The organism is Caballeronia sp. SL2Y3 (assembly GCF_022879575.1).
Lineage (GTDB): Bacteria > Pseudomonadota > Gammaproteobacteria > Burkholderiales > Burkholderiaceae > Caballeronia.
The window spans coordinates 2,508,085-2,839,232 of record NZ_CP084260.1 but is presented as its reverse complement, the minus strand read 5'-3'; the positions used below and the strand labels follow the sequence as shown (position 1 = coordinate 2,839,232).

The 331,148-nt window shown below is 63.5% G+C and carries 314 protein-coding genes, 8 tRNA genes, 3 rRNA genes, 4 pseudogenes and 3 riboswitches (1 of these 332 running past the window's edge); of the genes and pseudogenes, 211 read left to right on the top strand and 118 right to left on the bottom strand.

Annotation, left to right across the window (positions count from 1 at the left end):
• The first annotated feature begins 425 nt into the window (after positions 1–425).
• The 4 genes from rpmH (at position 426) to yidC (ending at position 3,189) form a co-directional block, all read left to right on the top strand.
• Complete coding sequence (gene rpmH, locus LDZ26_RS13460; RefSeq protein ID WP_004198824.1) at positions 426–560, top strand: 50S ribosomal protein L34; 135 nt, start codon at positions 426–428, stop codon at positions 558–560.
• Between the two features lie 90 nt (positions 561–650).
• On the top strand, positions 651–1,127 hold the full coding sequence (gene rnpA / locus LDZ26_RS13455; protein ID WP_244847614.1) for a ribonuclease P protein component: 477 nt from the start codon (positions 651–653) through the stop codon (positions 1,125–1,127).
• Positions 1,128–1,183: 56 nt separating this feature from the next.
• The gene (yidD, locus tag LDZ26_RS13450; protein WP_175938864.1) at positions 1,184–1,513 is read left to right on the top strand and encodes a membrane protein insertion efficiency factor YidD; all 330 of its coding nucleotides are present in this window, start codon (positions 1,184–1,186) and stop codon (positions 1,511–1,513) included.
• An 8-nt stretch (positions 1,514–1,521) separates the two neighbouring features.
• A complete protein-coding gene (gene yidC / locus LDZ26_RS13445; protein ID WP_244847613.1) occupies positions 1,522–3,189 on the top strand; it encodes a membrane protein insertase YidC in 1,668 nt (555 codons plus the stop codon).
• A gap of 93 nt (positions 3,190–3,282) precedes the next feature.
• Here yidC and LDZ26_RS13440 read toward each other — a convergent pair whose 3' ends face one another.
• Positions 3,283–3,783 (bottom strand): hypothetical protein, encoded by a 501-nt coding sequence (locus tag LDZ26_RS13440; protein ID WP_244847612.1) that lies wholly within the window; start codon positions 3,781–3,783, stop codon positions 3,283–3,285.
• Positions 3,784–3,965: 182 nt separating this feature from the next.
• On the bottom strand, positions 3,966–4,382 hold the full coding sequence (locus LDZ26_RS13435) for a transcriptional regulator (RefSeq protein ID WP_244847611.1): 417 nt from the start codon (positions 4,380–4,382) through the stop codon (positions 3,966–3,968).
• 300 nt (positions 4,383–4,682) lie between these two features.
• On the opposite strand from LDZ26_RS13435, the gene mnmE reads away from it, so the two are divergent.
• Entirely contained in the window at positions 4,683–6,071 is a 1,389-nt protein-coding gene (gene mnmE, locus LDZ26_RS13430; RefSeq protein WP_244847610.1) for a tRNA uridine-5-carboxymethylaminomethyl(34) synthesis GTPase MnmE, read from the top strand.
• A 4-nt stretch (positions 6,072–6,075) separates the two neighbouring features.
• On the opposite strand, the gene LDZ26_RS13425 is transcribed toward mnmE, so the two are convergent.
• Both LDZ26_RS13425 and LDZ26_RS13420 read right to left on the bottom strand, forming a co-directional pair.
• Positions 6,076–6,546, bottom strand: a complete 471-nt coding sequence (locus tag LDZ26_RS13425; protein ID WP_244847609.1) for an SgcJ/EcaC family oxidoreductase — start codon at positions 6,544–6,546, stop codon at positions 6,076–6,078.
• On the bottom strand, positions 6,543–7,169 hold the full coding sequence (locus LDZ26_RS13420; RefSeq protein ID WP_244847608.1) for a LysE family translocator: 627 nt from the start codon (positions 7,167–7,169) through the stop codon (positions 6,543–6,545). The genes LDZ26_RS13425 and LDZ26_RS13420 overlap by 4 nt, the downstream gene beginning before the upstream one ends.
• A gap of 396 nt (positions 7,170–7,565) precedes the next feature.
• Here LDZ26_RS13420 and sap1 point away from each other — a divergent pair, with 396 nt between their 5' ends.
• Both sap1 and LDZ26_RS13410 read left to right on the top strand, forming a co-directional pair.
• On the top strand, positions 7,566–7,910 hold the full coding sequence (gene sap1 / locus LDZ26_RS13415; RefSeq protein WP_244847607.1) for a surface attachment protein Sap1: 345 nt from the start codon (positions 7,566–7,568) through the stop codon (positions 7,908–7,910).
• 196 nt (positions 7,911–8,106) lie between these two features.
• The gene (locus LDZ26_RS13410) at positions 8,107–8,658 is read left to right on the top strand and encodes a YaeQ family protein (protein WP_244847606.1); all 552 of its coding nucleotides are present in this window, start codon (positions 8,107–8,109) and stop codon (positions 8,656–8,658) included.
• A 3-nt stretch (positions 8,659–8,661) separates the two neighbouring features.
• On the opposite strand, the gene LDZ26_RS13405 is transcribed toward LDZ26_RS13410, so the two are convergent.
• From LDZ26_RS13405 to LDZ26_RS13380, 6 genes are all read right to left on the bottom strand, one after another.
• On the bottom strand, positions 8,662–9,069 hold the full coding sequence (locus LDZ26_RS13405) for a VOC family protein (protein ID WP_244847605.1): 408 nt from the start codon (positions 9,067–9,069) through the stop codon (positions 8,662–8,664).
• 112 nt (positions 9,070–9,181) lie between these two features.
• Positions 9,182–9,257 (bottom strand) — tRNA-Ala (locus LDZ26_RS13400).
• Between the two features lie 66 nt (positions 9,258–9,323).
• A complete protein-coding gene (locus LDZ26_RS13395; RefSeq protein ID WP_244847604.1) occupies positions 9,324–9,674 on the bottom strand; it encodes a c-type cytochrome in 351 nt (116 codons plus the stop codon).
• 12 nt (positions 9,675–9,686) lie between these two features.
• Positions 9,687–10,481, bottom strand: coding sequence for a BON domain-containing protein (locus tag LDZ26_RS13390; protein WP_244847603.1), 795 nt, complete (start codon positions 10,479–10,481; stop codon positions 9,687–9,689).
• 23 nt (positions 10,482–10,504) lie between these two features.
• Positions 10,505–11,092 (bottom strand): phosphoheptose isomerase, encoded by a 588-nt coding sequence (locus tag LDZ26_RS13385; protein WP_244847602.1) that lies wholly within the window; start codon positions 11,090–11,092, stop codon positions 10,505–10,507.
• Positions 11,093–11,224: 132 nt separating this feature from the next.
• Positions 11,225–11,578: a YraN family protein gene (locus tag LDZ26_RS13380; protein WP_244847601.1), complete on the bottom strand. Its 354-nt coding sequence runs from the start codon at positions 11,576–11,578 to the stop codon at positions 11,225–11,227.
• 90 nt (positions 11,579–11,668) lie between these two features.
• Here LDZ26_RS13380 and rsmI point away from each other — a divergent pair, with 90 nt between their 5' ends.
• Positions 11,669–12,550: a 16S rRNA (cytidine(1402)-2'-O)-methyltransferase gene (gene rsmI, locus LDZ26_RS13375; protein ID WP_244847600.1), complete on the top strand. Its 882-nt coding sequence runs from the start codon at positions 11,669–11,671 to the stop codon at positions 12,548–12,550.
• 51 nt (positions 12,551–12,601) lie between these two features.
• Here the strand turns inward: rsmI and LDZ26_RS13370 are convergent, their stop codons facing one another.
• Positions 12,602–13,204 (bottom strand): septal ring lytic transglycosylase RlpA family protein, encoded by a 603-nt coding sequence (locus tag LDZ26_RS13370; RefSeq protein WP_244847599.1) that lies wholly within the window; start codon positions 13,202–13,204, stop codon positions 12,602–12,604.
• Positions 13,205–13,860: 656 nt separating this feature from the next.
• Here LDZ26_RS13370 and LDZ26_RS13365 point away from each other — a divergent pair.
• The 3 genes from LDZ26_RS13365 (at position 13,861) to LDZ26_RS13355 (ending at position 15,710) form a co-directional block, all read left to right on the top strand.
• Positions 13,861–14,505: an MBL fold metallo-hydrolase gene (locus tag LDZ26_RS13365; RefSeq protein WP_244847598.1), complete on the top strand. Its 645-nt coding sequence runs from the start codon at positions 13,861–13,863 to the stop codon at positions 14,503–14,505.
• Positions 14,502–15,161 (top strand): exonuclease, encoded by a 660-nt coding sequence (locus LDZ26_RS13360; RefSeq protein ID WP_244847597.1) that lies wholly within the window; start codon positions 14,502–14,504, stop codon positions 15,159–15,161. The genes LDZ26_RS13365 and LDZ26_RS13360 overlap by 4 nt, the downstream gene beginning before the upstream one ends.
• 90 nt (positions 15,162–15,251) lie before the next feature.
• The gene (locus LDZ26_RS13355) at positions 15,252–15,710 is read left to right on the top strand and encodes an Lrp/AsnC family transcriptional regulator (RefSeq protein WP_008352298.1); all 459 of its coding nucleotides are present in this window, start codon (positions 15,252–15,254) and stop codon (positions 15,708–15,710) included.
• Here the strand turns inward: LDZ26_RS13355 and LDZ26_RS13350 are convergent.
• The 3 genes from LDZ26_RS13350 to LDZ26_RS13340 form a co-directional block, all read right to left on the bottom strand.
• On the bottom strand, positions 15,707–16,900 hold the full coding sequence (locus LDZ26_RS13350) for a cation diffusion facilitator family transporter (RefSeq protein ID WP_244847596.1): 1,194 nt from the start codon (positions 16,898–16,900) through the stop codon (positions 15,707–15,709). The two genes, LDZ26_RS13355 and LDZ26_RS13350, sit on opposite strands and share 4 nt — an antisense overlap.
• A 187-nt stretch (positions 16,901–17,087) precedes the next feature.
• Entirely contained in the window at positions 17,088–17,390 is a 303-nt protein-coding gene (locus tag LDZ26_RS13345) for an H-NS family nucleoid-associated regulatory protein (protein WP_159837423.1), read from the bottom strand.
• Between the two features lie 367 nt (positions 17,391–17,757).
• Positions 17,758–18,423 (bottom strand): HugZ family protein, encoded by a 666-nt coding sequence (locus LDZ26_RS13340; RefSeq protein ID WP_244847595.1) that lies wholly within the window; start codon positions 18,421–18,423, stop codon positions 17,758–17,760.
• A 157-nt stretch (positions 18,424–18,580) separates the two neighbouring features.
• On the opposite strand from LDZ26_RS13340, the gene LDZ26_RS13335 reads away from it, so the two are divergent.
• Entirely contained in the window at positions 18,581–19,804 is a 1,224-nt protein-coding gene (locus LDZ26_RS13335; RefSeq protein ID WP_244847594.1) for an MFS transporter, read from the top strand.
• Between the two features lie 57 nt (positions 19,805–19,861).
• Here LDZ26_RS13335 and LDZ26_RS13330 read toward each other — a convergent pair whose 3' ends face one another.
• The gene (locus LDZ26_RS13330) at positions 19,862–21,007 is read right to left on the bottom strand and encodes a branched-chain amino acid ABC transporter substrate-binding protein (protein WP_244847593.1); all 1,146 of its coding nucleotides are present in this window, start codon (positions 21,005–21,007) and stop codon (positions 19,862–19,864) included.
• 533 nt (positions 21,008–21,540) lie between these two features.
• On the opposite strand from LDZ26_RS13330, the gene LDZ26_RS13325 reads away from it, so the two are divergent.
• Entirely contained in the window at positions 21,541–22,245 is a 705-nt protein-coding gene (locus tag LDZ26_RS13325) for a dienelactone hydrolase family protein (protein ID WP_244847592.1), read from the top strand.
• A 34-nt stretch (positions 22,246–22,279) separates the two neighbouring features.
• Here the strand turns inward: LDZ26_RS13325 and LDZ26_RS13320 are convergent, their stop codons facing one another.
• Positions 22,280–22,462: a hypothetical protein gene (locus LDZ26_RS13320; RefSeq protein ID WP_175938812.1), complete on the bottom strand. Its 183-nt coding sequence runs from the start codon at positions 22,460–22,462 to the stop codon at positions 22,280–22,282.
• Between the two features lie 208 nt (positions 22,463–22,670).
• Entirely contained in the window at positions 22,671–23,936 is a 1,266-nt protein-coding gene (locus tag LDZ26_RS13315) for an MFS transporter (protein WP_244847591.1), read from the bottom strand.
• A gap of 324 nt (positions 23,937–24,260) precedes the next feature.
• Between LDZ26_RS13315 and LDZ26_RS13310 the strand changes: the two genes are divergently transcribed.
• The 3 genes from LDZ26_RS13310 (at position 24,261) to LDZ26_RS13300 (ending at position 26,464) form a co-directional block, all read left to right on the top strand.
• A complete protein-coding gene (locus LDZ26_RS13310; protein WP_244847590.1) occupies positions 24,261–24,473 on the top strand; it encodes a hypothetical protein in 213 nt (70 codons plus the stop codon).
• A 77-nt stretch (positions 24,474–24,550) separates the two neighbouring features.
• Entirely contained in the window at positions 24,551–25,585 is a 1,035-nt protein-coding gene (locus tag LDZ26_RS13305) for a serine/threonine protein kinase (protein WP_244847589.1), read from the top strand.
• 156 nt (positions 25,586–25,741) lie between these two features.
• Positions 25,742–26,464, top strand: a complete 723-nt coding sequence (locus tag LDZ26_RS13300; protein WP_370650619.1) for a PepSY-associated TM helix domain-containing protein — start codon at positions 25,742–25,744, stop codon at positions 26,462–26,464.
• Positions 26,465–26,495: 31 nt separating this feature from the next.
• On the opposite strand, the gene LDZ26_RS13295 is transcribed toward LDZ26_RS13300, so the two are convergent.
• The 12 genes from LDZ26_RS13295 to mgrA all read right to left on the bottom strand — a co-directional run bounded on the left by LDZ26_RS13295 (position 26,496) and on the right by mgrA (position 39,774).
• The gene (locus LDZ26_RS13295; RefSeq protein WP_206467296.1) at positions 26,496–27,515 is read right to left on the bottom strand and encodes an XdhC family protein; all 1,020 of its coding nucleotides are present in this window, start codon (positions 27,513–27,515) and stop codon (positions 26,496–26,498) included.
• Positions 27,488–28,033 (bottom strand): CoxG family protein, encoded by a 546-nt coding sequence (locus LDZ26_RS13290; protein WP_244847587.1) that lies wholly within the window; start codon positions 28,031–28,033, stop codon positions 27,488–27,490. The genes LDZ26_RS13295 and LDZ26_RS13290 overlap by 28 nt, the downstream gene beginning before the upstream one ends.
• Positions 28,024–29,256, bottom strand: coding sequence for a VWA domain-containing protein (locus tag LDZ26_RS13285; protein WP_244847586.1), 1,233 nt, complete (start codon positions 29,254–29,256; stop codon positions 28,024–28,026). Before LDZ26_RS13285 ends, LDZ26_RS13290 begins: the two co-directional genes overlap by 10 nt.
• Positions 29,232–30,128 (bottom strand): MoxR family ATPase, encoded by an 897-nt coding sequence (locus LDZ26_RS13280; protein ID WP_244847585.1) that lies wholly within the window; start codon positions 30,126–30,128, stop codon positions 29,232–29,234. The genes LDZ26_RS13285 and LDZ26_RS13280 overlap by 25 nt, the downstream gene beginning before the upstream one ends.
• Positions 30,128–30,934 (bottom strand): xanthine dehydrogenase family protein subunit M, encoded by an 807-nt coding sequence (locus LDZ26_RS13275; protein WP_244847584.1) that lies wholly within the window; start codon positions 30,932–30,934, stop codon positions 30,128–30,130. The genes LDZ26_RS13280 and LDZ26_RS13275 overlap by 1 nt, the downstream gene beginning before the upstream one ends.
• Positions 30,935–30,945: 11 nt before the next feature.
• The gene (locus LDZ26_RS13270; RefSeq protein ID WP_244847583.1) at positions 30,946–33,354 is read right to left on the bottom strand and encodes a xanthine dehydrogenase family protein molybdopterin-binding subunit; all 2,409 of its coding nucleotides are present in this window, start codon (positions 33,352–33,354) and stop codon (positions 30,946–30,948) included.
• Positions 33,355–33,406: 52 nt separating this feature from the next.
• The gene (locus LDZ26_RS13265; protein ID WP_244847582.1) at positions 33,407–33,883 is read right to left on the bottom strand and encodes a (2Fe-2S)-binding protein; all 477 of its coding nucleotides are present in this window, start codon (positions 33,881–33,883) and stop codon (positions 33,407–33,409) included.
• Positions 33,884–34,169: 286 nt separating this feature from the next.
• The gene (locus LDZ26_RS13260) at positions 34,170–35,612 is read right to left on the bottom strand and encodes an amino acid permease (protein ID WP_244847581.1); all 1,443 of its coding nucleotides are present in this window, start codon (positions 35,610–35,612) and stop codon (positions 34,170–34,172) included.
• 139 nt (positions 35,613–35,751) lie between these two features.
• Positions 35,752–36,408, bottom strand: coding sequence for a response regulator transcription factor RqpR (gene rqpR / locus LDZ26_RS13255; protein WP_244847580.1), 657 nt, complete (start codon positions 36,406–36,408; stop codon positions 35,752–35,754).
• An 8-nt stretch (positions 36,409–36,416) separates the two neighbouring features.
• Entirely contained in the window at positions 36,417–37,262 is an 846-nt protein-coding gene (locus LDZ26_RS13250; RefSeq protein WP_244847579.1) for a sensor histidine kinase, read from the bottom strand.
• 314 nt (positions 37,263–37,576) lie between these two features.
• Positions 37,577–38,347, bottom strand: coding sequence for a ferredoxin--NADP reductase (locus LDZ26_RS13245; protein WP_175938781.1), 771 nt, complete (start codon positions 38,345–38,347; stop codon positions 37,577–37,579).
• Between the two features lie 380 nt (positions 38,348–38,727).
• Positions 38,728–39,774, bottom strand: a complete 1,047-nt coding sequence (gene mgrA / locus LDZ26_RS13240) for an L-glyceraldehyde 3-phosphate reductase (RefSeq protein WP_244847578.1) — start codon at positions 39,772–39,774, stop codon at positions 38,728–38,730.
• A gap of 213 nt (positions 39,775–39,987) precedes the next feature.
• Here mgrA and LDZ26_RS13235 point away from each other — a divergent pair, with 213 nt between their 5' ends.
• Positions 39,988–40,782, top strand: a complete 795-nt coding sequence (locus LDZ26_RS13235) for a mechanosensitive ion channel family protein (protein WP_244847577.1) — start codon at positions 39,988–39,990, stop codon at positions 40,780–40,782.
• 76 nt (positions 40,783–40,858) lie between these two features.
• Positions 40,859–41,062: a DUF3185 family protein gene (locus LDZ26_RS13230; protein WP_175938776.1), complete on the top strand. Its 204-nt coding sequence runs from the start codon at positions 40,859–40,861 to the stop codon at positions 41,060–41,062.
• Positions 41,063–41,066: 4 nt separating this feature from the next.
• Here the strand turns inward: LDZ26_RS13230 and LDZ26_RS13225 are convergent, their stop codons facing one another.
• A complete protein-coding gene (locus LDZ26_RS13225; RefSeq protein ID WP_244847576.1) occupies positions 41,067–41,843 on the bottom strand; it encodes a phytanoyl-CoA dioxygenase family protein in 777 nt (258 codons plus the stop codon).
• A gap of 384 nt (positions 41,844–42,227) precedes the next feature.
• Between LDZ26_RS13225 and LDZ26_RS13220 the strand changes: the two genes are divergently transcribed.
• Positions 42,228–42,509, top strand: coding sequence for a hypothetical protein (locus LDZ26_RS13220; RefSeq protein WP_244847575.1), 282 nt, complete (start codon positions 42,228–42,230; stop codon positions 42,507–42,509).
• Between the two features lie 75 nt (positions 42,510–42,584).
• On the opposite strand, the gene metK is transcribed toward LDZ26_RS13220, so the two are convergent.
• Positions 42,585–43,772 (bottom strand): methionine adenosyltransferase, encoded by a 1,188-nt coding sequence (gene metK / locus LDZ26_RS13215; protein WP_244847574.1) that lies wholly within the window; start codon positions 43,770–43,772, stop codon positions 42,585–42,587.
• A 284-nt stretch (positions 43,773–44,056) separates the two neighbouring features.
• On the opposite strand from metK, the gene LDZ26_RS13210 reads away from it, so the two are divergent.
• From LDZ26_RS13210 to LDZ26_RS13155, 12 genes are all read left to right on the top strand, one after another.
• The gene (locus LDZ26_RS13210; RefSeq protein ID WP_244847573.1) at positions 44,057–44,941 is read left to right on the top strand and encodes a lipid A biosynthesis lauroyl acyltransferase; all 885 of its coding nucleotides are present in this window, start codon (positions 44,057–44,059) and stop codon (positions 44,939–44,941) included.
• Between the two features lie 58 nt (positions 44,942–44,999).
• Positions 45,000–45,872: a diaminopimelate epimerase gene (dapF, locus tag LDZ26_RS13205; RefSeq protein ID WP_244847572.1), complete on the top strand. Its 873-nt coding sequence runs from the start codon at positions 45,000–45,002 to the stop codon at positions 45,870–45,872.
• A 34-nt stretch (positions 45,873–45,906) separates the two neighbouring features.
• Positions 45,907–46,626: a DUF484 family protein gene (locus tag LDZ26_RS13200; RefSeq protein ID WP_175938763.1), complete on the top strand. Its 720-nt coding sequence runs from the start codon at positions 45,907–45,909 to the stop codon at positions 46,624–46,626.
• Between the two features lie 10 nt (positions 46,627–46,636).
• The gene (xerC, locus tag LDZ26_RS13195; RefSeq protein WP_244847571.1) at positions 46,637–47,560 is read left to right on the top strand and encodes a tyrosine recombinase XerC; all 924 of its coding nucleotides are present in this window, start codon (positions 46,637–46,639) and stop codon (positions 47,558–47,560) included.
• 36 nt (positions 47,561–47,596) lie between these two features.
• On the top strand, positions 47,597–48,796 hold the full coding sequence (locus tag LDZ26_RS13190; RefSeq protein ID WP_244847570.1) for a class I SAM-dependent rRNA methyltransferase: 1,200 nt from the start codon (positions 47,597–47,599) through the stop codon (positions 48,794–48,796).
• 132 nt (positions 48,797–48,928) lie between these two features.
• On the top strand, positions 48,929–50,011 hold the full coding sequence (locus LDZ26_RS13185) for a GTP-binding protein (protein ID WP_244847569.1): 1,083 nt from the start codon (positions 48,929–48,931) through the stop codon (positions 50,009–50,011).
• Positions 50,012–50,541: 530 nt separating this feature from the next.
• Entirely contained in the window at positions 50,542–50,958 is a 417-nt protein-coding gene (gene dksA / locus LDZ26_RS13180) for an RNA polymerase-binding protein DksA (RefSeq protein ID WP_061122132.1), read from the top strand.
• 346 nt (positions 50,959–51,304) lie between these two features.
• A complete protein-coding gene (hslV, locus tag LDZ26_RS13175; protein WP_159837392.1) occupies positions 51,305–51,841 on the top strand; it encodes an ATP-dependent protease subunit HslV in 537 nt (178 codons plus the stop codon).
• A 12-nt stretch (positions 51,842–51,853) separates the two neighbouring features.
• Entirely contained in the window at positions 51,854–53,191 is a 1,338-nt protein-coding gene (gene hslU, locus LDZ26_RS13170) for an ATP-dependent protease ATPase subunit HslU (RefSeq protein ID WP_175938753.1), read from the top strand.
• Positions 53,192–53,517: 326 nt separating this feature from the next.
• Positions 53,518–54,600 (top strand): bifunctional DNA-binding transcriptional regulator/O6-methylguanine-DNA methyltransferase Ada, encoded by a 1,083-nt coding sequence (gene ada, locus LDZ26_RS13165; protein ID WP_244847568.1) that lies wholly within the window; start codon positions 53,518–53,520, stop codon positions 54,598–54,600.
• Positions 54,601–54,796: 196 nt separating this feature from the next.
• A complete protein-coding gene (gene gshA, locus LDZ26_RS13160) occupies positions 54,797–56,416 on the top strand; it encodes a glutamate--cysteine ligase (protein WP_244847567.1) in 1,620 nt (539 codons plus the stop codon).
• 141 nt (positions 56,417–56,557) lie between these two features.
• Positions 56,558–57,067 carry a hypothetical protein gene (locus LDZ26_RS13155; protein ID WP_244847566.1) on the top strand — a complete coding sequence of 170 codons (510 nt, stop codon included), beginning with the start codon at positions 56,558–56,560 and terminating at the stop codon, positions 57,065–57,067.
• 10 nt (positions 57,068–57,077) lie between these two features.
• On the opposite strand, the gene LDZ26_RS13150 is transcribed toward LDZ26_RS13155, so the two are convergent.
• Positions 57,078–58,637 carry a DHA2 family efflux MFS transporter permease subunit gene (locus LDZ26_RS13150; RefSeq protein WP_244847565.1) on the bottom strand — a complete coding sequence of 520 codons (1,560 nt, stop codon included), beginning with the start codon at positions 58,635–58,637 and terminating at the stop codon, positions 57,078–57,080.
• Positions 58,638–58,736: 99 nt separating this feature from the next.
• Positions 58,737–59,234: a MarR family winged helix-turn-helix transcriptional regulator gene (locus LDZ26_RS13145; protein WP_244847564.1), complete on the bottom strand. Its 498-nt coding sequence runs from the start codon at positions 59,232–59,234 to the stop codon at positions 58,737–58,739.
• 183 nt (positions 59,235–59,417) lie between these two features.
• Between LDZ26_RS13145 and LDZ26_RS13140 the strand changes: the two genes are divergently transcribed.
• Together LDZ26_RS13140 and LDZ26_RS13135 are read left to right on the top strand one after the other, a co-directional pair.
• Positions 59,418–59,705: a hypothetical protein gene (locus tag LDZ26_RS13140; RefSeq protein WP_244847563.1), complete on the top strand. Its 288-nt coding sequence runs from the start codon at positions 59,418–59,420 to the stop codon at positions 59,703–59,705.
• Between the two features lie 197 nt (positions 59,706–59,902).
• Positions 59,903–61,465: an efflux transporter outer membrane subunit gene (locus tag LDZ26_RS13135; protein ID WP_244847562.1), complete on the top strand. Its 1,563-nt coding sequence runs from the start codon at positions 59,903–59,905 to the stop codon at positions 61,463–61,465.
• A gap of 9 nt (positions 61,466–61,474) precedes the next feature.
• Here LDZ26_RS13135 and LDZ26_RS13130 read toward each other — a convergent pair whose 3' ends face one another.
• The 12 genes from LDZ26_RS13130 to gspD all read right to left on the bottom strand — a co-directional run bounded on the left by LDZ26_RS13130 (position 61,475) and on the right by gspD (position 72,976).
• The gene (locus LDZ26_RS13130; RefSeq protein ID WP_244847561.1) at positions 61,475–62,257 is read right to left on the bottom strand and encodes a type II secretion system protein N; all 783 of its coding nucleotides are present in this window, start codon (positions 62,255–62,257) and stop codon (positions 61,475–61,477) included.
• Positions 62,254–62,757, bottom strand: a complete 504-nt coding sequence (gene gspM / locus LDZ26_RS13125; RefSeq protein ID WP_175938736.1) for a type II secretion system protein GspM — start codon at positions 62,755–62,757, stop codon at positions 62,254–62,256. Before gspM ends, LDZ26_RS13130 begins: the two co-directional genes overlap by 4 nt.
• The gene (gspL, locus tag LDZ26_RS13120) at positions 62,754–64,109 is read right to left on the bottom strand and encodes a type II secretion system protein GspL (RefSeq protein WP_244847560.1); all 1,356 of its coding nucleotides are present in this window, start codon (positions 64,107–64,109) and stop codon (positions 62,754–62,756) included. The genes gspM and gspL overlap by 4 nt, the downstream gene beginning before the upstream one ends.
• 31 nt (positions 64,110–64,140) lie before the next feature.
• The gene (gene gspK / locus LDZ26_RS13115) at positions 64,141–65,253 is read right to left on the bottom strand and encodes a type II secretion system minor pseudopilin GspK (RefSeq protein WP_244847559.1); all 1,113 of its coding nucleotides are present in this window, start codon (positions 65,251–65,253) and stop codon (positions 64,141–64,143) included.
• Positions 65,250–65,933 carry a type II secretion system protein J gene (locus LDZ26_RS13110; protein ID WP_244847558.1) on the bottom strand — a complete coding sequence of 228 codons (684 nt, stop codon included), beginning with the start codon at positions 65,931–65,933 and terminating at the stop codon, positions 65,250–65,252. The genes gspK and LDZ26_RS13110 overlap by 4 nt, the downstream gene beginning before the upstream one ends.
• Positions 65,911–66,309: a type II secretion system minor pseudopilin GspI gene (gene gspI, locus LDZ26_RS13105; protein WP_244847557.1), complete on the bottom strand. Its 399-nt coding sequence runs from the start codon at positions 66,307–66,309 to the stop codon at positions 65,911–65,913. The genes LDZ26_RS13110 and gspI overlap by 23 nt, the downstream gene beginning before the upstream one ends.
• Entirely contained in the window at positions 66,309–66,791 is a 483-nt protein-coding gene (locus LDZ26_RS13100) for a GspH/FimT family pseudopilin (RefSeq protein WP_255774822.1), read from the bottom strand. Before LDZ26_RS13100 ends, gspI begins: the two co-directional genes overlap by 1 nt.
• A gap of 12 nt (positions 66,792–66,803) precedes the next feature.
• On the bottom strand, positions 66,804–67,268 hold the full coding sequence (gspG, locus tag LDZ26_RS13095; RefSeq protein ID WP_244139978.1) for a type II secretion system major pseudopilin GspG: 465 nt from the start codon (positions 67,266–67,268) through the stop codon (positions 66,804–66,806).
• A gap of 141 nt (positions 67,269–67,409) precedes the next feature.
• Positions 67,410–67,823, bottom strand: a complete 414-nt coding sequence (locus LDZ26_RS13090) for a general secretion pathway protein GspC (RefSeq protein ID WP_206467272.1) — start codon at positions 67,821–67,823, stop codon at positions 67,410–67,412.
• A complete protein-coding gene (gspF, locus tag LDZ26_RS13085; protein ID WP_175938722.1) occupies positions 67,823–69,040 on the bottom strand; it encodes a type II secretion system inner membrane protein GspF in 1,218 nt (405 codons plus the stop codon). The genes LDZ26_RS13090 and gspF overlap by 1 nt, the downstream gene beginning before the upstream one ends.
• Before the next feature lie 4 nt (positions 69,041–69,044).
• Positions 69,045–70,544, bottom strand: coding sequence for a type II secretion system ATPase GspE (gene gspE, locus LDZ26_RS13080; RefSeq protein ID WP_370650618.1), 1,500 nt, complete (start codon positions 70,542–70,544; stop codon positions 69,045–69,047).
• Entirely contained in the window at positions 70,541–72,976 is a 2,436-nt protein-coding gene (gspD, locus tag LDZ26_RS13075; protein ID WP_244847556.1) for a type II secretion system secretin GspD, read from the bottom strand. Before gspD ends, gspE begins: the two co-directional genes overlap by 4 nt.
• Positions 72,977–73,572: 596 nt before the next feature.
• On the opposite strand from gspD, the gene LDZ26_RS13070 reads away from it, so the two are divergent.
• Positions 73,573–74,019 carry a lytic transglycosylase domain-containing protein gene (locus LDZ26_RS13070; RefSeq protein WP_244847555.1) on the top strand — a complete coding sequence of 149 codons (447 nt, stop codon included), beginning with the start codon at positions 73,573–73,575 and terminating at the stop codon, positions 74,017–74,019.
• A 107-nt stretch (positions 74,020–74,126) separates the two neighbouring features.
• Positions 74,127–75,344 (top strand): GTP-binding protein, encoded by a 1,218-nt coding sequence (locus LDZ26_RS13065; protein WP_244847554.1) that lies wholly within the window; start codon positions 74,127–74,129, stop codon positions 75,342–75,344.
• 211 nt (positions 75,345–75,555) lie between these two features.
• Here LDZ26_RS13065 and LDZ26_RS13060 read toward each other — a convergent pair whose 3' ends face one another.
• Positions 75,556–75,834, bottom strand: coding sequence for an HU family DNA-binding protein (locus tag LDZ26_RS13060; RefSeq protein WP_008352404.1), 279 nt, complete (start codon positions 75,832–75,834; stop codon positions 75,556–75,558).
• Positions 75,835–76,338: 504 nt separating this feature from the next.
• On the opposite strand from LDZ26_RS13060, the gene mnmC reads away from it, so the two are divergent.
• The 7 genes from mnmC to LDZ26_RS13025 all read left to right on the top strand — a co-directional run bounded on the left by mnmC (position 76,339) and on the right by LDZ26_RS13025 (position 85,384).
• Positions 76,339–78,150, top strand: a complete 1,812-nt coding sequence (gene mnmC / locus LDZ26_RS13055) for a bifunctional tRNA (5-methylaminomethyl-2-thiouridine)(34)-methyltransferase MnmD/FAD-dependent 5-carboxymethylaminomethyl-2-thiouridine(34) oxidoreductase MnmC (RefSeq protein ID WP_244847553.1) — start codon at positions 76,339–76,341, stop codon at positions 78,148–78,150.
• 731 nt (positions 78,151–78,881) lie between these two features.
• Positions 78,882–80,084, top strand: a complete 1,203-nt coding sequence (locus tag LDZ26_RS13050; protein WP_244847552.1) for a cation:proton antiporter — start codon at positions 78,882–78,884, stop codon at positions 80,082–80,084.
• A 52-nt stretch (positions 80,085–80,136) separates the two neighbouring features.
• The gene (locus tag LDZ26_RS13045) at positions 80,137–81,252 is read left to right on the top strand and encodes a YbdK family carboxylate-amine ligase (RefSeq protein ID WP_244847551.1); all 1,116 of its coding nucleotides are present in this window, start codon (positions 80,137–80,139) and stop codon (positions 81,250–81,252) included.
• A gap of 810 nt (positions 81,253–82,062) precedes the next feature.
• Complete coding sequence (locus LDZ26_RS13040) at positions 82,063–82,707, top strand: MarR family winged helix-turn-helix transcriptional regulator (RefSeq protein WP_175938710.1); 645 nt, start codon at positions 82,063–82,065, stop codon at positions 82,705–82,707.
• A gap of 146 nt (positions 82,708–82,853) precedes the next feature.
• Positions 82,854–83,582 (top strand): glutamine amidotransferase, encoded by a 729-nt coding sequence (locus tag LDZ26_RS13035; protein ID WP_244847550.1) that lies wholly within the window; start codon positions 82,854–82,856, stop codon positions 83,580–83,582.
• 70 nt (positions 83,583–83,652) lie between these two features.
• Entirely contained in the window at positions 83,653–84,765 is a 1,113-nt protein-coding gene (locus LDZ26_RS13030) for an NADH:flavin oxidoreductase/NADH oxidase (protein ID WP_244847549.1), read from the top strand.
• Positions 84,766–84,907: 142 nt separating this feature from the next.
• Positions 84,908–85,384: an SET domain-containing protein gene (locus tag LDZ26_RS13025; RefSeq protein WP_244847548.1), complete on the top strand. Its 477-nt coding sequence runs from the start codon at positions 84,908–84,910 to the stop codon at positions 85,382–85,384.
• Between the two features lie 14 nt (positions 85,385–85,398).
• Here LDZ26_RS13025 and LDZ26_RS13020 read toward each other — a convergent pair whose 3' ends face one another.
• Together LDZ26_RS13020 and LDZ26_RS13015 are read right to left on the bottom strand one after the other, a co-directional pair.
• Positions 85,399–86,925, bottom strand: a complete 1,527-nt coding sequence (locus tag LDZ26_RS13020; protein ID WP_244847547.1) for a sensor histidine kinase — start codon at positions 86,923–86,925, stop codon at positions 85,399–85,401.
• A gap of 28 nt (positions 86,926–86,953) precedes the next feature.
• A complete protein-coding gene (locus tag LDZ26_RS13015; protein ID WP_035962098.1) occupies positions 86,954–87,640 on the bottom strand; it encodes a response regulator transcription factor in 687 nt (228 codons plus the stop codon).
• 610 nt (positions 87,641–88,250) lie between these two features.
• On the opposite strand from LDZ26_RS13015, the gene LDZ26_RS13010 reads away from it, so the two are divergent.
• Positions 88,251–88,736 (top strand): Lrp/AsnC family transcriptional regulator, encoded by a 486-nt coding sequence (locus LDZ26_RS13010; RefSeq protein WP_175938702.1) that lies wholly within the window; start codon positions 88,251–88,253, stop codon positions 88,734–88,736.
• Here LDZ26_RS13010 and LDZ26_RS13005 read toward each other — a convergent pair.
• Complete coding sequence (locus LDZ26_RS13005; protein ID WP_244847546.1) at positions 88,712–89,248, bottom strand: class IV adenylate cyclase; 537 nt, start codon at positions 89,246–89,248, stop codon at positions 88,712–88,714. The two genes, LDZ26_RS13010 and LDZ26_RS13005, sit on opposite strands and share 25 nt — an antisense overlap.
• 72 nt (positions 89,249–89,320) lie before the next feature.
• Positions 89,321–90,223, bottom strand: coding sequence for a LysR family transcriptional regulator (locus tag LDZ26_RS13000; RefSeq protein WP_244847545.1), 903 nt, complete (start codon positions 90,221–90,223; stop codon positions 89,321–89,323).
• Between the two features lie 133 nt (positions 90,224–90,356).
• On the opposite strand from LDZ26_RS13000, the gene LDZ26_RS12995 reads away from it, so the two are divergent.
• From LDZ26_RS12995 to LDZ26_RS12865, 27 genes are all read left to right on the top strand, one after another.
• On the top strand, positions 90,357–92,033 hold the full coding sequence (locus tag LDZ26_RS12995; RefSeq protein WP_244847544.1) for a GMC family oxidoreductase: 1,677 nt from the start codon (positions 90,357–90,359) through the stop codon (positions 92,031–92,033).
• A gap of 300 nt (positions 92,034–92,333) precedes the next feature.
• Positions 92,334–93,113, top strand: coding sequence for an ABC transporter ATP-binding protein (locus LDZ26_RS12990; protein WP_175938694.1), 780 nt, complete (start codon positions 92,334–92,336; stop codon positions 93,111–93,113).
• Positions 93,110–93,871 (top strand): ABC transporter ATP-binding protein, encoded by a 762-nt coding sequence (locus tag LDZ26_RS12985; RefSeq protein WP_244847543.1) that lies wholly within the window; start codon positions 93,110–93,112, stop codon positions 93,869–93,871. Before LDZ26_RS12990 ends, LDZ26_RS12985 begins: the two co-directional genes overlap by 4 nt.
• A 78-nt stretch (positions 93,872–93,949) precedes the next feature.
• Positions 93,950–95,170, top strand: coding sequence for an ABC transporter substrate-binding protein (locus LDZ26_RS12980; protein ID WP_244847542.1), 1,221 nt, complete (start codon positions 93,950–93,952; stop codon positions 95,168–95,170).
• A gap of 79 nt (positions 95,171–95,249) precedes the next feature.
• Entirely contained in the window at positions 95,250–96,134 is an 885-nt protein-coding gene (locus LDZ26_RS12975; RefSeq protein WP_244847541.1) for a branched-chain amino acid ABC transporter permease, read from the top strand.
• On the top strand, positions 96,134–97,105 hold the full coding sequence (locus tag LDZ26_RS12970; RefSeq protein WP_244849175.1) for a branched-chain amino acid ABC transporter permease: 972 nt from the start codon (positions 96,134–96,136) through the stop codon (positions 97,103–97,105). The genes LDZ26_RS12975 and LDZ26_RS12970 overlap by 1 nt, the downstream gene beginning before the upstream one ends.
• Before the next feature lie 491 nt (positions 97,106–97,596).
• Entirely contained in the window at positions 97,597–98,763 is a 1,167-nt protein-coding gene (locus tag LDZ26_RS12965) for an ABC transporter substrate-binding protein (protein ID WP_244847540.1), read from the top strand.
• Positions 98,764–99,004: 241 nt separating this feature from the next.
• The gene (locus LDZ26_RS12960; RefSeq protein WP_244847539.1) at positions 99,005–100,177 is read left to right on the top strand and encodes an ABC transporter substrate-binding protein; all 1,173 of its coding nucleotides are present in this window, start codon (positions 99,005–99,007) and stop codon (positions 100,175–100,177) included.
• A 113-nt stretch (positions 100,178–100,290) separates the two neighbouring features.
• Positions 100,291–101,346 carry a branched-chain amino acid ABC transporter permease gene (locus LDZ26_RS12955; protein WP_244847538.1) on the top strand — a complete coding sequence of 352 codons (1,056 nt, stop codon included), beginning with the start codon at positions 100,291–100,293 and terminating at the stop codon, positions 101,344–101,346.
• A 3-nt stretch (positions 101,347–101,349) separates the two neighbouring features.
• Entirely contained in the window at positions 101,350–103,134 is a 1,785-nt protein-coding gene (locus tag LDZ26_RS12950; RefSeq protein WP_244847537.1) for an ATP-binding cassette domain-containing protein, read from the top strand.
• Positions 103,134–103,880 (top strand): ABC transporter ATP-binding protein, encoded by a 747-nt coding sequence (locus LDZ26_RS12945; protein ID WP_244847536.1) that lies wholly within the window; start codon positions 103,134–103,136, stop codon positions 103,878–103,880. The genes LDZ26_RS12950 and LDZ26_RS12945 overlap by 1 nt, the downstream gene beginning before the upstream one ends.
• Positions 103,881–104,033: 153 nt before the next feature.
• A complete protein-coding gene (gene mnmG, locus LDZ26_RS12940) occupies positions 104,034–105,995 on the top strand; it encodes a tRNA uridine-5-carboxymethylaminomethyl(34) synthesis enzyme MnmG (RefSeq protein WP_244847535.1) in 1,962 nt (653 codons plus the stop codon).
• A complete protein-coding gene (gene rsmG, locus LDZ26_RS12935) occupies positions 105,992–106,642 on the top strand; it encodes a 16S rRNA (guanine(527)-N(7))-methyltransferase RsmG (protein ID WP_244847534.1) in 651 nt (216 codons plus the stop codon). The genes mnmG and rsmG overlap by 4 nt, the downstream gene beginning before the upstream one ends.
• A gap of 61 nt (positions 106,643–106,703) precedes the next feature.
• Positions 106,704–107,519: a ParA family protein gene (locus LDZ26_RS12930; protein WP_244847533.1), complete on the top strand. Its 816-nt coding sequence runs from the start codon at positions 106,704–106,706 to the stop codon at positions 107,517–107,519.
• On the top strand, positions 107,516–108,415 hold the full coding sequence (locus LDZ26_RS12925) for a ParB/RepB/Spo0J family partition protein (protein WP_244847532.1): 900 nt from the start codon (positions 107,516–107,518) through the stop codon (positions 108,413–108,415). Before LDZ26_RS12930 ends, LDZ26_RS12925 begins: the two co-directional genes overlap by 4 nt.
• Before the next feature lie 15 nt (positions 108,416–108,430).
• A complete protein-coding gene (locus LDZ26_RS12920; protein ID WP_370650617.1) occupies positions 108,431–109,567 on the top strand; it encodes an SLC13 family permease in 1,137 nt (378 codons plus the stop codon).
• Positions 109,568–109,842: 275 nt separating this feature from the next.
• Positions 109,843–110,367 carry an ATP synthase subunit I gene (locus LDZ26_RS12915; protein ID WP_244847531.1) on the top strand — a complete coding sequence of 175 codons (525 nt, stop codon included), beginning with the start codon at positions 109,843–109,845 and terminating at the stop codon, positions 110,365–110,367.
• A 185-nt stretch (positions 110,368–110,552) separates the two neighbouring features.
• On the top strand, positions 110,553–111,404 hold the full coding sequence (gene atpB, locus LDZ26_RS12910; protein WP_244847530.1) for a F0F1 ATP synthase subunit A: 852 nt from the start codon (positions 110,553–110,555) through the stop codon (positions 111,402–111,404).
• 90 nt (positions 111,405–111,494) lie between these two features.
• Positions 111,495–111,764 (top strand): F0F1 ATP synthase subunit C, encoded by a 270-nt coding sequence (gene atpE, locus LDZ26_RS12905; RefSeq protein WP_175938665.1) that lies wholly within the window; start codon positions 111,495–111,497, stop codon positions 111,762–111,764.
• 135 nt (positions 111,765–111,899) lie between these two features.
• Positions 111,900–112,370: a F0F1 ATP synthase subunit B gene (locus tag LDZ26_RS12900; RefSeq protein WP_244847529.1), complete on the top strand. Its 471-nt coding sequence runs from the start codon at positions 111,900–111,902 to the stop codon at positions 112,368–112,370.
• 2 nt (positions 112,371–112,372) lie between these two features.
• Positions 112,373–112,915 carry a F0F1 ATP synthase subunit delta gene (locus LDZ26_RS12895; RefSeq protein WP_244847528.1) on the top strand — a complete coding sequence of 181 codons (543 nt, stop codon included), beginning with the start codon at positions 112,373–112,375 and terminating at the stop codon, positions 112,913–112,915.
• Between the two features lie 57 nt (positions 112,916–112,972).
• The gene (gene atpA, locus LDZ26_RS12890) at positions 112,973–114,514 is read left to right on the top strand and encodes a F0F1 ATP synthase subunit alpha (RefSeq protein WP_159837343.1); all 1,542 of its coding nucleotides are present in this window, start codon (positions 112,973–112,975) and stop codon (positions 114,512–114,514) included.
• A 69-nt stretch (positions 114,515–114,583) separates the two neighbouring features.
• Positions 114,584–115,468 (top strand): F0F1 ATP synthase subunit gamma, encoded by an 885-nt coding sequence (gene atpG, locus LDZ26_RS12885; protein ID WP_244847527.1) that lies wholly within the window; start codon positions 114,584–114,586, stop codon positions 115,466–115,468.
• A gap of 44 nt (positions 115,469–115,512) precedes the next feature.
• Positions 115,513–116,907, top strand: coding sequence for a F0F1 ATP synthase subunit beta (gene atpD, locus LDZ26_RS12880; protein ID WP_244847526.1), 1,395 nt, complete (start codon positions 115,513–115,515; stop codon positions 116,905–116,907).
• Between the two features lie 75 nt (positions 116,908–116,982).
• A complete protein-coding gene (locus LDZ26_RS12875; RefSeq protein ID WP_175938650.1) occupies positions 116,983–117,408 on the top strand; it encodes a F0F1 ATP synthase subunit epsilon in 426 nt (141 codons plus the stop codon).
• A gap of 240 nt (positions 117,409–117,648) precedes the next feature.
• The gene (locus tag LDZ26_RS12870) at positions 117,649–119,379 is read left to right on the top strand and encodes an AMP-binding protein (protein ID WP_244847525.1); all 1,731 of its coding nucleotides are present in this window, start codon (positions 117,649–117,651) and stop codon (positions 119,377–119,379) included.
• 621 nt (positions 119,380–120,000) lie between these two features.
• A complete protein-coding gene (locus LDZ26_RS12865; protein ID WP_244847524.1) occupies positions 120,001–120,948 on the top strand; it encodes an alpha/beta hydrolase in 948 nt (315 codons plus the stop codon).
• Between the two features lie 4 nt (positions 120,949–120,952).
• On the opposite strand, the gene LDZ26_RS12860 is transcribed toward LDZ26_RS12865, so the two are convergent.
• Positions 120,953–121,774, bottom strand: coding sequence for a transporter substrate-binding domain-containing protein (locus tag LDZ26_RS12860; RefSeq protein ID WP_244847523.1), 822 nt, complete (start codon positions 121,772–121,774; stop codon positions 120,953–120,955).
• 189 nt (positions 121,775–121,963) lie between these two features.
• On the opposite strand from LDZ26_RS12860, the gene hemE reads away from it, so the two are divergent.
• Entirely contained in the window at positions 121,964–123,061 is a 1,098-nt protein-coding gene (gene hemE, locus LDZ26_RS12855; RefSeq protein ID WP_244847522.1) for a uroporphyrinogen decarboxylase, read from the top strand.
• A gap of 446 nt (positions 123,062–123,507) precedes the next feature.
• Positions 123,508–125,751 carry a primosomal protein N' gene (locus tag LDZ26_RS12850; RefSeq protein ID WP_244847521.1) on the top strand — a complete coding sequence of 748 codons (2,244 nt, stop codon included), beginning with the start codon at positions 123,508–123,510 and terminating at the stop codon, positions 125,749–125,751.
• Between the two features lie 24 nt (positions 125,752–125,775).
• Here LDZ26_RS12850 and LDZ26_RS12845 read toward each other — a convergent pair whose 3' ends face one another.
• Positions 125,776–125,937 (bottom strand): hypothetical protein, encoded by a 162-nt coding sequence (locus LDZ26_RS12845; protein ID WP_175938639.1) that lies wholly within the window; start codon positions 125,935–125,937, stop codon positions 125,776–125,778.
• Positions 125,938–126,233: 296 nt separating this feature from the next.
• Here LDZ26_RS12845 and putA point away from each other — a divergent pair, with 296 nt between their 5' ends.
• Both putA and LDZ26_RS12835 read left to right on the top strand, forming a co-directional pair.
• Positions 126,234–130,163, top strand: a complete 3,930-nt coding sequence (gene putA, locus LDZ26_RS12840) for a trifunctional transcriptional regulator/proline dehydrogenase/L-glutamate gamma-semialdehyde dehydrogenase (protein WP_244847520.1) — start codon at positions 126,234–126,236, stop codon at positions 130,161–130,163.
• A 98-nt stretch (positions 130,164–130,261) separates the two neighbouring features.
• Positions 130,262–131,410, top strand: coding sequence for a branched-chain amino acid ABC transporter substrate-binding protein (locus LDZ26_RS12835; protein ID WP_244847519.1), 1,149 nt, complete (start codon positions 130,262–130,264; stop codon positions 131,408–131,410).
• 62 nt (positions 131,411–131,472) lie between these two features.
• Here the strand turns inward: LDZ26_RS12835 and LDZ26_RS12830 are convergent, their stop codons facing one another.
• The gene (locus LDZ26_RS12830; protein WP_244847518.1) at positions 131,473–132,360 is read right to left on the bottom strand and encodes an NYN domain-containing protein; all 888 of its coding nucleotides are present in this window, start codon (positions 132,358–132,360) and stop codon (positions 131,473–131,475) included.
• Between the two features lie 261 nt (positions 132,361–132,621).
• A complete protein-coding gene (locus LDZ26_RS12825) occupies positions 132,622–134,316 on the bottom strand; it encodes a thiamine pyrophosphate-binding protein (RefSeq protein ID WP_244847517.1) in 1,695 nt (564 codons plus the stop codon).
• Between the two features lie 297 nt (positions 134,317–134,613).
• Between LDZ26_RS12825 and flhF the strand changes: the two genes are divergently transcribed.
• From flhF to LDZ26_RS12810, 3 genes are read left to right on the top strand one after another with little or no spacing between them, the layout of a single operon-like run.
• Positions 134,614–136,407 (top strand): flagellar biosynthesis protein FlhF, encoded by a 1,794-nt coding sequence (flhF, locus tag LDZ26_RS12820; protein WP_244847516.1) that lies wholly within the window; start codon positions 134,614–134,616, stop codon positions 136,405–136,407.
• Positions 136,400–137,317: a MinD/ParA family protein gene (locus LDZ26_RS12815; RefSeq protein WP_244849173.1), complete on the top strand. Its 918-nt coding sequence runs from the start codon at positions 136,400–136,402 to the stop codon at positions 137,315–137,317. The genes flhF and LDZ26_RS12815 overlap by 8 nt, the downstream gene beginning before the upstream one ends.
• A 20-nt stretch (positions 137,318–137,337) precedes the next feature.
• Positions 137,338–138,069 (top strand): RNA polymerase sigma factor FliA, encoded by a 732-nt coding sequence (locus LDZ26_RS12810; RefSeq protein WP_175938629.1) that lies wholly within the window; start codon positions 137,338–137,340, stop codon positions 138,067–138,069.
• Positions 138,070–138,073: 4 nt separating this feature from the next.
• Here LDZ26_RS12810 and LDZ26_RS12805 read toward each other — a convergent pair whose 3' ends face one another.
• The gene (locus LDZ26_RS12805; protein WP_244847515.1) at positions 138,074–139,156 is read right to left on the bottom strand and encodes a diguanylate cyclase; all 1,083 of its coding nucleotides are present in this window, start codon (positions 139,154–139,156) and stop codon (positions 138,074–138,076) included.
• 374 nt (positions 139,157–139,530) lie between these two features.
• Here LDZ26_RS12805 and LDZ26_RS12800 point away from each other — a divergent pair.
• Positions 139,531–140,215 (top strand): annotated as a pseudogene (locus tag LDZ26_RS12800) (transposase); the annotation flags it as partial.
• 56 nt (positions 140,216–140,271) lie between these two features.
• Here the strand turns inward: LDZ26_RS12800 and LDZ26_RS12795 are convergent.
• Positions 140,272–142,125, bottom strand: a complete 1,854-nt coding sequence (locus tag LDZ26_RS12795; protein ID WP_370650678.1) for a tetratricopeptide repeat protein — start codon at positions 142,123–142,125, stop codon at positions 140,272–140,274.
• Between the two features lie 543 nt (positions 142,126–142,668).
• Positions 142,669–143,052, bottom strand: a pseudogene (locus LDZ26_RS12790) (glycosyltransferase family 2 protein); the annotation flags it as partial.
• 345 nt (positions 143,053–143,397) lie between these two features.
• On the opposite strand from LDZ26_RS12790, the gene LDZ26_RS12785 reads away from it, so the two are divergent.
• Both LDZ26_RS12785 and LDZ26_RS12780 read left to right on the top strand, forming a co-directional pair.
• Complete coding sequence (locus tag LDZ26_RS12785; protein WP_244847514.1) at positions 143,398–144,543, top strand: DegT/DnrJ/EryC1/StrS aminotransferase family protein; 1,146 nt, start codon at positions 143,398–143,400, stop codon at positions 144,541–144,543.
• 65 nt (positions 144,544–144,608) lie between these two features.
• Entirely contained in the window at positions 144,609–145,601 is a 993-nt protein-coding gene (locus LDZ26_RS12780) for a 3-oxoacyl-ACP synthase III family protein (protein WP_244847513.1), read from the top strand.
• A 110-nt stretch (positions 145,602–145,711) separates the two neighbouring features.
• Here the strand turns inward: LDZ26_RS12780 and LDZ26_RS12775 are convergent, their stop codons facing one another.
• From LDZ26_RS12775 to LDZ26_RS12745, 7 genes are all read right to left on the bottom strand, one after another.
• The gene (locus LDZ26_RS12775; RefSeq protein ID WP_244847512.1) at positions 145,712–146,341 is read right to left on the bottom strand and encodes a hypothetical protein; all 630 of its coding nucleotides are present in this window, start codon (positions 146,339–146,341) and stop codon (positions 145,712–145,714) included.
• Positions 146,338–147,510: a Rieske 2Fe-2S domain-containing protein gene (locus LDZ26_RS12770; protein WP_244847511.1), complete on the bottom strand. Its 1,173-nt coding sequence runs from the start codon at positions 147,508–147,510 to the stop codon at positions 146,338–146,340. The genes LDZ26_RS12775 and LDZ26_RS12770 overlap by 4 nt, the downstream gene beginning before the upstream one ends.
• 133 nt (positions 147,511–147,643) lie before the next feature.
• Positions 147,644–148,273 (bottom strand): acetyltransferase, encoded by a 630-nt coding sequence (locus LDZ26_RS12765; RefSeq protein WP_244847510.1) that lies wholly within the window; start codon positions 148,271–148,273, stop codon positions 147,644–147,646.
• 7 nt (positions 148,274–148,280) lie between these two features.
• On the bottom strand, positions 148,281–149,027 hold the full coding sequence (locus tag LDZ26_RS12760) for an SDR family NAD(P)-dependent oxidoreductase (protein ID WP_244847509.1): 747 nt from the start codon (positions 149,025–149,027) through the stop codon (positions 148,281–148,283).
• On the bottom strand, positions 149,024–150,061 hold the full coding sequence (locus tag LDZ26_RS12755) for a ketoacyl-ACP synthase III (RefSeq protein WP_244847508.1): 1,038 nt from the start codon (positions 150,059–150,061) through the stop codon (positions 149,024–149,026). The genes LDZ26_RS12760 and LDZ26_RS12755 overlap by 4 nt, the downstream gene beginning before the upstream one ends.
• 8 nt (positions 150,062–150,069) lie before the next feature.
• Positions 150,070–150,312, bottom strand: a complete 243-nt coding sequence (locus LDZ26_RS12750; protein ID WP_244847507.1) for an acyl carrier protein — start codon at positions 150,310–150,312, stop codon at positions 150,070–150,072.
• Between the two features lie 429 nt (positions 150,313–150,741).
• Positions 150,742–150,817 (bottom strand) — tRNA-Arg (locus LDZ26_RS12745).
• A 291-nt stretch (positions 150,818–151,108) separates the two neighbouring features.
• On the opposite strand from LDZ26_RS12745, the gene LDZ26_RS12740 reads away from it, so the two are divergent.
• Positions 151,109–152,017, top strand: coding sequence for a cytochrome c5 family protein (locus tag LDZ26_RS12740; RefSeq protein ID WP_244847506.1), 909 nt, complete (start codon positions 151,109–151,111; stop codon positions 152,015–152,017).
• An 18-nt stretch (positions 152,018–152,035) separates the two neighbouring features.
• Here LDZ26_RS12740 and LDZ26_RS12735 read toward each other — a convergent pair whose 3' ends face one another.
• Entirely contained in the window at positions 152,036–154,123 is a 2,088-nt protein-coding gene (locus LDZ26_RS12735; RefSeq protein WP_206467235.1) for a UvrD-helicase domain-containing protein, read from the bottom strand.
• 230 nt (positions 154,124–154,353) lie between these two features.
• Between LDZ26_RS12735 and LDZ26_RS12730 the strand changes: the two genes are divergently transcribed.
• The 8 genes from LDZ26_RS12730 to LDZ26_RS12695 all read left to right on the top strand — a co-directional run bounded on the left by LDZ26_RS12730 (position 154,354) and on the right by LDZ26_RS12695 (position 164,499).
• On the top strand, positions 154,354–155,397 hold the full coding sequence (locus tag LDZ26_RS12730) for an oxidoreductase (protein ID WP_244847505.1): 1,044 nt from the start codon (positions 154,354–154,356) through the stop codon (positions 155,395–155,397).
• Positions 155,398–155,514: 117 nt separating this feature from the next.
• Positions 155,515–155,618: riboswitch (glycine riboswitch) on the top strand.
• A 7-nt stretch (positions 155,619–155,625) separates the two neighbouring features.
• Positions 155,626–155,755, top strand: a riboswitch (glycine riboswitch).
• Positions 155,756–155,872: 117 nt separating this feature from the next.
• Entirely contained in the window at positions 155,873–156,997 is a 1,125-nt protein-coding gene (gcvT, locus tag LDZ26_RS12725) for a glycine cleavage system aminomethyltransferase GcvT (protein ID WP_244847504.1), read from the top strand.
• Positions 156,998–157,069: 72 nt separating this feature from the next.
• On the top strand, positions 157,070–157,450 hold the full coding sequence (gcvH, locus tag LDZ26_RS12720) for a glycine cleavage system protein GcvH (protein WP_244847503.1): 381 nt from the start codon (positions 157,070–157,072) through the stop codon (positions 157,448–157,450).
• Between the two features lie 53 nt (positions 157,451–157,503).
• The gene (gcvP, locus tag LDZ26_RS12715) at positions 157,504–160,434 is read left to right on the top strand and encodes an aminomethyl-transferring glycine dehydrogenase (protein WP_244847502.1); all 2,931 of its coding nucleotides are present in this window, start codon (positions 157,504–157,506) and stop codon (positions 160,432–160,434) included.
• Positions 160,435–160,627: 193 nt separating this feature from the next.
• Positions 160,628–161,656 carry an alginate lyase family protein gene (locus LDZ26_RS12710; protein WP_244847501.1) on the top strand — a complete coding sequence of 343 codons (1,029 nt, stop codon included), beginning with the start codon at positions 160,628–160,630 and terminating at the stop codon, positions 161,654–161,656.
• Positions 161,657–161,677: 21 nt separating this feature from the next.
• A complete protein-coding gene (locus LDZ26_RS12705; protein WP_244847500.1) occupies positions 161,678–163,066 on the top strand; it encodes an L-serine ammonia-lyase in 1,389 nt (462 codons plus the stop codon).
• 129 nt (positions 163,067–163,195) lie between these two features.
• The gene (locus tag LDZ26_RS12700) at positions 163,196–163,753 is read left to right on the top strand and encodes a hypothetical protein (RefSeq protein ID WP_244847499.1); all 558 of its coding nucleotides are present in this window, start codon (positions 163,196–163,198) and stop codon (positions 163,751–163,753) included.
• A complete protein-coding gene (locus tag LDZ26_RS12695) occupies positions 163,690–164,499 on the top strand; it encodes a hypothetical protein (RefSeq protein WP_244847498.1) in 810 nt (269 codons plus the stop codon). The genes LDZ26_RS12700 and LDZ26_RS12695 overlap by 64 nt, the downstream gene beginning before the upstream one ends.
• Before the next feature lie 9 nt (positions 164,500–164,508).
• Here LDZ26_RS12695 and flhA read toward each other — a convergent pair whose 3' ends face one another.
• The 5 genes from flhA to flgA form a co-directional block, all read right to left on the bottom strand.
• Positions 164,509–166,611, bottom strand: a complete 2,103-nt coding sequence (gene flhA / locus LDZ26_RS12690; RefSeq protein WP_244847497.1) for a flagellar biosynthesis protein FlhA — start codon at positions 166,609–166,611, stop codon at positions 164,509–164,511.
• Positions 166,608–167,816 (bottom strand): flagellar biosynthesis protein FlhB, encoded by a 1,209-nt coding sequence (gene flhB / locus LDZ26_RS12685; protein ID WP_244847496.1) that lies wholly within the window; start codon positions 167,814–167,816, stop codon positions 166,608–166,610. Before flhB ends, flhA begins: the two co-directional genes overlap by 4 nt.
• 191 nt (positions 167,817–168,007) lie before the next feature.
• Positions 168,008–168,442: a flagella synthesis protein FlgN gene (locus LDZ26_RS12680; protein WP_244847495.1), complete on the bottom strand. Its 435-nt coding sequence runs from the start codon at positions 168,440–168,442 to the stop codon at positions 168,008–168,010.
• An 83-nt stretch (positions 168,443–168,525) separates the two neighbouring features.
• The gene (flgM, locus tag LDZ26_RS12675) at positions 168,526–168,849 is read right to left on the bottom strand and encodes a flagellar biosynthesis anti-sigma factor FlgM (RefSeq protein WP_244849171.1); all 324 of its coding nucleotides are present in this window, start codon (positions 168,847–168,849) and stop codon (positions 168,526–168,528) included.
• A gap of 180 nt (positions 168,850–169,029) precedes the next feature.
• A complete protein-coding gene (flgA, locus tag LDZ26_RS12670) occupies positions 169,030–170,370 on the bottom strand; it encodes a flagellar basal body P-ring formation chaperone FlgA (protein WP_244847494.1) in 1,341 nt (446 codons plus the stop codon).
• A gap of 290 nt (positions 170,371–170,660) precedes the next feature.
• Here flgA and flgB point away from each other — a divergent pair, with 290 nt between their 5' ends.
• The 11 genes and pseudogenes from flgB to LDZ26_RS12615 all read left to right on the top strand — a co-directional run.
• Complete coding sequence (gene flgB / locus LDZ26_RS12665) at positions 170,661–171,149, top strand: flagellar basal body rod protein FlgB (RefSeq protein ID WP_244847493.1); 489 nt, start codon at positions 170,661–170,663, stop codon at positions 171,147–171,149.
• 7 nt (positions 171,150–171,156) lie between these two features.
• A complete protein-coding gene (gene flgC, locus LDZ26_RS12660) occupies positions 171,157–171,582 on the top strand; it encodes a flagellar basal body rod protein FlgC (protein WP_035962196.1) in 426 nt (141 codons plus the stop codon).
• A gap of 11 nt (positions 171,583–171,593) precedes the next feature.
• A complete protein-coding gene (locus LDZ26_RS12655) occupies positions 171,594–172,328 on the top strand; it encodes a flagellar hook assembly protein FlgD (protein WP_244847492.1) in 735 nt (244 codons plus the stop codon).
• A gap of 47 nt (positions 172,329–172,375) precedes the next feature.
• Entirely contained in the window at positions 172,376–173,593 is a 1,218-nt protein-coding gene (gene flgE / locus LDZ26_RS12650; protein ID WP_244847491.1) for a flagellar hook protein FlgE, read from the top strand.
• Between the two features lie 47 nt (positions 173,594–173,640).
• On the top strand, positions 173,641–174,393 hold the full coding sequence (gene flgF / locus LDZ26_RS12645) for a flagellar basal-body rod protein FlgF (RefSeq protein WP_244847490.1): 753 nt from the start codon (positions 173,641–173,643) through the stop codon (positions 174,391–174,393).
• Between the two features lie 32 nt (positions 174,394–174,425).
• Positions 174,426–175,214 (top strand): flagellar basal-body rod protein FlgG, encoded by a 789-nt coding sequence (gene flgG, locus LDZ26_RS12640; RefSeq protein WP_244847489.1) that lies wholly within the window; start codon positions 174,426–174,428, stop codon positions 175,212–175,214.
• A gap of 76 nt (positions 175,215–175,290) precedes the next feature.
• Positions 175,291–175,974 (top strand): flagellar basal body L-ring protein FlgH, encoded by a 684-nt coding sequence (locus LDZ26_RS12635; RefSeq protein WP_244847488.1) that lies wholly within the window; start codon positions 175,291–175,293, stop codon positions 175,972–175,974.
• A gap of 2 nt (positions 175,975–175,976) precedes the next feature.
• Complete coding sequence (locus LDZ26_RS12630; protein ID WP_244847487.1) at positions 175,977–177,104, top strand: flagellar basal body P-ring protein FlgI; 1,128 nt, start codon at positions 175,977–175,979, stop codon at positions 177,102–177,104.
• A gap of 12 nt (positions 177,105–177,116) precedes the next feature.
• A complete protein-coding gene (flgJ, locus tag LDZ26_RS12625; protein ID WP_244847486.1) occupies positions 177,117–178,175 on the top strand; it encodes a flagellar assembly peptidoglycan hydrolase FlgJ in 1,059 nt (352 codons plus the stop codon).
• Between the two features lie 229 nt (positions 178,176–178,404).
• Positions 178,405–179,157, top strand: a complete 753-nt coding sequence (locus LDZ26_RS12620; RefSeq protein WP_244847485.1) for a flagellar brake protein — start codon at positions 178,405–178,407, stop codon at positions 179,155–179,157.
• 795 nt (positions 179,158–179,952) lie between these two features.
• Positions 179,953–180,294: pseudogene (locus LDZ26_RS12615) on the top strand (IS481 family transposase); the annotation flags it as partial.
• A gap of 14 nt (positions 180,295–180,308) precedes the next feature.
• Here the strand turns inward: LDZ26_RS12615 and LDZ26_RS12610 are convergent.
• The gene (locus LDZ26_RS12610; RefSeq protein WP_244847445.1) at positions 180,309–181,559 is read right to left on the bottom strand and encodes an IS256 family transposase; all 1,251 of its coding nucleotides are present in this window, start codon (positions 181,557–181,559) and stop codon (positions 180,309–180,311) included.
• A 445-nt stretch (positions 181,560–182,004) separates the two neighbouring features.
• Between LDZ26_RS12610 and flgK the strand changes: the two genes are divergently transcribed.
• Both flgK and flgL read left to right on the top strand, forming a co-directional pair.
• Entirely contained in the window at positions 182,005–183,942 is a 1,938-nt protein-coding gene (gene flgK / locus LDZ26_RS12605) for a flagellar hook-associated protein FlgK (protein ID WP_244847484.1), read from the top strand.
• 11 nt (positions 183,943–183,953) lie between these two features.
• Complete coding sequence (gene flgL / locus LDZ26_RS12600) at positions 183,954–185,192, top strand: flagellar hook-associated protein FlgL (RefSeq protein WP_244847483.1); 1,239 nt, start codon at positions 183,954–183,956, stop codon at positions 185,190–185,192.
• Positions 185,193–185,743: 551 nt separating this feature from the next.
• Here flgL and fliR read toward each other — a convergent pair.
• The 7 genes from fliR to fliL form a co-directional block, all read right to left on the bottom strand.
• Positions 185,744–186,538 (bottom strand): flagellar biosynthetic protein FliR, encoded by a 795-nt coding sequence (gene fliR / locus LDZ26_RS12595; RefSeq protein ID WP_244847482.1) that lies wholly within the window; start codon positions 186,536–186,538, stop codon positions 185,744–185,746.
• An 8-nt stretch (positions 186,539–186,546) separates the two neighbouring features.
• Positions 186,547–186,816, bottom strand: a complete 270-nt coding sequence (fliQ, locus tag LDZ26_RS12590; protein ID WP_175938546.1) for a flagellar biosynthesis protein FliQ — start codon at positions 186,814–186,816, stop codon at positions 186,547–186,549.
• Between the two features lie 10 nt (positions 186,817–186,826).
• The gene (gene fliP / locus LDZ26_RS12585; RefSeq protein ID WP_244847481.1) at positions 186,827–187,597 is read right to left on the bottom strand and encodes a flagellar type III secretion system pore protein FliP; all 771 of its coding nucleotides are present in this window, start codon (positions 187,595–187,597) and stop codon (positions 186,827–186,829) included.
• 260 nt (positions 187,598–187,857) lie between these two features.
• Positions 187,858–188,373 (bottom strand): flagellar biosynthetic protein FliO, encoded by a 516-nt coding sequence (gene fliO, locus LDZ26_RS12580; RefSeq protein WP_244847480.1) that lies wholly within the window; start codon positions 188,371–188,373, stop codon positions 187,858–187,860.
• A complete protein-coding gene (gene fliN, locus LDZ26_RS12575; RefSeq protein WP_175938540.1) occupies positions 188,370–188,804 on the bottom strand; it encodes a flagellar motor switch protein FliN in 435 nt (144 codons plus the stop codon). Before fliN ends, fliO begins: the two co-directional genes overlap by 4 nt.
• Positions 188,797–189,798, bottom strand: a complete 1,002-nt coding sequence (fliM, locus tag LDZ26_RS12570) for a flagellar motor switch protein FliM (protein ID WP_244847479.1) — start codon at positions 189,796–189,798, stop codon at positions 188,797–188,799. The genes fliN and fliM overlap by 8 nt, the downstream gene beginning before the upstream one ends.
• Positions 189,799–189,831: 33 nt before the next feature.
• The gene (gene fliL, locus LDZ26_RS12565) at positions 189,832–190,323 is read right to left on the bottom strand and encodes a flagellar basal body-associated protein FliL (protein WP_244847478.1); all 492 of its coding nucleotides are present in this window, start codon (positions 190,321–190,323) and stop codon (positions 189,832–189,834) included.
• A 347-nt stretch (positions 190,324–190,670) separates the two neighbouring features.
• Between fliL and LDZ26_RS12560 the strand changes: the two genes are divergently transcribed.
• The 4 genes from LDZ26_RS12560 (at position 190,671) to LDZ26_RS12545 (ending at position 196,122) form a co-directional block, all read left to right on the top strand.
• Complete coding sequence (locus LDZ26_RS12560) at positions 190,671–193,121, top strand: type VI secretion system Vgr family protein (protein WP_244847477.1); 2,451 nt, start codon at positions 190,671–190,673, stop codon at positions 193,119–193,121.
• Positions 193,122–193,203: 82 nt separating this feature from the next.
• On the top strand, positions 193,204–194,469 hold the full coding sequence (locus LDZ26_RS12555; RefSeq protein WP_244847476.1) for a hypothetical protein: 1,266 nt from the start codon (positions 193,204–193,206) through the stop codon (positions 194,467–194,469).
• 32 nt (positions 194,470–194,501) lie between these two features.
• A complete protein-coding gene (locus LDZ26_RS12550; protein ID WP_244847475.1) occupies positions 194,502–194,810 on the top strand; it encodes a hypothetical protein in 309 nt (102 codons plus the stop codon).
• 7 nt (positions 194,811–194,817) lie between these two features.
• Complete coding sequence (locus tag LDZ26_RS12545; RefSeq protein WP_244847474.1) at positions 194,818–196,122, top strand: PoNe immunity protein domain-containing protein; 1,305 nt, start codon at positions 194,818–194,820, stop codon at positions 196,120–196,122.
• A 480-nt stretch (positions 196,123–196,602) separates the two neighbouring features.
• Here the strand turns inward: LDZ26_RS12545 and LDZ26_RS12540 are convergent, their stop codons facing one another.
• The 6 genes from LDZ26_RS12540 to fliF all read right to left on the bottom strand — a co-directional run bounded on the left by LDZ26_RS12540 (position 196,603) and on the right by fliF (position 203,572).
• Positions 196,603–198,045: a flagellar hook-length control protein FliK gene (locus LDZ26_RS12540; protein WP_244847473.1), complete on the bottom strand. Its 1,443-nt coding sequence runs from the start codon at positions 198,043–198,045 to the stop codon at positions 196,603–196,605.
• Between the two features lie 74 nt (positions 198,046–198,119).
• Complete coding sequence (gene fliJ, locus LDZ26_RS12535) at positions 198,120–198,569, bottom strand: flagellar export protein FliJ (protein ID WP_175938533.1); 450 nt, start codon at positions 198,567–198,569, stop codon at positions 198,120–198,122.
• A 61-nt stretch (positions 198,570–198,630) separates the two neighbouring features.
• Complete coding sequence (gene fliI, locus LDZ26_RS12530; RefSeq protein ID WP_244847472.1) at positions 198,631–200,157, bottom strand: flagellar protein export ATPase FliI; 1,527 nt, start codon at positions 200,155–200,157, stop codon at positions 198,631–198,633.
• Complete coding sequence (gene fliH, locus LDZ26_RS12525; protein ID WP_244847471.1) at positions 200,151–200,831, bottom strand: flagellar assembly protein FliH; 681 nt, start codon at positions 200,829–200,831, stop codon at positions 200,151–200,153. The genes fliI and fliH overlap by 7 nt, the downstream gene beginning before the upstream one ends.
• Positions 200,824–201,819 (bottom strand): flagellar motor switch protein FliG, encoded by a 996-nt coding sequence (gene fliG / locus LDZ26_RS12520; RefSeq protein WP_175938527.1) that lies wholly within the window; start codon positions 201,817–201,819, stop codon positions 200,824–200,826. Before fliG ends, fliH begins: the two co-directional genes overlap by 8 nt.
• On the bottom strand, positions 201,809–203,572 hold the full coding sequence (gene fliF / locus LDZ26_RS12515) for a flagellar basal-body MS-ring/collar protein FliF (RefSeq protein ID WP_244847470.1): 1,764 nt from the start codon (positions 203,570–203,572) through the stop codon (positions 201,809–201,811). The genes fliG and fliF overlap by 11 nt, the downstream gene beginning before the upstream one ends.
• Before the next feature lie 271 nt (positions 203,573–203,843).
• Here fliF and fliE point away from each other — a divergent pair, with 271 nt between their 5' ends.
• The 5 genes from fliE to LDZ26_RS12490 all read left to right on the top strand — a co-directional run bounded on the left by fliE (position 203,844) and on the right by LDZ26_RS12490 (position 207,096).
• Entirely contained in the window at positions 203,844–204,212 is a 369-nt protein-coding gene (gene fliE, locus LDZ26_RS12510) for a flagellar hook-basal body complex protein FliE (RefSeq protein ID WP_175938523.1), read from the top strand.
• Between the two features lie 402 nt (positions 204,213–204,614).
• Positions 204,615–205,034 carry a flagellar export chaperone FliS gene (gene fliS, locus LDZ26_RS12505; protein ID WP_244847469.1) on the top strand — a complete coding sequence of 140 codons (420 nt, stop codon included), beginning with the start codon at positions 204,615–204,617 and terminating at the stop codon, positions 205,032–205,034.
• Between the two features lie 31 nt (positions 205,035–205,065).
• Positions 205,066–205,395, top strand: a complete 330-nt coding sequence (locus LDZ26_RS12500; RefSeq protein WP_244847468.1) for a flagellar protein FliT — start codon at positions 205,066–205,068, stop codon at positions 205,393–205,395.
• 46 nt (positions 205,396–205,441) lie between these two features.
• The gene (locus tag LDZ26_RS12495) at positions 205,442–206,797 is read left to right on the top strand and encodes a flagellar hook-length control protein FliK (RefSeq protein ID WP_244847467.1); all 1,356 of its coding nucleotides are present in this window, start codon (positions 205,442–205,444) and stop codon (positions 206,795–206,797) included.
• Positions 206,794–207,096: an EscU/YscU/HrcU family type III secretion system export apparatus switch protein gene (locus tag LDZ26_RS12490; protein ID WP_206467213.1), complete on the top strand. Its 303-nt coding sequence runs from the start codon at positions 206,794–206,796 to the stop codon at positions 207,094–207,096. Before LDZ26_RS12495 ends, LDZ26_RS12490 begins: the two co-directional genes overlap by 4 nt.
• Before the next feature lie 113 nt (positions 207,097–207,209).
• Here the strand turns inward: LDZ26_RS12490 and LDZ26_RS12485 are convergent, their stop codons facing one another.
• Entirely contained in the window at positions 207,210–208,919 is a 1,710-nt protein-coding gene (locus tag LDZ26_RS12485; protein WP_244847466.1) for an isovaleryl-CoA dehydrogenase, read from the bottom strand.
• Positions 208,920–209,212: 293 nt separating this feature from the next.
• On the opposite strand from LDZ26_RS12485, the gene LDZ26_RS12480 reads away from it, so the two are divergent.
• Positions 209,213–210,967: an OmpA family protein gene (locus LDZ26_RS12480; RefSeq protein ID WP_244847465.1), complete on the top strand. Its 1,755-nt coding sequence runs from the start codon at positions 209,213–209,215 to the stop codon at positions 210,965–210,967.
• Positions 210,968–211,006: 39 nt separating this feature from the next.
• Here LDZ26_RS12480 and LDZ26_RS12475 read toward each other — a convergent pair whose 3' ends face one another.
• Positions 211,007–211,957 (bottom strand): LysR family transcriptional regulator, encoded by a 951-nt coding sequence (locus LDZ26_RS12475; protein ID WP_244847464.1) that lies wholly within the window; start codon positions 211,955–211,957, stop codon positions 211,007–211,009.
• 163 nt (positions 211,958–212,120) lie between these two features.
• Here LDZ26_RS12475 and LDZ26_RS12470 point away from each other — a divergent pair, with 163 nt between their 5' ends.
• The 12 genes from LDZ26_RS12470 (at position 212,121) to LDZ26_RS12415 (ending at position 224,498) form a co-directional block, all read left to right on the top strand.
• Complete coding sequence (locus LDZ26_RS12470) at positions 212,121–212,528, top strand: CidA/LrgA family protein (protein WP_370650616.1); 408 nt, start codon at positions 212,121–212,123, stop codon at positions 212,526–212,528.
• A 16-nt stretch (positions 212,529–212,544) separates the two neighbouring features.
• Positions 212,545–213,267, top strand: a complete 723-nt coding sequence (locus LDZ26_RS12465) for an LrgB family protein (protein WP_244847462.1) — start codon at positions 212,545–212,547, stop codon at positions 213,265–213,267.
• A 102-nt stretch (positions 213,268–213,369) separates the two neighbouring features.
• Positions 213,370–213,508: riboswitch (S-adenosyl-L-homocysteine riboswitch) on the top strand.
• Between the two features lie 32 nt (positions 213,509–213,540).
• On the top strand, positions 213,541–214,962 hold the full coding sequence (gene ahcY, locus LDZ26_RS12460) for an adenosylhomocysteinase (RefSeq protein WP_244847461.1): 1,422 nt from the start codon (positions 213,541–213,543) through the stop codon (positions 214,960–214,962).
• Positions 214,963–215,046: 84 nt separating this feature from the next.
• Complete coding sequence (locus LDZ26_RS12455) at positions 215,047–215,400, top strand: phage holin family protein (protein WP_175938503.1); 354 nt, start codon at positions 215,047–215,049, stop codon at positions 215,398–215,400.
• Between the two features lie 28 nt (positions 215,401–215,428).
• Positions 215,429–216,268 (top strand): methylenetetrahydrofolate reductase [NAD(P)H], encoded by an 840-nt coding sequence (gene metF / locus LDZ26_RS12450; RefSeq protein WP_244847460.1) that lies wholly within the window; start codon positions 215,429–215,431, stop codon positions 216,266–216,268.
• A gap of 202 nt (positions 216,269–216,470) precedes the next feature.
• Positions 216,471–217,283 (top strand): glycosyltransferase family 2 protein, encoded by an 813-nt coding sequence (locus LDZ26_RS12445; protein WP_244847459.1) that lies wholly within the window; start codon positions 216,471–216,473, stop codon positions 217,281–217,283.
• 249 nt (positions 217,284–217,532) lie between these two features.
• Positions 217,533–219,164 (top strand): ABC transporter substrate-binding protein, encoded by a 1,632-nt coding sequence (locus tag LDZ26_RS12440; RefSeq protein ID WP_244847458.1) that lies wholly within the window; start codon positions 217,533–217,535, stop codon positions 219,162–219,164.
• Positions 219,165–219,288: 124 nt separating this feature from the next.
• Positions 219,289–220,299 carry an ABC transporter permease subunit gene (locus tag LDZ26_RS12435; protein WP_175938496.1) on the top strand — a complete coding sequence of 337 codons (1,011 nt, stop codon included), beginning with the start codon at positions 219,289–219,291 and terminating at the stop codon, positions 220,297–220,299.
• Positions 220,300–220,390: 91 nt separating this feature from the next.
• Positions 220,391–221,308: an ABC transporter permease subunit gene (locus tag LDZ26_RS12430; RefSeq protein WP_244847457.1), complete on the top strand. Its 918-nt coding sequence runs from the start codon at positions 220,391–220,393 to the stop codon at positions 221,306–221,308.
• 1 nt (position 221,309) lies between these two features.
• Entirely contained in the window at positions 221,310–222,341 is a 1,032-nt protein-coding gene (locus LDZ26_RS12425; protein WP_206467201.1) for an ABC transporter ATP-binding protein, read from the top strand.
• A complete protein-coding gene (locus LDZ26_RS12420) occupies positions 222,338–223,342 on the top strand; it encodes a peptide ABC transporter ATP-binding protein (RefSeq protein WP_244847456.1) in 1,005 nt (334 codons plus the stop codon). The genes LDZ26_RS12425 and LDZ26_RS12420 overlap by 4 nt, the downstream gene beginning before the upstream one ends.
• Positions 223,287–224,498, top strand: a complete 1,212-nt coding sequence (locus LDZ26_RS12415; protein ID WP_244847455.1) for a TraB/GumN family protein — start codon at positions 223,287–223,289, stop codon at positions 224,496–224,498. The genes LDZ26_RS12420 and LDZ26_RS12415 overlap by 56 nt, the downstream gene beginning before the upstream one ends.
• 21 nt (positions 224,499–224,519) lie before the next feature.
• On the opposite strand, the gene LDZ26_RS12410 is transcribed toward LDZ26_RS12415, so the two are convergent.
• The 5 genes from LDZ26_RS12410 to pxpB all read right to left on the bottom strand — a co-directional run bounded on the left by LDZ26_RS12410 (position 224,520) and on the right by pxpB (position 228,798).
• Positions 224,520–225,476, bottom strand: coding sequence for a DUF979 domain-containing protein (locus tag LDZ26_RS12410; protein WP_244847454.1), 957 nt, complete (start codon positions 225,474–225,476; stop codon positions 224,520–224,522).
• Positions 225,473–226,192 (bottom strand): DUF969 domain-containing protein, encoded by a 720-nt coding sequence (locus LDZ26_RS12405; RefSeq protein ID WP_175938485.1) that lies wholly within the window; start codon positions 226,190–226,192, stop codon positions 225,473–225,475. Before LDZ26_RS12405 ends, LDZ26_RS12410 begins: the two co-directional genes overlap by 4 nt.
• Before the next feature lie 137 nt (positions 226,193–226,329).
• Positions 226,330–227,076, bottom strand: coding sequence for a 5-oxoprolinase subunit PxpA (gene pxpA / locus LDZ26_RS12400; RefSeq protein ID WP_244847453.1), 747 nt, complete (start codon positions 227,074–227,076; stop codon positions 226,330–226,332).
• Between the two features lie 40 nt (positions 227,077–227,116).
• Positions 227,117–228,148: a biotin-dependent carboxyltransferase family protein gene (locus LDZ26_RS12395; RefSeq protein ID WP_244847452.1), complete on the bottom strand. Its 1,032-nt coding sequence runs from the start codon at positions 228,146–228,148 to the stop codon at positions 227,117–227,119.
• Complete coding sequence (gene pxpB / locus LDZ26_RS12390) at positions 228,145–228,798, bottom strand: 5-oxoprolinase subunit PxpB (RefSeq protein ID WP_244847451.1); 654 nt, start codon at positions 228,796–228,798, stop codon at positions 228,145–228,147. The genes LDZ26_RS12395 and pxpB overlap by 4 nt, the downstream gene beginning before the upstream one ends.
• A gap of 178 nt (positions 228,799–228,976) precedes the next feature.
• On the opposite strand from pxpB, the gene LDZ26_RS12385 reads away from it, so the two are divergent.
• Positions 228,977–229,489, top strand: a complete 513-nt coding sequence (locus LDZ26_RS12385; protein ID WP_175938477.1) for a winged helix DNA-binding protein — start codon at positions 228,977–228,979, stop codon at positions 229,487–229,489.
• A gap of 7 nt (positions 229,490–229,496) precedes the next feature.
• Here LDZ26_RS12385 and LDZ26_RS12380 read toward each other — a convergent pair whose 3' ends face one another.
• Positions 229,497–230,129, bottom strand: coding sequence for a 5-formyltetrahydrofolate cyclo-ligase (locus LDZ26_RS12380; RefSeq protein WP_370650677.1), 633 nt, complete (start codon positions 230,127–230,129; stop codon positions 229,497–229,499).
• A gap of 8 nt (positions 230,130–230,137) precedes the next feature.
• Between LDZ26_RS12380 and LDZ26_RS12375 the strand changes: the two genes are divergently transcribed.
• From LDZ26_RS12375 to LDZ26_RS12355, 5 genes are all read left to right on the top strand, one after another.
• Positions 230,138–232,105 carry a lytic transglycosylase domain-containing protein gene (locus LDZ26_RS12375; RefSeq protein WP_244847449.1) on the top strand — a complete coding sequence of 656 codons (1,968 nt, stop codon included), beginning with the start codon at positions 230,138–230,140 and terminating at the stop codon, positions 232,103–232,105.
• Positions 232,106–232,228: 123 nt separating this feature from the next.
• The gene (locus LDZ26_RS12370; protein WP_244847448.1) at positions 232,229–233,185 is read left to right on the top strand and encodes a complex I NDUFA9 subunit family protein; all 957 of its coding nucleotides are present in this window, start codon (positions 232,229–232,231) and stop codon (positions 233,183–233,185) included.
• Between the two features lie 11 nt (positions 233,186–233,196).
• Complete coding sequence (locus tag LDZ26_RS12365; RefSeq protein WP_244847447.1) at positions 233,197–233,820, top strand: glutathione S-transferase family protein; 624 nt, start codon at positions 233,197–233,199, stop codon at positions 233,818–233,820.
• Positions 233,817–235,082, top strand: coding sequence for a multifunctional CCA addition/repair protein (locus tag LDZ26_RS12360; protein ID WP_244847446.1), 1,266 nt, complete (start codon positions 233,817–233,819; stop codon positions 235,080–235,082). Before LDZ26_RS12365 ends, LDZ26_RS12360 begins: the two co-directional genes overlap by 4 nt.
• A 1,006-nt stretch (positions 235,083–236,088) precedes the next feature.
• A complete protein-coding gene (locus tag LDZ26_RS12355; RefSeq protein WP_244847445.1) occupies positions 236,089–237,339 on the top strand; it encodes an IS256 family transposase in 1,251 nt (416 codons plus the stop codon).
• 195 nt (positions 237,340–237,534) lie between these two features.
• On the opposite strand, the gene LDZ26_RS12350 is transcribed toward LDZ26_RS12355, so the two are convergent.
• Together LDZ26_RS12350 and LDZ26_RS12345 are read right to left on the bottom strand one after the other, a co-directional pair.
• The gene (locus tag LDZ26_RS12350; protein ID WP_175940549.1) at positions 237,535–237,729 is read right to left on the bottom strand and encodes a DUF2905 domain-containing protein; all 195 of its coding nucleotides are present in this window, start codon (positions 237,727–237,729) and stop codon (positions 237,535–237,537) included.
• A 10-nt stretch (positions 237,730–237,739) separates the two neighbouring features.
• Complete coding sequence (locus tag LDZ26_RS12345; protein ID WP_244847444.1) at positions 237,740–238,945, bottom strand: class I SAM-dependent methyltransferase; 1,206 nt, start codon at positions 238,943–238,945, stop codon at positions 237,740–237,742.
• A 13-nt stretch (positions 238,946–238,958) separates the two neighbouring features.
• Between LDZ26_RS12345 and LDZ26_RS12340 the strand changes: the two genes are divergently transcribed.
• From LDZ26_RS12340 to LDZ26_RS12310, 7 genes and pseudogenes are all read left to right on the top strand, one after another.
• Positions 238,959–239,828 carry an SDR family oxidoreductase gene (locus LDZ26_RS12340; protein ID WP_244847443.1) on the top strand — a complete coding sequence of 290 codons (870 nt, stop codon included), beginning with the start codon at positions 238,959–238,961 and terminating at the stop codon, positions 239,826–239,828.
• A 30-nt stretch (positions 239,829–239,858) separates the two neighbouring features.
• Positions 239,859–240,260, top strand: coding sequence for a dihydroneopterin aldolase (locus LDZ26_RS12335; protein WP_244847442.1), 402 nt, complete (start codon positions 239,859–239,861; stop codon positions 240,258–240,260).
• Positions 240,257–241,216: a tRNA 2-thiocytidine(32) synthetase TtcA gene (gene ttcA / locus LDZ26_RS12330; RefSeq protein WP_244847441.1), complete on the top strand. Its 960-nt coding sequence runs from the start codon at positions 240,257–240,259 to the stop codon at positions 241,214–241,216. Before LDZ26_RS12335 ends, ttcA begins: the two co-directional genes overlap by 4 nt.
• 97 nt (positions 241,217–241,313) lie before the next feature.
• Positions 241,314–242,675, top strand: coding sequence for a bifunctional UDP-N-acetylglucosamine diphosphorylase/glucosamine-1-phosphate N-acetyltransferase GlmU (glmU, locus tag LDZ26_RS12325; RefSeq protein ID WP_244847440.1), 1,362 nt, complete (start codon positions 241,314–241,316; stop codon positions 242,673–242,675).
• A gap of 75 nt (positions 242,676–242,750) precedes the next feature.
• Positions 242,751–244,568 (top strand): glutamine--fructose-6-phosphate transaminase (isomerizing), encoded by a 1,818-nt coding sequence (glmS, locus tag LDZ26_RS12320; RefSeq protein WP_244847439.1) that lies wholly within the window; start codon positions 242,751–242,753, stop codon positions 244,566–244,568.
• 515 nt (positions 244,569–245,083) lie between these two features.
• Positions 245,084–245,869 carry a 2-dehydro-3-deoxyglucarate aldolase gene (garL, locus tag LDZ26_RS12315; RefSeq protein WP_244847438.1) on the top strand — a complete coding sequence of 262 codons (786 nt, stop codon included), beginning with the start codon at positions 245,084–245,086 and terminating at the stop codon, positions 245,867–245,869.
• A 49-nt stretch (positions 245,870–245,918) separates the two neighbouring features.
• Positions 245,919–246,818 (top strand): annotated as a pseudogene (locus tag LDZ26_RS12310) (2-hydroxy-3-oxopropionate reductase); the annotation flags it as partial.
• Between the two features lie 195 nt (positions 246,819–247,013).
• Here the strand turns inward: LDZ26_RS12310 and LDZ26_RS12305 are convergent.
• The 3 genes from LDZ26_RS12305 to LDZ26_RS12295 all read right to left on the bottom strand — a co-directional run bounded on the left by LDZ26_RS12305 (position 247,014) and on the right by LDZ26_RS12295 (position 248,575).
• A complete protein-coding gene (locus tag LDZ26_RS12305; RefSeq protein WP_244847436.1) occupies positions 247,014–247,841 on the bottom strand; it encodes a DUF72 domain-containing protein in 828 nt (275 codons plus the stop codon).
• Positions 247,842–247,934: 93 nt separating this feature from the next.
• Complete coding sequence (locus LDZ26_RS12300) at positions 247,935–248,201, bottom strand: cupin domain-containing protein (protein ID WP_244847435.1); 267 nt, start codon at positions 248,199–248,201, stop codon at positions 247,935–247,937.
• A 92-nt stretch (positions 248,202–248,293) separates the two neighbouring features.
• The gene (locus LDZ26_RS12295; protein WP_244847434.1) at positions 248,294–248,575 is read right to left on the bottom strand and encodes a hypothetical protein; all 282 of its coding nucleotides are present in this window, start codon (positions 248,573–248,575) and stop codon (positions 248,294–248,296) included.
• 269 nt (positions 248,576–248,844) lie between these two features.
• Between LDZ26_RS12295 and arsC the strand changes: the two genes are divergently transcribed.
• The 3 genes from arsC to LDZ26_RS12280 all read left to right on the top strand — a co-directional run bounded on the left by arsC (position 248,845) and on the right by LDZ26_RS12280 (position 250,223).
• The gene (gene arsC, locus LDZ26_RS12290; RefSeq protein WP_244847433.1) at positions 248,845–249,267 is read left to right on the top strand and encodes an arsenate reductase (glutaredoxin); all 423 of its coding nucleotides are present in this window, start codon (positions 248,845–248,847) and stop codon (positions 249,265–249,267) included.
• Between the two features lie 116 nt (positions 249,268–249,383).
• Complete coding sequence (locus tag LDZ26_RS12285; protein WP_244847432.1) at positions 249,384–249,698, top strand: hypothetical protein; 315 nt, start codon at positions 249,384–249,386, stop codon at positions 249,696–249,698.
• Positions 249,699–249,824: 126 nt separating this feature from the next.
• Positions 249,825–250,223, top strand: a complete 399-nt coding sequence (locus LDZ26_RS12280; protein ID WP_244847431.1) for a RidA family protein — start codon at positions 249,825–249,827, stop codon at positions 250,221–250,223.
• A 9-nt stretch (positions 250,224–250,232) separates the two neighbouring features.
• On the opposite strand, the gene LDZ26_RS12275 is transcribed toward LDZ26_RS12280, so the two are convergent.
• On the bottom strand, positions 250,233–250,832 hold the full coding sequence (locus tag LDZ26_RS12275) for an alpha-ketoglutarate-dependent dioxygenase AlkB (protein WP_175938331.1): 600 nt from the start codon (positions 250,830–250,832) through the stop codon (positions 250,233–250,235).
• Positions 250,833–250,964: 132 nt separating this feature from the next.
• Between LDZ26_RS12275 and LDZ26_RS12270 the strand changes: the two genes are divergently transcribed.
• Positions 250,965–251,357, top strand: coding sequence for a response regulator (locus tag LDZ26_RS12270; protein ID WP_244847430.1), 393 nt, complete (start codon positions 250,965–250,967; stop codon positions 251,355–251,357).
• Between the two features lie 9 nt (positions 251,358–251,366).
• On the opposite strand, the gene LDZ26_RS12265 is transcribed toward LDZ26_RS12270, so the two are convergent.
• Both LDZ26_RS12265 and LDZ26_RS12260 read right to left on the bottom strand, forming a co-directional pair.
• On the bottom strand, positions 251,367–252,176 hold the full coding sequence (locus tag LDZ26_RS12265; RefSeq protein ID WP_244847429.1) for an endonuclease/exonuclease/phosphatase family protein: 810 nt from the start codon (positions 252,174–252,176) through the stop codon (positions 251,367–251,369).
• 31 nt (positions 252,177–252,207) lie between these two features.
• Positions 252,208–252,738 (bottom strand): hypothetical protein, encoded by a 531-nt coding sequence (locus LDZ26_RS12260; RefSeq protein ID WP_244847428.1) that lies wholly within the window; start codon positions 252,736–252,738, stop codon positions 252,208–252,210.
• A 350-nt stretch (positions 252,739–253,088) separates the two neighbouring features.
• Here LDZ26_RS12260 and LDZ26_RS12255 point away from each other — a divergent pair, with 350 nt between their 5' ends.
• From LDZ26_RS12255 to LDZ26_RS12235, 5 genes are all read left to right on the top strand, one after another.
• Complete coding sequence (locus LDZ26_RS12255) at positions 253,089–254,066, top strand: AAA family ATPase (protein WP_244847427.1); 978 nt, start codon at positions 253,089–253,091, stop codon at positions 254,064–254,066.
• Positions 254,067–254,230: 164 nt separating this feature from the next.
• Positions 254,231–255,331 (top strand): NAD(P)/FAD-dependent oxidoreductase, encoded by a 1,101-nt coding sequence (locus tag LDZ26_RS12250; RefSeq protein ID WP_244847426.1) that lies wholly within the window; start codon positions 254,231–254,233, stop codon positions 255,329–255,331.
• Between the two features lie 120 nt (positions 255,332–255,451).
• Complete coding sequence (locus tag LDZ26_RS12245; RefSeq protein ID WP_175938319.1) at positions 255,452–255,766, top strand: high-potential iron-sulfur protein; 315 nt, start codon at positions 255,452–255,454, stop codon at positions 255,764–255,766.
• 166 nt (positions 255,767–255,932) lie between these two features.
• Positions 255,933–257,222 (top strand): MFS transporter, encoded by a 1,290-nt coding sequence (locus LDZ26_RS12240; RefSeq protein WP_244847425.1) that lies wholly within the window; start codon positions 255,933–255,935, stop codon positions 257,220–257,222.
• A gap of 10 nt (positions 257,223–257,232) precedes the next feature.
• Positions 257,233–257,544, top strand: a complete 312-nt coding sequence (locus tag LDZ26_RS12235; protein ID WP_206467172.1) for a cupin domain-containing protein — start codon at positions 257,233–257,235, stop codon at positions 257,542–257,544.
• Positions 257,545–257,551: 7 nt separating this feature from the next.
• Here LDZ26_RS12235 and LDZ26_RS12230 read toward each other — a convergent pair whose 3' ends face one another.
• Positions 257,552–257,821 (bottom strand): hypothetical protein, encoded by a 270-nt coding sequence (locus LDZ26_RS12230; RefSeq protein ID WP_244847424.1) that lies wholly within the window; start codon positions 257,819–257,821, stop codon positions 257,552–257,554.
• Between the two features lie 74 nt (positions 257,822–257,895).
• Entirely contained in the window at positions 257,896–258,654 is a 759-nt protein-coding gene (locus LDZ26_RS12225) for a Mut7-C ubiquitin/RNAse domain-containing protein (protein WP_244847423.1), read from the bottom strand.
• A 111-nt stretch (positions 258,655–258,765) separates the two neighbouring features.
• Here LDZ26_RS12225 and LDZ26_RS12220 point away from each other — a divergent pair, with 111 nt between their 5' ends.
• The 4 genes from LDZ26_RS12220 to LDZ26_RS12205 all read left to right on the top strand — a co-directional run bounded on the left by LDZ26_RS12220 (position 258,766) and on the right by LDZ26_RS12205 (position 261,884).
• Entirely contained in the window at positions 258,766–259,650 is an 885-nt protein-coding gene (locus LDZ26_RS12220; RefSeq protein WP_244847422.1) for an NAD(P)-dependent oxidoreductase, read from the top strand.
• Positions 259,651–259,709: 59 nt separating this feature from the next.
• Complete coding sequence (locus LDZ26_RS12215) at positions 259,710–260,345, top strand: LysE family translocator (RefSeq protein WP_244847421.1); 636 nt, start codon at positions 259,710–259,712, stop codon at positions 260,343–260,345.
• A 731-nt stretch (positions 260,346–261,076) separates the two neighbouring features.
• Positions 261,077–261,511 (top strand): hypothetical protein, encoded by a 435-nt coding sequence (locus LDZ26_RS12210; RefSeq protein ID WP_244847420.1) that lies wholly within the window; start codon positions 261,077–261,079, stop codon positions 261,509–261,511.
• A gap of 7 nt (positions 261,512–261,518) precedes the next feature.
• Positions 261,519–261,884: a response regulator gene (locus LDZ26_RS12205; protein ID WP_244847419.1), complete on the top strand. Its 366-nt coding sequence runs from the start codon at positions 261,519–261,521 to the stop codon at positions 261,882–261,884.
• Between the two features lie 187 nt (positions 261,885–262,071).
• Here the strand turns inward: LDZ26_RS12205 and argC are convergent, their stop codons facing one another.
• From argC to LDZ26_RS12190, 3 genes are all read right to left on the bottom strand, one after another.
• Positions 262,072–263,025, bottom strand: coding sequence for an N-acetyl-gamma-glutamyl-phosphate reductase (gene argC, locus LDZ26_RS12200; RefSeq protein WP_244847418.1), 954 nt, complete (start codon positions 263,023–263,025; stop codon positions 262,072–262,074).
• 311 nt (positions 263,026–263,336) lie between these two features.
• The gene (locus LDZ26_RS12195) at positions 263,337–263,936 is read right to left on the bottom strand and encodes a flavodoxin family protein (RefSeq protein ID WP_244847417.1); all 600 of its coding nucleotides are present in this window, start codon (positions 263,934–263,936) and stop codon (positions 263,337–263,339) included.
• Positions 263,937–264,151: 215 nt separating this feature from the next.
• Positions 264,152–264,745, bottom strand: coding sequence for a YbhB/YbcL family Raf kinase inhibitor-like protein (locus LDZ26_RS12190; protein ID WP_244847416.1), 594 nt, complete (start codon positions 264,743–264,745; stop codon positions 264,152–264,154).
• 276 nt (positions 264,746–265,021) lie between these two features.
• Between LDZ26_RS12190 and LDZ26_RS12185 the strand changes: the two genes are divergently transcribed.
• Positions 265,022–265,735: a response regulator gene (locus tag LDZ26_RS12185; protein ID WP_244847415.1), complete on the top strand. Its 714-nt coding sequence runs from the start codon at positions 265,022–265,024 to the stop codon at positions 265,733–265,735.
• Between the two features lie 79 nt (positions 265,736–265,814).
• On the opposite strand, the gene LDZ26_RS12180 is transcribed toward LDZ26_RS12185, so the two are convergent.
• Positions 265,815–266,501, bottom strand: coding sequence for an orotate phosphoribosyltransferase (locus tag LDZ26_RS12180; RefSeq protein WP_175938293.1), 687 nt, complete (start codon positions 266,499–266,501; stop codon positions 265,815–265,817).
• 311 nt (positions 266,502–266,812) lie between these two features.
• On the opposite strand from LDZ26_RS12180, the gene LDZ26_RS12175 reads away from it, so the two are divergent.
• The 3 genes from LDZ26_RS12175 (at position 266,813) to LDZ26_RS12165 (ending at position 271,039) form a co-directional block, all read left to right on the top strand.
• Positions 266,813–268,045 carry an MFS transporter gene (locus tag LDZ26_RS12175; protein WP_244847414.1) on the top strand — a complete coding sequence of 411 codons (1,233 nt, stop codon included), beginning with the start codon at positions 266,813–266,815 and terminating at the stop codon, positions 268,043–268,045.
• Between the two features lie 275 nt (positions 268,046–268,320).
• Positions 268,321–270,600 (top strand): NADP-dependent malic enzyme, encoded by a 2,280-nt coding sequence (locus tag LDZ26_RS12170; RefSeq protein WP_244847413.1) that lies wholly within the window; start codon positions 268,321–268,323, stop codon positions 270,598–270,600.
• Between the two features lie 133 nt (positions 270,601–270,733).
• Complete coding sequence (locus tag LDZ26_RS12165) at positions 270,734–271,039, top strand: hypothetical protein (protein WP_244847412.1); 306 nt, start codon at positions 270,734–270,736, stop codon at positions 271,037–271,039.
• Between the two features lie 50 nt (positions 271,040–271,089).
• Here the strand turns inward: LDZ26_RS12165 and LDZ26_RS12160 are convergent, their stop codons facing one another.
• A complete protein-coding gene (locus LDZ26_RS12160; RefSeq protein WP_244847411.1) occupies positions 271,090–274,659 on the bottom strand; it encodes an indolepyruvate ferredoxin oxidoreductase family protein in 3,570 nt (1,189 codons plus the stop codon).
• Positions 274,660–275,000: 341 nt separating this feature from the next.
• Here LDZ26_RS12160 and LDZ26_RS12155 point away from each other — a divergent pair, with 341 nt between their 5' ends.
• A complete protein-coding gene (locus tag LDZ26_RS12155; protein WP_244847410.1) occupies positions 275,001–275,207 on the top strand; it encodes a hypothetical protein in 207 nt (68 codons plus the stop codon).
• A 69-nt stretch (positions 275,208–275,276) separates the two neighbouring features.
• Here LDZ26_RS12155 and hppD read toward each other — a convergent pair whose 3' ends face one another.
• Positions 275,277–276,377, bottom strand: coding sequence for a 4-hydroxyphenylpyruvate dioxygenase (gene hppD / locus LDZ26_RS12150; RefSeq protein ID WP_244847409.1), 1,101 nt, complete (start codon positions 276,375–276,377; stop codon positions 275,277–275,279).
• A 145-nt stretch (positions 276,378–276,522) separates the two neighbouring features.
• Between hppD and LDZ26_RS12145 the strand changes: the two genes are divergently transcribed.
• A complete protein-coding gene (locus LDZ26_RS12145; RefSeq protein WP_244847408.1) occupies positions 276,523–277,026 on the top strand; it encodes an Lrp/AsnC family transcriptional regulator in 504 nt (167 codons plus the stop codon).
• An 82-nt stretch (positions 277,027–277,108) separates the two neighbouring features.
• On the opposite strand, the gene LDZ26_RS12140 is transcribed toward LDZ26_RS12145, so the two are convergent.
• The 9 genes from LDZ26_RS12140 to LDZ26_RS12100 all read right to left on the bottom strand — a co-directional run bounded on the left by LDZ26_RS12140 (position 277,109) and on the right by LDZ26_RS12100 (position 285,097).
• Positions 277,109–277,774, bottom strand: a complete 666-nt coding sequence (locus tag LDZ26_RS12140) for a GNAT family N-acetyltransferase (RefSeq protein ID WP_370650676.1) — start codon at positions 277,772–277,774, stop codon at positions 277,109–277,111.
• A gap of 178 nt (positions 277,775–277,952) precedes the next feature.
• Positions 277,953–278,555, bottom strand: coding sequence for a TetR/AcrR family transcriptional regulator (locus LDZ26_RS12135; RefSeq protein WP_244847407.1), 603 nt, complete (start codon positions 278,553–278,555; stop codon positions 277,953–277,955).
• A gap of 21 nt (positions 278,556–278,576) precedes the next feature.
• The gene (locus tag LDZ26_RS12130; RefSeq protein WP_244847406.1) at positions 278,577–279,395 is read right to left on the bottom strand and encodes a DUF1835 domain-containing protein; all 819 of its coding nucleotides are present in this window, start codon (positions 279,393–279,395) and stop codon (positions 278,577–278,579) included.
• A 95-nt stretch (positions 279,396–279,490) separates the two neighbouring features.
• A complete protein-coding gene (paaE, locus tag LDZ26_RS12125; RefSeq protein WP_244847405.1) occupies positions 279,491–280,579 on the bottom strand; it encodes a 1,2-phenylacetyl-CoA epoxidase subunit PaaE in 1,089 nt (362 codons plus the stop codon).
• Positions 280,580–280,600: 21 nt separating this feature from the next.
• Positions 280,601–281,104: a 1,2-phenylacetyl-CoA epoxidase subunit PaaD gene (gene paaD / locus LDZ26_RS12120; RefSeq protein ID WP_244847404.1), complete on the bottom strand. Its 504-nt coding sequence runs from the start codon at positions 281,102–281,104 to the stop codon at positions 280,601–280,603.
• A 2-nt stretch (positions 281,105–281,106) separates the two neighbouring features.
• Positions 281,107–281,904 (bottom strand): 1,2-phenylacetyl-CoA epoxidase subunit PaaC, encoded by a 798-nt coding sequence (paaC, locus tag LDZ26_RS12115; RefSeq protein ID WP_244847403.1) that lies wholly within the window; start codon positions 281,902–281,904, stop codon positions 281,107–281,109.
• A gap of 9 nt (positions 281,905–281,913) precedes the next feature.
• Positions 281,914–282,198 (bottom strand): 1,2-phenylacetyl-CoA epoxidase subunit PaaB, encoded by a 285-nt coding sequence (gene paaB, locus LDZ26_RS12110; protein WP_244847402.1) that lies wholly within the window; start codon positions 282,196–282,198, stop codon positions 281,914–281,916.
• Between the two features lie 15 nt (positions 282,199–282,213).
• Positions 282,214–283,215, bottom strand: coding sequence for a 1,2-phenylacetyl-CoA epoxidase subunit PaaA (paaA, locus tag LDZ26_RS12105; protein WP_244847401.1), 1,002 nt, complete (start codon positions 283,213–283,215; stop codon positions 282,214–282,216).
• A 400-nt stretch (positions 283,216–283,615) separates the two neighbouring features.
• Entirely contained in the window at positions 283,616–285,097 is a 1,482-nt protein-coding gene (locus LDZ26_RS12100) for an MFS transporter (protein WP_244849169.1), read from the bottom strand.
• A gap of 174 nt (positions 285,098–285,271) precedes the next feature.
• Between LDZ26_RS12100 and LDZ26_RS12095 the strand changes: the two genes are divergently transcribed.
• On the top strand, positions 285,272–286,534 hold the full coding sequence (locus LDZ26_RS12095; protein ID WP_244847400.1) for a TIGR03862 family flavoprotein: 1,263 nt from the start codon (positions 285,272–285,274) through the stop codon (positions 286,532–286,534).
• A 229-nt stretch (positions 286,535–286,763) separates the two neighbouring features.
• On the opposite strand, the gene LDZ26_RS12090 is transcribed toward LDZ26_RS12095, so the two are convergent.
• Positions 286,764–287,921 (bottom strand): class I SAM-dependent methyltransferase, encoded by a 1,158-nt coding sequence (locus LDZ26_RS12090; protein WP_244847399.1) that lies wholly within the window; start codon positions 287,919–287,921, stop codon positions 286,764–286,766.
• A 144-nt stretch (positions 287,922–288,065) separates the two neighbouring features.
• Here LDZ26_RS12090 and LDZ26_RS12085 point away from each other — a divergent pair, with 144 nt between their 5' ends.
• From LDZ26_RS12085 to cutA, 54 genes are all read left to right on the top strand, one after another.
• The gene (locus LDZ26_RS12085) at positions 288,066–289,352 is read left to right on the top strand and encodes an SGNH/GDSL hydrolase family protein (RefSeq protein ID WP_244847398.1); all 1,287 of its coding nucleotides are present in this window, start codon (positions 288,066–288,068) and stop codon (positions 289,350–289,352) included.
• 479 nt (positions 289,353–289,831) lie between these two features.
• A 16S ribosomal RNA gene (locus tag LDZ26_RS12080) occupies positions 289,832–291,363 on the top strand.
• Positions 291,364–291,427: 64 nt separating this feature from the next.
• Positions 291,428–291,504, top strand: a tRNA-Ile gene (locus LDZ26_RS12075).
• Between the two features lie 4 nt (positions 291,505–291,508).
• Positions 291,509–291,584: transfer RNA gene (locus tag LDZ26_RS12070), tRNA-Ala, on the top strand.
• Between the two features lie 291 nt (positions 291,585–291,875).
• A 23S ribosomal RNA gene (locus LDZ26_RS12065) occupies positions 291,876–294,758 on the top strand.
• Positions 294,759–294,936: 178 nt separating this feature from the next.
• Positions 294,937–295,050: ribosomal RNA gene (gene rrf / locus LDZ26_RS12060) — 5S ribosomal RNA — on the top strand.
• The 16S, 23S and 5S rRNA genes sit together here with 5 tRNA genes alongside, the layout of an rRNA operon.
• Positions 295,051–295,197: 147 nt before the next feature.
• Positions 295,198–295,283 (top strand) — tRNA-Tyr (locus tag LDZ26_RS12055).
• 30 nt (positions 295,284–295,313) lie between these two features.
• Positions 295,314–295,387: transfer RNA gene (locus LDZ26_RS12050), tRNA-Gly, on the top strand.
• Between the two features lie 16 nt (positions 295,388–295,403).
• A tRNA-Thr gene (locus LDZ26_RS12045) sits at positions 295,404–295,478 on the top strand.
• Positions 295,479–295,540: 62 nt separating this feature from the next.
• A complete protein-coding gene (gene tuf, locus LDZ26_RS12040) occupies positions 295,541–296,731 on the top strand; it encodes an elongation factor Tu (RefSeq protein WP_012402197.1) in 1,191 nt (396 codons plus the stop codon).
• A 66-nt stretch (positions 296,732–296,797) separates the two neighbouring features.
• Positions 296,798–296,873, top strand: a tRNA-Trp gene (locus LDZ26_RS12035).
• Positions 296,874–296,907: 34 nt separating this feature from the next.
• Positions 296,908–297,288 (top strand): preprotein translocase subunit SecE, encoded by a 381-nt coding sequence (secE, locus tag LDZ26_RS12030; protein WP_244847397.1) that lies wholly within the window; start codon positions 296,908–296,910, stop codon positions 297,286–297,288.
• 1 nt (position 297,289) lies between these two features.
• A complete protein-coding gene (gene nusG, locus LDZ26_RS12025; protein ID WP_159837189.1) occupies positions 297,290–297,847 on the top strand; it encodes a transcription termination/antitermination protein NusG in 558 nt (185 codons plus the stop codon).
• A gap of 141 nt (positions 297,848–297,988) precedes the next feature.
• Positions 297,989–298,420 carry a 50S ribosomal protein L11 gene (gene rplK / locus LDZ26_RS12020; protein WP_008343796.1) on the top strand — a complete coding sequence of 144 codons (432 nt, stop codon included), beginning with the start codon at positions 297,989–297,991 and terminating at the stop codon, positions 298,418–298,420.
• Positions 298,421–299,119: a 50S ribosomal protein L1 gene (rplA, locus tag LDZ26_RS12015; RefSeq protein ID WP_244847396.1), complete on the top strand. Its 699-nt coding sequence runs from the start codon at positions 298,421–298,423 to the stop codon at positions 299,117–299,119.
• 299 nt (positions 299,120–299,418) lie between these two features.
• A complete protein-coding gene (gene rplJ / locus LDZ26_RS12010; RefSeq protein WP_159837187.1) occupies positions 299,419–299,913 on the top strand; it encodes a 50S ribosomal protein L10 in 495 nt (164 codons plus the stop codon).
• A 77-nt stretch (positions 299,914–299,990) separates the two neighbouring features.
• Positions 299,991–300,365 carry a 50S ribosomal protein L7/L12 gene (gene rplL, locus LDZ26_RS12005; protein WP_175946426.1) on the top strand — a complete coding sequence of 125 codons (375 nt, stop codon included), beginning with the start codon at positions 299,991–299,993 and terminating at the stop codon, positions 300,363–300,365.
• A gap of 368 nt (positions 300,366–300,733) precedes the next feature.
• The gene (gene rpoB / locus LDZ26_RS12000; protein WP_244847395.1) at positions 300,734–304,840 is read left to right on the top strand and encodes a DNA-directed RNA polymerase subunit beta; all 4,107 of its coding nucleotides are present in this window, start codon (positions 300,734–300,736) and stop codon (positions 304,838–304,840) included.
• Between the two features lie 21 nt (positions 304,841–304,861).
• Positions 304,862–309,103: a DNA-directed RNA polymerase subunit beta' gene (gene rpoC / locus LDZ26_RS11995; RefSeq protein WP_244847394.1), complete on the top strand. Its 4,242-nt coding sequence runs from the start codon at positions 304,862–304,864 to the stop codon at positions 309,101–309,103.
• A gap of 178 nt (positions 309,104–309,281) precedes the next feature.
• Positions 309,282–311,129, top strand: coding sequence for a DNA helicase RecQ (recQ, locus tag LDZ26_RS11990; protein WP_244847393.1), 1,848 nt, complete (start codon positions 309,282–309,284; stop codon positions 311,127–311,129).
• A 218-nt stretch (positions 311,130–311,347) separates the two neighbouring features.
• Entirely contained in the window at positions 311,348–311,728 is a 381-nt protein-coding gene (gene rpsL / locus LDZ26_RS11985) for a 30S ribosomal protein S12 (protein WP_006998493.1), read from the top strand.
• Positions 311,729–311,915: 187 nt separating this feature from the next.
• On the top strand, positions 311,916–312,386 hold the full coding sequence (gene rpsG / locus LDZ26_RS11980) for a 30S ribosomal protein S7 (protein WP_006053291.1): 471 nt from the start codon (positions 311,916–311,918) through the stop codon (positions 312,384–312,386).
• Between the two features lie 125 nt (positions 312,387–312,511).
• Positions 312,512–314,614 carry an elongation factor G gene (gene fusA / locus LDZ26_RS11975; RefSeq protein ID WP_206467146.1) on the top strand — a complete coding sequence of 701 codons (2,103 nt, stop codon included), beginning with the start codon at positions 312,512–312,514 and terminating at the stop codon, positions 314,612–314,614.
• Positions 314,615–314,681: 67 nt separating this feature from the next.
• The gene (gene tuf, locus LDZ26_RS11970; protein WP_012402197.1) at positions 314,682–315,872 is read left to right on the top strand and encodes an elongation factor Tu; all 1,191 of its coding nucleotides are present in this window, start codon (positions 314,682–314,684) and stop codon (positions 315,870–315,872) included.
• A gap of 138 nt (positions 315,873–316,010) precedes the next feature.
• Entirely contained in the window at positions 316,011–316,322 is a 312-nt protein-coding gene (gene rpsJ / locus LDZ26_RS11965; RefSeq protein ID WP_244847392.1) for a 30S ribosomal protein S10, read from the top strand.
• Between the two features lie 185 nt (positions 316,323–316,507).
• Entirely contained in the window at positions 316,508–317,167 is a 660-nt protein-coding gene (gene rplC / locus LDZ26_RS11960) for a 50S ribosomal protein L3 (protein ID WP_244847391.1), read from the top strand.
• The gene (gene rplD / locus LDZ26_RS11955) at positions 317,167–317,787 is read left to right on the top strand and encodes a 50S ribosomal protein L4 (RefSeq protein ID WP_175946439.1); all 621 of its coding nucleotides are present in this window, start codon (positions 317,167–317,169) and stop codon (positions 317,785–317,787) included. The genes rplC and rplD overlap by 1 nt, the downstream gene beginning before the upstream one ends.
• Positions 317,784–318,098, top strand: a complete 315-nt coding sequence (rplW, locus tag LDZ26_RS11950) for a 50S ribosomal protein L23 (RefSeq protein ID WP_035967599.1) — start codon at positions 317,784–317,786, stop codon at positions 318,096–318,098. The genes rplD and rplW overlap by 4 nt, the downstream gene beginning before the upstream one ends.
• 2 nt (positions 318,099–318,100) lie before the next feature.
• Positions 318,101–318,928, top strand: coding sequence for a 50S ribosomal protein L2 (rplB, locus tag LDZ26_RS11945; protein WP_175946441.1), 828 nt, complete (start codon positions 318,101–318,103; stop codon positions 318,926–318,928).
• Positions 318,929–318,938: 10 nt separating this feature from the next.
• On the top strand, positions 318,939–319,214 hold the full coding sequence (rpsS, locus tag LDZ26_RS11940; protein WP_008343850.1) for a 30S ribosomal protein S19: 276 nt from the start codon (positions 318,939–318,941) through the stop codon (positions 319,212–319,214).
• Between the two features lie 12 nt (positions 319,215–319,226).
• On the top strand, positions 319,227–319,556 hold the full coding sequence (gene rplV, locus LDZ26_RS11935) for a 50S ribosomal protein L22 (protein ID WP_007730533.1): 330 nt from the start codon (positions 319,227–319,229) through the stop codon (positions 319,554–319,556).
• Between the two features lie 11 nt (positions 319,557–319,567).
• A complete protein-coding gene (gene rpsC, locus LDZ26_RS11930; RefSeq protein WP_244847390.1) occupies positions 319,568–320,368 on the top strand; it encodes a 30S ribosomal protein S3 in 801 nt (266 codons plus the stop codon).
• Between the two features lie 2 nt (positions 320,369–320,370).
• On the top strand, positions 320,371–320,787 hold the full coding sequence (gene rplP / locus LDZ26_RS11925) for a 50S ribosomal protein L16 (protein ID WP_035967605.1): 417 nt from the start codon (positions 320,371–320,373) through the stop codon (positions 320,785–320,787).
• A 10-nt stretch (positions 320,788–320,797) separates the two neighbouring features.
• Complete coding sequence (rpmC, locus tag LDZ26_RS11920) at positions 320,798–320,992, top strand: 50S ribosomal protein L29 (protein WP_007180130.1); 195 nt, start codon at positions 320,798–320,800, stop codon at positions 320,990–320,992.
• Complete coding sequence (gene rpsQ / locus LDZ26_RS11915; protein WP_035933074.1) at positions 320,989–321,261, top strand: 30S ribosomal protein S17; 273 nt, start codon at positions 320,989–320,991, stop codon at positions 321,259–321,261. Before rpmC ends, rpsQ begins: the two co-directional genes overlap by 4 nt.
• A 293-nt stretch (positions 321,262–321,554) precedes the next feature.
• Positions 321,555–321,923, top strand: coding sequence for a 50S ribosomal protein L14 (gene rplN / locus LDZ26_RS11910; RefSeq protein WP_006998478.1), 369 nt, complete (start codon positions 321,555–321,557; stop codon positions 321,921–321,923).
• A gap of 9 nt (positions 321,924–321,932) precedes the next feature.
• Entirely contained in the window at positions 321,933–322,241 is a 309-nt protein-coding gene (rplX, locus tag LDZ26_RS11905) for a 50S ribosomal protein L24 (protein WP_175946446.1), read from the top strand.
• A gap of 14 nt (positions 322,242–322,255) precedes the next feature.
• A complete protein-coding gene (gene rplE / locus LDZ26_RS11900; RefSeq protein ID WP_159837176.1) occupies positions 322,256–322,795 on the top strand; it encodes a 50S ribosomal protein L5 in 540 nt (179 codons plus the stop codon).
• 7 nt (positions 322,796–322,802) lie between these two features.
• On the top strand, positions 322,803–323,108 hold the full coding sequence (gene rpsN, locus LDZ26_RS11895) for a 30S ribosomal protein S14 (protein WP_175946448.1): 306 nt from the start codon (positions 322,803–322,805) through the stop codon (positions 323,106–323,108).
• Between the two features lie 14 nt (positions 323,109–323,122).
• On the top strand, positions 323,123–323,518 hold the full coding sequence (gene rpsH, locus LDZ26_RS11890; RefSeq protein ID WP_035967610.1) for a 30S ribosomal protein S8: 396 nt from the start codon (positions 323,123–323,125) through the stop codon (positions 323,516–323,518).
• 19 nt (positions 323,519–323,537) lie between these two features.
• The gene (gene rplF / locus LDZ26_RS11885) at positions 323,538–324,071 is read left to right on the top strand and encodes a 50S ribosomal protein L6 (protein ID WP_175946450.1); all 534 of its coding nucleotides are present in this window, start codon (positions 323,538–323,540) and stop codon (positions 324,069–324,071) included.
• Positions 324,072–324,083: 12 nt separating this feature from the next.
• Positions 324,084–324,449, top strand: coding sequence for a 50S ribosomal protein L18 (rplR, locus tag LDZ26_RS11880; RefSeq protein WP_035967614.1), 366 nt, complete (start codon positions 324,084–324,086; stop codon positions 324,447–324,449).
• Positions 324,450–324,463: 14 nt separating this feature from the next.
• A complete protein-coding gene (gene rpsE / locus LDZ26_RS11875; RefSeq protein ID WP_061170928.1) occupies positions 324,464–324,982 on the top strand; it encodes a 30S ribosomal protein S5 in 519 nt (172 codons plus the stop codon).
• A 10-nt stretch (positions 324,983–324,992) separates the two neighbouring features.
• The gene (rpmD, locus tag LDZ26_RS11870) at positions 324,993–325,175 is read left to right on the top strand and encodes a 50S ribosomal protein L30 (RefSeq protein ID WP_006400644.1); all 183 of its coding nucleotides are present in this window, start codon (positions 324,993–324,995) and stop codon (positions 325,173–325,175) included.
• 30 nt (positions 325,176–325,205) lie between these two features.
• Positions 325,206–325,640 (top strand): 50S ribosomal protein L15, encoded by a 435-nt coding sequence (rplO, locus tag LDZ26_RS11865; protein ID WP_175946452.1) that lies wholly within the window; start codon positions 325,206–325,208, stop codon positions 325,638–325,640.
• 41 nt (positions 325,641–325,681) lie between these two features.
• Positions 325,682–327,028 carry a preprotein translocase subunit SecY gene (secY, locus tag LDZ26_RS11860; RefSeq protein ID WP_175946454.1) on the top strand — a complete coding sequence of 449 codons (1,347 nt, stop codon included), beginning with the start codon at positions 325,682–325,684 and terminating at the stop codon, positions 327,026–327,028.
• 9 nt (positions 327,029–327,037) lie between these two features.
• On the top strand, positions 327,038–327,256 hold the full coding sequence (gene infA / locus LDZ26_RS11855) for a translation initiation factor IF-1 (protein WP_004521905.1): 219 nt from the start codon (positions 327,038–327,040) through the stop codon (positions 327,254–327,256).
• Between the two features lie 20 nt (positions 327,257–327,276).
• Positions 327,277–327,393 (top strand): 50S ribosomal protein L36, encoded by a 117-nt coding sequence (rpmJ, locus tag LDZ26_RS11850; protein ID WP_004199844.1) that lies wholly within the window; start codon positions 327,277–327,279, stop codon positions 327,391–327,393.
• 41 nt (positions 327,394–327,434) lie between these two features.
• Positions 327,435–327,800, top strand: a complete 366-nt coding sequence (rpsM, locus tag LDZ26_RS11845; RefSeq protein WP_175946456.1) for a 30S ribosomal protein S13 — start codon at positions 327,435–327,437, stop codon at positions 327,798–327,800.
• Between the two features lie 28 nt (positions 327,801–327,828).
• Complete coding sequence (gene rpsK, locus LDZ26_RS11840; RefSeq protein WP_006052224.1) at positions 327,829–328,233, top strand: 30S ribosomal protein S11; 405 nt, start codon at positions 327,829–327,831, stop codon at positions 328,231–328,233.
• 145 nt (positions 328,234–328,378) lie between these two features.
• On the top strand, positions 328,379–329,002 hold the full coding sequence (rpsD, locus tag LDZ26_RS11835) for a 30S ribosomal protein S4 (RefSeq protein ID WP_159837171.1): 624 nt from the start codon (positions 328,379–328,381) through the stop codon (positions 329,000–329,002).
• 146 nt (positions 329,003–329,148) lie between these two features.
• Positions 329,149–330,126: a DNA-directed RNA polymerase subunit alpha gene (rpoA, locus tag LDZ26_RS11830; protein WP_159837170.1), complete on the top strand. Its 978-nt coding sequence runs from the start codon at positions 329,149–329,151 to the stop codon at positions 330,124–330,126.
• A gap of 160 nt (positions 330,127–330,286) precedes the next feature.
• Entirely contained in the window at positions 330,287–330,682 is a 396-nt protein-coding gene (gene rplQ, locus LDZ26_RS11825; protein WP_008344047.1) for a 50S ribosomal protein L17, read from the top strand.
• A gap of 168 nt (positions 330,683–330,850) precedes the next feature.
• Positions 330,851–331,148: the 5' portion of a divalent-cation tolerance protein CutA gene (gene cutA / locus LDZ26_RS11820; protein WP_244849168.1), read on the top strand. It continues 14 nt past the right edge of the window; the window shows 298 of its 312 coding nt (coding positions 1–298); the start codon lies at positions 330,851–330,853; its stop codon lies beyond the right edge, outside the window.

The window sequence follows — 331,148 nt, the reverse complement described above, 5'->3', positions numbered from 1 at the left end:
CGAGTGCGGTCGTTATGGTTGCTGCGCGCCACCTGCGGCCATGCTTGCCGAACGCGTCCGATGACATACGATCGGTCGGCAAGTCCCGGCACGGCCAAGCAGGCATGCTCCGGAGGCTTACGCCGCAAGGGTTTGCGGGCGAACGGCGGGCCGAAGCAGCGGGCGGATATTTGGGAGTAAGGCGAGATTCTAACGCCAAACCCTCGCGGCGCGCGAGTTATCCACAGGGTCAAATCACCGCGCCGAAACAGGGCGAAAGAGCCGCGCTGCACCGGCGATGGGCGCTAAACTATTGACGGTCAATAGGAAAACGGTTTAAATAGCGGGTTCCGCGAAAACAGAATTCCTGAACCTCCGGCCATCGTGCTTGCAGTGACCACACTGGAGCCAAGCCCGCGCGGTCAATCAACTCAAGTGAGAGCACCATGAAACGTACTTACCAACCTTCCGTGACGCGCCGCAAGCGCACCCATGGCTTCCGCGTTCGCATGAAGACCGCCGGCGGCCGCAAGGTCATCAACGCTCGCCGCGCGAAGGGCCGCAAGCGCCTGGCCATCTAATACAGATCGGTGCTGCTCGCAGCCGCGTCGCGTTCGGAGACGGACGCATCGGAAGGTGGCGAGCCGCTTGCCGAGCGCCGCACAGAAGTCTTGAAACAGGACATCGTCGAGTTGCCGGCGTCGGCCGCGTTCCCCAAGGCCGCAAGGCTGCTGAAAACGGATGAGTTCTCATCCGTTTTTCGTTTGCGCCCCTGGCGGCGTTCGCCGCACTTCGTGCTGTACGGCAAGCCCACGGGCAACGAAGCGCGGCTCGGGCTCGTCATCGGCAAGAAGCAGGCGCCGCGCGCCGTCACGCGCAATCTGATCAAGCGGCTTGCGCGCGAGGCGTTCCGGCTGCGTCGCGAAGAGCTGCGCGGATTCGACATCCTCGTGCGGCTGCACGCGAAAATCGACCGCAAGGCGATGCCGAGCGCCAGTTCGCCGCCGCTCGGCGCGCTGTGCCGCGGCGAACTGGAAGTACTTTTCGACCGTGCCGTGCGCGAAGCAGCGCGCCGCGTGGCCGAAACCGTGGCGGCGCCGCCTTCGGCGCCCGCCGTCGACGATTCATCCGGCCCTTCTGGGTCATGAAGCGCGGCAGCGACGGTTTGTCTTCCACGGCAGACCGAACGCGCAGCGCGAAGCTTATGCAAACGGCACTCATCGCGTTGTTGCGCTTCTACAAGGTTGCGATCAGCCCCCTGCTCGGCAACCGGTGCCGCTTTTACCCTTCCTGTTCCGACTACGCGCGCGAGGCAATCCAGTATCATGGCGCCGCGCATGGCACGTATCTCGCCGCAAAACGGCTCTGCCGCTGCCATCCCTTTTCGGCGGGCGGCGTCGATCTCGTGCCGACACCGTCCCGTGGCTCCGGTTCTCCATCCGCTTCCAATCAGGCGGATAGCCCGGCTGCAGGTTCCGCCCAAGAAAAGCATTCACCACTAAACGGCGCAAAAGCGCTTACCGATCGACACTGAGACAACGCATGGATATCAAACGCACCGTCCTATGGGTCATCTTCTTCGTGTCAGTTGTCATGCTGTTCGACAACTGGCAGCGCGACCATGGGCGCCCGTCGATGTTCTTCCCGAGCGCGACGCAGCCGGCCAAGACCGCCAGCAATCCGGCACCGGGCTCGGCTACGCCGGGCGCGCAGCCGTCCGAACTGACGAACGCGCCGGCAGGCGCTGCGCCGGGCACGTCGACGCCGCCGGCCACCGCCGCATCGCAACTCGTCAAGTTCACGACGGACGTGTATTCCGGTGAGATCGACACGCGCGGCGGCACGCTCTCGAAGCTCTCGCTGCTGAAAGAAGGCGACGGCAAGCAGCCCGACCTCTACATCACGCTCTTCGATCACACCGCGAACCACACGTACCTCGCGCGCACGGGCCTGCTCGGCGGCGACTTCCCGAATCACAACGACGTGTTCACGGCGGTTCCGGGCCAGACGTCGCTGTCGGGGGACGCGAAGACGCTGACGCTCGCGTTCGAATCACCGGTGAAGGGCGGCGTGAAGGTCGTGAAGACCTACACGTTCACGCGCGGCAGCTACGTGATCAACGTGGATACGAAGATCGAGAACGTCGGCAATGCGCCGGTCACGCCGAAGCTCTACATGGAACTCGTGCGCGACAACACGCCGGTCGAGACGCCGCGCTTCTCGCACACGTTCATCGGGCCGGCTGTCTATACCGATCAGAAGCACTTCCAGAAGATCGATTTCAGCGACATCGACAAGAACAAGGCCGCGTTCGAGCCGTCCGCGAACAACGGCTGGATCGCGATGGTGCAGCACTACTTTGCGTCGGCGTGGATTCCGAAGGAAGGCGCGCAGCGCGATATATACGTCCAGAAGATCGACCCGAGCCTGTACCGCGTGGGCGTGCAGCAGCCGGTGCAGACCATCGCGCCGGGACAGAGCGTGACGGTCGATGCGCGTCTTTTCGCCGGTCCCGAAGAAGAGCGCATGCTGGAAGGCATCGCGCCGGGTCTGGAGCTGGTGAAGGACTACGGCATGGTGACGATCATCGCCAAGCCGCTTTTCTGGCTGCTCGAAAAGATTCACGGATTCGTCGGCAACTGGGGCTGGGCGATCGTGCTCTTGACGCTGCTGATCAAGGCGGTGTTTTTCCCGCTGTCGGCGGCGAGCTACAAGTCGATGGCGCGCATGAAGGAAATCACGCCGCGCATGCAGCAGATTCGCGAACGCTTCAAGAGCGATCCGCAGAAGATGAACGCGCAGTTGATGGAGTTGTACAAGACCGAGAAGGTGAATCCGTTCGGCGGCTGTCTGCCGGTGGTAATTCAGATTCCGGTGTTCATCTCGCTGTACTGGGTGCTGCTGTCGTCGGTGGAAATGCGCGGCGCGCCGTGGATCGGCTGGATTCACGATCTGTCGCAGCAAGACCCGTATTTCATCCTGCCGGTGCTGATGGCCGTGTCGATGTTCCTTCAAACGAAGCTGAACCCGACGCCGCCCGACCCCGTGCAAGCCAAGATGATGATGTTCATGCCGATCGCGTTCTCGGTCATGTTCTTCTTCTTTCCGGCGGGTCTCGTGCTGTATTACGTGGTGAACAACGTGCTGTCGATCGCGCAGCAGTACTACATCACGCGGATGATGGGACAGCGTAAGAAGAAGGTGGCTTGAGGTTTTTGGCTGCTGGTTTTGAATGGGGAGACGCCCGGCTTGCCGGGCGTTTTTGTTTTCGCGCTGCTTTGACCGCTTACCGCACCGCTTTTTTTACCCCTCGTTGTTTTGTCGGGTTGCGGCGGAAGAAGCGCGGTTGCTTAGTCTTTCGTCTAACCGGCTCAATTTGGCCAGAAAAAGTCTCGCCGCGGCCGTTGCCTCACGGACATCGCGACGAAAGGCGTCCTTCTCCTCGTGACTCCGGAACGCCGGTAGGGTTTCCGCCGCCTCCGCCCGAGAAGAGATATACGGTGTGATGTCCTCGCCGTCTAGCAGCAATGTCGCCCGCCGGCCGAGAAGCATCGTCAATGACCTGCGATTCCTCCTTCTCGGCATTGCATTTCCATCGAACCAGTTCTTTACAGTCGTAGAGGTGACATTCGCGTCCGGGTCCGCATGCTCGAGCGCGCGGACGAGGTCGCCCGCATGTCCGACGCGGAAGGTCTTTTTGTTTTGCTTGAAATAGGGAACGTCACGCTGGATGGTGTCGGCCGCATCTTCGACCAGCAGCCTTAATCCATCCGCGAAAGCCCTTTTTGTACGATTCGTCGCCATGCAGATAGTGTCGTAGACATTCCAATCGGCGTCGCCGAGTTCGAATTTGAGTTTTTCGGTTCGAACTTGGATTAGCAGCCGGACCCGCCAGAAGTCCCTTACCGCGCAGGCTTTCCGCTTTTCAACGGCACAAGATACTTCCCGCCGATCGATATGAAAAATTTGGTCGCAGCCAGCGCGCCCTACCGCTTCATCGCCCCATAGAACTGGTCGATAAGCTCCTCCAGCAGGTACCGGTGATGCGGCGACAGCGCCTCGATCTTCGACGCAAGCTCCAGCGTGTCCTCGGACGCGGGGTATCTCTCGTCGCGCGCGAGCGGTTTGGGCGCGGTCTGCGCGCCGCCGCTCGGCGGCGGACCGTAATGCAGCCAGTGAAGATCCACCTTCAGCCATTCAGCGAGCGTCTGGAGTTTGTCGCTCGTGGGAATGGAGCGCCCGGTCAGCCACTTGTGCGCGGTTTGCGGGGACACCGGCTCGCCCTGGTACCGCAAGTTGAATTTGTTCGCGAGATCGGTCGCGCCCCGCATCTTCTCGGGCGAGCGGGCCATGGAAAATTTGAGCCGTTCTGAGAAATCGGCCTTCTCTTGCTGTGTTGGCATGCGTTCAATTGTGCAAGGCAACCGCTGCCTATACGTCAACCAACCGCGCTAGATGTGGCGCGCATTGGACGTCGTTTATCCTGTCCGAGCAATTGATTTCTTGCCTGATGTCAGCTATGTAGGCGCCGCCCGACGAGTTCCGACAAGCGCGGGCCGATTCTCCATCCACAACGGTACTGCACAGAGCGATTCGAAATTGTATCTTGTTTAAGATAATGCAAGAATTATCCTAGCGAATCGGATCAAGAAGCGCGCGATACAATGCCGGCTCCTTCCGACGCCTCCGCTCCGACCGCCGCCATGTTGACCAACGACACCGATCCCATCGTCGCTATCGCCACCGCGCCGGGGCGCGGCGGAATCGGCGTCGTGCGGCTCTCGTTCGGTCGGGCGGGCCAGGCGGCCGCGCAGCGGTCGATGCATGCGCTATGCGGCCAGCCGCTCACGCCGCGCCACGCGAGCTACGTCCCGTTCATCGACGGCGAGGGGGAAGCACTCGACCGCGGCATCGCGCTGTACTTTCCTGCGCCGCATTCGTACACGGGCGAGCACGTTCTGGAATTGCAGGGCCACGGCGGGCCGATCGTGCTGCAGCTCTTGCTGCAACGGGCGATCGAGGCGGGACGCGACTTCGGCCTGCGGCTCGCGGAGCCCGGCGAGTTCACGCGCCGCGCGTTTCTGAACGACAAGCTCGATCTCGCGCAGGCCGAAGCCGTCGCCGACCTCATCGAAGCGAGCACGGAAGCCGCCGCGCGTTCGGCCGGCCGCTCCTTGGAAGGCGCGTTCTCGCGCGAAATTCACGCGCTCGTGGAGGACGTCATCACGCTGCGAATGCTGGTCGAGGCGACGCTCGATTTTCCGGAAGAAGAGATCGACTTTCTCGAAGCCGCCGACGCGCGCGGCAAGCTCACCCGCATCCGCGAACGGCTGGATCGCGTGCTCGCGGATGCCCGGCAAGGCGCGCTCCTGCGCGAAGGCATGTCGGTCGTGCTGGCGGGGCAGCCGAACGTCGGGAAATCGTCGCTATTGAATGCGCTCGCCGGTGCAGAACTGGCGATCGTCACGCCGATTGCGGGCACCACGCGCGACAAGGTTGCGCAGACGATTCAGATCGAGGGCATCCCGCTGCATATCATCGACACCGCCGGCTTGCGCGAGACCGAAGACGAAGTGGAGCGCATCGGCATCGAGCGCACGTGGGGCGAGATCGAGCGCGCGGACGTCGTGCTCCATTTGCTCGACGCTCGCACGGGCATGACGGCCGACGACGAATCCATTGCTGCCCGCTTTCCGCAGGGCGTGCCGGTCGTCCGCGTGCTGAACAAGACTGATCTCGCGGGCGCGCCGGCCGCCGTGCGCGAACGCGACGACCGAGCGCGCGAAGTGAACCTGTCCGCCAAGACGGGCGACGGCATCGCGCTGTTGCGCGAGCAGTTGTTGAAAATCGCCGGCTGGCAGGCGGGCGCCGAAAGCGTCTACCTCGCGCGGGAACGGCACCTCACCGCGCTGCGCGAAGCGCGCGAGCATCTTGCGCTCGCCGCGGATCACGCGAGCCAGCAATCGCAGGTGCTCGACCTGTTCGCCGAAGAGTTGCGGCTCGCGCAGGACAGCCTGAACGCGATCACCGGCGAATTCACTTCCGACGATCTGCTCGGCGTCATCTTCAGCCGCTTCTGCATCGGGAAATAGCGCATCAGGCGACACGCGGAGGCCCCAACTCCCGCAATTCGGCCGTGAGCTTTTCGGCTTCCTCGGGCCGTCCGTGAAATGCCGCCGGCGTGTTCTGAAACATCTCGATCGCGTACGCTCCGTCGCAAAGGGAAAGCACGAGCGTCTGCACGGCATTGAAGCGCGGATCGAGCGCGTCTTGTCCCCGCGGCCACATGCCGGCCACCGCGCGCAGCAACAGCGTCTGCCCGGCCGCCATGCGCCTGACTTCGCGCACCTTCGCGACAAAAAGTGGCGTGGGATGCGCCGCGAAGATCGGCTTCAAGTGCGCCTCTATGCAGGCCCGGCCGTCGATGGCGCTGCCGTCGAAGCCGACGAGGCTGCCTCGCTCCGCAAAGCGCCCGGCCATAGCGGCGGCGTCCCGACGATTCCAGTCGTCGAGCAGTGCGAAGTACACGCGCCGCGCGCTGGCTGTCCAGTCGTCGATGCTGTTCATGCTGCCCTCTTCCAGGCCGCAGCGAAGACGCCCGCGCCCATCAGCAACGCGCCGCCGGTGCGGTTCACGGCGCGCTGCACCGAAGTCTTGCGGATCGCGCGGCGCGCTCCCGATGCGAGCAGCGCATAGGCGAACGCGTTCGCCGCCGCAATGCCGACGAACGTAGCTTCCAGAATGGCGATCTGCGAGACGGACGCCGCGTGCGGATCCACGAACTGCGGCACGAAGGCGACGAAGAAGATGATGCTTTTGGGGATGAGCGTGGTGACCGCATAGGCGTGCGCGAAGATGCGGCTCGTGCGCAGTTCGCCGACCGGCTTGACGGCATCCGTATCGACGACCGGCGCGCGCCACAGCTTCACGCCGAGATAGAACAAATAAGCCGCGCCGATCCACTTCACAGCCATGAAAAGCTCCGCCGATGCCGCGAGCACCACGCCGAGACCGAGCATCGAAGCAGTCATGGCCGTGAGGTCGCCGAGCGCGACGCCAATTGTCGTCGCAAGAGCGTATCTGCGGCCGTGGCCGAGCGCGTACGAGACGACGAGCAGCACTGTCGGCCCGGGAATCGCCACGAGAATCGCCGAAGCGATTGCAAACGGCAGCCATTGAGCGAGCGTCATTCCGGATTCTCCTTGAGTAATGCCGTCGATTTATCCACGAACCGGCGTGCGTGACAATAGGCCGTTCGGCTAGCTTCCGCTACTGGACATCGACTGCTAGGCGCGTGTCGCGGCGCGACAGGAATCGCTTCTGCGACGCACCAAAAGCGCAACGAGACAAATCGTCGCACCGGCCCTCTCCTTTCGAAAGATTTATTTTCGCTTTCGCGAGTTAATCGGCCGTTCGTCGTAAAAGGGAGCGCAGGTAATCTCCGGGATAAAAACTGCGACATTGCGTCTTGTTGCGATCGCACACAACATATGCTTGCAACGCGACACCGCTCATTTAGCATGAGTTCACGGAACGGGTTTTATATACGTTGCTAATGTCGCGGCTTGAGTCCGGAGGCTCTATTCATGAAGAAACGCGCCAGTGCTGTCTTCGCCGTGGTGAGCTTGGTTGTCGCGGTTTCCGCGGCATACGCGCAGGACAACGCGATCCAGCCACAGCAGACGTTCAAATTCAGGCCGAACTCGTACGGCTGCTTGTCGAAAGATAAATTCGATTCAGCAGATCAGCACGCGAAAGCCGGCGAACATCAGCAAATGCAGCAGTTCTTCGAAGGCTACGAGTGCATATCGACGCCGGTGAATTCGCATTTTCGCGTGCTGCGGGTGGTCGGCCACGACATTGAATTCGTGAATGCCGCCAATAGCGACACGCAAGGCATGTGGACCGCCGATCGCTTTATCGACCAATAAGCGGTCGTACCTAGCGCGCCATGAATACGGCGCGGTCGCCTGCTTGGGTGACCGCGCGATCCGCACTTCCAATTCCACATCGATTCGCCGCACAATGTCGGGCTCATCGCGCCCGATGTGCGGCTTTTGCCGTTGCGCCGTGCCGCTTTCCAACTTCTTATGAATCGCCGGCCGCGAGCGCCGGCGTCATCGCTGCATGGCTCTGAAATCCACCATCTACAAGGCCGATCTCCAGATCGCCGACATGGACCGTCATTACTATGGCGACCACTCCTTGACCATCGCGCGGCATCCGTCCGAGACGGACGAACGCATGATGATTCGCGTCGCGGCGTTCGGTCTGTTCGCCGACGAGCGACTCGAATTCTGCAAGGGCCTCTCGGATACCGACGAACCGGATCTCTGGCAAAAGGACCTCACCGGACAGATCGAGCTTTGGATCGAGGCCGGTCAGCCGGACGAACGGCGCATTGCGAAGGCGAGCGGTCGCGCGGATCGGGTGGTCGTGATCGCGTATGCGGGAAAGACGGCGGACATCTGGTGGCAGGGCGTGCGCGCGAAGGTCGAGCGCCTGCAGAACGTGACGGTGTGGTCGCTCGCGGACGGCGTGGCGGAAGCGCTCGGCAAGCTGGCCGAACGGACAATGCGCCTGCAACTGACCGTGCAGGATGGCGAGGCGTCGCTCGGCAGCGCGACGGTCGATCCGGTGGCGATTCGCTGGAACGTGCTGAAGGCGCCGGGCGCGTGAGCGTCAGGCTTCCGGCGGCCCTTTGAGCTCGATCATGTTGCCTTCGGGATCGAACAGATAGAGCGACGGGCCGAAGCCCTCGGCGCCGTAACGCCGTGCCTCTTCGCCGATGCGCGCGCCGTGCGTCTCTAGATGAGCGCGCAGCGCGGCGGCATCGAAGGGTTCGACGCGCAGGCACAAGTGATCGATGTTGCGGCCCGCGCCGGGCTGACCGCTTTCCGGTCGGTCGATGGATGCGCCGACGGCAAGCAGATCGATCAGCGAGCGGCCGGCGCGCATCTGCACGAGACGGATATCGCGCTGCTCTTTCTCGACCGCGCAGCCGAGCGCGGTGCGGTAGAAGTGGATCATCGCGTCGAGGTCGATGCAGCGAATCACGACGTGATCGATTTCGTGGATGTGGATGGGCATGGTGCGCTGCTCGCTCGCGGGGTGCTTGAGGGGCAGTGTACGCGGGATGTGGTTTGCGGGAGACGCGGAAAAGACAAAGGGCTCGGTGTGATACCGAGCCCTTTGGAATTCGTGGTGGAGAGGAGGAGGATCGAACTCCCGACCTTCGCATTGCGAACGCGACGCTCTCCCAGCTGAGCTACCCCCCCGACGAAGTGCGATTCTACCACAGCGAAGCGCCCTGCAAGCAAGCCCCTCCGCTGCGCCACAACACGTTACTTCTGCGGCGCCCCCGCGAGCACCCACGCGACGACGGTCTTGATATCGCCATCGTTCATCGCGGGGTGGGAGGGCATCGGGATCGAGCCCCAGACGCCGGCGCCGCCGTCCTTCACTTTCTTGGCGAGCTTCGCACTCGCCTGAGCATCGCCCTTGTACTTCTGCGCGACCTGCTGGAACGACGGACCCACGAGCTTGCGATCCACCGCATGACAGCCCATGCACGCATTGCTGCGCGCAATCGCCATCGCGTTCGCAGAGGAAACCGACGCAACCGGCTGTTCAGCCGCCACCGCATAGCCCGATGCCGCCAACAACGCAGCCACGACAAACCTTGCTTCAACCATCTTCACGCACCATTACTTCGCTGAACTGGAACTGCCCGGACGCACATCAGAATTCTTCACGGGCGCCGGGGTCTGCTGATCGAGCGGTCGCGAGCTCACCGACGAATCCGGCACCGTGCCGACCGTCGCTTCCGCGGGCGCAGGCGTCGCCGTCGTCGATGCACTCGCGCCCGACGCCGCCGCCGCTGCCAGCGCCTTCGCCTCCTCCGGCTTGATGTACTGATACACCTTCACGACCTGCTCCACGCCCGACACGCGCGCCGCGACATCCGCACCGTGCGCGCCTTCATCCTGCGTGACGAGGCCCATCAGATAAATGATGCTTCGCTCGCACACCACCTTGTAGTAGTTGGCCGACAGATCCTTCTCGCCGACCATCGCGGTCTTCACGCGGCCTTCGAGGTACGAATCGTTGGCGCGCGACGATATCGAACTCGCCGGCTGCACCGACAGTTCGTTCACGATGCCGCCCACGTTGTTGATATCGCGCACGACAGCTTCGGCCTTTTGCTTGGACGCGTCGTCGGGTACTTCGCCCGTCAGCAGCACGCGCCGGTTGAACACCGTCACGTTGATGTGCGCCTGATCGGACACGTTCTCCTTGATCCGCGAAAGCGCCTTGACCTGGATCTCGCGGTCTTCCGTTTGCGCGCCGAGCGTGCGGCGATCCGTGGCGATCAGCGTGCCGCCCGCCGCCGCGCCCACCACCGCGAGCGCGCAGCCCTGCAGCGTCAGCGCGACGCCGGACAACAGGCTGACCGTCAGCGTGGCTTGAGTCAGCGCCGCCTTGACGCGTGTCTTCTTCATCAACTCCGTTCCCCCTTTTGGATTCAGTCTTCGCCCAGCAGCATCGCGTCGATGCCGTCGCACAGGCAATGAATGGTCAACAGATGAATTTCGTGGATGCGCGCGGTCCGTTCGGACGGCACGCAGATGTGGATGTCGGTATCGGCGAGCACGTCGGTCATCGCGCCGCCGCCGTCGCCGGTCAGCGCAATCGCGACCATCTCGCGTTCGTGCGCTTCCTGCACGGCGGCAAGCACGTTCACGCAGTTGCCGGATGCACTGATCGCCAGCAAGACGTCGCCCGCTTGTCCGAGCGCGCGGACCTGATTCGAGAAGATCTGCTCGAACGCGAAGTCGTTGCCGATGGCCGTGAGAATCGAGGAATCCGTGGTCAGCGCGATAGCCGGCAAGCCGGGGCGCTCGCGTTCGAAGCGGCCAATGAGCGCGGCTGCGAAACGTTGCGCGTCCGCTGCCGAGGCGCCGTTGCCGCACACGAGAATCTTCGAGCCGTTGGCGAGCGCGCTGAACAGCGTATCGACGGCGGCCGCGATGGGCACCGCGAGCGTATCGAGTGCTTCGAGCTTGAGCGCGGCGCTGTCGCGGAATTGCTGTTGAATGCGTTCGACTGACATCGACTCTCGGTGTTCGGCCGCGATGCGGCGTTCGTTGCGTGTGGCGTTGGAGCGAGGCGCGCGCAAATCGCGGCGAGCGTCCGGCGTTGAGTCTGCGCAGTTTACCGCATGCACCCTGCGCCGAACCGCGCGCTACGACTCGTCCGCGCGAAACGCATCCGGCAGCCAGCGAATCTCGCCCGCGTCGAACGCGATCACGTCGAAGCGGCATGCCGGAAGCGCGCCGCGCCACGTCGTCAAATAGTGCTGCGCGGCGCGCACGAGACGCGCGCGCTTCGTCGCGCCGATGCTCGTCGCTGCATCCGCGAACCGGCGGCTCTTGCGCGCCCGCACTTCGACGAACACCAGCGCGCCGCCTTCATCGACCATCACGAGATCGATCTCGCCGCCGCGACAGCGCACGTTTCGCGCGACAAGGCGCATGCGCTGCCGCTCGAGATAGTGGAGCGCGCGTGCCTCGAAAGCATCGCCGAGCGTTTTGGACATTCGTGCCTCGTGAAAGTTGTCGGCGGGCAGGCCGAAGCGCGCGTGGCAAAATGACGTCCTCTCCTCTTCGCTCTACGCCCGCCCGCGCACATGTTGCACATCACTGAACTGGCCGCCGGGCAGCAGTATCCGGCGGGCGCGCTGTACGTCGTCGCCACGCCCATCGGCAATGCCGCGGATATCACCGTGCGCGCGCTGCATGTGCTTTCGCTCGTCGATCGCATCGCCGCCGAGGACACGCGCAACACTGCGCAACTGCTCGCGCGTTACGGCATCTCGAAGCCGTCCATCGCCGTTCACGAACACAACGAGCGCAGCGCGGCCGAGCGCGTGATCGAGCATCTGCGTAGCGGCGAGCGCATCGCGTGTGTATCGGATGCAGGCACGCCCGGCATTTCGGACCCCGGCGCGCGTCTCGTCGATGCCGTGCGCGAGGCCGGCCTGCCCGTGGTTCCGCTTCCGGGGCCGAGCGCGGTCGTCACCGCATTGAGCGCGGCGGGCGCATGGGTCAACGGCTTCACGTTCGTCGGCTTCCTGCCGGCGAAGGCGAAGCAGCGCGCCTCGCAATTGCGCACGCTCGCGCAGCATCCGACGGCGCTCGTCTTCTACGAAGCGCCGCATCGCATTGTCGAAACGACGCGTGCGCTCGCCGATGCGTTGGGTGGCGAGCGGCAGCTTCTGATCGCACGCGAGTTGACGAAGTTACACGAGAGCCTGCATCGCTGCACCCTGGCCGAAGGGCCAACGTGGCTCGAAGGCGATGCCAATCGTCAGCGCGGCGAGTTCGTGCTCGTTGTGGAAGGCGCGCCCGAAGCGGAGGATGCCGAGGACGCGCACGATGCGCTGCTTCTGACGCTGCTGGAGGAGTTGTCGGTGAAAAGCGCGGCGCGAATCGCGGCGACGCTGACGGGCGCGCCGCGCAACGCGCTGTACGAGCGCGCGCTGCGGCTCAACAAGCCGGCGCAGGAATGAAAACGGGCCGTCGAAAGACGGCCCGTCCGTTGTCGGAGCAGCGCGAAAAGCTCAGTTCACGCTGTCGTCCGCGAGCGACTGCGACTGTTCGCGCGCCGCTCGAACCTCTTGCTGCGTGAGGCCTTCGATCTTCACTTTCTGCGTCCCCGCGCCGCGCATGCCGAGCGCGGCGGCGGCGGCATACGACAGGTCGATCACCCGGCCACGCACGTAAGGACCGCGATCGTTGATCTTCACCACGACGGTCTTGTGATTCGACTCGTTCGTCACGCGCACCCATGACGCGAGCGGCAGCGTGCGGTGGGCGGCGGTCATGGCGTTCATGTCGAACTTCTCGCCGCTTGCCGTCTTGCGGCCATGAAACCAGCGGCCGTACCACGAAGCCTTGCCCTGCTGTTCGAACGTGCCGACGTCCGGACCGTCGGTGATCGGCTGTGCGTCGGAGAGCGACTGGCTCTTGTTCGCGGTGTCGGCGGGAACCGTGCTCAGGTTCGTGTCGAATGCGAGCGGCGCATTCGAGCGGGCACTTGCCATGCTGATAGTAGGCGTGGTCTGATGATATGACGCGACGTCGCCCGAACCGGGCGCGGCGCAACCTGCCAGGACGCCGACAGCGAACAGGCTTGCGATATGTCGAATGAATCGAGCATTCATAGGCGGTTACCAACGGTAAAAGGGCCGCCGCGCCGCGCTGGTGAGCGCGCGTCAGGCAGCCAAAGGCTTCTCCGCGCAAAGCAGCGCGCCGCTCGCGTAGGCGAACGGCAGACTGATGCTCGGATGCGGCGTACTCGTGCCGCAAACGCCCGGTTATCGTTCACGTCTGGCGCAACCTGTCCCCGGCAGCCTGACCAGACCCCACATGCCGCCATCGAACGTGGCATCACGCTCGTGCCCGCCTCGACCACGAGACGGCGCAGGAACGGCGGCGTAGGCCCCATCCAGCGTGACAGCGGCAAAGGCCGTCGGACGGACGCGCAGCGCCCGGCTGGACAAGACGTGTGCACCTACAAGAAGGTGCGTTGAGTTGCAGTTGCGAGGCTTTTGGCCCCTAACAGCTTACTGATGGCGATTGTAAAAACGCACAGGCGTTTCGGCAGTCGCCCATTGACGGCATGGCCGAAGCCATGCACTAGTGAGCCCATTATACAAAAAAAGCGGGGTTTGGCTTCGCCGACTGTGGAAATCGTCATTGATTCTGCCTATGAGCGCAAGAATTTCCGATTGCGACAGCCCTGTTCGCGCGACCGTCGCGGCTTCCGAGCCGCCGGTACAATGAACGTTTTTACAGGCGCCGTCCCCCGGACAGACCGATGAAAGTCACTCTCGTTCCCGTTACGCCGTTCCAGCAGAACTGCTCTATCGTCGTCTGCGAGGCGACGCGCCGCGCGGCCGTCGTCGATCCGGGCGGCGACATCGAGCGGATTATCGCGGAGGTGGATCGGCAAGGCGTGACGGTCGAGAAGGTTCTGCTCACGCACGGTCATCTGGATCACTGCGGCGGCGCGAAGGCGCTCGCGGATCATTACGGCGTGCAGATCGAAGGGCCGCAGAAGGAAGACGCGTTCTGGATCGACCAGTTGCCGGCGCAGTCACAGCGGTTCGGCTTCGCGAACGCGCAAGCTTTCACGCCCGACCGATGGCTGGAAGACGGCGAGACCGTTCAATTCGGCAACGAGACGATGGAAGTCTTCTTCTGTCCCGGCCACACGCCGGGGCATGTCGTGTTCTTCAGCCGCGAGCATCGGCTTGCGTTCGTCGGGGACGTGCTGTTCGCCGGCTCCATCGGCCGAACGGACTTTCCGCGCGGCAATCACGCCGAGCTCATCCGCTCGATCCGCGAGAAGCTCTGGCCGCTCGGCGACGACGTCACGTTCGTTCCGGGTCACGGCCCGGCATCGACTTTCGGCGAAGAACGCCGCACGAATCCGTTCGTGCGCGATGGAGTCGCCGCATGAACGCAATCCCCGAAATCTACGTCAGCACGGACGTCGAAGCAGACGGCCCGATTCCCGGTCCGCACTCGATGCTGAGTTTCGCGTCGGCGGCGTACACGGCCGACAAGCAACTCATCGCCACCTTCTCCGCGAATCTCGAAACGCTGGAAGGCGCGGCCCCGCATCCGGTGCAGGCCGCGTGGTGGAAAACGCAGCCCGAAGCGTGGGCCGCATGCCGGACGGATCTGCAAAAGCCGGAAGTGGCGCTCGTGAACTACGTCGAATGGGTCGAAGCGCTGCCGGGCAAGCCCGTGTTCGTCGCGTATCCGGCGGGCTTCGACTTCACGCACATGTTCTGGTACATGATGCGCTTCGCTCAACGCTGCCCGTTTTCGTGGTCGGCGCTGGACATGAAGACGCTCGCTTTCGCCATCACCGGCCTGCCGTATCGGAAGGCGATCAAGCCGCGCTTGCCAAAGCACTGGTTCGACGACTTGCCGCACACGCATGTGGCGCTCGACGACGCCATCGAGCAAGGCGCGCTCTTCTGCAACATGCTCGCCGATCTGCGCGCCGCACAGGCGGCTTTGGCGTCATCGCAAGCGGCAGCGAGCGCTGACGAACCGACGGAAAGTGATCCGGAAGGTAAAACACCGCCCGCAGAGCCAGTGAGTTAGGGAATCTCCCTCGCTGCGCCCACGTTGCATTGCGCTTCTTTTCTGGGGCCTCTACCATTGGAGTCAGATCGCGACCGAACGGAGGCGCAGTTGACTCTCGATACATTTTCACAAAAGATCCTGCGTCTCCTGCAACTGGACGCTCGCCGCTCCGTTCAGGAAATCTCCGATCAGGTCGGGCTGTCGAGTACGCCGTGCTGGCGCCGTATCAAGGACATGGAGCAGTCCGGCGTCATTCAGCGTTATACGGCGCTGCTCGACCGCGAAAAGCTCGGGCTGCACGTCTGCGCGCTCGCGCATATTCATTTGACGCGCCATACGGAAGGCGGCGTCGAGCAATTCGAGCGCGAAATCGCGACGTGTCCCGAAGTGACCGAGTGCTATAGCACGACGGGAGAATCCGATTACATCCTGAAGATCGTCGCGCCCGATATCAAGGCGTACGACGCGTTTCTTCACGACCGCATCTTCAAGATTCCGGCCGTCGCGCAAGTGCGCACGAGCGTCGTGCTGCGGGAAATCAAGTTCGATACGCAATTGCCGCTTTAGAAGCGCGCGCCTGACTCCGATGCGTTTTGTGCCGGTTGAGTCGCGGCCACTTTGACAGCCTGCGTCACGCGAATCTGACGCGCGCCGAGTCGTTGCCTGAGCGCGTCCAGATTCACATTCGCGAGTCGGGGCCCCGTCTCGCTTTGTTCCGCGTACGGCAGAACAATTTCCACGTCGAAGCCGCGCTTCAGATAGTGCAGGTTCAGTGTATCGACGGTTAACCCCTGTTCCGAAAACGCAGCGGTAACCGCCTTCGTCACCGTGGAACGCAGCGGAAAATTGCCGGGCAGCGGATTCACCGCATCGCTTTCCGGATCGACGTGGATGAGCGCGTCGATTACCCGGGAATCGGCCAGGATATGCGCCCGCGCGGACTCGGCGATGTAATGACCCTCCGAAACGGAAATCAGCGGGTCCACGAGAATGTGCGCATCGACAATGGCGAGATCGCCCATTTTGCGGGTACGCAAATCGTGCACATCGCGTACGCCGGGTGTGCCGAGCAAAATGCCGCGAAAATCGGTCGTGGTGGATTCATCCAGCGCGCGGTCCGAAAGGTCTTGCAGCGCATCCCACGCGAACGTCCATCCCATTCGGCCTACCAGAAAACCCACGAGCGCCGCCGCAATGGGATCGAGAATACGGAACCCTGCGATACTGCCGACGATGCCGAGCGCGACGACAAGCGAAGAAGCCGCATCCGATCGCGCATGCCACGCATTCGCGACGAGCATTGCTGACCGCACGCGTTCGGCCGCGCGCAGCATATAGCGAAACAGCGCCTCTTTGGACACGAGAACGATTATGGCAACAACCAATGCGCTCGCATGAACCGGCGGAATTGCACCAAGATTCATGATGCGCACGCCCGCGCGCCACAACATGCCGATACCGACGGCAATCAGCAATCCGCCGAGGAATAGCGAAGCTACCGTTTCGTAACGGCTGTGACCATAGTTGTGATCCACATCCGGTACCGCCGCCGCCTTTCTGTTCGCAATCAGAACCACGAGATCCGAAACGATATCGGCGAGTGAATGAACGCCGTCGGCAATCAGTGCCTGCGAATGCGCGATCAGACCGACCGCGAGTTGTGCGGTAGTGAGTCCGCTGTTGAGCGCGATACTTGTCCAGGTTGTTCGAACTGCGACATCGTGCTTTTCCGTTGCGTGCGCCGTCGAAAGTGTCATGTAAAGTGCTCGGGGTGACCATTGACTGCATTTTATCAGGCACGCACCGCTTCCGCTTTTAAATCAACAACTTAATAACGCGACGCATTCTCGCCAAACGATTAACTGAACGCAGTGCGCGAATAGCCGGCGCCAACAAAAAGGCCGCGCCATCGGGCGCGGCCTTTTATGGTCCGACTGAAGCGGCTTATTTTCCGATCAGGAAACTATCGCGGTCCTGACCCGCAATCCACTTTGGCGGCTTGCCACGGCCGGACCACGTGCTGCCGCTCTCGGGATCACGGTATTTCGGCGCGACACCGGTGCGGCTGCGCGATGCCTTAGCGGCTTTCGCGCCCCGGCCGCCGGCCAGTTCCTGAAGCGTGATGCCGTAATCGGCCATTTTCTGCTTGATCTCATTAAGTACTTCGGCGTATTCGCGCGACTTCGCTTCTTCGATCTGACGCTCGAGAGACTCGCGCTGTGCGAGCAGTTCCTTGTATGAAGGCATGGCAAATCCCTAGTAGTGTATTGGCTTGCGAGTCGAGTGCTCGCTCTTCGGTTATCAGTATAGCCTCGGACTGAATCGCAGATTAACACATTTCAGCTAAATCGCGGCATAGAAGGATTGCGATTAAGTGTATTGGCTAATTACTCGTAACATTTGCCGACTCGTTCGCCGTTTCGAACACTGGCGCTCTGGCGTAAATCTCCGATTCAGTGTCCGATGAACGTGAGAATCGCATGAGACGAAAAGAACGAGTTCCACTCGGCAAACAAATTCTCATCGGATGGCAGCTTCTGGTGCAGTTTGTTGCCTAAAGAACAGTCGGGAACAGTGGCGGCGCTGTAAAGCGCATGCAAGTTACCGATGCGTCCTACGCATGTCGTTCGAAACAGTCGATGAGCGCGGCTTTCAATTCTTTTGCGTCGAGCTTGGGTTTATCGAATGTGAAACGATTGCGCGCGCCCGAATCAAGCAAATCGCAGCCATACCGGTCTATCCCCAATAATCGGATGTCGGCTGGCCGGCTTGGATGTGTCTCGGACAATGCGCAAAGCGCGGCTTCTTCGTCGTCGCTCAACGGTTCCAGCGGATCAATGTCATTTCCGTCGAGCCAGCCCATTGCGCCAAAGCCGCCGATAAAGCGCATGCGCGCTGTCGACAGTACCCAGAAAGCGAAATCGCCTAATGCGAGATAACGCGCCGCATCCGGGTGATAGCGCAGATATCGCCGCGCGAGTTGTTCGTGATCCGATTTCGCCGCAGGTTCGAATGTGCCCAGCAGAGTCAGACGCTGGCCTTCCAGGACGCTTCCGCTACTGGCATGCGCGACGAGAAAGCCGGCGCGCGGGTCGGCTTGAAGATTACGCGTGTGTTCAGCGAGGTGACTGATGAGCAGCATCGGCGCGTGCCGCGCGGTCAGCGCGAACGGCAACGCAGTCGGATAAGGAAAGCCCGCCGGATCGCGCGAATGAGTCGCGAGCGTTCCTTCGGAAACACGATGCAGCAAATGAAGCGGCGCTTGCGGCGGAATATTCATGAAGAGGTCGGCAGATGAATTGCCGAAGATGGTAATTCAGCGCGGTCAGCGTGTCTCCTGGCCGTTCGATAGAATCGTAAGCTCTCGCGAAAGGCGGCATGATCGGCGGTTGTCCCGCGTCATTGCCGCCACGCGCCACTTTTCCAACGGCTCAACCGTGTCCGACTCGACTTCCGCTTCTTCCGCCCGCGAGTCCAATCCATCGCTCGCGGTGCATCGCAGTCTCCCTCAAGCCACACGCCAGCGCGCACGCTACGCCACGATGGCCGTCTTCTTCATCGCGGGCATGATGTACGCGTCGTGGGGCGTCCACGTTCCGACCGTGCGCGACAAGTTCGCGCTCAGTCCCGGCATGCTATCGCTCGCATTGTTCGCGGTCGCTGGCGGCTCCATCTTCACGATGATCACCACCGGATCGTGGATCGCACGAGCCGGCACGCGCGCGGCCTGCATGGCGGGCGGCATCGCGATGACGGTATGCGGCGCGCTCATCCTCGTCGTGCCGTCTTTCTGGCTGCTGCTGATCGTGCTCGCGCTGTTCGGCGCGGGCATGGCCACCCTCGATGTCGCGATGAACGCCGAAGCGAGCGCCGTCGAAGAGGCGCTCGGGCGGCCGATCATGTCGTCGCTGCACGGCATGTTCAGCATCGGCGGGATGGCGGGCGCGGCAATCGGCGGCACGCTCCTCGCGCACGGGCTCGCGCCGGCGGCGCACCTGGCGCTCGCGGCGGGCGCGAGTCTTATTGTGCTGCTGGCTTCGATGCCGTCGGTTCTGCCGCACGTGCCGCATCACGAGGCGCACGCGAAGGCGTCGTCCTCGAATCGCTGGCGCTCGGGGGCGCTGTGGGCGTTGGGCGGCCTCGCGCTCGTCGCGCTGATCGCGGAAGGCGCCATGTACGACTGGGCCACCGTCTATATGCGCGATGTCGTCGAGGCGTCGCCGTCGTTATCGAGCGCCGCGTACGCCGCATTCTCCGGCGGCATGGCGGCCGGGCGTTTCGGCGGCGATGCGGTGCGCGCGCGCTTCGGCGCGCCGCAGCTCGTGTTCGGCAGCGCGGGCCTCGCGTTCGTCGGCATGGTGATGGCGCTCGTCGTGCCGCACGCGTTGGTCACGATGACGGGCTTCACGCTGATGGGCCTCGGGCTCGCGAACATGATGCCGGTGCTCTTCGCGGCGGCGGCGCGCGTCGAAGGCGTCACGGCGGCCGAAGGGCTCGCGCAGGTCGCCGGGCTCGCGTACTTCGGTCTGCTGCTCGGGCCGGTGCTGATCGGCGGCGTCGCGCAGGTGAGCACGCTGCCCATCGGCTTGTGCGTCGTCGCGGCGTGCTGCGCGGCGATCGCGCTGATCGGTCCGCGCATCCTCAGACGCCTGAAGATATAAAAAAACGCGCGGACCTTCGAAGTCCGCGCGTTGTTCCGAGCTTACGCCCGACTGCGATTACATCTTGACGACGTCGAGCAGCGTCTTCTTGCCTGCCTTGTAGTCGTACAGCGAGATCACGCCGTGCTTGAGGTCGCCCTTCGAATCGAAGCTCGTCTGGCCGATCACGCCCTTGTAGTCCGTGTTCGGCATCGCGGCGAGGATCTTGGCCGGATCGGCCGAGTTCGCGCGCTTCATCGCGTCGACGATGATGTACACGGCGTCATACGTGAACGGCGCGTAGATCTGGATCGGCTGGCCGAAACGCTTCTGATACTTCGCAGCGAACGCCTGACCGCCTTCCATCTTTTCCAGCGCCATGCCTGCTTCCGAGCACACGACGTTGTCGGTCGCGTCGCCGGCCAGGTCAGCCAGCTTTTCCGTGCAGACGCCGTCGCCCGCGAGCACCTTCGCGCGCAGGCCGAGCTGCTTCGCCTGCTTGGCGAACGGGCCGCCGGTCGCGTCCATACCGCCGTACATCACGGCGTCGGGGTTCTCGCCCTTGATCTTCGTCAGAATCGCGCGGAAGTCCACGGCCTTGTCGTTGGTCGCGTCGTGCGAGACGACCTTCAGGCCCAGCGACTTCGCGGTCTTCTCGAACTCGTTCGCGAGACCCTGACCGTAGGCGGTCGAATCGTCGACCACGGCGACGCTCTTCACCTTCAGGTTCTTCGCCGCGTAATTCGCGAGCGCCGGGCCTTGCTGCGCATCGGTCGCGACGACGCGGTACGTCGTCTTGAAGCCTTGCTGCGTGTAGGTCGGGTTCGTTGCGGACGGCGAGATCTGGACGATGCCCGCGTCGCTATAAATCTTCGATGCCGGGATGGACGTACCGGAGTTCAGGTGGCCGACCACTGCGACGACCTTGTCGTCGACGAGCTTCTGCGCGACTTGCGTAGCGGTCCGCGGGTCGGCTGCGTCGTCTTGCGGGTCCAGTTGCAGGGTGATCTTCTGGCCGCCGATGGTGAGACCCTTCGCGTTGATCTCTTCGACTGCGAGCCGCGCGCCGTTTTCGTTGTCCTTGCCCAGGTGAGCGATACCGCCGGTCAGCGGAGCGACGTGACCGATCTTGACGACCTGGTCGGCTGCTGCGGACGTTGCCAACGTAGCGAACAGCACGGCTGCGGCGCTGATCGGCAACACTTTGTGAAGCTTGGTGTTCATGTAAGTCTCCAGTTTCGGTCCCAAAAACAACGTAATCGCCCTGTGCCCCGTCTTTCATCACGATCGCTCAGTCCCGTGGACGACCACGCCGGATGCATCGTATTGCACTTGGCAAGTCCTTCCGGCCGGCTGTTTGTGGCAGCCGCCATCCGCACCGCGCGAGAAGTGTAGGGTTGTCAAATTAATTTAGGGAAGTTTTTTAAGATACTGGTGTGACTACCGATTAACGGCCAGTTGAGAACGCTGCCCGTTTGTGGTGGCGATTGCGCCGCGAGGCCCAACCGATGCGGGTTTCCGACCGGCCTTTACGCCCTCTGCCAGTCTGCCGATAATCGCGCGGCGCTGGTCGCCATTAGCCGGTTTCAAAAGCCGTTTAACGCTTGGCTTTAGGCATGCGCCTCTAAAAATCGCCTGCCCGGTCAATCCGCGTGCCTGCTTCTCGCCAACAGCTGACCGCGCTCAGGCGGCTGAAAGGGAAAGCTGGCAAACTCACTCGCCTGTTCTTATCAGTCAACCGAGCAAGGAGCATCGACGTGACCGTAACCGTGACTTCCCGATGGATCGACATTCCCGCCGACGGCGGCAGCTTCCAGGGCTACCTCGCGCTGCCCAAGACGGGGACGGGGCCCGCCGTGATCATCCTGCAGGAGATCTTCGGCGTGAACGCGCATATCCGCAGCGTCGCCGACCAATACGCCGCCGATGGCTATGTCGCGCTCGCGCCCGACGTTTTCTGGCGCACGCAGCCGCGCGTCGAACTGGGCTACGAAGGCGCGGATCGCGAAAAGGCAATGGAACTGCTGCAAAAGACCGACCTGGATTCGGCCGTCGCCGATGTCGGCGCGGCTGCCAAGGCGCTGCGCGCGCTGCCGGAAGTGAGCGGCAAGGTCGCCGCCATCGGCTATTGCTTCGGCGGCCGGCTCGCGTATCTCGCGGCGGCGCAAGGCTCGGTGGATGCGGCCGTGGCCTACTATGGCGGCGGCATCCAGAATCAATTGGATAAGGCCGATCAGGTGAAGACGCCGATTCAGTTCCACTACGGCGAACTCGACGCGCACATTCCCGCCGATGCCGTCGATGCGGTGCGCCAGCGTTTCGCCGGCCGCGCGGATTCGGAACTGTACGTCTACCCGGCCGCCGATCACGGCTTCAACTGCGGCGATCGCGCGTCGTACAACGCGAAGGCGTCGGCGCTCGCGCACGGCCGCACGCTGACGTTCCTCGGCCAGCACCTGTAAGCAGCGAAGCGCGCGCGGCGAACGCCGCGCGCCGTCATATCAGCGCGGGCAAGCCCTCGACCAGCAGGAACGCGACGAGCACGCCCACCAGCGCGCCGCACGCTCGAAGCACGTTGTTCTTGAAGTGCGATGCGCACGGAATGGCGCCGAGGAACAGCGCGCCGGCAAGCGCCATCGGGATGACCAGAATGAAATCGCCGATCGTGAAATACGTCATGGTGCGTCTCCCATCGTCCTGCTTTTCTTGCTCGAATCGTGCCGGCGCAAATGTGCGCATCGACGATTCGAGTATAGGCGGCGGGAGAAAGCGCGTTGCGCTGTCGTCGCGAAACAGGGCTCGCTGAAAGCGCCGAAGCCTTGCGACAGAAGGCTCCGCAGCCCGCGTTATTAAGCGAACGCGGTAAAACCCTTAGTTTCGTCCGATTTCATTCGGCTTTCGACGGCGCGCGAGTCAGCGCCCGTTCGCGGCGGTTCAGATAAGCGGCAGCCGCGACGCCGAGCACGAGCAATCCGGCGATCAACCCGGCCACGCCCGGCCAGCCGAAGCCGGTCCAGAAGTGCCCGCCATACGATCCGATCAGGCTCGATCCCAGGTAATACGCCAGCAGATACAGCGCGGCGGCCTGCCCTTTCGCCTGTGTCGCGAGCCGGCCGACCCAGCCGCTCGCCACCGAATGGCCCGCGAAGAAGCCGAACGTGAGGCAAGCGATTCCGCCGATGATCACCGGCAGCGACATCGAAAGCGTCAGCGCGATGCCGGTCATCATCAGCACGATCGCGGCAATCAGCACGCGGCCACGGCCGAAGGCATCGGCCATCTTGCCCGACCACGGCGACGCGACCACGCCCGTGAGATACACGGTGAAAATGGCGCCGATCTGCGTTTGATTGAGCCCGAACGGCGCGCCCAGCAGCCGATAACCGACGTAGTTGTACACCGTGACGAAGCTGCCCATCAGCACGAAGCCGATCAGAAAGAGAAACGGCAGGCCGCCATGCCGCAGATGCCCGACCAGCGAACTCCGGTGATGCGAGAACCCGACGCCGCGCCGCGGCTTGAAGCGTCGCGACGGCGGCAGCAGCGACCGGAACGCGAGCGTCGCGAGCAGTCCGAGCACGCCGATGCCGCCGATCGCGACGCGCCAGCCGAAGAAGTCCGCGAGCACGCCGCTGATCACGCGCCCGGCCATGCCGCCGATCGCCGTGCCGCCGACATAGAGGCCCATCGCGAGGCCGAGTCCTTCGGGATGCACTTCTTCCGCGAGATACGCCATCGCGACGGCCGGCACGCCGCCGAGCGCGAAGCCTTCGAGCGCGCGCACCACGAGCAGCGCGTGCCAGTTCGGCAGCAATGCCGCAATGACCGTCAGGACTGACGACGCGAGCAGCGACAGCGTCATCAAGCGGTGGCGGCTCCAGCTTTCCGAGACGAATCCCGCGATGAAAATGGCCACCGCCAACGCCGCCGTGCTCACCGACACCGCGAGCGCGCTGACCGCCGGGCTGACGCCGAAGTCCTTCGTGAATTCAGGAAGCAGCGGCTGCACGCAATACAGCAGCGAAAACGTCGCGTAGCCCGCGAAGAGCAGCGCGAGCGCAGCGCGCCAGTAGGCTCGCGAGCCGCGCTCGAGATAGAGTTCCGCAGACGCGGGCGGCACATCTTTGCGCTGCGGCGCGGGTGATGCGTTCACGAATGAAGTCTCCGCTTAAAACTGAATGCCTCAACGATACGCCGTCCCTCAGGGTTTTGCCGGATGCAGCGGCGCATTCCATGTGCCGCAGAGAGCAAACATGCGTCGAACGTCTGCGCTGGGCAACAAATCGCGGCATTGGGCATCGCGTTTGCGCGTTGCCATAGGCTAAAGTAAGCGCACAATCGTTCATGAAAGCCGCGCAGGTCGCGCTTCCCGCAACAAAGACGCGGCGATTGTCTGGTGCACGCGCCGTCACAAGCCCGTGCTGTTGGAACATATGACCGGCGTCTCATTGAGCCGGCATGGAAACGGGGTTTCATCATGCAAATCGGTTCGATTGTCCGCTCCGTGCATATTGCCGTGCCTCACGGCGCGCGCGGCATCGTCATGCGCATTCTCGGCGACATGGCCATGGTCGCGTGGTACGCGGGCGAGCCCGGCGTCACGAAGCTCTTGAACACGGAGCCGTTCTTTCTCGAAGACCTGATCGATACGGGCGATATGGTGCGCCCGTCGAACTCGGTCGTTCATTGAGCGGCGTTGTGTCGGCGACCTGTGCGCCGAGTTGAAGCGACACTGATGCCCGCCGCCGGAAGGCGCACAATGCCGGAATGAACTCAAATCATTCCGACTCCGCCGGCGTCCCCGCTTCCGACGCCGCGCCGCCCTTCGCCGGCCTCACGCCCGAGCGAGTGCTCGACGCCGTCGACAGCGTGCTCCTGACCGCCGACGCGCGCACCGACGGCCGGCTGCTCGCGCTCAACAGCTACGAAAACCGCGTCTATCAGGTGGGCGTCGAAGACGGGCCGCCTGTCATCGCGAAGTTTTATCGGCCGGGGCGCTGGTCGAATGAAGCGATTCTCGAAGAACACGCGTTCGTCGCGAGCCTCGCCGCGCGCGAGATTCCGGCGGTTCCGGCACGCGTTCTCGAAGGCGCGACGCTCAACGAGTTCGAAGGCTTTCGCTTCGCCGTCTTCGATCGACGCGGCGGCCGCGCGCCCGACCTCGACAACCGCGAAACGCTCGAATGGCTCGGTCGCTTCATCGGGCGCATTCACGCCGTCGGCGGCATCGAGCCGTATCGCGAGCGGCCGACGCTCGACATCCAAACCTTCGGCTACGAACCGCGCGAGTTTGTGCTGACGCACGGCTTCGTGCCCGACGACGTACGCGAAGCCTACGAGCGCGCCGTGTCGATGGCGCTGGACGGCGTCGCGCAATGCTTCGAGCGCGCCGGCGACGTGCGGCATCTGCGCATGCACGGCGACTGCCACCCGAGCAACGTGTTGTGGACGGACGCGGGCCCGCATTTCGTCGATTTCGACGACAGCCGCATGGGCCCGGCGATCCAAGATTTGTGGCTGTTGCTGCCGGCCGGCCGCGCGGAAGCGTCGCGTGCGCTCTCCGATCTGCTCGCAGGCTATGAAGATTTCTGCGACTTCGACGAGCGCGAGCTGCATCTGATCGAGGCGCTTCGCACATTGCGGCTGATCCACTACGCCGCGTGGCTCGCCCGCCGCTGGGACGATCCTGCGTTCCCCGCCGCGTTCCCCTGGTTCAACACGCAGCGTTACTGGGAAGACCGCATCCTCGAACTGCGGGAGCAAATCGGCGCGATGCAGGAAGGGCCGCTCTGGCCCGTCTGAAATTTTTGGTGACGAAGCGGCGTCTTTGCGACGCCAGAAAGCATTGTGTCAGGCGTTTCGACGTGCAATGATAACGATTCTCATTTGCCCGCCCTGAACGACTGCGTCGGTCAGGGCGTGGCGTTGCCGACGAACCCGCCGACCCCGGAGAGACGCTTGAACGCGCCTGACACTTTCACCCCGCCGCCGACGCGCGACAACGCTCGTTACCGTCCGCAAGGACGCCCGATGGACCACGCCGACGAAGCCGCGCGCAAGAACCGCTCGCGCCGCTCGACGTTTCTCAAGTGGCTGCGCAAGGTTCACGGCTGGGTCGGCTTGTGGGGCGCGCTGCTTGGGCTGTTGTTCGGCGTGACCGGTTTTCTGCTGAACCACCGCGCGCCGCCGCTGCGCGTCTCGACCGGCGAGCCGCAAGTTTCGCAGATGCAGCTTCCGCTACCCGCGGGCGGTTTCAAGTCGCCGCGCGACATGGGCATGTGGCTCAAGAAGGAACTCCAACTCGATGGCAACCTCGGCCGCACGCGGCGCGAGCCGGCGCATCCTGTCGGCTGGGGCGACAAGAGCACGATGCAGCCCGAGCAGTGGTCGACGATGATCGCGTCGCCGGGCAGCAGCGTCATGGCGGAGTACTGGGTCGGCAACAACTTCGTCTCGGTGAAGCGCACCGAAAACACCTTCCTCGCGATGCTGACGAACCTTCACAAGGGCGTTGGCCTGAGCGTCGGCTGGGTGCTGCTGATCGACACGCTCGCCGGCAGTCTGATTCTTCTGTCGCTCACCGGCGTGCTGCTGTGGACCGAGCTCAACAAGCGGCGCACGGCGGGCGCGGCGATCGTGACGGTGTCGCTCGTCGCGATGATCGTGTGCGGGCTGATGTAAGCGGCAACGGCGGCGCTTTATTGTGCGGCCGTCACACGCCGCACACTTCGCCTTTTCCGGCGACTTCGCGTGCCGCCTTCGCGCCTTCCACTTGCAGCAGTTCCGGCAGCGACACGCCGTTCTTGGCCGCCGTCACTTCCGCGAGAATCGAAACGGCGATCTCCGGCGGCGTCCGGCTGCCGATATAGATGCCGACCGGCCCGTGCAGCCGCGCGAGCTCGGCGTCGCTGAGATCGAACTCTTTTAGCCGCTCGCGCCGCGCCGCGTTATTGCGCCGCGAACCGAGCGCGCCGACATAGAACGCCGGCGTCTTTAACGCTTCCATGAGCGCGAGATCGTCGAGCTTCGGATCGTGCGTGAGCGCGATCACCGCGCAACGCTCGTCGAGCTTCATGTCCATCACGGTGTCGTCGGGCATGGTGCGCACGATGGTCGTGCCCGGCACGTCCCACTCGTCGGTGTACTCCTCGCGCGGATCGCACACGGTCACCTGATAATCGAGCCCGACCGCGATGCTGCACAGATAGCGCGACAACTGCCCCGCGCCGATCACGAGCATCCGGTAGCGCGGACCGTGAATGGTGAGGAGCTTCGCGCCGTCGAAGAGCACGCCGTCCGTGGCCTGCGCGGGTTCGAGGCGCGCGGCGCCCGTCGCCATGTCGAGCGTGCGCGCGACGAGCCGCCCGCTTTCCACCGCCGCGCACAGTTCCGCGATGCCGCTTTCGCGCGTGAGCGGCTCCAGCACGAGCTGAATGGTGCCGCCGCACGGCAAGCCGAAGCGGTGCGCTTCTTCCGCGCTGATGCCGTATTTCACGGCTTCCGGCTTCGACTGCTCGATGCCCCGCTGCCGCACGCGGTCGATCAGATCGTCCTCGATGCACCCACCCGACACCGAGCCGACCACATGGCCGTCGTCGCGCACCGCGAGCATCGCGCCTTCCGGCCGGGGCGACGAGCCCCATGTCTTCACGACCGTGACCAGCAGCGCGCGATGCCCTTCCTCGAGCCATCGCGCGCTGTTCTTCAGGACTTCGAGATCCACGCTGTCCATGATTTCTTTCCTTTCTCTTCCTTGTCGGCGTCAGCCGGTTCGTCCGCGACGCCATCCGACTGGGTTTCCCCTGCGCCCTGCAACTTCGCGCCGAATCGCTTGAAGAACTCACCCGCGATCTTACGCGCTGCGCCGTCCACGAGCCGCGAGCCGATCTGCGCGAGCTTGCCACCGACCTGCGCGTGCGCGCTGTAGGTGAGCTTGGTCGTGTCCGCGTCCTCGCCGGGTTCGAGGTTCACCTTGGCCGTGCCTTTGCTGAAGCCCGCCGCGCCGCCCTGCCCTTCGAAGACGATCGTATAGGTGTGCGGCGCGTCGATATCCGTCAGTTCCATGCGTCCCTTGAAGCGTGCCTTCACCGGACCGACGGCGGCAGTCATCCCGACGGCATAGGCATTTTCGCCGTCCGCTTCGATGCTGTCGCAGCCCGGGATGCAGGCTTTGAGCATGGCCGTGTCGTTGAGCGCCTCCCACGCGCGATCCTGCGGCACCGGCAAGGTATGCGTTTCGGTCAGTTCCATTGCGTGTGTCCTCCTGGCATTCGGGGCGCGCCGCGCGCGGAAAGCGCCGCCATTTCCCGCCCGACAGCGGCCAGGCTGTCGAGGTTGTGAGCCGCGAGCATCGCATCGACGTGCGGCAGGATCGCGCGCACGCCTCGCGCGCGCGGCGTGAAGCCGGCAAATCGCAACAGCGGATTGAGCCACACGAGCCGATGCGCGAAGCGCCTGAGCCGCGCCATTTCCGCATCGAGCACGTCGATGGCCTCGTGGTCCAGCCCGTCGGTCACGAGCAGCACGGTCGCGCGGCCCGACAGCACGCGACGCGCCCAGCGACGATTGAATTCCGCGAGCGCCGCGCCGATGCGCGTGCCGCCCGACCAGTCGGCCACTTGTTCGCCGAGCGCGGTCACCGCGACATCGGGATCGCGCTCGCGCAAGGCGCGCGTCGCGTTCGTGAGCCGCGTGCCGAACAGGAACACCTGCAAGCGTTCGCGCGATTGCAAAAGCGCGTGACAGTAGTACAGCACGGCGCGGGAATACGCGCTCATCGAACCGGAAATGTCGAGCAGCAGAACCAGCGGCGGCCTGCGCTCCACCGCCGCGCGATACTTCCACACGGTCCAGTCGCCGCCCGCGCGGACGGCTTGCCGCGCGCTCGCGCGCAAGTCTGCGTGCATGCCGCGCGACGCCGCCTTCAGCCTGCGCGTCGGCTCGGTCGCGAGCGGCAGCCGGTGCGCGCGAATCTGATGCCGCAGCGCGCGCCACTCGTCGGCGCTGAGGGTGTCGAAATCGCGATGACTCAGCCGCTCTTGCGCGCTGAACGACAGTCGCGCGTGCGTCTCTTCGGCGGGCGATTCGGGCTGCGGCTTCTCGCGCGTTTCGCGCGCGTCGGTGCGCGTGGCGAGGGCGTCGGCGAGACGGTTGTTGCGCTTCGGCGGCGGCGCGGCGCTTTGAATCTTCGGCAGCAAGAGCGCGCGCAGCTTGCTTTCCCAATCGGGATCGCGCCAGAACAGATCGAACGCGGAATCGAAGATCTCGCGCTCGTCGCTCGCATGAACCAGCAGGCACGCGAGCGCCGCGCGCACGTCATCGCGCCGGCCCAGGTCGATGAAGCGCAGCGCGTCGAGCGCATCGACCGCCTGCGACGGCGACATGCCGAGCCCCGCGCCGCGCAGCAAGCGCACGAAATGGACGACGTTGCGCGCGAACGGTTCCACGGTCACGCCCGCGCCGTCGAAAGACATTGCGCGAGCGTCGCGGCGTCCATGCGCGCGAGATCGTCCTGATACTTCAGCAGCACGCCGAGCGTGTCCTGCACCGATTGCGGGTCGAGTTCCGAGACCGACAACGCCGCAAGCGCGCGGCACCAGTCGATCGTCTCTGCGACGCCCGGCGCCTTGAACAAGTCCATCGTGCGCAACTGATGGACGAACGCGACGGCCCGCGCCTGCAACGCCGCGCCCGCCTCCGGCGCACGCGCCGCGACGATATCGAGTTCGACGTCGCGCGCCGGATAGCCGATCCACTGATACAGACAGCGGCGCTTCAACGCATCGTGGACTTCGCGCGTGCGGTTGGACGTCATGATCACGAGCGGCGGCCGCGCCGCGCGCACGGTGCCGTACTCGGGAATCGACACCTGAAAGTCCGACAGCAGTTCCAGCAGAAACGCTTCGAACGGCTCGTCCGCGCGGTCGATTTCGTCGATCAGCAACACGCGCCGCGCGTCCGCGTTCGCGGAATCGGGCAAGAGCGCCTGCAACAGCGGCCGCTTCAGCAGAAACTCGCCGCGATACAGCGAATCGTTCGACGGCGTTTCGCCCGCGGCTTCCGCGAGGCGCAGCGCCATGATCTGACGCGGATAGTCCCATTCGTACAGCGCGCTCGCCGTGTCGAGCCCCTCGTAGCATTGGAGACGCAAAAGCGTCGTGCCGCACAAGCCCGCCGCCGCCTTCGCCAGTTCGGTTTTGCCGACGCCCGGCTCGCCTTCGAGAAAGAGCGGGCGCTGCATCTTCAGCGCGAGAAAGAGCGCCGTCGCCAGCTCGCGGCTTGCGAAGTACTGCTGCTCGCGCAGGCGCGCGAGCGTGTCGTCGATGGAAGCCGGTTCGTCGATCATCACGCCGAGAACGACAGCGCGCGTTCGATGGCGCGGCCCGCCAGCACCGGAATCAGATGCGCGCGGTAGGCTGCGCTCGCGTGCATGTCGTCGTTGAGGCCGTCGGCGGGAATCGTCACGCTGCGCGCGGACGCCACCGAGAAGTCCTTCGACAACGCCGCTTCCAGTTCCCTGGCCCGGAACGCGGAAGGCGCCGCGCCGGTCACGCCGACGCGCACGCCGTCCGCATGCTTCGCGACGAACACGCCGACGAGCGCGAAGTGCGACGCCGGGTTGCGAAACTTCTCGTAAGCCGCGCGCTCGGCGAGCGGAAACTCGACGGCGGTGATCAGTTCGTCCGGTTCGAGCGCGGTCTCGTACATGCCGAGGAAGAAGTCGTCGGCGGCGATGCGGCGGCGGTCCGTCACGATGGTCGCGTTGAGCGCGAGCACGGCGGACGGATAGCACGCGGCGGGGTCGTCGTTGGCGAGCGAGCCGCCGATGGTCCCGCGCTCGCGCACCTGTCGGTCGCCGATGCGGCTCGCCAAGTCGGCCAAGCCCGGCAGCGTGCGTTTGACGTCCGCGTTCGCGCCGACCTGCGCATGGCACATCGCGCCGCCGATGGTCAGCTTGTCGGCATCCAGCGTGACGGTTTTCATCGACGCGATGCGCGTCACATCCACGAGCGCCGACGGCTGCGCAAGCCGCAAGCGCATGGTCGGCAGCAAGCTCTGGCCGCCCGCGAGGTATTTGGCGTCGCCGTTCGCCGCGAGCGCGGCCACCGCCGCTTGCGCCTCGTCCGGCCGTTGATAGTCGAATGCGTACATATCGGTCTCCGTCAGGCGGTTTCGGCGGTTTGGGCGGATTGTGCCGTTTGGGCCGCGTGCATCGCAGTCCAGACGCGGTGCGGCGTCGCGGGCATCTGCAAGTCTTTGACGCCGAGCGGCGCGAGCGCATCGAGAATCGCGTTGATGACGGCGGGCGGCGAGCCGATCGCGCCCGCTTCGCCGCAGCCCTTCACGCCGAGCGGATTGTGCGTGCACGGCGTGCCTTTCGCGGTCTCGACGGTGAAGTTCGGCAAGTCGATGGCGTGCGGCATCGCGTAATCCATGAACGAGCCGGAAAGCAGCTGGCCGCTCTCCTTGTCGTACACGCAGCGCTCCAGCATGGCCTGGCCGATGCCCTGGCCCAAGCCGCCGTGCACCTGGCCCTCCACGATCATCGGGTTGATCACGTTGCCGAAGTCGTCCACCGCAGTGAACTTCTGGATGCGCGTTTCGCCGGTGTCGCGATCCACTTCGACTTCGCAGACATACGCGCCCGACGGATACGTGAAGTTCGTCGGATCGTAGAACGCGTTTTCGTTGAGACCCGGCTCCATGGTTTCGAGCGGGAAGTTGTGCGGCACGTAGGCGGCGAGCGAGACTTCCGCGAAGCTCTTGGTTCGGTCCGTGCCCGCGACGCGGAACACGCCGTTCGAAAACTCGATGTCTTCCGCCGACGCTTCCAGCAAATGCGCGGCGATCTTCTTCGCCTTCGCTTCCACCTTGTCGAGCGCTTTCATGATCGCCGAGCCGCCGACCGAAATCGACCGCGATCCATACGTGCCCATGCCGAACGGAATGCGCCCGGTGTCGCCGTGAATGACCTCGACGTTTTCCAGCGCCACGCCCAGCCGGTCCGCCACCACTTGCGCGAACGTCGTCTCGTGGCCCTGACCGTGGCTGTGCGAGCCGGTGAACACGGTGACGGAGCCGGTCGGATGCACGCGCACTTCGCCCGCTTCGAAGAGGCCCGCCCGCGCGCCGAGCGCGCCCGCCACGTTCGACGGCGCGAGCCCGCACGCCTCGATGTAGCACGAATAACCGATGCCGCGCAGCTTGCCTTCTTTCTCCGACTGCGCGCGCCGCTCGGCGAAACCCGCGACGTCCGCGAGTTCCAGCGCGCGGTTCAGGCACGCGTCGTAGTCGCCGGTGTCGTAGGTGAGGCCGACCGGCGTCGCGTACGGAAACTCGCGGATGAAGTTGCGGCGGCGCAATTCGACGGGATCGATATTCAGTTCGCGCGCCGCCGTCTCGACGAGCCGTTCGACCACATACGTCGCTTCCGGACGGCCCGCGCCGCGGTAGGCATCGACCGGAACAGTGTTCGTGAACACGGCCTTCACTTCGGCGTAGATGGCGGGCGTGGCGTACTGACCGGCGAGCAGCGTCGCGTACAGCACGGTCGGCACCGACGACGCGAAGGTCGACAAATACGCGCCCATGTTCGCCGTCGTGTGGACACGCATCGCGAGGAACTTGCCGTCGTTGTCGAGCGCGAGTTCCGCTTTGGTGACGTGGTCGCGGCCGTGCGCGTCGGAGACGAAGGCTTCTGAACGCTCGGCGGTCCATTTGATCGGACGCCCGACTTTCTTCGATGCCCACGTCAGCGCCACGTCTTCCGGATACAGGAAGATCTTCGAGCCGAAGCCGCCGCCCACGTCCGGCGCAATCACCCGCAGCTTGGATTCCGGCAGCGACAGCACGAACGCCGCCATCAACAAACGCTCGACGTGCGGATTCTGATTCGCGACGTAGACCGTGTAGCTGTCGTCGTGCTTCGAATAGCTCGCGTTGACGGCGCGCGGCTCGATGGCGTTCGGCACGAGCCGCTGATTCACGATATCGAGTGTGGTGACATGCGCGGCCTGCGCGAACGCGGCGTCGGTGCGCGCCTTGTCGCCGTGGCCCCAGTTGTAGCAGACGTTGTTCGGCACGCTGTCGTGCACGAGCGGCTGGCCTGCGTCGGCGGCGCTGCCCGTATCGACGATAGCGGGCAGTTCTTCGTAATCGACCTCGATCAGTTCGAGCGCATCTTTCGCTTCCTTCACCGATTCCGCGACGACGAGCGCCACCTGATCGCCCACGTGCAGCACCTTGTCATGCGCGATGACGGGATGCGGCGGCTCGTGCATCGGCGAGCCGTCCGTGCTGTGGATCAGCCATCCGCACGGCAAGCCGCCGACGTTTTCGCCCGCGAGATCCTTGCCGGTGAACACGCCGATCACGCCCGGCGATGCGAGCGCCTGCGCGATGTCGATGCCGCGAATGCGCGCGTGCGCGTGCGGCGAGCGCAGGAACACGCCATAGCTTTGGCGCGGCAGCACGACGTCGTCGGTGTACTGGCCCGCGCCGGTCAGGAAGCGATAGTCTTCTTTGCGCTTGACGCCAGCGCCGATCAGTTTCTGTTGCTCAGGGGCATTCATCGCGGTCTCCGTGATAGGCGCGATTCGTGGTGTCGAAAAGAGAACGAGGGAGTCAGGCGCCCGCTTTCATGTTCTGCGCGCCTTCGAGAACGGCTTTCACGATGTTGTGATAGCCCGTGCAGCGGCACAGATTGCCGTCGAGCTGATCGCGGACTTCTTCTTCCGTAAGATCGGGCGATTCGGCTGCGAGCGCGCTCGCGCTCATCACCATGCCCGGCGTGCAGAAGCCGCATTGCAGGCCGTGGCATTCCCTGAACGCCGCCTGCATCGGATGAAGCCGGCCGTCTTTCGACATGCCCTCGATGGTCGTCACGCTCATGCCGTCGGCCTGCGCGGCGAGGATGTTGCACGATTTGATTGCGCGGCCATCGAGATGAACGGTGCACGCGCCGCACTGCGCGGTATCGCAGCCGACGTGCGTGCCGGTCAGCCCGAGGTTTTCGCGGAGAAACTGAACGAGCAGGACATGCGGTTCCACCTTCGCGGTCACGGGTTTGCCGTTGACCGTCAGGCTGATGCTGAGCGTCATTACTGTCTCCTTGTCGACCGCGGCGGGCTTTTCGCCTCGCTACGGTCCTTGCATGATTGCAAGGGGATGGACCAGCCTTAACGTCACTCGGGTCACGCACGTCGCCACGTCTCTACCTGCCCGCGCGTCGCGTCCGGCTGGAATTTCGTGTTATGTGTACGGCGAGTAAAGCACAAATCAGCGGGCGTCGCTATTAGGCGCACGCCCGTGCCGCCCTTGCCGACGGGCGAAAAAAAACGCCGCCCGAAAGGGAGCGGCGTTCTGCGCTGATCCATCAGACAAGCGGTTAATGCGTCACGGTTTCCCGCTTCGCGGCCTTCGCGTTCGTCGGCTGCGCCTGAACGCGGCCCAGCGCGGAATGACGGCGCGAATACGCGAAGTAAATCACGAGCCCGATCACGAGCCAGACGACGAACGCAATCCACGTCGTCGCCGTCAGGTTGAGCATCAGGAATAAACACGACGCCACCGCGAGAATCGGCACGACCGGCACGCCCGGGCAGCGGAATGCGCGCGGCAGGTCCGGATGCGTGCGGCGCAGGATCAGCACGGCGATGGACACCATTGAGAACGCGGCGAGCGTGCCGATGTTGATCAGCTCGGCGAGCACGTTAAGCGGCACGAGCGCGCCGATCAGGCCGAAGAAAATGCCGACGAGCCACGTCGTGAAGAACGGCGTCGCAAAGCGCGGATGCACGCTCGAGAGTTTGGCGGGGAGCAGTCCGTCACGCGACATCGCGTAGATGATGCGCGTCTGGCCGTAGCTCATCACGAGAATTACGGTGAGCATGCCGAGCACCGCGCCCAGGTCGATGAAACCGGCCACCCAGTTCTGCCCCGCCACTTGCAGCGCGTACGACACCGGATGCGAAATATGCGCGAACTGCGCTGCCGGCACGATGCCCGTCACGACCGCCGCCACCGCCACGTACAGCACCGCGCACACCGCGAGCGACGAAATGATGCCGATGGGCAAATCGCGCTTCGGGTTCTTCACTTCTTCGGCTGCGGACGACACCGAATCGAAGCCGATGAACGCGAAGAACATGACCGCCGCCGCGCCGAACACGCCCGACCAGCCGTGCGGCATGAACGGATGCCAGTTCGCCGGCGTGACGTGAAACACGCCGACCGCAATCACCAGCAACACGACCGTGACCTTGATCGCGACCATGACGTTATTGATGCGCGTGGATTCCTTCACGCCGATCGACAGCAGCCACGTAATGACCATCATCACGAGGAACGCGGGCAGGTTGAAGTACGTGACGTGGTCCGGCAGCGCGCCGGGCGCGGCGGTGAGCGCGGTCGGCAGGCTGATGCCGAAGCCCGACAGCAGCGATTGCAGGTAGCCCGACCATCCGACCGAAACGGCGGACGTCGCGAGCCCGTATTCGAGCATCAGGTCCCAGCCGATGATCCACGCGGCCAGTTCGCCGAGCGTCGCGTACGAATACGTGTAGATGGAACCGGCGACCGGAATGGTCGACGAAAACTCCGCGTAGGCGAGCGCGGCGAAACAGCACGCAATCGCGGCGACGATGAACGACACCATCAGCGCGGGCCCGGCCTGCACCGCGCCGGTGCCGGTCAGCACGAAGATGCCGGTGCCGATGATCGCGCCGATGCCGAGAAACGTGAGGTCCAGCGCGCCGAGCGTTTTCTTGAGTGACGTGCTGTGCGCGCCGGCCAGCATGTGCTCGATGTTTTTCTTGCGGAACAACGACATTGCGGTAAGTCTCCATGCGGCGCTCGCGCGCCCTGCTGCGGGAAAACCCGACATTCTATCGGAGACTTCGAGAATGCCCAGAAATTGGGCAGCATGCGCCCGCGCGGTGCGTTTTATCTTGTTTGCGATAAACCGCCGCTCAGCCTGCGATCGCGGGGTTCATATCGACGAGGCGGTTCGAGAGGACATAGAACGTCAGTTCGGCGTTGTTGGCGAGCTTCATTTTGTCCAGCAACCGCGTGCGGTAGACGCTCACTGTTTTGACCGACAACGACAGCGCGTTTGCGATGTCAGTCAGCCGCTTGCCCGACGCCAGCATGCACAGCGTCTGGAACTCGCGGTCCGACAAGTTCTCGTGCGGCATCCGCTCGCTATCCAGCGAGACGTAGGTGGCGAGCGCCTCCGCCATTTCCGGGCTGACGTACTTGCGGCCGGCGGCGACCTGTTGAACGGCGCGGATCATCAGCGCGGGGTCCGCCGTCTTCGAGAGATAACCTGCCGCTCCTGCCTTCAACGCGCGCACCGCATACTGGTCTTCGCGATACATCGAAAACATCAGCACCGGAAGACGCGGCGTGTCGCGCTTGAGGCGCTTCAGCACGTCGAGGCCGGAGGTATCGGGAAGCGAAATATCGAGGAGCGCGACGTCGAACGAGGCGCGCGCCGCCAGCGCGAGTGCCTGCGCGCCCGATGCCGCTTCGCTGACCTCCGACGCGACGCCGCGCTCCAGCAGCAACTGCGCGACGCCACGGCGCACGATGGCGTGATCGTCGGCGAGAAGAATCCTGAGCGCCATGCGCGCGCTCAGTCGTTGACCGCGCGCAGCGCGGCGCGCGGTGCGGCTGTCCACGGCAGGCGGGCGCGCACGCAGGTCCCGCCCGTTTTCGATGCGCTCACGCGCAGCGTGCCGCCGAACGCCTCGCAACGAGCGCGCATGCTCTCGAACCCGAGCCGCCCGGCTTTGCGCCGCGCAGCGGGCGTGATGCCGATGCCGTCGTCGTCCACCACCAGCGTGAGCGCGTCGTCGTCGGCTGTGAGCGTCACGTTCGCGCGCGTCGCATGCGCGTGCCGCGCGACGTTGTTCAGCGCTTCCTGCGTGATGCGAAAGAACGCATGCGACAGACCTTGCGGCAGGCGCTTCGCGTAAATTTCAACTGAACAAGATAAATTGACGGAGAGACCGGCGCGCGCGCCAAAGGTTGCGAGCCATTCGGCGAGCGCGGCGGGAAGTCCGTCGTCGAGCGCCGGCGCGTGCAGGCCCTCCACGATCCGGTGGTTCGATGCAGCGACTTCGGCGAGACATTCGCGCGCCTGGCGCAGTGCTTCCGAACAGGCAGCGGGCGCATCGGCGGGCAGCAGATATTCGGCGCGCGCGACTGCGAGGTTCGCGGCGGTGAGAATCGCGCCTGCTTCGTCGTGCAGATCGGCGGCGATGCTGCGGCGAACGCGCTCATCGGCCGCGCAGACTTGCGAAGCGAGGTCCCGTACGCGGGCGCGAAGGCGTTCGACCTCGCGGTCGCTTTCCCGCTTGGCGTCGAAGAGAACGGAAAACGGTAAGCCGGATGCCTCCGGCGTCGCTGACGACACGCCGCGCACGGTCGCGCTGGACGTTGCACGCTGATCCAGTCCGATCAGGGCCGACGGGTTCATTTTTCCTCGCTTTGAGCGCAACTTGAGCTACGTCCTCGCACCGCGAGTCGGCGTAACTAAATTTACACTCTGTAACATGGAAATCGGACGATGCACGATTTGCGCATCGCTTCGACGTGATCGCATCATATCTCAAAAATATGATTGATCCATGTCCGACAAGGCCGCGGCGGCAGAACTTCATGTCGATTGATAACAGCAGCGCAGCTGAAGCGCGGCAAAGGCTGTCCGCAGTTGTAACAAGCAGCCCGCAAGCAGGCGAAAAAAAACCGGAGCGATCTGCCCCGGCTTCTTCGCGAACACGCCAACCAGAATCAGCCGACGAACGCCTTTTCGACGACGTAATGCCCCGGATGGTTGTTGCTGCCTTCCTGGAAGCCCAGCGAGTCCAGCAACTGACGGGTGTCGCGCAGCATGTGCGGGCTGCCGCAGAGCATCACTCGGTCGTTTTCGATCGAGAACGGCTCCACGGACAGATCCGAGAACAGCTTCTTCGTCTCGATCAGGTCCGTGATGCGGCCGCGGTTCGCGAATTCTTCGCGCGTCACGGTCGGGTAATAGACGAGCTTCTCCGAGACGATCTCGCCGATGTGCTCGTGCGCCGGCAGGTGCTCGGTGATGAAGTCCTTGTACGCGAGTTCATCGACGAAGCGGCACGTATGCGTCAGCACGATCTTCTCGTAGCGGTCGTAGACGTCGGGGTCCTTGATGATCGACATGAACGGCGCGAGGCCCGTGCCAGTGGAAAGCAGCCACAGCGTCTTGCCCGGCAACAGGTTGTCCGCGACGAGCGTGCCCGTCGGCTTCTTGCCGATCAGCACGGAATCGCCGACCTTCAGGTGCTGCAAGCGCGAAGTCAGCGGGCCGTCCGGCACCTTGATGCTCAGGAATTCGAGATGCTCTTCGTAGTTCGCGCTCGCGAGACTGTAGGCGCGCAGAAGCGGCTTGCCGTCGACTTCGAGGCCCACCATCGTGAACTGGCCGTTCTCAAAGCGGAACGAGGCGTCGCGAGTGCAGGTGAAACTGAAAAGCGTGTCGGTCCAGTGGTGGACGCTCAGAACGGTTTGAGAGTTGAGGTTGCTCATGGCTTCTTGGACTATGCGAAAACGGTGACGCTCACGGCCGGAGCGCCGGAACGCGGGTCGCTCGACGCCGCGCGAAGGACGAGCGGCTTGCGCTTTCGTCCGAACTTTCGGCTCTGTGCGGCGTGTTTGCGGCAGGCCCGCGTCGGCAGTCGTGCGGCCGGGCATTGCATGGGTGCAATCGGCTATTCTAACCCGATAGCCGCCGGGCGTCCTCGGGCCGGATCGCCAGCAGCGCGTGACGATCCGCCACGCGCCGCCGCCGCTGCCGCCGATTCTGCTCGCTGCCGGTCAGCAGCGAATGAACCGCGAGCCCGCATGATAGCAACCGTAGCGGAGCCGCTTCCGAATCACCCTTCTGGCGGAATGCGGCCCTAAGACGCTCAGATACGCTGATCCGTCGACGGCTTTTCCCACAGATTGATGCCGCCTTCCTGCGCGTACTTGTCGATCTCCGCGAGTTCTTCCTGGCTGAACTCCAGATTCTTCAACGCGCCGACGTTTTCGGTGACTTGTTCCGCGCGGCTCGCGCCGATCAGCACAGAGGTCACGCGCCCGCCGCGCAGCGCCCACGCGAGCGCCATCTGCGCCAGGCTTTGGCCGCGCCGCTGCGCCAGTTCATTGAGCTTGCGCACATGCTCCAGATTTTCTTGGCTCAGGTGTTCCTGCTTGAGCGATCCGCCGCCCGGCTTGTTGACGCGCGCATCCTGCGGCACGCCGTTCAGATACTTGCTCGTGAGCAGCCCTTGCGCGAGCGGCGTGAACGCGATGCTGCCCGCGCCGATCTCGTCGAGCGTATCGAGCAGTTCTTCTTCGATCCAGCGGTTCAGCATGTTGTACGACGGCTGATGGATCAGCAGCGGCACCTTGTGTTCGGCGAGCAGCCTGGCCATTTCGCGCGTCTTCGCGGCCGAATACGACGAGATGCCGACATACAGCGCCTTGCCCGAATGCACGGCGGTCGCGAGCGCGCCGGCGGTCTCTTCGAGCGGCGTATCGGCGTCGAAGCGATGCGAGTAGAAGATATCGACGTAATCCAGCCCCATGCGCTTCAGGCTTTGATCCAGACTCGCGAGTACGTACTTGCGCGAGCCGCCGCCCTGCCCGTACGGACCGGGCCACATGTCCCAGCCGGCTTTCGTCGAAATCAGCAGTTCGTCGCGATACGGCTTGAAGTCGTCCTTGAAGATACGCCCGAAGTTGGTTTCCGCGCTGCCGAACGGCGGCCCGTAGTTGTTCGCGAGGTCGAAATGAGTGACGCCGAGATCGAATGCGGTGCGCAGGATGTCGCGTTGCGTCGAAATGGGCGTGGTGTCGCCGAAGTTATGCCAGAGACCGAGCGACAGCGCCGGCAGCTTGAGCCCGGATTTGCCGCACGTGCGGTACTGCATCTGCGAGGAGTAACGCTCGGATGCTGCTTCGTAAGCCATGACAGATTTCCTTTGCGAGTGGCGGTTTTGGACTAACTTTGACAATCGTGAAGCCGGTGGATGCGCGCCGCTGCTCTATGCTCGCGAATCGACCAAAGCCGTCAATGTTAAGCCAATCGGCGACGGCGCGAGCGGGGGGCATTCGCCTCCCGATATGCGGGAGCACACGGCGCGCCGCCTGGTCAACGCATTCATCGCACAAGGAGCCTTTTTATGGATTCAATCGACAAACTGCGCCCGGCCTACGACTTCATGCTCACGCTCGGGCTGACGTACGGCGTCAACCTTCTGATGGCGATTCTGATCGTCGCCGTCGGCTGGTGGATTTCGAACATCGTCGCGAACGCGCTGCGGCGCACGCTCAACCGCACGAACGTCGATGCCACGCTGACGCCGGTGCTCGCCAGTCTCGTGATGTGGGCGATACGCGTGGTCGCCATCGTCGCGGCGCTCGGCAAGTTCGGCATCGCGGCGGCGAGCATCCTGACCGTGCTCGGCGCGGCGGGGCTTGCCATCGGACTGGCGCTGCAGGGCACGCTGCAAAACATCGCAGCCGGCTTGATGTTGCTGCTGTTGCGGCCGTTTCGCGTCGGCGACTATATCGAGGGAATCGGCGTGACGGCGGGCACGGTCAACGAGATCGGCCTTTTCACCACGCGGCTCACGAAGGCGGACGGCGTCGTCATGTACGTGCCGAACAGCATCATCTGGGCGAATCCGGTGACGAATTACAGCGCGAACGAGCAGCGGCGCGTCGTGCTCAACTTTCTGGTGCAGCACGGTCAGGACGTCGAGCGCGTGCTCGGCGAGCTGCGCAGGCTCGTGACGGGCGATGCGCGCATCGTGCAGGACGGCGCGTCGGCGCCGTGGATCGCCGTCACCGATTACACCGATACCGGCGTGAAGTTCAACGTGGGCGTGTGGACGCGCGCAAGCGACCATCCGGCCGTGCAGGCCGACTTGCTGCGCCAGATTCAGCCGCTCACGCGCGTGCCGGTCGCGGCGTGACCGTGGCCTGACTGGACGCTCTGCGGCGCGCCTTGTAAGCTGGCGCGCCCTATCCCGAAACTAACGAGGACCCTTGATGACCCGAGCGATTTCCCTTGCGTTGCTCGTCGGCGGCATCGTGCTCTTGTACTTCGGCGGACAGTCGTTTCACTCGTTGAGCAACGACGTCTCGCGCTTCTTCACGGGCTCGCCGACCAACAAGACGATCTGGCTGATCGCGGGCGGCATTGTCGCGTCGCTCGCGGGGCTGATCGGACTCGCGCTGCCCTCGAAACGCTGAACCATCAGACGAGCGCGACTTCCGGCTTCGACGCGGATCGCGTGCCCGGCAACGCCGCGTTGCTCGCGCCGCGATACGTGTAGACGAGCGAAAACTTCACCTGATCGGTGAGATTCTTGCCTGCGGAATGCAGCGTGTTGCAGTGAAAGAACACGACGTCGCCCTTGGCGAGCTTGGGCGAGACCGCCGTGTGGATCAGCGGCGTGTTCTCCGGCAAATCGGCGCGGAAGAATTTCGCGTCGTCGAACCGGTCCGACGTGAACGCGAGCTTGTGCGATCGCGGCACGAACCACAGCGCGCCGTTTTCGACGGTTTCATCGCCGAGCGCGACCCACGCGGAAACCAGATCGTCCCGCTCGAACGCCCAGTAACGCACATCGCGATGCCAGCCCGTCAGGCTGCCGTACGCCGGGTGCTTCGTCATCACGCAGTTGTGATGCGCACGCGATAGATACGGCGTTTCGCCGAAGTACAACTCCATCCAGCCGCGCACTTCCGGCGATGTCGCGAATTCCGCGAATAGCGGATGGCGCCCGTGCGCATCCAGAAGCCGCCGCACGGTATGTCCGCCCGGCGCGTGCTTCGATTCCGGCGCGCCCGGATACTTCAGGTCGGCTTCGTATTCGACCGGCGCGACGGCTTCGGCCAATTGACGCTGCGCGACCTCGCGCAGCGCGTCGCAGCGCGCCTCGGACACGAGCCCCTTCACGATGACGAAGCCCATTTGGCGCAGCTCGTGCACCTGATCACTCTTCGATTTCAGCGACGTTTGTTCAGACATGTTGGTCGGCCTCGGCGCGGCTTCGATATCGCCTCATGCAGCCAGCGCAATACCCGAAAATTGGGGCGAATACGGGCATTGTAAGTCGCGCGGGCCGCAAAGGCGCTCGCAGCATGGCTCGCGCGCCGCGCCGTGAAGGGACTGCTTCAGTAGCCGGCAGGGAAAACGCGGACTTACGACAGTCACGCACGTCCGGTACATTGGCCGCATCGTTTCGGTGCAACTTCGCTGCCGGGGTTGAATCGAAGCCTTGAACGCTATTTTTGAGACGACTACTGTCGAGTTTGCCACCACGCAGACGAACCTATCGCCGACATGAACCACCGAATCGCTAAGGGCCTTCGACGCGCCGCATCCCGTGCCGCTCGGCCCGCCCGGCGCGGCATGATCCGCGCGTTGCGGCATCATTCCGCCCGCACGCAGGCGCTCGCGCCGCAACCGACGAACACGCATCCGGTCGATGGCATCCGCTCCTGGTTTCGCGGATTCTTTCTGAATCTGCGCGCACGCGCCGCCTCGCGCGACGTGTCGCTGCGCACGCTGCTGCGCCGCCCGATGCAACTGCGCGCGCCATCGCCGAAGCCGCGAGCCGCCGCGCTGACGAGCCGCCGGCCGCGTCGCACGTCGGCGACCAGCCCCGGCTGGTATGCGTTCGCGGTGCGCTGAAGAACGACGCGCATCGCCCCAAAAAAAACCGGCAGGCGCGATGCCTGCCGGTTTTTTATTTATCGCGCCTGAGGCTTACGCCACGCGCACCACCGGTTCGGTGCCGGCGGCTTCGGCCAGCAACAGCGCCTTGTCCGCGGCTTCCCACGAGAATTCCGGCTCTTCGCGGCCGAAGTGACCATACGCCGCCGACTTTTCGTAGATCGGGCGCAGCAGGTCGAGCATCTGGATGATGCCCTTCGGACGCAGATCGAAATGTTCGAGCACGAGCTTCGTGATCTCGGCATCCGACACGCGGCCGGTGCCGAACGTGTTCACCATCACCGAAGTCGGACGCGCAACGCCGATGGCGTACGACACCTGAATCAGGCAGCGCGACGCCAGACCGGCCGCGACCACGTTCTTCGCGACGTAACGGCCCGCGTAAGCGGCCGAGCGGTCCACCTTGGACGGATCCTTGCCCGAGAATGCGCCGCCGCCGTGCGGAGCCGCGCCGCCGTACGTATCGACGATGATCTTGCGGCCCGTCAGACCGCAGTCGCCTTGCGGACCGCCGATCACGAACCGGCCCGTCGGGTTCACCAGGAACTTGATGTCGCCCTTGATGAGTTCCTTCGGCAGCGTCGGCTTGATGACTTCTTCGATGACGGCTTCGCGCAGTTGCGGCAGCTCGATGTCCGGCGCGTGCTGCGTGGAGAGCACGACGGTGTCGATGGAGTGCGGCTTGCCGTCCACGTAGCGCACGGTGACTTGCGACTTCGCGTCCGGACGCAGCCAGGGCAGACGGCCGTCGCGGCGCAGGTTCGCCTGACGCTCGACGAGACGGTGCGACAGGTGAATCGGCAGCGGCATGAGTTCGGGCGTTTCGTCGCACGCGTAACCGAACATGAGACCCTGGTCGCCCGCGCCTTGGTCCAGATTGTCGTCGTGCGCCTTGTTCACGCCTTGCGCGATATCCGGCGATTGCTTGTCATACGCGACGAGCACCGCGCAGCCGCGATAGTCGATGCCGTAGTCCGTGTTGTCGTAACCGATGCGCTTGATGGTGTCCCGCGCGATCTGGATGTAATCGACGTTCGCGGTGGTCGTGATTTCGCCCGCGAGGACGACGAGACCGGTATTGCAGAGGGTTTCCGCCGCGACGCGCGAGTATTTGTCCTGAGTCAGGATGGCGTCGAGAATAGCGTCGGAGATTTGGTCGGCGACCTTGTCCGGGTGGCCTTCGGAAACGGATTCGGAGGTAAACAGGTAGTCGTTCGACACGCTTCAGACTCCAATTGAGTACGGTTGAGATTCACGTAGCCGACTTCGTTTGGAGTCTGAAGCGGCGACGCTTTAGCGGATGTCCTTTCTCCGTCCTGAACCTCGATGCACGCGATGCATGCATTCGGCTCAGGCCGGCTTCGCCCCGCAAGTTGTCCATTAACTCGGCGAAGCCCGTATTATACCGGTTTCCCGTGTTTTTACAGAGTCGAACGCTTGTCGTCATTCGTCCCGCGCTTATCCTCCGCCGGCAGCCGCCGCCCGTATGTTCGCGGGAGCACGTCATGTTAGGGCGCATCGGCGTGTCGCTCGCCATCGGCTTTCTGAAGTTTCTCGCGATCATTCCTTACGGCATTACCGCGCGTTTCGGCGATGCCCTCGGCTGGCTGCTTTATCAGATTCCGAGCCGGCGCAAGCGCATCGTGCATACGAACCTCAAGCTCTGCTTTCCCGAATGGTCGCCCGAGCGCCGCGAGGAAGTCGCGCAGATGCACTTCCGCCACGCCATTCGCAGCTATGTCGAGCGCAGCGTGCAGTGGTTCGGATCGGCGAAGAAGCTGGAAAAGCTGATCGAAGTGGACAGCGCCGTCGATCTCACCGATCCGGATCTGCCGCCCACGCTCTTTCTCGGGCTGCACTTCGTCGGCATCGAGGCGGGGTCGATCTTTCTGAACTACTCGCTGCACCGGCAATGCGGATCGCTATATCAGCCGTTCTCGAATCCGCAGGTCGAAGAGATCGCCAAGCGGCAGCGCGCCCGCTTCGGCGCGGACATGGCGAGCCGCGCGGACAGCGCGCGCATCGTGCTGCGCTGGCTGCGCGACCGCAAGCCCGTGATGCTCGGCGCGGACATGGATTACGGCATGCGCAATTCCACCTTCGTGCCGTTCTTCGGCATTCCGACGTGCACGCTGACTGCCGTCGGCCGGCTGGCGAAGACGGGCAAGGCGCAAGTGGTGCCGTTCATCGGCGAAGTGCTGCCGAACTACAAGGGTTATCGGCTGAAAATCTTCGAGCCGTGGGAGAACTACCCGACTGGCGACGACGATGCCGACGCCCGCCGCATGAACGCGTTTCTCGAAGAGCAGATTCCGCGCATTCCCGAGCAGTATTACTGGGTTCACAAGCGCTTCAAGACGCGGCCGCCGGGCGAGGCGAGTTTTTATTGAGCCGCGCGGCGCCAAGCGGCAGGAAACGCCGCACCGAGGCTCACATACAATAGCGGCCATGAAACTCAAGTTCACCAAGATGCAGGGCGCGGGCAACGACTTCGTCGTGCTCGACGGCTACTCGCAGGCGCTCGATCTGAGCGCCGCGCAGGTTCGCGCGCTCGCCGACCGTCATTTCGGCGTCGGCGCGGATCAGCTGCTGCTGGTCGAAAAGCCGACCGTCGATGGCGTCGACTTCAAGTACCGCATCTTCAATTGCGATGGCGGCGAAGTCGAGCATTGCGGCAATGGCGCGCGCTGCTTCGTGAAGTTCGTGCGCGATCGCGGGCTGACGGCTGCTTCGACGGTGCGCGTGCAGGTGCAGAAGGGCGTCATCACGCTGACGATGCAGGACAACGGCGAAGTGACCGTCGACATGGGCGCGCCGGTGTTCGATCCGCCGCGCGTGCCGTTCGACGCGAGCGGGCTCGAAGGCCGCAGCGAAGGCAACGATACGCTTTGGCCGCTCGATATCGGCGGAAAGACGTGCTGGGTGTCCGTCGTGTCGATGGGCAACCCGCACGCGGTGCAGATCGTGGACGACGTCGAAGCGTATCCCGTGCTCGCCGAAGGGCCGCAGATCGAGCGCCACGCGCGCTTTCCGGAGCGCGTCAACGCGGGCTTCGTGCAGATCGTGGATCGTCATTCGGTGAAGCTGCGCGTCTTCGAGCGCGGCGCGGGCGAAACGCTCGCCTGCGGCACGGGCGCATGCGCCGCGGTGGCTGCGGGCATCCGGCGCGGCGTGCTCGAATCGCCGGTGCGCGTCGAGACGCACGGCGGCACGCTCACGATCAGCTGGGACGGCGCACGCGACGAATCCGCCGCGCTTTTCATGGCCGGACCCGCCGCGACGGTCTTCGAAGGCGACATCGAGCTTTCGGACATCGGCTGACTTGAGCCCACGCATTCAAACGTATCAGGCAAACATGAATCCACGCGAAGTCGCCGACTATCTGCTCGACAACCCCGACTTTTTCGTCGAGCACGCCGAACTGCTCGGCACCATCCGGCTTTCCAATCCGCACGGCAAGTCGGCTGTGTCGTTGCAGGAACGCCAGATGGAAATGCTGCGCGACAAGAACAAGCAGCTCGAACGGCGGCTCGCCGAACTGCTGCGCTACGGCCACGAAAACGACAGCATCGCCACGAAGTTCAACCGTTGGACCGTGCGCGTGACCGGCCAGCGCGATCCGTACGCGCTGCCGTCCACCATCAGCAAAGGACTGTGCGAAGTGTTCGACGTGCCGCATGCCGCGCTGCGCATGTGGGATGTCGATGAAGCGTACCGGCAGGCGGATTTCGCGCGCCATGTCGGCGAGGAAGTGCGCATTTTCGCGGGCAGCCTCGACGCGCCGTATTGCGGCGCGAACAGCGGCTTCGCGGCGGCGCAGTGGCTCGGCGTGGCGAACTCGGCTTCGGCGTCCAGCGGCGGCTCGCTCGAAGACGCGTCCGCCGAACGCGGCATTCAGTCGATTGCGCTCGTCGCGCTGCGCGATCCGCAAGCCGGCCCGGATGCGCCCGCGTTCGGCCTGCTCGTGATGGGATCGCCCGACGCGCGACGCTTCCACGACGGCATGGCGACGGATTTCCTCGCGCAGATCGGCGTGCTGGCGAGCGCGGCGCTCTCCCGCCTGCTGCCGAACTGAACGACGCAACATGCAGCCCGCCGACCACATCGCCGCTTATCTCGCGATGCTCGAACACGAGCGGCGTCTGTCGGAGCACACGCTGCGCGGCTATACGTACGAACTCGGCGAACTGCGCGCGCTCGCCAAGGGCCGCGCGCTCGAAACGCTCACGGCCGCCGACATGCGCGGCGCGGTCGTGCGCGCGCATGCGGCGGGCCTGTCGCCGCGCTCCATCGCGCATCGGCTCTCGGCGTGGCGCGCGTTCTACCGCTGGCTCGCCGAACGCGTCGAGATGTCCGCGAATCCCGTCGCGACGGTGCGCGCGCCGAAGCGCGAAAAGACGCTTCCGAAGGCGCTTTCCGTCGACGACGCGATGGCCCTGATGGACGCGCCGCGCGCCGACAGCACCGAAGCGCTGCGCGATCACGCCATGCTCGAACTGTTCTATTCGTCGGGGCTGCGGCTTTCGGAACTGGTCGGGCTCGATGTCCGCCACGTCGATACGAAGGAACATCAGTCCGCCGGCTGGCTCGATCTGGCCGCCGCCGAAGTCACCGTGCTCGGCAAGGGCAAGCGCATGCGCAAGGTGCCGGTCGGCCGCAAGGCGATCGATGCGCTGCGCGCGTGGATCGACGTACGCGGCGAATTCGTCAAGCTCGATCCTCACGCGCTTTTTCTTTCCGTGCGCGGGAATCGCATGTCGCCTGGCGTGGTGCGCGAGCGCGTCAAGCGCATGGCGCTTCTGGCGGGCATTCCGGCGAATGTGCATCCGCACGTGCTGCGGCATTCGTTCGCCACGCACGTTTTGCAGTCGAGCGGCGACCTGCGCGCGGTGCAGGAACTGCTCGGCCATGCGAGCATTACCGCGACGCAGATCTATACATCGCTGGATTTTCAGCACCTTGCTCGCGTCTACGACTCGGCGCATCCGCGCGCGAAGAAGCGCGACTAACACCGCGGCGCAACGCGCGCTGCTCTCATCATCGCAATGAACACCATCACGCTCAAACCGGCGAAAGACAAGTCGCTCGTTCGCCGCCATCCGTGGATTTACGCGAACGCCATCGCGCGCATCGACGGCAATCCCGCGCCCGGCGCGACTGTCACCGTGCGCGCCGCCGATGGCCGCTTTCTCGCGCGCGCGTCGTACAGCCCGCATTCGCAGATTCGCGCGCGCGTCTGGACGTTCGACGAAGCCGAGCCCGTCGATCACGCGTTCTTCAAGCGCCGCGTGCAGCGCGCAGTCGCGCATCGGCAGACGATGGTTCGCGATACCGGCGCGACGCGCCTCGTCTTCGGCGAAGCGGACGGCTTGCCCGGCCTCATCGTCGATTACTACGTCGCCGATCAAGGCTCGCATGCGCAGCTCGTCTGTCAGTTCATGGCGACGGGCGTCGAGGCGTGGAAGCCGGCGATCGTCGATGCGCTGATCGCCGCGACCGGCTGCCCGAACGTCTACGAACGCTCCGATGTGTCAATTCGCCAGAAGGAAGGGCTGGAGCAGACGACCGGCGTGCTCGCCGGCGATCCGCCGCCGGACACGCTCATCACGAACGAATGCGGCGTGCGTTATCACGTCGACGTGAAGCACGGCCACAAGACCGGCTTCTACGTCGACCAGCGCGACAACCGCGTGCTCGTGCAACAGAACGCGCAAGGCCGCGACGTGCTCAACTGCTTCTGCTATACGGGCGGCTTTTCGCTCGCGGCGTTGAAGGGCGGCGCTGCGCGCGTGGTGTCGGTGGATTCGTCCGGCGAGGCGCTCGCGCTCGCGCGTGAGAACGTCAAGGCCAACGGCTTCGACGCCGAGAAGGCCGAATGGCTCGACGCCGACGCCTTCAAAACGCTGCGCCGTCTGTACGACGAAGGCCAGCGCTTCGACCTGATCGTGCTCGATCCGCCGAAGTTCGCGCCGTCGCGCGAAACCGTGGACCGCGCCGCGCGTGCGTACAAGGACATCAATCTGAGCGGCTTCAAGCTGCTGCGTCCGGGCGGGCTGCTGTTCACGTATTCGTGCTCGGGCGCGATCGATGCGGATCTGTTCCAGAAGATCGTCGCGGGGGCGGCGGCCGATGCCCGCGTCGATGCGCGCATCCTGAAGCGCCTCTCTGCGGGCGTCGATCACCCGCTGCTCACGGCGTTTCCGGAAGGCGAGTACCTCAAGGGCCTGCTGTTGCAAATCGCGTAAGCGGCCTTATCTGGCTGCGGCAAGGTCACGCGGCGCAAAGCGTCCGCTTAGCGAATATGTTCCAATAACCGATTCAGTGCGCCACCGACCGGCCGCGCGACTCCGAACACTGACAAGGAAACAGGCGACACCATGATTCCCGTAACCATCCTGACCGGCTTTCTGGGCAGCGGCAAAACCACGCTGCTCAAGCGCATCCTGAACGAGAAGCACGGCATGAAGATCGCCGTGATCGAGAACGAGTTCGGCGAAGAGAACATCGACAACGAAATTCTCGTGCAGGAAACGAACGAGCAGATCATCCAGATGAGCAACGGCTGCATCTGCTGCACGATTCGCGGCGATCTGGCGCGCGCGCTCGAAGACCTCGCGAACCGTAAGAAAGCGGGCACGCTCGACTTCGACCGCGTGGTGATCGAAACCACGGGTCTCGCGAATCCGGGCCCGGTCGCGCAGACGTTCTTCATGGATAACACCGTCGCCGACGAATTCCTGCTCGACGCGATCATCACGCTCGTCGATGCGAAGCACGCGAATGCGCAGCTCGACCAGCACGAAGTGGTGCAGCGGCAAGTCGGTTTTGCGGATCGGCTGTTCGTCACCAAGTCCGATCTCGTGGATGCAGACGCGCTCGAAGCGCTGAAGCGTCGGCTGCTGCACATGAACCCGCGCGCGGCGATCAAGGTCGTCAATTTCGGCGATGCCGACATCAAGGAAATCTTCGATCTGCGCGGCTTCAACCTGAATTCGAAGCTGGAAATCGACCCGGACTTCCTCGCGGAAGACGAGCACGATCATGACCACGATCACGCGCATGATCACGCGCACGACGACGATCACGACCACGCCACCTGCGGTCACGACCACAGCCACGATCACGAGCATCATCATCACCACCATCACGCGCACCACGACGACAAGATCAAGTCGTTCGTGTATCGCAGCGACAAGCCGTTCGATCCCAACCGCCTGGAAGACTTCCTCGGCGGCATTTTGCAGATCTATGGCGAGCGGCTGCTGCGCTACAAGGGCGTGCTCTATATGAAGGGCGTCGATCGCAAGGTCGTCTTTCAGGGCGTGCATCAGATGATGGGCAGCGACCTCGCCGCCAAGTGGATGCCGATCGAGAAGAAGAACAGCAAGATGGTGTTCATCGGTATCGAGCTGCCGAAGGATCTGATCACCGACGGCCTCGACGCCTGCCTGGTGAAGTAGTCGCGGACGTAACCGCGGCACGTATTTCGCTAATCTTCGCCAAGCGCGCGAAAAGGCGGGACGCAACGTCGATTCGAAGTTAAACGCCGCCCGCGAGCCTCGCCGGCGGCGTTTTTCGTGGGCGTTTATTGTCGCGGTTATGTAGTCGCGCCCACCAAACGACATCGCTTTTTGCGGGTTCAGGCGTTATATTTTTGAAATTCCGGCGGCTTTCGACAGGGTTTTCCTCGGTTATCGTCGGAAATTGCGGTTCAGTTACAATACAGCCCCACTGGAGAAGGGCGAATCCGTTCGGCGCATACGAATACGGGCGTTGGCCGTCGGATGTCAGAAAAGGATGCCCCGGCGGACGATCTGCTGACAGGCCGGGAGGGCCACAAGGCGAGCGTTGAAACGGAGCAGCCAATATCGGTTTCCAGAGGAGTTCGGCCCCGCATCGAGTGTCGCGTGACGCCAAAACGCTGCATGCATGCGGGCAACGCAAGTGCGGGCGTTGCGAAGACATCGCCTTACATTGAAGAAGCAAGCAGATGACAACGAAACTCTTGACCGAAGCCGAAATCCTGAAGATGAGCGAGAAGGACTACATGAACGAGGAACAACTCGCCTTCTTCAAGAACCGGCTCGAGCAGTTGCAAGCGGACATTCTCAAGAATGCCGGCCAGACGACGGAAAACCTGCGGGAAACGGTGATCGTGCCGGACCCGGCGGACCGCGCGACCATCGAGGAAGAGCATGCACTGGAACTGCGCACGCGCGACCGCGAACGCAAGCTCCTGAAGAAGGTGCAGCAATCTCTCGCGCGTATCGAATCCGGCGACTACGGCTGGTGCGAAGAAACCGGCGAGCCGATCGGCATTCCGCGTCTGCTCGCGCGCCCCACGGCCACGCTCTCGCTCGAAGCGCAAGAGCGCCGCGAACTGCGCCAGAAACTCTTCGGCGACTGAAGCGGCAACCGCGCGGCGAACGGTGCGGGCCCGCCCGCAACGGGGAACGCGCCGCCGCGAAAAACCGCGAAGTCGGGCGTTAGCACGAACAAAAGGCACACGTGAATCGTGTGCCTTTTTGCTTTTCGCGCGTCCGACAAACCCGCACCTTGATAAACGCCGCCGCGCCCTAAACTGAACTCGACGCGCCCGCTCATCGCGAAGGCGCGCGCGCGGCGCCGTACGCTTCGAGCCTTCCGGCCAGGCGGAACCCCGCGCCGTGCACTCCATCGAATTCTCGACTGCGTGGCGGCTCGTCACTGATCGCAAGCCGCCCGCGTTCTTCTGGTTTTCTTAAGGAACGCACATGGAACAATTTCACGGCACGACCATCGTCTCCGTGCGACGCGGCGGCAAAGTCGCGTTGGGCGGCGATGGTCAGGTGACGCTCGGCAACATCGTCATGAAGGGCGGCGCCAAGAAAGTGCGCCGCATCTATGGCGGCAAGGTGCTGGTCGGCTTCGCCGGCGGCACGGCCGACGCGTTCTCGCTCTTGGATCGCTTCGAAGCGAAGCTGGAGAAGCATCAGGGCAACCTGACGCGCGCCGCCGTCGAACTGGCGAAAGACTGGCGCACGGACCGCATGCTGCGCCGTCTCGAAGCCATGCTGATCGCTGCCGACGCGCAGGCCACGCTCGTCATCACCGGCAACGGCGACGTGCTCGATCCCGAAAACGGCATCTGCGCGATCGGCTCGGGTGGCGCGTATGCGCAAGCCGCCGCGCAGGCGCTCGCGGAGAACACCGAGCTTTCGCCGCGCGAGATCGTCGAAAAGGCGCTGACCATCGCCGGCGACATGTGCATCTACACCAATCACAATCGCGTCATCGAGACGATCGAATAAAGGAACCTAGCGATGACCACCATGACTCCCTCCGAAATCGTCTCCGAACTCGACAAACACATCATCGGTCAGGGGCGCGCCAAGAAGGCGGTTGCCGTCGCGCTGCGCAACCGCTGGCGTCGCCAGCAGGTCGCCGAGCCGCTGCGCCAGGAGATCACGCCGAAGAACATTCTGATGATCGGGCCGACGGGCGTCGGCAAAACCGAAATCGCGCGGCGTCTCGCGAAGCTCGCGGACGCGCCGTTCATCAAGATCGAAGCGACGAAGTTCACCGAAGTCGGCTACGTGGGCCGCGATGTCGACAGCATCGTGCGCGATCTGATCGAAATTTCCGTCAAGCAGACGCGCGAGGCGGAAATGAAGAAGGTGCGCACCAAGGCGGAAGATCGCGCGGAAGATCGCATTCTGGATATCCTGCTGCCGAGCGCGCGCCCGGTGGGTTTCGGCGCGGCGGAAGCGACCAGCGAAGGCGATAACACCACGCGTCAGACGTTCAGGAAGCGCCTGCGCGAAGGCGCGCTCGACGACAAGGAAATCGAACTGGACGTCGAGTTGCCGCAAGTCGGCATGGACATCATGGGGCCGCCGGGCATGGAAGACATGACCGAGCAGATCCGCTCGATGTTCGCCAATATCGGCGGCGGCAAGAAGACGCGCCGCAAGGTTAAGGTGAAGGAGGCGCTGAAGCTCCTGACCGACGAGGAAGCCGGCAAGCTGCTCAACGACGAAGAGGTCAAGACGAAGGCGGTGCAGAACGTCGAGCAGAACGGCATCGTGTTTCTGGACGAGATCGACAAGATCGCGTCGCGCAGCGAAGTCGGCGGGGCGGAAGTCTCGCGGGCGGGCGTGCAGCGCGACCTGCTGCCGCTCGTGGAAGGCACGACCATCAACACGAAGTACGGGATGATCAAGACGGATCACATCCTGTTCATCGCGAGCGGCGCGTTTCATCTCGCCAAGCCGAGCGATCTCATTCCCGAACTGCAGGGGCGTTTCCCGATTCGCGTCGAGCTGGATTCGCTGTCCGTAGGCGATTTCGAGTCGATCCTGAATTCGACTGATGCGAGCCTCGTCAAGCAGTACAAGGCGCTGCTCGCCACCGAAGACGTGGAACTCGACTTCGCCGACGACGGCATCCGGCGTTTGGCGGAAATTGCGTTCTCGGTGAACGAGAAGACCGAGAACATCGGCGCGCGGCGGCTTTATACGGTGATCGAAAAGCTGCTGGAGGAAGTGTCGTTCGCGGCGGGCAACCACGCGGGCCAGCCGGTGAAGATCGACGCGGCGTACGTGGATCGCGCATTGGGCGATGTCGCGGAAGACGAGGATTTGTCGCGCTACGTGCTGTAAGTCGCGCCGACATACAGAGAACCGGGCCTTCGCGCCCGGTTTTTCTTCGCCTTCTGCGCGAGAAGGCAAAAAAAAGCCCGCCTAGTCGGCGGGCTGAATCCATATCAGGAGGAGACATGGAGGAGACAGTTCCAATCATACACAGCGAGTTGATGCGACGCAATAGAAATTTTAGTAAAAACCCCTATGGCGTCGAAGTGTGGTATCTGCGCGTCACTTTTTATTGCGGCGCTGGACGAGCCGCAAATGACAGAGCAAGGAACGGCGCGTAACCTCACCGGCACGGCTTTACATTGGACGCGTACCCTGAAGCCGCCGAGGTCATCATGAACGCTGCCGAATTCCCCCGCTATCAAACCGACGAAAGCCGCTGGCAAGCCGTCGCCGAGCGCGACGCCCAAGCCGACGGCGCATTCTTCTTCGCGGTGCGCACGACCGGCGTGTTCTGCCGGCCGTCGTGCGCGTCGCGGGCGCCGCGTCGCGAGAACGTCTCGTTCTTCACGACGACCGACGAAGCGCAAGCCGCCGGCTATCGCCCATGCAAGCGTTGCCAGCCGACGAGCCTGCCGCGCGAACTCGCCATCGTCGAGCGCGCGTGCAAGGTGCTCGACGCCGATCCGCAGCAGCGCATGACGCTCGCGCACTTAAGCGACGCCGTGCATGTCAGTCCGTTCCATCTGCAAAGGCTGTTCTCGCGGATCGTCGGCATTTCGCCGCGGCAGTATCAGGCCGCGCGACGCGCAGGCGCGCTGCGCGACGCGTTGCAGCGCGGCCGCGACGTTACGCGCGCGGCGCAGGACGCGGGCTTCGGTTCGCCGTCGCGCATGTACGAGGCCGCGCCCGCCGAACTCGGCATGACGCCTTCCGCGTACCGGCGCAAGGGCGCGGGGCTGACCGTGCGTTATGCCACCGCCGCCACGCCGCTCGGGGCCGTGCTCGTCGCCGCGACGGACAAGGGCGTCTGCAAGATCGCATTCGGCGATGATCCCGCTACGCTCGTCGACCAACTCGCGGTCGACTTCGCGCTCGCGGAGCGCACGCAGGACGACGCGCGCATGGAGCCGTTCATCGCGCAGATTCGCGCGTATCTGCACGGCACGCGCGAGCGTTTCGACCTGCCGCTCGACATCGGCGCGACCGCGTTTCAACAGCGCGTGTGGGACGCGCTCTGCCGCATTCCGTACGGCGAGACGCGCAGCTACACGGACATCGCCGCGTCGGTCGGTTCGCCGGGCGCGGTGCGGGCCGTCGCGAGCGCGTGCGCGTCGAATCCGGTGGCGCTCGCGATTCCGTGTCATCGCGTGATCGGCAAGGACGGCGCGATCGCGGGCTATCGCTGGGGGCTGTCGCGCAAGGAAGCGTTGCTGGACACGGAACGCGCGCATAGCGAAGCAGGAAAGGTCGCCTGAGCGCCGGATTTCGGCCGATGCGCCCGGCGTCGAACGACGCGCGGGCGCTTTTTCATTGCATCGGCGTTTCGCGTCGATCGCGCTGCGAACCGCGCCAATCGGCGCCCCAAGCACGGGCAACACCGAGATGTTAAAGTGCCCGCTACCCGAAAATTTGACCGAGCGCGTTCCCATGCGCTCTTCGCAGAACGCTTCAATGGCAAACACGAATTCCGCTCACTCCGCAGCCGGCGCGTATCGGCGCAGGCTCGCCGCGCTCGCGTCGGGCTCGCATGCCGACGCCCTGCGCCAGGGCTTGCGCGGCATCGAAAAAGAAAGCCTGCGCGTGACGCCCGAAGGCAAGCTCGCGATGACGCCGCATCCCCGGTCGTTCGGCTCGGCGCTTACGCATCCGTTGATCACGACGGACTACTCCGAAGCGCTCGTCGAACTCATCACGCCCGCCGAGCCGGACGCCGCGCGCGCGCTTGAGCGCCTCGACGCGATCCATCGCTTCGCGTACGCGCATCTCGGCGACGAGCTGCTGTGGAACCACTCGATGCCCAACGCGTTGCCGCCCGAGAATGAGATTCCGCTCGGCTATTACGGCACGTCGAACATCGGCAAGCTGAAGCACGTGTATCGCCGCGGACTCGCGCTGCGTTACAGCCGCACGATGCAATGCATCGCCGGCATTCACTACAACTATTCGCTCGACGAGAATGTGTGGCGCGCGTGGCAGGCGCTCGATCCGGCGAGCACGCTGTCGTTGCAGGACTTCCGCTCGGAGCGCTATTTCGCGCTGATCCGCAATTTCCGCCGCACGAGCTGGCTATTGATGTATCTGTTCGGCGCGTCGCCTGCGCTGAACAAGCGCTTCGTCGAAGGCAAGCCGCATCAGCTCGAAGCCTTCGACAGCGACACGTTCTACCTGCCGCATGCGACGAGCCTGCGGATGAGCGATCTCGGCTACACGAACAATCCGGCGCAGGCCGATCTGCTGCCGAGCTACGATCGTCTGGACGCTTACCTCGACGTGCTCGCGAAAGCCGTGAGCCAGCCGTACGCGCCGTACGAAGCCATCGGCACGCAGCGCAACGGCGAGTGGGTGCAGATCAACACGAACGTGCTGCAGATCGAGAACGAGTTCTACTCGACCATTCGCCCGAAGCGCGTCACGCGCTCCGGCGAGCGTCCGCTGCACGCGCTGGCCGAGCGCGGCGTGCAGTACATCGAAGTGCGCTGTCTGGATATCGATCCTTTCGCGCCGGCTGGCATTGCACTGGAGACCGCGCGCTTTCTGGATGCGTATCTTCTTTACTGCGCGCTCGAAGACAGCCCGCTGTTGCCGCGCGAGGCGAGCATCGAGGCAAACGACAACTTCAGCGCCATCACGAAGGAAGGACGCAAGCCGGGCCTCACGCTGCGTCGCGAGGGCGCTCAAGTGTCCATGCAGCAATGGGCGAACGAATTGTTCGATGCGATCGAGCCGGTGGCGAGTACGCTCGACGCGCTTTCCGGCAGCGACGACCACATGCGCGCGCTCACGGCGCTGCGCCCGCGCATCGCGGATGCTTCGCTGACGCCGTCGGCGCGCGTGCTTCAGACGATGCGCGACAGAAAGCAGTCCTTCGAAGAATTCGCGCTCGAAATCAGCCGCGAGCACGCGGAATACTTTCGCCGTCGCCCGCTGCCGCCTGACGAAGAGCGCAAGATGGAAGCGCTCGCGGCGCAGTCGCTGGCCGAACAAGCCGCCATCGAACGCGAGCAGACCGAGCCGTTCGACGCGTTCATCGCCGCGTACGGGAATTACAAGCCCGACAGCGTCGGTGTCTGAGCGCACATAACCAGCACTTTTTTCTTGCTGCGCCGTGGCGCGTGCGGCAAAAACGACGCGTTTTGCAACAGACGGAAACGCGCCGAACACCGCACGCGCGTGCGGGCCAAAATCGGCTTTTTATCGACTATCGGGAATGCGATGAACTACCGACTCATCAGCGCAGCCGCGTCGCTGGCCTTGATGGCCGGATGCGCGGCCGAAACGCAGGTCAGCAGCCAGACGATCGAGCAGGCCACCGCGCCGCTCACCTGCATGAGCAAGCTCGAATGCGACGCCTGGTGGGCGCGCGCTCAGGTCTGGGTAACGAATCATTCGGAGTACAAGTTGCAGGCCATCACCGATTCGGTGATTCAGACGGCCGGTCCGTCGAGCGGCAAGCGCGCGCTTGCCTATCAGGTCACGAAGACGCCGAGCAACGAAGGCACCGCGACCATCGGCTTCGCGGCGCACTGCGACAGCCCACTGGGATGCGATCCGAATCCTTGGCAGGCGGGCGCTGACTTCAAGCAGTTCGTGCGCAACGGCACGTCGCGGCCCGTGAACGCGACGCCGCAAGCCGTGCAGCAGCCGCAGCAGCCGCAGCAGATGCAGTCGGTGCCGCTGAATCTGGACAGCCAGCCGGCGCAATCCGTCACGCCGATTCAGTGACGCCCGCGCGTCAATGCCCCATCGACGCCGACGCGCCCTTGCGCGGACGCGTCAGCCAGACCATCGCGGCGAGCACCAGAAACGCATAGAACGAGATGCGGAAGAAGTCGTTGGTCGACATCATGTACGCCTGCGCGGCCACGACGCGATCCAGTTGCGCGGCGAGCGCTTGCCCCGACAAGCCGACGCCCGCGAGCAAATCCGAATAGGCGGTGGTCGTCTGCGCGTACGGCGTGACCGATTCGGTCAGCACGGCGTGATGCCGGATCATGTCGTTTTCCCAGAACGTGGTGCTCACCGCCGTGCCGATCGCGCCCGACAGCGTGCGCAGGAAATTCGATAGCCCCGCCGCGCCCGCGAGCCTTTCGTCGGAAACGCTGGAGAGCGTGATCGTCGTCATCGGCACGAAGAAGCACGCCACGCCGATGCCCTGAACCAGACGCGGATACACGATGTCGTGAAACGGCGTGTCGAGTGTGAACGTCGAGTTCCAGTACGACACGAACGCGAACACGATAAACGCGAAGCTCGCCACGACGCGCAGGTTCATGCGATGCATGTTCTGGCCGATCATCGGCGAAAGCACGAGCGCGAGAATGCCGACCGGCGCGGTCGCGAGTCCCGCGAGCCACGGCGTGTAGCCGAGCACGGTTTGCAGCCATAGCGGCAGCACGACGACCGATCCGAAGAACGCGAGAAAGCCGAGCGACGTGATGAGCACGCCCATTGCGAAATTGCGGTCGCGAAAGAGCGACAAGTCGATGACCGGCTCTTTCTCCGTGATCTCCCAGACGAACATGAACGCCAGCGAGATGGCCGCGATGATCGCCAGCGCCACGATGAAGTTCGAATTGAACCAGTCGCGGTCCTTGCCGAGGTCGAGCATCATTTGCAGACTCGCGACGCCGATGACGAGCAGCGCGAGCCCGACGCCGTCGATGCGCTGATTCGTCGTCTTCGTCTCATGGCCGCGCAGGAGGAAGTACGCGATAGCCGCGGAGAACACGCCGATCGGCACGTTGATATAGAAAATCCACGGCCACGTGTAGTTGTCCGTGATGTAGCCGCCCATCACCGGGCCGAAAATCGGCGCGACGATCACGGTCATCGCCCAGAGGCCGAGCGCGAGCCCGCGCTTTTCCGGCGGATAACTGCGCATGAGGATGGTTTGCGAGAGCGGGACCATCGGGCCGGAGACGAGACCTTGCAGCAGCCGGAATGCGATCAGCGACTCGAAGTTCTGCGCGAACCCGCACAGCGCCGAAGCGATCGAGAACAGCAGCACGGAAATGGTGAAGAGCTTGACCTCGCCGACGCGCCGCGCGAGCCATCCGGTCAGCGGCACCGCGATCGCGGACGCCACCGAATACGACGAGATGACCCACGTTCCTTCGCTCGTCGCGACGCCGAGGCTGCCGGAGATGGTCGGCACCGCGACGTTGGCGATGGACGTGTCGAGCACTTCCATGAACGTGCCGAGCGCGAGGCCCATCGTCAGCAAGGCGAGGATGCCGCCGGTCAATGGAGCCGGGGCGGCGGGATCGGGCGCGGTCGTGGCGGTCGTCGACATCGTTGTTGTGCTCCAGCGCGTGAATTATGTGTGTCGCGGCATTCTCTGCCCAGACAGTGAATAGGGCAACTCGTGCCCGCCCGAACTCGATGGATTGCTCTAGTCGGCGTCGGACTCGTCGAGCCCGCAGCCGGCGCTCGCGTCCGTTGGCGAATTGCCGATGATGCGCGCCAGCATCGCGATCAGCAGATCCAGTTCGGACCGGCTGAAACCGTGCAGCTGCTCGTTGAGCACCGCCGCGCCGATGGCCGGCAGTTGAGCGGCGGCGTCTAGCCCGCGCTCCGTCAACGAGAGTTCGACAATGCGCCGGTCCGCGTCGCTGCGCGTGCGGCTGACGAAGCCCTTCTTCTCCAACCTGTCGAGCATCCGCGTCATCGAGCCGCTGTCGTACGACATCTCGCGCGACAGTTCGAGCGGCGTGCGCGCCCGCCCCGACGCCAGCGAAAGGATGACGCCGATCTGCTGCGACGTGAGATCGAGCGGCTTCAGCGCCTCGTCCGTGCGCGCGATCAACACATTGCGCGCCTTCGCGAGGTGATACCCCAGGCTCGTTTCGAGGCGGATCGTGGCGGGATCGTAGAGCGGTTCGCTATCCATGCGGTTTGACGTCGGCGCGGCGTGCCGCGAAACAACAGTGCGAGAAAAAGCAATCGCCAGTATCTTGAAAACTACTTGCATAGTCAATATTATTCTATGCAACGAGTTACGCGCTTAATGCGCCGCCCGAGACCATGTTTTGATCCAGCCGCGTCGTTCCATCGACGCCTGAAGAGACCGTAAATGAGCCGCTTCGCAGAGACCGCCCGCACCGCCCGCCGACGCATCGGCCAAGTCAGCAGCACGATCGCCAGTGCTTCCCGTCACTTCGTCCCGCCGAAGCTGAGTTCGTGGAAGCTCGCGCTTTATCTGATCGTGTTCCTGCTGCCGGGCGGCTCGCTGGCGGTGCTCGGAATGGGCTGGTTCGAAAATCGGCATCGGCGCAAGGGCGCGGTAGCGGAGAAAACGGGCGGTGCGTCGCCCCGCGCGCTGATCGGCGGGCCGTGCACGGGCGGCTCGACCGGCCGTTAAGTCGCGTTCATCGTCACGAGTAACGCGCCGTAACCTATATCTTCCCGCACGTAACACCAGCCTTACGGCGAAGCCGTTACCCTAACGTCTGCCCGACGCCCGCTGCGGAACCGCGCAGCGGGCGTTCCGTTACCATCTCGGCTGACCGCGTTCGCCGCATCGGACGAACCGCCGCCAACCGAATTCTCGACAAGCAGATGCCGTATCGCCCCGCCGTTTCCGCTTCCATCACGTCGCGCCATCCCGCCGCTCGCAATTTGATCACCATTGCGATTGCCGCCGCCTGCGCGGCCTTTATCGCGGGTTGCGCCGTCGGCCCGGATTATCAGCGTCCCGCCACGCCGATGCCCGCCGCTTTCAAGGAAGCGCCCGAAGGCTGGAAAGTCGCCGAGCCCGCCGACCGCACGGACCGCGGCGACTGGTGGACCGTCTACGCCGACGCGCAACTGAACGAGCTCGAAACGCGTCTGAACCACTCGAACCAGACCATCGCGCAGTACGCTGCCGCATATCGCCAGGCGCGCGCGCTCGTCGGCGAGGCGCGGGCGGCGTATTTCCCGACTATCGGGGCGTCCGCGTCGGCGTCGCGTTCGGGCAGCCGCCTGACGACCGGCACAGCCACGAGCCGCAGCACGGTCGGCAACGACTACAGTCTCGCGCTCGATGCATCGTGGGAGCCGGACTTGTGGGGCAGCATCGGCCGGACGGTGACGGCGCAGAAGGCGGGGCAGCAGGGCGCCGCAGCAGACCTCGCCAACGCGCGTCTGTCCGCTCAGGCGACGCTCGCGCAGACCTACTTCCAGTTGCGCGCACTCGACGCGCAGCAAAAGCTGCTCGACGAGACCGTTGCCGCGTATCAGCAGTCGCTCAGGCTCACGCAGAATCAGTACGCGCAAGGCATCGTCGCGCGCTCGGATGTGATTCAGGCGCAGACGCAGTTGCAGTCGGCGCAGGCCGCAGCCATCGACAACGGCGTCGCACGCGCGCAATACGAGCATGCCATCGCGGTGCTCGTCGGCGAGCCGGCGTCGACGTTCTCGCTCCCCGCGATGCCGCTCGACGCCACCCCGCCGACCATTCCCACGGCGATGCCGTCCGCGCTGCTGGAGCGGCGTCCCGATATCGCGTCGGCCGAGCGCAAGGCGGCGGCGGCGAACGAGCAGATCGGCATCGAGATGGCGGCGTATTTCCCGACGCTCACGCTGTCGGCGCAGGGAGGCTTCGAAAGCTCCGTGCTGTCGCAATTGCTGCGCGCGCCGTCGCGTTTCTGGACGCTCGGGCCGGATATCGCCGCGACGATTTTCGACGGCGGCTTGCGCGCGGCGCGTACCGAAGCGGCCCGCGCCGCCTACGATCAGAACGTCGCGACGTATCGCCAAACGGTGCTGACCGCGTTTCAGGACGTCGAGGACAATCTCGCGTCCCTGCGCATTCTGGAGAAAGAAATCGTCGTGCAGCAGCAGGCGGTTCAGTCCGCGCAGCAGGCGCTCGCCATCATTAATAATCAGTACAAGGCGGGAACGGTCGCGTTCATCAGCGTGCTGACCGCGCAGACCACGGCGTTCACGGCGGAACAGAAGCTCGCGAGCATCGCGGGCCAGCGCATGGTGGCGTCGGTCGGGCTGGTGAAGGCGCTGGGCGGCGGCTGGGACGTCGCGCAGATGAACCGCGAGACGGGCGGCGCAAAGGCGCCGGCGCCGGCGCCGGCTTCCGCGCCCGAGGCGATCTCCGCGACGCAAAAGGACTCAGCCGGCGGCTGATTTCGCGCTCTAATAATGGTTGAACGTCAGCGCGACGGTGTCCGGATCGGTGTGTCGGCCGAGCAGATTCAAGAGTCCCGCGAGATTTTCGCGCTGCGCCGGTTCGGCCTTTGCGGCGCCTTCAAAGGTCGTCGCGTCTTGCGAGACCACGCCGCTGCCGGTCAACAGCAAAGGGCCCCGGGTTGTCGAGAGATCGATGCTGGCCGTCGCCCCTTGCGCCTGCAACGCGACGCGGTACGACCCGAGCGGCTTGACCCGCGACACGCGCGAAGCCATGTCGTCGAGCGTCACCACGAACTGTCCGTAAGCATTCCTGCCGAGCAAGCGGAACTCGGTCCACGAAAGTCGCACCGTCCCCTCGAAATTCAGCGTGTTGAACGGCGCGCCCAGACCGGCGAGCAGCGTTGCCGGAACCGCGATTCCGCCCGCCGATAGCGTCGCGCCGCGCGTCGTGGCATCGACGATCACGGGGTCCGGCATCGCCTCCGTCTGCCGCATGGTCATGTGCACGCGGCCGGTGAAAAGCGGCCAGAACGCCGTCGTCCATTCGATGCGCCCCGGCAGCAGTGTCGCGCCGGAGCCGTCGCTGCTCGCCGCGAGCATCAGCGTTGCGGAGCCGCGCCAGAGCGACCCCGAAGGATCGGCAAGATTCACGTGGCCGCCCGTAGCCTTCGCGAACTGCGGCGTGATCCACGCGGCGGGCATCATCACGAGCAGCGTTCCCGCCACCGACAGCACCATCACGATAAGTCCCGGCAGCGCGAGCCTGAGTCGGCGAGTCCAGTAGCTCATTTGACGCTGGCCGGTTGCAGCGATGCCGTCAGGTCCACCTGACCGTCCGGCTTCAGCGCCTGAATGTGCGCTTCCGACACCTGCACCTTGAACTGCTTGCGCGCGTCGTCGAGCCACATCGTCCAGTTCGGGAACGACGCGTTCTTCAACTGAATCTGCACCGCCGCGCCGATGACCTGCACCTGCGTCGGCTGCATGTTGTTGTCCGCGAGCGACTTCGCGAGCGCATCGCGCAGCGCGCCGCCCGTCGGCGTCACGCCCTCGGCGCTGCCCGCGAGCGAGCGTGCTTCGTTCGCCTGCGCGGTCATCGTGGCGAGCTGGCGCTGCATCGTCGGCAAGGTGTCGCGCAGGCGGGCGCGGCCTTCGTACGCGGGTGCCCACAGCACGAGATAAACCAGCGCGATGCCGAGCAGCAGGCCGCCCCACATCAACAGCGTTTTTTCGCGCGGCGTGCGCGCCTCCCAGAACTCAGAGAGCGTTCGTCCGATCTCCGCTTTCATTGGCCGCTCCTGATGGTCCATTTGCCGGTGTTCGTGTCGATGGCGCCGTTCAGCCCATTGGCCGCGAGGCGCTTGCCGAGGTCAGGATCGACCTTGGTGTCCGGCTTGAAGGTCACTTCCAGATGACGGTCGCGATAATCCAGCCCGGCGATGCCGTTCACCGGCACGGGACCGAGCGAGCGCGCGAGGCCGTCGGCGAGCGACAGAAAATCCGACGGCGACAGCTCGCCCGACGCCACGCGCAGCCGGTCGAGATTGCGCGACATCTGATCCGGCGCGTCGAGCACGGTCGTGGTCTTGGGGAACGCGTTGAGCAGCAGTTCGGTCATCTGCGCGTTGATGGCGTCGCGCTGGCGCGAAAGCTGAATCCACTGCACGTTGATGCCGACAATCGACACGATGACCGACGCCGCCACGAGCGCGATCGGCACGCGCAGGCGGCGCATGGTCGCGCGGTCGAGCCGCCACGGCTGCGCCGCGAATTCGAACTGGCACAAGTCGAAACGGCTCGCGAGCGCATTGCGGGCGAGCGCCTCGAACGCGAGCGGCTGCGCGCCCGCGATGGCCGCATGTCTGCCCGACGCCGCGAGGCGCGGCTCGTCGCCGGGAATATCGGCGAGCGAATACAGCGTGAGTGGATGCTCGCCCGCGAGTGCGTCGAGCGTGGGCGCAATCGAATCGACGGGCAGCGCGAGGCCTTCGCCGAGCGCCGCGCGTTCGCCGCGCGCGATGGCGATCTCGACGCGCGGCGCGCCGCCGGTCGCGGGCGCCGCCGCCTGCACGTCGCCGATCAGCGCAGGCGCGGTCGAGATCACGTTGCCGAGCAATCCCGCGATGAAGGGCGTCGGCGGCGCGTCGGCTTCGGCGGCTTGCTCTTCGCCTTCCGGCGTCGCGATGACAGGCGCGGCGGCCGGAACGGGCAGGCAGCGCATGGCCGGAACCGCCTTCAGATTGCGATGCCCGGTGCTCATGAACGCATCGCACACAAAGCGGAACCAGCCGCGATCGATCACTGCGACCACGCGCCGTCCGTCGGCGAGCGCGACCGGATCGACGGCGATGTGGCACGTCTGCGGGTCCTGAATCAACTGGTCTTCGACCACGTTCGGCAGCGCCTGACGCAGCCTCGGACCTTTGAGCGGCGGAACGGTAGCGGCGAGCAGCAGCGTGTCGCGCGCCGCGACGATCAGCACGGTCGCGTTGGCGCGCGGCAGAACGCCGACAGCGGCGCGGCCCGCGCGTTGCGTTTCGCCGCGCTTGTCCAGCAGCAGAAACGGCAGGTCGGGCAGTTGCCACTCCTGCGAGCGCACGGCGGGATCGCGCGGCGGTAATAGAACGATCAGTGTGCTCAAAGACCACTTCCTCTTGTCAGTAACAGCGTCATCAGAGCGCGTCGCGCGTAAAGACGATGCGCGTGGTGTGCGTCGTCGGATCGCGGTACACGAGCGTCGTGCGCTCCAGTTGCGCGCGCTCATGTTCGACGCGGCCGTGAATCACAAAATAGCGCGTGGTCACGTCGAGCTGGTTCGGATCGATCGACGTGGAACGGACGCCCGCGCCGGTCAACGCGAGCTGCACGTTGCCGATATCGTGGAAAAACACCGTCTCCCGCCGGGCGACGAACGCCTGCGCCTGCGAGAGGCTCATGCCCGGCACCACGGCCGCGACCACCGTGGCGGGCGCGGTGTTCATGTTCACCGAGGTCGTCGTCGGCAGCACGGTCACGAACGCCCGCAGCTTCGCGACCGCTTCGGCCGAAAAGCCCGGCACGTCGAGCAGCGAATCCACGCTGATCATTTGCAGCGGCGCGACCGGCGCGTCGCTATCGGCGTCCTTGAGGCCGGGATCGTCGGTAAAATTGCCGCCGCCCGTGCCGCCGCCTTGCGCAATCGCCGCCATGGCCTCCGCCGGCGAGCTCGCCGCAGTCGCGCCGTTGCCGGTCTGCGTCTGGAAGCGCGTGGCGGAGCGCGAGAGTCCCGCGCGCATCTGCAAGGCGACCGTCTTCGCGAGCGATCCGTTGATGCCGAGCATCGTCAGAAGGCGCTGAAACGCCTGAATCTGCTCGACGTTGATGGTCAGCACGCCGGGCGTCGGCGTCGCGACGAGGTTGCGCAAGTTGAACTTCGCCTGCGCGTCCTCGATGGAGCCGGACAGAAACGTCTGCGCGCCTTCCTGCGAGCGCACTTCGCCGATCTGCCCGAGGAAGTCGGAGAGCTTCGTCTTCGCGATCGGCACGCCCCACACGCCGCCGAGATACGTGACGGTCGGCGAAGTATCGGCTTCGGAACGCAAAATGAGGCGCGTCCAGTCGAGCGCGCTGCGCGAAATCCACTGCGCCTGCGCAAGCAGCCGCTGATTTTCGATGCGCCGCACTTGCACCTGCTGCCGCCACAACATGCCCGAGACGAGAATCGACGAGAGCGCGACCACCAGCAACGCGCTGATGATCGCGACGCCGCGCTGTCTTTTGCTCAGGCCCGATGCACGCATCCTCATTCTCCGACCAGAAACACGCGCGTGATCGGCACGCGCAGATTCGGCGCGCCGACCGCCACCTGAATGCCCGACACGGCACGCGCAAGCGGCGCGTTCCCGAGTTGCGGCACCTTCAGATTGTTGTCGTTCTCGTTGATCTGCGAAAGCACGTCGGCCATGCGCGTCGTCCAGCCCTTCTGCGGAATGTAGACGCGCGTCGCGAGCGACCGGACGCCGCCCAGCAGCGGAACCGCGCTCCAGCCATCAGCGGTATCGCTCGATGAAAGCGCGCGCCGCACTTCGCCGACGTTTTCGAGCGGCGGCGACGCGAATCGCACGATGCGCCCGTCCGTCAGCCGGTAGCGCACGACCTGCAGGCGCGGCGCGGTGGCGGGCGCAAACACGCCGCGCACGATCTGCAGCGACCCGTTGCCGAGCGACACAGCGGGCTGGCCGGCTTCGTCGTCGGTCGCGGCCTGACGCGCGTCGATGCGCATCTGATCGAACAACTGCGCGACCACGCGTTCGTCTTCCATCGCGTTCGTGATGGTCGCGCGGCCGCGAATGATCTGGTCCAGCCCGCGCCACGACAACACGGCAATCACCGCGAGAATGGCGATGGCGATAAGCATTTCGAGCAGCGTGAAACCGCGCTGCCGCCGCGTCGCGCGGCGCGGCTCAGAGCGAACGATTCGTTTCATTCGCCACCACCGTGACCATCTGCGCGAGATAACCGGCGCGCCCGGGCGTCGCGACGAACATTTCGACGCGACGGAAAATAGGATTCGGCGTGGCCGAGACGCGCTGCGTGCAGACGAGCTTCAGGTTGCCCTGCGAGCAGTCGAAGGTGCGCGAGCCGATGTCCGGAAACACATGCGCGAGCCGCAGTTGCGCGAGTTCGTTGTCCGCGCTCCATCCCGCGAGCAGACGCCGATGCAGGTCCGCTTCGCTCGTCGCCATGGACCCGACCGCGCGCAGCGACGCCGCGAGCGCCACCGCGAGGATCGCCAGCGCGACGAGCACTTCGATCATCGTGAAGCCGCGTTCTGCGCCGCGTTGTGTGGATCGCGCGCGCATCACCGCACCTGAAAGCGGCCGTTGCCGCTGCCGATGATCGTCGCGCGCCCCACCGCCGAGACGAGCGTGATTTCCATGGGCGTGTCGATGGCTTCGGTGCCGAAGACGAGCCGGCTCACGGTCTTGTCGGAATCGAGAAACTGGATGCTCACGCTCGTCACGCCGCCTTCCCAGCGGCGCGCGCGCAAAAGGTCGTCGCGCAGCGGGCGCCAGCCGTCTTCGGTGCGGATGTCGAAGCGGAACCCGCCTTCCACCGGTTGGAACGCGATCGGCCGGGCGCGCACTTGCGCTTCGTCGCCCGCCGATTCGAACAGCAGCGCGAGCCGTTGCGCTTCTTCGTTCAGATCCGTGCGCGGATTGCGCGTGAGCTGCAGCGACGCGAGCGACACGAGCAAGCCCGCGATGACCAGCACGACGAGCATTTCCAGCAGCGTGAAACCCGCATTGCGACGCGCCGCCCTGTGCCTGCCGTGCCTGTTCACTTCACGTTCCTTTTACTGCCACGAGCCGACGTCGGCATCGTTGCCCTCGCCGCCCGCCTTGTTGTCCGCGCCGTAGCTGAACACGTCGATTTCTCCGTGCACGCCCGGATTCAGATATTGATACTGGCCGCCCCACGGATCGGCCGGCAGGCGTTCAAGATAGCCGCCGTCCTTCCAGTTGTTCGGCACGGGTTCCGTCGTCGGCTTTTCGACGAGCGCGCGCAGACCCTGCTCCTGCGTCGGATAACGGCCGTTGTCCAGCCGGTACAGCTTCATGGCCTGCATGATGGTGCCGATGTCCTGCTTCGCGGCCACGCGGCGCGCTTCGTCGGGGCGGCTCATGATCTTCGGCACGATCAGCGCGGCGAGAATGCCGAGAATCGCGATCACGACCATGATCTCGATGAGCGTAAAACCCCGTTGACGGCGCGCCTTGGCCTTGGTGATTTCCATGCGGCGTTGCGTCCACATTTGCATGACTGCTACCTCGTGTTGATTCAGGGCTTGCGCCCGCTTGATTTAAGAAACATGCGGCTTCGTTTGACCGAAGCCGCCGGAGCATTCTATCGACCGGCTCTCATCGCGCCGTGACCGCTGTCAACGCGCGGCCTGGCGTGCTCAACGGACGTAGATCGTCGGTCCGGGCGGCACCGGCGGCAGGAAGATTTCCGACTTCACGCCGTTGCGCTCGACGATGATCGAACGCGCTTTCACCTGCGAGAGCTTCACGCCCTGCGCGAGCGGCCCGCCGAGCGACACCGCGCGCGGCGGCTCGCCACCGTAGCTGACGATGGCCGCCGCGCCGCCTTGCAGCGCGAGAATGCCGAACAGATGCACGTCCGAATTCGCTTGCCGCTCCAGTTGCCCGCCGAAAATCGTCGCGGCCTGTTCGACCGACGGCGTGCGCGTCGCGGCGGCGGCGGGCAGCGGCGCGGTCTGGCGAGAAGTCAGCGTAACGACCCAATAAGTCACCGTCACGCAAAAGAGCGCGAGAGCGGCGAGCGTGAGCAGGCGGGTTTGCAGGGCGTTCATTACTGCACCAGATTATTCAGTTCGATGATCGGCAGCATCACCGCGAGCACGATCACCAGCACGACGCCGCCCATCGCGAGGATCAGCAGCGGTTCCAGCAGGCTCGTGAGGAACATCGTGCGGCGTTCGAGTTCGCGCGCTTCGCCTTCGGACGCGCGGTCGAGCATCGTGGTGACGTCGCCGGTGGCTTCGCCCGAGCGGATCAAATGCACCAGCACGGGTGGGAACGTCTTGGTATTGGCGAGCGCGCGAGAGAGCGCCGAGCCTTCGCGCACGCGCACGATCGCGTCGTCGACGTTCTGGCGCATCGCGGTATTGCTCAACGTTTCGCCCGCCGCTTGCAGCGCGCGCAGGATCGGCACGCCGGCGGCCGTGAGAATCGCGAGCGTGCTGGCAAAGCGCACCGTGTTATAGCCGCGCACCAGCTTGCCGACGAGCGGCGCCGTCAAGAGCCAGCGGTCGAACGCCAGGCGCGGCCCGGGCCGCGACAGAATGCGCCGCACGAGCCATGCAACCAGCACCACGCCGATCAGCACCGCCCACCAGTAACTGCGCACGAAGGCGGACAGCGCCATCATCATCACGGTGAGGAACGGCAGCGCCTGCTTCGTACTGGCAAACACGTTCACGACCTGCGGCACCACGTAACTCAACAGAAACGTGACGATGCCGAACGCGATAATCGTCACGATGCCCGGATACGTGAACGCGAGAACGATCTTCTGCTTCAACGCGTTGCGCTGCTCGATGTAGTCGGCGAGACGCGAGAGCACGAGCCCGAGCTTGCCGGTATGCTCGCCCGCCGCGACGAGCGCGCGATAAATTTCCGGGAAGTCCTTCGGATGCTGCGCGAGCGCGTTCGCAAACGAATGGCCGCCGAGCACTTCGGCGCGGATCGCGGCCATCAGTTCGCGGATGTAATCGCGCTCGGATTGCTCGGTGAGCACGGACAACGTCTCGCCAAGCGGCAGGCCGGCGATCAAGAGACTCGCGAGCTGGCGCGTGAGAATGGCCTGCTCACGCTGCGAGAGCCGTCGCCCGAGCGAGAGCCGCTGCTGCCGTTCGCCGCGCGTGCGCGTGCCCGCCGCCTCGACGACGAGCGGCGTCAGTCCTTGCGTGCGCAGATGGCTGCGCGCGGCGCGGGCGCTGTCGGCGTCGAGCACGCCGGTCTGCGTCTTGCCCGCCTGGTCGATGGCTTCGAAACGGAACGCCGGCATACGCTTATTCTCCGCCTGTCACGCGCAGCACTTCTTCGAGCGATGTCACGCCCGCGTTCAGCCAGCGGTTCGCGTCCTCGCGCAGCGTGCGCATGCCGTGCGCGCGGCCCGCCGCGAGAATCTCGGCGTCGGCGGCGTTGCGATGGATCAGCGGGCGAATGGCGTCGTCGATCAGCAGCAGTTCGTACACGCCGCGCCGGCCCACGTAGCCCGACTGGCCGCATCGGTCGCAGCCGACAGGATGCCAGTGCTTCACGCCGTCTTCTTCCTCGCGCTCTTCCTTGCACACCGGGCACAACTGGCGCACGAGACGCTGCGCGAGCACGCCGAGCAGCGACGACGCGAGCAGATACGGCTCCACGCCCATGTCCGTGAGACGCGTGACGGCGGAGGCGGCGTCGTTCGTGTGCAGCGTCGCGAGCACGAGGTGGCCGGTCAGCGAAGCCTGCACCGCGATCTGCGCGGTTTCGAGGTCGCGGATTTCACCGATCATGATGATGTCCGGGTCCTGACGCAGAATGGAGCGCAGCGCCCGCGCGAACGTCATGCCGATGCGCTCGTTGACCTGCGTCTGGCCGATGCCCGACAGATCGTATTCGATCGGGTCTTCCACGGTCATGATGTTGGTGGTCGTGGTTTCGAGCCGCGACATCGACGCATAGAGCGTGGTCGTCTTGCCGGAGCCGGTCGGCCCGGTCACGAGCACGATGCCGTGCGGCCGGCCGATCAGCTTGTCGAACTGGACGAGCGTGTCGCGCGCCATGCCAAGCGTTTCGAGATTCAGCCGCTGCGCGTCCTTTTCGAGCAGACGCAGCACGGCGCGCTCGCCGTGGCCGGTCGGCAGCGTGGACACGCGCACGTCGACCGGACGGCCGCCGACGCGCAGCGTGATGCGGCCGTCCTGCGGCAAACGTTTCTCGGCGATATCGAGCTGCGCCATGATCTTGATGCGCGAAATCAGCGCGCCGTGCAGCGCCTTCTTCGGACGCACGACGTCGCGCAAGGTGCCGTCGACGCGAAAGCGCACGACCGACGCGTTCTCGAACGGCTCGATGTGAATATCCGACGCCTGTTCGCGCGCCGCCTGCGTCAGCAGCGCGTTGATCATGCGGATGATCGGCGCGTCGTCTTCGGATTCCAGCAGGTCTTCCACTTCGGGAATGTCCTGCATCAGGCGCGACAGATCGACTTCGCCTTCCACTTCGCCGACCACCTGGGCCGCGCTGCCGTCGTTACGGGCGTACGCCGAGTTGATCGCGGCGGCGAGTTCGTCGCCGGACTTGCGGACAATCGTGAGCGCGCCGAAATTGCGCGCGACTTCCGCGAGCGCCGCGTCGTTCGTGCGCTCGCTGATCCACACTTCGATGCCGTCGGCATGCTGCTGGGCGACCAGAATCTGGCCGGTACGCGCGAAGCCGTAGGGCACGAGCCGCGCTGCGAGCGGCGACGCGGCCGTTGCTTCCGTGGCGGTCGTGGTTTCGGCTTCGGCGTTCAGCGTGTTCACGGCTGTCCTCCCGTCTGATTGCCGCCGAGCGGCGCGGCGCTCGGCGCGTTGTTCGGCACCGCATAGCCCGTCGCCGCGTTGCCAGGCATGGCGTTCGTCGCCGCGTTGCCGGGCATCGCGTTGGTCGCGCCGTTCGCGGGCGCCGGGTAACTATTCTGCGGCGCACTCTGATACGGCTGCGGCGCGGGTCCCGCGTTCGGGTCCTGCGGCAGCGTCGAGCTGGGCACGCCGCGCGTCAGGTTGTTCCAGTCGAGCAGATTCTGGGCCGGGGCGCCACCGCCTTCGCTCGGACCGAGCGGCTTCGGCGGCATCATCGGCACGTTCTGATCCTTGACGATGCGGTTGTCCGTCGTCGAACCGTACTGCTGATTGCGCAGATACTCATAGCGCGTATTGGCGATCTGCGAAGCCGTCGCCTGATCGCGAACGATCACCGGGCGCAGGAACACCATGAGGTTCGTCTTCGTGCGCGTCTTGCTTTCGCTGCGGAACAGGCTGCCGATGAACGGAATGTCGCCCAGCAGCGGAATCTTGCTGTTGTTGTTGTTGTACTGATCCTGCATCAGCCCGCCCAGCACGACGATCTCGCCGTCGTCGGCCAGAATGGTCGACTGCACCGAGCGCGTGTTGATGGTCACGCCGCCCGGATCGGTCTTCGTCGTCGCGTCGACGCTCGAATCTTCCTGATAGATCTGGAGCTTGAGCACGCCGCCGTCGGTGATCTGCGGCTTCACGTGCAACGTCACGCCCACGTCGCGCCGGTCGAACGTGTTGAACGCGGTCACGGACGTGGCGGCGTTCGCGGTCGGCGTGGCGTACGAGCCGGTCACCACCGGCACGTTCTGGCCGACGACGATCTTCGCTTCCTCGTTGTCGAGCGTGATCAGGTTCGGCGTGGACAGGATGTTGGCATCCGCCGAGGTGGAGAGCGCCTGAAGCAGGCCGCCGAGCCCGAACAGATTGCCGAAGCGGTGCAGCAGACCGATGTTCAGGCCATTGGCGAGCAGGCCCGTGGTCGAGGTGACCGCCGACGGATTCTGCGCGATCGCATTGCCCTGAAGGGTCAGGTCGAAGATGTTCGTGTTGCCCGAGCCGAAACTCGAACTGCCGTAGAGCGCGTTGTTGCCGCCATTCGAGAGCAGCAGGCCCTGCCATTGGATGCCGAGATTCGCGCCGCTCGTGGCCGAGAGTTCGACGATCAGCGCTTCGATATAGACCTGAGCACGGCGCGCGTCGAGCTGGTCGATCACCGTGCGCAGATTGCGGTAGACCGGATCGGCTGCCGTGATGATGAGCGAATTCGTCGCGGAATCCGCCTGGATCATGCCGCCGCCGCTCGTGTCGTTGCCGGTGTCGTTGTCCTTGTTCGAGGAAAAGCCCGCGTCGCGCGTGCCGCCGGTGCCGGACATCGGGTTATTGCCCGTGCCCGAACCGCTGCTGCCGAGGCCGCCGGGCAACGGCGGAACGCCCGAGGTGCCCGTGGAAGTCGACGAGTTGCCGAGCCCGCTCTGCCCGAAGGAATTCGACGAGTTGGAGCCGGAGCTGCTCGACGAGTTGTCCGAGTTGCCGCCGCCCTTGCCCAGCATGGCGCGCAGCGTCTTGGCAAGCCGCGTCGCGTCGGCGTTGCGCAGCGGCACGACGTGCATGTTGCCGGGTTGGGACGTCGGCGCGTCGAGCTTTTTCGCCAGCGCCTTCGCGGCCGCGAGCCGCGCGCTGCTGGAGGCGCGGAACATCAGCGAATTCGTGCGCGCATCGGGCGTGACGGTGACTTTCAGCGTCGCGTCCGTGCTGCCGATGGTGCCGGGATCGAGCAGCTTGTTCATCTGATCCGCGACATCGATTGCGTTCGCGTTCTTCAGCTGCACGATGTCGACTTCACGGCCCGCCGCCGTGTCGATGCCCGCGATGATGCCCGCGATGCGCCGTACGTTGTCCGCGTAGTCCGTGACGACGAGCGTGTTGTTCGCGGGGTACGCCGCGATGGTGTTGTTCGGCGAAATGAGCGGCCGCAGCACCGGCAGAATGTTGTTCGCCGACTCGTTGTGCAGCACGAACACCTGCGTGACGACCTGATCGCCGCGCGCCGGCGGCGCATTGCCGACGTAGGTCGGCACGCCTTGCAGCTTGGCGTCGGCTTCGGGCACGACTTTCAGGACGCCGTGATCCTGCACGAGCGAGAAGCCCTGCATGCGCAGCGACGCCTGCAGCGTCTTGAGCGCCTGCTCCTCCGGCACCGGATTTTCGGAGACGAGGTTGAGCTGTCCCTTGACGCGGGGATCGACGATGATGGTTTTGCCGGTGGCCGCGCCGATCGCCTTCGCGACCTGGTCGATATCGGCATTGACGAAATTCAACGTCACTTGCGCGTGCGCGGCTTGCGCGACGATAAGTCCCGCCGCCAGCAGTGCCGTCGCGATGCGACGCAGTGCCATAGGTTGTCTTCTCATGGATGTGATGTCTGAGCCGGGGTACAAAGAACCGGCTAAGGCAGCACCGTTCGTCTATCCGAGGGCGCTGCCAACCGTGGTGCGAACGTGTCCGCCCGACCACGATTATTTATAAAAATATGACGATAGCAGCTTTGTGTAACGAAATAGTGCAACTTCGTTCGCCGCCGCTTGCGCCCGGCGGCTGCATGCCAAGGGTTCCAGTGCGCTCAAGCTTTCCAACGGCCTGCCGATAACCCATCGGAAGACTTTTGTCAGACAAGCGATGCACACGGGACCCGAATTGTAACCCGATTAGATTACTTTATTATTCATACGTTTAAGAAAGCGCCGATAGTCAGCAGAGGATTCCCGTTGGTTCAATCCGCGGTCCGTTAGACCTATGTCGGCTAGCCAACTTATGGTCGAAGACGTCAGCCGGTATCATACGGGCGGTTCCGTTCCCCCGGCGTCGGCGTAAAGCTCGGGTTTTCCCGATGCCGCCAGCGGCAGCAGCGAGCGGACAACGAATCTTGGCGTACGCGCGAGGCGCGGCGCCGGCAGCATGACGGTTCCGCACGGGCGGATGGAGTAGAACGAAGATGAAGCGATTCCTGCGAATACTTGCGATGGGTTGCGGCGCCATGCTGGCGGCCGCCTCCGCTCACGCCGACTGTTTCGACGAAGCAGCGAAGTATCAGAAGGTCAATCCGCTCATTCTGCGCGCCATCGCCTGGCAGGAATCCCACAACAAGCCCGACGCCATCAACAGGAACGCCAATGGCTCGACCGACTACGGGCTCATGCAGATCAACTCCATCCACCTCAACACGCTGTCTCAATACGGCATTTCCAGCGGCACGCTGATGGAGCCGTGCAAGAGCGTCTACGTCGCCGCGTGGCATTTGCGCCAGAAGATGAACAAGTACGGCAATTCGTGGCAGGCCGTCGGTGCTTACCATTCCGAAACGCCTGCGCTGCGCGACAAGTACTCGGCGCAGATCATCGAGATTCTGCGGCGCTGGAAGCTGCTGCAGGCGTCGAAGTAATTCCCGGTTCTTCCGCGCGCGAGCCGCCGCGCCGCTCGGCGCCTTGCCTCCGCTCACCCCGCGTTTGATGCAGAATCGTGACTTCGATTCTCGTCCACACGCCCGCAATGAACCAAACGCCACTGCCAGTCACCGTGCTCTCGGGTTTCGTCGGCGCGGGCAAATCCACGCTTCTCGACGCATTGCGCGACAACAGCGAAGGCGTGCGCCTCGGGTCCTTTGCTTGCCGCGCGGGCGAGGATGCGATGCACGCAATGCACGCCATCGCCGATGCCATCACGCGACTCGCCGAGCAGCAGCCGCGTTTCGATGCGATCGTGATCGAAGCGCCGCCCGGCGTGAATCCGATGGATATCGCCGAACACTTCGCTTTCGGCGACGACGAAGACGCGCCTTTCGCTGGCCGCGCGCATCTCGATACGTTCGTGACCGTCGTCGATGCATCGACTTTCATGCGCGATTACGCGTCGGCAGAGTCGCTCGCCGAACGCGGCGTCGTGCTGAACGGCGAAGCGTCCGACGAAGACAAAACCGTGGTCGAAGCGCTCGTCGAGCAGATCGAATTCTGCGACGTGATCGTGATGAGCAAGACGGACCTCGTCGGCCAGGACGAACTGGACCGGCTGGCGCAGATCTTCCGCGCGTTGAATCCGCGCGCCGTTCTGCTGCGCGCGGAACACGGCAAAGCGCCGCTCGGCGAACTGGTGAACACGGGCCGTTTCGATCTGGACGCCACCGGCAGCGCCGCAGGCTGGCTCGCGATTCTTAACGATGAACGCGAAGACGCTAGCGACGCCGATGCGTCGGGCGTCCGGCATTTCGTTTATCGGGCGCGCAGGCCCTTTCATCCGCAACGGCTCTGGAATCTGCTGCATGAGGAATGGCGCGACGTGCTGCGCGCGAAGGGCTTCTTCTGGCTCGCGACGCGCAGTGTCGTCGGCGGGTCGCTGTCGCAGGCGGGCGGCACGTTGCGGCACGGCCCGGCTGGCGTATGGTGGGCCGCGCAGGACAGAAGCGAATGGCCAACGGATGATCCCGAGCTCGAAGCCGAGATCGTCGCGGAATGGTTCGGCGATCCGGACGACAACAGCATCGGCGATCGACGGCAGGAACTGGTGCTGATGGGCGTCGATCTCGACATCGACGCATGGCAGCGAAAGTTCGACGCGTGCCTGTTGACCGACGACGAATGGACGCTCGGCAGCGATGCGTGGCAGCAGTTCGACGACCCGTTTCCCGCGTGGGATGTCGAGGATCACGATCATGAGCATGAGCACGACCACGGCCACGGCCCCGACTGCGATTGCGAAGACCATCGGCATTAGAGATGAAAAAAAACCCGCCGATGGCGGGTTTCATGGTCCTCTTGGTCTCCGGCTTTTTTCCGCTCATGCGGACGAACCTGAGTAGCTTGCGCAAGACGGGCGCTATCAAGATACGAACACGGAACAACTAAACACGAGCGATGGCGCTGATGAGCGCTGAAAAGTGCTGCCAGGCGCTGCGCAGCGAGGCGGGCCGCGACGGGCCAGGCGCTCAGCGCTTGTTGACTGCGTCCTTGAATGCCTTGCCAGCCGTGAACTTGACGGTCTTGGCGGCCGGAATCTTGATGGATTCGCCGGTCTTCGGATTACGGCCCGTGCGCGCTGCGCGCTTTCCCGAACCGAAGCTGCCGAAACCGATCAACTGAACTGCGTCACCTTTCGAGACAGCCTTCTTGATGACTTCGAGCAACGTGTCCAGCGTTTCGCCGGTTTGAGCTTTGCTGGCGCCGGTCTGAGCGGCTACGGCGTCGATCAATTCCTGTTTGTTCATTAAGGTTCCTTTATCAGTTTAGGTTGACACGAACAGCGCGAACGCGCCGATTATACGTGCGCAAGCCGTGCAGTCGAGTAGGGGCGGGCCTCTGGCGCGCCCGTCCGACAATCAGGCGCAGTTTCGCGCCATGTCACCGGCGTTGCTTCCCATCAAATCCCTCGCGCCGCCTTCGAACGAGGCGCTTGGTATGATAGCGCAGCGCAAACCCAATCTGGACAAGGGTTTCAAAGATTTACCCTTATGTAACGGGGTGTTCCTGGCGGCCTTCGCGGGTCGATCACGCGCGACTCGCTTTCGCCCGCCGAAGCCGCCCTGATCGGACAGCGCGCCGTTGGTTTTTGCCAACGTTTCATCGCCAATTCTCTGGCCGTTTCGCGCTGAAAGCCTTGCCGGTACTGGCTTTCGCGGATGCAACCGGTCGTGCTTCCGTGCGGCGCGTGGCGGCGTTCGCCGACTATCCGACGCCCCTCAGACGCCCGCTTTTCCTCCCAGGCTTGATGCATGACCGATACATCGCCCGTTAGCGAGCCGCTTCTCGCGCTGCACGATCTTCCGGCGCGCTGGAAGACGAAGCGCGTGTTCACCTTTGTCGATGCCGCCGCGCGCTTCGACACTCACAGTCTCTTTCTGGCGTTATGGCGTCTTTGGCGCGACGACGCCGCGCGCTCTGAGCGTCTGTATGTGGTCGCAGTGGCGCCGCTGCGTGCGCTCGATACGCCGCCGCCCGCTCGCAGCGATCCACTATTAGCCGAACTTGCCCGCGTCTGGCCGATGCGCGTGCCCGGCGTGCATCGGCTCGAATTCGAAGCGGGGCGCGTCGTGCTCACGCTTGCCGTCGGCGACGACATGCTGCCGAAGCTCTGGCTGCGCGCAGACGCGTTTCATGTCGATGCGACGGCAGACGACGATCCGCGCAAGTGGGGCAAGACGCTCGCGCGCTTCGCCGGCGACGGCGCGACGCTCTGCGTCGACGTCGCCGAGCCGGGCCGCGACTCGTGGACGCGCGCGCTCGCTGCCTCAGGATTCGAGTGCGGCCAAAGCGACGGTCGAATCGCTGGGCGCTTCGCGCCGCGCTGGCGCGTGCGCCGTCACGAGCCGCCGCTGGCCTTGGAAGTAACAGCGCGCGAGGCCATCGTCATCGGCGCGGGACTGGCTGGATGCGCGGTGACGTCGTCCTTCGCGTCGCGCGGCTGGCGCGTGACGCTGATCGACCGGCACGCGTCGCCCGCGCGGGACGCGTCGGGTAATCCTGCCGGCGTCTTTCACCCGATCGTGTGGCGCGACGACAGCATCGCCGCGCGCCTCACGCGGGCGGGCTTTCTGTGCGCGCTGCAACGATGGCAGACGCTCGAAGCCGCCGGCCACGACTTGCGGCGCAGCGCCGGTCTGCTGCAAATTGCCGATTCGGAAGAAGACGCGAATGCGCTCGCCGACGCCATCGCGCGATTCGGCTATCCGCGCGACTACGTGACGCCGATAGCGCGCGACGACGCTTCGCGCGTGGCAGGCGTAGAAGTGGCGCGCGGCGGCTGGCTCTTTCCGCGCGGCGGCGCCATTTCGCCGGCCGCGGTCTGCGCGGCGCAAGTCGCCGCTTCCGGCGACGCGCTCACCATGCGCATGAATACGGCCGTCACGCAGATTGCATTCGACGGCCGCGACTGGCGTGCCTTCGACGCCCAAGGCGAACTGATCGCGAAAGCGCCGGTTCTGGTGCTCGCCAATGCGCACGATGCGGCGCACCTCGCCGGTCTTTACGGAGATCCGACGCGCGGCGTGCGCGGTCAGCTTTCGATTGTCGAGAAGAGCCCGCTCGATGCGCTGACGCTGCCCGTGGTCGGCGACGGCTATGCGGTGCCGCTCGGCGCGCGGCGCACGCTGATCGGCGCCACCTACGACATCGACGAGACCGATCCGCACATCCGCGAAGCCGGGCACGCGGAGAACGTCGAGCGCGTCGGACGCATGCTCGCCGGCTTGCAGGACGTACGGGTCGCGCATGGCCGCGTGGCGTTTCGCTGCGTGACGAGCGATCGCATGCCGATGATCGGCTCGCTCGCCGACGAAACCGCCGCCCGCCGCGATGCCCGGCGTCTTTCCGGCGCATGGCCGCTCGACCTGCCGCGCATGCCGGGCTTATACGGCGCGTTCGCCTTCGGTTCGCGCGGGCTCGTCTGGGCGACGCTCGCGGCGGAACTGATCGCATCACAGGTAGAGGGCGAGCCGTGGCCGATCGAACGCGAACTGGCCGAAGCCGTCGATCCCGCGCGATTCTTCTTACGAGCGTTACGTCACGGAGATATCGGCCCGGCCTAGTTATCCTCGGATATCTGTGGATAACCCGGCGAGATCCGCAAGAAAGAGCTGTGTACGCGTTGTGCACGTAAACGGGACAAGCCGGAGACCGCCCGTTAACCGCCGAAAGTTATTCCGAGTTAACGGCGCGAGACGCTCGGGTTTACCGCGCGCTTTTTCGGTTTACATCTGCTTGATGGAAAAGCGGAAAAGCCAGTTGTCCACAGCGGACGCGGCGCCTTGTTAACTACTACTACGTTTATATACAGTAAACCTGTAAACACCTGAAGACGACGTCACCGGAACCGCAAGAAGCGCGCGGACCGCCGGTCAGGTTTTCCGAACCGGAACGTCTACGGTTGGACTTACCTCATAAGAATCATAAACTTGGAGTTTCAGCCGGGGACATGACTGTGTGGCACAATCGCGCTTCTTCCTGCGTCGCGCCGTCCAGACGGCGAGCGCCTCAATGGAACGACGCTTGCAACGCGAAACTCCGATCATCGCGCTGCAACGCCGTTCGCTGCGTCCGGCCAGTCTCGCTTTAAGCGTCGCATTGGACCGGGACGCATCGTCTAATCCGTGCACGGCCGTTCCGTGACGCCGTGTTCGTTCGTATTCGTTTCGCCTGAATGAACTACGCCCGTGGCGGGAGCGGGTCGTGAGCATGCGTGCCGTCCGCTGACGTTTTTCGCCCACCACGCGGCCGGACGTGCCCCTCTGCCTGAAGCAACGAAGGAGAAGCCCACACGATGAATTCGGCATTTTCATTTCTGCCCGCCTGGCCGCTCGAACCCGACGCCATTCTCTGGGCCGGTCTCGCGCTCGTCACGGCGGGGCTCGCCGGAGAACTGCTATGGCGCGCGTGGCGTCTGCCGCGCATCACCGGCTATGCGGTGATCGGGCTGATCGCGGGTAACGCAGGGCTCGGCGTGATCGACGCGAGCGCGGGCGGTCTGTCGCGACCGCTCCTCGACGTCGCGCTCGGGCTGCTGCTTTTCGAACTGGGCGGCCGGCTCGACCTGCGCTGGATCCGTCGCAATCCGTATTTGATCTTGTCGAGCATCGCGGAATCGACGCTCACGTTCGGCCTCGTGCTGATCGCGCTGATCCTGTTCCATGTGCCGACCATGCCGTCGGTGGTGATCGCCGCCATCGCGATGTCCACGTCGCCCGCCATGGTGATTCAGCTAAAGACCGAATTGCGCGCGGAAGGTCAGGTGACGCAGCGCCTGATGACGCTGACCGCGTTGAACAGCATGTACGCGGTGATCGTCGAAAAACTGGCGGCGGGCGTGCTGCATCAGGAGATCTACGGCAACGCATTCGCGACGATCCTCCAGCCGCTTTATCTGCTGATCGGGTCGCTGGTGTTGGCGTTTCTGCTGGCGCGTGCCTGCAATCTGCTTTATCGACGCCTGAACGCCAACGATGAGCATTCTTTCGTGGCGCTCTTCGGACTCGTGCTGCTCGCCATCGCCATCGCTCACCTCTTCAAGCTCTCGACGATCTTCGCGTTGCTCGCGGCCGGCATCATCGTGAAGAACGCGGACGAGCGGCCGCAGTTGTGGCCGTCGCACTTCGGGTCGGCGGGATGGCTGCTCACCGTCATTCTGTTTGCGCTCACGCTGACATCGTTTGCGTGGCGAGATATCGCGCTCGGCGGCGTCGCGGCGCTGGGCCTCGTGCTCGCGCGCTTCATCGGCAAGCTGATCGGCGTGCTGATCTTCGCGAAGCCGAGCGGGCTGGAATGGAAGCAGGGCGTGGCGCTCGGCGTGGCGTTGACGCCGATGTCGGCGCTCGCGTATCTGCTCGTCGACGATATGTATGTGCTGTATCCCGACTACGATCCGACGCTGCGCGCCATCGTGATGTGCTCGATCGTGCTGCTGCAGATCGCGACGCCGTTCGTGGTGTACCGTAGTTTGTCGGCGGTGGGCGAGCGGCGCGAGTAAGCGCATTCAAGCATCGCCCGGCCGGCAAAGCATTGATTCAACAAGAGGCGTCATGGCACTAGAACCCTTCATCAACTCGGAACCGTTCACGTTCGGCGTCGAGCTGGAAATCCAGGTCGTGAATACACACGACTACGACCTGACCAAGGCCGCGTCCGACCTCATGCGTCTTATCAAGGACGAGAAGATTCCGGGCAACATCACGCCCGAGATCACCGAAAGCATGATCGAGCTCTCGACGGGCATCTGCACGACGCACGAACAAGCCTTGACGGACTTGCGCAAGATTCGCGATACGCTCGTGGCGGCGGCGGACCAGCTGAATGTCGGGCTGGCCGGCGGCGGCACGCATGCGTTCCAGCAATGGAGCGACCGCCAGATCTACGACGCACCGCGCTTTCAGTACATCTCTGAGCTATACGGCTATCTCGCCAAGCAGTTCACGGTGTTCGGTCAGCACGTGCATATTGGCTGCCCCGATCCGAACAGCGCGCTTTTCCTGCTGCATTCGATGTCGCGCTACATTCCGCACTTCATCGCGCTCTCGGCTTCGTCGCCGTATATTCAGGGCGTCGATACGGGCTTTCACTCGGCGCGGCTCAATTCGGTGTTCGCGTTTCCGCTGTCCGGCCGCGCGCCGTTCGTGCTCACGTGGGACAGCTTCGAGGAATACTTCTCGAAGATGGTCCACACGGGCGTCGTGAACAGCATGAAAGACTTCTACTGGGACATTCGCCCGAAGCCCGGCTTCGGCACCATCGAAGTCCGCGTGATGGATACGCCGCTTTCGGTCGATCGGGCGGCGGCCATCGCGTGCTATATCCAGACGCTTTCGCGCTATCTGCTGCTCGACAAGCCGCTCATGCCGCAGGAAGACGACTACCTCGTCTATACGTTCAACCGCTTCGAGGCATGCCGCTTCGGGATGGAAGGCACGTGCGTCCATCCGCAGACGGGCGAGCGGCGCACGGTTGCCGAAGACATTCTGGCGACGCTCGATGTTCTCGCGCCGCATGCCGAAGCGCTCGGATCGCAGGCGGCGCTCGCGCAGATCGCCGACATCGCGCGCGGCGGCGTCAACGATGCGACGTGGCTGCGTGGCGTGTTCGACAAGGAGAAGTCGCTGCACGAAGCCGTGAGACAGCAATGTCTGCAATGGCGTGCGTAAGCGAAGCGCGTGAATGGCGCGAATGGCGCAAAGCAAAACCTTAAGGCACGCTTAAGACTTTTCGAGCATCGTGATGTTTTGACGGTTCTCGCACATAGGCCGCTTGGAACAACTTCTAAGCGGCTTTATTGTTTTTCGTGTTTATGGAATGCGTGCATGCGGCGGTGAGAATAGAATGCGCGCGCTAACGTTTGAGCAGAACCCGAAGCACTTTCCTCAAGGTTTCCGTGAAGCGTCCGTATACATCGGGAAGGCTGTCGGTGAACGCGGAGTTATTGCGGACAACGCAGGATTCCCCGGAGCGGTAAGAATCGTTACCGGGCGTTACGGGGCATATAGCCGTTGGCAAAAAAGCAGGCACCATGACGGTATTGGCAATGAACGGCAGTCCTTTCGGCTCGGGCGGCAGTCTGTTCAGTTCGGGCGGCAGTCGGTTGGTGGTCCAGAGCGCAGTCTCAACGAAATACCGCGCTTTTCCACGGGTTATCCACAGTTTTGCGTGGATAATTAAGGTGTACGTTTGGTCTCAGTCGCTTAGAATGGCGACTTCGCCGATGGCGGGGTATAGTCGGCGAAAAAGCAGCGCCACGGCACGACACAACAAGGCGCAAAACGAAGAGGGTGCAATGTCCCCATTCAGGCAAACCGAATTGGCTTGGTACGCCTGAATTTTGAGACGGCGGGGACCACAAACCGGGAGTTATGCCGAAGAACGGGGCAACGTGAATCGGGGCGGCTTTCGGGGAGAGGTGTTCGCTTATCGGCGAACGGGCTGTCGAAACCCATAAAGCGGAAAACAAGCGAAACATTATGAGTGAAGGCGTTTACGGAGAGCAGGCGACGGGGCGGGTGACCCACGGCCTGCTGCGGCTGAGCACGGCGATGCGCAGCCAGGCATGGGAATGGGCGGAAGGTGCGGGGCTGACGCCTACCCAGGGTGAAATTCTCGTGTTGCTGATGCAGCGCAAGGGGCCCATGCGCCTCGGCGAGATCGCGCGCGAGACGGCGCTGACGGCCGCGACCACGAGCGATGCCGTGAGCACGCTCGAAGGCAAGGGGCTCGTCGAAAAGCGCCGCGCGCTGGACGACGGCCGCGCGCTGGCCGTGCGCCTGACGTCGCGCGGACGCACGGCGGCGAAGAAGGCGCTGCAATGGCCGGACTTCTTGTCGAAGGCCGTCGGCACGCTGCGCGAAGACGAGCAGGCGACGTTCTATCGCACGCTGCTCAAGACCATCCGCCAACTGGAAGCCCAGCAGCACATTCCGGCGCATCGCATGTGTCTCTCGTGCACGCACTTCGAGGTCAGCAAGAACCCGAAGAAGGTCCCGCACCATTGCGCGCTCCTGCAGATCGACATGGCGGATACCGATCTTCGTCTCGACTGTTCGGTATACGAAGAAGGCGATCTCAACACGCAGAAGAAGAGCTGGAAGGTCTTCGCGCAGATCGCCTGAGTTCGGACGCGGCGGCATTTGCGGCATTCCACGCTGTGAGGCGGCGGCCAGTCGGTTAGACTGTGCCCGTCGCGCCTCGCCGCGAGGCGCGGCTCGTCATGTAGAGACGTTCCGAGCCACGCACGCCGATCCACGGAAAGCCGCCGATGAAACCTGAAGTCCTGGCCATTCGCCACGTTCATTTCGAAGACCTCGGCAGTCTCGAACTCGTCGTCGGCGACCGCGGCCATCTCGTGCGCTATCTCGATGTCGGGCGCGGGCGCATCGGCGCGCCCAATCCGCTCGATCCGTCGCTGCTCGTCGTGCTCGGCGGGCCCATCGGCGCGTACGAAGACGCGCAGTATCCGCATCTCGCTCCGCTTCTCTCGATGCTGGAAAAACGCATCGCCGCGGGGCTTCCCACCATCGGCATCTGCCTCGGCTCGCAACTCATCGCGCGGGCGCTCGGGGCGCGCGTCTATTCATCCAAAGATCTGGAACTCGGCTGGTCGCCGCTCACGCTGACCGAAGCGGGGCGCGCGTCGCCGTTGCGTCATCTCGAAGCGGACGGTCGCGCGGTGCCCGTTTTCCACTGGCACGGCGATACGTTCGATCTTCCCGACGGCGCGACGCTGCTCGCGTCCACCGAGCGATGCGCGCATCAGGCGTTCTCCTGGGGCGACCATGTGCTCGCGCTCCAATGCCACGCCGAAGTGCTTGCGGACCGCTTCGAGAACTGGCTCGTCACCTATCCGGGCGATCTCGCGCGCAGCGGCACGACCGCCGCCGCGTTGCGTGAAGCGACCGCGCAGCACGGTCCCGCACTGGAACGCGCCGCCCGCGCGATGTTCGGCGAATGGCTGGACCGCTTTCCCGTCGACGTGCATCGACACTGAGCGCGGCGCTGCACGAACAAAACGCAGGTGCTATTCTCGTTCGCTTCTTTCTTCGCGACGGGCTTCACACATGAGCGCGCTGTTCACTCCGGCCACGCTGCGCAGTCTGCAGTTGCCGAATCGCATTGTGATTTCGCCGATGTGCCAGTACTCCGCCGAGCGCGGCGAAGCCACCGCGTGGCACATGATCCACCTCGGCCATCTCGCACTGTCCGGGGCGGGCATGCTGTGCATCGAGGCGACGGCCGTGGAGCCGGACGGACGCATCACGCCGGGCGATCTCGGCCTCTGGGACGATGTGACGGAAGCGGCCTTGCGTCCCGTGCTCGCCGCCATTCGCCAGCATTCGAACATCGCGGTGACGATGCAGCTTGCGCACGCGGGCCGCAAGGCATCGAGCCAGAAGCCGTGGGAAGGCGGCCAGCTCATCTCGGTCGCGGAGGGCGGCTGGATGACGCATGCGCCGTCTGCCATTGCTCACAAACCGGACGAAACACCGCCGCTCGCGCTGGATACCGCCGGCCTCATGCGCGTGAAGGAAGCGTTTGCCGCGTCGGCGCGGCGTGCGGCGCGGCTCGGCATCGACGCGCTCGAAGTGCACGCGGCGCACGGTTATCTGCTGCATCAGTTTCTGTCGCCGCTCTCCAATCAGCGCACGGACGAGTACGGCGGCTCGCGCGAGAACCGCATGAGCTATCCGCTCGAAATCTTCGATGCGGTGCGCGCCGCGTTTCCCGCCGACAAGCCGGTCGGCGTACGCGTCTCGGCGACGGATTGGGTCGAAGGCGGATGGGATATCGAAGACACCATCGCGTTTGCCGCGCAATTGAAGGAGCGCGGCGTCGACTGGATCGACGTTTCCTCGGGCGGCGTATCGCCGCAGCAGAAGATTCCTCTGGAGCCCGGCTATCAGGTGCCGTTCGCCAAGGCCGTGAAGGAAGCGACCGGCGTGAACACCATCGCAGTCGGTCTCATCACGGATGCGAAGCACGCGGAAGAGATCGTCGCGAGCGGGCAGGCCGATTTCGTCGCGATGGCGCGCGCCATGCTCTACGATCCGCGCTGGCCGTGGCACGCGGCGGCCGAACTCGGCGCGACCGTCAGCGCGCCGCCGCAATATTGGCGCTCGCAGCCGCGCGAGCAGAAGCATCTGTTCGGCGACATCTCGTTCGGACAGCGTTGATGTCAAGCGGTTGAGACTGAAGCGCGCGGGAGTGTACGATACCGTGCTGACGGTCGAACGCGGCGCCTTCGAGGCCACCGCGTTTTTTTATTGCCGCGGGCCAAAGCGTCCCACATAGATTCGTTATTGAAGGATTCGTTCGATGAGTTCACGGAGGATCACCGTTCGCCGCTCGGGCGTGCATGGCAAGGGCGTGTTCGCCGCGAAGCCCATTGCGGCCGGCGAAGAGGTGATGGAGTACAAGGGCGAGCGCATCTCGTGGAAAGAGGCGCTGCGCCGGCATCCGCATAACCCGGACGAGCCGAACCACACGTTCTACTTCGCGCTGGAAGACGGGCGCGTGATCGACGGCAAGATCGACGGCAACAGCGCCAAGTACATCAACCATTCCTGCGCGCCGAATTGCGAGGCCGAGGAGATCGAAGGCCGCGTGTTCATTCGCGCGCTGCGCGACATCGAGCCGGATGAAGAGCTCAACTACGACTACGGCCTCGTGATCGAAGGGCGCATCACCAAGAAGCTCAAGAAGGAATACGAGTGCCGCTGCGGCGCGAAGAAGTGTCGAGGAACGATGCTCGCGCTGAAGCCGGAAAAGAAGGCCAAGAAAGAGAAGAAGTAAGCGAACCGCGCCGCCTAGTGCCGCGCGGAATCCGTCGCCTCGGCGTTCGCTTTGACCGGCAGACGCACGATGAACCGCGCGCCGCCTTCCGGCGCATCCTCGTAATGGACGGTGCCGCCGTGCAGCACGACGATATCGTGGACGATGGCGAGCCCGAGGCCCGCGCCGCCTTCCACGCTTTGTCCGTCGCCACGGAAGAATCGCTTGAAGAGATCCGGCTGCTGGTCGCCCGGCACGCCCGGACCGTTGTCCTCGATCACCACTTCGCCGAAGCGCGCGCCCGTTGCGTCGCGCCATTCGCCGACCGTCAGCGTGATGCGCGCGCCGTCATAGCGCGAAGGCGGCACGTACTTGAGCGCGTTGTCGATCAGATTGGCGATCACTTCCCGCGCCAGCACGACATTGCCGCGCACGACGATCGGATGTTCGTTCTCGGGATCGTCCGTGCGCTGAAAGCCGAGATCGACGCCGGCCGAAAGCGCGCGCGGCACCCATTCCGCGCCGGTTTCGAACGCGAGCGCGGCGAGATCGAAATCCGCGAAGCGCGCCGCCTGCTCGCCCGGCTCGGCGCGTGCGAGCGACAGCAACTGATTCGACAGCCGTACGGCACGGTCCGCCGACGCGCGCAATTCCTTCACCGCTTCGAGTGCCTTCGCGGGATCGCGTGAACTGAGCGCCTGCTCCGCGTGCAGCTTCACGGCGGTCAGCGGCGTGCGCAACTGATGCGCGGCATCCGCGATGAACTTGCGCTGCGCATCCAGCGCCGCCTGCAAGCGCACGAGCAGCGCGTTCATGGCGCTCGTGAGCGGCCGGACTTCGCTCGGCACGTGCGATTCGTCGACCGGTTCCAGCGAGATATGCGTCTGCCGATTGAGCGCGTCGGCCAGATCGGTGAGCGGATTCAACTGCTGGTTCACGACGCGCCACACGATCACCCAGCCGGCGAGCAGCAACAACAGGAGCGGCATCATGATCGCGACGAGAAACTCCACCGCGATGCGATACCGCGACCCCACGCGCTGCGCCACTTCGACGACGATCGGATTGCCATGCGGCTGCGGCACGCGAACCTGCGCGGCGCGCACGCTGGTGCCCTGATAGTGCGTCTCGAAGACGTAGGCGTAGTGAATGCGCCGGACCGATGTGCCCGTGAGCGGCAAGTCGGAATCGCCGGCGATTTCCTGATCGCCCGTGCTGATGCGATAGACGAGCTGCTCGATGGGATCGGAGAACATCGCCTGCGCGAGCGGCGGCACGGTGACGGGCGCATCGACGCCGGCAAGCTGGATCTGCTTCGAGATGGCCGTGGCGAGATCCGCGAGCGAGCGGTCCACCACATGCTGCGTGTACTGCCACGCGAGCCAATACGCCATGAGCCCGCTCATCAGCGCGAGCAGGGACAGCGGCGCGGCGAGGCGGCGCAGCAGCGTGCGCCGCAGGCTCGGAGGCGCGGCAGGTTCTGCGGGCTTCGATCGCGCCAGATCGAGCCAGTCTTCGCGGGCGAAACGCTGATCGCCCGCGCGCCGGGTTGGAAGTCGCAAAGCGTTCTAGGGCAGAAGCGGCGTTTCCTCACGCCGCCTGCCGGATCTCCTGAAGCAGATAGCCGAAACCGCGCACCGTGACGATTTCAACGCGCGTGTTCTCCAGCTTCTTGCGCACGCGATGCACGTAGACTTCGATCGCGGTATCGCCGAGATCGCCGCCGAAGTGCGTCAGATGATCCTGCAACTGCGCCTTGCTCACGACGCGGCCATGACGCAGCAGCAGCATTTCGAGCACCGCGAATTCGCGCGGCGAGAGTTCGAGCGGGCGCTCGTCGTTGAAGATGCGGCGATCCACGCCCGAAAGCCGCAAGCCGCCGAGCGTCACTTCGGGGCGCGGCACGTCGCCGTGCGGGCCGCTGCGGCGCATCACGGCGCGAATGCGGGCTTCGAGTTCCTGCGGCTCGAACGGCTTGAGCATGTAGTCGTCGGCGCCGCTGTTCAGGCCCTGCACGCGGTCGTGCAGTTCGTCGCGCGCGGTGAGGATGATGACCGGCGTGTGCCGGTTGCCCTGGCGAAAGCGCGAGAGCAGCGTCATGCCGTCGATGCCGGGCAGGCCCAGATCGAGAATGACGAGCTCGTGGCGGTTCTGCGCGAGCGCCTGCTCGGCGAAGATGCCGTCGTGAACCATGTCGACGGTGAAGCCGGATTGCTCCAGGCTGCTTTGAATGCCGCGCGCAATAGGGCGGTCGTCTTCGATCAGAAGGATTCGCATGAAGTCGCTCAGTACAATTGGGTTGCGCTCGAGCCGACGCGCAGGCCGGTGATTGACGACGCGGCGGCGCAGGTTCGAGCCGGATCAAAACCGTTACCTCTTATGCGGCGCCGCCGGCGCCTCGTTCGCGCGAGCGGCTATACACCGAATGCCTGTCCCTGGACGTGGCTGTCTGCCACTCGGCGCACCGTCGAGCCGAATCTTCGTGGATGCGGCCGCTTGCCGTCTCTCAGCGGCACTGCGCTGTCCGTGGTGCGCTGCTGATTGTACAGCTTCAATCTCGCGAGGCTCGTTGACGGCGGAACGCCTGTCGGCGGCGAAGTTGAACAAGTTTACGCCGACTTTAAAATCCGCCTGCATGAATGAAAGATAGGCTCCGCAGCGGCTTACGGTCTTTCTTTTTTTGCCTTGCAGAGCGCGTGACGCCGGGCGCGGACGGCATTGGATGCCTTTCGGCAATGTCATGGTTGGTAATACGCCCGTTACCTTGTTGGCTACCGTAAGCCGATATTCAGGTCGCGCGCGAACGGCGCGCTTCCCGCGTGGTTATGGCGGTTTTCCATGTCCGATGCGCTAAAGTCGCATCTTCCCCCCTCTTCGCGCGCCCGCCATGCTGGAACTGGACCATTTCGACCTCGCCCTGCTGGATGTCCTGCAACGCTTCGGGCGCGCGACGCATCAGCAGCTCGGCGAGCAGGTGCCGCTATCGCCGTCGCAGATCGGACGGCGCTTGCAGCGGCTGGAGGCCATCGGCGTGATCGAAGGCTACCGCGTGATGTTGCGGCCCGAGAAGCTCGGCCTCGGCGTGACCGCGTTCACCAGCCTGAAGCTGAAGCATCACAGCGATTCGGTGATCGAGCAGTTCCAGCAGGAAATCGACACGCTGCCCGAAGTGCTCGAATGCCACGCGACGGTCGGCGATGCGGATTATCTGCTGCGCATCGTCGCGCCGGATCTTAACGCGCTTTCCGGCTTCGTCATGAAGAAGCTGATGCGCGTGCCGGGCGTCGACAGCGTGCGCTCGAACATCGTGCTCACGACGTTCAAGCGCAACGGCCCGCTGCCGCTCGCTCACCTCGCGGCGGACGCGTCCTGACCGGCGTTCAGCAGATCGACATACGCGAGCGGCACGAGATCCGCCGCGCCCACGCCGAGGCGCTCGAACATGGCGTGCGCCTCCGCTTCGCCGCCGGCTTCGTCGTCGTCCTGGCCGAGCAGCACTTCCAGCTCGACGAAATCGCCGAGGCCGTCCACGCGATCGAGATGAATGCGCGTGCGCCCGACCAGAAACACATGCCGCTCCTTCGAGACGATGCCGCGCGTGGTGAGCGCCTGCGCGAGCAGCGCGTGCATGGCTTCCGGGTTCGTCACCGGGCTGCGCGAGTAGTACGAGACTTTGGGGCCGTCGCGGTCGTCGCGCTGATAGAAGATGAGTTCGGACGGCGTGCCGTCGTCGAACTGGCGCAGCTTCAGGCGGCCGGTCGGCACGTCGTAGAAGAAGTCCTGTTGCCGGAAAACGAGTGGCGCATCCGTGGCGAGCGCGGCAGCGCGTTCCCGCAGTTGGTCGAATTGATGCGCTCGTGCCTTGATTTCGATATTGCGTGCCATAAACGAGGTCTCCGGTTGTCCTTCGGGTGAGGGCGCAGCAGCGAGACTAGCAAAGAATCCGTGAAGCCTGGGTTACACGGACCACTGCGCATCCATCAGGCGCAGCGCCGCCGCGATGGCCGGTTCCTCGCGACGCTCGGCGAGCGCGACGAACGAAAGCTGCGTCGGCACGGTGACGCCTTCGACGATCGTGAGCGCGTGCGCATGCGCCTCCGCCAGCGCGATGGAGTCCCGCACGAGCGACAATCCCACGCCCGATTTCACGAGATCGAGCATCGACGGCTCCTGATCCACTTCCGCGACGATCACCGGCGTCGCGCCCGCCTCGCGGAACACACGCGACAGCAGCCGGTTATGGGCGGATTCCGGCGGCGTCCAGATCCACGGCAGCTTGGCGAGCGTCGTCCACGCGCGCTTGCCCTTGTTCACGCGGTTGTGCCAGCCGGCCGGCGCGAGCACGCGATACGAGAACGGCGTGAGCCGCACGACATGAAAACGCTCGCCGTCGCGCGAACCGTCTTTTGCCGGATCGCCGATGTAATAGCCGACGTCCAGCTCGCGTGAGCGCACGCGTTCCAGCACCCAGCCCGACATGCCATGACGCAGCGCCGTTTCGATGCGCGGATGCGCTTCGACCAATTGCCGCAAAAAGCCGCCGAGCCGCAGGAACTCCGGATCGAGAATAGTCCCGATGCGCAGCGTTCCGCTGACGTCATGCCGCAGCGCAGCGGCCGCGCGCTGCACGTCGGCGGCGGCGGCGAGCGCGCGCTCGGCGTGCGGCAGCAGGGCTTCGCCATCGCGCGTCAGCAAAAGACCGTGCGACGTCCGCGCGAACAGCACGACGCCCAGCGTCTCCTGCAAGTTCTTGATCTGCAGGCTGACCGCCGGCTGCGTGAGATGCAGTTGCGCCGCAGCGCGCGTGAGGTTGCCTTCACGCGCCACGGTCAGAAACGCGCGGAGCAGGGTGTAGTCCATCGGCTGATATTAGCGCGTCTTATATCGCTGTTGAACATATCTCATTGGATCGGCGGACGGCGACCGCAGTACGCTTGAAACAAAGGCGCAGAAGAAAGAGACACACAGACGCCAGCCGAACAGGAGACAAGTCATGAAACAGAACGCCCGCAAGCTCGAAGGCGAATTCGACTACATCATCGTCGGCGCGGGCACGGCCGGATGCGTGCTCGCCAATCGCCTCACCGAAGACCCCGACGTCACCGTGCTGCTGCTCGAAGCGGGCGGCAAGGACGACTATCACTGGATCCACATTCCGGTCGGCTATCTGTACTGCATCGGCAATCCGCGCACGGACTGGCTGTACAAGACGCAAGCCGAACCCGGCCTCAACGGACGCGCGCTGTCGTATCCGCGCGGGCGCGTGCTCGGCGGATGCTCGTCGATCAACGGCATGATCTACATGCGCGGTCAGCGCGAAGATTATGACGAGTGGGCGCATATCACGGGCGATTCGAACTGGTCGTGGGATTCGGTGCTGCCCGTTTTCATGCGCAGCGAGGATCACCACGGCGGGGCGAATCCATGGCACGGCGCGGGCGGCGAATGGCGCGTCGAGAAGCAGCGGCTCAAGTGGAAGATCCTGGAGACGTTCGCGCAAGCCGCGCAGCAAAGCGGCATTCCCGCCACCGACGACTTCAATCGCGGCGACAACACGGGCGTCGGCTATTTCGATGTGAACCAGCGCGGCGGCATTCGCTGGAACGCGGCCAAAGCGTTCCTGCGCGAAGCGATGAAGCGCCCGAATCTCACCACGATTACCGGCGCGCACACACAACGGCTCGTGTTCGAGGGCACGCGTTGCGCGGGCGTGGAATATCGCGGCGGCGATGTCGATTACATCGCGAAGGCGCGCCGTGAAGTGGTGCTGAGCGCGGGCGCGGTGAACTCGCCGCAGATACTGGAACTCTCGGGCATCGGCAATGGCGCGCGCTTGCAGCGGCTCGGCATCGACGTAGTGCGCGATCTGCGCGGCGTCGGCGAGAATCTGCAGGACCACTTGCAGTTGCGCATGGCGTACAGGGTGAACGGCGTGCGCACGCTCAATACGCTCTCGGCGCGCTGGTGGGGCAAGCTCTTCATCGGCATGCAGTACGCGTTCATGCGCAGCGGTCCCATGTCGATGGCGCCTTCGCAACTCGGCGTGTTCGCCAAGTCGAATCCGGCCGATGCATCGATCAAGCGGCCTGATGTTCAGTATCACGTGCAGCCGTTGTCGCTCGAACGCTTCGGCGAGCCGCTGCATGCGTTCAATGCTTTTACGGCATCGGTTTGCAATCTGCGGCCGACATCGCGCGGAAGCATTCATATCACGTCGCCGGATGCGCATACGCCGCCGCTCATCGCGCCGAACTATCTTTCGACCGACCGCGACCGCGAAGTGGCCGCGAACTCGCTGCGTCTCACGCGGCGCATCGTGAGCGCGCCCGCATTGGCGCGCTATGCGCCGCAAGAGATTCTGCCGGGCGTGCAGTATCAAACGGAAGAAGAACTCGCGAAGGCGGCGGGCGATATCGGCACGACGATCTTTCATCCGGTCGGCACATGCCGCATGGGCATCGACAACGATCCGGGCGCGGTCGTCGACAGCCGCTTGCGTGTGCTCGGCGTGCAGGGTTTGCGCGTAGTCGATGCATCGGTGATGCCGGTCATCACGTCGGGCAACACCAACTCGCCGACGTTGATGATCGCGGAACGCGCGAGCGACATGATTCGCGAAGACCGGCGCGCGGTGCGGTCGCAAGAAGTCATCGCGGCGGCGCTCGCGTAGCCGCAGGCCGTCGCGGAGCACGCGTCATGCCTTCTGCGCGTGCATGGACGGCGCTTCGAGGCTTGCATGAGTCAGTGCAAATCCCTTAGTGCAAATCCCAATGATTGCGCTGCATCATTGGCGCGACAATGGCCCCGGATCACGTGATGCTCGCTGTTTGTCGCGCCTCCTTTCCTGCGGTGCGCAATCGGCTACGAAGCGAAGCGGCATCGTGACGGAGACACCGTCCGATGCGCGCGACAGAAAAATAAAGCGCAGGCGAACACATCGTTCAGCGCCTCACTTCGCATGGAAGGGGACATGATTCTCGGCGACACCATTCTGGAAACGCGAGGGCTCACGAAAGAATTCAAAGGCTTCACGGCCGTGAATGACGTGAACCTGCGCGTGCGCCGCGGCTCGATCCACGCGCTGATCGGACCGAACGGCGCGGGCAAGACCACTTGCTTCAATCTGCTCACCAAATTTCTCGAACCGACTGCGGGCCAGATCGTCTTCAACGGCACCGACATCACGCGCGAGCGCCCGGCGCATATCGCGCGGCGCGGCATCATCCGCTCGTTTCAGATTTCCGCTGTGTTCCCGCATCTGACCGTGCTGCAAAACGTGCGCATCGGCTTGCAGCGGCAGCTTGGCACGTCGTTTCAGTTCTGGCGCAGCGAACGTTCGCTCGATGCCTTGAACGATCGCGCGATGGACCTGCTCACGCAAGTCGGCCTCACCGATTTCGCCGACGTGAAAACCGTCGAGCTTTCGTACGGCCGCAAGCGCGCGCTCGAAATAGCGACGACGCTTTCGATGGAACCCGAACTCATGCTGCTCGACGAACCGACGCAAGGCATGGGACACGAGGACGTGGACCGCGTGACCGCGCTCATCAAGAAGGTATCGGCGGGACGCACCATTCTCATGGTCGAGCACAACATGAACGTGATTGCCGGCATCTCCGACACCATTACCGTGCTTCAACGCGGCGAAGTGCTCGCGGAAGGCAGCTACGCGGAAGTATCGAAGAATCCGCTCGTGATGGAAGCCTACATGGGCAGCGCCGACGCGGCGCTCACCGGAGCGCACGCATGAGCACGATCGCGGAAGAACGCCGCTCGCGCGAGGCGAACGGCGCGGCGGGGAATGCGCCGGCGCTGGAAATCGAAGGCTTGCAGGCGTGGTACGGGGAATCGCACATCCTGCATGGCGTGGACCTGAAGGTGAATCGCGGCGAAGTCGTGACGCTGCTCGGCCGCAACGGCGCGGGACGCACCACGACGCTTCGCGCCATCATGGGTCTCACCGGGCGGCGCACGGGCTCGATTCGCGTGGGCGGACGCGAGACTATCGGGCTGCCCACGCACAAGATCGCGCATCAAGGGGTCGGCTATTGTCCGGAGGAGCGCGGCATTTTCTCCAGCCTGTCGTGCGAGGAGAACCTGCTTTTGCCGCCGCTCATCGGCGATCCGAAACAGGCGATGTTGCTCGACGAGCTGTATTCCATGTTCCCGAACCTGAACGAGCGGCGCGCGAGCCAGGGCACGCGTCTGTCGGGCGGCGAACAACAGATGCTCGCCGTCGCGCGAATCCTGCGCACGGGCGCGAACCTTCTGCTTCTCGATGAAATCTCCGAAGGCCTCGCGCCCGTCATCGTGCAGACACTCGCGCGCATGATCCTGATGCTGAAATCGCGCGGCTATACGGTCGTGATGGTCGAGCAGAACTTCCGGTTCGCGGCGCCGCTCGCGGACCGCTTTTACGTGATGGAGCACGGGAATATCGTCGAGCATTTCGGCGCGGGGGAACTCGAAGCGAAGATGCCGGTGCTGCACGAACTGCTCGGCGTGTGAGAACGCGTCGCGCAGGCAGCACGGCAATGCAAGCAACACCAGCAGCGCAGCAACAATCAAAAACTCATGGAGACTGGAATGAAAAAGAAGACCCTCGCGCGCCTCTCTACTCTTTGCTTTGCGGCTGCGGCGGCGAGTGTGACGCTCATGAGCAGCGGCGCGCAGGCTGCCGACGGCAATAGCGTCAAGATCGGCTTCGTCACCGACTTGTCGGGCCTCTACGCCGACATCGACGGACAAGGCGGGCTCGAAGCCATCCGCATGGCGATTGCGGATTTCGGCGGCAAGGTGAACGGCAAGCCCATCGAACTGGTGTATGCGGACCATCAGAACAAGGCGGATATCGCGGCATCGCGTGCGCGCGAGTGGATCGACCGCGACGGCGTGAACGCGATCATCGGCGGCACGAACTCGGCCACCGCGCTTTCGACGGCGCAAGTCGCGGCGGAAAAGAAGACGCCGTACATCAACATCGGCGCGGGCGCGGACAACCTCACGAACGAACAGTGCTCGCCGTACACCGTGCACTACGCATACGACACGATGGCGCTCGCCAAAGGCACCGGTTCGGCGGTGACGAAGCAGGGCGGCAAGACGTGGTACTTCCTGACCGCCGACTACGCGTTCGGCAAGGCGCTGGAAAAGAACACGTCGGATGTCGTGAAGGCGAACGGCGGACAGGTGCTCGGCACGGTGCGTCATCCGCTGTCGGCGTCGGACTTCTCATCGTTCCTGTTGCAGGCGCAAGGATCGAAGGCGCAGGTTCTCGGGCTCGCGAACGCGGGCGGCGACACGATCAATTCGATCAAGGCCGCGAAGGAATTCGGCATTACCAAGTCGATGAAGATCGCCGCGCTCCTGATCTTCCTTACTGACATCCACAGCCTGGGACTGGAGACGACGCAAGGACTCGTCGCGACGGATAGCTGGTACTGGAACAAGGACGACAAGACGCGCGAATGGGCGAAGCGCTACTTCGCGAAGATGAAGAAGATGCCGACGAGCCTGCAAGCCGCCGACTACTCCGCCGTCACGACGTACCTGAAGGCCGTGCAGGCCGCCGGCACGACGGACAGCGACAAGGTCATGGCGCAGATCAAGAAGGCGAAGATCGACGACTTCTACGCGAAGGGCTACGTTCGCGAGGACGGCGCGATGATTCACGACATGTACCTGATGGAAGTGAAGAAGCCGTCGGAATCGAAGGAACCGTGGGACTACTACAAGATCACGGCCACCATTCCGGGCGATCAGGCTTTCGGCACGAAGGCCGAATCGCGCTGCGCGGCCTGGAAGTAAGTTTTTCGGCGACTGACGCCGCAAGCGGTCCGGCGCGACTGCTTGCGGCCATGCTTCGATCCAACCCTCGGCAGGTTCAATGGAAATATTCGGCATCCCGCTCGCCGCGATGATGAGCCAGTTGCTGCTCGGACTGGTGAACGGTTCGTTCTACGCGATCCTGAGTCTCGGGCTCGCGGTGATCTTCGGCTTGCTCAACGTCATCAACTTCGCGCACGGCGCGCTCTTCATGCTGGGCGCCATGCTCGCGTGGATGGGCTATTCGTATTTCAACGTCCCGTATTGGGCGATGCTGCTGCTCGCGCCGATCATTGTCGGCTTGCTGGGCGTGGTCATCGAGCGCTCCATGCTGCGCTGGCTGTACAAGCTCGACCATTTATACGGGCTCCTGCTGACCTTTGGCCTCACGCTCGTGATAGAAGGCGTGTTCCGTTCCATCTACGGTTCGTCGGGCCAGCCGTACGACGTGCCGTCGCTTTTGTCCGGCGCGACGAATCTCGGCTTTATGTTCCTGCCGAACTATCGCGCGTGGGTCGTGGTGGCGTCGCTTATCGTGTGCTTCGCGACGTGGTTCGTCATCGAGAAGACGCGCATCGGCGCGTATCTGCGCGCAGGCACGGAGAACCCGAAGCTCGTCGAAGCCTTCGGCGTGAACGTGCCGCTGATGATCACGCTGACCTACGGTTTCGGCGTCGCGCTCGCGGCGTTCGCGGGCGTGCTGGCCGCGCCGGTCATTCAGGTGTCGCCGCTCATGGGCCAGTCGATGATCATCACCGTGTTCGCGGTCGTGGTGATCGGCGGCATGGGTTCGATCATGGGCTCGATTCTCACGGGTCTGCTGCTCGGCGTGATCGAAGGCTTCACGCGCGTGTTCTATCCGGAAGCGTCCGCGACGGTCGTCTTCGTCATCATGGCGCTGGTGCTGCTCGTGCGCCCGGCGGGACTCTTCGGCAAGGAAAAATGATGCAGAGAAAAGTGCTCTACGCGCTGTTGCTGGTCGCGTTGATCGCGGTGCCGTTCGCGGGCGTGTATCCGGTCTTCATGATGAAAGTGCTCTGCTTCGCGCTCTTCGCGGCGGCGTTCAACTTGCTGATCGGCTATACGGGTTTGCTGTCGTTCGGGCACGCGATGTTTCTGTCGAGCGCGGGCTACACGGCCGGCTATGCGATCCAGACGCTCGGCTTCACGCCCGAGCTCGGCGTCTTGCTCGGCACGGCAGTCGCGACGCTGCTCGGCGTGATCGTCGGACTGCTCGCGATCCGGCGGCAAGGCATCTATTTCGCGATGGTCACGCTCGCGCTCGCGCAGATGGTCTACTTCGTGTTCCTGCAAGCGCCCTTCACGCACGGCGAAGACGGCCTGCAAGGCGTGCCGCGCGGCAAACTGTTCGGCGTCCTGGATTTGAGCAGCGACGTGACGCTCTATTACGTCGTGCTCGTCTTGATGCTGCTCGCGTTCGCGCTGATCGTGCGCATCGTGCATTCGCCGTTCGGGCAGGTGCTGATCGCGATCAAGGAAAACGAGCCGCGCGCGGTCTCGCTCGGTTACGACACGGCGCGCTACAAGCTGCTCGCGTTCGTGTTGTCGGCGGGGCTCGCGGGCCTTGCGGGCGCGACGAAGACGCTGGTGCTCGGTTTCGAAACGCTCGGCGATGCGTACTGGACCATGTCCGGCCTGGTCGTGCTGATGACGCTCGTCGGCGGCATGAGCACGATGTTCGGGCCGTTGCTCGGCGCCGCGATCATCGTGGCGCTGGAAGACCGGCTCGGCGATATCGGCGCGGGCATCGCGAAGGTGACGGGCGTCGCTTGGTTCAACTCGCTCGGCGAATCGGTGACCATCGTGACGGGCATCATCTTCATTGCGTGCGTGCTGGCGTTCAGGCGCGGCATCGTGGGCGAAATCGTCGCGCGGGTGAGGCCGTTGCAGGGATAGCATTCAATTGGAGTGCGAAGCAACTGCGTTTCTGGAAGCCTGACGGTTAACGGCGCGAAACACGCCCTTTTAAGGTGCTTTTATGCACCACTAGGGTAAATGCTAGGTTGTGGCGAAATGATGCGGATATTAATATCCGTCCTAGTTCTGAAGCACCCAGATTTTTGAGGTGGAGAACGAGGAGACATGAGGCACGAAGTGCCCGAGACGGAAGGCGCTGTTGGATGAGTCCAACGGCGCCTTTTTATTTTTCGGGCCGATAATACGATTCGCCTGACGGATTCATCGGAGCCGCGCATCGAGCGCGATTCATCGCTCAGAGCATAACCACTAAAACGTCTGCCGGATGTGGCCGAAACGCTTGATGCGCGGCGCGCCCATGGCTACACTGCATTTCCCGACTCTTCGGTCGGCGATTCGCAAGAGATAATCCGCAACAAAGAATCAAGCGTTACTTCTATTCGAACACACGATCGACGGGGTGGAAATCAATGAAGTGGGCATTACGCGGTAAGGCGGTCGCAATGGCCGTCGCGGGATTATCGGCGGTATTCAGCACTCAGGTTTTTGCGGACGTGAAAATAGGCGTGACGGTATCGGCCACGGGTCCTGCCGCATCGCTCGGCATTCCCGAAAAGAACACCATCGCGCTATTGCCGAAGGAAGTCGCGGGGCAGAAAGTGCAGTACATCGTTCTCGATGACGCCACCGATTCCACGCAGGCCGTCAAGAACGCGCGCAAGCTCACGAGCGAAGATCACGTCGACGCGCTGATCGGTTCCACGGTCGTTCCCAACTCGCTCGCGATGATCGACATCGCCGCCGACACCACCACGCCGATGATCTCGATGGCCGCGGCCGCGAGCATCGTCGAACCGATGGACAGCAAGCGCGCGTGGGTCTTTAAGACGCCGCAGAACGACATTCTGATGGCAACGGCCATCGCGCAGCACATGGCGAATCACGGCGTGAAGACGGTAGCCTTCATCGGCTTCTCGGACGCGTACGGCGAGAGCTGGTTCAAAGAGTTCTCGAAGGCGGCGGACCTCGCGAAGATCCGCGTCGTCGCGAATGAACGGTTCGCGCGCAACGACGCGTCCGTCACCGGCCAGGTGCTCAAGATGATGTCGCAGAACGCGGACGCGGTGCTGATCGCGGGCGCGGGCACGCCGGCCGCGCTGCCGCAGAAGACGCTCAAGGAGCGCGGCTACAAGGGCAAGATCTATCAGACGCACGGTGTCGCAAACAACGACTTCCTGCGCGTATGCGGCAAGGATTGCGAAGGAACGTTCCTGCCCGCCGGGCCGCTGCTCGTCGCCGAACAACTGCCGGACAGCAATCCCGTGAAGCAGGCCGCGTTGACCTACAAGAAGGCGTACGAAGGCGCGTATGGCGCGGGCTCGGTGTCCACGTTCGGCGGCCACGCCTGGGACGCGGGCCTCATTCTGCAACACGCAATTCCGGTCGCGCTCAAGAAGGGGCAGCCGGGCACGCCCGCGTTTCGCGAGGCATTGCGCGCGGCTATCGAAGACACTAAGAATCTCGCGGCATCGCACGGCATTTTCAACATGAGCGCGAACGACCACTCCGGCCTCGATCAGCGGGCGCGGGTGATGGTGGAGATCGTCGGCGGCAAGTGGAAGCTCTCGGGCAACTGACCGTCGATATGTGAGTCGATTCCAACCAAGGCGCGTTTCCACGAACGCGCCTTTTTTTTCGTTCGAAACGAGAGGGCGCGTAGCCGCGCGCGACGGCCCGATCGGTCAGGGAAAACGAGCCTAGGCATGCGCCGGGGTGGTCCATAGATTGGGGCGGCTGAATCGCCGGGCTATCGATAACAACTCGCAGCAGCGCACCGCGGGGGTGCGCCAAAAGCAGGATCGCGTTTGGAGACGAGCAATGAAAACGAAGAAAGCATGGGTCAAGAAGGGCATCGCGCTGGCCGTCGCCGGCAGCGCGATGTTCGGCGCGGGCGCGGTGTTCGCGCAGGTGAAGATCGGCGTGACGCTGTCGGCGACGGGGCCGGCCGCATCGCTCGGGATTCCCGAGAAAAACACCGTCGCGCTGTTGCCGAAGGAAATCGCCGGCAAGTCGGTCGAATACATCGTGCTCGACGACGGCACCGACACGAGCCGCGCCGTGCAGAACACGCGCAAGCTGATCGACGAAGATCACGTCGATGCGATCATCGGCTCGACGGTCACGCCGAATTCGCTCGCGATGATCGATCCGGCGTCGAGCGCCAAGACGCCGATGATCTCCATGGCCGCGTCCGCGTCGATCATCGCGCCGATGGACGCCAAGAAAGCGTGGGTCTTCAAGACGCCGCAAAACGACGCGCTGATGGCGGATGCCATCGCGAGTCACATGGAAAAGCGCGGCGTGAAAACGGTGGGCTTCATCGGCTTCGCGGATGCGTACGGCGACGGCTGGTACTCGGTCTTCAACGCAGCTGCGGCCGCGCACAAGCTGAAGATCGTCACGAACGAGCGGTATAACCGGCCCGATACATCGGTGACGGGTCAGGTGCTGAAGACGATGGGCGCGAATCCCGATGCCGTATTGATCGCGGGCGCGGGCACGCCGGCCGCGTTGCCGGCCAAGACGCTGAAGGAGCGCGGCTACAAGGGCAAGGTGTATCAGACGCACGGCGTCGCCAATAACGACTTCCTGCGCGTATGCGGCAAGGACTGCGAGGGCGAGATTCTGCCCGCCGGTCCCGTGCTCGTGACCGAGCAGTTACCGGACAGCAATCCGGTGAAGAAGTCGTCGGCCGCGTACAAGAGCGCGTATGAGAAGGCGTACGGCGCGGGCTCGCTCTCGACGTTCGGCGGCCACGCCTGGGACGCCGGACAGATGCTTGCCCGCGCGATTCCCGAGGCGCTCAAGAAGGGCCAGCCGGGCACGCCCGAGTTCCGCGAGGCATTGCGCGCGGCGCTGGAGAACCTCAAGGACCTGCCGGTCGCGCACGGCATCATGAACACGACGCCGAACGACCACAACGGCTTCGACGATCGCGCGCGCGTGATGGTGCAGATCGTCGACGGCAAGTGGAAGCTGCTGAACGACTGACCGCGCGGTTTATTTTCAAGATAGAGGAAGCGGCGCGCCGGTGGTGCGCCGCTTTTCCCATGTTCATCGGCCGATGACGGCCCTCACGTTTCGAAGAAGCTCTAAGAGGAAGTATGGACTTATCGATTGCGGCGATTCTCGCGCAAGACGGCATCACGACGGGCGCCATCTACGCGTTACTTGCGCTCGCGCTGGTGCTGGTGTTTTCCGTGACGCGCGTCATCTTCATTCCGCAGGGCGAGTTCGTCGCCTATGGCGCGCTCACGCTGGCCGCGCTGCAAACGCAGAAGCTGCCCGCGACGTGCTTCCTGCTCATCGCGATGGGCGTGGGCTGTTTTATCGCCGAAGTAGCGGGGATCGTGCGGCATCCGGGGCGGCATCATCGGATAGGGCGGCTCCTGGCCGTGCTCGCGGGCAAGTATCTGCTGTTTCCGATCGCGGTGTGGGCGTTGACGCAGGCGGTGTTCGCACAAACCCTGCCCATGATTGCGCAGATCGCGCTGACGCTGCTCATCGTCGTGCCGATGGGCCCGTTCGTCTACCGGCTGGCGTATGAACCGATCGCGGAGGCGAGCACGCTGTTGCTGTTGATCGTGGCAGTCGCCGTGCACTTCGCGATGGTCGGGCTCGGGCTCGTCATGTTCGGCGCGGAAGGCTCGCGCACGACGGCGTTTTCCGACGCAAGCTTCAACGTCGGCAGCGTATCGATATCGGGGCAGAGTCTGTGGGTCGTCGGCACGGCGCTCGTGCTGATCGTCGGGTTGTACTTCTACTTCGACCGCTCGATTTCGGGCAAGGCGTTGCGCGCCACGTCGGTGAACCGGCTGGGGGCGCGGCTCGTCGGCATCGGCACGACGCAAGCCGGGCGTCTCGCGTTCACGCTCGCGGCGGGCCTCGGCGCGCTGTGCGGCGTGCTGGTCGCGCCGATCACGACCATCTATTACGACTCGGGCTTTCTGATCGGCCTCAAGGGTTTCGTCGGCGCAATCGTCGGCGGTCTCGTCAGCTATCCGCTGGCGGCGGCCGGCTCGTTGCTCGTCGGGCTGCTGGAGTCGTATTCGTCGTTCTGGGCGAGCGCGTACAAGGAGGTCATCGTCTTCACGCTCATCATTCCGGTGCTGTTATGGCGAAGCCTTGCCAGCCCGCATTCCGACGAAGACGAGGAGTAAGCCATGACCTTTCTCCATCGATATCGCTTCTTCTGGCTGTTTCTGCTCGTCGTGTTCGCGCTTCCGGTGCTGCCGGGGCCGGTTGCCGTGCCGGAGTACTGGATCACGCTTCTGAACTACATCGGCCTGTATTCGATCGTCGCGATTGGGCTGGTTCTCCTGACTGGCGTCGGCGGCATGACGAGCTTCGGACAGGCGGCGTTCGTAGGCGTCGGCGCCTACGCGACCGCGTTTCTGACGACGCGCTATGGCGTCTCGCCGTGGCTCGCGCTGATCGCGGGCGTCGTGCTCACCGCGTTCATCGCGCTGTTGCTCGGGCTGATCACCATGCGGCTCTCCGGGCATTTCTTGCCGCTCGGCACGATTGCGTGGGGGCTCTCGCTGTTCTATCTCTTCGGGAATATGGAACTGCTCGGCAAGTACGACGGCATCAACGGCATTCCGGTGCTGAACCTGTTCGGCTGGCAACTCGAATCGGGGCGCAGCATCTACTACCTGATCTGGGTCGTGGTGCTGCTCGCGGTCGTGTCTGTTCAGAATTTGCTTAATAGTCGCCCCGGCCGCGCGATTCGGGCGCTGCGCGGCGGCGGCATCATGGCGGAAGCGATGGGCGTCAATACGGCCTGGATGCGCGTCGTTATCTTCATTTATGCGGCGGTGCTCGCGGCTATCTCGGGCTTTCTCTATGCGCACTTGCAGCGCGCGGTGAATCCGACGCCGTTCGGCCTCAACCACGGCATCGAATTCCTGTTCATGGCGGTCGTGGGCGGGGTTTCGCATGTTTGGGGTGCGATTCTGGGGGCGACTATCCTCACCGTGCTGCAGGACTATCTCCAGACGCTGCTGCCGAAGCTCATCGGCGCGAACGGCAATTTCGAGATCATCGTGTTCGGAGTCGTGATGGTTCTGTTGCTGCAATACGCGCGGCAGGGCGTGTGGCCGTTCGTGGCGCGGGTCTTTCCGCGTGGGCCGCGCGCGCACGTGCCGGAGCACGGCGAGCCTTTGCCGCAGCGCAGCAAACCCGCGGCGGGCGAGCCGCTGCTGATCGTCGATACGGCGCGGAAGCAATTCGGCGGGCTCGTCGCCGTCAATGACGTGAGTTTCGACGTGAAAGCCGGCGAGATCGTCGGTTTGATCGGGCCGAACGGGGCCGGAAAGTCGACCACGTTCAATCTCGTCACCGGCGTGCTGCAAGCAACAAGTGGAGCGATCACGTTTCACGGCGAGCGCATCGACAAGCTGACGTCTCGGGAAATCGTGAAGCGGGGCATCGGACGGACGTTCCAGCACGTCAAGATGCTGCCCGGGATGACCGTGTTGGAGAACGTGGCAATAGGGGCGCATCTGCGCGGCAGCACCGGCGTCTGGCGCAGCGTCGTCCGACTCAATGCGGCCGAGGAGGCGCGCCTGATGTCCGAGGCGGCGAAGCAGATTGCGCGCGTCGGGCTGGAGAAGCACCTTTACGCCGAGGCGGGCAGTCTCGCGCTCGGCCAACAGCGGATTCTTGAAATTGCGCGTGCGCTGTGCTGCGATCCGACGCTGCTGCTGCTCGACGAACCGGCAGCAGGGCTGCGTTATCAGGAGAAACAGCAGCTGGCGGACTTGCTTCGAAAATTGCGGGCGGAAGGCATGAGCATCTTGCTGGTGGAACACGACATGGACTTCGTGATGAACCTAACCGACCGGCTCGTCGTCATGGAGTTCGGGACCAAAATCGCCGAGGGACTGCCGAAGGACGTGCAGGAGAACCCGGCTGTGCTCGAAGCCTATCTGGGCGGGGTGGAGTAATGGCTGAAACCATTCTTGAAGTCAGCGACCTGTCCGCGCGGTATGGCAAGGTCGAAGCCTTGCGCAACGGGAAGCTGCAAGTAGCCGCCGGGCAGATCGTGTCGGTCATCGGACCGAACGGCGCCGGGAAATCGACGCTCCTCAACGCCATCATGGGGGCGTTGCCACAGACCGGGCATGCGAAGGGCGTGATCCGCTACATGGGCGGGGACGTGTCGGCGCTGCCGATCGAGCGACGCGTTTCACGCGGAATGTGTCTCGTGCCGGAGAAACGTGAGCTGTTTTCGACGATGACGGTCGAGGACAATCTCGTGCTCGGAGCATATCGGCGGAAGCGGGCTGGCGAGCGCGATTATCTGGATCAGTTGGGCCACGTCTTCGAGCTGTTTCCCCGGCTGAAGGAGCGGCGCAAGCAGGCAGCCGGAACGCTTTCTGGCGGTGAACGGCAGATGCTCGCTGTGGGTCGGGCGTTGATGGGGAAACCGCGCCTTCTGATGCTGGACGAGCCGAGTCTCGGGCTTGCGCCTCTGATCGTGAAGGAGATTCTCCATATCGTCAGCGCCCTCAAACAAACGGGCGTCGCGACCTTACTGATCGAACAAAATGCCCGGGCTGCGCTGCAGATATCCGACTATGGATATGTGCTCGAGACTGGCGAATTCGCCTTGGAAGGGCAGGCGGACAGTCTCCGGCACAATCCGCAGGTGATAGAGACTTACCTCGGCCTAGCCAAGAAAGCGGCATAGGGTTGTAGCGGGCGCAGCTCAGGTGGCGTGTTTCACGTGAAACACGCCATTTTTTTCGCCCGTGCATCTCACGCCGAGAACGCGAGCACGCGATGCCTATATAATCTTGCGATATTCCTTCTTCGGTTCGTGTCGTCCGCACACGAAATCTCCATGCTTTATCCCACAGAATTTGACGTGATCGTCGTTGGCGGCGGTCATGCAGGCACCGAGGCCGCGCTGGCTTCGGCGAGAATGGGCTGCGAAACGCTGCTTTTGACCCATAACATCGAAACGCTCGGGCAAATGAGCTGCAATCCGTCGATCGGCGGCATCGGCAAGGGGCACCTCGTTAAAGAGGTCGACGCGCTCGGCGGTGCGATGGCAGCGGCGACAGACGAGGCGGGCATCCAGTTTCGCATCCTTAATTCGTCGAAGGGCCCGGCCGTCCGCGCCACGCGTGCACAGGCGGACCGCGTGCTCTATAAGCAGGCCATCCGGCATCGGCTCGAAAATCAGCCGAATCTATGGCTCTTCCAGCAAGCGGTCGATGACTTGATGGTCGAAGGCGACCGCGTCGTCGGCGCCGTTACGCAAGTCGGACTGCGGTTTCGCGCCCGGGCCGTCGTGCTGACCGCCGGTACGTTCCTGGACGGCAAGATTCACGTCGGCCTGAACAACTATGTCGGCGGGCGGGCGGGCGATCCGGCCGCGGTCTCGTTGTCGGCGCGTCTGAAGGAGCTGAAGCTGCCGCAAGGGCGGCTCAAAACTGGGACGCCGCCTCGTATCGACGGGCGAACCATCGACTTCTCCGTCCTAGACGAACAGCCCGGCGACCTCGATCCGATCCCGGTCTTTTCGTTCCTGGGACGCGTCGAGCAGCACCCGCGGCAGATGCCGTGCTGGGTGACGCACACGAATTCCCGTACGCACGACATCATTCGCTCCGGGTTGGACCGCTCGCCGATGTACACGGGCGTGATCGAAGGCGTCGGCCCGCGATACTGTCCGTCGATCGAGGACAAGATCCACCGGTTCGCTTCCAAAGACGCGCATCAGATCTTCCTCGAGCCGGAAGGGCTGACGACCAACGAGTTTTATCCGAACGGAATCTCCACCAGCCTGCCGTTCGACGTGCAGCTCGAGCTCGTCCGGTCAATGCGTGGCCTGGAACACGCGCATATTCTTCGGCCGGGCTACGCGATCGAATATGACTACTTTGATCCGCGCGCGCTGAAGGCGTCGCTGGAGACGAAGGCGATCAACGGCCTCTTTTTCGCCGGGCAGATTAACGGTACGACCGGCTACGAGGAGGCTGCTGCACAAGGGCTGTTGGCCGGCATTAACGCTGGGTTGCAGGTGCAAGGGAAGGACGCATGGTGCCCACGGCGCGACGAAGCGTATCTCGGCGTCCTGGTGGATGACCTTGTGACCCGTGGAGTGTCGGAGCCGTATCGCATGTTCACGAGCCGGGCAGAGTATCGGTTGTCGCTTCGCGAAGACAATGCCGACATGCGGTTGACCGAGATCGGCCGAAGCATCGGCGTCATCGACGATGCACGGTGGGACGCATTTAGTCGGAAGCGCGACGCTGTTTCACGTGAAACAGAACGTCTCCGCTCTACGTGGGTCAACCCTAAGACGCTTCCGGCGGAAGAGGCGACTGCGTTGCTCGGCAAGCCGATTGACCACGAATACAGCTTGGCAGATCTGCTGCGTCGCCCGGGCGTGTCGTACGACGGCGTCTGCGCGCTGCGCGGCGGCACGTCTGGCCCGGATGCTCCGCTCGCAGATGATCCGGTTCTCCTCGAGCAAATCAAGGAACAGATCGAGATCGGCGTGAAGTATCAAGGCTATATCGAGCGGCAAGCGGACGAGATCGTGCGCAACGGCGCACAGGAGAATACGCGCTTGCCGGACGGGATCGACTACAACGACGTCCGAGGCTTGTCATTCGAGGCGCGGCAAAAGCTGATGCAGCATCGTCCGGAAACCATCGGGCAGGCGTCACGAATCTCGGGAATCACGCCCGCCGCTATCTCGCTGCTCATGGTTCATCTGAAGCGCGGGCTTGGCCGTCGCGGCAAGGGCGGCAGCGGCGACGAGCAGACGCCCACGACGTCGGCGGTGCAATGACGGATCTCGATTCGTTACTGGATCAGGGTGCCGTCGAGCTAGGCGTCGCGCTCTCCGCAGAACAAAAACGCACGCTGCTCGATTACGTCGCGCTGTTGAGCAAATGGAATGGGGTCTACAACCTGACGGCCATCCGCGAGCCCCGGCAGATGCTCATTCAGCACATTCTGGATTCGCTCGCGATTGTGCCGGCCGTGGCGGGCCTGCATGCAACGACGTTGTTGGACGTGGGTTCGGGCGGCGGCCTGCCGGGCATCGTGCTGGGCATCGCATTGCCCGATGTGCAGGTGACGCTGAACGATATCGTTCATAAGAAAACTGCATTCCAGTCACAAGCAAAAGCGCAGCTGGGCCTGCCAAACTTGTCGGTCGTGACCGGCCGTGTCGAAACACTGAAGCCGGGCGTCGACGTCCCGGGAAAATTCGATGTGATCGTGTCCCGCGCGTTCGCAGAGCTCGCGGATTTCGCTACACTTGCCCGACATCTGGTCGCGGAGGACGGTTGCATCCTCGCCATGAAAGGGGTGAAGCCCGACGCTGAAATCGCGCGCCTTCCGCAGGGCGCGGCGGTCAAGGGTATCGAACGCTTGGCGGTGCCGTTCCTCGACGCCGAGCGCCATCTCGTCGAGGTTCGATTCGATGCCTGAGCCCGTGCCGTACTGTAGCCATGCTGATCTTCTGACAGCGAAGAAACGAGGACATTAAACGATGGCAAAAATCTTCTGCGTCGCGAATCAGAAGGGCGGCGTTGGAAAGACGACGACAGCGGTGAACCTGGCAGCGAGTCTGGCCGGTCTGGGCCAGCGCGTGCTGCTGATCGACCTGGATCCGCAGGGCAACGCGACGATGGGCAGCGGGGTGGATAAAGCTGCCTGCGAGAACACGGTTTACGAAGTGCTGGTGGATGGCGTCACGTTGCGCGAGGCACGCGTCAGTCCCGAAGCCGTCGGCTACGATGTGCTGCCGGCTAACCGCGAATTGGCGGGCGCAGAAGTGGAACTCGTCGGCATGGAGAACCGCGAGCGCATTCTTCGCGCAGCGATTGCGGACATAGCGTCAGACTATGATTTCGTGCTTATTGATTGCCCGCCGGCGCTGTCGCTCTTGACGCTGAACGCGCTGTGCGCGGCGCACGGCGTCATCATCCCGATGCAGTGCGAATACTTCGCGCTCGAAGGACTCTCAGACCTCGTCAACACCATCAAGCAGATCCACGCCAATCTCAACCGCGACCTCAAGGTTATCGGACTGTTGCGCGTGATGTTCGATCCGCGGATCACGCTGCAGCAGCAGGTATCGGATCAGCTTAAAGCACACTTCGGCGACAAGGTGTTCGATGTCGTTATCCCGCGCAACGTGCGTCTTGCCGAGGCGCCCAGCTACGGCCTGCCCGGCGTCGTGTTCGACAAGGCGTCGCGCGGCGCGCAGGCGTACGTCCAGTTCGGCGCGGAAATGATCGAGCGCCTGCGCGCGCTGCAACCCCAATCGATGCGGCAGGAAACGCCGACGGAGGAACCGAAATGAACGCTGTGATGAAGAAAAAGGGTTTGGGCCGCGGTCTGGATGCATTACTCGGCGGCAGCGTCGACATTACGGAAGCCGTGCGCGGCGAGGGCACGCCGACGGTGCTGGCGCTCGACAAGCTGCAAGCAGGCAAGTATCAGCCGCGTACCCGCATGGACGAGGGCGCGTTGCAGGAACTCGCGTCGAGCATTCGCGCGCAGGGCCTGATGCAGCCGATTCTGGTGCGTTCCGTGGGCGACGACCATTACGAGATCATCGCGGGCGAGCGGCGTTTCCGTGCGGCGCGTCTTGCCGGTCTCGACGAAGTGCCGGTGCTCGTAAAGAACGTCCCCGATCAGGCCGCCGCCGCCATGGCGCTGATCGAGAACATTCAGCGCGAAGACCTGAATCCGCTGGAGGAGGCGCAGGGCATCCAGCGGCTCCTCGACGAATTCAGCTTCACGCATGAACAGGCGGCCGAAGCGGTCGGGCGTTCGCGCAGCGCGGTGTCGAACCTGCTGCGTCTTTTGAATCTGGCGTCGCCCGTTCAGACGATGCTGCTCGCCGGCGATCTCGACATGGGACACGCGCGCGCACTCTTGTCCGTCGACGCCGCCACGCAGATCCAGTTGGCCAACCATGTGGTGAACCGCCGCTTGTCGGTGCGGGAAACGGAGCGTCTCGTCGCGGCGACGCTCAAGCAGACGCCCGCGAAGGCGCGCCCGCCAAGCGACGGCGGACGCGATACGCGTCGTCTGGAAGAGGAATTGTCCGACCTGCTCGCCGCCAGCGTGAAGATCAAGGTCGGCGGCCGGGGGCGCGGCAAGGTCACGATCGACTTCGGCAATCTCGACGCGCTCGAAGGGATTCTGACGAAGCTGCGCGGCAGCATCGAAACGACAACGCCCGCAGCGTAAGGGCAAGGGTCGATCTTGTCCGAGCTCGATGCCAAGGGCGTGCGCCCCGACTTTCCGACGCGCATCTGGAAGGCGATTTCGAAGGAACCAGTGCTCGCGATACTCGTGTTCGCGCTGGTTGTGATCGAGATCGTCCGTCCACAACCGTTGACGGCGCTGCCGGGTCTGGTCGACTGGCAAACGGTTCTCACGCTCGCCGGTCTGCTGATTCTCACGAAAGCGATCGAATTGTCAGGATTCCTAATGTGGGCGGCGCATCGGCTGGTGCATCACATACACGGTGAGCGCGGGCTCGCGCTGCTGCTTGTGGCGCTGGCCGCCGGCCTGTCCACGCTGCTGACGAACGATGTCGCGCTGTTCGCCGTGGTCCCGCTCGCGCTGTCGCTCAACAAGCTGGCGCCGCTGCCGCTCAAGAAGCTCGTGATCGTGATTGCGCTGGCAGTGAACGCCGGCTCTATTCTGACGCCGCTCGGCAATCCTCAGAACTTGTTCCTCTGGCAAACAAGCGGCGTTTCCTTTGGTGTGTTCGTGTGGAAGCTGCTGCCGTTGTGCGCGGCGCTGATGGCGTTGTTGTTCGCGCTGACGTTCGCGATATTCCGCGCGACGCCCCTCGACCTATCCGGGGATGCCGAGGCGCATCGCGTAGACCGCAGGCTGTGCGGCGTCAGCATCGCCGCGTTCGGCGTTTTCGTCGCGCTGGCGGATGCGCATCACGCGGGTCCGGCGTTGGCGGCGCTGGCCGTCGGCTTCCTTCTATGGCGACGCGAGGTCGTGCTGAAGATCGACTACCTCCTGCTGCTCATCTTCGTGCTGATGTTCATCGTGCTTCGCAGTGCGGCCGCGTTGCCGACGATTCACGATGCCATCGCACGCATCGGCATCCACTCGCCGGTGCGCGCGTTCGCCGCCGGCGCGGTGCTCTCGCAGGGCATCAGCAACGTGCCGGCGGCCATCGTGCTCGCCGAGTTCTCGAAGGACTGGCGCGCGCTCGCGTTCGGCGTGAGCGTGGGCGGGTTCGGCGTGGCAATCGGCTCGCTCGCGAATCTCATCGCCGTGCGCTTGTCCGGCGAGAAGGGCATGTGGGCGCCGTTCCATGTCGTGTCGATACCCTTTTGGATCGCGGCCATGCTTATCGGCTGGGTGCTCCTTTGACGCGTCCGACACAACCCGTTTCAATCTGAAAATCTGCTTGCAATCGCAAGAAAAATCTCGCTTCTGAGACCGTTTTTTAAGGTTCGTCCGCTTGGCTTTTGACGCACCTAAACTATTGAATCCGTGACAACAATCGCTTACAATCCCCCGGATTTATCAGCTAGGCCACCTCGAAAGCGCCACGAAAGCGCAAGGTGATTCTCCGGACACTGGGTTGAAGGCCTGAAGCCGAGCGCGAGTACTTCGCGTGCGGACGTCAGGCGGATGCGACGCACATGCGCAAAGGAAACATGCAAGTCAGTGCTCGCTCGACCGGCGATAGTCACGCCACCGGAAATCAGCCGCGCAATTCGACTGACGACTCGTGGGACGCCGAAGCGCAAGATAACAATATCGTTCCGCTCACACGGGATCAGGCAGAAAAGCTGTTCGGCCCGCAAGTGAGTCGTCCATCGCGTGTCACGCCGTATCGGGTCGTGGCGGCGCAAATGGTTTTGTCCCTGGGTGCGACGCTGCTCTGGTGGCTGTTCTACAAGCCGCCGGGCGATGCTGCGCTGTCAGCCTTCCTGGGAGGAGCGATCGCCTGGGTGCCTGCGGCTCTGTTCGCCGCGCGCCTGAAGGCGAAAAGCGGCGCCGAAACGATCATGAGCTGGATGATCGGCGAAGGCGTGAAGATGGGAGCGACGATTGCTATGTTCGTCGCGGTCGCGCTCTGGTATAAGAGCGCGCTGTGGCTGCCGTTGCTCGTCACGTACATCGTCGCGCTGAAAGCGTACTGGGTTGCGATGGCGCTGCGATGACCTTGCGCCGGCCGGTCTTCATGACCTCCGGGGTAAGTGCCGCGCAGGGTGGCAGTAGGTAGCATGAACATGAGTGCGGGACGCGTTCCGCACACGGGCCTCTCGCCCCGGAGCCGCGACGCGAAGCGGCGGCTCGGAAGCGAAGGCGGCGAAAGATTTTTGACAATTTGGGTGGCTTTAACGATATGGCAGCTAGCGAAGGAACGCACGCTCTGGATCCGTCCGAGTACATTGCGCACCACTTGCAGAATCTTTCCACGCATCCGCAGACGTCGATCTTCGACATCCACGTCTGGAATCTGGACACGCTGTTCTGGTCCATCGTATGCGGCCTTTTGACCATCATCATTCTGGGCCTGGCTGCGCGCAAGGCCACGTCCGGCGTGCCCGGCCGTTTCCAGTGCGCAATCGAAATGCTCGTGGAAATGGTCGAGGACCAGTCGAAGTCGATGATCCACGGCAGCCGCCGTTTCATCGCGCCGCTCGCGCTGACCGTGTTCGTCTGGGTCGCGCTGATGAACTCGCTCGACTTCATCCCCGTTGACTTGCCTGGCCGCGTAATCGGCTGGCTCGGGCTCGAGCACGCGCTTCCGCATCATCGCATCGTGCCGACCGCTGACCTCAACGGCACCATCGGCATCGCGCTGGGCGTGTTGCTGCTGATGCTCTACTACAACATCAAGATCAAGGGCGCCGGCGGTTTCGTGCACGAACTGCTGTCCGCTCCGTTCGGCTCGCATCCGGTTCTGTGGATTCCGAACCTCGCGCTGAACATCATCGAGTTCGCCGCCAAAACGGTTTCCCTCGGCATGCGACTTTTCGGCAACATGTACGCCGGCGAGCTGCTGTTCCTGCTGATCGCGCTTCTCGGCAGCATGTGGACCTTCGGTGCGAACCTGTCCGTGCTCGGCTTCATTGGCCATGTGATCGCGGGCACGGTGTGGGCAGTGTTCCACATCCTGATCGTGTTTCTGCAGGCCTTCATTTTCATGATGCTGACGCTGGTGTATCTCGGCCAGGCGCATGACACGCACTGACGTGAGCGTGCCGAGGTCCGGAATCGTCACAGAATCACAGTTTTAATTTTTATAAATCCAGTTCCAAAGTCTTTAATCAAAGGAGTGATCATGCAAGCTTTCATCGCCAACATCCAGGGTCTGACCGCCGTCGGTATCGGCATCATCATCGGCCTGGGTGCAATCGGCGCCTGTATCGGTATCGGTCTGATGGGCGGCAAGTACATTGAAGCGTGCGCCCGCCAGCCGGAACTGATGAACCCGCTGCAGACCAAGATGTTCCTGCTGGCTGGTCTGATCGACGCGGCGTTCCTGATCGGCGTTGGTGTGGCAATGCTGTTTGCGTTCGCGAACCCGCTGCTCGCACGTCTCGCAGGCTGAGGTTTCTCGGAAGTGCGCGTCCGAATTTTTGACAGGACGCAGAACGGAACGGGTGAGGCGCTGATCGAGCACAACAGCCGGTTAGCGCCTTTTAACCGTTTCACTCTCCGATCAAGCAACGTTTAAGGAAACACCGTGAATCTCAACGCAACCCTGTTTGCGCAAATGGTCGTGTTTCTGATCCTCGCGTGGTTCACGATGAAGTTCGTGTGGCCGCCGTTGATCAACGCCCTCGACGAGCGCTCGAAGAAGATTGCCGACGGCCTCGCCGCCGCCGACAAGGGCAAGGCGGAGCTGGAAGCCGCGCACAAGCGCGTCGACCAGGAACTCGCGCAGGCTCGCAACGACGGCCAGCAGCGCATTGCGGACGCCGAGAAGCGCGCCGCCGCCGTCGCCGAAGAAATCAAGGCCAACGCGCAAGCCGAAGCCGCGCGCATCATCGCGCAGGCCAAGGCGGACGCCGACCAGCAAATCGTTAAGGCCCGCGAAACGCTGCGTGCTGAAGTCGCGGCGCTGGCCGTGAAGGGCGCAGAGCAAATTCTGAGACGCGAAGTCGATCAGAAGGCTCACGCCGATCTGCTGAATCAACTCAAAACCGAGCTCTGATCATGGCCGAATTTGCAACCATCGCTCGTCCTTACGCAGAAGCGCTGTTCCGCGTGGCCGAAACCGGCGATCTCGCGGGCTGGTCCACCTTCGTCGAGGAGCTGGCACAGGTTGCGCGTCTGCCCGAAGTGGAATCGGTCGCCTCGAGCCCGAAAGTGAGCCGCGAGCAGATCACCGACTTGCTGCTCGCCGCGGTGAAGTCGCCGCTCGCTCAGAGCAACGCTCAGGCAAAGAACTTCGTGCGCATGCTGGTGGACAACCATCGTCTGCCGCTGCTGCTGGAAATCGCCGTCCAGTTCGACGAGCTGAAAAACGCCCGTGAAGGTGCGGCCGACGCGCATATCGTCAGCGCGTTCCCCCTCGAAGGCGCACAGTTGAACGACCTGGTCGCAAGCCTCGAACGCAAGTTCGAGCGCAAGCTGAAACCGATCGTCGAAATCGATCAGTCGCTGATCGGCGGCGTTCGCGTGACGGTTGGCGACGAAGTGCTCGATACCTCGGTCCGCGCGCGCCTTGCCAGCATGCAGACGGCGCTCACCGCCTGACGCTTCTTGGAAGCGCCTTAGCTGGCACGCAACAGAATTGACTATCAGGAGCGAATAATGCAACTCAATCCCTCTGAGATCAGCGAGCTGATCAAGAGCCGGATCCAGGGCCTTGAAGCGAGCGCGGACGTTCGCAACCAGGGCACCGTGATCTCCGTGACCGACGGTATCGTGCGTATCCACGGCCTTTCGGACGTGATGCAGGGCGAAATGCTCGAGTTTCCGGGCAACACCATCGGTCTTGCACTGAACCTCGAACGTGACTCTGTCGGCGCCGTTATTCTCGGTGAGTACGAGCACATCACGGAAGGCGACATCGTCAAGACGACGGGCCGCATTCTGGAAGTGCCGGTCGGCCCGGAACTGATCGGCCGCGTGGTCGATGCGCTCGGCAACCCGATCGACGGCAAGGGCCCGATCAACGCCAAGATGACCGACGCTATCGAAAAGATCGCGCCGGGCGTGATCTGGCGTAAGTCGGTGTCGCAGCCGGTGCAGACGGGTCTGAAGTCGATCGACGCGATGGTGCCGATCGGCCGCGGCCAGCGCGAGCTGATCATCGGTGACCGTCAGTGCGGCAAGAGCGCCGTGGCTGTCGACGCGATCATCAACCAGAAGGGCAAGAACCTCATCTGTATCTACGTCGCGATCGGCCAGAAGGCTTCGTCGATCATGAACGTGGTGCGCAAGCTCGAAGAAACCGGCGCAATGGCTTACACCATCGTCGTCGCGGCTTCGGCTTCGGAATCGGCAGCGATGCAGTACCTCGCGCCGTACGCCGGCTGCACGATGGGCGAATACTTCCGCGATCGCGGCGAAGACGCGCTGATCGTGTATGACGACTTGACCAAGCAAGCATGGGCGTATCGCCAGATCTCGCTGCTGCTGCGTCGTCCGCCGGGCCGCGAAGCGTATCCGGGTGACGTGTTCTATCTGCACTCGCGTCTGCTCGAGCGCGCGGCTCGCGTCTCGGAAGAGTACGTCGAGAAGTTCACCAACGGCGAAGTGAAGGGCAAGAGCGGTTCGCTGACGGCGCTGCCGGTCATCGAAACGCAAGCCGGCGACGTGACCGCGTTCGTCCCGACGAACGTGATTTCGATTACCGACGGCCAGATCTTCCTGGAAACCGACCTGTTCAACGCCGGTATCCGCCCTGCGATCAACGCGGGCGTGTCGGTGTCGCGCGTCGGTGGCGCAGCTCAGACGAAGGTCGTGAAGAAGCTGTCGGGCGGTATCCGTACCGACCTCGCGCAGTATCGTGAACTGGCGGCGTTCGCGCAGTTCGCGTCGGACCTCGACGAAGCGACCCGCAAGCAGCTGGAGCGCGGCCGCCGCGTGACGGAACTGCTGAAGCAGCCGCAGTATCAGCCGCTGCAAGTGTGGGAACTGTCGGTGGCGCTGTTCGCGGCCAACAACGGCTATCTCGACGATCTGGAAGTTGCGCAAGTGCTGCCGTTCGAAAAGGGCCTGCGCGAATACCTGAAGACGAGCCATGCCGATCTGATTAAGCGCATCGAAGACAATAAAGACTTGTCGAAGGACGACGAAGGCGCGCTGCATGCCGCGCTGAAGGACTTCAAGAAGTCGGGCGCTTATTGATCGGGACTGAGGAGCAACGCGCGGCGCATCGTCGATGACCGCCGCGCGGCTTCGATCAAGGAGTAAGCAATGGCTGGAATGAAGGAAATTCGCGGCAAGATCAAGAGCGTGCAGAACACGCGCAAGATCACGAAAGCGATGGAAATGGTCGCCGCATCCAAGATGCGCCGCGCCCAGGAGCGCATGCGTTCCGCCCGCCCGTACGCCGACCGAGTCCGCGCAATCGCAGCGCACATGAGCGCCGCGAATCCCGAGTATCGTCACCCGTTCATGGTGAAGAACGACGGCGCGAAAGCGGCTGGCCTGATCCTCGTCACGACCGACAAGGGCCTGTGCGGCGGCATGAACACGAACATCCTGCGTGCGTCGCTGAACCGCATCAAGGAACTGGATCAGAGCGGCGTGTCCATCGAGGCGTCGGCCATCGGCGGCAAGGGACTCGGCTTTCTGAACCGGCTGCGCGCCCGTGTCGTGTCGCAAGTCACGCAATTGGGCGACACGCCGCATCTGGAAAAGCTGATCGGCGCGATCAAGGTGCAGCTCGACTTGTACTCGGAAGGCAAGGTCAACGCGGTGTACCTGGCGTACACGCGCTTCGTCAACACGATGAAGCAGGAGCCGGTGATCGAGCAACTTCTGCCGCTGTCGATCGACGATCTCCATAAACAGGGGAGCGAAGGCGAAACGCCGAAGACGTCGTGGGATTACATCTACGAGCCGGACGCGCAAACCGTGGTGGACGACCTGCTCGTGCGTTACGTCGAGGCGCTCGTCTATCAGGCGGTCGCGGAGAACATGGCGTCGGAGCAGTCAGCGCGCATGGTCGCGATGAAGGCGGCGTCGGACAACGCGAAACAAGTGATCAACGAACTGCAGCTCGTCTACAACAAGAGCCGTCAGGCAGCGATTACGAAAGAATTGTCGGAAATCGTCGGCGGCGCCGCGGCGGTCTGAGTTTGCTGACCGCGTGAAAGAACACAGTATCTAAAGGAAATGCGATGAGTACTACTGCTTTGGTAGAAGGCAAGATCGTACAGTGCATCGGCGCCGTTATCGACGTGGAATTTCCGCGTGCGGAAATGCCGAAGATTTACGACGCGCTCATTCTGGAAGGCACGGAACTGACGCTCGAAGTCCAGCAGCAGCTGGGCGACGGCGTGGTCCGCACCATCTGTCTGGGTGCATCCGACGGCCTGCGCCGCGGCACGATGGTCAAGAACACCGGCAAGCCGATCAGCGTGCCGGTCGGCAAGCCGACGCTCGGCCGGATCATGGACGTGCTGGGCCGTCCGATCGACGAAGCGGGCCCGATCGAATCGACGAACCTGCGTTCGATTCACCAGCAAGCGCCTTCGTTCGACGAACTGTCGCCGTCGACCGAGCTGCTGGAAACCGGCATCAAGGTTATCGACCTGATCTGCCCGTTCGCGAAGGGCGGCAAGGTGGGTCTGTTCGGCGGTGCAGGCGTGGGCAAGACCGTGAACATGATGGAACTCATCAACAACATCGCGAAGGAACACGGCGGTTATTCCGTGTTCGCAGGCGTGGGTGAGCGTACCCGTGAAGGGAACGACTTCTATCACGAAATGAAGGACTCGAACGTTCTGGACAAGGTCGCGCTGGTGTACGGCCAGATGAACGAGCCGCCGGGCAACCGTCTGCGCGTCGCGCTGACCGGCCTGACGATGGCCGAGCACTTCCGTGACGAAGGCCTGGACGTGCTGTTCTTCGTGGACAACATCTACCGTTTCACGCTGGCAGGCACGGAAGTGTCGGCACTGCTCGGCCGTATGCCGTCTGCAGTGGGCTATCAGCCGACGCTGGCTGAAGAAATGGGCAAGCTGCAAGAGCGCATCACGTCGACCAAGACCGGCTCCATCACGTCGGTTCAGGCCGTGTACGTCCCTGCGGACGACTTGACCGACCCGTCGCCGGCCACGACCTTCGGCCACCTGGATGCAACCGTCGTGTTGTCGCGTGACATCGCTTCGCTCGGTATCTATCCGGCAGTGGACCCGCTCGATTCGACCTCGCGTCAGATCGACCCGAACGTGATCGGCGAAGAGCACTACTCGATCACGCGCGGCGTGCAGCAAACGCTGCAGCGCTACAAGGAATTGCGCGACATCATCGCGATTCTGGGCATGGACGAACTGTCGCCGGAAGACAAGCTGTCGGTCGCGCGCGCGCGCAAGATCCAGCGTTTCCTGTCGCAGCCGTTCCACGTCGCTGAAGTGTTCACGGGTTCGCCGGGCAAGTACGTGCCGCTGAAGGAAACCATTCGTGGCTTCAAGATGATCGTCGATGGCGAGTGCGATCATCTGCCGGAACAGGCGTTCTACATGGTTGGCACGATCGACGAAGCCTTCGAAAAGGCCAAGAAGATCCAGTAAAGGTCGGGTGTATCGAAGCGGACGCCGGCTTGTGCCGGCGTCCTCGAACTACGCTCAACCCAGGAGTTGGACAACATGGCAACCATCAAAGTAGACGTCGTCAGCGCGGAAGAGCAGATCTTCTCGGGCCAGGCGAAGTTCGTCGCGCTGCCGGGCGAGTCAGGTGAGCTCGGCATTCTGCCGGGTCACACGCCGCTCATCACGCGCATTCGTCCGGGCGCAGTGCGCATCGAGGCGGAAGACGGCTCGGAAGAGTTCGTGTTCGTCGCGGGCGGAATTCTGGAGATTCAGCCGGGCATCGTGACCGTGCTGGCCGACACCGCAATTCGCGGTGCCGATCTGGACGAAGCCAAGGCCGAGCAAGCGAAGAAGCGCGCCGAGGAAGCGATGCAGAACAACGCATCCGAACTCGAGTACGCTACGGCGCAAGCCGAACTGGCGTATGCAGCGGCGCAGCTCGCAGCGATCCAGCGTTTGCGCAAGGCGCACGCGAAGCACTGAGCAAAGACGCACATTCGCGTGTCAGGAAAGCAGCCTCCGGGCTGCTTTTTTTATGCGTGCAAGCCTCGGCAAATGTGCATATCGGATGCGCGACGCTTCCGGTATGCACGTAATGCTTTGATTCCCCGAAGCCTCGACCGATCTGACCGACAAGCATTGCGGGTAACACTGAATGCCCGCTGGCCGCGTCGCCATGCACAATGGCCTTCCAATTAGCCTTCATCCGGGCGGAGTCCATCGATGGCACACGAACCGACGCACGCCGGCGCGCAGATCGAACCGCGCGACGGCCTCTCTTATGTCCGCGGCGCGACCGATATCCCTCTCAGCGATGCCACCGTCTCGCGCTTCCTTCTGGAAACGGTTGCGCGCTTTCCGGACCGACCGGCCGTCGTGTTCCGAGAGCAGAACGTCCGCTGGACGTGGCGCGAGTTCGCCCATGAGGTCGACGCGCTCGCGACCGCGCTGCTGCAACTCGGCCTCAAGGCGGGCGATCGCGTCGGCATCTGGTCGCCGAATCGCGCCGAGTGGCTGCTGACGCAGTTCGCCACCGCGCGCATCGGTGCTGTCTTGGTGAACATCAATCCGGCGTATCGGCTCGCCGAGTTGGAATACGCGCTGCACAAGGTCGGCTGCACGGCGATCATCGCGGCCGAGCAGTTCAAGACATCGAAGTATCTGGATATGCTTCAGGCGCTCGCGCCCGAGTTGTCCGACGCCGAGCCGAACGACCTGCACGCGGCCAAGCTCCCTGCGCTGCGCACGGTGATCCGCATGGGCGACGGCACGACGCCCGGCATGCTGAATTTCGACGACGTGATGCGCCGGGGCCGCGCCGCGCTCGACACTGCGCGACTCGACGCGCTCGAAGCGAAGCTCGACGCGCACGACGCGATCAACATCCAGTTCACCAGCGGTACGACCGGCAATCCGAAGGGCGCGACGCTCACGCATCGGAACATTGTCAACAACGCGCGATATATCGCGATGGCCATGCGCCTGACCGAGGCCGATTCGCTCTGCATTCCCGTGCCGCTGTATCACTGCTTCGGCATGGTGCTGGCGGTGCTCGCGTGCGTATCGACGGGCGCGGCGATGGTCTTTCCCGGCGAAGCATTCGATCCCGCCGCGACGCTCGCCGCCGTTAGCGAAGAGGGCTGCACCGCGCTGCACGGCGTGCCGACGATGTTCATCGCGGAACTGGATCACCCCGATTTCGCGAAATACGACCTCAGCCGCCTGCGCACGGGGATCATGGCGGGCTCGCCGTGCCCCATCGAGACGATGAAGCGCGTCGTGTCGAAGATGCACCTGAACGAGATCACCATCGCGTACGGCATGACGGAGACGAGCCCCGTTTCGTTCCAGAGTTCGACGACGGACCCCCTCGGCAAGCGCACCGCCACTGTCGGCCGCATTCAGCCGCATCTCGAAGTGAAGATCGTCGATGCGCTCGGGCAAATCGTGCCGGTCGGACAGACGGGCGAACTTTGCACGCGCGGTTATTCGGTGATGAAAGGCTATTGGGGCGACGAAGCCAAGACCCGCGAAGCGATCGTCGATGGCTGGATGCACACCGGCGATCTTGCGACGCTCGACGCGGAGGGTTACTGCAATATCGTCGGGCGGTTGAAGGACATGCTGATACGCGGCGGCGAGAACATTTATCCGCGAGAGATCGAAGAATTCCTGTTCCGTCATCCCAAGATCCAGTCGGTTCAGGTTTTCGGCGTGCCCGACGCGAAATACGGCGAGGAAGTCTGCGCATGGATCGTGGTGCGCCCGGGTGAGCAGGCGACTGAGCAGGAGATCCGTGCATTCTGCGAAGGGCAGATCGCGCACTACAAGATTCCGCGCTATATCCGCTTTGTCGACGAGTTGCCGATGACCGTCACCGGCAAAGTGCAGAAGTTCGTGATGCGCGCTCAGATGATCGACGAACTGAAGCTGGCCGAAGCGAAGACCGCCTGAGCACGCCTCCGCGCCGTCGCGGAAAGACAAAGGGAGCGCAGCGCGCTCCCTTCTGTCATGGGCAAACGATACGAAAAACGCCTGCGTCGACGCGCGCAAACGTTTGTCGAGGCGAAAAAAAAGCGGGCCTGGAGCCCGCTAAAAACCACACGCTACGGGGTTAGCGCGAGGAGACCAACTGTGGGAGCTTCGGTTATGCCTTTAAACCGAAGAACGATCCCAACACGGATGCCCCCTATTCGGAGCGCCGGGACATGCCGGCTTGCGATTTGCGTCGCGATTTCCGCAGCGCAATCGAGACCACCCGTGTTGAAACCGTTTGAACAGATTGTGGGCGAATTGATTGACGATGGCCGTAACAAAGTGTTTCAGGTTGTAACCCAAAACTCATTATCATCAAGCTCAACATTGTCGCTCGAAACCGCCTACTCCTGCCCAATTATTGCGCCTTAATCCGGCCATTTATTCATTCGCCGCAATGCCAGTGCAAAATGCAGTTTAAACGGCGGCGGCCGTATTGGCTATTCGTCAGAAAAATAGCACGGGCGGACGCATGAAAACGATTTTTTGGTGTGTTTTCAATGCGCCGTGACTACGCAAATCGCTAATTGGAGACATGCATTGACCATCGATTCGGACCTTCTTCACTATTACGGCCGCGTCGCGGAAGCGTTCCCGCCGCTCGGACCCGATGCGGATGCGTCCGCTGTGCGCCAGCGGTTCAAGGCGGTCGCCCAGGCGTACTCGGGCGCGCGCGACGACGCCATCGCCGTCGAGGACATTGACGTTTCTTTACAAAGCCGCACGCTTGCCGCGCGCATCTATCGGCCGAAGGCGGCAAGCGGACCGCTGCCCTTGCTTGTCTACTTTCACGGCGGCGGCTGGGTGGTGGGTGACATCGAGACGCACGACGGCCTCGTCGCGCGGCTCGCGCTCGATGCGCAGTGTGCCGTCGCGAGCGTCGATTACCGGCTCGCGCCGGAGCATCCGTTCCCGGCTCCGTGCGATGACGCATTGGACGCGCTTCTGTGGCTGGCGGAACATCGCTCGCGGCTTGGTTTCGCGATGGACAGGCTGGGCGTCGGCGGCGACAGCGCCGGCGCGCATCTGGCGGTCGTCGCGGCGCGCGGCGCGAATCAGCGCGTAGCGGGCCTCGTCAACATGCAACTGCTGCTGTATCCGGTGATGCGCCGCCAGTTCGACAGCCCGAGTTGTCTCGCCAATGCCAATGGGCCGGGCCTCACCAACGACGAAATGCGCTGGTACTGGACGCAGTTTCTGTCCGGCGCCGCGCCCGACGAGCACGACGTTCGCGCGTTCCCGCTCGCGGAGCCGTACGAGCGGACGCCCGCGCGCGCGTTGATTGTCGCGGCCGCCTATGATCCGCTCTACGACGACGCCTACGAACTTCAGCGTTTCCTCGAAGCGAACGGCGGACGCGTCGAACTCATCGACGCGGCGAACATGACGCATGGCTTCGGCCGCCTGCATGCGCAGTCCGGCGCGGCGCTCGACTGGTTGCGGCGAACCGGCGAGCGCGCCGGCGTACTGCTGCGCGCGGAACGCTGACGCGTTACTTCAACCACTTGTCGACGACAGTCTGAAATTCGCCGGTCGAACGCGCGAGGTGCAACCACTGATCGACATACTGCTGCCACGCGACGTCCCCGCGCGGCAGCAGATACGCCTTCTCGCCGAACTGGAACGGCTTGTCCGGATGCACCGAGCACAGACCGGGATTCAGCTTCTGCTGAAGCAGAGTCTCGGAGGCGTCGGTGACCATGACATCGGCGCGGCCGTCGAGTATCTGCTTGAAGATCGTCACGTTGTCCGGATACTCGATCAGCTGCGAGTGCGAGAAGTATTGCTTCGCGAACCGTTCGTTGGTGCCGCCCGGATTGACGATCGTGCGCACGTTCGGCTGGTCGATCTGCGCGACGGTCTGATACTTGTCGACGTCGCCGCAACGCACGATCGGCGTCTTGCCGTCTTCCATGTACGGCGCGGTGAAGAATGCGCGCTTTTGCCGCTCGAGCGTCGTCGACACGCCGCCGACCGCCATATCGCACTTCGCGACGAAGTCGTTCATCAGATCCGACCACGACGTTTTGACGTAATCGGCTTTCGCGCCGAGCGACTTCGCGAGGCTGTCCGCGAGATCGATGTCGATGCCTTCGAACTGACCGTCCGCCCGCAAGAACGAATACGGTTTGTAGTCGCCGGTCGTGCAGACGCGCAGCGTGTGGCGCGCGAGCACTTCGTCGAGCCGCGAGGCGTACGCGGGCGCGGCCTGCACGACGCTGCCGCCCTGAACGGTCTGAGCGTGCGCGACGTTCGATGCGAGAAGCGGCCAAGTCAGCGCGCAGGCGGCGAGACGGAAGGACATGCGTTTCATCGATGCTCCTGGTTCTAGTTGTGATGGGCCGCGACGACGCCGGCGGCCATCGATGATAACGACCGTCCGCGCGTCTGCAAATCATCTCGAAAACGCCGCGACGCGCGCCGATTTGCCGCCGCGCTGCCGCGAAAACGGGCAGCCGGTCCGGTAGAATGGGCGATTCTTCAGGCTTCGGCACCGAGCGACGTGGCACACACACTTCTCAACGACACCTTCTTGCGTGCGCTGCTGCGCCAGCCGACCGAATACACGCCGATCTGGCTGATGCGTCAAGCCGGCCGTTATCTGCCCGAATACAATGCCACGCGCTCGCGCGCCGGCAGCTTCCTCGGCCTCGCGAAGAATCCGGATTTCGCCACCGAGGTCACGCTGCAACCGCTCGAACGCTATCCGCTCGACGCCGCGATTCTTTTCTCCGACATCCTCACTGTGCCGGACGCGATGGGCCTTGGCCTGAACTTCGTGCAAGGCGAAGGTCCGCGTTTCGAACGCACGGTGCGCACGGAAGAGGATGTGAAGCGTCTCTCGGTGCCGGACATCGGCGCGACGCTGCGCTATGTGACCGACGCCGTGAGCCAGATCCGCCGCGCGCTCACCGACGCGCAAGGTCGCCAGAAGGTGCCGCTCATCGGTTTTTCCGGCAGCCCGTGGACGCTCGCGTGCTACATGGTCGAAGGCGGCGGCTCGGACGATCACCGGACCGTGAAGGCCATGGCCTATGCGCGGCCCGACCTCATGCACCGCATTCTCGACATCAATGCGCAAGCCGTGACCGCGTATCTGAACGCGCAGATCGAGGCGGGCGCGCAGGCCGTCATGGTCTTCGACACGTGGGGCGGGGCGCTTGCCGACGGCGCGTATCAACGCTTTTCGCTCGACTACATTTCGAAGGTCGTCTCGGGTCTGAAGCGCGAACACGACGGGGCGCGCGTGCCGGTCATCACCTTCACGAAGGGCGGCGGGCTGTGGCTCGACGAGATCGCCGCCACGGGCGTGGATGCGGTCGGCCTCGACTGGACGGTGAACCTGGGCGCGGCACGTGAGCGCGTCGGCGATCGCGTCGCGCTACAAGGCAATATCGATCCCGCCGTGCTCTTCGCGCCGCCCGAAGCGATTCGCGCCGAAGCGCGCGGCGTCCTGGACAGCTTCGGGAATTTTCCAGGCCACGTATTCAATCTGGGACACGGCATTTCGCAGTTCACGCCGCCGGAGCACGTCGCGGAACTGGTCGACGAGGTGCATGAGTACAGTCGCGCCATGCGCGCGCAGGGCGCCTCGCGATAATCAGCGATGCTGCGGCGCAGCGGGCGTCGATGCTCGTCCATGGCGGGCGCGTACGTCGCTTTCGGGACTGCCCGCAGTTGGCGGTCTCTCGCGATGTCAAGGTGGACTTATGCACATTTTGTTCGTTGCATCGCGCCATCAGACGTATCGCCGCAGATAGCCCATAAAAGCCGGCTATTCTTGCTGTAAGTCGCTGATTCCAAACAACTTATAAGAGTCTTGTCCGATATGTGGGCAAACGCACGCAAGCGATCCGCGACATTCTTTGCGGCGGACCGCGCGGAACTTCTCAACAAAGTTATCCACAGGGCTGTGGAAAGCGGCGGAAAACCAAAAAAAACCGGACACTTCCCGGCGACGTTGACGTTTCACATTAACTTCGCCCGCGCGAGGCTTGCACCGCCGTCTCGCGCCCGCAGTGCCGGGCCTTGCGGACGCTTCACGCGATGACGGACGTTTTCGTGCGCGTTGCCGTCGATCAGCCCATGCCCGTGCTGTTCGACTACCGCTATGCGCTGGGCGGCGAACCGTCCGTCGGCGCACTCGTCGAGGTGCCGTTCGGACGGCGCGACGTCGTCGGGCTGATCTGCGAGATCACGTCCGCGACCGAGGTGCCGCCGAATAAGTTGCGCGACGTGACACGCATCTGCCGCGAATGCCCGCTGCTTTCCGCGCAGTGGATCGCGCTCGCGCAATTCGCGGCGGAATACTACCAGCGCGGGCTCGGCGAAGTGGCGCTGCCGGCGCTTCCGCAAGCCTTGCGCGACGCGTCGCGGTGGGATCGGCTGCTCTCGGTCGAGGAGCGTTTTCGGCTGCTGCCCGCTGGTCGCGATGCGCTCCCGGACGCGCTGCCCGTTCGCGCCCACGCGCTGCGCCGTCTGGCTGCGGCGCTCGCCGAACATGAGTTGGTGACCGTATCCGACGCGCGCGCGCTGCAACCGAAGGCGTCCGCCACTTTCGACGACTGGCTCGCGCGCGGCTGGATCGAACAGGCCGCGCCAAGCGAACCGACGCGGCCCGACTCGCCGTCATCGCCGACCGGCGCGGCGTCGCTTCCGCATCTCACCGACGAACAACGCGAAGCCGTCGATGCCATCGCGGGCGCTAAGGGGTTCGCGCCGTTCCTACTCCACGGCGTCACGGGCAGCGGCAAGACCGAGGTCTATCTCCACGCGCTTGCCGCGTTGCTCGCGGCTCGGCCCGACGCGCAGGCGCTCGTTCTCGTACCGGAAATCAACCTCACGCCGCAGTTCGAAGCGGCCTTTCGCCAGCGATTTGCCGCGCTCCCGCCGGATTCCATCGTCACCATGCACAGCGGCCTGGCCGAGGGCGAGCGCGCGCGCAACTGGCTTGCGGCCCACACCGGCAGCGCGCGCATCGTGCTCGGCACGCGGCTCGCCATTCTCGCGTCGATGCCGAGCCTCGCGATGATCGTCGTCGACGAGGAACACGATCCGGCCTACAAGCAGCAGGAAGGCTTGCGCTACTCGGCGCGCGATTTGGCGGTCTACCGCGCGAAGCAACTGGAAATTCCGGTGGTGCTCGGGTCGGCGACGCCCTCGCTCGAAACGTGGTGGCAGGCCGAGCAGGGCCGCTACACGCGACTCACGTTGACGCGCCGCGCCGTGACCGACGCCGCGCTGCCGACCGTGCGGCTCATCGATCTGGAAGAAGAACACAGGCGCGGCCGGGCGTCGGTGGAAGGGCTGTCGGGGCTTCTCATCGCGGCGCTGAAGTCGCGGCTGGAGCGCGGCGAGCAAAGCCTCGTCTTTCTGAACCGACGCGGCTACGCGCCGATTCTCTCGTGCGACGCCTGCGGCTGGGTCGCGGGCTGCCCGCGTTGCAGCGCCTACGCGGTGCTGCATAAGCCGGAGCGTGCGCTGCGCTGCCACCACTGCGGCTGGGAGTCGCGCATTCCGAAGTCGTGCCCGGATTGCGGCAACATCGATATCGCGCCGATGGGCCGTGGCACACAGCGCGTCGAGGAGACGCTCGCGAGCGTGGTGCCGGGCGCGCGGGTGCTGCGCATCGACGCCGACAGCACGCGGCGCAAAGGCAGCGCGCAGGCGCTGTTTTCGGACGTCCACGCGGGCGAGGTCGATATTCTCGTCGGCACGCAGATGATCGCGAAAGGACACGATTTCCGGCGTGTCACGCTCGTCGGCGTGCTGAACGCGGACACGGCGCTCTTCTCGCACGACTTCCGCGCGAGCGAGCGGCTCTTCGCGCAACTGACGCAGGTGAGCGGCCGCGCCGGCCGCGCCGGGCTGCCGGGCGAAGTGCTGATCCAGACGCGCTATCCGCGCCACGCGCTTTATCTTGCGTTGTCGCGACAAGACTACGTCGGATTCGCGAACGCCACGCTTGCCGAGCGACGGGACGCGCGCCTGCCGCCCTTCGTCTATCAGGCGATGCTGCGCGCCGAAGGCCGCACGCTCGAAGCCGCGATCGCGTTTCTCGAAGACGCCGCCGCCGCGTTCGCGCCGTTGCCCGGCGCGGACCGCGTGACCGTCTACGATCCCGTGCCGCTCACCATCGTCAAGGTCTTCAACGTGCACCGCGCGCAACTGCTGCTGGAAAGCGGCTCGCGCGCCGCGCTGCAAACGGCGCTGCGAGCGTGGCAGCCGGTGCTGCGCTCGCTCAAAGGCGTGCTGCGCTGGAACGTGGAAGTCGACCCGCTCGACGTTTAATGGCGGCGGGCCGCCCGCCGCTCGTCAGACTTTCGCGCGCGATGCCTCCGCGCCGCCGCGAACCGGCGTCGCCTCGTCGCGCGTATCGTCGACATGATGCGTACGCGACGACGCCCCGCGCACGAACAGCACCATGCAAAGCGCGAACATCGCCCAAACCCCGACCACCACCATCCACGTGCTCATGTTGTCGTTCCCCGTAGCTGCTTTTGTAGCGCCGGACGGCGCGCATCGCTTTATATCGGCAGCGGGGACGCATTTACTTAGGGGTTGTCCCAAAAAACGTCGGGTTAGGGAAACTACTAGGCGATTTCCGCCACCGGACAAGCATCCGAAAAACAGCCGAGACGCCCGCCTCACAACGGTTTGGCGGCGGTGCAACCGTCTCGAAAATGCCGGTTGCACCTTTTATATCAGCGGGGTACGATTCGCCAACTTTTAGGTCCCTGGCCGGGTAAGCGTGACCGGCAAACGAAGGAAATATGGCGAGCACAACCCTTGGCGTGAAAGTCGACGATTTGCTGCGGTCCCGGCTGAAAGACGCCGCCACGCGGCTGGAACGCACTCCTCATTGGCTGATCAAGCAGGCGATCTTCGCGTATCTGGAGCGGATCGAGCACGGCCAGCTTCCGCCGGAACTCTCGGGCGTGAACGGCACATCGGAAATGAGCGACGCCGCGAGTGTCGAAGGCGACGAAGACGGCGCGCCGCATCCGTTCCTGGACTTCGCGCAGAACGTGCAACCGCAGTCGGTGCTGCGCGCGGCCATCACGGCGGCGTATCGCCGTCCGGAGCCGGAATGCGTGCCGTTTCTGATCGGTCAGGCGCGACTGCCGGCCACCGTTGCCGCCGACACTGAAAAGCTCGCGACGAAGCTCGTCGAAACGCTGCGCGCGAAGAGCAAGGGCGGCGGCGTGGAAGGGCTGATCCACGAATTTTCGCTGTCAAGTCAGGAAGGCGTGGCGCTGATGTGTCTCGCCGAAGCGCTCTTGCGCATTCCCGACCGCGCCACGCGCGACGCGCTCATTCGCGACAAGATCAGCAAGGGCGACTGGCGCTCGCACATGGGCCAGGCGCCGTCGTTGTTCGTCAACGCCGCGACGTGGGGCCTGATGATCACCGGCAAGCTCGTGACGACGAACAGCGAAGCCGGCCTCTCGTCGGCGCTCACGCGCATGATCGGCAAGGGCGGCGAGCCGCTGATCCGCAAGGGCGTCGACATGGCGATGCGTCTGATGGGCGAGCAGTTCGTCACCGGCGAGACCATCTCCGAAGCGCTCGCGAACAGCCGCAAGTTCGAAGCGCGCGGTTTCCGTTATTCCTACGACATGCTCGGCGAAGCCGCGACGACCGAAGAAGACGCGCAGCGTTACTACGCGTCCTACGAGCAGGCCATCCACGCGATCGGCAAGGCGGCCGGCGGGCGCGGCATCTACGAAGGCCCGGGCATCTCGATCAAGCTGTCCGCGCTGCATCCGCGTTACTCGCGCTCGCAGCAGGAGCGCACGATGAGCGAACTGCTGCCGCGCGTGCGCGCGCTGGCGCAACTCGCGCGCCGCTATGACATCGGCCTGAACATCGACGCCGAGGAAGCCGACCGCCTCGAACTCTCGCTCGACCTGCTCGAGGCGCTGTGCTTCGATCCGGAACTGGCGGGCTGGAACGGCATCGGCTTCGTGGTGCAGGCGTACCAGAAGCGTTGCCCGTTCGTGATCGACTATCTGGTCGATCTCGCGCGCCGCAGCCGTCATCGCTTGATGATTCGTCTCGTCAAAGGCGCGTACTGGGATACCGAAATCAAGCGCGCGCAAGTGGACGGCCTCGAAGGCTACCCGGTCTACACGCGCAAGATTTATACGGACATCTCGTATCTCGCGTGCGCGAAGAAGCTGCTCGGCGCGCCGGATGCCGTCTATCCGCAATTCGCGACGCACAACGCGTACACGCTGTCGGCCATCTATCACCTCGCGGGACAGAACTACTATCCCGGCCAGTACGAGTTCCAGTGCCTGCACGGCATGGGCGAGCCGCTGTACGAGGAAGTGACCGGCCGCGACAAGCTGAACCGTCCGTGCCGCGTGTATGCGCCGGTCGGCACGCACGAAACGCTGCTCGCGTATCTGGTGCGGCGTCTTTTGGAGAACGGCGCGAACACGTCGTTCGTGAACCGCATCGCGGACGAATCGGTCCCGGTGAAGGACCTCGTGCGCGATCCGATCGACGAAGCGCAAGCCATCACGCCGCTCGGCGCGCCGCACGCCAAGATTCCGCTGCCGCGTCAGCTGTACGGCAACGAGCGCCTCAATTCGATGGGCCTCGATCTTTCGAACGAGCATCGGCTGGCGTCGCTGTCGTCGGCGCTGCTCGCGAGCGCGAATCATCCGTGGCAGGCCGTGCCGATGCTGGAACGCGACGATCCGCAGAACGGCGTCGCGCGCGAGATTCGCAATCCGGCGGATCATCGCGATGTGGTCGGCACCGTGGTCGAGGCGTCGTCGCAACAGGTGAGCGCGGCGCTTGCGAATGCCGTGGCCGCCGCGCCGATCTGGCAGGCGACGCCCGTCGAAGATCGCGCCGATTGCCTCTCGCGCGCTGCCGACCTGCTCGAAGCGCAGATGCACACGCTGATGGGCCTCGTCGTGCGCGAAGCGGGCAAGTCCTTGCCGAACGCGATCGCCGAAATTCGCGAAGCCGTCGATTTCCTGCGCTATTACGCGTCGCAGATTCGCGCGGAGTTTTCGAACGACACGCATCGCCCGCTCGGGCCGGTGGTGTGCATCAGCCCGTGGAATTTCCCGCTGGCCATCTTCATGGGTCAGGTCGCGGCGGCGCTCGCGGCGGGCAATCCGGTGCTCGCGAAACCCGCCGAGCAGACGCCGCTGATCGCCGCGCAAGCCGTGCGCATTCTGCGCGAAGCCGGCGTGCCGGCGGGCGCGGTGCAATTGCTGCCGGGCGATGGCGAAACCGTCGGCGCGGCGCTCGTCGCGGATGCCCGCACGCGTGCCGTCATGTTCACCGGCTCGACGGAAGTCGCGCGCCTCATCAACAAGACGCTCTCGGAGCGCCTCGATTCCGATGGCCGCCCGATCCCGCTCATCGCGGAAACCGGCGGGCAGAACGCGATGATCGTCGATTCATCCGCGCTCGCGGAACAGGTCGTCGCGGACGTGATGCAGTCTTCGTTCGATTCGGCCGGTCAACGCTGCTCGGCGCTGCGCGTTCTTTGTCTGCAGGACGATGTCGCCGACCGCACGCTCGACATGCTGACCGGCGCGATGCAGCAGCTCGCCGTGGGCAATCCGGATCGCCTGTCGGTGGATGTCGGTCCGGTGATCGACGCGGACGCGAAGCGCAGCATCGACGCGCACATCGCGGCGATGCGCGAGAAGGGCCGCAAGGTCGTGCAGCAGCCGCTGCCCGATGCGTGCGCCCAAGGCACGTTCGTGCCGCCGACGCTGATCGAGCTTGAAAGCATCGACGAGCTGAAGCGCGAAGTGTTCGGGCCGGTGCTGCATGTGGTGCGTTATCGCCGCGCGTCTCTTGATAAACTCCTCGACCAAATTCGCTCGACGGGGTACGGACTCACGCTCGGCATCCATACGCGGATCGACGAAACCATCGCGCATGTCATTCAGCGCGCGCACGTGGGCAACATCTACGTGAACCGCAACGTGATCGGCGCAGTGGTCGGCGTGCAGCCGTTCGGCGGCGAAGGTCTGTCGGGCACGGGTCCGAAGGCGGGCGGTGCACTGTATTTGCAGCGTTTGCTTGCCAAGCGCCCGACCGGCTTGCCGAAGTCGCTCGCGAGCACGCTGGTCGTCGATGAGACGCCGTCCGCCAGCACGCCCGCCGCCGCGCTCACCGCGTTGCGCGACTGGGCCATCGGCGAACGCGATCCGCAGACGGCCGCGCGTTGCGACGGTTATCTGCAACATGTGCTGGCGGGCGCGACGGCGGTGCTGTCGGGTCCGACGGGCGAGCGCAACACGTACACGTTGAGCGCGCGCGGCACCGTGTTCTGCGTGGCATCGACGGCGAGCGGCGCGCGCGCGCAGTTCGCCGCCGTGCTGGCGACCGGCAACAAGGCGCTCTTCGCGGGATCGGCGGGCGAGCAACTGGTCGCATCGCTGCCGCCCGCGCTGAAGGCGCATGCGTCGGTGAGCAAGGATCCGGCAGCCGGCTACGATGCCGTGCTGTTCGAAGGCGACAGTGACGAACTGCTGTCGCTGGTGAAGGAAGTGGCCAAGCGGCCGGGGCCGATCGTATCGGTACAGGGCGTCGCGGCGGGCACGTTCGCCGACGCTGGCCACGACGGCGAAGACTACGCGCTCGAACGTCTGCTGACGGAACGCTCGGTGAGCGTGAACACGGCGGCGGCGGGCGGTAACGCGAATTTGATGACGATCGGTTGAGACTTGCGGCGCCCGGTTCAGACAAATTCAAAACAAACGGCAGCAGGCACGGCGATCCCGGCAATAAGCTGCCATCCACACTGGTATTAGGAGAAGCTATGAAGCACACGATGACCAAGCTGGCAGCCGCCATGACGCTCGCCGGCCTGTCGTTCGCGGGGACCGCATTCGCACAGCAGGCAGACGAGGTGAAGGTCGGCTTCGCGGGCCCGATGACCGGCGCGCAAGCCCACTACGGCAAGGACTTCCAGAACGGCATCACGCTTGCGGTCGAAGACTTCAACGCGACGAAGCCGGTGATCGGCGGCAAGCCGGTTCGCATCGTGCTGGATTCGGCGGACGACCAGGCCGACCCGCGCACGGGCACGACCGTCGCGCAGAAGCTCGTGGACGACGGCATTAAGGGCATGCTCGGCCACTTCAACTCGGGCACGACCATTCCGGCATCGCGCATTTACGCGAACGCCGGCATCCCCGAAATCGCGATGGCTACGGCGCCGGAATACACGACGCAGGGTTTCAAGACCGCGTTCCGCATGATGACCTCGGACACGCAGCAAGGCTCGGTCGCGGGTGAGTTCGCGGTGAAGAACCTGAAGGTCAAGAAGATCGCTATCGTCGACGACCGCACGGCGTACGGCCAGGGTCTCGCCGATCAGTTCGAGAAGGCGGCGAAGGCGGCGGGCGGCACGATCGTCGATCGGGAATTCACGAACGACAAGGCTGTCGACTTCAAGGCGATTCTGACCAAGATCAAGTCGATGAATCCAGACCTCGTGTACTACGGCGGCGCCGATTCGCAGGCCGCGCCGATGGTCAAGCAGATGAAGACGCTCGGCTTCCGCGCGCCGCTGATGGCGGGCGAAATGGTGAAGACCGACACGTTCATCAAGATCGCGGGCGAGTCGGCGGAAGGCACGGTGGCATCGCTCGCGGGCCTGCCGATGAACGAAATGCCGGGCGGCGCGGCGTACGAAGCGAAGTACAAGAAGCGCTTCAACGAAGACGTGCAGACGTACTCGCCGTACGCCTACGACGGCGCGATGGCCATGTTCACCGCGATGAAGGCGGCCAACTCCACGGACCCGGCGAAATATCTGCCGGTGCTCGCGAAGACCGACATGCAAGGCGTGACGACGAACCACCTCGCGTACGACGCGAAGGGCGATCTGAAGAACGGCGGGATTACGCTGTATAAGGTCGTCGGTGGGAAGTGGACGACGTTGCAGAGCGTGGGCGGGAAGTAAGGCTTAGTCGCAGCGTTCGAGGAGACGGCCCGGTCTGTATCGACGACCGGGCCGTTTCACGTTCAGGACGCAGAAGTCATTCTGACTTTCGCGGCACTCGGACCTTTCTGCGTTTCGGGGCCTTCGAGAAAGCTCACTTCCATGCCCTTCTCGAGTTCATCGGGCGAGGCGTCATCCAACGTCACGTAGCGGAAGTAGACGTTCTTGCCCAACCCTTCCGGCCGGATGAATCCGTAGTGTGCGTATAGGCTTTCGATGAAGCCGATCTTCCAGGCAGATTCTGCGGCGCCTGCGCGTGGCGACTGGTCCCGTCGCCGTTGGAAAAGTCCGCTTAGGTGTTTGCGTTCTTCATCCTCCGCCTCGTCCATTTCATCAATGACCTCGGACATGATGAGCTGGTAATTCACCTCCTTGAGCAGCATCTGACTGGGCCGCGTCTCTCTCGAATAGCCGTCCTCGCCTTCATATGAGATGAACCAGTTAAGCGCCATGACCCGCGTTCCGAGTGTCTTCAGTTTGCGAACGAGCGGGATATAGTCGCTGTCGCTCGCAATCAGGACGACGACATCGAATTTCTTGTAGATGGTCAACTCGAAGGCTTCGAGGGCCAGCCAGACGTCGATGCCCTTTTCCTTTCCGACGAAGTTCATGGGCAGATAGTGCGCCATGACGTTTTCGCGCATCAGTATGTCGTCGATCGCGCGGTCGTAGAAGAACGCGCTGTCGCCCTTTTCCTTTGTCTTCTGCGCGGAAAAGCGGCCCCGGAAGTAATGCGCGTCGATCACCTGGCAATGGCGCATATCGACGTTCTCGCCGACCGCGACGCGATAACGGATATAGTCATGAAGTCCCGGCATCGAGATCCAGGCGCGCTTCTCGTGGTGATGGCGATAGTACTTGCTGACGCGATCGAAGTAATTCCCGTCGTAGAAGACGCCGATCTTGGTCAATTGCCTGGCTGCATGTGACATCGTGCAATCGCTCCTCTTGTCGATTTGGAATCGACTCTCTGTATGAGAGTGCGAGCGCGATTATCCGAAGCGGGCAGATCACTCCGACAGTGCAAAATGCTGAATTAAGGTTGCCCGAAAGCAGTGCTCTTGAACGGGCATTGGACCGATTCGGGCATGCCACATGGCTTTTCGGGCGCGCGGCGCGATCCACGGTTGAACGCGCAGCGCCCGAAAAGCTCCATGCCGGCTTTTGCCTCGTTACCGCCTCCCCTGCTCCCGCACCTGCTCCAACGTCGCCCCGGGCGTGCTCTGATCCTGCGGAATACGAATCTCGATGACCGCAGGCAGCCCGGAACCCACCGCGCGCTCGAATGCCGGCATGAACTGATCCGTCGCCTCGACACGCTCGCCGTGCGCCCCAAACGCCCGCGCATACGCGACGAAATCCGGGTTCGTGAGCCCAGTGCCATGCACGCGATGCGGATAGTGCCGCTCCTGATGCATGCGGATCGTGCCGTACTGCGCGTTGTTCACCACCACGAAAATCACCGCCAGTCCATATTGCATGGCCGTCGCGATCTCATGGCTCGCCATCATGAAGCAGCCGTCGCCCGCAAAGGCGATCACCGTGCGCTCCGGGTAAAGCGACTTCGCCGCGATCGCGGCCGGCACGCCGTAGCCCATCGCCCCGCTCGTCGGAGCGACCTGCGAGCGGAAGTGCCGGTACGCGTAGTGCCGATGCAGCCACGTCGCGTAATTGCCCGCGCCGTTCGTGAGAATCGCGTCGGCGGGCAGGCGCTCCGAGAGCGTGCGCATGATCTCGCCAAGCTGGACGTCGCCAAGCATCGGGCGAGGCTTGCGCCAGTCGAGATACGCGGCGTGCGCGGCTTCGGCGCTTCCGGCCCACGGAACCTCGGCAGGCGGTTCCAATGAAGCCAGGAGCGACGCGATCTCCGGCATCCCCGAAACGATCGGCAGATCCGCGCTATACACGCGCCCCAGTTCCTCCGCGCCCTGATGAACGTGGATCAGCGTCTGCTTCGTCTTCGGGATGTCGAGCAGCGTGTAGCCGCCCGTCGTCGATTCGCCCATGCGCGGGCCGAGCACGAAGAGCACGTCGGCATCGCGCACGCGGGCAGCCAGCGCCGGATTGATGCCGAGGCCCACATCGCCCGCATAGTTCGGGTGCTCGTTGTTCAGCGTGTCCTGGAAGCGGAACGCGCAGCCCGCCGGCAGTTGCCATCGCTCGATGAAGCGGGCGAAATCCTGCGTCGCCGCTTCGGTCCAGCCGCTGCCGCCCGCGATCACGAACGGCTTCTTCGCATTCGCCAGCAGATCGCGCAGCCGCTCCATCTGCGCGGGCGCGGGCGACGCCGCGACGCGCTGGTAATGCGGCGCGGGCGGCACGGCTTCGCACGCTTCGGTCAGCATGTCCTCGGGCAGCGCGAGCACGACCGGCCCGGGCCGGCCCGCCGTCGCCACATGAAACGCGTGACTCATATATTCCGGCACGCGGCGCGGATCGTCGATCTGCGCGACCCACTTCGCCATCTGCCCGAACATGCGGCGGTAGTCGATCTCCTGAAACGCCTCGCGATCCATATGGTCGCGCGCGCATTGGCCGATGAGCAGGATCATCGGCGTCGAGTCCTGATACGCGGTGTGCACGCCGATGGACGCGTGCGTCGCGCCCGGCCCGCGCGTCACGATGGCGACGCCCGGCCGTCCGGTCAGCTTGCCGACGGCTTCGGCCATGTTCGCCGCGCCCGCCTCGTGGCGGCACACGATGGTCTGGATCTGCGCGGTCTCGTCATGCAGTGAATCGAGGACGGCGAGAAAGCTCTCGCCCGGCACGCAAAAGACGCGCTCGACGCCGTGATGCACGAGCGCATCCACGACGAGGCGCGCGCCGGTGGTCTGACGGGAAAGAGCGGGGGAAGCGTCGGAGGTCATGCGGTCAAGTCTCCTGTTGTATTGCGGCCGAAGCCGTTGTTGCGCATTGAGCCCTAAAGCTTACGCCGCCGCGAGGCCCGTTGTCCGCTGGCGAGCGGAATCTTTTCCCGGTCGGCTGGCGCCGGAACGTCCGGGCGTCGTCCATCAGTCGAAATACCCCTGTTTCCCACCCTTTATCCCGCGATAGGCCGAAGGGCATCTTCGCAATAATGGCTTCACTGAAAAGCGGACGCCCCGAACCATCCGGCAGCGCCCGCCTCGCAAAGATCGCAGTCTCATACCTCATCGGGGGCAAGTTTGAACATTCGTAAATTCATTGGCGCCAACAGCCGCGACGCTCTGCGCCAGGTTCGTGAAGCGCTCGGCCCCGATGCCGTCGTGTTGTCGAACCGCACGCTCGACGACGGTTCCGTCGAGATCGTGGGCGTGGCGGATCGCGACATCGCATCCATTTCGCCGGCCGCGCACGAACAGGCGCCGGCCGCATTCCCGAGCGCCACGCCGCGCTCCGCGCTCGCGCAAGCCGCAGCCGCCGTGGCCGCGAAGCAGCCCGCAGCCGCGAATCCTTACGCGAGCGGCGACGTGTTCTCGTCGGTCTTCGGCGCGAATCCTGAAGCCCATACGGATGACCTCGACCACCGCGACGCCCCGCGCGACGCCCAAGCCGACGACGCACCGCGCACGATGGCCGAATCGAATCCGTGGCTGATCGAGCACGCGCGACGCATCGCCGAGCAGGCCGCTATGCCGTCGAATCGTCCGCTGTCGGCATCCGCTGCCATTGCGCGAGGTCTCGGCGTGCCGGTGCCGCCGAAGGCATCCGCAGCGAAAGCCGCCGACAAGCTCGCCGACCAGCGCGCCGACCAGCGTGCCGAGAAGCGCGCCGACAAGCCCCAGCCGAGCAACTACGCGATGCGCGAGTCCGCGCAGCCGAAGATCGACACGCCGGACTGGGCTCGCGAAGCCGCGCAAGTCGCCGCGCGCCGCGCCGCCCACAAGATCAACGCGGGCGCGCCGCAAGCGGAAGCCTCGCCCGACAATGCGCTCGAAGGCCTGCCCGCGAACGCAGCCGCTGTCGTGACCGATGCGATCCGCGCACGCATGGAGCAAGTCGTCAACGAAACGGTGATGCACGAACTCTCGTCGATGCGCGAGATGATGGAAGAGCACTTCTCCGGTCTCCTGTGGGGCGAGCGCCAGCGCCGCAGCCCGGGCAACGCCGGCCTCACCAAGCGCCTGTTCGCGGCCGGTTTCTCCGCGCAACTCGTGCGCATGGTCGTGGACAACATGCCCGAGATGGAAAGCGCCGAGCACGCGATGGAATGGGTGCAGCAGGTGCTCGAATCGAACCTGCCGGTCATGGCGAGCGAAGACGCGCTGATGGAACGCGGCGGCGTGTTCGCGCTGATGGGCCCGACGGGCGTCGGCAAGACCACGACCACGGCCAAGCTCGCCGCGCGCTGCGTGATGCGCTTCGGCGCAAGCAAGGTCGCGCTGCTCACGACCGACAGCTACCGGATCGGCGCGCACGAGCAACTGCGCATCTTCGGCAAGATTCTCGGCGTCTCGGTCCACGCGGTGAAAGACGCCGCCGACCTGCAACTCGCGCTGTCGGAGCTGCGCAACAAGCACATCGTGCTGATCGACACCATCGGCATGAGCCAGCGCGATCGCATGGTGTCCGACCAGATTTCGATGCTCTGCGGCGCGGGTCATCCGGTGCAGCGCCTGTTGCTGCTCAATGCGACAAGCCACGGCGACACGCTCAACGAAGTGGTGCAGGCCTACAAGAGCGCGGCCGATCAGCCGCCGCTCGCGGGCTGCATCCTGACCAAGCTCGACGAAGCGACGAATCTCGGCGGCGTGCTCGATACCGTCATCCGCTACAAGCTGCCGGTGCATTACGTCTCGACCGGCCAGAAGGTGCCGGAGAACCTGTACGTCGCGACCAAGCGGTTTCTGATCAAGAGCGCGTTCTGCATTCCGCGCGAGGGTTCGCCCTTCGTGCCGCAGGACGACGAGGTGCCGGCACTGCTCTCCGCATTGTCCGCGCGCGCCACCACCGAACTGCATGAGGTCCGCTTTGGATAAGTTCGTGCTCGATCAGGCTGAAGGTCTGAGAAGGCTGCTCACGCGAGGCGGTTCGCGCGTGGTGGCGGTGGCGGGCGGGCCGGCGGGCATCGGCTGCACGTCGGCGGTCGTGAATCTGGGCGCGGCGCTGTCCGTGCATGGCAAGGACGTGCTCGTGATCGACGAGCGGGCGAACGCGGCATCCGCTGCGCGCCTCGCCGGCACGTCCGGCGCCGGGGCGCTCGCCGCGGTGATGTCGGGCCGCGAGGCGCTTCAGGACGCGGTGACGCGCACGCCGTTCGGCTTCTCGCTGCTCGCCGCGCCACGCGACGAACGCATCAGCCACGACGCCGCGCAGTGCCGCGCGCTGCTCGAAGGTCAGGCGGACATCGTGCTGATCGACGCGCAACTCGATCGATACGGCGCGCTCTCGTCGCTCGCGGCGCAGGCGCATGACTTTCTCATCGTGACGCGGGTGGCCGCGTCCGCGATCACCGAGGCGTACGCGTGCATCAAGCGTCTGCACTACGCCCATGCGATCGGCCAGTTCCGCGTGCTCGTCAATCACGTGCAGAACCCGGCCGACGCGGCGGTCGCGTTCGACAATCTGTCGGGCGTCGGGAGCCGGTATCTGGCCGTGTCGCTCGTGCAGGCAGGGTATGTGTCCGAGGATGCGCGCGTCACTCGGGCGAAGGAGCTCTCGCGCTGCGTGGTGGAAGCGTTCCCGGCGACAGCCGCGGCGCGCGACTACCGGCAGATCGCGGCGGAGCTTCTGCATTGGCCGATGCGTCCCGCCCCGACCGGGAGCGAGACGCAGGTCCGGAATGACGCGCGGTTTTCGGTTGGCGAGGCTGACAAGGGCGGACGGGAGACGGGGCGCATGGCGTCGATGTTTTCCAGTCATGCATTGACCAGTACGGCGTCGATGTGATCAAGATTAAGGTGACTCAGATGTACAACGCCCAAGGCAAACTCTCTCAGTCGGACGTCCTGACTAAATATGCGCCGCTCGTTCGTCGGCTCGGACTGCAACTCGTCGCCAAGATGCCGGCGAGCGTCGATCTCGACGACCTGATTCAGGCCGGCATGATCGGTCTTCTGGATGCGGCGAGCCGCTACAAGGAAGATCAGGGCGCGCAGTTCGAAACCTACGCGAGCCAGCGCATTCGCGGCGCCATGCTCGACGAGCTGCGTGCGAACGACTGGCTGCCGCGCAGCATGCGCAAGACGTCGCGCGAAGTGGAATCGGCGGTGCACAAGGTCGAGCAGAACCTCGGCCGCGCCGCGAGCGAAGTGGAAATTGCCGAGCACATGAAGATGCCGCTCGACGAATATCAGTCGATGCTGCAGGATCTGCACGGCAGCCAGCTGATCTACTACGAAGACTTCGACCGCTCCGCCGACGACGAGCCGTTCCTCGACCGCTATTGCGTCGACCGTTCGGACCCGCTGTCCGCGCTGCTCGACGACAGCCTGCGCGGTGCGCTGATCGAAGCCATCGACAAGCTGCCGGAACGCGAAAAGCTGTTGATGAGCCTCTACTACGAACGCGGCCTGAACTTGCGCGAAATCGGCGCGGTGATGGAAGTGAGCGAATCGCGCGTGTGTCAGCTGCACAGCCAGGCGGTCGCCCGTTTGCGCGCCAAGCTGCGCGAGCAGTCGTGGACGAGCGTCGAGGCGTAATGCGCTAGCCGGCTTCGAAGTCTCGCGCTTCGGCAAACACCGTTTTGCCGATGCCGAGACTTTTCGCGCGATACATCGCGCGGTCGGCGGCGCGCAGCACGGCGTGGATGTCGGCGTAGCGCGCGTCGGCCGCGCTGGCCAGCATGCACGCGCCGATGCTTGCCGAGACCGAAACCGGCCGCCCGTCCACCGACGCGATCGAGGCGAGCGCCGCGTGAATGCCTTCGGTGATTGCGAGGACGGCCGTGCGGCTCTGCGCCTGATGCGCGAGCACCACGAACTCGTCGCCGCCCAGGCGCGCCACGGTGTCGCTATTGGACATGCGGCGGGCGAGCACGTTGGCGAACTGCTGCAATAGCAGGTCGCCGACCGCGTGGCCGTAGGTATCGTTGACTTCCTTGAAGCCGTCGAGGTCGATCAGAAGCAGCACGGTGTCCTGCGTTGCGTCGGACATCGTGCGATTGACGATATGTTCCAGCGCGTAGCGGTTGGCGAGACCCGTGAGCGGATCGGTCGATGCCTGACGCGCGAGATCGCGATTGGCGTTGCCGAGGCGATCGACGAGCACCGTCAGGTACACCGATGCCGCCAGCACGCTCAAAGCGAGCCCGAGCGCGGCGGACAGGTTCGCGTTCCACCACGGCTGCCAGAGCGCGAGCGCGCCGATGACCGTCATCGCGGTGGCGCACGAGACGGCGAGCGTGCGCTTGCCGTAGCGGCAGCCCGAGCCGATGAGAAACCAGAAGACGACCCACAAGAGCGGCAGCGCGATTTCGCCGCCCGCGGCGAGCGCCGCGCCGACGAGCGCCTGATCGGCAATGGTCGTGACCACGAGCCGCTTCTTCGATGGCGACGCCATGCGGCTGACGATCAGCAGCGTGACTGCGCCGTAGAACACATAGAGCCCGACGATTTGCGCGACCAGCGACGCTTCGCGCGAAGGGACGAGCCACGCGAAACAGGCGTAGGCGAGGAGCACCACGGCGCCCAGCACGACGCGCAGCGTGGCTTGTTCGCGTTCGGGATGCCGAAGCGCCGCCCATGCGAAGGCATGAGGCCAGCGTGGCGGGTGATGAGCCTGCTGCATGTGAACCCCTGGATTTTGCTTTTTGTTCGTTCGACGCGCTTGGAATGGGCGCGGTCGGCCGTAGGGTTAACGGCAAAGCAGGTGCGAGGCTTGAGCTTCGTGGGAGATGACGACGAAGCGACAGATGTGCGACTTGGCGCGCCCGGCTGGGATCGAACCAGCAACCCCTTGCCTTTCTCTTTCCGTATGCGGTTATCGAGCAGGTCATCGCACGGCCCTCGTGTACGCCGAATAGCGGCGACGCAGCATGGACGGTAAAGCCGGCGCCTGTTTCGGCAAACCAGTTGAAGTGAGTCAATTGCGATCGGGCGCGTCCAGGCTGCTTGGAGCCCGCGCGTAAGCCTGCGCCGTGACGCCTAGCCGAATCCTCGTGTATGAGGCATGGACTGGAACCGACGATCGAATCGGGCAAAGGACTGGACTCGACTCAAAGCTGATCCAGCGACTGGCGCACGAAACGCTTAACCGAGCGGATAAAAAAGCAACGGCCCGCGAGCGCTCGCAGGGCGGCGAGCGGACGCACTATCACGGCTACGAGAAGGGCGAACTAAGCCGGTGGGCAGCACGACCACCGCAACGGCACCAGCCGCAAGCGCATCACGACTCATGACGACATTCTCGACATCGAGATTCCGCGCGACCGAGAAGGGACCTTCCATCCGGTGCTCATTGCCAAGGGCGAGCCACGCTTTGGCGACTTCGACGACAAGATCATCGCGCGCAATGAGCGCGCGGGAGAACCGCGATTTTCTCGTGACGATGCACGACATCGAACAATCTGCGGACTTGGTCAGCACGGTGGCCGGCTGGGCGATCGACGGGGTGCGCGAATGGGCACAGCGACCGCTCGAGCCGATATATTCAGTGGGTGTTCCCCGACGCGCTGCGGGCCAAGATCGGCGACGAAGAAGTGGTCCCCAACAAGGGGATCTACATGGCGCCGGGCCTGCGCCGCGACGGCTCGCGTGACGTGCGGGGCTCTGGATCGAGCAGGCCGAAGGCGCGAAGTTCTGGCCGCGCGTGGTCAATCACCTGAAGCTGCGCGGTGTGCAGGACATCCCGAATAATTCACGACGCCTTCGCGCCCGGCCGACAGGCAGCCGGGCACGCGCTGGCTAACCTGCCACAGATTCGGTGGCCGCGACGTGCGCCACCCACATGCCATGCAACGCGTCTTCCAGATGCTTCGCGAAGCGAGGCGCGTCGCACAGCGGCGAAGCGACGAGTTGCGCACGCAGGCCGCTGCGAAGCGCTTGCAGTTGCGACGCATCGGCGGCGAACTGCACGGTTTTCGCGACATAATCGTCTTCGCTCTGTGCGATCCAGTCGGGCAAACCGGCCGCATGCAGCATGCTTTCGCAGATGTGCGACAGAAACCGCTCGCCGCGCAGGCACAGGACAGGCACGCCCATGAACAGGCCTTCCGCCGTCGTCGTGCGACCCGGATACGAGAACGGGCTCAACGCGATGTCCACCCGACGATACGCGGCCAGATACTCGGCACGCGGCGAACGGTCCTCCAGGATGAGGCGCGATGCATCGACGCCGTGTGCAGCGAAACGCGCGACGATCGACTCGCGGGCGTGATTCAGATCCAGATTCTGCGCCTTGATGAACAGACGCGAATGCGCGACGGCATGCAGCACGCGCGACCACAGCGCCACCGTCTGATCGGAAATCTTGGCGAGCTTGCCGAAATAGCCGAACGTCACATGTCCGTTGTCGAGCATCGGCAGCTTGCCCGCGTCCAGCGGCTCGGCAGGCGGCGTGAAGCACAAGTAGCTGTCGGGCATCCGCCACGCGCGCTCGGTGAAGTGGTGTGCCTCGCTTTCCGGCAGCACGTAACGGTCGCCGAGCATGTAGTCGATCGCGCGCATACCCGTGCTTGCGAAGTAACCGGGCCAGCTCACCTGAACGGGCGCGGGCTTGCGCGCAAACACAGGCAGGCGGTTGAACTGCGTATGACCCGATGCATCGATCAGCACGTCGATGCGATCGTCGCGGATGCGTGCGGCGGCGGCATCGTCCGTCATGCCCGCGAGGCTCGTCCACGTCGCAAAGCGCGAACGGATGCGCAGCGTCAGCGCATCTTCGACATCGCGCGTCGCATACGCGTGCAACTCCACGCGCGCTGCATCGACATGATTCACGACGCTTTCGAGCAAGGAACCGACCGGGTGCTGCTTCAAATCGCCCGACACGATGCCGACGCGCAAAGCTCGGCCTGTCGCGGGCGTCGCTTCGCCGAGCCAGTCACGGTACGGCGTTACGCCCTGCGTGATGGCTTCATCGAAACCTTTGGCTTCCTCCAGGTACGCGGCGGGCGTCACGCCGCTGTAGTAATTCGACGCGAACAACCGGTTGCTGCGCGGCGCCGGCAACTCGGGGCGCAACGTAATGGCCGTGCTGTACGCTTCGACGGCAGCATCGAGTTCGTCGAGCTCCATCATCGTCGTGGCAAGGTTGTTATAGGCTTGCGCGTGATCGGGCTTCAGCGACACGACCTTGACGAACGAATCGACAGCGCCGCTCAGGTCGTGCGTCGCGCGCTGTGCAATCCCGAGGTTGTAGTACGCGTCGATATAGTCGGGCTGCTGCGCGATCGCCTGGCGGAAGCACTCGACGGCAGCAGCAGGCCGGTTGTCCGCCTGCATGACGTTGCCGAGGTTGTAATAGAACGCGGCCGCCGGTCGAACCGCGATGGCGGCCATGATCAGCTCGGAGGCTGTCGCGTACTGGCCGAAGGCGTGAGCGACAAGGCCCAGCAGATGCAGCGCTTCGGGGTGGTTCGGATCTGTCGCGAGGATCTCGCGATACAGCGTCTCGGCTTCGTCGAGCCGATCGGCCTGATGACATTCGACGGCGCGCGCGAGCAGCGCCTCGATAGCGGGATTCGTCGTCGCCGGCTTCTCGGCGGCGGCCACACTGGCCTGCGGCGTCGGCAGACGGGCCGCCGCGCGGGCGTGCATCTTTTCGTTCACCATTGCCGCGTCGGCGCGAAAGCGCGGGGACGCATAGAGTCCGGCAGGCGGCTGTTTGACCAGCTCGTCGAGGTTGTCGCGCAATGCCTGCAATTCGACCATGCCGAGCGTGTCGATGCCGTGCGTGTAAAGACGGGTCAGCTGCGCTTTCGCGCGCATCAACGCTTCGGCGGACATCTGACCCGCCGCCGCCTCGCCGCGCACCATCACTTCCCATTCGTAGTAGCCCGCAACGAGAATGGGACTCGCGACCCCCGAATTCTGCGTGCGATGCCGGCGGAAACAGCTCAGATAGCCGCCCAGCAGCACGAGCGGTCCCTTCTCCGCGAGGTTCAGATACATGCTGACGTCGTTGAGGAACGTGATGTCCCAGCCGCGGTACAACATCACCGTCGACATGTCGACGGCATCGCGCACCATCATGATGTTGCTAGGCTCGCCGATGAAGTTGTTCGCCAGCGCGACCATGTGCTCGACCAGTGCCGGACGTTCGACCAACGCGATCTGGCCAGCCGGAACGAGAGCCGGCGGCGTGTGCAGAACGTTGTCGTCGGCGTCGATCAGGACGCGCTCATGAACGGCGACGGCCGAACCGGGATGCTGACGCAGCGCGTCGACCAGCGCTTCCACGGAGCGCGGCATGAGCAGGTCGTCGTCGTAGAGCCACTTGATGTACTCGCCGCGCGCCTGTTCGAACAGCAGCAGTGAATTGCGACGCGCGTCCCCGCTGCCATGATGGAAATAGCGAATGCGCGGATCGTCGAAGCTCTCGACGATGGGGCGCAAGCGACCGTCCGCGGTGTCGTCGCCGACCAGGATTTCGATGTCCGCGAAGCTCTGTGCCTGCGCGCTCGCGATTGCCTTCGCAAGGTAGTCCGGCTTGAACGCGGGAATGAGGATGCTGACGGTGGTCATGGAAAAACGGGTCCTGTTCGAGAAAGAGGGCGCACATCGGCAGCCTGAAGTTGCATGGCCGCGCCCGGGCATCCATGGCACGACGGCTTGCATACAGAATAGCGAGCGGTCGCTCGACGCCATCCACGGAACAGCGAGGCGTTTTCGTCCTTATTCGTGCCCGATGTCGCGCCTGATGTCGCGCTGAATTTCGCTTGCTCATCCTCGCGCCCCGCGCGTGCTAACCATGCCTCGAAATAGCAGCGTTTGACCCGCTTGATCAATCGATCGGATTGCCATGGCCGACGCTATTCTCGTTTTCATTGGACGTGCGCCCGTTGCGCATTCCGCTCACTCGCGACTGCCATGCAAACACTCGTTCCGGTCACCCAGCCCTATCTGCCTCCCCTCGATGAGTTTCTTCCGTATCTGCAGAAAATCTGGGACAGCAAGCAGGTGACCAATGGCGGCCCCTTTCACACGCAGCTCGAAGCGGCGCTTTGCGAATACCTGGGTGTCGAGTATCTGTCGCTGTTCTCGAACGGCACCCTCGCGCTGATCACCGCGTTGCAGGCAATGAAAGTGACGGGCGAAGTCATCACGACGCCGTTCAGCTTTGTCGCGACGACGCACGCGTTGCACTGGAACGGCATCAAGCCAGTCTTCGCCGACATCGACCCCGTGACGATGAACCTCGATCCGCGCAAGATCGAAGCGGCCATTACGCCGCAAACCACGGCTATCCTGCCCGTTCACGTCTACGGCAACCCGTGCGATGTCGAAGAGATCGAACGGATCGCCGACACGTATGGCCTGCGCGTGCTGTACGACGCAGCTCATGCGTTCGGCGTGCGCAAGTCGGGCGAGTCCGTGCTGAAGTTCGGCGACATGTCGATGCTCAGTTTTCATGGCACGAAGATCTTCAACACGTTCGAAGGCGGCGCGATCATCTGTCACGACGCCAAGACGAAGCGCCACATCGACCATCTGAAGAACTTCGGTTTCGCCGATGAAGTCACCGTCGTGAAACCCGGCATCAACGCGAAAATGAACGAACTGCAGGCGGCCTTCGGCCTCTTGCAGTTGCAGCATATGGACAGGATCGCCGTCGCGCGCGCGCGGATTGCGGCGCGCTACGAGGCGGCGCTCTCGGGTGTGAAGGGACTGCTGCTGCCTGTCGCGCCCATCGACAGTACGAGCAACCATTCGTACTTCCCGGTCCGCGTGACGGCAGACTTCCCCATCACGCGCGACGCGCTTTACGATGTGCTCCGTGCGGAAGACATCCTCGCGCGGCGGTATTTCTATCCCCTTATCAGCGAGTTTCCTACCTACCGTGGACTGCCGTCGGCGGGATCGGCGAATCTGCCCGTGGCGACGGCTATATCGCGCGAAGTGCTGTGCCTGCCCATCTTCCCGGCACTCGACAGCGACACGCAGGACAGGATCATCGAACTGGTGCTGACGGCAGCGACGGCGCGTGATCGCGCCACCGAACTGGCGGACGCGTAAGCGGCCATGGCGTCAGCGCGCTGCCGTTGCACCGGGTCCGTGCGCCATTCATCAAGGTATCTTCTATGTCAAATGTGCTGTCCATGCCCGACGTCTACCTGAACTCCATCGCCGTCGTTCAAGGCGAGCGAATTGAGCAAAACGACGCTTCGACGTTGGGCATTGCCGATGCGAATTACGAGCGCATCGTGCGAAAAACAGGCGTGCACAGCCGGCCTGTCGCAGGTCCCGATCAATATACGAGCGACCTCGCATTCGCGGCCGCGCAACAGCTGCTCGCAGCGAGCCCCGCTACAGGCGTGAGCGCGTTGATCGTCTGCACGCAAACGCCGGATCATCTGATTCCGGGCGTATCCTCGCGCATTCACGGTAGGGCAAAGCTGGCAAACGATTGCCTCGTCATGGACATCAACCAGGGCTGCTCCGGCTTCGTGCTTGGAACACAGACGGTCGTTGCGTTGCAGCGGTCCTTCCCGACAGAGAAGAGCGCGGTTCTCATCAACGCTGATACCTACTCGCGTCTGCTTCGACGCGACGACATCACGACACGCGTGCTGTTCGGCGATGCAGCGACGGCGTGCGAATTCTCGACGCGTCCTCAAGGATTGCGCTTCCTGTACTGCCGCAGCTTTGCAGACGGCTCGGGCTACGATGCGTTCGTCGCTCAGGGGTCCGCTATTCGACCGAGCGAGCACGCGCCCGGCATTTACATGGACGGCACGGCGATTTTCAATTTCGCGCTGCGCGAAGTCCCGAAAGCGGTCGAAACGGCATTGAGCGATACTGGGTTGAGCATCGGTCAGATCAGGAAGTTCGTTTTCCATCAGGCGAACGACTTCGTGACATCGCAGTTGGCGAAGAAGCTCCGGCTCAGCGACGAGCAGGTTCCGAACAACTGCGCGTATATGGGCAATACCGTCTCGGCCTCCGTGCCTATTCTGCTCGCGGAACAGATGGCATTGCTGGAGCCCGGCGATATCGTAATGACGGTCGGCTTCGGAGTCGGATTGTCCTGGGGCGTCGCGCTATTCGAGTATGCGGGCCAAGCTCCGGCGTAATGGCAAACCGGCGTCGCGCGGGTGACGGTAACAAAGCAAAAAGGCACGACTGCGTAAGTCGTGCCTTTTTTCATTAGGAAAGCGAACGCCTTCCGATTCAGCTTGCGTCCTCACGCATGACTGGGCAGCACGCGCACTGGATTCTCGAATTGCGGCGAGATGAAGGTGCTCGGCGCAATCTTGCCCGCATACTGGCGCGGGATGTTCAGGTATGAATGCGCGCCGATCACAGACGCCCGTGCAAGACTGCTGTTCGCGCAGATGGTGACGAAGTCGCCTATGATCGCCCGTTCACGGACCGAGACATTGGCTTCCAGCGTCACATAGTCGCCGACCGTGACTTCTTCCGTCACCACGACGTTTGGACGCAGCACGCAGTGATGGCCGATCTTGCTGCCAGCACCGACGAAAGCGCCCGCGTGAATGATCGTGTTTTCACCAATGACCGCGTCCGAAGCTATCTGCGCACGAGGCGAAACAAGCGAGACAGCGCGATAGCCGAGCGCGGCTGTCGCCTCGTGCAGCGCGCGTCTCACATCGTTTATATAGAACTCGTTGACAGCGATGGCGATGTCCCACTCCTCCGGCGAGAAGCGTTGAAGTTCGCTCAGATCGAAGACGTAGTAGTCCTTCGACGGAATGTGCAGCATCGCCACATCGCGTTGTGGATGTGCCTGCAATGCAAGCGCGTGGACGTCGCGCAGAGAATCGTCGGGACTCGCGATCAGCAGAGACTTCATGGCGTGCCTTCTTCATTCAGATGTTGCATGTACCACGTCCCCATCGCCGCGAGCGGCGCCTCGTGATCGCCCAGCACGTTGATGGGCGACCCGGACTTCAGCGACTTCTGCAGCGCGTTGAGTAAAACCACGTCTTCATCGACGACCCGTTTTTCCGCATGATGGATGCCCCACAGCAGATGCGGCTGCGGCGGCGTGCCATCCTTGAAACGTGTCGTGAAGACCCACGAGTGGTACTCGAACTTGTCCGGTGCGACGGGCACATACTGCTGCAGGTAATAGTGCTCGCCGTGGATGGAGCCGAAGTTCAGATTCGGAAACAGCACGCAGTGGAGCACCGCGCCTGGATCTGCCGCCCGCTCGAACAGCCCGGAATACCAGTGAGGCGCATAACGCAAGCTGCACCGCCTGAGCTGCGAAAGATCCGCGAGCTTGACGGGACGCGCCGGTATTTCGCCTGAGTGAAATTCGACGTCCGCAAAAGGACGCCCTTCTCCGAACAATGGAGAGGCGGTCGTCGACGCGCCGTGCTGCGAACCGTCGCTCGCATACTCGAACAGCGGTGCGAAGGTGTCCTTATGCACGAACGAAACGTGATTCCAGTCGAGAATGTTCTCGAAGTTCAGCTTCCAGTTGTAATCGACGTTGAAGGTCGTGTACGACACTTCGGGCGCGAAGTACGCCGAGATTCCCTGAAGCACCCGCAGCATGTCGCTCGAGTATTGTTCGGTGATGGGTATCGGTTCCGCGCTCAGATTGACGAACACGAAGTTGCCGACCACCTCGAGCGCGAACGTCTGCAAACGCCGTTCGCTTCGTTGACTACTGCAGATCTGGTAGAGCTTGTCGTTTGGGATGCCGCGCAGGCTTCCATCGCCGTTATAGGACCAGCTGTGATACGGGCAGATCAGTTTGCGTTTGCCGCAGTCGGTCTGCTGAATGGGCATGCCGCGATGGGCGCAGGCGTTGCGATATGCGCGCAGCTCCCCGTCGACCCTCTGTACGAGCACGGGCACGCCGCCCAGGTTACGCGTGATGAAGCTGTTCTCGTCTTGCAGTTGCTGCGTGAGACCGACGAGCAGCCAGAGCTCGCCGAAGATTTTCTTCTGCTCACGATCGAACCACGCTTGGTCCGTATAGCACGCGGGTGGCAGGACAGGTTCGATCATGGCGAATGTTCATCACTGGAGTGAGTTCGATGCAACGACGCGCGCTTGCGAGTGGCCCCGTGTCTTTCGCGGAAACCGTGCGCGACGCGCGTGCCGATGCCGCCGCGGAGCATCGGCCGCGGCGTGAAAACGTTCAGATCGTCCGTGCGGGGTTGCCGAAAACGGTCACGCCCGGGGGTACATTCTTGACGACGACGGAGCCGATGCCGATCGTCGCCCCAGCGCCGATGGTGACGCCCTTCGCGATCGTCGAGCGCGGATTGACGGTCACGCCATCGCCGATGTTCACGCCGCCCGCGATGAACGTCATTGCCCCGATCATGCAATGCTCGCCGACCGTGACGTCGTGTCCGACGATCGTGTAGGTGTCGATATAGGTGAACGCACCGATCGCGCAGTCCGTCGAAACGACCGCGCCTGGCGTCACGAAGGTGCCTTCGCCGATCCGCACGCGCGCTGCCACGGACGCGCCATTCCTGAAGCTGAAGAACGCCGCGCCTTGCGCCTGCAACGGCGCCACGAGCTTCCTGCGCCAAACGGGATCACCGACTGCCGGAATGAACACATCGCCTTCCCGAACCTTGTAGTCGAGTGGATTGCCGACGACAGCGCAATCCAGGCCTTCCGGTATAGCGACGTCCGCGCGCGTGTCGAGGAATCCGCCCAGTTCAAATTCGTCGTGCAGCGAGGCGTCTTTCGACAGCACGTCGTGTACGATGCGGCCCAAACCGCCGCCGCCGATAATCAGTAGTCTCTTACGCATGGCTGAATCACCCGACCGTGTGCCCGCCGTCCATCACGAGCGTGGTGCCCGTGATCCATCGGCTTGCACTGGAAAGAAAAAAGATGGCTGCATAGGCAACGTCATCCGGCAGTCCCAGCCCCAGCGGATAGCGGGCGGCCGTTTCGTCGATGCTGTCCGTGGTGCGTCGCGCCGCTTGCAGCATGGGCGTCTCGACCAAGCCCGGCGCGAGACAGTTGACGCGAATCGCTCGCTTGGCAACTTCCATCGACAACACGCGCGCCATGCTTTCAAGCGCGCCCTTGCTGCCGCCATAAGCCCCGACGCCCGCTACGCCGATATGTGCCGAAATCGATGAGATGAACACGATCGAGCCACCGCGGTTCACCGCGTTGCGGACAAGAAGCTGCTGCGTCAGCAAGATCGGGCCCAACGCGTTGATGCGGAACTGGTCTTCGATGTGGCTGCGCGATGCAAGCCTCAACGGCGCCAGCGCAGCGATGCCCGCGCTGTGCACGATGCCGTCGAACTTGCCGACGTCTTGCGCCAACTGTTTGATGCTATCGTCGTTGCTGAGGTCACACGTGAAATAGCCGTGACCTTCGCCGCCCAGTTCGTCGATGAGGCTACGCAAGCGCGCCTCGTCGCGTCCAGTCGCGACCACCGTGGCGCCGGACTGCGCGCAGCGCACCGCGATCTCCCGCCCGATGCCGGACGAAGCGCCCGTCACCAGTATGCGTTTGCCGTCGAGTGAGAATGCGTCTTGCACGGTCATGCCTCTATCAGCGCCGGGAACGTGGCGGATTCGATGTCGACGATCGCGCCGCCCCATGACAGCCCGATGCCGAATCCGCACAGCAGCAGCCGATGCTTTGCGTCGTCGAGGGTAGTGTGAAGCCGCGCGGTCATGGTCACGGGCAGAGATGCGCCGCTCGTGTTGCCGAAGTCATGCAGCGTCGACGGCACTTTCTCCGCGGGGAGGCCAAGCTTCTTGCGGATCGTCTCGTTGATCATGCGGTTGGCCTGGTGGAAGACGAAGTAATCGATCTGCTCCTTCTCCGTTTTCGCGTAGTCCAGCAGCGTGTCGACTGCGGGCGGCACGCGCTGCGTCGAGAAGCTGAGGACGGCCGTCCCGTCGAGGATCAGATCCATCGGCGAACGCATAAAGCCGTTCTCATCCCGATGCTGAAGCGTGTGTTGCGTCGTAACAGGCTCGCGATGGCCGCCGACGGGCAGCATGATCGCCTTGTGTCCGCTGCCATCGCTGTTCAGGTTGAAGAACATCGGCGCGGCGTTGGCGTCGAACTCCAGCGCGGTCGCGGTGCCGGCGTCGGAGAAGATGGGATCCTTGAGTGAACCGGCGCGGTCGCCGACCAGCAGCAGTCCCTTCTTGATCGCACCCGACGCAATCATGCTGCCGAGCAGATGAATGCCGAACGGATAGCCGGAGCAACCCAGGTTCACATCGAACGCGATGGTCGTATGCGGCAGGCCGAGACGGTCCTGCAGAATGATGGACGTGGCGGGAATGATGTAGTCAGGCGACTGCGAGACGACGATCAGTGCGTCGATCTCATCGCGTGACCATTCGAGGTCCGCCAGCAGCTTTTCGGCAGCGACGAATGCGAGGTCCGAGAAACATTGCCACTCGGGGCACAGACGGCGTTGCCGGATGCCGATATTGCGCACCAGCCGCTCGCGCTCCGAACGGATCTGCGGCGGCGCGTCTTCGATGTTGTCAACGACGCGCTTGGGCACGCAGGTCGCCATGCCTGCGAAGCGCACGTTGTGCAGAGTGGAGAGGCCCATGGTGTATGTTATCCGAGCAGCTTGTGCAGGTCGGCGAGCGTCACGCACTTTCTGATGTCGTCGCCGGAAATGGTTTTGCCGAAGTCGGTGTCGAACATGACGATGACGCCGAGCGACGCGAGCGAGTCCCACTCAGGCAGGCTGAGGAGTTCCGTTTCCGCCGTGACTTCGACGGGTTCCTGGAAATCGACCGCAATCAGGAATTGCTCGATGAACTGTTCGATCGTGATATGCGTTGTGACGGAAGACATCAATGACTCCTTGGAAATCGCGGCAAAGGCGCGAAAGGTGATTCGCTCGGAATGGGCGGCTCGGCGGCGGTCATGCCGAAGAGCCATGCACCAGGTTTGTCGGGAGCGTTTGATTATCGCAGCCTGTCAAGCCTGGCTGCCGGAAGTCCTGTCGGAGCGGTCGAACGACGTGAATGGTGCTCACGTCGCCCGTCATCGAGCGGGAGTGGCGGCAGATGAAGGGACTATACCGACGCACCCGATGATCCAATTCGGTCAACAGAGGCCGATTCCCCCTCCAAATCAGGTCAATACGGGGAGGTGGACGGGAAGACGGCCCGGCGACACGAGTGGGGCTCGAGGTACAGTGATTTGGGCAGCGGCGGAAATGGGGAGGCGGCGGTGCGTGCGGTGGAAGGGACCTGCACTGACTGAACACCGACTATCTCTTGGCGCGCCCGGCTGGGATCGAACCAGCAACCCCTGCCTTCGGAGGGCAGTACTCTATCCATTGAGCTACGGGCGCTTCGGCGGAAAGCCTTGCGTGCGGGTGCCGGAAGACGGCTGCAAGGCCCATGCGAATCCGAGAGGATACCTGTTTTCCGCGAATCCGTCCATCGCGCGGCGTTCGACGCCGCCCGCGAAGCATCACACGATTCGGGTAAACGCCCGCGCCACGGCGCCCGCCGCCTTGCGCCTTCCGGTAAGCGTTCCGTCTATAATCGACCGTGCCCTCGGCGACGCAGGGCGTCAAGCGCGGTAGCTGTCACGCTGTCACTGAACCGACTCACCTAAAAAAACGGGAGACGAGACAAGCATGAGCGAAGCCCCCCACGGAGCCCCGATCAAGACACCCGGCCAACTCATCGCGGCGGTCATCGCTGGGTTCGGCATTCCCGTCGCCATCATCGTTCTGCTCGCCGTCTACGTCGACAATACGACGCGCACCGGCGCCGGCACCAATCTCGACGCCTCCGTCGAACAGAGAATCGCGCCGGCCGCTCAAGTGAATATCCGCGACGCCAACGCGCCGCGCGTCTACAAAACCGGCGAGGAAGTCTTCAAGGCCGTGTGCTCCACCTGTCACGCCACCGGCACGGCCGGCGCGCCCAAGTTCGGCGATGCCGGCGCATGGGCGCCGCGCATCGGTCAGGGCTACGACACGCTCGTCCACAACGCACTGAACGGCAAAGGCGCGATGCCCCCGCGCGGCGGCGCCAGCCCCGACGATTACAGCGATTTCGAGATTGCGCGCGCCGTCGTCTACATGGCGAACAACGGCGGCGCGAAGTTCGACGAGCCGGCGCAGCCCGCGCCGGGCGCGGCGGCTTCGGCATCGGCGCCTTCGTCCGCTTCCGCGCCGGCGTCCGGCGCAGCCGGTGCAAGCTCGACCGAAAACGCCCAAGCCGCGGCCGCCGTCGCGGCCCTCGCTTCCGTGCCGCAGACGGCATCGGCTCCGGCGGCGGGTGCGCAAAGCGCCGATGCGTCGCAGGCCGGCAAGGCGCTCTACGAGCAGGTCTGTCAGGCGTGTCACGCAGCGGGCGTGCTCAACGCGCCGAAGTTCGGCGACAAGGCCGCGTGGGCGCCGCGTCTCAAGGACTCGATGGAGACCGTCTACAACTACGCGCTGCACGGCAAGGGCGCCATGCCGCCGAAGGGCGGATCGAACGCGTCGGATGCGGACGTGAAGGCCGCCGTCGATTACATGGTGAACGCGGCGAAGTAACGCGGGAACGAAGAACCGTCAGTTCTTCTGCAGCATCGCCTTCAACATCGCCATGCGATCCTTCGGCGAGAGCGGCGCTTCTTCGGGCGTCGGGGGCGGGGCGTCGTCGAGCAGCATCTCGGGGATAAAGCGCGACGGCTCGCACACCACCGTCTCCCGCGCGCGCTTGCGCTTCTTGCACCAGTTCAGATGCAGGCTGCGCTGCGCCCGCGTGATCGCCACATACATGAGCCGGCGCTCTTCCTCGATGCGCGCGTCGTCAATCGGCGCGTCGTCGTCGGACCCGCCGCGATGCGGCATGATCCCTTCCTCCACGCCGACCAGAAACACGTGCGGATATTCGAGCCCCTTCGACGCATGCACAGTCGAAAGCCGCACCGCGTCGGGGTCTTCGTCCTTGCCTTCTAGCATCGACATCAGCGCGACAGTCTGAATCAGCCCGAGCAGGTTCTTGCCTTCGTCGGCGAGGCCGTCGGCGGTGTCGTACCCGGTCTGCTCCGCTTCAGGCGATGCCTCGGGCTTCGTGCCCTTGCGCTTCAGCCATTCGAGAAACTCCAGCACGTTCTGCCACTTGGATTGCGCCTGCCGCTCGTCGAAGGCATCGTAGAGATACGCTTCGTAGTGGATGGCTTCCATCATGTCGTCGAGCACTTCGGTCGCCGGATCGCGGCCCGCGCGGTCCGACAGGCGGCGAATCCACTCGCAGAACGTGCGCAACGGCTCGACTTGCCGCGCCGACAGCCGCGCCTCGATGCCGCCCATGAACACCGCTTCGAAGAGCGACACCTTCGCCGCGCCCGCGAACGCGCCGAGCGCCTCCAGCGTCGTATTGCCGACGCCGCGCCGGGGCGTCGTGATGGCGCGGATGAACGCGGGATCGTCGTCGGGATTCGCAATCAGACGCAGATACGCGATCAGATCCTTGATCTCCGCGCGATCGAAGAACGACTGCCCGCCCGACAGCACGTACGGAATGCGCTCGCGCCGCAGCACTTGCTCGAAAATGCGCGCCTGGAAGTTGCCGCGATACAGAATGGCGTAATCGCGAAACGCCGCGCGCCGCTCGAACTTGTGCGCCGACAGACGAAACACGACAGATTCGGCCTCGTGCTCTTCGTCGTTGCAGCCGGTCACGGTGATGGTGTCGCCCATGCCGTGCTCGGACCACAGCTTCTTCTCGAAGAGCTTCGGATTGTTCGCGATCACATTGTTTGCCGCCGTCAGAATGCGCACCGTCGAGCGATAGTTCTGCTCCAGCTTCACGACATGCAGCTTCGGAAAGTCCTTGCTCAACTGCGCGAGATTTTCGAGCGTCGCGCCGCGCCAGCCGTAGATGGCCTGATCGTCGTCGCCGACCGCCGTGAACGCGGCGCGCGGACCAGCGAGCAGCTTCAGCAGTTCGTACTGGCAGGCGTTCGTGTCCTGATATTCGTCGATCAGCAAGTACCGCAGGCGGTTCTGCCACTTTTCGCGCACCTGCTCGTTCTCCGCGAAAAGCTGCGCGGGCCGCAGGATCAGATCGTCGAAATCCAGCGCCTGATACGCGTGCAGCGTCGCGGCGTAGCTGCGATAGACGATCGCGGCCTGATGCTCGTCCTCGTTGCTCGCGAGCACGGCGGCCTGATCGGGCGACACCATCGCGTTTTTCCACAGCGAGATGATCGACTGAATCTTGCGAATCAGGCCTTTGTCCGTGGTGCCGAGTTGCTCCTGAACCATGCCGAAGCAGTCGTCGGCGTCCATGATGGAAAACTGCGGCTTCAGGCCGACGTGCTCCGCCTCCTGCCGCATGATCTGCACGCCGAGCGAGTGAAACGTGCAGATGGTCAACTGATTGACCGGCACCTTGCGGCCTTCCTTGCCGGGCGTCGTCAGTGTCTTGCCTTCGAGCAGCTTCGCGGTCCGTTCGCGCATTTCGAGCGCGGCCTTGTTCGTGAAGGTGAGCGCGGCAATGTGCTTCGGCTCGAAGCCGCGTCCTTCGATCAGGTGCGCGATTTTCTGCGTGATGACGCGCGTCTTGCCGCTGCCCGCGCCGGCGAGCACGAGACAGGGACCATCGAGATAGCGCACCGCTTCGCTTTGGGCGGCGTTGAGACCTGCGGACATCGTTCTGGACTTTGGCGAGTGAGGCGAGCGGCGCAAGAGCCAAGCCGCGCCGCCGATTGAACTGCGAACACCGCCGCGCAACCCGTTGATGGCGCGGCAAATTCGAGAGCGCGATGTTAACACGATAGAACGCGGCGGGTTTTGGCCCCCGTTCGCTGGCCGTTGGCGCGTTGGGCGGTGCAGGCTCATGCCACAATATCCGACCGATTCACGACAGGATGATGCCTTCCATGAGTTCAGCACTGAAAGTCGGCCTGATGGGCTATGGCCTGGCCGGCGCGACGTTCCACGCGCCCGTCATCGAGCATTGCGGCCGCGCGAAGGTCGCCGCCATCGCGACGAGTCAGGCCGAGCGCGCGCTCGCCGATTATCCGGATGCGCGCATCGTCGCCGACTTCGATGCGCTCATCGCGCTCGCCGACGTTCCGTGCGTCGTGATCGCCACGCCGAACGACACGCACTTCGACCTCGCGCACCGTGCGCTGTCGGCGGGCAAGCATGTGGTCGTCGACAAGCCGGTCACGCTCTCCGCCCGCGATGCCCGCACGCTCGCCGACCTCGCCGCCGAGCGCGGGCTGCTGTTCGCGCCGTTCCATAATCGCCGCTGGGACGGCGATTTCCTGACCGTGCGCACGCTGATCGAAAGCGGGCGGCTCGGGCGCATCGCGCACTACGAATCGCATTTCGACCGTTTTCGCCCGAAAGTGCCGCAGCGTTGGCGCGAAGAAGCGGCGCGCGGCGGCGGTCTGCTGTTCGATCTGGGGCCGCATCTGATCGATCAGGCGCTCACGCTGTTCGGCGCGCCGCAGACGGTGACGGCGTTCGTGAAGGCGCATCGCGACCACGCGCACGCGCCGGACTACGTGCATCTCGTGCTCGGTTACGCGGACAAGGAGGTGGTGCTGCACGCGAGCGCGCTCGCGGCGCTGGAGCCGCCGCGTTTTTCAATTCATGGCACGCGCGGCAGTTATGTGAAGACCGGCCTCGACGTGCAGGAAGACCAGCTTCGCTCCGGCATGCGGCCGGGGAATGCGGAGTTCGGCAAGAATCCGCCGGGCCTCTTGCGCGAAGTGGACGGCGATCACGATCTGCGGCATCAATTCGCGACGCGCGATGGCGCGTATGTGGAGTTCTATCGGGCGCTGGCGGCTTCGGTGATCGACGGCAAGCCGTTCCCGGTGACGCCGCAAGATGCCGTCGATGTGATGACGGTCATCGAACTGGCGATGCAGAGCGAGCGGGAAGGGCGGAGGGTGGAGTTCGTGCGGGGGTGAGGGGGCGTCGCCGCCATGAACTGAGAGGCGTCGGACGAGTCGGCACGAGGTAAGAAACGACGCAATCGCCCCGGTCCGAATCCGTTTGACAACCCCATCCCCCTCGCGTAAATTCTGCCGCACGCGTCGGGAGAGCGCGTGGCCGCTTCATGGAAGCGAGAGCCGCGCCGCCGAAGGGGCACACCCACAAACTCTCAGGCAAAAGGACCGGCCGCGTCGAGGACACATTCCTCGCACTCTGGAGAGCGGCAACGGCACGCATCAGGCCAGTTGCCCACCGAAGGGGCGCGCGATGGACCGCCAGCACACGCTCGCGAATCCGCGCAATCTCTCAGGTACCGAGGACAGAGGGGTCACGCATCGCAACCGCATCGCGGGTCGGTGTCTTGCTTCGCTGCATCGAGCGGCGACCAAGGCAATCATCCGCAGCGAAGCGCGCTGCGTGGCCTTTTTTGCTCCGCGAACCGAGGCCCCGATGACCGAACTTCAACACACGCCCTTGCACGCCGCTCACCTCGCGCTCAACGCGCGCATGGTCGATTTCGGCGGCTGGGACATGCCCGTCAACTACGGTTCGCAGATCGACGAGCATCGCGCCGTGCGCACCGACGCCGCCATGTTCGACGTGTCGCACATGCGCGTCGTGGATTTCGAAGGCGACGCGGTCCGCGCGTTCTTCCGCCACGCGATCGCCAACAACGTCGACAAGCTGACGACGCCCGGCAAGGCGCTCTACTCCTGCCTGCTGAAAGACGACGGCGGCGTGATCGACGACCTCATCGTCTATTACTTCTCCGAAACGCGTTTTCGCGTGGTCGTGAATGCGAGCACGGCGGACAAGGACATCGCGTGGTTCGGGAAGCTGAACGCAGACGGTAACTTCAACGTCACGATCACGCCGCGCCGCGATCTCGGCATCATCGCGGTGCAAGGGCCGAACGCACGCGAGAAGGTCTGGAACGTGCTGCCGGACACGCGAGCCGAAACCGAAGCCGTCAAGCCGTTCAACGCGGTCATGTTTCCCTCCACGCAGTACGGCGAACTGATGCTCGCGCGCACGGGCTACACCGGCGAGGACGGTTTCGAGATCGTCGTGCCGGCCGCGAACATCGAAAAGCTGTGGAAGGCGCTGCTCGCCGCAGGCGTGAAGCCCGCCGGCCTCGGCGCGCGCGACACGCTGCGGCTCGAAGCCGGCATGAACCTCTACGGCCAGGACATGGACGAAACCGTGTCGCCGCTCGACGCGGGCCTCGCGTGGACCGTCGATCTGAAAACGCCGCGCGATTTCGTCGGACGCGCGGCGCTGGAGGCGAACGGCTCGAAGGCGAATTTCGTCGGGCTCGTGCTCATCAAGGAAAACGGTCGTGCGGGCGGCGTGCTGCGCGCGCATCAGAAAGTCGTGACGCCGCACGGCGAAGGCGAGATCACGAGCGGCACGTTCTCGCCGTCCATGCAGGAATCGATCGCGTTCGCCCGCGTGCCGACGGCCGTCGCGCCGGGCGATACGGTGCAGGTCGTCATCCGCGACAAGCAAGTTCCTGCGCGCGTGGTAAAACTTCCGTTCGTGCGCAACGGCAAGGTGCTCGTCGATTTGGCATAACACTGTCGAGCGCCGTCGCGCCCGTTCCCTCCGACCCAGAATCTCACGAACGAACCACGCAAGGAGCATCCAATGAGCATCCCGGCCGATCTGAAATACACCGAATCGCACGAATGGGTCCGCACGGAGTCCGACGGCACGCTGACCGTCGGCATTACCGATCACGCGCAAGAAGCGCTCGGCGACATCGTGTTCGTCGAACTGCCGGCGGCGGGCAAGTCCGTCGCGGCGGGCGACGCGATTGCGGTCATCGAATCGGTGAAGGCCGCCTCCGACATCTACGCGCCGGTCTCGGGCGAAGTCGTCGCGGTCAATGACGCGCTGAGCTCGTCGCCGGATCAGGTGAACGGCGCGCCGTACGAAAGCTGGCTCTTCAAGATCAAGCCCGCAAGCGATGCGGGCCTCGACAAGCTGCTCGACGCCGAAGGCTACGGCAAGTCGATCGGCGAATAACTCTCTATCAGACGAAAAGCGGTTCCACGCGGGCCGCTTTCGCAGGAATTCACATGAAGCTCGAACACCCGGATCGTCCGATGAACCGCACTTCCCTGTCACTCGCCGCGCTCGAATGCCACGATGCGTTCGCCGGCCGGCACATCGGCCCCGACGAGGCCGACCAGCGCGCGATGCTCGACGCGCTCGGTTTCGCGTCGCGCGCGGCGTTCATCGACGCGGTGATTCCCGACACGATCCGCCGCAAGGAAACGCTGCCGCTCGGCGCGTTCACGCAGCCGAAGAGCGAAGCCGAGGCGCTCGCGGCGCTGCGCAAGCTCGCGGACGAGAATCTGGTGTTTCGAACCTTCATCGGTCAGGGGTATTACGGCACGCACACGCCTGCCGTGATCCTGCGCAACGTGCTGAAGAACCCGGCGTGGTACACGGCCTACACGCCGTATCAGCCGGAAATCTCGCAGGGGCGCCTCGAAGCCCTGCTGAACTTCCAGCAGATGGTGATGGACCTCACCGGCCTCGCGATGTCGAACGCATCGCTGCTCGACGAAGCGACGGCCGCCGCCGAAGCCATGACGCTGCTGCAACGCGTCGGCAAGCCGAAGTCGAACGTGTTCTTCGTCGCTGACGACGTGCTGCCGCAAACCATCGAAGTGGTGAAGACGCGCGCGAAGCCCGCGGGCATCGAAGTGAAGGTCGGTCCGGCAGCGGATGCCGCCAGCGCGAACGCATTCGGCGTGCTGCTGCAATATCCCGGCGCGAACGGCGACGTGCATGACTATCGCGCGCTCGCCGAAGCGGTTCACGCGGCGGGCGGCCACGTCGTCGCGGCGGCGGATCTGCTCGCGCTCACGCTCATTACGCCGCCGGGCGAATGGGGCGCGGATGTCGCTATTGGCAACACGCAGCGGTTCGGCGTGCCGGTCGGCTTCGGCGGTCCGCACGCGGCTTACATGGCCGTGCGCGACGAATTCAAGCGCCAGATGCCGGGGCGTCTGGTCGGCGTGACCGTCGATGCGCAAGGCAATTCCGCGCTGCGTCTCGCGCTGCAAACGCGCGAGCAGCACATTCGCCGCGAGAAGGCGACATCGAACGTCTGCACGGCGCAGGCCCTGCTCGCGATCATGGCGAGCATGTACGCGGTCTATCACGGCCCGCAAGGTCTCAAGACGATTGCGCTGCGCGTGAACCGCGTGGCGTCGATTTTCGCGGCGGGCGTCGCGAAGCTCGGCTACAGCATCGCGAACAAGACGTTCTTCGATACCGTCACGATCGAAAGCGGCGCGAACACGACTGCATTGCATCAGGCCGCTTACGCCGCGCATATCAATCTGCGGCGCGTGAGCGCGACCCAAGTCGGCGTATCGCTCGACGAAACCACCACGCGCGACGACTTGCAGAAGCTCTTCGCGCTGTTCGCGGAAGTCGCGGGCAAGACCGAAACGTTCGATATCGACGCGCTCGACGCGTCCATCGGCGATTCGCTTCCGGCAGACCTCAAGCGCACGAGCGATTACCTCACGCATCCGGTCTTCAACCGGCATCACTCCGAACACGAAATGCTGCGCTATCTGCGCAGCCTTGCCGACAAGGACCTCGCGCTCGACCGCACGATGATTCCGCTCGGCTCCTGCACGATGAAGCTCAACGCCACGTCGGAAATGCTGCCCGTGACGTGGCCGGAGTTCGCGCAGATTCACCCGTTCGCGCCGGCCGAGCAGACGCTCGGCTATCGCACGATGATCGACCAGCTCGAACAGATGCTCGTTGCGTGCACCGGCTACGCGGCGGTCTCGTTGCAGCCGAACGCGGGTTCACAGGGCGAGTACGCGGGCTTGCTCATCATTCACGCGTACCACGAGTCGCGCGGCGAAGGGCATCGCAATGTGTGTCTGATTCCGGCGTCCGCGCACGGCACGAACCCGGCGTCGGCGCAAATGGCGGGCATGCAGGTCGTGGTCGTCGCGTGCGATGCGAACGGCAACGTCGATATCGACGATCTCAAGGCGAAGGCCGAGAAGCACTCCGCGAATCTCGCGGCGATCATGATCACGTATCCGTCGACGCACGGCGTCTTCGAGCGCAACGTGCGCGAGATTTGCGACATCGTGCATCAGCACGGCGGGCAAGTATATGTCGATGGCGCGAACATGAACGCGATGGTCGGCCTGTGCGCGCCCGGACAGTTCGGCGGCGACGTCTCGCACCTGAACCTGCACAAGACGTTCTGCATTCCGCACGGCGGCGGCGGACCGGGCGTCGGTCCGGTCGCGGTCGGCGCGCATCTCGCCAAGTTCCTGCCGAACCAGACATCGACCGGCTATCAGCGCGACGAAGCGGGCATCGGCGCGGTGTCGTCGGCGCCGTACGGCTCGGCCGCGATTCTGCCGATTTCGTGGATGTATATCGCGATGATGGGCGCGAAGGGCCTCACGGCCGCGACCGAAAGCGCGATCCTCGCCGCGAACTACGTCGCGAAACGCCTCGCGCCGCATTACCCGGTGCTGTACAGCGGCCCGGGCGGGCTCGTCGCGCACGAGTGCATTCTCGACGTGCGGCCGATCAAGGAAGCGAGCGGCATTTCGGTGGAAGACGTGGCGAAGCGCCTGATCGACTACGGTTTCCACGCGCCGACCATGAGCTTCCCCGTGCCGGGCACGCTGATGGTCGAGCCGACGGAATCGGAATCGAAGGAAGAGCTGGACCGCTTCATCGACGCGATGATCGCCATTCGCAACGAAATTCGCGCAGTCGAGGAAGGCCGCGCCGATCGCGAAGACAACGTGCTGAAGAACGCGCCGCATACGGCTGCCGTGGTCACGGCGGACGAGTGGACGCATGCGTACACGCGCGAAGAGGCGGCGTATCCGGTCAAGACGCTCATCGCGCGCAAGTACTGGTCGCCGGTGGGCCGCGCCGACAACGCATATGGCGATCGCAACCTCATGTGCTCGTGCGTGCCGGTGTCGGAGTACGCGGACGCGTGACGCACGCGCGCCGCGCCGCCCGAAAGCGTCAAGCTTTGTCGGGCGGTTTTGCGGTGCGTTCGAGAACGGCTAACATCTCACCCCGGACCAAGCCAATCAGGGAGTGCGTATGGCGCCGAAGGTGCGAAAGGGGAACGAGGCGAGCCGCTTCAGAGCGACACGCGCAACGCTGGCGACGCTTTGCGCGCTTTCGATGACCGCGCCTGCCGCGCACGCGGCGATGAACTTCTGCGCCGCGCCGGCCATGCAGACGAGCGAGCGCACGAATGCCGATCCCGGCGTGAAGGCGCTGGTGAACGCGGTGCAATCGCACGTCAACGACACGCCGAAGGCCCGCGCCACGCTGCACACCGAAGGCACGCTGCCGCACGAAGGCATCTATGACCAAAGCGTCGAAGCGGAGAAAGACCTCGACCTGATGCGCAATGCCGCGCTCGCCTGGCGCGCCACGGGCAACGAGCGCTATCTGCGGCTTGTCGACCGGTTTCTGCTCGCGTGGACCACGACGTATCAGCCGAGCTTGAACCCGATCGACGAGACGAACTTCGAATCGCTGATCCTTGCGTACGATTTGACGGCGAGCGCGCTGCCGGTGAAAACGCGCAACGCGGCGAATGCGTTCATCGCGAAGCTGGCGAACGGCTATGTCGCCGATATCGACAAGCAAGCGCGGCCGCTCAAGGGCACGTACCGGAACAACTGGCAGAGCCATCGCGTGAAGCTGATCGCGATGGGCGCGTTCACCATCGACGACCGCAAGATGATCGACGCGGCGCAACGGCTTTTTGTCGAGCATATCGGCGACAACATCGCGCCGGATGGTTCGACGGTCGATTTCGCCGAGCGCGACGCGCTGCACTACGTCACCTACGACTTGCAGCCGCTCGTGACGGCGGCGCTCGCGGCGCGGCGGCATAACCGCAACTGGCTGCCGGAGCGCGCGACGACGGGCGCGACGCTCGCCGGCGCGCTCAACTGGCTGACGCCTTACGCGCTCGGCACGAAGACGCACGACGAGTTCGTGCATTCGAGCGTCGCCTTCGACGCGAAACGGCGCGAAGCCGGCTTGCCGGGCTACTCGGGCCAGTGGGACCCGAAGAACGCGGCGGAGCTTTTTTATCTGGCGGCGCGTCTCGACGGCCGCTATGCGCCGGTGGCGCTGCGGCTCGCGCCGACGCCGCCCGCGTGGCTCGCGGTCTGTCTGCCGCTGCCGGCGCGGTAACTTCCAATTGCAGGAGCAGTCATGGCAGTCAGCGTTTTCGATCTCTTCAAAGTCGGCATCGGACCTTCCAGCTCGCACACCGTCGGCCCGATGCGCGCCGCGCTCATGTTCGCGCAAGGGCTCGAACGCGACGCGCTGCTGGACGCGGTGACATCGGTCAAATGCGAGCTGTACGGCTCGCTCGGCGCAACGGGGAAGGGCCACGGCACGGACCGCGGCGTCATGCTCGGACTCATGGGCGACGCGCCGGATACTGTGGATGCCGGCACCATCGTGCCGCGGCTCGAAGCGGTGCGCGCAACGAAGACGCTCGCCTTGCTCGGCAAGCACGACATCCCGTTCACGGTGAAGGACAACATCGCGTTCTATCGGCAGGCGCTGCCGGAACATCCGAACGGCATGAAGCTGTATGCATTCGATGCCAGCGGCCAGTTGCTACGCGAAGCGACGTATCTCTCGGTGGGCGGCGGCTTCGTCGTGACGGCGGGCGCGCCGAATACGGCCGTGCTCACGGCGCACGCGCAATTGCCGTATCCGTTCCAGACCGGCGACGAACTGCTCAAGATGTGCGCCGAATCCGGCAAGTCGATTGCGCAACTGATGTGGGAAAACGAGTGCGTCTGGCGCAGCCCCGACGAAATCCGCGCGGGCCTGCTGCATATCTGGGAGGTGATGCAGGATTGCGTCGCGCGGGGGTGCGGCATCGGCAATCCGGATGCGGAAGGGCATCTGCCGGGGCCGTTTCAGGTGAAGCGCCGTGCGCCGCAGCTTTATCGCGCGCTGACGGGCAGGCCCGAGCAGGCGTTGCGCGACCCGCTTTCGATGATCGACTGGATCAACCTGTACGCCATCGCGGTGAACGAAGAAAACGCCGTCGGCGGCCGCGTCGTGACGGCGCCGACGAATGGCGCGGCGGGCATCATCCCGGCCGTGCTGCATTACTACGACCGCTTCGTGCCGGGATCCAACGCGCAAGGCGTGATCGACTTCCTGTTGACGGCGGCGGCTATCGGCATCCTGTACAAGATGAACGCGTCGATATCGGGCGCGGAAGTGGGATGCCAGGGCGAAGTGGGCGTCGCCTGCTCGATGGCGGCGGGCGGCCTCGCGGCGGTGCTCGGCGGCACGCCGGCGCAGGTGGAGAACGCAGCGGAAATCGGCATGGAGCACAACCTCGGGCTCACCTGCGATCCGGTGGGCGGCATGGTGCAGATTCCGTGCATCGAACGCAACGCGATGGGGTCGGTGAAGGCCGTGAACGCGGCGCGCATGGCCATGCGCGGCGATGGTTCGCACTACGTGTCGCTGGATTCGGTCATCAAGACCATGCGCGAGACCGGCGCGGATATGAAGACGAAGTATAAGGAGACGTCGCGCGGGGGACTGGCGGTGAATATTGTGGAGTGTTGAGCTTTCGCTGTGTGCTGGCAGGCGTTCCGTCCTGCGAGTGCAACATTTCTTGTACGTAGCGCGCGGCATCGGTTCGAGGGGCTAGCATGGTCGGAGCCCAAACGAATCTATCGACCGCATCCTCGATGCATGTCTGACGATGACTGCGCGCCGCTCAATGCGTCGGTAGAAATACCTGAGAGAACCGCATCGAAACCGAAGGACCTTGCCGCGCACAAGGATGCGTCTAAAACGCTCAGCGGTTCCCCGAAGTTCCGACCCATGGTCAAGCAGCGATGGCCGAAGCCCTTCAACAAGATGGCTCGGCCCCGCGTTCAGGCGACCGACCTTATTCCAGTTTCAGCCGATCACGCCGTGCTTTTCCTCTGGCGCGATGGCGATCAGCTCGAAGACCGCTCGTTTTACGGACACCTGGTCTGCACAATGCCGCACGGCGACATATACCCGCTCTTCGAACTGCATTACCATCCGAGTCACAAGGGGCTGCACTGCAAGCTGCCCTGCAATACATCGAGCGATTACAGGAATCGCTTGCTGCCCGGCGCACCCGAACTCGATTTAAAGCTGCCCCGACGCTTTGACCCGCGTGCCGCAAACGACCGTGCCGCGCTTATCGTATTGTTTTGCAACGCTGTGGGCATCACCATCTTCAACGAACACGACGGACAAGGCGATCTATTGTGCTAGCGGACCCGCTCAAGCAAACGCTCTGCTCTTTGTTCGAAGTGCACGCCGATACAAACGGCGTGCAGCGAATCGTCACTCCGCTCCAATATCCGGGAACGGGGGATCATGTCGTCGTGCGCATTCGTCCCTGCGAGGGCGGCTATTCGATTGATGAGAACGGAGAAGCTTGCTTCAACGCAGGCATGATGGGCGGTGAAGTCGAATCGGGCGCCGTGGAACGGTGGTCGCAGGAGATCGCGCAATTGAGTCCCGTTCGGCTGTGCGAGGACGAGGTCATCCGCGCCGCGACCTCTGACGAGCGTCTTCTTGCGCCTTACGTCTTTCGCGTGGCCGAGGCGGCACAGCAGCTTTTCGCGGTCGCGACATCCCGCGTCGAGCGTCAGCAGTCAAGCGATTTCAAAGGACGGCTTACCCGTGCGATCGCGGATATCGCAGCCGAGTTCGGGCTCGAGCACCGGTCGGAAGTCGAATTGCCGATTTCCGGCGGGCTTGTTGCCGATCATGTCATCGAAACGCCGACGCCCTCCATCGTCATCGCCGCGACTTCAGCCAAGCGGCTGCTGGAAGGCGAACTCATTCATCTGCAATACCGCGCCGAGAAACTACCGGGCTCAGTGCTGGCGATTGCGGAAAGTCAGCTGGCGGTCGGCAAGACGGAGTTCGAGCGCGCGAACTACTACACATGGAAGACGGTCGTCTTCGACGCGCGCAATCTTCGCAGTCTGATCGGCTCCGTCCTGCATTGAGACGGATGCTCACGCCCCAATCAAATTAACCACCTTCACATTCCGCGTATCCGGCACTTCCGCATAAGACAGCACCTTCAGCTGCGGCAAGCTCCGGCGCAGGAACCGCGCAAGCATCGTGCGCAGCGAATGCTGCACCAGCAGCACCGGCGGCAAGCCCAGATTCTGCTGACGCATGATCGCGTTCTGCGTCGAGTTCATCAGCGTCTGCGCGAGTCCCGGCTCCAGTCCCGGATTCGGCCCCGTCGATAGCGCCTGCGACAGCACGCGCTCCAGCGTCGGATCGAGGCCCATCACCTGCAGGTCGTCGGCGCCCGGATACCACTGTTGCGTGATCGCGCGTCCCAGCGCCAGGCGCACCGCCGACGTGAGTTCGTACGGATCCGAGATGCGCGGCGCGTGTTCCTGCAGCGCGTCGAGAATGGTGCGCATGTCGCGGATCGGCACGCTTTCGTCGAGCAGGTTTTGCAGCACCTTCTGCAGCGTCGTGAGCGAAAGCGTCTTCGGCACGAGGTCTTCCGTGAGCGACGGCGTGTCCTTGCCGATACGCTCCAGAAGCGCCTGCACTTCCTGTCGGCCGAGCAGTTCCGCTGCATGCGTCACGACGAGGTGATTCAAGTGCGTCGCGACCACCGTGCTCGCATCCACCACCGTGTAGCCGTACACCTGCGCCTGTTCGCGCATGTTCGTCTCAATCCACACGGCCGGCAAGCCAAACGCGGGATCGGTCGTCTGCGTGCCCGGCAGCGCCGCCGACACCTGACCTGGATTGATCGCGAGCCATTGGCCGGGGAACGCCTCACCCACGCCGACTTCCACGCCCTTGAGCGCAATGCGATACCCGTTCGGCCGCAATTCCAGGTTGTCGCGAATATGGATGACCGGCGGCAGGAAGCCGATTTCCTGCGCGAACTTCTTGCGAATGCCCTTGATGCGCTTGAGCAGTTCGCCGTCCGCGTTGCGATCCACGAGCGGAATCAGGCGGTAGCCCACTTCGAGCCCGAGCGGGTCGATGAGCGCCACGTCTTCCCAGCTCGCCTCCGCGTTCTCGGCAGACGCCGCCGCGGCCGATGCGATCGGCGTGACATCCGTGACCGCGCTCGTTTTCTTGTTCGCGGCGCGCTTGTTCATCGTGCGCGCGGCGTAAATCAGCCCGCCGCCCAGCAGCATGAACGCGAAGTGCGGCATGCCCGGAATCAGTCCCATCACGCCGATGATCACGCCGGTAATCATGAGGACGCGCGGGTTCTGGAACAACTGACCGGTCAGCTGCGTGCCGATGTCCTCCTCGGTCGCGACGCGCGAGACGATCACGCCCGCCGCCGTCGAAATGATGAGCGACGGAATCTGCGCGACGAGGCCATCGCCGATGGTGAGCAGCGTGTAGTTGGTCGCCGCGTGCCCGAAGTCCATGTCGTGCTGAAGCATGCCGACGATCAGACCGCCCACCACGTTGATGACCATGATGAGCAAGCCCGCGATGGCGTCGCCGCGCACGAACTTCGACGCGCCGTCCATCGATCCGTAGAACTCGGCTTCCTGCGCGACGCTCTGGCGGCGCTTCTTCGCCATGTCCTCGTTGATGAGACCGGCGTTCAGGTCGGCGTCGATCGCCATCTGCTTGCCGGGCATCGCGTCGAGCGTGAAGCGTGCGCCGACTTCCGCGATACGTCCCGCGCCCTTCGTGATGACCATGAAGTTGATGATCATCAGGATCACGAACACGACGATACCGACCGCGAAGTTACCGCCGACGAGAAAGTGCCCGAACGACTCGATCACCTGTCCCGCCGCGTCCGGGCCGGTGTGGCCTTGCAACAGCACGATACGCGTCGACGCCACGTTCAGCGACAGGCGCAGCAGCGTGGAGAACAACAGCACGCTCGGGAACGCCGCGAAGTCGAGCGGCTTTTGCGTGTACATGCTGACGAGCAGCACCATCACCGACAGCGCGATGTTGAAGGTGAACAGCAGATCCAGCAGAAACGCCGGCAACGGCAGAATCATCATGCCGAGAATCATGCAGATCAGGATCGGGCCGGCGAGCGCCCGAATGTTCTGCGTGCCCAGCGCGTCGGGGCGTTTGGCGAAAAATCCTGCGCGCGCGTTCATGCTGCGGCTCCCTTGTCAGTGTTACCGTCGTTCAGGGCTTCGGCAGCTTCCTGATCGGCGTCGGCGTCGGAAACGCCGCCTTTGTCCAGTTCCTTCGGAACTTCGAGATCGGTGGGATCGTCCGGCTTGATGCCGCCGTCTTCCTTGTAGCGCTTCAACTGGTAGACCCACGCCAGCACTTGCGCGACCGCGCCGTACAGCGCGCCCGGAATCTCGCGGTTGATCTCCACGTTGTGATACAGCGCCCGCGCGAGCGGCGGCGCTTCCAGCAGCGGCACGTTGTTCTCGCGGCCCAGCTCGCGAATGCGCGCGGCCACCAGATTCACGCCCTTCGCGACGACGCGCGGCGCGCGCATCTCGCCGTCCGTGTACTTCAGCGCGACGGCGAAGTGCGTCGGGTTGGTCACGATCACGTCGGCGGTCGGAATGGCCTGCATCATGCGGCGGCGGGCGGCCGCGCGCTGCTGCGAGCGGATGCGGCCCTTCACGTGCGGATCGCCTTCGCTTTCCTTGTGCTCGCGCTTCACTTCTTCCTTGCTCATGCGCAGCTTCTTCGCGTACGACCACATCTGATACGGCACATCGACGGCGGCGACGAGAAACAGTCCGCCGATGGCCATGCCGCAGCACACGACGATAAGGTGCATGGCGTCGGCGAGCGCGATACCGAGCGGCTTCGTGAGCAGTCCGAGCACTTCGGCCTTGCGGCTCCAGATTTCCCAGCCCGCCACGCCGCCGACGATGAGCGTCTTCAGAATGGACATGCCGAGCTGGATCGGGCCTTGAATCGAGAAGATCTTGCCGAGTCCGCTGATCGGGTTGAGGCGTCCGAAGTTCGGCGCGAGCGGCTTGGTGGTGATGAGCCAGCCGCCGAGCGCCATCGGCGCGGCAAGCGCGGCGAACGCGGTCATCGCGAGCACGGGCAGCACGGCGAGCATGCCTTCCTTGCTGGCGTTGGCCGCGCCGATCATCGTCTGGCGCGTGTCCAGCACCACGTCGTGATTGAACGTGAAGGCGGTGCGCAGAATCGACTGCAAGTGTCCGCTGATGGACCCCGACAGCGCCAGCACGCCGAAAAATCCCGCCGCCAGCAGCGCGAACGACGCGAATTCCCGCGAGCGCGCAACCTGGCCTTCCTCCCGCGCCTTTTCCAGGCGCTTGGGAGTGGCTGATTCGGTTTTTTCGAGATCGCTTTCTTCTGCCACTGCGTGCTCCGCTTCGTGCTTCGTTGCCAACGGCGTGAAGCCGCTTTCTGATGCAAACGATTATTGCGGAAGGCGTCGAGTGGCTATCGGGGGATTAAGTCGGGGAAAGGGGGGTTAATCGACGGATAAACAAAACGGCGCACGACCTCGTGCAAGGTCGCGCGCCGCAGTGAGACGATTCCGGGAGACGATCAAACGCCCGGCACGCGCCCGTCCGGGCCGTAGAACCCGGCCTTCGACGGCGCGACCTGCAAGGCGGCGAGCGCCTTGCGGTTGTATTCCATGCGCGTGCGGATCAGCACGCCGTTGTTGTTGTTGCCCTGTTTCGCGCGCCGGGCGGCGGCGCAGAGCAGCTTCCATTGCTCGGCGATGCGCACATTGCCTTGGGCGGCGGCTTCCATGCCGGCGAATCCGCCCGGAAAACCGAGCGCGTTCAAATGCGCGTCGCGCTCTTTTTCGAGCCCGCTGATGCGCTCGGTCAGCGCCGTCTTCTGGCCGATGATTTCCGGCAGCGCGGCCAGCGGCTGCGCGGCGATCAGGGCTTTTTCCTCGTGCGCGAGGAGGGCTTCGAAGGCCTGAACGGCGGCGACTTCTTCGGTGACAGTGGCAAGCAGGGCGTCTCTCATTGCAGCTCGCTAAAAACGCGGTTCATAAAGGCCGCCCGGCTCGTGTCCACTTCGCGCGCCGGGACGTGCCCGGGCCGTTGCGTTCAGCCGCCGGTCGGCGGGGTTCTCGTTTGCAGCAGGTCGCGCGCGGTGCTCAGAATGCCGTCGGCGATCTTGCTGGTGTCCATCTTCAGCCTGCCGTCGCGAATCGCGGCCTTGATCGATTCGACTTTCGCCGTATCGATGTCCGAGCCGTTCGACGCGCGCAGGTCCGACGACAAGCTCGACAGGCTGACCGTCGACTGGCCGGCGCTGGCGCCGTTCGCTTGCGCGGTCGGCGCGGCAGTCTTCGCATCGCCTTGCGATGCACGTTGCAGCCCGTCTTGCAGGCCGCTCAAAGAGGTGTTGCTATTCGATTCGATTTTCACGATGTCCATTCCCGAACGTGTTGAGTCCTTTATCGGCGGTGGCTTTGAAAAACTTTACCCTGCCGGAGGAAGCGCAACCTGATCGGTGCCTGGTCATCTGCCGCTCTGCCTTGTCCCACAAGGCTTCGGCGGGTTTGCAACAAATTGCAACAGAACGTCTGCTGCCGCACACAAGCCCGCTTACATGCGGACTTCCACCGTCTGACTATCCTTCACGATGCCGGTAATGATCTGTCCGCCGGCCGTCTTCACGCGGACTTGCTGGCCGGGCGCGGCGTTGTTCATCGCGCTGCCATCGGCGGAAATCGAGAAGCCGCTGCCGTCGGCGACCACGTGCACCGTCTGGCCGATCGCCACCGAACTCGCGGCGCGCAGCATGTCGGTGCGCAGCGGCAAGCCAGCCGGCACGCGCGACAACGCCACCGCGCCGACGGCCTGCGACGGATCGGTGACGACGGCTTGCGGCATCGCCGTGAGATCGCCGTCGCGGGCGACGAGATCGGCGCTTGCGAGCACTTCGCCCGGCGCAATGGCACGCGCGGCGGTGTAGTACGTCGCGTTGATGGAGACGCGCGCCTGCACGTACAGCGTCCACGGCCGCTCGCCGACGCAGCGCACGCCCACGGTCACGCGGCCCCAGAGACGCGCGCCGGTCGGCATGAACGGATCGAGCGCGGAGCAGGGCGCGAGGCCGCGCGGGAAGACCGGCGTCACGGTGATATCCACCTTGCCGGGCAAGCCCGCCGCCTGCTGCTGAAGGAACGTGAGCGCGGCGACGCGGATGGATTCGCCGTCCTGCGCCGTGGCGGCGGCTGACGGCGTTTGCGCGGCTGCCGTGGCCGGCGAGAAACTCACGCGTTTCATCGGCGAGGCGGCGGCAGCGGCGGCTGAATAATTGGCGGAGCGAACCGGCGATGCAGCGGCGGCCGCGATCGGGCGCGCGCCAGCCGCGCCGGGCGTCGCGTCGTCGCGCATGACGACGACCGGCATCACGTCGCGCGATGCGATCTGACGCACGCCGGCCGCGCTGGTCGCGCTGGCATCGCCGCGCGAGACGGCGACGGGCGCTTTCGCCGGCGTGGCCGCAGTGGGCTTCGCTTCGCCCGGCCCCGGAACGACGATCATGCCGCCTGCGTCGTCCATGGCGTCGTCGGCGGCTTCCGCGCGCGCTTCCAGCGCGAGCGCGGCGTGGCGCATGGCGGCGTCGGCGGCACTTGTCGCGGTGCGATAGCCCGATGCCCGCGCCATGTCGGCCACAGGAGCGGGCGTCGGCGCGGGCGCGGCTGCGGCCACCGATTTCGACGAACCCAGACTCTTCGCCATCTCCGCGACGGCGGCGGGATTCGTCTCCGCGTTGCCCGGAATCGCGATCATGCCGTCGCTTTGCTGCGCGAGCGCGCTCGCCGCGAAGCCGAGCATCAGCGACGCGCCCGCCACGCCGCGCGCCGCTGCACGCGCGCCGCGCTTCATGGCGCTCGCACGCATCGCAACGTTCGACGACTGTCTGACGGACCTGCTCATCACTGCTCTCCTCGCCGCCGCGTAGCTAGCGACTGCGTATCTGAATGGATCGGGCCGCGCGCTGCGGCCACTTCTTGCGGTCGCGGCCATGAAAACGCCGCTTCCCACTCTCGACGCAGATTCTAGATACGCCGGGCCGCGCTCAAGCCTCGAATAGAGGCCGCGTTTCCCGGTTATTCATCGGATTAGTTATTGCGCGCGGCTCCTAAGATGCGTGTCATGCAAAAACCCCTCAGCGATTGGGCGGGGACAGGCGACAACCATCCCGGATGGGACCGGAGAAGAAACGAATGCTAGACAGACTCGACAAGGAACTCGCGTTCGGCCGCGAGGCGCTCGATGTGCGCGCTTACCGGCAGGAACTGCTGTCGTCGAACATCGCGAACGCCGACACCCCCGGCTACAAGGCGCGCGATGTCGATTTCTCGACCGCGCTCGCCGGGGCGCTGAAGAAGGACGGCGCGTCCGCCACGGCCTCGAACACGGCGACGCTCAGGATGGCGCAGCCGGTTTCGGTGAGCGCGAGCGGGTCGCTCGCCGTGACCGCGAAGGGCCACATGTCCGGCGCCTCGACGCTTACCGCGTCCGGCGGCTCGACCGACGACTACGGCCGCCTCGCGTATCGCGTGCCGAGCCAGCCTTCGCTCGACGGCAACACCGTCGATCTCGACGCCGAACGCGTGCAGTTTGCGGACAACGCGCTGCACTTCGAAGCCGGAATGACCGTGATGACTTCGCAGATCAAGTCGATGTTGTCCGCCATCACGTCCAACAGTTAAGAAAGCCATGCCTTCATTGATGAACATTTTCAGCGTCGCCGGTTCGGCGATGTCTGCTCAGGCGCAGCGCCTGAACGTGACCGCGTCGAATCTCGCGAACGCGGACAGCACGACCGGTCCCGACGGCCAGCCGTACAAGGCGAAGCAGGTCGTCTTCGCGGTCGATCCGCTCGGCGGCGCGAAAAGCGGCTCCGGCCAGCAAGTCGGCGGCGTGCAGGTGACGGGCGTGATCGACGATCCGAGCCCGATGAAAACGAGCTACGACCCGAGCAACCCGGCGGCCAACGCGGACGGCTATGTGACGCTGCCGAACGTCGATCCGGTGCAGGAAATGGTCAACATGATTTCCGCGTCGCGTTCCTACCAGGCGAACGTCGAGACGCTCAATACCGCCAAGCAATTGATGCTCAAGACTCTGACCATCGGAACCTGAGGAATCCAACCGTGACGACGAACACCACCATCGGCAGCAACGGCACCACGGTGTCGCAGACGCTGCTGGACACCATGAACGGCGCGAAGAGCGCGTCCAGCTCCTCCAGCAGCACCGGCAGCACCAGCAGCACGGGCGGCACGTCCGCTTCGGATCTGCAGAACACGTTCCTCACGCTGCTCGTGACGCAGTTGAAGAATCAGGACCCGACGAATCCCGCCGACAGCTCGCAGATGACCTCGCAGCTCGCGCAGATCAACACGGTGACGGGCATCGGTCAGCTGAACACGTCGCTCAGCTCCCTCGCGACGCAGCTTTCCGCGGGCCAGTCCACGCAGGCCGCCATGCTGATCGGCTCGAACGTGCTCGCGCCGGGAAGCAGCATGACGGTGTCGAGCGGCGCGTCGTCGACGTTCGGCGTGCAGCTCGCCAACGACGTGAGCGACCTGCAGATCGTCGTGAAGGACAAGTCCGGCAACATCGTCAACACGCTGGACCTCGGCGCGCAAGGCTCGGGCGTCGTGCCGGTATCGGGCTGGAAGCCGGTCGACTCGAAGGGCGCCACGCTCGCCGACGGCACCTACACGATCACCGCGCAAGGCACGATCAACGGCCAGCAGGCGACCGCGACGACGCTGTCGGCCTCGCAGGTGCAGAGCGTCGTGCAAATGACGGGCGGCACGCCGGGCCTGAAGCTGTCCAACGGTTCGACGGTCGGGCTGTCGAGCGTCGCTTCGATTCTTTGATTCCACTTTCCTTTGACGCCGGGATGCGCCCGGCGAAGAGATAAACCATGAGCTACCAACAAGCACTGAGCGGCCTCGGCGCCGCGTCGAGCGACCTCGACGTCATCGGCAACAACATCGCGAACTCGAACACCGTCGGCTTCAAGCAGGGCGCCGCGCAATTCGCGGACATGTACGCCAGTTCCATGGCGACCGCCGTGTCGAACCAGATCGGCATCGGCACGCGCCTCGCGGAAGTCCAGCAGCAGTTCTCGCAAGGCACGATCACGACGACCAACCAGGCGCTCGACGTCGCGATCAACGGCAACGGCTTCTATCAGCTGTCGAACAACGGCGCGACCGTGTATTCGCGCAACGGCGTCTTCCATCTGGACGACAGCGGCAAGATCGTCAACTCGGCGGGCCTGCAACTGATGGGCTACGCGGCCGATTCGGGCGGCGTCGTCAGCAGCGCGAGCACGGTGCCGCTCACCGTGCCGACCGCGAACATCGCGCCGACGGCGACCAAGACGATCACCGCTGCGTTCAACCTGAACTCGCAGGACACGAACCACGCGGCGGGCAGCTTCGATCCGACCAACGGCAACACGTACAACGCGTCGACTTCGGTGGACGTGTACGACACGCTCGGCGGCACGCAGAAGGTGTCCGTGTACTTCACGAAGACCGGCACCGGCTCGTGGGAAGCGTTCGCGGGCTACGGCGATCCGGTCTCGCAGAAGACCGACCTCGGCGCGGTGACGTTCGATTCGTCGGGCAACCTGACGAGCGGCTCGAAGTTCACGTTCACCATTCCGAACGGCGCGGACCCCTCCGGCGCGACGACGCAATCGTTGACGCTCGATCTCTCCGGCACCACGCAGTACGGCGCGAAGAGCGGCCTCACGAACCTGCATCAGGACGGCAACAGCACGGGCGAACTGACGGGCTTCACCGTCGGCACCGACGGCATGCTGACCGGCAATTACTCGAACGGCGAAACGAAGGCGCTCGGGCAGATCGCGGTCGCCAACTTCAACAACCAGAACGGCCTGCAGAACCTCGGCGGCAACGTGTACGCGCAGACGGCCGCTTCGGGCGCGCCGCAAGTGGGCGCGCCGGGCTCGACGAACCACGGCACGCTGCAAGGCGGCGCGGTGGAGAACTCCAACGTCGATCTGACGAGCGAGCTCGTGAATCTGATCACCGCGCAGCGCAACTATCAGGCGAACGCGCAGACGATCAAGACGCAGCAGACCGTCGACCAGACGCTGATCAATCTGTAATCACCGTCCGCAAGCACTAGACGCATCAGGAAAGAAGGAAGCGATTCATGGACCGTCTGATCTACACCGCGATGACCGGCGCAAGCCAGTCGCTGGAACAGCAAGCCGTCGTGGCGAACAACCTGGCGAACGCATCGACCACGGGTTTCAAGGCGCAACTCGCGGCGTTCCGTCAGGTGCCGATGTCGTTCGAGAACCAGTCCGCCGACGGCACGACGCGCACTTTCGTGCTCTCGTCGACGCCGACGGCGGATTACTCGGCCGGCCCGATCCAGCAGACCGGCAACCCGCTCGATGTCGCCGTGCAAGGGCCGGGCTGGCTCTCCGTGCAGACGGCGGACGGCGGCGAGGCATACACGCGCGCCGGCAATCTGCACGTGGACCAGAACGGTCAGCTCGTCACCGCGAACAACCTTCCGGTGCTCGGCAACGGCGGCCCGCTGTCGGTGCCGCCGGGCGCTGAAGTGACCATCGGCAAGGACGGCACGGTGTCCGCGCTGATTCCGGGCGATCCGCCGACCGCGATTGCGACGGTGGATCAGCTGAAGCTCGTCAATCCGGACCCGTCGACGCTCTCGCGCGGCGACGACGGTCTTTATCGCACCGCGTCGGGCGACCCCGCCGATGCGGACCCGAACGTGGTCGTGGCCGGCGGCGCGCTCGAAGGCAGCAACGTGAACCCGGTCTCCGCGATGGTCTCGATGATCACCAACGCGCGCCAGTTCCAGATGCAGACGAAGCTCATGGAATCGGCGGACCAGAACGAACAATCGGCCAACAAGCTGCTCAACTTCTCCTAAGCGGCCTGCAAGACACTCAGGACAACACAGACATGAATCGCTCTCTCTATATCGCCGCGACCGGCATGAATGCGCAGCAGGCGCAGATGGACGTTATCTCGAACAACCTCGCCAACGTGAGCACCAACGGCTTCAAGGGCTCGCGCGCAGTGTTCGAAGACCTGCTGTACCAGACGACGCGCCAGCCGGGCGCGAACTCGACGCAGCAAACCGAACTCGCATCGGGCGTGCAGCTCGGCACGGGCGTGCAGCAAGTCGCAACGGAACGCCTCTACACGCAGGGCAACCTGCAACAGACCGGCAACTCGAAGGACGTGGCCATCAACGGCCAGGGTTTCTTTCAGGTGACGATGCCCGACGGCACCACGGCGTACACGCGCGACGGCTCGTTCCAGACCAACGCGCAGGGCCAGCTCGTCACGTCGAGCGGCTATCAGCTGAACCCGGCCATCACCATTCCGAGCAACGCGACGTCGATCACCATCGGCTCGGACGGCACCGTGTCCATCACGCAGCCGAACTCGACGGCCGCGACGAACGTCGGCTCGGTTCAGCTCGCAACGTTCATCAACCCGGCCGGTCTCGAAGCGCGCGGCGAGAACCTGTTCTCCGAGACGGGCAGCTCCGGCGCGCCGAACGTGTCGCAGCCGGGCCTGAACGGCGCGGGCACGCTGCAACAGGGCTATGTGGAAGCGTCGAACGTGAACGTGGTGCAGGAACTGGTCAACATGATCCAGACGCAGCGCGCCTACGAAATCAACAGCAAGGCCGTGACCACGTCCGACCAGATGTTGCAAACGCTTTCTCAGATGCAGGTTTAACCCTCTTTTCAACGGATGAAAACGCAAGGGATGGCGTCACACTAACGCTTCATTCAGCTTCATACGAGTCACCAAGATGTCGCCCACTCAAATCTTCACGCGTGCAGCGGTTGCCGCACTCGTCGCCGCGCTCGGCGCATGCGGCCTCGTGCCGAAGGAGCCGATCGTCCAGCAGCCGATGACCGCGCGTCCGCCGCAGCCGCCCAGCGGCGGGCGCTCGCCCGGCGCGATCTACAACGCGGGCTACGCGGGCCGGCCGCTCTTCGAAGACCAGCGTCCGCGCAATGTCGGCGACATCCTGACCATCGTGATCTCGGAAAACGTGAACGCGACGAAGTCGTCGGCGGCGAACACGAATCGCGGCGGCACCGGCTCGTTCTCGGTGCCGACGACGCCCGGCATCTTCGGCGGGCTCTTCAACAACACGAACCTGTCCGCGAGCGGCGCGAACAAGTTCACGGCGGCGGGCGGCGCGAGCGCGGCGAACACGTTCAGCGGCACGCTCACCGTCACCGTCACCGAAGTGCTGCCCAACGGCAACCTGATGGTGAGCGGCGAAAAACAGATGCTCATCAACCAGGGCAACGAATTCGTGCGCTTCTCGGGCGTCGTCAATCCGACGACCATCTCGGGCAGCAACACCGTGTACTCCACGCAGATCGCCGACGCGAAGATCGAATATTCGGCGAAAGGCTATATCGACGAAGCGCAGAACATGGGCTGGCTGCAACGCTTCTTCCTCAACGTGGCGCCGTTCTGATCATGAATCCGCTTCTCCGTTTCGTTTCGTTCTCGCTCGCGGCCGCGCTCGTGGCCCTGACCTCCGCGCAGCACGCGCACGCCGAGCGCCTGAAAGACCTCGTCTCGTTCCAGGGCGTGCGCGACAACCCGCTGATCGGCTACGGCCTCGTCGTGGGTCTCGACGGCACGGGCGACCAGACCATGCAGACGCCGTTCACCACGCAGAGTTTGACGAACATGCTCGGCAACCTCGGCATCACGGTGAACCCGGCGACGACGCAGAACATGCAGCTGAAGAACGTCGCCGCAGTGATGGTCACCGCGACGCTGCCGCCTTTCGCGCGTCCCGGCGAAGCGATCGACGTCACGGTGTCGTCGCTCGGCAATGCGAAGAGCCTGCGCGGCGGCACGCTGCTCATGTCGCCGCTCAAGGGCGCGGACGGCCAGGTCTATGCGATGGCGCAGGGCAACCTCGTCGTCGGCGGCGCGGGCGCGAGCGCGAACGGCAGCAAGGTGCAGGTGAACCAGCTCGCGGTGGGCCGCATTTCCGCGGGCGCCATCGTCGAGCGCGCGGTGCCGGCAGCATTGCAGCAGCAAGGCGGCGTCATGCAGATGGAACTGCGCGAGATGGACTTCGACACGACGCAGCGCATCGTCGCGGCGGTGAACAACCAGTTCGGCATGGGCACCGCGCTCGCGCTGGACGGCCGGACCATTCAGCTGCGCGCGCCGCAAGACGCGAGCGAGCAGGTGCAGTTCATGGCGCAGTTGCAGAACATCGACGTGCGTCCGGCGCAGGCCGCCGCCAAGGTAATCCTGAACGCGCGCACCGGCTCCATCGTGATGAATCAGATGGTCACGCTGCAGAACTGCGCGGTCGCGCACGGCAATCTCTCGGTCGTCATCAATACGCAGACGGCGGTGAGCCAGCCGAACGCGCTCTCGAACGGCCAGACGGTGGCGGCAAAGCAGTCGCAGATTCAGCTCAAGCAGGACAGCGGCGCGCTCAAGATGCTTTCGGCCGGCGCGAATCTCGCCGATGTCGTGAAGGCGCTCAACGCGCTCGGCGCGACGCCCGCGGACCTGATCTCGATTCTCCAGTCGATGAAGGCGGCAGGCGCGCTGCGCGCCGACCTCGAAATCATCTAAGGAGCCCGGCACATGAACTCGAACCTGACGAGCGGCATCGCCAACTCCGCGCTGGCATCGACCGATGGAAGCGGTGGCCTCGCGAATCTCTCGAACCGCTTCGCGCTCGACACGCAGGGCTTCGACGCGCTGCGCGCCGAGGCGCAGGTCGATCCGCAGCAGGGCCTGAAGGCGGCCGCCAAGCAGTTCGACGCCGTCTTCACGCAGATGATGCTGAAGAGCATGCGCGACGCGACGCCGTCCGACAGCCCGTTCGACTCCAACGATTCGAAGTCCTTCACCGCGATGCTCGATCAGCAGTTGTCGCAGCAGATGTCCTCGAAGGGAATCGGCGTCGCGGACATGATGCTCAAGCAGCTGATGCGAAACGCAGGCGGCAAGACCGACGCGGGCGGCATGGGCGGCGGCGCCAACGCGATGAATGCGATGAATGCGATGAGCGGGGTCTCGGGCGGCGGTGGCGATATCGAATCGAACGCGGGCAACATCGCCGCGATGAATGCGATGGCGAAGGCCTACGCGGCCGCGCAGGCCAACAAGAACGGCGCGTCGCTTTCGGAAGGCAAGGGCTATACGGCGGCAAGCGCGCTCGAACCGCCGGCGCGCGGCGTGGGCTCCGACAAGGTGAATGCGTTCGTCGAGCGGCTGGCTGCGCCCGCGCAGGCGGCGAGCGCGGCGACGGGTATTCCGGCGCGCTTCATCATCGGCCAGGCGGCGCTGGAATCCGGCTGGGGCAAGCGCGAGATCAAGCACGCGAACGGCGCGACGAGCCACAACATCTTCGGCGTGAAGGCGACGCCCGGCTGGACCGGCAAGACGGTCGATTCCCTTACGACCGAGTACGTCAACGGCCAGCCGAAGAAGGTCGTCGAGCGTTTCCGCGCCTACGATTCGTACGAAGATGCGCTCAACGATTACGCGAAAGTCATCAAGAACAATCCGCGCTATGCGCCGGTGATCGAGGCATCGCGCGACGTGGCGGGCTTCGCGCACGGCATGCAGAAGGCGGGCTACGCGACCGATCCGCACTACGCGAAGAAGCTGATTTCGATCATGCGGCAGATCGCCTGACGACGCGCCGACGTGGTGCATCGCCGATGGCGAGCGGACCACACGTGTCCAGCAAACGTTTTACGTCGGATGGGACGGCGCACCACATAAGAAAGTCGCGAGCGCCCCTAAACTTTCGCACAGGCATGCCGCTAACCCGAAGACGACAGTGCCGGATCAATAGCGGTCCGGCGAGCCGCGTGGCGTGGGCTGCAGGCGATGCGCGGGCAAAATGGACACGGCTAGCACCATGAACAGTTATCAGAAGCAAGATATTGCCGAGGAAGACAGCGACCACAACGTGGATTTCGGACGCCGGAATCCGCTGGAAATCGGCGTGGCGCTGCGCAATCTCGCCAATCGCGGGGACTTCCTGACCGCACAGTACGGCGACGCGCAGATCGTCACACGACTCCTGGATGTCGATGTGACGTCGCACCGCTTCACCTTTGACTGGGGCGGCGTTGCGGAGCAGAACCGCGACGTGCTGCAAGCGCCGAAGCTGATCTTCCACGCGGCGCCGGAAGGCGTGCGCGTCGAGTTCACGACGGCCACGCCGCGCCAGACGACGTTCGACGGCCGTCCCGCTTTCGAGGCGGAGTTTCCGCCGGTGCTGTATTACATGCAGCGCCGCGAATATTTCCGCGTGGAAGCGCCGGTGCTCGATCCGTACATTTGCAGCGGCTCGCTGCCGGATGGCGAGCGATTCCGTTTCGAGGTACATGATTTGTCGCTGGGCGGCGTGGCGTTGCGCACGACCGACGAGCGCGTGGCCGACATGGAACTGGGCGTGGAAATTCAGGACGCCGAACTGCACTTTACCGCGACGGGCAAGGTGACGCTCGACATGAGGCTGGTGTCGCATCGCGAGTCGACTACGCTCAAGGGCGACCGGCGGTTTACGCTCGGCTTCAAGTTCACTTCGATGCCCGGGTCGGCGGAGAATACGCTGCAGCGGCTCATTACTCAGCTTGAGATGAAGCGGCGGGCTTTAGCACGGTAGGGGGTTGCGGTTTGCTTGGAACCGCACGGGCGCCGCTTGGTTTGCGGTCTTCTCTTCGTGGAACTTGTTTTCGCGTCGGTCTATTAGCGTTGCCCCTCCCCGGGGCGAGGCGCGCGCCAGTACCTCGTCGCTTGCTTCGTGAAACTTGTTTTCGTGTCGGTCTATTGGCGTTGCCCCTCCCCGGGGCGGGGGTCACTTTCTTTGCTGTCGACCAGAGTAGGCGCTTTAGCGCCGTACTCTGGTCCCATGCAAAGAAAGTAACCAAAGAAAGCAGCTTTTTCGCCCACGGTTTTGAATGAGGGTGCACTCCGCAAATAAGCATTGGCACTCAGCTTGAATCAACCCTGAATCACCTTCCGCGCCCGCTGAGCGCCACGTCCTCCGAGCCCCTTGGCTCGACAATACCAGTGGGGCACTTCGCACCACTGAACGACAAAATCAACTAAACGTGTCTTAGACGTGCCGGGCCGCCCTGGGCCCGGCACGCCGGCGCCCGACACGTGCCCGCGCGTCGGCGCTCATTGCGACTTCTCTACTCCAGTTGCGAGTCCATTGGCTTGGCTTGGCTTGGCTTGGCTTGGCTTGGCTTGGCTTGGCTTGGCTTGGCTTGGCTTGGCTTGGCACTAGATTATTTCTGCGTGGAGCCGTTGTGTCCTGTAGGTTTTATCGAGCCAAGGGGCTCGGAGGACGTAGTGCTCAGCGGGCGCGGAAGGTGATTCAGGGTTGCTTCAAGCTGAGGGCCAATGCTTTTCTGCGGAGTGGCCACTCGTATATGTGCATTGGGCGGTTCAGAAACGTCAGGTGTACAACCACGAGCGGCCGCATCAGGCGCTGGACATGGCCACACCGATTTCGCGCTGTCGACCGAGCCCGCGAGCGTATCCGGAGCGCATGCCGCCGATCGAATACGGGGACGCAGACGCGGTGGTTCGGGTCGGGCTCAACGGCGAGGTGCGCTTCAAGTCGCAACGCTTCAAAGTCTCGAGCGCGCTGGCGAACCTGCCGATCGCGCTGCGGGCGTGTCCGGAAACCGACGGCTGTTATGACGTGTACTTCCTTCATCATCGAATCGATACCGTCAACTTGAAAGAGCGCAGCAGAAGCAGTAGTGGGGGTGTCAGGATTTCCGTGTTCTAAGGCAGGTTGAGTAATTACACGGAGGGCCGAACGAATCGATCTGCGTAAAGGATAGCGAACTGGTTCATGGCCGTCTTCCAGTCATGCGCGGCACTTCCCCAATTCGCGGTGATGTTGCGCAAGGCCAGCCAGATGAGTTTGGTGGCGGCCTCGTCGCTCGGGAAGTGACCACGGGTCTTGATGATCTTGCGCAACTGCGAGTTGATATTTTCAATCGCGTTCGTCGTGTAGATGATCTTGCGCACACCCGGCGGAAACGCAAAGAACGGGATTACGCGATCCCAGGCGTTGCGCCACGCGCTGCTGACGGTCGGGAATTTCTGGCCCCACGGCCCATCAGCAAACGCATCGAGTTCGGCCTGGGCCGCTTCCGCGCTGGGCGCGGCATAGATCGGTTTGATCGCGGCAGCCAACCCTCGGCGGTCTTTCCAACTGGCGTAATCGAGGCTGTTGCGGATCAGATGGACGATACAGGTTTGCAGTGTGGTGGCCGGAAACACCGCCGCCAATGCTTCGGGCATGCCCTTCAGACCGTCGGTGACGGCGATCAGGATGTCGTGAACACCGCGCGTCTTCAGATCGTTGAATACCTTCATCCAGAATTTGGCCCCCTCGGTATTCTCGATCCACAGGCCCAGGATCTCGCGCGTGCCGTCGGGCAGCACGCCCAGCGCCAGGTACACCGCCTTGTTGCGCACGACGGCGTCTTCGCGAATCTTGACCCGCAGTGCGTCGAAAAACACGACCGGATACATCGGCTCGAGCGGCCGGGCCTGCCATGCGGTTACTTCGGCCATGACTTCGTCGGTGACCGAGCTGATGAAGTCGGGCGAGACATCGGTGCCGTACTGTTCCAGCAGGAAGCCCTGGATCTCACGTACGGTCATGCCTCGGGCATACATGGCGACGATCTTGTCGTCGAAGCCCGTGAAGCGCCGTTCGTGCTTGGGAATCAGGATCGGTTCGAAGCTGCCGTCGCGGTCACGCGGCACCTCGATGCGGATCGGACCGTCTTCGGTCAGAACCGTCTTGGCCCCTTTGCCGTTGCGCTGATTCGTGGCGTTGACCGGCTTGGCAGCACCGGGAGGGTAGCCGAGATGATGGTTCATCTCGCCGCCCAGCGCCCGTTCGATCAGCGCCTTCTTGAGCGCCAGCGTCGCGGCATTGATGGCTTCAGCCGTCATCGGACCGTTGCCGAACTGCTCAAGCAGTTCGGCCGGAATCGCCGGCAGAGCCGCCGGCTGGGCTTTCGGTTTGCGAGGCATAAACTCTCCTTGGGAGCATGTTATGCCTTAAACACAAAATTCCTGACAGGCCCGAAGCAGTTGAATGTGTTACCTATGTCCTGACACACCTGTTACCCATGTCTCCGGTCTATACACAGCAGCAAAGAAAGTGACCCCCGCCCCGGGGAGGGGCAACGCTAATAGACCGACGCGAATACAAGTTTCACGAACGAAAGAACGGAACAAAGAAACCGCCGCAGCAGCAGCAAAAAAGAACCCGCAAGACCAAACCCGCGAATTAGCCCAAGAACGCCCCGTACATCGCCGCATACCACCCGCGAACATAGAAGCAAAATGCAAGAACCCAAACAACGCCCGCCGCAGGCGACCCTCCAAAAGCGTCAGAAAGGAAACCATTAAATTTCCCCGGCGAACAGCCGATATAACGTGCAATCAAGCGGCAGCGCCAGAAAAGGATTCGTGCATGTCCAACAACATCATCAACATCGGCTTGTCGGGCCTGAATGCGGCCCAGTGGGGCCTCACGACGACCGGCCAGAACATCAGCAACGCCGCCACGCCCGGCTATACGCTGGAGAAGGTCGCGTATCAGGAAGCGTCCGGTCAAAGCACCGGCTCGGGCTATCTCGGCAATGGCGTGCAGACGGTCACCGTCACGCGACAGTACAGCCAGTACCTGACGACGCAAGTCAACAACACGCAGTCGGCGAGCAGCGCGGCGAACACCTATTACACGATGCTCTCGCAGCTCAACAACCTCGTCGGCGATCCGACGTCGGGCATCGCTGCGGGCATCAGCAACTATTTCTCCGGCTTGCAGTCGGTGGCGAACTCGCCGAGCAGCACCGCCTCGCGTCAGTCGCTCGTCAGCAGCGCGCAAACGCTCGCCGACCAGATGACCTCCGCCGGCGAGCAATACGACCAGCTTCGCCAGAGCGTCAACACGCAGCTGTCGAGCGCCGTCTCGTCGATCAACAACTACGCGCAGCAAATCGCCGATCTCAACAAGCAGATCAACGGCGCGAGCGCCTCGGGCCAGCAGCCCAACCAGTTGCTCGATCAACGCGACCAGGCCGTGGCGAACCTCAGTTCCATGATCGGCGTGCAAGTCGTGCAGCAGGACGGTAACTTCAACGTGTTCATCGGCAACCGGCAGCCGCTCGTCGTCGGCAATACGCAGTACGGGTTGCAGACCGTGACGTCGCCCTCCGATCCGAGCGAGCTCACCGTCGCGTTCAAGCGGACCGACGGCACGCCGCAAACCGCCGCGAACACGCAGTACATCGACAATTCCGCGTTGACGGGCGGCGTCGTAGGCGGCCTGATCGACTTCCGCACCCAGACGCTCGATCCCGCGCAGGCGCAACTCGGCGCCATCGCGACGAGCTTCGCCTCGCAACTGAATGGCCAGAACGCGCTCGGCCTCGACCTCAGCGGCAAGGCAGGCGGCGCGCTCTTTTCGACCGGCACGCCCAACGTATATTCCGACGCGCGCAACAAGGGTAGCGGCAGCGTGGCGGTCTCGTTCGCCGACGCGTCGCAGCCTTCCACGGGCGACTACACCCTGACGTACAACGGTACGGACTACGAAGTGACGGACCCGGCGTCGGGCAAATCGCTAGGCAGCATTACGCCGCCCGCCAACAGCGGCACGTTCGACGGCCTCAACATTACCGTGTCCGGCTCGATGCAGAAGGGCGACTCCTTCAGCATTCAGCCCACGCGCGGCGCGCTGGACAACTTCGCGCTGACGACGAAAAGCCCCACCGCGATCGCGGCGGCATCGCCGGCGGTGAGCTCGGCATCGACTTCGAATACGGGCACCGGCTCCATCACGTCGGCGACGGTGGCGGCGGGCTACAGCATGCCGTCGAACATCTCGCTGACGTACGACAAGGCCGCAGGCGGCTTCACGTCGAACGTGGATGTCACCGTGAACGGCACCGCGTACACCGCGAACTCGACGATTCCGTACGATGCCTCGAAGGGACTCACGATCACGTCCAACGGCGTGAGCGCGACATTGAGCGGCGCCCCCGCCGACAAGGACGTGTTCAACATCGCCGCGAACAAGGGCGGCACGAGCGACGGCAGCAACGCGCTCGCGATGGCGAACCTCGTCTCCGCGAAGTCGCTCAACGGCGGCACCGATACGCTCACCGGTTCGTACGCGAGCTACGTGAACGACATCGGCAACCAGGCCAATCAGCTCAAGGCGACTAGTTCGTCGCAGACCGCGCTGCTCAATCAGGCGACAGCGGCACAGCAGTCCGTGCAAGGCGTGAACCTGAACGAGGAAGCGGCCAACCTAATCCAGTATCAGCAGCTCTATCAGGCGAACAGCAAGGTGATTCAAACCGCGTCGTCGCTGTTCCAGACGCTGCTCGGCATCTTCAACTGAGGCAACTCGCGATGCGTATTTCCAGTTCCCAGTACTTCAATCTGAACGTCGCTTCCATGAGCGACCAGCAGAGCACGCTGGCGTCCATGTATCAGCAGATCTCGTCGGGCAAGCGCATCATGACCGCGTCCGACGACCCGCTCGGCGCGGCGCAGGCCGTGCAGCTCACGATGCAGGGCAACGCGCTCACGCAATACGGCACGAATCAGACGAAGGCGCTCTCCTCGCTGCAACAGGAAGACTCCACGCTGAGCGACGTGAGCGACGTGATGCAAAGCATCAAGACGAAGCTCGTGCAGGCCGGCGACGGCTCGCTGACGGACGCAAACCGCGCGGCCATCGCCAATGCGATTCAGGGCTATCGCGATCAGCTGATGAACATCGCGAACACCACGGACAGCGACGGCAATTACATCTTCTCGGGCCTCAAGGGCGGCACGCAGCCGTACACGAACAACCCGTCGGGAGTCGGTGCGACGTATTCGGGCGATGCCGGCCAGCGCACGGTGCAGATCAGCGCGGGACGGTCGATTGCGGTGGGCGATCCAGGCGAGTCGATTTTCGGCAGCGTATCGCCGACGGAAAGCGCGCCTGTTTCGAGCGCGGCTGCGACGAACAAGGGCACGGGTACGATCAGCGGCGTGAGCGTCTCCGACCCGAGCAATCCGAATAACGGCAGTACCTACACGATCCAGTTCGCCGTCGATGCCACCGCGGGCACGACGAGCTACACGGTCACGGCGGTGCCGGCGGATTCATCGTTGCCGACGACGCCGACCGCGTACACGGGCAGCGCGGACATCACGATCGGCGGCCAGAAGGTGTCCGTTGCCGGCGCGCCCGGCAATGGCGACAGCTTCACGGTGCAGCCCGCGACCGCTGGCAACAACGACATCTTCGCGACGCTCGACAACCTCGTGAGCGCGCTGAAGCAGCCGACCGGATCGGACAGCGCGCACGCCGCGCTGACCAATGCGCTGACGACCGCGGGCACGAAGATCACCAACACGTTCAACAACGTGCTGGCGGCGCAGACTGTGGTGGGCGGACGCGAGCAGCAGATTCAATCGACGCAGACGGCGATGCAGACGACGCAGACCCAGAACGCATCGGATCTGGCGAACCTGACGCAGATCGACTTGGTTTCGTCGATCAGCTCGTATGAGTTGACGCAGAACTCGCTTCAGGCGGCGCAGATGGCGTTCACGCAGATTCAGAAGATGTCGTTGTTCGATTATCTGGGCGGGTAAGCACCGCGGTATCGCGCAAAGCGGTAGTGGTTTGCGGGGCATTGCTCGGGAGAGCAGTGCCCCGTTGTCGTTTATGGCATCGCATGACGGTGATGGCGTAGCTTCGTTGCTGACGATCGGTATGCCGTCTGGAACGCCGCGAGTGAATAGGCGTGTCGAACGATGGATGGCGTTGGAGGGAAGTGGCAGACGTTGAACCGGACGGATCAGCGCGGGTTTTGTGCGGGGCATCGCCCGGGAGAGCGGTGACCTTTTGTCGTCTCCGGCATCGCACGACGACGATGGCTCAACTTCTTGCTGACGATCGGTATGCCGTGTCACCGCCGCGAGTAGATATGCGTGTCTAACGATCGATGACGTGATAAGCGCGCGGTTTGTGCGGGGCATCGCCCGGCAGAGCGGTCTCCGTCATCGCACGACGACGATGGCTCAACTTCATCGCTGACAGTCGGTCCGCCGCAATCGAATACGCGTGTCGAACAACCGATGATGTGGCAGGGAAGTGGGAGAAACCGAATGCCGAGGCGGCAACCCGCCGCCGACGGCAAACCTCAATAAAGCGCCCCAGCCACTCGCCCCACTTGCGCGATACCGGCATCGAAGATGCGCAAGAAGAACGGCATCAGGTTAGGCAACATGAGCTGCAAGAGCAGCAAGCCGACCAGCATCGTGACCGGAAACCCAACCTGAAAAATCCCGATCTGCGGCGCGGCGCGGTTCAAGATGCCCAGCGCCAGGTTCGAGATGAGCAGCGCCGCCACGATAGGCAGCGAAAGCAGCAACCCCGTGCCGAAAATGCTGGTCCCATAGCCGACGAGCACGCGCCAGCCCTGCGCATGCGATGCCGCCGCCACCACGTTCGCCTCGATCGGCACGTTCTGGAACGTCGTCACGAGCGCGCTGATCAATTGCAGATGGCCGTCGAAGACGAGAAACGCGAGCATCGCAAGCGTGTTCAGATAGCGCGAGATGACCACCGCATTGCCGCCCTCGCGCGGATCGTAAAGCATGGCGAAGCCGAGGCCCATTTGCTGGCCGATGAACTCGCCCGCGGCATCGACGGCGGCGAATGCGATCTGCATCGTCATGCCGATGGCCGCGCCGATCAGAAACTGATTGACGATGATCCAGATGCCGGCCGCCGAAAACACCGTCGTTTGCGGCATCGCGGGCAAAGTCGGCGCGACGATCAGCGTGATGAACGCGCCGAGCGCAATCTTCACGCGCACCGGTATGGCCATGTGGCTCAGCACCGGCGCGGTGGCGAGGAGCGCGAGAATGCGCACGAACGGCCACAGAAACGCGGTGAGCCAGCCGTTCAGTTGCGCGTAGGTGACGGAGAACATCGAACGCTTTAGCCGGTGATCGCGGGCGTGATCGTGAATACGTGGCGCATGTAGTCGAGCAGCGTCGAGAGCATCCACGGACCGGCGATCACCAGCGTCACGGCGACCGCGATCAGCTTCGGAATGAACGAGAGCGTCGATTCGTTGATCTGCGTGGCCGCCTGAAAGAGGCTCACGACGAGACCCACGACGAGCGCGACCAGCAGCAACGGTGCGGCGAGCAACAGCGCGACGACCATCGCCTGATGCGCCATCGTCATGACGGATTCGGGTGTCATGCGCGTCTCCTTACGATACGAAACTTTGAGCCAGCGAGCCGATGAGCAACTGCCAGCCATCGACGAGCACGAACAGCATCAGCTTGAAAGGCAGCGCGATGGTCGTGGGCGACACCATCATCATGCCCATCGACATCAGCACGCTCGCCACCACCATGTCGATGATGAGAAACGGAATGAAGATCGTGAAGCCGATCTGAAAACCGGTCTTCAGCTCGCTCGTGATGAACGACGGCACGAGCAGCGAAAGCGGCACGTCTTCGGGGCCGTTCATCGGCGGGGCCTTCGAAATGCGGGCGAACAGCGCAAGGTCCGATTCGCGCGTCTGCTTCAGCATGAACTGCTTGAAGGGCGCGACGCCGCGCGTCATGGCCTGATCCATCGCGATCTGGCCTTCGGAGAAGGGCTTGTACGCGTCGTTGTAGGCGCGGTCGAGCACCGGCGACATCACGAAGAACGAAAGAAAGAGCGCGAGGCCGACGATCACCTGGTTCGGCGGTGTGTTAGACGTGCCGAGCGCCTGGCGCAACAGCGACAGCACGATGATGATGCGCGTGAAGCTCGTCATCATCAGGACCATCGCGGGCAGGAACGAGAGCATCGTCAGCAGCAGCATGGTCTGCACGCTGAGCGAATACGTCGTGCCGCCGTTGGGGCCGGGGCTCGTGTTGAACGCGGGCAAACCCGCCGTGCTTTGCGCGAGTGCCGCGAGCGGCGACAGCGCGATGACGACCGGAAGCGCGAGCTTCACGCCCCGGACAATGTGACGACCGACCTGCATTACTTGCTCCCGCCGACGAACTGCATGAGACGCTTGATTGCGTCGCCAAGCCGCTGACTCTGAAAAATGACGAATGTGATAGCCATGATGTCCTGCCTCTTTCGATAGCATGAATTGTTGACTATCCCGGCCGCAAACGATGGCGCGAACAGAAGGGCAATTCGGCGCTAACTCGTTCTATTGCGAAAGCGCGTCGCCCAAAGCAAATCGGGCGTGGCCCTTGCGGAGCACGCCCGATGAATCGGCTGAACGAACAGGCTCTACTTGCCGGTACTGACGAACTTCTGAAGCCGCTTGTTCGCTTCGCCGGCGAGTGCATCGCGAAAGCGCTGGCCGAACGAGCCCGGCAACGTTTGCGCGGGCGAACCTGCAACGCCGGCCGGCACTTCGGCTTCCGCGGAACCGGCGGGCATCGTGTGAAGCAGCCGCACGTTGCCGGGGCCTGCGCCGAGCACGAGCCACGTATCGCCGACCTCGACCACTGCCACGCGCTCCTTGTTGCCGAGCGATGCGCCGCCCACCACCTTGACGAGTCCGCTGCGCTTGCCGCCCTGATAGCCGAACTTGCGCGCGAGCCATGCGCAGCCGAACACGAAGCCGATGACGACGGCAAGCCCCAGCAGCGTTTGCAGCACCGCGCCGAAGCCGAGCGACGGCACCGCGCTGCCCGCGCCGACGCCCGAGGCGATCTGCGCGGCGTGGTTCACGGCGTTCATGTCGGCGGCGTGGGCGAAGATCGGCGCGGCCAACACGACAACGGTGGCGAGGCGTTTCATCGATTCAGCTTCCGGATACGTTCGGACGGCGTGATGATGTCCGTCAGGCGAATGCCGAACTTGTCGTTCACGACCACCACTTCACCCTGCGCGATCAGACAGCCGTTCACGAGCACGTCCATCGGCTCGCCTGCGAGGCCGTCCAGTTCCACGACCGAGCCCTGCGCCAGTTGCAGCAGGTTGCGGATCGCGATCTTCGTGCGCCCGAGTTCCACCGTCATCTGCACGGGGATGTCGAGAATCATGTCGATGTCGTTGCGCGTCGAGGGCGCCGCGGCCTTCGAAAGCGGCTGAAACACGCCCGCCGATGCGACCGGCGCTTCGTTGCCGTTCTGCTCGGCAAGGGCGCTCGCCCAATCGTCCATCGAGAGTTCTTCGTCTTTCATGTCGGTCGCGCCGGGCTGGGTGCCTTCCTGCATCAGATCACTCATAACTACCTTCCTTCGTCGAATCGCTGGCGCTGCTGATCATGTTCTGGACACGCAGCGCATATTGACCATTGAAAATTCCGTAACCGCATTCCATCACCGGCACGCCGTCCACCTTGGCGACGACGTGCTCGGGAATGTCGATCGGCAAGACATCGCCCGCGCGCATGTTGAGCAGCTTCGCGAACGACGAGCGAATCTCGGCGAGCTCCACCGTCAGTTCCACTTCCGCCGACTGCACCTGCTGCGACAGCACGCGCACCCAGCGGCGGTCCACTTCGAGCGCCTCGCCCTGAATCGGCGAGGAGAGCACATCGCGGATCGGCTCGATCATCGAGTACGGGAAGCAGATGTGCAGCGTACCGCCGATGGAGCCGAACTCGATGGTGAACTGCGTCACGATGACGATTTCGTTCGGCGTCGCGACGTTGGCGAACTGCGTGTGCATCTCCGAGCGCATGTACTCGAACTGCAGCGGGCGCACGCTGCGCCATGACGCCGCGTAGTGCTCGAACACGAGGTTCAGCAGCTTGTGAATGATGCGCTGCTCGGTCTGCGTGAACTCGCGCCCTTCGACGCGCGTATGAAACCGCCCGTCGCCGCCGAACAGGTTATCCACGACGAAGAACACGAGGTTCGGATCGAACACGAACAGCGACGTGCCGCGCAGAGGCTTCACATGGACCAGGTTCAGGTTGGTCGGGATCGGCAGATTGCGCGTGAATTCGCTGTACTTCTGCACCTTCACCGGGCCGACGGAGATTTCCGCCGAACGCCGCATGAAGTTGAAGATGCCCACGCGCATGAGGCGCGCGAAGCGGTCGTTGATGATTTCGAGGCCGGGCATCCGGCCGCGGACGATGCGTTCCTGCGTCGCAATGTTGTACGGACGGACGCCGGCTGGCTTGTTTTCGTCGGAGACTTGGTCGATCTCGCCGGTGACGCCCTTGAGGAGGGCATCGACCTCCTCTTGCGACATGAACTCTTCGTGGCCCATGACTCTCTCGTTCCTTGATTGGGTGCCGGGCGCTTACTGAACGACGAATTCAGTAAAGAGCACTTCCTGGATGTGGGCCGGCTGTTCGGGCGTGCTGGCGGCGGCTTCTACGGTTGCGCGCACTTCGTCTGCGAGCTTGCGTTTGCCGTCGATGCCGGCGAGGTCGTCCGGATGCTTGGCGGAGAGCAGCAGCAGGATGCGGCTGCGGATTTCCGGCATGCGTTCGGTGAGCGCGGCTTGGCCTTTCTCGTCCTTGAGCTTGAGCGTGAGACCGACGCGCAGGTAATGCATGATGCCGTCGTCGGCTTGCAGGTTGACTGTCAGCGACTCGAGCGGGAAGAACACGGGCGGCGGCAGCGGCGCGGGCTTCGCGGGGCCGTGCGCGGATTTGCCGAGCACGAAGTAGGCGCCGCCGGCACCTGCGCCGAGCAGGACGATCGCCCCGATGGCGATGATCAGAATGCGCTTGAGCTTGCCGCTCTTCGCGGGAACGATGGGTTGCTGGTTTGCAGTAGTGGTAGCCATGAATGCGTGCCTCTTTCGATAGGTTGAATTGTTCGCTATCGCGGCTTGTCGTGATGGGTCGAACAGAGGGGGTTTTTGGTGCCTTTTTGGGGTTCTCGGGCGGTTGGTCAGGGGGGGCGGCCCGTGATGACCCCGTGCGGTGCGTCACAACCCCGCAATACAATTTTTGCGAGAAATCCGATTCCGCACCTTCGGCTGATCTTCATCCGTCGGAACTCGTCTCTGTTCGCCGCGTGGTCAGCGCCTCCGTGCGCGCTGTCACCCGGCGTGTCTAAACCCACGACGCAAAATCAGAATTTCCGAGTTCGGAAAAACTTTCCTGTTAGCCATACTTGACGTGACAGTCGATGCGTATTGACGAACCGACTTCAGAGTTTGAAACGAAGCCCCGGCTCGCTTGGACATTCCCGCAATCACTTATGCCGCGTCAATCCGATCTACGGTTCACTTTCACGGCCGCAAGTAGCCTCAACCTCGATGTGATCGAATTCGACTTGATCGAGGCGCTATCGCAGCCGTTCGAGTTGAAGCTTCAACTCTCCAGCCCGGACCCCGCCATTGATTTTGGCAAGGTGCTCGACCAGCCGGCGCTTTTCACGATATGGCGCGGCGACGTGCCCGTGCGCTATGTCCACGGCATCACCGTCACCTTTGAGCAGGGAGAGACAGGATTTCGTCGGACGGTCTATCACGCTGTCGTCACGCCGAGTCTAAGTCGCGCCTCGCTCAGCAGCGATTGGCGTATTTTCCAGCAGCAGTCCATCCCTCAAATCTTGCAGACGCTGATGCGCGAGCAAGGCATCACCGACTATGAGCAGCAGATCTATCTGCCGCACCTGGAACGCGAATACTGCGTGATCCCCGGCGAGACCCTCATGGGCTTCATTGACCGTGTCTCCGCCGAAGAGGGGCTCTTTTACGCCCACACCTTCTCGGCGAACGGCCATCGCCTGATCCATGGCGACAAGGTTACCGTGCATGGCGCGATCGAAGGCGGTCCGGTTCCGTATAACCCCAATCCTGGCGGCGACGAGCCCGAACCGGGCTTGCGCAGCTTCCGCTATACCGAGCAAGTGAGGACGGCGCGCCAAAGCCAGCGCGACTATACATTCAAGAACCCGCGCTACAGCCAGGAGCACACCCGCGACGGTGTCAGTCTCGACCATCAAGGCCGCGACTATGAGCGCTACGATTGGCCCGGGCGGTACAAGCAAGACGAGGCTGGGCGTCCGTTCACGGAAACGCGGCTGCTGGCGCTGCGGCGTGACGCGCGACGCGCGAGCGCCGAGGGCGACGACGCACGGCTGATTCCCGGCATGGCCTTCCAACTCATCGATCACCCTCGTGAGGAATGGAATCGCGGTTGGCGACCCGTGCGTATCGAGCACCACGGCAAGCAGCACGTCAGCCAGCAGGAAGAGTCGGCGGACGCTGAACAAGGCACGTACTACCGCTACGAGGCCGAGCTCATACCCGACGATGTCGAGTGGAAAGCGCCCTTGTTACCGAAGCCGCGCATCGATGGGCCACAAATCGCGACCGTCGTAGGACCGGCAGGCGAAGAGATATTCTGCGACGAGTTCGGGCGGGTCAAGATTCAATGGCCCTGGGACCGTAACGGCAACAACGACGAGCACAGTTCATGCTGGATTCGCGTCGCGCAGAACTGGGCCGGGGCCACGTGGGGTCATATGGCCATTCCCCGCGTCGGTCAGGAAGTGCTTGTCGCTTTTCTCGACGGCGATCCGGATCAGCCAATCATCGTCGGGCGCACGTACAACGCGCAGAATCTGCCGCCATATGAACTCCCGCGTCACAAGACGCGCATGACCATCAAAAGCCAGACGCATAAAGGCGATGGCTTCAACGAGTTGCGCTTCGAAGACGAACAGAATCAGGAAGAGATTTACGTCCACGCTCAGAAGGATCAGAACATCCACGTCAATCACGACGAGACGACTTTCGTCGGTCACGACCGTCGCGAGAACGTCGAGAATGATGAAACGATCGGAATCGGGCATGACCGCACCGAGACGGTCGGCAACGACGAGCAAGCGAGCATCGGGCGCAATCGCAGTCATCTAATTGGCGCAGACGATTCGTTGGCCGTTGGCCGCAACCATTCCGTCAGCGTGGGCAAGGACCGCATAGACAGGGTCGGCAATCACCGACGAGACACCACGGCGGCCAACCACATCATCGAAACGGGTGGTCACGTCGAACATACCGTGCAGGGTCATCACCAGCTAAGGGCGGCCCAAAGTATCGAGCGCAAGACCCAGCGTTATGAACTGCACGTCAGCGACAAGATCGTCCTCAAAAGCGCAGGCGGTACGCTCACGCTCGACGGCTCTGGCATCACGCTGGAAGGCCTGGCCGTCCACATCAAGGGCGCGGTTTCCATGCAGACCGGTGGCGCAGGTCAGGCGCTGAACATCGCCGGGGCATCCTATGACGGCCTTCCCGGCGACCCCATTGAAATCGACTACCGTTACGACGATCTCGATCCAATCCCGCATGCACCTTACCGGCTCACGTTCGACAACGGCGTTGTCATGCAGGGACTGTTAGACGAAAAGGGTCGCGCCACAATCAACAATGCACCGCCCGGACCCTACAAGCTCGAATTGGGCGAAGACCCGCGCGAATGGCAACCGGAGCGCACCGAGGCAGCGCCCGCGTATCTCGAGGCATCGGCACAGATCGTGGCGCGCGCAAGCATCGAGAAGGCGCGCAAAGCGTTGCTGCAAGCCGGCTACGACCGAAAACCTTCTTCTTCCAACGGGGACCAATTCTGATGAGCTGGGCGATACTCGACGATATCGAACAATTCCTCACCGAGCTGGTGGTAGGCGACTTCAGGAAGAGCAGCACGTCTCTGTGCAGATTGCCAGCGGCGTGATTCAACTGATCCCCATTCTGGGACAGGTCATGGCTGTTCGCGATGTGGCTGGCAGCATCTTTCTGATTAACAAGAAAGGCGGCATCGAGCGCGTGGGACTGGAGGAAAAGGTCAATCTCGCGTTTTCGGTGATCGGTGCCATTCCCGAGGCCGGTGCGGTGTTCAAAACGGTCTTCAGGCCACTGCGGAAAGAACGCAAGCTCGCCAAGACGCTGGTGAACACGGGCGTAGACATGCTGGAGCGCATGCGCGGAATGAGCAAAGGCGGAGCCGTGCGCTGGATCAAGGCTTTTGACTGGACAAGCCGAACGGCGCAAGCGATTGCCTTCGGCAATCAGGCGCTGACGAACTGCATCCAGATGCTCGATACGCTAGCGGCGGGCGCGTGGTGGATACCGGATAACCTGCAAAACCTTGCGCGTGACCTTTCGCCGAAGTTGCGCGCAATGCAGGGCAAGCTAGATACTCCGATCAAGGAGGGCGCGCAGGCCATCAAGGACTTTCTCACTGAGATGCTAGGCGAGGATGCCGCTGCGGTGGTGCTGGCCGTGGGCGAAACGGCCGCGTTGAACGCCCCGCGGGCCGGCGCTCACGGGAACCACGAAACCGCTGCACCGTCGTCCCGCAAGTCACCGCATGAAGAGCCGCACCCGAAGGCCCCTCATGAGACGCCGCATACGGAGGGCCAGCCGCAGAAGCATAAGGACGTGCAGGAACAACCACGAGTCAACGGGAAGCCCGACGCCGGACGCGCTGCTTCGGCCTTTCAACGCACAGCGGCGAAGCTGAAAGACGTCACACTGAACGCAGCGAACGGCTTAATTGGCGAGCACATCGTCGATTACCACTGCATCGAGAAAATGGGCTGGGGGTTGAAATGGAACGCTCACGACTGTATGCAGCAGGGAGGTGGCTGGTCGGGAGCGGAGCAAGGAATTTATGGAGTACCGCGAAAGATCACCGATGGCGAGAAACCTGTCTACCTATGCACACCTAGCGGAACTGTTTTCAGAAATGGCATCGATTCGGCGTTTCTCACTAACCGAACAACACCCGGCCAGCAATATGCAATTGTGGAAGCCAAGGCACGTGTTCTATATACGGGATCGCTTTATGGGTTGTTGAGCGAGCAAAAGGTGAGGCCACAAAACGGGAAGGCGGACAGGGCAAAAAAAGCGGCACGAAAACGAGTTCTGCAACGGAGACCGTTACTACGGCTGCGAGTACATCGGCGAGTATGGTAATGCAGATGAGTCACAAATGGATTAGGTCGCACTTGAGCGAAATTCCGGAGCCTCACCAATTCCCCATCCGAAAGCGTAACTATACTCGCCATGTCATGCTGGTCACTTCCGTTCAGGCGCTAGATCATTTGACCGCTCTGGAGAAGATTCTCGTCAATAAAATGGTGTTGCAGCCCGCGAAGGCGCAACAGTTCGCGGCCGATCACAACGACCATGAGCCTTATGAAAAATTCGGCGATGAGGAACTGAACGAGGCAGAGGCTACTTTCATAGAAAGAGGCGGCAGCGCAAAGCGGACCGCCAAGTCGGGCAATGCAAAGGGTACGGCAACGACATTTTAGGAACCAAATGACGAACGATTTTACGGAGAAGCGGCGGCAATTGCTTCTTCCTCAGACAGCCTATGAAGCTACAGTGGCATACTATCGAAACGGCATCAGCGAGACGCTTGAAGAAATCAAAAGCACTTCGAACCGAGCTGTTTTGAGTTGCTGCCATGATGCTATATCGAATAACTTATGGAAGATATGGCAACTGCGCTACACCGCTGGTGACAATCTTGCAGACCTCGCTCAAGAGCTGGATGAAATTGTCAAGCACCATGAGTTGTATGCAGAGCTTGACGACGACTTTTACGATCCCTTCATTCTCGATGAGGCAATCGACCCTTACATCGATTATCTGAACCTGCTTTCGGTGACTATCCTGTTGCACCGTGAAGACTTGATACCGCGTATCTACGGGCTGATCGAGGGAGGCGCTTATGATGGGCACGACTTGGTGATTGAGGAACTGCTGAAGTTCTACCTACCCGGTCGCCCAGAAATTGACGAATGGTTGTGGAATCAGCCTTACCGTATCGCCTTGGAAGCGCTGGATGAGAAAACCGCCGCCGAACGCGAAAACGGCATGCGGGAGTACGTCAAAGCGTGGTATCCCAGCATGAAGGGGCGCGCGGGGTTCTGGGGCAAGCACACCAAGATCGACAAGAACAACCTGATCGACTACACCGGCTACTGGACGATGGAAGCGGCCGCGCTGTCGTACCTCTTCGACATCGACGACAGCAGCTACCGCGACGAGATGGTCTATCCGAAGGATTTGGCAGACTACGCTCGCTCGCAGCCACGCCGCACCCCTGAAGCCGCGCTTCGGGCAATTCCGCCGTCGCCGACCGAAGCCGGACAAGCGTGTCCAAGAGAAGGCTGGTGGTCCACTTCGGCCAAGCGCGACTCGCGCCGCTACTTCGCGCTCGGCGAGGTGTTTCCGGCTATTCCCAGCGCGACCGCGCGCGGCTTCGTGCTCTGGCAGTGGGAAGACGACCAGACGGTTTCTCCATCCGCGCCGCTCGTGCAGGCGTCAAGCGGTGAAGCGGCGGCACGCGTGGGTCTTTGGCGCATGGACAGCGACGCTCGCGTGCGCTGCTACGTCCAGCAAGGCGAGCCCTTGCCGCTGCACTCGGGCCAGCCTGTCCGCTGGATATGGCTCGAAGATACGCCCGGTATGCGCGCACGTTCAGGCGAACCGTGCCCTTATCCAGGCGTCTGGACCTGCGAGGAAGCGCCGAGCATCGAGCGTGCGTTCGGCCATGGAGTGACCTTACCGACGCTGGACGGACGCGCGGTGACATGGCGTTTGGTCAGGTTGATCTAAACAACTGAAACGGGAGGTGTCCCAGCGTCACACGGCGAAGTACGGTCCCGCTTGCACTCGCCTAGGTAACGCCCCTCCCGCCACTCCAGATTGCGGGGACGGTCCGATGGCTTGACCGGTCGTGCCGCCTCTTCGTGGTCTCGCTCGTGCAATCGAGAGAATAATCAATGCAATCAGAAAGAGAATTCACGGCAACGCCGGAACAGGTTGTCGCTCTACTATCCCTTGGGCAAGCTGAGGGCCAATGACTTGCTGCGAAGTGACCACACTGTTGATGCTGCGGGCCAAAAAAAGCTGCTTTCTTTGGTCGCTTTCTTTGCAGCAGTGTCAAAGAAAGTGACCCCCGCCCCGGAAAGGGGCAACGCTAATAGACCGACACAAATACAAGTTTCACGAACGAACGAAAGAAAGAACGAAAGAAAGAGCGGTGCAACGCCAACGACCGAAGCCGAACCAACGCCAATCGAGAAACAAAAGCCCTTAAGCAAAAGTATCCACAAGCCCCACAGTCCGCCTCACGACCGCAGCAACGCCCCCGCCAGCGGCCTCGAGACCGCCGCCGCCAGCACCCCGCCCTCCGCGAGAGGAAGAAGAACCCCCGCCCTGACCATCCCCCTGCGACTGGCGCGCAAACGCCGACCCATCCGACACACTGGTACTGCCCAGACTGATGCCATTGGCCTCCATCGCCTCGCGAAGCTTCGGCATGGCGGCTTCCACCGCCTCACGCACCTGCGCATGCTGCGACACGAAGAGCGCGTGCGCATGGTTGTCGGCGACCTGAAGCGTCACCTGCAGCGGCCCGAGATCCTTCGGATTCAACGTCAGTTCGGCGCTCTGCTGATCCGATTTCGACACGAACACCACCTTCTGGCTGAACGCATCGTCCCAGCCGGATGCGCCCACGTGCGGCGCAATCGCCGCGCTCGTCGCCGACGTCATAGCGCCTTGCGGACTCGATACGCCCGAATTCGCCGATGCCGCCTGCAACGCCACCGCATGCGCCGCTGCATCGGCAGACTGCTTGTACGCGGCGCTTGCGCCATCGCCGGCCGGCGTCAGCGCGTCCTGCGCCGTGGCAAGCGCGGCGGCGTTCGTCTGCGCCGCGCTCGCGGCGGCGTTCTTCGCATCGCCCGATGCGCCGTTCGTCAACACGATGCCGCGCGCACCCTTCGCGCCCGCGCCGAGTAAGGCGCCCTGCGTGTCGCTCGTCCCGTCAGCAGCCTTCGCGCCGCTCGCAGCATTGCCGCCGTTGACGCTCGTATGCGCAGCCGCAGCCACGGCAACCGCATTGGCCGGCGTGCCGTTCATCGCTGCGAGCGCGGCTTGCAGCGCGTCCTCTGCCGATTTCGCGTCGGTGCTCTTCTTCGCGTCGCCGGTCGCCGATGCGTCGCCGTCCGTCGATGCCGCCGTGGCCGCGCCAGTCGCCGCATCGGTGAGCGCGGCGAGCGTTGCGTCGTCGGCATCGGCATTCGCGGGCTTGGCGGCGTTGGCGGCGTCGGCGCGCGCCTTCGCTTCGGCGGCGGCTTTCGCGGCGGCATCGGCTGCATTCGCGGGCTTCGCGTTCGCGCTCGCCTCGGCATTCGCGGCCGGCTTCGACGCGTCCGCGCCGTCGCTCTTGTCCGCATGCTTCGGCGCGTCGTGCGTCGCGTCGGTCTTGCCGTTCGCGTCCGCCGATGTCGACGCCTGCGCGTCATCGCTCTTGCCGGCGTTCGCGCTGTCGTCGGGCTTCGGGGTGTCGTGCACGCTCGACTTGTCGCCGGACGTGAGCGCCTTCGCCGCGAGGGCGTCCGCGTTCGCGCGGTCGGTGATGCCTTGCAGCGTCTGCCCGAACGAAACGCCCGCGCTCGCCGCGCGCTTGGCCGTCGATGCGCCCGACGAGCTCGCGCCCGCAAGCGCGCCGATGGTTGAAACGGAGGACATATTCGACCTCTTAAATCCTGTAATGAACTACACGCGGCGCTCGCTGCCATGACAGCAGCGCCGCTAAAAATCCGTCAGGCGCGCTCGGCTCGCATGCGCAGCACCTTCGCCGCGTGCTCGTCCGCTTCGCGCTGTTCGACACGCGCCGCTTTGCGCGCGAGAACCGCTTCGCCCCGTGCCGCCAGCACTTCGTAGCTGCCGACCTTCTGCTTCTTGAGCCGCCACTCCGGCTTCGCCGCCTCGATGCGCTGATCCGCCGTCACGAGCAGCATGCGCTGCTGCGCGATGGCCGAATCGAGCGTATCGACGAACGCCTGGAAATTGCGCAGCGTCTGCGCCGTCGTGCCTTGCTGGGCGGATGCCGTGAAGCGCGCGTGATACTCGTCGCGGTAAGCAACGAGCGATTCGAGCTGTTTCTCGGCTTCGTTGCGTTCCTGCTGCAACTTTCCGAGCTTCTTGGTGGCGGCGTCGAGCTCTTCTTGCGCGAGTTCGATGAGCGTGTTGATAGGCAGATTCTTGGACATGACGTGGCGGTTCCTGTGGTCTTCAGGGCTCTACGTGTTCTTATGACGAATGGCTCGAATACTAGTCGAAAAGCTGATGCAACAAATCAAGACTCGGTTCGAAATTTGCCTGCTCACGAAAACCTTGCTGTAAAAACGACTCCATCCGCGGGTACAGCGCAATCGCGCGGTCGAGCAGCGCGTCGCGGCCGCTCGAATACGCGCCCACGTTGATGAGATCGCGGTTGCGCTGGTAGCGCGACAGCATCTGCTTGAAGAGGCGCACGCGCTCAAGATGCTTTTCGTCGATGAGCGAAGTCATCGCGCGGCTGATGGACTGCTCGATGTCGATAGCCGGGTAATGCCCCGCCTCCGCGAGCGACCGGTTCAGCACGATATGGCCGTCCAGAATGGCCCGCGCCGAGTCGGCGATCGGGTCTTGCTGGTCGTCGCCTTCGGTCAGCACCGTATAGAACGCCGTGATGGAACCGCCGCCTTCCGGCCCGTTGCCGGTACGCTCGACGAGCGCCGGCAGCTTGGCGAACACCGAAGGCGGATAGCCCTTCGTCGCGGGCGGCTCGCCGATAGCGAGCGCGATCTCGCGCTGCGCCATCGCATAGCGCGTGAGGGAATCCATCAGCATCAGCACGTGCTTGCCCTGATCGCGGAAATATTCGGCGAGCGAAGTGGTGTACGCGGCGGCCTGCATCCGCAGCACCGGCGACACGTCCGCAGGCGCGGCCACGACGACCGAACGCGCGAGACCGTCCTCGCCCAGAATCTGCTCGATGAACTCCTTCACTTCGCGGCCGCGTTCGCCGATCAGCCCGATCACGATCACTTCCGCGCTCGTATAGCGCGCCATCGTGCCGAGCAGCACCGACTTACCGACGCCGGAACCCGCGAACAGGCCCATGCGCTGGCCGCGCCCGACCGTCAGCAGCGAGTTGATCGCGCGTACGCCCACGTCGAGCACCTTGTGAATCGGCTCGCGGTTCAGCGGATTGATGACCGGCGCGGCGAGCGGCGCATCGACCTTCGCGCCGAGCGGGCCGAGCCCGTCGAGCGGACGGCCGGACGCATCGACCACGCGGCCGAGCATTTCCCAGCCGACGGGAAGACGCTTCGCGCCCGCCATCGGATCGTTGATCGGCGCGCTTTCCAGCGGATAGACGCGCGCGCCGGGCAGAAGGCCGCCCATTTCGGTGGTCGGCATCAGAAAGAGCTTGTCGCCCGCGAAGCCGACGACTTCGGCTTCCGCCGTCGGGATCGCGCTGCCGGGCGGCAGTTCGATCATGCATTCGGAGCCGACGCCCATCTTGAGCCCGACCGCTTCGAGCACGAGGCCGGCGGCGCGCGTGAGCCGCCCGCACGGACGCAGCGGCTTCGCGATGGCGTTGCGCGACTTCATCGCGTCGAGCTTGTCGCGCCACGCGTCGATGTGCGGATTGCCCGCGAGCTTCGCGAGTTCGGCGATGGTGTGCGCGGCGTGCGCGTCGGGTGCGGCGTCGCCTGCGGCTTCTTCGCTCGCGAGCGGCCCGAACGACGCCCGCGCGATTTCCTGTTCCAGCGCGGACAGCCCGTCCTGCGTGATTCGATGGTTCACCACGGCTTGTTCCTCCCGAGCGCGGCAGAGACGCGTTCCCAGCGCGACGCGTTGGTCGCGTCGATTTCGCCGGTCGCGGCGTGCGCCTTGCAGCCGCCGCGTTCGATGGCCGGGTCCGGACGCACCGTCCAGCCCGCCGATTCCAGTTCATCCTTCAGATACGAATCGACGATCGGCAGGTCGGCCGGGCTCACGATCAGCGTCGGCGCGCCCGACAGTTCCGGCTCGGCGGCGATCACTTCACGGGCGACTGCGACGAGCGCGGTCGGATCGAGCGCCAGATGCTGACGCACGACCTGCTGCGCGATATCGACGGCCAGCGCGGCCAGCGTTTCGGCGATGGCGGCGTCGGCAGCCTGAAGCGCGGTCTTGAACGCATCGGCGATCTGCGCGAGTTGCGCCGCCTGCGCGAGCGCTTCCTTGCGGCCGTCCTCGAAACCCTTCGCGTGGCCTTGCTCGAAACCCGCCTGATAGCCGAGCGCCTGACCGGCGACGTGCCCTTTGGCGACGCCGTGCGCGTGCGCGTCTTCCTCGATGCGGCGCAGATGCGCTTCGAGCGCCGCCTGTTCCGCCGCGCTGTTGTCGACGGTGACGGGATCGAACGACGCCATCTCCCAGCGTTGATACGCGGAGACGGGCGCTTTCTCGCCCCGGTTCTGGGTGGCGGCGTCAGACATACGCGTCCTCCGCCTTGCCGCCTAGCTGAATCTGGCCGTTTTCCGCCAGATTGCGGACGATCTGGAGAATCTTGCGCTGCTGCTGCTCGACTTCCGACACGCGCACCGGACCGCGCGAATCGAGGTCTTCGGCGAGCAGTTCGGCCGCGCGCTGCGACATGTTCGAGAGGAACTTCTGACGCAGCCCGGGCTGCGCGCCCTTCAGCGACACGATCAGCGTTTCGGATTCCACTTCCTTCAGCAGCAACTGGATCGCGCGGTCTTCCAGGTCGAGCAGGTTCTCGAACACGAACATCTGGTCGATGATCTTCTGCGCCAGTTCCGCGTCGTACTCGCGCACGTTCGACAGCACGCCTTCTTCGTGATTGCTCGACATGAAGTTGAGAATCTCCGCCGCCGTGCGAATGCCGCCCATCGGCGCGCGCTTCAGGTTGTCGCTGCCGGAAAGCAGCGTCGTGAGCACGTCGTCGAGTTCGCGCAGCGCGGCGGGCTGAATGCCGTCGAGCGTCGCGATGCGCAGGAGCACGTCGTTGCGCAGGCGGTCGTTCAGGAGCGACACGATTTCCGACGCCTGATCGCGGTCCAGGTGCACGAGAATCGTCGCGATGATCTGCGGATGCTCGTTCTTGATGAGTTCCGCGACCGCGCCCGAGTCCATCCACTTGAGGCCTTCGATACCGCTCGTATCGCTGCCTTGCAGAATGCGGTCGATCAGCGCGCCGGCTTTGTTCTCGCCGAGCGCCTTCGTCAGCACGGAGCGGATGTACTCGCTCGAATCGAGCGACAGCGCCGTGTGCTTCTCGGCTTCCCCGACGAATTCGGTCAGCACGTTGTCGAGCTGCTCGCGCGTCACGTTCTTGAGCGCCGCCATCGTGGCGCCGATCTTCTGCACCTCGCGCGGGGCGAGATACTTGAAAACTTCGGCGGCTTCTTCCTCTCCGATCGACATCAGGAGGAGCGCGGCTTTATTGAGACCTTCAGCGTTCATCGGACACCCAGTTTTTCACGACCGTCGCGACGATTCTCGGGTCCTGGCGCGCGACCATTCGCGCGTAGTCGAGATTTCGATCGAATTTGGCCTTGTTGCTTTCATGGCCGAGGAGGCTGACCTCGGCATCCTTGTCTTCGTCCTGCTTCGCTTCGCCGCTGAGCGTGGGACCGTCGAGCAGCGAGAGTTCGTCGGCTGCGGCGAGCGCGGGCGTTTCTTCCGGCGGCGGCGGGAACGCGCGGCGCATTGCGGGCTTTACCATGCTGAAGTACAGGAACAGCCCGACGATGCCGATACCCACGTACTTCGCGAGCGAGATGCCGCGCGCAATCATGTCCGGCGTGCGCCACCAGGGCACGGCGGGCGTCAGGTCCGAGTCCGACGAGAACGCGCTGTTCACCACGTTGACCGAATCGCCGCGCTTCTCGTCGAAGCCCATCGCGTCCTTCACGAGCTGCTGCACTTGGGCGAGCTTGTCGGCGGCGAGCGGCTTCATCGTGACGTTGCCCTTGGCATCGACCTGGCGCTCGTAGTTGACGACCACTGCCACGGACAGACGCTTGATGCCGCCCGTCGCCTGCTCGTAGTGGCGCACGGTGCGATCCACTTCGTAGTTCGTCGTCGTGTCCTTGCGCAGGTTGCTCGGCGCGGAACGCGTGGCGGTCGTGCCCGAGGCGGCAGCGTCGATCGGCGCGGACGCCGGCTGCGGCGGCTGGTTCGACAGCGCGCCCGGCACGCCCGAGGCGCCGCTGCCCGACGTTTCGCTCGATTCGCTCGACTGCTGGCTGCGAATAGCCGTGTTCTGCGGGTTGGCGTTCGGGCCGTAGCTTTCGGCGGTCTGTTCGAGCTTCGAGAAGTCGATGTCGGCGCTCACTTGCGAACGCGCATTGCCCGCGCCGAAGAGCGGCGAAAGAATCGCGTCGATGCGTTTTTGCGTGTTGTGCTCGATTTGCTGCACGTACTTCAGTTGCGACGCGTCGAGACCGTTGACGGCGCTCTGGCTTGTGAGCAGGTTGCCGTCCTGATCGGCGATGTTCACGTTCTTGACCGGCATGTCCGGCACGCCCGAGGCCACCATGTGCGCGATCGCGAGCACTTGCCCTTCGTCGAGCACGCGGCCCGGGTAGAGGTTCACCATCACGGAAGCGGTCGGCAATTCCTTGTCGCGCACGAACACGCTCGGCTTCGGAATGGCCAGATGCACGCGCGCCGACTTCACCGACGAAATGGAACCGATGGTGCGCTCCAGCTCGCCTTCGAGCGCGCGCTGGTAGTTGATCTGCTCGGCGAACTGGCTGATGCCGAATTTCTGGTTGTCCATCAGCTCGAAGCCGACCGAGCCGTTTTTCGGCAAGCCCTGGCTCGCGAGACGCAGACGCGTTTCGTGAACCTGCTCGGCCGGCACGAGAATGGCGCCGCCGCCGTCGGACAGCTTGTAGGGAATGTTGCCCTGCTGAAGCGCGGTCACGATCGCGCCGCCGTCGCGATCCGACAGATTGCTGAACAGCACGCGATAGTCCGGCTGGCGCGACCACATCAAGAGGCCGGCGACGACCATCGCCAGAATAGCGACGGCGACGATCAGCGGCACGCGCGGGTTCGAGCGGAACTGCGAAAGCATTGGCACCCGCTGCGCGAAACCGCCGGCGGAAAGGCCCGCGCCCGCCGCGGGCGCACCTGCCGCGCCCGGCTGCGCACCCGCCAGGCCCATTCTGGCGTCGGGCGTGATCAATGAGTTGTTGGGCGTTTCCATTAGCGTCGAGGCTCCGAATCTTGGCTTCTTCCCGCGCCGCAGTGTCGTCCGCGGTAAAGGAAGTCTTTTCACGAGACGGATTATCCGCACTACCTTGCAAGTCGATTCGGTGAATAGAGCGGGGTTTTCCCCGTTCTTCGTACGCTTCGGAACGAGGCCCGCTGCTAATCTTTTTCATACCCGGACGAGCCATTTTTACCGGCCCGTCCGAGCCGGCCAGACGCCGGCAATTCCACGGTCCTGCATCAATTTGCTGTCACACGGAGTCAATATGAACTTTCCGATCAATCCGCTTTCCGCCGCGATGAGCGCCATTCAGTCGATGTCGGCGCAGGCAGCCGGCGGCGCAGGCAGTGCGGCCACGGTGGCGTCCGGCGCGGTGACCGGTCAAAGCGCGGGTTCGGGCGCGGCCACCGCAGGCAGCTTCGCGGACGCGCTGAAGTCGTCCATCGACAAGATCAGCGCCAACCAGACGACCGCGCTCAACGAGGCGCATGCATTCGAAATCGGCGCGCCGAACGTTTCGCTCAACGACGTGATGGTGGACATGCAAAAGGCCAACGTCGGCCTGCAGTTCGGCTTGCAGGTGCGCAACAAGCTCGTGAGCGCCTACAACGACATCATGCAGATCTCCGTCTGACCCCGGCGAGCGCCGCGTACCGCTTCGATCCTGCCTTTACGCGTGGTTTCGCCCTCAAACCCTTGCGCCCTAAAGCTTTTGCGTGTTTCTCCGATAACCCCGTTAGCAGCCCGGCGAACGACGGTTCGCTCGCGAAAGCGAGCCGCGCCATCGTATTTCGAGCCGGAGCGGACGTTCGCAGGCCGGAAAAAGCCGGCGCAGACGCGGAAGCGGCACGGCGACGTGCCGCGTGCTTCGCGTCGCGGGGAATACAGGTTGCAGGCGGCGCGGGTGAGGGCTTGGAGCCACGCTCGCCGGCTGCATTGATTTGCACGGGACGAGACGGGGCCGGAACACGCGCGAACGCGCGCGCCGGCTAACCGGGGCGAGAAGCCGTAACAGTCGTCGAGACAGGAGCCATCGATGTTTTCGCAGGGACAGGCGGGAGCCAACGCATATGCGCGCGTGGGCGTTCAGACCGGCGTCATGGGAGCGAGCCCGCACCGGCTCATCGTGATGCTGTATCAGGGCGCGCGGCAGGCCATCGCGCAGGCGCGCATGCATACGCAGCAGAACAACGTGGGCGCGCGCGGCCAGGCGATCGGCAAGGCAATCAACATCGTCGAAAGCGGTCTTCAGCAGGCGCTCAACAAGGACGCGGGCGGCGAAATCGCACAGCGGCTCGACGCGCTCTATTCGTATATGACGCGGCGTCTCTTGCAGGCGAACATGGAGCAGAGCGAGACGATGCTCGTGGAAGTCGACAATCTGCTGGCCACGCTCGAGGAAGCGTGGGTCGGTATCGGACCGGAAGTGGCGCAAATGACCGCCGCGGCCGTCTGAACGAAAATCGGTGGGCGACTGCCGGAGAAGAATGAAAACGACAGAAGAATATTTCGCTCACTACGAAGCCATTGCCGCGCTGTCCGCCCAGATGCTGAGAGCGGCGCGCGAAGGCGACCTGGGCGATCTGAAGGCGATGCAGGGCACGTATCGCGACCTCGTCGAACAGTTGAAGGACGCCGACCACGGCTCCGCGCTCGACGAGACCGCGCGGGCGCGCAAGCTGGACCTCGTGAAGAAGATTCTCGCCGACGACGCCGCCATCCGCGACCTCACATCGCCGAGTCTCGCGCGCCTGTCCGCGCTCTTCGCGGTCAACAGTCCGGCGCGCGTGCTCAAAAAGATGATAGGACTGCGTTAGGCAGACACGCCGCGAGGCTTCGCGGACGTACTTGAGGAATCTCGGCATGACAGGATTCGACTCCGCGATAGCAACGCTTCTGGCCGGCCGCTCGGACCTCGTCCTTTCCGCGATCCGCGCAGCCGATGCGGTGAACGGCGCGGCGGGCGCGGCCGCCGGACGCACGACGACGCAGGCGGGCACGTCCGCCACGGTCGATACGCCCGACACGCCCGAATCCGGCGCAGCGGGCGCGGGCCCGGCGGCATCGGCGCAGACCGAACTTTCCAGCGTCGCGCGCACGCTCGACGTGATCTCGCGCTTGTCCGGCACGGCGTCGGCCGTCCTCGGCGACGCGCCGTTGTGGCCGACGCCGCCGCGCCCCGCGAGCGCGTTCGCCGCGCTCACCACCGGCCTTTTCGATACCGCTTTCTCGTCTAACGCTGCCGCCGTCGCGGCGGCGCGCGCCGCGAGCCAGAACTTGCCGCCGCTGCCGGCGTCGGTGCTGGCGGGCGAGCTGGCGAAGACCGTCGGCGAGAGCGGGCTCTTCTACGAATCGCATCTGGCGCAATGGCTCGCAGGCCAGCGCACGGCAGCCTCGCTCGGCAACGAGCCGCAGGCCCGCGTCGATCCGCGCGCGTTGTCGCTGCCGTTCGATCTCGCGAACGAAGGCGCACCGGACGCCGCGCACGCCGCGCCGGCGTTCTTAGCGTCGCCCGCTTTCCCCGATCTTCACGACGCCGCCGCGCCGACGCCCGCGCGCGCCGTCGAGATGCCGCAGACGCCGCAGCAGGCGGCGGCGCTCGCGGCGTCGGTGCGCGACGCGCCCGCGTCGGCCCTTTCGAATTCTCAGAGCGCAACCGCGAGCGCATCCAGTGCGGGCGCGCAGCCCGCGCCGTCCGGTTCCGGTTCGGCGATGCAGGCGTCGGTGGCGGCGGGCGTGCATCCGGCGACGCTCGACATCGTGCGCCAGCAGCTCGATCTTCTCGCGAACGGCCAGTTTCGCTGGCAAGGCGAGGCGTGGCCGGGCACGCGCTTCGAATGGGAAATCGCCCGCGAGCCGCGCGACGCCCGCACGCCGGAACCGTCGGCGGACGAGCGCGCGTGGCGCACCCGCATCACGCTGTCGCTGCCGGCGCTCGGCACGGTGGACGCGGAACTGGTCCTGAGTGGAGAGAAGCTCGTCGCGCGCATCAATGCGAGCGACAAGGGCGCGGCGCGGCTCGCGGCGGATGGCGCGGCGTTCGCGCGTCAACTGGATGCGGCGGGCATCGCGCTGGCGTCGTTCTCGGTGCGTTCGGTCGACGGCGCGGCGGGCACCGATGTCGCGCACGACGCAGGCCATACGGCGCCGAAGCCGGTTCGGTCGCCGCTCGAACATCTGTTTCGCGCGCCGCCGCGCAGTGAAGGAGGCGCGACATGAGCACGCCGTATGGCCGCAAGCAGGCGACTGCGCTCACCTACGAAGCCGGCAATCGCGAAGCGACGCCGCGCGTCGTCGCGAAGGGCTATGGAATTGTCGCGGAGATGATCGTCCAGCGCGCGAAAGAGGCGGGCGTCTACGTGCACGAATCGCCGGACATGGTCTCGCTGCTGATGCAGGTGGACCTCGACGCGCATATTCCGCCTGCGCTGTATCAGGCGGTGGCGGAACTGCTGTCATGGGTGTATCGGCTGGAGAACGAAGAGCCGCTGCGGGAGGCGGGGCGGGCGGTGCGGTGAGGGTGGTCGCGCGTCGGTGGCGACGCTGTCCCTAGCCCCGCAAGCATCGTCGAATGCCGCTGTTTTCCCTGCGACCTGAAAGCGCCGGTGCCCGCTTGCGTGCCGCCGTCGCGCTACTCTGCGAACGCCAGCGCCACGATCCTCGCATGGTCGAACCGCGCGGGCAGCGTGCCGTAGACGCGCCCCGTTTCGCCGCGCGCGTCGCCGAGACGCGTTTCGATAAACGCCTGCGCCACGTCCTCCGGCGCATGACGCGCGAGCAACACGCCCTGCGCACATAACGCCAATTGCTGCGCGATGCGCCGCGCCGACGCTTCTCTTTCCGATGCATCGCCCGTCAACATCCCGACGAGCGCCCCGAGCGCCGCGCCCAGCGCCGGATACGTGGATGCCGCGTCGCGCCAGTCGTCGAGAAGCGCATGCGCCGCATCCTGCTCGCGCTCGAACGCGCGCAGCACGTCGAGGCACATCACGTTGCCCGAGCCCTCCCAGATCGAATTGACCGGCGCTTCGCGATAGAAACGCGCCATCGGGCCGGCTTCGACATAGCCGTTTCCGCCCCAGACTTCCATGGCTTCGCCGGTGAATTCGAGCGCGCGCTTGCAGACCCAGAACTTCGCGGCCGGCGTCACGATGCGCCGCCACGCGCGCTCGGACGGCGCGCTGCCCGCCGCCGCGCTGCGTTCGAACGCGCCCGCGAGCTGCATAAACAAGAGCGTCGCGGCCTCGGATTCGAGCGCGAGATCCGCGAGCACGTTGCGCATCAACGGCTGATCGACGAGCCGCGCGCCGAACGCGCTCCGATGCCGCGCGTGATGAATCGCCTGCACGAGCGCCGCGCGCATGAGCGCCGCGCTGCCGATCACGCAGTCGAGCCGCGTGAAGTTCGCCATTTCGATGATGGTCGGCACGCCGCGCCCTTCATCGCCGACCATGACGCCGTAGGCATCGAGAAATTCGACCTCGCTGCTCGCATTCGAACGATTGCCGAGCTTGTCCTTCAGACGCTGTACGTGAACAGCGTTCTTGCGGCCGTCCGGCGCGAAACGCGGCACAAAGAAGCACGACAGCCCGCCTTCGCCCGAAGCGCGCGCAAGCACCAGATGCGCGTCGCACTGCGGCGCGGAGAAAAACCATTTGTGGCCGAGGAGCCGGTATTCGCCGCCGCGCCCGCCCGCGCCGAGCGGCTCGGCGCGCGTGCGGTTGCTGCGCACATCCGAGCCGCCCTGCTTCTCGGTCATGCCCATGCCGATCATCATCGAACACTTGCCGGCTTCGAGCGGAATGTCGCGCGGGTCGTGCTCGCGCGACAGCAGCGGTCCGGCGAGCCGCGCGTACAGCGCCGGCTCGTTGCGCAATACCGGAATGCTTGCGAAGGTCATCGTGATCGGACACAGCGAACCGGATTCGAGCTGGCCGTGCAGAAAGTAGCTGGCGCAACGCGCAGCCATGGAGCCGGCGCGGGCGTGCGGTTCGAACGGCAATGCGTGCAGGCCGGCGTGCCGCAGCCGGCGCAGGAGTTCGTGCCACGCGGGATGAAACTCGATCGCGTCGATGCGCTCGCCGCGCGCATCGTGCGTCGCGAGTTCCGGCGTATGGCGGTTGGCCAGATCGGCGAGCGCGAGAACATCGGGCTGCGTGAGCGCGCAGCCGTCACGCGAGAGAGCGTCGGCGTGCCAGCCGGCGCCTTCCCGCTCGACCGCCGCCGCGAGCGCGCAATCGGTGGCGAACGCGTCGTAACGCTCGAGCGGCGGCGCCTGATTCGTGACCTCGTGCGTCTGGCCGAACCGGCTGGCGGGTGCATCGGCGGATGAAGCATTCATACAGCGGCCTCCTGTCTCGGGCGGCGTCGGAGCCATCTCGAATTCATGAATCATAGGCCGGCGTTTCGGCGCACGGGTAGAGGCATCGCTCTCTTCATTGGCGGCCGGACGCGAGCGCCCGGTTGTCACAGCGGCGACAAGTTTTCTGAGGCGCAGTCCTAAAGGCACGAGAGCTGAGACAAATCCGATTGTTCAGTCCGCCATGCCGACTTGCAGGACCCCGAACCTATAATCGTTCGGCCTGAATCGGGCGTTCGGCCCGGTGCAACAACGCTTTTCTGGAAGTCTTCTCAATGAGCATCAACCTCAATCAGTCGGTGCAGGGCGCTTTGAACGAAAGCGTGTTGCAGCATCTCGCCGCGCGCGTCGGCTGCGCGCCCGAATCCGCCAAGCGCGTCGTTTCCCTGTGCGGGCCCGCGCTCATCGGCTCGATGATGAACAAGGCGTCGTCGCTCGACGGCGCGCGCAATCTGTTCAACGCGGTCATGTCGCCGGCCGTCAACACGCATATCGCCGAAGAACTTCCGCACTTCGTGCTGAACGACGACGGCATGCAAACGCTGCTGGCCACGAGCGCATCGGTGGACGGCGCGGTCGCCTCGCACGACAACGTCAACGCGCTCTCCGAACGCATCGCCGAATATTCGGGCGTGCCCGCGCACGTCACGCGCGTCTTGGCCGGCGTGGTCGGCGCGACCATTCTCGGGCTGCTCAAGCGCCACTTCACGCAGCACAACGGTCAGGTCGGCCAGTTGCCCACGCTGCTCGGGCACCAGTTGCCTGTCGTTCGCGCGAACATGACAGACGCCTTCGCGCAGGCGCTCGGCCTCGGCTCGGTCGGCGCGTTTCTGGCGGGCGTGGCGTCGCGGCTGAAGGCGGTGTCGTCGCATCTGGAGCATCCGTCCACGCAGGAAGCCGCCGCGTTCCCGATTCATAGCGACCTGTATCCCGCGCCGGAGAGCGAGGAACACAAGGAGAAGTCGAACAAGCGGAAATGGCTGTGGGTGGCGAACGCCGCCGCGCTCGCGCTGTTCGCGGCGCTCGTCGCGCGCGGCTGCTCGACGGAAGACAAGCCTAAGGACGCTGCGCAGGATGCGCAAGCGGACGCGTCGGCTTCGGGCGCGGCTTCCGGGTCGGCCTCGGAAGCCGCTGTTGCCGCCGCGTCGTCCGACGCCGTGGCGAGCGGCGCGGCCGTGGCCAGCCAGGCGTCTGTGCCGACGCTGCTGCCGGGCAAGAACGCGCTCGCCGCGATCACCGTCGATGCGTCGGGCGTGCCGACCGTCAAGGCGACCGTCGGCAGCGACGAGGAGCGTCAACGGCTGATCGACCTCATGTCGGCCAAGTTCGGCGCGGACAAGTTCCACGCGAACGTCTCGGTCGACCCGGACACGAAACCTTCGGCGTGGCTCGACAAGCTGGACACCCTCGTGCCCGTGATGACGCTGCCGGGCGCCCGCGTGCAGATCGACGGCGACAAGATCGAACTGGCCGGCAAGGCCGCCGACGCCAAACTCGGCTGGCTGGAAAAGCTGAAGGCGCTCTTTGGCTCGGGCTGGAACATCGGTCTCGCTTCGGCGCATGCGGACGCGGCGGCTTCGGATGCGGCTTCAGCGGCATCGGCGGCATCGGCGGCATCGGCGGCCGCGCCTGCGTCCGCTGCGGCAGCGGAGGGAACCTGCTCGGCGCCGGCCATCGCGCGAATGCTGAACCTCAAGCCCATCAACTTCCGCACCGGTTCCAATACGCCGCCCGCAAGCGCGATGGCCGCGCTCGCGAAGTCGGCGCAAGCACTGAAAGACTGCGACGCGCACGGCGCGCCGATCATGCTGCGCATCGCCGGTTATTCCGACAACACCGGCAGCGCGGCGCTGAACGTCGAACTGTCGAAGAAGCGCGCGGAAGCCGTGCGCGGCTATCTCCTGAAGCACGGCATCCCGGCGAATTCGTTGAAGGCCGAGGGTCTCGGCGAGGTCAATCCGATCGCCGACAACTCGACGCCGGCGGGCCGCATGGCGAATCGCCGCATCGAGTTCACGGAAGTCAATTAAGCGGGCGAGCAATGCGGGGGCGTTTCTTCGCAACGAAGATCAGCCGCCCGCGCCCGCCTTCTTGCCACGCGTACGCGCGAAACCATCGGCCATGAAGTCCTGATCGAGGTTGGCGGGCAGCACTTCCCGCGCAACCTCGATCCACGCTCGCGCCGCATGCGACAGATAGCCGTTGCGCCGCCAGCCGAGCGCCATGTCCCAGTGAATCTCCGGCGCGACGACCGGCCGGCACGTGAACGCGTCGGTGTCGAGGCGTCGGCAATACGGCGCAGGCAGCAGCGCGATGCCGATTCCCGCCTGCACCAGCGCCGCCATGAAATCCCAATGCCCGCTTCGCCCGACGATGGTCGGCGTGAAGCCCGCCGCGCGGCACGCATTCATCACGATATCGTTGAGCGCGAGGCTTTCGCCATAGAACACGAACGGCTCGGCGGCGAGATCGGCGAGCGGCACTTCACGCACGTCCTCCCAGCGCGCGCCTTTCGGCGCGACGAGCCATAGCAACTGACGGCTCACCGGCAGCACGTCGAACATTTCGGTATCGACGGGTTGCAGGACGCCGCCCAGTTCCAGTTCCCCGTCCATCAGCGCGGCCTCGATCGCCTTCGATCCGCGCTCGAACAGTTTCAGCTCGACTTTCGGATACCGCCGCCTGAAAGCCGCGATGGCCGGCGTGAAAAGCGAGCCGCCCATCGGCGGAATGCCGATGGTGAGCGTTCCCCGCCCGAACGTGCCGAGGTCGTTGAGTTCCGCCTCCAGCCGCGCGTGCGCCGCGAGCACGTCCACGCCGCGTTGGTAGACGATCTGCCCGGCATCGGTCAGCACCATCTGCCGGCCTTCGCGCAACAACAGCGGCGAGCCGACTTCGTCTTCGAGCGCCTTCACCATCTTGCTGATGGTCGGCTGCGTAACGAACATGTGCTCGGCGGCAGCCGTGAAGCTCTTCTGTCTGACGACTTCGACGAAATACCGCAACGCGCGCAATTCCATGATCGACTCCGGATTCCGAATTGGAATGAAACGGATAAGGTTAAGTCATTTTTATTATGCAAACGACGGCTCTATACTCGGCTACAGGTTAACCCTAATCGCCCACAACGCCATGTCCGCCGTCCTTTCGAACGCAAGCACCACGAATACTGCCCGCGCCGCTATGAGCCGGTTCGCCCGCGTCGCGTTGCAGGCCGGCGGCATCGCGGTGATCTGGTTCGTCGCCGATTTCGTCGCGCGCAAGCTCGCGTTGCCGGTGCCGGGCGGCGTGGTCGGGCTGGTCGCGTTGCTCGCGCTGCTGTTTTGCGGCGGCATCGCGCCGCGCTGGGTGAAGGCGGGCGCCGACTGGCTGCTCGGCGACATGCTGTTGTTCTTCATCCCCGCAGCGGTCGCGGCCGTGCAGTACGGCGGCCTGTTCATGGAAGACGGCTGGCGGCTCGCGCTCGTCGTGGTCGCGGGCACGTTGATGGTGATGGTGGCCGTCGCGTTCGCGGTGGATCGCGCCGCGCGCCTCGAACGCCGTCTCGCGTTGCGCCGGGCGCTCGTCGCGCGTCACGCGGCGCGCGCCTGAGCCTGAGCCGACCGCCATGCACGACTTCTACGCCTCGCTCCTCGCCGACGACGCCGCGCGCCTGATCGCCGCCGGCTGCTTCGTGCTGACGGTCGCGCTGTACTTCGCGTCCAAGCGTCTCTACGCGCGATTCCGCAGCCCGTGGCTCACGCCGATGCTCTCGGCTCCCGCCGTGCTCGCGCTGATCGTCGTGACCGCGCGCATCCCGTATTCGGTCTACTTCGCCGATACGCGCTGGCTCATGTGGCTGCTCGGCCCGGCGACCGTCGCGTTCGCGGTGCCGATCTACGAGTACCGCGCGCTTCTGAAGCGCCACTGGATTTCGCTGACGGTCGGCGTCACGGTCGGCATTCTGGTTGCCGTGGGCGGATCGCTCGCGCTCGCCAAGCTCTTGCATCTGTCGCCGGAATTGCAGCGCAGCCTCGCGACGCGCTCGGTGTCCACGCCGTTCGCGCTCGCCGTCTCCGACAAGATCCACGCGCCGAAAGACCTCACCGCGCTTTTCGTGATCGCGACCGGCGTCTGCGGCATGCTCTTCGGCGAGATCGTGCTCGCGCTCGTGCCGCTGCGCACGCGGCTCGCGCGCGGGGCGCTGTTCGGCGCGGCGGCGCATGGCGTCGGCACGGCGAAAGCGCGCGAATTGGGCAGCGAAGAAGGCGTAGTCGCGAGCCTGACGATGATGATCGCGGGCGTCGTGATGGTGCTGCTCGCGCCCGCGCTCTCCGCGCTGCCGTTCTAGGCGCGCGCATCGGTAAAATGCGGCTCACGCGGCGTCGAGAATTTGAATCAGCGTGTGCTGAAACGCAAACGATCCAATAAGACTTTGCTACAATCGTCCCTCGCCCCCGAGGAGCGTTGCGACGGTTGAGCGGCTTGCAAAAAGCTCATCCGCCAGGCTCGGTGGCATTCAATCCGGATGGTCCCAAAGCGCCTTTGAAAGCGCCCGCCGAGCCACCGCATTCGAACGGCGCTCACGTCAACATTTCTAGTCTTTTTTAGAAAGGAGGGCGTGATGAACGCCGCAGTTCTCGATTCCAACAATACCCAGGATTTCGTTGTCGCCGACATGTCGCTCGCCGCATGGGGCCGCAAGGAACTCGACATCGCCGAGACGGAAATGCCCGGCCTCGTGCAGATCCGCGAAGAATACAAGGCGCAGCAGCCGCTCAAGGGCGCGCGCGTCGCGGGCTCGCTGCACATGACCATTCAGACCGGCGTGCTCATCGAAACGCTGAAGGCGCTGGGCGCGGACGTGCGCTGGGCGTCGTGCAACATCTTCTCGACGCAGGATCACGCCGCCGCCGCAATCGCCGATGGCGGCACGCCGGTGTTCGCGTTCAAGGGCGAATCGCTCGACGAGTACTGGGAATTCTCGCATCGCATTTTCGAATGGCCGAACGGCGAATTCGCCAACATGATTCTCGATGACGGCGGCGATGCCACGCTGCTCCTGATTCTCGGCTCGAAGGCGGAGAAAGACCGCTCGGTCATCGCCAAGCCGACGAACGAGGAAGAAGTCGCGCTGTACAAGTCGATTTCGCGTCACCTCGACGCCGATCCGACGTGGTACTCCACGCGCCTCGCGCATATTCAGGGCGTGACGGAAGAAACGACCACGGGCGTGCATCGTCTGTATCAGATGGAAAAGGACGGCCGCCTGCCGTTCCCGGCCATCAACGTGAACGATTCGGTCACGAAGTCGAAGTTCGACAACCTGTACGGCTGCCGCGAGTCGCTCGTGGACGGCATCAAGCGCGCGACCGACGTGATGATCGCGGGCAAGATCGCGGTCGTGGCCGGTTACGGCGACGTGGGCAAGGGCTGCGCGCAATCGCTGCGCGGTCTGGGCGCAACGGTGTGGGTCACGGAAATCGATCCGATCTGCGCGCTGCAAGCGGCGATGGAAGGCTACCGCGTCGTGACGATGGAATACGCCGCCGACAAGGCCGACATCTTCGTGACGGCGACCGGCAACTACCACGTCATCAACCACGACCACATGAAGGCGATGCGCAATAACGCGATCGTCTGCAACATCGGTCACTTCGATTCGGAAATCGACGTTGCCTCCACGCGCCAGTACACGTGGGACAACATCAAGCCGCAGGTCGATCACATCATCTTCCCGGACGGCAAGCGCATCATTCTCTTGGCCGAAGGGCGTCTGGTGAACCTCGGCTGCGCGACGGGCCATCCGTCGTTCGTCATGTCGAACTCGTTCACGAACCAGACGCTCGCCCAGATCGAACTTTTCACGCAAGGCGACAAGTACGAGAACAAAGTGTACGTGCTGCCGAAGCATCTGGACGAGAAGGTCGCGCGCCTGCATCTGGGCCGCATCGGCGCGGAACTGACCGTGCTGTCGGACGAACAGGCAGGCTATATCGGCGTCGACAAGAACGGTCCGTTCAAGCCGAACCACTACCGCTATTAATCGCACGCGGCGGCGGGGCCGGCGCGGATGCGCATGCATCCGCGCCGCGCTTTGCCCGAACGACGACAAACCGGAGAATCCTCGATGACCGTGCTGCTGACATGGCTGATCAATGCGCTCGCGCTTCTGATCATCACCTATCTCGTGCCGTCCATTCACATTCGCAGTTTCGGCACGGCGCTGATCGTCGCGGTGGTGCTCGGGCTGATCAACGCCGTGCTGCGTCCGGTTCTCATCATCCTGACGTTGCCGGTGACCATCCTCACGCTCGGGCTCTTCATCCTCGTGGTGAATGCGCTGTGCTTCTGGCTGTGCTCGTCGCTGCTGAAGGGCTTCGAGGTCTCGGGTTTCTGGTCGGCGTTCTTCGGCTCGATTCTGTACAGCATCGTGTCGTGGCTTCTGTCGGCGCTCGTGTTCGGGCAGCGCAATTTCGGCTAGCCGCCGCGCTTCGTGCGCACACATCATCATGAAACCCATCGAACTCTCATTCGAGTTTTTCCCGCCGAAGACGCAGGAAGGCGTGCAGAAGCTGCGCGCTTCCCGCGCGGAGCTCGCGAAGCTCGCGCCGAAGTTCGTCTCCGTGACGTTCGGCGCGGGTGGCTCCACGCAGCAAGGCACGCTCGACACCGTGCTCGAAATGGCGGCCGAAGGCTTGCAGGCCGCGCCGCATCTGTCGTGCATCGGCTCGTCGCGTGAAAGCCTGCGCGCGATTCTCGGCGCGTACCGCGAGCACGGCATTCGCCATATCGTCGCGTTGCGCGGCGACCTGCCTTCGGGCATGGGCGAATTCGGCGAATTGCGTTATGCGTCGGAACTGGTCGCGTTCATTCGCCAGGAGCACGGCGACTGGTTCCATATCGAGGTGGCCGCGTATCCGGAGTTTCACCCGCAAGCGCGTTCGCCGCGCGCCGATATGGAGAACTTCGCGCGCAAGGTGAAGGCGGGCGCGAACGCCGCGATCACGCAGTACTTCTTCAACGCGGACGCGTATTTCCGGTTCGTCGGCGAAGCGAGGAAGCTGGGCGTGGACGTGCCCATCACGCCGGGCATCATGCCGATCACGAACTTCTCGCAGCTCATGCGCTTCTCCGACATGTGCGGCGCGGAAGTGCCGAGGTGGATTGCGCGGCGTCTGGAAAGCTACGGCGACGATCGCGAGTCCATTCGCGAATTCGGTCTCGACGTGGTGACGGGCTTGTGCCGCCGCCTGATCGACGACGGCGCGCCCGGCCTGCATTTCTACACGCTCAACGGCGCGGCCGCGACCAGGACGATCTGCGAACGGCTCGGTTTTCAGAGCGCCTGAATCTCGCGTTTCTTGCATCACCCGCGCGGCGCTCGCCGCGCGGTTCTTTCTTTCCCTCCGTTGAACAGAGCGCGCAAGTCTTTTCGCGTCTTCGCGGTCGAAACGACGCGTCCCAAGTATCGGATCGATTTTCGGAATTTTGAGATTTGGTCGCTGCCAGGCTAATGCGATAAACAGGATATCGAATGAATCGGAGTACGTAATGCTCGAATGGCCCACGCAGTGCGTATCAGTTGTCGTTCCTTGCTTCAATGCTGTGAGAACGCTCAGTCGTGCGTTGGAAAGTTGCCTTAAGCAGCCGGAAGTTGGGCAGATCATCGTCGTGGACGACGCCTCGCAGGACAAGTCGGCTCAGGTCGCGCAGTTCTTCGCAATGAAGGATCCACGCGTTGAATTGCTGAGGCTGCGGGAGAACAGCGGCGCGGCTCGGGCGCGCAATGCCGGCGTCGAGCACGCCACGCTGCCGGTACTCGCCTTTCTCGATGCCGACGACGAATATCTGCCATCGGCACTCACAATCGCCGTCAGATATTTGCGCGAGCATCGCGAAAGGCCCGCGATCAGGCTCAAAGTGCAATTCGTCGGCTATCCGGCAGAGGTCTATGCGTACGAGTGGTTCGACAGTATTGCGCTCATACAGAGTATGGCCATCAGCAGCAGCCTGGTCATTCGCCGCGATATGTTCAATCTCATAGGCGGCTTTCCCGAAGACGAGGCATATCGCCTCGTTGGAGGCGAAGATCATGCGCTGCAGTGGGTGATCGTTCAACTATTCGGCTGCGACCATTTGCTCGGTAGCCCGCACGTGCGCAACTACTGGCATCCCAACAGCCATGTGGGGCGCTTCTTCAACCGGGAATTGAAACAGGAACCAACGCCAGAAGAAAATCGGATAGGGGCCATCGCCACGGCCGCGTTCCTCGAACGCGTGCGTCTCAGGCTAGCAGCGGCCGAGGCGAACAAAAGCGCATCGAACGGCGATAGCACGCCGCCCGCTCCCAAGCCGGCGCACTGAGCCCGCGACGCCCATATCATCCTTCTCGCGCGATTGTTCGCGCTTTTCTTCAGCTTCTTCCCCGGATGGCCTGACGCGCATACCTGGCGTCGGCGCCATCGCCCGCATCGCGGGAAAAACTGTCTCCCCACGTCATATTTGTTCGTGCTAGTGTTGCGCCCGGTTTTTTCGTCCGCTAACAAGGCGGTGGACGCGATCAAGTAAGATCGCGCTACGCCGGCCAAAAGCTGGCATTGACTTGGAGGAAACATGAAGAAAAATGGCCTGTTGCGAGTCGCCCGCATGTCGGCGCTCATGGGCGCCGTCGCCACGGCAACGCTTTTCGTGGCGAGCGCCGCGAACGCGGCAATCCCGAACAAGACGCTTGTCTACTGCTCGGAAGGCAGCCCCGCCGGTTTCGATCCCGCGCAGTACACCACCGGCACCGATTTCACCGCGAACACCTTCACCGTCTACAACCGCCTCGTCGAATTCGAGCGCGGCGGCACGAAAGTGGAACCGGGTCTTGCGGAAAAGTGGGAAGTCTCGCCGGACGGCCTGACGTACACGTTCCATCTGCGTCACGGCGTGAAGTTCCAGACGACGTCCTACTTCAAGCCGACGCGCGAATTCAACGCGGACGACGTGCTCTTCACGTTCAACCGCATGCTCGACCCGAACCAGCCGTTCCGCAAGGCGTACAACGTGCAGTTCCCGTACTTCACGGACCTGGGCCTCGACAAGCTGATCTCGAAGATCGAAAAAGTCGACCCGTACACCGTCAAGTTCACGCTGAAGGAAGTGAGCGCGCCGTTCATTCAGAACATGGCGATGGAGTACGCCTCCATTCTCTCCGCCGAATACGCGGACAAGTTGCTGAAGGACGGCAAGGCCGCGGACATCAACCAGTATCCGCTCGGCACCGGCCCGTTTATCTTCCGCAGCTATACGAAGGACGCGACCATCCGCTTCGACGGCAATCCGGACTACTGGAAGCCGAACGCGGTGCAGATTTCCAAGCTGATTTTCTCGATCACGCCGGACGCCGCCGTGCGCGTGCAGAAGCTGAAGAGCAACGAGTGCCAGGTGATGAGCTATCCGCGCCCGGGCGATATCGCGGCGCTGAAGTCGGCATCGAACGTGGATACGCCGTCGCAGGCCGGCTTCAACGAAGGCTACGTTGCATATAACGTGACGAAGAGCAATCTCGGCAACGCCGACGTGCGCCGCGCGCTCGACATGGCGATCAACAAGAAGGCGATCATCGATTCCGTGTATCAGGGCGCGGGCCAGCCGGCCACCGCACCGATGCCGCCGACGCAGTGGTCCTACGACAAGAACCTGAAGGCGAACGCGTACGACACCGCGAAGGCGAAGCAACTGCTTGGCAAAGCGGGTTTCCCGAACGGCTTCGAGATCACGCTGTGGGCCATGCCCGTGCAGCGCGCCTACAACCCGAACGCGCGTCTGATGGCCGAGATGATTCAGGCCGACTGGGCGAAGATCGGCGTGAAGGCGAACATCGTGTCGTACGAGTGGGGCGAGTATCTGAAGCGTGCGCACGCAGGCGAACACGACGCGCTCTTGATCGGCTGGACGGGCGACAACGGCGACCCTGACAACTGGCTCGGCACGCTGCTCGGCTGCGACGCGGTGAAGGGCAGCAACTTCTCGAAGTGGTGCTACAAGCCGTTCGACGATCTCGTCGTGAAGGGCCGCTCGACCACCGATGTCGGCGCGCGCACGAAGGCGTACACCGACGCGCAGCAGATCTTCGCGCAACAACTGCCGTTCTCGCCGATCGCGCATTCGACCGTCTATCAGCCGGTCAGCAAGAAGGTGACGAACATGAAGATCGAGCCGCTCGGCTATGTGCGTTTCGATGGCGTCGGCCTGCAGTAAGTCTTGCTGGCCGAATGCTTTTTGCACTAAACCATAACTAGTCGAAACACGTCCGGCGGCGCGGGTCGAAACGATCCGGCCGCCGGTAGCGTATTTATCCCCAAGAACGAACCAAAGGGCGATCATGTTCCGATTCGTTTTGCGACGCATAGGAATGGTGATACCGACGTTCATCGGCATTACGATTCTCGCGTTCGCGCTCATCCACCTGATCCCGGGCGATCCCATCGAAGTCATGATGGGCGAACGGGGCGTGGACCCGGCGGCCCACGCCGAAGCCATGAAGCGCCTCGGGCTGGACCAGCCGCTGCCGCTTCAATATTTTCACTATGTCGGCCATGCGCTCAAGGGCGATCTCGGCACGTCCATCATCACGAATACGAGCGTGATGGGCGAATTCATGGCGCGCTTTCCGGCGACCGTCGAGCTCTCCATCTGCGCGATGATCTTCGCGCTCGTCGTCGGCTTGCCGGCGGGCGTGGCGGCGGCGCTCAAGCGCGGCACGGCGGTCGATCACGGCGTCATGGGCACGGCGCTTACCGGCTATTCCATGCCGATCTTCTGGTGGGGCTTGATCCTCATCATGTTCTTCTCGGCGAAGCTCGGCTGGACGCCTGTCTCGGGCCGCATCGCGGTGGAATACGACATTCCGCACGTCACGGGCTTCATGCTGATCGACTCGCTCTTTTCGAGCGATGAAGGCGCGTTCACCTCGGCGCTTTCGCATCTGATCCTGCCGACCATCGTGCTCGGCACGATTCCGCTCGCGGTCGTCGCGCGCATGACGCGCTCGTCGATGCTCGAAGTGCTGCGCGAGGACTACATCCGCACGGCGCGCGCGAAGGGCCTTTCGCCGCTGCGCGTGGTCGTCGTGCACGCGCTGCGCAACGCGCTGATTCCGGTCGTGACCGTGATCGGGTTGCAGGTCGGCACGCTGCTCGCGGGCGCGGTGCTGACCGAGACGCTGTTCTCGTGGCCGGGCGTCGGCAAGTGGCTCATCGACGCCATTTCGCGCCGCGACTATCCGGTCGTGCAAGGCGGCATTCTGATGATCGCGACGCTCGTGATCGTCGTGAATCTGGTCGTCGATCTGTTGTACGGCGTGTTGAATCCGCGCATTCGCCATACTCGCTGAGGAAACATGGTCCCCTACGCTCACACTTGTTCGCTGCCCCCCCAAGGGGGCGCATGCCTCATTCGAGGCGGTTCGGCGCGAGGCATAACGAATGGCTGACGTTCAAAACAATATCCCGCCCGGCGCATTGACGCCGCCGTCCGGCCGCATCGTCGCGGCGCGCGAGTTCTGGGCGAACTTCTCGCGCAATCGCGGCGCGGTGGCGGCGGGCATCATCGTGCTCGTGCTGCTGTTCATCGCGATCTTCGCGCCGTTGATCGCGCCGCATAGCCCGATCGAGCAGTATCGCGACTACGTCAAGATTCCGCCCGCATGGCTCGACGGCGGCAACCGCATGTTCCTGCTCGGCACCGACGAAGCGGGCCGCGACATTCTCTCGCGCCTCATGTACGGCGCGCGGCTGTCGTTCTGGATCGGCTTCGTGTCCGTGGTGCTCGCGCTGATTCCGGGCGTCGTGCTCGGGCTCATGGCTGCGTTCTTCCACTGGCTCGATACACCGATCATGCGCGTGATGGACGTGCTGCTCGCGCTGCCGTCGCTGCTGCTCGCGGTGGCCGTCGTCGCGATCATCGGGCCGGGGCTCGTCAATACGATGCTCGCCATCGCCATCGTCGCGTTGCCGGGTTACGTGCGTCTCACGCGCGCCTCCGCGCTCGGCGAATTGCAGAAGGAATACGTGACGGCATCGCGCGTGGCGGGCGCGAGCACCGCGCGGCTCATGTTCTCGCAAGTGCTGCCGAACTGCGCCGCGCCGCTCATCGTGCAGGCGACGCTCGGCTTTTCATCGGCGATTCTGGATGCCGCCGCGCTCGGCTTTCTCGGCCTTGGCGTGCAGCCGCCTGCTGCGGAGTGGGGCGCGATGCTCGCCTCGGCGCGCGATTACATCGAAAGCGCATGGTGGATCGTGACGATGCCGGGCCTCTCGATTCTCGTCTCGGTGCTCGTCATCAACCTGCTCGGCGACGGGCTGCGCGACGCGCTGGATCCGAAACTGAAACGGATGGCATGACATGACCGATCTACTGACTATCCGTAACCTGCAAGTGACGTTCGGCGGCACGCAAGCGGTCGATCGCATCAATCTATCGGTGAAGCCGGGCGAAGTGGTCGGCGTCGTCGGCGAATCCGGCTCGGGCAAGAGCGTCACGATGATGGCGCTGATGGGCCTCATCGACCATCCCGGCAAGGTCACCGCCGATCAGATCACCTTCGACGGCCACGACTTGCTGAAGGCATCGGCGCGCGCTCGCCGCAAGATCATCGGCAAGGACATCGCGATGGTGTTTCAGGACGCGCTCACGAGCCTGAACCCGAGCTACACCGTCGGCTATCAGATCAAGGAAGTGCTGCGGCTGCACGAAGGCCTGCGCGGCGATGCGCTCAACAAGCGCGCGCTCGAATTGCTGGACCAGGTCGGCATTCCTGACGCGAAGAACCGCATCGACACGTTCCCGCATCAGATGTCGGGCGGCATGAACCAGCGCGTGATGATTGCGATGGCGGTCGCGTGCAATCCGAAGCTGCTGATCGCCGATGAACCGACCACCGCGCTCGACGTGACCATTCAGGCGCAGATCATGGAGCTGCTCGTGCGCTTGCAGAAGGAGCGCGGCATGGCGCTCGTGCTGATTTCGCACGATCTGGCGGTCGTGTCCGAGGTCGCGCAGCGCGTCGCGGTGATGTACGCGGGCGAGATCATCGAAACGAACCACGTGCCGGCGATTTTTAGCGAGCCGCATCATCCGTACACGGAGGCGTTGCTCGCCGCGATTCCGGAGCACAGCCGCGGCGCGGCGCGCCTTGCGGCGCTGCCGGGCATGGTGCCGGGCCGCGACGACCGGCCGAGCGGCTGTCTCTTCGCGCCGCGCTGCAAGTATGTGGTCGATGACTGCTGGAAGGGCAGGCCGCATCTGTATCAGCTCGACGCGCGCGATGCCGCCGTGCGCGCGCGCTGCATCAAGCCGCTGAATGTGGCGCAGGAAGTCGCGCAGGCGGTGCGCGCCGAACGCGAGGCGCAGATTGTCGAGGAGGGCGCGCGATGAACGCGGTACCGAAGGAAAAGACGCAGGACATCGTGCTGGCCGCCGACCGGCTCACGAAGCACTACACCGTAAAGCGCAGCATGTTCACGCAAGGCACGGTGAAGGCGCTCAACGGCGTGTCGTTCGAATTGCAGCGCGGGCGCACGCTCGCGGTCGTCGGCGAATCGGGCTGCGGAAAGTCCACGCTCGCACGGCAATTGACGATGATCGAAGCGCCGACGTCGGGCCGCTTGCTCATCGAAGGCGAAGACGTCGCAGGCGCAAGCAAGGCGAAGATCGCGGAACTGCGTCAGCGCGTACAGATGGTGTTCCAGAACCCGTTCGCATCGCTGAATCCGCGCAAGACCGTCGAGCAGACGCTCGGCGAGCCGCTCGCCATCAACACGAAGCTCTCGTCGACGGAACGCGCCGGGCGCATCGCGCAGATGATGCGCACGGTCGGCTTGCGGCCCGAACACGCGTCGCGCTATCCGCACATGTTTTCGGGCGGGCAGCGTCAGCGCGTGGCGATCGCGCGGGCGATGATTCTCGACCCGCAAATCGTCGTCGCGGACGAACCTGTGTCGGCGCTCGATGTGTCGATTCAGGCGCAGATTCTCAATCTGTTCATGGACCTGCAACAGCAGTTCGGCACGAGCTATGTGTTCATTTCGCACAACTTGTCGGTGGTCGAACACATTGCCGACGACGTGATGGTGATGTACTTCGGCGGCATCGCCGAGCTGGGCGACAAGAAGACGATCTTCGCGAATCCACGGCATCCGTACACGCGCTCGCTGATGTCCGCGACGCCCGCGATCTTCGAGGAAGACCGGCGCATCAAGATCAAGCTGGAAGGCGAGATGCCCTCGCCGCTCAATCCGCCGTCGGGCTGCACGTTCCATCAGCGTTGCCCGTATGCGATCGAGCGATGCCGCGTCGAGGAGCCGGCGCTGCGGGTGGTCGATGGCCGTCAGGTCTCGTGCCACCGCGCCGAGGAGGTCGGTGAAGGCGACGCCTGAATTGCAGGCGGCGCGGCCGGTCGCTGACCGGGCGCGCCGCGTTGCATCGAGTGCGGCGGCGCTCGCGGTCTGCGCGGCGCTGTGGGTCGCGGCGTTGTCCGCTCGCGCTCGACGCACGCTCATGGCGTCAGCGGTGGCGTTCGCGGTCTGCGTCAGCGTTTCGACCGCGAGCTTCGCCGTCACCGGATCGCGTGCGCCGCCGGGCGGCACGCCGCAGCCCGCCGGCGAGGCCAGCGCGACCGACGTTCCAGATCGGCCCGCGCAGCCGCCGCGTGTGGATCGCAGCAACGGCACCACAGCGAGCGGCCCGGTGCGCGCGCAGCCGCCGCACATGCCGTTCTATGTCGCGACGAAGGGCGCGACGACGCTCTACGTGCTCGGCACGCTGCACGTCGGTTTTTCGAGCGACTATCCGCCCGAGCAGCCTTTCCGCCAGCCCATTCTCGCGGCGCTCTATGCGTCGCCGACACTCGCGCTCGAAATCTCCCCGGACGAACTCCTGTCGTCGCAAGACGACGTGAACCGCTATGGCATGTGCCATAGCGAATGTCTGATCGACTATTTGCCGGATTCGATGTGGAAGAAAGTCGAAGCACGCATGCGCAGCAATCCGGCGGCGCTCAAGGAACTGCGGCATACGCGGCCGTGGCTCGCGTCGATGCTGATCGAAACCTACGACACGCTGAAGGCCGGCTTCCAGAGCGAGTACGGCACCGAGGCGCAATTGCAGAACGTCTATCTGCGCGTGCGGGGGAAGATCGTCGGACTGGAGACCTTGAACGAGCAGATTTCGACGTTCACGCGGCTCAGCTCCGCGCAGCAGCGCGAGATGCTCGCGGAAGATCTGGTGCAGACGCCGGCCGAGAACATCGCTGACGTGAAGGAGCTGCATCGGCTATGGCGTATCGGCGATGCGGACGCGCTCAAAGCCTGGGACGACGCGAAAAGCAGCAAGCTCGCGCGGTCGAAGGCGCTCGCTGCGCAAGTGGACAACCGCGTGGTCTACGAGCGCAACCGGCGCTTCGTCGCGCGGATGGTGCAGCTCGCCGCGCCCGACAAGCCGGTGTTCGTGGCCATCGGCGCGCTGCATCTGGGCGGGCCGCGCGGCGTGCTGGAGCTGCTGAGAAAGCGCGGGTTCGTGGTCGCGCCTGCCTGACGTTCAAGCGCGACCGCCGCATCAGATAAACATCAGCCAGTTCAGCAAGAAGATGTTCACGATCAGCAACGTCAGCGCGGTGGGCACCTGCACCTTGATGACCGCGTTCTTGTCCGGCAACTCCAGGAGCGCGGCGGGCACGATGTTGAAGTTCGCGGCCATCGGCGTCATCAACGTGCCGCAGTAGCCCGAGAACATGCCGATGGCGACCATCGTCGCGGGATTGCCGTGGAACACGCCGACGAGAATCGGCACGCCGACGCCGCCCGTCATCACCGGGAACGCGGCAAAGCCATTGCCCATCACCATCGTGAACAGCGCCATGCCGATGCAGTACACCGCCACCGCGACGAGCCGGTAATCCATGTTGACGTAAGCCGTGGTGACGTGCGCGACGGCCTTGCCGACGCCCGCATCCGAGAACACGAGTCCGAGCATGCCGAGCATCTGCGGCAGCACCGCCGCCCATGAAAGCGCGTCGATCAGGCGGCGCGTCTCGCGCATCGACTGGCCGACGGTATCGCGCGTCATCACGCACGCCACCGCCAACGCGATCACGCAGCCGATGCCGAAGCCGATCAGCGTCACGTTCTTCAGTTCGATCAGCGGCTTGCCGCCGAACACGAGATGGCTCGCGCCGAGCGTGAGGATCACGGTGACGACGGGAATCGTCAGCGCGGGCACGAAGAGCTTGTTGCCGAGACGCACGGCGCTCTGGCGGCGCGTTTCCTCGGAGAGCATCTTCGGCTTCGCGCCGGTGACGCCGCCGAAGCCCGCGATCAGCGCCATCGCCACGACCAGCACGCCAACGACCGACACCGGCAGCCAGTCGCCGATCAGAAAGATCAGCGCATAGACGAGCCAGAACGTGCCGGCCGAGAGCCGCCGCGGATGCGACTTGTCCGTGAGAATCATGCCCGCGACGACCACGAGCACGATGCCGACGAGATAGAACAGATAGTTGATGGTGAGCGTCATGCCTTTTCTCCCGCGACGTTGCGCGTCAGTGCGTCGAGTTCGCGCGTGAGTTGGCGGTCGAGCAGCCACAGCCGGAAGCCGTGGATCAGGAACGCACAGATGGCCGTCGGGATGCCCCAGACGGCGACGTGCATCGGCTCCACGACGATGCCCGCTTCCTTCAGGAACGTGACCATCAGCACGATCGCGCCGAACGCCACGAAGATGTCTTCGCCGAAGAAAAGGCCCACGTTGTCGGTCGCCGCCGCGTAAGCGCGCAGCTTGAAGCGCACGGCGTCAGAGAGCTTGCCGTGACGCGCTTCGGTCGCGCCTTCGGCCATCGGCGCGAGGAGCGGCCGCACCATCTGCGGATGACCGCCCAAACCGGTCAGCCCGACCGCCGCCGTCAGCTCACGCACGAGCAGATAGACGATCAGAAGACGCCCGGCCGTCGCCGCGCGAATGCTCGAAATCCAGATCTGCGCGCGCTCGCGCAGCCCGTGGCGTTCGAGCAGGCCGATCACCGCGAGCGGCAGCAGGATGATGAGCGGAATATTGCGCGTCTTCAGAAAGCCGCTGCCGATGGCGGTGAGAATGCGCTCGGGCGGGAAGTGCGCCGCCAGGCCGGTGACGATCGCGGCGGCGGCCACGATCAGCATCGGATTGAAGCGCAGCACGAAGCCCACGATGATGACGGCCACGCCGATGAGCGGCCATAAATTGACTGCGGTTGCCATGAGATCTCCAAACGGTATGTCGATTCAAACATCGCGCCTCGATGCGAGCGCGTGGTGACAGCGAACGACTATCGGCTCTTGCGGCCGCTTGCTAAAACGCCCCGGCAAGGCGGGGCGTTCGATGCTTCAAAAAAAGCTCAGGCGGCTTGAGCGGCGCGAACGCCGATGCCCGCATCCGCCAGCGCGCCGCGAATGCGCCGCGCGAACGCCAGCGCGTGCTCGCCGTCGCCGTGCAGGCAGATAGTCTGCGCGTTGAGCGGCACCCAGTCGCCCGAGACGGCCTGCACGCGCTGGTCGCGCACCATCGACAGCGTGCGTTCGAGCACGGCGTCTTCGTCGTCGAGCAGCGCGCCCGGCTCCTTGCGCGGCACGAGCGAACCGTCCGCGCGATAACCGCGATCCGCGAACACTTCTTCGATGGCGACGAGCCCCGCGCGCCGCGCCGCATCGATCAGGCCGCTATTGGCGAGACCGAAGACGAGCAGCGACGGATCGAAGTCGCGCACGGCGGCCGCGATGGCATCCGCGATTTCCGGCGTCTTGGCCGCCTGGTTGTAGAGCGCGCCGTGCGGCTTCACGTGCGCGATGCGCCCGCCTTCCGCCTTCGCAATGGCCGCGAGCGCGCCGAGTTGATACAGCACGCCCGCGTAGATTTCGTCGGGCGGCAGGTCCATTTCCTTGCGGCCGAAGTTCTCCGGATCGTTGAAGCTCGGATGCGCGCCGATCGCCACGCCCTTTTGCACCGCCCAGCGCACGCAGTCGCGCATGGCGGTCGCGCCGCCCGCATGCCAGCCGCACGCGATATTCGCGGAGCTGACGAGGTCGAGCAGGGCTTCGTCGGAGCCGCAGCCTTCGCCGAGATCGGCGTTCAGATCGATCTGCATGATGATGTCGTTTGAAGTAGTCGTTGCGTTGGGTTGTCCTTCATCGCCCGATGCGTTCTTCGTGCATCGCGATGGCCGTTTCCACCTGGCTCACGTACTGGCGCTCTTCGGCGAGCGCGTGGCGCGCTTCCTCCACCGATGTCTCGACGAAGCGCACGCCGCCGTTCAGCCGCACTTGCGCGAGCTTCCACAAGTCGGCCTTGATGACCGCGCCGATCTTCGGATAGCCGCCCGTGGTCTGCGCGTCGCCCATCAGGATGATCGGCTGGCCGTTCGGCGGAACCTGAATCGTGCCGGGCAGCACCGCGTGAGAGAGTAGTTCCGTCTTCGCGCGGCGTTCGAGCGGCCTGCCGGCGAGGCGGAATCCCATGCGGTTGCTGTTCGGCGTGATGGTCCATTCGTCGTCCCAGAAGTCGCGCTGCGACTCGTCGGTGAAGCTCGCGTACTCCGGGCCGCGCAGCACGCGAATCGGCGCGGCCCACGCGAGGCCGGGCGCGTGGCGGCCGCGGCGCACGGGTTCATCGACGAGCACGAACTTGCACCACGCGGGCGCTTTCACGCCGAACGCGGGTTCTTCCGGCGAAAACGCGATGCCCTTGTGCGGCTGCGGCACGCCCACCGGCAAGCGGTCGCCGTCGCGCAGCGCGCGTCCGCCGAGTCCGCCGAAGCAGGCGCCGAGATCGGTGCTGCGCGAGCCGAGCATCGGCAACACGTCGATGCCGCCCGCGATGCACACGTAGCAGCGCATGCCGCGCTTCGCCGCGCGCAGCGTCAGTTCCTGGCCCGCGCGCACGGGCAGGCTCCACCACGAATAGACCGGCACGTCGTCGAGCGTCGCGCCGAAGTCGGTGCCCGTGATGGCGATGCGCGTCGCGCGCTTGAAGCGCAGCACGGTCGGCCCGAACGTCACTTCGATGCCCGCCGCATCCGGCCGGTTGCCGACGATGCGATTGCCGATTTCGAGCGATAGCGCGTCGAGCGCACCGCCCGAACTCACGCCGAGATGCCGGTAACCGGGGCGGCCGAGATCCTGCACCGAGGAGAGCACGCCCGCGCGAATCACGTCGATCATGCGCGCACCTCCACCGGGATGAAGCGCACGCGGTCGCCGGGCTGCATCAGCGTCGGCGGATTGCGGGCCGGGTCGAAGAGCTTCACGTCCGTGCGGCCGAGCAGTTGCCAGCCTCCCGGCGAGGTCGCCGGATAAATGCCCGTCTGCGCCCCGCCGATGCCGACCGATCCCGCCGGCACTTCGAGACGCGGCTCGCGGCGGCGCGGCATGTGCAGCGCGGGATCGAGCCCGCCGAGATACGCGAAGCCCGGCTGGAAGCCGAGAAAGAACACGATGTATTCGGCTTGCGTGTGACGCTTCACGACTTCATCGACCGACAAGCCGACGTGCTCGGCCAGCGCCGCGAGGTCGGGGCCGTCGTCGCCGCCGTAGCGCACCGGAATGTCGATCTGCGTGCCTTCGGTGTCGGCGTGGCCGGCCACGTCCCATTGCGCGTCGAGTTGCGCCGCGAGGCTTGCGTAGTCGGCCTCGAGCGGATCGAACACGATCGTCAGATTGTTCATGCCCGGCACGACCTCCACGACGTGCGGCAGCAGGCGCGCGTAATCCGCGAGCGTCCAGATGCGGCGCTGGCAGTCGATCGTGGCGGGCGGCGCGACGTCGCAGACGAGCGCGCTTTCGCCGAGCGGATAAATTCGTGGTCTGGTCATGCGTTCGAGTATGTCCTTCGAGCACGGCGGCGTTTTCGTGGGAAGACCGCTTTCGCCACTCCGTCTCGGAATGTTACATTGTCAATAAATTATCAAGAAATTATCAATACGCGTTTGTCTGGAGTGTGGCGCGAACGCATTGCGCTACACTGCGACGCACTTTTCTACGGTCATCGCCATGTCGCGTCAGCCAACCAAGATCGTGTCGTCCGAGCACCTCGTCTCCGAAACCAGCGCGGAACTCTCCGAATTCGAGTACGCGCTCATCATGGCGAGCAACGCCTTCAACCGATGGATGGTGCGCTGCATGTCGGCGGCGGGCGCCAAGGACATGACGGCGGTAGAAGTGTCGCTGCTGCATCACGTGAACCATCGCGACCGCAAGAAGAAGCTCGCGGACATCTGCTTCGTGCTGAATATCGAGGACACGCATGTGGCGACCTACGCGCTCAAGAAACTCGTGACGCGCGGCTATGTGACGAGCGAAAAGGCCGGCAAGGAAGTGTTCTTCACGACGACGCCAGCGGGGCGCGAACTGTGCGGCAAGTACCGCGAAGTGCGGGAAAGCTGCCTGATTTCCGCGCTGCGCGAAAGCCGGCTGACCAACGAACAGATCGGCGAGGCGGCGCAACTGATGCGCAACGCATCCGGCCTCTACGACACCGCCGCGCGCGCGGCGGCGTCGCTCTAGGCGCGGCTCAGTAGCGCGCCGCTTCGGTAACGACCGCATCGAGCGGCATGTCGTGCGATTCGCGCGGCAGCGCGCCGAGCTTGCCCATTTCATACGCTATGCCGATGGTCGCCGGCTTCTTCGCGACCGGCCACGCCGCGAGCGTGCGATCGTAGTAGCCGCCGCCGTAGCCGAGGCGGTATCGGTCCGAATCGAAACCGACGCACGGCACGAGCAGCAATTCCGGCACCACGACTCTCTCTTCTTCCGGCACGGGAATGCGATAGCGGCCCGGCTTCATCGGCGATTGCGCGTGCCATGCGTGAAAGGCCATCGGCGCATGCGGCTGCACGACGACCGGCAATGCGGCTTCGCGAGCATCGTCCGATGCGAGCCAATCCGCGATGACCGCACGCGCGTCGAATTCGCCCGCTACCGGCCAATAAAAGCCGATGCACCGGACCGCGCGCTCATCGAGCAGCGCGCGCAGCCGCTCGGCCAGCGCCGCGTTGCGCGCGGCTTGCGCCGGGTCTTCGGCCTGCGCCTCGCGGCGCGCGAGCAGCGTGGCGCGCAGGGCGCTCTTCGGCTCCGCGCGGACAGGTTCCGCGCAAACGTTGCGTGCTATGCTTTCAACCGATCTTTGGACCACCTCGCGCTCCAGTCATAACGATGTCAAAACGCTTCAACCGAGTATATCTTGCGGTCGGTTACGCCCTTGCCGCCGCGACGCTCGTCGCCTGCGGAACGGCCTCGGCCGTGCGCCCGGACGCCGACTTTTCGCCGTCCGCCGACGACCGCGTCTTCATGCAGTTGCGCGAGGCGTCCCGCGCGAACGATGCCGGCCGTGCCGCCGCGCTCGCCGCGCAGATTCCGAATTACCCGGCGCCGGGTTACGTCGAATACTTCACGATCAAGCCGCAGCTTTTCGATGCGCAAGGCCACGCGCGCCCGGACGCGCCCGACGCGCCGGTGCTCTCGTTCCTGCAACGCTACGACGGCCAGGCCATTGCCGACCGCATGCGCAACGACTACCTCGTGGTGCTCGGCGTCCGTCACGACTGGCGCAACTTCGAGCAGCAGTATTCGCGCTTCGTGCTGAACGACGACACGCAGGTCAAATGCTATGCGCTCGAAGCGCGGCAGTCGCGCGGCGAGAACATCGCGGAGGCGGCGCGCGCGCTGCTCGTCGATCCGAAATGGTACGGCGACGGCTGCGTGGATCTCATCGCGGCGCTCGCGGAGTCCGGCCAGTTCACGAGCGACGATATCTGGCAGCAGATCCGCCTCGCGTACGAGCAAAACTACACGACGACCGGCGCGAATATCGTCGATGCGCTCGGCCAGGAACGGCCGAAGCCCGAACTGCTCGACAACGCCGTCAACAAGCCGCCGCTTTATCTGGCGCGCGGCGTCATGCCGAACACGCCGGCGCATCAACTGACGCTGCTCGCCATCACGCGCCTCGCGCGCAACGATCCGGCGATGGCCGCGGCCACGTTCAGTTCCGTCGCGCCGGGCCTTACGCCCGCCGAGCGCGCGATCGGCTGGGGCACCATCGGCTATCAGGCGGCGCTAAAGCGCATGCCGTCGGCGGCGGACTGGTATCGGCTGTCGGCGAATGCGCCGTTGTCGAATCCGGCGTACGAATGGCGCACGCGCAGCGCGCTGCTCGCGGGCGACTGGAACATGGTCCGCTGGTCCATCGAGCAGATGCCGCCCACGCTGCGCAGCCAGCCCGCGTGGGTCTACTGGCACGCGCGCGCCGTCAAGCAGGCGGGCGACGCGGCCACGGCCAGTCAGGAATTCCAGAGCATCGCGGATCAATACAACTTCTACGGCCAGCTCGCGCTGGAAGAGCTCGGCCAGAAGATCACGCTGCCGCCGCGCACGACCGTCTCCGACGCCGAGATTGCGCAGATGCAGTCGGTGCCGGGCTTCGCGCTGTCGCAGCGTTTCTATGCGCTCAACATGCGGCTCGAAGGCAATCGCGAATGGAACTGGCCGCTGCGCACCATGACCGACCGTCAGTTGCTCGCCGCTGCGCAATACGCAAAGCGCATCGAACTGTACGACCGCACGGTGAACACTGCCGACAAGACCAAGACCGAGCACGATTTCACGCTGCGGTATCTGTCGCCGTTCCGTGAGATCGTCGAGCGCGACGCGCAAAGCACCGGGCTCGACACCGAGTGGGCCTACGGTCTGATTCGCCAGGAGTCGCGCTTCATCATCAATGCGCGCTCGGAAGTGGGCGCGGGCGGACTCATGCAGTTGATGCCCGGCACGGCGCAACTCGTCGCGAAGAAGATCGGTCTCGGCTCGCTGTCGCGCGCGCAGATGAACGACATCGACACCAACATTCTGCTCGGCACGAACTACCTGTCGATGATCTACAATCAGTTCGACAACTCGCCGGTGCTCGCCACCGCCGGCTACAACGCCGGTCCGGGCAGGCCGCGCCAATGGCGGCAGGATTTGCGCGCGCCGGTCGAGGGCGCGGTTTTTGCTGAAACCATTCCGTTTTCCGAGACGCGCGATTACGTGAAGAACGTGCTGTCGAACACCGTGTACTACGCGGCGCTGTTCGAAGGCCGTCCGCAATCGCTGAAGGCGCGGCTGGGTTATATCGCGCCGTAAGCGCGCTTCACGCCACGCCGCGCTCGGCCATCCGTTCATCGGAAGCACGCGCGGCGGCTCGTCCTTACCTCGTAGCCCCGCATTCGTCAGCGCAAGCGGGCAGCCGCGACACAAGAGGCGAACATGCAACATCAGAACGTGGCGATCATCGGCGGCTCCGGCTTCATCGGCAGCCATCTCGTCAACGCGCTGGTCGATCTCGGCAAGAATGTGCGGATTGCGACACGGCGTCGGTCGAACGCCGCGCATCTGACGCTACTGCCGGTGGACGTGCTCGAAACCGATGTTCACGATCCCATCAAGCTCGCCGCGTTCGTCGCGGAAGCCGATGCGGTCATCAATCTCGTCGGCGTGTTGCAGGGGCGGCGCGGCGATCCGTACGGGCCCGAGTTCGCGCGAGCGCATGTCGAGCTGCCGCGCAAGATCGTCGCGGCGTGCGCGGCGAAGGGCGTGCGCAGGCTCATTCATATGAGCGCCATCGGCGCGGACTCGGAAGGTCCGAGCATGTATCTGCGCTCGAAGGGCGATGGCGAGAAGCAAGTCCGCGAGTCGGGCCTCGACTGGACCATTTTCCGCAGTTCGGTCGTGTTCGGTCCTGAGGACAATCTGCTCAACCAGTTTGCGTTCCTCGAACGGCTGTTTCCGGTGATTCCGCTCGCGTGCGCGGACGCCGAATTCCAGCCGGTTTTCGTCGGCGATGTCGCGAAGGCCATCGTCAACGTGCTCGACCTCGATGCCGCGAACCGCATGGTCTACGAACTCGCAGGCCCCGCCGTCTATACGCTCGCGGAACTCGTGCGCTTCGCGGGCGCAACCATCGGCAAGCATGCGCGCATCGTCAAGCTGCCGGAGAGTCTCGGCCGCCTTCAGGCGATGACGCTGGAAATGGCGCCCGGCGAACCGCTGATGTCGCGCGACAACCTCGATTCCATGAAGACGCCAAGCATCGCGAGCGGGCCGCTTGCGCCGGAACTCGGCATCGGCGAGCCGGCGAGCATCGAGGCGATCGCGCCGCTGTATCTCACTGGCATGTCGCCGCGTTCGCGCTTCAATACTTTCCGCGCCACGGCGCACCGTTGATTTCAGACCGCATGAAACTCGTTATCGGCGACAAGAATCTCTCTTCCTGGTCCATGCGTCCCTGGGTGCTGCTCAGGCATTTCGACATTCCGTTCGATGAAGTGCTCATCCGGCTCGGCCAGCCCGGCACCAAGGCGAAGATTCTCGATGTGACGCCGTCGGGCAAAGTGCCGTGCCTTATCACCGATAGCGGCGAGACCGTATGGGAATCGCTCGCCATCATGGAAACGCTTGCCGAGCGGTATCCGCAGCATGCGCTCTGGCCGCGCGATGCCGCCGCCCGCGCGCACGCGCGCAGCATCAGCGCGGAAATGCACGCGGGCTTCGCGGAGCTGCGCCAGAACATGCCGATGCACATCACGGCGATGGAGCCGGGCATCGGCGCGACGCCCGGTGCGCTCGCGGATATCGCGCGGATCGACGCGATCTGGAGCCGCTGCGTCGCGCAGTCGGGCGGGCCGTTCCTGTTCGGCGACTTCAGCATTGCGGACGCCATGTTCGCGCCCGTCGTCATGCGCTTCAACTCGTATTCGCCCGCTATCAGCGAGTCCGCGCGCGAGTATGCGGCTCGCGTGACCGCGCTGCCGGCCGTGGCCGCGTGGATCGACGACGCACGGAAGGACGACGCGCGATGAATATCTACGCGGTAGGCGGCGCGATCCGCGATGCGTTGCTGGGCGTGCCGGTGGTGGACCGCGATTACGTGGTCGTCGGCGCGACGCCCGAGCAGATGGTCGCGCAAGGGTACAAGCCGGTCGGCAAGGATTTTCCGGTGTTCCTGCATCCGGTGACGCACGAGGAATACGCGCTCGCGCGGACCGAGCGCAAGACGGCGGCGGGCTATCACGGCTTTCAGTTCTACTATTCGCCGGACGTGACGCTGGAGGAAGACTTAGCTCGCCGCGACCTCACGATCAACGCGATGGCGCGCGAAGTGAACGCAGCGGGCGAGCTGACCGGCCCGGTGATCGACCCGTTCGACGGACAGAGCGACCTCAGCGCGAAGCGTTTCCGGCATGTGGGCGATGCGTTCATCGAAGATCCGGTGCGCATACTTCGGCTCGCGCGATTTGCCGCGCGCTTCGCGGATTTCACCGTCGCGCCGGACACGCAAGCGCTGATGAAGAAGATGGTCGAAGCCGGCGAAGTCGATGCGCTCGTTCCCGAGCGCGTGTGGCAGGAGATTTCGCGCGGGCTGATGGAGAAGCGGCCGTCGCGGATGTTCGAGGTGCTGCGCGGCTGCGGCGCGCTCGCGCGGATTCTGCCGGAGGTCGATGCGCTATGGGGCGTGCCGCAACGCGCCGACTATCACCCGGAAGTTGACACGGGCGTGCATGTGATGATGGTGGTCGACTATGCGGCCTCGCAGGGCTATGCGCTGCCGGTTCGCTTTGCCGCGCTCACGCACGATCTCGGCAAGGCGACCACACCGGACGATATCTTGCCGCGGCATCTCGGGCACGAGGGACGCAGTGTCGATTTGCTGAAGCCGTTGTGCGAACGCCTGCGCGTGCCGAACGAATGCCGCGATCTGGCGCTGCTCGTCGCGAGGGAGCACGGCAATATTCATCGCGTGATGGATATGGGCGCGGCGGCGCTCGTGCGGCTTTTTGAGCGCACCGATGCGCTGCGCAAGCCGGCGCGCTTTGCCGAGGCGCTACAGGCGTGTCTCGCGGATGCGCGCGGGCGGCTCGGGCTCGAGCAGACGGAGTATCCGCAGGCGGAGCGGCTGCGGGAGGCGCTCGTCGCTGCACGGTCGGTCGATGCCGGGGCTGTGGCGCAGCGGTTCGCGCATGAGCCTTCAAGGATCAAGGATGCGGTGCATGAGGCGCGGGTGGAGGCGGTCGCTAGGGTGTTGAGCGGGGGCCGCTCGGGGGCGCTTTGTTCTTCTTCTTGAACGTTGGTTCTTGTTGGGCGGGTGGTGCGTTGTCCTATCTTTCTTTCTTTCGTTCGTTCGTTCGTTCGTTCGTTCGTTCGTTCGTTCGTTCGTTCGTTCGTTCGTTAGTGAAACTTGTTTTCGCGTCGGTCTATTAGCGTTGCCCCTCCCCGGGGCGGGGGTCACTTTCTTTGCTGTCGACCAGAGTAGGCGCTTTAGCGCCGTACTCTGGTCCCATGCAAAGAAAGTAACCAAAGAAAGCAGCTTTCTTCTGAACCGCCCGATGCACAGATACGAATGGCCACTTCGCAGAAAAACATTGGCACTCAGCTTGAATCGACCTTGAATCACCCTCCGCGCCCGCTGAGCGCCACGTCCTCCGAGCCCCTTGGCTCGATAAAACCGACGGGACGCAATGGCTCCCCTATAAACGAACATATGGCAAGCCGAGCGTGATGAACGGCGTGCTAAAGGACCGGCAAACGCTTCGCCGCTCGATCGAAGTCACTTCGACATAACGGCTGTGCCCAAAGTGCTACATTGTCAGCCAAGCCAGGCGACGACGTGCAAGCGGATGCGCGACAAGCATCGCCGCTCAACGACGCACAAAGGGCACAGCGGCTGTGCCTAGAAATGAACCCGTGGCAAGCCAAGCAATGATGTGCAAGAGAAGGCCCAGAAGCATCGTCATCAGCGGCGAGCTGAGGCATGTTTGGGCCGCGCCTACGGCAATGTTGGTCGTTGACTTCTTCCCAGAGGTGCGAAGTGTCCCACTGGTTTTGTCGAGCCAAGGGGCTCGGAGGATGTGGCGTTCAGCGGGCGCGAAAGGTAATTCAAGGTTGATTCAACCTGAGTGCCAATGTTTTTCTGCGGAGTGACCACGCTTTTGCTGCTGCGGGCCAAAAAAAAGCTGCTTTCTTTGGTTACTTTCTTTGCATGGGACCAGAGTACGGCGCTAAAGCGCCTACTCTGGTGGGCCTGTCAGGAATTTTGTGTTTAAGGCATAACATGCTCCCAAGGAGAGTTTATGCCTCGCAAACCGAAAGCCCAGCCGGCGGCTCTGCCGGCGATTCCGGCCGAACTGCTTGAGCAGTTCGGCAACGGTCCGATGACGGCTGAAGCCATCAATGCCGCGACGCTGGCGCTCAAGAAGGCGCTGATCGAACGGGCGCTGGGCGGCGAGATGAACCATCATCTCGGCTACCCTCCCGGTGCTGCCAAGCCGGTCAACGCCACGAATCAGCGCAACGGCAAAGGGGCCAAGACGGTTCTGACCGAAGACGGTCCGATCCGCATCGAGGTGCCGCGTGACCGCGACGGCAGCTTCGAACCGATCCTGATTCCCAAGCACGAACGGCGCTTCACGGGCTTCGACGACAAGATCGTCGCCATGTATGCCCGAGGCATGACCGTACGTGAGATCCAGGGCTTCCTGCTGGAACAGTACGGCACCGATGTCTCGCCCGACTTCATCAGCTCGGTCACCGACGAAGTCATGGCCGAAGTAACCGCATGGCAGGCCCGGCCGCTCGAGCCGATGTATCCGGTCGTGTTTTTCGACGCACTGCGGGTCAAGATTCGCGAAGACGCCGTCGTGCGCAACAAGGCGGTGTACCTGGCGCTGGGCGTGCTGCCCGACGGCACGCGCGAGATCCTGGGCCTGTGGATCGAGAATACCGAGGGGGCCAAATTCTGGATGAAGGTATTCAACGATCTGAAGACGCGCGGTGTTCACGACATCCTGATCGCCGTCACCGACGGTCTGAAGGGCATGCCCGAAGCATTGGCGGCGGTGTTTCCGGCCACCACACTGCAAACCTGTATCGTCCATCTGATCCGCAACAGCCTCGATTACGCCAGTTGGAAAGACCGCCGAGGGTTGGCTGCCGCGATCAAACCGATCTATGCCGCGCCCAGCGCGGAAGCGGCCCAGGCCGAACTCGATGCGTTTGCTGATGGGCCGTGGGGCCAGAAATTCCCGACCGTCAGCAGCGCGTGGCGCAACGCCTGGGATCGCGTAATCCCGTTCTTTGCGTTTCCGCCGGGTGTGCGCAAGATCATCTACACGACGAACGCGATTGAAAATATCAACTCGCAGTTGCGCAAGATCATCAAGACCCGTGGTCACTTCCCGAGCGACGAGGCCGCCACCAAACTCATCTGGCTGGCCTTGCGCAACATCACCGCGAATTGGGGAAGTGCCGCGCATGACTGGAAGACGGCCATGAACCAGTTCGCTATCCTTTACGCAGATCGATTCGTTCGGCCCTCCGTGTAATTACTCAACCTGCCTTAGAACACGGAAATCCTGACACCCCCACTCTGGTCGACAGCAAAGAAAGTGACCCCCGCCCCGAGGAGGGGCAACGCTAATAGACCGACACGAATACAAGTTTCACGAAACAAAGCGGCAGAAGCCCAAGCGCTATTGCGGAGCTAGCCGAGCCAGCCGCGCCGCGCCGAAAGGCAACAATCAAAGCGCCCGCGCAATCAAAGAAAGCAAAATAGAAATCACGACCGTAGACATAAACGGAAACGAATACTCCCGCCCGAAAATCCGCAAAGTAAAATCCCCGGGCAACCGTCCAATGCCAAACTTCCTGAGCCAAGGCATCGACCCGGAAAGAATCGCAAGCGCGATAAACGTCGTGACTACCCAGCGAATCATGACCGCAGCCTCATAACGCGTGCGACCGATCGCCCGCAGCGAAGGAATCGAGCGTCCCCTCGATGCCGCGTGAAAACGCGATTACCTTGAATAGCTCGCCCATCTCCGCCTCCGAAAGCAGCTTCTGCACCGCATTCGCCGCAGGAAGAAATCGCTTCACATCCGCAGGATCGAGCGCGCTGAGCACATCGGTGATTCCGGCATTCATCAGAAACCGCGCCTGCGACGTAAAGCCGAGCAAATCCGCGCCGGTTTCCACGCCGGCCTCCGCGATGCCCGTGAACTCGACGTGCGCCGTCAAATCCTGCAATCCCGGATAAAGGAACGGGTCCGCATGCGCGCGATGCCGATAATGACACATCAACGTGCCCGTCGCGCGCTGCGCATGATAGAACTCACGCCGCGGAAAGCCGTAGTCGATGAAAAACGCCGCGCCGCGCGTAAGCATCGTGCAAACCGTCTTCGTGAACGCGAGCGCGGCCTCGTGCGTCTCCGTCAGATATTCGGTGAATGGCTCGTCGTCGTTCGCCTCGTCGATGGCCGCATCGATCAGTTCGATCTGCGCATCCGGCGTGACCGCGCGATCATCGAAAGCGAAGCCTTCGTTCTCAATCACGACGCCGCGTTCGTGCCACGCGCCCAGCTTGCGCACGACGAGGCGCACCGGCATCGCGTCCAGCACTTCGTTGCCGATCACCACGCCTTCGAACGCATCGGGCAGCGCGTCCAGCCATTCGACCTTCGCGCCCTGAGCAGGCGCGTGCGCTTCAATCGTCGCGCGCTGACGCTCGCGCAGCTCGCCGGACAGATCGACGATCGCGTAACCGTCTATCTCCACGCCGAGATCGGCGAGCGCCGTCAGCAAACCCGCCGCGAGCTTGCCCGTGCCCGCGCCGAATTCCATCACGCGCCGCGTGCCGCTCTCCTGCAACGCCTGCGCGATCGGGCGCGCCAGCGTCGTCGCAAAGAGCGGCGACAACTCGGGCGCGGTGATGAAGTCGCTGCCATCGTCGGCGCGGCGGCCGAATTTCATGGCGCCGCCGCTGTAGTAGCCGAGGCCCGGCGCGTAGAGCGCGAGTTCCATGTATTGGTCGAACGGCAGCCAGCCGCCCGCCGCCGCAATGCGTTCGCGGATCACTTCAGTCAGCGCGGCCGATTGCGCGAGCGCGTCGGGGCCGGGAGCAGGTAAACTATCGGTTGGTCGATTCGGATTCATCCCAGTATTGTAAATGAGCGCCTCCACGCCGCTTTCTCCCGCCAATTCGCCGTCTTCGGGCGCGAATGCGCCTCTCTCGCCGGCGTCATCCACGCAGCGCGGACGCGCCGTGCTCGTGACGGGCGCGGGAAAGCGCATCGGGCGAGGCATCGCGCTGGAATTCGCGCGTCAAGGCTGGGACGTCGCCGTGCATTACGGCCGCTCGGAGCAGGAAGCGCGCGAAACCGTCGCGCAAATCGAGTCGCTCGGGCGGCGCGCGGTGGCGCTGAACGCGGATCTCGGCGTGGAAGCCGAAGTCGCGCAGCTCGTGCCGGCGTGCGTCGAAACCTTCGGCGCTTTGCATTGCGTCGTCAACTGCGCGTCGCGTTTCGATGAAGACACCGCCGCCGACTTCGGCTACGCGAAGCTCATGCAGATGACCGCCGTCAACGTCGCCGCGCCGCTCACGCTCGCGCGCACGCTGCACGAAGCCACGCCCGATGCCGCCGAAGACGACGAATCGCTGCGCGCCGTGGTCATCAACGTGCTCGACCAGAAGCTCTACAACATGAACCCGGATTACCTGTCCTACACGCTGACGAAGGCGGCGCTCGACACGGCCACCGTCGCGCTCGCGCAGGCGCTCGCGCCGAAACTGCGCGTGGTCGGACTCGCGCCGGGCCTCACGCTGATCTCCGCCGCGCAGACGCCCGAATCGTTCGAAGCGGCGCATCGCGTGACGCCGCTCAAGCGCGCATCGACGGTTGCGGACGTGGCGCAGGCCGCGTGCTATCTGGCGAGCGCGCACGGCGTGACCGGCACGACGCTCGTGGTCGATGGCGGCCAGCATCTCGTGCCGAGCCCGCGCGATGTGATGTACATGATCGGCGCGGAAAAAACCTGAACCGCGCCGCGATAACTATTGGATAACGCCATGCTTGCCGCACTTTCTCATCCCCGGCTGACCGATTGCCGGCGGCTCTTTCTGCGCAACTACGAAGTGCGCATCAATATCGGCGTGCATGACTTCGAAAAGCGCGGCGAGCAGCGCGTGGTGTTCAACGTCGAGCTGTTCGTGCCGCTCGCGCTGTCCACGCCCGTCGCGGACAAGCTCTCCGAAGTGGTCGATTACGACTTCATGCGCTCGACCATCGCGGCGCGCGTGAATCGCGGCCACATCCATCTACAGGAAACGCTGTGCGACGACGTCGCCGCCGCCTTGCTCGCGCATCCGAACGTGCGCGCGGTCGCGTTATCGACGCAAAAGCCCGACGTCTATCCCGACTGCGACGCGGTGGGCGTCGAAGTCTTCCGCATCAAAGAGGAACGAGCATGAACGCGCGTGAAGCCATGGAACACGCAGAAGAGCAAAAGCCCGCGCGCGAGGCGTTGACCAAGCGCCAGCAGAAGGAAGCGTACGAGAACAACAAGCTCTTCAAGCGGATCATGCGTCAGGTCGGGCAGGCGATCGGCGACTTCAACATGATCGAGCAGGGCGACAAGGTCATGGTCTGCCTGTCCGGCGGCAAGGACAGCTACGCGATGCTCGATATCCTGATGAGCCTGCGCGAGCGCGCGCCGATCGACTTCGACATCGTCGCCGTCAATCTGGATCAAAAGCAGCCGGGCTTTCCCGAGCACGTTCTGCCAGAGTATTTGAGCAAGCTCGACATTCCGTTTCACATCGAGAATCAGGACACGTACAGCATCGTCAAGCGGCTGGTGCCGGAAGGCAAGACGACGTGCTCGCTGTGCTCGCGGCTGCGGCGCGGCATTCTGTATCGCGTGGCGGGCGAACTGGGCGCGACGAAGATCGCGCTCGGGCACCATCGCGACGACATTCTGCAAACGCTTCTGCTCAACATGTTCTACGGCGGCAAGCTGAAGGGTATGCCGCCCAAGCTGCAATCCGACGACGGCAAGAACGTCGTCATTCGTCCGCTCGCCTATGTGAAGGAAACGGACCTCGAAAAATTCGCGGAACTACGCGAATTCCCCATCATTCCGTGCAATCTGTGCGGCAGCCAGCCGAACCTGAAGCGCGCGGAGATGAAGGCGCTGATTCGCGAGTGGGACAAGCGTTTCCCGGGGCGCGTCGAGAACATGTTCAATGCGCTCTCGAACGTGGTGCCTTCGCATCTGATGGATCCCGCCCTCTTTCCGTTCGCGAGCCTGCGCGCCACCGGCGAGGCCGATCCGCAAGGCGATATCGCGTTCGACGAAGAACCGTGCGCAAGCGAACCGTCAGCATCGCCAAACGCCATTTCAATTGTTCAGTTCGACGATCTGTGAAAGCCCGTAGCACCAGACGCGGCGCGGCTTTCGCGGTCATTTTCGAAAAAGTTCGCATGCTATATTGGCGCGACCTGAACCCTGCAGAACTCAAGCGATGAACATCGTGATTCTGGCTGCCGGCATGGGCAAGCGCATGCGCTCCGCCCTGCCGAAAGTCCTTCATCCTCTGGCGGGCCGGCCGCTCCTCGCGCATGTCATCGACACGGCGCGCACGCTGTCGCCCACGCGCCTCGTCGTGGTGGTCGGACACGGCGCCGAAAAGGTGCGCGAAGCCGTCGGCGCGCCCGACGTGCAATTCGCCGTGCAGGAGCAGCAGCTCGGCACCGGACACGCCGTGCAGCAGGCGCTGCCGCTTCTTGATTCCTCGGTGCCGACGCTCGTTCTGTACGGCGATGTGCCGCTCACGCGCGCGAGCACGCTGAAGCGTCTGCTCGATGCCGCCGGAACCGAACGCTACGGCGTGCTGACCGTGACGGTGGACGATCCGACGGGCTACGGGCGCATCGTGCGCGACGCGGGCGGCGCGGTGCGAAAGATCGTCGAGCAGAAAGACGCGAGCGAAGCGGAGCGGCGCATTACCGAGATCAACACGGGCATCGTCGTTTCGCCGACGCGCACGCTCGAACAATGGCTCGCGTCGCTGAAGAACGACAACGCGCAGGGCGAGTTCTATCTGACGGACGTGGTCGAGCGCGCGATCGAAGCGGGCGTCGAGGTCGTCACCGCGCAGCCGGACGCCGAATGGGAAACGCTCGGCGTGAACAGCAAAGTGCAACTGGCCGAACTCGAGCGCATTCATCAGCGCAACGTCGCCTATGCCTTGCTGGACGCGGGCGTGACGCTCGCCGATCCGGCGCGCACCGACGTGCGCGGCACGCTCGAATGCGGCGCGGACGTGACCATCGACGTCAACTGCGTGTTCGAAGGCCGCGTGACGCTTGGCGACAACGTGAGCATCGGGCCGAACTGCGTGATTCGCGATGCGTCGATCGGGGCGGGAACGCGCGTCGATGCGTACACGCATATCGAAGGCGGCACGGCCGGCGCGAACGTCGTGCTCGGACCATATGCGCGGCTGCGTCCGGGCGCCGTGCTCGGCGACGAAGCGCATGTCGGCAATTTCGTCGAAGTGAAGAACGCGGTGATGGGCCGCGGCTCGAAGGCGAATCACCTCACGTACATCGGCGATTCGGATATCGGGGCGCGCGTGAACGTGGGCGCAGGCACGATCACCTGCAATTATGACGGCGCGAACAAGCATCGCACCGTGATCGGCGACGACGTGTTCATCGGCTCGGATACGCAGCTCGTGGCGCCGGTGCGCGTCGGGCGGGGCGTGACCATCGCGGCGGGCACGACCGTCTGGAAGGATGTCGGCGAAGGCGAACTGGTGCTGAACGAAAAGCGCCAGGTCAGCAAGACGGACTACATCCGGCCGACCAAGAAGAAAGTATGAAGCGCGCGAGGCCGGGCCGGAAGGCTCGGCCTTTTTTCATTGTGCGTTCGGTTTTGACATCAAAGGAATAACGCCATGTGCGGAATTGTCGGCGCGGTTGCGCAACGGAATATCGTCTCGGTGCTCGTCGAAGGATTGCGGCGGCTCGAATATCGCGGCTACGACTCGTGCGGCGTGGCCGTGCTCAGCAACGGCGAGCCGCGCCGGGCGCGCAGCGTCGCGCGCGTGTCGGATCTCGACGCGCAGGTGCGGGAAACGGGCATCGGCGGCATGACCGGCATTGCGCACACGCGCTGGGCGACGCACGGCGCGCCCGTCACGGACAACGCGCACCCGATCTTTTCGCGCGATACCGTCGCGCTCGTGCATAACGGCATCATCGAGAACTACGAGTCGCTGCGCACGATGCTGCGCGACAAGGGCTACGAGTTCGTGTCGCAGACGGATACCGAGGTCATCGCGCATCTGATTCACAGCATGTATCGCGGCGATCTGTTCCAGACCGTGCGCGAGGCCGTCAAGCAACTGCACGGCGCGTATGCCATCGCGGTGATGCATAAAGATCAGCCGCATACGGTCGTCGGCGCGCGCCAGGGTTCGCCGCTCGTCGTGGGCGTGGGCCAGGGCGAGAACTTTCTGGCATCGGACGCGCTCGCGCTTGCCGGCAGCACGGACCGGTTTGCGTTTTTGGAAGAAGGCGATGTCGTCGAGATCTCGCTCGATGGCGTGAAGATAGCCGACCGCGACGGCCTGCCCGCCGAGCGCGAAGTGCGCGTGGTGACGGCTTACGGCGGCGCGGTGGAACTCGGGCCGTATCGCCATTTCATGCAGAAGGAGATTTTCGAGCAGCCGCGCGCGATCACGGACACCATTCCGCAAGCCGACAGTTTCGAGCCGCGTCTCTTTGGCGAGGAAGCGGGCGACGTGTTCGCCGGCATCGACAGTCTCCTGATTCTCGCGTGCGGCACGAGCTACTACTCGGGGCTGACGGCGAAGTACTGGCTGGAATCCATCGCGAAGATTCCGACGCAAGTCGAGATTGCGAGCGAGTATCGGTACCGCGAGTCGGTGCCGAATCCGAAGGCGCTGGTCGTCGTGATTTCGCAGTCGGGCGAAACCGCCGATACGCTCGCCGCGCTCAAGCACGCGCAATCGCTCGGGCACGCGCATACGCTCGCCGTCTGCAATGTGGGGACGAGCGCGATGGTGCGACAGACGGAGCTCGCGTTTCTGACGCACGCGGGAACGGAAATCGGCGTGGCGTCGACCAAGGCGTTCACGACGCAGCTCGTCGGCTTGTTCGTGCTGGCCGTGACGCTGGCGAAGATGCGCGGCCGCGTCGATGCGAAGCAGGAAGCGGCGTATCTCGGTCAGTTGCGTCACTTGCCTGCGGCGCTCAATAGCGTGCTCGCGCTGGAGCCGCAGATCATCGCGTGGTCGGAAGAGTTCGCGCGCAAGGAGAATGCGCTGTTCCTCGGGCGCGGGCTGCATTATCCGATCGCGCTCGAAGGCGCGCTGAAGCTGAAAGAGATCTCGTATATCCACGCCGAGGCGTATCCGGCGGGCGAACTGAAGCACGGGCCCCTCGCGCTCGTGACCGAGGCGATGCCCGTTGTGACCGTCGCGCCGAACGACGCGCTACTGGAGAAGCTGAAGTCGAACATGCAGGAAGTGCGCGCGCGGGGCGGCGAACTGTATGTGTTCGCGGATGCGGATACGCGCATCGTCAGCGAGGACGGTATTCATGTGATCCGCATGCCGGAGCACTACGGGGCGCTGTCGCCGATTCTGCATGTCGTGCCGCTGCAGTTGCTCGCGTATCACACGGCTTGCGCACGCGGGACCGATGTCGATAAGCCGCGCAATCTGGCGAAGTCGGTGACGGTGGAGTGAGTTTGTCTGGTGGGCTTGTTATGTCGTGGGAAGCGTCTCCTCGGAGGCGCTTTTTTTTGCCCGCCAACCGCGCCTCTGTGGACAACCCTGTGATCACTGCACCGAGGAACCTGTTCGCCGTTTCTGCATAAGTCGGCGCTTCGCTGAAGACGGTGAAAGTTGTCCTCTCGTCGCGCCGTAAACCGCGCGTCCGTACCGAAGTTGTTTACTTCGCAAGTGCCTGAAGCCAAACGCAAGAAGTCGGTTATCCACCGATTCGTGCGAGGCTTGTTAACTACTACCACGTATACATATGCGATCCTTTTGGTTTACTTATAACGGCAGTTGAGCAGATCAGACCGGAATTCGACGCGGAGCGGTTACTGTCAGACGTCCTAAAACACATGGCACAGCGACATCGGCGCGGTAGCTGACCCTTTCCGGGTTAATGAGCGTGTCGCGTTTCCGCCAATCCACGGTAGTCTACATAGGACGTCATACAACCACGAAGCGCGCAGCCGCCTCAAGGAGGCACCATGCCGTCGTCGACCGCGTACCAACCGTTGCCCAACGCCTTCAGGGCGTCTCTGCGCGCGCGCGAGAAGCTCATCGGCTGCTGGGCGTCCTTGGCAAGTCCGATCGTCACGGAACTGCTCGGCGTCGTCGGTTTCGACTGGATGCTGCTCGATGCCGAGCACGCGCCCAACGACACGCTCACGCTCATCCCGCAACTCATGTCGCTCAAGGACAGCGTGAGCGCGCCGGTCGTGCGGCCGCCCGCGAACGAGCCCGTCGGCATCAAGCGGCTGCTCGACGCCGGCTTCGTCAATTTCCTGATTCCGTTCGTCGACAGCGCCGCGGACGCCACGCGCGCGGTCGCCGCGACGCGCTATCCGCCGCAAGGCATTCGCGGCGTGTCGGTCGGGCATCGCGGGAACCGTTACGGCACCGTCGCGGACTACTTCCGAATCGCGAACGACAATATCAGCGTCGCCGTGCAGATCGAGAGCCGCGCAGCCGTCGATGCCATCGACGAAATCGCGGCCGTAGACGGCGTCGATGCGCTCTTCGTCGGTCCATCGGATCTCGCCGCCGCCTACGGTCAGCTCGGCAACGCGAATCATCCGGACGTGCAGGCGGCCATCGCGCACGTCTTCGAGCGCGCGCACGCGGCCGGCAAGGCGAGCGGCATTCTTGCGCCCGTGCAGCAGGACGCCGAGCGCTATCTGTCGATGGGCTGTACGCTCGTCGCAGTGTGCGCCGATCTCGGCATGCTCAGAAACGCGGCGCAGGCCGTGAAAAAACACTTCATCGCAGAATAGGGCGGGAGCGGCACGCTCGCCCGACTCGAACCCGAATACAAGGAGCAGATTCATGACGACGAAAGCAGGCTTCATCGGTCTCGGCATCATGGGGCACCCCATGGCGGCGAATCTCGTCAAGAACGGCGTGGAGCTGGCCGCGTTCACGCGCAGCGGCGTGCCGGGCGAGCTGACGCAGGCAGGCGCTACCGCGTGCAACAGCCCGGCGGAAGTCGCGCAGAACGCCGACATCGTGTTCCTGATGGTGCCGGACACGCCCGATGTCGAACGCGTGCTGTTCGGCGAGAACGGCGTCGCGGATTCGCTGCGTGCCGGTCAGATCGTCGTGGACATGAGTTCGATTTCGCCGATCGCGACGCGCGAGTTCGCCGCGAAGGTCCGCGAGCGCGGCGCGGATTATCTGGATGCGCCCGTGTCCGGCGGCGAAGTCGGCGCGAAAGCCGCATCGCTCACCATCATGGTCGGCGGCGCGCAGGCCACGTTCGACAAGGTGAAGCCGCTCTTCGACATGATGGGCAAGAACGTCTCGCTAATCGGCGATGTCGGCGCGGGACAGGTCTGCAAGGTCGCCAATCAGGTGATCGTCGCGGCGACCATCGAGGCGGTCGGCGAGGCGCTCCTGCTTGCGTCGAAAGCAGGCGTCGATGCCGAGAAGGTCCGCACCGCGTTGATGGGCGGCTTCGCGTCGTCGCGGATCCTCGAAGTCCACGGCGAGCGCATGACCAAACGCACGTTCAATCCGGGCTTCCGCATCGAACTGCATCAGAAGGACTTGAATCTGGCGCTCTCGACGGCGCAATCGCTCGGCGTCTCGCTGCCGAACACGGCGACGTGCCAGGCGCTTTTCAACGCGTGTGCGGCGCACGGCGGCAAGGCGTGGGACCACTCGGGGATGGTGCGGGCGCTCGAGCTTCTGGCGAACCACGAGATCGGGCAGGGAGAGAAGTAAGGGCGCTGCGACCCGAGTGTCCGCGCGAGTTGCGCGTCATGCGGGTGAAACGTGAGAGGTCGGCAGCGGCGTTCCGGGACGTCTGCCAAAGCAAGGGCCGTCCGGCGGGCGCGCCTGATCGCCTGCGCGACGACGGAATTGCCCTGTCGCAGCGCCTGGTCTCATGCGCCGGAAAGGCGCCCACGCACACTTGCGCTACGCCGCTTTGTTCAACCGCTCGATGAGCGCCATCGCGGCCGCAGGATTAGCGGCCTTATGCCCGCTGATGACGTAGAGATAAACATCGCGCGCCGACGCCTTCGTCGGCGCCTTCCCGACCGTCTGCAAGTCTTCCGGCGCACCGCCCGCCGCCCATTCCGTCGCGCGGGCGGCCCAGCGGTCGAGCGCCGCCTTCGAGTAGCCGAGCTTTTGCTTCTCGGTCGTGCCCATGATGCGCGCATAGACGAACGGCGCCGTGATATCCGCGATTTGCGGATACGCGGAATCGCCCGCCACGACGACCGCGATGCCGTACTTCCTGAGCAGCGCGACGAACGCGGCATCGGCGAAACTCTCGTGCCGCACTTCCACGGCATGACGAATCGCGCGGCCCTCGACGGTGGCGGGCAGCAGCTTCAGAAAGCGCTCGAAGTCTTCGGGATCGAAGTGCTTCGTCGGCGCGAACTGCCAGTTGATCGCGCCGAGCTTGTCGTGCAATTCGAGCACGCCGCTCGCGAAGAAGCGTTCGATGGAATCGCCCGCTTCGGCCAGCACGCGGCGATTCGTGGCATAGCGCGGCGCCTTCAGCGAGAACACGAAGTCGTCCGGCGTTTCATCGCGCCACTTGGCGAACGTGTCGGGCTTCTGCAAACGGTAGAACGTGCCGTTGATCTCGATGCTCGTCAGCGCGCGGCTTGCGTATTCCAGTTCGCGCTTGTGCGTGAGACCTTCGGGATAGAAGGTGCCGCGCCACGGCTCAAAATCCCATCCGCCGATACCGACACGAATGCGTGCCGCGTTCTCCGTCTTTTTCTTCGCCGCCATCGGGCCTCTCCGGTCTCATGCAAGATCGCTGGATGACACGAGTGTAGCGAACCCTCGGCGAACCGGCACGAGCGTGCGCCGCGCGGCTTGACGCTATTTGCGCCCGACGAGATAGCTCACGCCTTGCGGCCCGTATTGTTCGGAATGCTCGACGTTGGCCGGCAGATGAAAGACATCGCCCGCGCGATACAGCCGCGCCTCCTCGCCGACGCGCAAGGTGATTTCGCCATCGACGATAAGCGCCTTCGCTTCGAACGGATGTGCGTGTACGCCGAGCGAGACGTCCGGTTCGCGCGCGACCGTGACGACTTCGTGGAAGCCTTCGGCGGAAAGCTGGGCGAGGAACGCATTGCGGTGCATGAGGGCGGTCTTGGCTGGGAGAGTGAGAAGGGGCGCGTCCGCGTGGACGAGAAGACGCGCCCTCGATGCACCGATGCTAAGGCAAGCGTTCGTCAGTTGCCGAAGAAGATGTCGCACTGCGGGCCGCGCACGCACGGCTTCGAGATCGGGTCGCGCCGCATGGCGGCGGAGCCTGTATCGCTGCGGGTGGAAGGAACGCCGCCGTAAGACATGTCGCCGGTCTGGCTCTGGGTGTCGGCGGACTGCGTCCACGTGTCGGGCGTGGCCTGGCCCGGCACCTGTGCGGTCCGATAGTAGCTCTGCTGCGCCGAGGCGACGCCTGTGGTAGCAAGCAACGAGGCGGCGACGGCCGCCATGACGAGACGTGATTTCATGTTGTGCTCCTTGATAGTGACGCGCTGGCGCGCAGGCCGCGCATCTGACTCGCGGCACGGTGTCATGTCGCTGGATCGCGTTCAGCAACCTGTGCGCCGCGCGCAATTCAAGTTATAGGCCGCGTTTGTCCAATGAACAGCCAATTCGCTTATACGCTCGCGATCCTGTCGGCGACATGAAGCGACGCCGACAAGAACGACATGCACCGTGTACGCGCCGCGCCGCGCGGCCCTAGAATGCGAGCATCCAAAGTTACACGGAGCGCGCCATGACCGTCACCATCTATCACAACCCGCAGTGCGGCACCTCGCGCAACACGCTTGCGCTGATTCGCAATGCGAGCATCGAGCCGAACGTAGTCGAATATCTGACGGCGCCGCCGAGCCGCGAGACGCTCGTCGCGTTGATCGCGCGTTCGGGCCTCAGCGTGCGCGAGGCGCTGCGGGAAAAGGGCACGCCATACGCGGAACTCGGGCTCGACGATCCATTGCTCAGCGACGATCAACTCATCGACGCGATGCTCGCGCATCCGATTCTGATCAACCGGCCGTTCGTCGATACGCCGCTCGGCGCGCGCCTGTGCCGTCCGTCGGAACTCGTGATCGATCTGCTGCCGTCGCCGCAGAAGGGGCCCTTTGCGAAGGAAGACGGCGAAGTGATCATCGACGAGACCGGCAAGCGCGTGCGCTAGCGCTCCAAGCCGTTACTTCGCGTTACCTTTCTGGCATCGCTGTTGCACCTGTGTCAGGCGTCGCTCTCTAGACTGCATCTCACTCACACGGCACTCGGTGCAGGGAGGAAAGCGAAATGAAAAAGAAACTTCTTGGTACGGTTATCGGGCTGGCGGGCATGGCGGCGCTCGCCGCGTCGGCATCGGCGTCCGCGCATGTCGATGTCGCCGTGGGAATCGGCGTGCCGGCCTACGGGGTGCCTTACTATGCGCCGGCCCAGCCGGTGTACGTGCAGCCGGCGGTGCCCGTCGCATACGGCTACGGCTACGGTTATGGCGACGGCGGCGACCGCTGGCGCGAGCGCCAATGGCGTGAGCGGCGCGAATGGCGCGAGCATGAATGGCGGCGCGAGCGTCGCGAAGAGCGTTGGCACGATCGCCACGGCTGGTAATGAAAGACGCTACGGGATGACGCGGCGGGCTCGAGAGTTCGCCGCGTTTTCGTTTTGCGGTCCGTCATGCAAGCCACGCCGTTTTTGACGCGCTAACGTAGCTTCCCCTGCACTCGATACCACGCCATGAGCCAGCCACCCAAATTCTCGATGATCGACGGCGCGCCCACGCCCGTCGGCCCGTTCTCTCACGCAGCCGAAGCCGACGGCTGGGTGTTTCTCACCGGCCAGATGCCGACCGATCCCGACGACGACAGCGCGCCGCTGCCCGAAGGCGTCGCGGCACAAACGCGGCGCGTGATGAACAACCTGATTCTCGTGTTGACCGGCCTCGGCCTGACGCTCGACCACGTGGTGAGCGCGCGCATCTTCCTGACGGAGTTCAAGCGCGACTACGACGCGATGAACGCCGTCTACCGCTCGTATTTTCAGCCGAAGCCGTTGCCGGCGCGCACCTGCATCGGCGTGACGGGGCTCGCGCGCGATGCGCTCGTGGAGATCGACTTCATCGCGCGGCGGCCTTGATTGGACGGTCTACTTGCGCGCCTTCGACGCGTCCACCCAGCGAAACGTGAGATTGATGCGCTCGCCGCGCGCGCCCGGCTCTTTCGGCACGCGATGCACCCATTCCTGCTGCGTGCGTCCGCGCATCACGAGCAGGCTGCCATGCGTCAGCGAAAGCGCGTGCGTGGCGTGCGTGCGCGCGTGACGGAATTCGAACGTGCGCGTCGCGCCCAGACTGACCGATGCGATTACCGGCTCCGGGCCGAGCTCGCGCTCCTTGTCGGCGTGCCAGCCCATGCTGTCCTGCCCGCCGCGGTAACGGTTGATGAGCACGCTGTTGAAGCGCGCGCCGCACGTGGCCTGCGCGGCGTCGCGTAACTGCGCGACGGCGGGCGTCCACGGCTGGGGCACGTTGCGGATGCCCGAATAGACGTAGACCGCGTCCGGCTCGCCCTGCCAGGCAGTAAGACGCGGCAGCGGCACGCGGCCGCCCGGCGTGTTCATAGTGTCCTGCTGCCAGCGCACTTCGTCGATCAGCGCGGCCATCAGGTCCGAGCCGGCGTCCGCGTCGATCCAGTCCGGATGCCACGCGATATCGGGCTTGGGAATGTCGTCGAAGAGATCGAACATGGCAATGCGGGCGCAGCCGAAAGAATCACGATAGCAGAGCCGTCGCGCGGCGGCATTGCGGTCTCACCCTGTCCGACTGTGCCGCATGTGCTACAGTCGGCCGACTATCTCAATAAAATGCGAAGACTGCGCATGACTCTCAACGCCGAAACGAATCACGGCGCGCTGGGCCGCCGTATCCTCCTCGTCGATGACAGCGCCGATGCGGCCTTCGCCCTGTCGATGCTGCTGGAGGCGCTCGGCCACGAAGTGCGCACCGAGTCCGACGGCGTATGCGCGCTCGACTCCATCGACGACTTCCGGCCGGACGTGGTGGTGCTGGACATCGGCCTGCCGGGCATGAACGGGTTCGAGGTGGCGCGCGAGATGCGCAAACGCGATGCGACCCGCGGCGCGCTGCTGCTCGCGCTCACCGGCTACGGCAGCGAGGAAGACCGGCAGACCGCGCTCGACGCCGGCTTCGATCATCATCTGACCAAGCCGGTTTCCATCAACGATCTCGAGGCGCTGATCACGCGCCCTTGAGCGGCCGTTTTAATCCGCGATCCGCAGCTTCGCCATGTACGGCAAGTGATCGGAGAGCCACGCGGTATCCTGCGTCGGCACGATCCACTGCACCGGCTTCAGACCGCGCACGAACATCTTGTCGAGCGCGAGCGCCGGCGAGAACGCCGGAAACGTACGGCCGGATTCACCGAGCATCGTGGCCACTTCGTTCATGCCGAGTTCGCCGAAGAGCGGCACGGAATCGTTGCGCCAGTCGTTGAAGTCGCCCGCCAGCACGAGCGGGCCTTCGGGCGCTTCCTTCGCGATCCAGTGCGCGATCCAGTTCATCTGACGCAGCCGCGCGGCGCGCGTGAGCGCGAGGTGCGCGCACAAGAGCGTGATCGAGTGTCCCCCGAACGTCGCGCGCGCGACGAGCAGCCCGCGCTTTTCGAACCGATGCGCCGAGATATCCCAGCGTCCGGACAGATCCAGCGGATGCGGCGAAAGAATCGCATTGCCGTGCCGCCACGACGGCTTGAAGACGTTCGGCCCGAGCGCGATTTGCAGTTCCAGCGCAGTGGCGATTTCGGTGGCCTGGCAATGCCAGACATCGTCGAGCGGAGCGGAAAGCGGCTTGCCGAAGCCGCTTGCGAGCACCGGCTGCGGCAGCCGCCGCGCCATGGCTTCCTGAAGAAAATAGACGTCCGCGTTGGTGGTCTGCACCCACCGCTGCATGGCGTTCCATGCGCGCAGGCCGAGCGGCGAGCGGCCCTTATGCAGATTCCAGCTCACCGCTGTGAAATCCGGCGTGACCGCATTCGCGGACGGTGCTGGCGGAAGATGTTCTGGATTTCGCATGCGTTCGTTTTTGTGTGCGTGGTGCGCCGGCTTACTGCGCCGGCGCTGACGAAGCCAGGCTCGCGCGCACCCGGTAGAGGAGCGACGGATTGCTGTCGATGATCTGCCACTGCGCCCATTCGCCCGGCTTCAATACGAGTCCCGGATGCGACGCGGCCACCTGACGCGGCGTCGGCGGCACCTTGCAGCCCGAGGCCGACGTCTGCGAGGCGTCGCTTTCCAGCGTCTCCTGCGCCTCGATGGCGAGCGTGATGTCGTCGGCGCTCGCGTGCGTCGGCGAAACGGTGAGCGTGCGTTGCAGGTCGATGTCGCCGGCCGGCTTGTCCGCGCAGCCGACGCGGTTCTGCACGATGTTGTGATGCGTATCGGTTTTCGCCTGGCCGACGTTCGTGGTGGCAGAAAAAGAGTCGATCTGCTGGCCGTCGCGCACCACTTGCAACTCCCAGTTGACTGGTTGCGGCGTGCTCTGCGCAAAAACGCCGTGGCTCGCGGCGAGACACGCGCAGGAGACGAGCGCGGATCGGATGAAACGCGCAAAGGCGATGCGATTCGTTTTAGTCATTGAAAGCTTCTCCGGCGCGGGCTGATCGGATGGCGGCCGACGCGCGCAACTCACAGGGCGCGGCGGCCGCCGAACGCGTGTTGCCCGGCGACTTCGTTCTGACAAGACGGACGGGGCGCGGTTCAGCGCATGAGCGGATCATGTGAGGCCGCGTCCCGTCGATTCAACCTCGCGGCTTGGTGAGCACGTTCCGAACCCGCCCGCCGCGGCATCGCGACGATGATACTCGCGTGCGCCGTGCGCGCCCCGCTTTCTCAAAATTGGCAGCAGACGCCCGCGACTGCTCGCTTGCGCGCGATTCTTTCGTCTATACACTGAACTCGTCGAAGCGAAAAAAGACGGGGTGCGACATGACGACGGCCGTGGTCAAACAAGAACTGGCAGTGGCGTCGTTCAGCAAGGTCTACAGTCTCGACGATGTCGAGGCCGCGCTGAACGATCTCTCCGAGGGCGCGAGCGAAGCCTTGCGCGCGACTTACGAAAAGATGCTGAAGGTGGGCAATCTGCGCTTCTGCGTGAAGCCCAACCGCATGCCTTCCATCGACGATCTCGCGGCATCGCTGCCGAATTTCGAGGAACCGCTCGACGATATCCGCAAGCAGATCGCGCTGTGCCTCGAAACCGAAGACCGCCTCGAACTCGTGCCGATGCTGCTGCTCGGCGAACCGGGCATCGGCAAGACGCACTTCGCAAAGCAGCTTGCGCGGCTGCTCGGCACGTCCTGCCACTATGTCGCGATGAGCTCGCTCACGGCGGGCTGGATTCTGTCGGGCGCGTCGTCGCAATGGCGCAATGCCAAGCCCGGCAAGGTCTTCGACGCGCTCGTGAACGGCAGCTACGCGAACCCCGTGATGACCGTCGATGAAATCGACAAGGCCACCGGCGACGCGCAATACGATCCGCTCGGCGCGCTCTACGCTTTGCTGGAACACGACACGGCGCAGAGTTTCATCGACGAATTCGCCGAGGTGCCGATTAACGCGGGCAATGTCGTGTGGATCGCCACGGCCAACGACGCGCGGGCGATTCCCGAGCCGCTTCTCAACCGCATGAACGTGTACGAAATCCCGGCGCCGGACCGCGAGGGCGCGCGGCGCATCGCGCAGGCCATCTACGCGGAGATTCGCGAGGCGCACGCGTGGGGCAGCCGCTTTCCCGAGACGCTCGGCGACGCGCCGCTCGATGCGCTCACGCAGGCGTCGCCGCGCGGCATGCGGCGGGCGATGTTGAACGCGTTCGGCAACGCGCGCATCGACGGCAGGCACCATGTCGAGGCGCGCGACATCGAACTGGACCGGCAGTCGCGCCGCAAATTCATGGGCTTCTAGCCGGCTGCGGTTCCCGAAAACCCGCTGTTTGCAGCGCGTGGCGGCCAGACCCTTGCCTTTTTCCGAATTGCACCGGAAAACGATGCTTGCTGCGTGCGTTATTGTGCGACGCGCAATAATCCCGCACGTAGAATAGGTCGCATCGGGAAGGCGCGGGAAAGGACATGGATCGGATCGAATGCGTGGTAATCGGGGCGGGCGTCGTCGGGCTCGCCATCGCGCGGGCGCTCGCGTTGCGCGGGCGCGAAGTGATGGTGCTGGAAGCGGGCGAAGCCATCGGCATCGGCACGAGTTCGCGCAACAGCGAGGTGATACACGCGGGCATCTACTATCCGCGCGGTTCGCTCAAGGCGGAACTGTGCGTGCGCGGGCGCGAAATGCTGTACGCGTTCTGCGAGGCGCACGGCGTGCCGCACCGGCAATGCGGCAAGCTGCTCGTCGCGACGGCGCGCAATCAGATTCCGCAGCTCGCCGCGATCGAGCAGAAGGGCGTCGAGAATCGCGTGGAAGGGCTCGTGCGGATCAGCGGCGCAGAGGCGCGGGACATGGAGCCGCAACTGCAATGCGTCGAAGCGGTGTATTCGCCGCGCACGGGCATTGTCGATAGCCATCAGTACATGCTCGCGCTGCAAGGCGACGCCGAGAATCACGGCGCAGGCGTGGTGTTTCATACGCCGGTTGCGAGCATCGAGGCGCGCGAAGGCTGCTTCATCGTGGAAACGGGCGGGGAAGCGCCGGCGCGTTTTCGTGCGTCGTATCTGATCAACAGCGCGGGACTGCACGCGAACGACATCGCGCGGCGCATTCGCGGCCTGGACGACCGTCACGTGCCGCCGCTCTACTTCGCAAAGGGCAATTACTTCAGCGTGAGCGGACGCGCGCCGTTCGAGCGCCTCATCTATCCGATGCCGAACGAAGCGGGACTCGGCGTGCATCTGACGATCGATATGGGCGGGCAGGCGAAGTTCGGCCCTGACGTGGAATGGGTGCCGTCGATCAACTACGATGTCGATCCGCGCCGCGCCGATTCCTTCTACGCGGCCATTCGCGCGTATTGGCCCGGCTTGCCCGACGACGCGCTGCAACCGGCGTACGCCGGCATTCGGCCGAAGCTCTCCGGTCCCGGCCAGGCGGCGGCGGATTTTATGATCCAGGGCAAATCGGCGCATGGCGTGCCGGGGCTCGTGAACCTGTTCGGCATGGAATCGCCGGGGCTGACGGCGTCGCTCGCCATTGGCGAACGGGTCGCCGACATGTTGCGCTGAGCGTTCGCTGGCGCTTATCTCCGACATTTGTCCTCATCGAAACGCTTGTGTGTTGTTATGCTCGGGCATCGCCGTCGTCAGAACGGCGCTTTCCCCCAATACAACATGGAGCGAGTCACCATGAAGACATCCCGCCGCACATTTTTGATGACGAGCGTAGGCGTTGCGTCGACGCTCGCGCTCGGCTCGCGCGTCGCTTTCGCCGATGCGCCGAAGGTCGAGGAAAGCGATCCGACCGCGCAGGCGCTCGGCTACAAGCTGGACGCAAGCAAGGTCGACAAGGCCAAGTTCCCGAAGTACGCAGCGGGCCAGGATTGCGGCAACTGCCAGTTCTATCAGGGCAAGGCGTCCGATCCGTTCGCGCCGTGCCCGATGTTCGGCGGCAAGCAAGTCGCCGCGAAGGGCTGGTGCAGCGCCTACGCGAAGAAGGCCTGAGCTAGAACGGACGACCACGACAAAGCGCGCCCGGCTGCGAAGCCCGGCGCGCTTTTCTTCGTTGCTTGTCGCTTGATAAGGCCACGTGCGGTCTTTACACTCGCCAAGGAAAAAATATCCCGGCCGCGCACGCCCGGCGCCGATCGATCAATCTACAGGGACTTGCATGGCAGACAGACCATTGAATGCGCGCGCGGTGAGCGCGGCGGTGATCGGCAACGCGCTGGAATGGTACGACTTCGTCGTATTCGGCTTCATGACGGTGGTGATCGCGCGGCTCTTCTTCCCGAGCGACAACGACTACTCGTCGATTCTTCTCACCACGGCCAGCTTCGGCGTGGCCTTCGTGATGCGGCCCGTGGGCGGCATCGTGCTCGGGCTGTACGCCGACCGCGCCGGGCGCAAACCCGCGCTCACGCTGGTGATCGCGCTGATGACGCTCGGCATTCTGCTGCTCGCGATTGCGCCGCCTTACTCGGCCATCGGCATCGGCGCGCCCATTCTGATCGTCGTCGCGCGGCTGTTGCAGGGCTTCTCGGCGGGCGGCGAGTTCGGCAGTTCCACCGCGCTGCTGATCGAGGCCGCGCCGTTTTCCAAGCGCGGTTTCTACGGCAGCTTCCAGATGGCGAGTCAGGCGGCGGCGCTCTTGCTCGGGGCGGTCGTGGGCGCGGCGATCTCTCGCGGGCTGTCGCCGCAAGCGCTGGAGTCGTGGGGCTGGCGCGTGCCGTTCATCATCGGGCTCGTGATCGGACCGATCGGCCTGTATATCCGCCGCAACATGTCGGACACGGAAGCCTTCATGCACGTGAAGAAGACCGCGCGCCGCGCGACGCTCGGCGAGGTCTTCCGCACGCATGGCCGCGAAGTGCTGTGCGGTCTCGGCGCGGTGATCGCGCTGACGGTGACGGTCTACGTGCTGATCGCGTATCTGCCGACCTTCGCCGTCAAGCAACTCAAGCTGCCGTACGGCCAGTCGTTCACGGCGCTGATCGTCGGCAATCTGCTGTTGACGGTGCTCTCGCCGGTGGCGGGTGCGTGGTCCGACCGCATCGGACGCAAGGCGCTCACGCTGTGGTCGCTCGCGATCACGCTCGTCATCATCTATCCGCTCTTCGCGTGGCTCGCGGCGGAACCGAGCGTGATGCGTCTCGTGATCGTGCAGGCTGCGCTCTCGATCGTGCTGTCGGGCTACTACGGGCCGTTCGGCGCGCTGCTCTCCGAGCTGTTTCCCGCGCACCTGCGCTCGACGGGACTCTCGCTCGCGTACAACATCGCGGTGATGATCTTCGGCGGCTTCGGGCAATTCATCGTGACGTGGCTCATTCGCGTCACCGGCTCGCAACTCGCGCCGACGTTCTATGTGATGGCCGGCGTCGTGCTCTCGCTGATTGCGGTGGCGGCGATCCCCGCGACGCGCCACGCCGACGTCGACGAAGCGCCCGAACTCACTCGCTAGGCGGCATCGCATGAAAGTGATCGAAAGCGGCAAGTTCACGGCCGAGCGCGCGTGGGGCGCGCTCGATATCTGCGTGATGAACGGCACGTCGTGCCGTCTGCACTGGACGGATGCGCCGTACAAATGGCACGTGAACGACGGCGAGGAAGTGTTCGCCGTGATGGACGGCGTGGTGCGGATGCACGTGCGCGACGCAGAGGGCGAGCGCACGCTGACGCTGAAGGCGGGCGATATCTTCCACGCCCAGGCCGGCGACGAGCATTACGCCGAGCCGGTCGGCGCGGCGCGCATTCTGGTGATCGAGAAAGAAGGCAGCGTCTGAGCGACGCTCAGCGCGAAAGGCCCGCAGCGACCAGCAGTTCGGCGAGCACTTCGGTCATGCCGCCTTCGTTCGTTTCGGCGCGTTCCTTCAATTGCTTCACGAGCTTTTCGTCGAGCTTGCACGCGAAGGGGACGAGCCCTTTCGCCTGATCGAGCTTGCGCTGCTCGCGTCGGTCGGCTTTCGGCGCGTCCGCCGCGCCGACGCGTGCGCGCCCGCCTTGCTTAAGATCGTTGGCGAGTTTGAACGCCTTGTTCTGTTCCAGCTGAAATTTGTTCACGTGATGCTCCGGAGCCGCAGTGTCGATGGAGCCGTATTGTACTGGCCCGGCTGCCGCGCTCGCCCGTGCCCGCTTCAAGCCGGACCGGTTTCCGCCATCGCGTCGATGCGCGCGCGCATGCGCCGCCAGTGCGAGCCTTCCCAGAACACGCGCCGGCAGACATCGCAGGTGACGAAGCGTGTGTGGCGTTCTCGCACGCCGTCGGGCACGCGGCCGTCGATCTCGTCGGGCGCGGCGGCGCGCAGCGGCGCGTTGCACATCAGGCACAGGCGGAACGCGCGCACATGGGCGGCGAGATTCAGCCGGTCCGCGATCTCGCGCCATTGTTCGTCCGGTTGCAGCGCGCGCACGTAACAGCCGTGCAGCACGGTGCGGCGCTTGAGCAACTCGCGGTCGCGGGTCAGGACGACGCGCGATTCTTCGTGCGCCAGGCGCTCGATTTCATCGTCGGGGAAGTTGTTGTCGTAGCGCGTGTCGAAGCCCGCGAGCCGCAGCAGTTGCGCGAGCCCGCCGAGATGCGCGTCGGCGATGAAGCGCAGATTCGCCGGCTGCAAAGGCGGGCGCAGCAGCGAGCCGCCATCCGCGAGATTCGGCGGCGCGTGGCCCGCCGGATAAACCTCGATGAAGTCGCCGGGCTGGATCTGCGCGTCGAAGCCAGCGGGCACGCCTTTACGCACGATCAGGCCGACTTCGGTGTGCGGCACGCCGAGCGCTTCGATCATGTGCTTGGTCGACGATGTCGGCGGGCACGCGCACTCGAACGTTCGCCCTCGCTGCGGCCGGGCGAGGAAGTCGTTCAATTCATCGTGGAAATGAAAGCGCGCGTTGACCATGCGAGCAAGTATGGCATTGCGCGCCGCTGCGTGCTGCCGGGCGATGTGCTCTACTGGCGCACGGCCGCGCGCCGTGGGCGCGACGGGAACTCAGTGAAAGGAGCACAGGCAATGGATATCGGATTCATCGGATTGGGCGAAATGGGCGGCGCGATGGCGAGCAACGCGCTCAAAGCGGGTCACTCGGTGCGCGTCTGGAACCGCTCGCGCGAGAAAACGCGGGCATTGGCGGACCAGGGCGCGTCCGTGGTCGATACACCCGAGCAGGCGTTTTCCGGCGATGCCGTGTTCTCCATGCTCGCCGACGACAACGCGCTGCGCTCCGTTCTCGTCGAAGGCGGCTTGCTCAAGCATGCTTCGAAGGATGCTTCGAAGCGCCTCGTGCACGTGAACATGGCGACGATCTCGACTGCGCTCGCCGTCGAGCTCACGCAGTTGCACGCGCAGCACGGCGTCGGCTATGTGGCGGCGCCGGTGCTCGGCCGGCCGGATGTCGCCGCGGCGGGCAAGCTCAACATTCTTGCGGCGGGCGCGGATGCGGACATCGAACGCGTGCAGCCGGTGCTGGACGCAATGGGCCAGAAGACGTGGCGCGTCGGCCAGCAGCCCGAGCACGCGAACGTGCTGAAGCTCGCGGCGAATTTCATGCTGGGCTCGGCCATCGAGACCGTCGGCGAAGCGGCGGCGCTCGTCACGGGTCACGGCATCGAAGCGCAGACCTTTCTCGATGTCATCACGAACTCGCTGTTTCCGGGGCCGGTGTATCAGGGCTATGGGAAGATGATCGCGGAGCGCCGCTATGAACCTGCGCTCTTCAAGGCGCGTCTCGGGCTGAAGGACGTGCGCCTCGCGATTGCAGCGGGCGAAGCCGTGAACGTGCCGTTGCCCGTGGCGAGCGTGGTGCGAGACAACCTCGTCGATGCCCTCGCTCACGGCGACGGCGAGAAGGACTTCGCGGTGCTGGGTCAAGTGGCGGCGCGGCGCGCGGGGCAGTGACTTCGGGGCGGGGAAGACGCGGCATAATCGACGTCCCGCTCTTTTCCCGATGATTTGTAATGAGTCTGCATGTCTGGTGGTTATTCGTCGCCACGGTGTTCGTCGTATCCGCGATTCCGGGGCCCGGCATGCTGCTCGTAATGACGCACGGCGCGCGCTTCGGGCTGCGCCGCTCCTTCGCGACGATGGCCGGCAGTCTCAGCGCGCTCGTTTTGATGCTGTCGATATCGGCGGCGGGGCTCGGCGTTTTTCTGCAAGCGTGGCCGCGTCTCTTCGACGCGCTGCGCCTGACCGGCGCGGCGTATCTCGTTTGGCTCGGCGTGAAGAGCTGGCGCGCGAAGGCGAGCGCGGTCGATGTACGCGACGAGGGCTACGGTACGCGTGCGTGGTCGGTGCCGCCATCCGCGCTCTTTCGCAACGGCTTTCTGATTGCGGGCAGCAATCCAAAGTCGATCTTCTTCGCGGCAGCGCTTCTGCCGCAATCCATCGATGCGTCGCGGCCCATGCTGCCGCAATTCGCGTTGCTCGCCGCGACGCTGGCGATCGTCCAAGTCGGTTGGTCTGCGGTCTACGCGGGGTTCGGCTCGCGCATCGGCGACAAGCTGAAAAGCGCGGCGGTCGCGCAGGCATTCAATCGGCTGACCGGCGGCCTGTTTGTCGGCTTCGGCGGGATGATGGCGCTGCTTCGGCATTGAACGTTCACCGCCGAGGTTATGTGCGCTGGCGCTCGAAGCCTCGAGCGAACGGGCGCACGGTTTGCTCGACTTGTGTCGAAGTTTGATTCGGTTCCGAACAGACGAGAGCACGCGGGCGATGGATAGTGGCTCGGACATCGGTCTTATGTTTGCGGCGAAGCGGTGCGCGGGCGCGTGGCCTGGCGGGGCCGTTTGGGCGGGACTTCGATGAAGGCTTGCGCCGTAGCGGCGGCAGAATGCGCGGTGGGAATGCGGAGACGAAGAAGGCGCCTAGCGCTTTTGCAACGCCTGCCGATATAAGGCTGAATCTCTAGCCGCAGCGCGGGGGGGGCGCGGGTGCCGCGATTCATGAGCTCGTTACGGGTGCGTAGGCGCTGACTGAAGCGTTGATTCTGGACGGAGTTGGGTAGGGGACAACGGCTGACCGCGATGCATGAAGCAGGAGGAAAGGCTAAAGCCCTGAGCGCGGCATATCCCGATGCATGGGGCAAGCATTAAGGGCTAAAAGACCTAAGTGCGGCCGACCGCAAGGACAAGCCCGCGCTAAAGGCCAAAGCCCTAACTGCGGCGGACCGCGACGCAGGAACAGCACGAAAGGCTCAATCCCTAAGCGCTTCCGACCGCGATGGATAAAAGCAGCACGAAAGGCTGAAGCCCTAACTGCAGCCGACCGCGATGCATGGGGCCGCACTAAGGGCTAAAGCCCTAAGTGCGGCCGACAGGAGACACGGATGCAAGCGAAGATTTCAGGCGTCGCGCTCGCCGCATTTTATTGCGGTGTGCTGACGGCCGCGCCCGCCGCCCGCGCCGACGATACGCCCAGCCCCTGCGATGCGCTCAAGCGCATCGTCGCGGCATCGCCGACGTTCTCCTCGCTCACGGCCAGCGACGGCCGGCCGATCGCGCTGCCTTACGGCGACGACGCCCAGTGCGCCGCCTCGCAGACGAACTATCGCTGCACCTGGACGCCGCGCGGCGGCTCCGGCGCCGACGCGCTGCAAGGCGTCGCCGCGGACATCGCCTCGTGTCTGCCGGACGCGACGCACGATCAAAACTCGCCCGCCCGTCAGCACTTCTATATCGGCGCACGCGGCGCGCGCACCGAAATCACGGCTGCACAAGCCGGTTCCAACAAGCTGAAGCTCGAAATCCACGCCAACCGGTGAGGCCATCATGACCAAGCGCATCCTGATAGCCGATGACGACGACGACGCGCTCGCCGGCCTCGCCAATCTGCTCAACGGCATGGGTCACGAAGTGGCGCTCGCCGCCGACGGCGCGCAGGCCGTGGAAGTGGCGGCGCAGTTCGCGCCGGAAGTGGTCATTCTCGATCTCGGCATGCCGCTCGTCGACGGGCTCGCCGCCGCGCGGGCGCTGCGCGAATCGCCGAACGGAGCCGCCATGCTGCTCGTCGCGCTAACGGGGTGGGGCCAGCCGCAGCATCGCGATATGACGTTGGAGGCGGGCTTCGACATCCACCTCGTCAAACCTGTTTCGGCAGATCAGCTGCAGTTCATCCTGTCGATGACACAGCCCTGATCGCTCTTGTTGCATCGCACCAAATTTCTTGCTATAGTGGTTCCCGTCTCCTCCATGTCTCCACTGATATGGATTCAGCCCGCCAACCTAGGCGGGCTTTTTTTGTCCCTCGTTTTCGTGTTGCGGCGCATGAAAAAGCCGGCCCGCAGGCCGGCTCGTCCTCGACACGGTGCGCGAATCAGCGCAATCAGCGCGCGAGTCCGGTTGTTTCGTCCGCGCCGATGGCGAGATTCATGCACTGGATCGCCGCACCCGACGCGCCCTTGCCCAAATTGTCCAGCCGCGTCACGGTGACAAACCGCTCGTCGTTGCCGAACACGAAGACGTCGACGCGATTCGTGTCGTTGCAGGCTTGGACGTCGAAGAATCCGTTGTCCAGATTGCTCTCTGCGTCGAACGGCATCACGCGCACGAAAGGCTCGCCCGCATAGTATTCGGCCAGCATGTCGCGCACGTCCTGCGGCTTGGCGGCGCGCGCAAGCTGGTCGGGCGAGAAGTAGGTCGTGACCGCGAGACCCTTCAGAAACGGTCCGACGATCGGCGTGAAAACCGGCGCGCGCGACAAGCCGGTGCGCACCGACATTTCCGGCAGATGCTTGTGCGTCAAGCCAAGCGCGTAGGCGCGCGGGCTATTGAGGCGCGCGTCGCCGCCCGCTTCGTATTCCGCGATCATCTTCTTGCCGCCGCCGCTGTAGCCGGTGATCGAATAGGCGTGCGCGTGAAAATCGGCCGGCACGAGCCCGCCCGCGACGAGCGGCTGCATGGACAGCACGAACGCCGATGCGTGGCAGCCCGGCACCGCGATGCGCTTCGCCGTGCGCAGCCGTTCACGCTGCGCGCGGGAAAGCTCGGGCAGGCCGTACGCCCAGTCGTCGTGCGTGCGAAAGGCGGTGCTCGCGTCGATCACGCAGGTCTGGTCGTTGCCCGGCTCCACGAGCGAAACCGACTCGCGCGAAGCAACATCCGGCAGGCACAGGAACGTCACGTCCGACGCGTTGATCAGGCGGCGACGCTCCTCGACATCCTTGCGCTTCGCCTCGTCGATGCGCAGCACTTCGATGTCACGGCGCTGCGACAGATATTCGAAAATCTTCAGGCCGGTGGTGCCTTCCTGTCCGTCGACAAATACTTTCGTGGTCATCTCGATCTCGCTGGTTCTTGGCCGCCGCGCGTGCGCCGCCGCAAAACCGCCATTTTAAGTCGATTTCGGGACGGGTTGATGTCGATTCCTGCGCGGAATTCGAAGGCAACGTCGCTGGCGGAATAGCGGGGTTCATTGAAGCGGCGCACTCTTAGACTGGGGAGGAGAGCCGCGCAGCGCAGCGGTTTAGCCCGGCCCGGCCCGGTTCGTAACGGTCGGCGGCACGCGAAGCGTACGCATCGTTGATCCGGACCGGCGCGTCAGCAGGATTCAGGAGACTAGCCGCGGACCGCGCGGCTGCCGCTGACGCGTCAAGGCGTGACCGGAGCCGCTTCCGATGCGCCCGGACGGTCCGCCCATCGCGCGGCGACGGCGGCGATGCGCGCGCCGAACGTCTTCGCCGTCTCGATGTCGCCGGGCGGCGGCGCTTCTTCCGGCGACGCATCCGCAGGCGCTTGCGTGAGCAGGCCCGTGAAGCCGCCGACGAAGTTCAGGTCGTTGCGCGTGGCCGCTTTGGTGTTCGACGGCATGATGCCCGCGCCGACCCAGATCATGCCGTGCTGCATCGCCAGCGTGACGAAGTAGGAAATGGTCAGGAACTTGTCGCCGTTCATGTGCGCGGAGTTGGTGAAGCCCGCCGCGATCTTGTCTTTCCACTTCTGCTCGAACCAGGGTTTGGAACTGGCGTCGGCGAATTTCTTGAAGTCGGCGGACGGGCCGCCCATGTAGGTCGGCGCGCCGAACACGATGGCGTCGGCGGCTTCCAGTTCGGCCCAGGCGGCTTCGTCCATCTCGCCGACGGGCATCAGCCTGCCGTTCGCGCCGGCGTCGGTTGCGCCGGTGAGCACGGCTTCCGCGACTTTCTTCGTGTGACCGTAGCCGCTGTGATAGACGATGATGATGTTCGGCATGATTCCCTCTTGCCGCGCGTGGCGGCGCGCGCCAGCGACGCGCGTGTTACATGGTGAGCGGCGGTCGTGTCCGGGTGCGTGGTTCGCGGCGATGCATGGCGCACGCGGCGGCCGAAACATGGACGCACGGACGCAGTCAGTCTAGCGCAGCCAATTTGCGTGCTACCGGGGCTACCGCACGCTCACACGCACGCGGCGAAACAATCGCGCGGGCGCTATCGTCCGACGGGAAAGGTCAAGCGCGCGCTCGCGATGGCCGTCGCGCGGATTTCGTGATCGAACATGAGCGCGGGCGTGCCCTGACGCAGGCGCAAGTCGGCGCTGTTCAGCGCGTACACGGTGACGATGTAGCGATGCGGCTTGCCGGGCGGCGGGCAGGGGCCGCCGTAGCCGTCCGCGCCCCAGTCGTTGCGCGCCTCGACCGCGCCGATCTTGCGCAGCGCGCTCGCGGCGCTCGCATTCGCCGGCAAGTGCGTCACGGTCGGCGGAATGCCGGCGACGGCCCAGTGCCACCAGCCGCGTCCCGGCGCGTCGGGATCGAAAATCGTCACGGCGAAACTGCGCGTCTGCGCGGGCGCGCCGCGCCACGAGAGTTGCGGCGAGCGGTTGCCGCCCTTGCAATCCGAATCGCTGAAGAGCAGTTCGTGCCCAATCGTCTTGCCCGGCGTCAGTTCCGGGCTCGTCACGGAGAAGGCGTCTTGCGCGGCCGCGCCGCCCGCATGACACAGAAGCGCCGCCGCACTCGCGACGCCGAGCGTGAATGCAGCGACAGCGTGACCGGAACGCACGTTCCGACTTGCGAGGCGCATGGCTGACTCCTGGCAGCGGCTGGAACCCATATAGCAGCGTTTCGCCGGCTGCAACGATGTTTTTTGTCTCAGTGATGCGCTTCGTAGGAGGATGCAGTTTAACATTGCAACAAAGCATTAAAAGCTTGATCCTTGGGCCAAACGTATGGCGCGAAATCAGTCGTCTTTGTTAGTGCGCGCGGCTGATGGCGAAGACTCAAACTCGTAGATCAACATATGAACCATTTGAACTTGATTCGCGTGGCAGTCAGTCGACCGGATTTGGGAGAAGAATAAATGAGCCAGCGAATTCAGGTCATCATTGCGGACGACCATCCTGTGATTTTGTTCGGCGCCGCGCAGGCGCTCAGCAAGTTTCCGGAAGTCGATGTCGTTGGCCAGGCGCGTCAATCCACCGAGCTCGTCCAGCTACTGCAAAAAACGCCGTGCGACGTGCTGGTGACGGATCTCGCCATGCCTGGCGGTTCATACGGCGACGGCATGCCGCTCCTCGGCTACATCGGCCGCCAGTTCCCGAAGGTGCGGCTCGTCGTGCTGACCATGCTCGAAAATCCGGCTTTGCTCAAACGTTTGCGCGAAGTCGGCGTCGTGTCGATCATCAACAAGGCCGACGACATGAATCACATCGGCTGGGCGATTCAGCACGTGATGCGCGGGCAGGAGTATCTCGGGCCGTCGGTGAAGGCGGCGCTCGACAGCATGGGCATCGGCGCGTCCGGGCAGCAGCGCGGCGTCATCCTGTCGAAGCGCGAACTCGAAGTGGTGCGCCTTTTCGTGTCCGGCATGACCAATACGGAGATCGCGGGGCAACTGCGGCGCAGTATCAAGACCATCAGCACGCAGAAGAACACGGCAATGCGCAAACTCGGAATCGAACGAGACTCCGAATTATTCCAGTACGCGCAAAGCAACGGATTAATGAACCTCTCTGCCTATACGGGCGACGGTACGCTGGAAGATACGCCGCTGTCGGATTCGAAATCGTTATAGACGCCAATCTGCAAAAATAAAAAAGCCGCTGACTGAAATCAGCGGCTTTTTGTTTTAATCGCCTTCTAGCAACGATTAATTATTGCGGCGTGGCAGTGGCGCCGCCGTGCGCGGCCGACCATTCGGCCGGCGCGTGCAGGAATTTCTCGACTTCATCGAGCGTCTTGGTTTCGAAATAGCCCTGTTCCTTCGCGACGCGCAACACGTCCCACCACGTGGCGAGCGCGTGGAGATCCACGTCGATGTCCTTCAGCACGGACACGCTCTCCTTGAAGATGTTGTAGTGGAAGAGCACGAAGCAGTGGTTGACCGTCGCGCCAGCCGTGCGCAACGCGTTGATGAAGTTGATCTTGCTGCGGCTGTCCGTGGTCAGGTCTTCGACCAGCAGCACGCGCTGGCCTTCGGTCAGCAGACCTTCGATCTGCGCGTTGCGGCCGAAACCCTTCGGCTTCTTGCGCACGTACTGCATCGGCACCATCAGACGATCGGCGATCCACGCGGCGAACGGGATGCCGGCGGTCTCGCCGCCCGCGACGGCGTCGATCTGCTCGTAGCCGACATCGCGCAGAATGGTCGCTTCGGCCATTTCCATCAGGCCGCGGCGCACGCGCGGATACGAAATCAGCTTGCGGCAGTCGATGTACACCGGGCTCGCCCAGCCGGACGTGAAGATGAACGGTTTTTCCGCGTTGAAGTGCACCGCCTGCACTTCGAGCAGCATCTTGGCGGTGGTGTCGGAGATCGTCTGGCGATCGAAGCCTGTCATGGGCGAATCCTTGGACTGATGTGGCGCTTCTGGAAGCGGAAGGCGGCCGCGAGGGCCCTGGCGCATGAACCGGACGCCGACGAGCCGTCTTTCGAAGGGCTGTCCGGCGTTTTTCTGCGCGCGTGTCGACGGGACCGGCGCTGAAAGCGCCTGCGTTGTCCCATGCACAGCTAACCCGCGATTTTACCCGAGCCTGCGCGGCGGGGCGAGCAGCGCGGCGGCGCGCGTCCGGGCGACTTTTTTTGCGGTTGTGACGGCGGGCCGCTCGCCAGTACACTCGCCGCGCCTTCCGACCGCTTCCGACCGCTTCGATGAAATACGCACCGACGACACCCGATTCCCCCGATTCGTCGCCTCGCCACGCGTGGCATGCGCTCGCCGCATCCGTGCTCGGCTACGCGATGGACGGCTTCGACTTGCTGATTCTCGGCTTCATGCTTCCGGCCATCGCTGCCGACTTGCATCTGACGCCCGCGCAATCCGGCGCGCTCGTCACGTGGACGCTCGCGGGCGCGGTGGCGGGCGGCGTCGTGTTCGGCGTGCTGTCGGACTACTTCGGGCGCGTGCGCATGCTCACGTGGACCATTCTGGTGTTCGCCGTCTTCACGGGCCTCTGCGCGCTCGCACGCGGATACGGCGACTTGCTGTTCTATCGCACGCTGGCGGGCGTCGGGCTGGGCGGCGAGTTCGGCATCGGCATGGCGCTCGTCGCGGAAGCGTGGCCCGCGCGGCAGCGGGCGCGCGTGTCGTCGTATGTGGGGCTCGGCTGGCAACTCGGCGTGCTTGCCGCTGCGCTCCTCACGCCGCTGCTTCTGCCGATGATCGGCTGGCGCGGCATGTTCGCCGTCGGCCTGATGCCGGCCGTCGTCTCGTTTCTGGTGCGGCGGCGCGTGGCCGAACCCGCGCTTTTCACCGCGCGCCGCACGGAAAGCGCCGCGCGCAAGCTGCCGCTCAAGCGCCTGTTCGACAATGCGCGCACCGCACGCGCGAGCGTCGGCGTGATCGTGCTGTGCTCGGTGCAGAACTTCGGTTATTACGGGCTGATGATCTGGCTGCCGAGCTATCTGTCGAAGACGTTCGGCTATTCGCTCACGAAATCGGGCGTCTGGACGGCCGCGACCGTGCTCGGCATGGCGCTCGGCATCTGGCTGTTCGGCATCGCGGCCGACCGCTTCGGACGCAAGCCCGCGTTTCTCGTCTATCAGATCGGCGCGGTCGCCATGGTCTTCGTCTATTCGAATCTGACGAGCCCGGCTGCGCTTCTGCTCGGCGGCGCGGCGATGGGCGTGTTTGTCAACGGCATGATCGGCGGCTACGGCGCGCTGATCTCCGAGATCTATCCGACCGAAGCGCGCGCCACCGCGCAGAACGTGCTATTCAACACCGGGCGGGCGGTCGGCGGACTCGGGCCGGTCGTCGTGGGCGCGCTCGCGGCGCGCTATACGTTCGCGGTGGCGCTGGCGTTTCTCGCCAGCATCTATCTGCTGGATGTCGCCGCGACGCTCTTTCTGATTCCCGAAAAGCGCGGCGCGGAACTCGACTGAAAGCCACGGCGTGCGTCTTCTTCCGACGAAACGCACGCCCAGCAACGCTTCCGCGTGAAATGCTGCTTCGCGCCATTTGGGATACGCGGTGTACACTGAACGACCCAAAACAAGGCTCCGTTCGCCCGCTTCATCCCTGCCGGGCGGCACGCTGCGTCTATCCGACGCGCCGGGTGACTACAACATTGGTCCATCGATTCACATCCCGCCCACAGTGCCGAGCGGCCGCCGGCTGTGAACCCTGTTCAAAAAATTTCTAACGTCTCAGGCTAATCATGGACGAACAACTGAAGCAAAGCGCTCTCGCGTACCACCAGAATCCGCGTCCCGGCAAGATTTCCGTCACGCCGACCAAGCCGCTATCCAACCAGCTCGACTTGTCGCTCGCGTATTCGCCGGGCGTCGCGGCTGCGTGCATGGCGATCTACGACGAACCGCTCGACGCGCAGAAGTACACGTCGCGCGCGAACCTCGTCGGCGTCGTGACGAACGGCACCGCCGTGCTCGGCCTCGGCAACATCGGACCGCTCGCGGCCAAGCCGGTCATGGAAGGCAAAGGGTGCCTGTTCAAGAAGTTCGCGGGCATCGACGTGTTCGACATCGAACTGAACGAGACGGACCCGGACAAGCTCGTCGACGCCATCGCGATGCTCGAACCGACGCTCGGCGGCATCAATCTGGAAGACATCAAGGCGCCGGAATGCTTCTACATCGAAAAGAAGCTGCGCGAGCGCATGAAGATTCCCGTCTTCCATGACGATCAGCACGGTACGGCGATCATCGCGTCGGCGGCGATTCTCAACGGCCTGAAAGTGGTCGGCAAGACGCTCGACAACGTGAAGCTGGTCTGCTCGGGCGCGGGCGCCGCGGCCATCGCGTGTCTGGACCTGCTCATCGATCTGGGCCTCAAGAAGTCGAACACGATCGTCGTCGACTCGAAGGGCGTGATTTACGAAGGGCGCGGGAATCTGGATGCGTCGAAGGAGCGGTATCAGGCGAGCACCGACGCGCGCACGCTCGGCGACGCAATGCGCGGCTGCGACGTGTTCCTCGGCTGTTCGAGCGCGGGCGTGCTCAAGCCGGAAATGGTCGCGACCATGGCCGACAAGCCGCTGATTCTCGCGCTGGCGAATCCCGAGCCGGAAATCCGGCCGGAAGAGGCGAAGAAGGTGCGCCCGGACTGCATCATCGCGACGGGCCGTTCGGACTATCCGAACCAAGTCAACAACGTGCTGTGCTTCCCGTTCATCTTCCGTGGCGCGCTCGACGTCGGCGCGACGACCATCACGGAGGAGATGAAGCTCGCGTGCGTGCGCGCAATCGCGGAACTGGCCGAAGAAACCGATCAGGGCGATGAAGTCGCGAAAGCGTACGAAGGCCATTCGCTCGAATTCGGTCCGGAGTATCTGATCCCGAAGCCGTTCGATCCGCGTCTCATCATCAAGATTGCGCCGGCCGTCGCGCAGGCAGCGATGGACTCGGGCGTCGCGACGCGCCCGATTCAGGACATGGACGCGTATCGCGAGACGCTCGGCGCGACCGTCTACCGCACGGGCATGGTGATGCGCCCGGTGTTTGCGGCGGCGAAGGCCGCGCCGGCGCGCATCGCGTTTGCGGAAGGCGAGGACGAGCGCGTGCTGCGCGCCGCGCAGTTCGTGCTGCTGGAGAAGATCGCGAAGCCGATCATCATCGGCCGGCCGGCGGTCGTCGAAATGCGTCTGCAGAAGATGGGCTCGAAGCTGAAGCCGGGCGTCGATTTCGAGGTCGTGAATCCGGAAGACGATCCGCGCTATCAGAAGAGCTGGCAGGCGTATCACGAGATCGCCGCGCGTCAGGGCGTGACGCCGGACAGCGCGAAGGCGGCGCTGCGCAAGTTCAACACGCTGATCGGCGCGATCCTCGTTCATATGGGCGATGCGGACGGCATGATCTGCGGCCTCATCGACACGTATCAGGATCACCTGAAGTTCATCGACCAGGTGCTCGGCAAGGCGGAAGGCGCGGACAACTTCGCGGCGATGAACCTGCTCATGCTGCAAGGGCGCAACATCTTCATCAGCGACACCTATGTCAACGAATTGCCGACGCCCGAGCAACTCGCCGACATGACGATTCTCGCGGCGCGCGAAATCGAGCGATTCGGCATTCAGCCGAAGGTCGCGCTGGTGTCGAACTCGAACTTCGGCAGCGTGCCGAGCGCATCGAGCAAGCGCATGGCCGAGGCGCGCAAGCTGATCGCGGAACGCGCGCCGGACCTCGAAGTCGATGGCGAAATGCACGGCGATGCGGCTTTGTCGGAAAGCGTGCGTAAGGCGGCGTTCCCCGGCACGACGCTTTCGGGCGAGGCGAATCTGCTCATCATGCCGAACGTGGAAGCGGCGAACATCACGTACAACTTGCTCAAGATGGTGAGCGGCGAGGGCGTGACGGTCGGGCCGTTCCTGCTCGGCGCGTCGAAGCCGGTTCATATTCTGACGCCGGCGGCGACCGTGCGGCGGATTATCAATATGACGGCGGTGGCGAGTGCGAATGCCAGCGTGATGAAGGCGAGATAACGCGACTTAGCGAAGAAGTATTGGACGGCGATTCGGGAGACTGGATCGCCGTTTTTTCTCGTTGGCGGCTTATCCTGAACAGTCGAATCTCTACGGTCGCGCCCATGATTCAATTCGGAAAACGAATCAAGGAATGGAGCAGGCGTTGGAGATTATCGTTGAAACGTTCCGTGTTCGGGGCGAGAACTCGGCGTCACCCGTGCGCGTGCGTCCGCTAGCGGGCCAAGGGTTGAGCACGCAACTCCGCGTCGAGTGCAGCAAAAGCATGCGTGCGCAGTATCCGATCGGTACGCTGTTTCGCCTGGACGTGAGATTGATTCATCGTTTGGGAACGCCGTTGCTGTACGCGCACCACGCAGCGCCGTTCGAGCGAGTCGGCCTCGACGAAGCGTACCGGTTCATCGACACCATCTTCGGCCATGCGGACGCATCGAAATAAAAAAGGCGATTCGCTTTCGCGAACCGCCTTTGAGCGTGAAGCGGCGAGAATCAAGCCACTTGCCGCTTTTCCCCACTCTGATCGCGCCACCGCGCCAGCAACTTCTCCCACTTCACCTTCGCCGCCTTGACGTTGTTTTCCTTGATGTGCCCATAACCGCGCATCGAATCGGGAAGACTCGCCAGTTCGATCGCCAGCGGCAGCTTCTGCGGCGTCAATCCAGCGATCAGTTCCTTGACCAGCGCCTCATATTCGCCGATCAAAGCGCGCTCCATCTTCCGTTCGTCCGTGCGGCCGAACGGATCGAGCGCCGTCCCGCGCAGGACCTTCAGCCGCGCGAGCACGCGCATCGCGGACATCATCCACGGGCCGTACTGCTTCTTCACCAGATGCCCATGCGCGTCCTTCTTCGAGAAAGCCGGCGGCGCAAGATGCATCTTGATCTTCCAGTCGCCTTCGAAACTGCTCTTCACCTTCTCGATGAACGCCGGATCGGCATACAAACGCGCGACTTCGTACTCGTCCTTGTAGGCCATCAGCTTGTGCAGATTCTTCGCGACGGCCTCGGTCAGCAGATAGTCGCCGACGCCCAGTTCCGCTTCCGCCGCGCGCACTTGCGCGACGAGCCGTCCGTATTTCGCGGCATACGCGGCGTTCTGATACTTCGAGAGATAGTCGAGGCGCTTGTCGATCAGCGCATCCAGCGCCTTCGGCGTATGCAGCGCGATGACCTTGGCCGGCGTCGCATCGTGCGTCCCTTGCGCGAGACGCGCGACAGCCGGGAGATCGTGCGCCGCGCGGCGGCCCCATTCGAATGCGGCGAGATTCTTCTCGACCTGCACGGCGTTCAGCTCGATCGCGCGCACGATCGACTCATGCCGCAGCGGCACCCAGCCCATCTGCCACGCATAGCCGAGCACGAACGGATTCGTGTAGATCGCGTCGCCCATCAGCGCGACGGCGAAGCGGTTCGCATCGACGAGCGCGACATGCTCGCCCGCCGCCGCGCGAATGTCGGCTTCCGCGCTCGCGCCCGGGAAGCGCCAGTTCGGGTCCTTGATGAACGCGGCCGTCGGCGTCTGCGCGCTGTTCACGACCACGCGCGTGCGGCCCGGCTGCATCCGCGAGCCGCACTCGTCGCTGGCCGTGACGATCGCATCGCAGCCGATGACGAGATCCGCCTCGCCCATCGCGATGCGCGTCGCGTGGATGTCCGTCGGTTGGTTCGCGATCTGCACGTGGCTCATCACGGCGCCGCCCTTCTGCGCGAGGCCGGTTACGTCGAGCACGGTGACGCCCTTTTGCTCCAGATGCGCCGCCATGCCGAGCAGCGCGCCAATCGTCACCACGCCCGTTCCGCCGACGCCCGTCACCAGCACGCCGTACGGCCGGCCGATGTCGGGCAACTCCGGCGTGGGAACGGGCGGCATCGCGTCGCCGGCCACGCTCGTCGCCTTCGGCTTCTTCAACTGGCCGCCTTCCACCGTCACGAAGCTCGGGCAGAAGCCGTTCAGGCACGAGTAGTCCTTGTTGCACGTCGACTGGTTGATCTGCCGTTTCGTGCCGTATTCGGTGTCGAGCGGCTCGACGGACAGGCAGTTCGACTTCACCGAGCAATCGCCGCAGCCTTCGCACACGGCCTCGTTGATGACGACGCGCTTCGCCGGATCCGGAAACGCGCCGCGCTTTCTGCGGCGGCGCTTCTCGGTGGCGCAAGTCTGGTCGTAGATCAGGATCGACGTGCCGGGAATCTCGCGCAACTGGCGCTGAATGTCGTCGAGCTGGTCGCGATGATGCACGTCGATGCCCGGCGCGAGGCCGACGTCCGGCGTGTACTTTTCCGGCTGATCCGTGACGATGACGATCTTCGCCGCGCCTTCCGCCGCGAGTTGATGCGTGATCTGCGGCACCGTCAGCACGCCGTCGACCGGCTGGCCGCCTGTCATCGCGACGGCGTCGTTGTACAGAATCTTGTACGTGATGTTGACCTTCGACGCGATCGCCGCGCGAATGGCGAGCAGGCCGGAGTGGAAGTACGTGCCGTCGCCGAGATTGGCGAACACGTGTTTGTCGTTGGTGAACGGCGCTTGCCCGACCCACGCCACGCCTTCGCCGCCCATCTGGCTGAACGTGCTCGTGTTGCGGTCCATCCACACCGTCATGTAGTGACAGCCGATGCCCGCCATCGCACGCGATCCTTCCGGCACGTTCGTCGACGTGTTGTGCGGGCAGCCGGAGCAGAACCACGGCTTGCGCTCCGCTTCGACGCGCGGCCGCGCGAGCGCCTTCTCCTTCGCCTCGATCACGGCGATGCGCGCCGCGATGCGCGCGCGCACGTCGGCGGGCAGGTCGAACTTCGCGAGCCGCGCGGCGATGGCTTTCGCGATGATCGCGGGCGAAAGCTCGTAGTGCGCGGGCAGCAGCCAGTTGCCCATCGGCACGGACCATTCGCCGCCCGCGCCGTCTTTTTCGTCGAACTTGCCGAAGACGCGCGGACGCTGCGCATCCGGCCAGTTGTACAGCTCTTCCTTGATCGCATATTCGAGAATCTGGCGCTTCTCTTCGACGACCAGAATCTCCTTGAGGCCGCGCGCGAATTCCTGCGCGCCTTGCGCTTCCAGCGGCCACACGCAGCCGACCTTGTACAGGCGAATGCCGATCTGCGCGCAGGTTTCGTCGTCGAGGCCGAGATCGGTCAGCGCTTGACGCACGTCGAGATATGCCTTGCCGCCCGTCATGATGCCGAAGCGCGCGTGCGGCGCATCGATCTCGATGCGGTCCAGCTTGTTCGCGCGCACGTAGGCGAGCGCGGCGTACCACTTGTAGTCGAGCAGACGCGCTTCCTGCACGAGCGGCGGGTCGGGCCAGCGGATGTTGAGGCCGCCGTCGGGCATCGCGAAATCGGTCGGAATCACGATTTGCGTGCGATGCGGGTCGATATCCACCGACGCCGACGATTCCACCACGTCGGTCACGCATTTCATCGCAACCCAGAGGCCGGAGTAGCGGCTCATCGCCCAGCCGTGCAGGCCGAAGTCGAGATATTCCTGCACGTTCGACGGAAACAGCACCGGCAGCCCGCACGCCTTGAAGATGTGCTCGGACTGGTGCGCGAGCGTCGATGACTTCGCCGCGTGGTCGTCGCCGGCGAGCACGAGCACGCCGCCGTGCTGCGACGATCCGGCCGAATTGCCGTGCTTGAAGACATCGGCGGAACGGTCGACGCCGGGGCCTTTGCCGTACCACATCGAAAAGACGCCGTTGTACTTCGCGCTCGGGTAGAGGTTGACTTGCTGCGATCCCCAGACGGCGGTCGCCGCGAGATCTTCGTTCACGCCGGGCTGAAACACGACCTGATGCGCGGCGAGATACTTCTTCGCCTTCCAGAGCGACTGGTCGAGACCACCGAGGGGAGAACCGCGATAGCCGGAGATGAACCCGGCGGTGTTGAGACCTGCGACTCTGTCGCGTTCTTGCTGGAGCATCGGCAGGCGAACCAGCGCCTGGATGCCGCTCATGTACGCGCGGCCGCGTTCGAGGGTGTATTTGTCGTCGAGCGTGACGGATTTCAGCGCGGCTTCTAGCGAAGCTCTTTGTTCTGCGTCTAGCGGGGCGTTCATTCTGTGTGCTCCTCCACCCGGAGTTTGGGATCGCCAAAGCATGATTCGGGCCGTTGCGTCTTGTGAACGCGCAGGCCGGGACTTCAAGTTTGCCGACGCCCGCCCTTTCGAGACAGTGGTGGAAACCCGTTAAAAAATTCCTCACTTAGATGCCGTTTGCGTCGAAACGATGAAGCGCGGCGCGGGACGTCGAGACGTTTGTTACAGGGTGTAAATGTGACCGATACGCGGAACCCACGGTCTCGGCTCTGTCTAAACGGGCGCTTGCGCTGTTTCGCGCACGGTTTTCGAAAGCGCGGAACGGCGGGCAGTCGTACACACGCAGTCAGAAGGAGAAAATAATGAAGCAACGCCACATCCAGAGTTTCCTGATGGTCTCGGCGGCCTTTTTCGCTATCAGCGCGCCGATGGGCGGCGCGCGGGCGAACGGCGCGCCGTTCGGTGCCACTTCCGTGCCGCCGGTCGCCCAAGTGCGCACGCAGACGCCGCAGATGCGCGGCAGCGAGCGCCGCGAGTCCGAGCGCAGCAACGACGATAGCGCCGCCTGAAAGCATCGCTAGAAAACAAAAGGGACATGAACGCTGCGTTCATGTCCCTTTTTTGCGCCTTTTCGGTTCTTAGGCGCTCGTGTCCTTCAACACACCGCGCCGCATCTGATCGAGTTCGATCGATTCGAACAGCGCCTTGAAGTTGCCCTCGCCGAAGCCCTGATTGCCCTTGCGCTGAATGATCTCGAAGAAAATCGGGCCGATCTGATTCTCCGTGAAGATTTGCAGCAGGATTTCGTCGCGCACGCCGTCGATCAAGATCTTGCGCTTCTTCAGTTCCGCGACCGATTCGCCGTGATTCGGCACGCGCCGGTCGACGAGTTCGTAATACGTGTCGATGGTGTCCAGCAGCGCGATGTCCGACGCGCGGAGGCCGTCGACCGTCTCGTAAATATTGTCTGTGCCGAGCGCGATGTGCTGAATGCCTTCGCCGCGATACGCGTCGAGATATTCCTGAATCTGGCCGGCGTTTTCCGAACCTTCTTCGTTGATCGGAATGCGAATCTTGCCGCACGGCGAGGTCATCGCTTTCGACTTCACCGCCGTCACCTTGCCTTCGATGTCGAAATAGCGCACTTCGCGGAAATTGAAGAGGCGCTCGTAGAACTCCGCCCATTCGATCATCCGGCCGCGATGCACGTTGTGCGTTAGGTGGTCGATGTAGGTCAGTCCGTGGCCGACCGGATTCGGATTTGCGCCGGGAATCGGCTCGAAGTCGACGTCGTAGATGCTGATATCGCCGATGCTCCCCGGCTCTGCGCCGTTCTTGCCGCGCCAGCGGTCCACGAAATAGATCAGCGAATCGCCGATGCCCTTGATCGCCGGAATGTTCAGCTCCATCGGGCCGGTCTTGTTGTCGAAGCCCCACGCGCCGAGTTCGAGCGCGCGCTTGTACGCTTTCGCCGCGTCCGCGACGCGAAACGCGATCGCGCAGATCGACGGTCCATGCAGGCGCGCGAAGCGTTGCGCGAACGAGTCCGGCTCCGCATTGACGATGAAGTTGATTTCGCCCTGCCGGTACAGCGTCACGTTCTTGTGCCGATGCCGCGCGATCGCCGTGAAACCCATCTGCTCGAACAGCTTGCCGAGCGCGACCGGGTCCGGCGCGGTGTATTCGATGAATTCGAAGCCGTCGGTGCCGACGGGGTTCTCCCAGGTCGTAGTGCTCATGCGTGTCTCCGTTTTCTATGCGGCGCTTTGCCGCGACGTGGAGAGAAGTTTAGCCAGCGGACGGCGGCAAAAACTTGCGAAAGAAATCGCGTCTTCCTAAGATGGCGCACGAAACTGCCACCGATTCGCCGAATGGAGACCGAAAATGGCCGAGCCCGAACTCGATACGATCGACCGCAGAATCCTCGCGATTCTTCAGGAAAACGGGCGCCTGTCGAATCAGGAGATCGCGGATCGCGTGAATCTCTCGCCGAGTCCGTGCTTGCGGCGTATCCGGCGGCTGGAGGAGACGGGCGTGATTCGCGGTTACGTCGCGCTGCTGGACGCGAAGAAGGTCGGTCTGGGCTTGCTGGCTTACGTGAACGTGCGGCTCGAGAAGCGCGGCGGCATGCCCGCGTCGGCCGGCACGCCGAATCCGCCGACGCACGGCGATCTCTTCCGCGAAGCCGTGAGGTCGTGGCCGGAAGTGGTGGCCTGCGACGCGATGACGGGAGAGATGGATTTCCTGCTGCGCGTACAGGTGCGCGACATGGACCACTTCTCGCGCTTCGTGCAGGATCAACTGCTGCATCACCCTTCGGTGATCGACGTGCGTTCGAGTTTTTCGCTGGAACGCATCAAGGAGACGACCGCGCTGCCGCTGCGTTGAGCGCGTTCAGACAACGAAAAGGGCGGTGTGAGCCGCCCTTCGCATGATGTCGCTCGCAGCGCCGACCGCGCTGTCGGTGAACTCAGGCCGCGTTGGCCGTCGGCATGAACGCCCGGAAAACCTGCGACGCGCGATGCGCCTGGCGCTTGATGGCGTAATCGAACACGGCGGCTTGCTCTTGCAGCATTTCAGCCATGATGGTCGTCTGATCCGCGGGCGGCAGCGAGAGATACGCGTCGGCTTCGCCGTAGGCGTATTCGATCTTCATGCCCGACTTGCGCGCGATGTGCATCATCCGCGAGTTGCGCGACAGGCAATGCATGTACAGCACGGAAACGCGCGTATTGCGGCTGCGCATGGCGGCGCGCTCGAACAGCTTGCTGCCGATGCCGCGACCGCGCGCGCTTTCGAGCACCGAGACGCCGAATTCCGCAGTGCGCTTCTCGCCCTCGGCCGGCAAATACGCCAGATGACCGACGCCGAGCAGTTCCAGCGAATTGCCGAAGACGCCGAACACCGTGTCACTCGTGAAGTTCAGGTTCTGGACGTAGTTTTCGATGACGTGGTCCGGCACGATCTGCCCGAAGCGGAGCAACCGGTCGTCTTCGTCGAGGGCGAGGAAGTGGGTGAGCAGGCGTTCACGATCCGCGGAGGACAACTCGCGAACGAGAACCGGCAAGCGCGCGGCGTCCGGCAGCGGCCGATCGGAGGCGGCGGCGATCTGCGGTGCGGGGCGGTTGAAGGTCAGTTCCACGGTGTTCTCCTTGTTCGTATGCTGCAAAGCAAAACGAAGTTTATCGCTTTCAAGGAAAACGCGTACGGGAAAACCCTTAAAAGTAGTGGAGGAGTCGTTCTAGCTTGCGACTATCGCTAATAGAATCAGCTGTTTACGCGGCAACGGACACGGTGACGCAGCGCAACACGGGTCAATCTGCGGCGAGTCCGTGCTCGATCATCTGAACCACCTGTTCCGCGAAATCGCGATAACCGAGCTTGCCGCCCGGCTTTAGCCACGTGAATGTCCAGTTGATCATGCCGAAGACCATCATCGTGAGCGCGGTCTGATTCTCCTTCGTCACGCGCTTCGGATAGGCGCGGGCCAACTGGCGCGTGAACGCGGCGACGATATCCCGCTGACGGTCGAGCACGATCTCGCGCTGCGCGTCTTCGAGGTATTTCACGTCGTTCAGAAGCGCCACGTGCCGGCTATGCGATGTCTCGTATTCCGCCAGAAACGCGCGCACGAGTTCCGCGAAGGCTTCGCGCTCGCCCAGGCCGCGCCGCTGGCTCGCGCCTTCCACTTCCGCGATGATCAGCATGAGCCGCTTCGTGTAGCGGTCGAGCAGATCGAAGAGAATCGCTTCCTTGCTCTCGTAGTAGTGATAGAGCCGCGCCTTCGAGGTGCCGCTCGCGGCGGCGAGGTCGGACATCGACGTGCTCGGATAGCTGGTCTGCGCGAATTTGGCGGCGGCGAGTTCGAGAATCTGTTCGCGTTGAGTGTCGTGGTCAGGCGCTTTGGTGCGGGCCATGTGTCGGAAGCGTCTTTCGGCTTATTCGGCCTGAGTCGATGAGCGTCGCAATTCGGCGTGAGCCATATCCGACGGCGTGCCGCGTATTTTAAGCCGGCCCGCCGTGACCAGTTCCCGGCAGCGCCAGAACGCGACCGAATCGCTCATCAGAAAGTCGAAGCGCCGCGCCATCGCGCCCGCAGCGATGCGCTTGGCCGGTTGCCACTCGGGCGTGGCGAGTTCGAGGAGCGTTTCATCGACATCCAGCCACGTTCCGGACACCAGCATGTTGTCGCGCAGGCGACGGTTTTCCGCGCTCGAATGCTTCGCCTCCTGCCATTCGAGCGCGAGCCGGCTGATGCGCAGCACGGAAATAGGCGCCGCGGTCGGCAGCTTGGCGAGCAGTTGTCTGGGCGAGAACATGCCGACGGACGTCGCGCGGTCCGCCCGGCGCAGGCTGTCCGGATGCGCGTCCGGCGCCTCGATGGCGAGGTCGTCGAAGGTCAGTTTCGCTTCGTTCAGACGCTGGGGCGCATTGCGCAGGAAGTACGCCACGCGCCGAAGCGTGAGTTGATCCGCCGCGCTTTGTCCGTGCCAGACGACGACTTGTCCGTCGCCGCGCGCAAGCCGCCCAAGCAGCGCAAGCTGGCTCTGCAATTGATCCTCGATATCGGCGGGCGTGCTGGACACCTGACGCCAGAACGCCGCGCGCGCGACAGGCGATTCGTCGATGTCCCGCAGCGGCCCGACAGCGAGATCGTCGCGCAACGCGATGACCTGATCGGTGCGTTCGGCGAGCCGCAGCGCATGCGTGAGAGCGTCGGCCGCGCAGTCGCCATTGGTGACGTGAATCGTATTCATGGATGTCGGCTTGCCGGAAAGACGAAGGACCGCTCGGTAAGAGCGATCCCAGTTTAGCCAATCCCGCTACGCGCCGGTGTGGGTTGCCGCGCGGATCAGCGCTCGTCGAAGCTCACGACCACGCGCTCGCTCACCGGATGGCACTGGCACGTCAGCACGAAGCCGTCGTCAATTTCGTGCTGCGCCAGTGTGTAGTTCTTGTCCATTTTGACTTCGCCTTCCAGCACTTTCGCGCGACAGGTGCAGCAAACGCCGCCCTTGCACGCGTACGGCAGCGCGAGCCCCGCTTTCAGGCCGACGTCGAGCACGCTCACGCCTTCGTACGGCAGCCGCAGCTTGCGCTTCTTCCCGTCGATGACGAGTTCCAGATCGGCCGCAGGCGTGCTTTCCGTGATCTCGATTGGCGGCGCGCCCGCCTGCGGCAACGGCGTGCCGAACCGTTCGACGTGAATGCGATCCGGCGCGACGCCCGATTCCTTCAGCGCGGCTTCGGCGGCGTCCATCATCGGGCCGGGGCCGCAGATGAACGCTTCGTCGATCTCGCCGGGCGGCAAGAGGGAATCGAGAAACGCCTTGCACTTGGCCTTGTCCAGCACGCCGTTGAAAAGCTCGACGTCCTGCAAATCGTCGGACAGCACGTGATACAGCGAGAACCGGCTCATGTAGCGGTTCTTCAGGTCTTCCAGTTCCTCGGCGAACATGATCGCGTCGACGCTGCGGTTGCCGTAGACGAGCGTGAAGCGGCTCGTCGGCTCCATGTCGAGCGTGGTCTTGATGATCGCCAGCACCGGCGTGATGCCCGAGCCGCCGGAAAACGCGACGTAATGCTTCGCGTGGTCCGCGTTCAGATGCGTGAAGAAGCGGCCATCGGGCGTCATCACGTCGATTTCATGGCCGGGCTTGAGCGTGTCGAACGCGAAGTTCGAGAAGCGCCCGCCGCGCACGCGCTTGATGCCGATGCGCAGTTCGCCGTCGCGGTCGTAGTCGGTCACGCCGACGCAGATGGAATACGAGCGGCGCGTCTCCTCGCCGTCGATATGCGTTTTCAGCGTCACGAACTGGCCCTGCGTGAAGCGAAACGCGTCGCGCAGTTCGGGCGGCACGTCGAAGGAAACCGTGACCGCGTCGGCCGTCTCGGGGCGCACGTCGCGGATACGCAGCGGGTGAAATTGCGGAGTCGCCATAGGAGTCGTGTCGTGGAGAGGTCAGTACGGCTTGAAGTAATCGAACGGCTCGCGGCAATCGACACAGCGATAGAGCGCCTTGCACGCCGTCGAGCCGAATTGCGCGAGCTTCTCCGTGTGCGTGGAGCCACAGCGCGGACAGGCGATGACTTCCTTCTTGTACGGCACGAAGCGCATCGGCTTTTCCGTGCTGCTGCATGCGCCCGCCGGCGGCGCGATGCCGTAGCGGCGCAGCTTGGCGCGCGCTTCGTCCGTGATCCAGTCGGTGGTCCACGCTGGCGCGAGCACCGTTTCCACGCGATGCGCGCCGAGTTGCGCGCGGTCGATAGCCTCTGCAATGTCTTCCGCGATCTGCGACATGGCCGGACAGCCGGAGTACGTCGGCGTGATGACGACTTCGAGCACGCCGTCGTCGCCTTGGCGCACGTCGCGCAGAATGCCCAGTTCGCGGATCGACACCACCGGGATTTCAGGGTCCGGCACGGCTTCGAGCACGGACCACGCGCGCTCTATCGTCGTGTCCATGATCACCACGTCGCGCCCGGATGCTGCCGCGCGAGGCTTTGCATTTCCGCGAGCAGATAGCCCATGTGCTCGGAATGCTCGCCGAGCTTGCCCGTGCTGACGTGCTTGACCTCGGCGGGCGCTTGCAGCGTCGCTTCGTCGAGCGCGGATTGCACTTCGTCGCGCCATGCCGGTTCCAGATCGCTCGCGAGCGGCGCGATGCCGGCTTCCGCCACTGCGCGCTCGACGGCGTCCGGATGGAAGAATTCGCGCGTGTACGGCATCAGATAGTCGAGCGCCGCTTGCGCCCGGCGATGCGATTCCTCCGTGCCGTCGCCGAAACGCACGAGCCAGTCGCGGGCGTGATGCACGTGGTACCGCGTTTCCTTGATCGACTTCGCCGCGATGGCGGCGAGTTGCGTGTCCGACGAAGCCTGAAGCGCGGTCCAGACGTGCGCCATGAACGCCGAGTACAGAAAGTTGCGCACGATGGTCACGGCGTAATCGCGCTCGGTGCGCGCGGTGCCTGCGAGCGGGCCGAAGTGCGGCAGCTCGACCAGCGTGTAGTTCGCGAACTCCCGTTCGGTGCGGAAATAGGCGTAGTCGTCCTCGGTCTTCGCCGCGCCCGTCAACGCCGATTCGAGCGTGGCCGCATGCGAATACAGGAGCCGCGCCTGCCCGATCAGATCGAGGCTGATGTTCGCCAGCGCAATGTCCTCTTCCAGCGCCGGACCGTGGCTGCACCATTCGGCGTTGCGCTGACCGAGAATCAGCGCGTTATCGGCGAGGCGCAGCACATAGGCGAGATGTTCGGTGCTCATGTCGCGCGCTCACATATGGTTGATTTCGTCGGGCAGCATGAAAAACGTCGGATGCCGGTAGATCTTGTCGCCTGCCGGTTCGAAGAATTCGCCCTTGTCCGCCGGGTCGGACGCCGTGATCGCCGACGACGGCACCACCCAGATGCTCACGCCTTCCTGGCGGCGCGTGTAGACGTCGCGCGCCATGCGCAGCGCGGTGGCGGCGTCGGCCGCGTGCAGGCTGCCGCAATGCTTGTGATCCAGTCCCTGCTTGCTGCGCACGAAGACTTCCCAGATCGGCCATTCCTTGTTCATGTCGATGTCTCCCGTTCAGGCGGCTTGCTTGTGCGCACGCGCCTTCTGTTTTTCGGCGTAAGCGAGCGCGGCTTCGCGGACCCATGCGCCGTCGTCGTGCGCCTTCACGCGCGTGGCGAGACGCTCCTTGTTGCACGGACCGTCGCCGTTGACGACGCGCCAGAATTCGTCCCAGTCGATCTCGCCGTAGTCGTGCGCGCCGCGCGCCGCGTTCCACTTGAGGTCGGGGTCAGGCAGCGTCACGCCGAGAATCCTGGCCTGCTCGACGGTGGCATCCACGAACTTCTGGCGCAGGTCGTCGTTCGAAATGCGCTTGATGCCCCACGCGAACGACTGCCCGCTGTGGATGGAATCCTTGTCGCTCGGGCCGAACATCATCAGCACGGGCCACCACCAGCGGTTCACCGCCTGTTGCACGAGGTCCTTCTGCGCCTGCGTGCCTTTCATCATGGCGAGCAGCGCGTCGAAACCCTGCCGCTGATGGAACGACTCTTCCTTGCAGATGCGGATCATCGCGCGGGCGTACGGTCCGTAGGTGCAGCGGCAGAGCGGAATCTGGTTCATGATCGCGGCGCCGTCGACCAGCCAGCCGATCACGCCGACGTCCGCCCAGGTGGGCGTCGGATAGTTGAAGATGCTCGAATATTTCGCCTTGCCCGCGTGCAGCGCGGCGACGAGCTGATCGCGCGAGACGCCGAGCGTTTCGGCGGCGCTATATAGATAGAGGCCGTGACCGCCTTCGTCCTGCACCTTCGCGAGCAGGATCGCCTTTCGCTTGAGACTCGGCGCGCGGCTGATCCAGTTGCCCTCCGGCTGCATGCCGATGATTTCCGAATGCGCGTGCTGCGAGATTTGCCGGATGAGCGTCTTGCGGTAGGCCTCGGGCATCCAGTCCTGCGGCTCGATTTTGCCGTCGGCTTGCATGACCGCGTCGAAGCGTTGCTGCTGCGCGGAGGCGTCGGCGGGCGCGTCGGGCGCGGTCGGCTGGCCGGGAAGGTCGAGAGATTGGGTGTACATGGCGGACACTCGCTCTTGGAAAAGTCGCTGTGCGCCGATTATAAACCGACCGGCCGGTCGGTGAATCGCCTTTTTCGGGATAGGCGGGTTTTTCCTGAGGCGAGCGAGCGGCGAAAAACCGCTTCGCTGAACCTAAAGTTCTCCTGTCCTGTTCGCCTTATCGGGCGCGTTGTCTCTCGAGTGTGAGGCGGTTGGCCGATGCATCGGCGCGAGACAAAAGCCGCACGGGCGTTTCGCGGCGCACGGCTTCCCTGTACCGGAATTTCTGCTGTCTTGTTCGACTTCTCGCGCGTCGTCTCTTGAAGCGGAAGCGCTTGGCCGATGCATCGAGCATTACAAAAAAGCGGCGCGGCCGTTCCCGGTCGCGCCGCCTTCTTATAACCACATTGCTCCGAGCGCGTTACTCGACGCGTTGTCCCTCGAAGTCTTCGGCGTCCACGTCGTAGCCGGACGGTTCCCAGCGCACCGCCATCAGCGCGACCAGTCCGGCGAGCGGCGCGACCGCGATGATCCAGAACACTTTCGTCCCTAGCGCCGCCGACAGCACCGGAAAGAGGAAGAGCGAGACGGTCGAACTGGCGCGCATCAACGTCTGATTGAAGCCGACGCCCACGCCGCGCAAAGACGTCGGATAGCTGAGCGACGCGAACGTCATGCTGTGCGAGCCCGGCCCGACGCCTTGCCCGAGCAGGAACGCGGCGAGCAGCGCGATCGCGATGACGACCTGCGCGCCCGTCGCCGGCTTGCCGACCACCGCCAGCCCGACCAGCGCCACAAGCTGGAACGCGTAGCCGACGACCGTCAGCTTCCACGCGCCGAACTTCGGCACCGTGCGCACCGCGAACAGCCCGCCGGCAAACGCGAAGCAGAGATTCAGCGCGAGCGAGGCGAGAATCGTCGTGAGCATCGACTGCGCGAGGAAACTCGAAATGATGACCGGCAGACCGAACGCCACCGCGTTGTACGCGAACGACGACGCAATCGCGATGACGGTCGCCAGCACTGTGCGCCGCAGATACTTGCCGCGCAGCAGCGCGCCGTAGTTGCTCCACGTCGCGCCGCGCGGTTTCGCCGCTTTGGATGCGGCCAGCGCATCCGGATCGACGCGAGCGTCGACGCCATACGAGCGTTTCAGGATCGCGGCGGCGGCCGGCAAATCGCCCTGATTCGCGGCCCAGACGGGCGATTCGCTCATGTAGCGGCTGCGAATCGCGATGATCGCGATGGCCGGCACCGCGCCGAAGCCGAGAATCAGCCGCCAGAGCCATCCCGCGTTGTGCGCGGGCAGCGCCGCGTACAGACCGAGCACGAGCAAATACGAGATGCTGATCGCGGCGTACCACGTGGGGCACCACATCGCGACGCGAGCGGCCTTGTTCCCGCGTCCTTGCAGCCGCGAGAACTCGGCGAGGAACGCCATCGCGACCGGTAAGTCGATCCCGACGCCCAGTCCCATCACGAAGCGCGCTCCGCCGAGCACCCACGCGTTCGGCGCGAGCGCGCAGGCGATCGCCGCGATGACGAAAAAGAACATGTCGGCCATGAAGACGCGGTAGCGGCCGATCTTGTCAGTGAGATAGCCGCCGAAGAACGCGCCGATGATCGCGCCGAACGTGATGGCCGAGGCGACGAAACCGGTTCCGGTCGGCGTCAGCGAGAACTCGCGGGCGATGTCCTTGACGCCGAATGCTAGCGCGCCGAGATCGTAGGCATCGAGGAAGATGCCGCCGAGCGCGATCGCGACGACGATGCGCGCATCGCTGCCGATGGCCGCGCCGCGATTGACGAGATTCGAGACGTCGGCGGCGCTGCGGATGACGGGACGCGCATCGGCGGCGCCGGCCCGGGAAGGTGTTCGCTCGGGCGCGATAGATACGGACATGATCGACGGAATGTAGGAATTTGTGGATGCAACGAATCGCCGGATCGTATCCGGCTGGCGGGCGCTCACCAAATTCTTTTTTGTTATTTAATGACTTACGCCCGGGCGCACGCCTTCGTCCGCCAGATCAGACGCGATGCGACAATGTCGCTCCTCGTTTTCTCGCTACCTCGCATGACCTCAGTTGAAAACATCGAATCCGTGCAAGTCGCGGTCGTCGGCGGCGGACCGGCCGGGCTCATGGCGGCGGAGGCGCTCGCGGCGGGCGGCGCGAGCGTCGATGTGTTCGACGCGATGCCGTCGGTCGGACGCAAGTTCCTGATGGCGGGCAAGGGCGGGATGAATCTGACGCATTCCGAGCCTGCCGACGCGTTCATCGCGCGCTACGGCAAGCGCCGCGCGCAGATTGCGCCGCTGCTCGCGCGCTTCGACGCCGCCGCGTTGCGCGAGTGGGTGCATGGGCTGGGCGTGGAAACCTTCGTGGGAAGCTCGGGCCGCGTCTTTCCGACGGACATGAAAGCCGCGCCGATGCTGCGGGCGTGGCTGCATCGGCTGCGCGCGTCGGGGGTCAGGCTGCATATGCGGCATCGCTGGCTCGGCTGGACCGATGCGGGCGCCGGCGAATCCCGATTCGCGACGCCCGATGGCGAAAAGCGCGTGCGCCACGACGCACTCGTGCTGGCGGTCGGCGGCGCGAGCTGGCCGCAGCTCGGCTCGGACGGCAGCGCGATGACGTATCTGGCGGCGCGCGGCGTCGACGTGCGGCCGTTTCTGCCGTCGAATTGCGGTTTCGACGTCGACTGGTCGGCGCATTTTCGCGAACGCTTCGCGGGCGAGCCGCTGAAGTCGGTTGCGATTGGCCTCGAACGGGCTGACGGCGCGGTGGACTGGCGCGTCGGTGAATGCTTGCTGACGGAGCATGGCATCGAAGGCAGTCTGATTTACGCGCTGTCCGCGCAGATCCGGGATCGTCTGATGGAGCACGGCGACGCCGGCGCGCGCATTCTGCTGGATCTTGCGCCGCAGCTTTCCGCCGAGCGCGTCAGGGCCGAAGTGCTGCATCCGCGCGGCGCTCGGTCTCTGTCGAGCCATTTGCAGAGCCGGCTGCATCTCGCGGGCGCGAAGGCCGGCCTGCTGCGCGAATGTCTGACGAAAGACGAGTTCGCCGACCTCGACACGCTCGCCGCGCGCATCAAGGCGTTGCCGGTGCGCGTGCGACGTCCGCGGCCGATCGCGGAAGTGATCAGCAGCGCGGGCGGCGTTGCGTTCGAATCGCTCGATGCGCGTTCGATGCTGGTCGCACTGCCCGGCGTGTTTTGCGCGGGCGAAATGCTCGACTGGGAAGCGCCGACCGGCGGTTACCTGTTGACGGCGTGCTTTGCGAGCGGGCTTGTCGCGGGGGAGGGGGCGCTTGCGTGGCTCGGCGAGCGAGCGTGACTAGCGGACGCGAGCATGCGCTGCGAGGTGGACCGTCAACGTTCGGGCGGTGAAGCGGCTTCTGACGCTCGTTCGGCAACGGCCGCAATGCCTCTAGCCACGTGCACGAAGCGGCCGGGGTTCTGGCGTCGAACCGTCGCGTCGCGCAGGACCAAGCGCACGCCGGATGCAACGAGGCCGAGCCGCGAGCGTCATTCAGTAACAAGCCGAAACCCGCCAACTCCGCGCCTCACGCCGCAACCAGCCGCCAAAGCGACGTCACCTCCGCCGATCGCGCAGCGTGCAGCGGGTCCGACTTGTCCGCCGCGCGCGGGTGATGCGGTTTCACGTCGATCCGGCCGTCGACTTTCAACCCCGCTGCGTCGATCCATTCCTGAAGCTGCGCGCGCGTGCGCAGCCCGAGATGCTCGGCGAAGTCGGAAAGAATGAGCCAGCCTTCGCCGCCGGGCGTCAGATGCGCGGCGAGGCCGCCGAGAAAACCGCGCAGCATGCGGCTTTCCGGATCGTAGATCGCGTGCTCGATGGCCGAACTCGGGCGCGCCGGCAGCCACGGCGGATTGCACACGACGAGCGGCGCGCGTCCTTCGGGGAAGAGGTCGGCCTCGACGACCTGAACTTGCTTGCGCAGCCCGAGCCGGTCGATGTTCTCGCGAGCGCAGGCGAGAGCGCGCGCATCGACATCCGTGGCCACGACGCGCTCGACGCCGCGCCGCGCCAGCACCGCCGCGAGCACGCCGGTACCGGTGCCGACGTCGAACGCGAGCGATGTCGAGGGCAACGGCTGATTCGCGATCAGATCGACATACTCGCCGCGCACCGGCGAAAAGACGCCGTAATAAGGATGAATCCGCCCGCCCGTCGCCTTGATTTCGACGCCCTTCTTGCGCCACTCGTGCGCGCCGATCAGACCGAGGACCTCGCGCAGCGAGACCACTGACGGTTCCTGCGGCGGGCCGTACGCTTCCTCGCAGGCTTCACGCACGTCCGGCGCGCGGCGCAGCGGGATGACGTACTGCTCGTCGAGCGGAAGCACGAGCATCGCGAGCGTGCGCGCCCGCTGCGATTGAGCCAGTCGATGCATATTGAATGCATCGACCGGGGACGTCGGTTTGTCTTTATCCGACGCCGCTTTTTTTGCCTTGCGCGGCTTGTTGTCGATTCGCCGGGCCATCGCCTGCAAGAGCTGCCGCGCGTTCTGGAAGTCGCCGCGCCAGAGAATGGCCGTGCCCTCGCAGGCGAGGCGGTAGGCGTGATCCGCGGTCATTTGATCGTGACCGATGACGAGACGCTTCGGCGGCTGATTACCGCTTTCGGAGCGCCAGCGGGCAGAACGGCTTTCGCCGTCCTCTTCCCAATGGAGTCGGGGCGTGGAGCTTTCGGGTTGCATAGAGGTACGTCGTGAAAGGATTGGCTGCATTGTGAGGCCAATCGATGCGGGCGGGTCGGTGACGCGCGTTTTCTTCCCGATTCGGCGGCGCGTTTGCTGTGACGATCGGGCACAATTTGGACTTTTTCCGAACGCCACCGCCGAATGAAGTCTAAGCTCCTCACCGCACTCTGCGCGGCCGCGCTTGCTTTCCCGTTCACCGCCGCGTCGCTGGCGTTTGCAGCCGAGACGGCCGGGGCGCCCGCAAACGACCACTGGGTCAGCGCCTGGGGTACGGCGCTTCAATCGATTCCGCAACTCGCGAATCTGCCGCCGCTTTATCGCGCGCCGGAAGTCGGGGGCCGAACGGTCCGGCAAATGATCTATCCCCAGATTGCGGGCAAGCAAATCCGCTTGCGCATCAGCAACGTGTACGGGACGGCGCCGCTCGTAATCGAGTCGATGAGCGTTGCGCGCGCCGTCAGCGGCAGCAGCCCCGCGTTTCAGGGCGGCAGCGCTCGGCCCGTGCTATTCGCCGGCAACAAGACGGTGACGGTCGCGCCGGGCGGGCAAGCCACGAGCGATCCGCTCGCGTTCGACGTGGCCGCCGGTCAGCCGCTCGCGGTCAGCATGTTCATGGGGAAAGACCAAAAGCTCGTCGCGTGGCATCGCGTTGCGAGCCAGGTCAATTACGTTTCGACGCCCGGAGACCGCACGGGCGATGCTTCTCCCGCAGCCTTCCGGACTCGTTTCACGCAGTACGCGTGGCTGACGAACGTGTCAGTGGAGAATCCGTCGGCGCGGGCAGTCGTTGCAATCGGGGATTCGATTACCGACGGCATGCGCTCGACGCTGAACGCGAATCGGCGCTGGCCGGACGCTCTCGCACGCGAGATCGCGCAAAAGAACGGCGGGCAGGCGGCGGTCATCAACGCGGGCATCAGTGGAAATCGGCTGCTCAGTAATTCGCCTTGCTACGGCGAAGCGCTCGTGAGCCGATTCGATCGCGACGCGCTGCGGCAGCCGGGCGTGCGCGCGGTGATCGTGCTGATCGGCATCAACGATATCAATTTCGCTGCGATGCCGGCGCACGGCGGCCTCGACTGCGATGCGCCGCATACCGAGGTCAACGCCGACGCGCTGCTGCGCGGGTATCAACGACTCATCGCGCAGGCGCACCAGCGCGGCCTCAAGATTTACGGCGCGACGCTTACGCCGGCGTCGCTGCCGCCGGAACGCGAGGCGATTCGCACGGCGGTCAATGCGTCGATCCGCGCGAGCCGGGCCGTCGATGGCGTCATCGACTTCGATCAGGCGCTGCGCGATCCGGCCCGGCCGAGCGCGCTGCAGCGGCGTTTCGACAGCGGCGACAACATTCACCCTAGCGACGCCGGTTACGCCGCGATGGCGGCTGCGGTGCCCATGGACGTCATCCTCGGAACGGGGAAGTAAGCGTCTCGGGATAGCCCGCAAAAAAATCTTGCGTCATCACCTTGTCATTGGCGTTTGCTTGGCCTAGAATTCCGCTCCTCGTCGCAAGATGAGCGCCGCCAAAGAAACAGGCGGTCTCCAAAGTCCTCAGTTTTGAAAGCGAAAGCAGAAAAAAGCTGTTGACAAGGAGAAAAAGATTCCTCATAATCTCGTTTCTCTGCTGCTGATGCAGCGACGCAAGACGAAGCGGTGCTGAGCGAGGTTCTCGGTACGGTGAAGTAAAAAGTCTTGGCGGATTGCTCTTTAAAAACTAACAGCCGATAAGTGTGGGCGCTTGATGGTGAGTGCGGCCGGTTCTTCGGAGCCGGGCAAGCAAAAGTATCAAGAGTCTCACACGAAGTATCAGAGGAAGGTTTGTCTGTCGAGAGACGGATTAATCATCGTCAGTACGTTGAGTGAGCGACCGGTTCTTAGATGAACCGAAAACAGTAACAGGCATTGAACTGAAGAGTTTGATCCTGGCTCAGATTGAACGCTGGCGGCATGCCTTACACATGCAAGTCGGACGGCAGCGCGGGCTTCGGCCTGGCGGCGAGTGGCGAACGGGTGAGTAATACATCGGAACGTGTCCTGTAGTGGGGGATAGCCCGGCGAAAGCCGGATTAATACCGCATACGATCTACGGAGGAAAGCGGGGGATCTTCGGACCTCGCGCTGTAGGGGCGGCCGATGGCAGATTAGCTAGTTGGTGGGGTAAAGGCCTACCAAGGCGACGATCTGTAGCTGGTCTGAGAGGACGACCAGCCACACTGGGACTGAGACACGGCCCAGACTCCTACGGGAGGCAGCAGTGGGGAATTTTGGACAATGGGGGCAACCCTGATCCAGCAATGCCGCGTGTGTGAAGAAGGCCTTCGGGTTGTAAAGCACTTTTGTCCGGAAAGAAAACTTCGTCCCTAATATGGATGGAGGATGACGGTACCGGAAGAATAAGCACCGGCTAACTACGTGCCAGCAGCCGCGGTAATACGTAGGGTGCGAGCGTTAATCGGAATTACTGGGCGTAAAGCGTGCGCAGGCGGTCTGTTAAGACCGATGTGAAATCCCCGGGCTTAACCTGGGAACTGCATTGGTGACTGGCAGGCTTTGAGTGTGGCAGAGGGAGGTAGAATTCCACGTGTAGCAGTGAAATGCGTAGAGATGTGGAGGAATACCGATGGCGAAGGCAGCCTCCTGGGCCAACACTGACGCTCATGCACGAAAGCGTGGGGAGCAAACAGGATTAGATACCCTGGTAGTCCACGCCCTAAACGATGTCAACTAGTTGTTGGGGATTCATTTCCTTAGTAACGTAGCTAACGCGTGAAGTTGACCGCCTGGGGAGTACGGTCGCAAGATTAAAACTCAAAGGAATTGACGGGGACCCGCACAAGCGGTGGATGATGTGGATTAATTCGATGCAACGCGAAAAACCTTACCTACCCTTGACATGGTCGGAATCCTGCTGAGAGGCGGGAGTGCTCGAAAGAGAACCGGCGCACAGGTGCTGCATGGCTGTCGTCAGCTCGTGTCGTGAGATGTTGGGTTAAGTCCCGCAACGAGCGCAACCCTTGTCCTTAGTTGCTACGCAAGAGCACTCTAAGGAGACTGCCGGTGACAAACCGGAGGAAGGTGGGGATGACGTCAAGTCCTCATGGCCCTTATGGGTAGGGCTTCACACGTCATACAATGGTCGGAACAGAGGGTTGCCAAGCCGCGAGGTGGAGCCAATCCCAGAAAACCGATCGTAGTCCGGATCGCAGTCTGCAACTCGACTGCGTGAAGCTGGAATCGCTAGTAATCGCGGATCAGCATGCCGCGGTGAATACGTTCCCGGGTCTTGTACACACCGCCCGTCACACCATGGGAGTGGGTTTTACCAGAAGTGGCTAGTCTAACCGCAAGGAGGACGGTCACCACGGTAGGATTCATGACTGGGGTGAAGTCGTAACAAGGTAGCCGTATCGGAAGGTGCGGCTGGATCACCTCCTTTCTCGAGCTTCGCACGAAACTAGCAAGCGCTCACGCTTATCGGCTGTGGTTTAGAAACAGGCTAAGGGTCTGTAGCTCAGTCGGTTAGAGCACCGTCTTGATAAGGCGGGGGTCGTTGGTTCGAATCCAACCAGACCCACCATACCGGGGGATTAGCTCAGCTGGGAGAGCACCTGCTTTGCAAGCAGGGGGTCGTCGGTTCGATCCCGTCATCCTCCACCAATCTTCAATGCCAAGTGTTTGACACGAGCACTTGGCATTGGCGATTGCTAGCCAGTTGATGCTGTGGGTATTGCAAGACACCTATCGGCTAAACGTTCTTTAACAATCAGGAAGAAGTAGTAAAGAGATTATCTGAAAGCACTTAGAGATGGGTGTGAGTAGGGTAGTCAGGGTAGTGATTGTATCGAGTATGAAAAGTGATCTTAATTGATGACTTGGAATACGGCACAACGCGAATACTCAGCCTGTAGCGTGTGAGTCTAGAGCAGCAAAGAGACACACTCGTTATAGGGTCAAGCGAACAAGTGCATGTGGTGGATGCCTTGGCGATCACAGGCGATGAAGGACGCGGTAGCCTGCGAAAAGCTTCGGGGAGCTGGCAAACGAGCATTGATCCGAAGATGTCCGAATGGGGAAACCCACTCCGTATGGAGTATCCATAGCTGAATACATAGGCTATGTGAAGCGAACGCGGTGAACTGAAACATCTAAGTAACCGCAGGAAAAGAAATCAACCGAGATTCCCAAAGTAGTGGCGAGCGAAATGGGAAGAGCCTGTACTCTTTATTTGTATTGTTAGCTGAACGCTCTGGAAAGTGCGGCCATAGCAGGTGATAGCCCTGTAAGCGAAAACAGTATGAAAGAACTAGGGGTACGACAAGTAGGGCGGGACACGTGAAATCCTGTCTGAAGATGGGGGGACCATCCTCCAAGGCTAAATACTCGTGATCGACCGATAGTGAACCAGTACCGTGAGGGAAAGGCGAAAAGAACCCCGGGAGGGGAGTGAAATAGATCCTGAAACCGCATGCATACAAACAGTCGGAGCCCTGTCAAGGGGTGACGGCGTACCTTTTGTATAATGGGTCAGCGACTTACGTTCAGTAGCGAGCTTAACTGATTAAGGCAGGCGTAGCGAAAGCGAGTCCGAATAGGGCGATCAGTTGCTGGGCGTAGACCCGAAACCAAGTGATCTATCCATGGCCAGGTTGAAGGTGCGGTAACACGTACTGGAGGACCGAACCCACTAACGTTGAAAAGTTAGGGGATGAGCTGTGGATAGGGGTGAAAGGCTAAACAAACTTGGAAATAGCTGGTTCTCTCCGAAAACTATTTAGGTAGTGCCTCGTGTATCACCTTCGGGGGTAGAGCACTGTCATGGTTGTGGGGTCCATTGCGGATTACTACGCCATAGCAAACTCCGAATACCGAAGAGTGCAATCACGGGAGACAGACATCGGGTGCTAACGTCCGGTGTCAAGAGGGAAACAACCCAGACCGCCAGCTAAGGTCCCAAAGATTGGCTAAGTGGGAAACGAAGTGGGAAGGCTAAAACAGTCAGGAGGTTGGCTTAGAAGCAGCCACCCTTTAAAGAAAGCGTAATAGCTCACTGATCGAGTCGTCCTGCGCGGAAGATGTAACGGGGCTCAAGCCAGTCACCGAAGCTGCGGATGCGTGTTTTACACGCATGGTAGGAGAGCGTTCCGTAAGCCTGCGAAGGTGCGTTGAAAAGCGTGCTGGAGGTATCGGAAGTGCGAATGCTGACATGAGTAGCGATAAAGGGGGTGAAAAGCCCCCTCGCCGTAAGCCCAAGGTTTCCTACGCAACGTTCATCGGCGTAGGGTGAGTCGGCCCCTAAGGCGAGGCAGAAATGCGTAGCTGATGGGAAGCAGGTCAATATTCCTGCACCATTGTTAGATGCGATGGGGGGACGGATCGCGGAAGGTTGTCCGGGTGTTGGACGTCCCGGTCGCTGCATTGGAGAAGGTGCTTAGGCAAATCCGGGCACATAATTCAAGGGTGTGGCGCGAGTGACTTCGGTCACGAAGCAATTGGAAGTGGTTCCAAGAAAAGCCTCTAAGCTTCAGTCTAACGATGACCGTACCGCAAACCGACACAGGTGGGCGAGATGAGTATTCTAAGGCGCTTGAGAGAACTCGGGAGAAGGAACTCGGCAAATTGGTACCGTAACTTCGGGATAAGGTACGCCCTGGTAGCTTGACTGGCCTGCGCCAGGAGGGTGAAAGGGTTGCAATAAACTGGTGGCTGCGACTGTTTAATAAAAACACAGCACTCTGCAAACACGAAAGTGGACGTATAGGGTGTGACGCCTGCCCGGTGCCGGAAGATTAAATGATGGGGTGCAAGCTCTTGATTGAAGTCCCGGTAAACGGCGGCCGTAACTATAACGGTCCTAAGGTAGCGAAATTCCTTGTCGGGTAAGTTCCGACCTGCACGAATGGCGTAACGATGGCCACACTGTCTCCTCCCGAGACTCAGCGAAGTTGAAGTGTTTGTGATGATGCAATCTCCCCGCGGCTAGACGGAAAGACCCCATGAACCTTTACTGTAGCTTTGCATTGGACTTTGAACCGATCTGTGTAGGATAGGTGGGAGGCTATGAAACCGGAACGCCAGTTTCGGTGGAGCCGTCCTTGAAATACCACCCTGGTTTGTTTGAGGTTCTAACCTTGGTCCGTGATCCGGATCGGGGACAGTGCATGGTAGGCAGTTTGACTGGGGCGGTCTCCTCCCAAAGCGTAACGGAGGAGTACGAAGGTACGCTAGGTACGGTCGGAAATCGTGCTGATAGTGCAATGGCATAAGCGTGCTTAACTGCGAGACCGACAAGTCGAGCAGGTGCGAAAGCAGGTCATAGTGATCCGGTGGTTCTGTATGGAAGGGCCATCGCTCAACGGATAAAAGGTACTCTGGGGATAACAGGCTGATACCGCCCAAGAGTTCATATCGACGGCGGTGTTTGGCACCTCGATGTCGGCTCATCTCATCCTGGGGCTGTAGCCGGTCCCAAGGGTATGGCTGTTCGCCATTTAAAGAGGTACGTGAGCTGGGTTTAAAACGTCGTGAGACAGTTTGGTCCCTATCTGCCGTGGGCGTTGGATATTTGAAGGGGGCTGCTCCTAGTACGAGAGGACCGGAGTGGACGAACCTCTGGTGTACCGGTTGTCACGCCAGTGGCATCGCCGGGTAGCTATGTTCGGAAGAGATAACCGCTGAAAGCATCTAAGCGGGAAACTCGCCTTAAGATGAGATATCCCCGGGGCTTCGAGCCCCTTGAAGGGTCGTTCCAGACCAGGACGTTGATAGGTCAGGTGTGTAAGTGCAGTAATGCATTGAGCTAACTGATACTAATTGCCCGTAAGGCTTGATCCTATAACCAGTGTGTTTTGTCGGTCAAAGTTAGCGCTTCAGCGCTTACTTGGACCCCACCCTCGAAGAGGGCGCCACTGGTCGAGTAACAGCGTGTGCGACAATCGCCACCCGAATTCACTACTACTTCTTCCCCGATTGGTTGTAGCGCCCCCCAAGGCGATACAACATCCCCTTTATGCCTGATGACCATAGCGAGTCGGTCCCACCCCTTCCCATCCCGAACAGGACCGTGAAACGACTCCACGCCGATGATAGTGCGGATTGCCCGTGTGAAAGTAGGTAATCGTCAGGCTCCCCCTTGCTCAAACAAAAACCCCACCTCGAAAAGGTGGGGTTTTTGCGTTTGGGCGATCAACTATAAGTGAGAGCCTCATCGATTCGCTTCGCAAGAAGCACTTGACAACCGCGTGTTGTTACCCCATAATCGATAGTTCTCTGCGGAGGGGTGCCCGAGTGGCTAAAGGGGGCAGACTGTAAATCTGTTGGCTTACGCCTACGTTGGTTCGAATCCAACCTCCTCCACCAGAATTCAAGCGGTAAGGGAATCCAACCCTCGCGGGTGTAGCTCAATGGTAGAGCAGAAGCCTTCCAAGCTTATGACGAGGGTTCGATTCCCTTCACCCGCTCCAGTGTCGGTTTTGTAGTGCCCATGTGGCTCAGTGGTAGAGCACTCCCTTGGTAAGGGAGAGGTCGGCAGTTCGATCCTGCCCATGGGCACCAGCTGTATCAGTCTAGTAAGTTGCGCGCGGCGCAAGGTGCGAAAATCCTGTTAGGAGTCGAAAATGGCCAAAGGTAAATTCGAGCGGACCAAGCCGCACGTGAACGTGGGCACGATCGGTCACGTTGACCACGGCAAGACCACGCTGACGGCAGCGATCACGACGGTGCTGACCGCCAAGTTCGGCGGCGAAGCCAAGGCGTACGACCAGATCGACGCGGCGCCGGAAGAAAAGGCACGCGGCATCACCATCAACACCGCGCACGTCGAGTACGAAACGGCTAACCGCCACTACGCACACGTCGATTGCCCGGGCCACGCCGACTACGTGAAGAACATGATCACGGGCGCCGCGCAGATGGACGGCGCAATCCTGGTGTGCTCGGCCGCTGACGGCCCGATGCCGCAAACGCGTGAGCACATCCTGCTGGCCCGTCAGGTCGGCGTGCCGTACATCATCGTGTTCCTGAACAAGTGCGACATGGTGGACGACGCCGAGCTGCTCGAGCTCGTCGAAATGGAAGTGCGCGAACTCCTGTCGAAGTACGACTTCCCGGGCGACGACACGCCGATCATCAAGGGTTCGGCCAAGCTCGCGCTGGAAGGCGACAAGGGCGAACTCGGCGAAGTGGCGATCATGAACCTGGCCGACGCGCTGGATACGTACATCCCGACGCCGGAGCGCGCAGTGGATGGCGCCTTCCTGATGCCGGTGGAAGACGTGTTCTCGATCTCGGGTCGCGGCACGGTGGTGACGGGTCGCGTCGAGCGCGGCGTCATCAAGGTTGGCGAGGAAATCGAAATCGTCGGTATCAAGCCGACGGTGAAGACCACTTGCACGGGCGTGGAAATGTTCCGCAAGCTGCTCGACCAAGGTCAAGCGGGCGACAACGTCGGTATCCTGCTGCGCGGCACGAAGCGCGAAGACGTCGAGCGCGGCCAGGTGCTGGCCAAGCCGGGTTCGATCACGCCGCACACGCACTTCACCGCTGAAGTGTACGTGCTGAGCAAGGACGAAGGCGGCCGTCACACGCCGTTCTTCAACAACTACCGTCCGCAGTTCTACTTCCGTACGACGGACGTGACGGGCTCGATCGAGCTGCCGAAGGACAAGGAAATGGTGATGCCGGGCGACAACGTGTCGATCACGGTCAAGCTGATCGCCCCGATCGCCATGGAAGAAGGTCTGCGCTTCGCGATCCGCGAAGGCGGCCGTACCGTCGGCGCAGGTGTCGTTGCCAAGATTATCGAGTAAGAGCCAGAGATCTCTCGGTAGTCTGTAGTTTTCGGGGTCGGCGAAACCGTCGGCCCCAAATGGTTTAGGGGTATAGCTCAACTGGCAGAGCGTCGGTCTCCAAAACCGAAGGTTGGGGGTTCGATTCCCTCTGCCCCTGCCACATTCTCGCGCCAAGTGGCGCTGCTTAAGGTGTTATGGCGAATCCTTCAGTCGAAACTGTAAATACTTCCAGCGATAAGTTGATGTTGGTGGCTGGGGTATTGTTGGTCTTGGCCGGGTTCGTGGGTTTCTTCTTGCTCAGCGGCCAAGAGTGGTATGTCCGCGGTCCGGCGCTTGCTGTCGGTTTGGTTGCTGGTGTCGCTGTCGGCCTTCTTTCTGCGCCCGGGAAGGGCTTCATCGCCTTCGCGAAAGACTCGTACAAAGAAGTGCGAAAGGTCGTCTGGCCTACGCGAAAAGAGGCGACGCAGACCACGCTGGTGGTCTTCGCATTCGTCCTCATCATGGCCATCTTCCTTTGGCTTAGCGACAAGTCAATCGAATGGGTAATTTTCTCGGCGATTCTGGGTTGGAAATGATATGAGCGATACTCCGACATCTCCGAGTGGAAAGCGTTGGTATGTGGTGCACGCCTACTCCGGCATGGAGAAGAGCGTGCAACGTGCGCTTCAGGAGCGCATCGAACGAGCGGGAATGCAGGACCAGTTTGGTCAAATTCTCGTTCCGACCGAAGAGGTTGTGGAAGTCAAAGGTGGCCACAAATCGGTGACCGAGCGTCGTTTCTTCCCGGGCTACGTCCTGGTCGAAATGGAAATGACGGATGAGACCTGGCACCTCGTGAAAAACACGGCGAAGGTAACGGGTTTCGTTGGCGGTGCACGCAATCGGCCGAGCCCGATCTCCCCGCGCGAAGTCGAAAAGATCATGTCGCAGATGCAGGAAGGTGTCGAGAAGCCGCGGCCGAAGACACTGTTCGAAGTCGGCGAGATGGTGCGAGTGAAAGAAGGTCCGTTCACCGACTTCAACGGCAACGTCGAGGAAGTGAATTACGAAAAGTCCCGGGTCCGCGTTTCAGTCACGATCTTCGGGCGGTCGACGCCGGTTGAACTTGAGTTCGGCCAGGTCGAAAAGGTTTAAGAACACATCGCGCGGGGTCATCGGTCTCGCGCGATTCGCGCTTACGGCCCGCGTAACGGCCGTTGAGGAGCGTCAGTAGTCGTCAGGTGAACGCGCGCTATCACTCACCGAACGCTCACGCGTTCAGCAGAGGTTTTCAACATGGCAAAGAAAATTATCGGCTTTATCAAACTGCAGATTCCTGCAGGTAAAGCCAATCCGTCGCCGCCGGTCGGTCCGGCGCTGGGCCAGCGCGGCCTGAACATCATGGAGTTCTGCAAGGCGTTCAACGCGCAGACTCAGGGCATGGAGCCGGGTCTGCCGGTGCCGGTCGTCATTACGGCATTCGCGGACAAGAGCTTCACGTTCATCATGAAGACGCCGCCGGCTACCGTTCTGATCAAGAAGGCAGCGGCAGTGCAAAAGGGTTCGAGCAAGCCGCACACCGACAAGGTCGGCAACATCACCCGCGCTCAAGCGGAAGAAATCGCGAAGACCAAGATGCCGGACCTTACGGCAGCTGATCTGGATGCAGCCGTGCGCACCATCGCCGGTAGCGCGCGTTCGATGGGTATCACTGTGGAGGGCGTGTAAATGGCTAAGCTTTCGAAGCGCCTTCAGGCATTTGCAAACAAGGTCGATCGTCAAAAGCTGTATCCGATTGACGACGCGCTGAACCTGATCAAGGAGTGCGCAAGCGCCAAGTTCGACGAGTCGATCGACGTCGCCGTTCAACTCGGCATCGATGCGAAGAAGTCGGACCAAGTGGTTCGTGGTTCCGTCGTTCTGCCCGCTGGCACCGGTAAGTCGGTTCGCGTCGCAGTATTCGCGCAAGGCGACAAGGCCGAGCAAGCACGTGCAGCCGGCGCGGACGTGGTCGGCATGGAAGACCTGGCTGAGCAAGTCAAGGCCGGCAATCTGAACTTCGACGTCGTGATCGCTTCGCCGGACACGATGCGCGTGGTCGGTACGCTGGGCCAGATCCTCGGTCCGCGTGGCCTGATGCCGAACCCGAAGGTCGGCACTGTGACGCCGGACGTGGCTCAAGCAGTCAGGAACGCAAAGGCTGGTCAAGTGCAATTCCGTGTCGACAAAGCCGGTATCATCCACGGCACCATCGGCCGTGCGTCGTTCGAACCCGCTTCGCTGCGTCAAAACCTGTCCGCGCTGATCGACGCGCTGAACAAGGCAAAGCCGGCGACGAGCAAGGGCGTGTACCTGCGCAAGATTGCGCTGTCGAGCACGATGGGTGTCGGCGTTCGCGTGGACCAAGCCACGCTGGCGCAACAGTAAAGATTTTGACGCGGTCGTCAGACCGCGTTCTCAAGGGCTTTGGGCGGTTGCGCAACAGTCGTTTGGTTGGGCAGCCGGTTGTCAAAGACCGTTGGTGGCGGTGCAGTAGTCGGGCGGCGCCTTAATTCAAGCCAACGCAGATGGCGAACCCGAAACAGTTTTGCAGTGGTTGAAGCCGGTTGTCGACCGTTTTCAGATGGTCACCAACCGCTTGAAATACTCCTAACAGTCGGACGCCGTTGTCGAACGTGGTGCATGAAGGTTGGACACCTGAGTGCATCGAATCTGGAGGTTTAACCGTGCCACTGAACAAAGAAGATAAGCAGGCAGTCGTCGCTGAAGTCGCCGCGCAAGTCGCGAAGGCTCAGACGATGGTGCTCGCTGAGTATCGTGGGATCACGGTTGGCGATCTGACCAAGCTGCGCGCGAAAGCGCGTGAGCAACAGGTGTATCTGCGCGTGTTGAAGAACACGCTGGCGCGTCGCGCCGTCGAAGGTACCCCGTTCGCTCCGCTGGCTGAGCAGATGACCGGTCCTCTGATCTACGGCATCTCGGAAGATGCCATTGCCGCAGCCAAGGTCGTCAACGACTTCGGCAAGAGCAATGACAAGTTGATCATCAAGGCTGGTTCCTACGAAGGCAAGGTGATGGATAAGGCGGGCGTGCAAGCGCTGGCCAACATCCCGAGCCGCGAAGAGCTGCTCTCTAAGCTGTTGTTCGTCATGCAAGCACCTGTTTCCGGCTTCGCGCGCGCTCTCGCCGCGCTGGCAGAGAAGCAAGGCGAAGCTGCATAACGTCACGCTTGAGCCACAGTTGCTCAGTTAGGTAAAGATCGCTAGCTCGATCCGAATTCAATTTAGGAGTATTTCAAATGGCAATCGCAAAAGAAGACATCCTGGAAGCCGTTGGCGCGATGTCGGTTCTGGAACTGAACGAGCTGGTCAAGGCGTTCGAAGAGAAGTTTGGCGTGTCGGCTGCTGCTGTTGCGGTCGCTGGCCCGGCTGCTGGCGGTGCTGCCGCTGCTGCTGAAGAGCAAACCGAATTCACGGTGAACCTGCTCGAAGCCGGCGCGAACAAGGTCTCGGTCATTAAGGCTGTTCGTGAACTGACGGGTCTCGGCCTGAAGGAAGCGAAGGACCTGGTCGACGGCGCACCGAAGCCCATCAAGGAAGCGGTGCCCAAGGCTGCTGCTGAAGAAGCGAAGAAGAAGCTGGAAGACGCAGGCGCGAAGGCTGAAATCAAGTAAGTTTCATTGCGCTGTGCGAAGGCTGGCGGTTTTTCACCGCCGGCCTTTTTGTGCTTTGTGGGGTCCGAGTTTTTATGCGCGTTGGCAAGCATAAACGGCCCCGCAGAAGCCAAAGACAACGGTCGGGTCGGCAATATATTCCGGCATTTGTCTTTGTCTTCTGAAGCGACTGCAGAAGGCAAGTTTGGTCGGGTAGCGGGAAACACAGGCATCCGCTGCCGTCAGCCAGCGGTTGGTAGCGGCCAACCACCAAGCTTCTAGACTCGCGCGTCCTCCCCGGACAGCGGCGCGGGTCTCAGTCGGTGAACACCGGGCCGTGTCGTCGAGGTATCCCGCCTCGGTAACGCCCGCCGTGATTCGGAGATCGTATGCAATATTCCTTCACCGAGAAGAAGCGTATTCGCAAGAGTTTCGCGAAGCGCCCCATCGTTCACCAAGTTCCCTTTTTGCTGGCGACCCAGCTTGAATCATTCCAGACGTTTCTGCAAGCGGAGACGTCTTCTTCGCAGCGCAAGGCAGAAGGCTTGCAAGCTGCGTTCACCTCTGTTTTCCCGATCGTTTCGCACAACGGCTTTGCGCGTCTGGAATTCGTCAGCTACATGCTGTCGCCGCCCGCATTCAACATCAAGGAATGCCAGCAGCGCGGCCTGACCTATTGCTCCGCCCTGCGCGCAAAGGTCCGTCTCGTTCTGCTCGACAAAGAGTCGCCGAGCAAGCCCGTCGTGAAGGAAGTCAAGGAACAGGAAGTGTACATGGGCGAAATTCCGCTCATGACCCCGACCGGTTCTTTCGTCATCAACGGTACCGAGCGCGTGATCGTGTCGCAGCTCCACCGTTCGCCGGGCGTGTTTTTCGAGCACGACAAGGGCAAGACGCATAGCTCCGGCAAGCTGCTGTTCTCGGCGCGTATCATTCCTTACCGCGGTTCGTGGCTCGACTTCGAGTTCGACCCGAAGGACGTGCTGTACTTCCGCGTCGACCGTCGCCGCAAGATGCCGGTCACGATTCTGCTGAAGGCCATCGGCCTGACGCCGGAACAGATCCTCGCGAACTTCTTCGTGTTCGACAACTTCGCGCTGATGAGCGAAGGCGCGCAGATGGAATTCGTGCCGGAGCGTCTGCGCGGCGAAGTTGCGCGCTTCGACATTCAGGATCGCGAAGGCAACGTCATCGTCACGAAGGACAAGCGGATCAACGCAAAGCACATTCGCGACCTCGAGAACGCCAAGACGAAGTTCATCTCGGTGCCCGAGGAGTATCTGCTCGGCCGCGTGCTGGCGAAGAACGTGATCGATCCCGAAACGGGCGAAGTCATCGCGAACGCCAACGAGGAAATCACCGAAACGGTCCTCGAGAAGCTGCGCGAAGCGAAGGTCAAGGAAATCCAGACGCTGTACACGAACGATCTGGACCAGGGTCCGTACATCTCGTCGACGCTGCGTATCGACGAAACGGCGGACAAGATGGCCGCGCGTATCGCGATCTATCGCATGATGCGTCCGGGCGAGCCGCCGACCGAAGAAGCGGTCGAGGCGCTGTTCAATCGTCTGTTCTACAGCGAAGACGCGTACGACCTGTCGAAGGTCGGCCGCATGAAGTTCAACCGCCGCGTGGGCCGTGACGAGATCATCGGGCCGATGACGCTGCAGGACGACGACATCCTCGCGACCATCAAGATTCTCGTCGAGCTGCGTAACGGCAAGGGCGAAGTCGACGACATCGACCACTTGGGCAATCGTCGCGTGCGTTGCGTCGGCGAACTCGCGGAAAACCAGTTCCGCGCGGGTCTCGTGCGTGTCGAGCGTGCTGTGAAGGAACGCCTCGGTCAGGCCGAAAGCGAAAACCTGATGCCGCACGACCTGATCAACTCGAAGCCGATTTCGTCGGCGATTCGCGAGTTCTTCGGTTCGTCGCAGCTGTCGCAGTTCATGGACCAGACCAACCCGCTGTCGGAAATCACGCACAAGCGTCGCGTTTCCGCACTCGGCCCGGGCGGTCTGACGCGTGAGCGCGCAGGCTTCGAAGTCCGCGACGTGCATCCGACGCACTACGGCCGCGTGTGCCCGATCGAAACGCCGGAAGGTCCGAACATCGGCCTGATCAACTCGCTCGCGCTCTACGCGCACCTGAACGAATACGGCTTCCTCGAAACGCCGTATCGCAAGGTCGTGGACGGCAAGGTGACGGACCAGATCGACTACCTGTCAGCGATCGAAGAAGGCCGTTACGTGATCGCGCAGGCGAACGCGGCAGTGGCCGAAGACGGCACGCTGACCGACGAACTCGTCTCGTCGCGTGAAGCCGGCGAAACGCTGATGGTCACGCCGGACCGCATCCAGTACATGGACGTGGCGCCGTCGCAGATCGTGTCGGTCGCGGCATCGCTGATTCCGTTCCTCGAGCACGACGACGCGAACCGCGCGTTGATGGGCTCGAACATGCAGCGTCAGGCCGTGCCGTGTCTGCGTCCGGAAAAGCCGGTCGTCGGTACGGGCATCGAGCGTACCGTGGCGGTCGACTCGGGCACGACGGTTCAGGCCATGCGTGGCGGTGTCGTGGATTACGTGGACGCGGGCCGTATCGTGATTCGCGTGAACGACGATGAAGCCGTCGCCGGCGATGTCGGCGTGGACATCTACAACCTGATCAAGTACACGCGTTCGAACCAGAACACGAACATCAACCAGCGTCCGATCGTGAAGATGGGCGACAAGGTCTCGCGCGGCGACGTGCTGGCCGACGGCGCCTCGACGGATCTGGGCGAGCTCGCGCTCGGCCAGAACATGCTGGTCGCGTTCATGCCGTGGAACGGCTACAACTTCGAAGACTCGATCCTGATCTCGGAGAAGGTCGTCGCGGACGATCGTTACACGTCGATCCACATCGAAGAACTGAACGTCGTTGCTCGCGACACGAAGCTCGGACCGGAAGAAATCACGCGCGACATTTCGAACCTCGCGGAAGTGCAGCTTGGCCGTCTCGACGAGTCGGGCATCGTGTACATCGGCGCGGAAGTCGAAGCGGGCGACGTGCTCGTCGGCAAGGTCACGCCGAAGGGCGAAACCCAGCTGACGCCGGAAGAAAAGCTGCTGCGCGCGATCTTCGGCGAGAAGGCATCGGACGTGAAGGACACGTCGCTGCGCGTGCCCTCGGGCATGAGCGGCACCGTCATCGACGTGCAGGTGTTCACGCGCGAAGGCATCACGCGCGACAAGCGCGCGCAACAGATCATCGACGATGAACTGAAGCGTTACCGCCTGGACCTGAACGACCAGCTTCGTATCGTGGAAGGCGACGCGTTCTCGCGTCTCGCGCGTATGCTGAACGGCAAGGTCGCGAACGGCGGTCCGAAGAAGCTCGCGAAGGGCACGAAGATCGACCTCGCGTACCTCGAAGACCTCGACCACTACCACTGGTTCGACATCCGCCTCGCGGACGAAGAAGCAGCGGCGCAGCTCGAAGCCATCAAGGATTCGATCGAGCAGAAGCGTCACCAGTTCGACCTAGCGTTCGAAGAGAAGCGCAAGAAGCTCACGCAAGGCGACGAACTGCCGCCGGGCGTGCTCAAGATGGTCAAGGTGTATCTCGCCGTGAAGCGTCGCTTGCAGCCTGGCGACAAGATGGCGGGCCGTCACGGTAACAAGGGTGTCGTGTCGAAGATCGTGCCGATCGAAGACATGCCGTACATGGCCGATGGCCGTCCGGCCGACGTCGTGCTGAATCCGCTCGGCGTGCCGTCGCGGATGAACGTGGGTCAGATTCTCGAAGTGCATCTGGGCTGGGCCGCGAAGGGTCTCGGCTGGCGCATCGGCGAGATGATGCAGCGTCAGGCGAAGATCGAAGAATTGCGTCAGTTCCTCACGCAGATCTACAACGAGTCGGGCCGCAAGGAAGAGCTGGAAGGCTTCTCGGACGACGAAATCGTGGAGCTGGCGAAGAACCTGCGCGAAGGCGTGCCGTTCGCGACGCCGGTGTTCGACGGCGCGACGGAGGACGAAATGTCGCGCGCGCTGGACCTAGCGTTCCCGGACGACGTGGCGCAGAACCTCGGCATGAATGCGTCGAAGAACCAGGTGCAGTTGCACGACGGCCGCACGGGCGAGCCGTTCGAGCGCAAGGTCACGGTCGGCTACATGCACTATCTGAAGCTGCACCACCTGGTCGACGACAAGATGCACGCGCGTTCGACCGGTCCGTACTCGCTCGTCACGCAGCAGCCGCTGGGTGGTAAGGCGCAGTTCGGTGGCCAGCGTTTCGGTGAAATGGAAGTGTGGGCGCTCGAGGCGTATGGCGCATCGTATGTGCTGCAGGAAATGCTGACGGTCAAGTCGGACGACGTGACGGGCCGGACGAAGGTGTATGAGAACCTCGTCAAGGGCGATCACGTGATCGACGCCGGCATGCCGGAATCCTTCAACGTGTTGGTGAAGGAAATCCGCTCGCTCGGTATCGACATCGATCTCGACCGCAACTAATCGGACTACGGAGAGAAAGCAATGAAAGCTCTGCTCGATCTATTCAAGCAAGTCCAACAAGAAGAAGTTTTTGATGCGATCAAGATCGGCCTCGCGTCGCCCGACAAGATCCGTTCGTGGTCGTTCGGCGAAGTGAAGAAGCCGGAGACCATCAACTACCGCACGTTCAAGCCGGAGCGGGATGGTCTGTTTTGCGCGAAGATTTTCGGGCCGATCAAGGACTACGAGTGCCTGTGCGGCAAGTACAAGCGCCTGAAGCACCGTGGCGTGATCTGCGAGAAGTGCGGCGTCGAGGTGACGCTGGCGAAGGTGCGCCGCGAGCGCATGGGCCACATCGAACTGGCTTCGCCGGTCGCGCACATCTGGTTTTTGAAGTCGCTGCCGTCGCGTCTGGGCATGGTGCTCGACATGACGCTGCGCGACATCGAGCGCGTGCTGTACTTCGAGGCATACGTGGTCATCGATCCGGGCATGACGCCGCTGAAAGCGCGGCAGATCATGACGGAAGAGGATTACTACAACAAGGTCGAAGAGTACGGTGACGAATTCCGTGCCGAAATGGGCGCGGAAGGCGTGCGCGAACTGCTGCGTTCGATCAACATCGACGAGCAGGTCGAACTGCTGCGCACCGAGCTCAAGAACACGGGTTCCGAAGCGAAGATCAAGAAGTACGCGAAGCGCCTGAAGGTGCTCGAGGCTTTCCAGCGTTCGGGCATCAAGCCTGACTGGATGGTGCTCGAAGTGCTGCCGGTGCTGCCGCCGGAACTGCGTCCGCTCGTGCCGCTCGACGGCGGCCGTTTCGCGACGTCGGACCTGAACGACCTGTATCGCCGCGTCATCAACCGTAACAACCGGTTGAAGCGTCTGCTCGAACTGAAGGCGCCTGAAATCATCGTCCGCAACGAAAAGCGGATGCTGCAGGAAGCCGTCGATTCGCTGCTCGACAACGGCCGTCGCGGTAAGGCCATGACCGGCGCGAACAAGCGTCCGCTGAAGTCGCTCGCTGACATGATCAAGGGTAAGGGCGGTCGTTTCCGTCAGAACCTGCTCGGTAAGCGCGTGGACTACTCGGGCCGTTCGGTGATCGTGGTCGGCCCGACGCTCAAGCTGCATCAGTGCGGCCTGCCGAAGCTGATGGCGCTCGAACTGTTCAAGCCGTTCATCTTCAACAAGCTGGAAGTGATGGGTGTCGCTACCACCATCAAGGCTGCGAAGAAGGAAGTCGAGAACCAGACGCCGGTGGTGTGGGACATCCTCGAAGAGGTGATCCGCGAGCATCCGGTCATGCTGAACCGCGCGCCGACGCTGCACCGTCTCGGCATTCAGGCTTTCGAGCCGGTGCTGATCGAAGGTAAGGCAATCCAGCTGCACCCGCTCGTTTGCGCGGCGTTCAACGCCGACTTCGACGGTGACCAGATGGCCGTTCACGTGCCGCTGTCGCTCGAAGCGCAGATGGAAGCGCGCACGCTGATGCTGGCGTCGAACAACGTCCTGTTCCCGGCCAACGGCGATCCGTCGATCGTGCCGTCGCAGGATATCGTGCTCGGCCTGTATTACGCATCGCGTGAAGCCATCAACGGCAAGGGCGAAGGCCTCACGTTCACGGGCGTGTCGGAAGTGATCCGCGCGTACGAGAACAAGGAAGTCGAGCTGGCCTCGCGCGTCAACGTGCGTATCACCGAAATGGTGGCGAACGAAGACACGAGCGAAGGCGCGCCGAAGTTCGTGCCGAAGGTCACGCTGTACGCAACGACCGTCGGCCGCTCGATCCTGTCGGAGATTCTGCCGCCGGGCCTGCCGTTCTCGGTGCTGAACAAGCCGCTGAAGAAGAAGGAAATCTCGCGCCTGATCAACACGGCGTTCCGCAAGTGCGGTCTGCGCGAAACGGTGATCTTCGCCGACCAGCTGATGCAGATGGGCTTCCGCCTCGCGACGCGCGCCGGCATCTCGATTTGCGTGGACGACATGCTCGTGCCGCCGCAGAAAGAGACGATCGTCGGCGACGCAGCGAAGAAGGTGAAGGAGTACGACCGTCAGTACATGTCGGGTCTCGTCACCGCGCAGGAACGCTACAACAACGTGGTCGACATCTGGTCGGCAACGTCGGAAAGCGTCGGCAAGGCGATGATGGAACAGCTCGCAACCGAACCGGTCATCGACCGTGACGGCAACGAGACGAAGCAGGAGTCGTTCAACTCCATCTACATGATGGCCGACTCAGGCGCGCGTGGTTCCGCGGTGCAGATTCGTCAGTTGGCCGGTATGCGCGGCCTGATGGCGAAGCCGGACGGCTCGATTATCGAGACGCCGATTACCGCGAACTTCCGCGAAGGCCTGAACGTGCTGCAGTACTTCATCTCGACGCACGGCGCGCGTAAGGGTCTGGCGGATACGGCACTGAAGACGGCGAACTCGGGTTACCTGACGCGTCGTCTCGTGGACGTGACGCAGGATCTGGTCGTGGTCGAAGACGATTGCGGTACGTCGAACGGCGTTGCAATGAAGGCGTTGGTCGAAGGCGGTGAAGTCGTCGAAGCGCTGCGTGACCGTATTCTCGGTCGTGTGGCGGTGGCGGACGTCGTCAATCCTGAGACGCAGGAAACGCTGTTTGCGTCGGGCGATCTGCTCGACGAAGACGCGGTGGAAGAGATCGAGCGTCTCGGCATCGACGAAGTGCGTGTGCGCACGCCGCTGACCTGCGAAACGCGCTACGGCCTGTGCGCCGCGTGCTACGGCCGCGACCTTGGCCGTGGCTCGCGCGTGAATGTCGGCGAAGCAGTCGGCGTGATCGCGGCGCAGTCGATCGGTGAGCCGGGCACGCAGCTGACCATGCGTACGTTCCACATCGGTGGTGCGGCATCGCGTGCGGCGGTTGCATCGACGGTGGAAGCGAAGAGCAACGGTACGGTGCGTTTCACGGCCACGATGCGCTACGTGACCAACGCGAAGGGCGAGCAGGTCGTCATTTCGCGTTCGGGCGAAGCGATCATCGCGGACGACCTCGGTCGCGAGCGTGAGCGTCACAAGATCCCGTACGGCGCGACGCTGCTGCAACTCGACGGCGCCACGATCAAGGCCGGCTCGCAACTCGCGCAATGGGATCCGCTGACGCGTCCGATCATCACCGAGTGGGGCGGTACGGTGAAGTTCGAAAACGTCGAGGAAGGCGTGACGGTCGCCAAGCAGATCGACGACGTGACCGGTCTTTCGACGCTCGTCGTGATCGACGCGAAGCGCCGCGGCTCGCAGGCCGGCAAGAGCGTGCGTCCGCAGGTCAAGCTGCTCGACGCGAACGGCGAGGAAGTGAAGATCCCGAACACCGAGCATTCGGTGCAGATCGGCTTCCAGGTCGGCGCACTGATCACCGTGAAGGATGGTCAGCAAGTGCAGGTCGGTGAAGTGCTGGCGCGTATCCCGGTTGAAGCGCAGAAGACGCGTGACATTACCGGTGGTCTGCCGCGCGTGGCCGAACTGTTCGAAGCGCGCTCGCCGAAGGACGCCGGCATTCTGGCGGAAGTCACGGGCACGACGTCGTTCGGTAAGGACACGAAGGGCAAGCAGCGTCTCGTCATCACGGACCTCGAGGGCAATCAGCACGAGTTCCTGATCGCGAAGGAAAAGCAGGTGCTGGTGCACGATGGTCAGGTCGTCAACAAGGGCGAAATGATCGTCGACGGTCCTGCGGATCCGCACGACATCCTGCGTCTGCAGGGTATCGAGGCGTTGTCGCGCTACATCGTGGACGAAGTGCAGGACGTGTACCGTCTGCAAGGCGTGAAGATCAACGACAAGCACATCGAAGTGATCGTGCGTCAGATGCTGCGCCGCGTGCAGATCGTCGACAACGGCGATACGCGCTTCATTCCGGGCGAACAAGTCGAGCGGTCGGACATGCTCGACGAGAACGACCGCATGATCGCGGAAGACAAGCGTCCGGCGACGTACGAGAACGTGCTGCTCGGTATCACGAAGGCTTCGCTCTCGACCGATTCGTTCATCTCGGCGGCGTCGTTCCAGGAAACGACTCGCGTGCTGACCGAAGCGGCGATCATGGGCAAGCGCGACGATCTGCGCGGTCTGAAGGAAAACGTGATCGTCGGCCGTCTGATTCCGGCCGGTACGGGTCTCGCGTTCCACAAGGCGCGCAAGAGCAAGGAGTCGGCGGATCGCGAACGCTTCGACCAGATCGCTGCCGAAGAGGCATTCGATTTCGGTACGCCGGAAGCTCCGGCAACGGAGCAGCAGCCGCATACCAACGAGTAAGCGTCTTCTACTCGTAGCAACTCGAACCGCCCGGTTTTCGCCGGGCGGTTTTTTTTCGTCCCTTCTTGCCGATCCGCGCCTCGGCCGAACGGCTAACGTTGCGTTTTCACGCGTGGGCGCGCGAGCTTGCGTTGATAGAATTCGTTATCCTCCACGCCGCAGTCCGCGCTTCTTTCCTATGTCCCGTCCGCTCCAAATTCTCAACGAAGTATTCGGCTATCCGGCCTTTCGCGGACAGCAGGCGGAAATCGTCGAACATGTCGCGAACGGCGGCGATTCACTCGTGTTGATGCCCACGGGCGGCGGAAAGTCGCTGTGTTATCAGATTCCGTCGCTGGTGCGCAAAGAGGCGGGCTTCGGCGCGGGAATCGTCGTTTCGCCGCTGATTGCGCTGATGCAGGATCAGGTTGCCGCGCTCACGGAATTGGGCGTGCGCGCCGCGTATCTCAATTCCACGCTCTCGGGCGCCGAGGCCGCCGCGACCGAACGCGCGCTTCGCAACGGCAGCATCGATCTGCTGTATGTCGCGCCCGAGCGTCTCATGACGCCGCGCTTCCTCGAGCTGCTCGAAAGCTCGCCGGTCGGTCTGTTCGCCATCGACGAGGCGCACTGCGTCTCGCAATGGGGTCACGATTTCCGGCCTGAATACATTCAGCTTTCGGTGCTGCACGAGCGTTTCCCGAACGTGCCGCGCATCGCGCTCACCGCAACGGCGGACGCCATCACGCGCGATGAGATCGTGCACCGCCTTGCGCTCGACGACGCGCGCATCTTCGTGTCGAGCTTCGACCGGCCGAACATCCGCTATCGGATCGTCGAGAAGGACAACGCGCGGTCGCAATTGCTCGATTTCATCCGCGCCGAGCACACGAACAAGGACGGCACGACGGACGCGGGCGTGGTCTATTGCCTCTCGCGTCGCAAGGTTGAGGAAACGGCGGACTGGCTGAAGGGGCAGGGCGTTCGCGCGCTGCCGTATCACGCCGGCATGGAGTTCGAGACGCGCCAGAAGCATCAGGAGATGTTCCAGCGCGAGGAAGGCATCGTGATGTGCGCGACGATTGCCTTCGGCATGGGCATCGACAAGCCGGACGTGCGGTTTGTCGCGCACCTCGATTTGCCGAAGAGCGTTGAAGGCTATTACCAGGAAACCGGGCGCGCGGGCCGCGACGGCCTGCCCGCCAACGCGTGGATGGCGTACGGCCTGGGCGATGTCGTGCAGCAGCGCAAGATGATCGACGAATCCGATGCCGACGACGCGCACAAGCGCGTGCAGACCGGCAAGCTCGACGCGCTCCTCGGCCTATGCGAGGCCGCGACGTGCCGCCGGGTGCGCCTTCTTGCGTACTTCGGCGAGACGAGCACGCCGTGCGGAAACTGCGATACGTGTCTCGAACCGCCCGCGTCGTGGGACGCGACGCGCGAGGCGCAGATGGCGCTGTCGTGCGTGTATCGCGCGCAGAAGGCCAGTGGTTTTCACTTCGGCGCGGGGCATCTGATCGACATTCTGCGGGGCACGCGTAGCGAGAAGGTCTTGCAGCGCGGCCACGACAAGCTGTCCACCTTCGGCGTCGGCGCGAGCCTGTCGGAACCGGAATGGCGCGCGGTTTTCAGGCAACTGGTCGCGTTCGGTTTTCTTGCCGTCGACCATGACGGATTCGGCGCGCTCGTCCTGACCGACGCCAGCAAGCCCGTGTTGAAGGGCGAAGAACGCGTCACGCTGCGCAAGTACGTGAAGCCGGTGCGCAACCGGCAGTCGTCGGGCCGAACCGGGGAGCGCGCCGACCCGACCGCAGGCATGTCGCCGCGCGAGAAAGCGCGGTGGGATCGCTTGCGAACCTGGCGGGCCGAGACCGCGAAAACCGACGGCGTGCCGGCGTACGTCATCTTCCACGACGCGACGCTTGCCGAAATCGCCCGCAGCGATCCCGATACGATCGAGGACTTGCGGCACATTCCGGGCATCGGCGTGCGCAAACTCGAGCGTTTCGGCGACGAACTGCTCGACGTGGTCGGCGCCGACTGACGTTGCGCTGGCGAGCGGCTCACAAATTCATGCAACGTATTGACCGGATTGGCATTTTCGGAATATGATGCTAGGTTCTCGTTCTTGGCGAGTTTCGGGATCCTGCTTAACGTAGGGTTCGCGCAGACAGTAGCCATCCACGAGAAAGTCAGACGCGCGATTCCTTCGCTTTGCCCGTTCGGAATCGCGCCGATTTTGTTCATTTTTAGGATTAAACGATGCCAACCATCAATCAACTGGTTCGCAAAGGCCGCGCGTCGGAAACGACGAAGAGCAAGTCGCCGGCCCTGCAGGACTGCCCGCAGCGTCGCGGCGTGTGCACCCGCGTGTACACGACGACGCCGAAGAAGCCGAACTCGGCACTTCGTAAAGTTGCCAAGGTTCGTCTCACGAACGGCTTCGAAGTCATTTCGTACATCGGTGGTGAAGGCCACAACCTGCAGGAACACTCGGTCGTGCTGATTCGCGGCGGTCGTGTGAAGGACTTGCCGGGTGTGCGTTACCACATGGTCCGCGGCTCGCTGGATACCCAGGGCGTCAAGGATCGTAAGCAGGCTCGCTCGAAGTACGGTGCGAAGCGTGCCAAGGCTGGCAAGTAATCGCCGGTTCGAGCAGTCGAAGTAGTTTCAGGTCGCCGCAAGGCGGTTAATGCGGTAGTGCCGGATGTGCCGGTGCTGTCGAGTAAGTGGTCACCCGGCCAAGCTGGTTTAGTCGAGAGATGGATCGGGTTAGTTGGTGGCCGCGGAGCGGAAAAACCGCTCCAACTGAAAAGGTAAAGGAAGAATCATGCCGCGTCGTCGCGAAGTCCCCAAGCGGGAAGTATTGCCGGATCCGAAGTTCGGCAACGTAGATGTAGCCAAGTTCATGAACGTGCTGATGTTGTCCGGCAAGAAGTCGGTTGCCGAACGCATCGTGTACGGCGCTTTTGAACAGATCCAGACCAAGGGTGGCAAGGACCCGCTGGAAGTGTTCACGGTCGCGCTCAACAACGTGAAGCCGGTGGTCGAAGTGAAGAGCCGTCGCGTTGGTGGTGCGAACTATCAAGTTCCGGTCGAAGTGCGTCCCTCGCGTCGTATGGCATTGGCGATGCGTTGGTTGCGCGAAGCCGCGAAGAAGCGCAGCGAAAAGTCGATGGCCCTGCGCCTGGCAGGTGAGCTCTCCGAAGCGGCCGAAGGCCGCGGCGGCGCGATGAAGAAGCGCGACGAAGTTCACCGCATGGCAGAGGCTAACAAGGCATTCTCGCATTTCCGTTTCTAAGCTCCCGCTGATAGAGCAACGAAAAAATCAGGGCGGGTGCGCTAGTTTGGCGCCTCGCCCGTTTGTGTTAGGGCGCTGCTGGCTCATTGATTGAGTCGGCGCGTCGACCGAATAAAGGATCCAAAGTGGCTCGCAAGACACCTATCGAGCGCTACCGCAACATCGGTATTAGCGCTCACATCGACGCCGGCAAAACGACGACGACCGAGCGCATCTTGTTTTACACGGGCGTGAACCACAAGATCGGTGAAGTTCACGACGGCGCAGCAACGATGGACTGGATGGAGCAGGAACAGGAACGCGGCATCACCATCACGTCGGCTGCTACCACGGCCTTCTGGAAGGGCATGGGCGGCAACTATCCCGAGCACCGCATCAACATCATCGACACGCCGGGACACGTCGACTTCACCATTGAAGTGGAACGCTCGATGCGCGTTCTGGACGGCGCGTGCATGGTCTACTGCGCAGTGGGCGGCGTGCAGCCGCAGTCGGAAACGGTGTGGCGTCAGGCGAACAAGTACAAGGTTCCCCGTCTCGCGTTCGTCAACAAGATGGACCGTACCGGCGCAAACTTCTTCAAGGTCTACGACCAGCTGAAGACGCGTCTGAAGGCGAATCCGGTTCCCGTCGTCGTGCCGATCGGCTCGGAGGAAAACTTCAAGGGCGTCGTCGATCTGCTGAAGATGAAGGCGATCATTTGGGACGAAGCGTCGCAAGGCACGAAGTTCGACTACGTCGACATTCCGGCTGAACTCGTCGACACGTGCAACGAGTGGCGCGAGAAGATGATCGAGTCGGCTGCGGAAGCCAGCGAAGAGCTGATGGAAAAGTACCTCGGCGGCGAAGAGCTGTCGGAAGCGGAAGTCGTGAAGGCGATCCGCGACCGGACCATCGCGTGCGAAATCCAGCCGATGCTGTGCGGCACCGCGTTCAAGAACAAGGGCGTGCAGCGCATGCTCGACGCCGTGATCGACTTCCTGCCCTCGCCGGTCGACATTCCGCCGGTCACGGGTGAACTCGAAAGCGGCGAAAAGGCCGAGCGCCGTGCTGCCGACGACGAGAAGTTCTCTGCACTCGCGTTCAAGATCATGACGGACCCGTTCGTCGGTCAGCTGATCTTCTTCCGCGTGTACTCGGGCGTCGTGAATTCGGGTGACACCGTGCTGAACGCGACCAAGGACAAGAAGGAACGTCTGGGCCGTATTCTGCAGATGCACGCGAACCAGCGCGAAGAAATCAAGGAAGTGCGCGCGGGCGATATCGCCGCGGCCGTCGGCCTGAAGGAAGCGACCACGGGCGACACGCTGTGCGATCCGCAGAACCCGATCGTGCTCGAACGCATGATTTTCCCGGAGCCGGTGATTTCGCAGGCTGTCGAGCCGAAGACCAAGGCTGACCAGGAAAAGATGGGCCTCGCGCTGAACCGTCTGGCGCAGGAAGATCCGTCGTTCCGCGTGCAAACGGACGAAGAATCGGGCCAGACCATCATTTCGGGCATGGGCGAGCTCCACCTCGAAATTCTGGTCGACCGCATGAAGCGCGAATTCGGCGTGGAAGCGACCGTCGGCAAGCCGCAGGTTGCCTACCGCGAAACCATTCGCACGACGGCGGCTGATGTCGACGGCAAGTTCGTCAAGCAGTCGGGTGGTCGCGGCCAGTACGGTCACGCGGTCATCACGCTGGAGCCGAACGAGCAGGGCAAGGGCTACGAGTTCCTGGACGAAATCAAGGGCGGCGTGATTCCGCGCGAATACATCCCGGCCGTGGACAAGGGTATCCAGGAAACGCTGAAGTCGGGCGTGCTGGCTGGCTTCCCGGTTGTGGACGTGAAGGTGCACCTGACGTTCGGTTCGTACCACGACGTGGACTCGAACGAAAACGCGTTCCGCATGGCCGGCTCGATGGCCTTCAAGGAAGCAATGCGCAAGGCAAGCCCGGTCATCCTCGAACCGATGATGGCCGTGGAAGTCGAAACGCCGGAAGACTACATGGGCAACGTGATGGGCGATCTGTCCGGCCGTCGCGGTATCGTCCAGGGCATGGAAGACATGGTTGGCGGCGGCAAGATCGTTCGCGCCGAAGTGCCGCTGTCGGAAATGTTCGGCTACTCGACGTCCCTGCGCTCGCTGACGCAAGGCCGTGCAACGTACACGATGGAATTCAAGCACTACGCTGAAGCTCCGCGTAACGTCGCCGACGCGATCATCAACGCCAAGGGTAAGTAATACCCGCAAGTCATTCGGCGCAAGCCACAAGCTTTAACCGATAACCAAACTTTGAAAGAAGGTAATCATGGCAAAAGGTAAATTCGAGCGGACCAAGCCGCACGTGAACGTGGGCACGATCGGTCACGTTGACCACGGCAAGACCACGCTGACGGCAGCGATCACGACGGTGCTGACCGCCAAGTTCGGCGGCGAAGCCAAGGCGTACGACCAGATCGACGCGGCGCCGGAAGAAAAGGCACGCGGCATCACCATCAACACCGCGCACGTCGAGTACGAAACGGCTAACCGCCACTACGCACACGTCGATTGCCCGGGCCACGCCGACTACGTGAAGAACATGATCACGGGCGCCGCGCAGATGGACGGCGCAATCCTGGTGTGCTCGGCCGCTGACGGCCCGATGCCGCAAACGCGTGAGCACATCCTGCTGGCCCGTCAGGTCGGCGTGCCGTACATCATCGTGTTCCTGAACAAGTGCGACATGGTGGACGACGCCGAGCTGCTCGAGCTCGTCGAAATGGAAGTGCGCGAACTCCTGTCGAAGTACGACTTCCCGGGCGACGACACGCCGATCATCAAGGGTTCGGCCAAGCTCGCGCTGGAAGGCGACAAGGGCGAACTCGGCGAAGTGGCGATCATGAACCTGGCCGACGCGCTGGATACGTACATCCCGACGCCGGAGCGCGCAGTGGATGGCGCCTTCCTGATGCCGGTGGAAGACGTGTTCTCGATCTCGGGTCGCGGCACGGTGGTGACGGGTCGCGTCGAGCGCGGCGTCATCAAGGTTGGCGAGGAAATCGAAATCGTCGGTATCAAGCCGACGGTGAAGACCACTTGCACGGGCGTGGAAATGTTCCGCAAGCTGCTCGACCAAGGTCAAGCGGGCGACAACGTCGGTATCCTGCTGCGCGGCACGAAGCGCGAAGACGTCGAGCGCGGCCAGGTGCTGGCCAAGCCGGGTTCGATCACGCCGCACACGCACTTCACCGCTGAAGTGTACGTGCTGAGCAAGGACGAAGGCGGCCGTCACACGCCGTTCTTCAACAACTACCGTCCGCAGTTCTACTTCCGTACGACGGACGTGACGGGCTCGATCGAGCTGCCGAAGGACAAGGAAATGGTGATGCCGGGCGACAACGTGTCGATCACGGTCAAGCTGATCGCCCCGATCGCCATGGAAGAAGGTCTGCGCTTCGCGATCCGCGAAGGCGGCCGTACCGTCGGCGCAGGTGTCGTTGCCAAGATTATCGAGTAAAATCTCGGTCTTCTTTGAAGTCGCTGTACTGAAGTAACGTGACCGGAACCGGGTTTTCGCCCTCAAGCGAATGCCCGGTTCCTCGCTCTTTTGCCAATCGGCGGCGCAATACCGCCTCGCTCTTTTTGAGGAATCGTCATGCAGAACCAGAAAATCCGCATTCGTCTGAAGGCTTTCGACTATCGCCTGATCGACCAGTCGGCAGCCGAGATCGTCGATACGGCGAAGCGGACTGGCGCGATCGTCCGTGGCCCGGTGCCGCTGCCGACGCGTATTCAGCGTTTTGACATCCTGCGTTCGCCGCACGGCAACAAGACGTCGCGCGACCAGCTCGAAATCCGTACGCACCAGCGTCTGATGGACATCGTCGACCCGACGGACAAGACCGTCGACGCGCTCATGAAGCTCGACCTGCCGGCCGGTGTGGACGTCGAAATCAAGCTGCAGTAAGCCTACAAAGCTCCGCCGGCGTCCCGGACGGAGCTAAGTCTTTGATTGCTTGCAGAAAACGAAAAGCCTTGTTATACTCCAAGGCTTTTCGCGCATTTGCGCAAAAAAGTGCGCCTTGTTTCTCATAGCAGGGCGGACATTTTGAAATCAGCCCCGACCAATCGCAGTCGGGAATGGAGAAAACGATGAGCCTTGGACTCGTAGGTCGCAAGGTTGGCATGACCCGTATCTTCACGCCTGAAGGGGACTCGATCCCCGTCACCGTGCTGGACGTGTCGGACAACCGTGTGACGCAGATCAAGACCGTTGAAACGGATGGTTATACCGCCGTTCAGGTTGCATTCGGTACTCGCCGCGCTTCGCGCGTGACGAAGCCGTTGGCGGGTCACCTCGCCAAAGCCGGCGTTCAAGCCGGTGAAATCCTCCGCGAATTCCATGTCGATACCGCCAAGGCAGGTGAACTGTCGAACGGCGCCGTCATCGGTACGGACATTTTCGAAGTCGGCCAGAAGGTTGACGTGCAAGGCACGTCGATCGGTAAGGGCTACGCCGGTACCATCAAGCGCTACAACTTCGCTTCGGGCCGCGCATCGCACGGTAACTCGCGTTCGCACAACGTTCCGGGTTCGATCGGTATGGCGCAGGACCCGGGTCGTGTGTTCCCCGGCAAGCGCATGACGGGTCACCTCGGTGACGTGACCGTCACGGTCCAGAATCTCGAAATCGCCCGCATCGACGCTGAGCGCAATCTGCTGCTCGTCCGCGGTGCTGTTCCGGGTGCGAAGGGCGGCAAGGTCTTCGTGACCCCGGCCGTCAAGACCCGTGCTGCGAAAGGAGCGAAATAATGGAACTTAAGCTCCTGAATGCCAATGGTCAGGAAGGCGCTGGCGTGACCGCATCGGACGTCGTGTTCGGTCGCGATTACAACGAAGCCCTGATTCACCAAGTCGTCGTCGCTTATCAGGCGAACGCACGTAGCGGCAACCGCGCTCAGAAGGATCGTGAGCAGGTCAAGCACACCACGAAGAAGCCGTGGCGCCAGAAGGGTACGGGCCGCGCTCGTGCCGGTATGTCGTCGAGCCCGTTGTGGCGTGGCGGTGGTCGCATTTTCCCGAACTCGCCGGAAGAAAACTTCTCGCACAAGGTCAACAAGAAGATGCATCGCGCAGGCCTCTGCTCGATCTTCTCGCAGTTGGCTCGCGAAGGCCGCATCTCGGTGGTCGAGGATCTCGCGCTCGAAGCGCCGAAGACCAAGCTGTTGGCTGATAAATTCAAGGCGATGGGTCTCGATTCCGTGTTGGTCATCACCGATACGGTCGACGAAAACCTGTACCTCGCGTCGCGCAACCTGGCCCACGTGGCGGTTGTCGAGCCGCGTTACGCCGACCCGCTCTCGCTGATCTACTTCAAGAAAGTGCTGATCACGAAGGCTGCGGTCGCTCAGATCGAGGAGTTGCTGTCATGAGCGAAGTTCGCAAAAACGATCATCGTTTGATGCAAGTTCTGCTCGCGCCGGTGATCTCCGAAAAGGCGACGCTGGTTGCCGACAAGAACGAACAAGTCGTGTTCGAAGTCGCGCCGGACGCCACGAAGCAGGAAGTGAAGGCTGCTGTCGAGCTGCTGTTCAAGGTCGAAGTCAATTCCGTCAACGTGCTCGTCACGAAGGGCAAAGCCAAGCGCTTTGGCCGCTTCAACGGCAAGCGCAAGGACGTGAAGAAGGCGTACGTCTGCCTGAAGCCCGGCCAGGAAATCAACTTTGAAGCGGAGGCCAAGTAATCATGGCAATCGTGAAAGTTAAGCCGACCTCGCCGGGTCGCCGCGCGATGGTCAAGATCGTCAACAAGGATCTGCATAAGGGCAAGCCGCACGCAGCGCTGCTCGACTCGCAATCCAAGTCGGCGGGCCGTAACAACAACGGTCGCATCACCACGCGTCACCAAGGTGGCGGTCACAAGCAGCACTACCGTATCGTCGATTTCCGTCGCAACAAGGACGGCATCCCGGCAAAGGTCGAGCGTCTCGAGTACGACCCGAACCGTAGCGCGAACATCGCGCTGGTTCTGTACGCAGACGGCGAGCGTCGCTACATCATCGCGCCGAAGGGCGTGGCGGTCGGCGCGCAGCTGATGTCCGGTTCGGAAGCGCCGATTCGCGCAGGCAACACCCTGCCGATCCGCAATATTCCGGTCGGTACGACGATCCACTGCATCGAAATGCTGCCGGGCAAGGGCGCGCAGATCGCGCGTTCGGCTGGTACGTCGGCCATGCTGCTGGCACGTGAAGGCATCTACGCGCAGGTTCGTCTGCGTTCGGGTGAAATCCGCCGCGTGCACGTCGAGTGCCGTGCAACCATCGGTGAAGTCGGCAACGAAGAGCACAGCCTCCGTCAAATCGGTAAGGCCGGTGCAAACCGCTGGCGCGGTATCCGTCCGACGGTGCGTGGTGTTGCGATGAACCCGATCGATCACCCGCACGGTGGTGGTGAAGGCCGCACGGCTGCAGGTCGCGACCCGGTGAGCCCGTGGGGCACGCCGACGAAGGGCTATCGCACCCGCAGCAATAAGCGCACGACGACGATGATCGTCCAGCGCCGTCACAAGCGTTAAGGAGTAGGCAATGACACGTTCTGCTAAAAAAGGTCCGTTCTGCGACGCTCATTTGCTGAAGAAAGTTGAGGCGGCTGCGTCCACGCGTGACAAGAAGCCGATCAAGACCTGGTCGCGTCGTTCGACGATTCTGCCGGACTTCATCGGTCTGACGATCGCCGTCCACAACGGCCGTCAGCACGTTCCGGTGTACGTCACGGAAAACATGGTCGGCCATAAGCTTGGCGAGTTCGCACTGACCCGTACGTTCAAGGGTCACGCGGCCGACAAGAAGGCCAAGAAATAAGGGGCTATCAAGATGGAAGTGAAAGCAATTCATCGCGGTGCCCGCATCTCGGCGCAGAAAACGCGCCTTGTGGCTGACCAGATTCGTGGTTTGCCGGTCGACAAGGCGCTGAACGTCCTGACGTTCTCGCCGAAGAAGGCGGCGGGTATCGTCAAGAAGGTCGTGCTGTCTGCGATCGCGAATGCGGAACACAACGAAGGCGCCGATATCGACGAGCTCAAGATCACGAGCATCTACGTCGACAAGGCCGCTTCGCTGAAGCGTTTCACCGCACGCGCAAAGGGTCGCGGTAACCGCATCGAGAAGCAATCCTGTCACATCACTGTGACGGTCGGGAATTAAGGAGCCATACGATGGGACAGAAAATTCATCCGACTGGCTTCCGTTTGGCCGTCAGCCGCAATTGGGCTTCGCGCTGGTACGCGAACAACAATAATTTCGCGGCGATGTTGCAGGAAGACATCGGTGTTCGCGAATACTTGAAGAAGAAGCTGAAGAACGCGTCCGTCGGCCGCGTGGTGATCGAGCGTCCTGCAAAGAACGCACGCATCACGATTTTCAGCTCGCGTCCGGGTGTCGTTATCGGCAAGAAGGGCGAAGACATCGAACTGCTGAAGTCCGAGCTGCAAAAGCGCATGGGCGTTCCGGTTCACGTCAACATCGAAGAAATTCGCAAGCCGGAAACCGACGCTCAACTGATCGCCGATTCCATCACGCAGCAGCTCGAGCGCCGGATCATGTTCCGCCGCGCGATGAAGCGCGCGATGCAAAACGCGATGCGTCTTGGCGCCCAGGGCATCAAGATCATGAGCGCGGGCCGTCTGAACGGTATCGAAATCGCTCGTACGGAGTGGTATCGCGAAGGTCGCGTGCCGCTCCACACGTTGCGCGCCGATATCGATTACGCGACGTCCGAAGCGAAGACCACGTACGGCATCATCGGCGTGAAGGTGTGGGTCTACAAGGGCGACACCCTCGGCCGCAACGAAGCGCCGGTAGTGGAAGAAGTCGCGGAAGAGAAGCGTCCGCGTCGCAACGCACGTCCGGGTGGCGATCGCCGTCCGCGTCGTGACGGTGAAGGTGCGCCGGCTGGTGCACGCCGCGGCGGCCCCCGTCGTGGCGGCGCCGGCGGTGACGCGAAGAGTGGAGAATAACGATGCTGCAACCGAAACGCAGAAAGTATCGCAAAGAGCAGAAGGGTCGTAACACCGGCAAGGCGACGCGCGGCAACGCGGTGTCGTTCGGTGAGTATGGCCTGAAGGCTATCGGTCGCGGCCGTTTGACCGCGCGTCAAATCGAAGCGGCGCGTCGTGCCATGACGCGTCACATCAAGCGTGGCGGCCGGATCTGGATCCGCATTTTCCCGGACAAGCCGATTTCGCAAAAGCCGGCAGAAGTGCGTATGGGTAACGGTAAGGGTAACCCGGAGTACTACGTCGCTGAAATTCAACCGGGCAAGATGCTGTACGAAATGGACGGTGTCTCCGAAGAACTGGCGCGCGAAGCGTTCCGTCTGGCTGCAGCAAAGCTGCCGCTGAAGACGAACTTCGTTATCCGCCAGCTCGGCGCCTAAGGAGTAAACGATGAAGGCATCTGAACTTCACCAGAAGGACCAGGCGGCGCTCAACAAAGAGCTGTCGGACCTGCTTAAGGCGCAATTCGGCCTGCGCATGCAACTCGCGACCCAGCAGCTCACGAACACGAGCCAGCTGAAGAAGGTTCGTCGCGACATCGCACGTGTGCGGACTGTCCTGACTGAAAAGGCGAACCAGAAATGAACGATAGCGTAAAAACCTCGCTCAAGCGGACGCTGGTCGGCAAGGTCGTCAGCAACAAGATGGACAAGACGGTTACCGTGCTGGTCGAGCACCGTGTGAAGCACCCGATCTACGGCAAGTACGTCGTGCGCTCGAAGAAGTACCACGCGCACGATGACGCGAACACGTACAACGAGGGCGACCTCGTCGAAATCCAGGAAACCCGTCCGATTTCGAAGACGAAGGCCTGGGTTGTGTCGAAGCTGCTCGAAGCGGCTCGCGTGATCTAAAGCTGAAGTATCGCGATGCAGTAAGTAGTGTCGCAGTAAGTTTCGCTTGCAAGACCGAGATTATTTGTTATAATCTCGGTCTTCCCTCTTTGTGGGAGCCCCGTCGCGGGCGAAATTGGTGGGGGAAGCCGGTTCGGGCGCCAGCCTGTATCGACAGATTCACCGGATTGCGATGGCGGGTTTCGTCTGCCCTCGCTGCCTGTTCTAACCCAAGCAGCCGATTGGCTGACGGGACCAAGACTGACCGGATGTGCCATGGTGGTGCGACCGGATTAAGTTGGGAAAGATAAACCATGATCCAGACCGAAACTCGGCTTGAAGTGGCCGACAACACGGGTGCGCGTGAAGTCATGTGCATCAAGGTGCTCGGCGGCTCGAAGCGTCGTTACGCTAGCATTGGCGACATCATCAAGGTGACCGTCAAGGAAGCGACGCCGCGCGGACGCGTGAAAAAGGGCGAAATCTACAACGCCGTGGTCGTTCGCACGGCCAAGGGCGTGCGTCGCCAGGATGGCTCGCTGATCAAGTTCGACGGCAATGCCGCTGTCCTCTTGAATACCAAGCTCGAGCCGATCGGCACGCGTATTTTCGGGCCGGTGACGCGTGAACTGCGTAGCGAACGATTCATGAAGATCGTTTCGCTCGCGCCGGAAGTGCTGTAAGGAGTCGCGATGAATAAGATTCGCAAGGGTGACGAAGTCATCGTCATCACCGGCAAGGACAAGGGCAAGCGCGGCACCGTGCTGGCCGTTGCGGAAGATCGTGTGACCGTCGAGGGTATCAACCTCGTCAAGAAGCACGTGAAGCCGAACCCGATGAAGGGTACGACGGGCGGTGTGGAAGCCAAGTCGATGCCGCTGCATATTTCGAACGTCGCACTCGTCGACGCGAACGGCAAGGCATCGCGTGTTGGCATCAAGGTCGAAGACGGCAAGAAGGTTCGCTTCTTGAAGTCGACCGGCGCCACGCTCAACGCCTGATGCGGAGTTAAAAAATGGCTCGTCTGCAAGAGATTTATAAAGAAACGGTTGTGCCGCAACTCGTCGAAAAGTTCGGCTACAAGTCCATCATGGAAGTGCCGCGCATTACCAAGATCACCCTGAACATGGGCCTTGGCGAAGCCGTCGCTGACAAGAAGATCATCGAAAACGCCGTGGGCGACCTGACGAAGATCGCTGGCCAAAAGCCGGTTATCACGAAGGCGCGCAAGGCAATCGCAGGCTTCAAGATTCGTCAGGGCTACCCGATCGGCGCGATGGTGACGCTGCGCGGTCAAGCGATGTACGAATTCCTGGACCGCTTCGTGACGGTTGCGCTGCCCCGCGTGCGCGACTTCCGCGGCGTGTCGGGCCGTGCATTCGACGGTCGTGGCAACTACAACATCGGTGTGAAAGAGCAGATCATTTTCCCCGAAATCGACTACGACAAGATCGACGCGCTGCGTGGGCTGAACATCAGCATCACGACCACCGCGAAGACTGACGACGAAGCAAAGGCGCTGCTCGCCGGCTTCAAGTTCCCGTTCAGAAACTGAGGTTACCGTGGCTAAACTGGCACTGATCGAACGTGAAAAGAAGCGCGCACGCCTGGCCGCGAAGTACGCTCCGAAGCGTGCTGAACTGAAGGCTGTGATCGAAGACTCGAGCAAGTCGGACGAAGAGCGTTACTTCGCTCGCCTCGCGCTGCAACAACTGCCGCGTAACTCGAACCCGACTCGCAAGCGTAACCGCTGCGCAATCACGGGTCGCCCGCGTGGCACGTTCCGCAAGTTCGGACTTGCGCGTAACAAGATCCGCGAAATCGCATTCCGCGGCGAAATCCCTGGCCTCACCAAGGCGAGCTGGTAATAGGAGAAACATAAATGAGCATGAGTGATCCTATCGCCGATATGCTGACTCGCATCCGCAATGCGCAGATGGTCGAGAAGGTTTCGGTGACTATGCCCTCGTCGAAAGTCAAGGTTGCGATTGCGCAGGTTTTGAAGGACGAAGGTTATATCGACGACTTCGCAGTGAAGGCTGAAGGTGCGAAGACGGAATTGAACATCGCGTTGAAGTACTACGCTGGCCGTCCGGTGATCGAGCGCCTCGAGCGCGTGTCGAAGCCCGGTCTGCGCGTGTACCGCGGTCGCAACGACATCCCGCAGGTCATGAACGGCCTGGGCGTTGCCATCGTGTCGACGCCGAAGGGTGTGATGACCGACCGCAAGGCGCGCCAGAACGGCGTCGGCGGCGAAGTCATCTGCTACGTCGCTTAACGCCGAAGGGAGAAGAAACATGTCTCGAGTAGGTAAAAGCCCGATCGCGCTGCCGCAAGGCGCGGAAGTGGCCGTCAAGGGCGACGTCATCACCGTCAAGGGGCCGCTCGGCACGATCTCGCAAGCGGGTAACCCGCTGGTGACCGTGGCGAACGACAACGGCACGCTGAACTTCGCGCCGGCCAACGAAAGCCGTGAAGCAAATGCGATGTCCGGCACGATGCGCGCCCTGGTGGCGAACATGGTGCACGGCGTCACCAAGGGTTTCGAGCGCAAGCTGACGCTGGTTGGCGTCGGTTATCGTGCGCAAGCGCAAGGCGACAAGCTGAACCTGTCGCTGGGTTTCTCGCACCCCGTGGTGCACCAGATGCCGGAAGGCATCAAGGCTGAAACCCCGTCGCAGACCGAAATCGTGATCAAGGGGATCGACAAGCAGAAAGTCGGACAAGTCGCGGCGGAAGTGCGCGGCTATCGTCCGCCGGAGCCCTACAAGGGCAAGGGCGTGCGCTATTCCGACGAGGTCGTGATCCTCAAAGAAACGAAGAAGAAGTAAGGGTGCGCAATCATGGATAAGACTCAATCTCGCCTGCGCCGCGCTCGTCAGACGCGTATCAAGATCGCTGAGCTGCAGGTCGCGCGTCTCGCCGTGCATCGCACGAATACGCACATCTACGCGCAAGTGTTCTCGGCGTGCGGCACCAAGGTGCTCGCCAGCGCTTCGACGCTCGAAGCCGAAGTGCGCGCAGAGCTGGCCGACAAGTCGGGCAAGGGCGGCAACATCAACGCTGCAACCCTGATCGGCAAGCGTATTGCCGAAAAGGCCAAGGCTGCCGGCATCGAATCCGTCGCCTTTGACCGCTCGGGTTTCCGCTACCACGGCCGCGTGAAGGCGCTGGCTGATGCGGCGCGCGAAGCCGGGCTCAAGTTCTAAGGGAAGAATTCGTCATGGCAAAGATGCAAGCGAAAGTTCAGGCTGACGAACGCGACGACGGCCTGCGCGAAAAGATGATTTCGGTCAACCGCGTGACCAAGGTCGTGAAGGGTGGCCGTATTCTCGGCTTCGCCGCACTGACCGTGGTTGGCGACGGCGATGGCCGCGTCGGCATGGGCAAGGGCAAGGCGAAGGAAGTTCCGGTTGCCGTGCAAAAGGCAATGGAACAAGCCCGCCGCAACATGTTCAAGGTGCCCCTGAAGAATGGCACGTTGCAACACGAAGTTCACGGCAAGCATGGCGCTTCGGCGGTCCTCCTCGCTCCGGCGAAGGACGGTACCGGCGTGATCGCCGGCGGTCCGATGCGCGCAGTGTTCGACGTGATGGGCGTGCAAAACGTTGTGGCCAAGAGCCACGGTTCGACGAACCCGTACAACCTCGTCCGTGCGACGCTGGATGGTCTGCGCAAGCAGTCGACTCCGGCCGACATCGCGGCGAAGCGTGGTAAGTCCGTCGAAGACATTCTGGGCTAAGGTGGGCACCATGTCTGAAAAAACTGTCAAGGTTCAGCTCGTCAAGAGCCTGATCGGGACCCGCGAATCGCACCGCGCAACGGTGCGTGGCCTCGGCCTGCGTCGCCTGAACTCGGTCTCCGAGCTGCAGGACACGCCGGCAGTGCGCGGGATGATCAACAAGGTCTCGTACCTCGTTAAGGTCATCGCCTAAGCGGCCGACCACGGATCCAAGGAGTTGAACATGGAATTGAATAACCTGAAGCCGGCGGAAGGCGCGAAGCATGCAAAGCGTCGCGTCGGTCGCGGGATCGGTTCGGGCCTCGGCAAGACCGCGGGCCGCGGCCACAAGGGTCAGAAATCGCGTTCGGGCGGCTTTCACAAGGTCGGCTTCGAAGGCGGTCAGATGCCTCTGCAGCGTCGTCTGCCGAAGCGCGGCTTCACCTCGCTGACGAAGGAATTCGTCGGTGAAGTGCGCCTCTCGGACCTCGAGAAGCTGCCGGTCGACGAAATCGATCTCTTGGCGCTGAAGCAAGCGGGTCTGGTCGGCGAGCTCATCAAGAGCGCGAAGATCATCAAGACCGGCGAGATCAGCCGCAAGGTCACGGTGAAGGGCCTGACGGCAACGAAGGGCGCCCGTGAGGCAATCGAAGCCGCTGGCGGCTCGTTCGCCGAGTAACGCGCTTTCGCCGTTACTAGCACTAGCATCGGAGAAGGTTCTTGGCTAACAGCCCGAGTCTCGCAAAACCCGGTCGAAGCGCGGCGAAATTCGGCGATCTGCGTCGGCGTGCAGTGTTCCTGCTGCTGGCGCTGATCGTCTACCGCATTGGTGCGCACATTCCGGTTCCCGGCATCGATCCGGATCAACTGGCCAAGCTGTTCCAGAGCCAGTCGGGCGGCATCCTTGGCATGTTCAACATGTTCTCGGGTGGCGCGCTGTCGCGATTCACGATCTTTGCGCTGGGCATCATGCCCTACATTTCGGCGTCGATCATCATGCAGTTGCTGTCGATCGTGTCGCCGCAGATGGAGGCGTTGAAGAAGGAAGGGCAGGCGGGGCAGCGGAAGATCACGCAGTACACGCGTATCTTCACCGTGGTGCTCGCGACCTTCCAGGCGTTCGGTATTGCGGTGGCGCTGGAGAATCAGCCCGCTTTGGTGCTGGACCCCGGCATGGTCTTCCGCCTGACGACGGTCGTCACGCTGGTGACGGGCACGATGTTCCTGATGTGGCTGGGTGAGCAGATCACGGAGCGCGGTCTCGGCAACGGTATCTCGATCATCATCTTCGGTGGTATCGCGGCGGGTTTCCCGAACGCGATCGGCGGTCTGTTCGAGCTGGTCCGCACCGGTTCGATGAGCATCATTTCGGCGATCATCATCGTCGTGCTGATTGCGGCGGTCACGTATCTGGTCGTGTTCATCGAACGCGGTCAGCGCAAGATCCTCGTGAACTACGCGAAGCGCCAGGTCGGTAACAAGATTTACGGCGGACAGTCGTCCCATCTGCCGCTGAAGCTCAACATGTCGGGTGTGATTCCGCCGATCTTCGCGTCGTCGATCATCCTCTTCCCGGCAACCATCCTGAACTGGTTCAGTTCGGGTACGCGCACCAACTGGTTCGCGAACACGCTGCACGGCGTGGCCGAGGCCCTTAAGCCCGGTCAACCGGTGTACGTGCTGCTGTATGCGTTGGCGATTGTTTTCTTCTGCTTCTTTTACACCGCACTGGTGTTCAACAGCCGGGAAACCGCCGACAACTTGAAGAAGAGCGGTGCATTCGTTCCGGGTATCCGTCCGGGCGATCAGACTGCACGGTATATCGACCGCATCCTCACGCGTTTGACGCTGGCCGGTGCGATCTACATTGTGTTCGTGTGCCTGTTGCCTGAGTTCTTGGTGTTGCGCTGGAACGTGCCGTTTTATTTTGGTGGAACGTCGCTGCTGATCATTGTCGTCGTCACGATGGACTTCATGGCTCAGGTGCAGTCGTACGTTATGTCGCAACAATATGAATCGCTGCTCAAGAAGGCAAACTTCAAGGGCGGCAATGTCCCGATGCGTTAATTAAGGACTATGGCCAAAGACGATGTAATCCAGATGCAGGGCGAGGTGATCGAAAACCTGCCCAACGCTACTTTCCGGGTGAAATTGGAAAATGGCCATGTCGTCCTGGGACACATTTCTGGAAAGATGCGGATGCACTACATCCGCATCCTGCCAGGCGACAAGGTTACGGTTGAATTGACGCCTTACGATCTGTCTCGTGCACGGATCGTGTTCCGGGCGAAGTGATTTGAAAAAAGGGTAATATCATGAAAGTGATGGCATCTGTTAAGCGCATTTGCCGCAATTGCAAGATCATCAAGCGCAAGGGCGTTGTGCGCGTGATTTGCAGCTCTGATCCGCGCCACAAACAGCGTCAAGGCTGAACGCCGCGCTTTTGCTTGCGCTTTTTGTTTGAGGAAAAACAATGGCTCGTATCGCAGGGGTTAACATCCCGAATCACCAGCATACCGAGATCGGCCTGACGGCAATCTTCGGCATCGGTCGCACGCGCGCTCGCGGCATTTGCACCGCAGCTGGTGTGGAATTTTCGAAGAAGGTCAAGGACCTCACTGACGCAGACCTCGAAAAGCTGCGTGACGAAGTGGGCAAGTTCATCGTCGAAGGCGACCTGCGCCGTGAAGTGACGATGAACATCAAGCGCCTGATGGACTTGGGTTGCTACCGCGGCATGCGTCACCGCAAGGGCCTGCCCCTGCGTGGCCAGCGCACCCGCACGAATGCCCGTACGCGCAAGGGTCCGCGTCGTGCAGCGCAATCGCTGAAGAAGTAAGCGGAACTGACAGTTACAGGAAAACGTAATGGCTAAGGCTTCGAACAACTCCGCGGCGCAACGCGTTCGCAAGAAGGTTAAGAAGAACGTCGCCGAGGGCGTGGTTCACGTTCACGCGTCGTTCAACAACACCATCATCACGATCACCGATCGTCAAGGTAACGCTCTCGCGTGGGCGACGTCGGGCGGTCAGGGTTTCAAGGGCTCGCGTAAGTCGACGCCGTTTGCAGCTCAGGTCGCAGCCGAATCGGCTGGCCGCGTGGCGATGGAATACGGCGTGAAGAACCTCGAAGTGCGGATCAAGGGCCCCGGTCCTGGCCGTGAATCGGCGGTGCGCGCGCTGCATGGTCTTGGCATCAAGATCACCGCGATCTCCGACGTGACGCCGGTCCCGCACAACGGTTGCCGTCCGCCGAAGCGCCGTCGCATCTAACGCGATGACGCAAACGCATGCTCCTGCTGATGCGAAAGTATCGGCGGGATTCGTGCGTCATGAATTGACTAAGCCCACCGTTCGGCCCAAAGGGTTCGGACTAGCGCGGACGGAAGTTCGCGTGATTAATTTTTAAGGATTCAACGTGGCACGCTATACCGGTCCCAAAGCCAAGCTGTCCCGCCGTGAAGGCACCGATCTGTTCCTGAAGAGCGCGCGTCGCTCGCTCGCCGACAAGTGCAAGCTCGACAGCAAGCCCGGCCAGCACGGCCGCACGTCGGGCGCCCGTACGTCCGACTACGGCACCCAGTTGCGCGAAAAGCAGAAAGTGAAGCGTATCTACGGCGTCCTCGAGCGTCAGTTCCGCCGTTACTTCGCTGAAGCCGACCGCCGCAAGGGCCCGACGGGCGAAAACCTGCTGCAACTGCTCGAATCGCGTCTCGACAACGTCGTGTATCGCATGGGCTTCGGCTCGACCCGCGCAGAAGCGCGTCAGCTCGTGAGCCATAAGTCGATCATGGTGAACGGCCAGGTCGCCAACATCCCGTCGCTGCAAGTGAAGGCAGGCGATGTCGTCTCCGTGCGTGAACAGTCGCGCAAGCAGGCGCGTATCGTCGAAGCGCTGTCGCTGGCAGAGCAGGGCGGCATGCCGAGCTGGGTGTCGGTCGATGCGAAGAAGTTCGAAGGTACGTTCAAGTCGATGCCGGAGCGTAGCGATATCGCTGGCGACATCAACGAAAGCCTGATCGTCGAATTGTATTCGCGTTAATCGCGCGGCCTTCGCGCAGTAACCGGATCTGCAGCCGGGGAGCCTGATTGCTCGTGGCAAAGGGGCATCCCCGGCTGTGTATTTTCAGGTTGTTACCGGTCAGCCTTATCGGTGTAACGAGCCGAGGGTATTGAAAAGGAAAACCTATGCAAACCAGTTTGTTGAAGCCCAAGATCATTGCAGTCGAATCGCTTGGCGAAAGCCACGCGAAAGTGGTTATGGAGCCGTTCGAACGCGGCTATGGCCACACCTTGGGTAACGCGCTTCGGCGCGTGCTGCTGTCGTCGATGGTGGGCTACGCGCCGACCGAAGTGACGATCGCAGGCGTCGTGCACGAATACTCGACGCTCGATGGTGTGCAAGAGGATGTGGTCAACCTGCTGTTGAACCTGAAGGGCGTCGTCTTCAAGCTGCATAACCGCGACGAAGTCACGGTTACGCTGCGCAAGGAAGGCGAAGGCGTGGTCACTGCCGGCGATATCGAACTCGCGCACGACTGCGAGGTCATCAATCCGGAACACGTGATCGCTCATCTTTCGAAGGGCGGCAAGCTCGACGTCCAGATCAAGATCGAGAAGGGCCGCGGCTACGTGCCGGGCAACGTGCGTCGCTACGGCGAAGATTCGGCGAAGATCATCGGCCGCATCGTGCTGGATGCATCGTTCTCGCCGGTGCGTCGCGTGAGCTACGCCGTGGAAAGCGCGCGTGTCGAACAGCGTACCGACCTCGACAAGCTCGTGATGAACATCGAAACCAACGGTGTCATTTCGCCGGAAGAAGCGATCCGTCAATCGGCGCGCATTCTGGTGGATCAGTTGTCGGTGTTCGCAGCGCTGGAAGGCACGGAAGCGGCAGCGGAAGCGCCGTCGCGTGCGCCGCAGATCGATCCGATCCTGCTGCGTCCGGTGGACGACCTCGAACTCACGGTTCGCTCGGCGAACTGCCTGAAGGCCGAGAACATCTACTACATCGGCGATCTGATCCAGCGCACGGAAAACGAGCTGCTGAAGACGCCGAACTTGGGCCGCAAGTCGCTGAACGAAATCAAGGAAGTGCTGGCTTCGCGTGGCCTGACGCTCGGTATGAAGCTCGAAAACTGGCCGCCGGCCGGGTTGGACAAGTAAGTCTGCAAGTCATCGCGGACGTCGCGCTGTAACTGGCAAAGACGCGGATTTTGCTTTAGAATCCGCGTCTTGCTTTTTTCTTCGACCGGCCCGTGCGCCATTTCCGTGAAAACGGAGCGCAATAGAAGAGCTGGATCAAAACTCGTTAAAGGAACTGAAAATGCGTCACAAGCATGGTCTGCGGAAACTGAACCGCACGAGCAGCCACCGTCTGGCAATGCTCCGAAATATGTCGAACTCGCTGATCGAGCACGAAGTCATCAAGACGACGCTGCCGAAGGCCAAGGAACTGCGCAAGGTCGTCGAGCCGCTGATCACGCTCGGCAAGAAGCCGTCGCTGGCAAATCGCCGTCTGGCGTTCAACCGCCTGCGCGACCGTGATTCCGTCGCGAAGCTGTTCGACGTGCTCGGCCCGCGCTACGCGAACCGTCCGGGTGGCTACCTGAGCATCCTGAAGTTCGGCTTCCGCGTCGGCGACAACGCCCCGATGGCGCTGGTCCAGTTGATGGATCGCCCGGAAGTCGAAGAAACCGAAGAAGTTCAGGAAGCTGAATAAGTTTCGGTAGCAGTCAGCAAGAAGGCCAAGCTCAGCTTGGCCTTTTTTGTTTCGGGCGGCACTTTTCCGTAGGCCGGTTCTGTAGCGATGCGGCGCAGTCGGCGAATGCTACGATATTGGTCGTTACCTGCTTTCCCGGAGCCGCGAGTGAACGTTCCCGTCGTCCTGATGCTGACCACGCTGCCCGATGCCGAATCGGCGAACGCGCTCGCTCAGGGCATTCTCGAAGCGCGCCTCGCCGCGTGCGTGACCAAGCTCGGCGCGGTCGAGTCGCACTATCACTGGAAGGGCGCGGTGGAGTCGTCGCAGGAAGTGCAGGTGCTGATCAAAACGAGCGTCGCGCGGGTAGATGAGCTTCAGCAGTTCGTCGCGCAGCGGCATCCGTATGAAACGCCCGAGATCCTTGTCTGGCAGGCGGAGGCGTCGTCCGGCTACGGCCAGTGGGTCAACGCAGAAACGCAGCGTC

Coding starts and splice junctions, on each gene's coding strand:
- LDZ26_RS12985 (WP_244847543.1), top strand. CDS start 93,110: ATGAGCACGATCGCGGAAGAACGCCGCTCGCGCGAGGCGAACGGCGCG.
- LDZ26_RS12305 (WP_244847436.1), bottom strand. CDS start 247,841: ATGGCGGCGAAGAAAAAGACGGAGAACGCGGCACGCATTCGTGTCGGT.
- LDZ26_RS12190 (WP_244847416.1), bottom strand. CDS start 264,745: ATGCGCCTCGCAAGTCGGAACGTGCGTTCCGGTCACGCTGTCGCTGCA.
- LDZ26_RS13140 (WP_244847563.1), top strand. CDS start 59,418: ATGAGCCGCTTCGCAGAGACCGCCCGCACCGCCCGCCGACGCATCGGC.
- LDZ26_RS13370 (WP_244847599.1), bottom strand. CDS start 13,204: ATGAATGCTCGATTCATTCGACATATCGCAAGCCTGTTCGCTGTCGGC.
- LDZ26_RS12100 (WP_244849169.1), bottom strand. CDS start 285,097: ATGTCCGTATCTATCGCGCCCGAGCGAACACCTTCCCGGGCCGGCGCC.
- flhA (WP_244847497.1), bottom strand. CDS start 166,611: ATGAACGCGCGCGCAGGATTTTTCGCCAAACGCCCCGACGCGCTGGGC.
- LDZ26_RS13110 (WP_244847558.1), bottom strand. CDS start 65,933: ATGAAACGAATCGTTCGCTCTGAGCCGCGCCGCGCGACGCGGCGGCAG.
- LDZ26_RS12950 (WP_244847537.1), top strand. CDS start 101,350: ATGACCTTTCTCCATCGATATCGCTTCTTCTGGCTGTTTCTGCTCGTC.
- LDZ26_RS13060 (WP_008352404.1), bottom strand. CDS start 75,834: ATGAACAAACAGGAATTGATCGACGCCGTAGCCGCTCAGACCGGCGCC.
- flgJ (WP_244847486.1), top strand. CDS start 177,117: ATGAACTCGAACCTGACGAGCGGCATCGCCAACTCCGCGCTGGCATCG.
- rsmG (WP_244847534.1), top strand. CDS start 105,992: ATGACGGATCTCGATTCGTTACTGGATCAGGGTGCCGTCGAGCTAGGC.
- LDZ26_RS13135 (WP_244847562.1), top strand. CDS start 59,903: ATGCCGTATCGCCCCGCCGTTTCCGCTTCCATCACGTCGCGCCATCCC.
- LDZ26_RS12210 (WP_244847420.1), top strand. CDS start 261,077: ATGCAAGCGAAGATTTCAGGCGTCGCGCTCGCCGCATTTTATTGCGGT.
- fliF (WP_244847470.1), bottom strand. CDS start 203,572: ATGGAAACGCCCAACAACTCATTGATCACGCCCGACGCCAGAATGGGC.
- rpmH (WP_004198824.1), top strand. CDS start 426: ATGAAACGTACTTACCAACCTTCCGTGACGCGCCGCAAGCGCACCCAT.
- LDZ26_RS12960 (WP_244847539.1), top strand. CDS start 99,005: ATGAAAACGAAGAAAGCATGGGTCAAGAAGGGCATCGCGCTGGCCGTC.
- atpB (WP_244847530.1), top strand. CDS start 110,553: ATGGCAGCTAGCGAAGGAACGCACGCTCTGGATCCGTCCGAGTACATT.
- LDZ26_RS13345 (WP_159837423.1), bottom strand. CDS start 17,390: ATGCCTTCATACAAGGAACTGCTCGCACAGCGCGAGTCTCTCGAGCGT.
- LDZ26_RS13145 (WP_244847564.1), bottom strand. CDS start 59,234: ATGGATAGCGAACCGCTCTACGATCCCGCCACGATCCGCCTCGAAACG.
- gspI (WP_244847557.1), bottom strand. CDS start 66,309: ATGCGCGCGCGATCCACACAACGCGGCGCAGAACGCGGCTTCACGATG.
- LDZ26_RS12395 (WP_244847452.1), bottom strand. CDS start 228,148: ATGATCGACGTGATTCGCGCGGGCGTGCTCTCCTCGGTGCAGGATCTC.
- gspF (WP_175938722.1), bottom strand. CDS start 69,040: ATGCCGGCGTTCCGTTTCGAAGCCATCGACCAGGCGGGCAAGACGCAG.
- LDZ26_RS12705 (WP_244847500.1), top strand. CDS start 161,678: ATGGCAGTCAGCGTTTTCGATCTCTTCAAAGTCGGCATCGGACCTTCC.
- rpsE (WP_061170928.1), top strand. CDS start 324,464: ATGGCAAAGATGCAAGCGAAAGTTCAGGCTGACGAACGCGACGACGGC.
- LDZ26_RS13210 (WP_244847573.1), top strand. CDS start 44,057: ATGTTAGGGCGCATCGGCGTGTCGCTCGCCATCGGCTTTCTGAAGTTT.
- ttcA (WP_244847441.1), top strand. CDS start 240,257: ATGAACGCGCGTGAAGCCATGGAACACGCAGAAGAGCAAAAGCCCGCG.
- LDZ26_RS13270 (WP_244847583.1), bottom strand. CDS start 33,354: ATGAATGCCCCTGAGCAACAGAAACTGATCGGCGCTGGCGTCAAGCGC.
- LDZ26_RS13200 (WP_175938763.1), top strand. CDS start 45,907: ATGAATCCACGCGAAGTCGCCGACTATCTGCTCGACAACCCCGACTTT.
- LDZ26_RS12220 (WP_244847422.1), top strand. CDS start 258,766: ATGGATATCGGATTCATCGGATTGGGCGAAATGGGCGGCGCGATGGCG.
- pxpB (WP_244847451.1), bottom strand. CDS start 228,798: ATGACCAGACCACGAATTTATCCGCTCGGCGAAAGCGCGCTCGTCTGC.
- LDZ26_RS12245 (WP_175938319.1), top strand. CDS start 255,452: ATGAAGACATCCCGCCGCACATTTTTGATGACGAGCGTAGGCGTTGCG.
- rplQ (WP_008344047.1), top strand. CDS start 330,287: ATGCGTCACAAGCATGGTCTGCGGAAACTGAACCGCACGAGCAGCCAC.
- LDZ26_RS12975 (WP_244847541.1), top strand. CDS start 95,250: ATGGAAATATTCGGCATCCCGCTCGCCGCGATGATGAGCCAGTTGCTG.
- flgB (WP_244847493.1), top strand. CDS start 170,661: ATGCTAGACAGACTCGACAAGGAACTCGCGTTCGGCCGCGAGGCGCTC.
- LDZ26_RS12480 (WP_244847465.1), top strand. CDS start 209,213: ATGAGCATCAACCTCAATCAGTCGGTGCAGGGCGCTTTGAACGAAAGC.
- atpG (WP_244847527.1), top strand. CDS start 114,584: ATGGCTGGAATGAAGGAAATTCGCGGCAAGATCAAGAGCGTGCAGAAC.
- atpD (WP_244847526.1), top strand. CDS start 115,513: ATGAGTACTACTGCTTTGGTAGAAGGCAAGATCGTACAGTGCATCGGC.
- LDZ26_RS13235 (WP_244847577.1), top strand. CDS start 39,988: ATGGATTCAATCGACAAACTGCGCCCGGCCTACGACTTCATGCTCACG.
- LDZ26_RS13070 (WP_244847555.1), top strand. CDS start 73,573: ATGAAGCGATTCCTGCGAATACTTGCGATGGGTTGCGGCGCCATGCTG.
- rpsS (WP_008343850.1), top strand. CDS start 318,939: ATGACACGTTCTGCTAAAAAAGGTCCGTTCTGCGACGCTCATTTGCTG.
- LDZ26_RS12215 (WP_244847421.1), top strand. CDS start 259,710: ATGAGTCTGCATGTCTGGTGGTTATTCGTCGCCACGGTGTTCGTCGTA.
- gcvH (WP_244847503.1), top strand. CDS start 157,070: ATGAGCATCCCGGCCGATCTGAAATACACCGAATCGCACGAATGGGTC.
- LDZ26_RS12250 (WP_244847426.1), top strand. CDS start 254,231: ATGGATCGGATCGAATGCGTGGTAATCGGGGCGGGCGTCGTCGGGCTC.
- LDZ26_RS13045 (WP_244847551.1), top strand. CDS start 80,137: ATGGCACTAGAACCCTTCATCAACTCGGAACCGTTCACGTTCGGCGTC.
- LDZ26_RS13310 (WP_244847590.1), top strand. CDS start 24,261: ATGCAAATCGGTTCGATTGTCCGCTCCGTGCATATTGCCGTGCCTCAC.
- LDZ26_RS12545 (WP_244847474.1), top strand. CDS start 194,818: ATGACGAACGATTTTACGGAGAAGCGGCGGCAATTGCTTCTTCCTCAG.
- LDZ26_RS13390 (WP_244847603.1), bottom strand. CDS start 10,481: ATGAAGAAGACACGCGTCAAGGCGGCGCTGACTCAAGCCACGCTGACG.
- LDZ26_RS12195 (WP_244847417.1), bottom strand. CDS start 263,936: ATGCCGAACATCATCATCGTCTATCACAGCGGCTACGGTCACACGAAG.
- LDZ26_RS13425 (WP_244847609.1), bottom strand. CDS start 6,546: ATGAACAGCATCGACGACTGGACAGCCAGCGCGCGGCGCGTGTACTTC.
- putA (WP_244847520.1), top strand. CDS start 126,234: ATGGCGAGCACAACCCTTGGCGTGAAAGTCGACGATTTGCTGCGGTCC.
- glmU (WP_244847440.1), top strand. CDS start 241,314: ATGAACATCGTGATTCTGGCTGCCGGCATGGGCAAGCGCATGCGCTCC.
- xerC (WP_244847571.1), top strand. CDS start 46,637: ATGCAGCCCGCCGACCACATCGCCGCTTATCTCGCGATGCTCGAACAC.
- LDZ26_RS13265 (WP_244847582.1), bottom strand. CDS start 33,883: ATGACGCTCAGCATCAGCCTGACGGTCAACGGCAAACCCGTGACCGCG.
- gspM (WP_175938736.1), bottom strand. CDS start 62,757: ATGAAAGCGGAGATCGGACGAACGCTCTCTGAGTTCTGGGAGGCGCGC.
- LDZ26_RS12785 (WP_244847514.1), top strand. CDS start 143,398: ATGCAAACACTCGTTCCGGTCACCCAGCCCTATCTGCCTCCCCTCGAT.
- LDZ26_RS12775 (WP_244847512.1), bottom strand. CDS start 146,341: ATGAAGTCTCTGCTGATCGCGAGTCCCGACGATTCTCTGCGCGACGTC.
- LDZ26_RS12735 (WP_206467235.1), bottom strand. CDS start 154,123: ATGTCCGCAGGTCTCAACGCCGCCCAAAGCGAAGCGGTGCGCTATCTC.
- LDZ26_RS13220 (WP_244847575.1), top strand. CDS start 42,228: ATGATCCGCGCGTTGCGGCATCATTCCGCCCGCACGCAGGCGCTCGCG.
- rpsC (WP_244847390.1), top strand. CDS start 319,568: ATGGGACAGAAAATTCATCCGACTGGCTTCCGTTTGGCCGTCAGCCGC.
- LDZ26_RS12275 (WP_175938331.1), bottom strand. CDS start 250,832: ATGTTCGATCTCTTCGACGACATTCCCAAGCCCGATATCGCGTGGCAT.
- LDZ26_RS12410 (WP_244847454.1), bottom strand. CDS start 225,476: ATGACGCTCACCATCAACTATCTGTTCTATCTCGTCGGCATCGTGCTC.
- LDZ26_RS13190 (WP_244847570.1), top strand. CDS start 47,597: ATGAACACCATCACGCTCAAACCGGCGAAAGACAAGTCGCTCGTTCGC.
- LDZ26_RS12095 (WP_244847400.1), top strand. CDS start 285,272: ATGACCTCAGTTGAAAACATCGAATCCGTGCAAGTCGCGGTCGTCGGC.
- LDZ26_RS12630 (WP_244847487.1), top strand. CDS start 175,977: ATGAATCCGCTTCTCCGTTTCGTTTCGTTCTCGCTCGCGGCCGCGCTC.
- LDZ26_RS13025 (WP_244847548.1), top strand. CDS start 84,908: ATGAGTTCACGGAGGATCACCGTTCGCCGCTCGGGCGTGCATGGCAAG.
- LDZ26_RS12760 (WP_244847509.1), bottom strand. CDS start 149,027: ATGACCGTGCAAGACGCATTCTCACTCGACGGCAAACGCATACTGGTG.
- LDZ26_RS12495 (WP_244847467.1), top strand. CDS start 205,442: ATGACAGGATTCGACTCCGCGATAGCAACGCTTCTGGCCGGCCGCTCG.
- LDZ26_RS12930 (WP_244847533.1), top strand. CDS start 106,704: ATGGCAAAAATCTTCTGCGTCGCGAATCAGAAGGGCGGCGTTGGAAAG.
- mnmC (WP_244847553.1), top strand. CDS start 76,339: ATGACCGATACATCGCCCGTTAGCGAGCCGCTTCTCGCGCTGCACGAT.
- LDZ26_RS13330 (WP_244847593.1), bottom strand. CDS start 21,007: ATGAACACCAAGCTTCACAAAGTGTTGCCGATCAGCGCCGCAGCCGTG.
- LDZ26_RS13150 (WP_244847565.1), bottom strand. CDS start 58,637: ATGTCGACGACCGCCACGACCGCGCCCGATCCCGCCGCCCCGGCTCCA.
- sap1 (WP_244847607.1), top strand. CDS start 7,566: ATGAAGAAACGCGCCAGTGCTGTCTTCGCCGTGGTGAGCTTGGTTGTC.
- hppD (WP_244847409.1), bottom strand. CDS start 276,377: ATGAGCACTACGACCTGGGAGAACCCCGTCGGCACCGACGGCTTCGAA.
- LDZ26_RS12965 (WP_244847540.1), top strand. CDS start 97,597: ATGAAGTGGGCATTACGCGGTAAGGCGGTCGCAATGGCCGTCGCGGGA.
- LDZ26_RS12455 (WP_175938503.1), top strand. CDS start 215,047: ATGACCGTGCTGCTGACATGGCTGATCAATGCGCTCGCGCTTCTGATC.
- dksA (WP_061122132.1), top strand. CDS start 50,542: ATGACAACGAAACTCTTGACCGAAGCCGAAATCCTGAAGATGAGCGAG.
- flgC (WP_035962196.1), top strand. CDS start 171,157: ATGCCTTCATTGATGAACATTTTCAGCGTCGCCGGTTCGGCGATGTCT.
- LDZ26_RS12435 (WP_175938496.1), top strand. CDS start 219,289: ATGTTCCGATTCGTTTTGCGACGCATAGGAATGGTGATACCGACGTTC.
- LDZ26_RS13015 (WP_035962098.1), bottom strand. CDS start 87,640: ATGCGAATCCTTCTGATCGAAGACGACCGCCCTATTGCGCGCGGCATT.
- gspD (WP_244847556.1), bottom strand. CDS start 72,976: ATGGCACTGCGTCGCATCGCGACGGCACTGCTGGCGGCGGGACTTATC.
- LDZ26_RS12995 (WP_244847544.1), top strand. CDS start 90,357: ATGAAACAGAACGCCCGCAAGCTCGAAGGCGAATTCGACTACATCATC.
- rplN (WP_006998478.1), top strand. CDS start 321,555: ATGATCCAGACCGAAACTCGGCTTGAAGTGGCCGACAACACGGGTGCG.
- fliQ (WP_175938546.1), bottom strand. CDS start 186,816: ATGACACCCGAATCCGTCATGACGATGGCGCATCAGGCGATGGTCGTC.
- secE (WP_244847397.1), top strand. CDS start 296,908: ATGGCGAATCCTTCAGTCGAAACTGTAAATACTTCCAGCGATAAGTTG.
- rplF (WP_175946450.1), top strand. CDS start 323,538: ATGTCTCGAGTAGGTAAAAGCCCGATCGCGCTGCCGCAAGGCGCGGAA.
- LDZ26_RS13280 (WP_244847585.1), bottom strand. CDS start 30,128: ATGATCGACGAACCGGCTTCCATCGACGACACGCTCGCGCGCCTGCGC.
- LDZ26_RS12445 (WP_244847459.1), top strand. CDS start 216,471: ATGCTCGAATGGCCCACGCAGTGCGTATCAGTTGTCGTTCCTTGCTTC.
- LDZ26_RS12145 (WP_244847408.1), top strand. CDS start 276,523: ATGGCCGAGCCCGAACTCGATACGATCGACCGCAGAATCCTCGCGATT.
- gcvP (WP_244847502.1), top strand. CDS start 157,504: ATGAAGCTCGAACACCCGGATCGTCCGATGAACCGCACTTCCCTGTCA.
- rpmD (WP_006400644.1), top strand. CDS start 324,993: ATGTCTGAAAAAACTGTCAAGGTTCAGCTCGTCAAGAGCCTGATCGGG.
- LDZ26_RS12270 (WP_244847430.1), top strand. CDS start 250,965: ATGACTCTCAACGCCGAAACGAATCACGGCGCGCTGGGCCGCCGTATC.
- rplA (WP_244847396.1), top strand. CDS start 298,421: ATGGCTAAGCTTTCGAAGCGCCTTCAGGCATTTGCAAACAAGGTCGAT.
- LDZ26_RS12860 (WP_244847523.1), bottom strand. CDS start 121,774: ATGAAACGCATGTCCTTCCGTCTCGCCGCCTGCGCGCTGACTTGGCCG.
- LDZ26_RS12700 (WP_244847499.1), top strand. CDS start 163,196: ATGTCTGACGATGACTGCGCGCCGCTCAATGCGTCGGTAGAAATACCT.
- LDZ26_RS12440 (WP_244847458.1), top strand. CDS start 217,533: ATGAAGAAAAATGGCCTGTTGCGAGTCGCCCGCATGTCGGCGCTCATG.
- rplB (WP_175946441.1), top strand. CDS start 318,101: ATGGCAATCGTGAAAGTTAAGCCGACCTCGCCGGGTCGCCGCGCGATG.
- LDZ26_RS13340 (WP_244847595.1), bottom strand. CDS start 18,423: ATGAATATTCCGCCGCAAGCGCCGCTTCATTTGCTGCATCGTGTTTCC.
- LDZ26_RS13090 (WP_206467272.1), bottom strand. CDS start 67,823: ATGAACGCCCTGCAAACCCGCCTGCTCACGCTCGCCGCTCTCGCGCTC.
- LDZ26_RS13005 (WP_244847546.1), bottom strand. CDS start 89,248: ATGGCACGCAATATCGAAATCAAGGCACGAGCGCATCAATTCGACCAA.
- LDZ26_RS13030 (WP_244847549.1), top strand. CDS start 83,653: ATGAGCGCGCTGTTCACTCCGGCCACGCTGCGCAGTCTGCAGTTGCCG.
- LDZ26_RS12895 (WP_244847528.1), top strand. CDS start 112,373: ATGGCCGAATTTGCAACCATCGCTCGTCCTTACGCAGAAGCGCTGTTC.
- LDZ26_RS13130 (WP_244847561.1), bottom strand. CDS start 62,257: ATGAGCTACTGGACTCGCCGACTCAGGCTCGCGCTGCCGGGACTTATC.
- rplC (WP_244847391.1), top strand. CDS start 316,508: ATGAGCCTTGGACTCGTAGGTCGCAAGGTTGGCATGACCCGTATCTTC.
- LDZ26_RS12375 (WP_244847449.1), top strand. CDS start 230,138: ATGTCAAAACGCTTCAACCGAGTATATCTTGCGGTCGGTTACGCCCTT.
- yidD (WP_175938864.1), top strand. CDS start 1,184: ATGCAAACGGCACTCATCGCGTTGTTGCGCTTCTACAAGGTTGCGATC.
- ada (WP_244847568.1), top strand. CDS start 53,518: ATGAACGCTGCCGAATTCCCCCGCTATCAAACCGACGAAAGCCGCTGG.
- LDZ26_RS12280 (WP_244847431.1), top strand. CDS start 249,825: ATGAGCCAGCCACCCAAATTCTCGATGATCGACGGCGCGCCCACGCCC.
- LDZ26_RS13295 (WP_206467296.1), bottom strand. CDS start 27,515: ATGGACAGCGTGGATCTCGAAGTCCTGAAGAACAGCGCGCGATGGCTC.
- gshA (WP_244847567.1), top strand. CDS start 54,797: ATGGCAAACACGAATTCCGCTCACTCCGCAGCCGGCGCGTATCGGCGC.
- LDZ26_RS12225 (WP_244847423.1), bottom strand. CDS start 258,654: ATGGTCAACGCGCGCTTTCATTTCCACGATGAATTGAACGACTTCCTC.
- metF (WP_244847460.1), top strand. CDS start 215,429: ATGAAACCCATCGAACTCTCATTCGAGTTTTTCCCGCCGAAGACGCAG.
- rplX (WP_175946446.1), top strand. CDS start 321,933: ATGAATAAGATTCGCAAGGGTGACGAAGTCATCGTCATCACCGGCAAG.
- rpmC (WP_007180130.1), top strand. CDS start 320,798: ATGAAGGCATCTGAACTTCACCAGAAGGACCAGGCGGCGCTCAACAAA.
- flgG (WP_244847489.1), top strand. CDS start 174,426: ATGAATCGCTCTCTCTATATCGCCGCGACCGGCATGAATGCGCAGCAG.
- LDZ26_RS12295 (WP_244847434.1), bottom strand. CDS start 248,575: ATGAAATCACGTCTCGTCATGGCGGCCGTCGCCGCCTCGTTGCTTGCT.
- flgF (WP_244847490.1), top strand. CDS start 173,641: ATGGACCGTCTGATCTACACCGCGATGACCGGCGCAAGCCAGTCGCTG.
- rpoB (WP_244847395.1), top strand. CDS start 300,734: ATGCAATATTCCTTCACCGAGAAGAAGCGTATTCGCAAGAGTTTCGCG.
- LDZ26_RS12980 (WP_244847542.1), top strand. CDS start 93,950: ATGAAAAAGAAGACCCTCGCGCGCCTCTCTACTCTTTGCTTTGCGGCT.
- LDZ26_RS12740 (WP_244847506.1), top strand. CDS start 151,109: ATGAGCGAAGCCCCCCACGGAGCCCCGATCAAGACACCCGGCCAACTC.
- LDZ26_RS12420 (WP_244847456.1), top strand. CDS start 222,338: ATGAACGCGGTACCGAAGGAAAAGACGCAGGACATCGTGCTGGCCGCC.
- rplD (WP_175946439.1), top strand. CDS start 317,167: ATGGAACTTAAGCTCCTGAATGCCAATGGTCAGGAAGGCGCTGGCGTG.
- LDZ26_RS12560 (WP_244847477.1), top strand. CDS start 190,671: ATGCGTATTGACGAACCGACTTCAGAGTTTGAAACGAAGCCCCGGCTC.
- LDZ26_RS12925 (WP_244847532.1), top strand. CDS start 107,516: ATGAACGCTGTGATGAAGAAAAAGGGTTTGGGCCGCGGTCTGGATGCA.
- fliO (WP_244847480.1), bottom strand. CDS start 188,373: ATGAAACGCCTCGCCACCGTTGTCGTGTTGGCCGCGCCGATCTTCGCC.
- LDZ26_RS12365 (WP_244847447.1), top strand. CDS start 233,197: ATGAAACTCGTTATCGGCGACAAGAATCTCTCTTCCTGGTCCATGCGT.
- LDZ26_RS12870 (WP_244847525.1), top strand. CDS start 117,649: ATGGCACACGAACCGACGCACGCCGGCGCGCAGATCGAACCGCGCGAC.
- dapF (WP_244847572.1), top strand. CDS start 45,000: ATGAAACTCAAGTTCACCAAGATGCAGGGCGCGGGCAACGACTTCGTC.
- LDZ26_RS12345 (WP_244847444.1), bottom strand. CDS start 238,945: ATGAATCCGAATCGACCAACCGATAGTTTACCTGCTCCCGGCCCCGAC.
- hslU (WP_175938753.1), top strand. CDS start 51,854: ATGACCACCATGACTCCCTCCGAAATCGTCTCCGAACTCGACAAACAC.
- atpE (WP_175938665.1), top strand. CDS start 111,495: ATGCAAGCTTTCATCGCCAACATCCAGGGTCTGACCGCCGTCGGTATC.
- rpsQ (WP_035933074.1), top strand. CDS start 320,989: ATGAACGATAGCGTAAAAACCTCGCTCAAGCGGACGCTGGTCGGCAAG.
- fliL (WP_244847478.1), bottom strand. CDS start 190,323: ATGGCTACCACTACTGCAAACCAGCAACCCATCGTTCCCGCGAAGAGC.
- LDZ26_RS12130 (WP_244847406.1), bottom strand. CDS start 279,395: ATGAATACGATTCACGTCACCAATGGCGACTGCGCGGCCGACGCTCTC.
- gcvT (WP_244847504.1), top strand. CDS start 155,873: ATGACCGAACTTCAACACACGCCCTTGCACGCCGCTCACCTCGCGCTC.
- LDZ26_RS12485 (WP_244847466.1), bottom strand. CDS start 208,919: ATGAATGCTTCATCCGCCGATGCACCCGCCAGCCGGTTCGGCCAGACG.
- fliJ (WP_175938533.1), bottom strand. CDS start 198,569: ATGTCCAAGAATCTGCCTATCAACACGCTCATCGAACTCGCGCAAGAA.
- LDZ26_RS12355 (WP_244847445.1), top strand. CDS start 236,089: ATGCCTCGCAAACCGAAAGCCCAGCCGGCGGCTCTGCCGGCGATTCCG.
- rpoC (WP_244847394.1), top strand. CDS start 304,862: ATGAAAGCTCTGCTCGATCTATTCAAGCAAGTCCAACAAGAAGAAGTT.
- LDZ26_RS13360 (WP_244847597.1), top strand. CDS start 14,502: ATGAACGCAATCCCCGAAATCTACGTCAGCACGGACGTCGAAGCAGAC.
- LDZ26_RS12825 (WP_244847517.1), bottom strand. CDS start 134,316: ATGACCTCCGACGCTTCCCCCGCTCTTTCCCGTCAGACCACCGGCGCG.
- LDZ26_RS12780 (WP_244847513.1), top strand. CDS start 144,609: ATGTCAAATGTGCTGTCCATGCCCGACGTCTACCTGAACTCCATCGCC.
- LDZ26_RS12875 (WP_175938650.1), top strand. CDS start 116,983: ATGGCAACCATCAAAGTAGACGTCGTCAGCGCGGAAGAGCAGATCTTC.
- LDZ26_RS12155 (WP_244847410.1), top strand. CDS start 275,001: ATGAAGCAACGCCACATCCAGAGTTTCCTGATGGTCTCGGCGGCCTTT.
- rplR (WP_035967614.1), top strand. CDS start 324,084: ATGGATAAGACTCAATCTCGCCTGCGCCGCGCTCGTCAGACGCGTATC.
- arsC (WP_244847433.1), top strand. CDS start 248,845: ATGACCGTCACCATCTATCACAACCCGCAGTGCGGCACCTCGCGCAAC.
- LDZ26_RS12835 (WP_244847519.1), top strand. CDS start 130,262: ATGAAGCACACGATGACCAAGCTGGCAGCCGCCATGACGCTCGCCGGC.
- rplO (WP_175946452.1), top strand. CDS start 325,206: ATGGAATTGAATAACCTGAAGCCGGCGGAAGGCGCGAAGCATGCAAAG.
- LDZ26_RS12235 (WP_206467172.1), top strand. CDS start 257,233: ATGAAAGTGATCGAAAGCGGCAAGTTCACGGCCGAGCGCGCGTGGGGC.
- ahcY (WP_244847461.1), top strand. CDS start 213,541: ATGAACGCCGCAGTTCTCGATTCCAACAATACCCAGGATTTCGTTGTC.
- LDZ26_RS13010 (WP_175938702.1), top strand. CDS start 88,251: ATGCTGGAACTGGACCATTTCGACCTCGCCCTGCTGGATGTCCTGCAA.
- LDZ26_RS12465 (WP_244847462.1), top strand. CDS start 212,545: ATGCACGACTTCTACGCCTCGCTCCTCGCCGACGACGCCGCGCGCCTG.
- fliN (WP_175938540.1), bottom strand. CDS start 188,804: ATGAGTGATCTGATGCAGGAAGGCACCCAGCCCGGCGCGACCGACATG.
- pxpA (WP_244847453.1), bottom strand. CDS start 227,076: ATGCAGATCGATCTGAACGCCGATCTCGGCGAAGGCTGCGGCTCCGAC.
- LDZ26_RS12850 (WP_244847521.1), top strand. CDS start 123,508: ATGACGGACGTTTTCGTGCGCGTTGCCGTCGATCAGCCCATGCCCGTG.
- LDZ26_RS12205 (WP_244847419.1), top strand. CDS start 261,519: ATGACCAAGCGCATCCTGATAGCCGATGACGACGACGACGCGCTCGCC.
- LDZ26_RS12770 (WP_244847511.1), bottom strand. CDS start 147,510: ATGATCGAACCTGTCCTGCCACCCGCGTGCTATACGGACCAAGCGTGG.
- LDZ26_RS12180 (WP_175938293.1), bottom strand. CDS start 266,501: ATGACAGGCTTCGATCGCCAGACGATCTCCGACACCACCGCCAAGATG.
- LDZ26_RS13435 (WP_244847611.1), bottom strand. CDS start 4,382: ATGCCAACACAGCAAGAGAAGGCCGATTTCTCAGAACGGCTCAAATTT.
- LDZ26_RS13275 (WP_244847584.1), bottom strand. CDS start 30,934: ATGTACGCATTCGACTATCAACGGCCGGACGAGGCGCAAGCGGCGGTG.
- LDZ26_RS13040 (WP_175938710.1), top strand. CDS start 82,063: ATGAGTGAAGGCGTTTACGGAGAGCAGGCGACGGGGCGGGTGACCCAC.
- LDZ26_RS12490 (WP_206467213.1), top strand. CDS start 206,794: ATGAGCACGCCGTATGGCCGCAAGCAGGCGACTGCGCTCACCTACGAA.
- tuf (WP_012402197.1), top strand. CDS start 314,682: ATGGCAAAAGGTAAATTCGAGCGGACCAAGCCGCACGTGAACGTGGGC.
- fliS (WP_244847469.1), top strand. CDS start 204,615: ATGTTTTCGCAGGGACAGGCGGGAGCCAACGCATATGCGCGCGTGGGC.
- flgK (WP_244847484.1), top strand. CDS start 182,005: ATGTCCAACAACATCATCAACATCGGCTTGTCGGGCCTGAATGCGGCC.
- rpmJ (WP_004199844.1), top strand. CDS start 327,277: ATGAAAGTGATGGCATCTGTTAAGCGCATTTGCCGCAATTGCAAGATC.
- LDZ26_RS13320 (WP_175938812.1), bottom strand. CDS start 22,462: ATGACGTATTTCACGATCGGCGATTTCATTCTGGTCATCCCGATGGCG.
- rpsL (WP_006998493.1), top strand. CDS start 311,348: ATGCCAACCATCAATCAACTGGTTCGCAAAGGCCGCGCGTCGGAAACG.
- LDZ26_RS13035 (WP_244847550.1), top strand. CDS start 82,854: ATGAAACCTGAAGTCCTGGCCATTCGCCACGTTCATTTCGAAGACCTC.
- yidC (WP_244847613.1), top strand. CDS start 1,522: ATGGATATCAAACGCACCGTCCTATGGGTCATCTTCTTCGTGTCAGTT.
- LDZ26_RS13185 (WP_244847569.1), top strand. CDS start 48,929: ATGATTCCCGTAACCATCCTGACCGGCTTTCTGGGCAGCGGCAAAACC.
- LDZ26_RS13290 (WP_244847587.1), bottom strand. CDS start 28,033: ATGGAACTGACCGAAACGCATACCTTGCCGGTGCCGCAGGATCGCGCG.
- rpsJ (WP_244847392.1), top strand. CDS start 316,011: ATGCAGAACCAGAAAATCCGCATTCGTCTGAAGGCTTTCGACTATCGC.
- LDZ26_RS12990 (WP_175938694.1), top strand. CDS start 92,334: ATGATTCTCGGCGACACCATTCTGGAAACGCGAGGGCTCACGAAAGAA.
- LDZ26_RS13395 (WP_244847604.1), bottom strand. CDS start 9,674: ATGGTTGAAGCAAGGTTTGTCGTGGCTGCGTTGTTGGCGGCATCGGGC.
- paaE (WP_244847405.1), bottom strand. CDS start 280,579: ATGGCGACTCCGCAATTTCACCCGCTGCGTATCCGCGACGTGCGCCCC.
- LDZ26_RS13410 (WP_244847606.1), top strand. CDS start 8,107: ATGGCTCTGAAATCCACCATCTACAAGGCCGATCTCCAGATCGCCGAC.
- LDZ26_RS12170 (WP_244847413.1), top strand. CDS start 268,321: ATGGACGAACAACTGAAGCAAAGCGCTCTCGCGTACCACCAGAATCCG.
- LDZ26_RS12300 (WP_244847435.1), bottom strand. CDS start 248,201: ATGCACCGCAATGCGTTCCTCGCCCAGCTTTCCGCCGAAGGCTTCCAC.
- recQ (WP_244847393.1), top strand. CDS start 309,282: ATGTCCCGTCCGCTCCAAATTCTCAACGAAGTATTCGGCTATCCGGCC.
- LDZ26_RS12425 (WP_206467201.1), top strand. CDS start 221,310: ATGACCGATCTACTGACTATCCGTAACCTGCAAGTGACGTTCGGCGGC.
- LDZ26_RS12265 (WP_244847429.1), bottom strand. CDS start 252,176: ATGCGAAATCCAGAACATCTTCCGCCAGCACCGTCCGCGAATGCGGTC.
- LDZ26_RS12730 (WP_244847505.1), top strand. CDS start 154,354: ATGAGTTCAGCACTGAAAGTCGGCCTGATGGGCTATGGCCTGGCCGGC.
- rplL (WP_175946426.1), top strand. CDS start 299,991: ATGGCAATCGCAAAAGAAGACATCCTGGAAGCCGTTGGCGCGATGTCG.
- mnmE (WP_244847610.1), top strand. CDS start 4,683: ATGTTGACCAACGACACCGATCCCATCGTCGCTATCGCCACCGCGCCG.
- LDZ26_RS13155 (WP_244847566.1), top strand. CDS start 56,558: ATGAACTACCGACTCATCAGCGCAGCCGCGTCGCTGGCCTTGATGGCC.
- LDZ26_RS12750 (WP_244847507.1), bottom strand. CDS start 150,312: ATGTCTTCCGTCACAACGCATATCACGATCGAACAGTTCATCGAGCAA.
- nusG (WP_159837189.1), top strand. CDS start 297,290: ATGAGCGATACTCCGACATCTCCGAGTGGAAAGCGTTGGTATGTGGTG.
- rplK (WP_008343796.1), top strand. CDS start 297,989: ATGGCAAAGAAAATTATCGGCTTTATCAAACTGCAGATTCCTGCAGGT.
- rplP (WP_035967605.1), top strand. CDS start 320,371: ATGCTGCAACCGAAACGCAGAAAGTATCGCAAAGAGCAGAAGGGTCGT.
- flgL (WP_244847483.1), top strand. CDS start 183,954: ATGCGTATTTCCAGTTCCCAGTACTTCAATCTGAACGTCGCTTCCATG.
- paaD (WP_244847404.1), bottom strand. CDS start 281,104: ATGGACACGACGATAGAGCGCGCGTGGTCCGTGCTCGAAGCCGTGCCG.
- rpoA (WP_159837170.1), top strand. CDS start 329,149: ATGCAAACCAGTTTGTTGAAGCCCAAGATCATTGCAGTCGAATCGCTT.
- fliH (WP_244847471.1), bottom strand. CDS start 200,831: ATGTCTGACGCCGCCACCCAGAACCGGGGCGAGAAAGCGCCCGTCTCC.
- LDZ26_RS12635 (WP_244847488.1), top strand. CDS start 175,291: ATGTCGCCCACTCAAATCTTCACGCGTGCAGCGGTTGCCGCACTCGTC.
- LDZ26_RS12680 (WP_244847495.1), bottom strand. CDS start 168,442: ATGAGAGACGCCCTGCTTGCCACTGTCACCGAAGAAGTCGCCGCCGTT.
- LDZ26_RS12185 (WP_244847415.1), top strand. CDS start 265,022: ATGAGCCAGCGAATTCAGGTCATCATTGCGGACGACCATCCTGTGATT.
- LDZ26_RS12845 (WP_175938639.1), bottom strand. CDS start 125,937: ATGAGCACGTGGATGGTGGTGGTCGGGGTTTGGGCGATGTTCGCGCTT.
- LDZ26_RS12945 (WP_244847536.1), top strand. CDS start 103,134: ATGGCTGAAACCATTCTTGAAGTCAGCGACCTGTCCGCGCGGTATGGC.
- LDZ26_RS13250 (WP_244847579.1), bottom strand. CDS start 37,262: ATGAACCCGTCGGCCCTGATCGGACTGGATCAGCGTGCAACGTCCAGC.
- LDZ26_RS12805 (WP_244847515.1), bottom strand. CDS start 139,156: ATGCAGCAGGCTCATCACCCGCCACGCTGGCCTCATGCCTTCGCATGG.
- LDZ26_RS12090 (WP_244847399.1), bottom strand. CDS start 287,921: ATGCAACCCGAAAGCTCCACGCCCCGACTCCATTGGGAAGAGGACGGC.
- LDZ26_RS12765 (WP_244847510.1), bottom strand. CDS start 148,273: ATGCGTAAGAGACTACTGATTATCGGCGGCGGCGGTTTGGGCCGCATC.
- garL (WP_244847438.1), top strand. CDS start 245,084: ATGCCGTCGTCGACCGCGTACCAACCGTTGCCCAACGCCTTCAGGGCG.
- rpsM (WP_175946456.1), top strand. CDS start 327,435: ATGGCTCGTATCGCAGGGGTTAACATCCCGAATCACCAGCATACCGAG.
- fliE (WP_175938523.1), top strand. CDS start 203,844: ATGAACTTTCCGATCAATCCGCTTTCCGCCGCGATGAGCGCCATTCAG.
- paaC (WP_244847403.1), bottom strand. CDS start 281,904: ATGAGCACCGAACATCTCGCCTATGTGCTGCGCCTCGCCGATAACGCG.
- LDZ26_RS12500 (WP_244847468.1), top strand. CDS start 205,066: ATGAAAACGACAGAAGAATATTTCGCTCACTACGAAGCCATTGCCGCG.
- rpsK (WP_006052224.1), top strand. CDS start 327,829: ATGGCTAAGGCTTCGAACAACTCCGCGGCGCAACGCGTTCGCAAGAAG.
- rplV (WP_007730533.1), top strand. CDS start 319,227: ATGGAAGTGAAAGCAATTCATCGCGGTGCCCGCATCTCGGCGCAGAAA.
- LDZ26_RS13285 (WP_244847586.1), bottom strand. CDS start 29,256: ATGTCTTTCGACGGCGCGGGCGTGACCGTGGAACCGTTCGCGCGCAAC.
- LDZ26_RS13420 (WP_244847608.1), bottom strand. CDS start 7,169: ATGACGCTCGCTCAATGGCTGCCGTTTGCAATCGCTTCGGCGATTCTC.
- LDZ26_RS12620 (WP_244847485.1), top strand. CDS start 178,405: ATGAACAGTTATCAGAAGCAAGATATTGCCGAGGAAGACAGCGACCAC.
- LDZ26_RS13385 (WP_244847602.1), bottom strand. CDS start 11,092: ATGTCAGTCGAACGCATTCAACAGCAATTCCGCGACAGCGCCGCGCTC.
- rplE (WP_159837176.1), top strand. CDS start 322,256: ATGGCTCGTCTGCAAGAGATTTATAAAGAAACGGTTGTGCCGCAACTC.
- LDZ26_RS13440 (WP_244847612.1), bottom strand. CDS start 3,783: ATGGCGACGAATCGTACAAAAAGGGCTTTCGCGGATGGATTAAGGCTG.
- paaA (WP_244847401.1), bottom strand. CDS start 283,215: ATGTACACCCAATCTCTCGACCTTCCCGGCCAGCCGACCGCGCCCGAC.
- fliR (WP_244847482.1), bottom strand. CDS start 186,538: ATGTTCTCCGTCACCTACGCGCAACTGAACGGCTGGCTCACCGCGTTT.
- argC (WP_244847418.1), bottom strand. CDS start 263,025: ATGACCACGAAAGTATTTGTCGACGGACAGGAAGGCACCACCGGCCTG.
- flgE (WP_244847491.1), top strand. CDS start 172,376: ATGAGCTACCAACAAGCACTGAGCGGCCTCGGCGCCGCGTCGAGCGAC.
- LDZ26_RS12175 (WP_244847414.1), top strand. CDS start 266,813: ATGAAATACGCACCGACGACACCCGATTCCCCCGATTCGTCGCCTCGC.
- LDZ26_RS12240 (WP_244847425.1), top strand. CDS start 255,933: ATGGCAGACAGACCATTGAATGCGCGCGCGGTGAGCGCGGCGGTGATC.
- LDZ26_RS13245 (WP_175938781.1), bottom strand. CDS start 38,347: ATGAGCAACCTCAACTCTCAAACCGTTCTGAGCGTCCACCACTGGACC.
- rqpR (WP_244847580.1), bottom strand. CDS start 36,408: ATGGCGCTCAGGATTCTTCTCGCCGACGATCACGCCATCGTGCGCCGT.
- flgA (WP_244847494.1), bottom strand. CDS start 170,370: ATGAGCAGGTCCGTCAGACAGTCGTCGAACGTTGCGATGCGTGCGAGC.
- LDZ26_RS12335 (WP_244847442.1), top strand. CDS start 239,859: ATGCTTGCCGCACTTTCTCATCCCCGGCTGACCGATTGCCGGCGGCTC.
- fliP (WP_244847481.1), bottom strand. CDS start 187,597: ATGCAGGTCGGTCGTCACATTGTCCGGGGCGTGAAGCTCGCGCTTCCG.
- LDZ26_RS12165 (WP_244847412.1), top strand. CDS start 270,734: ATGGAGCAGGCGTTGGAGATTATCGTTGAAACGTTCCGTGTTCGGGGC.
- LDZ26_RS13305 (WP_244847589.1), top strand. CDS start 24,551: ATGAACTCAAATCATTCCGACTCCGCCGGCGTCCCCGCTTCCGACGCC.
- hslV (WP_159837392.1), top strand. CDS start 51,305: ATGGAACAATTTCACGGCACGACCATCGTCTCCGTGCGACGCGGCGGC.
- fliM (WP_244847479.1), bottom strand. CDS start 189,798: ATGGGCCACGAAGAGTTCATGTCGCAAGAGGAGGTCGATGCCCTCCTC.
- LDZ26_RS12795 (WP_370650678.1), bottom strand. CDS start 142,125: ATGCACGCCCGCGCGGCGGCCCGTCTGCCGACGCCGCAGGCCAGTGTG.
- LDZ26_RS12085 (WP_244847398.1), top strand. CDS start 288,066: ATGAAGTCTAAGCTCCTCACCGCACTCTGCGCGGCCGCGCTTGCTTTC.
- LDZ26_RS13225 (WP_244847576.1), bottom strand. CDS start 41,843: ATGTCTGAACAAACGTCGCTGAAATCGAAGAGTGATCAGGTGCACGAG.
- rsmI (WP_244847600.1), top strand. CDS start 11,669: ATGTTGCACATCACTGAACTGGCCGCCGGGCAGCAGTATCCGGCGGGC.
- atpA (WP_159837343.1), top strand. CDS start 112,973: ATGCAACTCAATCCCTCTGAGATCAGCGAGCTGATCAAGAGCCGGATC.
- glmS (WP_244847439.1), top strand. CDS start 242,751: ATGTGCGGAATTGTCGGCGCGGTTGCGCAACGGAATATCGTCTCGGTG.
- LDZ26_RS12260 (WP_244847428.1), bottom strand. CDS start 252,738: ATGACTAAAACGAATCGCATCGCCTTTGCGCGTTTCATCCGATCCGCG.
- rplW (WP_035967599.1), top strand. CDS start 317,784: ATGAGCGAAGTTCGCAAAAACGATCATCGTTTGATGCAAGTTCTGCTC.
- mgrA (WP_244847578.1), bottom strand. CDS start 39,774: ATGGCTTACGAAGCAGCATCCGAGCGTTACTCCTCGCAGATGCAGTAC.
- rpsH (WP_035967610.1), top strand. CDS start 323,123: ATGAGCATGAGTGATCCTATCGCCGATATGCTGACTCGCATCCGCAAT.
- LDZ26_RS12755 (WP_244847508.1), bottom strand. CDS start 150,061: ATGGGCCTCTCCACTCTGCACAACGTGCGCTTCGCAGGCATGGCGACC.
- LDZ26_RS13050 (WP_244847552.1), top strand. CDS start 78,882: ATGAATTCGGCATTTTCATTTCTGCCCGCCTGGCCGCTCGAACCCGAC.
- fliG (WP_175938527.1), bottom strand. CDS start 201,819: ATGAACGCTGAAGGTCTCAATAAAGCCGCGCTCCTCCTGATGTCGATC.
- LDZ26_RS12610 (WP_244847445.1), bottom strand. CDS start 181,559: ATGCCTCGCAAACCGAAAGCCCAGCCGGCGGCTCTGCCGGCGATTCCG.
- LDZ26_RS12430 (WP_244847457.1), top strand. CDS start 220,391: ATGGCTGACGTTCAAAACAATATCCCGCCCGGCGCATTGACGCCGCCG.
- LDZ26_RS12955 (WP_244847538.1), top strand. CDS start 100,291: ATGGACTTATCGATTGCGGCGATTCTCGCGCAAGACGGCATCACGACG.
- infA (WP_004521905.1), top strand. CDS start 327,038: ATGGCCAAAGACGATGTAATCCAGATGCAGGGCGAGGTGATCGAAAAC.
- LDZ26_RS12255 (WP_244847427.1), top strand. CDS start 253,089: ATGACGACGGCCGTGGTCAAACAAGAACTGGCAGTGGCGTCGTTCAGC.
- LDZ26_RS12360 (WP_244847446.1), top strand. CDS start 233,817: ATGAATATCTACGCGGTAGGCGGCGCGATCCGCGATGCGTTGCTGGGC.
- LDZ26_RS12540 (WP_244847473.1), bottom strand. CDS start 198,045: ATGTCCTCCGTTTCAACCATCGGCGCGCTTGCGGGCGCGAGCTCGTCG.
- LDZ26_RS13380 (WP_244847601.1), bottom strand. CDS start 11,578: ATGTCCAAAACGCTCGGCGATGCTTTCGAGGCACGCGCGCTCCACTAT.
- LDZ26_RS12810 (WP_175938629.1), top strand. CDS start 137,338: ATGTACAACGCCCAAGGCAAACTCTCTCAGTCGGACGTCCTGACTAAA.
- LDZ26_RS12340 (WP_244847443.1), top strand. CDS start 238,959: ATGAGCGCCTCCACGCCGCTTTCTCCCGCCAATTCGCCGTCTTCGGGC.
- mnmG (WP_244847535.1), top strand. CDS start 104,034: ATGCTTTATCCCACAGAATTTGACGTGATCGTCGTTGGCGGCGGTCAT.
- LDZ26_RS13365 (WP_244847598.1), top strand. CDS start 13,861: ATGAAAGTCACTCTCGTTCCCGTTACGCCGTTCCAGCAGAACTGCTCT.
- LDZ26_RS12350 (WP_175940549.1), bottom strand. CDS start 237,729: ATGATTCGCTGGGTAGTCACGACGTTTATCGCGCTTGCGATTCTTTCC.
- LDZ26_RS12160 (WP_244847411.1), bottom strand. CDS start 274,659: ATGAACGCCCCGCTAGACGCAGAACAAAGAGCTTCGCTAGAAGCCGCG.
- LDZ26_RS12970 (WP_244849175.1), top strand. CDS start 96,134: ATGCAGAGAAAAGTGCTCTACGCGCTGTTGCTGGTCGCGTTGATCGCG.
- LDZ26_RS12710 (WP_244847501.1), top strand. CDS start 160,628: ATGACCGCGCCTGCCGCGCACGCGGCGATGAACTTCTGCGCCGCGCCG.
- gspG (WP_244139978.1), bottom strand. CDS start 67,268: ATGCAAATGTGGACGCAACGCCGCATGGAAATCACCAAGGCCAAGGCG.
- LDZ26_RS12135 (WP_244847407.1), bottom strand. CDS start 278,555: ATGGCCCGCACCAAAGCGCCTGACCACGACACTCAACGCGAACAGATT.
- rpsG (WP_006053291.1), top strand. CDS start 311,916: ATGCCGCGTCGTCGCGAAGTCCCCAAGCGGGAAGTATTGCCGGATCCG.
- LDZ26_RS12915 (WP_244847531.1), top strand. CDS start 109,843: ATGCGCAAAGGAAACATGCAAGTCAGTGCTCGCTCGACCGGCGATAGT.
- LDZ26_RS12370 (WP_244847448.1), top strand. CDS start 232,229: ATGCAACATCAGAACGTGGCGATCATCGGCGGCTCCGGCTTCATCGGC.
- LDZ26_RS12415 (WP_244847455.1), top strand. CDS start 223,287: ATGGCCGTCAGGTCTCGTGCCACCGCGCCGAGGAGGTCGGTGAAGGCG.
- LDZ26_RS12470 (WP_370650616.1), top strand. CDS start 212,121: ATGAGCCGGTTCGCCCGCGTCGCGTTGCAGGCCGGCGGCATCGCGGTG.
- tuf (WP_012402197.1), top strand. CDS start 295,541: ATGGCCAAAGGTAAATTCGAGCGGACCAAGCCGCACGTGAACGTGGGC.
- LDZ26_RS12475 (WP_244847464.1), bottom strand. CDS start 211,957: ATGGAATTGCGCGCGTTGCGGTATTTCGTCGAAGTCGTCAGACAGAAG.
- LDZ26_RS12385 (WP_175938477.1), top strand. CDS start 228,977: ATGTCGCGTCAGCCAACCAAGATCGTGTCGTCCGAGCACCTCGTCTCC.
- LDZ26_RS12405 (WP_175938485.1), bottom strand. CDS start 226,192: ATGGCAACCGCAGTCAATTTATGGCCGCTCATCGGCGTGGCCGTCATC.
- LDZ26_RS13065 (WP_244847554.1), top strand. CDS start 74,127: ATGAACCAAACGCCACTGCCAGTCACCGTGCTCTCGGGTTTCGTCGGC.
- LDZ26_RS13405 (WP_244847605.1), bottom strand. CDS start 9,069: ATGCCCATCCACATCCACGAAATCGATCACGTCGTGATTCGCTGCATC.
- LDZ26_RS13350 (WP_244847596.1), bottom strand. CDS start 16,900: ATGACACTTTCGACGGCGCACGCAACGGAAAAGCACGATGTCGCAGTT.
- LDZ26_RS13230 (WP_175938776.1), top strand. CDS start 40,859: ATGACCCGAGCGATTTCCCTTGCGTTGCTCGTCGGCGGCATCGTGCTC.
- gspK (WP_244847559.1), bottom strand. CDS start 65,253: ATGAGGATGCGTGCATCGGGCCTGAGCAAAAGACAGCGCGGCGTCGCG.
- paaB (WP_244847402.1), bottom strand. CDS start 282,198: ATGAACAAGGAATGGCCGATCTGGGAAGTCTTCGTGCGCAGCAAGCAG.
- LDZ26_RS12285 (WP_244847432.1), top strand. CDS start 249,384: ATGAAAAAGAAACTTCTTGGTACGGTTATCGGGCTGGCGGGCATGGCG.
- LDZ26_RS13000 (WP_244847545.1), bottom strand. CDS start 90,223: ATGGACTACACCCTGCTCCGCGCGTTTCTGACCGTGGCGCGTGAAGGC.
- LDZ26_RS13260 (WP_244847581.1), bottom strand. CDS start 35,612: ATGTCGTTGTTCCGCAAGAAAAACATCGAGCACATGCTGGCCGGCGCG.